363 protein-coding genes, 1 tRNA gene and 6 pseudogenes (1 of these 370 running past the window's edge) are annotated in these 419,839 nt (G+C 69.7%); 169 read left to right on the top strand and 201 right to left on the bottom strand.

Annotated elements, in window-relative coordinates:
* Positions 1–105: 105 nt before the first annotated feature.
* The gene (locus IEY88_RS03970; RefSeq protein ID WP_189153141.1) at positions 106–957 is read right to left on the bottom strand and encodes an alpha/beta fold hydrolase; all 852 of its coding nucleotides are present in this window, start codon (positions 955–957) and stop codon (positions 106–108) included.
* Between the two features lie 123 nt (positions 958–1,080).
* On the opposite strand from IEY88_RS03970, the gene IEY88_RS03965 reads away from it, so the two are divergent.
* The 5 genes from IEY88_RS03965 to IEY88_RS03945 all read left to right on the top strand — a co-directional run bounded on the left by IEY88_RS03965 (position 1,081) and on the right by IEY88_RS03945 (position 4,511).
* Positions 1,081–1,665, top strand: a complete 585-nt coding sequence (locus tag IEY88_RS03965) for a CGNR zinc finger domain-containing protein (RefSeq protein WP_229693057.1) — start codon at positions 1,081–1,083, stop codon at positions 1,663–1,665.
* 27 nt (positions 1,666–1,692) lie between these two features.
* Complete coding sequence (locus IEY88_RS03960; protein ID WP_189153140.1) at positions 1,693–2,127, top strand: cupin domain-containing protein; 435 nt, start codon at positions 1,693–1,695, stop codon at positions 2,125–2,127.
* Between the two features lie 129 nt (positions 2,128–2,256).
* A complete protein-coding gene (locus tag IEY88_RS03955) occupies positions 2,257–2,973 on the top strand; it encodes a spermine/spermidine synthase domain-containing protein (RefSeq protein WP_189153139.1) in 717 nt (238 codons plus the stop codon).
* A gap of 127 nt (positions 2,974–3,100) precedes the next feature.
* Positions 3,101–4,129 carry a VanZ family protein gene (locus IEY88_RS03950; protein ID WP_189153138.1) on the top strand — a complete coding sequence of 343 codons (1,029 nt, stop codon included), beginning with the start codon at positions 3,101–3,103 and terminating at the stop codon, positions 4,127–4,129.
* A complete protein-coding gene (locus tag IEY88_RS03945; protein WP_189153137.1) occupies positions 4,104–4,511 on the top strand; it encodes an SRPBCC family protein in 408 nt (135 codons plus the stop codon). The genes IEY88_RS03950 and IEY88_RS03945 overlap by 26 nt, the downstream gene beginning before the upstream one ends.
* 6 nt (positions 4,512–4,517) lie before the next feature.
* Here IEY88_RS03945 and IEY88_RS03940 read toward each other — a convergent pair whose 3' ends face one another.
* Complete coding sequence (locus IEY88_RS03940; protein ID WP_189153136.1) at positions 4,518–4,748, bottom strand: hypothetical protein; 231 nt, start codon at positions 4,746–4,748, stop codon at positions 4,518–4,520.
* On the opposite strand from IEY88_RS03940, the gene IEY88_RS03935 reads away from it, so the two are divergent.
* Together IEY88_RS03935 and IEY88_RS03930 are read left to right on the top strand one after the other, a co-directional pair.
* Positions 4,723–5,109, top strand: a complete 387-nt coding sequence (locus IEY88_RS03935; RefSeq protein WP_189153135.1) for a hypothetical protein — start codon at positions 4,723–4,725, stop codon at positions 5,107–5,109. The genes IEY88_RS03940 and IEY88_RS03935 overlap by 26 nt on opposite strands.
* 70 nt (positions 5,110–5,179) lie before the next feature.
* Positions 5,180–5,725, top strand: coding sequence for a helix-turn-helix transcriptional regulator (locus IEY88_RS03930; RefSeq protein ID WP_189153134.1), 546 nt, complete (start codon positions 5,180–5,182; stop codon positions 5,723–5,725).
* On the opposite strand, the gene IEY88_RS03925 is transcribed toward IEY88_RS03930, so the two are convergent.
* Positions 5,693–6,319 (bottom strand): VOC family protein, encoded by a 627-nt coding sequence (locus tag IEY88_RS03925; RefSeq protein ID WP_189153133.1) that lies wholly within the window; start codon positions 6,317–6,319, stop codon positions 5,693–5,695. The genes IEY88_RS03930 and IEY88_RS03925 overlap by 33 nt on opposite strands.
* A 192-nt stretch (positions 6,320–6,511) precedes the next feature.
* On the opposite strand from IEY88_RS03925, the gene IEY88_RS03920 reads away from it, so the two are divergent.
* Complete coding sequence (locus IEY88_RS03920) at positions 6,512–7,093, top strand: NADPH-dependent FMN reductase (RefSeq protein ID WP_189153132.1); 582 nt, start codon at positions 6,512–6,514, stop codon at positions 7,091–7,093.
* A gap of 5 nt (positions 7,094–7,098) precedes the next feature.
* Entirely contained in the window at positions 7,099–7,716 is a 618-nt protein-coding gene (locus tag IEY88_RS03915) for a TetR/AcrR family transcriptional regulator (RefSeq protein WP_229693056.1), read from the top strand.
* Here IEY88_RS03915 and IEY88_RS03910 read toward each other — a convergent pair.
* From IEY88_RS03910 to IEY88_RS03895, 4 genes are all read right to left on the bottom strand, one after another.
* Positions 7,679–8,590 (bottom strand): arsenic resistance protein, encoded by a 912-nt coding sequence (locus IEY88_RS03910; RefSeq protein WP_189153540.1) that lies wholly within the window; start codon positions 8,588–8,590, stop codon positions 7,679–7,681. The two genes, IEY88_RS03915 and IEY88_RS03910, sit on opposite strands and share 38 nt — an antisense overlap.
* A 42-nt stretch (positions 8,591–8,632) precedes the next feature.
* Positions 8,633–9,016 (bottom strand): MerR family transcriptional regulator, encoded by a 384-nt coding sequence (locus IEY88_RS03905; RefSeq protein WP_189153131.1) that lies wholly within the window; start codon positions 9,014–9,016, stop codon positions 8,633–8,635.
* Between the two features lie 2 nt (positions 9,017–9,018).
* Positions 9,019–9,327, bottom strand: coding sequence for a hypothetical protein (locus tag IEY88_RS03900; protein WP_189153130.1), 309 nt, complete (start codon positions 9,325–9,327; stop codon positions 9,019–9,021).
* A gap of 725 nt (positions 9,328–10,052) precedes the next feature.
* Positions 10,053–13,010 (bottom strand): AfsR/SARP family transcriptional regulator, encoded by a 2,958-nt coding sequence (locus tag IEY88_RS03895; RefSeq protein WP_189153129.1) that lies wholly within the window; start codon positions 13,008–13,010, stop codon positions 10,053–10,055.
* A 268-nt stretch (positions 13,011–13,278) separates the two neighbouring features.
* On the opposite strand from IEY88_RS03895, the gene IEY88_RS03890 reads away from it, so the two are divergent.
* On the top strand, positions 13,279–14,520 hold the full coding sequence (locus tag IEY88_RS03890; protein ID WP_189153128.1) for a nucleotide sugar dehydrogenase: 1,242 nt from the start codon (positions 13,279–13,281) through the stop codon (positions 14,518–14,520).
* The gene (locus IEY88_RS03885; RefSeq protein ID WP_189153127.1) at positions 14,520–15,614 is read left to right on the top strand and encodes a hypothetical protein; all 1,095 of its coding nucleotides are present in this window, start codon (positions 14,520–14,522) and stop codon (positions 15,612–15,614) included. The genes IEY88_RS03890 and IEY88_RS03885 overlap by 1 nt, the downstream gene beginning before the upstream one ends.
* Positions 15,615–15,714: 100 nt before the next feature.
* Here IEY88_RS03885 and IEY88_RS03880 read toward each other — a convergent pair whose 3' ends face one another.
* Entirely contained in the window at positions 15,715–17,748 is a 2,034-nt protein-coding gene (locus IEY88_RS03880) for a tetratricopeptide repeat protein (protein WP_189153126.1), read from the bottom strand.
* Between the two features lie 149 nt (positions 17,749–17,897).
* Here IEY88_RS03880 and IEY88_RS03875 point away from each other — a divergent pair, with 149 nt between their 5' ends.
* From IEY88_RS03875 to IEY88_RS44025, 3 genes and pseudogenes are all read left to right on the top strand, one after another.
* Positions 17,898–18,440 carry an SMI1/KNR4 family protein gene (locus IEY88_RS03875; RefSeq protein ID WP_189153125.1) on the top strand — a complete coding sequence of 181 codons (543 nt, stop codon included), beginning with the start codon at positions 17,898–17,900 and terminating at the stop codon, positions 18,438–18,440.
* Positions 18,441–18,570: 130 nt separating this feature from the next.
* Positions 18,571–20,379: pseudogene (locus IEY88_RS03870) on the top strand (glycoside hydrolase family 3 protein); the annotation flags it as partial.
* Positions 20,380–20,403: 24 nt separating this feature from the next.
* A complete protein-coding gene (locus tag IEY88_RS44025; protein WP_229693126.1) occupies positions 20,404–20,793 on the top strand; it encodes a carbohydrate-binding protein in 390 nt (129 codons plus the stop codon).
* Here the strand turns inward: IEY88_RS44025 and IEY88_RS03865 are convergent.
* The 4 genes from IEY88_RS03865 to IEY88_RS03850 form a co-directional block, all read right to left on the bottom strand.
* The gene (locus IEY88_RS03865; RefSeq protein ID WP_189153123.1) at positions 20,790–21,863 is read right to left on the bottom strand and encodes a glycosyltransferase 87 family protein; all 1,074 of its coding nucleotides are present in this window, start codon (positions 21,861–21,863) and stop codon (positions 20,790–20,792) included. The two genes, IEY88_RS44025 and IEY88_RS03865, sit on opposite strands and share 4 nt — an antisense overlap.
* A gap of 107 nt (positions 21,864–21,970) precedes the next feature.
* A complete protein-coding gene (locus tag IEY88_RS03860; RefSeq protein ID WP_189153122.1) occupies positions 21,971–22,597 on the bottom strand; it encodes a response regulator transcription factor in 627 nt (208 codons plus the stop codon).
* Positions 22,594–23,607 (bottom strand): sensor histidine kinase, encoded by a 1,014-nt coding sequence (locus IEY88_RS03855; RefSeq protein WP_189153121.1) that lies wholly within the window; start codon positions 23,605–23,607, stop codon positions 22,594–22,596. The genes IEY88_RS03860 and IEY88_RS03855 overlap by 4 nt, the downstream gene beginning before the upstream one ends.
* Positions 23,608–23,675: 68 nt before the next feature.
* Positions 23,676–24,902 carry an aspartate aminotransferase family protein gene (locus IEY88_RS03850; RefSeq protein ID WP_189153120.1) on the bottom strand — a complete coding sequence of 409 codons (1,227 nt, stop codon included), beginning with the start codon at positions 24,900–24,902 and terminating at the stop codon, positions 23,676–23,678.
* A 76-nt stretch (positions 24,903–24,978) separates the two neighbouring features.
* Between IEY88_RS03850 and IEY88_RS03845 the strand changes: the two genes are divergently transcribed.
* The 3 genes from IEY88_RS03845 to IEY88_RS03835 all read left to right on the top strand — a co-directional run bounded on the left by IEY88_RS03845 (position 24,979) and on the right by IEY88_RS03835 (position 27,175).
* The gene (locus IEY88_RS03845) at positions 24,979–25,848 is read left to right on the top strand and encodes a LysR substrate-binding domain-containing protein (RefSeq protein ID WP_189153119.1); all 870 of its coding nucleotides are present in this window, start codon (positions 24,979–24,981) and stop codon (positions 25,846–25,848) included.
* A 150-nt stretch (positions 25,849–25,998) separates the two neighbouring features.
* Entirely contained in the window at positions 25,999–26,130 is a 132-nt protein-coding gene (locus tag IEY88_RS45415) for a beta-galactosidase small subunit-related protein (protein ID WP_373294018.1), read from the top strand.
* A 40-nt stretch (positions 26,131–26,170) separates the two neighbouring features.
* Positions 26,171–27,175: an LLM class flavin-dependent oxidoreductase gene (locus tag IEY88_RS03835; RefSeq protein ID WP_189153118.1), complete on the top strand. Its 1,005-nt coding sequence runs from the start codon at positions 26,171–26,173 to the stop codon at positions 27,173–27,175.
* Here IEY88_RS03835 and IEY88_RS03830 read toward each other — a convergent pair.
* Positions 27,172–28,434, bottom strand: coding sequence for a lanthionine synthetase LanC family protein (locus IEY88_RS03830; RefSeq protein ID WP_189153117.1), 1,263 nt, complete (start codon positions 28,432–28,434; stop codon positions 27,172–27,174). The two genes, IEY88_RS03835 and IEY88_RS03830, sit on opposite strands and share 4 nt — an antisense overlap.
* Before the next feature lie 25 nt (positions 28,435–28,459).
* On the opposite strand from IEY88_RS03830, the gene IEY88_RS03825 reads away from it, so the two are divergent.
* Positions 28,460–29,305 (top strand): aminoglycoside phosphotransferase family protein, encoded by an 846-nt coding sequence (locus tag IEY88_RS03825; RefSeq protein ID WP_189153116.1) that lies wholly within the window; start codon positions 28,460–28,462, stop codon positions 29,303–29,305.
* A gap of 30 nt (positions 29,306–29,335) precedes the next feature.
* Positions 29,336–32,362 carry an AfsR/SARP family transcriptional regulator gene (locus IEY88_RS03820; RefSeq protein WP_189153115.1) on the top strand — a complete coding sequence of 1,009 codons (3,027 nt, stop codon included), beginning with the start codon at positions 29,336–29,338 and terminating at the stop codon, positions 32,360–32,362.
* Positions 32,363–32,381: 19 nt separating this feature from the next.
* Here IEY88_RS03820 and IEY88_RS03815 read toward each other — a convergent pair whose 3' ends face one another.
* From IEY88_RS03815 to IEY88_RS03775, 9 genes are all read right to left on the bottom strand, one after another.
* Positions 32,382–33,155, bottom strand: coding sequence for an ABC transporter permease (locus IEY88_RS03815; RefSeq protein WP_189153114.1), 774 nt, complete (start codon positions 33,153–33,155; stop codon positions 32,382–32,384).
* On the bottom strand, positions 33,152–34,102 hold the full coding sequence (locus IEY88_RS03810) for an ATP-binding cassette domain-containing protein (protein WP_189153113.1): 951 nt from the start codon (positions 34,100–34,102) through the stop codon (positions 33,152–33,154). The genes IEY88_RS03815 and IEY88_RS03810 overlap by 4 nt, the downstream gene beginning before the upstream one ends.
* Before the next feature lie 67 nt (positions 34,103–34,169).
* Positions 34,170–35,282: a MalY/PatB family protein gene (locus tag IEY88_RS03805; protein WP_189153112.1), complete on the bottom strand. Its 1,113-nt coding sequence runs from the start codon at positions 35,280–35,282 to the stop codon at positions 34,170–34,172.
* Between the two features lie 59 nt (positions 35,283–35,341).
* A complete protein-coding gene (locus IEY88_RS03800) occupies positions 35,342–36,826 on the bottom strand; it encodes an alpha/beta hydrolase (protein WP_189153111.1) in 1,485 nt (494 codons plus the stop codon).
* 74 nt (positions 36,827–36,900) lie between these two features.
* Positions 36,901–37,650: a glucose 1-dehydrogenase gene (locus IEY88_RS03795; RefSeq protein ID WP_189153110.1), complete on the bottom strand. Its 750-nt coding sequence runs from the start codon at positions 37,648–37,650 to the stop codon at positions 36,901–36,903.
* Complete coding sequence (locus IEY88_RS03790) at positions 37,651–39,156, bottom strand: aldehyde dehydrogenase family protein (protein WP_189153109.1); 1,506 nt, start codon at positions 39,154–39,156, stop codon at positions 37,651–37,653.
* A gap of 8 nt (positions 39,157–39,164) precedes the next feature.
* A complete protein-coding gene (locus IEY88_RS03785) occupies positions 39,165–40,013 on the bottom strand; it encodes an SDR family NAD(P)-dependent oxidoreductase (RefSeq protein WP_189153108.1) in 849 nt (282 codons plus the stop codon).
* A 10-nt stretch (positions 40,014–40,023) separates the two neighbouring features.
* On the bottom strand, positions 40,024–41,109 hold the full coding sequence (locus tag IEY88_RS03780) for a Zn-dependent alcohol dehydrogenase (protein WP_189153107.1): 1,086 nt from the start codon (positions 41,107–41,109) through the stop codon (positions 40,024–40,026).
* Between the two features lie 78 nt (positions 41,110–41,187).
* On the bottom strand, positions 41,188–41,379 hold the full coding sequence (locus IEY88_RS03775) for a ferredoxin (protein WP_189153106.1): 192 nt from the start codon (positions 41,377–41,379) through the stop codon (positions 41,188–41,190).
* A 45-nt stretch (positions 41,380–41,424) separates the two neighbouring features.
* Between IEY88_RS03775 and IEY88_RS03770 the strand changes: the two genes are divergently transcribed.
* On the top strand, positions 41,425–42,585 hold the full coding sequence (locus IEY88_RS03770) for an acyl-CoA dehydrogenase family protein (RefSeq protein ID WP_189153105.1): 1,161 nt from the start codon (positions 41,425–41,427) through the stop codon (positions 42,583–42,585).
* A gap of 8 nt (positions 42,586–42,593) precedes the next feature.
* Complete coding sequence (locus tag IEY88_RS03765; protein WP_189153104.1) at positions 42,594–43,505, top strand: acyl-CoA dehydrogenase family protein; 912 nt, start codon at positions 42,594–42,596, stop codon at positions 43,503–43,505.
* On the opposite strand, the gene IEY88_RS03760 is transcribed toward IEY88_RS03765, so the two are convergent.
* Together IEY88_RS03760 and IEY88_RS03755 are read right to left on the bottom strand one after the other, a co-directional pair.
* On the bottom strand, positions 43,489–44,577 hold the full coding sequence (locus IEY88_RS03760) for an NAD(P)H-dependent flavin oxidoreductase (protein ID WP_189153103.1): 1,089 nt from the start codon (positions 44,575–44,577) through the stop codon (positions 43,489–43,491). The two genes, IEY88_RS03765 and IEY88_RS03760, sit on opposite strands and share 17 nt — an antisense overlap.
* A complete protein-coding gene (locus IEY88_RS03755) occupies positions 44,558–46,144 on the bottom strand; it encodes an acyl-CoA synthetase (RefSeq protein WP_189153102.1) in 1,587 nt (528 codons plus the stop codon). Before IEY88_RS03755 ends, IEY88_RS03760 begins: the two co-directional genes overlap by 20 nt.
* Before the next feature lie 74 nt (positions 46,145–46,218).
* Between IEY88_RS03755 and IEY88_RS03750 the strand changes: the two genes are divergently transcribed.
* The gene (locus tag IEY88_RS03750; protein ID WP_189153101.1) at positions 46,219–47,010 is read left to right on the top strand and encodes a crotonase/enoyl-CoA hydratase family protein; all 792 of its coding nucleotides are present in this window, start codon (positions 46,219–46,221) and stop codon (positions 47,008–47,010) included.
* 95 nt (positions 47,011–47,105) lie between these two features.
* Positions 47,106–47,873: a hypothetical protein gene (locus tag IEY88_RS03745; protein ID WP_189153100.1), complete on the top strand. Its 768-nt coding sequence runs from the start codon at positions 47,106–47,108 to the stop codon at positions 47,871–47,873.
* Between the two features lie 189 nt (positions 47,874–48,062).
* Here the strand turns inward: IEY88_RS03745 and kstD are convergent, their stop codons facing one another.
* From kstD to IEY88_RS03725, 4 genes are read right to left on the bottom strand one after another with little or no spacing between them, the layout of a single operon-like run.
* Positions 48,063–49,769, bottom strand: a complete 1,707-nt coding sequence (gene kstD / locus IEY88_RS03740; RefSeq protein WP_189153099.1) for a 3-oxosteroid 1-dehydrogenase — start codon at positions 49,767–49,769, stop codon at positions 48,063–48,065.
* Positions 49,766–50,218 carry a pyridoxamine 5'-phosphate oxidase family protein gene (locus IEY88_RS03735; protein WP_229693055.1) on the bottom strand — a complete coding sequence of 151 codons (453 nt, stop codon included), beginning with the start codon at positions 50,216–50,218 and terminating at the stop codon, positions 49,766–49,768. Before IEY88_RS03735 ends, kstD begins: the two co-directional genes overlap by 4 nt.
* Positions 50,211–51,743, bottom strand: coding sequence for an acyl-CoA synthetase (locus IEY88_RS03730; RefSeq protein WP_189153098.1), 1,533 nt, complete (start codon positions 51,741–51,743; stop codon positions 50,211–50,213). The genes IEY88_RS03735 and IEY88_RS03730 overlap by 8 nt, the downstream gene beginning before the upstream one ends.
* 25 nt (positions 51,744–51,768) lie before the next feature.
* Entirely contained in the window at positions 51,769–52,797 is a 1,029-nt protein-coding gene (locus IEY88_RS03725; protein WP_189153097.1) for an LLM class F420-dependent oxidoreductase, read from the bottom strand.
* Positions 52,798–52,842: 45 nt separating this feature from the next.
* Here IEY88_RS03725 and IEY88_RS03720 point away from each other — a divergent pair, with 45 nt between their 5' ends.
* Genes IEY88_RS03720 through IEY88_RS03700 form a run of 5 tightly spaced genes read left to right on the top strand, consistent with a single transcriptional unit; the run spans position 52,843 to position 57,286 of the window.
* Entirely contained in the window at positions 52,843–53,787 is a 945-nt protein-coding gene (locus tag IEY88_RS03720; protein ID WP_189153096.1) for a Zn-ribbon domain-containing OB-fold protein, read from the top strand.
* Positions 53,788–53,794: 7 nt separating this feature from the next.
* Positions 53,795–54,850 (top strand): thiolase family protein, encoded by a 1,056-nt coding sequence (locus IEY88_RS03715; protein WP_189153095.1) that lies wholly within the window; start codon positions 53,795–53,797, stop codon positions 54,848–54,850.
* Entirely contained in the window at positions 54,850–55,992 is a 1,143-nt protein-coding gene (locus IEY88_RS03710) for a thiolase family protein (protein ID WP_189153094.1), read from the top strand. Before IEY88_RS03715 ends, IEY88_RS03710 begins: the two co-directional genes overlap by 1 nt.
* On the top strand, positions 55,989–56,849 hold the full coding sequence (locus IEY88_RS03705) for a TIGR03619 family F420-dependent LLM class oxidoreductase (protein WP_189153093.1): 861 nt from the start codon (positions 55,989–55,991) through the stop codon (positions 56,847–56,849). The genes IEY88_RS03710 and IEY88_RS03705 overlap by 4 nt, the downstream gene beginning before the upstream one ends.
* Positions 56,846–57,286, top strand: a complete 441-nt coding sequence (locus tag IEY88_RS03700; RefSeq protein WP_189153092.1) for a nuclear transport factor 2 family protein — start codon at positions 56,846–56,848, stop codon at positions 57,284–57,286. The genes IEY88_RS03705 and IEY88_RS03700 overlap by 4 nt, the downstream gene beginning before the upstream one ends.
* A gap of 53 nt (positions 57,287–57,339) precedes the next feature.
* Here the strand turns inward: IEY88_RS03700 and IEY88_RS03695 are convergent, their stop codons facing one another.
* Complete coding sequence (locus IEY88_RS03695) at positions 57,340–58,566, bottom strand: cytochrome P450 (protein ID WP_189153091.1); 1,227 nt, start codon at positions 58,564–58,566, stop codon at positions 57,340–57,342.
* A gap of 287 nt (positions 58,567–58,853) precedes the next feature.
* On the opposite strand from IEY88_RS03695, the gene IEY88_RS03690 reads away from it, so the two are divergent.
* Positions 58,854–59,981 carry a steroid 3-ketoacyl-CoA thiolase gene (locus IEY88_RS03690; RefSeq protein ID WP_189153090.1) on the top strand — a complete coding sequence of 376 codons (1,128 nt, stop codon included), beginning with the start codon at positions 58,854–58,856 and terminating at the stop codon, positions 59,979–59,981.
* Here IEY88_RS03690 and IEY88_RS03685 read toward each other — a convergent pair.
* Genes IEY88_RS03685 through IEY88_RS03675 form a run of 3 tightly spaced genes read right to left on the bottom strand, consistent with a single transcriptional unit; the run spans position 59,965 to position 62,523 of the window.
* Positions 59,965–60,900 (bottom strand): protein kinase family protein, encoded by a 936-nt coding sequence (locus IEY88_RS03685; RefSeq protein WP_189153089.1) that lies wholly within the window; start codon positions 60,898–60,900, stop codon positions 59,965–59,967. The two genes, IEY88_RS03690 and IEY88_RS03685, sit on opposite strands and share 17 nt — an antisense overlap.
* Before the next feature lie 10 nt (positions 60,901–60,910).
* Positions 60,911–61,765, bottom strand: coding sequence for an SDR family oxidoreductase (locus tag IEY88_RS03680; protein WP_189153088.1), 855 nt, complete (start codon positions 61,763–61,765; stop codon positions 60,911–60,913).
* Positions 61,762–62,523 carry an SDR family oxidoreductase gene (locus IEY88_RS03675; RefSeq protein WP_229693054.1) on the bottom strand — a complete coding sequence of 254 codons (762 nt, stop codon included), beginning with the start codon at positions 62,521–62,523 and terminating at the stop codon, positions 61,762–61,764. The genes IEY88_RS03680 and IEY88_RS03675 overlap by 4 nt, the downstream gene beginning before the upstream one ends.
* Before the next feature lie 63 nt (positions 62,524–62,586).
* On the opposite strand from IEY88_RS03675, the gene IEY88_RS03670 reads away from it, so the two are divergent.
* Genes IEY88_RS03670 through IEY88_RS03655 form a run of 4 tightly spaced genes read left to right on the top strand, consistent with a single transcriptional unit; the run spans position 62,587 to position 65,882 of the window.
* Positions 62,587–63,354, top strand: coding sequence for an enoyl-CoA hydratase family protein (locus tag IEY88_RS03670; RefSeq protein WP_189153086.1), 768 nt, complete (start codon positions 62,587–62,589; stop codon positions 63,352–63,354).
* On the top strand, positions 63,329–64,126 hold the full coding sequence (locus IEY88_RS03665) for a CoA transferase subunit A (RefSeq protein ID WP_189153085.1): 798 nt from the start codon (positions 63,329–63,331) through the stop codon (positions 64,124–64,126). Before IEY88_RS03670 ends, IEY88_RS03665 begins: the two co-directional genes overlap by 26 nt.
* On the top strand, positions 64,123–64,836 hold the full coding sequence (locus tag IEY88_RS03660; protein WP_189153084.1) for a CoA-transferase subunit beta: 714 nt from the start codon (positions 64,123–64,125) through the stop codon (positions 64,834–64,836). The genes IEY88_RS03665 and IEY88_RS03660 overlap by 4 nt, the downstream gene beginning before the upstream one ends.
* Positions 64,833–65,882, top strand: coding sequence for an NAD(P)H-dependent flavin oxidoreductase (locus IEY88_RS03655; RefSeq protein ID WP_189153083.1), 1,050 nt, complete (start codon positions 64,833–64,835; stop codon positions 65,880–65,882). The genes IEY88_RS03660 and IEY88_RS03655 overlap by 4 nt, the downstream gene beginning before the upstream one ends.
* On the opposite strand, the gene IEY88_RS03650 is transcribed toward IEY88_RS03655, so the two are convergent.
* The 4 genes from IEY88_RS03650 to IEY88_RS03635 are packed head-to-tail and all read right to left on the bottom strand — an operon-like array spanning position 65,866 to position 69,445.
* Positions 65,866–66,996, bottom strand: coding sequence for an acetyl-CoA C-acetyltransferase (locus IEY88_RS03650; protein WP_189153082.1), 1,131 nt, complete (start codon positions 66,994–66,996; stop codon positions 65,866–65,868). The genes IEY88_RS03655 and IEY88_RS03650 overlap by 17 nt on opposite strands.
* Positions 66,997–67,020: 24 nt before the next feature.
* Complete coding sequence (locus IEY88_RS03645; protein ID WP_189153081.1) at positions 67,021–67,617, bottom strand: TetR/AcrR family transcriptional regulator; 597 nt, start codon at positions 67,615–67,617, stop codon at positions 67,021–67,023.
* Positions 67,618–67,631: 14 nt separating this feature from the next.
* On the bottom strand, positions 67,632–68,375 hold the full coding sequence (locus IEY88_RS03640; RefSeq protein WP_189153080.1) for an SDR family oxidoreductase: 744 nt from the start codon (positions 68,373–68,375) through the stop codon (positions 67,632–67,634).
* Positions 68,372–69,445, bottom strand: coding sequence for an acyl-CoA dehydrogenase family protein (locus IEY88_RS03635; RefSeq protein WP_189153079.1), 1,074 nt, complete (start codon positions 69,443–69,445; stop codon positions 68,372–68,374). The genes IEY88_RS03640 and IEY88_RS03635 overlap by 4 nt, the downstream gene beginning before the upstream one ends.
* Before the next feature lie 42 nt (positions 69,446–69,487).
* Between IEY88_RS03635 and IEY88_RS03630 the strand changes: the two genes are divergently transcribed.
* Genes IEY88_RS03630 through IEY88_RS03610 form a run of 5 tightly spaced genes read left to right on the top strand, consistent with a single transcriptional unit; the run spans position 69,488 to position 74,673 of the window.
* Positions 69,488–70,975, top strand: a complete 1,488-nt coding sequence (locus tag IEY88_RS03630; protein WP_373294017.1) for a FadD3 family acyl-CoA ligase — start codon at positions 69,488–69,490, stop codon at positions 70,973–70,975.
* On the top strand, positions 70,972–71,802 hold the full coding sequence (locus tag IEY88_RS03625) for an enoyl-CoA hydratase (protein WP_189153077.1): 831 nt from the start codon (positions 70,972–70,974) through the stop codon (positions 71,800–71,802). The genes IEY88_RS03630 and IEY88_RS03625 overlap by 4 nt, the downstream gene beginning before the upstream one ends.
* Complete coding sequence (locus IEY88_RS03620; RefSeq protein WP_189153076.1) at positions 71,802–72,893, top strand: acyl-CoA dehydrogenase family protein; 1,092 nt, start codon at positions 71,802–71,804, stop codon at positions 72,891–72,893. Before IEY88_RS03625 ends, IEY88_RS03620 begins: the two co-directional genes overlap by 1 nt.
* Complete coding sequence (locus IEY88_RS03615; protein ID WP_189153075.1) at positions 72,890–73,720, top strand: acyl-CoA dehydrogenase family protein; 831 nt, start codon at positions 72,890–72,892, stop codon at positions 73,718–73,720. Before IEY88_RS03620 ends, IEY88_RS03615 begins: the two co-directional genes overlap by 4 nt.
* The gene (locus tag IEY88_RS03610; RefSeq protein WP_189153074.1) at positions 73,717–74,673 is read left to right on the top strand and encodes an acyl-CoA dehydrogenase family protein; all 957 of its coding nucleotides are present in this window, start codon (positions 73,717–73,719) and stop codon (positions 74,671–74,673) included. Before IEY88_RS03615 ends, IEY88_RS03610 begins: the two co-directional genes overlap by 4 nt.
* Before the next feature lie 17 nt (positions 74,674–74,690).
* Here the strand turns inward: IEY88_RS03610 and IEY88_RS03605 are convergent, their stop codons facing one another.
* On the bottom strand, positions 74,691–75,143 hold the full coding sequence (locus tag IEY88_RS03605) for a hypothetical protein (protein WP_189153073.1): 453 nt from the start codon (positions 75,141–75,143) through the stop codon (positions 74,691–74,693).
* A gap of 99 nt (positions 75,144–75,242) precedes the next feature.
* Entirely contained in the window at positions 75,243–75,632 is a 390-nt protein-coding gene (locus tag IEY88_RS03600) for a helix-turn-helix domain-containing protein (RefSeq protein ID WP_189153072.1), read from the bottom strand.
* A 42-nt stretch (positions 75,633–75,674) separates the two neighbouring features.
* Between IEY88_RS03600 and IEY88_RS03595 the strand changes: the two genes are divergently transcribed.
* Positions 75,675–76,490: a class I SAM-dependent methyltransferase gene (locus tag IEY88_RS03595; protein WP_189153071.1), complete on the top strand. Its 816-nt coding sequence runs from the start codon at positions 75,675–75,677 to the stop codon at positions 76,488–76,490.
* On the opposite strand, the gene hsaB is transcribed toward IEY88_RS03595, so the two are convergent.
* From hsaB to IEY88_RS03555, 8 genes are read right to left on the bottom strand one after another with little or no spacing between them, the layout of a single operon-like run.
* Positions 76,476–77,048, bottom strand: a complete 573-nt coding sequence (gene hsaB / locus IEY88_RS03590) for a 3-hydroxy-9,10-secoandrosta-1,3,5(10)-triene-9,17-dione monooxygenase reductase subunit (RefSeq protein WP_268241205.1) — start codon at positions 77,046–77,048, stop codon at positions 76,476–76,478. The two genes, IEY88_RS03595 and hsaB, sit on opposite strands and share 15 nt — an antisense overlap.
* Positions 77,012–77,914 carry an iron-dependent extradiol dioxygenase HsaC gene (hsaC, locus tag IEY88_RS03585; RefSeq protein ID WP_189153069.1) on the bottom strand — a complete coding sequence of 301 codons (903 nt, stop codon included), beginning with the start codon at positions 77,912–77,914 and terminating at the stop codon, positions 77,012–77,014. Before hsaC ends, hsaB begins: the two co-directional genes overlap by 37 nt.
* Positions 77,911–78,723 (bottom strand): 4,5:9,10-diseco-3-hydroxy-5,9,17-trioxoandrosta-1(10),2-diene-4-oate hydrolase, encoded by an 813-nt coding sequence (hsaD, locus tag IEY88_RS03580; RefSeq protein WP_189153068.1) that lies wholly within the window; start codon positions 78,721–78,723, stop codon positions 77,911–77,913. Before hsaD ends, hsaC begins: the two co-directional genes overlap by 4 nt.
* 10 nt (positions 78,724–78,733) lie before the next feature.
* Positions 78,734–79,900, bottom strand: coding sequence for a 3-hydroxy-9,10-secoandrosta-1,3,5(10)-triene-9,17-dione monooxygenase oxygenase subunit (gene hsaA / locus IEY88_RS03575; RefSeq protein WP_189153067.1), 1,167 nt, complete (start codon positions 79,898–79,900; stop codon positions 78,734–78,736).
* Complete coding sequence (gene dmpG / locus IEY88_RS03570) at positions 79,897–80,919, bottom strand: 4-hydroxy-2-oxovalerate aldolase (RefSeq protein WP_189153066.1); 1,023 nt, start codon at positions 80,917–80,919, stop codon at positions 79,897–79,899. Before dmpG ends, hsaA begins: the two co-directional genes overlap by 4 nt.
* Positions 80,873–81,763: an acetaldehyde dehydrogenase (acetylating) gene (locus tag IEY88_RS03565; protein ID WP_189153065.1), complete on the bottom strand. Its 891-nt coding sequence runs from the start codon at positions 81,761–81,763 to the stop codon at positions 80,873–80,875. The genes dmpG and IEY88_RS03565 overlap by 47 nt, the downstream gene beginning before the upstream one ends.
* A 9-nt stretch (positions 81,764–81,772) precedes the next feature.
* Positions 81,773–82,543 (bottom strand): 2-keto-4-pentenoate hydratase, encoded by a 771-nt coding sequence (locus tag IEY88_RS03560; RefSeq protein WP_189153064.1) that lies wholly within the window; start codon positions 82,541–82,543, stop codon positions 81,773–81,775.
* On the bottom strand, positions 82,537–83,994 hold the full coding sequence (locus tag IEY88_RS03555) for an FAD-binding protein (protein ID WP_189153063.1): 1,458 nt from the start codon (positions 83,992–83,994) through the stop codon (positions 82,537–82,539). The genes IEY88_RS03560 and IEY88_RS03555 overlap by 7 nt, the downstream gene beginning before the upstream one ends.
* 115 nt (positions 83,995–84,109) lie before the next feature.
* On the opposite strand from IEY88_RS03555, the gene IEY88_RS03550 reads away from it, so the two are divergent.
* From IEY88_RS03550 to chsH3, 5 genes are read left to right on the top strand one after another with little or no spacing between them, the layout of a single operon-like run.
* The gene (locus tag IEY88_RS03550) at positions 84,110–85,681 is read left to right on the top strand and encodes an FAD-dependent oxidoreductase (protein WP_189153062.1); all 1,572 of its coding nucleotides are present in this window, start codon (positions 84,110–84,112) and stop codon (positions 85,679–85,681) included.
* On the top strand, positions 85,678–86,814 hold the full coding sequence (locus IEY88_RS03545) for a 3-ketosteroid-9-alpha-monooxygenase, oxygenase component (RefSeq protein ID WP_189153061.1): 1,137 nt from the start codon (positions 85,678–85,680) through the stop codon (positions 86,812–86,814). The genes IEY88_RS03550 and IEY88_RS03545 overlap by 4 nt, the downstream gene beginning before the upstream one ends.
* Positions 86,811–87,050 carry a hypothetical protein gene (locus IEY88_RS03540; RefSeq protein ID WP_444543317.1) on the top strand — a complete coding sequence of 80 codons (240 nt, stop codon included), beginning with the start codon at positions 86,811–86,813 and terminating at the stop codon, positions 87,048–87,050. The genes IEY88_RS03545 and IEY88_RS03540 overlap by 4 nt, the downstream gene beginning before the upstream one ends.
* Positions 87,043–88,008: a ferredoxin--NADP reductase gene (locus IEY88_RS03535; RefSeq protein ID WP_189153060.1), complete on the top strand. Its 966-nt coding sequence runs from the start codon at positions 87,043–87,045 to the stop codon at positions 88,006–88,008. Before IEY88_RS03540 ends, IEY88_RS03535 begins: the two co-directional genes overlap by 8 nt.
* Before the next feature lie 10 nt (positions 88,009–88,018).
* On the top strand, positions 88,019–88,852 hold the full coding sequence (gene chsH3 / locus IEY88_RS03530) for an enoyl-CoA hydratase ChsH3 (protein ID WP_189153059.1): 834 nt from the start codon (positions 88,019–88,021) through the stop codon (positions 88,850–88,852).
* Here chsH3 and IEY88_RS03525 read toward each other — a convergent pair.
* From IEY88_RS03525 to IEY88_RS03500, 6 genes are all read right to left on the bottom strand, one after another.
* On the bottom strand, positions 88,832–89,974 hold the full coding sequence (locus IEY88_RS03525; protein ID WP_189153058.1) for a lipid-transfer protein: 1,143 nt from the start codon (positions 89,972–89,974) through the stop codon (positions 88,832–88,834). The two genes, chsH3 and IEY88_RS03525, sit on opposite strands and share 21 nt — an antisense overlap.
* A complete protein-coding gene (locus IEY88_RS03520) occupies positions 89,971–90,354 on the bottom strand; it encodes a MaoC family dehydratase (protein WP_090063336.1) in 384 nt (127 codons plus the stop codon). The genes IEY88_RS03525 and IEY88_RS03520 overlap by 4 nt, the downstream gene beginning before the upstream one ends.
* On the bottom strand, positions 90,341–91,228 hold the full coding sequence (locus IEY88_RS03515; protein WP_189153057.1) for a Zn-ribbon domain-containing OB-fold protein: 888 nt from the start codon (positions 91,226–91,228) through the stop codon (positions 90,341–90,343). The genes IEY88_RS03520 and IEY88_RS03515 overlap by 14 nt, the downstream gene beginning before the upstream one ends.
* Complete coding sequence (locus IEY88_RS03510; protein WP_189153056.1) at positions 91,225–92,352, bottom strand: acyl-CoA dehydrogenase family protein; 1,128 nt, start codon at positions 92,350–92,352, stop codon at positions 91,225–91,227. Before IEY88_RS03510 ends, IEY88_RS03515 begins: the two co-directional genes overlap by 4 nt.
* A complete protein-coding gene (locus tag IEY88_RS03505; RefSeq protein WP_189153055.1) occupies positions 92,342–93,304 on the bottom strand; it encodes an acyl-CoA dehydrogenase family protein in 963 nt (320 codons plus the stop codon). Before IEY88_RS03505 ends, IEY88_RS03510 begins: the two co-directional genes overlap by 11 nt.
* A gap of 69 nt (positions 93,305–93,373) precedes the next feature.
* Positions 93,374–95,275 (bottom strand): acyl-CoA dehydrogenase family protein, encoded by a 1,902-nt coding sequence (locus IEY88_RS03500; RefSeq protein ID WP_189153054.1) that lies wholly within the window; start codon positions 95,273–95,275, stop codon positions 93,374–93,376.
* Positions 95,276–95,435: 160 nt separating this feature from the next.
* On the opposite strand from IEY88_RS03500, the gene kstR reads away from it, so the two are divergent.
* Entirely contained in the window at positions 95,436–96,011 is a 576-nt protein-coding gene (kstR, locus tag IEY88_RS03495) for a cholesterol catabolism transcriptional regulator KstR (RefSeq protein ID WP_229693123.1), read from the top strand.
* Positions 96,012–96,088: 77 nt separating this feature from the next.
* Positions 96,089–96,490 (top strand): hypothetical protein, encoded by a 402-nt coding sequence (locus IEY88_RS03490; protein WP_189153052.1) that lies wholly within the window; start codon positions 96,089–96,091, stop codon positions 96,488–96,490.
* Here IEY88_RS03490 and IEY88_RS03485 read toward each other — a convergent pair.
* Positions 96,462–96,641 (bottom strand): hypothetical protein, encoded by a 180-nt coding sequence (locus IEY88_RS03485; protein WP_189153051.1) that lies wholly within the window; start codon positions 96,639–96,641, stop codon positions 96,462–96,464. The genes IEY88_RS03490 and IEY88_RS03485 overlap by 29 nt on opposite strands.
* Before the next feature lie 86 nt (positions 96,642–96,727).
* A complete protein-coding gene (locus tag IEY88_RS03480; RefSeq protein ID WP_189153050.1) occupies positions 96,728–100,804 on the bottom strand; it encodes a CHAT domain-containing protein in 4,077 nt (1,358 codons plus the stop codon).
* A gap of 151 nt (positions 100,805–100,955) precedes the next feature.
* On the opposite strand from IEY88_RS03480, the gene IEY88_RS03475 reads away from it, so the two are divergent.
* Both IEY88_RS03475 and IEY88_RS03470 read left to right on the top strand, forming a co-directional pair.
* Positions 100,956–101,597, top strand: a complete 642-nt coding sequence (locus tag IEY88_RS03475; RefSeq protein ID WP_189153049.1) for a hypothetical protein — start codon at positions 100,956–100,958, stop codon at positions 101,595–101,597.
* Between the two features lie 3 nt (positions 101,598–101,600).
* The gene (locus tag IEY88_RS03470; protein WP_189153048.1) at positions 101,601–102,704 is read left to right on the top strand and encodes a TIR domain-containing protein; all 1,104 of its coding nucleotides are present in this window, start codon (positions 101,601–101,603) and stop codon (positions 102,702–102,704) included.
* 35 nt (positions 102,705–102,739) lie between these two features.
* On the opposite strand, the gene IEY88_RS03465 is transcribed toward IEY88_RS03470, so the two are convergent.
* Genes IEY88_RS03465 through IEY88_RS03445 form a run of 5 tightly spaced genes read right to left on the bottom strand, consistent with a single transcriptional unit; the run spans position 102,740 to position 108,489 of the window.
* Positions 102,740–104,107, bottom strand: coding sequence for a cellulose binding domain-containing protein (locus tag IEY88_RS03465; protein ID WP_189153047.1), 1,368 nt, complete (start codon positions 104,105–104,107; stop codon positions 102,740–102,742).
* Positions 104,092–105,495, bottom strand: coding sequence for a beta-N-acetylhexosaminidase (locus IEY88_RS03460; protein ID WP_189153046.1), 1,404 nt, complete (start codon positions 105,493–105,495; stop codon positions 104,092–104,094). Before IEY88_RS03460 ends, IEY88_RS03465 begins: the two co-directional genes overlap by 16 nt.
* Positions 105,492–106,313: a carbohydrate ABC transporter permease gene (locus IEY88_RS03455; protein ID WP_229693052.1), complete on the bottom strand. Its 822-nt coding sequence runs from the start codon at positions 106,311–106,313 to the stop codon at positions 105,492–105,494. Before IEY88_RS03455 ends, IEY88_RS03460 begins: the two co-directional genes overlap by 4 nt.
* A complete protein-coding gene (locus IEY88_RS03450; protein ID WP_189153045.1) occupies positions 106,310–107,254 on the bottom strand; it encodes a carbohydrate ABC transporter permease in 945 nt (314 codons plus the stop codon). The genes IEY88_RS03455 and IEY88_RS03450 overlap by 4 nt, the downstream gene beginning before the upstream one ends.
* Complete coding sequence (locus IEY88_RS03445) at positions 107,251–108,489, bottom strand: extracellular solute-binding protein (protein ID WP_229693051.1); 1,239 nt, start codon at positions 108,487–108,489, stop codon at positions 107,251–107,253. Before IEY88_RS03445 ends, IEY88_RS03450 begins: the two co-directional genes overlap by 4 nt.
* A gap of 179 nt (positions 108,490–108,668) precedes the next feature.
* Between IEY88_RS03445 and IEY88_RS03440 the strand changes: the two genes are divergently transcribed.
* The gene (locus tag IEY88_RS03440; protein ID WP_189153044.1) at positions 108,669–109,430 is read left to right on the top strand and encodes a GntR family transcriptional regulator; all 762 of its coding nucleotides are present in this window, start codon (positions 108,669–108,671) and stop codon (positions 109,428–109,430) included.
* On the opposite strand, the gene IEY88_RS03435 is transcribed toward IEY88_RS03440, so the two are convergent.
* Both IEY88_RS03435 and IEY88_RS03430 read right to left on the bottom strand, forming a co-directional pair.
* Complete coding sequence (locus tag IEY88_RS03435; RefSeq protein WP_189153043.1) at positions 109,431–111,128, bottom strand: cation:proton antiporter; 1,698 nt, start codon at positions 111,126–111,128, stop codon at positions 109,431–109,433.
* Positions 111,129–111,179: 51 nt separating this feature from the next.
* On the bottom strand, positions 111,180–112,793 hold the full coding sequence (locus tag IEY88_RS03430; protein ID WP_189153042.1) for a purine-cytosine permease family protein: 1,614 nt from the start codon (positions 112,791–112,793) through the stop codon (positions 111,180–111,182).
* 57 nt (positions 112,794–112,850) lie between these two features.
* Between IEY88_RS03430 and IEY88_RS03425 the strand changes: the two genes are divergently transcribed.
* Complete coding sequence (locus IEY88_RS03425) at positions 112,851–112,988, top strand: hypothetical protein (RefSeq protein ID WP_189153041.1); 138 nt, start codon at positions 112,851–112,853, stop codon at positions 112,986–112,988.
* Here the strand turns inward: IEY88_RS03425 and IEY88_RS03420 are convergent.
* On the bottom strand, positions 112,985–114,949 hold the full coding sequence (locus tag IEY88_RS03420) for a WD40 repeat domain-containing serine/threonine protein kinase (RefSeq protein ID WP_189153040.1): 1,965 nt from the start codon (positions 114,947–114,949) through the stop codon (positions 112,985–112,987). The two genes, IEY88_RS03425 and IEY88_RS03420, sit on opposite strands and share 4 nt — an antisense overlap.
* A 123-nt stretch (positions 114,950–115,072) precedes the next feature.
* Positions 115,073–115,663 carry a class I SAM-dependent methyltransferase gene (locus tag IEY88_RS03415; RefSeq protein WP_189153039.1) on the bottom strand — a complete coding sequence of 197 codons (591 nt, stop codon included), beginning with the start codon at positions 115,661–115,663 and terminating at the stop codon, positions 115,073–115,075.
* 70 nt (positions 115,664–115,733) lie between these two features.
* On the opposite strand from IEY88_RS03415, the gene IEY88_RS03410 reads away from it, so the two are divergent.
* Together IEY88_RS03410 and IEY88_RS03405 are read left to right on the top strand one after the other, a co-directional pair.
* The gene (locus IEY88_RS03410; protein ID WP_229693050.1) at positions 115,734–116,654 is read left to right on the top strand and encodes a helix-turn-helix transcriptional regulator; all 921 of its coding nucleotides are present in this window, start codon (positions 115,734–115,736) and stop codon (positions 116,652–116,654) included.
* A gap of 74 nt (positions 116,655–116,728) precedes the next feature.
* Entirely contained in the window at positions 116,729–117,217 is a 489-nt protein-coding gene (locus IEY88_RS03405) for a GtrA family protein (protein ID WP_229693049.1), read from the top strand.
* Position 117,218: 1 nt separating this feature from the next.
* Here the strand turns inward: IEY88_RS03405 and IEY88_RS03400 are convergent, their stop codons facing one another.
* Complete coding sequence (locus IEY88_RS03400; protein ID WP_189153038.1) at positions 117,219–117,464, bottom strand: DUF2630 family protein; 246 nt, start codon at positions 117,462–117,464, stop codon at positions 117,219–117,221.
* A 10-nt stretch (positions 117,465–117,474) separates the two neighbouring features.
* A complete protein-coding gene (locus IEY88_RS03395) occupies positions 117,475–117,831 on the bottom strand; it encodes a VOC family protein (RefSeq protein ID WP_189153037.1) in 357 nt (118 codons plus the stop codon).
* 196 nt (positions 117,832–118,027) lie between these two features.
* Between IEY88_RS03395 and IEY88_RS03390 the strand changes: the two genes are divergently transcribed.
* The 3 genes from IEY88_RS03390 to IEY88_RS03380 all read left to right on the top strand — a co-directional run bounded on the left by IEY88_RS03390 (position 118,028) and on the right by IEY88_RS03380 (position 119,946).
* Positions 118,028–118,882, top strand: a complete 855-nt coding sequence (locus IEY88_RS03390; protein WP_229693048.1) for a lytic polysaccharide monooxygenase auxiliary activity family 9 protein — start codon at positions 118,028–118,030, stop codon at positions 118,880–118,882.
* Entirely contained in the window at positions 118,882–119,415 is a 534-nt protein-coding gene (locus tag IEY88_RS03385; RefSeq protein ID WP_189153036.1) for a DUF305 domain-containing protein, read from the top strand. The genes IEY88_RS03390 and IEY88_RS03385 overlap by 1 nt, the downstream gene beginning before the upstream one ends.
* Before the next feature lie 141 nt (positions 119,416–119,556).
* Positions 119,557–119,946 (top strand): PRC-barrel domain containing protein, encoded by a 390-nt coding sequence (locus tag IEY88_RS03380; protein WP_189153035.1) that lies wholly within the window; start codon positions 119,557–119,559, stop codon positions 119,944–119,946.
* Positions 119,947–120,129: 183 nt separating this feature from the next.
* On the opposite strand, the gene IEY88_RS03375 is transcribed toward IEY88_RS03380, so the two are convergent.
* Together IEY88_RS03375 and IEY88_RS03370 are read right to left on the bottom strand one after the other, a co-directional pair.
* On the bottom strand, positions 120,130–120,696 hold the full coding sequence (locus IEY88_RS03375; protein WP_189153034.1) for a hypothetical protein: 567 nt from the start codon (positions 120,694–120,696) through the stop codon (positions 120,130–120,132).
* A gap of 68 nt (positions 120,697–120,764) precedes the next feature.
* On the bottom strand, positions 120,765–122,303 hold the full coding sequence (locus IEY88_RS03370) for an MFS transporter (RefSeq protein ID WP_189153033.1): 1,539 nt from the start codon (positions 122,301–122,303) through the stop codon (positions 120,765–120,767).
* Positions 122,304–122,405: 102 nt separating this feature from the next.
* On the opposite strand from IEY88_RS03370, the gene IEY88_RS03365 reads away from it, so the two are divergent.
* The 16 genes and pseudogenes from IEY88_RS03365 (at position 122,406) to IEY88_RS03290 (ending at position 142,490) form a co-directional block, all read left to right on the top strand.
* Entirely contained in the window at positions 122,406–123,062 is a 657-nt protein-coding gene (locus tag IEY88_RS03365) for a TetR/AcrR family transcriptional regulator (RefSeq protein WP_189153032.1), read from the top strand.
* Between the two features lie 27 nt (positions 123,063–123,089).
* Entirely contained in the window at positions 123,090–123,830 is a 741-nt protein-coding gene (locus IEY88_RS03360; RefSeq protein WP_189153031.1) for a VOC family protein, read from the top strand.
* Positions 123,831–124,271: 441 nt separating this feature from the next.
* Positions 124,272–124,373, top strand: a pseudogene (locus IEY88_RS03355) (ammosamide/lymphostin RiPP family protein); the annotation flags it as partial.
* Positions 124,367–126,163: a hypothetical protein gene (locus IEY88_RS03350; RefSeq protein ID WP_229693047.1), complete on the top strand. Its 1,797-nt coding sequence runs from the start codon at positions 124,367–124,369 to the stop codon at positions 126,161–126,163. The pseudogene IEY88_RS03355 and the gene IEY88_RS03350, both read left to right, overlap by 7 nt.
* Positions 126,160–128,571: a lantibiotic dehydratase gene (locus IEY88_RS03345; RefSeq protein WP_229693046.1), complete on the top strand. Its 2,412-nt coding sequence runs from the start codon at positions 126,160–126,162 to the stop codon at positions 128,569–128,571. The genes IEY88_RS03350 and IEY88_RS03345 overlap by 4 nt, the downstream gene beginning before the upstream one ends.
* Positions 128,568–130,781: a lantibiotic dehydratase family protein gene (locus tag IEY88_RS03340; protein WP_189153029.1), complete on the top strand. Its 2,214-nt coding sequence runs from the start codon at positions 128,568–128,570 to the stop codon at positions 130,779–130,781. The genes IEY88_RS03345 and IEY88_RS03340 overlap by 4 nt, the downstream gene beginning before the upstream one ends.
* Positions 130,778–132,142: a hypothetical protein gene (locus IEY88_RS03335; RefSeq protein WP_189153028.1), complete on the top strand. Its 1,365-nt coding sequence runs from the start codon at positions 130,778–130,780 to the stop codon at positions 132,140–132,142. Before IEY88_RS03340 ends, IEY88_RS03335 begins: the two co-directional genes overlap by 4 nt.
* Positions 132,139–134,334 carry a lantibiotic dehydratase gene (locus IEY88_RS03330; RefSeq protein ID WP_189153027.1) on the top strand — a complete coding sequence of 732 codons (2,196 nt, stop codon included), beginning with the start codon at positions 132,139–132,141 and terminating at the stop codon, positions 134,332–134,334. The genes IEY88_RS03335 and IEY88_RS03330 overlap by 4 nt, the downstream gene beginning before the upstream one ends.
* Entirely contained in the window at positions 134,331–135,464 is a 1,134-nt protein-coding gene (locus IEY88_RS03325) for a metallopeptidase TldD-related protein (RefSeq protein WP_189153026.1), read from the top strand. The genes IEY88_RS03330 and IEY88_RS03325 overlap by 4 nt, the downstream gene beginning before the upstream one ends.
* Entirely contained in the window at positions 135,461–136,480 is a 1,020-nt protein-coding gene (locus IEY88_RS03320; RefSeq protein WP_189153025.1) for a hypothetical protein, read from the top strand. The genes IEY88_RS03325 and IEY88_RS03320 overlap by 4 nt, the downstream gene beginning before the upstream one ends.
* Positions 136,455–137,531 (top strand): NAD(P)/FAD-dependent oxidoreductase, encoded by a 1,077-nt coding sequence (locus tag IEY88_RS03315; protein ID WP_189153024.1) that lies wholly within the window; start codon positions 136,455–136,457, stop codon positions 137,529–137,531. The genes IEY88_RS03320 and IEY88_RS03315 overlap by 26 nt, the downstream gene beginning before the upstream one ends.
* Before the next feature lie 5 nt (positions 137,532–137,536).
* Entirely contained in the window at positions 137,537–138,202 is a 666-nt protein-coding gene (locus IEY88_RS03310; protein ID WP_189153023.1) for a VOC family protein, read from the top strand.
* Entirely contained in the window at positions 138,193–138,753 is a 561-nt protein-coding gene (locus tag IEY88_RS03305; protein ID WP_189153022.1) for a flavoprotein, read from the top strand. The genes IEY88_RS03310 and IEY88_RS03305 overlap by 10 nt, the downstream gene beginning before the upstream one ends.
* A complete protein-coding gene (locus tag IEY88_RS03300; RefSeq protein ID WP_189153021.1) occupies positions 138,750–139,325 on the top strand; it encodes an NADPH-dependent FMN reductase in 576 nt (191 codons plus the stop codon). Before IEY88_RS03305 ends, IEY88_RS03300 begins: the two co-directional genes overlap by 4 nt.
* A gap of 2 nt (positions 139,326–139,327) precedes the next feature.
* Positions 139,328–140,677 carry a cation:proton antiporter domain-containing protein gene (locus IEY88_RS03295; protein ID WP_189153020.1) on the top strand — a complete coding sequence of 450 codons (1,350 nt, stop codon included), beginning with the start codon at positions 139,328–139,330 and terminating at the stop codon, positions 140,675–140,677.
* A 1-nt stretch (position 140,678) separates the two neighbouring features.
* Positions 140,679–142,490 (top strand): tryptophan halogenase family protein, encoded by a 1,812-nt coding sequence (locus tag IEY88_RS03290; RefSeq protein ID WP_189153019.1) that lies wholly within the window; start codon positions 140,679–140,681, stop codon positions 142,488–142,490.
* A 2-nt stretch (positions 142,491–142,492) separates the two neighbouring features.
* Here IEY88_RS03290 and IEY88_RS03285 read toward each other — a convergent pair whose 3' ends face one another.
* Positions 142,493–143,683: a M20 family metallopeptidase gene (locus IEY88_RS03285; protein ID WP_189153018.1), complete on the bottom strand. Its 1,191-nt coding sequence runs from the start codon at positions 143,681–143,683 to the stop codon at positions 142,493–142,495.
* A gap of 89 nt (positions 143,684–143,772) precedes the next feature.
* On the opposite strand from IEY88_RS03285, the gene IEY88_RS03280 reads away from it, so the two are divergent.
* The gene (locus IEY88_RS03280; protein ID WP_189153017.1) at positions 143,773–146,106 is read left to right on the top strand and encodes a lantibiotic dehydratase; all 2,334 of its coding nucleotides are present in this window, start codon (positions 143,773–143,775) and stop codon (positions 146,104–146,106) included.
* Positions 146,103–146,540 (top strand): pyridoxamine 5'-phosphate oxidase family protein, encoded by a 438-nt coding sequence (locus IEY88_RS03275; RefSeq protein WP_189153016.1) that lies wholly within the window; start codon positions 146,103–146,105, stop codon positions 146,538–146,540. The genes IEY88_RS03280 and IEY88_RS03275 overlap by 4 nt, the downstream gene beginning before the upstream one ends.
* 4 nt (positions 146,541–146,544) lie before the next feature.
* Here IEY88_RS03275 and IEY88_RS03270 read toward each other — a convergent pair whose 3' ends face one another.
* Positions 146,545–147,528, bottom strand: a complete 984-nt coding sequence (locus IEY88_RS03270; RefSeq protein WP_189153015.1) for a methyltransferase — start codon at positions 147,526–147,528, stop codon at positions 146,545–146,547.
* Between the two features lie 106 nt (positions 147,529–147,634).
* Here IEY88_RS03270 and asnB point away from each other — a divergent pair, with 106 nt between their 5' ends.
* From asnB to IEY88_RS03250, 4 genes are all read left to right on the top strand, one after another.
* Complete coding sequence (gene asnB / locus IEY88_RS03265; RefSeq protein WP_189153530.1) at positions 147,635–149,458, top strand: asparagine synthase (glutamine-hydrolyzing); 1,824 nt, start codon at positions 147,635–147,637, stop codon at positions 149,456–149,458.
* Between the two features lie 238 nt (positions 149,459–149,696).
* Complete coding sequence (locus IEY88_RS45410) at positions 149,697–149,879, top strand: phosphotransferase-like protein (RefSeq protein WP_373294011.1); 183 nt, start codon at positions 149,697–149,699, stop codon at positions 149,877–149,879.
* A gap of 295 nt (positions 149,880–150,174) precedes the next feature.
* A complete protein-coding gene (locus tag IEY88_RS03255; protein ID WP_189153014.1) occupies positions 150,175–150,921 on the top strand; it encodes an MBL fold metallo-hydrolase in 747 nt (248 codons plus the stop codon).
* A gap of 138 nt (positions 150,922–151,059) precedes the next feature.
* Complete coding sequence (locus IEY88_RS03250; protein WP_189153013.1) at positions 151,060–151,425, top strand: hypothetical protein; 366 nt, start codon at positions 151,060–151,062, stop codon at positions 151,423–151,425.
* A 102-nt stretch (positions 151,426–151,527) separates the two neighbouring features.
* Here the strand turns inward: IEY88_RS03250 and IEY88_RS03245 are convergent, their stop codons facing one another.
* Together IEY88_RS03245 and IEY88_RS03240 are read right to left on the bottom strand one after the other, a co-directional pair.
* Complete coding sequence (locus IEY88_RS03245; protein WP_189153012.1) at positions 151,528–153,843, bottom strand: hypothetical protein; 2,316 nt, start codon at positions 153,841–153,843, stop codon at positions 151,528–151,530.
* 22 nt (positions 153,844–153,865) lie between these two features.
* A tRNA-Pro gene (locus IEY88_RS03240) sits at positions 153,866–153,937 on the bottom strand.
* A gap of 283 nt (positions 153,938–154,220) precedes the next feature.
* On the opposite strand from IEY88_RS03240, the gene IEY88_RS03235 reads away from it, so the two are divergent.
* The 4 genes and pseudogenes from IEY88_RS03235 to IEY88_RS45720 form a co-directional block, all read left to right on the top strand.
* Positions 154,221–155,744: a substrate-binding domain-containing protein gene (locus IEY88_RS03235; protein WP_229693045.1), complete on the top strand. Its 1,524-nt coding sequence runs from the start codon at positions 154,221–154,223 to the stop codon at positions 155,742–155,744.
* Positions 155,741–157,477 carry a hypothetical protein gene (locus IEY88_RS03230; protein ID WP_189153010.1) on the top strand — a complete coding sequence of 579 codons (1,737 nt, stop codon included), beginning with the start codon at positions 155,741–155,743 and terminating at the stop codon, positions 157,475–157,477. Before IEY88_RS03235 ends, IEY88_RS03230 begins: the two co-directional genes overlap by 4 nt.
* Positions 157,478–157,497: 20 nt before the next feature.
* Positions 157,498–158,232, top strand: coding sequence for a class I SAM-dependent methyltransferase (locus tag IEY88_RS03225; RefSeq protein ID WP_189153009.1), 735 nt, complete (start codon positions 157,498–157,500; stop codon positions 158,230–158,232).
* Between the two features lie 50 nt (positions 158,233–158,282).
* Positions 158,283–161,357: pseudogene (locus IEY88_RS45720) on the top strand (alpha-(1->3)-arabinofuranosyltransferase); the annotation flags it as partial.
* A 900-nt stretch (positions 161,358–162,257) separates the two neighbouring features.
* On the opposite strand, the gene IEY88_RS45400 reads toward IEY88_RS45720, so the two are convergent.
* Complete coding sequence (locus tag IEY88_RS45400; RefSeq protein WP_189153008.1) at positions 162,258–163,463, bottom strand: lipopolysaccharide biosynthesis protein; 1,206 nt, start codon at positions 163,461–163,463, stop codon at positions 162,258–162,260.
* A 93-nt stretch (positions 163,464–163,556) separates the two neighbouring features.
* On the opposite strand from IEY88_RS45400, the gene IEY88_RS03210 reads away from it, so the two are divergent.
* The 3 genes from IEY88_RS03210 to IEY88_RS03200 are packed head-to-tail and all read left to right on the top strand — an operon-like array spanning position 163,557 to position 166,133.
* Positions 163,557–165,230 carry an MmpA family trehalose lipid delivery protein gene (locus tag IEY88_RS03210; RefSeq protein WP_189153007.1) on the top strand — a complete coding sequence of 558 codons (1,674 nt, stop codon included), beginning with the start codon at positions 163,557–163,559 and terminating at the stop codon, positions 165,228–165,230.
* A 2-nt stretch (positions 165,231–165,232) separates the two neighbouring features.
* Complete coding sequence (locus tag IEY88_RS03205; RefSeq protein WP_189153006.1) at positions 165,233–165,403, top strand: DUF2613 family protein; 171 nt, start codon at positions 165,233–165,235, stop codon at positions 165,401–165,403.
* Between the two features lie 31 nt (positions 165,404–165,434).
* On the top strand, positions 165,435–166,133 hold the full coding sequence (locus IEY88_RS03200; RefSeq protein ID WP_189153529.1) for a class I SAM-dependent methyltransferase: 699 nt from the start codon (positions 165,435–165,437) through the stop codon (positions 166,131–166,133).
* Here IEY88_RS03200 and pgfA read toward each other — a convergent pair.
* From pgfA to IEY88_RS03185, 3 genes are read right to left on the bottom strand one after another with little or no spacing between them, the layout of a single operon-like run.
* The gene (gene pgfA / locus IEY88_RS03195; protein ID WP_189153005.1) at positions 166,130–167,128 is read right to left on the bottom strand and encodes a cell envelope lipid trafficking protein PgfA; all 999 of its coding nucleotides are present in this window, start codon (positions 167,126–167,128) and stop codon (positions 166,130–166,132) included. The two genes, IEY88_RS03200 and pgfA, sit on opposite strands and share 4 nt — an antisense overlap.
* The gene (locus tag IEY88_RS03190; RefSeq protein ID WP_189153004.1) at positions 167,113–168,279 is read right to left on the bottom strand and encodes a glycosyltransferase family 4 protein; all 1,167 of its coding nucleotides are present in this window, start codon (positions 168,277–168,279) and stop codon (positions 167,113–167,115) included. Before IEY88_RS03190 ends, pgfA begins: the two co-directional genes overlap by 16 nt.
* Entirely contained in the window at positions 168,280–169,035 is a 756-nt protein-coding gene (locus tag IEY88_RS03185; protein ID WP_189153003.1) for a glycosyltransferase, read from the bottom strand. It abuts the gene before it with no gap.
* Positions 169,036–169,613: 578 nt separating this feature from the next.
* Here IEY88_RS03185 and IEY88_RS44020 point away from each other — a divergent pair.
* Positions 169,614–170,024 (top strand): annotated as a pseudogene (locus IEY88_RS44020) (IS3 family transposase); the annotation flags it as partial.
* A gap of 20 nt (positions 170,025–170,044) precedes the next feature.
* Here IEY88_RS44020 and IEY88_RS45395 read toward each other — a convergent pair.
* Both IEY88_RS45395 and IEY88_RS03175 read right to left on the bottom strand, forming a co-directional pair.
* Positions 170,045–170,572 (bottom strand): L,D-transpeptidase family protein, encoded by a 528-nt coding sequence (locus IEY88_RS45395; protein ID WP_373294028.1) that lies wholly within the window; start codon positions 170,570–170,572, stop codon positions 170,045–170,047.
* A gap of 604 nt (positions 170,573–171,176) precedes the next feature.
* The gene (locus IEY88_RS03175) at positions 171,177–172,070 is read right to left on the bottom strand and encodes a LysR family transcriptional regulator (RefSeq protein ID WP_189153001.1); all 894 of its coding nucleotides are present in this window, start codon (positions 172,068–172,070) and stop codon (positions 171,177–171,179) included.
* Between the two features lie 192 nt (positions 172,071–172,262).
* Between IEY88_RS03175 and IEY88_RS03170 the strand changes: the two genes are divergently transcribed.
* Entirely contained in the window at positions 172,263–173,588 is a 1,326-nt protein-coding gene (locus IEY88_RS03170; RefSeq protein ID WP_189153528.1) for an MFS transporter, read from the top strand.
* Positions 173,589–173,750: 162 nt separating this feature from the next.
* Here IEY88_RS03170 and IEY88_RS03165 read toward each other — a convergent pair whose 3' ends face one another.
* Together IEY88_RS03165 and IEY88_RS03160 are read right to left on the bottom strand one after the other, a co-directional pair.
* Complete coding sequence (locus IEY88_RS03165; protein WP_189153000.1) at positions 173,751–174,539, bottom strand: ANTAR domain-containing response regulator; 789 nt, start codon at positions 174,537–174,539, stop codon at positions 173,751–173,753.
* Positions 174,540–174,785: 246 nt separating this feature from the next.
* Entirely contained in the window at positions 174,786–175,205 is a 420-nt protein-coding gene (locus tag IEY88_RS03160; protein WP_229693043.1) for a winged helix-turn-helix transcriptional regulator, read from the bottom strand.
* A 28-nt stretch (positions 175,206–175,233) separates the two neighbouring features.
* Here IEY88_RS03160 and IEY88_RS03155 point away from each other — a divergent pair, with 28 nt between their 5' ends.
* Both IEY88_RS03155 and IEY88_RS03150 read left to right on the top strand, forming a co-directional pair.
* Positions 175,234–175,812, top strand: a complete 579-nt coding sequence (locus tag IEY88_RS03155) for a hypothetical protein (protein ID WP_189152999.1) — start codon at positions 175,234–175,236, stop codon at positions 175,810–175,812.
* 123 nt (positions 175,813–175,935) lie between these two features.
* Complete coding sequence (locus IEY88_RS03150; protein WP_505744050.1) at positions 175,936–177,234, top strand: hypothetical protein; 1,299 nt, start codon at positions 175,936–175,938, stop codon at positions 177,232–177,234.
* A gap of 22 nt (positions 177,235–177,256) precedes the next feature.
* On the opposite strand, the gene IEY88_RS03145 is transcribed toward IEY88_RS03150, so the two are convergent.
* The 8 genes from IEY88_RS03145 to IEY88_RS03110 form a co-directional block, all read right to left on the bottom strand.
* Complete coding sequence (locus tag IEY88_RS03145; protein ID WP_189152997.1) at positions 177,257–177,487, bottom strand: STAS domain-containing protein; 231 nt, start codon at positions 177,485–177,487, stop codon at positions 177,257–177,259.
* Between the two features lie 87 nt (positions 177,488–177,574).
* Positions 177,575–177,793, bottom strand: a complete 219-nt coding sequence (locus tag IEY88_RS03140; RefSeq protein ID WP_268241213.1) for a LuxR C-terminal-related transcriptional regulator — start codon at positions 177,791–177,793, stop codon at positions 177,575–177,577.
* A gap of 27 nt (positions 177,794–177,820) precedes the next feature.
* Positions 177,821–178,837 (bottom strand): aldo/keto reductase, encoded by a 1,017-nt coding sequence (locus IEY88_RS03135; RefSeq protein ID WP_189152996.1) that lies wholly within the window; start codon positions 178,835–178,837, stop codon positions 177,821–177,823.
* Between the two features lie 347 nt (positions 178,838–179,184).
* Complete coding sequence (locus IEY88_RS03130; RefSeq protein ID WP_189152995.1) at positions 179,185–179,553, bottom strand: STAS domain-containing protein; 369 nt, start codon at positions 179,551–179,553, stop codon at positions 179,185–179,187.
* Between the two features lie 426 nt (positions 179,554–179,979).
* Positions 179,980–180,303 (bottom strand): hypothetical protein, encoded by a 324-nt coding sequence (locus IEY88_RS03125; protein WP_189152994.1) that lies wholly within the window; start codon positions 180,301–180,303, stop codon positions 179,980–179,982.
* Between the two features lie 8 nt (positions 180,304–180,311).
* On the bottom strand, positions 180,312–181,664 hold the full coding sequence (locus IEY88_RS03120) for a High-affinity nickel-transporter (protein WP_189152993.1): 1,353 nt from the start codon (positions 181,662–181,664) through the stop codon (positions 180,312–180,314).
* Positions 181,661–182,956 carry a tetratricopeptide repeat protein gene (locus IEY88_RS03115; protein WP_189152992.1) on the bottom strand — a complete coding sequence of 432 codons (1,296 nt, stop codon included), beginning with the start codon at positions 182,954–182,956 and terminating at the stop codon, positions 181,661–181,663. The genes IEY88_RS03120 and IEY88_RS03115 overlap by 4 nt, the downstream gene beginning before the upstream one ends.
* A gap of 82 nt (positions 182,957–183,038) precedes the next feature.
* Positions 183,039–184,631 carry a DUF4331 domain-containing protein gene (locus tag IEY88_RS03110; RefSeq protein ID WP_189152991.1) on the bottom strand — a complete coding sequence of 531 codons (1,593 nt, stop codon included), beginning with the start codon at positions 184,629–184,631 and terminating at the stop codon, positions 183,039–183,041.
* Positions 184,632–184,886: 255 nt separating this feature from the next.
* Between IEY88_RS03110 and IEY88_RS03105 the strand changes: the two genes are divergently transcribed.
* Positions 184,887–185,231 carry a zf-HC2 domain-containing protein gene (locus IEY88_RS03105; RefSeq protein WP_189152990.1) on the top strand — a complete coding sequence of 115 codons (345 nt, stop codon included), beginning with the start codon at positions 184,887–184,889 and terminating at the stop codon, positions 185,229–185,231.
* A gap of 199 nt (positions 185,232–185,430) precedes the next feature.
* Here IEY88_RS03105 and IEY88_RS03100 read toward each other — a convergent pair whose 3' ends face one another.
* Positions 185,431–186,081, bottom strand: a complete 651-nt coding sequence (locus IEY88_RS03100; protein ID WP_189152989.1) for a fasciclin domain-containing protein — start codon at positions 186,079–186,081, stop codon at positions 185,431–185,433.
* Between the two features lie 269 nt (positions 186,082–186,350).
* Here IEY88_RS03100 and IEY88_RS03095 point away from each other — a divergent pair, with 269 nt between their 5' ends.
* From IEY88_RS03095 to IEY88_RS03085, 3 genes are all read left to right on the top strand, one after another.
* The gene (locus tag IEY88_RS03095) at positions 186,351–188,081 is read left to right on the top strand and encodes a cytochrome c biogenesis protein DipZ (protein WP_189152988.1); all 1,731 of its coding nucleotides are present in this window, start codon (positions 186,351–186,353) and stop codon (positions 188,079–188,081) included.
* 26 nt (positions 188,082–188,107) lie between these two features.
* The gene (gene trxA / locus IEY88_RS03090) at positions 188,108–188,413 is read left to right on the top strand and encodes a thioredoxin (RefSeq protein WP_308425950.1); all 306 of its coding nucleotides are present in this window, start codon (positions 188,108–188,110) and stop codon (positions 188,411–188,413) included.
* Between the two features lie 112 nt (positions 188,414–188,525).
* Positions 188,526–188,990, top strand: a complete 465-nt coding sequence (locus IEY88_RS03085; RefSeq protein WP_189152986.1) for a peroxiredoxin — start codon at positions 188,526–188,528, stop codon at positions 188,988–188,990.
* A 145-nt stretch (positions 188,991–189,135) separates the two neighbouring features.
* On the opposite strand, the gene IEY88_RS03080 is transcribed toward IEY88_RS03085, so the two are convergent.
* The 8 genes and pseudogenes from IEY88_RS03080 to IEY88_RS03050 all read right to left on the bottom strand — a co-directional run bounded on the left by IEY88_RS03080 (position 189,136) and on the right by IEY88_RS03050 (position 196,213).
* Positions 189,136–190,740 (bottom strand): PHP domain-containing protein, encoded by a 1,605-nt coding sequence (locus tag IEY88_RS03080; RefSeq protein WP_189152985.1) that lies wholly within the window; start codon positions 190,738–190,740, stop codon positions 189,136–189,138.
* Positions 190,737–191,108, bottom strand: a complete 372-nt coding sequence (locus IEY88_RS44015; RefSeq protein ID WP_373294010.1) for a jacalin-like lectin — start codon at positions 191,106–191,108, stop codon at positions 190,737–190,739. The genes IEY88_RS03080 and IEY88_RS44015 overlap by 4 nt, the downstream gene beginning before the upstream one ends.
* Positions 191,109–191,482: 374 nt before the next feature.
* Positions 191,483–192,064: pseudogene (locus IEY88_RS45390) on the bottom strand (exonuclease/endonuclease/phosphatase family protein); the annotation flags it as partial.
* 54 nt (positions 192,065–192,118) lie between these two features.
* Positions 192,119–192,271: a hypothetical protein gene (locus tag IEY88_RS03070; RefSeq protein ID WP_189152984.1), complete on the bottom strand. Its 153-nt coding sequence runs from the start codon at positions 192,269–192,271 to the stop codon at positions 192,119–192,121.
* Between the two features lie 35 nt (positions 192,272–192,306).
* Positions 192,307–193,455 (bottom strand): geranylgeranyl reductase family protein, encoded by a 1,149-nt coding sequence (locus IEY88_RS03065; RefSeq protein WP_189152983.1) that lies wholly within the window; start codon positions 193,453–193,455, stop codon positions 192,307–192,309.
* A 52-nt stretch (positions 193,456–193,507) separates the two neighbouring features.
* Positions 193,508–194,542 carry an NAD(P)/FAD-dependent oxidoreductase gene (locus IEY88_RS03060; RefSeq protein WP_229693038.1) on the bottom strand — a complete coding sequence of 345 codons (1,035 nt, stop codon included), beginning with the start codon at positions 194,540–194,542 and terminating at the stop codon, positions 193,508–193,510.
* Positions 194,535–195,053, bottom strand: coding sequence for an isoprenylcysteine carboxyl methyltransferase family protein (locus IEY88_RS03055; RefSeq protein WP_189152982.1), 519 nt, complete (start codon positions 195,051–195,053; stop codon positions 194,535–194,537). Before IEY88_RS03055 ends, IEY88_RS03060 begins: the two co-directional genes overlap by 8 nt.
* A complete protein-coding gene (locus IEY88_RS03050; RefSeq protein ID WP_189152981.1) occupies positions 195,050–196,213 on the bottom strand; it encodes a type III polyketide synthase in 1,164 nt (387 codons plus the stop codon). Before IEY88_RS03050 ends, IEY88_RS03055 begins: the two co-directional genes overlap by 4 nt.
* Here IEY88_RS03050 and IEY88_RS03045 point away from each other — a divergent pair.
* Positions 196,145–196,996, top strand: coding sequence for a UbiA family prenyltransferase (locus tag IEY88_RS03045; protein WP_189152980.1), 852 nt, complete (start codon positions 196,145–196,147; stop codon positions 196,994–196,996). The two genes, IEY88_RS03050 and IEY88_RS03045, sit on opposite strands and share 69 nt — an antisense overlap.
* Here IEY88_RS03045 and IEY88_RS03040 read toward each other — a convergent pair.
* Positions 196,986–197,873 carry an SDR family NAD(P)-dependent oxidoreductase gene (locus tag IEY88_RS03040; protein WP_189152979.1) on the bottom strand — a complete coding sequence of 296 codons (888 nt, stop codon included), beginning with the start codon at positions 197,871–197,873 and terminating at the stop codon, positions 196,986–196,988. The two genes, IEY88_RS03045 and IEY88_RS03040, sit on opposite strands and share 11 nt — an antisense overlap.
* Positions 197,870–199,066, bottom strand: coding sequence for a zinc-dependent alcohol dehydrogenase (locus IEY88_RS03035; protein WP_189152978.1), 1,197 nt, complete (start codon positions 199,064–199,066; stop codon positions 197,870–197,872). The genes IEY88_RS03040 and IEY88_RS03035 overlap by 4 nt, the downstream gene beginning before the upstream one ends.
* A 590-nt stretch (positions 199,067–199,656) precedes the next feature.
* On the opposite strand from IEY88_RS03035, the gene IEY88_RS03030 reads away from it, so the two are divergent.
* Both IEY88_RS03030 and IEY88_RS03025 read left to right on the top strand, forming a co-directional pair.
* Positions 199,657–200,058, top strand: a complete 402-nt coding sequence (locus IEY88_RS03030) for a nuclear transport factor 2 family protein (protein ID WP_189152977.1) — start codon at positions 199,657–199,659, stop codon at positions 200,056–200,058.
* 462 nt (positions 200,059–200,520) lie between these two features.
* On the top strand, positions 200,521–201,345 hold the full coding sequence (locus tag IEY88_RS03025; RefSeq protein WP_189152976.1) for a transglutaminase-like domain-containing protein: 825 nt from the start codon (positions 200,521–200,523) through the stop codon (positions 201,343–201,345).
* Positions 201,346–201,774: 429 nt separating this feature from the next.
* Here IEY88_RS03025 and IEY88_RS03020 read toward each other — a convergent pair whose 3' ends face one another.
* Complete coding sequence (locus IEY88_RS03020) at positions 201,775–202,017, bottom strand: hypothetical protein (RefSeq protein WP_373294009.1); 243 nt, start codon at positions 202,015–202,017, stop codon at positions 201,775–201,777.
* 58 nt (positions 202,018–202,075) lie between these two features.
* Between IEY88_RS03020 and IEY88_RS03015 the strand changes: the two genes are divergently transcribed.
* Complete coding sequence (locus IEY88_RS03015; RefSeq protein ID WP_189152975.1) at positions 202,076–202,447, top strand: VOC family protein; 372 nt, start codon at positions 202,076–202,078, stop codon at positions 202,445–202,447.
* Here IEY88_RS03015 and IEY88_RS03010 read toward each other — a convergent pair.
* Positions 202,444–202,818, bottom strand: coding sequence for an STAS domain-containing protein (locus tag IEY88_RS03010; protein ID WP_189152974.1), 375 nt, complete (start codon positions 202,816–202,818; stop codon positions 202,444–202,446). The two genes, IEY88_RS03015 and IEY88_RS03010, sit on opposite strands and share 4 nt — an antisense overlap.
* 161 nt (positions 202,819–202,979) lie before the next feature.
* On the opposite strand from IEY88_RS03010, the gene IEY88_RS03005 reads away from it, so the two are divergent.
* Complete coding sequence (locus IEY88_RS03005) at positions 202,980–203,897, top strand: anti-sigma factor RsbA family regulatory protein (RefSeq protein ID WP_189152973.1); 918 nt, start codon at positions 202,980–202,982, stop codon at positions 203,895–203,897.
* On the opposite strand, the gene IEY88_RS03000 is transcribed toward IEY88_RS03005, so the two are convergent.
* The 4 genes from IEY88_RS03000 to IEY88_RS02985 are packed head-to-tail and all read right to left on the bottom strand — an operon-like array spanning position 203,831 to position 205,417.
* The gene (locus tag IEY88_RS03000; protein WP_189152972.1) at positions 203,831–204,331 is read right to left on the bottom strand and encodes an MSMEG_6728 family protein; all 501 of its coding nucleotides are present in this window, start codon (positions 204,329–204,331) and stop codon (positions 203,831–203,833) included. The genes IEY88_RS03005 and IEY88_RS03000 overlap by 67 nt on opposite strands.
* Positions 204,332–204,335: 4 nt before the next feature.
* Positions 204,336–204,773 carry a general stress protein gene (locus IEY88_RS02995; RefSeq protein ID WP_229693037.1) on the bottom strand — a complete coding sequence of 146 codons (438 nt, stop codon included), beginning with the start codon at positions 204,771–204,773 and terminating at the stop codon, positions 204,336–204,338.
* Between the two features lie 55 nt (positions 204,774–204,828).
* A complete protein-coding gene (locus IEY88_RS02990) occupies positions 204,829–205,017 on the bottom strand; it encodes a DUF3072 domain-containing protein (RefSeq protein ID WP_086667998.1) in 189 nt (62 codons plus the stop codon).
* Positions 205,018–205,075: 58 nt separating this feature from the next.
* A complete protein-coding gene (locus IEY88_RS02985; protein ID WP_189152971.1) occupies positions 205,076–205,417 on the bottom strand; it encodes a hypothetical protein in 342 nt (113 codons plus the stop codon).
* 114 nt (positions 205,418–205,531) lie between these two features.
* Here IEY88_RS02985 and IEY88_RS02980 point away from each other — a divergent pair, with 114 nt between their 5' ends.
* Positions 205,532–205,888, top strand: coding sequence for a DUF6401 family natural product biosynthesis protein (locus IEY88_RS02980; protein WP_189152970.1), 357 nt, complete (start codon positions 205,532–205,534; stop codon positions 205,886–205,888).
* A gap of 46 nt (positions 205,889–205,934) precedes the next feature.
* Here the strand turns inward: IEY88_RS02980 and IEY88_RS02975 are convergent, their stop codons facing one another.
* Both IEY88_RS02975 and IEY88_RS02970 read right to left on the bottom strand, forming a co-directional pair.
* Positions 205,935–206,744 (bottom strand): mechanosensitive ion channel family protein, encoded by an 810-nt coding sequence (locus IEY88_RS02975; protein ID WP_189152969.1) that lies wholly within the window; start codon positions 206,742–206,744, stop codon positions 205,935–205,937.
* A gap of 80 nt (positions 206,745–206,824) precedes the next feature.
* Positions 206,825–207,004: a hypothetical protein gene (locus IEY88_RS02970; protein WP_189153599.1), complete on the bottom strand. Its 180-nt coding sequence runs from the start codon at positions 207,002–207,004 to the stop codon at positions 206,825–206,827.
* A 504-nt stretch (positions 207,005–207,508) separates the two neighbouring features.
* Here IEY88_RS02970 and IEY88_RS02965 point away from each other — a divergent pair.
* From IEY88_RS02965 to IEY88_RS02940, 6 genes are read left to right on the top strand one after another with little or no spacing between them, the layout of a single operon-like run.
* Positions 207,509–208,498: a LacI family DNA-binding transcriptional regulator gene (locus IEY88_RS02965; protein WP_189152968.1), complete on the top strand. Its 990-nt coding sequence runs from the start codon at positions 207,509–207,511 to the stop codon at positions 208,496–208,498.
* Positions 208,499–208,513: 15 nt separating this feature from the next.
* Positions 208,514–210,109, top strand: a complete 1,596-nt coding sequence (locus tag IEY88_RS02960) for an FAD-dependent oxidoreductase (protein WP_268241204.1) — start codon at positions 208,514–208,516, stop codon at positions 210,107–210,109.
* 18 nt (positions 210,110–210,127) lie between these two features.
* Positions 210,128–211,318 (top strand): ABC transporter substrate-binding protein, encoded by a 1,191-nt coding sequence (locus IEY88_RS02955; RefSeq protein ID WP_189152967.1) that lies wholly within the window; start codon positions 210,128–210,130, stop codon positions 211,316–211,318.
* Positions 211,315–212,202, top strand: a complete 888-nt coding sequence (locus IEY88_RS02950) for a carbohydrate ABC transporter permease (RefSeq protein ID WP_229693036.1) — start codon at positions 211,315–211,317, stop codon at positions 212,200–212,202. The genes IEY88_RS02955 and IEY88_RS02950 overlap by 4 nt, the downstream gene beginning before the upstream one ends.
* Positions 212,192–213,010 (top strand): carbohydrate ABC transporter permease, encoded by an 819-nt coding sequence (locus tag IEY88_RS02945; protein WP_189152965.1) that lies wholly within the window; start codon positions 212,192–212,194, stop codon positions 213,008–213,010. Before IEY88_RS02950 ends, IEY88_RS02945 begins: the two co-directional genes overlap by 11 nt.
* Positions 213,007–213,894: an alpha/beta hydrolase fold domain-containing protein gene (locus tag IEY88_RS02940; protein ID WP_189152964.1), complete on the top strand. Its 888-nt coding sequence runs from the start codon at positions 213,007–213,009 to the stop codon at positions 213,892–213,894. Before IEY88_RS02945 ends, IEY88_RS02940 begins: the two co-directional genes overlap by 4 nt.
* 36 nt (positions 213,895–213,930) lie before the next feature.
* Here IEY88_RS02940 and IEY88_RS02935 read toward each other — a convergent pair whose 3' ends face one another.
* Positions 213,931–214,995, bottom strand: a complete 1,065-nt coding sequence (locus IEY88_RS02935; protein ID WP_189152963.1) for a family 2 encapsulin nanocompartment cargo protein terpene cyclase — start codon at positions 214,993–214,995, stop codon at positions 213,931–213,933.
* Positions 214,995–215,849, bottom strand: a complete 855-nt coding sequence (locus IEY88_RS02930; RefSeq protein WP_189152962.1) for a geranyl diphosphate 2-C-methyltransferase — start codon at positions 215,847–215,849, stop codon at positions 214,995–214,997. The genes IEY88_RS02935 and IEY88_RS02930 overlap by 1 nt, the downstream gene beginning before the upstream one ends.
* Before the next feature lie 469 nt (positions 215,850–216,318).
* Between IEY88_RS02930 and IEY88_RS02925 the strand changes: the two genes are divergently transcribed.
* A complete protein-coding gene (locus tag IEY88_RS02925) occupies positions 216,319–219,192 on the top strand; it encodes a right-handed parallel beta-helix repeat-containing protein (RefSeq protein ID WP_189152961.1) in 2,874 nt (957 codons plus the stop codon).
* Between the two features lie 61 nt (positions 219,193–219,253).
* Here the strand turns inward: IEY88_RS02925 and IEY88_RS02920 are convergent, their stop codons facing one another.
* A complete protein-coding gene (locus tag IEY88_RS02920; RefSeq protein ID WP_189153521.1) occupies positions 219,254–220,030 on the bottom strand; it encodes an ion transporter in 777 nt (258 codons plus the stop codon).
* Between the two features lie 64 nt (positions 220,031–220,094).
* Positions 220,095–221,033 (bottom strand): cell division protein ZapE, encoded by a 939-nt coding sequence (gene zapE / locus IEY88_RS02915; protein WP_189152960.1) that lies wholly within the window; start codon positions 221,031–221,033, stop codon positions 220,095–220,097.
* A gap of 32 nt (positions 221,034–221,065) precedes the next feature.
* On the opposite strand from zapE, the gene IEY88_RS02910 reads away from it, so the two are divergent.
* From IEY88_RS02910 to IEY88_RS02900, 3 genes are all read left to right on the top strand, one after another.
* On the top strand, positions 221,066–222,007 hold the full coding sequence (locus IEY88_RS02910; protein WP_189152959.1) for a pirin family protein: 942 nt from the start codon (positions 221,066–221,068) through the stop codon (positions 222,005–222,007).
* A gap of 330 nt (positions 222,008–222,337) precedes the next feature.
* Positions 222,338–222,739, top strand: a complete 402-nt coding sequence (locus IEY88_RS02905; RefSeq protein WP_189152958.1) for an SsgA family sporulation/cell division regulator — start codon at positions 222,338–222,340, stop codon at positions 222,737–222,739.
* Between the two features lie 67 nt (positions 222,740–222,806).
* Positions 222,807–223,616, top strand: a complete 810-nt coding sequence (locus IEY88_RS02900; protein WP_189152957.1) for a helix-turn-helix domain-containing protein — start codon at positions 222,807–222,809, stop codon at positions 223,614–223,616.
* Positions 223,617–223,799: 183 nt separating this feature from the next.
* Here IEY88_RS02900 and IEY88_RS02895 read toward each other — a convergent pair whose 3' ends face one another.
* The 4 genes from IEY88_RS02895 to IEY88_RS02880 are packed head-to-tail and all read right to left on the bottom strand — an operon-like array spanning position 223,800 to position 228,036.
* Positions 223,800–224,099, bottom strand: coding sequence for a hypothetical protein (locus tag IEY88_RS02895; protein ID WP_189152956.1), 300 nt, complete (start codon positions 224,097–224,099; stop codon positions 223,800–223,802).
* Between the two features lies 1 nt (position 224,100).
* The gene (locus tag IEY88_RS02890; RefSeq protein WP_189152955.1) at positions 224,101–225,711 is read right to left on the bottom strand and encodes a glycerol-3-phosphate dehydrogenase/oxidase; all 1,611 of its coding nucleotides are present in this window, start codon (positions 225,709–225,711) and stop codon (positions 224,101–224,103) included.
* A gap of 24 nt (positions 225,712–225,735) precedes the next feature.
* On the bottom strand, positions 225,736–227,253 hold the full coding sequence (glpK, locus tag IEY88_RS02885; protein WP_189152954.1) for a glycerol kinase GlpK: 1,518 nt from the start codon (positions 227,251–227,253) through the stop codon (positions 225,736–225,738).
* 27 nt (positions 227,254–227,280) lie between these two features.
* Positions 227,281–228,036, bottom strand: a complete 756-nt coding sequence (locus tag IEY88_RS02880; RefSeq protein WP_189152953.1) for an MIP/aquaporin family protein — start codon at positions 228,034–228,036, stop codon at positions 227,281–227,283.
* A 243-nt stretch (positions 228,037–228,279) separates the two neighbouring features.
* Here IEY88_RS02880 and IEY88_RS02875 point away from each other — a divergent pair, with 243 nt between their 5' ends.
* Positions 228,280–229,044, top strand: coding sequence for an IclR family transcriptional regulator (locus tag IEY88_RS02875; RefSeq protein WP_189152952.1), 765 nt, complete (start codon positions 228,280–228,282; stop codon positions 229,042–229,044).
* 25 nt (positions 229,045–229,069) lie between these two features.
* On the top strand, positions 229,070–230,563 hold the full coding sequence (gene glpK / locus IEY88_RS02870) for a glycerol kinase GlpK (RefSeq protein WP_189153519.1): 1,494 nt from the start codon (positions 229,070–229,072) through the stop codon (positions 230,561–230,563).
* Here glpK (IEY88_RS02870) and IEY88_RS02865 read toward each other — a convergent pair.
* The gene (locus IEY88_RS02865; protein WP_189153520.1) at positions 230,560–231,936 is read right to left on the bottom strand and encodes an aminopeptidase P family protein; all 1,377 of its coding nucleotides are present in this window, start codon (positions 231,934–231,936) and stop codon (positions 230,560–230,562) included. The genes glpK (IEY88_RS02870) and IEY88_RS02865 overlap by 4 nt on opposite strands.
* A gap of 109 nt (positions 231,937–232,045) precedes the next feature.
* Between IEY88_RS02865 and IEY88_RS02860 the strand changes: the two genes are divergently transcribed.
* On the top strand, positions 232,046–232,990 hold the full coding sequence (locus tag IEY88_RS02860) for a LysR family transcriptional regulator (protein ID WP_189152951.1): 945 nt from the start codon (positions 232,046–232,048) through the stop codon (positions 232,988–232,990).
* Positions 232,991–232,992: 2 nt separating this feature from the next.
* Here IEY88_RS02860 and IEY88_RS02855 read toward each other — a convergent pair whose 3' ends face one another.
* Positions 232,993–234,462: a collagenase gene (locus IEY88_RS02855; protein WP_189152950.1), complete on the bottom strand. Its 1,470-nt coding sequence runs from the start codon at positions 234,460–234,462 to the stop codon at positions 232,993–232,995.
* Between the two features lie 103 nt (positions 234,463–234,565).
* Positions 234,566–236,143, bottom strand: coding sequence for an MFS transporter (locus IEY88_RS02850; RefSeq protein ID WP_189152949.1), 1,578 nt, complete (start codon positions 236,141–236,143; stop codon positions 234,566–234,568).
* A 380-nt stretch (positions 236,144–236,523) separates the two neighbouring features.
* Here IEY88_RS02850 and IEY88_RS02845 point away from each other — a divergent pair, with 380 nt between their 5' ends.
* The 8 genes from IEY88_RS02845 to IEY88_RS02810 all read left to right on the top strand — a co-directional run bounded on the left by IEY88_RS02845 (position 236,524) and on the right by IEY88_RS02810 (position 273,054).
* On the top strand, positions 236,524–237,285 hold the full coding sequence (locus IEY88_RS02845) for an ESX secretion-associated protein EspG (protein WP_189152948.1): 762 nt from the start codon (positions 236,524–236,526) through the stop codon (positions 237,283–237,285).
* Between the two features lie 422 nt (positions 237,286–237,707).
* Entirely contained in the window at positions 237,708–238,088 is a 381-nt protein-coding gene (locus tag IEY88_RS02840; protein WP_189152947.1) for a hypothetical protein, read from the top strand.
* 43 nt (positions 238,089–238,131) lie between these two features.
* A complete protein-coding gene (locus IEY88_RS45000; protein WP_189152946.1) occupies positions 238,132–239,808 on the top strand; it encodes a PPE domain-containing protein in 1,677 nt (558 codons plus the stop codon).
* The gene (locus tag IEY88_RS02830; protein WP_189152945.1) at positions 239,805–240,560 is read left to right on the top strand and encodes an ESX secretion-associated protein EspG; all 756 of its coding nucleotides are present in this window, start codon (positions 239,805–239,807) and stop codon (positions 240,558–240,560) included. Before IEY88_RS45000 ends, IEY88_RS02830 begins: the two co-directional genes overlap by 4 nt.
* Positions 240,561–240,613: 53 nt before the next feature.
* Positions 240,614–241,120 carry a YbaB/EbfC family nucleoid-associated protein gene (locus IEY88_RS02825; protein WP_189152944.1) on the top strand — a complete coding sequence of 169 codons (507 nt, stop codon included), beginning with the start codon at positions 240,614–240,616 and terminating at the stop codon, positions 241,118–241,120.
* 9 nt (positions 241,121–241,129) lie between these two features.
* Positions 241,130–242,965, top strand: coding sequence for a hypothetical protein (locus IEY88_RS02820; protein ID WP_189152943.1), 1,836 nt, complete (start codon positions 241,130–241,132; stop codon positions 242,963–242,965).
* 67 nt (positions 242,966–243,032) lie between these two features.
* The gene (locus tag IEY88_RS02815; RefSeq protein ID WP_189152942.1) at positions 243,033–272,198 is read left to right on the top strand and encodes a hypothetical protein; all 29,166 of its coding nucleotides are present in this window, start codon (positions 243,033–243,035) and stop codon (positions 272,196–272,198) included.
* Between the two features lie 10 nt (positions 272,199–272,208).
* On the top strand, positions 272,209–273,054 hold the full coding sequence (locus IEY88_RS02810; RefSeq protein ID WP_229693035.1) for an XRE family transcriptional regulator: 846 nt from the start codon (positions 272,209–272,211) through the stop codon (positions 273,052–273,054).
* On the opposite strand, the gene IEY88_RS02805 is transcribed toward IEY88_RS02810, so the two are convergent.
* The 13 genes and pseudogenes from IEY88_RS02805 to IEY88_RS02750 all read right to left on the bottom strand — a co-directional run bounded on the left by IEY88_RS02805 (position 273,038) and on the right by IEY88_RS02750 (position 287,407).
* Positions 273,038–274,246: an MFS transporter gene (locus IEY88_RS02805; RefSeq protein WP_229693034.1), complete on the bottom strand. Its 1,209-nt coding sequence runs from the start codon at positions 274,244–274,246 to the stop codon at positions 273,038–273,040. The genes IEY88_RS02810 and IEY88_RS02805 overlap by 17 nt on opposite strands.
* A gap of 130 nt (positions 274,247–274,376) precedes the next feature.
* Positions 274,377–274,940 (bottom strand): SCO2207 family protein, encoded by a 564-nt coding sequence (locus tag IEY88_RS02800; protein WP_505744047.1) that lies wholly within the window; start codon positions 274,938–274,940, stop codon positions 274,377–274,379.
* Positions 274,941–275,186, bottom strand: a pseudogene (locus IEY88_RS45775) (hypothetical protein); the annotation flags it as partial. It abuts the gene before it with no gap.
* Positions 275,187–275,744: 558 nt separating this feature from the next.
* Positions 275,745–276,374: a GntR family transcriptional regulator gene (locus tag IEY88_RS02795; RefSeq protein ID WP_189152940.1), complete on the bottom strand. Its 630-nt coding sequence runs from the start codon at positions 276,372–276,374 to the stop codon at positions 275,745–275,747.
* A 43-nt stretch (positions 276,375–276,417) separates the two neighbouring features.
* Positions 276,418–277,764, bottom strand: a complete 1,347-nt coding sequence (locus IEY88_RS02790) for an ABC transporter substrate-binding protein (protein WP_189152939.1) — start codon at positions 277,762–277,764, stop codon at positions 276,418–276,420.
* Positions 277,761–278,663 carry an acetylxylan esterase gene (locus tag IEY88_RS02785; RefSeq protein WP_189152938.1) on the bottom strand — a complete coding sequence of 301 codons (903 nt, stop codon included), beginning with the start codon at positions 278,661–278,663 and terminating at the stop codon, positions 277,761–277,763. Before IEY88_RS02785 ends, IEY88_RS02790 begins: the two co-directional genes overlap by 4 nt.
* Positions 278,657–280,816 (bottom strand): glycosyl hydrolase family 95 catalytic domain-containing protein, encoded by a 2,160-nt coding sequence (locus tag IEY88_RS02780; protein WP_229693033.1) that lies wholly within the window; start codon positions 280,814–280,816, stop codon positions 278,657–278,659. The genes IEY88_RS02785 and IEY88_RS02780 overlap by 7 nt, the downstream gene beginning before the upstream one ends.
* Positions 280,813–281,694, bottom strand: coding sequence for a carbohydrate ABC transporter permease (locus tag IEY88_RS02775; protein WP_229693032.1), 882 nt, complete (start codon positions 281,692–281,694; stop codon positions 280,813–280,815). Before IEY88_RS02775 ends, IEY88_RS02780 begins: the two co-directional genes overlap by 4 nt.
* A 9-nt stretch (positions 281,695–281,703) precedes the next feature.
* Complete coding sequence (locus IEY88_RS02770; RefSeq protein WP_229693031.1) at positions 281,704–282,663, bottom strand: carbohydrate ABC transporter permease; 960 nt, start codon at positions 282,661–282,663, stop codon at positions 281,704–281,706.
* Positions 282,664–282,680: 17 nt separating this feature from the next.
* Positions 282,681–284,636: an alpha-galactosidase D gene (locus IEY88_RS02765; RefSeq protein ID WP_229693030.1), complete on the bottom strand. Its 1,956-nt coding sequence runs from the start codon at positions 284,634–284,636 to the stop codon at positions 282,681–282,683.
* Positions 284,637–284,667: 31 nt separating this feature from the next.
* Positions 284,668–285,756 carry a mandelate racemase/muconate lactonizing enzyme family protein gene (locus tag IEY88_RS02760; protein ID WP_189152936.1) on the bottom strand — a complete coding sequence of 363 codons (1,089 nt, stop codon included), beginning with the start codon at positions 285,754–285,756 and terminating at the stop codon, positions 284,668–284,670.
* A gap of 231 nt (positions 285,757–285,987) precedes the next feature.
* Positions 285,988–286,443 (bottom strand): SRPBCC family protein, encoded by a 456-nt coding sequence (locus IEY88_RS02755; protein WP_189152935.1) that lies wholly within the window; start codon positions 286,441–286,443, stop codon positions 285,988–285,990.
* 34 nt (positions 286,444–286,477) lie between these two features.
* Positions 286,478–287,407: a D-2-hydroxyacid dehydrogenase family protein gene (locus IEY88_RS02750; protein ID WP_189152934.1), complete on the bottom strand. Its 930-nt coding sequence runs from the start codon at positions 287,405–287,407 to the stop codon at positions 286,478–286,480.
* A gap of 179 nt (positions 287,408–287,586) precedes the next feature.
* Here IEY88_RS02750 and IEY88_RS02745 point away from each other — a divergent pair, with 179 nt between their 5' ends.
* A complete protein-coding gene (locus IEY88_RS02745) occupies positions 287,587–287,880 on the top strand; it encodes a DUF3291 domain-containing protein (protein WP_189152933.1) in 294 nt (97 codons plus the stop codon).
* Here IEY88_RS02745 and IEY88_RS02740 read toward each other — a convergent pair.
* The 4 genes from IEY88_RS02740 to IEY88_RS02725 form a co-directional block, all read right to left on the bottom strand.
* Complete coding sequence (locus IEY88_RS02740) at positions 287,877–289,007, bottom strand: lipase family protein (protein WP_189152932.1); 1,131 nt, start codon at positions 289,005–289,007, stop codon at positions 287,877–287,879. The two genes, IEY88_RS02745 and IEY88_RS02740, sit on opposite strands and share 4 nt — an antisense overlap.
* 86 nt (positions 289,008–289,093) lie before the next feature.
* On the bottom strand, positions 289,094–290,500 hold the full coding sequence (locus tag IEY88_RS02735) for an FAD-binding oxidoreductase (protein ID WP_189152931.1): 1,407 nt from the start codon (positions 290,498–290,500) through the stop codon (positions 289,094–289,096).
* A gap of 64 nt (positions 290,501–290,564) precedes the next feature.
* On the bottom strand, positions 290,565–291,662 hold the full coding sequence (locus IEY88_RS02730; protein WP_189152930.1) for a calcium:cation antiporter: 1,098 nt from the start codon (positions 291,660–291,662) through the stop codon (positions 290,565–290,567).
* A 133-nt stretch (positions 291,663–291,795) separates the two neighbouring features.
* On the bottom strand, positions 291,796–292,188 hold the full coding sequence (locus IEY88_RS02725; RefSeq protein WP_189152929.1) for an SSI family serine proteinase inhibitor: 393 nt from the start codon (positions 292,186–292,188) through the stop codon (positions 291,796–291,798).
* Between the two features lie 243 nt (positions 292,189–292,431).
* Between IEY88_RS02725 and IEY88_RS02720 the strand changes: the two genes are divergently transcribed.
* The 5 genes from IEY88_RS02720 (at position 292,432) to IEY88_RS02700 (ending at position 297,084) form a co-directional block, all read left to right on the top strand.
* The gene (locus IEY88_RS02720) at positions 292,432–293,019 is read left to right on the top strand and encodes a D-alanyl-D-alanine carboxypeptidase family protein (protein ID WP_189152928.1); all 588 of its coding nucleotides are present in this window, start codon (positions 292,432–292,434) and stop codon (positions 293,017–293,019) included.
* A gap of 88 nt (positions 293,020–293,107) precedes the next feature.
* Positions 293,108–293,725, top strand: a complete 618-nt coding sequence (locus IEY88_RS02715) for a TetR/AcrR family transcriptional regulator (RefSeq protein ID WP_189152927.1) — start codon at positions 293,108–293,110, stop codon at positions 293,723–293,725.
* A 45-nt stretch (positions 293,726–293,770) separates the two neighbouring features.
* Positions 293,771–294,112 (top strand): hypothetical protein, encoded by a 342-nt coding sequence (locus IEY88_RS02710; protein WP_189152926.1) that lies wholly within the window; start codon positions 293,771–293,773, stop codon positions 294,110–294,112.
* Between the two features lie 33 nt (positions 294,113–294,145).
* Positions 294,146–294,643, top strand: coding sequence for a COG4315 family predicted lipoprotein (locus tag IEY88_RS02705; RefSeq protein WP_189152925.1), 498 nt, complete (start codon positions 294,146–294,148; stop codon positions 294,641–294,643).
* A gap of 200 nt (positions 294,644–294,843) precedes the next feature.
* Positions 294,844–297,084, top strand: coding sequence for an exo-beta-d-1,3/1,6-glucosidase (locus IEY88_RS02700; RefSeq protein WP_189152924.1), 2,241 nt, complete (start codon positions 294,844–294,846; stop codon positions 297,082–297,084).
* Here the strand turns inward: IEY88_RS02700 and IEY88_RS02695 are convergent.
* The 11 genes from IEY88_RS02695 to IEY88_RS02645 form a co-directional block, all read right to left on the bottom strand.
* A complete protein-coding gene (locus IEY88_RS02695) occupies positions 297,062–297,823 on the bottom strand; it encodes a hypothetical protein (protein WP_189152923.1) in 762 nt (253 codons plus the stop codon). The two genes, IEY88_RS02700 and IEY88_RS02695, sit on opposite strands and share 23 nt — an antisense overlap.
* The gene (locus tag IEY88_RS44005) at positions 297,820–299,568 is read right to left on the bottom strand and encodes a methyltransferase domain-containing protein (protein ID WP_229693029.1); all 1,749 of its coding nucleotides are present in this window, start codon (positions 299,566–299,568) and stop codon (positions 297,820–297,822) included. Before IEY88_RS44005 ends, IEY88_RS02695 begins: the two co-directional genes overlap by 4 nt.
* Positions 299,565–300,722, bottom strand: coding sequence for a glycosyltransferase (locus IEY88_RS02685; protein ID WP_189152922.1), 1,158 nt, complete (start codon positions 300,720–300,722; stop codon positions 299,565–299,567). Before IEY88_RS02685 ends, IEY88_RS44005 begins: the two co-directional genes overlap by 4 nt.
* The gene (locus IEY88_RS02680) at positions 300,719–301,486 is read right to left on the bottom strand and encodes an alpha/beta fold hydrolase (RefSeq protein ID WP_189152921.1); all 768 of its coding nucleotides are present in this window, start codon (positions 301,484–301,486) and stop codon (positions 300,719–300,721) included. The genes IEY88_RS02685 and IEY88_RS02680 overlap by 4 nt, the downstream gene beginning before the upstream one ends.
* Positions 301,479–301,739: an acyl carrier protein gene (locus IEY88_RS02675; protein WP_036014077.1), complete on the bottom strand. Its 261-nt coding sequence runs from the start codon at positions 301,737–301,739 to the stop codon at positions 301,479–301,481. The genes IEY88_RS02680 and IEY88_RS02675 overlap by 8 nt, the downstream gene beginning before the upstream one ends.
* Complete coding sequence (locus IEY88_RS02670) at positions 301,739–305,404, bottom strand: beta-ketoacyl synthase N-terminal-like domain-containing protein (protein ID WP_189152920.1); 3,666 nt, start codon at positions 305,402–305,404, stop codon at positions 301,739–301,741. The genes IEY88_RS02675 and IEY88_RS02670 overlap by 1 nt, the downstream gene beginning before the upstream one ends.
* Positions 305,392–312,090, bottom strand: a complete 6,699-nt coding sequence (locus IEY88_RS02665) for a type I polyketide synthase (protein WP_229693028.1) — start codon at positions 312,088–312,090, stop codon at positions 305,392–305,394. Before IEY88_RS02665 ends, IEY88_RS02670 begins: the two co-directional genes overlap by 13 nt.
* A 167-nt stretch (positions 312,091–312,257) precedes the next feature.
* Positions 312,258–313,382 carry an NAD(P)-dependent alcohol dehydrogenase gene (locus IEY88_RS02660; protein WP_229693027.1) on the bottom strand — a complete coding sequence of 375 codons (1,125 nt, stop codon included), beginning with the start codon at positions 313,380–313,382 and terminating at the stop codon, positions 312,258–312,260.
* Positions 313,379–314,167 (bottom strand): SIR2 family NAD-dependent protein deacylase, encoded by a 789-nt coding sequence (locus IEY88_RS02655; RefSeq protein WP_189152919.1) that lies wholly within the window; start codon positions 314,165–314,167, stop codon positions 313,379–313,381. The genes IEY88_RS02660 and IEY88_RS02655 overlap by 4 nt, the downstream gene beginning before the upstream one ends.
* The gene (locus IEY88_RS02650; protein ID WP_229693026.1) at positions 314,164–315,003 is read right to left on the bottom strand and encodes a macro domain-containing protein; all 840 of its coding nucleotides are present in this window, start codon (positions 315,001–315,003) and stop codon (positions 314,164–314,166) included. The genes IEY88_RS02655 and IEY88_RS02650 overlap by 4 nt, the downstream gene beginning before the upstream one ends.
* Before the next feature lies 1 nt (position 315,004).
* Positions 315,005–315,757 (bottom strand): nuclear transport factor 2 family protein, encoded by a 753-nt coding sequence (locus IEY88_RS02645; RefSeq protein WP_189152918.1) that lies wholly within the window; start codon positions 315,755–315,757, stop codon positions 315,005–315,007.
* Here IEY88_RS02645 and IEY88_RS02640 point away from each other — a divergent pair.
* Positions 315,756–316,628 carry a helix-turn-helix domain-containing protein gene (locus tag IEY88_RS02640; RefSeq protein ID WP_229693025.1) on the top strand — a complete coding sequence of 291 codons (873 nt, stop codon included), beginning with the start codon at positions 315,756–315,758 and terminating at the stop codon, positions 316,626–316,628. The two genes, IEY88_RS02645 and IEY88_RS02640, sit on opposite strands and share 2 nt — an antisense overlap.
* On the opposite strand, the gene IEY88_RS02635 is transcribed toward IEY88_RS02640, so the two are convergent.
* The 8 genes from IEY88_RS02635 to IEY88_RS02600 form a co-directional block, all read right to left on the bottom strand.
* A complete protein-coding gene (locus IEY88_RS02635; protein ID WP_189152917.1) occupies positions 316,605–317,459 on the bottom strand; it encodes an aminoglycoside phosphotransferase family protein in 855 nt (284 codons plus the stop codon). The genes IEY88_RS02640 and IEY88_RS02635 overlap by 24 nt on opposite strands.
* Complete coding sequence (locus tag IEY88_RS02630; RefSeq protein ID WP_189152916.1) at positions 317,459–318,328, bottom strand: aminoglycoside phosphotransferase family protein; 870 nt, start codon at positions 318,326–318,328, stop codon at positions 317,459–317,461. The genes IEY88_RS02635 and IEY88_RS02630 overlap by 1 nt, the downstream gene beginning before the upstream one ends.
* Before the next feature lie 194 nt (positions 318,329–318,522).
* Positions 318,523–318,975: a winged helix-turn-helix domain-containing protein gene (locus tag IEY88_RS02625; protein ID WP_189152915.1), complete on the bottom strand. Its 453-nt coding sequence runs from the start codon at positions 318,973–318,975 to the stop codon at positions 318,523–318,525.
* A gap of 13 nt (positions 318,976–318,988) precedes the next feature.
* On the bottom strand, positions 318,989–319,921 hold the full coding sequence (locus tag IEY88_RS02620) for an ABC transporter substrate-binding protein (RefSeq protein WP_189152914.1): 933 nt from the start codon (positions 319,919–319,921) through the stop codon (positions 318,989–318,991).
* A gap of 12 nt (positions 319,922–319,933) precedes the next feature.
* The gene (locus IEY88_RS02615) at positions 319,934–320,656 is read right to left on the bottom strand and encodes an amino acid ABC transporter ATP-binding protein (RefSeq protein ID WP_189152913.1); all 723 of its coding nucleotides are present in this window, start codon (positions 320,654–320,656) and stop codon (positions 319,934–319,936) included.
* On the bottom strand, positions 320,653–321,525 hold the full coding sequence (locus IEY88_RS02610) for an amino acid ABC transporter permease (protein ID WP_189152912.1): 873 nt from the start codon (positions 321,523–321,525) through the stop codon (positions 320,653–320,655). The genes IEY88_RS02615 and IEY88_RS02610 overlap by 4 nt, the downstream gene beginning before the upstream one ends.
* Positions 321,526–321,730: 205 nt before the next feature.
* Positions 321,731–323,002 carry an LLM class flavin-dependent oxidoreductase gene (locus tag IEY88_RS02605; protein ID WP_189152911.1) on the bottom strand — a complete coding sequence of 424 codons (1,272 nt, stop codon included), beginning with the start codon at positions 323,000–323,002 and terminating at the stop codon, positions 321,731–321,733.
* A 12-nt stretch (positions 323,003–323,014) separates the two neighbouring features.
* Entirely contained in the window at positions 323,015–323,866 is an 852-nt protein-coding gene (locus IEY88_RS02600) for an LLM class flavin-dependent oxidoreductase (RefSeq protein ID WP_229693024.1), read from the bottom strand.
* 145 nt (positions 323,867–324,011) lie between these two features.
* On the opposite strand from IEY88_RS02600, the gene IEY88_RS02595 reads away from it, so the two are divergent.
* The 4 genes from IEY88_RS02595 to IEY88_RS02580 are packed head-to-tail and all read left to right on the top strand — an operon-like array spanning position 324,012 to position 326,976.
* The gene (locus tag IEY88_RS02595) at positions 324,012–324,395 is read left to right on the top strand and encodes a MerR family transcriptional regulator (protein ID WP_189152909.1); all 384 of its coding nucleotides are present in this window, start codon (positions 324,012–324,014) and stop codon (positions 324,393–324,395) included.
* Positions 324,383–324,694, top strand: a complete 312-nt coding sequence (trxA, locus tag IEY88_RS02590; protein WP_189152908.1) for a thioredoxin — start codon at positions 324,383–324,385, stop codon at positions 324,692–324,694. The genes IEY88_RS02595 and trxA (IEY88_RS02590) overlap by 13 nt, the downstream gene beginning before the upstream one ends.
* 19 nt (positions 324,695–324,713) lie before the next feature.
* Positions 324,714–326,297 carry a Na+/H+ antiporter gene (locus IEY88_RS02585; protein WP_189152907.1) on the top strand — a complete coding sequence of 528 codons (1,584 nt, stop codon included), beginning with the start codon at positions 324,714–324,716 and terminating at the stop codon, positions 326,295–326,297.
* A gap of 10 nt (positions 326,298–326,307) precedes the next feature.
* On the top strand, positions 326,308–326,976 hold the full coding sequence (locus tag IEY88_RS02580) for a nucleoside/nucleotide kinase family protein (protein WP_189152906.1): 669 nt from the start codon (positions 326,308–326,310) through the stop codon (positions 326,974–326,976).
* A 187-nt stretch (positions 326,977–327,163) separates the two neighbouring features.
* On the opposite strand, the gene IEY88_RS02575 is transcribed toward IEY88_RS02580, so the two are convergent.
* Genes IEY88_RS02575 through IEY88_RS02565 form a run of 3 tightly spaced genes read right to left on the bottom strand, consistent with a single transcriptional unit; the run spans position 327,164 to position 329,795 of the window.
* Positions 327,164–328,741 (bottom strand): FHA domain-containing protein, encoded by a 1,578-nt coding sequence (locus IEY88_RS02575; RefSeq protein ID WP_189152905.1) that lies wholly within the window; start codon positions 328,739–328,741, stop codon positions 327,164–327,166.
* Positions 328,742–328,798: 57 nt separating this feature from the next.
* Complete coding sequence (locus IEY88_RS02570) at positions 328,799–328,972, bottom strand: DUF397 domain-containing protein (RefSeq protein WP_189152904.1); 174 nt, start codon at positions 328,970–328,972, stop codon at positions 328,799–328,801.
* Entirely contained in the window at positions 328,947–329,795 is an 849-nt protein-coding gene (locus IEY88_RS02565; protein ID WP_373294008.1) for a helix-turn-helix domain-containing protein, read from the bottom strand. Before IEY88_RS02565 ends, IEY88_RS02570 begins: the two co-directional genes overlap by 26 nt.
* Positions 329,796–329,925: 130 nt before the next feature.
* Here IEY88_RS02565 and IEY88_RS02560 point away from each other — a divergent pair, with 130 nt between their 5' ends.
* The 5 genes from IEY88_RS02560 to IEY88_RS44995 are packed head-to-tail and all read left to right on the top strand — an operon-like array spanning position 329,926 to position 333,546.
* Positions 329,926–331,044 carry an efflux RND transporter periplasmic adaptor subunit gene (locus IEY88_RS02560; RefSeq protein ID WP_189152902.1) on the top strand — a complete coding sequence of 373 codons (1,119 nt, stop codon included), beginning with the start codon at positions 329,926–329,928 and terminating at the stop codon, positions 331,042–331,044.
* Positions 331,041–331,721: an ABC transporter ATP-binding protein gene (locus IEY88_RS02555; RefSeq protein WP_189152901.1), complete on the top strand. Its 681-nt coding sequence runs from the start codon at positions 331,041–331,043 to the stop codon at positions 331,719–331,721. Before IEY88_RS02560 ends, IEY88_RS02555 begins: the two co-directional genes overlap by 4 nt.
* Complete coding sequence (locus IEY88_RS02550; RefSeq protein ID WP_189152900.1) at positions 331,718–332,908, top strand: ABC transporter permease; 1,191 nt, start codon at positions 331,718–331,720, stop codon at positions 332,906–332,908. Before IEY88_RS02555 ends, IEY88_RS02550 begins: the two co-directional genes overlap by 4 nt.
* Before the next feature lie 12 nt (positions 332,909–332,920).
* Complete coding sequence (locus tag IEY88_RS02545; protein WP_189152899.1) at positions 332,921–333,403, top strand: hypothetical protein; 483 nt, start codon at positions 332,921–332,923, stop codon at positions 333,401–333,403.
* A 14-nt stretch (positions 333,404–333,417) separates the two neighbouring features.
* Positions 333,418–333,546, top strand: coding sequence for a response regulator (locus IEY88_RS44995; protein ID WP_268241203.1), 129 nt, complete (start codon positions 333,418–333,420; stop codon positions 333,544–333,546).
* Between the two features lie 57 nt (positions 333,547–333,603).
* Here the strand turns inward: IEY88_RS44995 and IEY88_RS02535 are convergent, their stop codons facing one another.
* The 3 genes from IEY88_RS02535 to IEY88_RS02525 form a co-directional block, all read right to left on the bottom strand.
* Complete coding sequence (locus IEY88_RS02535) at positions 333,604–334,368, bottom strand: class I SAM-dependent methyltransferase (RefSeq protein ID WP_189152898.1); 765 nt, start codon at positions 334,366–334,368, stop codon at positions 333,604–333,606.
* Between the two features lie 90 nt (positions 334,369–334,458).
* Entirely contained in the window at positions 334,459–335,028 is a 570-nt protein-coding gene (locus tag IEY88_RS02530) for an XRE family transcriptional regulator (protein ID WP_189152897.1), read from the bottom strand.
* A 10-nt stretch (positions 335,029–335,038) separates the two neighbouring features.
* Positions 335,039–336,106 carry an FAD-dependent oxidoreductase gene (locus tag IEY88_RS02525; protein WP_189152896.1) on the bottom strand — a complete coding sequence of 356 codons (1,068 nt, stop codon included), beginning with the start codon at positions 336,104–336,106 and terminating at the stop codon, positions 335,039–335,041.
* 127 nt (positions 336,107–336,233) lie between these two features.
* Between IEY88_RS02525 and IEY88_RS02520 the strand changes: the two genes are divergently transcribed.
* Positions 336,234–336,824, top strand: a complete 591-nt coding sequence (locus IEY88_RS02520) for a bifunctional 4-hydroxy-2-oxoglutarate aldolase/2-dehydro-3-deoxy-phosphogluconate aldolase (RefSeq protein ID WP_189152895.1) — start codon at positions 336,234–336,236, stop codon at positions 336,822–336,824.
* Positions 336,825–336,982: 158 nt separating this feature from the next.
* Complete coding sequence (gene sph, locus IEY88_RS02515; protein ID WP_189152894.1) at positions 336,983–337,912, top strand: sphingomyelin phosphodiesterase; 930 nt, start codon at positions 336,983–336,985, stop codon at positions 337,910–337,912.
* A gap of 45 nt (positions 337,913–337,957) precedes the next feature.
* Here the strand turns inward: sph and lysA are convergent, their stop codons facing one another.
* The 9 genes from lysA to kdpF form a co-directional block, all read right to left on the bottom strand.
* Positions 337,958–339,268 carry a diaminopimelate decarboxylase gene (gene lysA / locus IEY88_RS02510; RefSeq protein ID WP_189152893.1) on the bottom strand — a complete coding sequence of 437 codons (1,311 nt, stop codon included), beginning with the start codon at positions 339,266–339,268 and terminating at the stop codon, positions 337,958–337,960.
* A 113-nt stretch (positions 339,269–339,381) separates the two neighbouring features.
* A complete protein-coding gene (locus tag IEY88_RS02505; RefSeq protein ID WP_189152892.1) occupies positions 339,382–340,866 on the bottom strand; it encodes an amidohydrolase family protein in 1,485 nt (494 codons plus the stop codon).
* 69 nt (positions 340,867–340,935) lie between these two features.
* A complete protein-coding gene (locus IEY88_RS02500) occupies positions 340,936–341,850 on the bottom strand; it encodes a glycoside hydrolase family 16 protein (protein WP_229693023.1) in 915 nt (304 codons plus the stop codon).
* Between the two features lie 73 nt (positions 341,851–341,923).
* A complete protein-coding gene (locus tag IEY88_RS02495; RefSeq protein ID WP_189152891.1) occupies positions 341,924–342,601 on the bottom strand; it encodes a response regulator in 678 nt (225 codons plus the stop codon).
* Positions 342,598–345,096: a DUF4118 domain-containing protein gene (locus tag IEY88_RS02490; protein ID WP_229693022.1), complete on the bottom strand. Its 2,499-nt coding sequence runs from the start codon at positions 345,094–345,096 to the stop codon at positions 342,598–342,600. The genes IEY88_RS02495 and IEY88_RS02490 overlap by 4 nt, the downstream gene beginning before the upstream one ends.
* On the bottom strand, positions 345,074–345,601 hold the full coding sequence (locus IEY88_RS02485) for a potassium-transporting ATPase subunit C (RefSeq protein ID WP_189152890.1): 528 nt from the start codon (positions 345,599–345,601) through the stop codon (positions 345,074–345,076). The genes IEY88_RS02490 and IEY88_RS02485 overlap by 23 nt, the downstream gene beginning before the upstream one ends.
* Positions 345,601–347,550 carry a potassium-transporting ATPase subunit KdpB gene (gene kdpB / locus IEY88_RS02480; protein ID WP_189152889.1) on the bottom strand — a complete coding sequence of 650 codons (1,950 nt, stop codon included), beginning with the start codon at positions 347,548–347,550 and terminating at the stop codon, positions 345,601–345,603. The genes IEY88_RS02485 and kdpB overlap by 1 nt, the downstream gene beginning before the upstream one ends.
* Positions 347,547–349,169, bottom strand: coding sequence for a potassium-transporting ATPase subunit KdpA (kdpA, locus tag IEY88_RS02475; RefSeq protein ID WP_189152888.1), 1,623 nt, complete (start codon positions 349,167–349,169; stop codon positions 347,547–347,549). Before kdpA ends, kdpB begins: the two co-directional genes overlap by 4 nt.
* The gene (gene kdpF, locus IEY88_RS02470; protein WP_189152887.1) at positions 349,169–349,267 is read right to left on the bottom strand and encodes a K(+)-transporting ATPase subunit F; all 99 of its coding nucleotides are present in this window, start codon (positions 349,265–349,267) and stop codon (positions 349,169–349,171) included. Before kdpF ends, kdpA begins: the two co-directional genes overlap by 1 nt.
* Before the next feature lie 273 nt (positions 349,268–349,540).
* Here kdpF and IEY88_RS02465 point away from each other — a divergent pair, with 273 nt between their 5' ends.
* The 3 genes from IEY88_RS02465 (at position 349,541) to IEY88_RS02455 (ending at position 352,455) form a co-directional block, all read left to right on the top strand.
* A complete protein-coding gene (locus IEY88_RS02465) occupies positions 349,541–350,152 on the top strand; it encodes a nucleoside/nucleotide kinase family protein (RefSeq protein WP_189152886.1) in 612 nt (203 codons plus the stop codon).
* Between the two features lie 67 nt (positions 350,153–350,219).
* The gene (locus tag IEY88_RS02460) at positions 350,220–350,924 is read left to right on the top strand and encodes a hypothetical protein (protein ID WP_189152885.1); all 705 of its coding nucleotides are present in this window, start codon (positions 350,220–350,222) and stop codon (positions 350,922–350,924) included.
* 13 nt (positions 350,925–350,937) lie between these two features.
* Complete coding sequence (locus tag IEY88_RS02455) at positions 350,938–352,455, top strand: tetratricopeptide repeat protein (protein WP_189152884.1); 1,518 nt, start codon at positions 350,938–350,940, stop codon at positions 352,453–352,455.
* On the opposite strand, the gene IEY88_RS02450 is transcribed toward IEY88_RS02455, so the two are convergent.
* Positions 352,452–353,291 (bottom strand): alpha/beta hydrolase, encoded by an 840-nt coding sequence (locus IEY88_RS02450; protein ID WP_189152883.1) that lies wholly within the window; start codon positions 353,289–353,291, stop codon positions 352,452–352,454. The two genes, IEY88_RS02455 and IEY88_RS02450, sit on opposite strands and share 4 nt — an antisense overlap.
* Before the next feature lie 102 nt (positions 353,292–353,393).
* Between IEY88_RS02450 and IEY88_RS02445 the strand changes: the two genes are divergently transcribed.
* Both IEY88_RS02445 and IEY88_RS44000 read left to right on the top strand, forming a co-directional pair.
* Positions 353,394–354,236, top strand: a complete 843-nt coding sequence (locus IEY88_RS02445) for a helix-turn-helix transcriptional regulator (protein WP_189152882.1) — start codon at positions 353,394–353,396, stop codon at positions 354,234–354,236.
* A gap of 77 nt (positions 354,237–354,313) precedes the next feature.
* Positions 354,314–354,904 (top strand): PASTA domain-containing protein, encoded by a 591-nt coding sequence (locus IEY88_RS44000; protein WP_229693021.1) that lies wholly within the window; start codon positions 354,314–354,316, stop codon positions 354,902–354,904.
* Positions 354,905–354,919: 15 nt separating this feature from the next.
* Here IEY88_RS44000 and IEY88_RS02435 read toward each other — a convergent pair whose 3' ends face one another.
* Together IEY88_RS02435 and IEY88_RS02430 are read right to left on the bottom strand one after the other, a co-directional pair.
* Positions 354,920–356,023, bottom strand: a complete 1,104-nt coding sequence (locus IEY88_RS02435) for a winged helix DNA-binding domain-containing protein (RefSeq protein WP_189152881.1) — start codon at positions 356,021–356,023, stop codon at positions 354,920–354,922.
* 15 nt (positions 356,024–356,038) lie between these two features.
* Entirely contained in the window at positions 356,039–358,012 is a 1,974-nt protein-coding gene (locus tag IEY88_RS02430; RefSeq protein WP_189152880.1) for an MMPL family transporter, read from the bottom strand.
* A 55-nt stretch (positions 358,013–358,067) separates the two neighbouring features.
* Here IEY88_RS02430 and IEY88_RS02425 point away from each other — a divergent pair, with 55 nt between their 5' ends.
* On the top strand, positions 358,068–358,511 hold the full coding sequence (locus IEY88_RS02425; protein WP_229693020.1) for a MarR family winged helix-turn-helix transcriptional regulator: 444 nt from the start codon (positions 358,068–358,070) through the stop codon (positions 358,509–358,511).
* Here IEY88_RS02425 and IEY88_RS02420 read toward each other — a convergent pair.
* Positions 358,504–359,094 carry a maleylpyruvate isomerase family mycothiol-dependent enzyme gene (locus IEY88_RS02420; protein WP_189152879.1) on the bottom strand — a complete coding sequence of 197 codons (591 nt, stop codon included), beginning with the start codon at positions 359,092–359,094 and terminating at the stop codon, positions 358,504–358,506. The two genes, IEY88_RS02425 and IEY88_RS02420, sit on opposite strands and share 8 nt — an antisense overlap.
* Before the next feature lie 56 nt (positions 359,095–359,150).
* Here IEY88_RS02420 and IEY88_RS02415 point away from each other — a divergent pair, with 56 nt between their 5' ends.
* The 3 genes from IEY88_RS02415 to IEY88_RS02405 are packed head-to-tail and all read left to right on the top strand — an operon-like array spanning position 359,151 to position 361,027.
* The gene (locus IEY88_RS02415; RefSeq protein WP_229693019.1) at positions 359,151–360,122 is read left to right on the top strand and encodes a sigma-70 family RNA polymerase sigma factor; all 972 of its coding nucleotides are present in this window, start codon (positions 359,151–359,153) and stop codon (positions 360,120–360,122) included.
* Positions 360,098–360,451, top strand: coding sequence for a VOC family protein (locus IEY88_RS02410; RefSeq protein ID WP_189152878.1), 354 nt, complete (start codon positions 360,098–360,100; stop codon positions 360,449–360,451). The genes IEY88_RS02415 and IEY88_RS02410 overlap by 25 nt, the downstream gene beginning before the upstream one ends.
* A gap of 9 nt (positions 360,452–360,460) precedes the next feature.
* A complete protein-coding gene (locus IEY88_RS02405; protein ID WP_189152877.1) occupies positions 360,461–361,027 on the top strand; it encodes a GNAT family N-acetyltransferase in 567 nt (188 codons plus the stop codon).
* Here IEY88_RS02405 and IEY88_RS02400 read toward each other — a convergent pair.
* The 6 genes from IEY88_RS02400 to IEY88_RS02370 all read right to left on the bottom strand — a co-directional run bounded on the left by IEY88_RS02400 (position 360,981) and on the right by IEY88_RS02370 (position 367,613).
* On the bottom strand, positions 360,981–361,532 hold the full coding sequence (locus IEY88_RS02400; RefSeq protein WP_189152876.1) for a hypothetical protein: 552 nt from the start codon (positions 361,530–361,532) through the stop codon (positions 360,981–360,983). The two genes, IEY88_RS02405 and IEY88_RS02400, sit on opposite strands and share 47 nt — an antisense overlap.
* A 101-nt stretch (positions 361,533–361,633) precedes the next feature.
* Positions 361,634–362,281: a response regulator gene (locus IEY88_RS02395; protein WP_189152875.1), complete on the bottom strand. Its 648-nt coding sequence runs from the start codon at positions 362,279–362,281 to the stop codon at positions 361,634–361,636.
* Positions 362,278–363,540: a sensor histidine kinase gene (locus IEY88_RS02390; RefSeq protein WP_229693018.1), complete on the bottom strand. Its 1,263-nt coding sequence runs from the start codon at positions 363,538–363,540 to the stop codon at positions 362,278–362,280. Before IEY88_RS02390 ends, IEY88_RS02395 begins: the two co-directional genes overlap by 4 nt.
* Positions 363,541–364,412: 872 nt before the next feature.
* Complete coding sequence (locus IEY88_RS02380; protein WP_189152874.1) at positions 364,413–364,835, bottom strand: VOC family protein; 423 nt, start codon at positions 364,833–364,835, stop codon at positions 364,413–364,415.
* A gap of 10 nt (positions 364,836–364,845) precedes the next feature.
* Positions 364,846–365,280, bottom strand: coding sequence for a helix-turn-helix transcriptional regulator (locus IEY88_RS02375; RefSeq protein ID WP_373294007.1), 435 nt, complete (start codon positions 365,278–365,280; stop codon positions 364,846–364,848).
* 47 nt (positions 365,281–365,327) lie between these two features.
* On the bottom strand, positions 365,328–367,613 hold the full coding sequence (locus IEY88_RS02370) for a glycosyl hydrolase family 18 protein (RefSeq protein WP_373294026.1): 2,286 nt from the start codon (positions 367,611–367,613) through the stop codon (positions 365,328–365,330).
* A gap of 171 nt (positions 367,614–367,784) precedes the next feature.
* Between IEY88_RS02370 and IEY88_RS02365 the strand changes: the two genes are divergently transcribed.
* Positions 367,785–368,231: a hypothetical protein gene (locus IEY88_RS02365; protein ID WP_189152873.1), complete on the top strand. Its 447-nt coding sequence runs from the start codon at positions 367,785–367,787 to the stop codon at positions 368,229–368,231.
* A gap of 5 nt (positions 368,232–368,236) precedes the next feature.
* Here the strand turns inward: IEY88_RS02365 and IEY88_RS02360 are convergent, their stop codons facing one another.
* Complete coding sequence (locus tag IEY88_RS02360) at positions 368,237–368,695, bottom strand: DUF4396 domain-containing protein (RefSeq protein WP_189152872.1); 459 nt, start codon at positions 368,693–368,695, stop codon at positions 368,237–368,239.
* Between the two features lie 61 nt (positions 368,696–368,756).
* Here IEY88_RS02360 and IEY88_RS02355 point away from each other — a divergent pair, with 61 nt between their 5' ends.
* On the top strand, positions 368,757–369,083 hold the full coding sequence (locus IEY88_RS02355; RefSeq protein ID WP_229693016.1) for a hypothetical protein: 327 nt from the start codon (positions 368,757–368,759) through the stop codon (positions 369,081–369,083).
* Positions 369,084–369,135: 52 nt separating this feature from the next.
* Complete coding sequence (locus tag IEY88_RS02350; RefSeq protein ID WP_373294006.1) at positions 369,136–369,639, top strand: DUF305 domain-containing protein; 504 nt, start codon at positions 369,136–369,138, stop codon at positions 369,637–369,639.
* Between the two features lie 10 nt (positions 369,640–369,649).
* Here IEY88_RS02350 and IEY88_RS02345 read toward each other — a convergent pair whose 3' ends face one another.
* From IEY88_RS02345 to IEY88_RS02330, 4 genes are read right to left on the bottom strand one after another with little or no spacing between them, the layout of a single operon-like run.
* Positions 369,650–370,645, bottom strand: a complete 996-nt coding sequence (locus tag IEY88_RS02345; RefSeq protein ID WP_189152871.1) for a YdcF family protein — start codon at positions 370,643–370,645, stop codon at positions 369,650–369,652.
* A 22-nt stretch (positions 370,646–370,667) separates the two neighbouring features.
* Complete coding sequence (locus tag IEY88_RS02340) at positions 370,668–370,844, bottom strand: hypothetical protein (protein ID WP_189152870.1); 177 nt, start codon at positions 370,842–370,844, stop codon at positions 370,668–370,670.
* 15 nt (positions 370,845–370,859) lie between these two features.
* A complete protein-coding gene (locus IEY88_RS02335; protein ID WP_170176115.1) occupies positions 370,860–371,012 on the bottom strand; it encodes a hypothetical protein in 153 nt (50 codons plus the stop codon).
* Positions 371,013–371,035: 23 nt separating this feature from the next.
* On the bottom strand, positions 371,036–371,773 hold the full coding sequence (locus IEY88_RS02330; protein WP_189152869.1) for a phosphotransferase: 738 nt from the start codon (positions 371,771–371,773) through the stop codon (positions 371,036–371,038).
* An 81-nt stretch (positions 371,774–371,854) separates the two neighbouring features.
* On the opposite strand from IEY88_RS02330, the gene IEY88_RS02325 reads away from it, so the two are divergent.
* Positions 371,855–372,739 carry an IclR family transcriptional regulator gene (locus tag IEY88_RS02325; RefSeq protein WP_189152868.1) on the top strand — a complete coding sequence of 295 codons (885 nt, stop codon included), beginning with the start codon at positions 371,855–371,857 and terminating at the stop codon, positions 372,737–372,739.
* 29 nt (positions 372,740–372,768) lie between these two features.
* Positions 372,769–374,214 carry an aldehyde dehydrogenase family protein gene (locus IEY88_RS02320; RefSeq protein WP_189152867.1) on the top strand — a complete coding sequence of 482 codons (1,446 nt, stop codon included), beginning with the start codon at positions 372,769–372,771 and terminating at the stop codon, positions 374,212–374,214.
* Between the two features lie 6 nt (positions 374,215–374,220).
* On the opposite strand, the gene IEY88_RS02315 is transcribed toward IEY88_RS02320, so the two are convergent.
* The 7 genes from IEY88_RS02315 to IEY88_RS02285 form a co-directional block, all read right to left on the bottom strand.
* Positions 374,221–374,850: a response regulator gene (locus tag IEY88_RS02315; protein WP_189152866.1), complete on the bottom strand. Its 630-nt coding sequence runs from the start codon at positions 374,848–374,850 to the stop codon at positions 374,221–374,223.
* Positions 374,847–375,698 carry a sensor histidine kinase gene (locus IEY88_RS02310; RefSeq protein WP_229693119.1) on the bottom strand — a complete coding sequence of 284 codons (852 nt, stop codon included), beginning with the start codon at positions 375,696–375,698 and terminating at the stop codon, positions 374,847–374,849. The genes IEY88_RS02315 and IEY88_RS02310 overlap by 4 nt, the downstream gene beginning before the upstream one ends.
* 5 nt (positions 375,699–375,703) lie before the next feature.
* Positions 375,704–376,915 carry a serine hydrolase domain-containing protein gene (locus tag IEY88_RS02305; protein ID WP_189152865.1) on the bottom strand — a complete coding sequence of 404 codons (1,212 nt, stop codon included), beginning with the start codon at positions 376,913–376,915 and terminating at the stop codon, positions 375,704–375,706.
* Between the two features lie 101 nt (positions 376,916–377,016).
* Positions 377,017–378,567 carry an MDR family MFS transporter gene (locus tag IEY88_RS02300; RefSeq protein WP_189152864.1) on the bottom strand — a complete coding sequence of 517 codons (1,551 nt, stop codon included), beginning with the start codon at positions 378,565–378,567 and terminating at the stop codon, positions 377,017–377,019.
* Positions 378,564–379,187, bottom strand: coding sequence for a TetR/AcrR family transcriptional regulator (locus IEY88_RS02295; protein WP_189152863.1), 624 nt, complete (start codon positions 379,185–379,187; stop codon positions 378,564–378,566). The genes IEY88_RS02300 and IEY88_RS02295 overlap by 4 nt, the downstream gene beginning before the upstream one ends.
* Positions 379,188–379,250: 63 nt before the next feature.
* A complete protein-coding gene (locus IEY88_RS02290; RefSeq protein ID WP_189152862.1) occupies positions 379,251–379,958 on the bottom strand; it encodes a DUF427 domain-containing protein in 708 nt (235 codons plus the stop codon).
* A gap of 45 nt (positions 379,959–380,003) precedes the next feature.
* Complete coding sequence (locus IEY88_RS02285; protein ID WP_189152861.1) at positions 380,004–380,987, bottom strand: ribose-phosphate diphosphokinase; 984 nt, start codon at positions 380,985–380,987, stop codon at positions 380,004–380,006.
* Positions 380,988–381,257: 270 nt separating this feature from the next.
* On the opposite strand from IEY88_RS02285, the gene IEY88_RS44990 reads away from it, so the two are divergent.
* Both IEY88_RS44990 and IEY88_RS02280 read left to right on the top strand, forming a co-directional pair.
* A complete protein-coding gene (locus tag IEY88_RS44990; RefSeq protein WP_268241202.1) occupies positions 381,258–381,392 on the top strand; it encodes a hypothetical protein in 135 nt (44 codons plus the stop codon).
* Positions 381,393–381,485: 93 nt separating this feature from the next.
* Positions 381,486–382,988, top strand: coding sequence for an alpha/beta hydrolase (locus IEY88_RS02280; RefSeq protein WP_189152860.1), 1,503 nt, complete (start codon positions 381,486–381,488; stop codon positions 382,986–382,988).
* A 211-nt stretch (positions 382,989–383,199) separates the two neighbouring features.
* Here the strand turns inward: IEY88_RS02280 and IEY88_RS02275 are convergent, their stop codons facing one another.
* The 4 genes from IEY88_RS02275 to IEY88_RS02260 all read right to left on the bottom strand — a co-directional run bounded on the left by IEY88_RS02275 (position 383,200) and on the right by IEY88_RS02260 (position 390,423).
* Positions 383,200–385,983 carry an AAA domain-containing protein gene (locus IEY88_RS02275; protein ID WP_189152859.1) on the bottom strand — a complete coding sequence of 928 codons (2,784 nt, stop codon included), beginning with the start codon at positions 385,981–385,983 and terminating at the stop codon, positions 383,200–383,202.
* 46 nt (positions 385,984–386,029) lie between these two features.
* Positions 386,030–387,847, bottom strand: a complete 1,818-nt coding sequence (locus tag IEY88_RS02270) for a S8 family peptidase (protein ID WP_189152858.1) — start codon at positions 387,845–387,847, stop codon at positions 386,030–386,032.
* Positions 387,848–388,010: 163 nt separating this feature from the next.
* Entirely contained in the window at positions 388,011–388,946 is a 936-nt protein-coding gene (locus IEY88_RS02265) for a sigma-70 family RNA polymerase sigma factor (RefSeq protein WP_229693015.1), read from the bottom strand.
* 193 nt (positions 388,947–389,139) lie between these two features.
* A complete protein-coding gene (locus IEY88_RS02260; RefSeq protein ID WP_189152857.1) occupies positions 389,140–390,423 on the bottom strand; it encodes a hemolysin family protein in 1,284 nt (427 codons plus the stop codon).
* Between the two features lie 89 nt (positions 390,424–390,512).
* Here IEY88_RS02260 and IEY88_RS02255 point away from each other — a divergent pair, with 89 nt between their 5' ends.
* From IEY88_RS02255 to IEY88_RS02240, 4 genes are all read left to right on the top strand, one after another.
* Positions 390,513–390,908: an ATP-binding protein gene (locus IEY88_RS02255; protein ID WP_189152856.1), complete on the top strand. Its 396-nt coding sequence runs from the start codon at positions 390,513–390,515 to the stop codon at positions 390,906–390,908.
* A 79-nt stretch (positions 390,909–390,987) separates the two neighbouring features.
* Positions 390,988–391,731, top strand: a complete 744-nt coding sequence (locus IEY88_RS02250; protein WP_189152855.1) for a hypothetical protein — start codon at positions 390,988–390,990, stop codon at positions 391,729–391,731.
* A 10-nt stretch (positions 391,732–391,741) separates the two neighbouring features.
* Positions 391,742–392,803, top strand: coding sequence for a sensor histidine kinase (locus tag IEY88_RS02245; protein WP_229693014.1), 1,062 nt, complete (start codon positions 391,742–391,744; stop codon positions 392,801–392,803).
* Positions 392,800–393,405, top strand: coding sequence for a response regulator transcription factor (locus IEY88_RS02240; RefSeq protein ID WP_189152853.1), 606 nt, complete (start codon positions 392,800–392,802; stop codon positions 393,403–393,405). Before IEY88_RS02245 ends, IEY88_RS02240 begins: the two co-directional genes overlap by 4 nt.
* Here the strand turns inward: IEY88_RS02240 and IEY88_RS02235 are convergent.
* Positions 393,402–394,484 (bottom strand): oxygenase MpaB family protein, encoded by a 1,083-nt coding sequence (locus tag IEY88_RS02235; RefSeq protein ID WP_189152852.1) that lies wholly within the window; start codon positions 394,482–394,484, stop codon positions 393,402–393,404. The two genes, IEY88_RS02240 and IEY88_RS02235, sit on opposite strands and share 4 nt — an antisense overlap.
* 148 nt (positions 394,485–394,632) lie before the next feature.
* Entirely contained in the window at positions 394,633–395,301 is a 669-nt protein-coding gene (locus IEY88_RS02230; protein ID WP_189152851.1) for a GntR family transcriptional regulator, read from the bottom strand.
* A 57-nt stretch (positions 395,302–395,358) separates the two neighbouring features.
* Between IEY88_RS02230 and IEY88_RS02225 the strand changes: the two genes are divergently transcribed.
* On the top strand, positions 395,359–395,775 hold the full coding sequence (locus tag IEY88_RS02225; protein WP_189152850.1) for a VOC family protein: 417 nt from the start codon (positions 395,359–395,361) through the stop codon (positions 395,773–395,775).
* 472 nt (positions 395,776–396,247) lie between these two features.
* Positions 396,248–397,489: a cytochrome P450 gene (locus tag IEY88_RS02220; RefSeq protein WP_189152849.1), complete on the top strand. Its 1,242-nt coding sequence runs from the start codon at positions 396,248–396,250 to the stop codon at positions 397,487–397,489.
* Here IEY88_RS02220 and IEY88_RS02215 read toward each other — a convergent pair.
* Positions 397,479–398,069, bottom strand: a complete 591-nt coding sequence (locus IEY88_RS02215; RefSeq protein ID WP_189152848.1) for a TetR/AcrR family transcriptional regulator — start codon at positions 398,067–398,069, stop codon at positions 397,479–397,481. The two genes, IEY88_RS02220 and IEY88_RS02215, sit on opposite strands and share 11 nt — an antisense overlap.
* A 105-nt stretch (positions 398,070–398,174) precedes the next feature.
* Between IEY88_RS02215 and IEY88_RS02210 the strand changes: the two genes are divergently transcribed.
* From IEY88_RS02210 to IEY88_RS02175, 8 genes are all read left to right on the top strand, one after another.
* Entirely contained in the window at positions 398,175–398,603 is a 429-nt protein-coding gene (locus IEY88_RS02210; protein WP_189152847.1) for a hypothetical protein, read from the top strand.
* A gap of 3 nt (positions 398,604–398,606) precedes the next feature.
* Entirely contained in the window at positions 398,607–401,246 is a 2,640-nt protein-coding gene (locus IEY88_RS02205) for a S8 family peptidase (RefSeq protein WP_189153498.1), read from the top strand.
* Between the two features lie 123 nt (positions 401,247–401,369).
* Positions 401,370–402,626, top strand: coding sequence for an alpha/beta hydrolase family protein (locus IEY88_RS02200; RefSeq protein ID WP_189152846.1), 1,257 nt, complete (start codon positions 401,370–401,372; stop codon positions 402,624–402,626).
* 356 nt (positions 402,627–402,982) lie between these two features.
* Entirely contained in the window at positions 402,983–406,750 is a 3,768-nt protein-coding gene (locus IEY88_RS02195) for a discoidin domain-containing protein (RefSeq protein WP_229693013.1), read from the top strand.
* Positions 406,751–406,775: 25 nt separating this feature from the next.
* The gene (locus IEY88_RS02190) at positions 406,776–410,105 is read left to right on the top strand and encodes a CARDB domain-containing protein (protein WP_189152844.1); all 3,330 of its coding nucleotides are present in this window, start codon (positions 406,776–406,778) and stop codon (positions 410,103–410,105) included.
* 55 nt (positions 410,106–410,160) lie between these two features.
* Positions 410,161–411,012: a universal stress protein gene (locus IEY88_RS02185; RefSeq protein ID WP_189152843.1), complete on the top strand. Its 852-nt coding sequence runs from the start codon at positions 410,161–410,163 to the stop codon at positions 411,010–411,012.
* Positions 411,013–411,018: 6 nt separating this feature from the next.
* Positions 411,019–411,438 (top strand): hypothetical protein, encoded by a 420-nt coding sequence (locus IEY88_RS02180; RefSeq protein ID WP_189152842.1) that lies wholly within the window; start codon positions 411,019–411,021, stop codon positions 411,436–411,438.
* Positions 411,439–411,576: 138 nt separating this feature from the next.
* A complete protein-coding gene (locus IEY88_RS02175; RefSeq protein WP_189152841.1) occupies positions 411,577–413,127 on the top strand; it encodes a hypothetical protein in 1,551 nt (516 codons plus the stop codon).
* Positions 413,128–413,194: 67 nt separating this feature from the next.
* Here IEY88_RS02175 and IEY88_RS02170 read toward each other — a convergent pair whose 3' ends face one another.
* The 3 genes from IEY88_RS02170 to IEY88_RS02160 all read right to left on the bottom strand — a co-directional run bounded on the left by IEY88_RS02170 (position 413,195) and on the right by IEY88_RS02160 (position 417,143).
* Positions 413,195–414,130, bottom strand: coding sequence for an alpha/beta hydrolase (locus tag IEY88_RS02170; RefSeq protein WP_189152840.1), 936 nt, complete (start codon positions 414,128–414,130; stop codon positions 413,195–413,197).
* A 126-nt stretch (positions 414,131–414,256) separates the two neighbouring features.
* Positions 414,257–416,257 carry a neutral/alkaline ceramidase gene (locus IEY88_RS02165; RefSeq protein WP_189152839.1) on the bottom strand — a complete coding sequence of 667 codons (2,001 nt, stop codon included), beginning with the start codon at positions 416,255–416,257 and terminating at the stop codon, positions 414,257–414,259.
* A gap of 25 nt (positions 416,258–416,282) precedes the next feature.
* Positions 416,283–417,143, bottom strand: a complete 861-nt coding sequence (locus tag IEY88_RS02160) for an EamA family transporter (protein WP_189152838.1) — start codon at positions 417,141–417,143, stop codon at positions 416,283–416,285.
* A gap of 90 nt (positions 417,144–417,233) precedes the next feature.
* On the opposite strand from IEY88_RS02160, the gene IEY88_RS02155 reads away from it, so the two are divergent.
* Together IEY88_RS02155 and IEY88_RS02150 are read left to right on the top strand one after the other, a co-directional pair.
* On the top strand, positions 417,234–418,082 hold the full coding sequence (locus IEY88_RS02155; RefSeq protein ID WP_189152837.1) for a LysR family transcriptional regulator: 849 nt from the start codon (positions 417,234–417,236) through the stop codon (positions 418,080–418,082).
* A gap of 92 nt (positions 418,083–418,174) precedes the next feature.
* Positions 418,175–419,767, top strand: coding sequence for a long-chain fatty acid--CoA ligase (locus tag IEY88_RS02150; RefSeq protein WP_229693012.1), 1,593 nt, complete (start codon positions 418,175–418,177; stop codon positions 419,765–419,767).
* Here the strand turns inward: IEY88_RS02150 and IEY88_RS02145 are convergent.
* Positions 419,759–419,839: the 3' portion of a helix-turn-helix domain-containing protein gene (locus IEY88_RS02145; RefSeq protein ID WP_229693011.1), read on the bottom strand. The gene runs 1,599 nt beyond the window's last position; 81 of the gene's 1,680 nt are visible here — the last part of the coding sequence; its start codon lies off the right edge, out of view — the gene reads right to left on this strand; the stop codon is at positions 419,759–419,761. The two genes, IEY88_RS02150 and IEY88_RS02145, sit on opposite strands and share 9 nt — an antisense overlap.

The following is a 419,839-nucleotide window of genomic DNA, read 5'->3' as shown; positions in this document are numbered from 1 at the left end:
CCACCACGCGACCGTCACGAGAGGCTCGCGCACGACGACCTCGGCGGCGACGAACTCTCCGCCAACGCCGTTCTCGCGCCAGGACACGCACATCCGGCTGCAGCGTCAGGCGAAGGTCTTCGCCAGCACCGCGTGCACGTGCCCGGCGATCTCGTCGGCCGCCTCCTCCAGGGCGAAGTGCCCGGTGTCGAGCAGCACGACCTCGGCGGAGGGCACGTCGCGGCGGTAGGCCTCGGCTCCGGCGGGGACGAAGAACGTGTCGTGGCGGCCCCAGACCGCGAGCACCGCCGGCTGCCGTTCGCGCAGCCACGCCTGCCAGGACGGGTAGCGGCCGATGTTGGTCTGGTAGTCCCACAGCAGGGACTTCATGTAGTCGGCCCGGCCCGGCAGGTCGAGGACCTGCTGGTCGGCCAGCGCCTGCTCCGGGTCGATGTGCGCGGGGTCCTTCGCGCCCGCAAGCCACTGGTGCCGGGTGCCTTCGAGGCTGACGACCCAGTCGACCGCGTCCTGGTCCTGGGTCCTGTCGTGCCACCACCCGTTCAGGCCCTGCATGTCGGGGCCGAGCCCTTCGACGTACGCGTTGCCGTTCTGGGTGATCACGGCGTGGACGCGCCGGTCGTGCTCGAGCGCGATCCGGAAGCCCACCGGGGAGCCGAAGTCGAACATGTAGACGGCGTAGTCGCCGATGCCGAGCAGGTCGATGACCTGGCCCGTCACCGCGGCCAGCCGCTCGAACGTCGGCTCTCCGGGCAGCGGGTCGGACGAGCCGAAGCCGGGGTAGTCGATGGCGACGACGTGCCAGGACGAGGCGAGGCGGTCGATCAGCCGCACGTAGGCGCGGGTGCTGGACGGGTAGCCCGGCAGCAGCACGATCGTCGGCCTGTCCCCGTCACCGGCCTCCCGGACGAACACCTTCAGGCCGTCGACCTCGACGTGGCGGTGGCAGATCGCGGGCATGTCGTTCTCCTCGGTTCGATCTAATGGATAACTCGACCGTATACGCGTTAGTTTTTGGGGCGCAAGCTCTGCAGACGAGAATCTGCTAACGTCTCAACCGAGGTTGGAACCGTTAGGAGAGGCGTGGCCACGACACTGTCCGAGTTCCAGGCGGCGGGGTTCCCGATGGGTGCCGAGCCGCTCGTCGCGCTCGACCTGGTGGACACGCGGGCGTTGTGCCTCGACCCGGTCAAGGACCTCATCGCCGACGAGACCGACCACGCGAAGTGGTGGTCGTTGCAGGCCGGCCGCCTGCCCGCCGGGCCGCCACCGCCGCCCAGCGCGACCCGCCGGCTCCGTTCGCTGCTCCACGACCTGTTCGAGGCCCACCTGACCGGCCGCACGCCGGACCCGGCGCGGATCGCGGACCTCAACGCCGTCGCCGCCGCGGTCCCCACCAGCCCCCGGCTCGACGGCTGGGGCTCCGAGGCGCGTGCCGAGGTCCGGTGGCACGACGACCACGACGGCCACCCGGCGCTGGCCGCGATCGCGGGAGAGGCGATCCGGCTGCTGGCCGATCCCCAACGGCTGGGCAGGCTGCGGGCGTGCGCCAACCCGGCCTGCTCGATGATGTTCCTGGCCGAGAACAGGCGCCGGGTCTGGTGCGCCGCCAACGTGTGCGGCAACCGGGCCAGGGTGGCGCGGCACTACGAGCGCACCCGCGCCTAGAACTCTCCGAACAGCGAGGTACACCCCATGCGCACGTTCAGCCGGCTCGCGCTGATCACGGCGGTCATCGGTCTGACGGCCGCCACGGCACCGGCCGTCGCGGGCGCGACACCGGGCCGCGGGGTCAGCGCCGTCACGATCTTCGACCAGACCGTCGGCGGCACCCAGCACGTCGTCAGGGAGATCACCATCGCGCCGGGCGGGTCCACGGGCTGGCACTACCACCCCGGACCGGTGAAGGGCGTGGTCACGAAAGGCGTGCTGACGCACAACGACTTCACGTGCGCGGTCGACGGCGTGTACGGGCCCGGGCAGTTCATCAACGAGCGCCACGGCACCGGGTACGTCCACATCGGACGGAACCTGACGAACGCCCCGCTGGTGCTGGAGGTGCTCTACCGCAACCCGGTGGGCAACCCGCTCGCGGTCAGCGCACCGAACCCCGGCTGCTCCTTCGAGTGAGCTGCCGCCTGCGGTTGGCGCTCGTCGCCGTGCTCCAGCGTCCACTCGGCCCGGTCGTCGTCCCGGTTCCGGTTCGCCGGCTGACCGGCCCGCTCACCCGTCCGTGTCCACGAGGTACCGTGCCGTCGCATGAGTGCGCGCTTCCAGGAACTCGACCACCGCCAGACCCCGCTGGGCGAGCTGACCCTGCGCCGCCGGCTCGAACCCGGCACGGGCAGGGAGATCCACGAGATCAAGCTCAACGAGGAGTTCCTGATGTCGAGCCTCTTCACCGTGGCGGAGGTGGAACTGGCGAACCTCGCGCTGGCGGAGCTGCCCGGCGACGACCTGACCGTCGTGGTGGGCGGCCTCGGGCTCGGTTACACCGCGCAGACCGTCCTGGAGCACGAGAACGTCGCCTCACTGCTGGTGGTCGACGCCCTCGGCGAGGTCATCGAGTGGCACCAGCAGGGCCTCATCCCCGCCGGCAGGACGCTGGCGGCAGACGAGCGGTGCGAACTGGTGCACGGTGACTTCTTCGCGCTGACCCGCTCCGGCCAGGGCTACGACGCAGCCACGCCCGGCAGGGAGTTCGACGCGATCATCGTCGACATCGACCACTCCCCGCGCCACCTGCTGCATCCCACCAACGCCGACTTCTACACCGTCGAGGGCGCGCACCGCCTGGCCGGGCTCCTCGAGTCCGGCGGGATCTTCGCGCTCTGGTCCAACGACCCGCCCGAGACCGAGTACACCGACACCCTCGCGGCCGTCTTCACCGACGTGCGCGCCGAGGTGGTCAGCTTCCCCAATCCCCTGCAGGGCACCGATTCCACGAACACCGTCTACCTCGCACGGCGCCGCTGAGCCGTTCGCCCCAACTTCCCCGATCAAGGTTTGCCGCCGGACGTGAGCGGGCATTGGTCCGCACATGATGGCGTCGTACTGGGAAACCGCCCGGACCGGTTTCCTGGCGTTCGTGGGTGTCGGGTTGATGGTTCTCCTCCCCCTGGTCCTGTTGCACTACTTCCGTTTCCGGCGGGTCGAGCCGCGCCGCGCGTTCGTCCTCTACGGCCTGCTGGCCTACGGGCTCGTGGCGCTGGCGCTGATCTTCCTGCCGTTCCCGTCGGACGTGTCGAAGCTGTGCACGGGCGAGCAGATGCTGTCCACGGTCCCCTTCCAGTGGGTGACCGACATGAGCAACAACATGGCCGCGAGCGGGCGTTCCGGCGTCCTCGCGATGGTGAAGTCGCAGGCGTTCCTGCAGCAGCTGTTCAACGTCGCGCTGTTCGTGCCGCTGGGTGTGGTGCTGCGCAAGGCGTACGGCAAGGGACCGCTCGCCGTGATCGCGATCAGCCTGGGCATCTCGCTGGCCGTCGAAGTGGTGCAGTACACCGGCAACCTCGGCTTCTACCCGTGCCCCTACCGGATCGCCGACGTGGACGACCTGATCTCCAACACCTTCGGCGGCCTGCTGGGCTGGATGATGGCTCCCGCCGCGTTCGTCGTGCCCAGGGTGCCCTCGTCCGACGAGGCGAGCGCGCCGGTCGAGACCGTCACCGTGCCGCGCCGGATCCTAGGGCTGATCTCCGAGCTCGTGCTGGTGATCGTGATCGCGAAGCTGGTGCTCGACTCGGATCCGCGGTGGGCGGTGTGCGTGCTCGTGGCGTTCCGGGTGGTGCTGCCGGCCGCGGCGAACGGGCTGACGATCGGCGGAGTGCTGCTGCACTACCGGATCCGCGCCCAGGACGGGTCGCGCGCCAACCCGTTCCAGCTCGCGTTGCGCGAACTGCTCGGCTTCACCGGGTTCATGGCCTACGCGGCCGTGGTGTCGCCGCTCGTCGACATCGGCTGGTGGGACCTGGCCGTCGTCGCGCTGTACGTCGGCGGGGCGTTCGTCGTGCCCGTGTTCCGGCGTGACCAGCGCGGATGGCACGAACATCTGGCTAGGACGCGGGACGTGTTCGCCAGGCAGAAGACCGGGTACCCCGACCGCCATGACGACGTACACGCACTCAGCTGAAGCCGACATCCCGGCCGACACCCTGTTCGGGTTCCTGGCCGAGCCGCGGAACCTGCCCCGCTACTTCCCGCAGATGACCGCCGCCGAGCCGGAGGGCGGCGAGCAGGTGCACGTGGAGGCCGAGGTGCACGGCCACCACGTCGAGGGCGAGGCGTGGGTGCGGCCGGACGCCGAGCGGCGGACGCTCGAGTGGGGTGCTGAGGGCCCGGACGACTACCACGGCGAACTCCAGATCGAAGAGGTCGCGCCGGGGCGGTCGCGCATCACGGTGAGCCTGCACAGCGTCCGGGAGGCGCAGGGCGACGAGGTGCAGCGCGGGCTGGAGCAGACGGTCGCCGTGATCACCCAGACCGCGGCGGCCGACGACCGTTCGACGGACTGACCCTCCTCAGAGCAACTCGGCGAGCAGGGCCGCGGCCCGGGAAGCGCCGTCCGTCTCGACGCGGCGGTAGCTCACCTCGCGGCCGATCTCCTCGGCCAGCACGTCGCGGTCGGAGACCTCCTCGTACGTCATGCACCGGCCCGCTCCATAGCGTTCGAGCCGGTGCCGTACGTGGAAGTTCTGCTCGAAGTGGTGGCGCAGCGGCACGTAGATGAACGGGCGCCGGGCGGCGGTCACCAGGGCCCGCGACCTCTGCCGGATCGCCGCAGCCGACTCTCCCGACCCCAACGCGGCCGTGGTCCTGCTGGCCAACGCCGTCAACACCTGCTTCTACCCAGGCGACACCACCACCGGAGTAGAGCTGGCACACGAGATCGAGGCGTTGCTGGACCACGTCACAACCTCAACAGCGCGGGGCCTCGGCCAGATGGCCGCGGGCGTCGCCCGGATCCTCGCCAACCAGGGCGGCGCCGACCAGATCCGAGCCGCGGTCGCCCTGCTCACCGAGTCCGGCCTGCTCCGCGATGACCGGCGCAGGCTGTCGTGGCTGATGATCGGCCCGTTGTACCTGCGCGACGCGGACTCCGGCGCCGCCTGAGGCGCATCGTCGCCGACGCCCGCGCGGAGGCCCGGACCTGTCGCCTGCGCCGGAACTCACCGACGCGCTGGTGCGACTCGGCAGGAGGGACGACGCGGTGCGGGTCGCGCGGCGCTACCGGGCCGAGGCGGCCGCGAAGGGCCAGCCGTGGGCGATGGGACGCGCCGAGCGGACGCTGGGTGTGGTCAGCGACGGCTTCGACGAGCATTTCGAGGCGGCTTTGGGTTACCACGAAAGGACTTTGGAAGACTTCGAGACCGCGCGCACCAGGCTCGCCTACGGTGCCCGCCTGCGCCGCGCCCGGCGGCGGGTGGACGCCCGGCCGCACCTGCACGCCGCGCTCGAGACGTTCGAGAACCTGAGGGCCGCGCGCTGGGCCGACCTCGCCGCGATCGAACTCGGCGCCACCGGCGAGACCATCCAGCGCAGGACGCCGGGCGAAAGCCTTACGCCACAGGAGTTGCAGGTCTCGCTGCTGCTCGCGGAGGGCAAGACCACCCGCGAGGTCGCCGCCGCCCTGTTCCTGAGCCCGAAGACCATCGAGTACCACCTGCGCAAGGTCTACACGAAGCTCGACATCCGCTCACGCGCCGAGCTGGCCGGCCGGTTGCCCTGACGCCCACGCGAACCCGTCCGGGTCGGTGAACTCGCCGGCGCCGTGCAGGACGACCCGGTGCGAGCCGGAGCCCTCGGGCGCCACCCCGGCGTCCTTGGCGAGCGCCCGCCGCCGGTACAGGCCCAGCTTCACCGATCCGGCCGCGGCGAACTGCACGTACATGCGGCCGAAGCTCTTCTCGACGGTGAACCCCTGGTCGACGTAGCACTGCCTGCTCGCGGCGATGTCCGTCGCGCCGAGCAGCAGCACGACGTCCTCGATCCGCCCGGTCGCCGGGCCGGTGTTCTTCTTCGCCGAGGTGGCGACCTTCCAGATGGTGCCGTCCGGCGCCTGCACGACCCCGCCGTAGCCCCACAGGGACTTCCCGGCGGACTTCAGCACGGTCGCGCCGGCGTCGAGCGCGCCGCCGATCAGCAGGTCGACGTCGGCGGGCTGCGCCACCGTGAGGGACAGGGTGAACCCGCGGAAGCCGGTCGCCGGTTCCCCCGAGGCCCGCAGCCGCAGCCGGGAGCCGAGCCCGAAGGCGTTGGCGTAGAAGCGTTCGGAGGCCGCGAGGTCGGCCACTTCGAGGGTGATCGCGTCGAATGAGGTCATGCCGGGAACGCTAGGCGTCACCCCGGGACCGGTGCTTCTCGATTCCTGACCGGACTGCCGACCACCCAGCACGGCCTCTGACGGCCGTTGTGACCCACGGCATGGAGCCGATCCAACACAAGCGGGGTACAGTCCACTTTGAGAAGCGGGGTACAGTCCGCTTCAGTTGAACTCGGCAAAGGACCTCACGACATGACGCACATCGGGATCATCATCGGCAGCACCCGCCCCGGCCGGAACGGCGAGCAGGTGGCGAAGTGGGTCGCCGGGCACGCGGAGCAGCGCACCGACGCGACGTTCGAACTGGTCGACCTCAAGGACTTCCCGCTGCCCCACCTCGACGAGCCGATGCCGCCGGCGATGGGCCAGTACCAGCACGACCACACCAAGGCGTGGGCGGCGAAGATCGCCGAGTTCGACGGCTTCGTCATGGTCACGCCCGAGTACAACCACTCCACGTCCGGCGTGCTGAAGAACGCGATCGACTACCTGTTCGCCGAGTGGAACAACAAGGCCGTGGGCTTCGTGTCGTACGGCGGCGTCGGCGGCGCACGGGCCGTGGAGCACCTTCGTCTCGTGGCGGGCGAACTGAAGATGGCCGACGTGCGCACGAGCGTGTCGCTGTCGATGTTCACCGAGTTCAAGAACTTCAGCGAGTTCCAGCCGTCGGACTTCCAGGTGTCCACGCTGTCCACGATGTTCGACGAGCTCGTCGCCTGGAGCAGCGCACTCGCGCCGCTGCGCGACCGTCAGCTCGCCGCGCAGCAGGCGTAAGGACCGTGGAACCCGTCGCGCTGTCGTGGCACCGTGAGGAACGGGCCGACGCGGCGCGCAACCGTGCCCACCTGGTCGAGGTCGCACGCGAGATGGTCGCCGAACTCGGTGCCGACCGGGTCACCATGGACGGCCTCGCCGAACGCGCGGGCCTCGGCAAGGGCACGGTGTTCCGCCGCTTCGGCACCCGGTCGGGCATCTTCCACGCGTTGTTCGACGAGGAGGAGAAGCACTTCCAGCGGCAGCTGATCTCCGGGCCTCCTCCACTGGGGCCCGGAGCGCCACCGGTCGAACGACTGCTCGCCTTCGGACGGGCCCGGATCGAGTTCCTGGTCTCGCACACCACCCTGGCCCGCGCCGCGCTCGACATCGGCCGGCCGGTGCCGGGCAGGAGCCCGATGCTGTTCCACGTCCAGGTGCTCCTGGCCGAGGCGCGCCCGGACGACGCCAAGAGCGGCGCACTCGCGCTGCAACTCGTGGCCGCGCTGGAAGGCCCGATCCTGCTCTACCTGCAGTCCGAGGACGACGAGCCGGGATTCGAGGTGGACGACCTCGTCGCGAGCTGGCAACTTCTGGCCCGCCGCGTCACGGCACCAACCGCGGCACCACCCGCACGTAGATGACCATGCCGACCACCTCGACCAGCGTCTGCGTCACCACGACGACGGCCGCGACGTCGCCGGGCAGCGCCAACGCGAGCGGCAGCACCACCAGCGAGTTGCGCGTGGCCCCGGTGAACACGATCGCGCGACTCGACGCCACGTCCAGGCCCCACATCCGGGCAACGACAAGCCCGGCGAAGGCCATGATCACCAGAAACGCCACGTAGAACGGCACCACGCGCACGACCTGCGCCAGGTCGCCGCCGAGCTTCGGCACCTGCGACGCGACCACCGTGAACAGGGTCGCGGCCATCAACGGCACCATCGTCGTGCCGACAGCCCCGGCGAACCGCTCCGCCGCGAACGTCTGGGTGAGCCACGCCAGCGCCAGCGGGATCGCGATCAGCACGACGAACGCCTCGACGAACGGCCCGGGTTCGACAACGGCCAGGCCGGAACCGAGGAAGAGCCACAGATAAGCAGGCAGCAGCACCATCTGCGCGAGCAGCAGCAACGGCGTGGCGGCGAGCAGGCGGCGACTGTCCCCACCGGCCAATCCGCTGAACACGATCACGTAGTCGACGCACGGCGTGAGCAACACCAACAGCACGCCGACCTTGACGGCCTGATCGTCGGGCAAGAACGCGAACAGCGCCGCCACGACCAGCGGCACCACGACGAAGTTCAGGACGAGCGCGGCCCCCAGGAACCGGCCCGCTCTGAGCGACCGCCCGAGTTCCGCCACCGGGACCTGCAGGAACGTCACGTACAGCAGGGCGGCCAGCACGGGGTTGATGACATGTTCGAGGACCGGCCCGGCGCCCGGCGCGGTCCAGCCGGCCAGCCCGCCCGCGGCCAGTGCGCCGAGGTAGACGGCGACCTGGTGACGTTCCATCCCCGCGACGAACCCCGGCAAGACACCCTCCCGATCAGATGATCAGGACGATATCGGCAGCGGGCAGGACGGCGTGTGCGAGCAGACCACGAGGTCGTCACACCCGGCGGAGATCGCCACCCGCAACGTGTCGCGGACGGTCTCCAGGTCCGCGATCCTCGCCTCCACCTCGCCGAGCTTGACCTCGGCGCGGTCCCGCAGACCGGGACGGCGAGACCCGGTCGAGAGCAGGCCGGCGATCTCGTCCAGGGTGAACCCGAGCCATTGCGCCGCCTTGATCACGCGGATCACCGCCACCGTCCCCGGCGGGTACAGCCGATGCCCGCCGAGCGAGCGCTCCGGCCGGGCGAGCAGACCGACGCGCTCGTAGTACCGCAGCGTCTCCCGGTTCACCCCGGCCGCCTCGGCGACCTCCCCGGTGCGCATGCTCACCTCGCCGCCAACGCGTCGAGCACCTCGGCGTGCGCGGCGGGCACCGAGATCGCGAGGCTCAGCCCGTCGCCGGTCGCCGTCAGTTCGAACGTGAAGAACGAGCAGCAGCCCGTCTCCCGCACCGCCAAGTTCGCCGCACGTGCCGCGACCTCCGGCCGTGGCTCCAGTTCGAGTACGAGCCGTGTCCTCTGTGGACGGTGGCGTGCGGCGCCGTCCAGCAGTTCGTCGAACTCGGCCACGCGGAACGGTTTCTCCGCTGTCGGCAACGTGCAGGCCCGGGGCACCCAGTCCACTGCTTCCTCCATGCCTCCGACGGTAAACCCGTACGCCGGTACCGGATGCAAGCTGCTGAACGGTGGCCCGAAGCGCGTGTCGAGCCTGCTCACGAAGACCCGGCGGACGGAGCATTCGGACTGATGCGAATGCGCTATCGCCGCAGCACTTGTGGACAACCGTTCATCGGCCGATCCGATGTTTTACTTTCGTCAATCGATCTTAAACGGACTACCATCAGGCCAACAATTCAGAAAATTACTCCACACCACGCGGAGAGCGCTAATATAAAAGCTCCGACCCGGATGCGGTCCGAGTCGGAGCTGGAGAGGTGCTGCCTCGCCCGCCGCCACCGCTCGCGCGGTGACGACAGGCCAGAGGATCAGCCGAACTTCATCGACCAGAGGCTGTGAACGAGTGCCAAAGCGTTGTAGCCCAGGGTCGGCCACTCGGCAGCCGCGGCTACAACCGCGGCGCCGAGCCCGGTCCACATCACCGCTCGCGCGGTAACAGGAAAGTTCTTCACTTTTTTCCGTTCTGATCGTCGGTTGCGGTTCTCCCCCGACGTTGATGATCGTCTCACGCCCCGTGCTCGCCACCTGCGGCGGGCTACTCAGGGCTACGCACGGCGTCCCGTGAAATCGATTTATCATGATCCACCACTGGCTCGTGTCAGATTTTGGTGGCGATTCGCCGCTGAATGAACACTGCCCGTGTGCGTGCCACCGAAATGAATGACACCCGGCATGATGAATGGCTATTCCAAGCCGCCCAGAAGTTCTTGGTCCTGGGCCACGCCCGTCTGAGATGGAAGACGTCCCAGAGGTACCTCGGGTTGCACGAATTGAGCGAGTTCGTCCAAATGCACCGCGATCGCGTCGGCCCTCGGGTCGCTGATGTCCCGGAACGCGGAGAACGAGGCCTGCCACCGCTCGACCGCCAGCTCCCGCTGCCCCGCCCGCCACTCGATCTGGCCGGCCACGTCGTTGACGACGGCTTCCACCTCGCGGTCCACGCCACGCGACAGCTCCATCGCCCGGTTCGCGTAGTACCGCCCCAACTCCAGGTCGTCCGCCTTGACGATCGCCGCAAGCAACGTCAGCGCCCGCGCCTCCCCCGCACCGGAGTGGGCCTGCTGGAACAACCCGATCGCGAAGTGACAGCTGGCCTTGGCACCGAACGAGTCGCCGAGGTCGAACGCGAGCTGGGCCAGTTCGAGGCGGCTGCGAGCCTGACCGAGGCCGTCGCCCAGTCTCTCCCGCAGGTGCAGTGCCTGGTAGAGGTGCGAAGCCGCCTCGTCGAGCCGGTTGCCCGCCCTGCACGCCACGCCGAGCCGGTGCAGAATTCCCGCCCGCGTGTCATCCGTGACCGCCAACGCGAGAGCCTGCTGGTACATCTCGATCGCGCGGGGCACGTTGTGGGCGCCCTGCAGCACGCACTCGGCCTCGTTGCGCAGCAGCACGGCCAGCGTCTCGGGGTCGTCGCGGTCGCCGAAGATCGCGCGCGCCTCGCGGAACCAACGATCGGCGGACTCGTGGTCGTGCCGATATGTCATGTGGACGAAGCCGACGTTCTGGAACGTGTCCACCACGGTGCCGATCTCGCCGCATTCGCGCGCGGCCGCTGCGCCGGCCTCCATGACCGCCACGACGGTGTCGTTGCGGAGGTAGCGCATGAAGAGCTCGCCCACGGAGTTGGCGAGCCGCCAGATGTGCTCGGGGTCGGCGACGTGTTTGATCACGCCGACCAGGGCGGCTTCCTCCTGCAGGCACCACTGGGCGACGTCGTCCTCGTCGGTGAAGTGACGAGGGTTCACGCCGGGCGGCAGGTCCAGCATCGGCACCTCCTCGCGGAAGCCGACGACGCAGCGGTCCGCGTTGTGCACCGTGTGCGTGTACCAGGCGAGCATCCTGCCCACGGCCGCGGCACGTTCCGCCGGTGGCTCGTCGCGTTCCGCTCGTTCCGCCGCGTATTCGCGGATGAGATCGTGCATGCGGTAGCGGTCGCCGTCCGTCGAGTCGACCAAACGGGTCCACACCAACGAGTCGACCAGGTGACGGGCGTCCTCGCGGTCGACTCCGGCCAGTGCCGCCACGATGTCGAGCGACACCTCACGGACCGGGTGCAGGCCGAGCAACCGGAACAGCGTGGCCTGCTCCTCGCTCAAGTTCTGATAGGACAGTTCGAACGCGTTCCGGATGCTGCCGGAGGATCCGTTGCTCAGCGACAGCAACGCGCGGCCCGAGGCGAGCACGCGGACGAAGTCCTCCAGCGAACGCCGTGGCTGGGCCGCGACCTGCTCGCCGATCAGTTCCATCGCGAGCGGCATGCCGTCCGCCAGGGCCGCCAGCCTCACCACCCCGCCGGGGGCCGCGGAAGCCCGGTGGCCCAGGCGGTTGCGCAGCCACGCGACGGTCTCGTCCTCGCCGAGCGGGTCGACGGTCAGGCAGCGGGCCCGGTCCCGGACCACCAGTTCACTCAGGCGGGCTCGGCTCGTCATGAGCACGAAACAGGTCGACAGGGCCGGCAGGAGCGCGCGCACATGGCTCGTGTCCGCCACGTTGTCCAGTACGACCAGCATGCAGCGGTTGGCCAGCAGTTCGCGCAACCGGGCCGTGCGGGCCTCGAGCGACGGGATCGAGTCGGCCGCGACACCGAACTCGGCCAGCAGGTCCTTCACCACCTGGCCGGCCTCGACGCGGGGGCCGTGCGCCACGCCGTCCAGGGACGCGAACCAGTAGCCGTCGGCGAACCGGTCCCGCACCGACGACGCCCAGTGCAGCGCGAGGGTCGTCTTCCCGACGCCCGGCGGCCCGTCGAGCGCGACCAACCGTGGTCGCGGGTGCGGGAGGACGAGGTTGTCGAGCTCTGCCAGCAAGGTCTCGTGCCCGGTGAACGCGTCGGCGCCGTGCGGCAGGTACCTCGGGCGCGGGCCGGCATTCGAAGGTGTGCTCTGCTGGTCGTGCCGCGAGCGCAGTTCCTCGTAGAGCCGGAGGAGCTCGGCCTCGGAGCCGTCGGCGATCTCCGCCACGATCCGGCGTCGCACGCTCACGTGGTACTGCGCCGCCTCAACCCTCTTGCGCAGCCCGAACAACGCCACCAGCCGGTGCCGGGCCAGCAGGACGTCGAGGTCGTGCTCCGGCTGGATCTCGTTGAGGTGGAACAACATCTGCTCGAACCGGCCCAGCTTGCCCAGCCCGTACAGCAGTCCGTTCATGGCCGGCAGGTAGTGGTAACGCACCAACGAGTCGCGGCGCTCGCACGCGAGGTCGCTGTCGAGATCGGCGAACAGCTCGCCGCTCCACAACGCGATCGCCTGTTCGGACAACGCGCACGCCTTCTCCAGGTCGGGTGACGCCTGGTAGGCCGCGGCCTTCGCCTTCCGCGCCAGTTCGATCGAGGCGTACAGATCTATCGACGACCTGTCCACGTCCAGCTGGTAGGCGCGTTCCACATTGGAGATCACTCCCGGCAGGCCTGCGTCGCGCAGCGCGGCCTTGATGCGGGCGACGTAGGTCTGCAGGGTCGGGTAGGGATTGCTCGGCCCGTCGCCCGACCACACCCACTTCTCCAGCGTGCGCACCGGCACCGGCTTGCCCGCGTGGAACAACAGCACCGCGAGAACGGCACGGGCTTTCGGCTTCCCCCAGTCGTGGACGAAGCCGTCTGCCGTCCTCAGGCCTGTGCGCCCGAGAATCCTGAATGCGATCTCCACCCGCGCCACCCCTCGCCAGGTGCATCTCTCCCGCAAGCAGTGTGCTCCCAACCAAGGGGGCTTTCCAGCGAAGTTGCGCATTCGAAGCCCGATCGGCGTACTGAAAGCACCCTGAAACCGCAGGCAGTACAGCACGCATGGAAACGCTTCCAGGTTTGCGCCACCACAGCGTTTCACCAGCGCGTTCAGTGAACTCGCAGGCCACGGAAAGGCTTTCGGGCAATGTCGCACCGCACCTTGGTGTCCACAAACCTTTGGGAGGTGCGTTGTGGACATCATCGACATCACCGTCATCGGACTCGGCTTCACCGGATTGCCGACCGCCGTCGCGGCCGCGAGGTCGGGCCTGACCGTTCTCGGCGTGGACGCGAGTGCGGAACGGGTTCGCGAGATCAGCGAGCAACGGCCCGGCTGCGGACTCACGACGGTCACCGAGCAGGAGCTGAATTCCGCGTTGGCCAGCGGGCGGCTTTTGTTGCGGCACAGCACGCAGGGAATTCCGCACTCGAACGTCTACGTCCTCTGCGTGCCGACGCCTGCCGGGCGGCACGGCCGGCTCGACGTGTCTTTGCTCGCACAGGCTGCCGACGAGGTCGCCAAGGCCATGCGGCCCGGCGCGCTCGTGATCGTGCAGAGCACCTGTGCGCCGGGCACGGTCGAGGAAGTGGTGTTGCCGCGCATCGCGGCCGTGTCCGGACTGTGCGCGGGACTCGACTTCCACCTCGCCCACTCGCCGGTGCGCACGGACCCGGGCAACGTCGGCGTGGACACGGTTCCGAGGGTCGTCGCGGGCTACACGCCGCGGTGCACGGAACTCGCGGTGCGGTTCGTGAGCCGGGTCGCGCGCCGGGTCGTGGCCGTCAGCTCGACCCGTGCGGCCGAGTTGGTGAAGATCTTCGAGAACACCTTCAGGATGGTCAACATCTCGCTGGCGAACGAGCTCGCGGCGTTGTGCCGGGCCCAGCGGGTCGACGTCGACGAGGTGCTGGAGGCGGCCGGCAGCAAGCCGTACGGGTTCCTGCGGCACCGGCCGGGACCGGGTGCGGGCGGTGACTGCATCCCGGTGTCGGCCGGGTTCTTCACGGCCAGTGCCCGCCGGCACGGCCTGCACTCGCCGGTGGTCGACGCGGCGATCGCGGTCAACGACGCCATGCCCGCGCACACCGTGCACCGGTTGCGGGAGGCGCTCGCCGCGCGCGGGCTGCCTCCGTTGCGGCGCAGCAGGGTGCTCGTCGCGGGCGTGACCTACAAGCCGGACACCGCGAACGTCCGGCAGTCCGCCGCGGTGCGGGTGATCAACGAACTGTCCGGCGAGGCGGACGTGGCCTACCACGACCCGTACGTGCCGAGTCTCTTGCTGGACAACGGGACCACGCTCGTCTCGCAGCCCGTCTCCGCGCCGGCCGACCTCGTGCTGATCATGACCAGGCACGCGGCGCACGAGCCGGTGCGGCGGGACGACGTGCCGGTCTTCGACTGCTCCTCCGGTGACCCGGTGGAGGTGGCGTGATGTGGGAACCGTTCGGGCTCGGCGCCGAGCGCAGGGTGACCGTGCCGGACTGCCGCCAGGTGCTCGTGATGGTGCCGCACCTCGTGGCGGGCACGCGGTTGATGGACGTGCTGCCCCTGCTCGCGGCCGATCCACGGGTGCAGGTCGTGTGCACGGTGCCCACCGGATCGCCGCCCGGCACCGAGGAGTTCGTCGCGGCACGGGGTTTGGCGACGACGCCGTGGGACAACGCTCTGCGGCACCGGTTCGACCTCGTCGTCGCCGCGAGCCATCGCGGCACGGACCTGGTGCACGGCCCGGTGATGGTGCTGCCGCACGGCGCGAGCGCGGCGAAGTCCCGGCGGCTGCACGGTCACGGTCTCGACCGGGCCTCGCTCACCCGAGCGGGCCGGGTGGTGCCGGCGGCGATCGTGCTGGCGCTGGACGACGAACTCGCGCTGCTGTCGGAGGCCTGTCCCGAAGCGGTGCCGCACGCGGTGGTCGCGGGTGACATCTGCTTCGACCGGCTGACAGCGAGTCTGCCGTTCCGCGACCGCTACCGGGCCGCCGCGGGCATCGCGCCGGGCGAGACGCTCGTGACGATCACCTCGACGTGGACGGCGAGGTCGACGTTCGGCAGCCTGCTCCCCTTCTACCGCGCGCTGGCGCGGCAGACCCGGACCGCGGCGGTCCTGCACCCCAACATCTGGCAGGTGCACGGCGCGTGGCAGGTGCGGGCATGGCTTGCCGACTGCCCAGGCCTGATCATCGTGCCGCCGGAGGAAGGTTGGCGGGCGATGATCGTCGCGAGTGACGCGGTCGTCGGTGACCACGGCTCCGTGACGCAGTATTCCGCTGCAGCGGGAATACCGGTCGTCCTCGCCCGCACACCGCAGGTCAGGACGAACAGCCTCGCCGATCGACTGGCCGGATCGGCGCCCCCGCTGGACCTCGCCGAACCTGTGGCGCGGCAGGCACGACGGGTGCCGCTGACGATCAGCTCCCGGCCCGGTGGAGCGGCGGCGGTGCTGCGCCGCACGATGTACCGGTTGCTCGAGCTGGCCGAACCGGACCGGGAGTGCGCCGCCGAACCGGTTCCGGTGCACCGTGCCTGACGGCGTCACGCGGGCCGGCGAGCTGCTCGTCGCGCACGTCGGCCGCGCGCCGGCCCGGTGGCTCGGGATCGCGGACGTCCTGGTGTGCCCGCCGGTGCCGTCAGCAGGGGTCGCGGTGCTGCTCGCCGGTCTGCTGCTCGGGGATCACGTCGGCTGCGAGGCGGTGCTCGTGCCGTTCCAGAAGGTCCCGTACGCGGACGGCGGCAGGGTCGGACGGATCGGGAAAGCACGCGAGCGCGGCGCCGTAGTGCTCCCGGGCCTGCTCGTGGTCGTCCGCGAGCGTGCCCAGCAGCACCAGGGCGTCCGCGCGGTCGAACGGTGACGTGCGCAGGTCGTTGCTCGCCGAGTCGAGCAACGACCTCGCGCGGTCGCGCTCACCGGTGTCGGCGCAGGCCCGTGCGAGGAACGTCCGCACCCGCGCCCGTTCGACGGGATCGGTGAGCAACGACTCGGCCAGTTCGAGCTCCTCGATCGCCTCGTCCGCCCGGCCCAGTTCGATCAACGCCTGACCGATCCGCCGGCGCGCCATGGCAACACCGCGCTCACGACCGGGTTCGTTCCGCGCGCCGAGCACCCGCCGGTAGCAGTCGAGCGCGGCCGCCGGGTCCCCGCGTTCGAGGTGGGCCCGGCCGAGCAACGACAGCGCCGACGGCTCGCTCACCGGGTCACCGAGGCCCGCCGCCAGCACGGCCTCGAGCTCGGCCGTGGCCTCGTCGTAGCGGCCGAGGTTGAGGTAGGCCATCGCGAGCCGGGTGCCGAGCCTCGCCGCCGCGACCGGGTTCCCCGACTGGCGTGCCGCCGGGATGGCGACCCGGTGGGTCTCGACCCAGTCCGCGTAGTGGTGGCCTTTGATGAAGAGGTGCCACATCGCCTCGCACAGCTGCCAGGCCAGATCGGACAGGCCGTGTTCTGGCGCGCACCTCACGGCAGCGACGAGGCTGCTCCGTTCGAGCTCAAGCCAGGCGGCCGCGCCGTCCGCCATCGGCACAGCCTCGCGGTAGGCCGGGCCGATCCGCTGGCGACCAGGCATCAGGGCCAGGTCAGCGGAGACCGCGGACGCGACGCACCACTCCATCACCCGGCGGAGGCTGTCCGGCAAGGTCGGGTCGGCCTTGGTGCGCGCGTGGGTGCGGAGCATGTCGTGGAAGCGGAACCGGTTGTCCGCGATCTCGGACAGCAGGTTCTTCTCCACCAGCTCTTCCAGGTCCTTCGCGACGTCACCCACCCGTCCGCCCACCACGGCCGCTGCCGCCTCGGACCCGAAGCCGTTCCCGGGCAACCAGGCGCACAACCGGTACAGGCGGGCCTGCCGGACGGGCAGGTCCACATAGGACCGATCGAGCACCGCGGCGACCGAAGCGTCGTCGTCCAGCTCCGGCAGCCGGTCGTCGCGCAACTCGGTCAACTCCCGTCCCAGTGATCGCCGCGGCCGGGCCGACAACCGTGCGCCGACCACCGACAGCGCGACCGGGAGCCCGCCGCAGAGCCTGGCCAGTTCCCCGGCGGCGTCGGGTTCGGCGGTGAGCCGGTCGTCCTGGACCAGCTCTTCGAGCAGCCGCACGGAGTCCCGTTGCCCGAGCGGCGCGACCTCGACGAAGCGCGCGGCGTCGGTGCCGAGCGGGCTCAGCCGCCACCGGCTGGTGACCACGACTGTTCCCGAGGCCGGTAACAAGGGCCTGACCTGCGCGGACGACACGGCGTTGTCTAACAGCACGGAGAAGGCGAGGCCGGCGGTGACCGAGCGGAACAACGCCTGCCTGGCCGGGAGCGTCCCCGGCACGTCCCGCATCCCGAACGCGTGCAGGAACCACTCCAGCGCGTCCTCGGGCGCGACGGGCCCGTTCGGCGAGTGCGCGCCCAGGTCGGCGTAGAGCTGCCCGTCCGGGAACTCCGCGCGCCGGTCGTGCAGCCACCGCAGCGCCAGCGACGTCTTGCCCACCCCGCCCGGACCGCTGATCACCAGCAACGGCCAGCCTTCCAGCGCCGCGAGCTCGTCCTGCCTGCTGACGAAGCAGCGCGGCGCTGGCGGCAGCTGGAACGGCACGGGTACAGGCTCCTGGTTGTGCAGGTGCACCGTGCCGATCGACGACGCCTGCACCACCCGGCCCGCACTGCCCGACATCACATTTCGCACTGGTCCCGCCCTCCCCGTCAGTCCAAGCTACGGCCAGGAGGGCCGCCAAATCTTCCATCACACGGGTAGCGGCGCGTCACTTAGCGACGTGGGCGAGCACCTCCCCCTTGCCGCTCTCGAGGGCGTGCGGGTTGAAGTAGCGTTCGCGCGTGGAGATCACCGACGACCGCGCCTTCCCCGCCGCGCTGGCCGCCCTCAGCGGCATCGACTTCCCGTGGGAGTACGACGAGAAGACCGACGAGCCCTCGCCGGGCAACATGGACTACGAGCCGTACGACGAGTTCGAGTCGGCGCAGGACACGACCGACTGGATCAGGTCGTGGACGGGCAACAAGGAGTTGGACGGCGCCGAGTTCCGGCTCTTCGGGAAGGACGGCACGGGCGGGCTCGCGGTGCTGTGGCTGGTGCGCGAGGGGCCGTTGACCGCGCAGCCCGTGATGTTCTTCGGGTCGGAGGGTGAGGTCGGGCCCGTCGCGACGAGCCTCAGCGAGTTCCTGTGGTTGCTCGCGGGCGGGGTGGGGCCGCAGGAGGCCGTCGAGTTCGGGTCGGAGAGCGGGGTGCCGCACGCGGACCTGCGTGCCGTCGCCGAGAAGTACTCCGGGATCGAGCCGCGCACGCCCGCAGAGGTGCTGGCGGCGGCGCGGGCGGAGTTCCCCGACTTCGCCGAGACGGTTCTGTCCTGGTGCCGATAGGACCAGCGGGGGAACCGGTACTCGTTCCGGTTCCCCGATGGTCTATACCACTTCGTGAACGCAGGTTACGCTCCGGCCAACCCTGTTGTGCCGCAAGGTAAACAGGCCCTCGTCCCCGGAGGTCCGCCCTGTGAGAAAGTTCCTCGCGGCCGCACTTCTGCTCGGTGCCGCCGTCATCCCCACCGGAACGGCCGCCGCGGCCGATCCGATCTACAAGGACCCGACCCAGCCGATCCCGGCGCGGGTCGCCGACCTGCTGGGCCGCATGTCGCTCGACGAGAAGGTCGGGCAGATGACGCAGGCCGAGCGCAACTCGGTCAGCAACGCCGACCTCACGAACTTCCGCATCGGGTCGCTGCTGTCCGGCGGCGGTTCCGCGCCCTCGCCGAACAACGCCACGTCGTGGGCGAACATGTACGACAACTTCCAGCGCGCGGCGATGGCCACGCCGCTGGGAATTCCCATGATCTACGGCGTGGACGCCGTGCACGGCCACAACAACGTCGTCGGCGCCACGATCTTCCCGCACAACATCGGTCTGGGCGCGACGCGTGATCCGGGTCTGGTGCAACGGATCGGCCGCGCCACCGCCGAGGAGGTGTCGGGCACCGGCATCGACTGGGACTTCGCGCCGTGCCTGTGCGTCGCGCGCAACGACCGCTGGGGCCGCACCTACGAGTCGTTCGGCGAGACGCCGCAGGACGCCACGTCGATGACGACGATGATCACCGGTCTGCAGGGCGCGAAGCTGTCGGACCCCGGCTCGGTGCTCGCGACGGCCAAGCACTGGATCGGTGACGGCGGCACGACCAACGGCACCGACCAGGGCAACACGCAGGTCAGCGAGGCCGAGCTGCGCGCGACGCACCTGCCGCCGTTCCGCGACGCCATCGCCAAGGGCGTCGGGTCGGTGATGATCACCTACAGCAGCTGGAACGGCACGAAGCTGCACGGCCACAAGTACCTGATCACCGACGTGCTGAAGAACGAGCTCGGCTTCAGCGGGCTCGTCGTGTCGGACTGGAACGCCATCGACCAGATCGACGGCCAGCCCGGCTTCACCGCCGCCGAGGTGCGCGACTCGATCAACGCCGGCCTCGACATGGTCATGGTGCCGGCCGAGTGGCGGAACTTCATCACCTTCCTCAAGCAGGAGGTGCAGGCGGGCCGCGTGCCGATGTCGCGCATCGACGACGCCAACCGCCGCATCCTCACCAAGAAGTTCGAGCTCGGCCTGTTCGAGAAGCCGCTGACGGACCGCTCGTACACGCCGACCGTCGGCAACGCCGCACACCGCGCGCTGGCCCGTGAGGCCGTGCGCAAGTCGCAGGTGCTGCTGAAGAACCAGAACGGCGTGCTGCCGCTGCCGAAGACCTCGTCGAAGATCTTCGTGGCGGGCAAGAGCGCGGACAACATCGGCTACCAGAGCGGTGGCTGGACCATCTCCTGGCAGGGCGGCAGCGGTCCGGTGACGCCGGGAACCACTGTGCTGCAGGGCATCCGAAGCGCCGTGTCGTCGTCCACGACGGTGACGTACAACCGCAACGGCACCGGCATCGACGGCACGTACCAGGCCGCGGTCGCCGTCATCGGCGAGACCCCGTACACCGAGGGAGCGGGCGACCGTGCGGGGAGCCTCGGGCTCGACGCCGAGGACATCGCGACCCTGAACACCCTGCGCGCCACCGGTGTCCCGGTCGTCGTGGTGCTCGTGTCCGGCCGCCCGCTGGACATCGCGGCGCAGCTGCCGCAGTGGCACGCCCTGGTCGCGGCCTGGCTGCCGGGCACCGAGGGCAACGGCGTCGCGGACGTGCTCTTCGGCGATCACAAGCCGACGGGCACGCTGCCGTTCACGTGGATGCAGAGCGCCTCGCAGCAGCCGATCAACGTCGGCGACGGCAAGGCTCCCCTGTTCGCGTACGGCTTCGGCTCGCAGTTCCCGGCCACGCAGAACGCGTACGGGATCATCGGCGCGTCGTACTACGACGAGCAGCGCGGCACGCAGGTCGAGCGGTGCACCGACTCGGGTTGCGGCCAGAACGTCGGCTACCTGACGCCGGGCGACCACGTGGCCTACGCGGACGTCGACTTCGGTGCCACGCCGCCGACCTCGGTGACCACGCGGATCGCGTCCGGCTCCACCGCCGGCGGCACCCTGCAGTTCCGCCTCGACAGCCCGACGGGGCCTCTGGTCGCAACGGTCTCGGCGGCGAGCACGGGTGGGTGGCAGACGTGGACGAGCCGCACGTCGGCCGCGTCCGGCGCGACCGGTGTGCACCGGCTCTACCTGGTGGCCACCGGTGGCACGGGTGGTAACCTGGCGAACGTGAACTGGTTCCAGTTCGCGCGTTAAACCGGTGGCTGGACGGGGACCCGGGCGGGAACCCCGTCCAGCCACCTCTGCCCGACCTGCACGGCGCACCAGCCGAGGAACGCGAGACCCAGCCAGACGTAGGTGTTGCCGACGACGTGCTGCCACCAGGTCCACCCCAGCTCCTTGTCCCCCGCCGTAGGCATCAACCAGTGCGGGCCGACCGCGAACACCACCGCGACTGCGATCCGCGCCCTGCCCCGCAACAACACCAGCGCCGGCGCGATCCACACCCAGTGGTGCGACCAGGACACCGGCGAGATCAGCAACCCGGCTGCCGCAGTGGCCACCAGAGCCGTCAGGTCATCTCGCAGACGCGGCAGCACCACGACGGTCAGCGCCAGCACCGCCGCCACCGCGACGAACCACCAGAACTCCGGTGCGCCGAGCCGGAACAGCAAGCCGCGCAACGACTGGTTCGCGCTGTACGCGAGACCACCGACACGTTCCGGGTCAAGCATCGCGTGCAACCAGAACTGCTTCGCCTGCCCAGGTGCGAGCACAGCGCAGGCGGCGAACGTCGCCACGGCGGTCAGCGCGGGCCGCCATCGCCCGCGGCACAGGAAGAACAGCACGAAGATCGCCGGGGTCAGCTTGATCGCGGCGGCCAGCCCGACGAGCATCCCGCGCGGCCAGAACGTGCGGGGCAGCAAGCAGTCCAGGGCGACGAGCCCGATCAGGACCAGGTTGATCTGCCCCAGGTCGAGGCTGATGCGCAGGGGTTCGAGCAGCAGGAACACCGCGATCAGGCCGAACCCGGCGAACGTGCGGGCGGCCGCCGTGAAGAGGCCGATGCCCACCACCGTGAACAGAAGTGCCGCGGCGGCCAGGGGAAGTGGCGTGAGAACGCTGAACACCATCGCCGCGAAGGGCGGGTAGGTGAACGGCAAACCCCGGTAGGCGTGGAAGTTCGCGGTGTACAGGTCGGTGCCGGCCAGCCACGCCTCACCGCCCGCGAGGTAGACGCGGAGGTCGATCACGCCGGTGCCGAAGCTCCGCACCAAGACCCAGACGAGCAGACCCGCAACCGTTGCGCCCCAGAGGTTTCTCACAACACAGAACTCTGCTGGGCCGAGCAGTGCCGCAGGATCGGCCGGAGAGCACCGAGATCATGGCCGTTGAGGCAGTCACAGCGGCGGAACTGGCCGGATGGCCATGGTCAGCCGGCCACCACGTGCGCGCGGAACGCCCACGCCACGATCTCGACGCGGTTGCGCGCCCCGACCTTGGTCTGCACCGACGCGAGGTAGGCCTTGACTGACGACACGGAAACCTTCAGCGAGGCCGCGATCTCGTTGTTGCTCAAGCCTTTCGCGACATGCCGCACAACCTCCAGCTCACGTTCGCTCAACACGTGAGCATCAGCGGAGGCGACCGGAGGCGTCGACCGCCGCAACACGCGCAGAACCACCTGCGGCGACACGAGAACGTCGCCACGAGCCGCAGACCTGACCGCCTCGGCCAGCAACCCCGGCGACGCGTCCTTCGTGAGGAACCCGCACGCGCCGAGGTCCAGCGCCTTGTTCAGCACCTCGTCGCTGTCGAACGTCGTCACGACCACAACGCGGGTGTGCGGGGCGAGCTGACGGGTGACCTCCAGGCCGTCGAGGCCCGGCATCCGCACGTCCACCAGGCACACCTGCGGTTCCAGCGCGCGAGCCTGCTGGACCGCGCTGACCCCGTCCGCGACGTCGGCGACCACGCTGATGTCGGGCTGGGACTCGAGGATCAGCCGGAACCCGGCGCGCACCATGTCCTGGTCCTCGGCGATGAGCACGGAGATCACGCGCGCACCTCCAGCGGCAGCTCGGCCGTGACGAGCCAGCCGTCACCCGTGGCGCCCGCGAAGAACCGCCCGCCCAGCTCACTCACCCGTTCCCTCATTCCCACCAATCCGAAGCCGCCCGAGTGCGCCGGACGCGTCCTGCCGTTGTCCACAACGGACAGCAGCAGGACCTCACTCGTCGACCGCACGTCCACCTCCACGCGCGTCGCGTCGAAGGCGTGCTTGCGGACGTTGGTCAGCGCCTCCTGGACGATCCGCAGCACCGACCGGCCGAGCTCCGGCCGCACCTCGGCCAGCTCGATGTTCGCCAGCACCGGCAGCCCGGACTTCTCCGCGAGCTGGTGCAGGTCGGCGGTGAGGTCGGTGGTCGCGGTCGCGGTTCCGTTGTCCCGCAACGTTCTCACCATCGCACTCATCGCCCCCAACGCCTCCGTGCCGCCGTCCACGATGCCCGGCAGCATCGCGCAGGCCTTGTCCTTGTCCTGCGCCGCCACCACCAGCGCGGCCTGCGCCTGCACCAGCATGCCGGTCACGTGGTGGGCCACCACGTCGTGCAGTTCGCGGGCCATGTCGAGCCGTTCGTCGCGCCTGGCCCGTTCCTCCGCTGCCGCCGCCAACGCGACCCGCGACCGTTCCCTCATCCGCAACAACAGCCCGCCGACTGCCATGACGGCGCACAGGATCAGCATCAGCTGGACCGCGTCGGCGCGGGAGAACATCGTGTGAGGACGGTAGAACGCGGCGTGCTCGACCACGGCCACGAGCATCGCGATCGACGGGATGGCCAGCAGCACCCGTGACCGCCACGCGTGGGTGAAGACCAGCACCAGCACGGCTGCGGGTTCGACGATCAGGTACAGCGGGTTCTCGAACCAGGTCTCGCCCACTCCCCTGCCGCTGACCAGGTGCAACGCCCGGTCGAGGCCGATGGTCCGCCCGGTGGCCACGAAGACCAGCACGCACAGGGCGACGGTGACGATGACCAGCGTTCTGGTGTGTTTGTCCCCCACCCGACCGATCGTAGGACCAGCACCGGCCATCCGCCTCGACCTTCGGACCGAGGCGGATGGCCAAGTGGTCAGGCGGCGCCGATCGCCTCGTCCAGGATGCCGAGGCCCAGCGCCAGCTCCTCCTCCGTGGCGGTCAGCGGCGGCGCGATCCGGAACACCCCGCCCATCCCCGGGATTTGCACGATGTTCATGTGCAGCCCCAGGTCCAGGCACTTCTGGGTGATCGGCGCGGACAGCGACTCGTCCGCGATCTCCAGCCCGACGAGCAGCCCACGTCCGCGCACGTCCGACACGAGCGAGTGATGCGAGGCGATGTCCTCCAGCCCGTTGCGCAGGAACGCTCCGAGCTTCGCGGCCCGTTCGTCCAGCCGCTCCTCGACGAGCACGTCCAGCACGGTGTTGCCGACGGCGGCCACCAGCGGGTCCGACACGTGCGTGGTGAAGAAGAGGTAGTTGCGGGCGTGCGCCTCCGCCTCGATCTCGGCGGACGTGATGACGGCGGCCAGCGGCAGCCCGGCGCCGAGGGTTTTCGACAGCGTCAGGATGTCCGGCACCACGCCGTCGCGTTCGAACGCGTACCAGTTGCCCGTGCGGCACAGGCCGGTCTGCGCCTCGTCCATGATCAGCAGCATCCCGCGCTCACGGCACTTGGCCTGCAACGCGGCGAAGTAGCCCAGCGGTGGTTCGAGGATTCCGCCGGACGAGAGGATCGGCTCGACGATGCACGCGGCCAGCGAGCCGACCGACTGCGCGTCGATCAGGTCGAACGCCAGGTCGAGCTGCGCCTGCCAGTCGCCGGACGGGGCCGGGATGGCGAAGTTGCCGGGCGCGGCGGGGCCGTAGCCCTTGCGGCCCGCGCTGTAGGTCGCGGCGGCCGCGGCGGCGGTCATGCCGTGCCACGAGCGCGCGAACGCCACCACCTCGTGCTTGCCGGTCACGAGCTTGGCCATGCGCAGCGCAGCCTCGTTCGACTCGGCACCGGTGGTCAGCAGCTGCACCTTCGAGAGCGACTCGGGCAACGTCTCCGAGAGCCGCCTTGCCAGGTCCACGACCGGCCGGCTGAGCATGCCGCTGAACAGGTGGTCGAGGTTCGCGATCTGGCGCCGCACCGTCTCGACGATGCGCGGGTGGGAGTGGCCGAGGATGGCGCTCATCTGCCCGGACGTGAAGTCCAGGACGCGGCGGCCGTCCTCGGTGAACAGGAAGCTCCCCGACGCGCTGTCGATGATCTCGCGCGTGAACGTGCCGCCGTAGCGGACGAGGTGGCGGTCGACGTCGTCCCAGAAGGTGTCCATGAGGCCAAGCTAGAACCGGGCGAGCATCAGGTCCATCTCACGATCCCACGCTTGCTGTTCGGAAATACTGCACAGCATGACGCTCAACCCCTGGCGCCTGCGCCTGCTCAGCCAGCTCGACGCGCTGGGCACCGTGCGGGCCGTGGCGCAGGCCGCGAACCTCAGCGCTTCGAGTGTGTCGCAGCAGCTCGCGGTGCTGGAGAGCGAGACGCGCACGCAGTTGATCGAACGGACGGGGCGGCGCGTCCGGCTCACGTCGGCCGGGCTCATCCTGGCGCGCCGGGCGCGGTCGATCCTCGACCAGATGGAGGCCGTCGAGGCCGAGCTGCGCGGGCTGAACGACGAACCGTCGGGTCTCATCCGGCTCGGCGCGTTCCAGAGCTCGATCCACACGCTCGCCGTGCCCGCGATCCAGCACCTCGGCCACCCGCACCTGCACGTCGAGATCGTCGAGCTGGAACCGCACGCGAGCATGCCCGCGCTGCTCGCGGGCGAGGTCGACGTGATCATCACGACGACCGACTTCGTCGAGCTGCCGGTCCCCCGCGACATCGACGTCGTGCCGCTCGGCCAGGACCCGATCGTGCTGGTCACGCCGCCGAACCACCCCGCGGCCGACATCGCGGCGTGCAAGGACGAGCCGTGGGCGTTCGACATCCCCGGCTCCTACATGGCGAAGCTCGCGACGCGGCTGTGCCGGCAGGCGGGGTTCGAGCCGCGGGTCGTCGGCCGGTTCAGCAACTACATGCTGACGCTCAAGCACGTCGAGGCCGGTTTGGCGGTCGCGGTGCTGCCCGCGCTGGCCGTCGACCGCCGGTTCGACGTGGTCACGAGGGAGCTGCCGGTGACGAGGAGGATCACCGCCGCCGTGCGCCGCGGCTCGCGCGCCGCGATCACCGCGGTGCTCGACGCCCTGCATACTCGGTCGCAGTCGGACGAGAGGTGATCATGAGCAAGCGCGTCACGATCAACGACGTCGCGCGGGTCGGCGGCTGCGGATCGTGGGCGAGCCGGTGTTCGACTTCACCGCCCGCCGCTGGGCCAGCGAAGACCTGGACGCTGCACGGCACACCCACGAACTGCAGCCCGTGACCGCGTGTACCTCAACCTCGCCCAAAACGGCCTCGGCACCGCGTCGTGCGGACCGGGCGTGCTTCCGCAGTACCGGCTGCACGCGCGGAAGACGTCGTTCGCGGTCACGTTCGTTCCAGCATCTGGACGTAGTTGAGATGTCATCTAAAATCGGGAGGAGACGCTGAGGAGGATTCGTGCCGCGGAAGTCAGAGCCGTTGCGGAAGCTGGGTTTTCTCACCATCGGGCTGTTCGACGAGAACGACCCGGGAGCGGGTCACCGGTCCACGCTCGACGTGATCGTGCTGGGCGAGGAGCTCGGGTTCGACAGCGCGTGGGTGCGGCACCGCCACCTGCAGTTCGGCATCTCGTCGCCGGTCGCGGTGCTCGCCGCCGCCACCCAGCGCACGAGCCGGATCCAGCTCGGCACCGCGGTCATCCCGCTGGGCTGGGAGAACCCGCTGCGGCTCGCCGAGGACCTGGCGACGGTCGACGTGCTGTCCGGCGGGCGGCTCAACCCCGGCGTGAGCGTCGGGCCGCCGATGCACTGGGACGACGTCAAGCACGTGCTGTACCCGGAGACCGCCGACGTCGAGAACTTCAGCTACGACCGGGTGAAGCGGCTGCTGGACTTCGTCGGCGGCGAGAAGGTCGCGTCGTTCAGCGGTGTCGAGGGCATCGAGGTCTGGTCGGACCGCGTCCAGCCGCACTCGCCCGGCCTGCGCGACCGGATCTGGTACGGCGGCGGCAGTCTGCGGTCGGCGCGCTGGGCCGGCAAGAACGGGCTGAACCTGCTGGCCAGCAACGTGATCCAGTCCGAGGGATCGCTGGACTTCGCGCAGACGCAGCGCACGCTCATCCAGGCGTTCCGCGAGCACGGCGGCGGCCGCGTCTCCCAGGGCCTCGTGGTGATCCCGACCGACTCGGCCACGCCCGAGCAGCGTGCGAAGTACGAGGCGTACGTCGCCGGACGTGCGGACCGGGTGGGCAAGACGTTCGGGCCGCGCGACTTCATGTTCGAGGGTGACATCGTCGGCACGTCCGCCGAGATCGCCGAGCGCCTCTACGCGCACGTCGCGTTCCAGGAGGTCGACGAGGTGGCGTTCGCGCTGCCGTTCAGCTTCGCGCACGAGGACTACGTGCAGATCCTCACGGACATCGCGACGAAGCTCGGCCCGGAGCTGGGCTGGTCGCCCGCCTAGAGGGTCCACCAGGTGTCGATGCGCGGGACGGACCGCGCATCACCCTCGGCCACGCGCGCGGCGTGGAACAGGAACCCGGCGATACCGGCCGCACCCTGCATCCAGCCGACGCCCGGCGGCAGCAACGGGTCCTCGTCGCGGTGCTCGGTGAACCGCCAGCACACACCCTCGCCGTCCGCGATCGCCCGTTCCACCAGCACATCGGCCAGGTGCAGCGCGAAGTCCGTGTGCCGGCCCGAGTCCAGCAGCACGTCACCGACGCCCGCCGTCCCGCAGCACCGGCCGTCGTTGTCCCAGAACCCCGGGTACTTCCGCTCGGGCAACCCGGAGACGCGGATGCTGTGCAGGCACCGGCGCCGCCACTCGTCCACGTCGACACCGGCCACCTCGGACACCCCCGCGCGCCGCAGGGCGGGCCACAGCAACGAGGTCCCGGTGGGCCCGTGGCACCAGCCGTAGCTGAACTCCTCGAAGCCTTCCAGGCGCGGGATGCGCAGCGGCGCCCGGAATCCGCCGTCGGACGTGTCGCCCAGCGTCACGAGGTGCTCGGCGCCGGCGGCAGCGGCCTCGACGAGGTCCGGGCGCCCGAACTCGGCCCCGGCCAGGGCGAGTGCCGTCGCGACGCCCGAGAGGCCGTGCGAGAAGTTGGGGGTCTCCCGCTGCTCGACGGAGAACCGCACCGGCACCATCCGCCAGTTCAGCCCGCCGGGCACCTCTTCCCGTTCGGCCAGCAGGATTCCGGCTGCTACGTGGGCGAGATCCTCGGCGCCCGCCACGCCGTGACGACGTGCCCACACCGCGCCCAGCAGCACCCCGGCCGTGCCCGCCGTCACGTCGTGGCACCGGGCGCCCTCCCGAAAGCGCGGCGGGACGAGGTGCTCGTGCACCCATCCGTCCGGTGTGGACAGTTCGAGCAGCCTGGCCACCGCTTCCCCGGATCCCGGCGCGTCCAACGCCGTCAGCACGCCCAGTTCGCTGACCAGCCCGTTGAAGAAGCTCGCCTCGGCCGTCCCGTTCGCCCGGACTCGTGCCACGACGGCCTCCGCCAGCTCCTCCTCGCGCGCCGTCCACTCCCTGCTCAGGCGGATCTCCGCCAGCACGTGCGCCAGCCCGCCGACGCCCGCGTACATGCTCGTCCGCCACTCGCCCGGCAGGTCCCCACCCGCGAACTCCGGGATCCAGACCCCCAACTCGTCCTCGCGAACCTGATCCAGCACCCATCGCCAAGCGCGCTCGGCGGTCCCCCGGTACGTCCCCATGCTCTCGATCATTACATTGGCCGGGGTGCAGCGAATCCTCGAAGCCGCGGGACTCACCGAAGTGACGACGTGCCCGTTGGGCGGCGGCACCTACAACTCGGTGTTCCGGGTGTCCGCGCGCGAGGGCGAGTTCGTGCTCAAGATCGCGCCTGACGCGCCACCGGGCCTGACCTACGAACGGCACCTCATGCGCACCGAGGCGATGTTCTGCCGGCTCGGGTCCGCGGTCGCACCGGTGCCGGAGGTCGTGTACGCGGACGACACGGCGCTCCTGGCCACGTGCCTACCGGGCGAACCCCTCTTCGGACGGTCCGACGTCGACCGCCCGCAGGTCCGTCGCGAGCTCGGAGCCGCCGTCCGCGCGGTGCACGGGATCACCGGGCCCGGTTTCGGCTATCCGCAGCTCGGCCTGCACGAGACGTGGACCGGGGCGTTCTTCGGGATGTTCGACGCGGTGCGGGCCGACGCCGAACGCTTCGGCGTCGACCTCCCGACCACCGATCTCACCCGGCACGCCAAGGCGTTCGACGAGGTGGAACGTCCCGCGCTGGTGCACTTCGACCTCTGGGACGGCAACGTCCTCGCCGGCACCGGGCTCACCGGGCTCGTGGACGGTGAGCGGGCGTTCTGGGGCGATCCGGTCGCGGAGTTCGTGTCGCTCGCGCTGTTCGGCGAGATCGAGGACGACCCGGACTTCCTGGACAGCTACCGCTTCGAGTTCACGGACTCCGCCCGCGTCAGGCTGGCCGCCTACCAGGCCTACCTCTACTCGATCATGCTCACCGAACGGGTGCCGCGCGGCAGTACCGACGAGGGGTTCGAGCGGCTGGTCAGGGACGCGCTGGGCCGCGCACTGGGTGTTCTCGCCTGATCGCGGCCGGTGATCTGGAAAGCTGGAAGCGTGCGCGTGGTTTTGCTGGGCCCGACGACCGTCGAGACCGAGGACGGCACACCGGTCGACATCGGTGGTGCCCGCGTCCGCATGCTCGTCGCCCGCCTCGCGCTCGACCCCGGCCGCCCGGTGCCGACAACGACGCTGATCGACGACCTGTGGGGTGAGCAGCCGCCGGCCGACGCCGTCAACGCGCTCCAGTCGCTCGTGTCGAGGCTGCGCAAGGTGTGTCCCGTCGCGCTGGAGCCGGGCGGGTACCGGCTGGGCGTGGCGACCGAGGACGTCGACGTCTTCCGGTTCGAACGGCTGCGCGCCGCCGGGCGGCTCGACGAGGCGCTCGCGCTGTGGCGGGGGGACGCGCTGGCCGACGTGCGGGAGGCGCCGTTCGCCGCGCCGACCGCCGCACGGCTCGAAGAGGCACGTCTGTCCGTCGAGGAAGACCGGGGCGAGCTGGACGTCGCCGCGCTGACGGCGCTGCACGAGAAGCACCCGCTCAGGGAGCGGCTGGCAGGCCTGCTGATGCGGGCGTTGTGCGCGCAGGGCAGGCAGTCCGACGCGCTGCGCGTCTACGCCGAGGTGCGCGGCAGGCTGGCCGACGAGCTGGGTGTGGATCCGTCGCAGGAGCTGCAGGACGTGCACCTGGCGGCGTTGCGCGGTGAGCTCGGGCCGCGGGCGGTGGCCGACCGGTTGCCGGTGCGGCTCACCAGCTTCGTGGGGCGGGAGGCCGAGGTCGCGGAGATCTCCGGGCTGCTCGGACAGGTCCGGCTGGTGACGCTGGTCGGGCCGGGCGGTGCGGGCAAGACCCGGCTCGCCACCGAGGTCGCGGCACGGCATCCGTTGCACGCCAAGGGTCGTGTGTGGTTCGCGGCGCTGGCCGGAATCCGGGCGGCGGAGGACCTGGCCGGTGCGGTGCTCAGCGCGTTCGAGGTGACGTTCGCCGGGGACCCGCGGCGGCGGGCCAGCGAGGGCATGAACCGGATCGCCGAGGTGCTCGGTGCCGGGGAGTCGTTGCTGGTGCTGGACAACTGCGAGCACCTCATCGGCGCGGCGGCCGAGTTCACCACCGAGCTGCTGCGCCGGGTGCCGAACCTCCGCGTGCTCGCGACCAGCAGGGAACCGCTCGCGATCGACGGCGAGTCGTTGTGCCCCATCGGTCCTCTCGCCGTGCCGGACGGGCAGGCGGACGTGTCCGGGTTCGGTGCCGTGCGGTTGTTCCTCGACCGGGCGAGCGCGGTGAAGCCCGGCTTCCGGCTCGACGAGTCCACTGTGGACGACGTGCGGCTGATCTGCCGCCGGCTCGACGGCATGCCGCTCGCGCTGGAACTGGCGGCGGCACGGCTGCGGTCGATGACGGTCCGGCAGATCACCCAGCGCCTGGACGACCGGTTCCGGCTGCTCACCTCGGGCAGCCGCACCGCGCTGCCGCGCCAGCGCACGTTGCGCGCGGTGGTCGAGTGGAGCTGGGACCTGCTGACGGACGAGGAGCTGCGGCTCGCCCGGCGGCTCGCGGTGTTCCCCGCCGGCGCCGACCTCGCCGCGATCGAGGCGGTCTGCCTGCCGGACTCGTTCTACGTGCTCACGTCCCTGGTCGAGAAGTCCATCGTGGACGTCGTCGAGCTCGACGGCGAACCGCGGTACCGGATGCTGGAGACGATCAGGGTCTGCGCCGACGAGCAGCTCAACGCCTCCGTTGAGAAGCGGGAGGTCGTCGGCCGGTTCCGGCACTACTACCGCGAGCTGACCGAACGGTGGGAGCCGCTCACCCGCACCGCGCGCCAGCTCGAGGCGATCGACGTCTACGAGGCGGAGCAGGACAACGTCGTGGCCGCGTTGCGCGGGGCGATCGACGACCGCGAGGTCGAGCTGGCGGCGGACCTGCTCGGCGCCACGTTCTGGTACTGGCTGGTCAAGGGCGACAACGAACGCGCGGAGATGTCGGTGCGCGACGTGCTCGCGCTCGGCGATCTGCTGCCGCCGGACCGGTTCGCGACGTTCCGGGCGATGCAGCTCATCATGGCCGCGGTGCCGGGCGTGACGGACGCGGTGGAGGCCGCGGCCGTCATCGACCGGTGCGTGGACAGCGGTGCCGTCCAGAAGTACCCGTCGCTCGCGATCGCGTTGCCGATGCTCGCGTTCCTCAGCCAGAACTTCGAGCTCGCACGGCGTGAGGTGCGGCGGGCCGCGGCGAGCGAGGACCCGTGGGCGCGGGCGGGCGCGGAGTGGGCGCTCAGCTTCATGCTGGTCGACGAGGGGGATCTCGACGGCGCCGAACGGGCCCGTGACCGTGCGTACGACCAGTTCACGGCCATCGGAGACCGCTGGGGCTCGGCGATGACGCTGGGCATGAAGGCCGCGTTCGTCTCGCACACCGGGGACAACCAGGCGGCGATCGACCTGTACGAACGCGGGCTGGCCGTGGCGACGGAGCTGCGGTCGCAGGACGACGCCGTGCAGCAGCGGTGGCGGCTCGCGGTGGAGTACGCGCGGATGGGCGACCACACCGCGGCCGCACGCGAGGTGGCCGCCGCAGAGGAGTTCGTCCGCGGCGTCGGCAACGACCAGCTGTCCACGATGCTCGACTACGCGAAGGCCGAGGTGGAGCTGCGCGCGGGCAGGGTCGAACAGGCACGCGCGCTGAGCACCAAGTTCAAGCAGCGCGCCACCACGTCGTCCGTGCTCGGGTCGTTCATCACCGAGTGGGTGGCCATGCTCGACGCCCGCATCGCGATCGCCGACGGCCGGTTCGACGACGCCGCGGCGTTTGCCGGGGTGGCCATCCGGACAACGTCGGAACGCGGTGACATGCCGGACCTCGCGATGGTCGCTGAACTGCTGGCACTCGTCCGCCACGCGCAGGGTGACGCCGATGCGACCGTGCGGGTGCTCGCGCTCGCCCAGCTCATCCGCGGCCGCCTCGACATGGGCGACCCGGACGTGCGGCGCCTCGTCGCCGAGCTCGGCGAGCCGGAAAGACTGACGATCACCAAAGCCGAGGCGCTGCAACGGATACGTGAAGAGGCGGGCCTCAGCAGCTGAGGCCCGCCTCCGAAAGTGGTCACACGCGCTTGCGGTACGCCCACATCGCCAGCGGGAAGAACACCGCGACCGCGCCGGCCATCCAGATCAGCGATCCGGTAAGCGGCCCGGCGATCGCGCCGCCGTTGAGCAGCCCGCGCAGCGCGTCCGAGAGCAGGCTGACGGGGCTGATGTCCGCCCACGCCTTGAGCCAGCCCGGCATCGTCGAGGTGCCGACGAACACGTTGCTGCCGAACGTCAACGGCATGATCAGCACGAACATCATGCCCTGCACGGCCTGCGGCGTCTTGAGCAGCATGCCCACGAACACCGACGCCCAGCAGAAGCACAGCCCGAACGCGATCGTGAGCCCGGCCGCGATGAGCAGCTCGACCGGTCCGGTCTGGATCCGGAAGCCCATGATCGTGGCGACCACGAGCAGCACGACGATGCACACGACGTACCGCACGATGTCCGCGAGCACCGCCCCGACCAACGGCGCCGAGCGCGCGATGGGCATCGAGCGGAACCGGTCGAACACGCCCTTGGAGACGTCCGTGTTCATCTGCACGCCTGCGGTCATGCTGGCCTGCAGGATGTTCATCACCATGATGCCCGGCACCAGCATCTGCAGGTAGCTGTCCGTGCTGCCGGCGAGCGCGCCACCGAACAGGTAGGTGAACATCACCAGGAAGATGATCGGCGCGAGCGTGACGTCCATCAGCTGCTCGGGGTTCTTGCGGATCTTGAGAATTCCCCGCCAGGCCAAGGAGAAGCCGTGGCGCATGCCCCTGTCCAACGCGATGGTGCTCATGCCAGGCTCCCTTCGGTCTGCTTGCCGGTGAGCGCGAGGAAGACCTCGTCGAGCGAGGGCAGCCGCAACGCCAGTTCGTCCGCGGTGATGCCGGCCTCGTCGAGCTTGCGGACCAAAGTGGACAGCAGCACCGGGTCGTTCACCGGCGCCGTCAGCAACCCCGTGTCGTCGTCACGGGTCGGGCGCGCCCCGGTCAGGTCGCCGAGGATCCGGTACACCACGTCGAGGTCGCGCATCGACGTCGGCCGCACCTGCAGCGTCTGCCCGCCCACGCGCCGCTTCAGCTCGTCCGGCCGGCCCTCGGCCACGACGCGACCGTGGTCGAACACGGTGATCGAGTCGGCGAGCTGGTCAGCCTCCTCCAGGTACTGCGTGGTGAGCAGGACCGTCACGCCGTTCGCGACGAGCTTGCGCACCACCGCCCACACCTCGTTGCGGGCGTGCGGGTCCAGCCCCGTGGTCGGTTCGTCCAGGTAGAGCACGGACGGGTTGCCGACGAGGCTGGCCGCGAGGTCGAGCCGCCGGCGCATGCCTCCCGAGTACGTCTTGGCGGCCCGTCCGGCGGCGTCGGTGAGCTCGAACCGCTCGAGCAGCTCCGCCGCCTTCGCTCGCGCCCCCGCACGGGAGTGGTCCAGCAGACGGGCCAGCAGCACGAGGTTCTCCGTGCCGGAGAGGTCCTCGTCCACCGACGCGTACTGCCCGGTCAGGCCGATCAGCGACCGGACCGCCCTCGGGTCCTTGAGCACGTCGTGCCCGTGGACCGTGGCGTGCCCCGCGTCCGGGCGCAGCAACGTGGCCAGCACCCGCACCGCCGTGGTCTTGCCCGCGCCGTTCGGCCCGAGCACACCCACGACCTTCCCCTCCGGCACCTCGAGGTCGACGCCGTCCAGCGCCTTGGTCTCCCCGTAGTGCTTGACCAGGCCTTCAGCCCTGATCGCGAGTGCCATCGTTCCTCCCTGTGTCTCCCGGGGGAACTGTGCGCCGCCGCGCTGGCAGGCCGCTGGCAGAGCGCTGTCAGCGGCTGGCAGCCATCCGGCGCACGGCCTCGGTGATGATCTCGGGCGACGTGCCGAGGTTGAACCTGACGTGGCCCTCTCCCCCACTGCCGAACTCCCGGCCCGACATCAGCGCCACCTTGCCCCGTTCGACGAAGAACGCGGCCGGGTCGTCGCTGATGGCCCGGCAGTCGAGCCAGGCCAGAAAGGTCGCCTCGGAGGGTTCGTAGCCGATCTCGGGCAGGTGCTCGGTGAGCAGGGTCTTGAGGAGCTTCCGGTTCTCGTCGAGGCCGTCGAGCAGGGCGTCGAGCCACTCGCCGCCGTGCGTGAACGCGGCGGCGTGCGCGATCGTGCCGAAGTGGCTCGGTCCGTGGCTGACCTCCTCGGGCAGCCTCGCGAGGTCGTCGGTGTTCGCGACCGCCACCGCCGCGCGCATCGCCGCCAGGTTCCAGCCCTTCGACGCGGACATCAGGCACATCCCCTGGTCGTCGACGCTCAGGTACGGCACGAACCGGGCGCTCCTGGAGACGAGCGGCGCGTGGATCTCGTCGGCGATCACGCGGACGCCGTACGTCCTGGCCAGCTCGGCGAGTGCCGTCAGCTCCCCCGCGGTGTGGACGGTGCCGGTCGGGTTCTGCGGGTTGCACAGCAGGTACACCGGGCGGTCGGCCTTGACGTGCCGGAACGTCCGCTCGATCACGCCGAGGTCGAGGCGCCCGTTCGTCAGCGGTGCCTCGATGACGGCGCGCCCCAGGCTCCGGACGAACAGGTAGAACGGCGGGTACACCGGCGGGCTGACGATCACCGGGTCGCCGGGCCCGGACACCAGCTTGATCAGCTCGACGGCGCCGAGCATCACGTCGGACACGAGCGCCGCGCGTTCCACGGGCAGGTCCCAGCCCCAACGTTCTCGTGCGAACGCCGCGAGCGCCTCCTGGTAGGCGGTCCCGGCCGGATAACCGGTGTCGCCCAGTTCCAGGGCGTCGACGAGGGCCTGCTTGATCGGCTCGGCCGGGTCGACGTCCATCTCGGCCACCCACAGCGGGAGCACGTCGTCCGGGAACTGCCGCCACTTCACGCTCGTGCGCCGCCGCAACCGTTCCAAGGACACCTGACTCAGCGGGTTCAGCATGAAACCCAAGGTAGGTCACCCCGGAGGGCCCCACCAGCGAGGTGAGGCCCTCCGAAGTCTCAGGCGAACGGCGACTTGTCGATGCCGCACGTCTTCTGAGCAGGCAGCACACCGGTGAACAGGTACTCCCGCTTCGCCTTCTCCGCGCACGCGCTGCGCACGTACATGGAGGTGTGCCCGTACCCCTCGACGGTCAGGAACCCCGTGCGGGCCATCTCCGCGGCACCGTCACGAGCACCGTGCAACGGCGTCGACGGGTCGAACCTGCTGTTGATGAACAGGATCGGCGCCGACGTCCAGCGGTTCCACGGGCCGGTGTAGCGGTCGTCGTCACGGCCCTGCCAGAACGCGCAGGCCATCATGTCGAACACCACGGCCCGGCCCCAGTACGGCACGCGCTGGTCCTCGCTCTTGCCGTACTTCGTGTACGTGGCCGCGTCACGCGGGAAGTCGCTGTCCGAGCACTGCACGGCGTTGAAGGCCTCAAACCGGTTCGAGGTGTAGTCGGCGGCGGACGCCGTCAGCGAGGCCGGTGCCTCCCAGACGCCCTGCAGCACGCGGGCCAGGTCCTGCCAGGTGTCCGGCTGCGCGAGCGAGTCCCACACGGTGGTGATCAGCGAGACGCGGTCGAACCGCCCGTCCGGCGTGGTGACCGGGGACGCCGTCACCCGTGCGACGAGGTCCGCCCACTTCTGCTTCAGGTCGCCGCCGGCGAACGCGCACTGGGCGCCCGGTGCCGCACACAGCTTCAGGAACTGGTCGAACGTCTCGGCGACACCGCGCGGCACGTCCTGGCGGGTGTCCAGCGGCACGGTCCTGCCCTGGTCACCGTGCCCGGTGGCGTTGCCGATGAAGTCGAGCGAGCCGTCGAACGCGAGCGCGCGCACCTTGTCCGGGAACATGTTCGCGTAGATCGCGCCGAGGTGCGTGCCGTACGAAATGCCGTGGTACGTCAGCTTCTTGTCGCCCACGGCCTTGCGCAGCAGGTCGAGATCACGAGCCGTGTTGGCGGACGAGACGTGGTCGAGCAGGTCGCCGGACTTGGCCTCACACCGCCGCACGAACTCGCGGTAGCTGTCGAAGAACGCGGGCTCCTGCGCCGCGGTGTCCGGGTAGACCGGGATGGAGTTGAGGAACGCCTGCTGCTCCTCGACGCTGTCGAAGCACCGCACCGTCGCCGACCGGCCGATGCCGCGCTGGTCCCACGACACCACGTCGAACCGCGACCGCAGCTCGGACGAGAACAGCCATTCCCACTTGCCGCGCGCCCGCAGTCTGTCCACACCGGACGCACCGGGCCCGCCGAAGTTCACGAACAACGAGCCGATCCGCTTCGCCGGGTCGGTCGCGGGCAGCCTGATCAGCGCGAGGTCGATCTTCGCGCCGTAGGGCTGGTCGTGGTCCAGCGGCACCTTCGCCGTCGAGCACTGGAACCCGTCCTGGCAGTCCTGCCAGGACAGAGCAGGCGTCTGCGCCTCTTCGGCCGCCAGCGCGGCCGGCGCCAGTCCGATGACCAGCGCGGCCGTCAAAAGTAGTGATTTCACATGAAGCTCCCCAGTTCCTGACCTCTCGACCACGAAGACGCCGATGAGATCAACCGGGTTGCGTCTGGCAAATGTCAACCGTTCAGCGCGTGCGTCGCGGTCGCCCCTCCGTCGACCACGAACTCCCCGCCCGTGCAGTACGCGCTGTCGTCGCTGGCCAGGAACAGCACGACGTTCGCGACGTCCTCCGGTTGCCCGATCCGCCGCAACGCGAGCTTCTTGCCGATCGGCGAGACGTCGATCGTGCGGCCCAGCGCCTCGCTGACCATCGGGGTGTCGATGGCGCCGGGATGCACGGAGTTCACCCGGATCCCGTGCTGGCCCAGCTCCATCGCGGCGACCTTGGTCATGCCGCGGATCGCGAACTTCGACGCCGTGTACGCCGTCAGGTACGGCATGCCGCCCAGACCCTCGACCGACGACACGTTCACGATCGACCCGCCACCGGCCTGCTTCATCGACGCCACAACGGATCGCATGCCGAGGAACGTGCCGACCTGGTTGATGCCGATCACCCGCTGGTAGTCGGCGAGCTTCGTGTCGGCCAGCGCGGAGAAATGCAGGATTCCGGCGTTGTTCACGAGAACCGTGATGTCGCCGAACGTCTGCACGGTGAACGCGACGGCCTCGGCCCACTCGTCCTCCGACGACACGTCCAGGTGGCAGTACTCGGCGCCGAGTTCGGCCGCGAGCTCCTTGCCCTGGTCGTCGAGGACGTCGGTGATCATCACCCGCGCGCCCTCGGCGACGAACCGGCGTGCCGCGGCGGCGCCCTGACCCCGGGCGGCGCCGGTGATCAGGGTGACCTTCCCGTCCAGCCGCATCTACATCATCTCGTCGGTCAGCGGCATCATCACGGTCTTGAGCTCGGTGTAGGCCTCGTAGGCGCTCTGCCCGCCCTCGCGGCCCAGGCCCGACTGCTTGTAGCCGCCGAACGGGATGTGCGGTTCGAGCTGGAAGCCGTTGATGCCGACCATTCCCACGCGCAACGCCTTCGAGACGCGGAACGCGCGGCGCACGTCGTTGGTGTACACGCCCGCGCCCAACCCGTACTCGGTGTCGTTCGCGATCCGGACGGCCTCTTCCTCGGTGTCGAACGGCACGACCGTCAGCACCGGGCCGAAGATCTCGTCACGGGCGATCGCCATGTCGTTGCTGGCGTCGGCGAAGATCGTCGGGGCGACGAAGTTGCCGGACGCGTAGTCGCCGTCGAGCCGGGTGCCGCCGGTGACGAGGCGGGCGCCTTCCTCCTGGCCGCGTTCGATGTAGCCGAGCACGCGTTCGAGCTGCTTGCCGTTGATCAGCGGGCTGGCGAGCACGGCCGGGTCGAACGGGTCGCCGAACGTCACGGCGGTCGCGAGCATCTGCGCCATCGAGAGGAACTCGTCCTGCGCCTCCCGCTGCACCAACGCCCTGGTGTGCGCGACGCACGCCTGCCCGGACAGGCCCATCGTGACCATGCCCATGCAGGTCATCGCGGCGAGGCCGACGTTCGGCGCGTCCGCGAACACGATCGCCGGCGACTTCCCGCCCAGTTCCAGGGAGACGCGCTTCATCGTCGCGGCGGAGGCCTCGACGATCCGGCGGCCGACACCGCGGCTGCCGGTGAAGCTGATCTTGTCGACACCGGGGTGGGTGATCAGCGCCTCGCCGGTCGGGTTGCCGGGGCCGGTAACGAGGTTGACGACGCCCTCGGGGAGGCCCGCCTCGAGCAGCAGCTCGACCATGCGGATCACGCAGAACGACGCGAACTCCGACGGCTTCACCACGACCGTGCAGCCGGCGGCCAGCGCGGGTGCGAGCTTCTGGGCGAACAGCACGAACGGCGCGTTCCACGGCAGGATCGCCGCGACGACGCCGACCGGTTCGCGGAACGTCATCGCGAGGTGGTCGCCGCCCTGGTACGGCGGCAGGGTCTGGCCGCCGACCTTGTCGATCCAGCCCGCGTGGTGGTCGAAGATGTCCGCCGCGATGCCGACCGAGGTGGCGTAGATCTGGCCGAACGACAGCGGCACGCCGTTGTCCAGCGCCTGCAGGCCGCGCAGTTCGTCGGAGTGCTCCCGGAGCAGATCCCCGTACCTGCGCAGGACCTTGATCCGCTCGCTCGCCCGGCTGCGCGCCCAGGTGCCCTCGTCGAACGCCTTGCGGGCGGCCAGCACCGCCTCGTCCACGTCCTTCGCGGACGCTACGGCGAAGCTGCCGATCTCCTCGCCGGTCGCGGGGTGGTGGTGGGTCCAGGTCTCGTCGGCCTCGCGGAACTCGCCCCCGATGAGGAGCCGGCCGTCCTTGAGGCCCAGCGTCTCGCGGTGCGGGTGGACGGTGAGCGCCACAGCTCCTCCTACAGTGCCATCGTTTCCGTACAGGCGAAGGTCCTTTGTGGATCCCGGTCGGCGAAGTGGCCGTCGAGATCGGTGAACGCGCCGAACTTCTGCTCGACGGTCGGCGGTGCCATCAGCGCGACCATGCCGCCGTGCACGACGAAGACCTGTCCGTTGATATTCTCCCCGGACGGTCCCGCCAGGTGTGCCACGAACTTCGCGACGTGCTCGGGCGCCAGCGAGTCGTCGCCCTCCGGTGCGTCGCCGAACACGTGCGCCGTCATCTGGGTGCGGGCGCGGGGGCAGATCGCGTTGGCGCGCACGCCGTACCGGCTCGCGCCCCGGGCCGTCGCCACGGTGAGCGCCGCGATGCCCGCCTTGGCCGCCGCGTAGTTGGCCTGGCCTTCCGAACCGAGCAGGAACGCCTCCGAGGAGGTGTTGACGATCCGCGCGTAGACCGGTTCGCCCGCCGCCTTCGACTGCTGCTTCCACAGCGCGACCGCGTTGCGCGACAACAGGAAGTGGCCGCGCAGGTGCACCCGCACGACCAGGTCCCACTCCTCGTCGGTCATGTTGAACAGCATCCGGTCGCGCAGCACACCCGCGTTGTTCACCACGACGTGCAGTCCGCCGAACTGCTCCATCGCGGCGGTGACGAGGGCGTCGGCGGTGCTCCGCTCCCCCACGTCACCCTCGACCACGACGCACTTCGCGCCGAGTTCCTCGATCTCGGCCGCGGCGGCGTCGGCCGATCCCGGCAGGTCGTTGAGCACGATCGACGCGCCCGCCCGCGCGAGCTCGAGTGCTTCCGCGCGGCCGAGCCCGGCACCGGCGCCGGTGACGACGGCGACCTTCCCCGCAAGGTCCACAAGAGACTCCCTAGTCGAACAGAATGACCTGGCGGATCAGGGATCCGCCGCCCTTGAGCGCCTGCAGTCCCTCGTTGACGTCCTCCAGCCTGATCCGCTTGCTGATCATGCCTTCGAGGTCGAGCCGGCCCTGCCGCCACAGCGCGATCATGCGCGGGATGTCGCGGCGGAAGTTCGCCGTCCCGTAGAACGATCCGTGCAACGTCTTGTCGTGCAGGAAGAGCTCCTGGGCGCTGAACGACACCATCGCGTCCGCCCGGCCCGCTCCGACGACGACCGTGTGGCCACCGCGGCGGGTCAGGTCCCACGCCTGGCGGATCGTGGCGGGCAGCCCGACGACGTCGAAGACGTAGTCGAAGCCCATGCCGGAGTTCAGCTGGTTGTTGAGGTCCACGATGCCGTCGGGCGTCGTCGCGTGCGTCGCGCCGAACCTCTGCGCCACCTCGTGCTTCTCCGGCACGGGGTCGACCGCGACGATCCGGGCCGCGGCGGCGAGCCGGGCACCCTGGATCACCGCGACACCGACACCACCGCAGCCGATCACGGCGACGCTGGCACCCGCCTCGACCCTCGCGGTGTTGAGCACCGCTCCGACGCCGGTCAGGATGCCGCACGACAGCAGCGCGGCGACGTCCCACGGCACGTCGTCGTCGATCTTCACCGCGGCGTCGGCGGGCACGACCATCTCCTCGGCGAACGCGCCGAGCCCGGCGTACCCGAAGGCCGGGCTGCCACCGACGACGAACCTCGGCGACGTGAACGCGGAAATGGTGTGCACGAGGCACAGATGCGACTGACCCGTCACGCATTGGGCGCACTTCCCGCACGGTGGCACGAACGTGATCGCCACGTGGTCACCGACCGCGAGCGACGTCACGGCGCTCCCGATCTCGGCGACCTCACCGGCGCCCTCGTGGCCGACGACGCCGGGCGCCAGGGCCGGCAGTGTTCCGTCCATTGCGGACAGATCGCTGTGGCACACCCCGCAAGCCTTGATCCTGATGCGGATCTCCTGCGGACCCACGGGTGTGGTGGTCACGTCGTCGCGGAGCTCGAGCTTGTCGTCGCCTACCTGGTTGAGCACGGCAGCCTTCACCGGTATCACTCCTCGCTGAGCTCACGGCCGAAGTACCCGTCGGACACTAGAATCTGTTCCTGTTCTTGACAAGGCCCATCAGCGTGAGAGCCGCAGTGCGCCCTTGGGGCACGACGCCACGGCCCGTTTGGCCGGAGCCTCCTCGGCCGACGCCAGCTCACCGTCCCGGATCTGCAGAACCTCGTCGTCGTCAAGGTCAAAGACCTCGGGCAGGATGGACATGCACTCCCCGTGCGCCTCGCACAGCGAAGGGTCGACGCCGACCTTCATCGCGGCCTCCTGACATCAAGTAGAACTTGTTCTAGAGTAGCGGTTATGCGCATCGGTTTCACGCCCGAGCAGGAGCAGTTGCGCCAGGAGTTGCGGGCGTACTTCGCCGCGCTCATGACGCCCGAACGACGGGCCGGCCTCGCCGGCGGAAGTGACTACGGCGACGCCGGGGTCTACAAGGACACCGTCCGCCAGATGGGTCGCGACGGCTGGCTGACCATCGGCTGGCCGGAGGAGTACGGCGGCCGGAACCGGCCGATGATCGAGCAGCTGATCTTCCTGGACGAGGCCTCCGCGGCCGGTGCGCCGGTGCCGTTCCTGACGCTGAACTCCATCGGGCCGACGATCATGTCCCTGGGCACGCCCGAGCAGAAGGCGTGCTACCTGCCGAAGATCGCGTCCGGTGAGTTGCACTTCGCCATCGGCTACTCCGAACCGGAGGCGGGCACCGACCTCGCCGCCCTGCGCACACGGGCGGTCCGCGACGGCGACGAGTACGTGATCAACGGCCAGAAGATGTGGACGAGCCTCGTCCAGTACGCCGACTACGTGTGGCTGGCCTGCCGCACCGACCAGGAGTCGCAGCGGCACAGGGGCTTGAGCGTCCTCATGGTGCCGACCACCGATCCCGGCTTCTCCTGGACGCCCGTGCCGACGATGTCCGGACCCACGACCAGCGCGACCTTCTACGACAACGTGCGGGTGCCCGCGGCGAACCTCATCGGCGAGGAGCACAAGGGCTGGAAGCTCATCACGAACCAGCTCAACCACGAACGCGTCGCCCTCTGCTCGGCCGCGCCGCTGCAGACCGCGCTGCGCGAAGTTCGTCAATGGGCGGACGAAACCGGTGCCGCGGAACAGGAATGGGTACGTCTGCACCTCGCCCGCGTGCACGCCAAGACCGAGTTCCTCAAGCTCATCAACTGGCGCATCGCCTCCGGCTCCGACGAGGCGCCGTCACCGGCCGAGGCCTCCGCGACCAAGGTGTTCGGCACCGAGTTCGCCACCGAGGGCTACCGGCTGCTGATGGAGGTGCTGGGCGCCAACGGAATCGTGCGCGCCGGCTCTCCCTGCGCACTGCTGCACGGCCGGGTGGAACGCATGCACCGGTCGGCGTTGATCCTGACGTTCGGCGGCGGCACCAACGAGATCCAGCGGGACATCATCGCGCGGACGGGCCTCGGGCTCCCCGCCGTACCCCGGTAGGAGATGCCATGGACTTCACGCTGACCGAGGCGCAGCGCGAGCTGGCGGCGCTGACCCGCAAGATCCTCGACTCGTCGGACTCACCGTGGCCCGACCTGGTCAAGTCCGGCGTGGTGCCGGAGCAGCCGGACGAGTTCGGGGTGCTGGAACAGTGCTCGGTGCTGGTCGAACTGGGCCGCGCGGTCGCGGCGGTCCCCTACCTGCCGGCGACGGTCGCCGCGTCGGCGCTCGCCGAGTTCGGTACGGCCGATCAGCGTTCCCGCTGGCTGACGCCCGGATCCGTGCTGTCCGTGGCACTCTCGGAAGCCGACGGCGTGCTGACCGCGGTGCCGTTCGCCCGGACTGCCGCCGCTTTCCTGGTGGCGCACGGTGAGGAGGTGTTCCTCGTCGAGGCCAGCCAGGTGGAGGTCACCCCGCAGGAGCTCGTCGACGGCTCGGACGCCGGATGCTTCGAGTTCTCCGGCGGCGAGGTCGTTCCCGGCCTCTCCCCCGACTGGCTGATCACGCGCTACACGCTCGGCCTGTGTGCGTTGCAGCTCGGCGTCACCGAGCGCGCCCTGGAGCTGACGGCCGAGTACGCCCGCACCCGCGTGCAGTTCGACCGGCCCATCGGCAGCTTCCAAGCCGTGGCGCAACGTCTCGCTGATGCGTACATCGACGTCGCGGCCATCCGCCTGACGCTCTGGCAGGCCGCCTGGCGCCTGTCCGAGGGCCTGGACGCGGCAGCGGAGGTGGCGACGGCCAAGTTCTGGGCCGCCGACGCCGGGCACCGCGTGGCGCACACCGCCGTGCACGTCCACGGCGGCACCGGCATCGACATGAGCCACGACGTGCACCGCTACTTCACCGCGGCGAAGCGCAACGAGTTCGAGCTGGGCGGTGCGACCGCCCAGCTCCTGAAACTCAGCGCAGCTTGGTGAGGCGTTCGACCGTCACGCCGAACTCCGCCAGCAGGTCCGCCATGACGTCCGCGACCGGGCGGACCTCGTTCATCCGCCCGACGACCTGCCCGACCGGCATCGAGACCACGGACGGGTCGTCGGACCGGGCGATCCGGTGGTGCGCCTCGCTGACCAGGATGTTCTGCAACGGCATCGGCAACGGCTCCGGCGCGCCCGGCTGCGCCCACGCCTCGGTCCACCGCGTCTTCAGCAGCCGCGCCGGTTTGCCGGTGTAGACGCGGGTGCGGACGGTGTCGCTGGAACCGGCGGCCAGCAGCGCTTCCTGCGTGCTGGAGTTGCCCAGGGTGTACTCGGCCGTGGTGAGCCAGTACGAGCCCATCCACACACCGGACGCACCGAGCGCCATCGCCGCGGCGGCCTGCCGTCCCGAACCGATGCCTCCCGCGGCGAGCACCGGGACGTCCACCGCGTCCACGATCTCCGGCACGAGCACCATCGTGGCGACCTCACCGGTGTGCCCGCCGGCCTCGTAACCCTGTGCCACCACGATGTCGACACCGTTGGCCACATGCCGTCGCGCGTGCTCGGCCTTGCCCGCCAGCGCCGCCACCGGCACGCCCGCCGCGTGCACCCGTTCGATGATGTCCGCCGGGGGTGAGCCCAGCGCGTTCGCGATGAGCCGGATCGGGTGTTCCAGCGCCACGTCGACGTGGGAGCGCGCGACGGAGTGCAGCCAGCCGAGCACGCCCTCGCCGCCCTCTCCGTCCGGTAGCGGTGGCACGCCGAGCTTCAGCAACGTCTGTTGCACGAAGTCCTTGTGGCTCTGGGGGATCAGTCCGGCCAGGTCGATCTGCGTGCCTTCCTTCGGCACGGTGGCGGGCATGACGATGTCGACGCCGTACGGCTTGCCGTCGGTGTTCTCGTCCATCCACGTCAACGCGCGGTCGAGGTCCTCCGCGTCGTTGAACCGCACGCACCCGAGGACACCGAGCCCGCCCGCCCTGCTGATCGCCGCCGCCACGTGCTCGGACGGCGTGAAGCCGAAGACGGGGTGCTCGATGCCCAGCTCGTCACACAGGCTGGTGCGCATGGTCCTCCACGTGGCGCTTCGCCCACTGGTAGTCGGGTTTGCCGCTGGGGGTGCGGCCGATCTCGCCGACGAGCCACAACGACCGCGGCACCTTGTAGCCCGCGAGCGACTCGCGGACGTGGGCGTCCAGTTCGGACAGTGTCGGCGTGGCACCGTCCCGCGGCTGGACGATCGCGCCGACGCGCTGGCCGAGCAGGTCGTCGGGAATGCCGATCACGAGCGCGTCGAAGACGTCCGGGTGCGACTTCAGCACCCCTTCGACCTCCTCCGGGAACACCTTCTCGCCGCCGGTGTTGACGCAGGTGTTGCCGCGTCCCAGCAACGTGATGTCGCCGTCCTCCTCGAACCGGGCGAAGTCGCCGGGCACGGTGAACCGCTTGCCGCCGACCTCGACGAACATCCGCGCGGTCTTCTCGGGGTCCTTGTAGTAGCCGAGCGGGATGTGCCCGCCGCGCGCCAGCTTGCCGATCACACCGGGCGCCGGCTCGAGCTTGTTGCCGTCCTCGTCGATGACGATGGTGTCCTCGTTGAGCTTCACCTTGGTGCCGTCGGTCTTCACCATCTCCTTGGGCACCGCGCCGATGCCGGTCGACCCGGTCTCGCTCGACCCGATCGACTCCAGCAGCGTCGTGTGCGGCAGGAGCTCCTGGTACTGCTTCTTGACGGTGTAGGAGAACAGGGCGGCGCTGCTGTTGAGGATGTAGAGCGACGAACCGTCGTAGCTGCCGCGCTGGAACTCCTCGATCAGCGGCCGGCCCATGGCGTCCCCGGTGATGACGGCGACCTGGACCTTTTCCCTTTCGATCACCTGCCAGATCTCGGCGGGGTCGAACTTGGGCACCAGCACCACCGTGCTGCCGCTGAACAACGCGCCGAGCACCGCCCACTGCGCCGCGCCGTGGATCAGCGGCGGCAGGCACAGCCTGATGAGCCCGTAGTCCTTGCCGGCGTTGGCCTGGTGCCACTCGTCGGTCAGCCGTTCGCCGGTCACGAAGTCGATGCCGCCGCCGAGCGTGCGCCATACGTCCTCGTGCCGCCACATCACGCCCTTGGGCATGCCGGTCGTGCCGCCGGTGAACAGGATGTAGAGGTCGTCGGGGCTGCGCGGCCCGAAGTCCCGTTCGCCGGACTCCTCCGCCAGCACCGTCTCGTAGTCGGCGCCCTCGAACGGTTCCTCGGTCTCGTCGTCGATGACGACCGTGTGACCGGGCGCGCCGACCTCCGCGACCAACGGCGCGTACCGCCGTTCGTGTACGAGAGCGGTCAGGTCCGCTTCCCCGAACAGGTATTGCAACTCGTTCTTGGTGTAGCGGTAGTTCACGTTGATCGCCACGGCACGCAGCTTGTAGACCGCGAGCATGGCTTCGACCAGTTCGATCGAGTTGCGCGCGTAGAGCCCCACGTGCGCACCCTGCGTCACGCCGTTCTTTACCAGGTGGTGAGCCAGTTTGTTGGCTCGCGACTCCAGCTCGGCGTAGGTGACCCGCTTGGGACCGCAGATGAGCGCGGTCCTGTCGGGCACGGTGTCGGCGGCGTGTTCAACGAGGTCTGCGACGTTGAGGGCCATGGTAGGCAAAGTAGAACGTGTTACTGTTCGGGACAATCCCCCGTGCGGTCAGACTCGATCCAGGAGGCGCGTGAATGACGACCACGACGGAACCACATGCGTTGGTGGACTTGGTCGGCAACGTCCTGGTCGTCACGATGAACCGCCCGGAGGTCCGCAACGCCTTGTCCGGCCCCATGTTGGCCATCATGAAGGAGGCGTGGGACCGCGTGGACTCCGATCCGGACGTCCGCGTCTGCGTCCTGACCGGCGCGGGCGGCTCGTTCTGCGCGGGCGCGGACCTGAAAGCCATGACGTCCAACCATCCCAGCGAGAACGCGGGCAAGTTCGACTTCTCCGTCATCGAACCACTGCTCAAAGGTCGTCGATTGACGAAACCGCTCATCGCCGCCGTGGAAGGACCCGCGGTCGCCGGTGGCACGGAGATCCTGCAGGCGACCGACATCCGGGTGGCCGGCGAGAGCGCGCGGTTCGGTGTCTCCGAGGCGCGCTGGGGCCTGTTCCCCCTGGGCGGCTCGGCGGTGCGGCTGCCGCGCCAGATCGCCTACACGGTCGCGGCCGACCTCCTGCTGACCGGGCGGCACATCCGGGCCGCGGAGGCCAAGGAGATCGGGCTGATCGGGCACGTGGTGCCGGACGGCCAGGCGCTGGACAAGGCCCTCGAACTCGCCGCGCTGATCACGGCCAACGGGCCGATCGCGGTCCAGAAGATCCTGCAGACCATCCGGGAGACCGAGGTGATGCACGAGAACGAGGCGTTCCAAGTGGACGCTCGGCTCGGCATGGAGGTGTTCTCCAGCGAGGACGCGAAGGAGGGGCCGCGGGCGTTCGCGGAGAAGCGCAAGCCGGAGTTCAAGGGCCGGTAGGCAGCTCCCGGGCGAATTCGTTCGCGCCCGTAACACATCGCGGCGATGCTCCGATCTGCGTATCAAACATCCGCAGTCCGGGGCAGGGGCCAGTCTTGACACACTCCGACCAAGAGACCGACAACGGGATAGAGGGCAACGTCAGCACGGCGTTCCAGGCCGGGTCGATGGCGATCACCCTCGGAGCTCCCGCCAAGCCCGTGCGGGGCAGGGCCTTCTGGGGCGCGACCGCCGCGGTCTCCGTGCTCGCCGTCGCGGGTGTGTCCACACTGGCCATGAAGCTGATCGCTCCCGGCGAGCCGGGCAGGGAGATGCCGGCGGCGGTCACCAGCCCGAACTCGGTCGAAGCCGCCGCCACGTCGTCACCAGCGCCCGCCGTCCTGCCCGTCACCACGACCACGGCAGGCCGTCCGGCCGCGATCGTCACGACGGCGCGTCCGACCGTCAACGCCCCGGCTGTCGTCCCACCGGTCGTCACCACCACTGCCGCCAAAGCTGCCACCCTCCCACCCGTGCCCACGGGCGACGGCGTGCGGTTCAGCGGCACGGTGCCGTTCGGCAGCTACAACCTCGATCTCGCGGAGCCACGCGGCATGGACGGCATGAACGTCTGGCCGCTGACACCCGGCCGTCTGCACGGCGACGAGAACTACCTGCTCGCGGAGTGGACCGGCGACGGCACGCCAGGCCGCGACGAGTGCGCCGCCGACATCGCCCGGCGGGGCACGAGGGACGCGGTGAACCTGATCGCCGGCAGCCGGGTGTGCGGCCGGACGCCCGGTGGCCGCACGTTCTTGGTCGAGGTGAGCGCCGTGGACACCACGACGATCACCGGCCGGGTCACGGTCTGGGAAGCGGCGTGACCATCGGCATCGGTTCCCCGGCACCGCCGCAGTCGCGGGGAGCTGACCGAGCGCCTGCGCTCTGCCTCTGTCCCTAGACGACGATCAGCGGCCAGGTCACGGTCTGGGAGGCGGCGTGACCGTCGGCATCGGTTCCCTGGCACCGCGGTCGCGAGGCGCTGACCGAATGCCCGCGCTCTACCGCTGTCCCTAGACGTCGTTCGCCGCGATGTACCCGAACGTCATGGCGGGCCCGATCGTCGAACCCGCCCCGGCGTAGCTGTTGCCCATCACGGCCGAACTCACGTTGCCCGCCGCGTAGAGCCCCGGGATCACCGAGCCGTCCGGCCGCAGCACGCGGGCGCGCGCGTCGGTGACGAGGCCGCCCTTGGTGCCGAGGTCGCCGGGCACGATCTTGAAGGCGTAGAACGGGGGCGCCCACAGCGGTGCGAGGCAGGAGTTCGGGAAGACCGCCGGGTCGGTGTAGTAGTGGTCGTAGGCGCTGTCGCCGCGTTGGAAGTCGGTGTCGCGGCCGGTCATGGCCTGGCCGTTGAACCGGCTGACGGTCGACCTGAGGTTCGCGGCCGGCACGCCGATGGCCGAGGCCAGGCCGTCCAGCGACCAGTTCTTCACGACCGCGCCGGAGGAGTACCAGCCGTCCGGCAGCGGCAGCGTCGGCGCCACGTCGGCGAACAGGTACCTGTTGCGGTAGTTCTGGTCGACGACGAGCCACGCCGGGATGCACGGGGCGGACGGGTTCTTGTCGTACATGACATGCACGACGTCGCTGTAGGGCGCGGCCTCGTTGACGAAGCGGCGACCGGCGGCGTTGATCATCAGGCCGCCGGGGAGCGTGCGTTCGGCGAGGCAGAAGTACGGGGTGCCGGGCACCGGGATCGCGGGACCCCACCAGGCGTCGTCCATCAGGTCCACGGCGGCGCCCGCGCGCAGACCGGCCCGGTGGCCGTCGCCGGTGTTCTCCTTCGCGCCGACCGTCCACTGGGTACCGATCGGCTGGCGCTGGTACTGGGCGCGCATGGCCGCGTTGTGCTCGAAGCCGCCGGAACCCATGATCACGCCGCGACGTGCCCGCACGGCACCGCGTGAGGTCAGCACTCCGCGAACGACGCCGTGCTCGACGATCAGGTCCTGCAGCCCGGTGTTCAGCCAGACCGGGACGTTCGACTGCAACAGGCCCGCGCGCAGCCCGCCGGCCAGCGCCTGTCCCATGGTCAACGGCTTCTGGCCCGCCAGTGCGGCGGCGGTACCCCTGGCCAGTGCCGCGGCGGCCGTCGCGGCGCCCTTCGCGTTGACCAGGGCCAGCGCGAGCCACTTGTAGTCCGCGCCGTAGATCACCATTCCGGCCGGTGTCGACAGGTACGGGGCGTTGAGGTTCGCGAGTTCGGGTCCGAGGATTCGGCCGTCGAGCACCTCCGGCTCGATCGACCGTCCCTTCGCGATACCGCCGGGGTACTCCGGGTAGTAGTCGCTGTAGCCGTCCATGTGGCGGAAGCGCAGCGGGCTGTTGCGCATGACGAACGAGAGCATCTGCGGCCCGTGCGTCAGGTAGGCCTGCTGCCGCACCAGTGGGATGTCGCCGACGACGGCCGCCAGGTACTGCGCGGCCTTCGCGGGCGTGTCCGGCACACCGGCGGCCAGGATGATCTCGTTGTTGGGGATCCAGATCCCGGCGCCGGACCGGGCGGCCGAGCCACCGTACGTCGGCGCCTTCTCCACGACCACGCAGCTCAGGCCGCGTTTGGCGGCGGTGAGCGCGGCGGTCATGCCGGCCGCTCCCGCGCCGACGACCACGACGTCGAACTCGCCGAGGTCGGCGGACGCGGTGGCCGGTTTGACGAGTCCGGAGGCCAGTGCGAGACCGGCTCCGGCGAGCACCTGACGGCGGTTCAGGTTCACGGGTTCACTCCAGACATCGTCTTCCGGTGGTCCCAGCTGGCTGTCTTGGTCGGACGGAAGATCACGGCGACACGCCTCGACATCGCCTTGCGCAGCGCCTCACGGGCCTGGGGGTCGTCGCCGACCTCGCCGAAGTTGCGTTCCACCACGGCGTCCACGACCGGGCCGAGGTCCGTGAACTCGGTGACGCCCTCCATGTGCACGCCGCGCAGCTGGTCGTAGGACTCCCCCGCCTCGGCCAGCACGCTGCAGCGCGGATCACGTTGCAGGTTCACGATCTTCTGCGACTTGCGGTCGGTGCAGAAGACCAGTTCGCCGTCCACCCACGCGAACCACATCGGCGCCAGGTGCGGCAGCCCGTTGCGGCCGATGGTCGCCACGATCAACGTCTTCTGCCCGGCCAGGAACGTCTCGACCTCGTCGGCCGACATCTTGATGGCGTCACGCACTGCCTGAACTTTCTTCTCGGCTGCGCAGCTTTCGCTTGTAGAGCTTGCCGTTCGGGTCGCGCGGCAACTCGTCCATGTACTCGACGGTGCGCGGCAGCTTGAACTTCGCGAGCCGCGTGCGCGCGAACTCCAGCAGTTCCTCGGTCAGGGCGTCCGAACCCTCGACGCCGTCCACCGGCTGCACGACGGCCTTGATCGCCTCGCCCCAGTCCGCGTGCGGCACACCGAACACGGCCACGTCCGCGACCTTCGGGTGGCAGATCAGCTCACCCTCGATCTCCGCCGGGTAGATGTTCACCCCGCCCGAGATGATCATGTCGTTCTTGCGGTCGCACAGGAACAGGTAACCGTCTTCGTCGAGGTACCCGATGTCCTGCAACGTGAACAGCTTGCCCACGCGCGCGGCCCGGGTCTTCTCGGAGTCCTTGTGGTACTCGAAGGTCGCGTCGCCCATCCGCATGTAGACCAGGCCCTGCTCACCGACCGGCAGCTCAGTGCCGTCCTCGCCCAGGATCTTGATCTCGGACGTCGGCCACGGCAGCCCGACCGAACCCGGCTTGCGCAGCCATTCGGTAGCGCTGATCGCGGTGCCGCCGCCTTCGGTGGCCGCGTAGTACTCGATCACGACCGGCCCCCACCAGTCGAGCATGCGGCGCTTGACCTCCAGCGGGCAGGGCGCCGCGCCGTGGATCATCGCGCGCAGCGATCCCATGTCGTACTTGGCTTTCACGTCGTCCGGCAGCGCCAGCAACCGGTGGAACTGCGTCGGCACCATGTGGCTGTGGGTGACCTCGTACCGCTCGATCAGACGCAGCATCTCCTCCGGAGCCCAGTGGTCCATGAGCACCGCGGTGTGGCCCAGCTGGATCGAGATGGTCACGAAGTTGAGAACGGCCGTGTGGTAGAGCGGAGATCCGCACAGGTGCACGTGCCCGTCGTGCGGCTTGATCCCGAAGATGCCGAAGAACCAGGCGGCGCTCGGCGGCACGGTGTCGGGGTCGGCGCCGGTCAACGGCCTGCGCACGCCCTTGGGCCGCCCGGTCGTGCCGGAGGTGTAGAGCATCGGCGACCCGGTGGTCCGGCCGTCGGGCCTGCCTTCCTCACCGTCACCGAGCTCGGCCAGAGGGGTGAACCCCTCGATCTCACCGACCGCGAACCGCGCTCCGGCCGGCAGGCTCGCCGCGGCCTCGGCAGCGGCGGCCGCGAACCGTTCGTGTGCGACGAAAGCCTTGGCACCGCTGTCCTGCACGAGGTACGCGACCTCGGCGCCGGTCAGGTGCCAGTTGGCCATCACGACGTAGAGACCGGTCTGGTAGGCGGCGAAGTACACCGCCACCAGGTCGGCGCTGTTGGGCAGCATCAGCACGATGCTGTCGCCGGGTTCGAGCCCCAAGGCCCGGAACCCGCGTCCGTAGCGGTTCGCGTCGGCCGCGAGCCCGGCGTAGGTGATCTCGCGACCACTCGGATCGACCAGCGCGGTCAGGTCCGGCTGATCGGCGGCGATGTTCCAGAGTCCTGTGACCACACCCTCAAAGTAGAACGCGTTTCACTTACTGACAAGCCTCCGACAAGGCCTTGATCGAGGCAACGTCGCGGCATCCGACGAGCAACGTCGTGACGCCCGCCTTCTCCCACCGGCGGACCTCCTCGCGCACGTGCTCCACGTCGCCGACGATGCTGATCTCGGCCACCAGCTCGTCCGGAACCACCTGCGCGGCCTCGTCCTTGCGCCCGGCCTGGAAGAGCCTGCCGACGTCCTCGACGACCTCGCCGTAGCCCATGCGCGTGAAGACCTCGGCGTGGAAGTTCATCCCGGGCGCGCCCATTCCGCCGATGTACAAAGCGACGAACGGCTTCAGCATCGCCCGCACCGACGCCGGATCGTCCGTCACGACGACCTGGCAGGTGGCCGCGACCTCGAAGTTCTCCCTGCCGCGGCCTGACTTCGCGAAGCCTTCGTCGAGCCACTCGTCGTACATGCCGGCAAGCCGTGGCGCGTAGTAGATGGCGAGCCAGCCGTCCGCGATCTCCGACGTCAGCGCGACGTTCCTCGGACCCTCCGCGCCGAGCCAAATGGGCAGGTCAGCGCGCAACGGGTGGGTGATGGGCTTCAGCGGTTTGCCGAGCCCCAGCGCCCCAGGCCCCTGATAGGGCAACGGGTAGTGCGGGCCGTCGTTGCGCACCGGCGCCTCGCGGGCCATCACCTGCCGCAGGATCGACACGTACTCCCTCGTCCTGGCCAGGGGTTTCGCGAACGGCCGCCCGTACCAGCCCTCCACGACCTGCGGCCCGGACACCCCGAGCCCCAGGATGAACCGCCCGCCCGACAGGTGGTCCAGGGTCAGCGCGTGCATCGCGCAGGCGGCCGGCGTGCGCGCCGACATCTGCACGACGGACGTGCCGAGCCGCACCCTCGAGGTCTCGGATCCCCACCACGCCAACGGGGTGAACGCGTCCGAGCCCCACGCCTCGGCGGCGAACACCGCGTCGAAGCCGAATTCCTCCGCCGCCGCCACGAGTTCAGCGGCGTTCTGAGGCGGCTGAGCACCCCAGTACCCGAGCTGCAGACCGAGCTTCATGCGCCCATCTTGCCACCATTTCGAGAACCTGTTTCACTTTGATCTGTGACTCGGCCGCTGAGTGCTCCGCTCGACGTTGGCTTCGACTACACGCGCTCCCTCGGCCCGACGCTGGGCCGGTTCCTCTCGGATCTGCGCCGCCGCAAGGTGACCGGGATCCGCGGCAGCGACGGGCGCGTGCACGTGCCGCCGCTCGAGTACGACCCCGTGACCGCCGAACGGCTCCACGAGTTCGTGGACGTGGCGGCGACCGGTGTCGTGCGCGGGTGGTCGTGGATCCCCGAACCCCTCGAAGGGCAGCCGCTCGACCGGCCGTTCGCGTGGGCGCTCATCCAACTGGACGGTGCCGACACCTCGCTGCTGCACGCGGTCGACGCCGGCTCACCGGAGCAGATGGGGACAGGCGCTCGCGTGCGCGCAAGGTGGCGCGGAGAACGAGTCGGCGCGATCACGGACATCGAGTGCTTCGAGCTCTCCGACGAACCGGCGGAAGAACCAACCGAAGCCGACGACGTCACGATGGTGACCACGCCGGTGAATCTCCACTACACGCACTCGGCGTCGCCGACCGAGGACCCGTTCCTGCGCGGCCTCATGGAGGGCAGGCTGATCGCCCAGCGCTGCCCGTCCTGCGAGAAGGTCTACTTCCCGCCACGACCCGCCTGCCCCACCGACGGCGTGCCGACCACGGACCAGGTCGAACTCGCCGACCGCGGCACGATCACGACGTTCTGCGTGGTCAACGTGCCGTTCCTCGGTCAGCGCATCCCACCGCCGTACGTCTCGGCCTACGTCCTGCTGGACGGCGCGGACATCCCGTTCCTGCACCTGCTGCTCGGCGTCGCGCCCGAGGACGTGCGGATGGGCATGCGCGTGGAAGCGGTCTGGAAGCCGCGCGAGGAGTGGGGCCCGACGATGCAGAACATCGACCACTTCAAGCCGTCCGGTGAGCCGGACGCGCCGTTCGACTCCTACTCCCAGCACCTGTGAGGCTCGCGTGCGTGACATTGCGGTAGTCGGCTTCGCGCAGACGCCCTGCGTGCGCGAGACCGACGGCACCACCAACGGTGTCGAGATGCTGGTGCCGATCTTCCACGAGGTGCTCGGCGGCCTCGGGCTCACCAAGACCGACATCGGGTTCTGGTGCTCGGGCTCCTCGGACTACCTGGCGGGACGCGCGTTCTCGTTCGTCTCGGCGGTCGACGCGATCGGCGCGTTCCCGCCGATCGCCGAGTCGCACGTCGAGATGGACGCCGCGTGGGCGCTTTACGAGGCGTGGGTCAAGCTGCTCTGCGGCGAGGTCGACACGGCCCTGGTCTACGGCTTCGGCAAGTCGTCGGCCGGCCAGTTGCGCCGGGTCATGGCCATGCAGCTCGACCCGTACCTCGTCACTCCACTGTGGCCCGACTCGCTCGGACTGGCCGGGATCCAGGCGCGGATGGGCATCGAGAACGGCCTGTGGGACGAACGCGCGATGGCCGCCGTGGCCGCGCAGAGCAGGCAGCACGCTCTCTCGAACCCGCTGGCGCAACTGTCCGGCGAGGTCGATGCCGACGAACTCCTGGCTCTTCCCTACGTCGCCGATCCGTTGCGCCGCCACGACTGCGCGCCGATCACGGACGGCGCGGCCACGATCGTGCTGGCAGCGGGAGACAAGGCCCGCGAGCTGTGCGAACGTCCGGCGTGGATCACCGGCTTCGAGCACCGCGTCGACTCACCGTCGTTCGGCACGCGCGACCTGACGACTTCCCCTTCAGCCGTGGCCGCGGGCAAGGCGGCAGGCGCTGACGGCGTCGAGCTCGCCGAGCTGCACGCGCCGTTCACGCACCAGGAGATCCTGCTTCGCCAGGCGCTCGGCCTCGGCGACGACGTGACCGTGAACCCGTCCGGCGGTGTGCTGGCGGGCAACCCGATGTTCGCCGCGGGCCTGGCCCGCATCGGCGAAGCGGCTCGCCGGATCCACGACGGCACCGCTCAGAAGGTCCTCGGGCACGCCACCAGCGGCCCCTTGCTCCAACAGAACCTCGTCTGCGTCATGGAAGGGCGTGAGTGATGCGACCGGCAGCAGTGGTCGGCACCGGCCAGACTCACCACGCCGCGAAACGCCTCGACGTGTCGATGGCGGGCCTGTGCCGCGAGGCGATCGACCGCGCGATGGCCGACGCCGGCGTGGACTGGTCCGACATCGACGCCGTGGTCCTCGGCAAGGCACCGGACCTGTTCGAGGGCGTGATGATGCCCGAGCTGTTCCTCGCCGACGCCCTGGGCGCCGTCGGGAAGCCGTTGCTGCGCGTGCACACCGCCGGTTCGGTCGGCGGCAGCACGGGCAACGTGGCCGCCTCGCTCGTCCAGTCCGGCGTCCACGACCGGGTGCTGGCCGTGGCGTTCGAGAAGCAGTCCGAGTCGAACGCGATGTGGGCGCTGTCCGTGCCGACCCCGTTCACCATGCCGGTGCACGCGGGCGCGGGCGGCTACTTCGCCCCGCACGTGCGGTCCTACATCCGTCGCGCGAGCGCTCCCGAGCACATCGGCGCGATGGTCGCCGCCAAAGACCGCCGCAACGGCGCTCGCAACCCCTACGCCCATCTCAAGCAGCCGGACATCACCGTCGAGTCGGTGCAGGCCTCCACCATGCTGTGGGACCCGATCCGGTACGACGAGACCTGTCCGTCATCGGACGGCGCCTGCGCGGTGGTCATCTCCTCGCACCCCACTTCGGGTCGTGCCGCCTGGATTCGCGCGACCGCGTTGCGCACCGAGCCCACCACGTTCGCGGGCCGTGACCAGGTCAACCCGCAAGCGGGCCGCGACGCCGCACGGGCGTTGTGGAAGCAGGCGGGCATCACCGACCCGCTGTCCGAAGTGGACGCGGCCGAGATCTACGTGCCGTTCTCGTGGTTCGAGCCGATGTGGCTCGAGAACCTCGGCTTCACCGACGTCGGCCAGGGCTGGAAGCTCACCGAGGCGGGCGAGACCGAGATCGGCGGCCGCCTGCCGGTGAACCCGAGCGGCGGCGTCCTGTCGTCCAACCCGATCGGTGCTTCAGGGCTTTTGAGGTTCGCCGAGGCCGCCATGCAGGTCATGGGCACGGCGGGAGATCACCAGGTGGACGGCGCACGCGTGGCGCTGGGCCACGCGTACGGCGGTGGGTCGCAGTTCTTCGCCATGTGGGTCGTCGGATCGGAGAAGCCGTGAAGTTCACCGTTGGCATCGCCATGAGCCCGCTCGACCAGCTGACCGAGCTGGCGCAGTGCGCCGAGGAGTGCGGCTACGCCTCGATCGCGCTGCCGGACTCCCTCTTCTTCTCGGAGAAGGTCTCCGCCGACTACCCGTACACGCCCGACGGTTCCCGGATGTGGAACGCCGACACCCCGTGGGTGGACCCGTTCGTCGCCGCCGCCGCGATGGGCGCCGTGACGTCCCGGATCAACTTCTACACGCAGGTGCTGAAACTGGGCTCCCGCAACCCGTTGCTGCTCGCCCGCCAGGTCGGGTCGGTCGCGCACATGACCGGCAACCGGTTCGGCTTCGGCGTGGGCCTCGGCTGGTCGCCGGAGGAGTTCGAGTGGTGCGGGGTGCCGTTCAAGAACCGCGGCGCGCGCGTGGACGAGATGATCGACGTGCTGAAGCTCGTGCTCGGCGGTGGCATGGTCGAGTACCACGGTGACTACTTCGACTTCGACCGGCTGCAGATGTCGCCGGCACCCACCTCGCCGGTGCCGTTCTACGTCGGTGGCCACTCCCCCGCAGCGTTGAAGCGCGCCGCCCGCGTCGGGGACGGCTGGACGTCCGCGATGATCAAGTTCGACGAGCTGAAGTCCGTCATCGCGACGCTCGGCGACCTCGGCGCGTTCGAGCGGCCGTTCGAGATCCAGGCCGTGTGCATCGACCGGTTCGGGCTCGACGGCTACAAGCAGATGGCCGAGGCCGGGGTGACCGACACGATCGTCGTGCCGTGGCTGTTCTACGGCGTCGGATTCGACGGCGGTCTGCAGGCCAAGAAGGACGGACTTCGGCGCTTCGCCGACGAGGTGATCGGAGAGTTCGCATGACAGCGGTGACCTGGACGGCGTCCAAGACGGAAACCCCTGCCCGCGTGGCGTCCTGGCGGTCGATGGACTGCGTGACGCGCGGCTTGAAGGACGAGTGGCTGGCCCTGTTCGCCGAGGACGCCGTGGTCGAGGACCCGGTGGGTCCGTCGATGTTCGACGCCGAAGGCAAGGGGCATCACGGCAAGGAGGCGATCGCCGCGTTCTGGGACCTGGCGATCGCCAACGTGGAGCGCTTCGAGTTCGCGATGCACGACTCGTTCGCGGCGGGCTCGGAGTGCGCGAACGTCGGCACGATCAGCGCGTTCCTGCCCGGCGGCGCGCGGGTGGACACCGAGGGCGTGTTCGTCTACAACGTGGGCGAGGACGGCCTGATCAAGTCGATGCGGGCGTTCTGGGAGACCGAACGGGCCCTCGCGACCCTGCGCGTCGAGACCTGACCCAGCACAGCATGAGGTCCCTCCATCCGCAGGTGGAGGGACCTCAGTCGTTTCTACGAGTACTGGACGCGGAACTCCTTGATGCCGTTGAGCCACCCGGACCGCAGTCGCCGCGGTTCCGCGACCTGCTTGATGTCCGGCATGGCGTCGGCGATCGCGTTGAAGATCAGGTCGATCTCCAGGCGGGCGAGGTTCGCGCCGATGCAGAAGTGCGCGCCGCTGCCGCCGAACCCGAGGTGCGGGTTGGGGTCGCGGGTGATGTCGAACGTCTCCGGGTTCTCGAAGACCTCCTCGTCGAAGTTGGCCGACGAGTAGAACATCCCGACCCGTTGCCCCTGCTTGATCTCCACGCCGCTCAGTTCGGTGTCGGCCATCGCGGTGCGCTGGAACGACACCACCGGCGTGGCCCATCGGACGATCTCGTCGCCGGCCGTGGCGGGACGCTGGTCCTTGTACAGCTCCCACTGCTCGGGGTGGTCGAAGAACGCCTTCATGCCGTGCGTGATGGCGTTGCGCGTGGTCTCGTTGCCCGCTACGGCGAGCAGCAGCACGAAGAACCCGAACTCCTCCGACGCGAGCCCGGCGCCGTCCACGTCGGCCTGGACGAGCTTGGTGACGATGTCCTGCCGCGGGCACTTGCGCCGGTCCTCGGCCATGGTCCACGAGTAGCCGAGCAGCTCCGTGGCGGCGGTCAGCGGTTCGATCTCGAACTCGGGGTCGTCGTAGGCGATCATCTGGTTGGACCAGTCGAAGATCTTGCGGCGGTCGTCCTGCGGGATCCCGATCAGCTCCGCGATGGCCTGCAACGGCAGCTCGCACGCGACGTCCGAGACGAAGTCGCCGCTGCCCTTCTCCAGCGCCTCCGCGACGATCCGCTCGGCACGCGACGCGAGCGCGTCCCGCAGGCTGTTCACCGCACGGGGCGTGAAGCCGCGCGAAACGATCGCGCGCTGCTTGGTGTGCGTCGGCGGGTCCATGTTCAGCAACAACAACCGCTGCATCTCGATGTTGTCGCGCGGCATGTCCTCCTTGAAGCGGATGATCGCCGTGTTCTCGCGACTGGAGAACAGCTCGCTGTTGCGCGAGATCTCCTTGACGTCGTGGTGCTTCGTCACCACCCAGAAACCGTCGTCGGGGAACCCGGCCGATCCCTGTGGGATCGAGTTCCACCAGATCGGCGCGGTCTGGCGCAGTTCGGCGAACTCCTCGAACGGCAGCCGGCTCGCGTACATGTCGGGGTCGGTGAAGTCGAAGCCATCCGGGATGCGCGGCTTGCCCACAGGAACCTCCTAGGTGGAACGCGTTCTATCCGATTCAAACACGGTTGCGGCTTGTGTTGAAGCCCCCACACGGCCAATCTGGAGCCTTACAGGAACGTGTTCTAGTGGCGTGGCTCCGGATGTGGCCGGTGCGTTCGTGGTCAGACGGGTGCATCGTGGTGCCGCCCCACGTCCTCGTACTGGTGGTACGGGGGCGTGGGGGCGGTGCCGCGAGGCGCCCTGCTGAGCGCGGACACGCCGCCCACGTCCGGAGTCACACCACTGATTTCCAGGACGAGGAGGCTCGCGTGGGCAGTCCGGTGATCGTGGGAGCGGTGCGCACGCCCATCGGCAGGCGGAACGGCTGGTTGTCCGGCCTGCACGCGGCCGAGCTCCTCGGTGCGGCACAACGAGGTCTTCTTGACAGGACGGGTCTTGATCCGTCCACCGTCGAACAGGTCATCGGAGGCACCGTCACCCAGGCGGGCGAGCAGTCGAACAACATCACCAGGACCGCCTGGCTGCACGCGGGCCTGCCGCAGACCACCGGCTGCACCACGGTCGACGCCCAGTGCGGCTCGGCCCAGCAGTCCACGCACCTCATCGCCGGGCTCATCGCGGCGGGCGCGATCGACGCCGGCATCGCGTGCGGGGTCGAGGCGATGAGCCGCGTGCCCTTGCGCAGCAACATCGGTGAGACCGGGATGCCGCGCCCCGACTCGTGGACGATCGACCTGCCCAACCAGTTCGTGGCCGCCGAGCGCGTCGCGGAACGGCGTGGCATCGGGCGCGAGGAGGTCGACCGGTTCGGCGTCCAGTCGCAGAACCGGGCACGCGCCGCGTGGGCGGCCGGGCGGTTCACCGCCGAGGTCGTGCCGGTGAAGGTCGGCGAGGACCTGGTGGACACCGACCAAGGGCTGCGCGAGACGTCGCTGGAGGCGTTGGCGGCGTTGAAGCCCGTCGTGCCGGACGGCGTGCACACCGCCGGCACGTCGTCGCAGATCTCGGACGGCGCGTCGGCCGTGATGGTGGTGGACGAGGAGTTCGCGCGGGCGCACGGGCTCACGCCGCGGGCGCGGATCGTCACGCAGTGCCTGGTCGGGTCGGACCCGTACTACCACCTGGACGGGCCGGTCGACGCCACCGCGCGGTTGTTGCGGCGCAGCGGGATGAAGATGGCCGACATCGACCTGTTCGAGGTCAACGAGGCGTTCGCGTCCGTCGTTCTGTCGTGGGCGGCGGTGCACCGGCCGAACCTGGACCGGGTCAACGTCAACGGCGGCGCCATCGCGCTCGGTCACCCCGTGGGCAGCACCGGGACGCGGCTGATCACCACCGCGCTGCACGAGCTGGAGCGCCGCGACGCTTCGACGGCGTTGATCACGATGTGCGCGGGTGGGGCGTTGGGCACCGGCACGATCATCGAACGGATCTGAACGGGTACGGCGCCCGTCTGCTCTCGTGCTGGAAGCGGCGGTAGAAGTCCTTCATCACCGCGGCGACCTCGTTGTGGCGGTCCAGGATCGTCGCCACCCGCGGCGGAACTCCCTGCACGCGCAAGGCGTGGGCGAACCACATGTGCAGGTGCGTGACGGTGTAGTGGCGGTCGTAGCTCTCGTGGCGGGCGAAGAACGCGGTCTCCTCCTCGGACAGGTCGAACGCGGAGGAGATCGCGAGGCCGTAGTCCGCGAAGAACAACCGTGAGCCGTCGGTCAGGACGTTCTGGAAGTGGCCGTCGAAGTGCAGCAGGCCCTGGGAGTTCATGAACTCGACCCCGGCGGCCAGCTCCCGTTCGACCATCTCGCAGGCGCTCTCCAGGTCGTCCTGGTCGTTCAGCCAGTCGTGCAGGTTGTGCGGGAAGTGCTCCAGGAACAGCGCGATGCTCGACGTCGACGCTCGCAGCGCCTCGATCCGCGGGCCGACCTCCGGTCCCCAGTAGCCGGCCGCCTGGTCCAGTTCGGCGGACAGCGCCTGGTCCGGGTGCGGCAGCACGCGCCAGTGGTACATCAGCGGGAAGCCCTCGTACGAGCCGTCCAGCACCCAGTCCGTGGTCATGGTGTGCACGGCCAGTTCCCGCCACGCCCCGAAGCCCGCCGCCCCGATCAACCCGACACCGTAGTGCGTGTGCATGGGCAGGTCGTAGAGGTTCGCGGTCGATCCGGCGTTCCGCAGCTCCAGGTCGGTCAGCGGCAACCGTTTCACGAACACCCGAGTGCCTTCGACGTCCACCGACGCCGTGGGTCCGCCGATGCCCGCTCCACCCGGCTCGGCCCGGTCCAGCAGGCTGATCAGCTCGTCGTCGCTGAGCCGCGACAACGTGGCCGAGACGGCGGTGTGGGTCCGAAGGCGGGTCACCTGATCGAAGTTACTCGGCTCCGTAGACCGGCGTCGGGTGGTCGTCGGCGACCAGCTCGCGCACGACGGGCCCGAGCTCGTCCGGCGACCACCGCGAGCCCTTGTCGACCTCCGGCCCGCGCCGCCACCCGTGCACCACGCAGACGCGTCCGCCATCGACCTCGAACATCCGGCCGGTCACGTCCCCGGCCTCCTCGCTGCCGAGCCACACGACCAGCGGCGAGATGTTCTCCGGCGCCATCGCGTCGAACCCGTCCTCGGGCGCCGCCATCATGTCCGCGAACGTCGCCTCGGTCATCCTGGTCCGCGCGGCCGGGGCGATCGCGTTGACCGTGATGCCGTACCGGGCCAGTTCCGCGGCCGCGACCAGCGTCATCGAGGCGATCCCGGCCTTGGCCGCCGAGTAGTTCGCCTGCCCGACGCTGCCGAACAGTCCCGCGCCGGACGACGTGTTGATCACGCGGCCGTTCACCGCGCCGCCCGCCTTGTGCACGGCCCGCCAGTGCGCGGCCGCGTGGTGCAGCGTCGCGAAATGGCCTTTGAGGTGCACGCGGACGACCTCGTCCCACTCGTCCTCGCTGCAGCCGACGACCATGCGGTCCCGCACGATGCCCGCGTTGTTGACGAGGACGTCCAGCCCGCCGAATTCGGACACCGCGGTCTCGACCAGCCGCCGCGCGCCCGCCCAGGTGCCGACGTCGTCGGTGTTGACGACGGCCCGCGGCCCGATCTGCTCCGCCACCTCGCCCGCGACCGCCGCCGAGAGGTCGTTCACCACGACCCTCGCTCCGATGGCACCGAACGCCAGCGCGTGGGCCCGGCCGATGCCCCGTCCCGCCCCCGTCACGATCACGACCCGGCTCATCCAGAACCCCCATCGGCTGCGGTCAGGAACGCGGGTGCTTCTCCCCCGCCATGAACGACCAAGGTCGCGCCGCTCACGTACGACGCCAGCGGTGACGCCAGGAACACGGCACACGCGCCGATCTCGTCCGGTGCCGCGAGACGCCCCAACGGCACGGTCTTCGCCACGGCCTCGATCCCGGCCTCGGAGCCGTAGTGCAGGTGCGACTGTTCGGTGCGCACCATGCCGACGGCCAGCGCGTTGACCCGCACCTTCGGCGCCCACTCGACGGCCAGCGACGACGTCAGGTTGTCGAGACCGGCCTTCGCGGCACCGTAAGCGGCGGTACCAGGTGACGGACGCCGTCCGCTGATGCTGCTCACGTTCACGATCGACCCGCCGGACTCCTGCGTCTGCATCACGGCGTTCGCCGCCTGGGACACCAGCAACGGTGCCAGCAGGTTCAGCTCGACGATCTTCGAGTGGAACCGCGGCGAAGCCTTGTCCGCCAACGCGAACGGGGCCCCACCGGCGTTGTTCACCACGACGTCGAGATGGCCGTACGAGGCGACGATCCCGGACACCAGCGCGTTCACCTGCCCGGCATCCCGCACGTCACACGACATGAACGACGCGCCGTCGACCTCTGCGGGCCGGCGAGCGCACGTCACGACGACGGCCCCGGCAGCGAGAAACGCTCGGGTGATGCCGAGACCGACACCCCGCACGCCGCCCGTCACGAGGACCACTGCTCCGTCGAGGTCCAGTTCCACCAGCACCTACCCCGGTCGCTCCGGCACTGCTAAGTTACCAAGCAATCGCTTGGTTCGGAAGGCGGCTCCATGGGAATCTCCAGCAGCCACACCGAAAACGGCATCATCGAGGTCACCGTCGACTATCCCCCGGTCAACGCCATCCCGTCGCAGGGCTGGTTCGAGCTGGCCAGGGCCGTCACGTCCGCGGGTGAGGACCCGGAGGCGCGGGTGGTGATCCTGAGGGCCGAGAACCGCGGCTTCTGCGCGGGCGTCGACCTCAAGGAGATCCAGCGCGCCGAGGGCTACAACGCGCTGGTGGCGGCCAATCGGGGGTGCGCCAAGGCTTTCGCGGCCGTGTACGACTGCGAGGTGCCGGTGATCGCCGCGGTGAACGGGTTCTGCCTCGGCGGCGGCGTGGGACTGGTCGGCAACGCGGACATCATCGTGGCGTCCGACGACGCCACGTTCGGGCTGCCCGAGGTCGATCGAGGAGCGCTGGGCGCGGCCACGCACCTGGCCCGGCTCGTTCCGCAGCACCTCATGCGGACGCTGTACTACACAGCTCGCAACGTCAGTGCGCAGACGCTGCACCACCACGGCAGCGTCGTCGAGGTCGTGCCACGCGCGCAACTCGACGACGCGGCTCGCGAGATCGCCAAGGAGATCGCGAAGAAGGACACGGCGGTGATCCGGGCGGCCAAGGAGGCCATCAACGGCATCGACCCGCAGCGCGTGCACCAGAGTTACCGCTTCGAGCAGGGCTTCACCTTCGAGCTGAACCTCACCGGCGTGTCGGACCACGCCCGGCAGGCCTTCCTGGACGGAAACCATGCGCGACAAGCGAATGACAGCTGACGAGGTCGTCGGCGGGATAAAGGACGGGATGACCGTCGGCATCGGCGGCTGGGGCTCGCGGCGCAAGCCGATGACGCTGGTCAAAGCGCTGCTGCGGTCTCCGGCGAAGGACCTGACGGTCGTCACGTACGGCGGTGCGGACGCCGGGCTGTTGTGCGCGGCGGGCAAGGTCCGCAAGCTCGTCTACGGTTTCGTCTCGCTCGACTCGATCCCGTACGACCCGTGGTTCAAACGGGCGCGCGAGACCGCCGCGATCGAGGTGCTGGAGCTGGACGAGGGCATGTTCCAGACCGGGCTGCGGGCGGCGGGCCACCGGCTGCCGTTCCTGCCGATCAGGGCAGGACTCGGATCGGACGTGCTGAAGCACGCGCCAGAACTGAAGACCGTGCGATCGCCGTACGACGACGGCGAGGAACTGGTCGCGATGCCGGCGTTGAAGCTCGACGTCGCGTTGGTGCACCTCAACCGTGCGGACAAGCACGGCAACGCCCAGTACCTCGGGCCTGATCCGTATTTCGATGACCTGTTCTGCCTGGCCGCCGATCGTCGTTATGTCTCGTGCGAGCAGATCGTGGAGACGTTCGACGGGCCACCGCAAACGTTGCTGCTCAACCGGATGATGGTCGACGGCGTGGTGGAAGCACCGGGCGGTGCGGGGTTCACGAGTTGCGTGCCCGACTACGGCCGTGACGAGGCCCTTCAACGTGAGTACGCCACCGCGGCGTCCGATCTGGAGGCCTGGCCGGAGTTCTACGAGAGGTTCCTGGGATGAGCGACATCACGCGCGCCGAAGTCTGCGTCGCGGCCTGCGCCGACCTGTTCCTCGGAGCCGGGGAGACGCTCGCCAGCCCGATGGGTCTCATCCCGTCGCTCGGCGCGAAGCTCGCCCGCCTCACGACCGAGCCGGACCTGCTGCTCAGCGACGGCGAGGCGTTCCTGCTGACGGCCGAGTCCACCGTGGAGGGCTGGCTGCCGTACCGCAAGGTGTTCGACGTCGTGGCGCACGGCCGCCGGCACGTCGTGATGGGCGCGAACCAGGTCGACCGGTTCGGCAACCAGAACATCTCCGCGATCGGCGACCACGCCAAGCCCACCCGGCAGCTCCTGGGCTTCCGCGGCGCGCCCGGCAACACCGTCAACCACCGCACCAGCTACTGGGTGCCGCGGCACAGCCCGCGCGTGCTGGTCGAGGCGGTGGACGTGGTGTCCGGTGTCGGCTACGACAAAGCCGTCGGCCCGTTCCACGACGTCCACCGCGTCGTCACGAACCTGGCGGTGCTCAGCTTCGACACCCCGGACCACTCGATGCGCGTCCTGTCCGTGCACCCCGGGGTGTCCGTCGACGAGGTGCAGAAGCAGACCTCGTTCCCGCTCGTCGCCCAGGACGTGGTCGAGACCCGGCTCCCGACCGACGAGGAACTCGAGCTGATCAGGACGAAGCTCGATCCGGGTGGCAAGCGCGACAAGGAAGTTCCACAGTGAGGACCGCACTCACGGACCTGGTCGGCGTGCGGCACCCGGTCGTGCAGACCGGGATGGGCTGGGTCGCGGGGCCACGGCTGGTGTCCGCGACCGCCGAGGCGGGCGGGCTCGGCATCCTGGCCTCCGCCACCATGACCTACGCGGAGCTCGAAGCCGCGATCAAGGAGACCCGCTCGCGCACGACCGCGCCGTTCGGCGTGAACCTGCGGGCCGACGCGCACGACGCCCCGGAGCGGATCGACCTGCTGATCCGCGAACAGGTGAAGGTCGCTTCCTTCGCGCTGGCACCGAAACCGGACATGATCGCGAAGCTGAACGACGCCGGGGTCGTCGTGATCCCGTCGATCGGCGCGGCCCGGCACGCGGAGAAGGTCGCGAAGTGGGGCGCCCACGCGGTGATCGTCCAGGGCGGCGAGGGCGGCGGCCACACCGGCGGTGTCGCCACGACCCTGCTGCTCCCCAGCGTGCTGGACGCCGTCGACATCCCGGTGATCGCGGCCGGTGGTTTCTTCGACGGACGGGGCCTCGCCGCCGCACTGGCGTACGGCGCGGCCGGCATCGCGATGGGCACCAGGTTCCTGCTCACCCAGGAGAGCACGGTCCCGGACGCGGTGAAACACGCGTACCTGCAACGAGATCTGAACGGCACGGTCGTGACCACGCGCGTCGACGGCCTGCCGCACCGGGTTCTGCGGTCAGACCTGGTCGAGCACCTGGAAAAGTCCGGGCGTGCCAGCAGCCTCGCGCGGGCCGTCACCAACGCGGCCCGGTTCCGGCAGCACACCGGGCTGAGCTGGCGCGCGATGATCCGCGAGGGCCTCGCCATGAAGCACGGCAAGGACCTCACGTGGTCGCAGGTGATCATGGCCGCGAACACGCCGATGTTGCTCAAAGCCGGTCTTGTCGAGGGCCGCACCGACGCGGGTGTGCTCGCGTCGGGTCAGGTCGCCGGACTGCTCGGCGACCTGCCGACGTGCGCGGACCTGATCGAAGGAATCGTCAAGGACGCCGAAGCGGCGATCGACCGGCTCAGAGCCGTTCGATGATCGTCACGTTCGCCTGACCGCCGCCCTCGCACATGGTCTGCAGCCCGAACCGGCCACCCGTCCGCTCCAGCTCGTGCAGCAACGTCGTGAACAGCTTGGTGCCGGTCGCGCCGATCGGGTGGCCCAACGCAAGGGCTCCCCCGTTGACGTTCACGCGCCCCAGGTCGATCTTCAGCTCCTTCGCCCAGGCCAGCGCCACCGACGCGAACGCCTCGTTGATCTCGAACAGGTCGATGTCCGAAATGGACATCCCGGCCCGTTCCAACGCGTACTTCGTCGCCCGGATCGGCGCGGTCAGCATGTAGATCGGGTCGGAGCCCCGCGCGGACATGTGGTGCACGCGGGCCCGTGGCGTCAACTTGTGCTCGCGCACCGCCTGTTCCGACACCACCAGCACCGCCGAGGCGCCGTCGGAGATCTGCGACGACAACGCCGCCGTCGTCCGCCCGCCGGGACGCAACGGTTGCAGCTTCGCCATCTTCTCCGCGCTGGTGTCCGGGCGCGGGCACTCGTCGGCCGCGACCCCGTTGACCGGCGCGATCTCGCGGTCGAACCGGCCCTCCTTGATGGCCGTGATGGCCCGGAGGTGGCTCTGCAGCGCGTACTCCTCCATCTCGCGCCGCGACAGGTCCCACCGCACGGCGATCAGGTCGGCCGCCCGGAACTGGTTGACCTCCTCGTCGCCGTACCGGTGCTGCCAGCCCTCACAGCCCTCGAACGGACTGACGGTCATGGCCGAGCCGATCGGCACCTGCGACATGTTCTGCACGCCGCCCGCGACGACGACGTCGGCCGTGCCGCTCATCACCGCCTGCGCCGCGAAGTGCAGCGCCTGCTGGCTCGCCCCGCACTGCCGGTCCACCGTCACGCCCGGCACCTGTTCCGGGAAACCCGCCGCCAGCCAGGACGTGCGCGCGATGTCGCCGGCCTGCGGGCCGACCGTGTCCACACAGCCGAAGATCACGTCGTCCACGTCGGTGGGATCGACGTCGACGCGGTTGAGCAGCGCCGTGATCACGTGCGCGCCGAGATCGGCGGGGTGCACGTGGCTCAGCTCGCCACCACGCCTGCCCGCCGGGGTCCGCACAGCCTCGATGATGTACGCCTCGGCCACGAGGGCCCTCCTTCTACGTCCTTGCTACGTCTTGGAGTTCTTCCGGCGGCCCGTGGCGATGCCGTCGAGCAGGATCGCGAGGTACTGGTCGGCCACCGCCTCCGCCGACAGGCCGCCGTCCGGCCGGTACCACCGCACGGCCACCCACACCGTGTCGCGGATGAACCGGTACGCCACGTCAACGTCGAGGTCGGCGCGGAACACGCCCGCACCCATGCCCTCCTCCAGCAGCACCGTCCACAGCTTGCGGAACTCCACGCTGCGGTCCTCGATGTAGGAGAACCGCTCCAGGGGCGTGAGGTGCTTGGCCTCGTTCTGGTAGATCGCGACGGCGGCGTGCCGGGTGTCGATCGCCTCGAACGACGCCACCACCAGTGCTTTCAACGTCTGCTTCGGGCCGACGCCCGCCTCGACGACCTCCCGGTACCGCGTGAACAGCTCGTCCAGGAACGTCCGCAGGATCTCGTCCACCATCGACTCCTTCGAGTCGAAGTGGTGGTACAGGCTGCCGGACAGGATGCCCGCCGCGTCGGCGATGTCCCTCACCGTGGTCTGCCCGTACCCACGTTCGGCGAACATCTTCGCGGCGAGCTCCAGCAGCTCCGCCCTCCGGCTACTCATCGGTCGTTCCTTCCTCACGGGTGCTGACTGCTCACCGAGACGACTTCACCCGTCAGGTAGGACGAGTAGTCGCTGGCGAGGAACACGATCACATTCGCGACCTCCCAGGGCTCGGCGGCGCGCCCAAAGGCTTCTCGGGACGCCAGTTCCGTGAGCAACTCCTCACTGGTGACCTTGGCCAGGAACGGGTGCGCCGCCAAGCTCGGCGCGACCGCGTTCACCCGGATGCCGTGCTCGGCGACGTCCATCGCCGCGCACCTGGTGAGCGCCATGACGCCGGCTTTCGCTGCGGCGTAATGGGCTTGACCCTTCTGGGCCCGCCAGCCGATCACACTGGAGTTGTTAACGACGACACCGCTTCGTTGGACGACCATTTGGCGTAGTGCGGCCCTGGTGCAGCGGAAGGTGCCGTTCAACGTGACGTCGAGGACCCGTGACCACTCGTCGTCCGCCATGTCCAGCACGGACTTCTCACCGCCGAGGCCGGCGTTGTTGACCATCACGTCGATGCGGCCGTAGCGCTCGACCGTTTCGTCGACGAGGTTCTGGACCTGCTGCTCGTTCGTGACGTCGCACGGGATGGCGTGGGCGGTGCCGAGCGCCTCATGCGTCTCCTTGAGGCGGCGCTCGTGCCAGTCACTGATGATCACGGTGGCGCCCTCTTCGAGGCAGCGCTTCGCGGTCGCACTCCCGATGCCGGTGCCGGCCGCGGCCGTGACCACGACGATCTTGTCCCTGAGCAGGTCGTGACCGGTCATCGGGGCAGCCCCAGGATGCGGTGGGCGATGATCTCGCGCTGGATCTCGTCCGAGCCGCCGTAGATCGTCTCGGCCCGGCTGAACAGGAACATGCGCTGCCACTCGTTGTCGTCGATCATCGACTCGGGGCCGAGGGAGTCCATCGCGAGCTCGCCGAGCCTGCGGTGCCAGCTTCCCCAGAACAGCTTCAGCACGGACGCCTCCGGGCCTGGTTCGTCGTTCAGGGTCCTCATCGTGTGCGAGCGCATCACGTGCAGTTCGAGCCACGCCCTGGTGAGGCGTTCGTCCTGCGGGGCCTTCGCCATGATCGCGTCGAGCTGGCGGCGGAAGCTCACCTGGTGGCCGAGCATCGCGGTGCCGCGTTCGAAGCCCAGGGTGGCCATGGCGATCTTCCAGCCCTCGCCGGGCTCGCCGACGACGTTCTCCTTCGCGGTGACGGCGCCGTCGAAGAAGACCTCGTTGAACTCGGACGTGCCGGTGAGCTGGCGGATCGGCCGCACCTCGATGCCCGGCTGGTCCATGGGCACGAGCAGGTACGAAAGGCCGTGGTGCCGCTGGGAGCCCGGTTCGGTGCGGCACAGGACGAAGATCCAGTCGGAGTAGTGCGCGTTCGACGTCCAGATCTTCTGGCCGTTGATCACCCACCGGTCGCCGTCGAGAGCGGCCTTCGTCTGCACCGACGCGAGGTCCGAGCCCGCGCCCGGTTCCGAGTAGCCCTGGCACCACAGCTCGTCGAGGCTGCGGATCCTGGGCAGGAACCGCGCCTTCTGCTCCGGGGTGCCGAACGCGACGAGCGTCGGGCCGAGCAGGCCCTCGCCGACGATGTCGACCTTCGCCGGGGCGTCCGCCTCCGCGTACTCCTCGTGGAAGACGACCTGCTCCTCCACACTGCGCTCGCCGGGCCAGCCGAGGCACGTCCACCCGCTCCGCGCGAGATGGCGGTGCCACCGCAGCCGGCCCTCGAACGCCTCGTGCTCGCGCCCCGGTCCACCCAGGCCGCGCAGCTCAGCGAACTCACCGACGAGGTTGGCGGACAACCATTCCCGCACCTCGCGCCGGAAGGACTCCATGGGCCATACTCTAACCTACCAAGCACTTGCTTTGGTGGGCCCTTGGAGGCTTCTGTGGCCAACGTTCCAGGCAGGCAAACGGTTTCAGCCGTGCTCGACCGCGCTGCTGCTTCGTACATCGACGCGGAGGCGTTGGTGGACGGGGAGGTCCGCCTCACCTGGCTGGAGCTGCGTTCGGCGGTGCGGGACGCCGCCCGCGCGCTCGCGGCGATGGGCGTGCGGTCCGGCGACCGGGTGGCGTTGTGCGCGCCCAACTCGGCCCAGTGGGTGGTCGCGGCGCTCGGGGCGTTGCACGCGGGCGCTGCTCTGGTGCCGATCAACACGCGGTTCACCGCGACCGAGACCTTGGACGTGCTGCGGCGCAGTGCGGCGCGGGTGCTGGTCGTGGCGGGTGAGTTCCTCGGGCGTGACCGCGAGGAGGAACTGCGGGCGTTGTCGCCGGATCTCCCTGCGGTGGTGCGGTTACCGGCTTCCTGGGTGGCGTCCTCGGACGACCTTCCTGATCTGGCCGAGGACCAGCTGTGCGACGTCATGTACACGTCGGGCACGACCGGGCGCAGCAAGGGGGCGATGAGCGCGCACCGGCAGTCGCTGGGGGTCGCCGAGGCCTGGGCTGCCTGCGGTGAACTGACGGCCGCTGATCGCTATCTGATCGTCAACCCCTTCTTCCACACCTTCGGTTACAAGGCCGGGATCCTGGCCTGCCTGCTGACGGGTGCGACGATCGTGCCGCAGCCGGTGTTCGACGTGGTCGAGACGATGCGGCTGATCGAACGGGAACGGATCACCGTGCTGCCCGGCCCGCCGACGATCTTCCAGGCGTTGCTCGATCACCCCGACCGCCGCTCGTTCGACCTGTCGAGCCTGCGGCTGGCGGTCACCGGTGCGGCGGTCGTGCCCGTGGTGCTGATCGAACGGATGCGGTCGGAACTCTCGCTGACCGTGCTCACCGCCTACGGGCTGACCGAGGCCGTCGTCGCCACCATGTGCCGTCCCGGGGACTCGCCGGAGACCGTCGCGCACACGTGCGGCGCGCCGATGGCCGGGTTCGAACTGCGGCTGGGCGCGCAGGACGAGGTGCTGCTGCGCGGCCCGAACGTGATGCTCGGCTACCTCGACGACCCCGAGGCCACCGCGGCCGCGATCGACGCCGACGGCTGGCTGCACACCGGTGACGTCGGCAAGATCGACGAACGCGGCTACCTCTCGATCACCGACCGGCTCAAGGACATGTACATCTGCGGCGGGTTCAACGTCTACCCCGCCGAGGTCGAGCAGGCGCTGGCCCGGCTGCCGGGGGTCGCGGAGTCGGCCGTGGTCGGGATGGCCGACGCGCGGCTCGGCGAAGTCGGCGTCGCACACATCGTCTTGGGCGCCGGTTCGTCACTGACCGCGGACGAGGTGATCGCGTTCTGCCGTTCGCGGCTCGCGAACTACAAAGTGCCGCGTGCTGTCGAGTTCCACCCGGCGCTCCCCCGCAACGCGATGGGCAAGGTCCTCAAAACCCAACTGCGCAAGGAGAACGCGTGACAGTCTCGTATGAGCGGCGGGACGCGGTCGCCGTCGTGACCATGAACCGCCCGGAGTACCGCAACGCGCAGAACTCGGCGATGACCTACGCGTTGGACGAGGCCTTCACACGCGCGGTGGACGACGACGAGGTCAAGGTGATCGTGCTGGCGGGCGCCGGCGACCACTTCTCCGCAGGCCACGACATCGGCTCTCCCGGGCGTGACGTCGACACCTCGTTCGAGCGCAAGGCCGTGATGTGGTGGGACCACGTCGGCCGTGAGGGCGGTGACCTCCGGTTCGCCCGCGAGACGGAGGTCTACCTCGGCATGTGCCGGCGGTGGCGGGAGATCCCGAAGCCGACGATCGCGATGGTGCAGGGCGCCTGCGTCGCCGGGGGCCTGATGCTCGCGTGGGTGTGCGACCTGATCGTGGCCGCCGAGGACGCGTTCTTCGCCGATCCCGTGGTGCGGATGGGGATTCCAGGCGTCGAGTACTTCGCGCACCCGTGGATGCTCGGCCCCCGCGCCGCGAAGGAGGTGCTGTTCACCGGCGACCGCTTCTCGGCCCAGCGCGCCTACGAGTGGGGCATGGTGTCGCGCGTCGTGCCTCGCGCCGAGTTGGAAGAGTCCACGTTCCAGCTGGCTTCGCGCATCACGGCGATGCCGCGGTTCGGGCTGGCGCTGGCGAAGAAGGCGGTCAACCAGTCCGAGGACCTGATGGGCCTGCGGGCCGGGATGGACTCGGTGTTCGGGCTGCACCACTTCGCGCACGCGCACAACGCCGAGGTGAGCTCGGACGCGTTGGCGGGCATGGACGCCCGTTCGATGAAGAAGGCGTCCGGCTGATGGACCTCTCGCTGGACGCCTCGACTCTGACGTTCCAGGCGGAAGTGCGTTCGTGGCTGGCCACGCACGTGCGCCCGCTGTCCTCGATGGACACTGCTGCCGGCTTCGAGGAACATCGTTCTTGGGAAAGGCAGTTGGCCTCCGAACGGCTGTCGGTGGTCTCCTGGCCCGCTGCCTTCGGCGGCCGCGACGCTTCGTTGTTGCAGTGGCTGGTGTTCGAGGAGGAGTACCACGCCTCGGGCGCACCCGGCCGCGTCTCGCAGAACGGCATCTTCCTGCTGGCACCGACGTTGTTCGCGCACGGCACCGACGAACAACGCGCCCGCATCTTGCCGTCTATGGCCCGCGCCGACGTGGTGTGGGCCCAGGCCTGGTCCGAACCGGAGGCCGGCTCCGACCTGGCCTCGTTGCGCAGCACGGCGGTCCGGTGCGACGGCGGCTGGCTGTTGCGCGGCCAGAAGACCTGGAGCTCGCGGGCGGCGTTCGCGGACCGGGCGTTCGGCCTGTTCCGCACCGGCCCGGGCGAACGCCACCGAGGCCTGACCTACCTGCTCTTCGACCTGCGTGCTCCCGGTGTCACGGTCCGCCCGATCGCTCAACTCGACGGCGAACCGGGTTTCGCCGAGGTCTTCCTCGACGACGTGTTCGTGCCGGACCACGACGTCGTGGGCGAGGTGGGCGACGGCTGGCGCGTGGCCATGAGCACGGCGGGCAACGAACGCGGCCTGACCCTGCGCAGCCCCGGCCGTTTCACCGCGGCGGCTTCGCGTTTGGTGGAGCTGTACCGCAAGAACCCGGACCCGGCGCTGCGCGACCGCGTAGTGGACGCGTGGATCGGCGCGCAGGCCTACCGCCTCCACACGTTCGGCGCTCTGGCCGCACCGCTTTCGGGGCCTGCGGCGAGCGTCACGAAGGTGTTCTGGTCGGAGCTGGACGTGGCGATCCACGAGACCGCGCTCGACCTGCTCGGCGAGGTGGCGCCGGGGTGGCGCGACGGGTGGCTGTTCTCGCTGTCGGGGCCGATCTACGCCGGTACCAACGAGATCCAGCGCAACGTGATCGCCGAACGACTACTGGGGCTGCCGCGATGATGTTCACGCTGTCGTCCGAGCAGACGGACTTCGCCGCCGTGCTGCACGACTTCCTGAGGGCGGGGAAGACGGACCTGGCCTCGCTCGGGGTGGACGAGGTGACCGACCCGGTCGACCTCGTGGTGGTGTTCGAGGAAGTGGGGCACCACGCGGTGGCCGGGCCGTTGATCGAGTCGCTGGCGGTGGTGCCGGCGCTGATGGGCGGGGTTGCAGCTGGGGCTGCGGCTGGAGCGACCCACTCCGTGGCCTTCCCGCCCCTCGTCCCGCACGCCGTCGAAGCCGACCGCTACTTCCTCATCGACGGCGACACCCTCCACGAGGCCACCCCCACCGCCGAACTCGAGTCCGTCGACCCGTCCCGCCGCCTCGTCGACCTCTCCCCCGGCCCGATCGTCGCCACCGACGTCCCCGCCGCCCGTGCGTTCGACCTCGGCGTCCTCACCTGCTCGGCCCAACTCCTCGGCCTGGGCCGCGCCATGCTCGAACTGACCACCACCCACGCCAAGACCCGCGCCCAGTTCGGCAAGCCCATCGGCCAGTTCCAGGCGGTCAAGCACCACCTCGCGAACGTCCTCATAGGACTCGAACTCGCCCGCCCGCTGGTCTTCGGCGCCGCCGTCACGATGAATTCCCGCGATGTCTCCGCCGCCAAGGTCGCCACCTCGGACGCCGCCTGGCAGGCCGCGCGCATCGCGCTGCAGGTGCACGGTGCCATCGGCTACACCGCCGAGCACGAACTCGGCCGGTTCCTGCTGCAGACCCGAGCCCTGCGCACGGCGTGGGGCAGTCCGTCGATGCACCGAGCCCGCGTGCTGGAGGCGTTGTGACACCGGAACAACTCGCGCTCAGGGACGCCGTCCGCAGCCTGCTGACCAAGCACTCGGACGTCCGCGCGGCCATCGAGACCCCGCACGGCTACGACAAGGACGTGTGGGCCCGCCTCACCGACATCGGCGTGCTGCCGATCCCCGAGCAGTACGGCGGATCCGGCGCGACACGGACCGAGACCCACATCGCGCTGGAGGAACTCGGCCGCACCCTCACCCCGTCACCGCTGCTGGCCTCGACGCTGGCGGCGGAGGCACTACTGGCGAGCGGCAACGACGAGGCGTGCGCACGGTTGTTGCCCCGGATCGCGGACGGGACCGTCGCCACCCTCATCTGGCCGTGGGACAACGGCCCGGCCAGCCTCGACGGAACGGCGCGCTACGTCCTCGACGGCGACCACGCCGAGATCCTCCTCGCGTCCGACGGCACCGGTCTGTACGAGATCGAGTCAGGCGCCCGCCAGCACACCCCGACGATGGACCAGACCCGTCGCCTCGCCACGGTCCACCTGGACGGCAGGGAAACGCACCTGGGCCGCTGGTCACCCGAGATCCGTGACGTCGCGCTGGCCGCGTTGGCGGCGGAACAGGTCGGCACCGCAGCGAGAGCCCTCGAACTCACCGTCGAGTACACGAAGACGCGTGTCCAGTTCGGCAAGCCGATCGGCTCGTTCCAGGCCCTGAAGCACCGCATGGCGGACATGCACGTGCTCGTCGAGACGGCTCGGTCGGCGGCGGGGGCGTGCACCGACGAGGTGTCCGCGGCCGTGGCGAAGGTCTACTGCTCGGAGGCGTTGTTCAAGGTCGCGGCCGAGATGGTCCAGTTGCACGGCGGCATCGCGATCACCTGGGAGCACGACGCGCACCTGTACCTGAAGCGGGCGCACAGCAGTGGCCAGCTGTTCGGCAGCCCGGCCGTGCACCTGGACCGACTGTCTCGTCTCGTGCGGTAGCGGCCGTCGGGTACGGACTACTGCCCGGCGGCCGGAGAGGTCGTCATACGGCGCCAAGCCCAAATCCCAGCGGCGAACGCGCCTATGCCGAGCAACCCGAACGCACCGCGACCGAACGCGTCCACACTGTCGTAGTCGAAGACAACGCCTTGCAGGATCACGTAAGCGGCGGAGGCGATTCCGGCCACCGCCCCCAGGACCAACGTGCCCCACTCGAACGCGGATGGCACACCACGGCCTCCGAAGAGCCATTCTGCGGTGGCGAGCACGACGCCTGCGACGATGGCCGCTGCTACAGCAGCGATGTACACCATGGACGCTGACGCCCCGAACCAGAAGGCGAGCTGCTGCAAGCTGAATTCATGGCCGGACGCCACCTGCACAAGTGTCTGCACGGTGCCGAGGCCTGCGATCGCCGCGCTGAGCAGCCCGAGCACAAGTGGGCCGCGTCGTTTCAGTTCAACGTCCATCGACACCTCCGCAGCCACATCGTGCTGGTGCTTGAACGTCGCACCGAGACACTCCGGCGTTACTCCGCTCGGCCGAGCGGGTCACCGTCCGCGAGAACGCTAGGCCTGACCCAGCACGCGGCGGAACGACGGGCACTCCAGGTGCGTGGGCGCCGGGCACGCCGCCGCGTGCCGCAGGTCGTCGCGCATCACCGCGAGCCTGCGGATCGTCGCGTTCAGCTCGTCGGCCTTGGCGGCGAGCATCTCGCGGTTCGGCGACGGGCGGCCGTCGGGTGAGAACATCCGTGTGATCTCGTCGAGCGAGAACCCGGCGGTGCGGCAGACGGCGATCAACGCCAGCTGCTCCAGCACGGCCGGTGAGAACACCCTCGTCAGGCCTTGGCGCCGCACGGACGCGATCAGGCCGCGCTCCTCGTAGTAGCGCAGGGTGGAGGCGGGTACGCCCGAACGGCGGACCACCTCGCCGATGCCGATCTCGACAGAATCCACGACACTTGACCTCAAGCCGACTTGAAGTAGGACGGTAGGAGCATGACATCTGAGGTGAACAGCGCGCAGGCCGCCTGGTGGAACGCCGCCGGGGCGGGGTGGGCGCAGGCGCAGGACATCGTGGGCCTGATGCTCGCGCCCTTCCAGGACGTGCTCGTGGAGGCCGCGCTGCAACGGCCGCGCACCAGGGTTCTCGACGTCGGCTGTGGCACGGGGGCGGTGACCAGGGCGATCGCGGAGGCCACCGGCGCGCGGTGTGTCGGCGTCGACATCGCCGAGTCCATGCTCGAGGCGGCGCGCGCACACGGCGAAGCGGAGTTCCTGAGGGCCGACGCGCAGGTGCACGAGTTCGACAAGGACTTCGACCTGGTGGTGAGCCGGTTCGGGGTCATGTTCTTCGACGACCCGGCCGCGGCTTTCCGCAACCTGCTCGACGCCACCACCAAGGGCGGTGAGCTCTGCTTCGTCACCTGGCGGACCAGGGACGAGAACCCGTTCATGACCACGGCGTCCGCGGCCGCCGCGAAGCTGGTGCCGGACGCGCCCGCACCCGATCCGGACGGGCCGGGGCCGCACTCGCTCGCGGACCCGGACCGGACCCGCGAGATGCTCGGCCGGGCGGGGTGGACGGAGATCGAGATCAGGCCGGTGGACCGGATCTGCACCATCCCCGAGTCCCTGCTCCTGCCGTACCTGAGCAACCTCGGCCCGATCTCCCGCGCGCTGAAGGAGGCGCCGGAGCAGGACCGGGACGGGATGCTCGCCGCGGTCCGGGGCGCGTTCGACGGTTTCGTGCACGGTGACGAGGTGCGGGCGCCCGCCGGCTGCTGGCAGGTCACCGCGTCAGCTCCACTCTGACTGGCGCTGCCACGTCAGGAGGGTGTCGAGGACCTCGCCGGACCAGCCGCGGGTGTCCAGTTCGGCGTGCGAGGCGTAGCGGCCGCGGTAGAACAGCAGCGGCTGCGTCTCGCGCACCGGGCCGAGCTCGACGACGGCGCCGACGACCATGTGGTGGTCGCCGGCGTCGTGCACCACCGACACCTGGCAGTCGACCCACGTCAGCGCGCCGTCGAGCACCGGCGCGCCGGTCGGCGAGGGCGTCCACGAGATCCCGGAGAACTTGTCCGCGCCCGCCCTCCCGAACACCGTCGAGATCTCCCGCTGGTCCTCCGCCAGCACGTTCACGCAGAACGAGCCGGCCGACGCCATCGCGGCCCAGCTGCGCGAGGTCCGTTGTGGACAGAACACGACCAGCGGAGGGTCCAGCGACAGGGCCGCGAACGCCTGGCAGGCGAACCCGACAGGGCCTTCGGAGGACATGCCGGTCACCACGGTCACCCCCGTGCAGAAGTGACCTAGAACGGAACGGTAGCGGGCCCCTACTTCTGGTGGCCAACGCTGAAGTCGTGTCCCCACAGGCTCACCGCCGTGCTCTCGCGTGCGATCCAGTCCTCATCGGACACCTGCCGTCCCTCGCAGCCGAACTCGACGTCGAACCCGCCGGGCGTCTTCATGTAGAACGACAACATCAGGTCGTTGACGTGCCGGCCCAAAGTCGCCGACATCGGCACCTTGCGCCGCAACGCCCGGTCCAGCGTCAGGCCGACGTCGTCGGTGTTCTCGACCTCGACCATCAGGTGCACGATCCCGCTGGGCGTGGGCATCGGCAGGAACGCGAGGCTGTGGTGGCGCGGGTTGCAGCCGAAGAACCGCAGCCACGCGGGCGGTCCGTCCTGCGGCCTGCCGACGAACTGCGGTGGCAGCCTCATCGAGTCGCGCAGCCGGAACCCCAGCACGTCGCGGTAGAAGTGCAGCGCGGCCTCGTCGTCCGAAGTGGACAGAACGACGTGCCCGAGTCCCTGCTCCTCCGTCACGAACCGGTGCCCGTACGGCGACACCACGCGCCGGTGCTCCAACGCCGCGCCGTGGAAGACCTCCAACACGTTCCCGGACGGGTCCTCGAAGCGGATCAGTCCCGTGACCCGTCGTTCCGCCAGGTCCTCTGCCGACGCCTCGACGTAGGAGACACCGGCCGAGGCCAGGCGTTTCGCGACCTCGTCCAGCTCGGCCTCGGTGGCGGCCTCCCACCCGGAGGCCAGCAGGCGGTCCGCCGACCCCGGCACGATCACCAGCCGCGCCGGGAAGTCGTCCATCCGCAGGTACAGCGCACCGGGTGTCGAGCCCTTGCCCTCGACCATGCCGAGCACCTTCAGCCCGAACTCCCGCCACCGGTCCATGTCGGTGGCCTCGATGCGGAGATAACCCAGCGACCGGATGCTCATGACGCCTCCGTCAGGAAGTCGAGCGCGAGCCTGTTGAACTCGTCGAACTTCTCGAGCTGGGCCCAGTGCCCGCAGCCGCCGAACACGTGCAGCTGGGCGCGCGGGATCAGCTTCGTCGCCAGCAACGCGCCGTCGAGCGGATTGACCCGGTCCTCGCGGCCCCAGACGAGCAGAACCCGTTGGCGCAGCTTGTAGGCCTCGCGCCAGAGCATGCCCTGCTCGAAGTCCGGGCCGGAGAACGACTTGCCCAGCGCGGCCATGGCGCGCAACGACTCGGGCTGCCGGGCCGCCTCGAAGCGTTCGTCGACCAGCTCCTCGGTGATCAGCGACTGGTCGAAGACCATGATCCGCAGGAACTCCTCGATCTTCTCCCGCGTGGGTGTCCTGGCGAACGCGCTGAGCTTGCGCACGCCCTCGGTCGGATCGGGCGAGAAGACGTTGAGCGACAACCCGCCCGGACCCATCAGCACGAGCCGCCCGGCGCGTTTCCCGTGATCCAGGGCGAACCGGACCGCCGTGCCGCCGCCGAGCGAGTTGCCCAGGATGTGCGCCTGCTCGACCTCCAAGGAGTCCAGCAGGTCCTTCAACGCCCTGGCGGCGAAGGTGAAGTACTGGTCGTGCTCGGCGGGCTTGTCGGACTGGCCGTAGCCCGGCATGTCGACGGCCAGCACCCGGAACGACTTCGCGAACACCGGGATGTTCGCGCGGAAGTTCGACAGAGCCGACGCGCCAGGCCCGCCGCCGTGCAGCATGACCAGCGTCTCGGCGTTGTCCGCGCCTGCCTCGTGGTAGTGCAACCGCACGCTCATCAACGCCCCCTCAGAACAGCCCGTCGCGGACCTGGATGCCGAGCTCGTTCTTGCCGTACAACACGAGCACGCGTTCCGGGTCGTTGGCCGCGTGCACCCGTGCGGCGTGCGCGTCACGCCAGAACCGCGGCAACGGCAGACCCTGGTTGATGGCCTTGCCGCCCGCGCTCTCGAAGAGCCGGTCGATCGCGGAGATCGCCCGCGCGCTGCCGAGCACCTGGTCGCGACGGGCCCGCAGGCGCAGCTCGATCGGGATCTTCGTGCCGGCGACGGCGTGCTCCCACTCGTCGTTGATGTCCTTCTCCAGCTGCCACCACGCGGTGTCGATGTCGTTGGCCGCCGTGGCGATGCGGACCTGGGCGAACGGGTCGTCGACCGCCTTCTCGCCGAGGTAGGCCGCCCGGACGCGCTCGCGGGTCGCGTTCACGTGCAGGTCGTACGCTCCGGTGGCCATGCCGATCATCGGTGCGGTGATCGCGTACGGGTGGATCGTCCCGTACGGCATGCGGAAGAGCGGGCCGGGGTTGACCTCCTGGCCGGGGCACTTGCACCGCGCGGTGTGGGACATGCTCAGCGCTCGGTACTCCGGCACGAACACGTCGTCCACTACGATGTCGTTGCTGCCCGTACCGCGCAGGCCGACCGTGTCCCACACGTCGTTGATCGTGTAGTCGGAGATCGGCAGCAGGAACGTGCGGAAGTCGACCGGCTTGCCCTCGTCGTTCATCACGAGGCCGCCGAGCAGCACCCACGTGGCGTGGTCGCAGCCGGACGAGAAGCTCCACTTGCCGCTGAACCGGAACCCGCCCTCGACCGTCGTCGCACGGCCGGTCGGCGCGTAGGAGGAGGAGATCCGGGTGTCCTGGTCCTCGCCGAACACCTCGTCCTGCGCCTGGACGTCGAAAAGCCCGACGTGCCAGGGGTGCACGCCCAGCACGGACGCGACCCAGCCCGTGGACCCGCAGGCGCTGCCGATCATGCGCACAGCGGTGTAGAAGTCGAGCGGGTGCGTCTCGAAGCCGCCGTACCGCACGGGCTGGAGCATCCGGAAGAACCCGGTCTCCTGCAACGCCTTCACCGACTCCGGCGGCACCCTGCGCAGTTCCTCCGCCTCGGCCGCGCGTTCGGCGAGCGCCGGTAGCAGTTCCCGCACCTTGCCGAGGATTTCCTCGCTCATCGGACTTCCTCCCTGCTCAGCTCCAGTGCGATGTCGATCAGCTGGTCCTCTTGCCCGCCGACGAGCTTGCGTTCGCCCGCGCGGACGAGGATCTGCGCGCCGGACACGCCATAGCGTTGCGCCTGCGTGTAAGCGTGTTTGAGGAAGCTGGAGTAGACGCCCGCGTACCCCATCATCAGCGCCATCCGGTCGAGCAGGCACTCGTCGGGCATGACGGGCCGGACGACGTCCTCGGCCGCGTCCACGATCTTGAAGAAGTCGACGCCGGTCTCGAAACCGAGCTTGTCGCAGACGCCGACGAACGCCTCGAGCGGCGTGTTTCCCGCGCCCGCCCCGAATCCGCGCACGCTGCCGTCGATCTGCTTCGCCCCGGCACGGGCGGCGGCGACGGAGTTCGCGACGCTCAGGCCGAGGTTCTCGTGCCCGTGGAAGCCGACCTGGGCGTCCGAGCCGAGTTCCGCGACCAACGCCTCGACGCGCTCGGAAACCTGTTCCAGGACAAGGGCTCCGGCCGAGTCGACGACGTAGACGCACTGGCACCCGGCGTCGGCCATGATCCTTGCTTGACGAGCCAACGCCTCCGGCGGCTGTGAGTGGGCCATCATCAGGAATCCGACGGTCTCCAGCCCGCGATCGCGGGCCAACGCGAAGTGCTGCACGGAGACGTCGGCCTCGGTGCAGTGCGTGGCGATCCGGACGATCGAGGCGCCGTTGTCCTGCGACACCAGGATGTCGTCCTTCACCCCGACACCCGGCAGCATCAGCACGGCGATCTTCGCCTGCGTCGCCGTCTCGACCGCGACCTTGATCAGTTCCTGCTCGGGCGTGTGGCTGAATCCGTAGTTGAACGACGACCCGCCCAGCCCGTCGCCGTGCGTCACCTCGATCACCGGCACCCCGGCGCTGTCGAGCGCCGCGACGATCGAGCGCACGTCCTCGGCCGTGAACTGGTGCCGCTTGTGGTGCGAGCCGTCACGCAGTGACGTGTCGGTCAACCGCAGACTCGGGCGCTGCTGCACGGGCGATCTCCTCCCCCACCTTGGTCGCGGCGGCCGTCATGATGTCGAGGTTGCCGGCGTACTCCGGCAGGAAGTCGCCCGCTCCCGCGACCTCCACGAAGATCGCCACCCTGCCCGCGTCGTACTGCGGCTCGCGCAACAGCCGGAATCCCGGCACGTACGAACGGATGTCGGTCTCCATCCGGGCGATCGAGTCCGTGATCGGGTCCGGGTCGACGTCCTCGGGGATCGCGCAGAAGATGGTGTCGCGCATGATCATCGGAGGGTCCGCCGGATTCAGCACGATGATCGCCTTGCCCTTCGCGGCACCCCCGATCGCCTCGATGCCCCGGCTGGTCGTGCGGGTGAACTCGTCGATGTTGGCGCGCGTGCCCGGTCCCGCCGACACCGACGCGACGCTCGCGACGATCTCCGCGTACGACACCGGCACGACCCGGGACACCGCGTGCACCATGGGGATCGTGGCCTGGCCGCCGCACGTGATGAGGTTGATGTTGGGCGCGTCCTGGTGCTCACCGAGGTTCACCGGTGGCACGACGTACGGGCCGATCGCGGCCGGTGTCAGGTCGACCGCCCGGACGCCCGCCTCGGCGTAGCGCGGGGCGTTGGCCCGGTGCACCGCCGCGGACGTCGCCTCGAAGACGATGTCCGGCAGTTCGTCCTGACGCAGCAACCACTCCGCGCCGTCGACCGAGACCTCGAGCCCCAGCGACGCCGCGCGCCGGAGACCCTCGCTGGCCGGGTCGATGCCGACCATCCAGCGCGGTTCCAGCGCCTGCGAGCGCAGGAGCTTGTAGAGCAGGTCGGTGCCGATGTTGCCGGAGCCGACGATGGCCGCCTTCACCCAGTCACCTCATTCGAATTTCAGGTCTACGGAGCCGAGTCCGGCGAACTCGGCGTGGAACTCGTCACCAGGCCTGGCGTCGATGGCGCGCGTGCACGACCCGGGCAGCACGATGTCGCCCGCCAGCAATCGGACGCCGAAGCTCGCGACCTTGGCCGCGAGCCACGCCACCGCGATCGCCGGGTCGCCCAGCACGGCGTCACCACGTCCTTCGGCGACCAGCTCGCCGTTGCGCCGCAACGTGGCCGCGACCGCACCGACGTCCAGTTCGGACGGACGCACCCGCTCGGACCCGAGCATGAACCCGGCCGACGACGCGTTGTCCGCGATGGTGTCCTGCAGGCCGATCCGCCAGTTCTCGATCCGGCTGTCGATCAGCTCGATGGCCGGTGCGACGAACTCGGTGGCCTCCAGCACGTCCTCGACCGTGCAGCCCTCGCCGGGCAGGTCGCGGGCCAGCAGGAACGCGATCTCCACCTCGACCCGCGGATACAGGTACGCCGAGGCGTCGGCGGTGCCGGTCAGCTGCATGTCGTCGAGCAGGTGGCCGTAGTCGGGTTCGTCGACGCCCATCATCTGCTGCATCGCCAACGACGAGAGCCCGACCTTGTGGCCGATGACGTCACGGTTGCGGTGCCGGATGTTGAGCAACTGGATCTCGTAGGCGTCGACCACGTCGATCTCGGGATACAGCTCCACCAACGGTTTGATCGGCACGCGGTCGTGTTCCGCCGTGCGCAGCAGCGCGGCGGCCGACTCCCTGTCCTGGATCGTCAGCACCTGGCCTCCTTCACGACGTGGTGCCCCGCGCGACGGCCCGAGAAGACGCAGTCGGCGAGCGCGAGACCGCTGACGTAGGACTCCGAGCACACCCCGACCGCCGACCGGCCGGCCGCGTACAGGCCGGGAACTCCTTGCACCTGACCGGTGTCCTCGTCCACGACGAGGCCGCCGAGCGTGAGCATCGGGCACGGGTAGCCGAACCCCGCGCGCACCGACACGTTGATCAACGAGTAGGGCGGCGTCCCGAACGGGTCGGGCGCCGCGATTCCGGCCTTCCGAGCCACTTCCTCGATCGTCGGGGCCGTGACGAGGCCGCGGCCGAGCAGGTAGCGGACCTGCCAGCGCTGGAACGGCGCGGTCTGCGTCCTCACCTGAGCACGAGCGATCTGGAGGATCTCGTCGTCGATCAGCAGCCACGCCTTGCCGCCGCGTTCGACGATCTCACTGCCGTTGGCCGCGCCGTACCGCGTCGCGTCGCCGAACCGCTGCCCGGCCGAGTCGACGAACACCCCGCGCTGCAACGCGCTGGGCGGCGTGACGAACCGCCACACGGAGATCTTGTCCATCCGCGCGGTCTTTCCACCCGCGGCGACGCCGAGCCTGATCCCGCCGCCGTCGTCGCCGGGGGTGCCGAGCGCGAGACCGCCGCGATGGGCCGGAGCGTGCTCGTGCACCAGGGCCCGATCGGCGATGAAGCCACCGGCCGCGATGATCACGCCCTGCCCCGCGGTGACCACCAGCGGCCGGCCGAATCGTTCGAGCCGCGCTGCCAGCCCGAACAGCTTCTTCCCCAACGGCGGGTAGTAGAGCCACGGTTTGGCGCCCGCCCTGGACAACATCGCGTGCAGAACCCGCGGAAACCCGGTGAGAGTCCGGCACCGCACCCCCGTCACCCGGCCGTCTTCGAGAACGAGTTCCATCGCGCGGGTCTGCGGCAGGACCCGCACGCCCGCACGCCGGGTGGCCTCGGCCAGACGGGTGAAGAAGGCCTTGCCGGACGTGCCCTTCGCCCTGGTCCGATGCCCGCGCGGCGCCGGGTCCGGCCAGGCGTCCTCGCTGCCGGAGAGGTACAGGTAGTAGTCGTCGGTCGGGTACGAGGTCTTGAACGGCGACACGCGGGCGTCGAACGGGACGCCCTGGTCCTCCAGCCACGCCAGCATCCCGGCGCTGTCCTCGCAGAACCTCCGCAGGGTCGCGGGAGATACCGCGTCCCGGACCTCGTGCCGCAGGTAGGAGTACATCGCGTCGACCGAGTCGGTCACGCCGGCCTCGACCTGCTGGCGCGTCCCGCCGCCCGCGTAGACGACACCGCCGGACAACGCGGTCGCGCCACCGCCGGTGAACCGGTCCAGCACCACCACGGACGCACCGGCCGTCGCGGCCTCGACGGCGGCGCACGCGCCGGCCGCGCCGAAGCCGATGACGACCACGTCAGCGGTGACTTCCACGCCTACCCTCCCGGAACACGTTCTCGGTGAGTCGACTTGCCTGGAACTCCTACACCATAGCGCCAAACCGCCTCAGAACTATAACCTGTTCTAGTCTGATCCCCGTGGAGGTGTGATGTACGACGTGATCGTCGTCGGCAGCGGCGCGGCGGGCATGACAGCCGCGCTCCGCACCGCTCGACACGGCCTGCGGACCTTGATCATCGAGAAGGCCGCGCACTACGGCGGCTCGACCGCGCGGTCGGGCGGCGGCATCTGGGTGCCGAACAACGCCGTGGTCGCCGCCAACGGCATAGCCGACTCGCCGGAGCGGGCGAGCGAGTACCTCGCGCACATCGCGCCGGAGGTCCCGGCTGAGTTGCGGAAGGCGTTCCTGGACGCCGGACCGGCGATGCTGGCGTTCGTGGTCGCGCACACGCCGCTGAAGTTCCGCTGGGTCCGCGACTACTCCGACTACTACCCGGAGGCGCCCGGCGGGCAGCCGCGCGGCCGCTCGGTCGAGCCATTGCCGTTCAACACGAAACTGCTCGGCGAGGAGATCAAGGACCTCGAACCGCCGTACGTGCCGACGCCCGCGGGCATCGTGATCACCCAGACCGACTACAGGTGGCTGACGCTGATCGGACGGCACCCGCGCGGCATCGTGACCGCTGCCAAGGTCTTCGCCCGCCGGTTCCTGCCGGGCCGACGCCTGACCATGGGCCAGGCGCTGACGGCCGGGCTCAGGGCGGGTCTGAAGGCGCTCAACGTGGAGATCAGGCTCAACACCGCGATGACCGACCTGCACCACGAGAACGGCCGCGTCGCAGGCGTTCTCGTGGGCGACAAGGTCATCCTGGCGAACCACGTCGTACTGGCGTCCGGCGGGTTCGAGAACAACGAGCAGATGCGCAAGCGGCACCAGAACATCGGTACGGAGTGGACAGTCGGCGCGAAGGCCAACACCGGCGACGGCATCGAGGCCGGTCAACGCGCCGGTGCCGCCGTCGGGCTGATGGACGACGCCTGGTGGGGCCCTTCCGTCCCGTTGCCACGCGGGCCGTTCTTCCTGCTCGCCGAACGGTCGCTGCCTGGGTGCGTGCTGGTCGACAAGACCGGGCGCCGGTTCGTCAACGAGGCCGCGCCCTACATCGACGTGGTCAACGCGATGACCGGCGACACGTGGCTCGTCTTCGACCACTCCTACCGCGGCCGCTACCCGTTCTGCGGCATCCCGCCGCGCCGCCCGCTCCCCCGGCGCTGGAAGGACTCCGTCCTCACCGCGCCGAGCCTCGAGGAACTCGCCCAGGAGGCCGACCTGCCGGAGCTGATCGACACCGTCCGGCGGTTCAACACGCTCGCCGTCGACGGCAAGGACGCCGACTTCCACCGCGGCGACAGCGCGTACGACCGCTACTACGGCGATCCGCGCACCAAACCGAACCCGAACCTCGCGCCGCTGACCACCGGCCCGTTCTACGCGGTCAAGATCGTGCCCGGCGATCTCGGTACCAAGGGCGGCCTGCGCACCGACACCCGCGCGCGGGTGCTGCGCGAGGACGGTTCGGTGATCGAGGGCCTGTACGCGGCGGGCAACACCAGTGCCTCGGTCATGGGCCACACCTACGCGGGCGCGGGAGCCACCCTCGGACCGGCGATGACGTTCGGATATCTCGCCGGCCTCGACATCTCTGGAGGAAAGCGATGACGCAGGACGGTGTGCGGACGATCGACGCGGGCGCCCCGCCGGCACGGTTCGCGCGCGGCTGGCACTGCCTCGGCCTCGCGAGCAGCTTCCGTGACGGCAAACCCCACGCCATCGAGGCGTTCGGCACGAAGCTCGTGGTGTTCGCCTCGGAGGACGGCAGGATCAACGTGCTGGACGGGTACTGCCGGCACATGGGCGGCGACCTCACCCAGGGCACCATCAAGGGCAACAACATCGCCTGCCCGTTCCACGACTGGCGCTGGTCGGGCAACGGCAAGTGCGTCGACATCCCCTACGCCAAGCGGGTTCCGCTGCGGGCGCGCACGAGGTCGTGGATCACGCTCGAAGAGAACAAACAGCTCTTCGTGTGGAACGACCCGCAGGGCAACCCGCCGCCCGAGCACATCACCATCCCGCGCATCGAGTCGGCGTTCAGCGACGAGTGGAGCAACTGGACCTGGGACTCGGTGGTGATCGACAACGCGAACTGCCGCGAGATCATCGACAACGTCGTCGACATGGCCCACTTCTTCTACATCCACTTCGCGTTCCCCACGTACTTCAAGAACGTGATGGAGGGCCACGTCGCCTCGCAGTACCTGACGACGCGCGGCCGTCCGGACGTCGCGATGGGCTCGAACTACACCGGTGACGTCGAAGTGCGTTCGGAGGCCGCGTACCACGGGCCGTCGTACATGATCGACTACCTGTGGAACGACTACAAGGGCCTCGAGATCGAGACCGTGCTGATCAACTGCCACTACCCGATCTCGCCGACGTCGTTCAAGCTCCAGTGGGGCGCGATCGTGAAGAAGCTGCCCGGTGTGGACGACGAGCACGCGGACAAGATCGCGGCGAAGTTCGCGCGCGGCATCGGTGTCGGGTTCCTGCAGGACGTGGAGATCTGGCAGAACAAGTCGCGCATCGACAACCCGTTGCTGTGCGAGGAGGACGGGCCGGTCTACCAGCTGCGCCGCTGGTACGAGCAGTTCTACGTGGACGTCGAGGACGTGTCCGACGACATGGTGCGGCGCTTCGAGTTCGAGGTCGACACGAGCCGGGCGATCGAGGTGTGGGAGAAGGAGGTCGCCGAGAACCTCGCCCGGCAGGCGCCCCAAGAGCAGGCGACGTGAGCGAGCGCGACGAGTTCCTGGTCGGGGGCATGGTTCCGGTGGGCTGCGACTGCGGTAACCGGGTGCTGGTGAAGAAGAACAGCCCGCAGCACACTTCGGTGCAGTGGCTTTCGGACACCCGCGACTGCCCTGAGCTGTGCGGTGCCCGGCTCGCGTTGGTGCCGACCTGCCTGCGGTTGCGCGACAGCATCGAGAAGGCCGTGCGGGACGGGACGCTGGAGGTCGCCGATGGCTGAGGTGCACCGGCTGCGGGTCGACGAGGTGATCGAGGAGACCGCGGACGCGCGCTCGTTCGTGTTGTCGGGGGCGGACTTCTCGCCACGACCAGGCCAGTTCCTGACCGTCCGGGCGGGCGAGGTGGCCCGCTGCTACTCGCTGTCGAGCGCGCCCGGTGAGCCGTTGAAGATCACCGTCAAGCGCACGCCCGACGGGTACGGGTCGCTCTGGATGTGCTCCGAGTTGCAGGCGGGCATGAATCTGGACGTGCTCGCGCCGGCCGGGGTGTTCACGCCCTCGTCGCTCGACGGGTCGCTGCTCGCGTTCGCCGCCGGGAGTGGGATCACGCCCGTCATGTCGATCATCCGGGCCGTGCTGTCCGGCGGCTCCGGGCGGGTGTTCCTGTTCTACGCCAACCGGGACGAGGCGTCGGTGATCTTCGCGCGCGAGCTGGACTCCCTGGCGCGCGCCCACCCGGACCGGCTGACCGTCGTGCACTGGCTGGAGTCGGTGCAGGGCCTGCCTCACGGTTTGCGGGCGTTCGTCCGCCCTTGCGACGAGGCGTTCGTGTGCGGGCCGGCGCCGTTCATGGAGGCCGTGCGCAAGGCGTTGCACGACGTACCGGTGGTGCACGTCGAGAAGTTCGTGTCGTTGTCCAGCGATCCGTTCTCGTCGGAGGTCGTGCCGGTCGTCGACGACCGCCCGGACGCGGTGGTCGAGGTCGAGCTGGACGGCGAGCGGCACCGGTTCCCGTGGCCCGCGCGGACGAAGCTGCTCGACCTGTTGCTGGACAAGGGACTCGACGCGCCGTACTCGTGCCGCGAGGGTGCCTGCAGCGCGTGCGCGTGCCGGCTGGTCGAGGGCGAGGTGAAGATGCTCAACAACGACGTGCTCGACTCCGAGGACATCGCCGAGGGCATCGTGCTGGCGTGCCAGTCGGTTCCGGTCACCGACACCGTGAAGATCACCTACGAGTGAGGGACGCCTGATGCCGATCGATCCTTCCGTCGCCGTCGGGGCGGAGCTTCCCGAGGTCGAGTTCTCCTGGACCGAGTCCGACGTGCTGCTCTACCACCTGGCCCTCGGCGCGACCGAGCTCCGGTACGTCTACGAACAGGGCTTGCGGGTGCTGCCGACGTTCGGTGTCGTGGCGCCCCGCTTCCACGAGACCGCGCCGCCCGCCGTGTCGTTCCCCGGTGTCGACATCGACCTGGCCCGAGTGCTGCACGGCACCCAGGAGATCACCGTGCACGCACCCCTGCCTGTTGCGGGCGAAGCCGTGCTGCGGACGCGGATCGCGGACGTGTGGGACAAGGGCAAGGCCGCGGTGATCGTGCAGGAGGCCACTGCCGTGACGCCGGACGGGACCGCGCTGTTCACGACCCGGTCCAGCATCTTCGCCCGTGGGGAGGGCGGGTTCGGCGGCGATCGCGGACCGTCCGGCAAGGTCGAGGTGCCGTCACGGGAGCCGGACTTCGTGATCGAGACGCCGACCCTGCCGCAGCAGGCCTATCTCTACCGGCTCTGCGGTGACCGGAACCCGCTGCACGCCGATCCCGAGTTCGCACGGCGCGCGGGGTTCGACGCCCCGATCCTGCACGGACTGTGCACCTACGGGGTGGTGTGCCGGGCGGTGATCGACGCCGTGCTGGACGGACCGGAGCAGGTGGCGTCGTTCGGGGCGAAGTTCGCGGGCGTCGTGTTCCCCGGCGAGACGCTGACGACGCGGGTGTGGCGGGACGGGCCCCGGCTCGTGCTGACCACGGTCGCCGGGGACCGTCCCGTTCTCGCTGATGCCGCCCTAACCCTGACCGAGGACTAGGCCGCTGGTCGGGACGCCGGTGCCGGCGGTGACCAGGACGTGCTCGACGCCGCCGACCTGGTTCACCGCGGTGCCGCGGATCTGCCGCACTCCCTCGGCGATGCCGTTCATGCCGTGCAGGTAGGCCTCGCCGAGCTGGCCGCCGTGCGGGTTGAGCGGGAGCTTCCCGTCCAGTTCGAGCGCGCCGGACGCGACGAAGTCCTTGGCCTCGCCCCGGCCGCAGAAACCCAGTTCTTCCAGTTGCACCAGGACGAACGGGGTGAAGTGGTCGTAGAGCACGGCCACGTCGACGTCATCCGGACCGATACCCGACTTCTCCCACAGGCCGCGCGCCACCACACCCATCTCCGGGAGCCGGGTCAGGTCGTCCCGGTAGTAGCTCGTCATCGTGAACTGGTCGACGCCGCTGCCCTGGGTCGCCGCCTTCACGTGAGCAGGTTTCTGGCGCAGGTCCTTCGCACGATCTCGTGACGTGACCACGATCGCCACTCCGCCGTCGCTCTCCTGGCAGCAGTCGAGAAGCCGGAGCGGTTCGGCGATCCAGCGCGACGACTGGTGGTCGTCCAGGGTGATCGGCCGGTTGTGGAACCACGCGCGCGGGTTTGTGGCGGCGTGCTTGCGGTCGATCACCGCGATCCGGCCGAAGTCCTCGGACGTGGCGCCGTACTCGTGCATGTACCGGCGGGCGAACATGGCGACCATCGCGGCCGGCGTGCCCAGTCCCATCGGGTACGACCAGCTGTTGTCGATGTTGGCCGCGGCCGCCGTCTGGACCTGCCCGAACCGGTGTCCCGACCGTTCGTTGAAGGCCCGGTAGCACACGACGACCCTCGCCGCGCCGGTCTCGACGGCCATCGCGGCCTGCTGCACGGTCGCGCACGCCGCCCCACCGCCGTAGTGGACGCGGCTGAAGAACGTCAGCTCCGGGATGCCCAGCTCACGAGCGACCGCGATCTCGGCGTTGGTGTCCATGGTGAAGCTGACGAGGCCGTCCACATCGGACGGTTCAAGCCCGGCGTCCTCCAGCGCGGCTCGCACCGCCTCGGCGGCCAGTTGGAGCTCGCTGCGGCCGGAGTCCTTGGAGAAGTCCGTCGCGCCGATGCCGACGATCGCGGCGTTCACGCGGGCACCTCGATCTTCACGGTCCCGGTGACGTGGTCACCGTGCGCGGTCCGGCCTACGACCTCGATGGTCAGGTCCTGCTGCTCGCGTTCGACGACCTGGCCGAAGAACTTCAGCGTGTCGTAGGCGAAGCAGGGCGCGCCGAGCTTGATGTTCACCTGGCGCACCAACGCCTCCGGGCCCGCCCAGTCCGTGACGTAGCGCTGCACCAGGCCGGTCGTGGTGAGGATGTTGATGAAGATGTCCTTCGACCCGCGCTGGACCGCGAGGTCGCGGTCGTGGTGGACGTCCTGGAAGTCACGGGTGGCCAGCGCGGTGCTGATCACGAACGTCGGGGTGGCCTCCACGTGCCACTCCGGCAGGGAATCACCGATCCGCACGGGGCCTCCAGCTCGGCATCGTCAGCTCGTCGTCGACCTCGGTGAACACGACCTCGACCCGTTGCCCGACGCTGGGCTCGCCGTCGAACTCGCCCAGCATCCGCACGCCCTCGTCCAGTTCGACCAGGGCGATGACGAACGGGGTCTGCTTGCCCGGCACCTGCGGGTGGTGGTGCACGACGTAGCTGTAGATCACGCCGTGGCCCTCCGACACGAGGTACTTCGGTTTGGTGGCACCGCATTCCGGGCACATCGGGCCCGGTGGGTGCCGGAGCAGCCCGCAGCCACCGCAGCGCTGGATGCGCAGCTCGCCCTGCCGGGTGCCTTCCCAGAAGTACTCGGTGTCACGGTTGACCGAAGGCCGGATCGCCTGGGCCTTGGGAATTTCCTTCACAGGTTCGGGTTTCCGCGCGGGCCTGAACTTCAGCACCCGGAACCGCATCTCGGCCACGGCCTCGTCGCCGACCCACCACGTGCTGCGGGTCGTGACGAACCAGCCCTCGCCCAGCCCGGTCTTCTTCGGCCCGGTCACGTCCTCGAGGCTCGTCGTCACCGAGAGCTGTTCGCCGAGCTTGAGGTACCGGTGGTAGGTCTGGTCGCTGTTGGTCGCGACGACCGACGTGTACCCGGCCTCGTCCAGGACGGTCATCATCTGCCCGAGCGGGTCGTCGAGGGTGCGCTGGCCGCGCAGCCCGGCCATCGTCCACACCTGCACCATCGCGGGCGGCGCGACCTCGGTGTAACCGGGGTGGTCGTCACCGATGGCCTCCAGCCAGTTGTTGATCATCGGCAGGTTGACCGGGTCACGTGCCAGCCGCGGCGCGCACTCGCCCTGTTCGGCGATGCGGGCGGCCTCCTTCTCGATGTCGGTCATCGCACCACCCTCGGCAGGCCCAGCCCGATGTTCGCGATCAGCTCGCGCTGGATCTCCTGCACTCCCCCGCCGAACGTCAGCACGAGGTTGCGCCGCGCCTGGACATCCAGCCACTTCACGAGTTCCTGGGGTGCGCCGTGCCGTCCGACCAGCTCTTCCATCAGCCGCCCGATGTGCTGGGTCCGGTCGGCGGCGAAGACCTTGGTGGCACTGGCGTCCGCGACCTCGACCTCCCCACTGGCGACCTGCCAGTTGAGCAGTTCGTTCACGCGATGCACCGCACGTGCTTCGGCGAGTGCCCGTCGCACGTCCGGTTCGGCGAGGAGCCGGCGTTCCGCCGCCCAGCCGTGGACGCGTTCCACGAGGGCACCGAGCCGGCCGGACGGGCCGAGCATCACGCGTTCGTGGTTGAGCTGCGTGGTGATCAGTCGCCAGCCCTTGTTCTCCTCGCCGACCCGGCGTGCTTCGGGCACGCGAACGTCGTTGTAGTAGGTGGCGTTCACGTGGTGCGCGCCGTCGCACGTGATGATCGGCGTCCACGAGTAACCGGGGTCGGTGGTGTCGACGATCAGGATCGTGATGCCCTTGTGCCGCGAATCCGACGTTCCCGTGCGGCAGGCCAGCCACACGTAGTCCGCGTCGTGGCCTCCGGTCGTGAAAGTCTTCTGCCCGTTGACGACGTAGTGGTCGTCCTCGCGGACTGCCTTGGTGCGCAACGCGGCCAGGTCCGTGCCCGCGTCCGGTTCGGTGTAACCGATCGCGAAGTGCAGGTCACCGCTGAGGATCTTCGGCAGGAAGAAGTCCTTCTGCTCCTGCGTTCCGAACGACTGCAGCGTCGGGCCGACGGTCTGCAGCGTGACATACGGCAGCGGGACGTCCGCGCGGGCGGCCTCGTTGACGAAGATCTGCTGCTCGACCGGTCCGAAACCCAGCCCGCCGTACTCCTTCGGCCACCCGACGCCGAGCCTGCCGTCGCGCCCCAGCCGCCGGACCAGTTCGCGGTAGGTGGCGCCGTGCCGTTCGGTGAGCATCGCCTCGCGTTCGGCGTCGGACATGACGGTCGCGAAGTACTCGCGCAGTTCGTCGCGCAGCTTGCGCTGCTCCGCGGTGAGGTCAATGAACATCGATGGCCCCCAAGCGGTGCTCCACTCCGCCGACGAACCGCGTCAGCTCCTTGGCCATGCCGTAGTAGCGGTGCATGGGGTAGGTGATGTCGAGCCCGAGGCCGCCGTGCAGGTGGTGGCAGGTGTGCACGGCCGGCAGGGCCTCCGCCGCGAGCCAGTAGGCGGCGGTGTCGAGGTCGTCGTCGTCGAGGCTCCAGGCGGCGGTGAGCGCGGCCAGGTGCAGGGTGCGGGAGGCGATGTAGACGTCCGCGACCAGGCCGGCCGCGATCTGGAAGGTGGCCAGCGGTTTGCCGAACTGGTGGCGGGTGCCGACGTGCGTCACGGTGAGGTCGAGGGCTCCCGCCAGGACACCGTCCGCCATCGCGCAGGCCCCAGCCAGGGCGAACCTTCTGACACCCTCGGCCGCACCTTCCAGCAGTTCACCGCGAGCGCCTTCGAACGTCACCGTTCCGTCCGAAATGGACACACCGGGTCGCGCCGGATCGACGACGAACACGCCGTCGCTCGTGCTCACGAGGATCCGCTGGGCCTCGGCGGCGAACGGCACGTTGATCTTCGTGCCGAAGATGCCGTCACTGCCCGCTCTGGTCTCCGGTTCGGCGGGCAGCGGCCTGGACGGTTCACTCAACGCCGCCGTGAGCACCCCGTGCTGCTCGGTCACCAACGGCAGCAAGGCGTCCTGCTGTTCCTCCGTGCCGTACCGGACGATCGGCAACACGCCCAGCGCGAGCGTGGCCAACGCCGGCACGTCGACCGCCCGCCGTCCCACCTCGGTGAGCAGCACGGCCGTCTCCAGCACGCCGAGCCCGTCGCCACCGAGCCGTTCCGGAACGGCCAGGGCCAGCAACCCCGCCTCCCCCAACGCCTTCCAGGGGGTGTCGCTCTCCCTGCCCAGCACGTCGGCCGCCAATCGCGCGATCTCCTGCTGGGTCTCGTCGAGCTTGAAGTCCATCAAGGCTCCTAATTTCGCGGCAACTCCCGCTGGTGTCGTCGAGCTGGAGGTCCATCAAGGCTCACTGCGTCACATTTCCCTGGGTAGTCCGAGAATTCGCTCGCCTGCCAGGTTCATCAGCACCTGCGTCGTCCCGCCCGCGATGCTCAGGCACCGGGTCAGCAGGAACTCGTGGACCAGCTGGTTGTCCGTGGCGCCGTCCGGGCCGAGCAGCTCCACCGCGAACTCGGCGACGTCCTGCCGCTGCCGCACCCCGGCGAGCTTGCGCACGCTGGACTCCGCGCCCGGTTCCTGCCCGCTCAGCACCCGCAGGCTCGCCCGCAGGTCCAGCAGCGACACGGCCAAGCCCTGCGCCACCAACGCCCCCAGCCGTTCGGCGTGGCCGGGGGCCGCCGGGGACCTCAGGACGTTCTCCAGTGGCTCGCCGAGCGCGGAGCCCATCGCGACGCGTTCGTTGGCGAGCGTCGTGCGGGCCAGCCGCCAGCCGTCGTTCACCGCGCCGACCACGCAGTCGTCCGGCACGAACACGTCGTCGAGGAAGACCTCGTTGAACCGCGCGTCGCCGGTGATCTCGCGCAACGGCCGCACGTCGACGCCGGGTGAGCGCATGTCGACCAGGAAGTAGGTGATGCCCTTGTGCTTCGGGAGGCTGGAGTCCGTGCGGGCCAGGCAGATCGCCCAGTCGGCCTGGTGCGCGAGCGACGTCCACACCTTCTGCCCGGTGAGCTTCCAGCCGCCGTCGGCGCGGACTGCCTTGGTGCGCAACGAGGCCAGGTCCGAGCCGGCCTCGGGTTCGCTGAAGAGCTGGCACCAGGTCAGTTCGCCGCTCAACGTCGGTGGCACGAACCGTTCCCGCTGCTCCGGCGTGCCGTGGCGGAGGATCGTCGGTCCCGCCCAGCCACCGATGATCAGGTCGGGCCGGCGCACCCCGGCACGGGCGAACTCGCCGTCGATCACCATCTGCCGCGCCTGACCGGCGTCCTGCCCGTACGGCTTCGGCCAGTGCGGCACCAGGAACCCGCTGCTCGCCAGCCGTTCCCGTTGAGATGCTAGGTCGAGCTCGGCGATCTCCTCGGCGAACGCCCGTACCTCGGGATCCCGTTCGACCTCGACGTCGTAGGACCGGCGCGCCCCGGCCAGCGCCAGTTCGGCGACCCGGCGGCGCCAGAACGCGACGCCGCCCGCGAGTTGCTGCAACGCCAACGCCCGGCGCAGGTAGCGGTGCGCGTCGTGCTCCCAGGTGAAGCCGATGCCGCCGAGCACCTGGATGCAGTCCTTGGCGTTGCGCACGGCCGCGTCGAACGCCACCGCCCCCGCCACCGCCGCCGCCAGCGGGTGGTCATCCTCACCGACCGTCCGCGCCGCGTCCCACGCGACCGACGACGCCTGCTCCGCGCGGCACAGCATCTCCACGCAGAGATGCTTCACGGCCTGGAAGGACCCGATGACACGCCCGAACTGCTGACGCTGTTTCGCGTACTCCACAGCGGTGTTCAGGCACCAGGCGGCGACCCCGCTCGCCTCGGCGGCCATCAGCGTCACCGCGAGGTCGGTCGGGTCGGCCACGGCCTCCCCCGGTGCGTCGACCACAACCGAGCCCAGCGAACGTGAGTGGTCCACGGATTCCAGTGGTGCCACCGAGACCTGATCGGCCGGCACGAGCATCCACCTGTCCGTTCTGAGCAGCAGGTGCGTCGCTTCGGCCGCACCGACCACGTGCTGGGACGAGAACCCGAACCCGGCGATTCCGTCGAAATCGGGGCGCAGCACCGACACCAGCGCCGTGGGCAGCAACGGTCCCGGCACCAGGTTCTCGGCCGCCCGCTCCAGCATCACCGCGAGGTCGACGACCGTGCCGCCCTCTCTCGTCACCTCGAAGAACCCGACCTTGACGAGGTCGCCCCACTCCCCCTTGGCGGCGTCCACGCTGTCACGCAGCGCGCGTTGCTCCCCGGTCGTGGCGATCGGCATGCGGCCTCCTCACAGGACGTGAAGAAGTTTATAGAACGTGTTCTATTTCTGACAACAGATCATGGCTGCCAAACCGATCGAGTATGATGCGACGGCAGCTGCAACACGTTCCAGGAGGATCATCTCCGTGTCACCTTCGAAGTCGCGCACGGACGCGCTCATGGCGGGCGACGAGCTCAGCTCGGCCGCCCAGCGCGAGCGTCGCAAGCGGATCGTCGACGCGACCATCGCGCTGGCGTCCAAGGGCGGGTTCGACGCCGTCCAGATGCGCGCGGTGGCGGACAGGGCGGACGTCGCGCTGGGCACGTTGTACCGCTACTTCCCCTCGAAGGTCCACCTGCTCGTGTCGAGCCTCGCGGTGGAGCTGGAGCGCGCCCAGGAGAAGATGGACCGCACCACCGTCCCCGGCGACAGCTCCTACGAGCGCGTGCTGTTCGTGCTCGGCCGCATCACCAGGGGCCTGCAGCGCAACCCGCACCTGACCGAGGCGATGACGCGCGCGTTCACGTTCGCCGACGCCTCCGCGGGCGCCGAGATCGACCGCGTCTCGTTGCTCATGGAGAGCATGTTCACCAAGGCGATGAGCGACGACGCGCCGACCGAGGAGCAGAAGGCCATCGCCCGCGTGATCGGCGACGTGTGGCTGTCGAACCTGGTCGCCTGGGTCACCCGCCGCGCCACCGCGACCGACGTCGCGAACCGCCTCGAACTCACGGTCCGCCTGCTGCTCAAGTGAGTGGTCCCGCGGGATGACCCGCGAGTCACACCCCCGAACGATGCCGGCGCACGGCGTTCACCCCTACCGTCTGTCCTATGAAGACGCTCTTGGTCGTCCTCGCCGTGCTGGCCGTGGCCGGCGGTGGCACCGTCGCCCTGGTGAACCACTACGGCGGCTGGACGACGCTGACCGGCAAGGCCTGGGCCATCACCTACGAGGTGTCGGCCGAACCGGCCAAATCGCTCGTCGAGGTGACGTACACGGAGTCGCCCACCCGCTACCGCAAGCAGACGCCGCAGACCGTCACCACCGAGAAGCCGCTGCCGTGGGAGATCGCGATCGTCGTCAACGCCGGCGAGAAGGCCCAGGTCGCCGCCACGCCCAAGGGTGACGAGGTGCTGAGGTGCCGCATCCTGCTCGACGGGGTGAAGGAGCTCGCGACCTCGACCGGGAAGCCCGGTGAGAGGGTCACCTGCGAGACCGTGACCGCCACCTGACCAGAGGTGGCACCGCGATGATCGTCAGGACCACGATGACCAGGTAGACCCACCTCGGGTCGATCCCGAGCGCCCCGACGACGGCGCCCGCCGCGAACCCGAGCAGTACCAGGCCGAACACCGTCAGCACGAACTTCCAGCGTCGCCCCATCAGGCCCGCCCTTCCCCCAGCGCCGGCAACCTGGGTCAGGATCGGCCCGCGACACCGACGTCAAACCCGCCTGTAGGCCCACCTGATCACCAGCCGTGGTGTGCGAAAGCCGCCCAGTACACGGGATCCGCGAGTGAGGCCGCCCGCCCGCGCTCCGCCAGGTGCCTCGCCACCCCGGCGGGCACGACACGGCCAGGATCCAGCGCCCAGAGCTGCACCGCGCGCAACGCGTCACGAGGCCGCATGTTCCCGTTCACGAGGAAGTCGTAGAACACGCACATCAGCAACGCGGACTCGATGTCGTCGACCTTCCACTTCGTGCCGATGACACCGGTGCCGCCCGCCGCCACGTAGGCCGCGGCCAACGTCAAGGCCTCGTCGTGCAACCCAGCCGTCAGATCGCTCTCACAAGCAGCCAGCACGACAAGCCCGCCGGGCGTCCCGTTCCGGCGCTCGGCGTGACGCAACATCCGTTCGACGGACAGGTCCGCCCGGGCCAGGTGCAACGCCGACCGCGCGGGCGTCGCACCAGCACGAGCGTGGCATCCGAGGTGCTGCAACGAGGCTCCGCTCTCCGCCAGCAGCTCGTCAGGCGTCCCCGCGCCACGCCTCGGCACGCTCGGTCCCACCTGTCCGTAGAAGTGGCCGTGTGGAAAGAGTCCGTGCAGGAACTCCGCCTCGTACTGCACGCCGATCAGAGTGCCCGTGGGGTCGCTCACCACGACCGGTGACGCGCCCACCGGCTGCCGGTCGCGCCTCGCCAGCTCGCACAGCTGTCTGGCGGAAGCCGCATACGTGAAACCGGCCTCCCGCAGTGCCGACCGGCCTTCACCCGCGGCCGCGTGCCACGGCACCACACCCAGGGCGCCGGCCGGCACCAGCACGAACCAGGGTGGCTCCCCGGAAGCGCCACGCAGCAACGGTTCCACCGCCGCCTGCCAGGCCCACGCGCACAACGCGGGCAACGCTTCGCGTCGTTGCTGGTCGTCCATCGCGAGGTAGCGACCTACCTCGCTGTCCGGACCGTCGACGAGCAACGGCAGCAGAACCTCGATGACCGCGCCGTCCGCCGTGGTCACCAACGCCCTGCCGACGTGGTCGTTCTGGCCCGGCACCAGATGAACGAGCGAAACGAAATCGAGTGCTCTGAGCGCGTCGCCGATCTCCTCCGAGGACGGTGGTGCCATCACCTCGAGCTCATCGTCCAGCGCCGCCAAGACACGTCGTCGCACATCACTCGGCGTGGACCTCGCGGTCGCGGGTTCACGTTCCCACTCCTCCGCCAACTCGGGCCGCCCGGCGGCTTGCAGCCTCGCCTCGATCCCCGATGTCACCGTCGCGCTGTGGAGGACAAGACCACGTCCCCGCTCCACCGCCTCGACGGCCCTGCCCAGTTCTCCCAGCTCGGCGCACTGCAATGCCACCCGCTGGCCGCGAACGGCGGCGTCCGCTGCCTGCATGGCCGCGTGCCCGGCTTCGGACTGCACGAGGACGTTCCGCGCACGGAGCTCCATCGAGTTGAATCCGATCGCCACGGCAGCCTGCCCGTAGCCGTGTGAAGCGAGGTACCAGCACCGTTCCGCGAGAGCGTCCAGCACCCCGGTGGAGTGCTCGGGCAGCAGCGTGAGATCGATCTTGGCGCACTGGCGCAAGGCCTCGTCGATGTCGGCGGAGTTCAGGGTGGAGTCGAAGCGCTGGCGCCAGAGCAACACCAGGTCGGTCGCCACCGAAGTGCGATCAGCACCTGTGATCGCGGCGCCGTTCTGGATCTCCTCCAGCCTGTCGACTCCTTGGCGGAACTTCTCGAGATCACTGTTCAATAGCGCTGCCAAGGTCCACGCGGTCAGAGCGTTCGTGGCGACGAGAGGCGGGACAGAGCTGTCGCGGGCGAACTCCACAGCCACCGTCAGCACGTCGAACGCGGATCTCCGAATTTCCAGATCACCGGTGCGCTCCGCCTCCGACAGCAACGTCGTGGCGAGCATGACTCGATGTGACGCCTGCAACGTCGGGTTCCAGTCGCTCTTCTCGAGCACCGCCAGCTGTTCGAACGTCTCGGCCGAACTCTGGTCGAGAAGGCTTGCTCCGCGTGCTGCCACTTCCAACGGACGCAGCATGTACTCGAGGTCGTCCGAGCCGATGTCCTGAAGGAACGCGGACTCCCGAACCGCACGCAGATGACCCAGCGCTGATTCGAGGTCATGACGTTCGCCGTGCTCGTAGAACCGCGTGCTCAGCAGCATCCCGAGCATGAACAACGCGCGCCCGTGTTCGTAGGTGCCTTCCGCGGCCAGGCTCATCGCCTGCTCGCAGAGTCGCACCGCGGAACCGTAGAGGTCTACGCGGTCGTGCGCGATCTGGAACATCTGCAAGCCTGCGAGTTGAAGCAGGTAGCCGGCGCGGCGCTCTTCTGGGGTGTCCGCATCAGAGCTGGCTGTCGTGAGCGCGGCGACAGCGTTGTCCAACGGGATCGACGGGGAGTCGCCCTGCAGACGCAGGAGCGCCAACGCGTTCCCGTACAGACCCAGTGCGTCGACATGCCTCGGGTGATCCGGACCCGTCCTGCCGAAGTACTCGTCCAGCAACACGACCGCGCCCCGGCCCATGTCACGATCGTTCGCGTCCACGCCTGCGATCACCATCAAGGTGGCCTGCCTGAACAGCAGCTCGAGGTCCACACCATCCAGCTCGTCCGACTCGGCGACTGCCGCACGCGCGTCGCGTATCGCACGCAGCGCCGCAATCTGCTCCTGACCGTCCTCCTGCAGCTGGAAAGCCAGCAGGGCCACCGCGCAGAGCCAGTCCGCGCCAGGCTGCTCGTGGCGGATCAGCCAGTCGAACAGCGCTCTCGCGACCGCGCCGTCGGATTGTTCCCCCACGACGGTAGCGGCGAGGTTCTCCGGCACCACGACGTTCTCGGTCCGCACGGCCACGAGCAACGCCAGTGCCACGTCCTGCAACTCGCCCGACTGCTTCGGATCGCGCGTGAACTCTTGCAGCAGGGCGTCGGCTTCGGCAAGGTCGGCACGTCCGCGCAGAGCCAGCGAGGCCACCGCGATCGCACGATGCGGACGTGTCGACTCTGCCAACCGCCTGCCTTCGTCGTCGGCGTGAGCGACCAATTGGTCGCTCACGCGCACCACGCCTTCAGCGTCTCCCGCCAGCCAATGCGCCTCGACCAGCACGACACCGACACCTCGGCGAACCGGCTCGGCTGCGAACGCCGTCTGGAGGTACTCGACCAACGCAGTCAGTTCGGCGCGGTCTTCACGTGCACGACTGAGCCACAACTGTCCCCGCCGTGAAGCGATTTCTGCGGCGTACGCCTTCATCAGCGAGTCGTTTTCACACTCGTCCAGCCACCGCAACGCCTCCGCACGGGCGAGCGGCTCTTCGGACTCGGAGAAGCGCTTCTGCCAGAAGCAGGCGAGCTCGAACGCCACCGCCGGATCCTGCACCGCCACCACCTCGTAGAGCGAGGCCGCCTCGTCCAGGTCACGTGTGCTGGAAGCGTGTCCGGTACCGGCGCGGTAGGACTTCAGTCTGGCCAGGCCCACCACGGCCTGGGCGTGGAACTTCTCGCTGTCGCTGCTGAACAGGGCGAAGCTGCGGTTGAGCCAGTCCTCGGCCTCGTCCAGGAGCTCGGGCGCCGGGCTCTCCCCCGCAGCCTCCGCACAGCGGAACTGTTCGTGGAGAGCCTGCCCGAGCAGCGAGAACACCCAGCCGCGGTCTGCCTCGGTGTCATACTCCCGCGCTACCAGCTCACGCAGTTCCCGGACGCACTCGGCGAGGTGCAGGCGCCCTTCGAGGTCGGGCCCGAGGGTGTGCCGAGCCCAGAGCAGTTTCGCGAGGCCGGTCCGGAACCTGACGGCGTCCCAGTACCCGATCACCAGCCGGGTCTCCGCGATGGCGGCATCCACCTCACGGATGTCTCTGTGCATCAACGCCCGGCCCTGGTGCCACTTCGAACGGAGGTGGTGCGACCACAGCCATTCGAACTCCGGCGCGACGGTCCGCTCCTCGATGCGGTCGAGGAGTTCTCCAGCCTCGGCGAGCTTCGCCAGAACGACGGTCTCGCCCTCGTCCTGGCCGGCGTCCGCCGAGCTGATCAGCAGGTCCACCCGCTCGAACAACCAGTCGAAGTGCTCGCTCTCGTCCTCCACCAGGCCCTCGCCTCCACCGCTTCGACCAGACCAGATCACTCGACGCTACGGACGGTGTGGTGCGCCTCCCGGCCACGACAGGCAGCTGTCCTGTTTCTGTCCGAATATTCCCGGTCACGTCGAGGCAGAATGACCTTCTACAGATCAGGAAGTGGTGCTCGTGGCTTTGCGGCACATCATCGACGCGCTCGTCGAGGACTGGGATCGGGTCGTCGATCTGCTGGGTCCGGACGGGCGGACCGACCTGCGCGCGTTGATCGGCAAGTTGCATGGCGCCGCTACGTCCGAGGAGAGGACGCGGATCGCACTGGCGCTCACGCGGATGCTCGGCGAGTGGTTGCCCTACGACGACCCCGTCTTCGCCAAGGCCGATCTGCGATACACGAGCACCAGCGACGAGAACGCGCTGGACCAGGTGCTGATCTCGTTGTCCGGCAACCCGCTGCGATACGGACGCCCGCGCAACGCCAAGGAACGGATCCTCACCCACCGCTGGGAGTCGGCGGCTGAGCTACGCGAACAGGGGCGCGAACCGGACGCATTCGGTGTCATCAAGCTCCACCGCGACGACGGCAGTGCGTCGGTACCGCTGTTCCAGTTCGACGAGTCGGGTGCACCGCTGGAGGTCGTGTTGCGGGTGAACCGGTTGCTGCGCGCGCACGACGACCCTTGGGGTGCTGCCGACTGGTGGTTCAGCGTCAACGCGTGGCTCGAGGAGCCTCCGTTCGAGCTGATCGGGCGAACACCGGACGACCGGCTGGTGGCCGCCGCTATCGCGCTCGTGGAGGGCTGAACCGTGCCGGACATCCCTCCTCCGCCGATGCTCAGCGGCACGCCTGTGTGCGAGAAGATCCCGGCGGGTCAGACCTTCTACCGCGTTCACCCCGCCGGCAGGCCGGCCGCGGTCTTCGACCCGCAGCACGGCAGCGCGTTCGGCGGCGGCCGGTTCGACGCCTGCACGGGTGCACCACACCGCACCCTGTGCATGTCCGCCGCGCCGGAGACCGCGATCGCGGAACGGTTCCTGCGCGAGTTCGCGTACAAGCGCGTGCCCCAGCGGATCCTGCCCCGCGCGGCGCTGGCCGGTCAGGTCCTCACGGAGGTGCGGACCACCACCGATCTCAGCCTCGTCCGGCTGTACTCCGCCCAGGACGTCGCGGCGGTGCACCAGGACTCCTGGCTGACCACGACCACGCCGGAACGCTTCTCCGCCACCAGGGAGTGGGCGGCCTGGTTGCACCAGCAGGTTCCGTGGGCGGACGGCATCCTCTGGCAGTCGATCGCCGACATGCCGCGGCAAACAGTCGTGCTCTTCGACGACAGGTGCGCCGCACCGGCCATCTCAGGGGCGTCGAGAGCGCTCGACGACCCGTTGGAACTCCCCTGGCTGACCGACCTGCTCAAGCCCTACGGGGTGGAGGTCGACCCGCCTCCCCCTGTCTGGCCGAAGTTCTTCATCAACTACCGCACGGGCGACGCCGAGGCCGTGCCCGAGCTGCTGCACCGGGAGATGAGCCGCCGGCTCGGCGAACGGGCGGTGTTCCGCGACATCCGCTCGATGAGGCCCGGCACGCCGGACTTCGCGGACGCGCTCGAGTCGAACGTGCGCAACTGCGAGACGGTGATCGCGCTGGTGGGCAAGCGGTGGGAGACCATCACCAACAACGAGGGTGTGCTGTTCCTCGAAGACCCGGACGACTGGGTGCGCCGCGAGCTGATCCTCGCGCACCAGGCGGGAAAGAGGGTGATTCCGGTGCTCATCGGCCTGCGATTTGCCCTCAAGAAGGCGTCGCTTCCGCCCGAACTGGCTTTTCTGGCGGACTTCCAGTCCCGCCACCTCCGTCACGGGTACGAGGCCGAGGACGTTCGGCAACTGGTGAACGAGCTGCTCGCGGAATGAACGGGCGCCCCGAACCTTCCGGGGCGCCCGACTGATCACACGTTGTCGGTGTGCGTGACACCCGCGGTGCGGTAGTCCTGCACCGCCGTCTTCACCTGGGCCGGGCTGAGCACCTGGTCCTTGGCGAAGTACACGTAGTCGACCTCCTGCTGATAGGCGCGCTCAGCAGAACTGCCCTGCAAGCCGCCCGAGATGAACCACAGGTTGAAGTTGATCGACATCGGCGTCTCCGGGTAGTACTTGTCGCCGTGGTCGGCGACGAGCGCACCGTCGATGTAGTACTTCACGCGGCCGTCGGCGACCTGGAAGACCAGGTCGTGCCAGCCGTTGTAGCTCTGGCGCTGGGAGTTGTGGATGTTGTCGGCGACCCACGGTTCGTTCTGGTAGGTCTCCCAGGTGGTCTCGTACATGATGTTGCCCTGCTCGCCCCAGCCGCCGTTGGGCAGGTACTCGAAGTCGATCTCGCCGTAGTTCGGGGCCATCGGCGCGTCGAGCGGGGTGATGGTGAAGAACGTCTGCACGACGTGGTCGCCGTCCGGGCCGAAGACCGGCGCGTCGCTGAACCTCACCCTGGAGGCGTAGGTGCCCTCGAAGAACTTGCGCTGGTGGAACATCTCGGTCTGCTTGGCCGCGGAGCCGTTGTTCCAGGAGTCGAGGCGCATGACCTTCTGGCCGTCGACGGTCGGGAACGTCACGCGCGACGCGTCCCACTCGGCGCCGGGGACACCGGGGCCGCCCGCGCCCGAACGCACGGTCCAGCCGCGCTGGCTGATGCGCGAGTCGCTCGAGTTGTTGTAGGCGAAGTCGTCGAACAGCTTGGGGCCGTTGGGGTTCGGTGGCGTGGAGCTGGTCGTCGTGGTGGTGGGCGGGCTGCCGCCGGGCGGGGTGCCCCAGAGCAGCGTGCCGCCGCGGTGGACGGTGACCTTGTTCGACGCCGAGTAGTTGCTGTCGGCGCGGAACGAGTAGTCGTCGGACTGGTTGATGGGGCCCCAGTTGGTGCGGTAGAAGCGCAACTGGAGGTCACCGGAGTCGGCGCCGGGGTTGATCGTGCCGGCGCCGGAGGTGAAGCCGACCTCCAGGTAGCGGTCGGCCGGGCCGCCGGTCAGGGTGCCGAACTGGCCGGTCACGTTGCCGCAGCCGCGCACGGCCCACGAGCAGGCGAACCGGTAGCCGACGTCCGGGGTGTCGGCCTTGAAGTAGTAGCGGATCTTCACGTCGGACAGCGGAATGCTGGTGGTGCCCGAGTTGACCAGCTTGAACCACGGTTCGGCCTGGTCGGTGGTCGCACCGGACGCGCTGGTCCGGTACTGGGCGGTGATCGCGTCGGCGGCGAACGCGTTCGGTGCGACGGCCAGTGCGGCCACCGCCAGCGCCGCGCAGGACGCGGCTACGAGTGCTCGCAACGTTCTCTCCTCATTTCGGCAGGGACGGACAGGGCGGCGAGCCTTTCCGAGTGGAGGCGCATCCTGGTGGTGAAGCCCTCCCACTCGGGGCGCTGGGACCAGAGGGTGTCGGCCAGCGCGGCAAGACGGGGAAATGCCAGGTATTCCAGGTGGTCCTTCGAACGCACGTGCTCGGTCCACAGCTGGCACTGGGCGCCGAGCACGCCGTCGGGCAGCGGCACGTGGTAGACGTCGCGGGTGGTGACGACGTACCCGGGCTGGCCGGGTGGTTCGTGCGGGCCGTCCGACTGCGGGTAGTCGAGGTAGGTGGAGGTGTGCGGGGTCATCACGACCGGCTGGCCGCGCTCGAGTGCTTTCGCCGCCTGGGTTTCGTCCTTCCACGGCATGACGACCGCGCGGGTGTCGCCGGTCGGTTCCCAGGCGGCCGGGACGCGGCCCCGGTCGAGCAGGTACCTGCTCGCCTGGCGGAGGAACTGGCCGTGCACGTCCTCCGGCAGCAGGCACTCGTCGCCGCCGAGGTGGACGTGCTCACCGGGGAACACCTCCAGCACCTCGTCCAGCACCTCGCGGACGAACCCCATGGCGTGCAGGCCGAACGCGGCATCGCTGATGCCCCAGCGGGTCCAGACGGGCAGCGGTTCCGGCGCGACGCCGAGGTCGGGGTAGGCGGCGAGCGCGGCGCGGGCGTGGCCCGGCATCTCGATCTCCGGCATGACCCGGATGCCGCGTTCGGCGGCGTACGCGACCAGCCCTTCCAGCTCGCCGCGCGTGTAGGTGCCGCCGTGCGGGACGCCGTCGCCGTTGGTCTCGGTGCGCCAGCCACCGACCGAGGTCAGCAGCGGGTGCGCGGGTACCGGCATGCGCCAGCCCTGGTCGTCGGTCAGGTGCAGGTGCAGGACATTGAGCTTGTGGAACGCCATCAGGTCGATGAACCGGCGGACCACGGGCACCGGCTGGAAGTGCCGGGCGACGTCGAGCATGAACCCGCGCCACGGCAGCCTGGGCAGGTCGCGGACGTCCACGCCGGGCAGGGTCCAGTCCACATCGGACGCCCTGGAGGTGCGCAGTGCCTCGGCTGGCAGGAGCTGGCGGATCGACTGGACCCCGTGTGCCAGGCCTTCCTTGGTGGCCGCGCGCAGCAGGACGCCGTGTTCGTTGACGGTGAGCGCGTAGCCCTCCGCGCCGAGCCCGACGAGCTTGGCGTCGAGCGCGATGAGGATCTGGCCGTGGTCCGCGATCGGCAACGCCAGTCCGGTGGCCGGTCGCAGCAGTGCGCGCAGGAGCCTGGCCGCGGGTTCGGCGCCGGGTGTGACCCGCACGCTCGTGTCGCGGTCCAGCGTGAACCCCTTGCTGCGGCGCACGATCCTGGTCGGGAGCGGGACGATCACCCCTTCACCGCCCCTCCGACGATGCCGGTGGTGACCCGGCCCTGCAGCACGATGAAGATCAGCAGCACGGGCAGCATGAACAGCGTCGACGCGGCCATGGTGGCCCCCCAGTCGGTGCCGAAGGTGTTGTTGAACGAGGACAGCCAGACCGGCAGCGTGCGGTCGTCCTGGTCCTTGATGATCAGCACGTTGGCGAAGGCGAACTCGTTCCACGCGGTGATGAACCCGAACAGCGAGGTCGCCAGCAGACCCGGCGCGAGCAGCGGGAACACGACCTTGCGGAACGCCTGCCCGCGCGTGCAGCCGTCGACCTGCGCGGCCTCCTCCAGGTCCACCGGGATGGCCGCGAGGAACCCGCGCAGCGTCACGATGGTGAACGGCAGCGTCATCATGAAGTAGACGAGTGTGAGGATCCAGAGCGTGTCGAGCATGCCGGTGTCGCGGGCGATCACGTAGATCGGGATGAGCAGCGCCTCCCACGGCGTCATCTGCGCCACGAACACCATCAGCACGAACGCCCTGCGGCCCTTCCACCGCAGCCGCGCGATCGCGAACGCCGCGAGCAACGCGACCACCAGCGCGAGGACGACCGCACCTCCCGCCACGAGAAGGCTGTTGCGCCAGAACGAGAAGAACCCCTTCGCCGCGATCGCCGTGCCGAAGTGGTCGAACGTGATCGGGATCGGCAGGAACGTGGGTGTCGCGCTCTGGATGTCCTTGGTGGGTTTGAACGCCGTGAGCACCATCCAGTAGACGGGGAACACGGACACGGCGAAGATCAGCAGTGCCGCCGTGGTGCGGGAGATCCGGCCGATCACGCTTCCCTCTCCTGCCGGTAGAGCTGGCGGAAGTACGCCAGCAGTGCGAGCACGAGCAGCACGACCATGAGCATCGACACCGCGGCGCCGAGGTCGTAGCGCTGCAACGACTGCGCGACCTGGAACGCGTACACCGGCAGCGTCGTCGTGGCCTGGCCTGGACCGCCCTGGCTGATCACCCAGATCTGCACGAACGCCTTGACGACCCAGATCACCTCCAGGCACGTGATGAGCCCGAACATGGCGCGCAGCATGGGGAACGTGATGGTCGTGAACACCCGCCACGCGCCGGCGCCGTCGATGCGGGCGGCCTCGTACAGCTCCTGCGGCACGGTGATCATCGCCGCGTACAGCGACAGCGCGGCGAACGGGATCGACTGCCAGACGATCAGCGTCACGAGGATGCCGAACGTCGCCTCGCCGTCGGCGAACCAGGTGTAGTCGCGGTACTCCTCGAAGCCCAGTGCGACCAGCGCCCAGTTCACGACGCCGAGCCGGGACTGGAAGAGCCACTGGAACACCGTGGTCGCGGCGATGATCGGCGTGGCCCAGGTGAGCACGAGCCCGCCCATGACCAGCAGCCTGAGCCCCTTGCCCAGCCGGACGAGCAGCAGAGCGACCAGGGTGGACAGCACCATGATCAGCACGACGTTGATCGCGGTGAACAGGAGCGTCCGCCGCACCACGCCCCAGAACTCGGGGTCGGACAGCACCTTCGCGTAGTTCGCGAGCCCGACGAACTTCGCGTCGCCGCGCACGAGCTGCGGCAGCCCGAACTCCTGCAGCGAGATGATCACGTTGCGCACCAGCGGGTACAGCAGCAGGTACGCGGTGGTGAGCACCGTGGGCGCGATCAGGACGTAGGCCAGGACCGGTCGTCTGCGGCGCTTCGGGACGGCCGGCGCGGTCTCCCGCACCGGCCTTTCCGCCAGCAGCGTCATTTGCCGGAGTTGAGCGCTTGGGTGATCACTTCGTCGGCCTTCGCCGCCGCCGCCTTCGGATCGGCGCCGGTGAGGACCGCGGTCTGGAACTCCTTGATCGGGTTGCGGGCCTCGACCGCCGCCCAGTTCGGCGAGTTCGGCGTGGCGAACCCGTTGGCCGCACCGGCCGCCATCGCCGCCGTGCCGGGGTCACCGCCCACCGCCTGGGCGAGCGACTTGCGGTTCGGCACGTAGTTCATCGCCTTCGCGAGCTCGACCTGCCACTTCTCACCGGCGAGCGCCTTGACGACCTCGTACGCGCCGTCCTGCCGTGAGCTCGACAGGGGAATGATCAAATCGGAGCCGCCGGTGAAGACCGCGCCGGGCTTGTCGGCGGTCTTGCCGGGGATCGGGAAGAAGCCGATCTTGCCCGCCAGTTCCGGGTTGGCCTTCTCCACGAGCTTCGCCGCGCCGGGCACCGCGATGAACTGCGCGACCTTGCCACCGGCCACGACGTCCGTCTGCTGCGGCTTGGACTCGTCGGAGTCCTTCGGGCCGTCGCCGAGCGCCTGCAGCTGCTTGTAGAAGTCCATGCCCGCCAACGCCTCCGGCGTGTTCAGCGAGCCCTTCCACTTGTCGCCGTCCTGCTCGGCGAGGTCGCCGCCCTCGTCCCAGACGAACCCGGACAGCGTGTACCAGTTCTGGCCGGGCAGGTAGATGCCCTGCTGGTCACCCTGGTCGAGCTTGGCCGTGGCGGCGAGCCACTCCGCACGCGTCCTGGGCGGCGTGACCTGCGCGGCCTCGAACAGGTCCTTGCGGTAGATCACGACCCGGTTGGCCGCGTAGAACGGGATCCCGAACTGCTTGCCGTCGACCGCGCCCGGCTCGCTCAGGCCCGGGATCCAGTCGTCGCCCCGCAGCTCGGACTTCTTGCCGGACAGGTCCGTGACGCCCTTGCTTGCCACGTACTGCGCGACCTGGGTGTTGCCGACCTCGATCACGTCGGGCGGGTCAGTGCTGGCCAGAGCACTGGTCACCTTCTGCGTGATGCCGTTCCACTCCTGGATCTGGATCTTCAGGTCGAGGTTCGAGTGGTCCTTCTCGAACTCGCTCTCGAACTTCGACACGAACTCCTCGGTGGCCGTGTCCTTCATGAGCCACACGGTGATCTCCTGCTTCTCACCGGATCCCCCCGCGGACGAACCGCAGGCGGACAACGTGAGCGCCAGGACGAGTAAGGCAGCGGAGCGCGACACGACTCACCTCTCGCTGGGATGTGACCAATTGGTCAGGTCTCGACGGGTGAGATAGAAAGTGGCATAGACCACTTCTCAGGTCAATACCCAGGTCGGACGCATGGCAGCGCTCACGATCTTCAACAGACTGATTACTTACCAGTGGTATGACATACTGACCACCGACGAAGCGGAGAGGCATGGCCGAGGCGATCCTGAAGCGGGAGCGGGTCCGCGACTACCTGCTCGAACTCATCGAGACCCACCCGGCGGGCGCCCCGATCCCCGCCGAACGTGTGCTGTGCCAGCAACTCTCGGTCTCCCGCCCCACCATCCGCTCGGCCGTGGAGGAACTGGTCAACCTCGGCCTGCTCAGCCGCCAGCACGGCCGCGGCACCTTCGTGGCACGCGCCAAGATCACCCAGGAGATGGTGTCCGACACCGGATCCATGTCCCTGCCCCAGGCCTCGGGCACCTGGTCCTCCCGCGTGCTCGAACACGCCCGCATCCCGGCCGGCGCCCGCGTGGGCCGCCGCCTGCACGTCTCCCCCGCCGCCGACATCCACTACATCGCCCGCCTGCGCCTGGTCGACGGCGAGCCGATGGCGCTGGAGCACCTGCACGTCCCCGCTCTGGTCGCGCCCGGATTGACGTTGCACGACATGGAGTCCGGCGACTTCTACGAACGGCTTCGCGAGCACGGCGTCCACGTTTCCGAGGCGGTGCAGTCGATCGAGCCCACGGTCGTCAACGACTCCGAGGCCTCGCTGCTCGGAGTTCCCGTGCTGGCACCGGCTTTGCTGTTCGAACGGCTGACGACGGACGCGCAGGGGCGGCAGGTCGAGTACGTGCACTCGATCTACCGCGGGGACCGGTACCGGATCGTGTCGCGGCTGACGCTCGGGGCTTCGCCGCGCAACACGGTGGACATGCAGGCTCGGGTGAGCGGCGACCCGTTCTGATCAGATGAACCGGGTGCTCTGACTGTCGACGAAGTTCTGCGCCTTTTCGAGGGTGTGCGAGGCGTACGTGCCGCTGGCGCGTGCGTCCAGCAGGGCGTTCTGCTGCGCGTCCGCCATCATCCGCTGCAGCTCGAAGCGTTGGTGCATCGACATGTCCGGGTCCTGCTCGGTGAGCTTCTTCTCGATGCCCTCGCTCATCGCGACGATCCGCTCGAGGGTTTGCTCCAGCAGGTGCTCGTCGAACGGCTCCCCGTTCTCGCGGCACAGCGTCGAGCTCTCCAGCAGTGTCCGGCTCGCCGTCACCAGTTCGCCCGCCAGCCGGGCGTACTCGCGGCGTTCGTGGTCCTCGTCGTTGCCGCGGATGCCCAGCCACCTGATCACCAGCGGCAACGAGCCGCCCTGCACGACCAGCGTGAGGATCGCGACGGTGAAGGCGATCAGGATCAGCTCGGAGCGGTACGGCAGGTCCTCGGGCAGGGTCTGCGCCGCCGCCACGGTGACCACGCCGCGCATGCCCGACCAGGCGAGCACCGCGCCACCGCGCCAGCTGAGGCCTTCGCTCGCGTAGAACGCCACGTCGGCCTGTTTGCGTTGCAACATCCGGATTCCGCGGTCGTACCGCTTCTCTTCGCCGGGCGTCGGTCCTCGCGCGGTGAAGCGGTCCACGAAGGACTCCAGCTTGCCGGTGAACGCGTCCGCGCGCCGTTGCTGGCGGCGCAGCAGGGCGATCACCGGGATCGTGAACGCCACGCGCAGCACGACCAGTGCCACCGTGGCCAGCGCGCCGAGCACGAGCGCCCGCGTCACCTCGTCGTCCGCCACGGCACCGATGACGGACGTGAGCTCGAAGCCCATCAGCAGGAAGACGCCGTTCTCCAGCAACAGCTGGATGGTGCGCCAGTTCGTGCGTTCGGAGATGCGGTCGTGCGCGGTGAACCTGCGCGCGCTCTGGTGGCCGGTGATCAGCCCGGCCACGACGACGGCGATCACGCCGGACGCGTGCATTTCCTCGGCCGGGATGAACGCCAGGAACGGCACCACGTAGGAGATCGCGGTCGTGAGCACCGGCTGGCCCTGGATCCGCGCCCGCGCCCACACCGTCACGACGCCGACGGCGGCACCGATCGCGACGCCCGCCGACACGGCGTAGGCGAAGTCGCCCAGCGCGCTGCCGAACGACACGCTGGCGGTGATCGCGACGATGGCCGTGCGCAGCAACACGAGCGCGGTCGCGTCGTTGACCAGTCCTTCGCCTTCGAGGATCGTGACGAGGCGGGGCGGCAGGCCGAGCTTCTTGCCGATCGACGTGGCGGCGACCGCGTCCGGCGGACTGATCACGGCGCCGAGCGCGAGCGCGGCCGCGAACCCGATCTCCGGCAGCAGCCACCAGATCAGCAGGCCGGTGCCGAACGCCGACACGACCACGAGCAGCACCGACAACGCGCCGATGGTCGCGAAGTTGCGCCTGAAGTCGACCACCGGCACGTTCACCGCCGCCGAGTACAGGATCGGCGGCAGCACGACCACCAGGATCCACTCCGGTTCGACGAACAGGTGCGGTGCGCCCGGCAGCTGACTGCAGCCCATGCCGACGAGCACGAGCAGCACGGGTGCGGCCACGCCCAGTTTGGGCGCCACGTACGACACCACCACGATGATCAGCACGGCCGCGACGGCGAGCAAGGCCCATTCCTGCATGACGTGCAGTTTGCTCGATCGGAACGGACCTCGCCCGGGGAGCCACGCCGGTCAGGACGCCGGCAGCACGTGGCGCCCGTCACGGTCGGTGCTCAGGCACAGCGAACAGATCTCGCCGCCGAGCGCGCTGGCCGTCATGTCCGGCCGCTCGTACGACTCCCCGCACACCACGCAGTCGTACCGCGTCGCGCTCGGGTTGCCGTCCTCGTCGAGCATCGGCTCCGCGATGCCGTCATCGGTGCGGCGGAGGTAGAACCGGCCGCGCGTGACGACCGCGAGCAACGGCGTCAGCACGATCGGGATGCCGACCGCGACCAGCGGCGAGTACGGCTGGACGCCCGCGCCGAACAGTCCGAAGTAGACCGAGATGGACAGGACGGACGAGGCGAGGAACGAGCCGACGCCCACCGGGTTGACCGCGAACAGCATGCCGCGGCGGAACTCCGGCTGCTTCGGCGACAGCTTGAGCAGGTACTTGTTGATCGCGATGTCCGCGGCGACCGTGACGACCCAGGCCATCGCGCAGTTCGAGTAGAAGCTCAGCAGGTTGTTGAGGAAGCTGAACATGTCCGCTTCCATCAGCACCAGCGCGATCGCGAGGTTGACCAGCACGAACACCAGCCGCCCCGGATAGCGCTTCGTGACGCGGGTGAAGGAGTTGGTCCACGCCAGCGATCCCGAGTAGGCGTTGGTGACGTTGATCTTCACCTGGCTCAGCACCACGAGCACCAGCGCCAGCGGCACCACCAGCCACGGCGGCATGAACTGCTTGAACACGCCGGTGAACTGCTCGATCGGCTCCACCGCCGCGACCTTGCCGACGGCGTCGAGCACGTAGATCGCCATGAACGCGCCGATCGCCTGCTTCAGCGCGCCGAACACGACCCAGCCCGGTCCGGCCATGACCACCGACGTCCACCACGCACGGCGGTTCGCGGCGGTGCGTGGCGGCATGAACCGCAGGTAGTCGATCTGCTCGCCGATCTGCCCCATCAACGACAGGCACACGCCCGCGCCGAGCATCACGGCGGCCGTGTTCACGCCGGTGTCGCCGTAGGAGAGCCAGCGGCTCACCGACGACGGATCGGCGATCACCAGGTAGAGCAGCGGCGCCACCATCAGCAGCAGCCACAACGGGTTCGTCCAGCTCTGCAGCTTCGCGAGCACCTTCATCCCGTAGATCACCAGCGGGATGATCACCAGCGTCGAGGCGAGGTAGCCCAGCCACAACGGCAGGCCCAGCGCGTACCGCAGGCCCTGCGCCATGATCGAGCCCTCGAGCGCGAAGAAGATGAACGTGAAGCTCGCGAAGATCACGCTGGTGATCACCGAGCCGTAGTAGCCGAAGCCCGATCCACGCGTGATCAGGTCGAGGTCGATGTTGTACCGCGCCGCGTAGTACGCGAGCGGGAACCCGGTCACGAAGATGACGATCGCCGCGAACCCGATGGCCAGCAACGCGTTCCCGGTGCCGTGCGCCAAGCCGATGCCCGCGCCGATCGAGAAGTCCGCCATGTAGGCGATACCGCCCAGCGCGGACGCCCCGACGACGGCGGGCGTCCAGCGCCGGTACGTCCTGGGCGCGAACCGAAGGGTGTAGTCCTCGAGCGTCTCTTTGGACGCCGCCGGAGCCGGAGCCCGCTCCACAACCTCGTCAACGGTCATGGACCTCGACGCTAGGAAGCGCGCGTTTCCCCGGACCGCACCATTTGTGACAGGCCGATGACGCTGTGTTCGCCGGCTCCTTGGAGGGGCCGTGCTGAAGGCCCGCTGCGAGTGATCCTCGACAACCTGATCGAGGCGTTCGCGGACACGCTGGAACGCCACGGCATCGACGTGTTCGAGCTGGAAGGGCTCTAAAGCTTCCAGATCCGCACGGTCTTGTCGTCACCACCCGCCGCGATCCGCTTGCCGTCCGGCGAGAACGCCACGGTCTGGATCTGGCCCCCGGACCCGATCACCGTGGCGCGGATCTTCTTCGTCTCCACGTCCCACAGCTGGACGAAGTTGCCCTGCCCCCAGGCCGCGACGGTCTGGCCGTCCGGGTGGAACAGCGCGTTCGACAGCGTGAGGTTGTCGTCGGCCCGCAGGAACACCGCCTTGCTCTTGCCCGACGCCACGTCCCAGAGCTGCATGCTGTTCTCGCCGTCGGCGTCGATCACGGCGAGGGTCTTGCCGTCGGGCGAGAACGCCCCGCCGTGACCCGTCGAGTCGTTGATGGTGACGACCGTCTTGCCGGTGGCCGGGTCGACGACCTTGACCTCCTGGTACTTGGTGCCCGCGTAGGCCAGCAGCTTGCCGTCCGGGCTGTACGAGAGCTCGCTGCTGCCCTGCGCCTCGGTCAGGCCGATCTTCACCTTGCGGCTCGCCACGTCCCACACCTGCAGGCGGCCGGTGTGGGTGATGCCGACCAGGGTCTTGCCGTCCGGGTGGAAGCGCAGGCACTTCATGATCGACCGGCTCTCGTCCAGGCCGCCGATCATCGAGCGGTCGGACAGGTTCCACAGGTACGTCGTGAAGTCGCCGGTGCGGTTGCCGCCCGCCGCGAGGATCTTGCCGTCCGGGCTGATCGCGACGGCGCACGCCGACGCGCCGCCGGGGCCGTCCGGGTTCTGGACGGTGCCGATGAGCTTGTTCGTCGTGGTGTCCCAGATGCGGACGAGGGCGCCGCCCCTGCCCAAGCCGTCCTCGGCGCTGGCGAGGACCTTGCCGTCCGGGCTCCACGCGACCGACGAGACCGCGGCCTTGTGGTCGACGAGCTGGACGTGCTCGGCGAACTCCTGCGGCTGTCCCGGCTGGGCCTTCGGGGTCGTGGACTGCTCCGAGCCGCCTTCCTTGTTCGAAGCCGCCTTGTTGTCCTGGGTGGACGGCAGCTGCGCCCCCTCACCGGTCTTGTCCTGGGAGTTGAGCCACCACGCGGTGCCGCCGCCGATCGCCACGACCGCGCCGACGCCGGCCAGCAGTGCCGTGCGCCTGCGGACACCGCGCCTGGCCACCACCGGCAGCACGACGGGTGCGCCCGCGAGCATCGCGAGGGCCTGGTCGACCGAGGCGCGTTCGGCCGGGTTCTTGCGCAGCAGGGCGCCCAGCAGCGACGCGAGGTGGCCGGCGCGTTGCGGGGGCGGCGGGTCCTGGGTCAGCAGCATCGACAGGGTCGTCATGAAGTCCTGGCCCTGGTACGGCGGCCGGCCCTCGACGGCGGCGTACAGGGTGGCGCCGAGCGACCACAGGTCCGTCGCCGGGGTGATCGGCGCGCCGGTGCCCTGCTCGGGCGCCATGTACGCGGGCGTGCCGACGATCGACCCGTCGGTGGTGAGCGGGACGTCACCGGTGAGCCTCGCGATGCCGAAGTCGGTGATCACGATCCGGTCGCCGGACAGCAACACGTTGGCGGGCTTGAGGTCGCGGTGCACGATCCCGGCCTGGTGCGCCACCCGCAACGCGCTGAGCATCGACGTGGCGATGTAGGCGACCTGGTCCGGCGGCAGCGACCCCCGAGTCTTGATGACGTCGGACAGCGACCCGCCGCGGACGAACTCCATCACGATCATCGGAGTGCCGTTGTACTCGACGACGTCGTGCACGGTGACGATGCCGGGGTGGTTGAGCTGACCGGCGAGCTGTGCCTCACGCATGGCGCGCTGGCACAGCAACGCCCGCTGCTGCGCGTCGAGCCCGGCGGGCAGCAGCAGTTCCTTGATGGCCACCTCACGGCCGATGACCTCGTCACGGCCGAGCCACACCCGGCCCATGCCGCCGGCGCCGATCACCTGAACAAGCCGGTAGCGCTGCGCCACCAGACTTCCCTTCGCATCTGTCACGGCGCGCAGCTTAGATGGGAGGACGCGCTCCCACGACGGTAACCGGCAAGTTCGCAATCTATTGGATCTGTTGGTAGCAAAGCAACATCGTGCGCGTTCAATCGGTCGACAATGGACGTGTCCCTAGTGGACCTTCGCGACCTCGATCCCGACGTCGCCGAACATGCGCAGCGTCCGCGTCCGGGTCGGCTCGACGGTGAACCCGGCTTCGGAGATCCCCTTCGCTGCGTGCCCGTGGCCGTGGTGCGCGATGTCGGAGAGCACGAGCAGACCGCCCGGCTTGAGCACGCGGCGCACCTCGGCGAGCATCTCCCCCTTCGACGGGCCGTCGAGGTGGTGCAGCATGAGGCTGGAGAAGACGCGGTCGAACGACGCGTCGGGGAACGCCAGTTCCTGCGCGAACCCGCGGTCGAGCGTCGCCCTCAGTCCTGCCCGCCGCATCTTGCGCTCCGCCCGCGCGAGCATCTTCAGGTCAGGGTCCACCCCGAAGAGCTCGACGCCCCCATATCGCTTTCCGGTGGTGCGCAACAGGTTCCCGGTGCCGCACCCGACGTCGAGCACGCGGTGCCCGGCACTCAAGCCGGCCGCCTCGATCATCTCCCGATGGACCGCGCCGAGCCCGGACACCCGGTGGAGCACGTCGTAGAACGGCAGCAGGTAGTGCTTGCCCACGCCGGGCAGGTACTCACGCTCTTGGGACGATAGTTCGGCCATGACTTGATTCTGCTCTCATACAGGGCAGGGTTTCTGTGTCGATCCTCGGTTTGAGTGGGATGATTTGACGGTGCGAACCCGACGAGCACCGCTGAAGGGCGACGAGCCCGCGAAGTACGCCTGGCGGCCTGACCCGGGCGAGCTGCCCGTGGCGGTCCTGCGACTCGGGCACGGCGCCGACTTCGACGGCGCGCACGAGGCCCACTCCCACGACTTCCCCGGCATCGCCTACTTCGAGGCCTCCGGCGGGGTGGTCCGCCACGGCAGGCACGTGCGGCAGGTCGAGGCCGGCGACCTGTTCGTCATCGCGCCCGGCGACGTGATGGGCCGGACCCGCGGCGACGACCTCCTCGGCGCACGGGGCTGGGGCGTCTTCTTCACCGCCGACGCGCTCGGCCCGGAGACCCCTGGCGCGCACCTGGCGTGGCGCACGCACCCGCTGCTGTTCCCGTTCGTCCACGGCGGAGCGACCGGTGCGTTGCGGCTCAGGGTGCCCGGTGACCAGCGCGCCGAGTGGGCGGCGCGCGTCGAGGCGCTGCACGACGAGCTCCGGCAGCGCCGCGACGGCTACCGCGAGGCCGTGCCGGCACACCTGACGCTGCTGCTGGTCGGGGTGTCGAGGCTGGCCGCGGACGTCGTCGGCGACTTGCGCGAGAACGCCGAACCGCTGCTGGCCGAGGTGTTCGACGTGATCGAACGGCGTTACCCGGAGCAGTTGTCGCTGCGCGAGGTCGCCGCCGCGGTCAGCATCTCCCCCGGTCACCTGACCTCGACGGTGCGCAGGCGGACGGGCCGCACCGTGCAGGAGTGGATCACCGAGCGCCGCATGGTCCAGGCGCGGCGGTTGCTGGCCGTCACGGACCTGCCCATCGGCGAGACCGGGAGCCAGGTGGGCATCCCGGACGCGGGCTACTTCGCGCGGACGTTCGGCAAGCTGCACGGGATGAGCCCCACGCGTTGGCGGCGGTTCAACCACCTGAACACCGGCTGAACACCTGCGGACGGCCTGTCGATCATGGGCCGTTTCGTCGCTTTCGTCCCTCCCCGCCGTGGCACTGTCGTGCCATGACCGGCCCGACGCCCACCCTGGACGACGAACGAGACCTCGGCACGAGGTTCCACGACCTGATGGAAGTCGTGGTGAGGTGGCTGCCGATCGGCCTGTCCCGCGTCGTCGCGCCGAGCTTCCTCGGGTTCGCCCTGATCAACGGGTTCACGTTCGGCGTCGACCTGCTGCTGCTCACCCTGTTCCGCAGCGGTCTCGGCCTGCCGGTGCCGCTCGCGTTCACGATCGCCTACGTGCTCGCGTTCGGCCTGAGCTTCGTGCTCAACCGGGCGCTGAACTTCCGCTCGCACGCGCCGGTCGGACCGCAGGCGGGCCTGTACGCCGTCGCGATCACGATCAACTACCTGGCGTTCATCCTCGGCGTCGGCAGCGCGCTGACCGAGTTCGGCCTGCAGTACCACCTCTCGCGGATCGTCGCCGGCGCGTGCGAGGCCGCGTTCATGTACAGCGTGATGCGCTGGGTCATCTTCCGCGACGCCAAGAACTGACCTACTGCAGGTAGCCCTCGACCTCGCCGACCGAACGCGCGGGAACCTCCTCGGCGTTCTCACCCTGCGACCGTGCCGACCGGCGGCGCCGCAACAGGTCCCAGCACTGGTCGAGGGCCTCTTCGAGCGACCGCAGCCGGGCGTGCTCCTCGTCCGTGGAGATCTCGCCGGCGGCGAGCTGCCGACGGAGCTCGTGCTCCTCGTCGACCAGCTCGTTGATGCGGCCCAGCACGTTCTCGTCGCTCATCTGCCCGACTCTACGACGGACCGCCGGGCAGCGCCGCGAGCGACAGGCTGTTGCCGTCCGGGTCCAGCACCTCGACGTGCCGCACGCCGTTGGAGTACGTCTCGACGGACTCGTGCCGGATCCCGTGCGCGGCAAGCCGTTCCAGCGCCCCGTCGAATTCGCCCAGTGTCACCCCGAACGTGACCATCGAGCCACCCACACGCGTAGACCGCACGTCGCGGGCGTCGAGCACGATGTACGCGTTCTCGCCCACCTGCCACAGGTGCTCCTCTCCGATGACCTCGTCGGCGGCGCGGCCGAAGAACACCGCGTACCACTCCAACGACCTCGCCAGGTCGCTCACGCACATCACGCTGTGCAGATCCATGCGGTCCACCCTTCCGTCTCACAGGGATGGACCAGCGGCACGAGGAGAACTCATCGCACCAAGGGCGATTCGTCCGATCGGTCCAAGCAAATGGTTCAACCAATTGTTTACACTTGTGAACCAGGGCCGCCGACCCGTCACGCGAACCACCTCCCTCGCGGAGGAGTTTCGCCACCTCCGCCTGCCAGGAGGCGTTGTGAAGTCACGCAGTCGGCTTGCTCTGGCGAGCCTGTCCGCCACCACCGCGGTGGTCCTCGCGTTCATCGTCCCCACGACGCCCGCGATCGCCCACGGCACCATGTCCGATCCGGCCAGCCGGGTCTACACGTGCAAGAACGAGGGCCCGGAGACCCCGAAGTCCGACGCGTGCAAGGCGGCCGTGGCCGCCGGTGGCACGCAGGCCTACTACGACTGGAACGAGGTCTCGCTGCTCGAGGCCGGCGGGCGCCACCGCCAGCTCATCCCGGACGGCAAGCTCTGCAGCGCGGGCCGCGACAAGTACCGCGGACTCGACCTGCAACGCGCCGACTGGCCCGCCAAGCGGGTCTCCCCCGGATCGCTCACGGTGACCTACCACGCGTCGGCACCGCACTCGAACAGCAACTTCGAGTTCTACATCACGAGGGACGGCTGGAACCCGACGCAGCCGCTGCGCTGGTCCGACCTCGTGCACCTCCAGACGTTCAACGGCCAGAACCCCAGCACGTTCACGAACTGGACGCTGAACCTCCCCAACCGCTCCGGCCGCCACATCCTGTACTCGATCTGGCAGCGAGTGGTCGGCAGCAACGAGGCGTTCTACACGTGCTCGGACGTCGACTTCGGCGGCGGCACCACGAACCCGCCGACGACCACCACGACGACCCAGCCGCCCACGACCACGACCACCACGACGCAGCCGCCCGTGGGTGGCACGTGGGCCGCGGGCACGACGTACTCGATCGGCAACCGCGTCACCTACGGCGGCGTGAACTACGAGTGCCAGCTCGCGCACACGGCCATCGCCGGCTGGGAACCGCCGAACACGCCCGCCCTGTGGCGACGCCTCTGATGCGGTTCTTCTTGCTGGTGCTCGCCTTCATGGTGTCCGGCTGCGCGACCACGCAGCCGGGCGCCGTGTTGCGCGGCGATCCGCTGGACGTGATGTTCCTGCAGATGATGCTTCCCCATCACCAGCAGGGAGTGGAGATGGTCGCCCTCGCGGAGGAGCGGGCGCAGAACGAGGAACTGCGCATGCTGGCGGCCGCGATCGAGCAGACCCAGGCGACCGAGGCCGACACGATGAGGGGCTGGCTGACGTCGTGGGGTGAACCGCTGACGGCACCACCGGACTCGCACGCGGGCCACGGCGGCATGCGCGAGTCCGATCCCAAGGAGGTCGAACGGCTGTCCGCGTTGCGTGGCGCGGAGTTCGACCAGCGCCTGCTCAACGTGATGATCGCGCACCAGGACGACGCCGTGCAGATGGCGCGGTGGGAGTCCGGCAGCGGTGCCAACCAGGAGGTGAAGGACCTGGCGGAACGGATCGACAAGTCCCGGACCGCGCAGATCGGCATGATGAGGACGTTCCTCGACCGGGGCTGACGGGTACCCGGTGGCGACAGGTCAGGCGCGTTCGTCCCGCACTCCGGGCTCGGCAAGCGCGGCACCGACCAGGAGGCCGCACGGCTGGGTGTCGAGCGCTCGTGATCGACGGCGTGACGCGGAACGACTGAGGAGGCAGACGTGCAACCCATCCCGTTCATCCCCTGGGTGTGGCGCGACCCGTCCTGGGCCGGCGAACCGGAACAGGACCTCGCGGACCGCCCCGACACCGGCCTGATCGGCTACGACGTCGAGGCCACCGACGGTGGCATCGGCAAGATCGACGAGGACAACGCCAAGGTGCCGCACGACTGCCTGATGGTCGACACCGGTCCGTGGATCTTCGGCCACAAGGTCGTGCTGCCCGTCGGCACCGTGCGGCACGTGGACCACGCGGAACGCAAGGTCTTCGTCGACCGCACCAAGGAGCAGATCAAGGACGCGCCGGAGTACGACCACGACGACCACGAGAACTACCGGCGCCGCACCGACGAGTATTACGCCGAGAGTTATCGCACCGATCCGCGCTGACCTGCAAAAAAGCGACTCTTGCAGGTCAGCGTGGGTTCGTTCAAGGTCGATGAGGACCGGTCGGTCCCGTTGTCGATGTCTGCGGCAACACGTGTTGCGCGCCCTGACTCGCGAACGTCTACCACCAGGCTGGCGAGCGGCGAGGCCTGTCCAACCGTCTGATGCGCGAGGCGGCCCTGCGCTTCAGCGCTGAAGGTCGCGGTAGGCCTCACCGCGCGGCGAGAGACGGTAGCCGCTGGTCAGGCTGATCGTGAGGCCGAGCGCCTTGAGGTGCCGGATCCTGCGTTTCAGGGACTCCTTGTCGATGTCCAGTTCGCCGGCGAGGCGTCCGGCGACGAGGCCTGGCTCCTCCGCCAGCCTGCTGAGCACGTGGTGCGTCCACGGGATCTGCCGGTCCAGTCCGGCCAGGCGGCGGTCCAGTTCCTCGGCGTCCTCACGGGTCAGGTCGGTGTTCGCCGCCAGTTGTTCGCGGGGGTCCGGGCCCTTCCACGAGAGGCCGATGCGGAAGAGGAACGCGCCTGGCGTGTCGCGGAAGGTCGCGGTGAGTTCAGCGAGGGAGCTGTAGCCGGCTTCTCGCGCGTCTGCCGCGGTCAGGGGATCGTTCACGGTGTTCACCGTGTCGATCCTGACCACTCCCGCGACGGTGTGGAACTCCTGCCCTTCCTTGACCGCGGGCCGGCGCCATCGGCGGTAGGCAACTGTCACCTCGCCGTCGGCTATGGCGTGGGCGATGCGGTGGGTGACGATCATGGTGCTCCTGGTCGAAGGGGAGGCGGCGCGCCGGCGGACTTGGGGGGTGGCCGCCGACGCGCCGCTGGTCACCAGTCGCCGCCGGCGCCTGCGGCCAGTTCCTCTCGTTCCACGGCCAGCGGGGGGAGCCAGACCGCGGCGAGCACCGCGGTGATCAGCATGACGCCCGCTCCCACCAGTGCGGCGGCGGAGAGGCCGTCGATGAAGGCCGCCTTCGCCGCGTCCATGAGCGCCGCAGCCTGCGGACCGTCCAATTTGGACGCCGCGACCGCCGCCGCGGGAAGTGATTCGGACGCGGCCGTGTCGGTGAAACGGGTCATCGCTGTGCTGTAGAGCGCGGCCATCACGCTGCCCAGCAGCGCCACGCCGAGGCCCGCGCCCAGTTCGAACGACGTCTCCTGGATCGCGGCGGCTCCTCCTGCCCGTTCGGGCGGGGCGCTGGTCATGATCGCCTGCGAGCCGGCGGTCACGGCCACGCTCGCGCCGAAACCGACGCCGAGGAAGCCGAGCACGATCAACAGGGTGTCGTTCTCGCCTCCCAGCAGGGAGAAGACCCCCAGCGAGATCGACAGCAGGGCGAACGCGCCGGCGAGCGTGACCCTGGTGCCCGTCCTCGCGACGATCGCACCGGTCAGCGGAGCGGCGACGACGCTCGCCAGCGCCAGCGGCAACAGCCACAGACCGGTCTCCAGCGGGCTGTAGCCCCGCAGGATCTGGAAGTACTGGGTGAGGAAGAACAACAGGCCGAAGAAGCCGAAGAAGGACAGCAGCACCGACAACGTCGCGGCCACGAAGCGCCTGGCCTTGAACAACGACAGGTCGAGCAACGGGCTGTCCAGCTTGCCCTGCCTGCGGACGAAGGTGAACGCCAGCGTCAGGCCCGCCAGCAGGACCGCGGTGGCGACAGGTGCCAGACCGTGTCCGGCGAGTTCCTTCACGCCGTACACGACGCCGACCACGGCTGCCATCGACAACACGACGCTGAGCGGGTCGAACCGGCCGGGCGACGGGTCCCGCGACTCGGGCACGTAGATCACCGTCAGCACCATCGCGACGACGACGATCGGCAAACTGATCAGGAACACCGAGCCCCAGTGGAAGTACTGCAACGCCGCTCCGGCGAGGATCGGGCCGATCGCCGATCCCGCGGACGCCGTAGCGGACCAGATGCCGATGGCCACGCCGCGTTCACGGGAGTCGGTGAAGACGTTGCGGATGACCGACAGGGTCGCGGGCATGATCATCGCGCCGCCGATGCCGCGCAGCACCCGCGACGCCAGCAGGACCTCGATCGAGCCCGAGAACGCGGCGACCACCGACGAGATCCCGAACAGGGCCATGCCGATCAGGAAGAACTTCTTGCGACCGCTCCGGTCGCTCGCCGTGCCCGCTGTCACCAGCAGACCGGCCACCACCAGCGAATAGAGGTCGACGATCCACAACAGGGCCGTGTTACCCGGCCGCAGCTCGTCCGCGATCGCGGGCAGCGCGACGTTGAGGATCGTGTTGTCCATCGCGACCAGCAGCAACCCGCTGCACATCAACGCCAGGACCAACCAGCGGTGTACCTGGGTGGTGCGTTCGCCAGGTGTTGCCCGATCAGCCATTGACCCCTCACAAGCTCGTATCTAGCAACCGTATGACCATACGATAGCTCATGCCACATGAGGACCTTGACTGTCATACGGTAGAGCCATACGGTGACGGGCATGAGCCCAGTTCAAGGTGCTGAGCGACGCTTTCTCAGCACACGCCGGCGGGCCGGCGGCGAGAAGCGCGAGGAAGTGCTCAAGCACGTGATCACCGTGCTGACCGAGCGCGGCTACGGCCGAACCCGTTTCAGCGACGTCGCGCAGGTCGCCGGGCTCGCGGTGAGCACCCTGCAGTTCTACTTCGGTTCGCGCGACGACATGCTCCTCGAGGCACTGCAGCACTCGACCGAGCAGGAGGTCCTCGCCCTCGAGGCGACGGCCGCGGAAGGTTCACCATGGCAACGGCTGGTGGCGCTGGTCGACCGGGCGCTCGACCCGTTGTCGGAGGACGCGTGGCGGATGCTGATGGAGTTCTGGCACGCGTCGATGCGCGATCCCGAACTGCGCGAGCACGGTGAGCACCTGCACCGGCGCTACCGCCAGCCCTTCGTCGACGCCATTCGCGGCGGGGTCGAGCAGGGCGACTTCCAGGGCCTGGCGTCGAGCGACGAGGCCATCGAGAACGTCGTCACCGTCCTGGTCGGCGTGCTGGACGGGTTGATCATTCCGCGGGTGCTCGACCACGAGTACTACGACGGCCCGGGAGTGCGCACGGTCGTGCTGGCCACGCTGGCGTCCGCGCTGGGCGTCACACCGACCGACGAGACGGCCTGAGCGGGGATCGGGAAGGAGTCGCAGACGATGAACAACGGCATGATCGGCCTGGTCGACGTGAGCGCGGCGGATGTCGACGCGGCCCGCGACTTCTACACGGGCCTGTTCGGCTGGACCTGGCGGCTCGACCTCGATCCCGGTGGGAGCTACGTCTACGCGGACGTGGACGGCCTGCCGGTCGCCGGAGTCCGGCCCCGGAAGCCGGACGAACCCAGCGCCTGGACGGTCTACCTGTCCACTGAGGACACCAGGCTGGCCGCGGAGGCCGCGGCGAGTCGTGGCGGCAAGGTGCTGCACGGACCGGTCGTGGCGCAGGGGCAGGGTGTCCTGGCCGTGGTCGCGGATCCGGCGGGCGCCGTGTTCGGGCTGTGGCAACAGATCGGCGATTGGACGGTGGGACACCACCGCCCAGGGATGGTCAACTGGGCCGAGCTGTCCACCCCGGAAGCGTCCGTCGTGGACGGTTTCTACGTGGAGGCTTTCGGCTTCTCGGGCACCCAGATCGGCGATGGGGACCGGTACGACTACGTGATCTGGTCGGCGGGCGGCGCGCCGGGAGCCGGCCGGCTCGTGGCACCTCCACCGGCGCACTGGTTGCCGTACTTCGAAAGCGGCCCCGGCGACGTGGACCGGCTGGCCGACCGAGCGGTGGCGACGGGAGGCCGGGTGGAACGCCCGCCCGCGGACATCCCGGCCGGACGGGTGGCCGTCCTCTCCGATCCAGAAGGAGCGAAATTCGCGGTCATCGACCCCAGTCGCCGCCCGTGAATTGACTTCCCACCTATTAGAACAATGCATGGGAGCCCCGTTCGGCGTGCCGGACGGGGCTCATTGCCGTGCGTACAACTCGTTCAAGCGAATCTCACCCGGATGGACCAGGGGCTGAACAGCGAGACGCCTTGAACCGGGCTATTCCGCTGGGTATTGTCTGAATTGACGGGCTGTTGCCCGCACAACGGGGGGTAGTCGAATGGTCTGTGTTCTGCACAACTGACGCCTGATTTCGGGCGCGCCTTCGACGTTCGAGCGCGCCATCGCGTCATTCGCCTGCACTGGGGCAGGAGCACCACTTCAGCGCGCCTTCTTTCAGCTCGCGCTTCTCTTTTGTCACCACACCCATTGAATGGATTTGTGATGCCCGAAAAAGCGACGAACAATGCCGAAGAGACACTTGAGGACCGTTCCGCGGACATCGTTGAGGACCAGCTGGAGGACCTCGACGACCTCGACGACGTCGATTTCGACCTCGACGAGGTGGAGAACAAGATCGCCCCGCTCGCGCTCGCCGAGACGGAAGCCCTCACATGGTGATGTGGCTGGCGGAGGGCCGGGTGCCGGGCGCCGTCGAGGTGGACGTCGCGACCGGGCCGGGCGCCTCCTACGACGGACTGCGGCGTGCTCTGCAGGCACTGCGCGCGTCGGGTGCGACGTTCGGTGACCTGCCCGGATCCCGTCCGGCGGAGTGGGCGGAGCTGTTCCCGGCGGAGGCGGACGGGCCCGCGTTGCAGGACGTGGCCCTCGCGCCCTCCGAACGCCGGCTGCACCGCGAGAGCGAGCAGGTCTACCGCGTGCTGACGGTCGCCGCGGCGGCGCTGTGCACCGGCGCGGCCGAGCTGGGCTCACCGCTGCTGCTGACCGGGCTCGCCGGGACCGACCTCTCGTCGCTGCGCGGGTTCATGCGGGCCGCGGAACACGCCGCCACCTCCCCCGGCGCGCAGCTGCTGGTCTCCCCGCGCTTCGGCGTCGGCGAGCCGCCCGGCGCCGACGCCGACTACCGCGCCGAGAAGGTGCGGTGCCTGAACCGAATGGGCCTGCCGATCGGTCTCACCGACCTGGTCCCCGACCCGAATGCGCGGCACACCCCGCCGGAGGTGTTCACACCCGAGGCGGATCTCTACGCGAGAGCAATGGGTGACGGTTCCGCGGCAGACCGCGTTTCGGCCGCGCTCACATACTGCCGGCTCGCCTTCTTCAGTTCGAATTGGGAAGGGATGGCTTCGGTCGCCGTTTCCTCTCTCGCTCTCCTGCCCGGTCTCGAAGAAACCGCGGTCGAAAAGATCGTCACCGCCGCCCGGGACTCCGACGACCTGGCCGCCGCGATCGAGTTCGAACCCGGAATCGTGCGTTCACTCGCGGACGTCCGCGCCTTCTTGTTGAAAGTTCTCGGAATCCAGGCCAGCTTCCGCGGTGACCAGGCCGCCGCGCTCGCTCATTTCGCGGCCATGCGGGAATCAGGCGAGAAGTTGTCGCCGGAACTGCGCGCACAGGCACATCTCTATCGCGCGCTGACGTTGTCGAAGCGTTCGGGCGACCTCGTGGAGGCCTCCGCCGAGCTGGACGCGGGCTTCGCGGCCGTCGCCGCGCGACCGGACGAGTCCGACAGCGTGCGCCGGGAACGCGGGTGGCTGCACAACCTGCGCGGCCTGACGTTCTTCGCGCAGAAGAGGCTCAAGTCGGCGTTCGAGCAGGAGAAGCTGGCGCTGGAGTGTCTCGCCGGCCTCACCGACTCGAGTTCGGCGCACCTGCGGATCAACCTGTACTCCAACATCAGCGTGCTGCAGGAGAAGTCCGGGCGCGCGGAGCAGGCACTGGCCACGTGGGAGAAGTTCAGCCAGGCCAGCGGTTCCTCCGAACCGGCCTTCCGCAAGCACCACGCCTACCGGTCGGCGGGACTGCGGCTGCTGGTCGGCGAGGCGACGGCCGCGCTGGACGACCTCGCGGTGACCCTGGAGTGCGCGAGGTTCGGGCGCGACGACTTCCACGAGTGCGAGGTGCGCCTGGAACTCGGCGGGCTGCACACCGATCGAGGAGAGTCCGAACGGGCGTTGGAGCACTACCGCGCCGCGGAGGACGCGGCCCGCCGGCTCGCCGATCCGCTGCGCATCGCGCAGGCCAAGGCGGGCCGGGCGGTCGTGACCGGCGACAGCTCGGGCACCGAGGACGTCGTGCGGTTCGCCCGGATCAGCACGAGCAGTCCCGCGAAGGCGGCGGCCCTGGCGGACGCGGCCTCGGACACCCGCGCCATGGCCGCCGTGCTGCCCCGGCCGAGGACGAAGCTCAACCGGCCGTTCGACGCCGTCAACTTCCAGGACGGGCCGTGACGAGGCCGGAGGCGGCGGTGGCCCTGCGATGGCGGCTGTCCCCGCGTCTTCTGCTGCGCCGTGCCGGATTCGGGATCCACTGGTGGCTCGACCTGGCCCACCGCCAGACCGCGGAGCGCGCGAGCGAGTACCGCGATCGGACCGCCGCACTCGAACGGGCACGCGCGGTCCTGCTGCCCCAGCTGGTCGACGCCGTGTCCCGGGCGGCGGAGACGGAGGACAAGCCCGCGCTGCGGGTGCTGTCCAAGGCTCGCCGTGCCCTTGGCCGCCGGGGAGAACTCGGCCCCGCGTCGCTGCCGGAGTTGCGCGAGCCGATGGCGGCCTACCAGGCGGCCTGGCTGGCCGCTCACCGTTCGGCGGAGCTCCTGGCCGCGGCCGTGACGGCCGAGTCCGCCGACCGCGACCGGCGGTTGCGTCCGCTGCTCGGCGACGAGCGGGTCCGTGACGCCCTCCTCCAGCTGGCCCCGGCCTTCCACGCCGAGGTCCTGCGCTGGTGCGCCACCGCAGGGCCGAAGGCGGTGCGCGCCAAGGACCGCGCGTTCCAGCGCCGTGCGTACCTCTACGCCCAGCGGCTGGCGGTCAAGAACGAGACCACCAGCTTCTTCGGTCCCCTGGTGCACGGCAAGGTCAGCGACGAGGTGACGGGCATCCTGCTGGGCGGCGAAACGCCGGCCGGGGTGCGCGAGGTCGAGGCGTTCGTCGCCTTCTGGGCCGTGTGCGCTCTCGCCGAGGCCATCGCCGCCGATCCCGCGATGGCGGACCTCGTTCCGCCGTCGTGGTTGCCGTCCTGCCGCCGGGACGCCTCGACCGTCCGGTTCGCCGACGGACGGGCGGTGCGGCTCACCGACGACCAGGCGGCCCTGGTCGCGGCCATCGACGGCGAGCGCACCGTCGGCGTGCTGGCCGATCTCGCCGGAGTCGACCTCGTCGCGGCACGAACGCTGCTGGCGAAGCTGGCTCGGGCGGGCGCGGTGCGCAGGGCACCGGAACCGCCGTCGACCACCTCGCGGCCGCTGGAGTGGCTGATCGGCTGGGCCGGACGGCACGCCGCGCACACGTCGTGGCCCACGGCCCTGACCGACGTACGTCAATTGGCGGACCGCTACGCGCACGCGGCCGACCACGCCACCAGAGCGAGCCGGCTGGCCGACCTCGAGGACCGCTTCACGGGCCTCGCCGGAGTCGACGCGCGCCGCGCGGCCGGGCGGATGTACGCCGATCGCGCCGTCGTCTCGATCGACGCGCGCGGCGACCAGACCCCGGTGCTGGTCGGCACCGACACCGCGCGGCGCTGGGCCGGGCAGCTGTCCCCCGTGCTCGCCGTCGCCTCCCACCACGGAGAACTTCGCACCCTGGCAGCGAACCAGTGGTGCGGAGAGCTGATGCGCGGTGATGCCGAGATGCCCTACGACGAGTTGATCAGGCGCGTCCAGAACGCACCGGAGGAGCGGCTCGCCGAACTGGAGAAACCCGCGCGGCAGTTCGCGGAGAGCTACCGCGAGCTCGTGCTGTCCGGTGTGGACCCGGCGGATCCGCGCCAGTCCGTGCTCACTCCGGAGTCGGTGCTGGCGCTGTGCCCGCCGCCGTCGCGACCGGCGTTCGTCAGTCCGGACGTCCTGCTCGAACACGGCCGGGACGAGGATCTGATCGTGCTGGGAGAACTGCACCCCTACGTCTTCGCGTGGGGATCGCAAGGGCACTTCAGCGACGACCCGGACGGTCTCGCCGCCGACTTCACCGCGGACCTCAGCCCGTGGGGCGGGCCGGGACGGCTCGCGACGGTGATCCGCAGGAGGCGGCACAAGGGGCTCGTGTCCGACACGTTTCCCGGGCGGTTCATCGAGGTCACCGCCGTCGCCACGGACGACGCCACGCGGTCGGTCCCGCTGTCGGCCGTCACGGTCGTGCTCGCGGAGAACGGCCCTCGGTTGCACGATTCGGACGGCGAGCTCGTCCTGTACGCGGGCGAGGACGACCATCCGCACCTGCGGGCGTTCGCAGCGCCGTCGGCGTCCCTGCCGACCGTGTGGATCGCCGGTCAGGCTCCTCGGGTCCGGGTCGGCGACCTGATCGCCCAACGCGCGCGCTGGGCCTGCCGGGCGGCCGATCTGGACATCGCCCCGCAGCACGGCACGACCGAGATCTTCCTGGCGGCACAACGGCTCAGGACGACGCGGGGACTCCCCCGGTTCTGCTTCGCCGCCCTGCCGCACGAACCGAAACCGATCGCCGTCGACCTCGACAACCCGCTCGCGGTGGAGGTCCTCGCCGCACTGCTGCGGGCCGGGCAGGCGGACGAGTTCACCCTCGCCGAGATGCGACCGGCACCGGACTCCCTGTGGCTGGAGCACCACGGCAGGCCCACCACGTCCGAGTTCCGGATCGCGCTCACCGGGGGTGTCCGATGAGCACCACCGACTGGACGCTGCTGCCGAGCCTCGTGCTGCGCAGCGCGGGATTTCCCTGGCAGACCGTCGAATCGCTGCGGTACGGCGGTGGCGCGGCCGCGTTGGTCACCGTCGCCGGTCTGCGTGCGGCCGCACTCGATCACGCGGAGGGCCTGCGTCCGAACGCCCGGCTGAGCCGCGGGCAGCAGAGCAGGCTCAAGGGACTGCGCGGGCTGGAACCGCATCCCGCCCTGCCCGACGCGTGGCTCGCCGGGTGGAACCGGCTGACCGAGGCGCTCGCCGACGCCCAGGCCGCCTTCGTGAGCGCGGTCGACCAGGACATCGAGGACGTCGCGGAGGCGTTCGCCGCCCTGCGCGCCGACGAACGGTTCCTGGACGCGGTCGTGTGCTCGTCGCCCGCCGCCTACCGGGACCTCGAACGAGGAGCCAAGGGTGCGCGGATCCGGCGGCAACTGGCCTCCTACGCGCAACGGCTCGCCGCGAAGAGCGAGACGATGAGCTTCTTCGGCCCCATCAACTACGCCGAGCTGACCACGGACCCCGGCCCGAGTGCGCTCGGCTGGGACGGCCACCAGGAGATCCGTGAACGGCAGGCGCACACCGCCGCCCGGATCCTGGACTCCCTGCAGGGCAGGATCCTCGGCGACGACCGGGTGTTCGACCGGCTGGTCCCGCGCCGCAAGACCGTGCTGCGCAGGGCCACCGGCGTGATCGCCGACGTCGACGGGACGCGGACAGTCGCGGAGTACGGTCCAGCGGCCCGCGAGGAGATCCGGGCCGCGATCGTCTCGGGCCGGCTGACGCACGACCTGGTGCCGCCCGCGACGGAGGTCGACCCGTGGCGGTGGCTCGCGCACCGGATCGGGACGCGTGCCGACCAGCCGGGGACGTCCGAGATCGACGTGCTGGTCAAGACGGTCCGGGCGGCGCTGGCCGAGTACCCCGCCGCGCCACCGTCTCGCAAGGTCGCGCTGCAGGGCGAGATCGCGAACCTGCTGCCCGCGCGGGCGGTGAGCGGCGGCCGGTTCTACAACGACCGCGTCGTCGTGCACGAGGCCGCTGCCGGCACCGTGAGGGCGACCCTGAGCGGCGGGCTGGCGGCAGACCTCCGCACGGTGGTCCCCGGCGCGCTGGACCTGCTCGCGTGGGAGGCCGAAGCGACTCGGCGGGCGACGAACCGCGCGCTCGCCTCCCTGCTCGGGGCCTGCCGGACGTCACTGGGCGCCGCTCTGAAGCTCGCGGCCGACCTGGAGGTGCGACCCGGCGGCGAACTGGCCGCCGCCGTGGCCGAGACCGTCGCGAAGGCCGGTACCGAGTCGATCGACCTCGCGGACCACATCGCTCCCGCCCGCACTCCTCGAGACGCGGTGCTCTGCTCGGTCGACCTGCTGCCGGTCGTCGACGACCTCGCCCGGTACCGCGAGGGCGAGACCCTCCTGGTGCTCGGCGACATCCACGACGCCGCGCTGCTCACTCCGTGGGCGATGCAGTTCCACCCCGAGGCGGCGGACCGGATCGCCCGGCGCGACGCGGAGATCCGCCGCGTGCTGCGACAGCGCGCGACGGTGACGGTGGTGTCGGGCCGCAGCACGGGACTGCCGCCGCTGGAGTACCCCGGTCTGGTCCTGGAACTCGGTGGCACGGCGGCGAACCCGGACCTGCCGAGGATCGGGCTGGACGACCTGTACGTGGAGAGCGACGGCACGGAGGCGTTCCTGCGATCGCGTCGCCATCCGGGCGTGGACCTGCTGTTCCACAACGGTGAGCTCGACACCGGCCTGCACACCGCGCTGGCGCTGCCCCGCATCCGGCGCCCGCAACTGCCGGACCTGCCCCACGTGCCGCGGCTGACCTGGCGCAACGTCGTGCTGAGCCGCCGGTGCTGGACGGTGGACAGCGCGGCCGTGCCGCGTGCGAGCGCGAAGCAGACGGACGCCGACCGGCTCTGGGCCGTCGCCGAGTGGATCGCGGAGACGGGTCTGCCCGCGCGGTTCTTCGCGAAGTCCCCCGCCGAGCGAAAACCGATCTTCGTCGACACCGCGACGCCCGCCCTGCTCGACGGCCTGACCCGGCTCGCGGGGACAGCGGACCGGCTGAGGATCTCGGAGGTCCTCCCCGAACCGGAACAGGCGTGGCTGCGGGACGGACGGCTTCGTTTCGCAGCCGAGCTGCGCAGCGTCTACCTACGACCTGGGGGCGACCCGGCATGACACCGCTGATCATTCCACCGCTGCTCGACCACACCGTCGACTTCCGCGACGGCGCCACGGGCGCGCTGGACCTCAACGCGCACTTCCTGAGCAGGGCCGCCCGGGACTTCCCGACCGGCTCGGATCCGCTGACCGCGCTGTTCGCCGCCGCGTCGGCCCAGATCCTCGTGCGACCCGAACGCGGCTTCGCCCACCTGCGGGCGTTGACGTTCGCCGTGCGGGCGATGGGCGCGGCCGATCCCGCGCTGCGCACGGCCGCGGACGACGTGGAGATCGTCGGAGGCACCACCGAGAGCAGCGCGGACGTGCGTTCGGCGGCGGCTCGCAGCACGCTGTTCGCACCGGAGGTCGAGCACGCGCTGGAGACCTTTCCCTCAGGGCCGGTCGCGGTGCTGGTCGAGACCGACCAGCAACTCCCAGCCGCCGTGGCGCTCGCGAACCGGCTCGGTCCTCTGCGGGTGCGGTTGTGCGGCACGTTCGCGCACACGCATCGCACCGTGCTGATGGAAATGCTGCCGGGCGCCAGGGTGTCGCCGACCGCACCACCGATGGGTGAAGTCCGCGGCGAGTGGTCCGGTGGTGAACCGGTCGCGTGGCCGCGGCACCCCCGCGACTGGCGGCCGGGGCGCCCGTGGGCCGCCTGGTGGGACGCGAGTGCCGCGAGCACCATCTCCTCACAGGCCGCGGAGAACTGCCGCGGCCTCGTCGTGACCGCGGCGCGCTGGGAGTCGGACGACCGTGTCACGGGTGCGGACGGAGCCGTGACCGACCTGTCCGCACTCGGTGTCCTGCCCGCGGTCGAACTGCTGGTCGGCGCACCGGGCGTCGGCGCGGGCGAGGTGAGCCGCACCGCGCGGGCACTCGCCGCCGAGGGACGTCTCGCAGGCCTGCGCCCGTTCCGGCTCGGCACCGGGCCGGATCACTGGGAGGTGACGCGGCTGCCCGCCCCCACCGGCCACGACCTTCCCCGCTGGAGCCCTTTCACCGCACCCGCGACGATGACGCGGGACGAGTGCGACGCGGTGATCCGCGATCTCCTGCTGGACACCGCGTCGCTCACCGAGCTCTTCCCCGGCAGGTTCGCCGGCTGCGCCGTGCTGCGCGGTGCCGAGCGGTCGCGCTGGAACTCGTCGGCGGCCGTCGTGACCACCGACGGAACCGGACCGGACGGTCGCGGTCCCGGCGACTTCGTCGTGAACCTGCGCAGTGGCAGCGCTTTCCGGCTGCACCCGAAGCTGGCCCCGGTCGTGCGCAGGCTCTCGCGCGGTGACCACGCCGTGCTCGACCGGCTCCCCCACCGCACCCGCGGCAAGCTGTCGGATCAGCTCGTCCGCGCCGGAGCCTGGCAGGCACCCGCGTGAGCAGGCGATGGCGCGTCGGCCGGGTGTTCGTGCTGCGGCACGCGGGCATGCCCTTCGACTGGCTCGAGGACCTCGGCGCGCACGACGAGGTGCTGACCGCCGCCGACCACGTCCTCGACGCGGCCGACCGGCTGCTCGACCGGACACCGCAGCTCGCCGGGCACGTGCGCCGCGGTGCCGTCACCGGTCTGCCCGCGGTGAAGGACCCCGAGGTGGCCGCGCTCCTGGAGAGCTGGACCGCCGCGCTGGCGAGGTTCTGCGAGCTGTACGACGCCGCCGACGACGCCGCGAGCGACAGGTTGCGGGAGGTGCTGCGCGATCCCGGCGTCGAGGAGGCCGTGTTCCTGTCCAATCCGGACGCCCACCGCAACATGCTGGTGCCGTTCACCGGGCACAGCGGGAACCTGACCTCGAAGTGGCGCCGGGTGCGGCGGCAGATGTACACCTACGTGCAGCGGTTCTGCGCCAAGAACGAGACCGTCAGCTTCTTCGGCCCGATGGCGTACGGCACCGCCGGTTCGCGGACGGTCCTGCGGCGTGACCGGACGCGGACGCGGCGGGTGTTCCTCTCGGACTGGGCGGTCCGCGCGCTCGTGCGGGCGATCGCCAAGGACACCCGGATCCTGCCGGAGCTGCGGTTCCACCTGCTCGACGCGGCAGACGGACCGGTCGGCGCCGCGATCGCCTCCGGTGGCAGCGGTTTCCGCCAGATCGTGCGGGCCAGTGGGCTGCCCGCCAAGCAGGTCGCACTGGCCCTGCGCGACCTGGTCGGCGACGGCGCGGCCGACGTCGAACTCGGTGGCGGACAGTACGACCCGGCCCCGCTGCTCACGCTGCGAGCCCAGGTGGCGGCGCTGCCCCGGTCCGCGGCTCGGGACTCCTGGCTCGACCGGCTGGACTCGCTGGAGTCGTTGCGGGCCGCCACGGAGAACCAGTCGCTGACCGAACGCATCGCGGCCGTCGCCACCCTGGAGGCGCGGTTCAGCGAGATCACCGGTATCCCGGCACGCCGTGGTGCCGGCGCCACCTACGCCGATCGCGCGATCTTCTTCGAGGAGTGCGCGTCGCCCTTCGCGTTCGAGGTCTCCCCGGAGTTGTTCAAGGAGTGGGAACACCGGCTCCAGCCGGTCCTCGAAGCCTGCGTGGCGCACGGTGCGGCGACCCAGTCCGCGGCGGTCGACGTCGTGTGGAACGCCCTGCGGGCAGCGGGGTTCGACCCGTCGGAACCGCTCGATCTGGAGACCTACGCGGCACGTGCCGCCGCAGCACTCGCCGCTCCCTCCACGACCTTCCAGACGGGCCACGCGCCCGTGCACGCACCGGGTGAGGCCGAGGACCTCGTGCGCCGGGCCGCCGGCCTGCCGGGCGATCGGTACGCCGTGGTCGACCTGTGCGCGTCCGCCACCGGCGAGGACGACCTGGCGGGCGCGGAACTGGTGGTCGCCCGCACGCACCACCACCTCCTGGTCCCCAGCTGGCTCGGCACGATGTTCGACGGCGAGGGCGAGTTCGGCGACGAGGCCCGCGACTGGGTGCGCGCCAGGAACGGCACGCTCACCGGGTTCGACTTCGGCAGGCGCAACAAGGGTTTCTACAGGTTCCCCGGGCCCGAGGTCGCGTTCCGGCCCCTGACGTGGGTGGACGCCGCGCGGACCGACCTGAGCAGGCCACGCGACCTGACCGTCGTCCTGGCCGAGGGACGCGCCGAACTGCGGGACGGCCACGGCGAGGCGGTGCAGGCGTACCTGCCGCTCAGCGACTTCGTGAAGTACCCGCCACTGGCGGCGGTGTCGCATCCGCAGGTCGTGCACCCGGTGTTCACCGAAGGCGACGCACAGCCCGAGGTGGTGATCGGGGACGTGGTCGTGCAACGGCCGCGGTGGTCGGTCGACGCCGACGACCTCACCGCCACGACTCCCCCGCAACGGTTCCTGCGGCTTCGCCGCCTCGCCCGGCTCACCGGCGCGCGGTTCGTGTTCTGCCGCAGCGACACCGAACGCAAGCCGTACCTGATCGACCTGGCCTCGCCGCTCGCGGCGGACCTCCTCGCGCACATCGCGGGCCGGGCGCGGGCCGTCTCGGTGGAGCCGATGTCGCCGTCGCCGGACCGGTTGTGGCTGCGCGACTCCGCGGGTCTCCGGTACACGAGCGAGGCCCGCATCCAGGTCACCGGTCACGAGGAGGCGGGATGATGATCTGCTACGCGGGCCGCACCCGGCGACTGCGCGTCCGGGTTCTCCCGGACGGCACGGTCGAACGCCACGACGATGTCCGGGTCGGCGCGTGCACCGAGATCACCGGCGCGGACGGCGTGCGCGAGCACCGGGTCTCGCCCCTGTTCGAGGACCGGGTGCGGGACCTGCGGCCGGCGGAGCTCGACACGGCGGAGCTGGTGGAGCTGGCTCGGGCGCAGGAGGTCACGCTCACCGCCGCGCTCTTCCACCAGCACGTCCTGGCCGGGCCGCCCGAGGTGCTGCGGTTCGACGAACGCCACGTCGCCTCGCTGACGATCAGCACCGAGGGCGGCTGGGACGTCGTCGGCTGGCGGGACCCCGCGCCCCTGGCGGTTCCCGGGGCCGTCGAAGCGCTGCGCCGCAGGAACTCCCTGCCGTTCGCCGACCTGCCGCCGGAGGCCGACCTGGTGCTGGCTCCCGGCCGTGCGGGCTCCTTCTTCCACGAGCTCCTAGGGCACCCGATGGAGGCCGACGTGCTGGCCTCCGGCACGAGCTGGCTGTCGCGCCGTGCGGGCGACCGGGTGGCGCCCGCCTGGTTGACCGTCATCGACGGTCTCGCCGATCCCGCGGGCGGGTACCACGCGGTGGTCGACGACGAGGGGACGCCGACGACGGCGGTGCCGTTGCTCGACGCGGGTGTGGTCGGGTCGCCGATGACCGACAGGTCCGCGGCGGCGGCGCTGGGCCTGCCCGCCACGGGTCACGGCCGGCGGCTCGACCACCGGCATCCCGCCGTCGTGCGGATGGCGCACACCCGTGCCCAGTTCCCGCTCGACACCCCGGTCACGCCCTCCCGGCACGCCGAGATCCGGCCGTTCGGGCTCGCGCTGGTGCGGATGAACGTGGCGACCGGCGAGTTCGTCTTCCGCGCGGGAACCGCCCTGCTGCAAGGAGAACACCGCTTGCGCCCGTTCGAGATCCACGGCAGGGCCGACGAGGTGCTGGCCGCGCTGGAGCCGGTCGATCCCGAGGTCCGCGCCTACGGCCGGGCCGACCGGGGGTGCGGCAAGCTCGGGCAGTTCCCGCTGCCCGTGTCGTTCGCGAACGCGGGTGTGCGGCTCCCGGCGGGATCGGTGGTCCTGCGATGAGCGAGCTGAACACCGAGGTCCGCGGCCTGCTGGTGCCGGCACCTCGCCGTGACGTGCTGACCAGGTCGGTCGAGGTGACCCTGCTGCACCGCGACGAACGGCACGTGGTGCGGCGCTCGGAGCGGCTCACCGACGCGCCCGTGGACGACGAGGCGGTGAGCGTGCTGCGCGGCCTGGCGCAGTCGGTCGCAGGACTCCCCCTGCAGAGCGCGGTGTCGTCGGTCCAGAGGCGAACGGGTCCTCTCGGCACGTCGAGGTGGTCGAGCGTCCTGGCGCGGATCGAGTCGCTCGCCGGTCCCGTGCTGATCGGCGCGGGCACGGCGGGCGAGCCGGACGCCCTGCTCGGCTCCGCCGCCGTGCTCGCCGCGCGGGACGTACCGCTGTCGATCGGAAGGGCTCCCGGGACGTGGGCCGACCGGATGATCGTGCTGCGTCCGCCGGTCGCGGCCATCATCGTCACCGGTGCCGCCATGGCGCTGAACTCGGCCGGTGGCAGGCGGATGCGCGAGCGGCGGGCAGGACGGCTCATCCTGCCGCGGCTGACCGTCACCGACGTTCCCCTGATCCCCGGCGAGTCCACAGTGGACGACCTGGGTGAGAAGGCCGAAGCCGTCGACCTCATCCGCGACGGGCGCGCGGTGGCTCCGGAACGGCCCCGGTCGCGATGGGACCACGACAGCGGGACCACCGTCGCGGCCCCGGGCCTGCTGCGGCTGACCGGCCCGGCACTGCCGGTACCCGAACAGGCCCTGGAGCTGCACTGGTGCCTCGAAGGACTGCAGCGCTACCACTCCGACGGAACGGTGGCCCTGCATTGCCTCGCCCGCGCCGGCGACTGGTTCGGCCTGACGTTGCGCGCCAAACCGTTGCGCCTGCTGCGCTCGGTGCTCGGATGCGCCGGTCCCGAGTGGACGGTCAGCACCGACGGCGACGTCTCCACGCCCGCCCTGGTCCTGCCTCCCGCACGAGAACTCCTAGCGAAGGATCCCGATGCCCTTACCCTCACCCAGCCCTGACTTCGCCGTCGTCGGTGGCGGGATCGCCGGTGCGTGCCTGGCCGAGGAACTCGCGCTCGGCGGCGCGACGGTGACCGTGCTGGACGCCGGGACGGAAGCCGGCCGGGCCACCCGGCAGGCCGCGGGCGTCGCCGTGCCGTCCGCGCGCTACCTGTCCGATCCCGACTTCTACGCATGGCTGTGCGGCGCCCGCTCGCACCTCGACGCCGACATCTCCCGCCTGGAACCGGAATCCGGCCCGTTCTCCGTGGCCAGGCCGATCCTGCGGGCGTTGCGGGCGGAGCAGTCCGCCGACGGCCTCGGTGACGGCCTGGTCGAGCACGCCGACCTCTCGGCGGTCGCCCCCGGCCTGCGGCTGCCCGAGACCCGGCGCTACCACCGGTCGGACGGCCTGATGGTCGACGGGGGCCGTTACCTCGACGCGGTGCACGACGCCGCCGTCGCGCTGGGCGTCGACTGGCGGCAGGACGTGGAGGTGCTGGACCTCGCGGAGACCGAGGACCACGTCACGCTCACCACGAGCCGGGGAGTGGTCGAGGCACGGCACGTCGTGCTCGCGACCGGGGCCTGGACGTCGACGGTCCTGGCGCCGGGGATCGGAGTGCGGCCGCAGCGCGGTCAGATGCTCAGGATCGACACCGGGACCGACCTGCCGTGCATCCTCTCGTCCGCGTTCTACCTGGCGCCCGCGGTGAACGGCGGGATCATCGTCGGCGCGACGGAGGAGGACGCCGGGTTCGCCGAGCACACCACCGTCGCGGCACTGCACCGGCTGCTCGGGTTCGCGCTCGCGGTCCTGCCGGACATCGGCGAGGCGCGCCCCGCCGAACTGCGCGCCGGACTGCGCCCGGTGACACCGGACGGCAGGCCGTTCGTCGGCAGGGTCCCCGGCAGGAACAGGGTTTTCGTCAACGCGGGCCACGCGGGCCACGGACTCCTGTCCGCCCGCGCCACCTCGGTGGGTCTCGCCGCGGGACTGCTCCACGACGAGTGGGACGACCTCCCGCGGAACTTCTGCCCCTCCCGGACGCTGACGGCGGTGGCGGGGTGAGCACGATGCGCATCGACCACGTCATCCTCGGCGCGCGGACCATCGGCCCCTTGCGGGAGTGGCTTCGCGACGAGCACGGGCTCGGCATCACCGACGGCAGCCCGAACCCGGACGGAACGGCGAGCTGGGTCGTCCCGATGGACACCCCGCTCGTGCAGTACCTCGAACTGCTCGTCGTGGACGACGTGGCCAAGCTCAGCTCGGACGACTTCGGCAGGACGTTCCTCGACCGCACGGCCGCCGGACCAGCCTTCCTGAACTGGGCCGCGCTGGTGGACGACATCGCCACCGTCGCACAGCAGGTCGCGGCGGTCACCGGGGGCGATCCCGGCCTGCTCGAAGGGGTGTCCGTCCGCGCCGACGGTCAGCAGGTGCCGTGGGCGGAGGCCGCGTTCGCGGACTCCTGGGCCAGACCGTGCCGGCCGTTCTTCCTCAGCTACGGCGACCCCGCGAGCCGGCGCGACCGCGTCGCCGGCGATCTGGCCGCCGCGGCGCACGACACGGTGCCAACGGGGATCGCGCGTCTCGGCATCACCATGCCGGACCCCGCGAACTGGGCGGCGTGGCCGGGCGCCGCGGCACTCGCGGTGACGGCGGAGGGCGGAGCGGACGGCGTCGACCACGTCGTGCTCACGACCGGCGGAGGCGAGGTGGTCCTGCGATGGCCGTGAAGACGCTGCACGTGATCGTGACCGGCGCACCCCCGGCCGCCGGAGTGTCCACTGTGGTCGGACAGGCGCAGGCCGACGGCTGGCGCGTCGGGGTGATCGCCACACCGGCCGCGCTGCGGTTCGTCGACGTCGAGACCCTGGAGAAGGAAACGGGTCTCCCCGTCCCCCACGACTTCCGGCGACCGGGACAACCCGAGCCGCTGCCGCCCGCCGACGCAGTCCTGGTGGCCCCGGCGACCGGGAACACGCTCGTGAAGATCACCCGCGGGCTGTCCGACACCCTGGCCGCGGGCCGGGCCGTCGCCGCCATCGGAGCCCGGCTTCCCGTGGTCGTCGTCCCGTTCGCGACCAGGGAGCACCTCGCCCACCCCGCGCTCGTGTCCGCGATCGCCGAACTGCGGTCGTGGCGGGTGCGGGTGATCGACGAACACTTCCCCGCACTGCCGGAAGAAGGTTCGACGGGCTCCGCGGCGGGCCTTTTCCCGTGGACCGCGGCCTGGCGGGCGCTCACCGCGTCGCCGACCCGTACAGACAGAGATGAGGAACGATGACCGAACCCGCCGTCGTGGTGCTCAGCGGTTCGCTGACACCCGGGTCGAAAGCCGATCAGATCGCCGGGTGGTGCGCGAAGTGGTGCGCCTCCCGCGGCGCGTCCGCGAAGGTCTTCCAGGGCCACGAACTCCAGTTCCCCTTCTACGCTCCCGGACAGGGACTCCGCGACCGCCCAGCGGTCAAGGAATACCTCGACGCGCTGGCCGCCGCCGACGGTGTCGTGCTGGTGTCGCCCGCCTACCACGGCACGATCTCCGGGCTGCTGAAGAACGCCCTCGACTACATCAACGAACTCGCCGGAGACGAACGGCCCTATTTGGACGGACGGGCGCTCGGCTGCGTGTCGGTCGCGCTCGGCGACCAGGGCGCGACCACGACCGTCGCCACCCTGCGCACGATCGGACACGCCCTGCGCAGCTGGCCGACCCCCCTCGCCGTGGCGATCTCCGGGCCGGGGCCGTTCCTCGGCGAAGACCGGAAACCCGCGAGCCCGCGCGCGCAGGTCCAGTTGCCCGCGATGCTTTCCCAGGTGCTGGAGCTGGCTGCCAGCCGCACCCTCGCCAGGGTGTGACCGTGCCTCGCCGCTGGGGAATCGGCGCGGTCTACCTGTTGCTCATCATCGTTCCCGCGGTGGCGACGGTGCTGGTGCTGGGCGCCGGCAAGGGAGCGTCGAGCGCCGCCGCGCCACAGGCGAGTCACGGCTTTCCGGTGTACCGGCTGCTGATCGCCATAGTCGTGATCATCCTGTGCTGCAAGCTGGCCGGGTTCGCGATGCGGGCGCTGCGGCAGCCCAGGGTGGTCGGGGAGATCGCCGCCGGACTGCTGCTCGGGCCGACCGTGTTCGGCGCGGTGTGGCCGGACGCGCACGCCGCCCTGTTCCCGTCCGCGATCTCCGGCCCGCTGACCACCCTGGCGCAGCTGGGCGTGGTGCTGTTCGTGTTCCTCGCCGGGTTGGAGATCGACCCGAAGCTGTTGCGCGGCAACGGCAACCTCACGGCGACGGTCAGCCTGGCCGGTCTCGCGGTGCCGATGCTGTTCGGGGCGCTGTTCGCCGTCGCGAGCTACTCCTCGCTCGCCCCCGGCGATGTCGGCCTGCCCGCGTTCGCGTTGTTCATCGGCATCGCCATGAGCGTGACAGCGTTGCCCGTGCTGGCGGACATGTTGCGTGACAGCCCATTGGCCGGAAGCCCGCTCGCGGTGGTGGCACTGGCCTGCGCGACGATCGACGACGTCGTGGCGTGGATCCTCCTCGCGGTGGTGGTGAGCCTGCTCGGCGGAGTCGCCGGTGGCTTCGCCGCCACGATCGGTCTGACGGCCGGTTTCGTGCTGCTGCTGGTCTTCGCGGTGCGGCCACTGCTCACGACCCTGCTGACCGGCGAGCGGCTCGGGCCCGGCGGGAAGCTCGCCGTGCTGCTGCTCGGGGCGTTGAGCGCCGCCGCCGTGACGGACTGGATCGGCATCCACGCCGTGATCGGCGCCTTCGCGTTCGGCCTGGCCGTGCCGCGGGTGCCCGGCCTGGCCGAGCGCACGACCGCCAGGGTCGGTTCGGTCACGGGCGCGTTGCTGCTCCCGTTGTTCTTCGCCGTCAGCGGCCTGAACGCGGACCTGTCGGGGCTCGGCGGCGCGCTGTGGGGCTGGGTGGCGTTCGCGCTGGCCGTCGCCGTGCTCGGCAAGGTCGGCAGCGCGGCGCTCGCCGCGCGCGCGGTCGGCACCCGGTGGAGCGACTCCCTGACGCTGGGCTGGTTGATGAACTGCCGCGGCCTGACCGAACTCGTCGTCCTCGACGTAGGGCTGCGACTCGGGGTGCTGAGCCCTGCCGCCTTCACCGTGCTGATGATCACCGCGCTCGTGTGCACCGCGATGACCGGGCCCGCGATCGCCACCGCAAAGCCACCTGTTCCCGTTCTCTCCGAAAGGACCTGAGATGGTGATGTCCCGCGACCGCGGCACAGCGGACTTCGCGGCCGCGTTCTCCCGCCTGCTCGACAGGATTCCGGCGGGTGAGGCCGACGGCCTGCGCGCCTGGCTGGGCGGAGGGCCGGCGCAGGCACCCGACTTCGGCGTCCTCAGCGCCGACGGTGAAGGGGGCCCGCGCGACGCCGGGATCGACCCGGCTTCACGACCGCGCAAGGACGACCCGCGGGCGATCCGGCGCGTCGGCGTGATCGGCGGTGGCACCGCCGGGTACCTCACCGCACTCGCGCTGCGGGCGAAGCGGCCGTGGCTCGACGTGACCCTCGTCGAGTCCACCGGGATCCCGATCATCGGCGTCGGCGAGGCCACGACGCCGTCGATGGTGCCGTTCCTGCACCACTACCTGGGCATCGACCCGGACGAGCTCTACCGCGCGGTCGCGCCGACCTGGAAGCTCGGCATCCGGTTCGACTGGGGGCCGCACCCGGACGGGTTCATGGCCCCGTTCGACTGGGGCAGCAACTCCGTCGGGGTGCTCGGATCGCTGGCGACCCAGGGCGACATCAACGCGTTCACCCTGCAGTCGCTGCTGATGGCCCAGGATCGCGCGCCGGTGTTCGACCTCGGCGACGGTGAGCACCTGTCGCTGATGAAGCGGATGCCGTTCGCCTACCACCTCGACAACGCCCGGTTCGTGCGGTTCCTGACAGAACTGGCCGCACAACGGGGAGTGCGGCACGTCGACGCGACCATCGCCGACGTCGCTCTCGACGCCGACGGCTGGGTGGACCACCTGGTGACCGGTGACGGCGATCGACTCGACTTCGACTGCTACGTCGACTGTTCCGGCTTCCGCTCCCTGCTGCTCGGCAAGACGCTGGGGGTGCCCTACGTCCCGTTCACCGACAGCCTCAAGACCGATCGCGCGATCACCGCCGTCGTGCCGCACGACGGCAGGATCAAGCCGTACACGCGAGCGACCACGATGGACGCCGGGTGGTGCTGGACGATCCCGACCCGCGACGAGGACCACGTCGGCTACGTGCACTCCTCGCAGTTCCTCGACGAGGACGCCGCCACCGCGGAGCTGAGCCGCCTCTACCCCGAGGCGCACCGCTTCAAGACCGTGCGGTTCCGCTCGGGCCGGCACGAGGAGTGCTGGCGCGGCAACGTGATCGCGATCGGCAACTCCTACGCGTTCGTCGAGCCGCTGGAGTCCAGCGGTCTGATGATGATCACGCTCGGCATCCTGTCCCTGGTCGGATCGCTCCCCGCCTCCTGGGACGATCCCGCTCCGCGCGGGGTGGTGAACGCCGCGCTGGCCAAGAAGTGGGACGAGATCCGCTGGTTCCTGTCCCTGCACTACCGGTTCAACACCCGCAAGGACACGGAGTTCTGGCGAGACGCGCGCTCGTCCACCGACGTGTCCGGCCTGGAACCGCTGCTCGAGGTCTACCGGGGTGGCGCGCCGCTGCGGTTCCGTGACCCGATCGTCCGCGGGTTCCTGGAGGCGACCGCGCCCACGTTCTACGGGCTCGCCGGGGTGGACTGCCTGCTGCTGGGACAGGGGCTGCCGACGCGCCTGCTGCCGATGACCGAACCGGTCGAGTCGTGGGCGGCCCGCAAGGCGGCGGCGGACTCCCTGGTGGCACAGGCACTGCCGGCCGAGCAGGCGCTCGCGGCGTTCGACACCGAACCCCGGCTGAACGCCGAACTCCTCGACGACGAGGACAGCTGGGTGGTGCGCAGCGGGACCGAACGGCTCGTCAGCAGCGACCCGGACGCGCCGAGCCGTTCTCGCGTCCGGGCTGCGAAGGCATGAACTCAGGCGCGGTCGCGTACTCCGTTCAGCAGTCGTGCGCGCTGAACGGGGTCCGCGGCGGCGGCCGCGGCCGCCCACGCCAGTGCGAGCGCGCCGTCGCCCACGGCCCGGTCTGCGGAGGCGGACACGCACGCGGCGGCGAACTCCGGCTGGTGGTTGACCGCGTCACCGCAGTCGACGGCGAGGACGGGGTGGATGCTGGGAACGACCCTGCTGACGTTGCCCATGTCCGTGCTCCCGGTCGGCATGTCCCGTTCGGCCTCCGGCGAGTGCAGCGGACGACCCAGCACCTCCGCCGCGGTGCGGTAGGCCGCGACCAGCCATTCGTCGTGCCTGAGCTCGGCGTAGGCGGGGGTGTCCGGCCGGATGTCCGCAGTGCACCCGGTGGCCGTCGCGCCGGCCTGGAGGCAGGCGACGACCCGCTTCTCCAGTTCCGCCAGCGATTCCAGGTCGGCGGCGCGCAGGTAGAACAACGCCTCGGTCCGCGCGGGGATCACGTTCGGCGAGTCGCCTCCGTGCGTCACGATGCCGTGCACCATCTGCTTGGGCCGGAAGTGCTGGCGTGCCAGCCCGATCGCGACCTGGGCGACCGTCAGGGCGTCGGCGGCGTTGACACCGGCGTGCGGTGCCACCGCCGCGTGGCTCGCCCGTCCCGTGTAGCGGACCTTGAGGTCCAGCACGGCGAGCGAGCGCGGGGCGCAGTTCTCGGCGGGCGCGGGGTGGGCCATCAGGCAGAGACCGGCGTCGGCGAAGACCCCGGCGCCGAGCAGGACGAGCTTGCCGCCGCCGGACTCCTCCGCCGGTGTGCCGAGCACCCGCACGGTGATCCCCAGTTCGTCGGCCACGTCACGCAGGAGCAGCCCGGCACCCACGCCGATCGCGGCGATCATGTTGTGGCCACAGGCATGTCCCAGCTCCGGCAACGCGTCGTACTCGGCGCAGAACACGACCACCAGCTCGCCCTCGCCGTACTCGGCCCGGAACGCGGTGTCCAGCCCGGCGACGCCCGTCTCGACGCGGAACCCCTCCCCCGCCAGCACCTCCGCGCACCGGCGCACGGCGTCGTGTTCGGCGAACGCGATCTCCGGGTGGGCGTGGATCGCGTGGGAGAGCTCCGTCAGCCGGTCCCGGTACCGGTCGAGAGAGCGCTCACACCGTGCGGAGATTTCAGCCGGAAGCAGGGGAAAAGTCATATTTCATTCCTACCGCGAGCACGCGGAAAAAGCGACGTCCGGACCGAATGAACATTGGGAAAAATGTGACGCACACGTGGAGCACAAGAGTGCCCGGACGGCGGATCGACATCGAACTGATTCCGGAGACGCTCATCCGCACGCCGGGATTTCCCGCAGCGCTCGCCGATGTGGCGGGTGACCCGTCGTTGCTCGCGCTGGCCGACGAGGCGGCAGGGCACGCGGACGCGTTGTCCGCGCTGGCCGCGGAGTTCGCGGACTTCTGGGAACGACTGGCCGAATTCGCCGGTGCCTCGGCTGATCGCCAGCGCTCGCAACGCGCCGCGCGGCGGGCACGGGCGCTGGTCAGCGAGCGGAAAGGACTCGACGACCGGCAGCGGGAACTTCTGCGCGCGGCCGGAATGGGCGACTGGGAACACCGGTGGACCGAGTCCGCCGAGCGGTGGCACACGGCTGTCTCGAATTTCACCGAATCGCACGAGAAGGCGGTGAAATCGGGTTCGGAGGCGGTGATCGGCGCATTCGACGACGATCGCCTCCAGCACGCGCTGCACGTGTCCAATCCTGATTTCCACGAGTTCGCGACAAGGCTGTGGACGGCGGAGAAGGGGTCGCTGGACAAGAAGTCGGCGCGCCGGCTGACCGGCACCCTGCACCGCTATCTGAGGCGGTTGAGCACCCGGTGCGAAACCGTGTCGTTCTTCGGGCCGGTTCGCTTCGCCCGGTTCGACCGGCTTCGTGCCGTACCGGTGGAGATCGGCGCGCCACAGGCCGAACGCGTGCACGTGGAAGCGAGCACCTGGCTGGTCTCCGCGCTCTCCCGGTACCTGGTCGACAGCACGCCGATCGACCGCAGGCGGGTCCGGCGGTCGCCGTTGTTCACCCTCACCGCCCAGGGACTCGTGCACGTGCCCACCGGTCGCCGCTTCCGGATGTCGCCGGCGGGGCGGGCGATCTGGAACAGTGCCGACGGGCGCACCGTGGGCGAGGTGGTGGCGGCGGTCGAGCGGCCGATCGACGAGGTGGTCGAGGAGCTCACGAGGCTCGGAAAAGCCGTCGAGCTGACCGTAATCGACCTGCCGTCGACCGAGCTGCGCGCGCTGACCAGACTGGCGCGGGCCGATGCCTCGATCGCGGAACTGGCCGCGGCCCGTGACCGGTTCGCGGCGCGGGCGTGGCCGTTGCGGCGTCAGGAGTTCGCGGGCGCCCGGCAGATCGCCGCCGCGTTCAGCTCGCGGGAACGGCAGCGACCCGGCGGGCACTACGCGGACCGGGAGATCTTCCACGAGGACAGGACCTGCCGGTACAGCGAACGCGTGACACTCGGCGCGCCGGTCGTCGACAGCGTCGGCGCGGCGCTGACGTCCGTGCTGCCGCTGTGCTACCTCGGTGGCCTCCTGCGGCGGGCCGACGCCCGTGCGGCCCTGCGCGCCCACCTCGGCGGAAAGGCCGCACCGCTGGCTGCCCTCACCGCGGTGGACCTGTCGCCGCAAGGCCCCCTGGAACGCGCGCTGCGCGACCGGCTCGCCGCGATCGTCCGCACCACCCCGGCGGACGCGGACGGCACCGTGCGGCTGAGTTCGGACGAGTTGCACGCCGGACTCGCGGACCTGTGGGACGCCGTGCCGGACGACGACCCGTGCCTGCCGAGTCCCGACCTGATGGCGTTGGACGGCGAACTGTCCTCCTGGTTGCTGGCGGAGCTCCACGACGACTGCAGTTCGATCTACGGCGGGCTGGAGAACCCGTTGCACAGCGAGCCCGAGGCGTTGTGGTCCCGGTTCTCCGCTCTCGTCCGCGACCTCGTCGGTGATCGCTGCGCCGCGGTGGTCGGCCGCCGGCGCAGCGCGCACGTCACGCCGGAACTGCCCGGCCTCACCGTCGAACTCAGTGGCAGGTCCGGAAAACCAGCCGAGGACGTGGTCCCGATCGGGGAGGTCGTGGTGCCGCCGTCTGCGGACGGTGTCGTGATCCGGGGCGAGCACCGCCTGCTCTACCCCGGCGACCTGGCCTCGCCGCTGCACCGCGCGCTCGCCCTGCCCGCTCTCGTACCCGTTCCGATCGACCTGGGAGACCACACGCCTCGCGTGAGCATCGACGGCACCGTCTACCAGCGTGCGCGCTGGAAGATCCGCTGCGGCGGTCTCGATCCCCTGAGCGTGCACCGGGTGCGGCGGGACGCGCGCCTGCCGCAGCACGTCTTCCTGCGCCACCCCTCCGAGCCCAAGCCGCTCTACGTGAACTTCGCCGACCCGCTGACGGTCCTCGAGGTGAGCCGGTTGCCGCAGGACTCCGCGCTGGTGACCGAAATGCTGCCCGCACACGGGCAACTGTGGTGGCAGGTGGACGGCGCGCAGTGCGCCGAGCTCCGACTGGGTTGCCTCGTCCGTCCGCACTCCGAAGGGGAAGGTTCCACCTCGTGACCACATTGGACTCTCTGCTCGCCGGGCACCCGGAGGAGTTCGCCGACCGCGTGCGGCGCCGTCTCGCCGACGAACGCGTCGTCTGGTTCACCACCGTGAGCGACTCCGGTGTCGCGCAGCCGAACCCCGTCTGGTTCCACTGGGACGGCGAGGCCTTCGTCGTGCACAACGACAGGAGCTCGGCGCGGGTGGCGAACCTGACGGCGCGGCCGCGGGTGACCCTGCACTTCGACGGCGGCCCGCTGGGCAGGGACGTCGTCGTCTTCCAGGGCACCGCCGAGGTACACCCGGAACCCACGGCCACGGCCCTGAGCCAGGCGTACCTCGACAAGTACCGGCAGGCCATCGACACCGTGCTCGGGGGCGTCGCCGCGTTCGAACGCTCTCACCCGACCGTCGTGCGGATCCGGCCGACCCGGTTGCGCGGGCGATGACCGGTCACACCGCGACGGCCTCGACCATGCTCACCCGCGCCCGGTCCGTCACTTTCGTCACCCGGAAACCCGTCTGCGCCAGGAGTTCCGCCGTCTCGTCCACGGTCCGCTCGCGACCGCCGATCATCATCAGCAGGTGCAGGTCGAGCAGGCCGCGGGCGGCCGGTTCTCCCGGCCTCAGCACCTCGCCGACCACGAGCAGCCGGTGGCCCGCATCCATCGCCGCACGGCAGTTCTCCAGCAACCGCAGGGCATCCCGGTCGGACCAGTCGGCCAGCACGCGGCACAGCACGTACAGCTCGGCACCGGACGGGACCTCGGCGAAGAAGTCGGCTCCGACCAGCTCACACCGTTCCTCGACGTCCTCGGCCGCGACCCGCTTCACCACGTCGGGCAGGTCGATCACCATCGCCCGCAGCGATGGGTGGGCCCGCAGCACGGTGGCGGCCAGGGTCCCGGTCCCCCCGCCCACGTCGGCGATGGTGGACACGCCGCCGAAGTCGGCCGAGTCCCGCACCAGGGCGCAGCACTCGGCGACCGACGCGGCCATCGCCGCGTCGAAACCGGCCGCCGCCACCGGATCCCGGGACAGTTCCTCCCAGAAGCCGATCCCGAACACCTCGTCGTACGCCGGCCGGCCAGTCCGGATCGCGAACGCGCTCGACTGCCACGCCTCGTACTGCTTCCCGCACGACGCGACGGCCCACGAGGCGAGCGAGCCCGGAACGTCGTGCCGCAGCAGCTCACCGGCCGGAGTGAGGACGTGCTCCGCCGTCACCAGGCCGATCTCGGCGGCCGCGGCCAGCAGCCGCGCCGTGGTCTGCGCCTGCGTGCCGCAGACCACGGCCACCTCGGCGCCCGTGCGCGCGCCGGCCGCCAAGGCGTCGGCCACGCCCAGCTCGGCGAACAGGGACGTCACCCGCGACCGCCGGTACCCGGTGACCAGCTCGCGCACGACTTCGTTGGGGGAAGGGAGATCACTCGACATGTAGCCATCCTCCCGACGTCCGGCGGCGCGGTCCACCGCGATCGCCTTTGTCGCCGAAACGGAGCAACCGCACCGTTTCGGTCTGTCTACTGTGGATTGGAAAACCATGTGCGGCGTGACCGGATGGGTCAGTTACGAACGTGACCTGATGAAGGAACGGCACATCCTGCTCGACATGACGGAGACGATGACGGCCCGCGGCCCGGACGCGGGCGGCGTGTGGACCCGGGGTCCCGCCGGACTCGGTCACCGGCGGCTGGCGGTGATCGACCTCGACGGCGGGGTCCAGCCCATGACCGCGGCGACGCCGTCCGGCGAGGTGGTGATCACCTACAGCGGCGAGGCCTACAACTTCGAGGAACTGCGCGGCCGGCTGCGCGAGCGGGGGCACCCGTTCCTCACCCGCAGCGACACCGAGGTCGTGCTGCGCGCGTACCTCGAGTGGGGCGAGGCGGTGGTCGACCACCTGACCGGGATGTACGCGTTCGCGATCTGGGACAGCCGCAGCCGATCCCTGCTCCTGGCCCGCGACCGCATGGGGATCAAACCGCTCTACTACGCGCGAACGCGGGACGGCGTGGTGTTCGGTTCCGAGCCCAAGGCGATCCTGGCCAACCCCCTGATCTCGCGGAAGGTCGGCCCCGACGGGCTGCGCGAGATCTTCGCCGTGGTCAGCACCCCCGGCGCGGCGGTCTGGGAGGACATCCGGGAGCTGCCCGCCGGGCACCTCGCCGTCCTCACGCCCGACGGACTGCGGGAGCGCCGTTACTGGGAGATCACGGCCGCCGGCCACACCGACGACCTGGCCACCACGGTGGACACGGTCCGCGACATGCTCACCGGCATCGTGCGCGACCAACTGGTCAGCGACGTGCCGCGGTGCTCACTGCTCTCCGGCGGCCTGGACTCCTCGCTGGTGACAGCGCTCGCCACGGCCCTGCTGGACACGCCGGTGTCGTCGTTCGAGGTCGACTTCGCCGACCAGGAACGGAACTTCAGGCCGGACCACATGCGCGGCACGCCGGACTCGCCGTACGCGCGCATCGTCGCCGACCACGTGGGCACCGACCACAGCAGCATCGTGCTCGACCCGGCCGACCTGCTGGCCGAGGAGGTGCGCGTCGCGGCAGTGCGCGCCCGCGACGTCCCGGTCGGCTGGGGAGAACTGGACTCCTCGTTGTACCTGCTCTTCCGCGGCGTCCGCGCGAGGTCCACGGTGGCGCTCTCCGGCGAGTCGGCCGACGAGGTGTTCGGCGGCTACGGCTGGTTCCACGACCCGGGGATGGTCGCGACCCCGATGTTCCCGTGGCTGCTCGTCACCGGCGACCACGCGCTCGGCTCGATGCTGCGCCCGGACGTGGAGGCGAAGGTGGACGTCACCGGGTTCCGCGCCGACTCGTACTCCGACGCCATGACTCGCACACCGGTGCTGCCGGGCGAGAGCGCGGTGGAACGGCGGATGCGCCAGATCCTCCACGTGTGCCTGACGCGGTGGCTGCGCGTGATGCTGGACCGCAAGGACCGCATGAGCATGGCCACCGGCCTGGAGGTGCGCGTCCCGTTCTGCGACCACCGGCTGGTGCAGTACGCGTACAACATCCCCTGGTCGATGAAGACCTTCGACGGCATGGAGAAGTCCGTCCTCCGGGCGGCGGCACGGGACCTGCTGCCGGACTCGGTGCTGCAACGCCGCAAGAGCCCCTATCCGTCCACTCAGAATGTCTCCTACTGCGCGGAGATCCAGCGGAGGGCGGGCGAAATCCTGGCAGACCGGCACTCCCCCGTCGGCGCGCTGGTCGACGCGCGCAAGCTGAGCCACCTGCTGACGATGGACGTCGAGAAGCTGCCCTTGGTGCCGCGTGCGGCGTTGGAACGGGTGATCGACCTGGAAATCTGGTTTCGGCTGTACAAACCCGAAGTGTCCTGGTGATCGGAGGGTAGGACAGCGCAGCAGACTCGGCCGGTCATGCTCAACACGTTCGCGACTGAGGCGGCGCCTGTTTCGGCGGACATCCGCTCATCGGCAGAAGCGGACGTTCGCCGACAGCGGGAAGCCCTCGCAGCTTGAAGCGAGCACGTGAGCGCCCGCGAGGGGGTCGAATGTACTGCGTGGCCCTTTCGACGCCGCCGCGTTCGCACACGGAGGTGACAACCTGGTCATCGACGAGTTGCTGCTGACTCCAGACCTGCTGCCAGCATGGATGGACGCGTTGTCCGGTCTGCACGTGCTGCTGGTGTGCGTCACGTGCCCGCTCGCGGTCGCAGAACAGCGAGAACGTGACCGGCGCGACCCGAACGGCTCGCACGAGGCCACCACCGCATGGTTCACAACCACGACACCATCTACATGACCGTCGACAGCACCACGGGCACGCCTACCGAACTGGCCAGAGCCGTACTGCGCACGCAATGCGGCGGTAGGACCCGCTGATGGGCGATGCCGTCCGGCCGACCGTGCGCGCCTCTATGGGCATGCGACTGCCGAATCCATGCACTCTCATGCCGCTGAGCGTGTGCCGAGCGGGAGACGCGCTCATGCCGAACTGCGGACGGCCACCGGTATTCCAATGCGGAAGACGAGCTTGGGATGGAGGATCGGGCTAGGAAGATGCGCTCGACGATGTCACCGAAAGGCATGATTCCGGGATGCGACAGATCACCGTGCTGGGTAGTTGTGGTGCATTCCCCGAGCCTGGGCGAGCATGCAGCGGATTTCTGGTGGAGTGGGACGGATACCGGCTGGTGCTCGATCTCGGCTATGCCACGCTGCCTCGTCTGCTGGCCCTCTGCCCGGATGGCGCGGTGGACGCTGTGGTCATCACCCACGAGCATCCCGATCACTGCATCGACCTGCACGGCCTGTTCCGCATACGCCTCTACGGCGGTCCACGCGAACCGAAGATGCCGCTTTACTGCCCGCCCGGTGTGCTCGCCCGGCTCAGCGGCCTGGAGCCGGATGTGGACCTGCGCGCGGTCTTCGAGGTGCACCCCCTGCCCGGCGCCCACCGGGTCGGCCCGTTCACGCTGACCGGTGTGTCGCTGCCGCACTACGTGCCCAACGCCGGCGTCCGGCTGCAGGCCGACGGGATGATCCTCGCCTACACCGGAGACACCGGTCCCGACCCGTTGCTGGCCGAACTCGGCCGGGACGCCGACCTGTTCATCGTCGAGGCCACCGATCGGGACGGCGAAGTCAGCCGGCCGGTGCGCAACCTGATGACCTCGGCCGAGGCGGGTCGATGGGCCCAGTTCGCGGGCGCGCGCCGGCTCCTGCTCACCCACTTCTGGCCGGGCAACGATCGGGCCGCCTCCGTGGCCGCCGCGCGAGCCGAGTTCGGTGGCGATGTGCTGGCAGCGGAGGAAGACCTCGTCATTCCCCTCACCATCGACTGAACACCGACCTCAGTCGACAGCTTCTCCTAGCTCGGTGCGCGATGAGCGGGGCTTCAGCTCAACCAGAACATCCGCACATGCCGCGGAGCGGTCGACAAGCCCAGCTGGCTACATGTGCTGGTATGAACAGCTATGGACATGAGGCGGTTCGTCGCGCCGGCGGCAGTGGGTGTTGTCGTCGCGATCGTGTTCGGGGCCTGGGGGTTCACCACGCGGCACTCGGCGACTCCCGATGTCGTCGAGGGCTGGGCGATGCCGAACGCGCACGGGACAGCGATCTCGTTGCACGACAGCAACGACACCCGCGCCGGTAACAGCCACATCGTCACCGGCGCGTCGTGGGCCAGTCGGGACGGTCTGTGGCACGACGGCGCGGATGGGCCCACTTGCATCGGTACCGACACCGCCACGAAGACCCGCGTGCGGTTGGGCATCGTGGATGTGGAGCCCGGCGAAGAAGGGAACGGCGGGCCGCGTGTGGTGTGGTTGCGCTGCCTCGCGTAGTCCTCACCAGCCGCGCTCGGCACAGGCGTCGCTTGCCCGCGATCAGCCCCAGAACGCGCGCTCATGCCGATGAGCGCATGGTGTGGCGGAGTCTCCTCGTTGTCACCGACGTTTGCCGTCGGCATAGCCCAGGAACGGGTTCGTTTCCTGGGCCCAGCCGAGGAACCGCCTGCCATTGCCGCGTCGCATCGTTCCGGCCGGTGTGAAACGATCTCCATCGAGCACTTGCAGGAGCCCTTCTACCGCGGGGACGAGCCGGATGCCGCGAAGCTCAGTGCCCAACCTCGCCGCTAGCGACATCTGCACGCTGGGTTCACAGAAGCTGAGCAGGAAGAGGGCCTGGCGCCATGCGTACGCGGTGTTCTTCACCTGGATCAGCGCCGCGTGCAGGTGGTCCGTGCGCTGGGCCTGCCTGCGCACGATCCAGCTGAACGTGCGCCCCGCCAGTCCCGGCGCGCGTTCGTGCAGCTCCTCGGTCAGGTCCAGGGCGTCGACCAGCACGGCGAGGTTGTGCGTGGTCAGGATCTGGCTCTGTTCCAGCAGCATGCCGTTGGCCGCGGTGGAGCCACCGGTGGTGCCCGCCCGCTGCCGGCACAGTTCCGTGAAGTCCGTGGCTGTTCGCTTGCCCCAGTGCAGGAGCGTGTGCTGCGGCTCGGACCAGTCCGCGGGCAGGTCGTAGTAGTTCGCGTAGAGCGTGCCGGACAGCAGACGGCTCGCCACCGCGGCGGCGTCGCGCCACTTGGTGGTGAACGTGCCCATGAAGATGTCCGCGGCCACCTCCTCCACGAGTGGCAGCTCCAGTTCCGCTTGCTTCGCGAGTGTCCTGATCTCGGTCACCAGCGGGTTCGGCAGCAATGCGTGCGGGAATGCGGTGAGTGCCAGCATCGTGATCTGCCGCAGGGCGCGACGAGCGGCTGCGGCGTTGTCCGGTTGGGGTGACTTGAAGGGGGCGAGGGCCTGGACCCAGGGAAGCTCGGTGAACCGCACCTGGTGCTCGAGGTTGAGCAGGAGCAGGCCGCGGCGGCGCCGGAATGCCGTGTAGGTCTGCTCGTGCAGCCCCGCCACGACCGGGTCGTCGATCGCCGCGCTGAGCAGCCGCGAGGTGAGCTGCGGCAGCACGGCCGCCAGCGTTTCGCCTGAGGTGATCACGCCGAGGCGCACCAGCTCGTCCGCTGGCGCTTCGAGCGCTCGAGCCGCCTTGCGCACCAGGCGGTCCGGCATCGTTGTGCCGCAAGGAATCTCGGCGGTCGTCTCGGCTTCGGACACCGCGGCCGTCGCGACGTCGAGCGACGGAAGTCCGCCGTCAGCCGGGAACCGGTTCAGCCTGGAGGCGAGCACACGGGCCAGCGCAGCCCTCGTCGGCGTCATGACGGTCGCCGCCTGGGCGGCGTGCCACGCGCCGCGTTGTTCTGTCTCCGGGGCACCCCGGCGGCTCACCGTGTTCGCGATGGCACGGCGGATCCAGCCCACCTCCCGCGCGGTGAGCTCGAGGCTGCCATCTGGGCAGGACTCCAGCGCGCGACGCAGTCTCGCGAAGTTGTTCTTCGGGTTGGTCTGCCTTCCCGAGGGTGCCACGGTGCGGCACATGTCGGCGAAGTCCGCGAGCCACTGAGCCCTGGCCGCCGTCCAGTCCGCGGGCCACGTCCGGCACGGCCAGCCGCCGTGCACGGATCCGTCCTCCCCGAGCTGCGGTAGCTCACCGTCGACGGTGCGGCACCACAACGCCAGCAGCCGGTCGTACAGCGGTTCCCACACCGTCACCGCGGCGCGCATCTTCGCGAGTTGCGCAGGCACCCGCACGGCACGCAGGGACGCGGCGGCATCCCGCACCGAGGCCACCCGGACGGCGGAGTCCGACGGACGGGCAACCGGTTCGAAGCGCGGCGTCAACCGCAGCCGGTGCATCAGCGGCCGCAGCTCGGCGACCAGGTCGAGAGCCTGCTCCGGGAAACCCCGGTCCAGGAGCAACGCCACCACAGGCAGCGCCGCGTCCTCGGGCACCTCGACCCGGAAACGCCCGGCGCGGACCGCGTCCAGGAGCTCGGCCTGACCGGCGTCGCCGAGATACCACAGGTTGAGCCGTTCCCGCTCGGTGCCGCCGGGAACCTCGTCCGGGAGGGAAGCGACGCGGGCGGTCTCGTCTTCGGACAGCGGCACCTCGGCCAGGTACCTGCCGGTCGCGAAGCCACCGTGCGCGACCTCGAGCGTCACCCACGCCGGGGTGTCCGCGACCGGGGTGCGGGAACCGACCGCAAGCGTGCCGTCGGCCATTCCGCTGACGACGTCCTCCCAGCGCCGCACCTTCCGCAGCGCCCGCTCGCGGTCGGCCTCGGTGCCCGCGGAGATCGCCGCGGCCAACGCCCGCGCCAACTGGCCGGTGGCGTAACCCGGCGAAGCGGTGTGGATCTGGTCGGCCACAGCGGACTCCACGGTTCGTCGGACATGGAGGCGGGAATCGAACCCGCGCCCTCCCCGTCCCGAGCGGGGTGATCTGCCACTGATCTACTCCATGATGCGCGCGAATCGTATCGATCATGCACACCGGCCGCTCTCGAATTGGCTGGCGTCCGAGCAGAAGTCGGACTTGGCCGCTGGTGTGGATGATGTCGGTGGTCAGGCTGACGTGCACCCGTTCGCCTGCGTGCTCAACCGGAGGTCGACCCAGAGGCCCGTCGCATGCTCACCGAAACCACCCCCGAACAAGACCGACTCGTTACCGTCTTCGGGCTAGGCTGCCTCGACCTGTCAGCGGCGACGAGGGGTTGGGGCCTGTGGCTCGGCGTTCGGACTCACCGGTGGTGATCCTGAGCATCCTGCTCGTGCTTTCGCTCGCCGGGTGGTTCGGCTTCGACTACCTGCACGAACGGCTCTCCTCCTCGAGCTGTGACACGGTCACCACGCTCAGCGTCGTGGCCGCGCCGGGCATCGCCTCGGCCGTGGCCCGCGTGTCGGAACAGGACGGTGCCGCGTGCTACCGGGTCGAGGTGATCGCGCGGGATTCCGCTGAGGCCGTCGGGTCCCTCGCGCAGGCCACACCGGATGTGTGGATCCCGGAGTCGTCCCAGTGGCTGCTGCGCGCCCAGCGGCGGGGTGCGTGGGACATCCCCGTCACGGGCCCGTCGATCGCGTCCTCGCCCATCGTGCTGGGGCTGACCGAGACCGCCGCGCGGCGGTTCGGCTGGCCGGAGCGAACGCCCACCTGGGCCCAGGTGTTCAGCGGTGAGCCGGCGATCGGACTCGTCGACCCGGCCGTCGACCCGGCAGGCCTGTCGGCGTTGATCGCCACGGGTGAGCTGTCCGGGTCCGCTCCGGACCCGGCCGGTTCCTATGCACTGACGCTGCGCAAGCTCACCAAGCACACCGTCCAGAAGCCCGCCGAGCTATTCGATCCCGCGCGGCCACTGGACGGCGTGGTGACCCCGGAGTCGGACTTGGGAAAACACGGTCTGGTCGGGGTGTACGCCGATCCCGCCGTGCCCTCGCTGGACTACCCGTACGTCGTCCTGCCCGGTTCCGATCAGGGCAAACGTGATGTGGCGCAACAGTTCCTGAGCCGCTTGCTCGACCAGGCCTCCGCAGGGCAGTTCGCGGAGGCGGGTCTGCGCGGGCCCGACGGGCGGGCCCTCGGGGGTTCGAGCGCCGCGGTGGTCCGGCCGGTCGCGCCTCCCGCCGACCCCGACCAACTGCTCAACCAGTGGGCGGCGGTCAACCGCAGCGCCCGGATGCAGGTGCTGCTGGACGTGTCCGGGTCGATGGCCCAGGTCGTCCCCGAGGCCGCCACCGACCGGATGACGCTCACCATCCGGGCCGCCGAGTTGGGCATCAGGTTGTTCAAGCCGACCACGAAGATCGGCCTGTGGCGGTTCTCCACGAACCTCGACGGCGACAAGGACCACAAGGAACTCCTGCCGGTGCGGCCGGTGGGTGAGCTCCTGGCCGACGGCTCACTGGACGAACTCCGCAGGGTCAAGGCGATCCCCAACGGCGCCACCGGCCTGTACGACTCGGTGCTGGCCGCCTACACCTCGGCCCGGCAGAACTGGGAGCCGGGCCGGATCAACCTGGTGGTGGTGCTCACCGACGGCAAGAACGAGGACCCCCGAGGGATCAACCAGGAACAGCTGCTCGCCCGGCTGGCCGAGTTGCAGGACCCGAAACGGCCCCTGCAGATCATCGGCATCGGCATCGGGCCGGACATCGACCCGGTCGAGCTGCGGGCGATCTCGCGGGCGACCGGCGGCGACGCCTACACCACCGAGGACCCGACCAAGATCGTCGACGTGTTCTACGCAGCGATGGGCAGGTTGCTGGAGACGTGACCACCACCACCGAACCGCGGCAGGTCGTCCTGGCCTGGCCCCGGACGATCACCCTGGCCGCGATCGCGATCGGCGTCATCCCGTTCGCGATCCACGCCTGGATGGCGTTCAACGGCTACTTCGGGCACGACGACTTCGTGATCCTGCACCGGGCGGCGGCCCACGGGCCGTTCGACCTCGACTACCTCTTCCAGGACTACAGCGGCCACCTGGCGCCCGGCATGTTCCTGCTGGCGTGGTTCATCACGGCGGTCGCGCCGCTGAGCCACGTGTTCGCCGTGCTCCCCCTGCTCGTGATGCTCGCGGTGGCGTCCGTGCTGTTCTGGCGGGTGCTGACGCGGTGCTTCGGGTCGCGCTGGACGCTGCTGTTGCCGTTCGCGGTCTACGCGTTCTCCCCCCTGATCCTGTACCCCACGCTGTGGTGGGCCTACGGCGTGCAGCTCTTCCCGTTGCTGCTGACCATGTTCGGCGCGATCAACGCGCACCTGACGTACCTGCGCACCCGCGAGGCGAAGCAGGTCGTCTTCACGGTGCTGTGGACCGTCGCCGGGCTGGCCTTCTACGAGAAGGCGGCGCTGTTCGTCGCCGTGCTGTTCGGGATCACGGTGCTGCTGGGCGAAAAGGCGCCCTGGCGGGTGTGGCTGGCGCACGGTGCCGTCGTCGCCGGGTTCGCCGTCCTGTTCGTCGCCCTGACCACCAGCCGAGTCAAGAGCGAACTGCCTTCCGCGGACTTCATCGCGGAGTTCGTCGGCAACGCGGTGCTGAACACCTTCCTGCCGGGCTTGTTCGGCGGCCCGTGGACCGGTCCCGCGCCCGGCGCGACCATCTCGACGTCGCCGCTGTGGCTGCGCCTGGCCGTGGCCGCGCTGGCCGTGCTGGTGCTCGTCGGCGCTCTGCTCAAGGCACCCCGACGCGCGGGGGCCGCGTGGCTGATGCTCGCCGGGTACCTCGCGGTCGACCTGCTCCTGGTGATCGTGACCCGGCTGCCCGAGATCGGGCCGCTGATCGGCAACGACCCCCGCTACATCGCCGACGCGGTCCCGATCGCCGTGCTCTGCGCGACGTTCGCGTTCCTCGAACCGGGCGAGCGCACCGGCGGCCTGAAACGGCCGGTCGTGCTCGGCCTGGTGACGCTGCTCGGGATCAGCGCCACGTTCAGCTTCCTGTGGCTCGCACCGGGTCTGCGGTTCGCCAAGTCGGAGCAGTACGTCAGCACCGCACGAGCCGCGCTGGCGGCGAACCCGTCGATCTCGCTCTACGACACGAACGTCCCGGACGCGGTCATGTCGGTGTGGCTCATCGAGGACGGCAAGGCGTCCAGGGTGGTCGGCCTGCTCCCGCAGCGGCCGAAGTTCGACCAGCCCGCGGAGGAGATGTTCCTGCTGGACGACAACGGATCGCCGCGCAGGATCACCGGCGTCAAGGATCCGGTCGTCGGCAGGAAAGGTCCGGTGGCCGACTGCGGCTACCCGGTCGGCGGCCAGGTCGTGACGATTCCGCTGAGCGGCCGGGTGGAGGGCCGCAGGTTGCTGCGGATGGAGTACTACACCTCCAGCGCGGGCCCGGTGCGGCTCGCGCTGGGAACGGCCGCCCAGGAGGTGAACTTCGCCGAGGGCCTGCACGTGCTGTACGTCGTCGTGAACGGCGGCTCCGACCGGCTGGAGGTCAACCGCGGCACCGCTGTGGACCCGATGTGCGTGGTGGACGTCCGGATCGGTTCCCCTTCGACGTGACCGGACCTACACTCCCGCGAATGACCTTCGACCAGGTGCGCCGCGACTGGACCCGGCTCGGCGAAGCGGATCCGCTGTGGGCGGTGCACGTGGCGCCGGACAAGCGCGGCGGCCGGTGGGAGGTCGACCAGTTCCTCGAACTGGGGCGCCAGGACGTGGCGATCGCCCGTGAGTGGCTCGCCCGGCTCGACCTGCCGGTGACCTGGCGGCGGGTGCTGGACTTCGGGTGCGGGGCCGGGCGGCTGTCGCAGGCGCTGGCCGAGCACGCCGACGAGGTCGTCGGCGTGGACGTCTCGCCGCCGATGCTCTCCACCGCCGAGAACCTGGACCGCAGCGGCGGGAAGTGCCGGTTCGTCCACAACGACACGCCGGATCTGCACCGGTTCCCCGACGGCGATTTCGACCTGGTCTACACCGAACTGGTGTTGCAGCACCTGCCGCGCACGGCGATCGAGGGCTACCTGGCGGAGTTCATGCGCGTGCTGCGTCCCGGCGGCGTGGCGGTGTTGCAGTGCACTACGAGTCCATTGTGGACGCTCAGGGGCGTGCTCTGGCGGTTCGCGCCCTACCGCCTGGTGGCCTGGGGGCAGCGCGTCGTGCTGCGCTACCCGGCGCCGATGCGGATGACCGCGCTGGCGCCGGACCGGCTCCGCGCCGTGGTGGCCGAGCACGGCGGTGAGGTGGTGGACAGCGTGTCCGAGGACATCCCGGTCAGCCACTGGCGGTCCACGAGATACGTCGTCCGCAAGAGGTGACGCGCGTCAGGGTGGCCGTGGGCTTGTACCGCAACCCCACGGCGTGGGTCATGCTGGGTCTCACGCTGCTGTCGTTCCTGCAACGCCCCGGCCGCACGACCTTCGACACCAAGCTCGACCTCGTGGTCGACCCGCTGGCGTTCCTCGGCCGCGCGTTGCACCTGTGGAACCCCGCGGCCAGCGGTGGCGAACTGCAGAACCAGGCGTACGGCTACCTGTTCCCGATGGGGCCGTACTTCGCGGTGTGCCACGTGCTCGGGCTGCCGCCGTGGATCTCCCAACGCCTGTGGTGCGCCCTGCTGCTGTGCGGCGCGTTCGGCGGTGTCCTCGCGGTCGCGCGGGCGCTGCGGATCGGCACCGCCCCGGCGCAGTACCTGGGGGCCGTCGCGTACGCGCTGGCGCCGCGGATGCTCACCGAGATCGGCCCGCTGTCGGCGGAGATGGTCGCCGCCGTGATGCTGCCGTGGATCCTGCTGCCCTTGATCAAGGCCGACCGGATCTCCTCGCCACGACGGGCGGCCGGCTTGTCCGGGCTCGCGACCCTCGGCGTCGGCGGGATGAACGGCGCGCTGGTGGTCACGGTCCTGCTGCTGCCCGGTCTGTGGCTGCTGACCCGGCAGTGGACCGCGCGGCACGTCCGGCTCGTGCTCTGGTGGTTCGCGTCCGTGGTGGCGGCCGTGCTGTGGTGGTTGCTGCCGCTGATGCTGCTCGGCGAGTACAGCCTGCCGTTCGTCGACTACGTCGAGTCGGCCGCCAACACCACGGCGCCGACGTCGCTGTTCCAGGTCCTGCGCGGCACCAACCAGTGGGTGGCCTACGTCGTGCAGGGCAGCCCGTGGTGGCCCTCCGGTTTCATGCTGGTCGACAACCCGGTCCTGATGCTGGCCACCGGGCTCCTCGCGGCGGCCGGCCTCGCCGGGCTGGTCCGCCGCGGACTGCCGGAGCGGCTCTTCCTGACGATCGGCGTCATCGCGGGCGTCGCCGTGATCACCATCGGCTACGTCGGGGCACTCGACAGTCCGCTGTCCCACACCGTTCGCGCCCTGCTGGACGGTCCGCTGGCCCCCCTGCGCAACGTGCACAAGTTCGAGCCCGGCCTGCGGCTGCCGTTGATGCTCGCGTTCATGCACGCGGTGTCACGCGTCCGGATCCCGGCCGCCGCGACCACCGCGGTCGCGGGCAAGGTCCGGCTCGCCGTCGGCGTCCTTCTGGTGGCCGTGATGGCCGTGCCCGCGTGGACGCTCACGTTGCGGCCGGGGCCGGGGTGGCAGGAGATCCCGGACTACTGGCGTTCCGCGATGACGTGGCTGGCCGACAACGACCCGGACGCCCGCACCCTCCTGCTGCCCGGCACCGGGTTCGGCGAGTACACCTGGGGCAAGACGGTCGACGAGCCCGCCCAGGCGCTGGCCCGGTCACCCTGGGCGCTGCGCAGCCAGATCCCGCTCGGCTCGGAGGGCAACACCCGGCTGATGGACGCGGTCGAGGACGCGCTCGCCGACGGGCGCGGCGCGCCAGGACTGGCCGACTTCCTCGCTCGGTCCGGGCACAGGTTCCTGTTGGTGCGCAACGACATCGACCGGGTCGCCACCGGTGCGCCACCGGTCACGATGATGCGGGACGCGCTGGCCCGCTCCGCCGGGATCGAACGCGTGACGACGTTCGGGCCGGTGGTCAAGCCGGGTGACCAGCCGGTCGTCAACTCGATCGACCTCGACGCCGCGCCGGCGCCCGCGTTGGAGATCTACGAGGTGAAGCGGTCGGTGCCGCGCGCGGTCGCGGTGAACGCCGAGGACGTCGCGACGGTGAGCGGTGGGCCGGAATCCCTGTTGCCGCTGCTCGACTCGGGAGTGCTGCGGGGAGATCGTCCTGCCGTGCTGGCCGGTGACGGCGGCGCGCCCGGGAGCCGGGACTGGCTCGTCACCGACGGGCTGCGCCACCGGGAGCGCAACGTCGGGCGGGTGCGCGACAATCTGAGCCAGACGCTCGCTGCCGACGAGCGGCCGAGGCTGGACCGGCCGGTGTCCGACATCCTGCCGTTCCCCGGTCCGGAGCACCAGACCGTCGCGGCCTACCGCGGGATCCGCGGTGTCACCGCGTCGAGTTCGGCCGGGTTCGCGGACTCCGTCCGCGCCTCCGACCCGTCGTCCATGCCCTTCGCCGCGATCGACGGAGATCCGTACAGCGCCTGGCAGTCCTCCACCCTCGCCGGACCGGCCGGGCAGTGGCTCGAAGTCGGCCTGGACACACCGCGGGTCGTCGACCAGGTGGCGCTGCGGATGGTCGACGACATCCGGGTCGGCTGGCCGGTCACCCGGATCAGGATCACCACCGACTCGGGTTTCCGCGATCACGAGGTCGCCAGGGGCGCCGCGGAGCAGGCGTTCGCGGTGTCGCCGGGGCTCACCAGCAGGGTCCGGGTCACCGTGCTGTCGGTGGCGGCGCAGTTGACCAGCGGCGCCGTCGGCATCGCCGAACTGTCGGTGCCCGGCGTGACCGCCCAACGGGCGTTGCGGGTGCCTGCCGACGTGCTGCCCGGCCCCGGACAGCGGACGACCTTCGCCTTCAGCCGCGGCCCTCAGCCGCGCTACTCCTGCACCGGCACCGACGGCGACCAGCGGTGCGACGTGGGACTGGCCAGGAGCGGCGAGGAACCCGACGGGATCCACCGGCTCTTCCGCACCCGCGACGACGCCAACTACCGTCTCGAAGGGACGGTCCTGCCCACCGTCGGCGGCACTCTCCCCGTCACCGCACCGGGGTTGACCGTCTCCAGCACGACCCAGTTGGCTGGTGACCCGGCCGCCGCGCCTCTGGCCGCGGTCGACGTGAACCCCACCACGACGTGGATCGCCGACTACACCGACGAGGAACCCACGCTGCGCCTGGCCTGGCCGACCGCCCGCGACGTGACCGGCTTGCGGCTGACCACGTCGGCGCTGTCCGGCGCGTCCCGCCCGACCGAGGTGCAGATCACCACCCCGGGGCTGAGCCGGACCGTGCCGGTGTTCTCCGACGGCTCGGTCGACTTCGCCGCGACCACCGACCGGCTGGACATCACGATCAAGAAGAGCGAAGGGGTTCCCGACCGCGTTCCGGGACCGGTGGGCATCAGCGACGTCGAGATCGTCGGTGCGCCCGATCTGGTGCCGCCGATCCCGCTGGACACCCCGTTCACCGTGCCGTGCGGCTCCGGCCCGGCCGTCACCATCGACGGAACCGCCTACGCCACCACGGTTTCCGGCACGCTGCGGGACGTGTTCCAGCACCGTCCGCTACCGCTGGGCACCTGTCGGGACCTGGTCGAGGGCGTCGACCTCGGAGCTCGGGAGCACGAGGTGAGCACAGCTCGATCGGCCTCCTTCGTGGTGCAGGACCTCACCCTGCGGCCCAGCACCGGGGCCGCCACCGAGCCACCGCCCGGTCAGCGCGCGATCGACTTCGAGCGGTGGGGTGCCGCACACCGTGAACTGCGGGTGGCTGCCGGGCAGGCCGCGGTCCTCAGCATCCCGGAGAACGCCAACGACGGCTGGGTGGCCAAGGTGAACGGCGAGCCGCTCGCCCGCACCAGGATCGACGGGTGGCAGCAGGCCTGGGTGCTGCCGGCCGGTGGCGTGACGACCGTGGTGCTGGACTTCGAACCCGACACCACCTACCGGCAACGGCTTCTCGTCGGCGCCGTCGCCGCGGCGCTCCTGCTGTTGGTCACGCTCGTGCCGGTGCGCAGACCGGTCCGGATCACCACGTCCCCCGCGGGCAAGCGGTGGGTGCCGGCGGTGCTGGTGGTGCTGCTCGCGGCCATCGGCGGGATCCTGCCGGTCGTCCTGCTGATCGCGAGCCTGCTCGTCCGTGCCGTGGCCCAGCGGTTCTCCGCGCGGTTCAACGTCACGGCCTTGATCGTCGTCGCCGGGATGGCGACCGCCACCGGGATCGCGGTCGTCGGACGCCTGCAAGGACACGGGCAGGACTGGGCGTACGGAACCGCCACGCAGGCCGCCATCCTCGTCGCCTTGGCCGCGGCGGTGTCACCGTGCCTCGACTGGTTCGACACGGGACCGGAACTCGATCAGGGCTCCGAGGCAGGCGAGCAGGGCGGTGGCGGTGACGGCCCCGGCGACGACCTGGGCCGGCGAACCGTGCCACCAGCCGAGAACGAGCACGACCTCGAACCCGACCGCCAGCCAGGTCAGTGACGTGGACCGGCGGTCGGCGCCCGCGATCCTGGAGTACAACAGGATCTGCACGAGCGACAGCAGCGATCCGACCAGGGCGAACGGCCACACCGGAAGGCTGCTCGCCGCGTAGGCCGAACCGCCGACGAGCGACACCACCGTGCGGCCGAACACCGCGCAACCCAGCACCACCACCGCGTCCACGGCGGCGCAGACGCCCAGCGCGATCGGCACGATCCGGCGGCGGGCCTTCTCGTCGGCCAGCTTGGGCAGGACGACGACGGCGATCGCGTACGGCAGCCAGTACGCGATCTTGGTGATCACCGAGCCCACCGCGTACTCCCCCGCCTCACGGGCGGGAAGGCTGTGCCGGGCCAGCACCAGGTCCAGGTTCACCAGCAGCACCAGCGCCAGCAACGCCTGCGCGGTGTGCAGCACGTCGCGCACGTGCCCCGCGGTGCGGCGGCCCGGCACCGGTCTGCCGCAGATCAGCCAGCCCACGAAGGCGACGACGACCGACCCCGCGACCGTCCCGGCGAACGCCCCGGCGGGCGTGCGGAACACGAGCAGGCCGAGCAGCGTGCCGCCGACCCGCCCGACCCCCTCGGTCGCGATCAGGTAGGCCATCGACCGGAACCGCTGCGTCCCCTGCAGAACTCCGTAGCACAGGCCGACGAGCGTGATCGGCGCGAGCGAGCAGGCGAGCAGCAGCACCGCCCACGGCCCCGGCAGGTGCAGCAACGCCATCAGCACGGGCGAGACGGCCAGCGCGGTGACCAGGACGGTGGCACTGGTCATCAGACCGAGCGTCACCAGCGGCCCGCGATCCTGTTCGGGCGCCCGCGCCACCCGCAGGGCGATCACGGTCTGCAAGCCCATCGCCGGCACCGCACCGATCGCCAGGAGCGCGAGCAGCGAGCCCATTTCCCCGAAGACCGGCGGCGCGAGCAGCCGCGCGGCGATCACCGTGAGCAGGTAGCTGGCGACGTTGCTGCCGCCGAAGGCCACCGCGACCGCGATCGCGTCGACGCGGGTCCTGGCCGGAAGTGTGTCCGCCACTGGCTTCGTCCCCTAGGTTACCGAGGGGTAATGGTCGGGGAACTATAGTCCCGCAGTCCAGGTTCCGGGCTGCCGGCGAGAAAAGTGGGTGCGATGCGGCTGGTTCTGCCCGCGGTGTCCGCCGTGCTCGCCCTGCTCGTGCTCACCCCGCTGCTCGGCCGCGGCTTCGTCCTGAACTACGACATGGTGTTCGCGCCGGACCAGTCGCTCCTGCCCGACGGCCTCGGCCTCGGCTCGGCGCTGCCCAGGTCGGTCCCGGCGGACGCGGTGATGTCGTTCGCGACCGCCCTGCTGCCGGGCGACGTCGTGCAGAAGATCGTGCTCCTGGCGGCCTTGTTCGCCGGTCCGCTCGGCGCGGGCAGGCTCGTGCCCACGAACTCGGTGGCGATCCGGGTCGTGGCCGCGGTCTGGTACGGGTGGAGCGCGTACGTGGCCGAGCGTCTTTTCATGGGCCATTGGCCGTACTTGGTCGCGTACGCCTGCCTGCCTTGGATCGCGGCGGCCGGGCTCGCGGTCCGCCGGGGGGAACCCAAAGCGCTCCCGAAGCTGATCCTGGCCTGCGCTCCCGCGGTCCTCACGCCGACCGGTGGAATCATCGCCGCGGTGCTCGCGGTGGTGTGCTCGGGCCGCCGCAGACTCGCGGTCACCGTGCCGGTCACGGTCCTGCTGAACATGCCGTGGCTGCTGCCTTCCGTGCTGCACCCCGGCGGCTCACTGTCCAGTCCGGACGGTGCCGGGGCGTTCGCCGCCAGGGTCGAGAGCTGGGGTTCTCCGGTCACCAGCGTGCTCGGCCTCGGTGGGATCTGGAACGCGGAGGTCGTGCCGGGCAGCCGGGAGATGCCACTGCTGCCGGTGATCACCCTGCTGTCGGTCGCCGTAGCCCTGGTGGGGCTGCGTTCGCTCGCGCCGCGATGGGGTCTGGCGCCCGCGCGTTCGTTCGTCGTCCTCGGCGCGATCGGCGTCGCGATCGCGGTGTTCGGCACGCTGCCGGGCGGTGGTGACGTGCTGGCGTGGGCGGTGTCCCACGTGCCCGGCGCGGGTCTGCTGCGGGACTCGCAGAAGTGGGCCGCGTGGTGGGCGCTCCCGCTCTCGCTCGGGTTCGCCCTCGGTGTGGAGGCGGCGGGGAGGTACCTGGCCAACAGGACCGCGCTCGTGGCGCTGGCGGCGCTGCTCCCGCTCATCACGATGCCCGACTTCGCCTGGGCGGGGCTGGGGCGTCTGCAGGTGGTGGACTACCCGGCCGACTGGAGTGCCGTGCGAACCGTGCTGGCGGCGGACGACGGAGCGGGCGACGTGCTGGCCCTGCCGATGTCCGCGTTCCGGCGGTTCTCCTGGAACGGCGACCGGACGCAACTCGATCCGGCGCCCCGGTTCCTGCCGAGGACCGTCGTCATCGACGACGTCGTGCACGTCGGTGGCAGACCGGTGTCCGGGGAAGACGGCAGGGTCGCGACGATTCGCCGGGCGATGGCCCGGAACGACGATCTCGGCGCGTTCGGGATCGGCTGGGTGCTGGTGGAGCACGGGACCCCCGGCTCGGTCGACCCCGGTGTGCTCAGGGGTCTGCGGGAGGTGTGGTCCGGGCCGTGGCTGACCCTCTACCGGGTGCCGGGGGTGATCGCGCCGCCACCGGCCGGAGCGCCGCGATCGCCTGTTGTCGCAGGAGATCTCGGCGCGGTGGCGGTTGTCGCGTCCGGCCTATTGTGGCTGCTGTTACCAGCCGGTAGATTCAGCCGATCTAGCCGCTCGCGGACAGTCGAGGAGTAAGCGTGCGCACATTGATCGGTGCCGTCATCGCGGTCGTCGCCGGGCTCGCGTTCGCCGGTGGCGGAACGTACGTCCTGGTCAACTCTCTCGCGCCGGACAAGGCCGTCCAGCTCAACAACGCCCCGGCGCCCAACAACTCCAACCCCGACACCGTCAACTACGGCACGCCGTAAGGTGCCGGGCCAGGCGACGCTGGACCGGTCGATCCGCCTGTTCAAGGCATTCCGCAACGAGCAGACCGACCGGGACACCTTCTACCGGTTGCTGGCCGAGGACTCCGCACGGCAGGTCGCCGAGTTCACCTCCCTCGCCGGCCGGAGTCTTCTCGACGTCGGTGGCGGCCCTGGGTACTTCGCCGACGCGTTCCGCGCGGCCGGCGCCTACTACGTCGGCCTGGATCCCGACGTCGGCGAACTGTCGGCCCGCGGCGAGTACGCCGAAGGGATGATTCGGGCCAGTGGCACGCGATTGCCCATCCGAACGGCCTCAGTGGACATCTGCTATTCGTCGAACGTGCTGGAACACGTGGACGAGCCGCGCACGATGCTCGACGAGATGGTGCGCGTGACGAAGCCCGGCGGGACGGTGTTCCTGTCGTTCACGCCGTGGTACTCCCCTTGGGGCGGCCACGAAACCTCGCCGTGGCACTACATCGGCGGCCATTACGCCCGCCGCCGATTCCGGGACAACCACGGCCAGGAGCCCAAGAACCGTTACGGGGAAAGCCTTTTCGCGGTGTCCGTCGGCTCGGCGCTGCGCTGGGCGCGGAACCACCCGGAGGCCGGCCTGGAACGCGCACTCCCGAGGTACCACCCGTGGTGGGCGACCTGGGTCGTGCGCGTTCCGGTGCTTCGCGAGGTCGTGTCCTGGAACCTCGTGCTGGTCCTGCGGAAAAACCCTTAGACGGTACGGCGGCGGCCGGCGAGCAGCAGGACGATGCCGGCGGCCAGCAGGACGCCACCCGCGATCCACAGGATCACTGGAAGGCCGGTGAGCAGCCACAGCTTGGACTTGTTGTCCTCGGCCACCCGCACGTTGGCGTCGACCGTCTTCTTGTTGAGCTCCAACGTTCCGTCGAACACCGCGGTGCCCTGACCCGCGCTCTCGTCCGAGGTGCGCAGCTCCTGCTTCACCGACTGACGCACCTTGATGAGCGCGCCGGTGTCCGGCTCGATCCACAGCGTCTTCTCCGCCTGGTAGTACAACCTGACCGAGACGGTCGGTTCGGACTTGCCGACCAGCGAGCCGGGCACGTCCCGGCCGTCGACGTCGGTGGCCGGCACGGACTGCTTGAACCGGTACACCGGCAGGCCCTGCAGTGTCTCCTCACCGTCGAACCTGGCGTCCACCGGCTTGCCCACCCCGCTGTCGTACCAGGGGTAGGTCCGCTTCTCGGTCTGGAAGGGGAACTTGAAGTTCAGGCCGGGGAACTGGACCTGGCCGCGCGTGCCAGGGATCTTCGTGTCCTTGCCGTTCTCCGGCTTGGCCTTCTGGACGTACTGCGTGGTGCAGGGCGCGACGGCCTCCGCGGTGAACCGGTCCAGGCACAGCTCACGCACGCTCGCGCTGAGCGTCCGCCTGTCCTCGTCCGTGATGCGGGTGGCCTCGACCCACGCGGTGACGCCGCCGTCGGCCTGGACCTCGGGCGCCCGCAGGTCACCGGAGACGTACGTGGTCGACGTCAGGCTGAGGTCGCGGCGGATCTCCGGCTGGGCCGGGCCTCCGTCCTTCTCCACGTAGACGAGTGCGGTGATGCCGCTGCCCTGGGCCACCGCGGTCGTGTCGGGGCTGTGCGGGATCTTGGCGAGGGCGGGATAGGCGTAGAACCGCAGCAACAGCCCGGTCGCGATCCCGAACACGCCGAGTCCGAGCAGGACGAAGGTCACACCGCGTCGCAAAGGTCCTCCTCAGGGGATGGGCCGTCGACGCGGCCCGTGGTTGCACTGTCGAGCAGGGTGGACACCACGGCGACGAACATCCGTCCGCTGGTGGCCCAGTCGAAACCGGCGGCCCAGGCCCGGCACGCGTCGGCCACGGCCGTGGCGTCGTCGGGGCGGGCCAGCAGCGTGAGAGCGTCGTGGATCGCGCCGCCGACGTCCTCGTCGTCCCGTACCAGCCAGCCGGTCTCCTTGTGCCGCACGGAGTCGCGCAACCCGTCGACCTCGCGGCAGACGGTCGGGACGCCGTGCGCGGCCGCCTCGATCACGGCCAGTCCCCAGCCTTCGCCGTCCGACAGGGTGACGTTGAGCCAGGATTCCCGCAGCAGAGCGCTTTTCGTCGAGTCGTCGACGAAACCGTGCACCACGACGGAATCCGCGAACGGTGCCGCGGCCTTGCGCACCGCGTCTTCGTCCGGTCCACGGCCGATCACGTGCAGGCGCAGACCGGGCCAGTGGCCGCGCAGCGTGCCGACGATCTCGATCAGCCGGTCGACCCGCTTGTGCGTGACGAGCCTGCCCAGGCACACCAGCGAGGGGTGCGAGGAACGTGTGCCGTCCGCGGACGACGGGTGGTCCGTGCCGTTGGGCACCACGAAGATCCGGCCACGCCAGGCGAGGCGCTCGCGCATCGCGCGTACGGTGGACCGCGACACGGCGACCGTCACCGCGTCGCGGTAGACCTTGCGCGCGGCAGGACCTTCGAGCCAGCGGCCGATCCGGGCCAGCCACGGCGGGAAATGCACGGCGAACTGGGCGTCGTGCACGTGGTGCACCACCAGCACGACCTTCGTCCACCTGGCGACCACCAGGGGGCTGAAGAAGGGGATCCCGTTCTGGCAGTCGATCACCAGGTCGATGCGGCTTCGGTTGCGCAGCAGCCACAACAGCGCCCAGAAGTACACCGTCCACCGGCCGCCGCGACGCACGGTCGACTCGTCGCCGCCGCTCTGCCCCTCCCCCTTGGCCGTGAGGAAGGTGACCTGCGCCCCGGCGGCGGCCATCGCATCCGCCATGCGGGCGGCGTACTCCTCGGCGCCACCGGCGTGCGGATGCCCGCGGTCGCGCCAGTTCACCACTACCACCCGCGCACCGTTGAGCGGTGGTCTCACTCAGGCCACCTCCGCCACGGATGTCATGACCGGGGCGACGACGGGCGTCTTCTCCGCGCCGAGGATCGCCCGGATCCTCGCGAGCGCGGCGAAACTGCGGTAGCCGTCCCGCATCGGGCGGAACGTGGACCCCGGCACGTCCCTCCAGCTCACCGGCAGTTCGACGATCATCGCGCCGATCCGTTGCGCCCTGGCGAGCAGTTCGACGTCGAACGCCCATCCCGGTGTGCGCAGCGGCCGGAAGATCGCGTCGGCGGTGTTCCGGTCGAAGAACTTGTAGCCGCACTGGGTGTCGCCGACGCCGGGCACGATCGTGTTGGCCGCGTGCCGAAAGGCCCACGCGCCTGCCTGCCGAACCTGGTTGTGCCTCGCACGCACGATCGAGTTCGGGTGCGCCCGCGATCCGACGACCACGTTCACGCCGGTGCTCAGGAACCTGAGCGTCGGCGTCAGCGCCGCCATGTCGGTCGCCAGATCGGCATCGCAGAAGCCGACGTAGCGGCTGTCGGTCCGCAGCACTCCGGTCCGCACCGCCGCGCCCTTCCCCGGCTGGGCACAGCGGATCAGCCGCACCGGGATCGATCCGGACCGGTGCTCTCGGGCGACCTCACCGCTGCGGTCGGTGCTGGTGTTGTCGACCACGACGATCTCGCACGGCTCACGGGTGGCCGCGAGCGCCGCCGTGAGCGCGGACAACGTGGCCGACAGCCGCGACTCCTCGTTGCGCACGGGCACGACAATGGAAAGCAGCGTCATGTCTTCGCCGCTGTTCCGGGCGCGCAGAACCCAGCATGGTGTCGCAAGAGTCCTCCCATGACGTGACGCAGGTCTCAGGACGGCGAAAGTTACCCAACGGTAGTTCCCTGGAAATAAAAGGGAAGTGTGATGTGTGTCACATCGTCTACGAAGTGACAGACACCTTCGAACTTTGTACCGTTCAGCGCCAAAAATTGAGCTGGACGGGCTAATCAGATGACCGATGACCGGATGGACATCTCCCACCGGACAAAGATCCGGCGATGCTCCCGTCACGCGCCAGGCGGGAGCATCGCCGATAGACGAAAAACGCAGGTCAAATCATCTGAATGGATCTACCTACATGCCGAAGTAGCAGGTCAGGCGCTCCTGGTACCACCAGTCCACGCACTCGACGTCGCCATCCCAGGCGTCAGTTGCACATCGGTTCAAGCACGTTCTCGACCCTGGACGCAAGAAAGCAGCCACCCGATTTAAATAGGTAACGGATATAGTCCGTTCCGTAACGAAGCAAGGATTTCAGCCACAGCACGATCAACGTGTCCATTCACGGGCGAGCACCCGGCCACCCCTCGGCCCGCGACCAAGAGCTGACCGGGAAGACCGAGCGAGTGCACAAGGACAACTACGACGTCTATAGGGCTCGCAAGGTGTGGAGGCAGCTGAGCCGGGAGGGCGTCCGCTTGGCCCGTTGCACCGTCGAGCGGCTCATACGCGAGAGCGGACTCGTGGGCCGGCAGGTCGCCACCAGCCTCCACACGGATTTGCCGCTCGACGCGCTGCGGATGGCGCTCTGGCGCCGCCAGAGAACCGGCGCCAACCTGGCCGGGCTGGTGCACCACAGCGACCGCGGAGTGCAGTACCGGGCGGTGCGCTCCACCCAGCGTCTTGCTGAGGCCGACGCTGTCGCATCCGTTGGCAGCAAGGGAGATTCCTACGACAACGCCATGGCCGAGGCATTCAACTCGTTGTACAAGGCCGAACTCGTCCGAAGCACTAAACGCCACGCTCAGCGTGGCGTCAACGCGATCACCGTGCCGGGACGAACCCAGCGCAGGATCGACACCAGCGTGCTCGCCGGGATCGCCACACAGCCAGCAGTCGCGGCACCGTTCGTCACGTGCACGAAGAACGCGCTACCTCCGCCAGGGACACGCTGGGCGTTCACACCCATCACCAAGGCGTAGTCGTACACAGCGCCGTAACTGGCAAGGTTCTCCGACCTGCTCTCGTTGAACGGACACGTGCCACGAGCACACCGCTGATGAGTGTTGTAGTCAGGACTGTTGACGTCACTGACCCACCAGTCCGAGCTGTCGACCTGGAAGTACGACACACCCGCACCAGGGTCGGCCTGCCTGCCGAACGCACCAGTGATCTCGAAAACCCCGGCCGGCGTCGCAGACGACGACTCCCCGTAGGAACTGGAGATACCAGGCGGTCCGACCTTCGCCGCGACACCACCGAGCACCCGCGCCCACTCACTCCCGGACTTCTGCCACGTCGACAACGTCGCATCCGAACCGCCCTCACCCATCACCGAGATCACCTGAGTCGCGCTACCCACACGACCGGCGAACCATGGCTTCGCACCGGCCCGCACCGAAGTCAGGGGCGCATCCACGACAGAAGGCCGCGGCGGAAGCGACCTGTCAGCGGCAGACGACGTGGACGTACTGCTCGCTGACGACGGCGTGGACGTGCCGCCGGCCAACGACGACGCGGTACTCGGACCGGGGCTGCTCGGATCGGCAGACGAAGTGGCCGCCATCAACTCAGCGGACGCGGGAGGCCGCAGATCCGCGACACTGGTGACAGCAGCGTGCCGAGACCCGTTGGCGGACACCACGACGAAGGTGGCGACGACAACCGCGGCCACGACGGGGCACAGAACTCGGACCGCGAGGGGAACCTTTGCCAGACGTCTGAACATCCCGCTCTCTTCACGTGCACGAGGTGGCGCGATCCACGCCACCGCTTCGAACTGATCAGGTACAGGACAGTAGCGAGGTGTTCACCGCGCGGCCTCTGGCCGTGGGTGAACACCTCGCTACTGGCATGGCAATCATCACCGCAAGACCGACCAGCGCCCAGAGGACGGCAGCGCGCCCATCCGGGGCGTTTGGGACACGCGGCGGAAGTCAGATCCGGCGGGCCATGTCCAGAATGCGGTGGCGGAGCCAGCGGTGGGCAGGGTCGGTCTCCAGACGCATGTGCCACATCAAGGACACCGTCACCTCGGGAGCCGGAAAAGGCAGCTCGAACGAAACCATTCCCTGCCGCAGGTTCGCGCTGTGCCGCTCGGGCACCGAAGCGACCAGGTCCGACGCCCGCGCCAGCACCAATGCCGCACCGAAGCTGTCCACGACCGTCACGACCTGCCTCTGGTGGCCCATGGGGCGCAGCGCCTCGTCTATCAGCCCCTCGGACAAACCGCGGCGGGACACGTGCACGTGCCGGGACGCGGCGTACTGGGCCAACGTCACCGCGCCGCTGCTCAATGGGTGCTCGTCGCGCACCACCCCGACAAACCGGTCGGTGAACAGCGGCGTGCTCACCACGTCCGGCGGCAGGACTTCCTGGACCACGCCGGTCTCCAAGTCGACGGTGCCGTCCCGCAAAGGCCCGGTGTCCCTCGTCGCCTTCTGCAGGAACCGCAGCCGTACCCCCGGCGCCTCTTGTGCGATCCCCGCGACGAGTGCGGGACCGAACCGCTCCACGAACCCGTCGCTGCTGCGCAACGAGAAGGTCCGCTCCAAGCTCGCCAGGTCCAGTTCCTCGCCTGGCCGCAACACCTCTTCGGCCTCCCGCACCAGAGCACGGACCCGCTCCCTCAGCTCGACCGCGCGTGGCGTGGGCACCAGTCCGCGGCCCGCGCGCACCAGCAGCGGGTCACCGGTGGCCCGTCGCAGCCGTGCCAGCGCGCGGCTCATCGCCGACGGGCTGAGGGCGAGTCGTTCACCGGCTCGCGTGACGCTGCCCTCTTCGAGCAGGACGTCCAGAGTGACCAGCAGGTTCAGATCGGGCCGTGCCATGCGTTCAGCATCGCTGACATGGCGTCTGGTGCACAATTCGGTTGCGATCTTTGCGTCTTCCGCCACATCACAGACGGACTTACGTTCGGGACGACCCCACGAAGACCGGATGTGGAAGAGGCCGTTCCCTTGAGATCAACAACCACACCGCACCCGCCCCTTGCGGGGGCGCTCACCGCGCTCTCGTTGACCATGCTGTTGCCGTCCTTGGGCATCAGCATCGCCAACGTGGGCCTGCCGACCATCGCGGTGGCCTTCAACGCGGCCTTCGGCGTGGTCCAGTGGGTCGTGATCGCCTACCTGCTCGCGGTCACGACTCTGGTCGTGGGCCTCGGCAGGCTCGGCGATCTGCTGGGCAGACGCCGCCTCCTGCTGGGCGGCATCACCACGTTCACGCTGGCCACCCTGCTGTGCGGGATGGCGCCCACCCTCCCGGTGCTGATCGCCGGCCGCGCGCTCCAGGGCGTGGGCGCCGCCTGCATGATGGCGCTGGCCATGGCGTTCGTGGGCGAGATGGTGCCCAAGGGCCGCACCGGCCGCGTCATGGGGCTGCTGGGAACGATGTCGGCGATCGGCACGGCGCTGGGCCCGTCGTTGGGCGGTGCGCTGATCGCCCTGTCGGGATGGCGGGCGATCTTCCTGGTCTGCGTACCGCTGGGGGTGCTCGCGCTCGTGCTGGCCCACCGCGTGCTACCCGAGTCGGCACCGGGCAGCGGGCGGTTCGACGTCGTGGGCACGGTGGTGCTGGGCATCACGCTGGGCGCGTACGCCCTGGCGGTGACCGTGGACAAGGCTTCAACGGCGGTCGTGCTGCTCGTGGTCGCGGCGGTGGGAACGGGGGTGTTCCTGGTCGTCGAGCGTCGGGTGACCTCGCCGTTGGTGGACCTCACGATGGTGCGCGACCCGATCCTCATCGCGGGACTGACGACCAACGCGCTGGTCTCGACCGTCATGATGGCCACGCTGGTGGTAGGTCCGTTCCACCTGGTCGGCGCGCTGGGCCTGAACCCGGCGTTGGTCGGTCTGGCGATGTCGGCGGGCCCGGTGGTGTCCGCGCTCACCGGGGTCCCGGTCGGCCGCGCCGCCGACCGATTCGGGAGCGCGACGATGGTGGTGATCGGACTGGGCGGTGTCATCAGTGGCTCGGCGGTGCTGGCCGTGATGCCCGCAGCGGCCGGTGTCACCGGGTACGTGCTGCCGCTGGTGGTGGTCACCGCTTCCTATGCGTTGTTCCAGGCCGCCAACAACACCGCGGTCATGAGCAACGTCCCGGCGCGGCGGCGCGGTGTCGTGTCGGGAACGCTGCACCTGTCACGCAACCTGGGCCTGATGACGGGCGCGTCGGTGATGGGCGCGGTCTTCGCGTTCGCCGCCGGCACAGGTGAGGTCACCACGGCCGCAGCGGCCGAGATCGCACGCGGGACGCGCTGGACGTTCGGCGTCGCGGCGGTGCTCGTGGCGTGCGGCCTCGCGGTAGCGGTGGGACTGCGACGACGTTCCGGATCGCCTGTGTCATGAGCAAGCCGACCGCATCGAGTTGTCCTGACGATCCGCCGGTTCGTACTCGCGCTCGAACTATCCGACGCGATGACCAGGTTGGGCAGAGATCCAAGCACACCTACCCTGCGCACAACCCGCATGCTGTTGCGAGGTAAGGATTCCGGCCAGCGGGACGCGCACTCAGGTGCGAGACACCTTGTCGAGGAGGTTCTTCGCGACGTCGCGGAGTTTGACGTTCTCGTTCTGGGACTGCTGAACGAGCATGGTGAAGGCCTCGTCAGCCGTACAGGAGTGCACCGCCATGAGGACTCCCTTCGCTTGTTCGATCGCCGCTCGCGAGGCCATCGCGGTCTCGAGGTGCTTGATCTGCTCGCGGGATCTCTGCCACTGGTGAGCGTTGGCGATGGCAGCACCGGCCGCGGTGGTGAACAACAGCATCACGCTCTCGTCGAACGGGTCGAACGCCGTCGCGCTGTAGCTGTAGATGTTGAGCGATCCCATGTGCACGGCATCGTTGCGATCCGACGCCGGCAGCATCACGGGCACGGACAGGTAGGCGCGTACGCCGTGTTGGTCCGCCGCTGACTCGAATTCCGGCCAGGTATCACTGTTTTCGCCGACGACAGCGCGCACAGCGCTCAGGGTGCGGGCAGCCTCCAGGCAAGGACCGCGGTTGGCGCTGTACTGCTTCTCGTCGATGTCGATGAGAGTGGTGTCGCTGGCTGCCACAGTTCTCGGTCGCTCGGGGTCAACGGTGATCGTGACAGCGTCCGCGTCCTGGATCGCTCTCGTCGCGGTGTCAGCGAGGCGCTGCAATACTTCTTCGAGAGGCTCCTGTGCGGTGAATCCATCGCGCAGCATCGCCAGCGCGGTAGTCGCCTCGTCCACCCGCTCCACCGGGTCGAGCCGCTCAGCGTCGTCGGCGGGGTGCGTCTTTTCCTGCCCGGGCAGGTTCGTGAGGTCATCCATGCCGCGTCGCCTTTCGACCGGAGCGAGTTCGCGGCGCTGGATTCTCAACGCACTCACGGCGGATGATACGGCGCGAGGTCATCCGGCGACCACGTCACCCCGGATGAGGAAACCGAACCGGCCGATCCGATGCGGATGATTCGGCGATGCCGCAGATGTTTCACCATGGATCGGTTAGCACCGCTCCCGCCTGCTCCGGTGTTCGGCAGAGGCGATCAGAATCCATGGAGCCAGGAACGCCTTTGTTCAGCAGCGCCGCGCCAGCAGTGTGATCGAGTCGGCGCAGCTCAGCGGAACTGGCTGCGCGATCTCGCCGTGCGTGCGCCGGAGATGAACCTCGCCCCACCTACGAACTCCCTCGACGACGGGTAGGACCGTCTGCCCGTAAGGCGTGAGCCGATAGATGACGGGCGCGGGAACTGGTCCGGTCACCACGCGTTCTACCAGCCCGTCGGCCTCGAGTTGGCGCAACTGCTCGGCCAGCACCTTGGGAGTGATCGGCGCGCCCCGGCGGCGCAGCCCGGCGAAGTGGAACTCGCCGTGGGCGAGCCAGTAGAGGAGGGTCAGTTTCCACTTTCCGCCGATCGCCGCGAACGCGGCGGCCATCGGGCAGCCGGGCAACGGGTTGGGGCGTGAGGGGTTACCCGTAGGTGCCTTCTTGTCCATGGCCTCACTCCGCTCGCATAGTCAGGCCATGACCTTGCCATACAAGCGAATCCTGATTCCGGTCTTCTCCGTCCTCATGGTGGTCGGGACGGCCTCATCAGGCGACGCCACAAGTCTCCTCGACTCGCAGGCCACTGCTGATGGTCAACGCGACTTCGACTGGGAGATCGGTAACTGGCACACGAGTGTGCGTGTGCTCGCCGAGCCGCTGTCGGAGTCAGCGGACGAATGGCTCCAGTTCACGGGCACCAGCCTCGTACGCCCTCTTATGGATCGGCGCGCGAATGTCGTCGAGCTGAAGGTCGCCGGGCCGAGCGGACGCGTCGAGGGCCTGAACATCCGGCTGTACGAGCCGCAGGCGAAGAGGTGGAGCTTGAGCTTCGTCAACATGCGCGACGGGCTGCTCACGCCGGCCGTGTACGGCGGCTTCCACAACGGCGCGGGCGAGTTCTACGGTGACGATCAGCTCGCCGGCCGCCCGATCAAGGTGCGTTTTCTCGTCTTCCGCCAGGGGCCCGACAAGGCCAGGTTCGAGCAGGCCTTCTCCGGCGACGCGGGAGCGACGTGGGAGACGAACTGGATCGCCATCGACCGCCGAGTCTCCTAAGTGGTCCGTGCTGGTTGACCGCAACCGGACATCGTCCAATGCCTCGCAAAAACGTGAGATACTGGGCATCCACGCCCGTCCTGGTTCACACCGGGAGGCGCGGCTCTCACCCCGGAGCGGACGCTGCCTCATCCAGGCGCGTTTCACCGCCCCCGGTCGTTTCCCGCCATCACTCCACGCTCAGATCCGCGCGCAAGAACCCCACAAGGGAGATCTCCCATCACCGCTGCTGCGCTCACGCCGACCCTGGCCGCCCCCCGCACCCTCACCGACATCTACGGCCCCGACATCGCCGTCTGCGCACGCCCCGCCCAGGAACCGGCGGTGCCGTCGAGCAGGCACCGGAACACCCGCGACGTTCTGTCCGCTCGCCCCCTCGCCGTCGCCGGCGGCACCCCGGTCATCAGCAGTGCGGGCGGCACCGAACCCAATCTTGTCGCCGCCCTCCGCGACGGCGGTCTACCCGTCGGCACCGACTCGCGCGAGTTCCGCACCGAAGCCGAGTTCCACGCCCGCGTCACCGAAGCGCTCAGCGACGGCCTGCGCCTGTCCATGGAATACCCGCAGCCCTTCAGCCCGTACCCCGACGAACGCTTCGTGAAAAGCGCCGAGCTCGTCGGCTACCTCAACAACAAGGCCAGCATCAGCACTTTCGTCGACCCGCGCTTCCAAGCCCGCCGCCAGGTCGTCACCATCGACGAACTCGCCCAGGTCGCGCCCGCCGAGAAGTCCTGGGTCCTCAAAGCAGCGACCAACGCCGCTCATGGCGCCAGCCTCGACGTCTACCTGCATCGAGCAGGGGACCTGGTGACCCTGCCCGCGTTCACCGACATCCTGACCGAGGTGGTCGTCGAGGAGTACCTGCACATCCACCGCAACTGGGGCGTGCAGCTCTACGTCGCCGCCGACGGCAAGGCACGCCTGCTCGCCGTGACCGACCAGCGCATCGACGCCGACGGCGTCTACACCGGGGGCCGCTTCGGGCTCGTCGTGCCTCTGCCCGCCGACCTGCTCACCGAATGCCTCGCGATCGCCCAGCGCGCCGCGGACATCGGCTACCGCGGTGTGTGCAGCCTCGACTGCGCCCAGACCCACGACGGCAGACTCGTCATGCTCGACCTCAACTTCCGCATCACCAGCGGGTCCGTTCCGCTGCTGGCGTTGCACACCATCCGTCCCGACGCCCTCGGCCGCCCATCGGAGTCCATGAAACTCACCACCGCCGCCCCCATCGCCGCACTGCTCGCCGCACTGCGGCCCGCGCTGCAGCGCGGCGGGCTCCTCGTCACCGGCGGCCACGACACCCGCCTCACCGACAACCCGGTCAACCAGGCCACGCTGCACCTGCTCGTCTTCGGCGACGATCCTGACGACGTCACCACCCGCCGCACCGCGCTCGAAGCGATGTATGGCCGCCGCTGACGCGGATGATCAGCGGATGCGGTCACACGAGGAGTGATGACTTCGCCGAGGTGCGCAGCCGGCAGCTGTTCCACCCCGGCTGCCAGCTGATCAACGCCCTGATACCAGCGAAGTCGAGACAGGTGACCGCGCGCAGATCCGCGACCACGCCCGTCGGGGTGAGCGCGATTTGGTCCAGCAACGCGGCCTCGACCAACGGCGCGCTGTTGTGGCCAATCTCGCCGGTGTCGTCGTGGCGCAGAAGAGCGTCCATCAGCTGTCTGATCGCCTCAGGCACACGCGGCCAGAGTCGCGCTCACGCTCGGGTGCACGTGCAGCACCTGATCTACCTCGGTGATCCTCATCGGGCGCAGCACCACAAGGTTTCCGGCCACGACGGCGAGCTTCGTTCCCGCGGTTCGATCAACAGGCCACGCGCGAGGAGCGCGAGCTTGATGCGGTTGTCCGTCTTCGTCTTGGCCATCAGGCTGGCCACGCGCGACTTGACTGTCGTCGCCCCGAGATGCAGCTTTCCAGCGATCTCGAGGTTTCCCATGCCCTGACCCACGAGGTCGAGGATCGAGGCGGAGTGGTGCGGTTACGAAGATCAGGTGCTGCGTCGTCGAAGTTTCGGCTGCGTGAGTGCGGGCGGCGTATAGGCGACATCAATCGGCCCGACATCGGTTCCCGGCGCGACCACTTCGTCGATCCTGTCCAGGAGGTCGTCGTCGAGGATGGTGCCGGCGCCCGCGAGCAGGTCGTCGAGTTGAGCAGGCGTGCGGGGACCGATGATCGCCGACGCGACTGACGGGTGCGCGGTCGCGAAAGCCAGCGCGAGGTGGGGCAACGCCAACCCGGCCTGGTCGGCCAGTCCGGCGAGCGCTTCGACGGCATCGAGCTTGCGTTCGTCGGTCATGTGTTCGCCCGCCCAGTGCAGACGGCCGCTCGACACCCGTTCCGCGCTGCCCTTGCGAAGGCGCCCTGCGAGCAGACCCATCGCCAACGGGCTCCACACCAGCACGCCCAGCCCGTATCGCTCACAGACCGGCAGGACCTCACGTTCGATCCCGCGGTTGAGAATCGAGTAGTGCGGCTGTTCGGTCCGGAACCGGGCCAGCCCTCGCCGTTCCGCGACCCACTGCGCCTCGACGATGTCCGACGCCGGCATGTTGGAGTGGCCGACCGCGCGGACCTTGCCCGTGCGCAGCAGATCGGTCAGTGCGCCGAGAGTTTCCTCGACGTCGGTACCGGGTTCGGGGTGGTGCGCTTGGTAGAGATCGATGTGGTCGACCCCCAGACGACGCAGAGACCCTTCGACCGCCGACACGATCCACCGTCGCGAACTGCCGCGGCTATTGGGATCGGCCCCCATCGAGCCGTTGAACTTCGTGGCCAGGACGACATCGTCGCGCCGGCCTCGCAGGGCCTTGCCGAGGGTCACCTCGGACTCGCCGCCGCCGTAGACATCGGCGGTGTCGATGACGTTGATGCCGCCGTCGAGGGCACGGTGGACGATGCGTGCGCAGTCGTCGGCATCGGGGTTGCCGTACGGGCCGAACATCATGGTGCCCAGGGCGAAGTGGCTGACCTGGAGTCCGGTCCGGCCGAGCGGGCGTGTGTGCACGAGGTTTCTCCTGGCGGCATCGGAAAAGTGCGGCCGATGCCGACGGCACTTTTCAGGCATTGGTCACGCTGCTGGACGCGATCGGCGGAAACGTCGACGATCGCGCTCAGGTCATGGGTGTCCGGAGGAGCAGCTGTGGACCGAAAACGTCGATCTCACGCCGCTCGACAGGTGGGTGCTGAGCCGGAAGCCCAGCGACGACACTCACGATGTCAGCAGAACCGGCCAGAGAACGTCCTCTACTTCCGGGGGATTGGCTCATGCGGACTCGCCGAACCGGTGCAGTGCGATGGTCTCCCACAGCACCATGGCGGGAGCACTAGTTCGCGGGGAGGGAGCCCTCGTACCTACTTCTGCTTCCGGATCGCCTTCACTGCTTCGTCCACGGATGGAGCCAGCGGGAGCACCTGAGTCAACGCACTGGCCATCAAGGGACGAGCGGCAGCGACCGCCACAGCCACGATGGCGAGTTCCACTCCATCACGCTGTGTCCGCGCGTACAGCTCCAGCAGCATCGACAACGCGGACGAGCCCATGAAGTCGACGGCCAGCTCCACCACCAGACCCACCGGCTTCTTGTCCGCGTGCTCGAACAATGCCGTGCCCACACGGTCGACGCTGATCATGTCGAGTTCGCCGCTGATGACAGTGACGAGGACGCCGTCCTGGTCGCTTGTCTGCATGCCGGCCACTTCGCTCGTCTCGCCCGCAGTCACTGAACACCTCACTCAGAGATCCCCGACAGTTCTAGTCTCACGATGTTACGAACTACGGCGACCTCCGGCATGATCAGCGCGACTGCTCGGCCGCCGTCGGTCCGCTACAGGCGCAAACCTGCCGCACGTGACGACGCCGCCTCATGAAGCGGGCAGGAGCCTCACCGTGACAACTGCGAGGCCCCTGCCACCAGACCCCGTCGTCAGGGGACGGTCACGCCGAAGTCGCGATTGGCAGTCGCGAAGTCCTGGAAGCCAAGCCGTGCGCCGCCGGCGCTGTGCAACCACGGAGCGGCCGAGGAGTGCCCGAGTGCTGACACCACAGCCTGACTACCTCTGGTGGCTGTGATCAGCACATCGGCGTCCCTCGCGTCGCCCACGACCAGTTCGGCCTGCCTGGGAGACCACGCGCGTTCCGGGTCGCGCTCAGCCGAGCAGCGCGGTGACGTTGGCTCGGTCGGCGCCGAGGGTCACGTAGAGCTGCGCCCATTGCTTGTCGAAGTCGGTGGCTTTGTGGCTGTCGCAGAAGGGTTTGCTGCCGTGTGCGGTGTAGTAGCGCAGCAGCGACAAGGTTTCGCCCGTGCTGCGCATCGACTCGTCGGTGTAGCGCGGTCCTGGCGGCTGGGACTGGTGACGCATACAGGTCAGCTCCGCGCCACCCTCGTTGTCGAAGACCGGACCTGGCTCAGGTGACGAGGCACAGGAGATCAGGCCGAAAGCACAGCACAGGAACAGGATCGAAACGCGCATCGCACCTCCTATTCGAACAGGGCTCGGGCGGTCAGCCCGAGGCCCACGACGAGAACGAGCCCGGCGGTGATGGCGGGCAAAGCAATGAAGCGGTCCCGGAAGCGTTCGACGGCGGCCAAGCGGTCGCGCAGGCGGACCAGGAGCAGGCCGACGGCGGTGAGCGTGGTGGCCATGCCGAGGCCGTAGCCGAGGACGAGCAGAACACCGAACCAGGTGCGGCCCAGGGCGATCGCGCCGAGCAGCACCACCAGAGCCGAGGGGCTGGGAACCAGGCCACCCGCGACGCCCATGCCGATCAGGCCACCGCGACCGACACGGTGTCCGTGTCCATGTCCATGCCCGTGTCCGTGTCCATGTCCGTGACCGACGGCGACAGGCTGACGCTGCAGTGCGGAGCGCAGGAGGAACGCGCCGATGGCGGTGACGAGGACTCCGCTGGCAACGCCGAGCATCCGCAGCAGGGATTCGCCGGCCAGTGCGCTCGTGGCGCTGATGGTCAGACCTAGGAGCAGCACTCCGAGGGTGTGGGTGAGGGTGACGGTGGCACCGACGACGACAGCATCACGTGCGGTGCCGTCACGTCCGGCGAGGTAGGCCGCGATGACGGTCTTGCCGTGTCCGGGCAGTGCGGCGTGGGAGGCGCCGAGCAGCAGGGACAGCAGCACGGCGAGGATGCCGATCAGCGGGGTGAGGTCCTGCTTGCCGGCGAGGTCGGTGAAGGCGCGGGTGGCCGTGCCGATGAACGTGCTACCGCCTTGGGCCGCGATGGTTCCGGAGGCCGCACTGGTCCCAGGTTCCACACGCAGGTCCACCGTGCGGACGTCGAGCGGATTGGCCAGCAGGTCGTCGGGGTAGGCGCGGAGCTCGTCGCTGGAACTCGTCGCCGGGACGGGCGGGGCGATCAGTGCGATGCCGTCGCCGGTCGCGGTCATCTCGTGCCAGCCGACGCGGTTGGGCCGGTAGGTGTCGCGCACGGACACTGAGGCCGGGGCACTGAGCTGGGCGGGAGCGGTGAGCCAGCACGTGAACCGGGTGGTGGCCAGCCCGGCCTCGCCTGCCGGGAACTCGATCGAGGCCGATCGCAGCGCCACGGTCGTTCGCGTGCCGTCGACGGTCACTTCCAGGCTGCTGCGCACGGTGTCGCATTCACGGTCGGCGTAGTCGCTCTGGCGGGCTGGTTGTTCTTGCAAGGTCGGGATCTCGGCGAGGTCGATGACGGAGACGAGTTCGACCCGGTCGGGGTGCACGGTGATGGCGTGGTGGTGGTTGATCGTGAAGTTGCCCAGTGGGTGGGCTGTGGCGCTGGCGGGAAACGCCACCAAGGCCAGCGCTGCGAGGGCGAGGACGACGAGTGCTTTCATCGCAGACCGTCCAGTGCCGCGCGGGCGGCGGGAGCGTCCACGAGCGAAAAGTGCGGGTTGATCCTCAGTGCGGAGTCGAGTGCGTCGGCGGCCTCCGCGGTGCGGCCGAGGGCGCGCAGGATCATGCCTCGGTGGTAGGCGAACGTCGCGTTGCGCCAGCCAGTCGCGGCGGCGCGGTCGGCGTACGGGAGAGCTTCGGCGTCACGTCCGGCGAGGTGCAGCGCCCACGCCAGTGCGTCCGCCACGAGTGGGTGCTGCCTGCGAGCCCATTCGCGTTCCGCGGCGGCCAGCGCGGCGGCGGGATCACCCCGATCGGCGGCGGCGACCGAGGTGGCCAGGTCATCGGTGCTGCCCGCGGCGGCGAGCAGCCGCTCCTGCTGGGCGAGGAGGTCGAACTGGCGGGCGGCGTCGTCGGTGCGGCCCGCGCCGCGCAGCAGGACGGCGTATTCGTGCAGGTACTGCGGTGAGGGCACACGCGCCACGAGGCCGGCGTAGGCCGCGAGCGCGTCATCGAGGTTGCCTCGGGCGGCGGCGACCTTGGCGCGTCCCTGCAGCAGCGCGGGGTCGAGCGGGTCGATCAGCAGGCCCTGCTCGTACTGGGTGGAGGCTTCGTCGAGGTCGCCGTTGTCGAACGCCAGCTCACCGAGCTGGTAGCGGCTGAACAGCGTGTCGGTGGGTGAGGAGGAGGCGTCGAGTGCACGGGTGAGGGCCTGGCGGGCGGAGTCGACCTCGCCGCGCTGTTCGAAGTCGTAGGCGGCGCGGGTGAACGCCGGTACGCCGGGCTCGAGGTCGAGCATCCGTTGCACAGCTGCCCGCGCCTCGTCAGCCGCGCCCAGCTGGGTGAGGGCGTCGGCGAGCACTCCGTAGACCTCGGCGGTGTCCGGCCGCACGGCACGGGCGCGTTCGGCCTCGTCGCGGGCCGCGGCGAAGTCGTGGCGCGCGTTGGCCAGAGCGCCGAGACCGAGGTGGGCGAGACCGTTGCCCTCGGGTCGGTGACGCAGAGAGCTCTCGAGCGCGCCTTGCGCTTTGCCGTAGAAAGCCGGGTCACCGGTGATCCGGGCCTGTTCGACGTAGGCCGAGCCGAGCTGAGCCCAAGTGTCGGCGTCGCTGGGAAGGCGCCGCAGCCGATCCTGGGCGGCGGCGATGGTGCGCTGTACGTCGCTGCGGGCGACGGCTGCGCCCTGGCCGGGAGGGACTGGGTCGTCGCCGCGGCTCAGCGCGGTCGCGGTCGTGGCGAGCAACGCGACGCCGGCGGTGATCGCCAGCACTGCGATGATCTTGCGGCGGTTCATGGCGCGCTCCGTGGGTTGCTGCCGAGTCAGGTCACGGGACGTGCCGGGAGACGGGCGGTCGCACCCGTCCCCCGGCACGCTGTCATGCGAGCGCGGGAACCGCGGTCCGCACTGGACGGCGGCCCAGCAGCCAGACGCCCGAGCCGATCAGCAGCGCCGCGAGGACGCCGTTGAGGATCAGCCCGTCCGGCAGACCGCCACCACCGGCGCCACCACCGGCCGCCGGTGCCAGCGCACCCGCGGAGCCGGAGTTGACCGCGGTGTTGGCGGGCAGTGCTACGTACGGGAACGAGGTGCCGAACGCCTTGTCGTTGGCGTTGACCTTGTCCCCGGTCGCGAGTGCGGGCACGATGCCGCTGACCGCGGCGCCTTCCAGCGCCTGCACGCCGATGTCGACGACGTCGTCGGTGAGCCGGCGGCCGTTGGGGAAGCCCTGCAGGTCGCCGGCGAGCACGCCCAGCCGGTTCGGCGACGCCGCCGGCGGGATGGACGTGTTGAGCCGCAGCTGTTCGGACGGCGTGAACTTCTTCGGGTTCACGTCGGCGTTGTTCAGCTGCGAGTTGAGGTCGGCCTTGATCGGCCCGCCTGCCTTGGTGGTGATGCCGGTCAGGAAGATCTCCACCAGGTCGTTGCGCGGAGTGGCCGGGGCGGGGATGCCGTAGATCGCCTGGATCAGCTTCGGCACCTCCGGGTCGGTGACCCGGTTGACCAGCTCAGGGGTCTTGCCGTCGCGGTCGGGAGTGAGGGCGTTGAACCTGTCCTTCAGTCCCGCCGGCACGACGACCTCGTTGACCAGCGGGTTGCCCAGGCGCGAGACCTGCACGAACGGGCCGACCGCGCGGGACTCCCCCGGGCTGAGGATCATCGACTGGCGTTCGGTGTCGCTCCACACCCCGATGACCGGGTTGCGGGTCGCGTCACCCTTGAGCGCCAGTTGCGACTTCGGGACCTGCAACGCGATGGTGTTGACGTTGTAGCCGCGCAGCGTGTCCTGGCCGACCTCGGAGAGGTTCCCGCCGTAGAGCAGGTCGAACACCCGCAGGTCGAGGAAGAACGCGTCGTCGGCCTGCCCGACGTAGCTCTTGCCCCCGCCTGGCACGTCGGTGATCGCCTGGGCACGGAGCGCGCCGTAGTCCGGCATCGACGCCGGGCCGGTGTTGGACGGCGCGACCTTGCCCGAGCGGATCAGCTTGCGGTCACGGCCGTCGCGGTCGATCAGCTCCAGCGTGTAGGTCTGCCGGAACAGCAGGTTCTCGTCGTCCAGCGACGTGACCGGCCCGTTGTTGTACAGGAAGGTCGACTTGCCCCGGCGGTCGTCTGTGCGGAAGGTCCACCGGTAGGTCAGATCCGCCTTGGCGTCGCCGTCGTTGTCGATGTTGATGTCGTAGCGGGCGTCGGTGGCCCACGGGTAGAAGTTCGGCCCGCCGTTCGGCTCCTGGAACGGCGACCAGTTCGCGACGAGCGTGACCGTGTCCGGTTTGTCGGGGCTGACGAACGCGTACACGTCGGTGTTGTCCACCGCGGGATCACCCGCGATCAACGGAGCTTCTCGGTGGCTCGACGCACCGGCCGGACCTGAACCGCCGATCAAACCAGCCGCGAGCACTGTGCTCCCGACCGCGATCAGACTTGCCGCCACGCGTCGTCGACGACGCGTGGGAGGGGGTGCTGACATGCTCCATCCCTTCGGATCGATGTCCGTCCGGAGCGACACCCGCCACACGGACAGACGCCACCCATTCGGCACCGATGCATCGAAGGCTTGCTAGGTTCACTCGAATGCCCTCTTGCACACCGCTGGCATCAAAGAGGCGGTCGCGCGGACCAAGGTCCACTTCGGACCGGAAGCGCTGCGCTCGCTGACGAAGAACACCAGGTCCGGTTCGCCGCACGAAGCAATCCGGTCAACGGACGGTTTCGAATCAGTGGCGTGAATCCGGGACGGGCGCGTGCGATCAACCCGCACTTGCTGACCGGCGCCCACGCACTCGGTGCGCTGCCCGATGCGGAGCTCGCTGACTTCGAAGAACACCTGGCCGAGTGTCCCGCCTGCGCCGACGAGGCCGGCGAACTGAGCGAGACCGCCGCGGTGCTCGGCAACGCCGTCGGTCACGTCTATCCGATCGCCCTGCGGCCACGGGTGCTCGGCGCGGTCCAGTGGGTGCGGCAGGTTCCACCGTCGTCCGAACGTGTCACGGTCTTGACGAGGCGTCAAGGTCTCTGGCGCGCCGGAGCTCTCGCCGCCGCTGCCTTGCGCGGCCGCCGGCGCGAATGACGCGCTGACGACGTCCGCGACGACTCCAATGGCTGCTGCTCCGCACACGCAGCAGGGTCGTCGGGGTCCGCGAAGCCCTACTCACCGCTGAACGGTGGCGTCCACACGCGACAACAGGTCTGACCAGCAGACGCGAAAACTCCGGGAACCGCCTGCACAGCGCGGTTCCCGGAGTCGCGGCACTACTGCCCTGGAGATGTCAGGCGGGCAGCAGGACCGAGTCGATGAGGTACACGGTCGCGTTCGCGGTGTGCACGCCGCCGCAGATCACGTTGGCGTCGTTGACCTTCAGCGCGTCCTTGGAACCGCTGACCTTGACGGTGCCGGTCTGCACGGTCTTCTGGTCACCGACGATCTTGTCCGGGGAGATCTGGCCGGGAACGACGTGGTAGGTCAGGATCTTGGTCAGCAGCGCGTCGTCGGTCTTGAGCTTCTCGATCGTCGCCGCGTCGATCTTAGCGAACGCGGAGTCCACCGGCGCGAAGACGGTGAACTCGGCGCCGTTGAGCGTCGAGACGAGGTTGACCTTCGGGTTGAGCTTGCCCGACACCGCACTCACCAGAGTCGTGAGCAGCGGGTTGTTCGACGCGGCGACGGCGACCGGGTCGGCGGCCATGCCGGTCACGGAACCCGCGCCGGACGGGACCTGCTTCGCGTAGTCGGCACAGCCGGGACCGACGAGGTCCTTGGCCGGGTCCGCCATCGCGGCGGACGACTGCGTGGTGGTCGTGGTGGGCGCGGTGCTGGAGGAACCGCTGCTGGCCATGTCACCCGAACCGCACGCCGCGCCGAACAGGGCGAGCGAGACGGCGCCGACGGCGAGAACGGTGTTGCGGACGGTCTTGTTCATGACGGGACTTCTCCAAGAGGTGAACGGGGAGGTTGCTACTGGTGATTCGCCGCCCCTCGGGAGTCGGATGGGTGCGGTTATCGACCCGTTACCAACATTTCCGAGAATCTCGCGTGACCAGCGCAAACAACCGTCGGTCCACAAGCGACGATCGACGCCGTTCACTCTTTCGTGTTGCCAAGCACTTTGCCGGCACGGGCAATCCGCGAGGCGGTCGGTGGCGAAGCACGGGCATCACGCATTTCCGTCAATCCGAGTAGGGCTCCCCCATGCTGACCCTCGCACTGATCGGTCTGATCGGCGGCCTGGTCACCGGCATCTCGCCGTGCATCCTTCCCGTCCTGCCCGTCATCTTCTTCTCCGGCGGCACGCAAAGCCCCCGCACGACGACCGCGGAGAACAGCGGCGGAGTCGCCGTGGCGACCAAGCCGGCGTCGCGGAGCAGGCCCTACCTCGTCATCGCCGGGCTCGTCGTCAGCTTCAGCCTCGTCACGCTGTTCGGGTCGTTGCTGCTGTCGATCCTGAACCTGCCGCAGGACGTCCTGCGCTACGCCGGGATCGTCGTGCTCGTCCTGATCGGCATCGGCCTGATCGTGCCGCGCTTCGAGCACCTGCTGGAAAAGCCCTTCACCTGGATCCCGCAACGCAATCCCGACGCCAGCCGCGGTGGGTTCACCCTCGGCCTCGCGCTCGGCGCCGTTTACGTCCCCTGCGCCGGACCTGTGCTGGCCGCCATCACGGTCGCGGGCTCCACCGGCCGGATCGGCACGGAGACCGTGGTCCTCACGCTCACCTTCGCCGTCGGCGCGGCCATCCCGCTGCTGGTCTTCGCGCTGGCCGGTCGCCGCGTCGCCGAGCGGGTGCAGTCCTTCCGCAAGCGTCAGCGCGGCATCCGCATCACCGCGGGCATCGTGATGATCGCACTCGCCCTCGGCCTGGTGTTCAACCTGCCACAGCTGCTGCAGCGCGCGATCCCGGACTACACCAGTTCGTTGCAGGACAAGGTGAACAACTCCGAACAGGTCAAGAGGGCACTCAACCTCGGCGGCCTGGTCAACGACCAGAACAAGGACCTCGACAAGTGCTCCGACGGCGCGCCCGAGCTGGAGAGCTGCGGCACGGCACCGGACATCACCGGCGTCCAGCGGTGGCTCAACTCGCAGCCGCAGGAGCTCGAGTCGTTGCGCGGCAAGGTCGTGATGCTCGACTTCTGGGCCTACTCCTGCATCAACTGCCAGCGCTCGATCCCGCACATCACCGCGTGGGACAAGGCCTACCGCGACGCCGGCCTGCAGGTCATCGGCATCCACTCCCCCGAATACGCCTTCGAGAAGGAACCCGCCAACGTCCAGGCAGCCGCCGAGAACTTCGGCATCACCTACCCGGTCGCCCTGGACAACAACCTCGACACCTGGACCAACTACCGCAACCGCTACTGGCCCGCGCACTACCTGATCGATGCCCAGGGCACCGTGCGGCACATCAAGTTCGGTGAAGGCGAGTACGACGTCACCGAGAAGCTCATCCGGCAGCTGCTGAACGACGCCAAGCCCGGCGTCCGGCTCCCCGCCGCGACCGACCTGGCCGACGACACGCCGGTCAACGCCGACATCACCCGCGAGACCTACCTCGGTTCCACGAAGCGCGTGAACTTCGCCGGCACCGAGACCTACACCAGCGGCGAGAAGTCGTTCCAGTTCCCCGAGAACCAGGCCACCGACTCGTTCGCGCTCTCCGGCGCCTGGAAGCTCGACACCCAGTCCATCAGCCCCACCGGCGAGTCCGGGCAGATCAAGCTCCACTATCGCGCCAAGGAAGTCCGGATGGTGTTGTCCGGCAGGGGAACCGTCACGGTCGTGGACAACGGGAAGACCAAGACCATCCAGGTCGACGGTACCCCGAACTCGTACCAGCTCCTGGCCACGACCACGATCCAGGGCGGTTCGCTCACCGCGACCGTCGGCGCCGGCGTCCAGGCCTTCTCGTTCACCTTCGGATGATCAGGACCACCATGCAACTCGCTGACGTGACCACGGATTCCTTCGACAACACCGTTCTCGACGCGGACAAGCCCGTTCTCGTCGACTTCTGGGCCCCCTGGTGCGGCCCGTGCAAGCAGCTGAGCCCGATCGTCACCGGCATCGCCGAAGAACACCAGGACAAGATCGCTGTCGTGCAGGTCGACATCGACGCGAACCCCGACATCGCCGTCCGCTACAGCGTGCTCAGCATCCCCACGCTGATCCTGTTCTCCGCGGGCCGGCCCGTTGCCACCCTCACCGCACCACGCAACCGCGCCACGATTCTCAAGGCGCTGTCCTCCTGGCTCTGAACACCAGCAGAGACGACTGGACCCCGGCAGCCACCAGGCAGTCGGGGTCCAGTCGTGTTCCGCGCTTTCGTCGTGGAGCAATCCACAGCGCTCGCGGCTCCGAACCACCACCATGAAACGAGGAGACACCGCTCCGGACTTCACGCTGCCCGATCACAACGGCGACCCCCGCACGCTGTCCGACTTCCTGGCCACCGGCCCGGTGGTGCTGTTCTTCTACCCGATGGCGTCGTCCGGCGGCTGCACCCAGGAGAGCTGCCACTTCCGCGACCTGGCGGAGGAGTTCGCCGAAGTCGGCGCACACCGGATCGGCATCAGCCCGGACGCGACGCGCAAGCAGCGAACGTTCGCCCTCGCCAACAACTTCGACTACCCGCTGCTGTCCGATGTGGATGGTGCCGTGGCGAAGCAGTTCGACGCTTGGCGGCGCTTCAGCCCACTGCACGCGAAGCGGCGCACCTTCGTCATCGACACCGACCGCCGGATCCTCGAGGTGGTCAAGAGCGAGCTGAAGTTCGACGTCCACGCCGACCAAGCGCTCGCCGTCCTCCGGGAAGAGGCGAACAGGCACGCCTGACCGGCGGTTCGCCCGTCCGGGTGAGAATCCCGCCGAATCCGGCGCCGTGCTCAGCGGCCTTACCTGTGCGGACGAAGGCGTCGAGCTCAACGCGGCGATGTCACGGACGCGCCGGTACTGGCGCAGCGTCGTCGACGTAGCCCTCTCAGCGTTCTGCCACGCAGAAAACGGGGTTCGAGTAGAACCAGAGGTCTTCCCACGGATCGGCTTGACCGGCGACGTCGATGGCCGGACCGACTGGGTCGACGCCGGCACCGTGGTAGCCCGCTGCGCTGCGCTTGCCATCGGTACCGCGGACCCGCACGTAGAACGGGCCGTCGACGGTGAACTGGTGGACCAGTTCGACGACGCCGGCCCGCTGCCGCACATCCCACGACGTGACGACCTTGGTGTGCGGTGTGTGCATCGCCGACCGATCAGCGGCGGGGCCGGTGATCCGGCCGGCGATCAGGTCCACCCTGGCGAGCTTCGGCACGAAGCCGGCGAAGTTCGCGCCGTCCGCGAGATTGATTCTGATCACGGCCTCCACTGTCTCGCCGCGACGAGCTCGCATGGTGCCGCCCATCACGACGCCCTGGCCGCGTGATCCGCGCCGGCGCAGTCGCACGTCCAGGCCGGACACGAGATCACCGAGGCAGACCCACATCCGTCCGGCCCGCATCGCCCGCATCACCTCGCGGTATCCGCGATGGGTGACTCCCACCCAGGTCTTGTTGTAGGTGCCGGGCGGGAACGAGCTGTACTCGACGGCCGGGCGGCCGGCGTTGACCGGGTCCGGGAAGCGGCCGGTGTTGGCGAACGTGCGTCCCTCGCTGTCATACGGAACGTTGTCGTAGGGCTGTTGGTCCAGCCGGTCGACCGGGTTCTTCATCCAGTCCCCGCAGCCCTGGTGGCCGTCCGACGTGGTGGTGATCCACCACGGCTTGCCTTCGGCGAGCATGCTGTCCCACAGACCGCCGACGGTGGCCGCCGCCCAGTCGAACCCTCCCCAGGTGCGGTAGCTGCCGGCCGGATAGCCCGGGAAGGAGAACTTGCCCGGTGCGGAGTCGTACAGCCCGCGGCCGCGTGCCATGCCCGGCGCGGGCAGACCGGCCGCCTGATGCCCTGGCGCGCCTTCCATCCCGATCACGATGCCGGGAGCGGCGTCCCGCCAGCCGCGGGTCTCCTGCGGAGAGTTGATGCCCAGTCGCGACGGGTGGTTGGGCAGCACCAGCGCGTCGCTGATCCGGCCGGCGGCCACAGCGTCACGCAGGAACTGCAACGCCTGCAGCGCGATCGCCTCGTTGGCGGGCGTGCCGTCACGAGTGCCGTTGACCCGAGCGTCGAACCGGGTGACGAATTCCTGCAGCAGCCGGGCTTCGTTGCGCCCTGGCGCGAGCATCAACGTGGTGTGCTCGCCCGCCGGGATGTTCCACTCCAGGCCTGTGAACACCAGCACGTCGTCACGAGCGCGCCGCGTCGCCTCGATGTCCGCTATGAGCGGCGCGATGCTGTGCGTCGCGAATGGGACGTTGCCGTGGTCGGTGATGGCGAGCCAGCTCAAGCCGTGCTGGGCGGCCCGTTGTGCCTGTGTGGACACCGGGTACATCGCGTCGTTGCTGTACTGGCTGTGCACGTGGTGATCACCAGCCAGCCAGAGGTAGCCGCCGCTGCGCTCGTCGTCCGCCTTCGTCGGAGCGGTGCCGAGCACGGCTCCGGCCGCGATTCCGGTACCGATGAGGAATCCGCGCCGGTCGGTCTGCCCTGTCATGACGGAATCCTCGTGCAGATCACGCCGAGCGAATCGATCCCGTCTCCGGAGCGTCCGTGGAAACCGGCGATCTGCCACCCGTGGGGCGCGGTGTAGCTCGTGGAACTCGACGTCTCGGTGCCGCCGGACAGGGAGCGGCCGGCGTCGGTCGTGAAGCCGATGCCGAAGATCCTCGTGTGCCCGTTGTGTTGTGCTGAGTGGAGCTTGACCGATGTCAGATGCTCCCCCGGCGACAGAGCCAGCCAGTGCGCGGTGCCCCCGTTGCCACCGTGGACATGAGAGGTTCCGTCGGCGAGCACGATCTGGACCTGGTCGACACGCGATCCCGTACGGATGCCCACTCCTGTGACCCGCTGTGACAACGGCACAGCGGCGACATCGGTGAACGGTGTGCCATGTGGCCCGCCGAACTTGTCGCTGAGCGACAGCGCGGGGTTGAGCGTCCACCGGAATCGGCCGCGATGGGGTAGTGGTCGGAGAGCATCTTGTTGTCGGCGGTGCGGAAGGCCGCGTTCTCGTTGCCATACCGGTTCAGATCCAGCGTGATGTACCGGTTGCCGCGGTAGAGGATCTTGTCGACGACTTCACACGCGTCGGTGACGTTCTGGTCGTCGCAGACCGCCGCCGGACTACCGGCAGCCGGTGGCACACCACCGAGTTCCTCCTGGATCCAGGCATCGGTCAGGCCGTTGGTGGTGAGAAGTTCCCGGATGTTGTCGCCGGTGCGGGTGTAGCGGGTGTTGGTGTCACCGGCGACGACGACGGCGTTGCCCGCTGAGTTGGCGGTGATGAACCGCGACAGCTCACTGATGTTGGCTCGCCGCGCGGCCAGATCGGGTTCGGCCGAGCCCGCGTTGGAGTGGACGTTGTAGAAGTCGATCAGCACCCCCTCCGCCACCCGGATTCGTGACCAGGAGAACCCTTTGGGGGTCAGGCAGTCCGTGCCGTTGCACCTGTCCCACTTGTCGCGAGTGAGGTCCGAGTACGGGTGGTCGGACACCGTGTTGAGCCCGTCGCCGAACGGGACGCCGCCGCTGGTGGGCGTGCGAAACGGGTGCGTGTTGTTGGCGTAGAAGGAGGCGTGGTAGTTGAAGTCCTCCTGCACGTGAACGATGTCGTACGGCCTGATCCGCTGTCCGATGATCGGGGTGTTCACCCGTGGGTCACCGCTGGACAGTCCTTCCGGCAACCCGGCGATGTTGTAGCTGAGCACTGAGAACGTTCCGCCCGAGGGTGGCGCCCCCACTGCGGGAACGGCTCCTGCCGTCAACGCTCCCACTGCCAACAAGGCAACAGCGGCAACAGATCTGCCGATCCGGATCATCCTCACCACATGACTCCCCACTCTGATTCCGCCTCGACGTCGAGCGAGGCTAGATCAACGCGAGAGAAATTCATATATGCCTTGCATGGCGCGAAGATGTATGGCGAGCAAAGAAAGACCGGCCAGCGCCTGGTTCGACTGGAATCGATTCGAACAGCGTCGAACGCCGTCGATCTGCCGACCCCGATCGGCGATCTCGTGGATCACCGCGCCACCCGACGAGCCGTCTGTCGCTCGGAATGTCAGGGGTGGATCGCGCGAGGGTGGTGAGCGAGAGTGGTGAGCATTGCCATGACAAGGGCGAGGCGGATGCCGCCCGCTCCGAGGCCGATCTCGACGAGGTCGTCGAACGCGCGCTGATGATCGCGGGCCGCGGCCGTGGCAAGGTCGACGAGTTTCGGTTTGGAGGTGAGCCGCGCGAGGGTGTCGGTGTGCCGCAGGTGCCTGCCGAGCCGGTTGCGCAACGCTCGGCGGTAGTGGCCGCCGGGGTCGGGTGTCAGGGCGGCTTGGCCGGCGAGAAGCCCGGACAGGACGGCGTAGTAGATGCCCTCGCCGGTGAGCGGGTTGATCAGTGAGGCCGCGTCGCCCGCGAGCAGCACGCGGCCGTGGCCGACGTCGGGCCTGCCCGGTGACAGCGGCAGCCGGTGGCCGCGCAGCGTCAGTGGCGGGCAGTCGGGCAGCAGCGCGTGCAGGCGCTCGGTCAGGTGCGCCCGGGTCGGTGTCCCGGTGCGGATGAGCTCGCCGTAGCCGACGTTCGCTGTGCCGTCACCGACGGGGAAGACCCAGGCGTAGGCGGGCCAGTGCGCGGTGGTCATGACGAGCTGTTGTTGCGCTGCTGGCCATGGGGCAGCACTGGTGTACCCGCGCAGTGCGATGGCGGTGGTGCCCGGTTTCGCACCGTGTGCCCCGCATTGCCTTCGTACCACCGATTCTGCGCCGTCCGCGCCGATCACCGTGCGCGCGTGGAACTCGCCGTCGATGTCGACGCCGTCGCTGACCTGGGTGAGCGAGCGGACGCGGTGCCGACGCAGCTGCGCGCCTGCCGCGCGGGCCGCCAGGACGAGGCGCGCGTCGAGCAGCGCGCGGGGCACGACCGAGGCGGGGCGTGCGAATCGGCGCTGGGCCGTCACACCTCGCGGTGAAGTCAGCCGCAGGTCCAGGACCGGGGCGGTGCCGGCGGTGAGCTCGCCGACGTCCACGCCGAGGCCGTCCAGCACGTCCAGCGCGTGCGGCGCGACACCGTCACCGCACACCTTGTCGCGCGGGAACCGCGCTGAGTCCAGCATCAGCACGCGTGCAGCGGGGTTCGCGCGCAACGCCGCGAGGGCGGCCGTTGAACCGGCGGGACCCGCTCCGACGACGACCAAGTCCCAGCTGTCGTGCGTGGCCATCAGCTCACCCGCCAGTCGATGTGAAGGATCGCCCGCACCGCGGCCGCCGCCATCAGCGGGCCAGTTGGTGGACCGCGGCGGCGAACAGCCACGGCGCGCGAACGGCGGCCGGAACGATCTGGCGCCCGAGCACCGGCCGATTTCTGGCCCACAGCAGGGATTCTGTCAGCCAGCGCGACCGGCGCGATGTGCGTACCCAGGCGCGTTCGTAGTCCGCGGGCCGTCCGGCTCGCAGGCAGCGGACCAGTTCGGCCGCGGTGCTCAGCGACAGGGCGAGCCCTTCGCCGGTGAGCGCGTCCACGTAGCCCGCCGCGTCTCCTGCCAGCAGCACGCGTCCGGCGACGCGGCCGGTCGTCGTTTGCCGCAACGGTCCGGCGCCCCGCACACGCGAGGCCGGTTGCGCGTCCGCCAGTCGCGCGGCCAGATCGGGAAACGCCGTGAGTTGTTGTGTGAAGCCGCCGCGCACCGACGACAGGATCGCCACGCCGACCGTGTCCGGTGCTACCGGTGTCACGTAGGCCTCCGACCTCCGCGCCCACGTCACCTCCACCCCGCCTTCCCAGGGCGGGAGCGTGAAGTGCCGGCGCAGTCCCCATCGCGGCGTGGAAGTCGTGCCTTGCGAACCGAGACCGACGAGATCGCGGATCGGCGAGTGCAGGCCGTCCGCGGCGACGAGGTAGCGCGCCCGCAGCCCACCGGCTCTCACGTGGTCGTCGTGCTGCGAAACCTCGGTGATCGGGGTGTGCGACACGGGCACTCCGGCGCGGCGGACCGCTTCGCTCAGCGCGTCGTGCAGCTCGGTGCGGCGCACGCCACGTCCGGTGCCGCACCGGAACGGCGCGTGCACGGCCAGGGTGCCTTGCCGGTAGGTGATGCCGTTGATCGCATGTCCTGGCGGGTCCACGCCGAGTGCGGCCAGTGCCCGCACGGCACCGGGCATCAGTCCTTCCCCGCAGGCCTTGTCGAGCACACCGGGCCGCTTCTCGCAGATCACCACGTCCATGCCTGCCTGGGCACACCCCAGCGCCACGGCAAGACCAGCCGGTCCTCCCCCGGCCACCACGACATCATGCATCCGCTCAGACATGCACGGACCGCAGCGCGTCGTTCTCCGCGCGGATGCGCACCGTCAGCAAACCTGCGTTGAGCACGGTGAAGACCAGGGCGGTCAGCCACGCGCCGTGCACCAGCGGCAGTGCGACACCCTCGACCACGACCGCCACGTAGTTCGGGTGCGGGACCAGCCGGTACGGGCCGCCGGTCACACGCGGCAGTCCCGGCACGACGACGATCCGGGTGTTCCACTGACGCCCGAGCACCCGGATGCACCACCACCGCAGCGCCTGCGACAGCACGACCAGCGCGAGCATCGGCCAGCCCAGCAGTGCGACGAAGTCCCTGTCCGCCAGCCACACCTCCGCCAGACACCCGGCCAGCAGGCCGGTGTGCAGCACGACCATGAACGGATAGTGCGCGAACCCCGTCTCACGACCTCCGCGCGCCAGGCTCCACGCCAGGTTGCGCTTCGCCACGACCAGTTCAGCCAACCGCTCGACCGCGACGAGGCCGACCAGCACCGAGTACCACACCTGGCTCACCACTTCAGCAACACCAGCTCGGCGCAGAAACCCGGCCCCATGGCCATCAACACGCCCCAGTCGCCGGGAGAGGCAGGTCTGGCGGCAAGGGTGTCGGCGAAGACGTGCAGCACCGACGCTGAGGACAGGTTGCCGATCTCGTGCAACGACCGCCACGTCATCGCGAGATCGTCCTCGTCGAGGCCGAGCACCGACTGGATCGTTTCGATGACCTTCGGCCCGCCGGGGTGGCAGATCCAGCGCGCTATGTCGCCGATCTCGAGTCCGTGTGGCGTTAACAGGCTCTTGACGTCGTCGGCCAGGTGCTCGCGCACGAGCTCGGGCACTTCGGCGCCCAGCACGATCTTCAGGCCGGTGCTGCCGACGTCCCACCCCATGGCGCGTTCGGAGTCGGCGTACAGGTGGCTCAGCGAGTCCACGACCTGAGGACCGGCCGCCGCACCGCGATGCTCCGAGCCGACCGCGACGACCGCGGCAGCGCCGTCACCGAACAGGCCCGAGGCGATCATGTTGGCAGCGCTGGCGTCCTGCCGCTGCACGGTCAACGAGCACAGCTCGACCGACACGAGCATCGCCACCGAGTTCGGCCATCCGCGCAGGAAGTCGTGCAGCCGCGCCACTCCCGCCGCTCCCGCGAGACACCCGAGCCCGATGATGGGGATCCGCTTCACGTCCGGCCGCATGCCGATACGGGCCGCGATCCGCGCGTCGAGCGACGGAACGGCGATCCCGGTGACGGTCGTCGACACGATCAGATCCACATCGGACGGTCGCAGGCCCGCGTCCGCCAGCGCGGCCAGTGCGGCCTCGCAGCCCAGATCGACCGCGGCGGACAGGAAAGCGTCGTTCGCCGCGGTGAACCCGTCGAGCTCGTCGTACCGTTCGATGGCCAGCGCGAGGTGCCGGAAACCGACGCGGGCGCTGCTGTGGAACCGGGCAGCTACCGCGCGGGAGCTGGATTCAGGCAAACACAGCCGCGCGAACAGGTTTGTCAGCCGATTCTGTGGATAGCGATGCGGCGGAAGAACACCGTGTACGGCCGAAATTGTCGTCACCCCTTCCACGGTACGGCTTGTGCCTACACTCGGCAGATGAGCGGCACAGCGGTCCACCGCGGCAAGTCGTTGCGAGTGCTGAACGGTCTCGCGCAGGCGAGTCATCCTCTGCCCAGCCTGGCCGTCACGGCGGTGGCGGTCCTGCTGGGACTGGGCAACGGTCTCGACGGCCCGCGCACCGTGCTGCTCGGCTTCGCGGTGCTCACCGGACAGCTGTCAATCGGCTGGTCCAACGACTGGATCGACGCCGCACGCGACCGTGCGACCCGACGCGCGGACAAACCCGCTGCCACCGGAAGCATTGCGGTGCGGGCGGTCGCGGTGGCGGCGGGTGCGGCGGCACTGGCGACTGTGGTGTCGTCGCTGCTGCTCGGATGGTTCGCCGGTACCGTCCTGCTGCTCAGCGTTGCGGGCGGCTGGGCGTACAACCTCGGTCTCAAGGCCACCGTCTTCTCCGGCGCCGCTTATCTGTTCTCCTTCGCCGCGCTGACGATCGGCGTGCATGCGGCCGGGCCAGGCGAGTCGTGGCCGCCGTGGTGGGTGCCCGTGGCCGGCGCACTGCTCGGGTTCGGGGCGCACTTCGCCAACGTGCTCCCAGACCTGCGCGCGGACGCCGAGACCGGCGTCCGCGGTCTCCCCCACCGGCTCGGCCCGCGCGTGGGAGTGATCGTCATGACGCTCGCCCTCGCCACCGCCTCGGTGGTGCTGGGTCTCGCACCCGCTCAGGCCTCAGCGCTCTACTCTGCCGTCGCGGTGACGACCGGACTCGCGTTGGCCACCGCCACCACCGTCGCCGCGATCCGCGCACCGCACAGCGCGATCGCGTTCCGGCTCACCGTCGCGATCGCACTGCTCGACGTGGTACTGCTGATCACCATCACCGTTTGACAGGCCACCGCCCGTACGTCCTCTCTCCTGCCGCGGACGGCTTGAACACATTGCCCGGGGTGGACGGCATCGTCTTGCTCGTCAGTGCCGCAAGCCGGAACAACGGCCCGACAAGCCGGTCGTACAGGCCTGGCAGACACCGAAACGCCGCGATGATGCCCGGATTCGCCGGACCGACCGGCACGGAAACGTGCCGTCGCGGCCGCCCGGCCAACCGCACGATCGCGGCGGCGACCCGGTCAGGACTGAGCACCGGAACCGGCGGCCGAGTCGCGCGACCGGTGTAGTTGGCCGCCTGGTCGTACACCGGGGTGTTGATGCTGCCGGGACTCACGATGCACACCCGCACCCCTCGTTCGTCACGCGTTTCCTGTTGCAACGTCCGCAAAATCGCACGCTGCCCCCACTTCGCGGTCGAGTAGGCACCCATCTGCGGAACAGTGATCGAGCCGAGCAGCGAGTTCACCCCGACGAACACACCACGATGTTGCCGGCGCATCACCGGCAACACCGCCTGAGCCAAGTACAGCGTGCCGTGAATCGCGGTGTCGACGACCTCGGTGAACACCTCCGCGGGCATCGCCTCCACGGCGCCGTACCCCATCACCGTCGCGGTGTGCACGACGACGTCGACGCGACCGTGCAGGTCCAGAGTTCTCCCGACGACCCGACCGGCGCCCGCGGGATCGGCGATGTCGTCGACGATGACGTCCACCACGCCGCCTCCTACTTCGCGGCATGCCTTCTGCGCGGCGTCGAGTGCCTCACCACTGCGCGAGGCCAGCACGACGTCGTCTCCACGGCAGGCGAACGCTTTCGCCGAGGCGAGGCCGATCCCGCTGCTGGCCCCGACCACGAGCACAACGCGCCTGCTCACGGGCTGAGCACCACCTTGATGCAACCGTCGCTCTTGGCGCGGAACATCTCGTACCCACGGGCGGCGTCGGCAAGTGGAAGGCGGTGCGTGGTCAGATCCAGGGTGCCGAGCGGGTCGGCCGGATCCAGCACGAGTGGCAGGATCTCATCGGTCCACCGGCGCACGTGCGCCTGCCCCATCCGCAACTGGATGCCCCGATCGAACATCTCCATCATCGGCATCGCGTCCACCTCGCCGCCGTACACACCGGACACCGACACCGTGCCGCCGCGCCGCACTCCCTTGATGGCGGCGTGCAAAGCCTCGAGGCGGTCGACGGCCAGTTTGTCGGTCACCTTCTGCGCGAGCGCGTCGGGCAACAGCCCGGTGGCTTTCTGCGCCAGGGCGGTGAGACCGCCGCCGTGCGCCTCCATGCCGACAGCGTCGATGGTGGCGTCGGGACCGCGTCCGTCCACCATCCTGATCAACGCGGCGGCCACCTCGTCGGAGCTGCCGAAGTCGTCGAGGTCGACCGGTTCCGCACCGTGCCGCCCGGCCAGCGCGAGACGTTCGGGCACCCGGTCCACGCCGATGACACGGCCGGCACCCAGGCGCCGCGCGATCCGGACCGCGAACTGCCCGACCGGCCCGAGACCGAGCACGGCGACGGTGCCGCCAGGCGGCACATCGGCGTAGCGGACGGCCTGCCACGCGGTCGGCAGGATGTCGGACAAGAACAAGAACTGGTCGTCGGGCGTGCCGTCCGGAATCACGATCGGCCCGAACTGGGCCTGCGGCACGCGGAGGTACTCAGCCTGGCCGCCAGGCACCGAACCGTAAAGCGAGGTGTAGCCGAACAGGCTCGCGCCCTTGCCCTGACCGCGCACCTGCGTCGTCTCGCACTGCGCGAACAGGTCGCGTTCGCACATCCAGCAGTGACCGCACGAGATGTTGAACGGCACCACGACCCGATCGCCCACCTTGAGGTGATCACTCGCGTCGGTACCGACCTCCTCCACGACGCCCATCGCCTCGTGGCCGAGCACGTCGCCCGGTTCGAGGTAGGGCCCGAGCACCCCGTACAGGTGGAGATCAGACCCGCAGATAGCAGTCGAGGTCACCCTGATGACAGCGTCGGTGGGTTCCTCGATGCGAGGGTCCGGCACGTCGACAACCTGAACCTTCTCATTGCCCTGCCACGTCAACGCTTTCATGATGACTGCGACACCTCCTCCGCCAGCGTGGCCGGCTTTCCAGGCTTGGTCAGAAGCTGCGGCGACACGATCAGCACGGCGCTGCAAGCAGCCGTGTCTTCACCGAGAACGTCCATGACCCGCCCTTTCGCAGGTGTTCTGAGGCATATCTCCTCGCGACTGCTCACTGACAGAACAGCCATACCCGGAGAATCGACTCAGAAACGTTTCACATCCGCGCGGCTGTCGCAGCATCTACGAACACGCGGGCGACCAGCTCCGGTGCGCGCCGACACCGTCGTCATCCACGCAGCACGTCGACGGTATGCGCGGGGTCGCGAACACATGCGGCAGTGGCCTCGGCAGGGTGGATCTCGGACTCCTGCGTGGGCTCCGGGGCCCTGAGCGGACCTCGACGGCGCCGTGACCCTGCTGGACCTCAGCACGCGGACACAGGCGCCCTGCTGGTCGCCGCGACCGCGCTGACACGGCGCGGCCAGGTCGGCCGCAGCGGCGAACTGCTCCAGCGCTCGGACAACGGACTCGGCCTAGGCTTTGGTTGCAGGCGCACGTGTCGCTGCCCAGAACCGAACGAGTGAACAGGAGCGGGTATGACCGACGACGTGGCCAGCCACGTGATCAAGGCTGAGCAGGAGCGGATCCAATGTCTCCTCGATGTGGATCGTGGCACCTACGACCGCTTGCACGCAGCGGAGTACCGGTTGTGCACCCCGACCGGCGCCGTGTGGACGAAGGCCGAGTACCTGGATCTCCTCACCAGCGGGCGGGTCATGTACCGGGAACTGCGGCTGGCCGGCGACGTGGACGCCATCGTCGGCACCGACGTCGTCGTCCTCCGCTATCGGTGCGTTATCGAGCTCACCGTCGACGGCGCGGACATCCCGCGACACGAGGCCTGGCACACCGACGTCTACACCCATGCCAGCAGCACGTGGCGTTGCGCCTGGTCACAGGCCACCGGCATCATGGACCTTCCGTCGGCCGCACCCTGACCCGACACCAGGAAGGCGCGGACGCGCCGGGCTTGACGTGCCGTCAGCTCTGAATCCTCCGTCGCAGTCGCCGCGATCAACAAGTGGCTGTGGCGCCGAGACACGGCCTAGTTGTCGCTCTGCACTCCCAGATCCGCGGCCACCTGACCGCGGACGCCTTCCACCCACTCCCTCAGAATCGGCGGGACTGTTCGACCTCGACTCCATGATCACCGACGCCGAACACGGCGGTGAGGGGTACAGGAGTTGCAATTGCCTAGCGACGTACGGCTTTCACGTAGGTTGCGGCATCGGTGCGCCATCTCCCGTTGCAGCGACAGTCCCGTGAAGCCACCGTTCCCCAGAATCCGATGTTTCAAGAGACACCCGCGTGGTAGAGCCAACATCGCGACTCTTCGCATGAACGACAGAGCAATTGCGGAGGCCGACGAAGGCTGTAGGTGACCGCCTAGGATCGGCTCCATGGCAAAGGTCATCGACTACGCGTCTGCTGGGCGGCTTACCAGCCTTGACGGTGTCGATTCGCTCGCCCTTGAGTCGGTCGCCGCTGATCCCGTGGGCGTCTGTCTGCCAGTCCACGGCCTGGTCATCCAACCCGCCGACGCGCGAGCGTTGAATCTGCCTGCCAACCGTTTCGACGAAAACCAGATCCGGCCAGCGAACTCACTGATCCGACGGTTGCTCGCGCTGGACCCGGCACCGTTGACCGCTGCCCGCGAACCGGACAAGCGGGTGGTGGGGACCTGTCGGCACTTCGCTGTGCTGAGCTGCGCGCTGCTGCGCTATCGCGGAATCGCCGCCCGCGTCCGCTGTGGCTTCGCCACCTACTTCCAGCCCGGACAGGGACTCGACCACTGGATCACCGAGTACTGGGACGACAACAGCGCGCGTTGGATCCGCGTCGACTCGGAGATCCTCGGGCAGACCGTGTTGCCCCACCCGCACGACCTGCGCCCAGGAGAGTTCCTCACTGGCGGCGAGGCGTGGAGGGCCTACCGGCGTAACGAGATCGACGCTTCCCGGTTCGGCGTCCACGGAACCCAGAACTGGGGCCCGGCCGAGATCCGTGGCAACGCCGTCAAGGATCTCGCCGCGTTGAACAAGGTCGAAACCCTTCCGTGGGACGAGTGGGGCCGCATGACCGATGCCTATGACGGAAAGACCGGCGCGGACTACGACGTCCTGCTCGATGAGCTCGCCAGCGTATGCGCGGCCGACGATCCCACAGCTGTGAGCGCACTCTACGGTCACGAGGATCTCCGCGTACCAGAGAGCCTGATCCGCTGAGGACGCCGTCAGCCTGTTCGTGTCGTGGGCGTGAGTGCGGCACCCGCAGGTCCCGCGTCACACCGCTGCGCGGCGTGTCCTTGCCGCCGTCGCTTCGCCACGGCCGCGCCAACAGGTAGCCCTCCGCCACCAGTCAGGCCTACAGACGGTTGATCGCCGTCGCCTCGGCCTCCCACGTCGTCTTCGCGACCGACGCGGGCTGCGACCGCGTCCGTAGCGCGCAATACTCCAGCAGATCCGTTTCAGTCGCCTATACGACATCGGTACCCGCTTGGGCCAGGAGCTCAGACAGTCTCACTGCGACGTAGGCGTACTTACGCATCGTCTGCGGGCTCCGGCCTTCAACGCCAGGTGCCGAAATCACGACGGCGTCCGTGACCCGGGGCGGCCGCCGGTTCGCCGGACCGACACGACCACGGCGAGCACCCATCAGTCGCCGTAGAGGTGGTGGTACTTCTGCACCCCCGCGCCGGGCGCGACCGACACCTGTTCGTGGGTCGAGGGACCGTAGGGCGGGGAGGTCACCACCAGCGCCACCTGCCCGACGCAGTCCGGCGGCAGCAGCGTCATGAGTTGGCGGGCGTCGCCGTTGAACACCCGCGTGTCGATTCCGTCATCACCGTCGACTCCTTGCTCCCGCGCGACGTCGAGGTTCGCGTTCACGACCTCCACCCAGCGACCTACCGGGCGATGCCGCCGATGCTCCAGCGCCCGCAATAGGCTGGCGCGCATGACTTCCGTGTTGCAGAACGTGGCGATCGACTGCGCGAACGCCTACGAGCTGGCTCTGTTCTGGAGCAAGGTCACCGGTCGCCCGATGCACCCCGACGACAAGCCGGGTGACCGGGAGACCGAGGTGCTGCTGGCCGAGGGCCCGGTGCTGTTCTTCAACCAGGTTCCGGAACCAAAGGTCGTCAAGAACCGCCTGCACCTGTGCCTGCGCCCCGACACCACGCGCGACGAGGAGGTCGAGCGGCTGCTGGGGCTCGGCGCGTCCCTCGCCGGCGACCACCGCAACCCCGACGTGACCGGCTGGGCGATTCTGGCCGATCCCGAGGGGAACGAGTTCTGCGTGCTGCGCAGTGCGTCCGAACGGGCCTAGGCGGAGACCTCGGGCGGGCTCACCGCGTCCAGCACGGACTGGCGCACTCCGAGCACGCTCATCAGTTCCAGTGCCCTCAACGGCCGCAGCACGGCGGGGGTGTTCGCGACGACGACGAGGGCGCTGCCCCGCCGCAGGCAGAGGTCCTGGTGGTCGAGCAGCAGGCCGATGCCCTGGGCGCCGAGGAAGCGGACACCGCTCAGATCGGCGACGACGGGAGCGGGCGGGGTGACCGACCTGACCGCCTCAGTGAGGCATTCGGCCAGGTCAGGAGCTGTGGTGTAGTCGATCTCACCGGCTACGTGCACGAGCACGGCGGCGCCCATGCTCTCGAAGGCGGTGCGGAAGGGGACTTGACCGTCGGTGAGCACGACGCAACCTCCTGTGATGACGGCGCGAACGGCCGACACCAAGGGCTGGCTGCTCAACCCACCCCGACAGTAGCGCAGTGCACGCGTGCCCGCGGTTCGGCGGTCTCCGACTTCCGATCGGAGGCCTGGTCACGTCGGTTGACGGCGTAGTATCGGTCGTCGTGACCGGTTTCTTCCACGAGACCGCCTTTTACGGCACCGACGACGCCTTCCTCGCGCACGCCGTCCCGTTCCTCGAGAACGGGCTGCGCGCCGGAGAGCCGTCGGTGGTGGCGTGCACGGAGCAGAACACCGCCCTGTTGCGCGCGGTGCTCGGCAGCACCGGCGTGATCTACCGGCCCGGCGCCGACCAGTACTCCCGCCCGTCCGAGGCCATTTCCAGCTACCGCGAGCTCTTCCGCGAGTACACGGCGGACGGTGCGAGGCAGATGCGCGTGGTCGGGGACGTGCCGCATCCCGGCATGGGCGCGCCGTGGGACTGGTGGGCGCGCTACGAGGCCGCCGCGAACCTGGCCTACGCGGAGTTCCCGGTGTGGGGCCTGTGCCCGTACGACACCAGGACCACGCCGGCCGAGGTGCTGGCCGACGTGGTGCGCACGCACCCGAACATCGCCACCGCACCCGGCGCGCACGAGGTGAACCCCGGCTACCGCGAGGGTCTGGCCGCGACAGCGCAGGTTCCGGACGTGCTCGAACGGGCCGTCCCGGCGGTGGACGTCGTCGCGCCGTCCGCGAGCGCGGTGCGGGAAGCGGTGTCCGCGGCGATCCGCGGGATCGACCTGACCGAGGACGGCGCGCACGACGTGGTCTACGCGGCGAGTGAGATCGTCACGAACGGTCTGACGCACGGCGTCGCGCCCGTCCGGTTCCGCCTGTGGGCGGACGAGTCACGCGTGGTGGTGGCGGTGACGGACCAGGGCTCCGGCCCGTCCGACCCGCTGACGGGCCTCGTGCCGACCACCGAGACCCTGTCGGCCGGGCTCGGGCTATGGATCCTGCACCGCACGTGCGACTACGTGTCGATGGGCCGGGACGCCGACGGGTTCACCGTGCGGGTCAGCATCGGCGGCCAGACGTAGGGCAGGTCGTCCGGCACGTCCGGGAAGTACCTGCGGTAGTGGCCGGGATCCTTGCGCACCAGGGCCGACTGGTGGCTGAGGTGCACGTCGTGGTCGCCCAGCCACGCCGGGAGCGCGCCCGCGGTGGCCAGCTCCTCCTGGGTGCGCACGACCGTGACTCCCCTGGCGTGCGCCAGGTCCGACCGCAGCGTCACCTCGCACGTGTCCTGGAAACCCTGCGCCCGCCACTCGGCGCAGATGTCCAGGCCGTACCGCACGAGCGCTTCCTCGTGGCCCACCCACATCTTCACCGCGGGGTGGTGGCGCCAGCCGTAGCCGGGCACCACCAGTCCGCGTTGCACCTGGATCGTCTCGACCCGTTGCTTGCCGAGCCGGCCCCGGTCCAGCACACGAGCCGTGGCGGCGAAGTCCGGGTACGGCAAGAAGGTCTGCATCGACTCAGAGCACGTACTTCGCAGCCTCAGCCGCACGTTCCCGGTCGACGTGCACCTCGTACCGGCGCGCCTGCAGCGTCATGACGCTCGCGAAGTCACGGCGGCCCCGCGTGCTCCAGTGCGCCACGAACCCGAAGACCGCGCCCCAGAACGCGCCGACCGCGAGGCTGATGAACACGAACCACGCCCAGGTCTGGCCGGCGGAGAAGAGCCCGAACAGCAGCCCGATGAACACACCGAACCAGGCACCGCTGGCCGCGCCCGCCGCAGCGGCGCGGCCTCGCGTCATGCGCCCGGTGACCTGCTCGACGGTCCGGACACCGTCGCCGATGATCCGCACGCTCTCCACCGGGAACCCGTCGTCCGACATCCGGTCCACGAGGCGCTGAGCGTCGACGTAGTCGGGGAAGGTCGCCAGCAGGGACGATTCCGTCTGAGTCACTTCGTGCTTGATGTCCACCGGCCCGGGGTACCCGCGAACACCACGTCTCACACGATCATCCGCCGCGGCCCGTCTTCTCCTGGAGGCGGTCGATGAGCTGCGAGGCCTCCACCTTGGTCAGCTCGGCCGGCACCTCCTCACCCGCTTCCTGGGCGAGAGTGTGCAGGTACGACTCCTGCGGGCCGGTCATCGGCTCGTCACCGGTCGTCCAGTCCTCAGGGTCCTTCTCCGGCGTGCGGTTCACCAGCACTCCCCTTTCGCTCGAACGTGCGTTCGAGATACCCAGGGCATGGACGGCTCAATCACCGGCTGAGGAGGGAGTCTCCGGGAGTGGACGGTCCGGGCACGACCATCGGGGGCCGCACGCGGGAGAGAAGCCGGTGGGCGACGGTCAGCAGCATGCGCGCCTCCATCCGCTCCCGGTAGCGCAGGTGCTCCTCGGCGGCCTCGACGCACCCCAGGACACTCGGCGCCACGGCGGCACCCGCCTCCGTGCAGGCCGCGAGCGCTTCCTTGAGCGTTCTGCGGGCCTCATCCCCCTCGACGCCTGCCAACGCGGTGCAGACGGCGTTGTCCAGCTTCTCCAGCGCGGTCGCCCGCTGCTGCCGTGAGACCGGTTCGCCGAGCTCGGTGGTCATGGTCATCGCCTGCCTTCACAGCCGCATCTCTCGCGCCGACTGCTTGACGCGCCCGCGCCCGAGTACCCGGTTCGAGCGCCCTCAAACTGGGACTTCAGCGGACGCCGCTACGGTGGCGGGATGCGTGCTACTTGGCGCGAGAACAACGCGCGACAGTGGATCAGCGACCTGTCCGGCCGGATCGGCGCGGCCGGGTGGGCGGCACTCGCCCTCACCCCCGCCCTGGCCGCCGAGGTCGACCAGCACGGTGCCGCCGTGCGCGACATCCTGCTGCTGGGGGTCGAGGGCGCCGGCACGGTGGGGGCGGTCGTGCTCCTGGCCGCGTACGGGCGGGGACTGCTCGACCACGCCCTCGAATCGGACTGGACGCCCACGTCGTGGCTCGGCGTCCGCCTGATGGCGGTCTGTCAGCTCGCGCACCTGCACGACGTGAAGCCGCTGACCGACGACGTGCACGCGCTTCCGAAGCTCACATGAGAACGAGGCGCACCCCAGCGGGTGCGCCTCGTCGGCATGTCTCAGGTCAGCGGTCGTCGAGCCTGCGCTCACCGGGCACCGGCTCCTGCGGCGCGGCGGCGGGCATCGGCGTGGTGACGGGCTCGGCGGGAGCAGCGGCGACCGGGGCCCGCACGGCGTCCTCACGCCCGCGCTGGTACGCCTCCGCCTGGGCCTGGGCCTGCGGCAACTCCTGCTCCGCGCGTCCCAGCCAGCCTTCCCAGCGCTGCTGCATCGGCCGCACGAGGCCACCGCCCACACCGACGACGAGGATGCCGCCGACCGTGGCGAGCACCGCGATCAGGACCGGCGTGGTGACCGTGGTGGCGACACCGATCTGGTTGAGCGCCGCGATGATGCCGAGCGCCCAGATGAAGATCGACGCGATGTTCGCGAGGACCCGCCCGTACGAGAGACCGCCGAGCGCACCGCCGATGAAGTCCTTGACCGCGCTGGCGACCGCACCGGCCACCACGACGATGATGATCGCGACCGCGGCCTTCGGCAGCCACGACACGATGCCGGTGAGCAGTTCCGAGACGGGGTTCGGGCCCCAGACGCCGAACGCGATCTGCAGCGTGATGAGCAGCAGGGCGTAGTAGACGAGCTTCGCGAGCAGGTCGGAAGCGTCGTACTTGCTGTTCGCGAGCATCCGGCGGATCCCGCCGCGCTCGACCAGCTTGTCGAACCCGACGCGTTCGAGGACCTTGTCGACGAGCTTCGCCACCGCCTTCGCGACGAACCAGCCGATCAGCAGGATCAGCAGGAACGCCGCGAGCTTGGGCACGAACGTGGCGACCGCGCGCCAGGCGTCGGTCAGCCCTTGTCCGAAGTCCATGTCGAGCTCCCTTCGCACGGGCGCCCGGCCGGGTCACCCGCACCAGGCAGTACCCGGTGCGGGCTCACTTCACACGGACTTCACGACACCTGCTTGAGCTCGCGGTCGCACGCGACCAGGTGCTCCCACGTCCGGCCGCGCTGACTCGGCGGCGCGGAACCGTCCGCCGTGCAGATCGGGTAGACGAGGCCGAAGGGAACCGGCTGATCGAACTCATCTCCGGTGTGGACGTCGACCAGACGACGCACGTGTGCCATCACGACCACTCCTTCGCGTGAACCGCGGACCAAGGGGTTTGGGATCATCGAATACCCCGTGAGCTGCGCGGACATGCATGTCCGCGTTGCGACATAAGAGTGAAACCGTCCGTCCTCTGTGGACTAACGCGCCGTGACGGCCAGGGTGAGCGCGCCGTCGTGCGGGATGGTGGAGATGCGCAGCCGCGGGTTCAGCTGCCGCCCCGGCCGAACCGGACCACCGTGCGGCCGCGGGTCAGCGTGAGGCCACGCGAGTCGAGCTCCAGCGTGTCGGAATCCCTTACCACCATGGGAATTGCTCCGTGGCCGCGCTGGTGACCCGCACCGAGCGCACGATCCGGTCCCCCTACGGGTGTCTCGATCACGACCGCCTGACCGGGCGGAGCGGCGAGAAGTCCGACTGCGGCCGTGCCACGCCCGTCAACCTGCTAATTCGAATTATTACAGGGTTGACGGCGAACCGGGTGCTCACGCAGACTCCGTGCCAATTCGAATTGGCAGGTGCTCATGGCGAAGAGGCTCACCCAGCAGGACATCGCCCGGATGGCAGGCGTCAGCCAGGCCACGGTGTCGCTGGTGCTCAACAACCGCACCGACAGCGGCGTGCGGATCGCGGAGGACACGCGGGCCCGTGTGCTGGAGGTGATCCGGCGGACCGGGTACGTCGCGAACCCGATCGCGCGCCGGCTGCACGACCAGCGCAACCGCATCCTCGGCGTCTTCACCTACGAGGCCGTCTTCCCGAGCACCCGCGCGGACTTCTACCAGCCGTTCCTCGAGGGCATCGAGGAGCAGGCGGAGGCGGTGGGCTGCGACCTGCTGCTGTTCACCAGCGCCAAGGCGACCGGCGGGAAGCGGCGGATCTTCAGCGACGACAGCAGGATCCGGCTCGCGGACGGCTGCGTGCTGCTCGGCCGGTCGATCGACCGCGACGACCTCGCGCAGCTCGTGGCGGAGGCCGTCCCGTTCGTCTCGATCGGCCGGCGCGACGACGCGGGCGGTCCGGTCCCGCACGTCGGCGCCGACTACGCCGCCGCCGTGCGGGACCTGGTGGACCGCGCGGTCGCCCTCGGGCACCGCGAGTTCGCGTACGTGGGCGCCGGAACGGGCGCGGAGTCGTCGGCCGACAGGCTGCGCGGGTTCAAGGAAGCCGTTGCGGCTCATGGTGTGCATGGCGTGCACGTCCAGTTCACCGGGCTTGGTCAGCTCGTCGAGGCGGGTGTCACGTGCGTGCTGGCCGAGGAGGTCTCCGACGGCGCCGCGCTCGTGCTCGCCGCCCGCGAGCGCGGCCTGTCGGTCCCCGGTGACCTCTCGGTGCTGACGCTCGGCGCCGCCACCCGGCCCGCGCCGGACGACGTCCGGCTCACCGGTTTCCACATCCCCCGGCGCGAGATGGGGCGGCGCGCGGTGCAGGCGCTGACCGAGGTGCTCGAGCACGGCACCACCCCGCAGGAACTGCTGGCCTGCGAGTTCGTCGAAGGCACCACGCTCGGTTGATCCTGGAGGAATCTGTTGCAGCACAACACTGATGTCGTCGTCGTGGGCGGCGGACTCGGCGGGGTCGCCGCCGCTCTCGCGCTGCTGCGCGCCGGTCGCCGGGTCGTGCTCACCGAGGAGTTCGAGTGGCTCGGCGGGCAGCTCACCAGCCAGGCCGTGCCGCCGGACGAGCACAGCTGGGTCGAGCGCTTCGGGGTCACCGCCTCGTACCGCTCGTTGCGCGACGGCATCCGCGACTACTACCGCCGCCACTACCCCCTCACGCCGCAGGCGCGGGCGTGGCGCGAGCTCAACCCCGGCGCGGGCAACGTGAGCCGCCTCTGCCACGAACCCCGCGTCGCCGTGGCCGTGATCGACGAGATGCTGGCGCCCTACCGGGGCAGCGGCAGGCTCACGGTCCTCCAGCCCGCCAGGCCGGTCTCGGCGCGCACGGACGGCGACCGGATCGTGTCGGTCACCGTCGAGCACAACGGTGCGGAGGTCGAGCTGGCAGCGCCCTACGTCCTCGACGCGACGGAGACCGGTGAGCTGCTCCCGTTGTCCGGCACCGAGTACGTCACCGGCTTCGAGTCCACACTGGACACCGGTGAGCCCAGCGCGCCGGAGACCGCGCAGCCGGCGAACATGCAGGCGATGTCGGTGTGCTTCGCGATCGACCACGTCGACGGCGACCACACCGTCGACAAGCCCGCGCGGTACGACTTCTGGCGCGAGTACCAGCCCTCGTACTGGGGCGACCGCATGCTGTCGTTCCGCTCCCCCGACCCGCGCACGCTGAGCATCGCCGAGCGAACGTTCACCCCGAACCCGGACGACGACCCGTTGAGCGTCCTGTCCGACCAGCGGCTCAGCGCGGGCGACAGCAACCTGTGGACGTTCCGCCGCATCGCCGCCCGCCGCAACTTCGTCGACGGCGCCTACGACAGCGACATCTGCCTGGTCAACTGGCCGATGATCGACTACTTCGAGTCGCCGGTGATCGACGTCCCGGACGCGGACGCGCACATCGCCGCGGCACGGGAGCTGTCGAGGTCGGTGCTGTACTGGCTGCAGACCGAGGCGCCGCGGCAGGACGGCGGCACCGGGTTCCCCGGCCTGCGGCTGCGCGGCGACGTCACCGGCAGCGCGGACGGTCTCGCCCAGGCGCCGTACATCCGCGAGTCACGGCGGATGCGGACCGAGTACACGATCGTCGAGCAGGACCTCTCGCTCGCCGTGCGCGGCGACAAGGGCGCCGTCCAGCACGCCGACGCCGTGGGCGTGGGCATGTACCGCATCGACCTGCACCCCTCGACCGGCGGCGACAACTACCTCGACGTCGCGAGCTGCCCGTTCGAGATCCCGCTCGGCGCGCTCATCCCCCAGCGCGTCGAGAACCTGCTACCCGCGGGCAAGAACATCGGCACCACCCACATCACCAACGGTTCCCACCGGCTGCACCCGGTCGAGTGGAACGTCGGCGAGGTCGCGGGCGCGCTCGCGGACTTCTGCCTGGCGCACCGAGTCACCCCTCGCGCGGTGCGCAACACCCCCGGCCTGCTCGCGGACTTCCAGCACCGGCTGGAACGCGACGGGGTCGAGCTCCGCTGGCCGGACGTGTCCGGTTACTAGCTGCCCAGGGAGACAACGATGTCCAGGCTTCTAGCACTCATCTGCACAGCTCTCCTCGCCCTCACGGCGTGTTCAGGCTCGGCCGCCACCGGACCCAAGTCGCTGCGCATGACCGTGTGGACCGCCAACGAGGCGCATCTCAAGCTGCTCAACGAGATCGCAGCCGAGTACAGGGCGGCGCACCCGGACGTCACCGAGATCAAGTTCGACACGATCCCGGCCGACGGCTACACCACCACCCTCACCACCCAGATCGCCGGCGGCAACGCGCCCGACCTGGCGTGGATCCTCGAGGAGTCGGCACCGGACTTCGTGTCCTCGGGCGCTTTGGCACCGATCAGGGCGAAGGTCGAGAAGGCCGACGAGCTCGTGCCGTCCGCGATCAAGCTGTGGGAGAAGGACGGCGAGCTGTACGCGTACCCGTTCTCCACCTCGCCGTTCGGTCTGTTCGTCAACACCGACCTGGTGAAGGAACTGCCGAAGACCTGGGAGCAGGCGGTCGCGGCCTCGGCCGGCAAGAACCTCGTGCTGCCGGACTTCAAGTACCAGAACTGGGCCGTGCTCTCGGCGATCTGGCGCGGCTGGGGCGCTCAGGCGTGGAGCGAGGACGGCAGGCAGTGCGGCTTCGCGAGCCCGGAGATGAAGGACGCCATGACGTTCGTCCACAAGGCGATCTTCACGGACAAGGCGATCCCCGGCCCCGGCACGACCGTGGACTTCTTCGCGGGCAACGCGGCCATGGCCGTCAGCCAGATCTCGCGGGCGGGCGCGTTGAAGGAGGCGAAGTTCGGCTGGACGCTGCTGCCGCTGCCGCAGGGCCCCAAGGGTGACTACGCGGTGATCGGCCAGGCCGGCGTCGGCGTGCTGAAGCGCTCCAAGAACGCCGAGGCCGCCGCGGACTTCCTGGGCTTCTTCACCAACGCGGCCAACTCCGCGAAGCTCGCCCAGTTCTTCCCGCCGGTGCGGCAGTCGTTGCTCAACGCCGGCACGCTGGCCAAGAGCAACCCGCTGCTCAAGCCGGAGCAGCTGCAGTCGGTCGTGATCGACGGCATCAGCAAGGGCGTGGTGAAGCCGAGCCACCAGGGCCAGGAGGAGCTCAACCAGACGATCCGCGCGGCGCTCGACCCGTTGTGGAAGCCGGACGCGGACATCGGCCAGGTGCTCGACGGCGTGTGTACGAAGATCAAGCCGTTGCTGGAGCGCCAGTGACGTTCTGGACGTATCGCAGGCGCGACAACCTGGTCGGCTACCTGTTCGTCGCGCCTGCCCTGCTCGGCAGCCTCGCGTTCGTGCTGTTCCCCCTCGCGATGGTCGCCTGGTACAGCCTCAACGAGTGGAACGTGCTCGGCGGCACGTTCGAGTTCATCGGCGGCGAGAACTACGCGAGGCTGCTCGCCGACGAGAAGCTGCGTGACTCGCTCGTCGCCACGGCCTGGTTCGCCGCCGGGCTGGTGGTGCTGAACCTGTCGCTGGCGTTGCTGCTCGCGGTGCTGCTCAACCAGAAGCTGCGCGGCACCACGTTGTTCCGCACGCTGTTCTTCTCCCCCGTGCTGGTGTCGCTGGTGGCGTGGACGCTGGTGTGGCAGCTCATGCTGCAGCCGGAGGGCAGCGTGAACGGCCTGCTCGGCGTGTTCGGGATCGACGGACCGAACTGGCTGCGCGGCGAGACGACCGCCATGGTGTCGGTGGTCGTCGTGCAGGTGATCAAGAACGTCGGGCTCAACATGGTGCTGTTCCTCGCGGCGCTGCAAGGGGTTCCGGCACCGTTGTACGAGGCCGCGAAGATCGACGGCGCGGGGCCGTGGACCCGGTTCCGGCGGATCACGATCCCGTTGATCAGCCCGACGATCCTGCTCACGTCGATCATCACGATCGTCGGCTCGCTGCAGGTGTTCGCGCAGATCGCGGTGCTCACCCAGGGCGGTCCCGGCACGTCGACGACCGTGTTGATCTACTACCTGTACCAGCAGGCGTTCCAGTTCCACCACTTCGGCTACGGCGCGACGATCTCGGTGCTGCTGTTCGTCATCGTCGCCGCCCTGACGCTGCTGCAGTGGCGGATGCGCCGGAAGTGGGTGCTCCATGAGTCGTAAGGTCTGGCTGTACGGGTTGTTGTGCCTGCTGTGCGTGCCGTTCGTGTTCCCGACGTGGTGGATGGTCACCTCGTCGATGAAACCGATCAGCGAGATCTTCTCCGAGTCGCTGCTGCCGTCGGAGTGGACGTTCTCCACGTACGAGACCGTGTTCAGGATGCAGCCGTTCGGGCAGCAGTACTGGAACAGCCTCTACATCGCGGTGATCGTCACGGCCGGCACGATGGCCGTCGCCGCGCTCGCGGGGTACGCGTTCGCCCGGATCAGGTTCCCCGGCCAGAACGTGCTGTTCGTGGTGGTGCTGACCGGCCTGCTCATCCCGAGCGAGGTCACGATCGTCCCGCTGTTCCAGATGTTCCAGTCGTTCGGGATGACGAACACGCACTGGCCGCTGATCATCGTGCCGATCTTCGGGGCGCCGTGCGTGCTGGCGATCTTCATCATGCGCCAGTTCTTCATCGCGCTGCCGCCGGAGCTGGAGGAGGCCGCCCGCATGGACGGCCTGGGCCGGGCGGGCATCTTCTACCGGATCGCCCTGCCGCTCTCCAGGCCCGCGCTGGGCGCGGTCGCGATCTTCACGTTCCTGCACTCGTGGAACCTGTACCTGGAACCGATCGTGTACCTGTCCACCCCGGACATGTTCACGCTGCCGCAGGCGCTGACCCAGTTCGTGGACATCTACGGCGGCCCCATGTGGAACGTCCAGCTGGCCGCCGCGACGATGACGGCCGTGCCGATCCTCGTGGTGTTCGTGCTGGCGCAGCGGCAGTTCATCGAGGGCCTCGCGCACACGGGCGTGAAGGGGTGATCGACCCGGAGATCGCGTCAGCGGTGGACTTCTCCCGTCCACCGCTGACGCTCGAGGGAATTCCGGCGAGGCGGGCCGCCAACCGGATCGTCACCGACGCCGAACTGACGCGCGGTGGCGCGGTGACGTTCACCGAGGAGGACGCGGACGGCGTGCCCGTGCTCGTGCTGCGTCCGACAGGCTCTGAGGGCCCTTCCGTTCTCCACGTGCACGGCGGCGGGATGGTCGCGGGTACCCGCCGGTCCGACCTGCACGTGCTGGCCGAGTGGGTGTCGGAGCTGGGCGTCACGCTGGTCTCGCCCGAGTACCGGCTGGCGCCCGAACACCCGCACCCGGCGCCTGTGCGGGACTGCTACCGGACGCTGGAGTGGATGGACCGCAACGGGTTCGGCTCACCGGTCGTCGCGGGCACGTCGGCGGGCGGCGGGCTGGCGGCGGCGGTCGCGCTGATGGCCCGCGACCTCGGCGGGCCGGCCATTCGCGGTCAGCTGCTGATGTGCCCGATGCTCGACGACAGGTGCGAGACCCCGTCCAGCCACCAGTTCCTCGACGGCACCACCTGGGTGCGCTCGTCGAACCTCACCGGCTGGACGGCGTTGCTCGGCGAGGCCAGGGGCGGGCCGGACGTGTCACCGCACGCCGCTCCGGCGCGCGCGACCGATCTCTCCGGCCTGCCGCCGACCTACGTCGACGTGGGCTCGGTGGACGTGTTCCGCGACGAGGCCGTCGGCTACGCCTCCCGCATCTGGCAGGCCGGAGGGGACGCCGAGCTGCACGTGTGGCCCGGCGGCTGCCACGGTTTCGACCAGCTCGCGCCGGACGCCCTGGTGTCGCGGCGCGCTCGTGCGACCCGCATCGCCTGGCTGCGGCGGGTGCTCGGCTGAGTCCCTCGCGGGAGAACACCCGCGAGGGACTCGCGATCACTTGTAGCGCGGATGTGTGGTGTGCCATTCGAAGCCGCCACCCATCCAGGCCTTGGTGCCCTTCAGGAACCGGTGCAGCTCCACCGATGGCACCGCGAGCAGCGCCTTGTGCCCCGCCTCGAAGTCGCGCACCAGTTGGTTGTGCAGCTCCACGGTCCGTGCGGTGGCCTCGGCGATCGAGCACTCACGGTCGGCCGCGATCTGCAGGACCATGTTGCAGACCGGTTTCTCGTCGGCGGCGTCCTTCTCCACCGACACCAGGTCGTTCACGATCACCGACGCCGTGCCCGCGGCCGTGAGCAGCTGCCGCACCCGCGGGTCGTAGTACAGCGGCGCGGGCAGTTCGTACCCTCCAACGGCGTCGATCAGCGTCATCGACGTGTAAAAGGTGTCGTGCTGCCTCGTCGCGAGGTACTGCCACGCGGGCGGGTAGTTGCCCGTGTGCCGCCAGGCCGCGTAGGCGCCCCACGACACGAACATCGCGAACGTCGAGTAGCAGACCCGTTGCACCACGGTCGCCGTGCTGCGGGCCGTGAGGTGCGCGATGCCCGAGCGCAGGCCGACGAGCACCGGATCGGACGCGACCCTCTCCTCCAGGTCCGCGGTGAACTCGGCGGCGGGCGCCACCGGGTCCATCGCGGCCATCGCCAGGGCCAGCCGCGGTGGCAGCTCGGCCGGGATCGCGCCCATCTCCGTGTCGTCCGCGTACAGGTCGTCAGCGGCCCACCACGCCGCGTTCAGCCGGGCGGCGATCAGCAGCTGGTCGACGTCGTCGGTGTCCACGTGCGTGAGCACCGCGAGCCGGCCGAACATGCCGCCCAGGAACCGTTCCGGCTCCTCGAAACCGCACTCCCCCGCCCAGGCGACGAGGCGCTCGTCCACGGCGGCCGCCAGCAGGGCGTCCTCGCGTTCGAGCACCGGCACGTACAACGGCGGCGCGGTGCCGTCGCCCCACTGGCGTTCGGCGTAGCCCGGCTCCGGCGGCGGTGCCACGACCTCGGGCCGCCCGAGCCGGGCAGCGGAGGTGCCCAGCCCGGACGGCCCGGTGAGGAGGTCCTTCATCAGATCCTGTCCGCCACGATCAGCAGGTAGTGGAAGCTGCCCTCCTTGTACGCGGTGAGGAACGGGTCCTCGACGCCGGTCGCGACCGACGACTGGGCCCGCAGCTCCCAGTACGGGATGGTGTCCGGCGTCAGGTCGACGACGCTGATCGGCACGAACCCGTTGTCCGCCAACGCCCGGAAGTACTCGCTGCGCGGGTGGATGTTGCAGATGTAGTGCTGGTCGATCTGGCTGACCGCGCGCGATCGCAGGCCGGTCAGGTCGTTGGAGCAGCCGGTGATGCAGACGTACCGGCCGCCGGGCGCGATGAGGCGCGCGAACTCGCCGTACAGCTGCTGGAGGTCCACGTACATCGTGGTCTCGTTGGTCCAGATGCCGTTGAACGAGCCGGTCTCGAAACCGGTGTCGAGCATGTTCTTGAAGTGGAACCGCACCTCGTCCGCGACACCGCGTTCCTGGGCCTGGCCGTTGGCGAACGCCACCTGCTCCTCGGAGATGCTGACGCCGTCGATGCGGGCGCCGAAGCGGGCGTTGGCCATGAAGCTCGTGCCGCCGCGGCCGGACCCGCCGTCCATCAGGTGGGGATGGGGCGGCAGGTCGCCGAACGCGTCGAGCAGCACCTCCGCCTGCGCCGTCTCCAGCCGGTGCATCTCGGCGATCATCACCTGGTCGCGCACCTCGGCGGGCGCCTGCAGCACCGCCGGGTCGTACTGGCCGAGCCCGTAGTGGTGGTGGTAGAGCCCGTCCACCTCGCCGAGCTTGATGTTGACCGGGTCCTTCTCCTTGTTCCAGTAGTCCGCGACGGAACGCTGGTAGTCGGTGCGCAGAACCGGCTTCACAGTGGGGCTCGCCATGACCTGGGTGGCTCCTGTTCGTTGGAACGCTCACTGCCGAACAGCAACTGACCTTTGCAGCCGACGGCCCAGCGGGCGATCCGCCGTTCAGGCTTGGTTCGGACACGAACGGGGCCCGGAACGTCGCGTTCCGGTAGGTCCTTTAACGCAGGCAAGGGGGTTGGTATCCGCACTTTCGTGGGATCTCCGCGCCCGACCGGATGACAGGAGGGCCAGAAATTCCATGTCACTGGGAAGAAATCCCGGCACAGCGCTCACGGCGCCGCCCCACGCCCGCTCGGCCCGCTGACGGCACGGACGACTCGCACGATTCAGACGCCTGAGCAGCCCCGGGAACTGTTCGATCGAGCAAGAAGTCGTCATTGAAAACCATTGCACCATTACCTATTTCACGAACGTGAATATTTGACACAGATCTAATCCATCGACTACAAAGAAATGGCCCCGCCCTGCCAACCGAGGGTTATCAATGCCGAAAACCTCGCTACTGCTGTCCCTGCTCTTAATCGGTTCGCTGACCGTTCCCGCCACGACGGCGATCGCCGCACCCGCGCTGACGGGCCTGGACGTCTCGTCGGGCAACCGGCGAGCACCTATTTCCAGCCTGTACGATTGGTCGAAAGCCGGGTATCGCGGCAATGGCGTGCTGCCGGGAAACAATGAGATCAACCCGAGCGCCACCTGTCAGATCACGGCGGCGGAACTCGCTTCCCAGTTCGGCGTCCGCCCGGACGACGCGGCTGACGACACAGCGGGGCTCCAGGCCGCGATCGACGCGATCAGAACGCAGTGCTCACCCAGCGCGAGCTACACGAAGCTCAGCACCATCACGCTGCCGGCGGGCCGGCTGAAGGTCTCGAAGGAGCTTCACGCCGACGCCGACTACCTGATCATCAGGGGCGCGGGCGCGACCGCCACGAAGATCGTCTACACCCCGGACGCGACCACCCGGTACGACTCCCTGACGCCGGACGGGTCGGACTGGGACGAGGACGGCATGACGTCCGGGCAGGGCAAGGGCGGCTGGCTGTGGCCGGGCCGCGGCCTGTTCCGGGTCCAGTCGCGCGGCGTGCACAGCAGTTACGCGAGCGACTACGCGGCGGCACCGGAGAACCGCAAGGACATCTTCGAGGGCACGGTCAACGTGCACTGGAAAACCGGTGTGAAGGTGAGCGCGGCCGCGAAGTCCGGAGACCGCACAGTCAAGGTCACCTCGTCCAGTGCGATCAAAGCGGGCATGCTCGTCAACGTCCGTGCCGCGAACTCGGTGAAGTTCTACGAGCAGCAGTTCGCGACGGGCACGCCGTACCCGATGCTGAACATGCACATGCGCCAGCAGATCTTCACCGTGACGTCGGTGTCGGGCACGACGGTCACGCTCGACAAGCCGCTGGAGTTCGACGTCCCGGTCAACTCCACCTCGGACGGGTCCCCGGCGATCGGCGGGACGACGTACGACTCGAAGGTGTCGCCGCTGGTGGATCCGGTCCTCGGCGTCGGGTTCGAGAACTTCGGCTTCACGCAGGCGATGCCGAACCTCGACCCCGCCGAGGCCACCAACAACTACGGCAACATGGCTCCCGCAGACGAGATGCACGGGATCGTGTTCAAGTGGGCGGCGAACTCGTGGGTGAAGGGCATCCGCGCCGAGATGACCGGGTCGCACCCGATCGTCACCGAGGAGGCCAAGAACCTCCAGATCGTCGACAACCACCTCGACGGTTCGTGGAACAAGGGCAAGGGCGGCAACGGTTACTTCCGCGGCTCACGCGTGTGGGACTCGCTCTACGCCGGCAACACCTCGCGCAACCTGCGGCACTTCACGTTCCAGTGGTCCGCTTCGGGCAACGTCGTGGTGGGCAATGACTTCGACTCCGACCTGAACCTGCACGGCGGGTGGGAGCGCAACAACCTGTTCGAGAACAACAGCGTGAAGGTCTCGTACGCCCACCGTTCGGGCAACTGCCGTGCCAACTGCGGTGAGGAGGGCGGCGGCGGGCCCGACGACTCGAACTGGTTCCCGATCTGGTGGGGTGCCGGCAAGAAGGCCGTCAAGTGGTCCGGTGCCACCGGCCCGCGCAACGTGTTCTTCAACAACGGCATGACGAAGCAGCTGTCGACCGGTGGCTCGTACGACCCGTTCTACAGCGAGAAGGGCCGGGTCTACCAGTTCGGCTGGAACGGCAGCGCGTACAAGCACCTCGACATCGGTGGCACCGCCATCACCGACTGGGCGAAGAACGAGCAGCGCGACTACACCGGCGGCCACGGCGTCGACGCTTCGAAAACCGACACGGCGAAGTCGTTGTTCCTCAAGAACATCCCGGCCACGTTCGCTGCCGGGTCCACCGAGGACGACTTCGGCGCGCGGGCCACGATCCCGGTGTCCACCGCCGACCAGCTGAGGACCGCGCTGGCCGGCGCGAAGCCGGGCGACACGATCTCGTTGGCACCGGGCACGTACCGCGGCGCGTTCGTCTCGCAGAAGGCCGGCACGTCGAGCAACCCGATCACGCTGAGCGGTCCCTCGTCGGCGGTGCTGGTCAACGACGGCCCGTCCGGCACCGCTCCCTCCTGCCCGGCGCCGACCGCGGGCTGGGACTCGGGTTACGGCCTGTGGCTGTACAACGCGCCGTACTGGAACATCAAGGGCATCACGGTGGCGGAGTCGAAGAAGGGCATCATCCTCGACAACTCCCACCACGTCACGATCGACGGCGTGACCGTGCGCAGGACCGACGAGGAAGGCGTGCACTTCCGGCGTTCCTCCGCCGACGGCGTCATCAGGAACTCGACGATCACGGACGCCGGCGTCGTGACGAAGGACTACGGCGAGGGCGTGTACATCGGCTCCGCGAACTCCAACTGGAAGTGTCACGGCAACACCGGCGGCGTCGACAGGTCCGACCGCGTCCAGGTGATCGGCAACAGGATCGGCCCTGGCGTCTCCGCTGAGCACATCGACGTCAAGGAAGGCACGCAGGGCGGCCTGATCAGCGGCAACACGTTCAACGGCACCGGGATCTCCGGCGCCAACTCCGCCGACTCGTGGGTCGACGTGAAGGGCTTCGGCTACCGGATCGAGAACAACACCGGCACCTTCACCTCACCCGGCACGTTCAAGAACGGCTACGAGACGCACAACCCGAGCACGACGCCGTCGTTCGGCAACGGCTGCGGGAACGTGTGGCGGAACAACAGGTCCGACCTCGGCAACGTCGGCGAGTACGCGGTGTACGTGTCGTCCACCTCGAAGTGCAAGGCCAACCCGAATGTCGTGCACGCCTCGAACACGGTCAGCCGTGCGAAGAAGGGCGTGTCGAACATCCCGGTCACCCCGTAGAAGGCGGGGGTTGCAGGGGTCCCGGCCGGTGTACGGCGGCGTCGCCGGCCGGGTCCTCTGGCTACTGAACAGGTTGCTTCATCGCCCGCACTTCCTCCCGCAGCGCCCGGACCTCCTGCAGCAGCAGGTCGTCGTGGCTCGCGGAACGGGGTGCGGGCAACGTGATCTCCTCCTGCATCGCGCTGCACACCACCGCGATGAACAGGTTCAGCATCGTGAACGTGCCGACCATCAGGTAGACGAGGAAGAAGATCCACGCGAGGGGCTTCTGCTCCATCAGGTCGCGCATCACGTCCGACCAGCCGTCGCCCGTGGTGATCTGGAACAGCGTCAGCAACGTCGGGCCGAGGCCCGTGAAGCGCGGGTCACCGGTGTCGCCGAAGAGGTTGCTCGCGACCACCCCGCCGATGTAGACGAGCAGCGCCAGCAGTCCGCACAGTGACAGCAGCCCGGGAATGGACCTCACCAGCGCCGTGACGACCCGGCGCATGCTCGGCACCATCGCGACGAGCCGCAGCGCCCGCAGGATCCTGAGGCTGCGCAGCACCGACAACGGGCCGGCCGCCGGGATCAGCGCGATGGCCACGATGACGAAGTCGAAGACGTTCCACGGGTCCTTGAAGAACCTCCAGCCGAACGCGTACAGCCTCGCCCCGAGCTCCAGCGTGAAGATCGCCAGCGCCAGGCGGTCGACCATCGTCAGCAACGGGCCGAAGTTCGCGTGCAGGACGGTGGAGGTCTCCGCTCCCAGCGTGATCGCGTTGACCACGATCACGCCGAGGACGAACATCTGGAACCGGTCGCTCTCCACGAGCTGGCCGATCCGGGCACGCGCCATCTTCACTTGCTGCTCCTACGACAGGGGTTGTGCTACCTATCGGCGGTGGAGGCGGCCCAACTGTTCACCCGGTCGTGTTGATCAGCTCCAGTCTGCTCGCGGTGCGGGCAAGGTCTCGCGTGTCGCCACCGACGATCTCCCCGAGCACGTGGTCGCTCACGAGCGTCAGCCTGACGTCCTTGTCCACCAACACGTCCACGACGTTAGCGAACCGCTGCCTCGCGTCCCTGCCGCAGGTGTGCAGCCTCGGGACGCCGGTGATCACCCAGTCGTCGAAGCGGTCGGCGAGCACCAGGTAGTCCTGCGTCGAGGTCGGTTTCTCGCACAGGTCGCCGAAGTCGAACCAGATCCTGGTGTGCTCGGTGCCGAGCGCGGTGATCGCGCGGCCGTTGACGTCGAGGGTGACCGGTGTGTCCGGCAGTTCGGTGTCGCCGGTGATCTCGCCGGTCTCGAAACGCGACCGTGGCGCGCCGTGCAGGTGCCGGTAGTCGTTGGTGCCGTTGAGCTCCACGGGTTCCATGAGCTTCTCGACCAGTTCGATGCCGGGCAGGAAGAGGTGGTGGTAGAGCGGGTCGGGCAACAGCCCGGCGGGCGGGTAGTTCGACGTGGCGATGATCATCACCTCGCGTTCTTGGAGCGCCTCCAACAACCGCGTCAGCAGCATGGCGTCGCCGACGTCGTGCACGTGTAGTTCGTCGAACGCGAGCACCTTCGGCCGCCCGACCAGTTCCCGCACTGCCCTGGCGACGGCGCCGCGTTCGTACAACCGCTCGGCGATCCCGCGATGCAGTTCCTGGAAGAACGCGTGGAAGTGCACGCGCTTCTTGGCCCCAGGCATGACGTCGAAGAGCGCGTCCGCCAGGAAGCTCTTGCCCCGGCCGACCGGCCCGTGCAGGTAGACGCCCCTGCGCCGACCGGCGAGCACCTCGAGCCGGGCGATGACGTCGAGCTGTGCGTCGTCGAGCACGTACCCGCTGCTCGACACGTGTGCCCGAAGATCCACTGATACCCCCGCGCCAGCTTACGATCGACCCCGTGAGCAATGTCGAGGCCGAGCCCGCAGAAGTGACGTGCACCTCCACGCCCGGTGGCGTGGAGGTCCTGACCCCGCGCGACGTCCCGCTGGGCGGCCCGCGGGCGATGAAGGTGCGCCGGACGCTCCCCCAGAAGCAGCGGTCGCTGATCGGCGCCTGGTGCTTCTGCGACCACTACGGCCCGGAGGACGTCAGCATGGACGTCGCCCCGCACCCCCACACGGGCCTGCAGACCGTGAGCTGGCTGTTCACCGGCGAGATCGAGCACCGCGACAGCCTCGGCGTCCACGCGCACGTCCGCCCCGGCGAGCTCAACCTCATGACCGGCGGCAGCGGCATCTGCCACTCCGAGCAGTCCACCGCCGCGTCCACCGTGCTGCACGGCGTGCAGCTCTGGCTGGCCCTGCCCGACGCCCACCGCGACGCGCCGCGCGACTTCCAGCACCACGTCCCGCCGACCGTTCAGGTGGACGGCTGCGCGGTCCGGGTGTTCCTCGGCTCGCTGGCGGGCTCGACGTCACCGGTCCGCACGTTCACGCCGCTGCTGGGTGCCGAGATCGTCCTGCCGGCGGGTGCGTCGCTGACCTTGGACGTGGACCCCGCGTTCGAGCACGGCGTCCTGCTCGACACCGGCGACGTGGCGCTCGGTGAGACGGCGCTCGACCCCGGTGCGCTCGGGTACGTGGGCACCGGTTCGACGACGCTGACGTTGTCGTCGGCCGGAGGCGCGCGGGTCGTGCTGCTGGGCGGCGAGCCGTTCGGCGAGGAGATCGTCATGTGGTGGAACTTCGTCGGGCGCACGCACGACGAGATCGCCGCGTTCCGGGAGGAGTGGCAGGCGGAGACCGACCGGTTCGGCCGGGTCGAGGGCTACCCCGGTGCCCGGCTGCCCGCGCCGCCGCTGCCGGGCGGACGGCTGCGGCCGCGCGGCAACCCGGCCTGATCCACTCCGTCCGAGCAGCAGGTCACTTACCGTGCCGAATCAGCTACAGAAAGCACGCTCACTTTTAAGTCGAATTTAAGGTAATCATCCCGCCGCCCCCTCATCCGGGTCGTGAGCAGGCCGTCCCACCTCGTGATTTCCATCCACAGATGACTGAGCCACCGAACGCGAAAATCGGAAAACCCCTGGTCAGAACAGGCGGCCAACACCGTCTTGCCTGGTCACGGCACCTGCATGCGAAAAGTCATACCTCGGGACCATTGAAAATCACGTTCCGATCGCTTTTCCTGATCGAGGCATCCACGGCGGTTGCCGGACGTCTAAGGGGGCATGAGGAACGTGACACGAGTGGGCGCCGACTCGACATTCGCCTTCATCGCTCCGTCCGGGCGTCCCCTGCCCGTCGACGTCGAGCTCGGCTACCGCGCCGACGACCCGCACGCGGTGACCATGACGTTCCGCATGGGACGCCAGGAGACCGTGTGGCTCGTCAGCCGCGACCTGCTCGCCGACGGGCTGATCACCACCAGCGGTGCGGGTGACGTGCGGCTGCGGCCCCACAACTCCACGACCGCCGTTCTGGAGCTGCGCTCCGACGTGTCGCACGCGGTGTTCCACGTGCAGTCGGCCGAGCTGCAGGAGTTCCTGAACTCCACCTATGACGTTGTCGCCCCCGGTTGCGAGAACGACTACGTCGACTTCGAGGTGGAGCTGCGCAAGCTGCTCGACTGAGACGACGGGCGTTTTCACCCGAACGAGCCCGTACCTTGGACCGATTCCAACCCATACGTTCGAAGTCGTGACCGTGACGACTTCCACCGCGTACAGCAGGGATCTGGGCGACGAGCTGCGTCGCCTCAGGCAGAGGTTCACCGGCCTGAGGGGCCGCGCGATGGCGCTGCAGCTCGGCTGGGATCCGAGCAAGGTGTCCAACCTCGAGCACGGCAAGATCCGTGGCACCGACATCGACCTGGCCCAGTACCTCACCGTGTGCGGCAAGGACATCGACTTCTTCGAGGACTTCCTCCGCCGCTACCACAACGCTTTCGACCCGTACCTCGCCCAGGTGCCCGGCAACCTGCGCACCCTCACGATGACGGAGGCCATGGCCACCGGCATCACGGCGTACGACGTGCTGACCGTGAACAGCCTCCTGCAGACCCGGAACTACGCCCGCGCCCTGCAGGCCGCCACCGGCCAGCCGATCGAGGACCTCGACAGGCAGGCGGTCATGCGCCGCCCCAACGGTCCCAAGTGCGTCTTCTACCTGCACGAGCTGGCGCTGCGGATGCGCCTGGGCACCGCGCAGGTGATGGAGGAGCAGTACGTGTGGCTGCAGGCGAACTCCGCCATCGTCCGCATCGTGCCGGAAGAGGCGGCCACGGCGGCGTTCCAGTCGGCGTGCACGCTGTTCGAGTTCGAGAAGGCCCCGCCGCTCGTCCACGCGGAGTCCGACCTGGCGAGGGTCTTCGCCCAGGGCGAGGCTGCCGTCGAACGGGCCCGCAGCCTCTTCGACCTGCTCGACGAGGTCGCCCTGGACGAGAACCGGTCGCGGCGCAAGATCGCGGAGTACCGCGGTCCCACACCGCTGCGTGCGCTGGCTCAGTAGCCGTGGACCAGGTCGACCGCGAGCGGTGGGCCGGACTTGGCAGCGTTCGACACCTTGATCGAGAAGCCGCGCGCGTCGCGCACGCTCGCTTGAGGGGCGGTAGGTCGCGAAGGAACTCCGACAGCCGCCACTACGCGGTGCCGCCGTCCCACGTCGTGCGGTTCCGGGACAGGTGGGACGTGTTCAACGAAGTCCGATGAGCCCCGGCTGAATCGGCAGCAACGGAGCCACCACCCGGTCCAGCGGACCGCTCCGCACCACTCCCCCGGCGGGCCCCGCGAACGGCGCCGCCGGATCGACGGAGTCGGGCATCCGGGCCCACACGGCCCACCGCTCGTCCCAAGCCTGGATCACGTCGAGGTGCCCGCCGGGGAGGAACCGGGCCAGGTGCACCCCTGCGACCTGCCCGGTGTTCCCCAGCAACGGGAGCAGCCGGAAGCCGCCCTCCCGCCGCAACCTCTCGATCAGCTCCGCGCTGTCCATCTCATCTCGCCGCCAACTCCGTCTCAGCCCGATAAGCATCAACCGCAGCATCACGTTCAGCACCGGACCACCCCAGCGGACCGGCGATCAGATCGGCCACCTCACCCGCGACCGAGGCACCGAAGTCCAGGTGCTCCATGGCGATCCGGGTGCGGCGGGCGAGTACGTCCTCCAGGCCCAGCGCGCCCTCGTGCGTGACGGCGTACACGATCTCCGCCGCCAGGTGGCCCGCCACCGGCGAGGCCAGTGAGGAGTCCTGCGCGACGAGGGCCAGCACGTCGGACACGGCCGAGCCGTAGCGGCGCAGCAGACGTTCCACAGTGGACGTGGGCAGGCCGGACTCCGCAGCGACTCGAGCCCGGTCCGCCCACAGCTCTTGGAAACCGACGGCGCCGCACAACGGCAGCCGCGCGGTCAGGGAGGGTGCCACCGCTCGGCCCAGGCCGGAGACTGCGGCGTTCACGACGTCGGCGGCCATCACGCGGTAGGTCGTGTACTTGCCGCCCGCGATCACGAAGAACCCCGGTTCCGGCTGCGCCACGGCGTGTTCGCGGGACAGCTTCGACGTGTCGCTGGAGGCCCCGGCGAGCAGCGGGCGCAGGCCCGCGTACGTGCCCACGACGTCGTTCACCGACAGAGGCGTTCGCAGCACGGCGTTCACGTGGTCGAGGATGTAGGAGACATCAGAGGCGGTGGCGGACACAACCTCCGGCGCGTCCGAGTACGGCGTGTCCGTGGTGCCGATGATCCAGTAGGCGCCCCAGGGGATCACGAACAGCACCGACTTCTCGGTCTGCGTGATCAGGCCGCCGTCGAGCTGGATCTTCGAGCGCTCCACCAGGACGTGCACGCCCTTGGACATCTGCACGTGGAACGGCGGCGTGCCGGGCGACATCGAGTTGAGCGAGTCGGTCCACACCCCGGTGGCGCTGATGACCCGCCGGGCCCGCACCACGTGCGTCACGCCGGTGAGCTCGTCACGCACCGAGGCGCCGGCCACGCGGCCGTCGACACGAAGCAACGACGTGACGCGAGCCCGCGACACCACCGAAGCACCGTGCTGGGCGGCCGTGCGGACCAACGTCGCCACGAACCGCGCGTCGTCCATCTGCGCGTCGTAGTAACGGATGGCGCCGGCAAAAGCGTCGGAATCGATCGATGGCCCGACGGAGGCCATCTTGCGGCGGGAGAGGTGCCGGTGCATCGGCACGGCTCCGGCGCCGCCGATCGAGTCGTACAGCAGCACGCCCGCGCCGACGTAGGCGCGTTCCCACTGCTTCTTCAGCGGGAAGAGGAACGGCACCGGCCGCACCAGGTGCGGTGCGAGCCGGCGCAGCAGCAACCCGCGTTCCTTCAGAGCTTCCCGGACCAGCTTGAACTCCAGCTGTTCCAGGTACCGCAGCCCGCCGTGGACGAGCTTGCTGGACCGGCTCGACGTGCCCGCCGCCCAGTCGTCGGCCTCGACCAGGGCGACGGAGAGACCGCGTGACGCCGCGTCGAGAGCAGCGCCGGCGCCGACCACACCACCTCCGACGACGAGGACGTCGAACTCCGTGCTGCCCAACGCTTCGAGCGATCGGGCGCGACGAGCCGGATCCAGCCTTGCGAACAACTTCAGCTCCTAAGAAAGGAATTCCTAGCGGACGTCGGCGTCGACCCAGTCGAACGACTTGGTGACGGCCTTCTTCCAGTTGCGGTACTCGCGCTCGCGCTCGTCGCCCGCGAGTTCCGGCGTCCAGCGCTTGTCCTCGGACCAGTTGGCGCGCAGCTCGTCCAGCCCGGACCAGTAGCCGACGGCCAGACCGGCGGCGTACGCGGCACCGAGGGCGGTGGTCTCGGCGACGACCGGACGCACGACCGGCACGTCGAGCACGTCCGCCTGGAACTGCATCAGCAGCTCGTTGGCGACCATGCCGCCGTCGACCTTCAGCTCGGTCAGCGGCACACCGGAGTCGGCGTTCATCGCGTCCAGCACCTCACGGGTCTGGAACGCCGTCGCCTCCAGCACGGCACGCGCCAGGTGACCCTTGTTGACGAACCGGGTCAGGCCGACGACCGCACCACGCGCGTCCGCCCGCCAGTACGGCGCGAACAGACCGGAGAACGCCGGCACGAAGTACGCGCCACCGTTGTCCTCCACCGAACGGGCGAGCGTCTCGATCTCCGCGGCCGAGCCGATGATGCCGAGGTTGTCGCGCAGCCACTGCACCAGCGAGCCGGTGACGGCGATGGAACCTTCCAGCGCGTAGACGGGAGCCTCATCGCCGATCTTGTAGCAGACGGTCGTGAGCAGACCGTTCTTCGAGGCGACCTTCTCGGTGCCGGTGTTGAGCAACATGAAGTTGCCGGTGCCGTAGGTGTTCTTGGCAGTGCCGGGCTCGTAGCAGGCCTGGCCGAACGTCGCCGCCTGCTGGTCGCCGAGGATGCCCGCGATCGGCACGCCCTTCAGCACGCCGCCAGGGCCGCCGTTGCCGTAGACCTCCGAGGAGGAACGGATCTCCGGCAGCATGGACAGCGGGATGCCCATGTCGGCCGCGATCTCCGCGTCCCACTGCAGCGTGTCGAGGTCCATCAGCATGGTCCGCGACGCGTTGGTGACGTCGGTCGCGTGCACACCGCCGTTGGGGCCGCCGGTGAGGTTCCACAGCGTCCACGTGTCGGTGTTGCCGAACAGCAGGTCGCCGGCCTCGGCACGCTCGCGGGCGCCCTCGACGTTGTCGAGGATCCAGCGGATCTTGGGGCCGGAGAAGTAGGTCGCCAGCGGCAGGCCGACCTTCGCCTTGTAGCGCTCGGCACCGCCGCCGAGGGCACCGAGCTCCTCGACGATCGCCTGGGTGCGGGTGTCCTGCCAGACGATCGCGTTGTAGACGGGTTCGCCGGTGTTCTTGTCCCACACCACCGCGGTCTCGCGCTGGTTGGTGATGCCGACGGCGGCGAGGTCGCCGGTGTTGAGGTCGGCGGTGGAGAGCGCCTGACCGATCACGAACCGGGTGTTCTCCGAGATCTCGACCGGGTTGTGCTCGACCCAGCCGGCCCTCGGGAAGATCTGCTCGTGCTCCTTCTGGCCCACGGCGACGATGGAGCCGCTGTGGTCGAAGATGATGGCCCGCGTGCTGGTCGTGCCCTGGTCGACGGCGAGAACGTACTGCGTCATCGAAACTGTCCTTTCCGGATGGTCAGATCAGAACGCGAGCGAGGCGATGACGCCGGCGAGCGCGCCACCGATGATCGGGCCGACGACGGGCACCCAGGAGTAGCCCCAGTCGGAGTCCTTCTTGCCGATCGCCTCGCCGTCGGTGCCCTTGTAGGACAGCGGGAGCAGGGCGTGCGCGATGCGCGGGCCGAGGTCACGTGCCGGGTTGATCGCGTAGCCGGTGGGGCCACCGAGGGAGGCACCGATGCCGACGACGAGCATCGCGACGGCCAGCGGGCCGAGCTGGGTCGGGGTCTTGCCCAGGGCGAGGACCACGAAGACCAGGACGAACGTGCCGATGATCTCGCACACCAGGTTCCAGGTGTAGCTGCGGATCGCCGGGCCGGTGGAGAAGACGGCGAGCTTGAGACCCTCGTCGGGCGTCTCGTCGAAGTGCGGCTTGTACGCGAGCCACGCGAGCACGGCACCGAGGAACGCGCCGAGCATCTCGCCGGCGAAGTAGACGAGCGTCGAGCCGACACCGACCGGCACACCGGGTGCGAACTCGTCCGCGCCGCTGGTGAGGATGCCGATCGTGACAGCGGGGTTGAGGTGAGCACCCGACTTGTACGCGATGTACACACCGGCGAAGACACCGAAGCCCCAGCCGAAGTTGATCAGCAGCCAGCCGCCGTCGAAGCCCTTCGACTTGGCGAGCAGCACGTTGGCCACCACGCCCGCACCCAGCAACAGCAAGACACCCGTACCGAGCACCTCGCTGAGGAACACTGTCCCGAGACCCACGCTGGCCTCCCATTCGTCCTTGAACGGCTGATCACCACGTGGTGATTGACGCGGAACGTAATGAGCCAGGTCACGCCTGCTCAACCGGCACGTTTCGACAATGTCGACACCTGCGGCCGCCGGAGGTGTGACCGGACGGTCACGCTGCGCGCAGACAAGGCGTTTCAGGCCCGTGTCCAGGGGTGACGGGCGTCGTAGCTGTTCGACATTGCCGACACGGGTCGTCTCAATTACGTTTCTCGCGTGCCGGGACCCATCCAGTCGATCGAACGAGCCGCAGCCGTGCTGCGGCTCCTCGCGCGTGGCTCCGGCCACCACGGTCTCACGGAGATAGCCGACTCGCTCGGTCTCGCACGAGGGACCGCGCACGGGATTCTCCGTACGCTGCAACGGGTCGAGTTCGTCGAGCAGGACCCGGGGACGGGCCGCTACCGCCTCGGCGCGGCCCTGCTGCACCTGGGAACGTCCTACCTCGACGCGAACGAACTGCGTTCTCGATCGATCAACTGGGCCGACACGCTCGCCGCGCGGAGCGGCCAGGAGGTCCGGATAGGCATGCACCATGACGGCGCCGTGCTCGTCGTGCACCACGTGTTCCGTCCCGATGACTCTGTGCAAACACTCGGCATCGGCGCGATGCTCCCGTTGCACGCCACCGCGCTGGGCAAGGTTCTGCTGGCCTACGACCCGGACCTGTCGGCGGCCGCGCGCAAGCGGGAGCTGACGTCGTTGACGCGCAGGACGATCACGCGCGCGCAGATGCTGGAGCGGGTGCTGACCGAGGTGCGCGGGCAGGGCTGGGCGGGCGAGGCCGAGGAGTACATGCCGGGCGAGGCCAGCATCGCCGCGCCGATCCGGATCCCCGGCGGGCTCGTGATCGGCGCGATCGGCATCTCCGGCGCGGCGGACCGCCTGTGCGACTCGGCAGGCAGGCCGCGTGCGACGCTGGTGCGTCAGGTCGTGCAGGCCGCGGAATCCGTCACCACCTCGCTCGTCGACGAGAACTGAGGGGCTCGCCGTGCAACGGTTCGTAATGGCGATCGACCAGGGCACCACGTCGACGCGCTGCATCGTGTTCGACCAGAACGCCCGCCTCGTCGCGGTCGCCCAGCGCGAGCACCGGCAGTACCACCCCCGGCCGGGCTGGGTGGAGCAGGACGCCGTGGAGATCTGGCGCAACGTCGACCGGATCGTGCCGCAGGCGTTGCGGCAGGCGGGGATCAGCGCCGAGCAGGTCGTCGCGATGGGCATCACGAACCAGCGCGAGACGTTCGTGCTGTGGGACCGGCACACGGGTGTCCCCGTGGGACGCGCGATCGTCTGGGAGGACATCCGCACCGAGGATCTCGTCACCGAACTGGGCCGCAAGCAGGGCATCGAGGAGGTCCGCGACCGCTGCGGTCTGCCGCTGGCGACCTACTTCTCGGCGCCGTCGCTGCGCTGGATGCTCGACAACGTGGCCGGGCTGCGCGCGAAGGCCGAACGCGGCGACGTCCTGTTCGGCACCATGGACACCTGGCTGATCTGGAACCTCACCGGCGGCGTGAACGGCGGCCTGCACGTCACGGACGTGACCAACGCGTCGCGGACGATGCTGATGAACCTCTCGACGCGGCAATGGGATCCGATGCTGCTGGAGTTCTTCGGCGTGCCGCCGGTGATCCTGCCGGAGATCCGGCCGTCGACCGAGATCAGCGGCGTCACGACGCGCGTGGTGCCGGGCATCTCGATCACGGCGGCGCTGGGCGACCAGCACGCGGCGCTGTTCGGCCAGACCTGCTTCGAGAAGGGGTCGATCAAGGGCACGTACGGCACCGGCGGGTTCCTGCTGATGAACACCGGCACCGAGCTGGTGCGGTCGAAGCACGGTCTGCTGACGACGATCGGCTACCAGATCGGCGGCGAACCGGCGTACGCGCTGGAGGGCTCGATCGCCGTCGCCGGGTCGCTGGTGCAGTGGTTCCGCGACAACCTCGGGCTGATCCACTCCGCACCGGAGATCGAGACGCTGGCGCGCACGGTGAAGGACAACGGCGGCTGCTACATCGTGCCGGCGTTCTCGGGGCTCTTCGCGCCGCACTGGCTCTCGCAGGCGCGCGGGCTCGTCGTCGGGCTCACCTCGTACATCAACAAGGGGCACCTGGCGCGGGCCGTGCTGGAGGCGACGGGCTGGCAGACGCGCGAGGTGGTCGACGCGATGAACGCGGACCTCGGGGCGCCGACGCCGGTGTTGAAGGTGGACGGCGGGATGACCGCCGACCACCTCCTGATGCAGTTCCTCGCGGACGTCCTGGACATCCCGGTGATGCGGCCGCTCGTGGCGGAGACCGTGTCATTGGGTGCCGCGTACGCCGCAGGCCTGGCCGCCGGTTACTGGCCGGACCTCGAGGGGTTGCGGAGGAACTGGCACCTGGCCGCGCGGTGGAACCCGGCGATGGACGCCCAGCACCGCGAGGACGAGTACGCGAACTGGAAGCGGGCCGTGGAACTCACGTTCGCGTGGGCCCGCTCCACTCCGTCCACTTAGGAGCGCTGCTTGCGCACCCAGGCGGCGACGTCGTCGGCCTCGATGGGCAGCGAGTCCGAGAGGATGTCGGCGCCCGTCGACGTGACGACGAGGTCGTCCTCGATGCGCACGCCGATGCCGCGCAGCTCCGGCGGCAGCGTCTCGTCGTTCGGGTGGAAGTACAGGCCGGGCTCGACGGTGAGCGCCATGCCGCGTTCGAGGATGCCCTGCTGGTAGGTCTCCTGGCGGGCGTCGGCGCAGTCGTGCACGTCGAGGCCGAGGAAGTGCCCGGTGCCGCAGACGATGTAGCGGCGGTGGTGCTGCCCGGACGGGTCGAGCGCCTTGTCGACGCTGACCGGCAGCAGGCCCCAGTCGTGCAGGCCCTCGGCGAGCACGCGCATGGCGGTGTGGTGGAAGGCGCTGTAGTCGTTGCCGGGCCGCACTTCCGCCAAAGCAGCCACGTGCGACCTGTGCACGAGGTCATAGACCTGGCGCTGCGGCGCGCTGAACTCGCCGCTCACCGGGAACGTGCGGGTGACGTCGGCGGTGTAGAGGGAGTTCATCTCCACGCCGGCGTCGAGCAGGAGCAGGTCGGCGTCGTTCACGCGGCCGTCGCAGCGCGTCCAGTGCAGGACGGGGGCGTGCGGGCCGGCGGCGACGATCGAGGTGTAGCCGGGGCCCTTGCCCTCGGTGCGGGCCCGGCGGTCGAACGTGCCCTGCAGCCAGCGCTCTCCCCCGCCGCGCACGGCCTGGCCGAGCTCCATGGCGACGTCGGCGAAGCCCTTGACGGACGCGTCGACGGCCTGGCGGAGCTGGTCGATCTCCCAGTCGTCCTTGATGCGGCGCAGCTCGGCGACGACGGTGCGCAGCTCGTCGCTGTGCGAGCCGGTCAGGGCGTCGAGCAACGGGTCGACGCCCTTGGCGACGAGCGTCTCGGGGTGGCGGCCGCGCAGGGCGTTCGCCAGGTCCTCGATCGGGCGGGCCGTGATGCCGAGCGCGGCGCCCCACTCCTTCGGGCCGGCGGCGGCGCCGATCCAGAACGGGCTGCGGTCGGCGTCACCGAAGAAGTCGACGCTGTGGGTCTCGGACGGCGTAGGCAGGAACAGCGTGGCGTCGTCGTCGGTCAGCACCAGCACGGCGCCTTCGACCTGGCAGCCGGTCAGCCACACGAAGTCGCTGTCGGCGCGGAACTCGTGGAACGTGTCGTTGGACCGGACGTGCGCGCGCCCGGCGGCCAGCGCGATCCGCTTGCCCGGGAGCGCCTGCACGAGCCTGGCGCGGTGGGCCGCGGCCGCCTCGGCGGTGCCACCGGGCAGGTCGACGGAGCTGTCCCACTCACCCCAGCCGTCGCGGATGTACGTGCGGAAACCGTCCGCGTCCACCAGTTTCGCCATGTCGCGGCGTGTCCGAGCCAATTCGCGTCCCTCCAGAGTGGTCCTCGCCTACCACCCTCCCTCCTGTCGGAGGGGTCCCGCCACTCCGGATCGGGGATAGCCTCAGACTATGGAACTGGAGATCCGGCACCTGCGGGCGGTCTGCGCCATCGGCGACGCGGGCAGCCTGTCGCGCGCGGCCACGCAGCTCGGCATCTCCCAGCCGTCCCTGACGACCCTGCTGCAACGCGTCGAACGCCTGGTCGGGGGCAAGCTGTTCGACCGCGGCCGGGCGGGTGCGGAGCCGACCGCGCTGGGTGCCCAGATGCTGCAACGGGCCCGGTTGCTGCTGGTCGAGCTGGACGCGTTCGGCTCGGACCTGGTCCAACGAGACGGACCGTCTCGTCTCGGCTCGGTGCACATGGAGTGCGTGGCGTCGCTGTACACGCGGCTGGAGGAGGTGCTCGACGACATCACGATGGTGGTCGACCCCTCCTCGACGGGCCTCGCGCTGGCGCTGGCGAACGGGCACCTCGACGCGGCGGTGATCGCGGTCGACGAGGAGGGCGACCTGGGGCTGCCGCGCGGCGTGGCGCAACGGGTCGTCGTGCCGTGGGTACCGGTGTACATCGCCGTTCCCGCTGGTCATCGACTTGCGTCGCACCCCGAGATCGAGCTCGCCGACCTGGCCGGTGAGTCCTGGGTGGGGCCGCCGGGTGCCGAGGACGGGTCGCTGACGGCGTTGCGGGCGGCCTGCCGGGCGGTGGGGTTCGTGCCGCGGATCCGGTTCGAGATGCCGAGCGGCGCCGGGCGCCAGCTGATCGCGGCGGGCAAGGCCGTGCAGCTGGTCGAACCGACGTCGCAGGGCGGTCCCGGGGTGGCGGTGCGGCCGCTGGCGGGGGCGCCGATGCGGATGCGGCTGGTGTTCGCGTGGCGGCGGGAGCGGCTGACCTTCCGTCAGGCCAGCCGCGTCTTCACCGAGGTGCTGGGTGCCTATGCGGACCAGGCGATGGCGAGCCCGGTGTTCCGGCCCTGGTGGGAGGAACGCGGCGCGGCCCTCGCCTCAGCCGACTGACGTCAGCTCACCACCGCGAGCCACGTGTACCAGTCCGCGTCGTAACGGGTCCCGATCACCCGCGTGAGGTGGTCGCGGGCACCGGCCCAGTCCCCTGCCCGGTAGTCCGCCAGCACCGCCGCGACGTCGGCCGGATGCTTCTCGACGAGGTACCGGACCGCCAGGTAACCCCAGTTGTAGACCCGCGTGGAGTCGTGGTCGTAGCTGGTGTCGAATAACGTGCTCAGCGCGTACGTCCGCTTCCTCGCCTCGGCCAGCGCGGCGGCGTAGACCTCGCCCCGGTAGCTGTACGAGATGTACTCGGCGACGCCCTCGCTCCACCACACCGTCGGCGTGGTCATGTTCTCCGCGAAGTCGCCGTGCATGTCGAACCGGCCGTCGAGGTAGTGGGTGTACTCGTGGTTGAGGTTCCAGATCGCGAACGTGGGCAGCCAGTCGGCCTCGTGCGCGATGAACCGCGCCTGGTTGAGCGCCGGGTCGCCCTCGAGGTACATGCCACCGTTGTTGGTGGAGATGTCGAAAAGCACCCCTGCGTACGTCCGGTAGTCGTTGCTGGTGTTGAAGACGACGACTTCCAGCGAGGTGTTGTTGTCACCGGCCACGGGTCCGGGATCGCGCACGACGGCGTGGAAGGCCGCGTCCTGCCCGGCGAGCGAGGCGCAGGTCTGGCGGAGCTGCGTCCGGGTGAGCTGCTGCGCGCGGATCTTCAGGGTGGCGCTGCAGGTGTGCCGGACCGTGAGGACACGGCGGTCGATCTTCGCGCGGAAGTCGCACGTGGCGTAGCGGCGGCAGTTGGCCTTGTCGTACCAGTCGACCATCTCCGCGACGCCCACCCACAGCGGGGCGAGGCGGCCGACGACATCACCGCGTGAAGCCATGTCCGCGAGCAACGGCCGAACGCGCGGCGCGATGTCGTTGTGCTGCAGGAACCTGCCCAGCTCACGGGTCGCGTTCTGCACCAGGTACTGGCGGTCGGTGCCGAAGAAGTCGAGGTGTGCCAACACGAACCGGCGCAGCGCCCGCAGGACCTCCGGTTCGGCGCGCACGGCGGCGAGGAACTCCGGGTGGGCGTGGCCGTAGTAGAGCAGGAGCATGCCGGCGTGCACGGCCGCGTCGTCGGCGCTGGTGTAGCCGTCGAGGGTGCGGGTGAGGGCGCGCAGTTCGGCCGGGTAGTCGGCGACCGCCGTGGTGTAGATGGTCGAGTCGGGCTTGGGGTGCAGGGTGGTGCGGGCGATCTCGGGCGGCAGCAGGGGGCTGGTCGGCGAGGTGAGGGGTGCCCGAGCGGGTGTTGCGTGACGGCCGGCGAGACGGACCGTCTCGTCTCGTTGCTCAGCAGGCGCAGTCTGAGCGGACGTTGCGTGGCCGCCGGCGAGACGGACCGTCTCGTCTCGTTGCTCAGCAGGCGCGGCCTGAGCGGGCGTCGGCATCAACAGCCCGGCCGCCAGCGCCGCCACCAGGGCGAGTGATCTCATCAGGGTTCCTCCGCAGGGTTCGAGGTGCCCCAGAGCGTCACACCGCCTGACCGCCCACGAGCATCCCTTCCGCTCATAGCGCGCTGCTATGGAAACTCGTCCCCTACTCCGGTTTCCGCGGCTCCGCGAACAGCAGGTGTCGCACCTGCGCGGGTCCCTTGGCCAGCGCGCGGGCGGTCTCCTGGTTCTCCTGGTCCACGACGGTGCCGCGTTCGACGTGCTGGCGCAGGTGCTCCTGCCACGTCGCCACGGTGAAGGTCTCCAGGAACGTCTCGGTCTGCTCGGTGTCCCGGAACAGGCCCCACATCGTCGCGCCCGTCCGGCGGCGGGCCCGGCCGACCCGTTGCATGGCGTCGACGAACGCGTCCTCGTTCTCGGGCGCCACCGGCCACTCCACCGTGACCAGCACCGGGCCCGCGTCGGTGTCGTCGATCTCCGGTGGTTCCTCCCAGTACGTCGCCGGGCTGACGTCGAGCGGCCGGTCGTTCAGCGGCAGCCAGCGGGTGGCCGCGATCGCCAGCACGACCATCGCCGCCGCGGGCGCGATCATGGCGATCTTCAGGCCGTACGCGTCCGCGATCGCGCCCCACACGACCGCGCCGAGGGCCTGGCCGCCCATCAGGATCAGCTGGTAGTAGGCGAGCGCCCTGGCCCGCGTCCACGCGGGCAGCAGGACCTGCGCGGTGGCGTTGAACGTCGACAGCGTGGCGATCCAGCAGGCGCCGGTGAGCAGCATCGCGACGATCACCAGCGCGAAGCTCTGCGTGAGCACCGCCGTGCTGGTGGCCCCCGCGTAGACGACCGTCGCGAACAGCACCATCCGGTTCTTGCTCATGCGCCGCAACAGCTTCGGCACCACGAACGCACCGCCGATCGCCCCCGCGCCGACGCTGCCGAGCAGCACGCCGTAGCCGCTGGCGTCGAGCCGCAACGGGCCGCGCGCGATCGCCGGCAGCAGCGCCCACAGGCCGCTGCCGAACACGATGAACAACGTCAGCCGCGTGAGCACCCGCCGGAACAGCGGCGAGCTCGCCACGTACCGCGCGCCCGTCCGCATGGCGGTCGTGATGTGCTCGGCGCCGAGGGGCCGGTGGTCCGACGGCCTCTTCCACCGCGCGAGCACGATCAGGACGCCGAAGAAGCTCACCGTGTTGAACGCGAACGTCGCCTCCGGCCCGGACAGCGCGATCAGCAACCCGCCGAGCGCAGGACCGATCGCGCGGCCGACGTTCATGTTGACGCCGTTGAGCAGCGCGGCCTGCGGGATCTCCTCGCGCGACACCAGTTCCGGCTGGATGGCCTGGAACGACGGCATCGACAGCGCCTGCCCGACCGCCATCAGCGCGAGCAGCCCGAGCAGGGTCGGCGGCGTCGCGGAGCCCGTGCCCGCGAGCAACATCAGCCCACCCGCGCCCGCGAGCATCAACGCCTGGCCGGTGATCAGCACCTGCCGCCGGTCGAGGATGTCGCCCAGCGCCCCGGACGGCACCACGAGCAGGAACACCGGCAGCGTCGTGGCGGTCTGGACGAGCGCGACCTGCAGGGCGCTCCCGCCGAGGTCACCCATGAGCCACTGAGCGCCGACGGTCTGCGCCCAGGTGCCGATGTTGGAGGCGAACTGGGCGAGCCACAGCGCGCGGAACGCGTTGCGGCGCAGGGGCGCCCACGGGGAGACGGTCACTGCCTGATCTTCACACCTGCGGGTGCGCGTTGCCGACCACGACCGCAGCTCCTTTCAGTTGACACTGAAAATACTGAGCAAACAGACTCACCCGATCGCGAGTGATTTGGATCACGTCAGAACGGTGATCTGTCTGCCGCGGACGTGTGAACGGTCCTCTCGCGTTCGCCCAGTTCACGCGTTGAGAGCGCTCCCGGAACCTGGGGAAACAAGTGCCCGGCCCCAAAGCGCTTGCCCGGAAGTGGCCCGTTTCCCCCAGTCGCGACCGTTTGTGAACATTCGTCTCAATCGGTCGCGTATTCGCGCATTGGGGAACGGCCACCCCATTCCTGCCTGATACTGCGCGCATAGCAGGCAGAGCAGAAAGGTTCCGAGCACTCGTGATCACGCCCGAGTACTTGCTGTCGACCCGCGAGTTCGAGGTGCTGTGGCAGACGCTGCGGCTCGGCAGAATGCCGTACCCGCTCGACGTGCCCAGCGAAGGAGCGACCGAGCAGGACGTCAAAGCCTTGCAGGACAGGACGATCGCCGGACTGCGCGGACGCGGCCTGGCCGGCGACACGCGGCTGGAGGACCTCCTGCGCCTGCTCGGCGACCACGAGGTGTCCGTGGACGCCGTCGCCGGCCTCGACCGCACCGTGCGGGCCCTGGCCGCGGCCAGCGGGGGCGAGGGCGTTCTCGCCGTGATCGACGGCGACAACGTCGGACTCTCCGAGATCAGGCCCACCGCCCTCGCGCGCGAGATCGTCCGGGTGCTGCCCGAGAGGGTGGCGGGGCCGGGCAGCGCGCTGTCCGTGCGGCTCGAGACGTTGCAGCAGGCAGTCGCGCTGCAGGAGGCCGAGCAGGAGGAGGACTCCGAGGACCCGTGGGGCGCGGCCGACGAGGAGCTCGACGACCGCGAGGCGTTGCTCAAGGCCGGGCTGTCCGCGCAGGACGCACGGCAGATGGACGAGCTGGCGCAGAGCCGGGTCGCGGGTGGCCAGTTCGGCGTCACGCACGGACGGCACCGCGCGGACGTGGTGATCAACTGGTTCGACACCCACCAGGGCCGCTACCTGATGGTGCGCTCGGACGGCTGGCTCAGCCTGTCGCCCACCGACAACGACCGGATCGCGACGCGGATCGACGCGGTGCTGGCCTGACGGTGAACGCGGTGCGGCGCAGCGCACAAGAATGATCCAAATCGGGCATCGCGGGCGTACTCTCCGGAGTGCGCCCGCGTTCTCGTAAGACGTCACACGATTCAGCCGATCCGGTGAACGTCGAACCAGCCGGTGACGTACCTCAAGAGAGCCCTAAATCCCGGATAATTCCCACTGTGATTTGGGTCACACGAGCCCTTGTCCAGGGCTGTTCCAGGGATGTGAACAGAGATCGGGAGCCCGAACGGGCAGCACCCCGAGAGCGCTCCCACAACCAGGGCAAACGATCACGCTGTTACACGACGTTCACCTGGTCGTGGCCCGTTTCGGTCCGTGGCAACGGATTGTGAACCCGGATCTCAATTGGTAACTCGCGCGGCGCAAAGGGAGCGATGTACCAAAGAAACCCCGATACTGCCCGCATGTACATCGTCGGTGACAAAGACGCTGTCCCGCTCGGGGACACCGTCAGCTCGGGTCAGGTGCAGATCGACCCGACCGCGGGCGAGGAACTCCGAAAGCAGTTCCAGGCCCAGATCGACCAGGTCGACTCCTGGATCCAACGCGCCACCTCGAGCATCGCCCGGCCGGCGCCGCTCGGAGCGAACCCCGTCGGCGACAAGATGCGCGACAAGTTCACGCACCGCGCCGAGGGTGAGCAGTACTCGTTCGTCAGCGTCATGACCGCGTACCGCACGGTCCTGGAGCAGACGAAGAACTCGATCGTCGAAGCCATCGAGAACTTCCAGAAGCTCGACGAGGAACAGCAGGCCGAACTGAAGAAGCACATGGGTAACAGCTGATCTCGTGGCCAGCTGATCCAACGACGTGAGAGGCGAGCCGGTCATGCCCCCCGAGACCGACCCGAGCGAAGTCGAGAACGTCCCGGTCCTCACGGACCCGCAGAACTGGGCGTCCCGATCGCACCAAGAGCTCTATGCCGCGGTGCACAACAACAACGACCCCGGTCAGGCCGGCCAGATCAGCTCCGAGTGGGGCAAGTACGGCAACGAGCTGACCGAGGCATCCCGAGTGATCAACTCGGTCATCACCTCCTCGGAGACGAAGTGGACGGGTGGCGCCGCAGATGCCGCCCGCGCCGCGATGAAGAAGCTCGGGACCTGGGTCGACGAGACCGCGAAGACGGCCGTCGAGGTCGGCAACAAGGTCGCCGACCAGGGCCGTGTCATGGAGACCGCCAGGGCGCAGATGCCGCAGCCCGTCCAGTTCGACTGGAACAAGGCCGCGGCCGCGCTGTCCCAGCCCGGCACTCCCGCCTTCGTGCTGGCCTCCGCCGACATCGCGATCGCCAACGCCGCGTCGCGCGCCGCGCACGACCAGGCCGTCGGCGTGATGACCAACATGGAGAACAACTCCCGGCAGATCGACTCGTCGACGCCCGCCTTCAAGCCGCCGTTCAACCCGAACACCGGCAAGGTCGAGGAGCCGGTGATGGCGGTGCCGACCTCCGGCGCGGTCGCGTTCACCGGCGGCGCGGACGCCCTCATGTCCACCCAGGCGGCGAGCGCCGGTGCCGTGGCAGCCCCTCCGACCGGCCAGCAGGCGGGTTCGGGCGCGGGCGCCGGAGCCGGTGGTGGCGCGGGCGGCGGCAGTGGCGTGAACCAGCCCGCCGCGGCGGCCTACAACCCGAGCGCGCCCGGCTACAACGCCCCGGCGGGCCCCGGTGGCGGTGCGGGCGGTGGCGCCGGTGGTGGCGCCGGCAGCAGCTACACCCCGCAGACGGGTGGCTACACCGGCAACACCACCACGAACACGGCCGCGGCCTACACGCCGACCGCGCCGGGCTACAACCAGTCGGCCGGCACCGGTGGCTCGTACACCGGCGGCGGTGGTGGTGGCGGTAGCAGCTACACCCCGCAGATGGGTTCCGGTTACACGCCGCAGATGGGCGGCGGCAACACCGGCACCGGCCAGAACCAGAACACCCCGAAGGTCCCGGTCGTCGGCCGCGACGTCGCAAACCCGAACTACACCCCCCAGAACGTCAAGGGCGGTCCCGCTCCCTACTCGCCGACGGCGCCCGGTTACAACGGTCCCGGTGGCGCGGGCGGCGGTGCCGGTGGTGGCGGTGGCGGTGCCGGTGGTGGAGGCGGCGGCGCCGGTGGCGGCGCGGGCATGAAGGGCGGCCCGATGCCGTACACCCCGCAGATGGGTGCGGGTGGCGGCGGCGGTGGCGCGTTCGGCGGTGGCGCCGGCGGCACCGCGGGTGCCGGTGGTGGCGCTATGCAGTCCGGTGGCGCGGCCGGTGTCCAGGGAGCCCGTGGCGGCATGCCGATGGCCATGGGGCCCGGTGGCGCCGCGGCGGCCGGTGCCGGCATGGGTGCGGGTGCCCCGATGGGTGGCGCTCCCGGTGCCGGTGGCAGGGGCGAGGAGGACAAGGAACACCGTTCCGCCAGCTACATCATGGGCGGCGACCTGTTCGAGGTCCCCGGTGAGAACCTGCCGCCGTCTGTGATCGGCGCCGCCAAGGTCAAGAAGCAGAAGGGGACCGAGTCGCAGTGATCACGCCCGAGTTCCTGCTCTCGCCGCGCGAGTTCGACGTGCTGTGGAACGACCTGCGGCTCGGCAGCGTGCCGTACCCGCTGGACGTGCCGAGCGAGGGCGCGACCGAGCAGGAACGCCGCGTGCTGGTCACCGAGACGATGGACGACCTGCGCTCGCGCGGGCTCGTCGACAACGACCGTCTCGAGGACTTCCTGCGGCTGCTCGACGATCACAAGGTGTCCGTGGACGCCGTCGCGGGTCTCGACCGCACCGTGCGCGCGCTCGCCGTCTCCAACGGTGAGCGCGCCGCGCTCGCGATCATCGACGGCGACCGGGTCGGACTGGTGGAGATCCGGGAGACCGGCATCGCCCGCGAGATCGTCAAGGTGCTGCCCGACGCCGTGCCCGGTCCGGGCACGGCGGTGAACGTGCGGGTCCAGTCCCTGCAGGACGCCGTCGCGATCAAGGAGGCCGAAGAGGCCACCGACGCCGACGACCCGTTCGGCGAGGGCGGGGTGGACGAGAAGGACGCGCTGCAGCAGGCCGGCCTGTCCGCCCAGGACGCGAAGCAGTTCGACGAGCTCGCGTCCAACCGCGTGGCGGGCGGCCAGTTCGGCGTCACCCAGGACCGGCAGCGGTCGGGTGTCGTCATCAACTGGTTCGACACCCACCAGGGCCGTTACCTGATGGTCAACTCGGACGGCTGGCTCAGCCTCTCGCCGACCGACAACGACCGCATCGCCACCCGAATCAACGCTGTGCTCGCGTGAGCTGACGCGTCACAGCTCGACCGCAAGTTGAACCGCCGCCGCCGGAGGACCGTGTGACATCCGCGAACCCTTATCAGTGGGTCGAAGAGTACGAGGCCAAGCTGGCCGACCTGAAGCAGAAGTCGGAGAACCTCACGGAGAACCTCTCGGCGGCCTCCGCCACCGCGACGTCGAAGGACGGCTCGGTGACGGTGACGGTGGGCCCCAACGGCGGCCTGCAGAACCTGCAGCTGGGGCACCGCGCGGTCGAGCTGGGCGGCCCCCGGCTCACCGCGATGATCCTGGAGACCGCGCGTGCGGCCCAGAAGCAGGCGGCACAGCAGGTCCTCGAACTCTTCAAGCCGCTCGGCGAGGGCACCGAGGCCTACCAGATGGTGTCGGACTCGATCCCGGACGACGAGGTCGAAGAGGACGCCGACGCGTACGACGAGATCGACGACGAGCCGGAACCTGCTCCGGCTCCGCCCGTCAGCCGGCCCGCCGCGGCACCGCAGCCCGCGCCCGTGCGGGGCAAGAGCCGTGCGGCCGACGACGATGACGACGACAACCAGCCCTGGTAAGGAACAGCGATGACCGCGCCTGAAACTCCACTCCCGTCACCTCCCGGGATGCACATCACCGAGGAGAACAAGCTCAAGGGCTCGCTGTTCATCGAGGCCTACGGCAGCTTGATCGACGGCATCAGCAAGGACGCCGAGTCCGAGACCGAGAAGGCGCTGGACATCACGTTCAACGCCATCGGTGCCGCCTCGGCCACGGTGATGTTCGCGATCGACCCGCTCGGCAGCATCATCGGTGCCGGTGTCGGCTGGCTGATCGAGCACGTGTCGTTCCTGCGCGACGCCCTGAACCAGCTGATGGGCAACCCGGAGGAGATCCAGGCCAACGTCGAGGCCAACAAGGCGCGCGCGGCCGAGCTGCGGGTGCTGGCGGAGGACCACAAGAGCGGCCTCGCGAAGTTCGACGGCTGGACGGGCGCGTCGTCCGAGCGCTTCCAGGCGTCGATGGACAACATGAGCCACGAGCTCGACGACCTCGCCAACGCCGTCGAGTCCAAGGCGAAGATCGTCGCGATCATGGGCATGCTGGTCACGGTTCTCCGTGACATCGTCCGCGACCTGATCGCCCAGCTGATCGGCTCGCTGATCGCCGGCGCGCTCATCGCCGCCGCCATGATGATCCCGACGTTCGGCACCTCGATCGCGGTCTTCGGTGGCTTCGCGGTCGGCAAGGCCGTCGCGCTGGGCGTGAACATCGCGTCCCGCGTGGCGCGCGTCGTCGCGGCCCTCGGTCGTCAGATGAAGCGCATCGGCGACCTCGACGAGATCATGAAGAAGGTCAGCAAGGGCTGGGAGCGGTTCGAGAACTCCGCCGACGTCGCCGAGATCACCTACGAGGGCTACAAGGCCCAGGACGGCGTCAACGAGAAGATCGACGAGGCGATGGCGAACAGGGGCGGTGGCAACACGCCTCCCGGCGCCACCGACGGCAAGACCGCCGCGGACACGACCGGCACCGCGAGCGCGACGCTCGCGAACGCCCGCGTCGGCATGGTCCAGGCGGACGGGACCGCCCAGGCGACGCTGGCGAACGCTCCGCTGAGCGCGACGGCGACGGCCGAGCCGATGCAGGCCCTCAAGCGGATGGACGCCACCGAGCCGACGCAGGCTCGTCTCGCGTCCGAGCCGCTGCAGCCGACGATGCAGGCCCGGACGGCGATGCACGCCGCAGAGCCCTTGCAGCCGACGATGCAGGCCCGCACCGCGATGCACGCCGCAGAGCCGTTGCAGCCCGTCCAGGCGTTCGAGCGGACGGCGATGCACGCGACCGAGGCCGTGCAGCCGATGCAGCGCACGGCCATGACGGCCGCCGAGCCCCTGCAGCCGTTCCAGCGGGCGGAGGCCGTCCAGGCACCGATGGCGTTCCAGCGGGCGGAAGCGCTCCAGGCACCGGTCGCCTTCTCCCGCGCGGAGGCGATGGAGCCGTTGCAGCCGATGCAGCGCGCGGAGGCCGTCCAGGCACCGACGGCGTTCTCCTATGCCGACGCGTCGGACTCGACGATGACGTCGGGCGTCAGCATGACCTCGGGCGGTGCGGTCCACGAGAGCGTGCAGCCGATGCAGGCGCGTGAGATGTACATCAGCCCGGAGACCCCGTCGGAGCCGTTGCAGGCTTCGTCGGGCTACGAGCCGCTCGCGCGCACGCAGATGTCGCACGCGTACGACGCCTTCGAGCCGTCGCAGCCGCGTGTCGACGCCGAGCCCGCCTACTACGAGAGCGTCAACCCGCTCATGGCGAGCGAGCCCGTGCAACCGGTCATGGGTTACGAGGCCGCGGGCGGTGCCGCAGCTCAGCCTCTGCAGCCGACCACCGCGCACGAGCGGTCCGCCCGGCCCACAGAGTAAGTCCAGCCAACAGCCGGGATCCCTCGATCCCGCCTCGTTCTGACGCAGTTCTGGAGAATCGCCGCTCATGGCCAAGGGGAACGTCAACCCGAACCCGTCGTCGAACCCGGGAGCGAACCCTCCCCCCTCGGCGCCGCCCACGAGCGGAACGGGCGGTGGTGGCCCCACCGGCAACAGCGGTTACTCCATGAACGACTCCTCGATGCAGGGGTTGCAGAACAAGGCGGGTGACCTGGGGTCCCGGCTGACCGGCATCTCGTCCGGCCTGCGGGGCCTGAACTTCAGCGGCAACGCGCTCGGCCCGATCGGCCTGTTCGCGGTACCGGCGCTCAACGCGTCCAACGACAACGCGGTCTCCCAGGCCGACCGCGGCGCCAAGGCGTTCACGGACGTCCAGTCGAACCTGAAGGCGACGGTCCAGACGTCGCAGCAGGTCGACCAGACCAACCAGAACAACATCAAGTCGATCGACCCCACCACCGGCGTGAAGGACGTGCGCGGCGGCGGGCGAGGCACGTCGGGCAACTCCGCGCCGAACAGCCCGAACACCGGCCCGGCACCGACCATCAAGGGTGGCGGCAGCAACGTCACCTCGGGCGTCAACACGCCCAACAGCCCGACGGCCGGCCCGGCGCCGAACATCAAGGGCGGCGGCAGCAACGTCACCCCCGGCGCCAAGACGCCTGGCGGTCCGTCCGCCGGTGCCGCGCCGAACATCAAGGGCGGCGGCAGCAACGTCACCTCCGGCGCCAACACCCCCGGCGGCCCGTCCGCCGGTGCCGCGCCGAACATCAAGGGCGGCGGCAGCAACGCGACGTCCGGCGTCCAGACCGCCGGTGGACCCGCTGCCGGCGCGACCCCGAACGTCAAGGGCGGCCCCGGCGCTCCGGCGGGTGGCCCCAAGGCTCCTGCGGCCTTCACCCCGACTGCTCCCGGCTACACCGGACCTGGTGGCACGGGCGGCAAGGGCGGCGCGACGTCCGGCGTCAAGACCCCCGGCGGCCCTGCCGCCGGCGCGGCCCCGAACGTCAAGGGCGGCCCCGGCGCCCCGACCGGCGGCCCCAAGGCCCCCGCGGCCTTCACCCCGACCGCCCCTGGCTACACCGGCCCCGGCGGCACCAACACCAGCGGTGGCAAGGGCGGCGCGACCGGCGGCCCCAAGGCCCCTGCGGCCTTCACCCCGACCGCTCCCGGCTACACCGGCCCCGGCGGTGCGAACACCGGCGGCGGCAAGGGCGGCGCGACCGGCGGCGCCAAGGGCCCGGCGGCCTTCACGCCGACGGCTCCCGGTTACAACGGCCCCGGCGGCAAGGGCGGCGCAACCCCGACCACGCCCGGTGGCGCGACGCCTCCCGGTGGCGGCGGCAAGGGTGGCGCGACGCCTCCCGGCGGCGGTGGCAAGAGCCCCGCGGCCTTCACGCCGACGGCCCCCGGTTACAACGGCCCCGGCACCAACACCCCCGGCAACACGGCCGGCACCAAGCCCGCCACGACCGCTCCCGGCCCGCAGAACGCCGTGACGTCGCCTTCGCGCGGCGGAGCGATGCCTCCCGCGGCACCTCCCGGCATGGCCCCGCCGATGGGCGGCGCGAACCCCGGCGCGGCCGGCGGCGAACGCGGCGGCAGCAAGTTCACCCCCGCCGGCGGCGGCGCGAAGGGCGTGTTCGACGCGCCCAAGCCCCCCACACCCGACAGCACCATCACCAAGGCGCCACCGCAGTCCTCGCCCTCCACCCCGCCCCCGGCCCCGAAGCCGGGCGTCGGCGGCACTCCGTCCCCCGGCACCCCGTCCCCTGGCAGCACTCCGTCCCCCGGCAGCACTCCGCCGGCCGGTGGCGCGACCCCGCCCGCCGGTGGCGCGACCCCCGGCTCCTCGTCGCCCGGCGGCGGCGCCAAGGGCCCCGCGCCCTTCACCCCGACCGCGCCCGGTTACAACGGCCCCGGCAACCCCGGCGGCCCGGCGGCCCCCGGTTCGCAGAGCGCCGTCGCCACCCCGCCCCAGAGCGCAGGCCCGCGGGCCGGCGGGGCGCCCAGCGTGACGCCTCCGTCCTCGGCGGCGGCCGGCATGGCCCCGCCCATGGCACCCGCCGGCGGCGCGAGCCCCACCGCCGGTGGCACCGAGCGCGGCGGCAGCAAGTTCACCCCCGCCGGCGGCGGCGCGAAGGGCGTGTTCGACGCGCCCAAGCCCCCCACACCCGACAGCACCATCACCAAGGCGCCACCGCAGTCGTCGCCCTCGACGCCACCCCCGGCCCCGAAGCCGACGCCGCTGTCCCCGCCCGCGGCGACCGCACCTCCGGCGACCTCGCCGAACACCGCACCGCCCACCCAGAACCGCCCTGGCACGCCACCGGTCTCTTCCCCGGCACCCGCGCCGAACACCAACGCCGCGCCGCCTGTTCAGAACCGGCCGGCCACGCCACCGGCGTCGACGCCGCCTCCCTCGTCGAACGTGCCGCCGTCCCAGACCTCGCCGGCGCAGACCTCGCCTGCGCAGACCCCGCCGGCTCAGTCGCGGCCGGCTCCGGCCGCGCCGCCGGTGTCGTCGCCCGCGCCGAACACGAACACCCCGTCGCCCGCGCCGAACACGAACGCGCCATCGCCGCGCCAGGACACGACGCCGTCTGCGCAGCCGCCGCGTGCCGACGCACCGCCCGCGCAGACGCGTCCCGCGCCGCCCGCCAACGTGCCGCCGGTCAACACGCCCTCGCCCACGCCGAACGTCAACACCCCGCCGGCCAACGCTCCTTCGCCGAACCCGGCGACCAACACACCCTCGACCAACGCTCCTTCGCCGAACCCGGCGACGAACGCGCCCCCGGCGAACACTCCGCCGGCGAACACGCCGTCCCCCCGTCCGGAGACGACGACGCCGTCCGCGCAGCCGCCGCGTGCCGACGCGCCGCCCGTGCAGACGCGTCCCGCGCCGCCCGCCAACGTGCCGCCGGTCAACACCCCACCGGTCAACACCCCGAGCGCGCCGCCGGTCAACACCCCACCGGTCAACACCCCGAGCGCGCCGCCGGTCAACACCCCACCGGTCAACACCCCGAGCGCGCCGCCGGTCAACACCCCACCCGCCAACACCCCACCCGCCAGCACCCCATCGCCGAACACCGCGACGCCGCCCGCCAACGCGCCGTCTCCGCGGCCTGAGGCGAACGTCCCGCCGACGAACACGCCGCCGCCGCGTCCGGACACCACGCCATCCGCGCAGCCGCCGCGTGCCGACGCACCGCCGCGTGCCGACGCACCGCCAGTGCAGACGCGTCCGGCGCCGCAGGTCGACGCGCCGGTCAACCGCCCCAACACCGACGCGCCGCCCGTCCAGACGCGGCCGTCGCCCCCGCCGCCCACCGGCGCGGCGCCGAACCCGAACACGACGGCCAACCCCACGCCCGACCTGGTCGTGCTGCCGCCCGTGGCCGCCGGACCGAACCCCGGTCCCAACACGGACGCGGGACGTGCTTCCGACTCCAACTCGTCCACCGATGCCCAGCAGGAGGCCACGACCTCCGATGCCGCTCCGACGGTGAACGACCTGCTGGCGGACGTCGACAATGTCGTCGTCGCGGTGGACAACGCGGCGGGGCTCGGCCACCAGGCCGCCGCGACAACGCTGGTGAAGGCTCTGCGCGACGGCGGCTACCAGGACAAGATCACCTTTGTCACTGATCCGGAGTCCGCGAAGAAGATGGAACTCCTGATCACGCCGGACCTGCAGCCGGTCGAGGTCAGCAGCACGCCGAACCACCCCGACGAGAGCAACACGTTGCTGCTGTCGGCAGGCGACGACTCGCTCAACGCGCACGACACGGACACCGCCACCAACTACCTCGACAAGAACAACGTGAACGAAGCTCTCGTCCTCAAGCCTTACGCCTGGGATGGCAGCAAGCGGCTCCTCATCAAGCGCGACTCCCCCGGCAGCGACGTCCAGATCATCGATCTGGACGCGCACATCAGTCCTGACGCCAGGTACGTCTACGACGTTCCGAAGATCACCGATCCGCAGGCACTGGCCGACCTCATCGACCAGGAGATGCCCGCCAACCCCGCGAAGGCGGACGGCATCAAGAAGGTCGCCGACGCGGTGATCAACGACAAGGCCGACATGATGCCGGTCTACGGCCTCGGGGCCGTCGACCTCGTGAACCGTCCCGGCGTGTCCAACCACCTCGCGATGGCTCTGCACTCCCTGGACCAGAAGCCCGCGATCATGATGGAGATCACTCCGTCGCCGGTCTGGTTCGTACCGGAGCTCAAGGCCGACTGGCTGAAGCGCGCGGACATCACCTCACCCGACCTGGACCAGCAGATCAACGACCTGAAGCAGGGCGACGTCCTGGTGGTGAACACCGGGTCCATGCCCCAGGCGGTGTTCCAGCAGGTCTTCCAGCTCGGCACCCTGCCCGCGATCAACGAGGGCGCGAACTCCACGAACCTCGCGCACCTCGTCGAACGGCCGAACATCTCCGTTCTCACCAACAAGACCCCTTATCCGGACGTCCCCGGCGGCGACGTCGCCACGACGAACCTGAACAACGTGAGCGACGGTCTGCGGGCGGACACCGCGTGGATCGAAGCTGCCAAGAACAACCCGGATGTGAAGCAGGCGATCAACCTGACCGCCGCCACCGAGACCTTCTCGGCGCTCCGGGACTTCGTGGAGTCGCCGAACCGCGACCCCGACGAGGCAGCCAGCACCGTGTCCCAGGTCGCCACCATGCTCGCGCCCGCGATCCCGGGCAAGGGCGCGGAGGTCACGAACATCCTTTCCGGACTTCCCGACGCCACGGTCAAGGAGATCAGCAGCGTCATCGACGGCAAGCCGCTGTCGCCGAAGTTCCTCGACGACTCCAACACGGTCGATCTCACCAAGGATCAGCTGGACCAGATCATCGGTCTGCTCGAGTCGCAGAAACCGGACCTCCAGAACAAGCTGTTCGACAACGCCCCGAGCAACACGCCGGGCGATCCGGTCGATCCCGAGGTTCCGGACTCGGGTCGAAACGACGTTGCCCAGATCGCTGACCTGCTGAAGAACCTCTCGCAGAAGGACAGTCCCGAAAGCCAGTACTTCTCCCAGGTGTTCGAGGACGCTCGCGCACCGCAGAACAACCAGGTTCTCCAGGCTCTGACCCTGCGGCTGGACCCGCCGCAGCCGGCTCCCCCGGCACAGCCGGCGCCGTCCACCGAGGTGCCGAGCCAGTCGACGACGGTGGACTCCACGTCACCGGCCGGGCCGGCCCCTGCCTCGACGGCTCCGCCCGCCGTCACGAACCCCGAGACCAACACCAACACCAGCACCAACACCGAGACCAACGCCGACAGCGATGCCGAGTCCGACGGACCCGACATCAGCGGCGGCCTCTTCGGCACCGACACCGACAGCGATGCCGAGTCCGACGGACCCGACATCAGCGGCGGCCTCTTCGGCACCGACACCGACAGCGACGCCGAGTCCGACGGACCCGACATCAGCGGCGGCCTCTTCGGCACCGACACCGACACGGCCGCACCCGGCAACGCGACCGACAGCGACAGCGACGTTGACGCCTTCGTGGACGCCCAGTCCAACCCCGGCACCAACAGCGACGTCGACTCCGACTCCGATACCGACACCGACGCCTTCTTCGACGCCCGGTCCAACCCCGACACCGACACCACCACGGACGGCACCCGCGGCGCACCCCCGGCGCCCGGCAACACCGACGTCAACCCCGGCACCGACGTCAGGCCGAACACCGACACGAACAAGTCCGCGGACACCGACGCGCCGTCTCAGAACACCCAGCAGACCACCGGCAGCGGCCCGGCGCCGACCAGGGACGCACCGGCCACCCCGCCGCCCGCGGCCCCGCCGGCACCTCCCGCTCCCCCGGCACCGCCCGCACCGCGGTCGAACCTGAATCCCGACGGCACCCGCAAGGACGTGCCGAAGGTCGGCGCGCCACCGGCGATGACCCCGCCGACCCCGGAGTCGCACAAGGGCAAGGACGTCCTCACCGACGGCTCGTGGCGTCACGACCCGGCGAAGACCGCCGACTGGTCCAACCCGAGCAACCCGGCCGACCGCAGCACCTGGGCAGACCGCCGCAACGACACCGACGTCCGCACCGTCAACCAGACGGTCCACGACGTCCGCACCGACAGCACGCCGTCGAACATCAAGTCCTACCAAGGACTCATCAACTACGACCTGCGCCGCATCGAGACGACCCCCGGCAACTTCGTGCAGGAGTACACCGTCAAGGTGCACATCGACCCTGCCGCGAACATGACGCCCGAGCAGATCGCGCAGGTCAAGGAGAACGCCACCAACGGCGTCGACAACCTCCTCAACCAGGGGCACCGGCTGCCCAGCGGTGACCAGTTCCACCTGAACCTCGAGTTCACCGACAACAAGGCCGACGCCCACACCAGCATCAAGGTCGACGACAAGACCACGAACCCGGACCAGACCCACTGGGGCACGGACACGAGCCCCGAGGTCCTCGCGCACGAAACCCTGCACTACCTGGGAATCCCGGACGAGTACAAGGACTCGAGCCGCGTCTTCCAGCAGCACGACACGAACTCGGGCGTGCACCAGGACGACGGCGGCCTCATGGGCGCCGACGTCCACCTGCCCGACCCCGGCATCCGCCCGCGGCACCTGTGGCTGATCGAGAACACCGCCAACAGCCAGGTCGCGGTGCCCGACACCACGATCAACCCGGCGGGTCCGGCGACCGTGCCGCCGCCCGCCGACTGGACGCCGAAACCCGGCACTCCGGCGCCCGGCGCCGACGTCAAGTCCTCGCCGAACCCGGACATCGACGCGAACGCCGACGTCGACACCCGTCCGGTGAAGCGCGCCCACTCGGAGGACAGCGACCTCGGCGATGTCGGCGGCATCGACCTCAACGCTGATAACAACAACAGCAACAACAACGCCGACGCCGAACCCGGTGCGAAGCGGACGAAGCACGACGGGCCGGAGTTCGACCCGAACAACGTCGCGGGCCCCAACGACGCCGGTCCGTCCAACGTGGACAGCCACGCGGACACCGCGATGGACGTCGACCAGCCGACGTCCGACGTGGACACCCAGGCCGCCGTCGACAACGCGGTCACCGCCATGGCGAACCAGAACATCGTCTACAACCAGGCGTTCCGGGACCTCGCGAACGGCGGCTTCGACGTCCCCACCAAGGACAACTACCTCGCCAAGCTCAAGGAGAGCGTCGAGGACGGCAAGCGTCCCGCCTTCGTGGTCAACATGATCGTCAGCCACGCGCAGCTGAACGACCCGAACACCAACGTCAACACGGTCATCGAGGCCATCACCAAGGACGCCGGCCCGCTCGCCAAGGACATCGTGTTCGTCATCGGCGTCAACGGTCCCACCGGCACGGACGCCGACATCACGAACAGCATCAACACCGCGAACGACAAGTTCACGGACGCGGGCCGCACCGAGCCGATCGCCCTGGTGCCGTTGACGACGTTCGACGGGGACTTCCCGTTCGGCACCATGCGCAACGAGACGATGCACAGCACTGCCAACGAGTTCGCGGTCGGCGCGATGAACGGCAACGGCGCGCACCCGTACATCTCGTTCCAGGACTTCGACAACGGCTCGCGCCTGGTGAAGACGCCGGAGGGCGCACCGCCGAAGGACATCTTCAACCACGTCGCCGAGTCGATGAACTCGCCGCAGGGCTCGACCCGCCCGCTGCTCTACTCGGGCGGCTACCGCGTCGGTGACCCCGCGCAGCTCAAGGCGGACACCCAGAAGCGCATCGACAAGGACCGCAAGGCGATCGAGGACAACGAGTTCCTCACCAACGAGGAGAAGGCCGCACAGCTCAAGCCGATCAAGGCCACCGAGGACTTCCTCAACAGCCCTGACTTCGTCGAGAAGTTCCAGAAGGCGATCAGCGACGACATGGACGCGCGCGAGCGGCAGAAGGACTCCGCTCCGATGCTGCCGTACTCGCCGGAGCCCAACCTGTTCATGGACGGCACCGTCGCGGTCGTCGACCCCGACGTGAAGTTCGGCCCGAAGGGCAACGAGTTCGGCGGGCTCAGCGAGTCGATCAACGAGTTCGCGGGTGCCGAGGTCGTCGAGATCCACCAGAACCAGCTGCCGCCGCCGAGCCCGACGCAGGCGCTCGAAGACGCCAAGGCGAAGCTGGAAGCGGACATCGCGCGCCAGGAGAACGGCGCGAGCCCGTCCCAGCAGAAGACGCTCGAGTCGATCGACAACTCGATCGCCCGCGTCAACCAGCAGGCCGCCCAGATCAGGGCGGAACTCGCGGCGAACTTCCCCAACGCACCACAGGCCGCCGTCAACGCCGCGGTCGACAAGATCTTCAACCAGAGCAACGTCGACTCCGGCATCGCGGTCGACCTCAAGAACAACAGCAACCCGTACCGCGGTGAGAACTTCACCAGCGACTTCGTCAGCGGCGCGGTGAGCACCGACCTGTCCCGGCTCGCGCACACCTTCGCCGAGTCCAAGGGCGCGAAACTCCCGCAGTCGCACACCGCGCTCACCTCGGTGACGTCGCGCATGTTCGAGGACCGCGCGGCCAAGGGCGGCGTCTCCGTCGCGGACATCCGCGACGAGTTCGGCGTGCACGGCAAGAACGACAAGCCGAACAAGAACGTGAAGCCGTTCGACCAGGCCGAGGCCCAGCAGGTCACGTACCACTCGGAGACCGGCGAGACCACCGGCGGCTGGAACCCGACGTCGAAGGACGAGACCCGTCTCGGGGCGCAGGACAAGAACAAGCCCAGCCCCGCGGTCTCCGCGCCCGTGCCAGGACACGGGCACATCGGCATCGATCCCGCCGTCAAGCAGGACAAGATGGCGTCCTTGCTGAACCTGGCGATGTCGACCAACCAGAGCAACGCGGTGCGCCAGTTCAGCATGCTGCAGCACGGCGCGCTGCCACTCGCGGGTGACCCGCGGCCGGGCGGCCTCTACGACGCCGTGCACGGCGCGATGGACGCCGACCCGAACATCGACGCCGCCGACGTCAAGTCCGCGGAGGACCTGCGCGCGGGCGCCGTCGAGACCGGCTGGACCTCCAAGCCGTCGATCGTCAAGCAGGTCGCGGACTTCAACCAGCAGCACGACCTGGACTTCGGCCACCTGGTCAGCTCGATCATCGAGCCCGCCCCCGCGACGCCGCACCCGAACAGCGACGCCACGCCGGTCGACAACAGCATCGAGGACCCGGACCACCAGCCCTCGACGGCAGCCGACCTCGAGCAGGACGCCCGGGAGAACAAGGCCGAGCAGAAGGCCGAGAACGCCAAACTGGGCCAGGCCGAGGTGCTGGCCGCCAAGCTGCTCGCGACCGACATCGGCCGCCCGATCACGATCCACGGCCCCCACGGCGCGACCACGACCGTCGACCCGTTCTTCGAGCCCAAGCCCGAGATCAAGCCGGGGATGTCGAAGAAGAAGCTGCTGGAGATCGAGAACTGGGAGCCGCCGACGTTCGACCCGGCGACGGCGATCCACGTCGACGCGCACCCCAACGACAACGGCAAGACGACCTTCACGCCGCACGACCCGGCGAACCCGCCGCAGCCCAGCGAGATGAGCGACGGTCCGACGGGCCGCGACGCCGGCAACCAGAACCCGCCGGCCGACGCCGACGTGGACATGGACGCGGACACGCGCCCCGCACCGCCCGCGCCCGACACGACCACGCGGTCGGCCCCCGACGCGGACACCGACGTCCAGACCCGTCCGGCGCCGCCGAAGCCGAGCCCGGTCGTCCAGATGACCACCCTGGCGCCGCAGCCGGTCGGCCAGGTCCCGGACACGAACCTGCCGAGCTTCTTCCAGGAGAACAAGGCACTCGGGTCGATCACGCCGACCGACGTGCGCGGCGCGGACGCGGTCGTGGCCGACATCAAGGGCCTCAAGACCGACGACCAGGCACGCATCAAGAACGCGATCGAGAACGACTTCGAGACGCTCCTCGGTGGCGGCCGCAACTTCCAGGTGAAGATCGGCGGCCACTGGTTCGAGGCGAACGTCCGCGCGGAGATGCACGCGGACGCGACCACGAACGTCCAGGCCGACGCGGACACCAAGGTGGACAAGAACTACCAGGCCGCCGCGTCCACCGGCACCACCAACACCATCGCCACGTCCAACGACGTCGGCGGCTCGGTGACGGCCGGTGTCGCGGCGGGCCCGTACGGCTCGCTGGGCGGCAAGGCCGCGCTCGCGACGCCCGCGGTCTCGCAGGCCACCAGCAACTCCGTCACCGAACAGCGGGCGATCAAGGGCTCGGACGACGGCTCGAAGAAGGTCACCGTCCCGGTCTCCTACGAGATCACGCTGAAGGACGCGAGCGGCAACCTCAAGCCCTCGTCCACTGTGGACACCGGCACGAACGTGACGCTCCAGGTCCCGGCCGACCTCAGCACGATGGTCGACTCCGGCAAGTCCTCCGCCAAGGTCACGCCGGCCGACGCCCAGTGGGGTGCCAAGGTCGAGAACGCCGTGCCGGAGGCCGTGTCGGTCAAGGACTCCGGCAAGGCGTTCAACGAGGTCGCCGCGAAGCTGCACCCGTCGATCACGAAGGTCGGCTCGCCCGGCCGCGAGGCGCTGCAGAACTTCCTGAGCCCCACCTCGATCCGCAACAACCTGCCCGCGATGCTCGGCGGCTTCGTCACGTCGCCGGACCTGGTCAGCCCGCACGCCAGCAAGGGCAGCGCGGTGCAGATGACCGCGACCCTCAAGGACGCGAAGCTCGTCGGCACGCACGACAGCGCGGCGCTGGACCTGAAGGACACCTCCGCCTGGGGCAGCAGTGTGTCCGCGTCCACCAAGACCGGGTTCGACGTGACGGCGGGCGTCGGTGCCAACATCGGCATCCCCGGCCAGGTCGGCGGCACGGTCGGCGCCACCGGCAGCTACTCCACGCGCACCGCCGAGGGCGTGAACGCGGGGTCGAGCAGCAGCCACAAGACCGGCATCGGCGTGAAGGCCGAGACCGGCCTGTACGAGGTCACGGCCGAGGTCGAGGTCCGCACGCCCTCCGGTGAGAGCGTGAAGATGGAGGTCACCACCCACGTGCGCATGGGCCTCAACGAGGCCGGTGCCGTGGGTCTGCCGACCCCGGACGGCACCAGGAACTCCACGACCGACCCGGCCACGGCGGACACGAAGTTCCTGCCGCCGTTCGTCGCCGACACGCTCGCCGCGGGCAACGCCAAGGTCGGCGAGTTCACGCCCGCGGCCAAGGTGCAGGCGCAGGTCGAGGGCAAGCTGCGCGAACTGCCCGGCTTCGAGAAGTTCCTGCCGAACTGGAACAACCCGGACGCCCAGCCGCGCAAGGGCCAGAGCTACTCCGACGTCGCCGAGCAGCTCGCGAACCAGCGCAAGATCACGGCGAACCTGTCCCCCGCCGCGCTCAAGGCGAACATGGACAGCCTGCTCGGCCCTGGCGTCTCGGTGCAGCTGAAGAACTCCGGCACGACGACGAACACCTACGTGAACGTCACGGTGAAGGCCAAGCTCAGCAACCCGAAGCACCTCGGCCAGGCCGACGCGCACGCCGTCAGCGACTCGACGACGACCGGCCCGAAGCTCGACGCCAACTCGAGCACCACCAAGGGCTGGACCGGCGGCGTGCAGGGCAGGGTCAACATCCCCGTCAAGACCGGCGTCGCCTCGCTCACCCCGATGCCGCAGGCCGGTGTGGCCTACAGCCACTCGTGGACGGACAAGACCACGGCCGGACCGGCGGTCAGCGCCACGCAGTCGCAGGCCGGCAGCCCGGACTCGCAGGTGTTCTCGAACGACGTGGAGTTCGAGGTCGAGATCACGACCTTCACGCGGCCGCGGACCTGGGTGCGCACGGTCGTGCCCGGCGCGCCCGGCTTCCAGTCGCCCGAGGTGACCACGGTCGCCAAGACCGGCGCGGGCCTGGACAAGATCGACGGCAACGTCAACCTGTGGGTGTCCGACGGCGCGACGCTCAAGAACGACCCGGGCGACGGCTTCAAGCCCGGTGACCCCAAGGCGACGCCCCTCGACGACTCACCGACGGTCAAGGACCTGCTGAGCCCGAAGGACGCCCGGCCGAAGTCGCCGGAGTTCCTCAACGTCGAGGCGGTCGCCAACACCACGGCGTTGCGCGACCAGGCGATCGACGCCCTGAACCGCGCGGCGAAGGGCGACTCGGCGCTGACCGTGCCGGGCACGGCCTCGCGCGCCCAGATCGACAAGATGTTCGCCCCGGAGAACATCAAGGCGAACCTGCAGCGGCTCATCGAGACCGGCGTGCAGGAGCAGGGCCTCAAGTACGACCGCCGCGTCACCGACCGCTCCGGCGCCATCGGCATGTCCGTCAAGCTGGGCGAGGCCAAGCTGGTGTCCATTTCGGACACCACGGGCACCGACAACTCGGTCAGCGGCGGGTACAAGGCCGGCGAGTCGTCCACGACCAGCCGGTCCGTCGACCTGACCGCCGGCATCAACGTGCCGGTGCGCCCGAACGTCACCCCGCCACCCGCGGGCACGCCGACGAACCCGAGCGGGTCCGGCGGTGTCGCCGCGACCGCGAAGTTCACGCCGTGGTCGGACAGCAAGACCCAGTCGAACGAGGTCGGCGGCAACGTCGACCGCGGTAGGACGACGCCCGGCGAGGCGCGGACCGTGCTGGTCCAGATCGACGCGGAGTTCACCATCGTCGGTGAGAGCCGCGCCGGGAATTTCCTGCACGGCGGCACGCCGAACGCCGAGGGCGTCACGGTGAACATGCCGAAGTCGGTGTTCGTGCGGGTGTCCGAGGACGTCGCGCGCGAGCTGGGCGCGCTGCCCAAGGTCGACTCGACCGTGCAGAAGCCGGACTTCCCGAAGATGGCGCCGCCGTCGACGGTCGCGCCGGACGAACCGGGCGCGCTCGGTCTGTCCAACGTGGAATCCGTCCCGGACCTCTCCGCCGCGGTCAACCAGCTCACGACCGAGCTGTCCACGAAGACCAAGAAGTTCGGCAGCGGCTCGCTGATCCCGGACTCGGTCCTCGAGGACTCGATGAGCAACCTGCAGCGCATCGTCGACCTCAACTCGCCGGCGAGCGTCAAGGCGATGATCGACAGCGCGATGGACGGCGGCGTGCCGCTGCTCGTGCACCAGCCCGGCACGTTCGGCAAGGACAGCTACCAGGTCACCTTGCGGGCCAAGACGGGTGAGCCGAAGTTCGAGGGCGTCGTCAACGACGGCGTCGACATGACGCACAACAACGGCGGCTCCCGCAAGGACAGCGCCGGCTTGGGCCGTGGCACCGGCTGGGGCGCCGGTCTGCGCGCACCGGGCCTGGCGGCGCCGGGCAGCGCGAACCCGAACCTCTCGGGCACCGCGGGTCTGGCCGTGGGCGCGAACATCGGTGGCAGCACCGGCAGTTCGGTCACGACCTCGACCACCGAGGCGTTCAGCAACTCCCGCACGGCGAGCGGACCGGCGGCGCAGTACACCGTGCCGGTCGAGTTCGAGCTCGTCGTCGAGAAGGGCTCGAAGGAGATCGCGCGGGCCGAGAGCGGCCCGCAGGAGATGAAGGTCCGCACGCACGCGGACAACCAGAAGGTCTCCCAGCCGACCACCGGTCATGGGACCCCGCAGCCGTACATGTCCGCGGCGAGCAAGCGCAGCAGCGACTTCGGCTCGCCCGAGGCGACGGCCGCGTTCCAGGCGGACACCCGCGCCTCGCAGCTGCCGCCGACCGCGTCGGTGGAGAACCTGCGCGGCGCCAAGGACCTGCGGGACGCCGCCGTGAAGGCGATGACCGAGGCCGGCGCCGGCAAGGGCCTGACCGGCAAGGGAACGGGCTCGCTCAACGCCCTGTTCTCCACGCTCAGCCCGGAGAACCTGCAGCCGCACCTGCCGTCGATGCTGTCCGGCCCGCTCGACGTGCCGGGGCTCAAGGAGATGGCGCTGACGTTCGGCCAGGACGCCGACGTCAAGGTCTACGCGAAGCTGGTGAACCCGCAGCTCGGGTCGCTCAGCGACGACGTCAAGATCGAGACCCCGCTGACCACGAAGACGACCGAGACCTCCAGCGAGGCCAAGGTGTCCGAGACCGCCGACGTGTCGATCGGTCTCGCGCAGGGCAGCGCCGCGATCAAGCAGGGCGCCCCGGCCGACACCGTCAACGTCGGCACCGGTGGTGTCGAGGTCCGGCACGCGGGTGAGGACTCCTCCGCGGTGTCCGGCGGCCCGTCGCAGGCCCAGGGCGGCAGCGTCAAGCCCAAGGACACCTCCCGCACCGGCCTGGTGCAGTACGACGTCGAGTACCGCGTGGTGGCGACGATCGGCGGCAAGACCGGTGTCGTCGACCTGACGGTGCCCGGCTCGGCCGGCGTGCGCATGCCCGCCGCCGAGGTTGAGACCGCGCTGAACCACCAGCTCGGCGACTCGCTCAAGGACGCGCAGACCGACGTCAAGAAGGCGGCCGACGACTGGCGGACCGCGGAGAAGGACGTCGAGAAGGCCCGGCACGACACGCAGGACGCGATCAACGAGGCCGCGGCCGTGCTGGCGCGGACCGACCAGCCGCTCGCCGCGGCGTCGGTGAAGGCGAACGCGGCGATCGACACGCACCGCGCCGCCGTCGACGTCGTCACGCCGCTCCAGGCGCAGTTCGACAGCGCGATCAGGGACGCGGCGCAGACCCGCGCCACGATCCAGGACCTCAACGCCCAGGTCGTCTCGCTGAGCCAGGACGCGCAGGTGGCCGACAACGCGGTCGCCGACGCGCGGGACAACGGGGCGACCGAGGCCGAGATCGACCAGCTCTCGCAGGAGGCCGACGCGGCGCACAACGCGTTGGCCGACGCGCAGCAGCAGGTCGCCGACGCACGTGCGGAGTTCGACGTCCAGCGGCAGGCCGCCGCCGACGCCCGCACTCCCCTGCAGGCGCAGCAGAACGTCGTCGCCGAGGCCGACGCCGCCCGCGCCGAGGCCGTGGCAGCGCGGCAGAAGCTCGTGGACGAGCAGACCGCCGCCGAGAACGCGATCAACGACGCGCAGACCAGGCTCGACGACGCCCGGCGCGACGCGGACACCAAGCAGCAGCAGTGGTGGGACGCCAAGGCCAAGGTGGACAACGAGGTCGACTCGTTCAACACCGCGGCGAACACCCCGCCGCCGGTGCCGCCGAGGGACGGCACGACCACCGATACCGCGGACACGAACACCTCGCTGCCTGTGCCGCCCCAGGACGACACGACCACGTCCACGGACACGACCACCACGCCGGTCCCGCCCAGGGACGGCACGACCACCTCCACGGACACGACCACCACGCCGGAGGCGAGCCGGAAGCCGCTCCCCTCCGTGCCGCCGCAGGACTCCTCGGCGGCGGAGTCGAGCAGGAGTGGTGCCGAGGCGGGCTCGACGCGTCCCGCTCCCGGGAACACCGACGCCCAGCCGAAGAAGGTCCGCGGTGGCGGTGCGCCGCCCGCGATGACCCCGCCGACCCCCGAATCGCACCGGGGCAAGGACGTCATCACCGACGAGTCGTGGCGGCACGACCCGGCGAAGACGGCCGACTGGTTCGCGCCGGCCAAGCCGGCGGACCCGAGCACGTGGGCGGACCGCAGGGCGGACGCGCACGTCCGGACCGTCGACGTCGTCGTGCACGACGTCCGCACCGACAGCACGCCGTCGAAGCTGAAGTCCTACAAGGGACTCATCAACTACGACCTGCGCCGCATCGAGACCTCCCCCGGCAACTTCGTGCAGGAGTACACCGTCAAGGTGCACGTCGACCCTGCCGCGAACGTCCACCCGGAGATCGTCGCCGAGGTCAGGCAGAACGCCGCCGACGGCGTGAACAACCTGCTGAACCAGGGGTACCGGCTCCCCAGCGGTGACCAGTTCCACCTGAACCTGGAGTTCGTCGACAACAAGGCCGACGCGCACACCAGCATCAAGGTCGACCCGAAGAACCCGAACGTCGACCAGACGCACTGGAACCCGAGCACGAGCCCCGAGGTCCTCGCCCACGAGACCCTGCACTACCTGGGCATCCCGGACGAGTACAGCGACAAGTCACGCGTCTTCCAGCAGCACGACACCAACTCGGGCGTGCACAAGGACGACGGCGGCATGATGGGCGCCGACGTCCACGGCAAGGACCCCGGTCTGCGGCCGCGGCACCTGTGGCTCGTCGAACGCACCGCGCAGAGCCAGGTCATGGTGCCCGACACCAGGCTGGACTCGCCCGGCCCTGCCACGGTGGAACCGCCCGCGCGTCCGTCGTCGCCCACGCCGTCGGACGTCGACACGCGGCCGATGCCGAAGCGCGACCTCTCCCCCGAGAGCCGCGCCACCGACGACCGGACCACCAAGAGGAAGCCGGGTGCCGACGCCTGGACCAACGAGGCTGGCACGAGCAACACCGGCGGCGGGATGGACGTCGACTCCCAGCCCGGCACCGATGCCGACCTCGACAACCTGGCGACGGCGTTCGACGGCCTGTCGCTGGACAACGTCGTGTACAACTCCGCGTTCGGGAACCTCGCGATCGACGGGTTCGACCTGCCGACCAAGGGCGACTACCTCGCGAAGCTCAAGCAGAGCGTCGACGACGGCAAGCGGCCGTCGTTCGTGGTGAACATGATCGTCGGGCACGGCAAGCTCAACGACCCGGACGCCGACATCAACCAGGTCATCGACGCGATCGTCGCCGACGCCGGACCGCTGGCCGACGACATGGTGTTCGTGATCGGTGTGAACGGGCCCACCGGCGCGGAAGCGAACATCGACACCGAGATCGCACAGGCGAACGCGGCTGTGGCGAACCGGACCGAGCCGATCGCCCTCGTGCCGCTGCAGACGTTCAACCCGGCGGACGGCTTCCCGTTCGGCCGGATGCGCAACGGCACGATGCACAGCCCTGCCACGACGTTCGCCATCGGCGCGATGAACGGCAAGGGCACGCACCCGTACATCTCGTTCCAGGACTTCGACACCGGTTCCCGCCGGGTGACCGGGGACCAGACGGACATCTTCACCCACGTCGCCGAGTCGCTGAACTCGCCGGACGTGGGCCCGATCCGCCCGCTGTTGTACTCGGGCGGGTACCGGGTCGGTGACCCGGCGAAGCTCGTCGCGGACACCCAGGCGCGGCTCGACTCCGAGCGGGCCGCGATCAAGAAGGACCCCGGCCTCTCCAAGGCCGAGAAGAAGGAACAGCTTGACGAGCTCGCGCACGTCGAGGCCTACCTGAAGGACCAGGACTTCGCCACGAGGTTCCAGCAGGCGATCAGCGACGACATGGACTCGCGGACCCGTCAGAAGGACTCGGCGCCGCTGCTGCCCTACTCGCCGGAGCCCAACCTGTTCATGGACGCGGCCGTGGTCGTCGTCGACCCGGACGTGAAGTTCAGCGACGGCGGCAACGAGTTCGGCGACCTCGGCGAGTCCATCAACGCCTTCGCCGGCAAGGAACTGGTCGACCTGCACCAGAACGAGCTGGACGCGCCTCCAACGCCCAGCGAGGCGCTCGCCTGGGCCAAGGCCCAGACCGAGGCGGACATCGCGGCGGAGGGCCGCGCGCCGAGCCCCAGCGAGAACCTGTTCCTGCAGGAGCTCCAGCGCGGCATCGAGCAGGCCGTCGCGAAGGAGGCGCAGCTCCGGGCCGAGGTCGAGGCGACGTTCAAGGCCAAGCACCCGGACGTCTCCCAGGCCCAGATCACCGCGGCGGCCGCGAAGGTCGTCGACAGCGCGATCCGCGACGACGCCAGGCAGTCGGCCATCAACGTCGACCTGCAGACGAACCGCAACCCCTACCGCGGTGAGAACTTCACCAGCGACTTCGTGGACGGCGCGGTCGGCACCGACCTGTCCCGCCTCGCGCTGGACTTCGCGAAGTCGGGCGGCAAGAAGTTCCCGCAGTCCCACGTCGCGCTCACCTCGGTGACGAACCGGATGTACGGCGGGCTCCCGGACGCGGACGGCAAGATCGCGCACACCGCGGACAGGGCGGCCAAGGCCGACGTGTCCGGCGCGAAGATCCGCGACGAGTTCGGCGACCGCAAGCCCAGGGCGAGCGGCGCGCCGAACCCGAAGAACAAGCCGCACGCCCAGCGCGAGGCCCAGCAGCTCGTCAAGCACGAGTACAGCCGCGACCCGGAGACCGGTGCCCTCACCGACACGAAGACCGGTGGCTGGACCCCGTCGAAGCTCGACGCCCTGCACCTCGGCTGGGAGGACAAGAACTCCCTGGGCGGCGCGGTGTCCGCACCGGTGCCCGGTCACGGTCACGTCGGCATCGACCCGCAGGTCGACCCGACCACCAAGTACCCGGAGCCGCCGGCGAAGCCCGTCAAGGAGAAGCCCGCGAAGGGCGAGGGCGGCAGCAAGAGCAAGGAGAAGGCCCCGGCCAAGAAGCCGAAGACCGAGGCCGACGTCCCGCACATCGTCCCGGGCACCAAGCAGCAGAAGATGGCCGCGATGCTCAACCTGGCCATGTCGGCCAACACGAGCAACGTGACCCGCACCTTCGCCACCCTCGAGCACGGCGTCCTGCCGCTCGCCGACCCGCCTCGCGCCGACGGCCTGTTCTCCGCCGTGCAGCAGGCCCTGCAGCCCCAGGCTGCCCCTCAGGGGTCCAAGAAGAAGGCCAAGGCGAAGGCCGGTCCCGAGACCAAGACCGCGGCGGAACTGCGTGCCGCGGCGGTCCAGAAGGCCTCGATCACGACGACGGCGACCAACAAGGAGATCGCGAACTTCCGCCAGGAGCACCGCCTGGAGAACGGCCACCTGGTCAACGCGCTCGTCGAGCCGGCGGCGGCGTCGCCGAGGCCGGCCGCCGACACCGCCGTCGACCCCGCCCACGCCAGGGAGAACGCGGCCGAGAAGAAGGCCGACAACGCCAAGGCGGCCAAGGCGGAGGAGCTCGCCGCCCGGTTGCTCGCCAGCGAGATCGGCAGGCCCATCACGGTCCACGGACCGGACGGCACGCGGACCCACGAGCCGTTCTTCGAGCCCCGTCCGGAGATCACCTCCCGGTCCACCCCGGAGGAGATCGCCGCGTCGAACGCCTGGAGCAAGCCGGAGTGGCCGGCTGCGATCGAGCTCGACGCGCACCCGCGGCCCAACGGCAGGAGCAGGTTCACCCAGCACGACCCGGCGAACCCGCCGCAGCCACTGGACGACCCGGCGGACTCCGACGCGATGGACGTCGACGAGGAGTCGACCCGTCCCGCGCCCCCGCCACCACCCGCTCCCCCGGCGGCCGCTCCGGTCCAGTCCACTCAGGACAGTCCAGCGTGGACCGAGCCGGAGTCCGACGTGCAGACGCGCCCGGCGCCGCCCGCGCCGACGCCGAACCCGGTCATCCCGATGACCGTGCTCGCACCACAACCCGTCGGCCAGGTCATGCCGGGCACGCAGGCGCTGCCGGGCTTCTTCCAGGAAAACAAGGCGCTGGGCACGATCGCGCCGACGGACGTGCGGGGCGCCGAGAACGTCACGAGCGCGATCGAGAACCTCAAGCCCGCCGACGCCGCCCGCATCCAGCAGGCGATCACCGGTGACTTCGAGTCGTTCCTGGACAAGGGCCGCAACTTCCAGGTCAAGATCGGCAACACCTGGTACGAGGCGAACATCCGCGCCACCATGCAGGCGCAGACCGGCACCGCCCCCGTGGACGCGCCCGGCGTCAAGGTCGACGCGACCGCGCAGTCGGGCAACTCGTCCTCGGCGACGCACACGGTGGCCACGGCCAACGACGTCGGCGCCGCGGCCACGGCCAGCGCCGGGCTCGGCCCGTACGGCTCCCTCGGCGGCAAGGCGCAGCTCGCCACGCCGGCGCAGTCGCAGGCCATGTCGTCGTCGCTCACCGACCAGCGGATCATCCGCGCGGGCGAGGGGTCGACGCAGGCCACCGTCAAGGTGTCCTACGACATCACGCTGACCAACCCCAGCGGTGGGCTCAGGCCCGTCGCCACGGTCGACACCGGCACCGACGTCACGCTGCAGATCCCGAACGACCTGGCCAAGATCACCAACTCGGGCAACGCGTCCGCCGCGGTCACCCCGCCGGACGCGAAGTGGGGTACCAAGCTCGAACACCCCGCGCCCGAGGCGATCTCGGTCGACAACCCCGCGAAGGCGTTCAACGACGTCGCGCGCCAGCTCCACCCGTCGATCGTCAAGATCGGGTCGCCCGGCCGTGAGGCGCTGCAGAACTTCCTGAGCCCCACCGAGATCCGCAACAACCTCGGCGCGATGCTCGGCGGCGCCTTCGTGACGTCGCCGGACCTCACGAGCCCGCACCAGAGCAAGGGCGCCGCGGTGAGGATGGGCGCGACGCTGAAGTCCGCGGAGCTCGTCGGCACGCTCGACACCGGTCAGCTGCGCCTGCACGAGACTTCGGCGCACAGCAGTGGTGTGTCCTCGACGACCAAATCCGGTGGCGACGTCACGGCCGGTCTCGGGTTCAACTCCGGCCTGCCGAACGTGGTGGGCGGTCAGGCCGGCGCCACGGTCGGTTACTCCGCGCGCACCGCGGAGAACGTCAACGCGGGCATCAACACCGCGCACAAGAGCGGCATCCAGCTCAAGGGCGACACCGGTCTGTACAAGGTGACCGCCGATGTCGAGGTCCACACCCCGAGCGGCACGGTCACGATCCCCGTCACGACGTACATGCGCGTCGGTCTGCCCGAAGCGGCCCACGCCGGGCTGCCGACGCCGGACGGGACGCGCAAGTCGATCGTCGACGACTCCAACAAGGGCAGGAAGTTCCCGCCGCCGTACATGAGCGACGCGATCGCGGCGGGCAACGCCAAGGTCGGCGAGTTCGCGGTCGCCTCGGAGGTCCAGACCCAGGTCGAGGGCGCGCTGCGGGACATCCCCGGGCTCGGCAGGTTCCTGCCGGACTGGAACGTCGAGGGCTCGAACCCGCGCAGCAGCAAGGGCAAGGGCTTCGCCGACGTCGCCGAGCAGCTCGCGAACCAGCGCAGGCTGACCTCTCAGCTCTCGCCGGCGGCGTTGCGGACCAACATGGACAGCCTCATGGGTCCCGGCGTCCAGGTGCAGCTCAAGCACAGCGGCACGTCCACCAACACCTACGTCAACGTCACGGTCAAGGCCAAGGTCACCGACCCGAAGCACCTCGGGCAGGCCGACGCGCGCAACGTCCGTGACGCGTCGTCGACCGGCCCGAAGCTCGACAGCTCCTCCAGCACCACCAAGGGCTGGAGCGGCGGCGTCGAGGGCAAGGTCGTCATCCCGGGCGAGACCAAGATCGCCAAGTTGTCCCCGGCGCCGCAGCTGGGCGCCAAGTACAACCATTCCTGGACGGACAAGACCACCGCGGGGCCGACGGTCAACAGCACGTCGCTCAGCGTCGGCAGCCCGAACGCCCAGGTGTTCCGCGGTGACGTGGAGTTCGAGGTCGAGATCACCACGTTCACCCGGCCCCGTTCCTGGGTGCGGCGGATCGTGCCCGGTGCTCCCGGTTTCCACGCGCCGGAGCAGACGACGGTCGCGAAGACCGGCGACGGCGGTCTCACCCCGATCAAGGGCGAGGTCAACCTCTGGGTGTCGGACAGCTCCACTTTGGACGCCGACCCCGGCAAGGGCTTCGAGCCCGGCACACCGGAGCACCGGACGTTCAAGGACGCGCCGAGCGTCAAGAAGCTGCTGAGCACCAGGCCGAAGGAGAAGGCGCCGCAGATCCTGCACGTGGAGGCCGTGGCGAACACGACGGCGTTGCGCGACCAGGCGATCAAGGCACTCGACCGGGCGGCCGGAGGTGACTCCGCGCTGACCGTGCCGGGCACCGCGTCCCGCGCCCAGATCGACAAGATGTTCTCCCCGGAGAACATCAAGGCGAACCTGCGGACGCTGGCCACCACGGGTGTGCAGGAGCAGGGCCTCAAGTACGACCGCCGCTTCACCGACCGCACGGGTGCGATCGGGGTCAAGTTCGAGCTGGGCAACGCGCGGATCGTGTCCATTTCGGACAACACCGGTACCGAGAACGCCAGCACCGGTGGGTACAAGGCGGGCCAGTCGTCGTCGACCGGCCGGTCGGTCGACATCACCGGCGGCGTCAACGTGCCGATCAAGCCGAACGACCCCGCCCCGCCCGCCGGTGAGCCCACGCCCGCCAGCGGCGCCGGTGGCTTCGCGGTCGCCGGCAAGCTCACGCCGTGGTCCGACTCGAAGTCGTCGGGCAAGGAGGTCGGCGGCAGCCACGACCGCAACTACGTGACGCCCGCGGGCGGCCGCACCGTGCTGGTGCAGATGGACGCCGACGTCACCGTGATCGGCGAGAGCAGGGCGGCGAACTTCATCGCCGGCTCCACGCCGAGGTCCGAGGGTGCGACGGTCACCCTGCCCAACTCGGTGTTCGTGCGGGTGACCGAGGACGTCGCACGGGACATGGGGCTGCTGCCCGACGTGCAGCCGACCGTGGCCAAGCCCGACCTCCCGGCGATGGCACCGCCCGCGACGGTCGCGAAGGGCGAGCCCGGCGCGCTCGGCCTGTCCACTGTGGAGAGCGTGCCGGACCTCACGGACGTGGTCGCGGACCTCTCGAACAAGGTGAACCTGAAGACCGCCAAGCGCTTCGGCAGCCCGTTGCTGCCGGACTCGGTGCTCAAGGACTCGATGAGCAACCTGCAGCGCCTGGTCGACGTCAGCTCGCCCGCCAGCGTCAAGGCGATGATCGACAGCGCCCTGGACGGCGGTGTGCCGCTGCTGGTGCACCAGCCGGGCACGTTCGGCAAGGACTCGTTCCAGGTCACGCTGCGGGCGAGGACGGGCACGCCGGAGTTCCAGAACGTCGTCAACGACGGCGTCGAGATGGAGTCGACGATCGCCGGCTCGCACAAGGTGACCGACGGCCAGGGCCGCGGCACCGGCTGGGGGATCGGGCTCAAGGCACCCGGCCTCGCCGCGCCGGGCAGCGCGAACCCGAACGTCACCGGCACCGCGGGTGTGATGGCGGCCGCGAACATCGGGAAGTCCCAGAGCAATTCGGTCAGCACCTCGACGACCGACCAGTTCGCGAGCTTCCGCGCGGGCAGCGGACCGGCGGCGCGCTACAGCGTGCCGATCGAGTTCGAGCTCGTCGTGGAGAAGGGCGACAAGGTCATCGCGACCGCGCCCAGCGGCCCGCAGAAGATGACCGTCCGCCTGCACGCGGACAACCAGAAGGTCGGCGGCGGCACCGCGCCGCAGCCGTACACCGCGCAACAGAGTTCGCGCGACGCCGACCAGGGTGGTCAGCAGGCCATCGCTGACTGGCGCGCGGGCAGCACGCCGGCGCTCCCGGCGGGTGCGTCGGTGGAGAACCTGCGCGGTGCCAAGGACCTGCGCGAGGCGACGATCCAGGCGCTGAAGGACGCGGGCGCGAAGAAGGGCCTCACCGGCAAGGGCACGGGCTCGTTGAACAGCCTGCTGTCCACGCTGAGCCCGGAGAACCTGCAGCCGCACCTGCCGTCGATGCTGTCCGGCCCGCTGACCGTGCCGGGCCTGCACGAGGCCGCGCTGACGTTCGGGCAGGACGCGGACGTCAAGGTCTACGCGAAGCTGGTCGACCCGTCGCTGAACGCGCTCAGCGACGGCGTGGCCCTCGAGAACCCGAAGTCGCAGGTCACCGCGACCAGCACCGACTCGAAGGTCACCGAGAGCGGCGACGTGTCGATCGGTCTCGCGACCGGTGGCGCGGGCATCAAGCAGAACACCGACCCGAAGGACAACGTCACCTTCGGCACCAGCGGTCTCGAGCTGCGGCACGCCGCCGAGGACTCGACGGCGAACTCCGGTGGCCAGACCGACAACAAGGTCAACAACCTCAAGCCGAAGGCCACGACCGGCCTGGTGCGGTTCGGCGTCGAGTACCGCGTGGTCGCGACGATCGGCGGCAGGACCGCCGTCGTCGACCTGGCCGTGCCGAACTCGGCCGCGGTCCGCATGCCCGTCTCGGACGCGCAGGTGGTGCTGGGTCGCGATCTCAGCCCGGAGCTGGCGACCGCGCAGACCGAGGTCAAGGCCGCGGCGGACGCCTGGCGCGCCGGCGAGGTCACCGTGGACACCGTGCGCCACGACGCGCAGCAGGTGATCAACGGGGTGGCCGCGGCGAACGCCCGCGGCGACTCCTCCTTCACGCCCGTCCAGATCGCCTACAACGACGCGATCCAGGCGCACCTCGACGAGCAGGCGACCCTCGAAGGCCTGGAGGCGACGGCCGAGACCGCCCGCCTGGAGGCCGCGCGCACGCTCGACGCCATCGCCGAGCTGTCGCCGAAGGTCGGCGGACTCGGCGCGCTGGCGATGACCGCGCAGTTCGAGGTGGACGACGCGAAGTCGGTCGTCGAGACCAAGGCTCGGGCCTTGGAGGGGCTGGAGGACCAGCTCGCCGCGGCGCCGGACAAGGCGGTGCTGCCGGGCCAGGTCGAGACGGCACGTCAGGCCCACGTGGACGCGCAGGCCACGCTCAGGACCGCGGAACGCACGCTCGCGGACACGCAGTCGTCGTTGCGGGAGGCCCAGCGTCAGCTCGACGCCGCCAACGACGCGATCGGCGGACTGCGCGCGGAGGCCAACGCCCGCCGCGCGGACGCCGCCGCACAGGAGCAGGTCGTCGCGCAGGCCCAGGCCGACCGGCTCGCGGCGAAGGCCAGGTACGACCAGGCGGTCGACCAGCTCGCCGCCGACCGCGCGGCGCAGCAGGCCCTCGTCGCGGAGGCCGAGACGAAGCTGAACGACGCGCGCCAGGCCGCCGACGACCTGCAGAAGAAGTGGTGGGACAAGAAGGCGGTCGTCGACCAGAGGATCGCCGACTTCAACGCGCCGCCGGCGACGGCCTCGTCCAGCAGCGACACGGACGGCGACACCGACGGGGACGGGGGCATGCGCGTCGCCGCTGTGCCGCCGCCGCTGCCTCCCCAGCCGCCGACGTCCCTGCCCGAGACCGCTCCCTCGCCGTCCTTCGTGACGCCGGCCGAGGCGTCGTCCTCGCGCGGGGAGTCGAGCGGGAGCGTGCTGACCCGCCCGGCACCGCAGCCGCAGAACGCGCCTCCGCTCAGGAACGCGGACGTGACCCCGTCCGCGACCGCCGAGACGCAGGCGCCGACCAGCGTGCCGGACGTCGTGGTGGGCAGCCATCTCACCGCGTTGTCCGCGGATGTGATGGCGAACGCCTCCCCGCTCGCCCAGCAGGTGGAACAGGCACTCAGGTCCAGCGAGGCCAAGGCAGGTCTGGAGACGCTGCGAGCCTCGGTCGTGCTCGACACCAAGGCCGACGAGATCGCCACGCTGATCCAGCGGCACGGTGCCGAGAAGGTCGCGAAGGCGTTCACCAAGGAGTTCGGTCAGCCGGTCATCGAATCCGCGCAGATCGCGCAGTTCGGCGACCTGAGCACGCCGGAGAGCAAGGCCGCGTTCACCGCCTGGGCGCACCGCCTTTGGGCGACGATCGGCAGCACGCCGTCGCACACCGCGGACGCGGACAAGCTCGCCGCCGAGGTGTTCGACCACGACGGCGGCTACAACGGCGGCACGAGCCGTGCCCAGGACGCGGCGTTCGCGGACCTGGTCGACGTGCCACCGGCCGAGGTGACCGCGAACCAGGAGGAGTCCACTCAGGACGTGGCGGAGGACAGCGCCGAACCGGCACCCGCCCGGACCGAGGCGGACGTCGAGCTCGAAGCGCTGACCACCGACGCCCTGGACAACGCCCCGGAGTTCGCGAAGGAGGTCGGGGCGAAGCTCGAGGGCGACAAGCGCAGGTTCGTGCAGTCCGAAGCGGGTCTGCACCTGCTGCACGCCTCGGTCGTCCTCGACACCCGGACCGGCGAGGTCGCCGCGATGATCCAGCGGCACGGCGTCGAGGCGGTGTCCGAGTCGTTCAGGAAGGCGTTCGACCGGCCGGTCATCGAGTCCGTGCAGCTGGCGCAGTTCGGCGACCTGAGCACCCCGGAGAGCCGCGCCAAGTTCGACGACTGGGCCCACCAGCTGTGGAGCACGATCAACGGCGCGCCGGGGCTCAGCACGGACGCGGACAAGGTCGCGGACCTCTTCAACCACGACAAGGGCTACAACCGCGGGTTCAACTTCGCGCAGGACGCGGCGGTCGTCGACGTGCTGGGCGCTCCGGCGCTCGCCGACGCCGTCGCCGCCACCCCGCCGAACACCGACCCGGACTTCCACCCGTTCTGGGTCCAGCAGGTGCTGAGCGCCGCGGAGGTCCTGCCCGACGGCACCGTGAGCGCCGACGCGTTCACCAAGGCCGTGACGGACAACAAGGGCGTGCTCGGTGCCGCCCTCGGCGTCGAGCTCACCGCCGACGCCATCCGTGACTTCAAGACCACGTTGCAGGACAACGGCATGGTCGGCGAGGACGCGGACGCGCTGCACAGCACGGAGTCGGACGCGGACTGGTTCGACCCGCGGAACCCGGTGTCCTCGCAGGCCATCGCGGACGCCCGCGCCACGACCCCGGCGACGAGCTGGGTGCGCGGCGAGGCAGGTGGCGTGCTCGACTCGACGAAGGTCGGCCCGCACGGCATCACCATGGACGCCTGGCGCGGCCCGATCACCTACGACAACCGCGTCCTGAACGTCGACGGCGTGCCGGTGCGGGACTTCACCGTGCGACTGCACCTGAACAACGGCACCGCCGACGTCCAGGACCGCGCTCGCGCGGGTGTCGAGGAGATGTTCAACCAGGGCTACAAGCTGCCCAGCGGTGAGCAGTTCCACGTCACGGTCGAGTTCACCGACGACCCCGCCGACGCGCACGCCGTCGTCGACGTCACCGACGACTCCGAGGGCCGCGCGAACCAGGTCACCTGGCCCGCGCACACCGACTCGCGGCGCCTCGCGCACGAGGTCGGGCACTTCCTCGGGTTGCGCGACGAGTACCTGGAGACCGGCGCCGTGAAGCCGATCTTCCAGCACCAGGACGGCAAGGGGCACGTCGTCACGGACAACTCCGTCATGACGGCCGGCGTCGACGAGGCCGACTCGCGGCTGAAGCCGCGCCACCTCCTGCTGGTCTCGGACCGGATGGCGGCGCTGCAGACGCACAACCCGCCGCCGCCCGGCCCCGCGGAACGGTCCGACCTGCCCGCGCCGAACATGCCCAAGCGCGACAACGAACACCTGGGCACCGACCCGTCCGCGGACCCCGTCAAGCGGGCGCGCGAGAACCTCGCCGAACTGTCCATCGAGGACGCTGGGAACGTCGAGGACGGGAACGCCGAGGGCGGCGACGTCCAGATGGGCGGCCAGGAGGCCACTCCGTTCAACGAGCACGGGGTGCACAACGCCGCGTACCAGAACCTGGCCCAGGGCAACGAGCTCACGCCGATCACCGCGGCGAACTACCTCCAGCGGACGCGGGAGAGCATCGACGCCAACGAGAAGCCGTCGTTCGTGGTCAGCATGATCGTCCGGGCGGGCGAGCTGAAGCAGCTCGACGAGGTGATCAACGGTGTGATGGCCGGAACGCGGGACATGGACGGCCGTGTGGCGTTCGTGCTCGGCGTGAACGCCTCGACGCAGGCGGAGATCGACACCGCGATCGCCACCGCGGCGGAGGCGGTCCACGGCCGGACGGAACCGGTCGCGCTGGTGAGCGTTCCCCACGGCCCCAAGGGCTTCAAGTTCGGGGAGACCCGCAACGCCACGCTGGAGAGCGACGCGCACGTGTTCGCGGTGACCGCCCTGGCGGCCACGGGAACGCACCCGTACGTGTCGGTCATGGACTTCGACGCGGGCGACCGCACGACCCGCGAGGGCGGGCACGTGTTCGACCACGTGACCCGGCTCCTCGACGGCACGGTCGGCGAGGACGCGGGTGACCCGTCGCGGCCGTTGATGATCGGCGGCGGGTACCGGGTCGCGGTCGACTCGGACCAGCTGCACAAGGACGTCCTCGGCCGCATCGACGGTGACTCGAAGACGACGGACGCGCAGAAGCAGGCGCTGCGGGCCAAGCTCGCGGAACCGGACTTCTACGACCGGTTCGTGCAGGTCATCGACGCGGACATGCACGCACGCCGCACCCAGCAGGGCATCCACCCGTTGCTGCCCTACACGCCGGAGCCGAACCTGTTCGTCGACGGCCTCGTGCCGCTGGCCGAGCCGTCGGTGCGGTTCGGCGAGGGGCAGGCGGAGTTCGGGCAGCTCGGCCAGTCGCTCAACCGCTTCTACGCGGCGGAGCTCGCCAAGCTGCACACACCCGCCGACGCCGCGGGCATGGACGCCGCGCTGGAACTGGCCAGGGTGGACGTCCAGAACAACCGGCACCCGGTGCGCGGCCAGGCGTTCACGACCGACTTCGTGGCGGGCGACACCGGCACCGACCTGTCCAGGATCGCCTACGGGCTGATCAAGGACGGCAAGCTGCCGCAGTCGCACACCGCGCTGCCGAACGTGTCGGAGCGGTTCCTCGACGGCAAGTCCTCCAAGGCGGGCACGAAGTTCGCCGACGAGCGCAAGCGCCTCGCCACCGGGGAACACCCGGTCGTGGAGCCGTTCCTGCCCCCGGCGGACGGGGAGACCAGCCACGGGTGGAACCCGCCGCAGAAGATGCAGACGCAGCTCGGCGCCCCGCAGAAGAACCGGATGAACCCGGCGGTGTCCGCGCCGATGCCCGCGCCGTTCGAGGAGTTGCAGGCGGGCATCCAGAAGGACCAGAAGGTCGTCGCGGCCCACGGGCTGGTGGCGTCCGACCACGTCAGCACCACGCAGCGGCAGCTGCGGTTCCTCAACGAGGACGTACTGGTCCGCCAGCCCGCACCGCCGGTCACCACCAACGGCCTGTACGCCGTCGTCGGCCAGGCCCGCGGGATCGACCCGGTGACGCTGCGTCAGCAGGTCGTCGGCCTGGCCGCGACCCACCAGGCCGTGACCAAGGCCGTGGCGGACTACTCCGTCGGCCGGCCGATGCACCAGGGCCACCTGTACGGGGCGCTGGTGGAGAACCAGAACTGGCACATGCACGCCGACGCGGGCGAGAACAAGGGCTGGCAGAACGCCCGTGACCTGCTCGGACACCTGATCGCGACGCAGCAGGGCGTCAACGTCCGGGTCCACCAGGCAGGCCAGGAGCCGGTGCTGCTGGTCCCGCTCGGCCCGCCGTTCCCCGACACCGTCGAGGTCGAGCTGGTGCTGGACGGACGCCAGGTCACCTACCGGCCGTACCAGGCCTCAGGAGGACTACAGCAGGACGTGCGGATGCATTAGCGTGACCAGCGTGGACGAGTTCGCGCAGGCTCTCCGGACGGCGATCACGAATCGCGGTCTCGGTCTGGAGCGCCTGCGCGAGCACCTCTCGCAGAACGGCGTGTCCGTCTCGATGGCGACGCTGAGCTACTGGCAGACCGGCCGCAGCCGTCCGGAGCGGCAGAAGTCGATGCAGGCCGTCGTGCACCTCGAACACATCCTGCAGGTGCCGCCGGGCCACCTCTCGGAGCTGCTGGGCCCGCCGCGCCCGCGTGGCCGCTGGCTGCGCCACGCCCCGGCGCCGATGTCCGCGTTCTGGCCCTCCCCCTCGCCCGTCGAGCACGCGTTGCACGGCCTCGACACGCAGTGGGACGACCAGCTCCTGCGCGTGAGCCAGCAGGACTTCGTGACGATCGGGGCGGACCGCACCGAGCGGGTCTTCCGCTCGAGGCAGGTGCTGTCGGCGTCGATGACCGGGCCCGACCGGTGGGTCGTGATCATGCACGTCGACGACCACGAACTGCCGTTGCCGCAGGTCAACGCCCTGAAGAACTGCACGGTCGGCCAGGTCGTGCAGGAGCCGGGCGAGGGGCTGCTGGTCGCGGAGCTGCTGTTCGAGAAGCCGTTGTGCAAGGGCGAGAGCGTCGTGATCGAGCACGAGCTGGTGAACCACGACCCGTGCCCGCCCGCGACGAACTACGAGCGCAAGTTCCGGCTGCCGACGCGGGAGTACGTGCTGGAGGTGACGTTCGAAGGCACCGCCCCGTCGTCCGTGGTCCAGCTCGCGGACGGGTCGCCCGTGGCGCCGTGCCGCACGTTGCTGGACGTGGCGCTGGACGTGCGGCCGGGGGTGCGCGGCTTCAGCTGGACCTGGTGAACCCCTTCGAGCTCGGGACCAGCGCGGCGGCCGCCGGGGCGGCGAAGCAGACGACCGCGCAGGCGCCCAGCACGACTCCGGCGCCGAAGTGGTCGATGGCGGGTGCGATGAAGGCCAGGCCGACCGGCGCGAGGCCGAAGGAGAGCAGGAAGTCGAGCGAGGAGACGCGGGCGAGCTTGCCCGGTTCGACCTCTCGCTGGACCGCGGTGAACCACGGGATGTTGAACAGCTCGATCCCGATGCCGGCCACGACGTACCCGGCGATCAGCACGAACCAGTGCACCGGCAGCAGCAGGGCCAGCGGGACCAGGCCGTAGCAGGCCATTCCTGCCAGACCGGCCCAGCCCGGCGTCCTCGGGCGCCAGCGGGCCATCAGGGCGGCTCCCGCCAGCGCGCCGAGGGTGTACGCGGTCGTGGCGGCCGCCAGCACCGCTTCGGTGTCGTAGCGGTCGCGGCTCACCACCGGCAGCAGGACGGCCGTCGCGGAGTAGCCGAAGGCGACCATCACGGTCAGCGCGCCGAGTCCGGAGAGCAGCCACGGGTGGCGGCGCGCCTCGTTGAGACCTTCGAGGAAGTCCGTCGCGAAGCTCGCTCGGCTGCTCGCACGGTCCGGTGCCCAGGTGCCCTTGGGCGGCACGACCGTGGCGACCAGCCAGAGCGCGGCGGTGACGATCAGCAGTGCTTTCGCGTCGGTCACGAGGGCCGCGAGGGCGGTGAGGCTCGGCGCGACCAGCGTGGTCACCCTGATGGCGAGCGTGGTCGCGGCGTTGGCCTGCTGGCGTTGCGGCTCCGGCACGACCTCGGCCACCATCGCCTGGAACGCGGGCCGGCAGCCGCCCTGGCCGGCACCGACGACCGCGGCCGCGGCAGCCATGAGCAGCAACGACCTGCCCATGCCGAGCGCGATCACCGGAGTCATCACGGCACCGGTGAGGCACGACCAGAAGACGACGGTCCGGCGTGCGTGGCGGTCGGCCAGCACACCGGCGACGGGGACGGCCACCAGGAAGCCCACGGTTCTGGTGGCGAGGACGACGCCGAGTTCGACGGCGGTGATCGAACGTTCGAGGACGGCCAGGCCGAGCACGAACGGCAGGGCCCACATCGCGAGTCCCGACGCGGTCGTGCCGGTCCACAGTCGCAGGAAGGCCGTGTTCCGCAGGACAGATGGTGCTGTTGCTTTCTCCGTCACGACGACCAAGGTGTCACCACCGGCGGTCCGGTGACCACACTATTCGACGTGACCGCGCAACAGCCGGGTGTTCCCCCCGCGCCTTGAGGGGAACACCCGGCCGTTCGCTGCGCTGTCCGTTGTGGACAGATCAGCCGATCTTCTCGATCCGAGCGTTGCGGATCAGGAACTTGCCCGGCTCACGAACCTGTTCGAACGCCGCGTTGTTCAGCAGCGCGCAGCTGCCGGACACCGACGCGACCTTGACGGTCGTGGACTTGTTGTTGTCCAGGTTCGTCACCTTGAGCGTGGTGCCGACCGGGAACGTGCCGCTGGACGCGGCGGGCGCACCGCCCTCGCCGGACAGCGTGACGGTCGAGCCGTTGCAGACCTGCTGGCCGGTGGCGCCGTTGTTGTCGCCGCCCTGGTTCGCGTCGGGCTGCTGGGTGGGCTGCTGGGTGGGCTGGTTGCCCTGGCCCGCGTTGCCGTTGCCGGCGTCGGCCGCGCCGCCGTCACCCTTGCAGCCCGCCGCCTTGCGTCGCTGCTGGATGAGGTCGACCACGGCCTGCCGGTTCGCGATCCGCGCCTCGGACTGCGCGTCCGGAGCGGACTTCTGGCCCGCGATGAAGGTCAGGTTGTTCTGCAACGCCTTGTCCAGCCCGCCACAGTCCTCACCGGACGTCGCGGCCTGCCCGGCCTCGGGCTTGGCCTGCACGTTGTTGCCACACCCGGCGGCCGCACGCCGCTGGTTGATGAGGCTGACGACCTGCTGGCGGTTCTGGATGCGCGCGTCCGACTGAGCGTCGGGGTTCGCCTGCTGACCGGCGATGAAGTTCAGGTTGTTCTGCAGGGCGGTGTCCAGGCCGCCGCAGTCCTCAGCCGCGTTCGAGTTGGTGCCGCTGAAGGCGAAGATGCCACCGGCGACAGCAGCGACCGCCAGCACGGCGCCCGCGCCGATCATCGCGGGCTTGCGGTGTCGAGCGCCCATTCTGTGTCTCCTCGGGGGGTCGAACGGTGTTGTACCGATGACTACGGGGAGGTCACGGACGGGGTTCAACTTGGACTGGACCTTGTTTGTTTTAAATGGTTTTAAGGTCTTGAGGGTGGTGGTGATCTTGCTGGTCAGGGTGGGTTCTTCTGGGGTTCGCCGATTTCGTGGCGGAGTGGGGAATGGGCCGAGTGGTGGCGCGGGGTGATTCCGCCGGTGATACCAGTGGCGGCGGTGGTCTTGGGCCGGTTCGCGGAAACGCATGCCGCTGCCTGCCGGTGGCGACAACGGGTCGATTTGCGTGCGCTGATGCCGGTTCCAGCGGGGTGGTCGCATGCCTGGCGGTACGTCACCTTGCGAGGGTGGTTGCGCGGACAAAGCCGAGCCTGGTCATTTCATCGCCGCTTCGCGACGATAGCGATTGGGCACGTCATCACCGCTTACCCGGTCGGCCTTGGTTCATACGCCTCGGCTTCGCCATTGCGTTGCGTGGCAGGGTGGCTCGGCTTCGCCGTTGCGGTGCGCTGGCGGCTACATGCGGTCCAGCAGTCTTGTTCGTGCGATTTCCAGGTGTGCGGTCATCGCTCCGCTCGCCCCCACCTCGTCCCGGGCTACCAACGCGTCCACGATCGCGCGATGTTCCGTGATCGTCTGCACCCCGAACGGCTGCTGGAAGTTCAGCCGGAACAGGTGCAGATGGCAGTGCGTCTTCGAGAAGGACTGAAGAACGGCGTCGTTGCCCGCGATCCGCAGGATCAGTTCGTGCAGGCGTTGGTCGTGTGCGGTGAGGTTCTTGTAGTCGTCGTAGGCGTTGTCGGCGGGGGCCGACGGGCAGGTGGCCAGTTCCTCCTCGATCAACTCGACGAACTCCGGTGTCATGCGGGCTGCCGCCAGGGCTGCCGACGGAGGTTCGAGCAGGAGGCGCAGGGCGTAGAGGTCGTCGACCTGTTTGCGGTTCAGCAGGTCCGTCACGCTGTAGCCGCGCAACGGGAGCCTGCTGACCAGTTCCTCGGATTCCAGGCGGGCCAGTGCTTCGCGGACCGGGGTCGGGGACACGTCCAGCCGGCGCGCCAGTTCGTCGATGTTGACCCTGGCGCCCGGTGCCATGCCGTCGCTCATGATCAGGGCGCGGATCTGCTCGTAGACGTCATCCGCTAGCACGCGCCTGGTCGGTATCCGCAACACCACTCCTGACACTTCCCGTCTAGTTCTTGGCCAGTATCTCCTGCGAGACGCGTTCCATCTCGGGGAACACGTCGTCGGAGCGCTGGCCTGCGAAGTACGCCTCGAAGAGGGGCTGTTCGGCTGACTGGACGGCGGAGCCGTTGGCGTAGGCGCTGGACGGGTGGAGGACGCCGTCCTTGACGTACTGGTTGAAGACGGTGAGGTCGACGCCCTGGGACTTCATCGAGGTCACGGTGTTGTCCATGGCGGCGGGAATCGACGGGAAGAACGTGCCGGTGGCGCCCGCCCTGGTCTGGCACTCTTCGCCGCCCATGTAGCTGACCCACTTCCAGGCCAGGTCCGGGTTCTTGGTGCCCGCCCAGATGTTGTTGCCGTTCGAGTTGGAGAGGACGGAGCGCTTGCCGTCAGGACCGAGGACGGTCGGGGCGATGCCGACCTTCACGCCGGGGATCTTGCCGAAGCCCGAGGCCGACCAGGAGCCGCCCATGGTCATGGCGACCTTGCCGGAGCCGATCAGGTCGATGTCGGAGATCGTGGACTGGTTGCCGGTGGTGAAGGTGCCGAGCTTCGGGGAGAAGCCGCGGTCGGTCAGCGACAGGACCCACTTCATCGTCTTGGTGAAGCGCGGGTCGGTGTAGTTGAACTTGGTGGGCCACTGGTCCTTGTCGCCCAGGCGCCAGCCGAGCGTGTTCACGAACGGGGCCCACGTGGTCTCGCCGATGAAGCTGCGGCCCGCCATGGCGCCGATGCCGTAGGTGGCGATCTGGGACTTGTCGAAGCCCGGTTCGTCGCCGTGCTTGCCGAACTTGTCGATCGTCAGGCGGGCCACCACCTTGTCGAACGTGCCGCCGTCGTCCGGGTTCCAGGTCAGCCTTTGCACGTCGGCCTCGGGCACGCCGGCCTTCGTGAGCATGTCCGCGTTGTAGTAGAGGGCGGAGGCGGCCCAGTCGAGCGGCAGCGCGTACTGCTTGCCGTCGGTGAACTTCCAGGTGTCAACGCCGACCGAGAACTTCTTCATGTCCACAGAGGACTTGGCGATGAGGTCGTCCAGCGGCATCAGCTGGTGCTGCGAGGCGTAGGCCTGCAGGAACTGGACGGAGTTCTGGAACGCGTCCGGCGCGGTGCCGGCCACGAAACCGGCGGTGAGCTTGGTGAAGTAGTCGTCCACGTTGTAACGGGTGATCTTCACGTCGGTGCCGGGGTTGGCGGCCTCGAACGCCTTCTCACACTCGCCGTAGGCGACTGCCTGCTTGTCGTCCCACGTCCACCAGTTCACGGTGTTGCCGCCGGAGCCCGCGTCGGAGCTCCCGCATCCCGCGACCACCAGGGCTGTTGCCGCCGCCAGGGCAGCGAAGGCGATTCTCATGGCTTCTCCAGAAGGGATCGGAAGGCGTCCAGTGCGATGTCGAGGTCGTCGGAGCCGCCCGCCTCGTGGGCGCTGTGCTCCCAGACGTTGATCTCCTTGGGTCCGGCGTACGCGTGGTAGGCGCCGAACACCGTGGACGGCGGCACGATGTCGTCCATCAGGCCGACCGAGAACCAGGCGGGGGCCGTGGCTCGGGCGGCGAACCCCACACCGTCGAAATAGGACAGTGCCGGGAAGACGTCGGATCGCCGGTTCTCGGCGATGTAGGCGGTGAGCTCGGTGAAAGGTGGACGGCCGCAGACGTCGAGCGCCCTGCGGAAGTCGCAGAGGAACGGTGCCTGCGCGTGCACCGCCGCCAGGCCGGGCACGAGACCTGCCACGGCCAGGGCGATTCCGCCGCCCTGGCTGTTGCCGATCACGGCCACGTCCGCGGAGCCCAGTGCGCGCACGGCCTCGACCGCTCGCACCGCGTCGGTGAAGACGCGCCGGTAGAAGTAGGTGGAGCGGTCCGCGATGCCGCGGGTCAAGAAACCGGTGCCGCCGCGCTGGTCCCGCACCTCGACCTGCAGGTGCGCGAACCCCGCGCTGGCCCACGTCAGGTTCTCGACGGCGCTGCCCCGGTTGCCGCCGTACCCGTGGAACTGCACGACGGCGGGCAGGCCGGTGACCCCGCGCGGGGTGCGCAGCCACGCGCGGATCCGGTCGCCGCCGAAGCCCGAGAACGACACGTCGTAGACGTCGAGCGTCTGCAGCGGGGTGGACACCGGTACCGCCTCGACCTTCAACTCGAAGGAACGGGCCTCGGCCAGTGTCGAGTCCCAGAACGAGTCGAAGTCCTCCGGCCGCAGGTAAGAGCTGCGGTACTCCCACAGCGCGTCCAAGCCGAGATCGGTCAGCAAGAGATCCTCCCGCGCACTTCCACGACGTCACTCACGACGACCTCGGTGACCTCGCCACCGATGCTCACGAGCACGTACGCCGACGCGTCGCCGGACACCCGCCGCACCCGCGCGCTGACGTCGCCGTCGTGCCAGGTGACGTCGACGGAAAGCCCGCCACGGCACCGCAGTCCGCGGGCCGAGCCGCTCGACCAGCCTTCGGGCAACGCGGGCAGCACGTCGATCACACCGTCGTGGCTCTGCACCACGACCTCGGCCAGGGCCGCCGTGAAGCCGTAGTTGCCGTCGATCTGGAACGGCGGGTGCGTGCTGAAGAGGTTCGGCAGCAGGCCTCCCCACCGCGAGCCGTCGACCGGCGCGTCGCGGTGCCGGTCTCCGGTGAACGGTTGCGAGGCCTCGGACAGCAGCGACCGCACGGCCTCGCCGTCACCCAGCCGGGCCCGCAGCGCCATCTTCCAGGCCCACGACCAGCCCATCGCGCCGTTGCCACGCCGGTCCACTGATGCCGCCGCGGCGTCACCGAGAGGCGTATCCGCGACGATCTGGCCGAGCGGGTAGACCGACACCAGGTGCGACAGGTGCCGGTGCGTCGAGTCCTCCTCGGCGAGGTCGGCCACCCACTCCCCCAGCCGGCCGTCGAACACCGGCACGGGACGCAGCCGCGGCAGCGCGGCCGAGATCTCCGCGAGCACCGGGTCGGCACGCCCGGAGGCCAGTGCCAACGCCAGCGTCCGTTCGAACACGGCGCGGATCAGCACCACGTCCATCGTGACGGACCACGACAACGCCTGCGGGGCGCCGGAAGAGTCGAGGAACCAGTTCTCCGGTGACGTCGACGGGCACGTGTCGAGGTAGCCGTCGGGGCCTTCCACCAGCCAGTCGAGGCAGAACTCGGCGCAGCCGCGCAGCAACGGCCACGCACGCTCCAAAGTGGACCAGGTGCGGGCGAAGTCGTAGTGGTCCCAGGCGTGCTGGACGAGCCACGCGCCGCCCATCTGCCAGATCGCCCACGACGGTGCGCCGTGACCCATGCCGACCGGCAGCGACCAGCCCCACGCGTCGGTGTTGTGGTGCGCCACCCAGCCCCGCGCCCCGTACAACGAACGCGCCACCTCGCGGCCGGTCACCGCGAGCTTCTCCAGCAGTTCCAGCAACGGGTCGTGGCACTCGGCGAGCCCGGTGACCTCGGCGGCCCAGTAGTTCATCTGGGTGTTGATGTTGATCGTGTAGTTGGACGACCAGGCCGGGCGCAGCTCCTCGTTCCAGATGCCCTGCAGGTTCGCGGGCGGCGCACCGGGCCGGGACGACGAGACCAGCAGGTACCGGCCGTACGCGAACAGCACGGACGCGATGAGGTCCTCGTCCTTGCCGCTCAGCAGATCCGGCACGTTGACGACCTCGGGGACGGGCCCGAACCGCACCTCGCAGGCGTCCATCAACGTCCTGTGGTTGCCATGGCGTTTGCCGGTCCAGAGCGACTCGGAGGTCGTGGAACTGGTGAGCGTGAGCAGCCAGCGTTCGCCCTCGGTCACCTCGACCGTGACCGTGCCTCGTTCGCCGGCCCCGTACACCGGCGCCTCGACCTGCGGTTCGTGCCGGGGCGCGGAGTCGACCGGGATCTCGACCACCAGGTTCAGGCCGTCGCGCGACACCTCCCGCAACGGCGTGGAGATCTCGACGGCTTCCGGTACCGCACCGGTGATCTCCACGCATAGCGCGGTTTCCGACGCCCACACCCGCCGGACGACGTCCGCACCGGCGATGGTCATCCGCTCGGTGACCACACCCGTGTCCAGGTCGAGCGTGCGGCCGTGCGACTCGCCCTCGGGCAACGTGATCCACAGGTCCACGTACGGCAGGAACGTCTGGCTGTACGGGCCCTCGAACGACATCAGCAACGAGGTGGGGCGCTCCAGGTCACCGCCGAAGATCGCCTCCCGCACCTGCGCGAGCCGTTCCGGACCGGCGCCTTCGGAAAGACGCTCCGCCAGCGCCGCAGCCGGCCCGGCCGCGGTACCGGACCACACGGTCGCGTCGTTGACCTGCAGACGGGACCGCCCGGTCCCGCCGAACACCATCGCGCCGAGACGGCCGTTGCCCACGGGCAGCGCCTCGGTCCACTCCGCCGCCGACGACGGCCAGTGCAGTCTCACTTGATCCCCGTGAAGCCGATGGAGTTGACCAGCCGCCGCCCGAAGACCACGAACAGCAGCAACATCGGCAGCGCCGCGACCAGCGTCGCCGCCATCAGGCCCGCCCAGTCCAGCGACGCCTGCGGTGAGGACTGCTTGAACACCGCGAGCGCGAGGGTGAGCGGACGGACCGACTCGTCGTTGGTGACGAGCAACGGCCAGAAGTAGTCGTTCCAGGTGGTGATGAACTGCAGCAGCGTCAGGGTCGCCATCGGCGCGACGCTCATCGGCAGCACTATTCGGAAGCACACGCGGAGCGGCCCGGCGCCGTCGATGATCGCGGCCTCCTCGACCTCGTTGGAGAGCCCGAGCATGAACTGCCGCAGGAAGAAGATGTTGAACGCGGAGAAGAACGCGCCCGGCAGGATCATGCCGCCGAAGCTGTTGAGCAGCCCCAGGTCCTTCATCAGCACGAAGTTCGGCAGCAGCGTGAACACCGACGGCACCATGAGCGCCGTCAGCAGCACGCCGAACACGAGCTCTCGGCCCTTCCACTGCAGCCGGGCGAACGCGTAGGCGGCCAACGCGGAGAAGACAACGGTGAGCAGCGTCAGAACTCCCGCGTACACAATGGAGTTCCACAGCGCCAGAGCCAGGTCGATCTTGGCATCGGAGCCACCCTCGGCCGCCGCCTCGGCGGGCGTCGCGAGGCCGAGCGCGCGTTTGAACGGGCCCCACGTGAAGTGCACCGGCAGCAACGAGGACGGGTCGGTCGACATCGCGAAGTTGTCGGACAGCGCGGTCCGCACGATCCAGTAGAACGGGAAGATCGTGACCAGCAGCACGACGACCAGGTAGCCCCAGGCGACGCCCCTGCCGAGCTTCATGGAGAGGTTCACCGGGCCTCCTCAGTCGGTGTCGGACTCGCCGGCACGGGCCATCCGCATCTGCGTGAAGGTCACCGCGACGAGCATCAGGAACAGGGCGAGCGACATCGTCGCGGCGTAACCGAAGTCGAACTGGCCGAACGCCTTGTCGTAGATGTACATCTGCAGCACCAGCGACGCGTCCGCCGGACCGCCCTTGGTGCTGACCTGGACGATGTCGAAGATCTGGGTCGCGTTGATGACGTTGAGGATCACCACCATCACCAGGATCGGCCGCAGCAGCGGCAGCGTCAGCGAGCGGAACATCTGGAACTCCGACGCCCCGTCGATCCGGCCGGCCTCGTAGATCGTCGCGGGGATCGTCTGCAGTCCCGCGAAGATGAGGACGGCGTTGTAGCCCATGGACTTCCACACGTTCAGCGCGGCCAGCGTCGGCACCGCCCACGCGTCCGAGCTGAAGAACATGACCGGCTCGCCGGTGACCCACGTGATCAGCTGGTTCACGATGCCGAGCTGCGGGTCGAGCATCCACGTCCACACCAGCGCCGTGACGACGCCGGAGATGAGGAACGGCAGGATCATCAGCCCGCGCACCGTCGTGCCGACCCCCAGTCGGTGCAACACGACGGCGGTGAGCAGCGAGACACCGATGCCCAGCACCACGGTCAGCACGACGAAGTACGCCGTGACGCCGAGCGAGTGCCAGAACCTGTTGTCGTTGAGCAGTTCCCGGATGTTCTCGAGACCCGTCCACACGGGTGGGCTGAGGATGTGGAAATCGGTGAAGCTCAGGTAGACGCCGCGCAGCATCGGGTAGGCGAAGAAAACGCCGAACCCGAGGACGGCGGGCGTGACGAGCAGCCACGCGACCCACGTGTCGTTGCGGCGCGAGGCAGGGCCTTTGCGCCTGAGTGGGGGCGGAGGCGCCGTGGTGGCAGGTCCACGCACGACCTGGGCGCTGTTGTCCTGCAAGGTTGTCACCACGGCACCTCCTGGTCCTAGACGCGGATGCTGTCGACGTCGAACACGGAGTCGTCCGGGTTGCCGATCCGGATGGTGTTGTTGCCCTTCAACAGGTAGACGGGCACGGTCATCTTCTGCGGCGTGTTCCAGTCGTCGTCGTTGGAGCCGGCGACGGGCAGCTTGAAGCTGGTGCCGTTGACCGTGACGATGCCGGTCCTGCTGGCGTCGGCGGAGATGTAGGCCAGCTCGACGAGGTAGGTGCCCTCAAGCGGTGCCACGACCGTGGGCATCGTGATGTTGCCGCTGCCGCCGATGTAGCCGACCTTGCTGCCGCCCGAGCACGCGCAGCCGTAGACGGTCGCGCCTCCGCCGGGGCTGCCCTTCTCCGCCTCGTACGTCACGCTTTCCTGCGGCGTCACGTAGTTCACGGCCTGGGAGCGGGCGCCGTTCTGCACGACCGTGAACTCGTAGGAGGTCGCCGGGGTGAGACCGGTGACGGTCACCTTGGTGTCGGTGGTCGTGGCGACCTTCTTGTTGCCCGCGTAAACGTCGTAACGGACGCCGGACTTGCCGTACCACTTCAGGGACACGCTGGTCGGGGTGGCGGCGGTGCCCTGCACGACACCGGGCGCGACCGAACCGCGCGGCGTGACGGTGAACAACTTCGAGCCGTGCACCGGCAGGTCTTCCGTGATGGAACCGGACTTCTGGCCGATGTCCTTGCGAGCCCACACGTCGCGGACCTTCGCGTTGCCCCTGATGCCGAGCTGGTCGAAGTCGGCCGTCACCTTCGCGGGCTTGGAGCCGAGGTTGAACAACGCCACGGTGTAGCTGCCGTCGCGGTTGCGGGCGTACCAGACCTGCTGGTCCGAGGTCTGGTCGACCGGACGGGCCGGGACGCCGGCCTGGTTGATGGCGATGACCTCGTTGTTGGTCAGCAACCTGTAACCGAAGTCGTCGATCTTGGTGAGGTCGTCGCCGATGTAGAGCGGCGAGGACGAGATCGACCACAACGTCATGTAGCTCTGGCGCTCGGCCTCGGTGAGGCCGTCCATCTGGCCGTTGCCGACCGCGACGCTGTCGAGGTTGTTCCAGTGGCCGGGACCCGCGTCGTCGATCCACTGCACGACGTCGTTCCAGCGCTGCTTCACCGACTGGTTCCAGGTGACGAGCGTGTCGCAGTAGCACTCGACGTCGGTGTCGACGCGCCAGCCGTTCGTGTTGGCCTTCCACACGTCGGCGTAGCGGTGGCTCAGCGCCCACGAGATGAGGAACTCGATGGGACGGCCGGTGCTCTTGAGCGCGGAGTTCCACGCCTTCACGTCGGTGGTGTTGTCGTAGCGCTCACCGCCGCGGAAGCTGCCGGGGCCGACGCCGTCGAGCTTGAGGAAGTCGACGCCCCAGCCCGCGAGCGTCTGCGCCAGGGAGTCGACGTACTTCTGCGAGCACGGGTTCGCGAAGTCCATCTTGTAGGCCGAGTCCCACCCGTTCGTCTTGCGCAGGTCGGGGTAGACGACGTCCTTGGTGGTGCAGCCAGGCGCGTTGAAGATCGGCGTCTTGCCGTCGTTGTACGCCTTGGGGTCGAGGCCCACGGCGAGGTACGAGCCGAACTTCAGGCCCTTGCCGTGGATGTACTCGCCGAGCCACTTGAAGCCGCGCGGAAACTTCTTCGCGTCCACGACCGGGCGCCCGTACTCGTCGAACGAGCCGAGCCAGCCCGCGTCGACATTCACGTGGTCGTAGCCAGCCTTCTTGAACCTCGCGGCCAGCACGTCCGCCTGTGCCAGCACGTTCTTCTCGTTCAGCCAGCTGGCGGGACCGTCCGGGTTCACCCCGGGGTAGTTGGTCGCCTGCAACGTCCAGCTGCTCCAGCCCATGTACGGCTTCTCGGCCTTGGCCGCGGTCTGCTGCACCTGGGGTGCTTGGGCCACAGCTGCCGGGACCGCGATCAGCGACGCGAGCAGGCCGGCAACGACACCTAACGCTCTCAAGACCACTCCTTTGTGATTTTCCGGCGGTGTTTCAGGCGACCCGAAGGTCTTCCATCGCGTCGCGGTCCCAGTCGATGCCGAGACCTGGTGCGTCCGGGGCGAGCGCGTGTCCGTTGCGGACGTTCATCTCGCTCTTGGTGATCCCGCGCAGCTGCGGGATGTGCTCGACGAACTTCCCGTTGGGCAGCGCGGCCGCGAGGCTCACGTGCAGCTCCATCAGGAAGTGCGGGCACACGTCGGCGTTGAACGCCTCGGCGACGTGCGCGACCTTGAGGAACGGCGTGATGCCACCGATCCGTGCGGCGTCGACCTGGATGATCGAGGCGGCGCCGCGTTCGAGGTACTCGCGAAACTGAGCCACGGAGTACAGCGACTCCCCCACCGCGATCGGGATGCTGGTGGTCTTGGCGAGGCGCTCGTGCCCGCTCACGTCGTCGGCCGGCAGCGGTTCCTCGAGCCAGGTGAGGCTGACGCCCCGGAACGCGTCCGCGCGCCGGATCGCCTCGGCCGCCGTCAGGGACTGGTTGGCGTCCACCATGATCGCGAACCGCTCACCCACCGCCGCCCGGACGGCTTCCAGGCGTTCGACGTCCTCGGTCAGGTCGGGCTTGCCGACCTTCACCTTGATGCCCTGCCAGCCCTGCGCGGCCGTCTCCTTGGCGCCCGCGACCAGGTCCTCGGTGCTCAGGTGCAGCCAGCCGCCCTCGGTGTCGTACAGCGGGACTTCCTGTCTGAAGCCACCTGCCATGCGCCACAACGGTTCCTGAGCTCGCAGGCACCGCAGGTCCCACAACGCGGTGTCCACGGCGGCGAGCGCGAGCGATGTGATCGCGCCGACCGTGGTGGACCGCGTGTACGCGAAGAGGTCACGCCAGATGTGCTCGATCCGGCGGGTGTCGGCGTTGGCGAGGCGCGGCAGCAGGTGGTCCTTCAGGAGGGCGAGGACCGAGCTGCCGCCCGTGCCGATGGTGTAGGCGTAGCCGAGCCCGGTGAGCCCGTCGTCGGTCTCGATCTCGACGAAGACGGTCTCCTGCTTGATGAACTGCTGGACCGCGTCGGTGCGCAGAGTCTCCACGGGAACGTCCACCTGGAACGCCTCGGCACGTCGGACCTTTGCCACGCCAACTCCTCGGACCTTTGATCCTATAGGATATTTGACGAGGATTAGACGCTGGTGTTTCGGGCATGTCAACCGTCGTTCGAGCACGTTCCCACGCTGATGACAGCGTTTCAACGGGAGGAGAGGACCGGTTCTAGTTCCGGTCCTCCGATGTCTGCAGCTCACAGCCGTCGAACACCGGTCGGGCACCGTGTGCGGGAGTGTTTAAAAGTGAGCGGTTCTGTCTGATTGTCAGACGGACTCGGCGGCGCGCTTCAGCCGCAGCAACGTGGCCTCGATGTTGCGCTGGTTCGTCACGGCGCGGTCGCGCACCCCGGTCGCCAGCCGCGTGATCGGCACGTACCACCCAGGCCTGCGGTCCCACGTCGACTCGGTGACGCGGCAGCCCTCGCTCGTCGCCTCGATGTCGTACTGCCAGCGCGACACGGCCATCCCCAGCGACTTCACCTCGAACGCGAACCTCGTCGCGGAGCAGTCGGTCACCGTGGAGGTCGTCGGCCAGATCCGCCAGCCGCGCTTGTTGATGCCGCGGAATCGGGCACCGACCTGCGGCCCGGACGCGTTCAGCCACGTGCCGCCCGAGTACTCCTCGGCGCACTCACCCAGCCCGCGAAGGTCGCTGACCAGCTCGAACACCCGCTGCGGCGAGGCCGCGACATCGATGTGCGCGGAGGCGTCCGGCGTCATGCGCCAGAACTTACTACCGGTAAGTAACCGGTCGCTACAGTTCCCGGATCGGTTCACCCCTGACGAAGGCGTGGATGTCCTCGACGGCCTCGGTGAAGTACGTGCGGTAGTTCGCCTCGGTGACGTACCCGAGGTGCGGGGTCGCCAGGACGTTGGGCAACGTCCGCAGCTCGTCGGTCAGCGGCAGCGGCTCGACCTCGAACACGTCGAGGCCCGCACCGGCGATCCTCTTCTCCCGCAGCGTCTCCAGCAGCGCGGGGCCGTCCACGATGGCCGCGCGGGAGGTGTTCACCAGGAACGACGTCGGCTTCAGGCACGCGAGCGCGGCGGCGTCGACCAGACCGCGGGTCCGGTCGCTCAGCACCAGGTGGATGGACGCGAAGTCGCTCTGCGCCAACAGGTCGTGCAACCCGGACGCCAGCCGCACGCCCTCCGCTTCCACCCGCTCGGCCGTGAGGTTCTGGCTCCACGCCACGACGTCCATGCCGAACGCCTTGCCGACGCGCGCGACGGCCGTGCCGAGGTGACCGAAGCCGAGCAGGCCGAGCGTGCGGCCGGCCAGGTCGACGCCGACGGTGCTCTGCCAGCGGCCACCGGCGTGGAAGGCCGCGTTCTCGACGGCCAGGTGGCGGGCGAGGCCGAGGATCAACGCCCACGTCAGCTCGGTCGGCGGGGTCTTGGCGCTGCCGGTGCCGCACACCGTGACGCCGTGCCCGAGTGCCGCGTCCAGGTCGATCGCCGCGTTGCGCATGCCGCTGGTGATCAGCAGCTTCAACCGGGGCAGCTGGGCGAACAGGTCGGCCGTGAAAGGGGTCCGCTCGCGCATGATCACGACGCACTCGGCCTCGGCCAGTTCCGCCGCCGGGTCGGGCAGGTGGTCGCGCAGCACCGTCACGTCGAGGCCGGACCAGTCGGCGTTCGCGAGAGCCACGCCCTGGTAGTCGTCGAGCACCACACACCGCATGGGCCGATCATGTCAGAGTAGGCGCATGGGAGCCTTCCACCTGGCGCAGGCCAACATCACGACCGGGCGGTGGGCGTTCGACCACTGGAGGATGCGCGGGTTCACGAGCCGGGTCGAGGCGATCAACGACCTCGCGAAGGAGGCTCCCGGTAACGCGCGAGCGGCCGACCTCGGAGCGGATGACGAACGACATGCTGCGGCTCGGCCGCGACCCGATGCGGGAGGCGTTCAACCTCAGCGTGTGGGAGTCGGTGGAGACGTTGTGGGCGTTCGCTTTCAGCGGCGTGCACCTCGAGGCGCTCAAGCGCACCAGGCAGTGGTTCGAGCCGGAGAGCGCGTTCGACGTCATGTGGTGGGTGCCGGCCGGGCATCGGCCGACGACCGAGGAAGGCCTCGCCAGACTCGAACTGGTGAGGCAGGGCCCGACGCCGGAGGCGTTCACGTTCCGGCGCCGGTTCCCCGCCCCTGACTAGCAGTTGGGACGAGTGCTCTTCCCGGCGAACCGGTCGCCCAGCCAGTTCATCGCGTTCGTGCCCCACGCGCTGACGGCGGTGACGTGCCCGAGCAGCGGCAGCGCGGTCCACTGCACGTCGGCGCCCAGCGCGCACCACTGCGAGCGCAGCTTCTGCCCGACACCGAACGGGATCAGCTCGTCCAGCGTGCCGTGGTAGAGGTAGACGGGCGCGGCGGGCTTGACCGAGCCGAGCGTGTTCTCCTTCAACCGCTTCTGCCACAACGGGTCCTGGATGACGTCCGGCGTCGTCGTCAGCGAGTTCAGGCGCGTGAATGGTGCCACGAGGGCGATCTCGGCGACGCACGCCGCGCGGATCCGGTCGATGACCTGCGTGCCGCGGGCGTTGAGCACCGACGACAGCGGCAGCTCGGGGTAGGCCGCGGCGTACCCGGCGGCCGCCGCGAACACCAGGCCGGAGCCCGCGTTGCCGTCGTTGAACTTCGCGACCGCGTTCAGGTCGGCGGGCACACCGCCGGCGGCGACACCGACGACGTTCAGCGCAGGCGCGTAGGACTTCCACTGCTCGGCGGCGGAAGACGCGGCCTGACCGCCCTGGGAGTAGCCGAAGACGCCGACCGGGGCGTCCGCCGACAACCCGGGGACCCCGCTCGCCGCACGGGCCACGTCGAGCAGCGCGCGGCCCTCCGAACGGGACACCGCGTAGGTGTGGTCCCCTGGCGTGCCAAGGCCTTCGTAGTCGGTGACGGCGACGGCCCAGCCCTTGAACATGGCGTGCGCGAGGAACGCGATCTCCACCTCGGTACCGCCCTGCAGCTGCCGCGACGGCGCGCACTGGTCGCCCATCCCCTGCGTGCCCATCGCGTACGCCACGATCGGCCGCGGGCCGTTGGTCCACGGCAGCGGCGACACGAGCACCATGCCGGACACGACGTTCGACCCGCCCGTCGCGGACGTGGAGCGGTAGCGGATGTCGTACGCCTTCACCGGCGCCGGTAGGAGCCGGAGCGGTTCCGGGTGCCACGCCACCTCCCTGCTGCTGACCAGCTCCCCCGGCTCGGCCGCCGAAGCGGGCGTGACCAGGGTGAACATCAGGAGGACGGCGGCGAGCACGGCACGGAGCTGCATCGTTGGACCCCTTTGTGGTAACCGGCGTTACCGCAATGTAGGGCCGAACGCCGCAGCAGGACAATAGTCCGTTCGGCTTTATGGATTCACGCGAGGCCCTGGGGGAACACGAACACCCGATCGGGGTCGTACTTGCGCGCCACCTCACGAAGCCTGGTCAGCGACGAGCCGTAGTAGGCGCTCGCCCAGTCGGGCATCTGCGGGTCGATGTAGTTCACGTACCCGGTGGCGCCGAACATCTTGCCGAGCTCGTCGCGCGCCACGCCCATCGCACGTCGCGCGTTCGCCTCCCCTGCCTGCAACGAGAGCTCGACCTGGATGCTCGCCAGCGCGGCCCGGTGCGGGAACGCCGTGGCGGGGCCCCTGCCGACCGCGCCACCCAGGGCGTCGATCATGTTGTACGAGTTGGGCGTGCTCTTGAAGATGTCCGCGAGCTTCTGCGGGTCGGTGATCGGCTTGGTCAGCATCCGCGACGTGGCGACGTAGCTGCCGCGCGCCTGGCTGCCGCCTCCCCCGTTCCACGACGGCTTGCACGACCCGTCGCTGACCCGGCACCACGCGAACCGTTCCATCGCGGCGAGGAAGCTCTGCTCAGTCTCCCGGCGGGAGGCCGGCTGCGAGCCGACGCGGCGCACGAGGTCGTCCAGCAGCGGTTTGAGAGTGGTCGGCGTGCCCACGAAACAGCCGCCGACCTCGACGTGCGGGTTTGAGCCGCTGCCGACACCGACGATCGAGGTGAGGGCGTCCGGTGCCCTGCCCTGCCAGTCCAGCCAGACGCTGAGCAACGATGCCAGGGCCGCCGACGGGAACTGCAGGGTGAACGTCGTGAGGTTGCGCGCGGGTTCGGTGCGGAACACGAACGACGTGACGATGCCGAAGTTGCCGCCACCACCGCCGCGCAACGCCCAGAACAGGTCGGTGTGCTCGGTGGCCGACACCGTCCGGTGCACCCCGTCCGGTGTCACGATCCGCGCGCTGACCAGCCGGTCGCTGGTGAGCCCGAACTGGCGGGCGGTCACGCCGATGCCGCCGCCGAGCGTCAGCCCGGAGATCCCGACCGTCGCGCAGGTGCCCGCCGGCATCATCCGGCCTGCGCCTGCCAGCGCGAGGTAGAGGTCCATCAGCAACACGCCCGCGCCGACCTCGGCCGTGCCGTCCGGCCGGACGTCGATCCGGTTCAGGCCGCGCACGTCGACGATCAGCGCACCGTCCGCCGTGGAATAACCGGGATAGCTGTGGCCGCCGCACCTTGCCGCGATCCGGGTCTTCTCAGCACGCGCGATCTCGATGCACCGCTGGACGTCCGCTGGGGAGGTCACGCGGGCGATCGCGCTGGGACGCTGGGCGTCGTACTGCGTGAAGTAGCCGAGCTTGGCGTCTCCGTAGGCGGCGTCGCCGGGCCTGATCAGCTGGACGTCCAATGTGGACCTGCCGACCAGTGCCGACACGGCTCCCAGCGCGGCTGTGTGCAGAAGTGCCCTGCGACGCAACATCCCACGAACTTAGGAGCCGGACGAACCAGGGCACAACTTGTCAGGCGACCGGGAAGGAATCCGGCTAGGGGTTCACAGCCAGGAACAGGAACGCCGCGAGCAGGACCAGGTGAACGCCACCCTGCAGGCGAGTCGCCCGCCCCGGCACGACGGTCAGCACGCTGACCAGCACCGTCAGCAGCAGCAGGATCATCTGCGTCGACCCGAGGCCGAGCATCAGCGGCCCGTCCAGCCAGATCGTCGCCAGCGCGATCGTCGGGATGGTGAGGCCGATGCTCGCGATCGCCGAGCCGTAACCGAGGTTGATGCTGGTCTGGATCCTGTCGCGCAACGCGGCGCGGGAGGCGGCGATCGTCTCGGGCAGCAGCACCAGCAGGGCGATGACGACACCGACGAACGACTGCGGGAACCCGGCTGCGCGCACGCCCGCCTCGATCGCGGGCGACTCGATCTTCGCGAGGCCGACCACCGCGATCAGCGCGAGGAGCAGGAAGCCGAGCGAGGTGAGCGCGGCCTTGCCGGTCGGCGCCTCGGCGTGCTCGTCGGCCTCGATCACGCCGTCCTCGTCCACGGGGAGGAAGAAGTCACGGTGCCGGACGGTCTGGGTGAAGACGAACATCGCGTATAGGCCCAGCGACGCGAACGCGGCGAACGCGAGCTGCGGGCCGGAGAACTCGGGGCCGGGCGTGGTCGTGGTGAACGTCGGCAGCACCAGCGTCAGCGTCGCGAGCGTCATCACCGTGGCGAGCGCGCCGCCGCTGCCCTCCGCGTTGAACAGGATCGTGTGGTGCTTCATCGCGCCGAGCAGCAGCGCGATGCCGATGATGCCGTTCGTGGTGATCATGACCGCGGCGAACACCGTGTCCCGCGCCAGCGAAGAGGCTTCCGGGCCGCCCGACACCATCAGCGTGACGATCAGCGCCACCTCGATGATCGTCACCGCGACCGCGAGCACCAGCGACCCGAACGGCTCCCCCACCCGCAACGCGACGACCTCGGCGTGGTGCACGGCGGCGAGCACGGTCGCGGCGAGGACCAGGGCGACGAGGGCGACGAGCACACCGCCGAGGTCGCGGCCCCAGGTCAGGCCGAGCAGGACCATGCCGAGCACGGGGGTGATGGTCGTCCAGTGGAGCAGCGGGAAGCGCGAGGCGGCGGCCATGATCCAACCCTCGCATACCGAGCGGACCGCCCGCCATTCGGCGGAACACCGATCCGGGGTGCAAGAAAATGTGGAGCGGAGCGCCCCTGCCGCGCCCCGCTCCACATTTTCATGACGATGCCGTGATCGATTCCTAGAAATCGAAGAGGGCACCGGTGTGCGCCAGCATGACGCACGAGTTCGGGTAGGTGTGCACCTCGTCGACGGGCTCACCGCGCCAGAAACCGAACATCGCGACCTCGACCGGGGCGTAGTGGAACGTGCACGCCCGCTCGTCGGCCTGCATGGCCTGCAGGTCGGTGCCCGCGGAGGCGAGCGTCGCGCAGGCGAGGGCCCTGCGCGGGTGCTGGTCACCTCGTTCGCAGGTCAGGACGGTCGCCTTGAAGGCGCCGCCGTCGAACTCCGAGTACTGCGCGGAGAGCACGAGCGCCGTGCCCCGATGAGCCGGCGGAGCGGCCTGAGCGGTGCCGGCGAAAGCGAAGAGCGACACGAACAGAGCAACGAACGCGAAAATGCGGCCGGACATGAAAGCGGTCCTCCTGAGACCTCACAAAACGGGCCGGTTCTCGGCCGATGCAGATGTTGCCACCACGAAACACGGCAGCGAAAGGGGCCAGGAACTGTTCACCGATCACATTTGATCGCCGCAACTAAAGTATCACTGGGCCGAACGGATGTGTCGCAAGCCACGTCCGCCGGGACAGAGCTGCCGACGGACTGTTACGGGTTGCTGACAGACGCGCTTGCGGGCCGACGTATTATTCGAATCATGTCCAAGACCTCCAGACGCGTCGTGTTCGGCGTGCTCCTGATCGTCACACTCGTGGTTTCCACCGGCGGCGCGCTGGGTTACCTGGGCAGATTGACGCTCGTGTTCGACCGCCATCCGGGAAAGCCGCTCGCGATTGTCGAGGAAGTGCCCGGACCACCGGACGGGCCGAACTGCCCGATCGACGCGCGGTACTTCGACGAGGACCCGAGGGGCCTGCGCCCGGAGGTGCTCGAGGCATGGCTGGCACTGCGCACCAAGGCCTCTGAGCAGGGCGTGCAGCTCTGCCTGAACGACGGCAAGCGCAGCCGTCAGCAACAGCAGGCCGAGTTCGACGAGGCCGTCGAGAAGTTCGGGACCGAAGAACTCGCGTCGAAGTACGTGCTGAATCCCCCGGACCGCTCGATGCACGTGATCGGATTCGCGGTCGACGTGCAGCCGATCGAATCAGCGAAATGGGTCGAGAAAAACGGCAGCACCCTCGGCTGGTGCCGCCGTTACGAAAACGAGCAGTGGCATTTCGAGTACAACTCCGGCTATCTCACCGGAGGTTGCCCCGCCCTGATCCCCAGCGCGACGGGCAGCTAGCCCCACGCAAAGGTCTAGACGCCTGAGGTGCGCGAGGGGTTGCGCGGACGTAATCTGACAAGCCGAGTTACCAGATTGGAGCACCCCGGTGGCCCGTGCCTACGCCGGCATCTCACCCGAGCAGCGCAGGGCCGAGCGCCGGGCGAAGCTGCTGCAGGCGGGCCTCCAGCTGTTCACCAGCACGGGCTTCGCCGCCACGAAGATCACCGAGGTGTGCACCGAGGCGGGTGTCTCCACGCGCAACTTCTACGAGGAGTTCGGGTCGAAGGAGGACCTGCTCCGCGAGCTGCACGACCTGATCAACGCCACGGCGTTCACGCGGGTCCGCACGACGCTGGCCGAACTGGAGGCCACGGACCTGGCCACCCGGATCACGACGCTGCTGGACGTGTTCGTGACCAGCGTGACGGCCGATCCCCGTGCGCCGCGCCTCAACTACGTCGAGGCCGTGGGCGTGAACGCGGAGATCGAGCAGCAGCACGTGCGCTGGGTGACCGCGTGGGCGGAGTTCATCGAGTCGGAGGCGCTGCGGGCCGCGGCCGCGGGGGTGGCGCCGCAGCGGTCGTACCGGCTCACGGCCATCGCGCTCGTGGGGGCGATCACGGGGCTGCTGCGCGAGTGGCAGGCGCACCGGCCACCGCTCGCGGTCGACGAGATCGCCGCGGAGATCCGTGAGCTGGTGCTGGCGGCCATCACCCGCCCGTGAGGGCGTTCCCGCGAGGGCGTCGCCACGGCCGTACGGTGACCCGTTATGGACGAGATCCCGGAGGCGCTGGCGCGGCTCGCAGCCGAACGAGGCCTCGGCACGTGCACCCAGCTGGTCCGCCGGCGCATCACGGTCTTCACGGTGCTGGGCGTGCTCGTGATCACCGGTGCCGTCCTCCTGTTGCTGCTGCTCAGCGCCGCCCCGCTGGTCATCCTCGCGCTGCCGGTCCTGATCGCCGGACTGCTGCTGCACCGGCGCCGCGGAGCCGTCCTGTACGTGTTCGACGGAGGCGTCGTCGTGGCGAGCGGCTGGACGGCGCCCCAGGCCGTGCCGTGGGACGAGGTCGGGGGCAGGCTGGCGGAGACCGTCCGCCGAGCCCGGGGGTGAACCGGCGCGGCCCCGCTGTCCGTAATCCCCGTCGTGAGCCGATTCGCCGTTCTCGCGCTGCTCGTGTGCCTGGGTGCCTGTTCCGCACCGCCGGAAGAGGAGACCGCCACGCTGGACGAACTGGAGGCCGCTGCCGGTCCGGTAGCGGGGCCCACCCAGGTGTTACCGGGCGACATCGCGAAACTGCAGGTCGAGGAGTCGCTCGCGGTCGGCGCCGTCGTCGCCGACCGCGAGCACAACACCCTCTACTTCACCACCGCGGACGGCCCGTCGAAGCCGACCTGCCTCGAACCGGAGTGCACGCTCGTGTGGCCGCCGCTGCTGGCGGCGGGCGGCAAGATCGAGGCGCCGGGGCTCGACCAGGCGCTGCTGGGCACGACGAAGCGCCCGGACGGCCTGGAGCAGGTCACCATCGCCGGCAAGCCCGTCTACCGCTACGTGGACGACGAGGGAGCCGGCCACACGACCGGGCACGGCGTGGACGACAGGTGGTTCGCCATCTCCCCCGCCGGGACGAAGGCGGCCAAGTAGCCGCAGCACTCCGTAACACCCGCGACACACACCGGGGCCGGCTGCTCGTTCGAGTGGCCGGTTGGTCGCGATTGGGTTACTCGAACGATTCGTTTGTACCGGAAATCCTGAAACCGGTTCCGCGCGGAACCGGTTTCAGGTATCTACTGTGAGAGCGCTCCCATAGACGCTGCCGCCGCACGAGCCCTCTCGGAGACCACATGGATCGCGACGACGTGCCCTACCTCGACGCCACGCTGCCCACGCAAGAGCGGGTAGCCGACCTGCTGGGCCGCATGACGCCGGCCGAGAAGGTCGGCCAGATGATGCAGCTGGACTCGAGGGAGGACCTGGACGACCACGTGCTGCGCAAGCACGTCGGGTCGATCCTGCACACCTCGCCGGAACGCGTGCTGCGCGCGCAGGACCTCACCACGCGGACACGCCTGCGCGTCCCGTTGCTGATCGCCGAGGACTGCATCCACGGCCACTCGTTCTACGAGGGCGCCACGATCTTCCCGACGCAGCTCGGCATGGCCGCGAGCTGGGACCCGCAGCTCGTCGAGCAGGTCGCCCGCGTCACCGCCGTCGAGGCCGCCGCGACCGGCGTGCACTGGACGTTCTCGCCGGTCCTGTGCATCTCGCGGGACCTGCGCTGGGGCCGCGTGGACGAGACGTTCGGCGAGGACCCGGTGCTGATCGGGGAGCTCGCGGCCGCCATGGTCCGCGGCTACCAGGGCGACGGCCTGGCCGACGAGACGGCGATCCTCGCGACCGCGAAGCACTTCGCCGGGTACTCGGAGACCCAGGGCGGACGGGACGCGAGCGAGGCGGACCTGTCGCGGCGCAAGCTGCGGTCGTGGTTCCTGCCGCCGTTCGAGCGGGTCGCCCGCGAGGGCTGCGCCACGTTCATGCTCGGCTACCAGTCCACCGACGGAGTGCCGATCACGGTCAACTCGTGGCTGCTCGACGAGGTGCTGCGCGGTGAGTGGGGCTACAAGGGCACGCTCATCACGGACTGGGACAACGTCGGGCGCATGGTCTGGGAGCAGAAGCTGCAGCCCGACCACATGCACGCCGCCGCGGCCGCCGTGAAGGCCGGCAACGACATGATCATGACCACCCCGCAGTTCTTCGACGGCGCGCTGCAGGCCGTCGAGGAGGGGCTGCTGGCCGAGTCGGACCTCGACCGCGCGGTCACCCGTATCCTGACGCTCAAGTTCGACCTCGGGCTCTTCGAGAACCCGCGCAGGCCCGACGCCGAACGCCAGCGCACGATGATCAACCACGACGACCACGTGGCGCTGAACCTGCAGGTCGCGCGCCGGTCGCTGGTGCTGCTGCGCAATGACGGCGTGCTCCCGTTCGCGCAGGGCAAGGGCAAGATCGCGGTGGTCGGCCCGCTCGCCGACGACGCCCAGACCCAGCTCGGCGACTGGGCCGGGTCGTCCGGCCAGGCCGACTGGCTGCCCAACGGCCACCCGCGCGAGATGATCACGACCGTCCTCGACGGGCTGCGCGAGCTGTCGTCGCAGGAGGTCACGTACGCCCGCGGCGCCGACATCCTCACGCTGGAGCCGGACCCCGAGGGCGACACGTTCCCCGACGGCCAGCCCCGCCCGCCCGTGGTGCAGGCCTGTGCGCCGGACGCGACCCTGATCGCCGAGGCCGTCGCGGCGGCCGAGGACGCCGACTTCGTCGTCGCGGTCGTCGGTGACCAGATCGAACTGGTCGGCGAGGGCCGGTCCACCGCCACGCTCGACCTGATCGGTGGCCAGATCACCCTGCTCGACGCGCTGGCGGAGACCGGCAAGCCGCTGATCGTGGTGCTGCTCGCGTCGAAGCCGCTGGTCCTGCCCGCGTCGGCGCGCAACGCCGCCGCGCTGCTGTGGGTCGCGAACCCCGGCATGCAGGGTGGCCGCGCGATCGCCGAGGTGCTGCACGGGCTCGTCGAGCCCAGCGGCCGCCTGCCGATCTCGTTCGCGGCGCACGCCGGCCAGCAGCCGACGTACTACAACCAGATCCGCGGCCAGCACGGCACGCGCTACGCCGACCTGACGCAGGAGCCGGCGTTCGTGTTCGGCGAGGGCCTGTCGTACACGACGGTCGAGTACGGCGACCTGCACGTCGAGACGGCCGTGCTGCGTCCGGACGAGACGGTCAGGGCCTCGATCACGCTGACCAACACCGGTGCGCGGCCCTCCCGTGAGACCGTGCAGGTCTACGTGAGCGACGCCGTGACGTCGGTGAGCTGGGCGGACAAGGAGCTCAAGACGTTCACGCAGGTCGACGTGGAGCCCGGCGAGACCGTGAAGGTCGACCTGGAGCTCCCGGTCTCGGACTGCACGATCGTCGACGCGGCCGGGCTGCGCGTGGTGGAGCCCGGCGAGTTCGTCCTGCTCGTGGGTCCGAGCTCGAGGGACCTGCGCCGGGCCGAGTTCACCGTAAAGCCGTTGTCTTGAAGGGAGCGGGCGTGATCGTGAGGTAGCGGGGAGGGATCTCCACCGCCTTCGTGATCGCCTTCTTCACCGCCGGGACCAGGTCCGCGTCGACCAGTGCGACAGCGGGCCTGCCCGGCGGGTCGACCAGCATGCTCGCGCCCCGAGCGCCCGCTTCGAGCGCGGCTTGGACGACCGCGTCCTGCTCGGGATCCGGGTTCTGGGCGTGGTGGTACGCCGTCAGTGCGGCGCCGAGGTCCTGGAAGTCCTGTTCGAACGGGCACTCTTCCTGCGGTTGCCCACGCCGGATCCGGGTGTCGACCACGAGCAGCCGCTGGCCGGGCAGGTCGAGTGGGCCGGGATCCGGCTGGTCGACCTCGCCGAGCGCGAGTCCGACGGCCGCGTTGAGGGCCTCGCTCGCGGACAGCCCACTGCCGTGCGGCAGGTCCACGCTGCACATCAACGTGGCGCCGCCCCTCGCCCGCACGCCCCGTGCCCAGGCCGGAACGTCGTCCGACGGCAGCACGGCGCGTTCGGCGGGGCGGTTCACCGACACGAGTTCGAGGACACCGTCGTCGCGCAGGTCCCCCGCGACGATCGCGCCCCACTTGGCGGGGACCCTGACGGCGCCGCCCAGCAGGTTCAGCACCCCCGGCGCGTACCAGACGCCTTGCGCCGGACGGCCGAACGTGCGCCGGAACGCGTGCGGCACCAGCCTGAGCTCCGGCGCGAGCTCGGGCCGATCCGCGATGTCGACCGTCATGCCTTGCGCGCCAGCAGCCGGTAGGCGTTGCCGTTCCCGGTGCGGGCGGCCAGGAAGCGGTTCACCGTCTGGTCCAGGGCCAGCGCGACGAAGAACGCCGGGATGCCCAGCGACCACACCAGGAAGCTGCGGGTGCGCCGCAGTCGGACCTTCTCCGGACGCCACGGCGCGGGTGTGCGCGGAGCCTTGTCACCGAGCCACAGCAGCAGCGCGAGCGTGAAGTCGTTGCAGAGGTGGGCTTCCCTGCGTTCGGTGGCCACTGTGGTCAGTCCGCGATCGGCCAGCGCGTGTTCCAGGTTGCCGATCGGCATCATGTGCTGGTGCTGCGGCTGGAACCACGGCATCCAGTACTGGCCGAACAACCTGCCCAGCCGCCATTCCGGGTCCGGCAGCTCGATCAGCAGGTAACCGCCGTTCGGCAGCACGTCCGCGGCGATGTCGAGCTCCTCCCACGGGTCGCGCACGTGTTCCAGGTAGTGGTGCATGCTGATCACGTCGTAGCGGCCCTTGAGCTCGCCCGCGAAGTCCTTGAAGCTGCCGCGGTAGGAGTTCTCGATCCGGCCGAGCCGGGCCGCGTCCTCGATGGCCGCGCCCTGGTCGAGCCCGTCGAACTGCGTCTGCGGCAGGACCTCCTTGGCCCCCAGGCAGAAGTGCGCGTGCCCGGAGCCGACGTCCAGCCACCGTTCGGGCTTCGTGAACGGCTCGACCATGCGCGCACGGCCGTAGTAGGGGTCGGTCTTGCCGGAGAACACCGCTTCCGCCGACGTCTCGCCGAGGCCGTCGTAGAAGTCGCGGTAGTAGAAGCCCAGGCCTTCCTCGGTGAGGCGCGGGTTCTGCCAGACGTGTCCACATCGGACACACCGGTCCATCGTGAACGTGCCGGGCTTGCGCTGCACCAGGTCCGTCGCGGTGACCCAGCGGCGCAGGTCCGTGCTCCCGCACGACGGGCAAGTGTCGCGCGGTGCCTCGTGGAAGTTCCGGTCGCGGTTCTGCTCGTACCAGGGCGTGGCTTGCGCGAGGTGCTCGGCCTGACGGAGCTCGGCCGTGGACTTCTTGCCGCTGGAAGTCTTGAACCACAGGTAGGGCGTGCGCACAACACGCGGAACCCACAGGTCACGAGGCTTCAGCGGCGTGCCGGCGAACACGAGGATCGGGTGCGCCCAGTACGCGGCCAGCGCGACGAGTCCCCACCGCCAGTTCGTGATCAGGGCGGCCGCGACCGCCGCGTACCCGATGACCGAGCCCGCGATCCACAGCGACGGCCGCTTCCCGAGCCTCCGGAGAATCGCCGCGCGGTAGCCGAGGTCGTACGGCCCGGCCTTCAGCCCCGGCGCGACCGCGATGTCGACCTTCGCGTGCACGTGGTCCTTGACCCGCCGCACGTACGCGATGAACTCGGTCGGGTCGTCGGGGTCCACGTCCTCGCGGTAGGTCTCCCGCACCAGCACGGCCTGCGAGGCGCTGATCCCGCGCGCCCACTGGTCGTCGCGGTACTTGCCGGGGTCGACCGCGCCGAGCAGGTCCAGCGCCGCCACCGCGGGCAGGTCGCGCGGCACGAGGTCGACAAGGTCGTCCTCGGTCTCCCACGAGCCCTCCGGATGGACCCCGGTGGCGGTGAGAAGCGTGTGCTCGCCCGCGCCCTGGGCGAGCACACGCAGCTTGGACGCGCGGGACCGCAGGCGCAGGACGTCGAGAACGACGACCGCGACCACCAGCCCAGAAAGAATTGCCCCGGTGAGAATCACCCGGCCACCACCTTTTCCAGTCGGTCGGCCGCGGCCGCTGCGCCGCCTGCCGCCAAGAACGATGCGCGCACGTTGTCGGCGGCGGCCGCGTACTCCGGCTCGTCCAGCACCGATTCCAGCGCGCTGCGGATGTCTGCTGCTCTTGCCCGCGAGTACGTCAGCCGCACGCCGGCGCCCGCCGCCACGACCTGGGCGGCCACGGTCGGCTGGTCGTCGCGGATCGGGGCCACCACCAGCGGCAACCCGTGGGCCAGGGCCTCGCAGACCGTGTTGTGGCCGCCGTGGGTGACGACCGCGTCCAGGTGCGGCATCAGTGCCAGCTGGGGCACGGACGGGAGCATGAGGACGTTGGGAGGCGCGGGCCGCGGCTCGGCGACCATGACGACGCCGACCGGCAGGTCCGTGACCGCCTCCAGAGCCTGGCCGAGGAACCGTTCGCCGGCAGGGCCGTTGAGCGTGCCGAGTGAGACGAGAACGCACCGCTCCCGCGCCACGCCGCCCAGCGGTCCGGCTCCTCCCGCCAGCCATTCCCACGGAAACCCGACCCGCTCCACCCTGTGGGCGAGCGCCGGTCCCACGAAGGCCACCTCGTCCCCGAACTCCTCCCGCACCAGCGCCTTCGAGCTGTAGACCAGCACGAGCCGGTCCGAGAACCTGATGTCCCCGCCCGCGAAGTCGTGCAGCAGGTCCCGCACCCACGCGTCGACCTTCGGCATCGTCCTCAGTGGATTGACCAGCTCCGCGGACGTGCTCGCCGACGTCACCCACGGCAGCCCGGAGTTGCGCGCCACCAACGGACCCGCGAGCGCCTGCTGGTCGGCGACGACCACGTCCGGCTGGAACGCCCGCACCGCCGTGTCGACGCCGGGCACCATGGCGTGCCCCAGCGGGATCAGGAACTCCTCCCAGAAGAACTTGAGCACCGCCATCCCGCGCAACGCGAGCCAGCGCTCCCGTTTCGCGCGGATGTCGGCTTCCAGGAGGTCGTCGATCGCCGGGAAGATCCGTGCGCCGTCGGGCAGCAACCGCGCGAGCGTGCCGGGGTGCCCGACCCACGCCACCTCGTGCCCGCGCGCCAGCAACTCGCCGCCCACGGAGGCGGTCGGGTTGACGTGGCCGGTCAGCGGCGGCACCACGAACAGGAACCGGCTCATGACGGCAGCCAGTCGAACAGGACGTCGAGCAGTTCCGCGGTGGCCTCGCGCAGAACCGTGTGGCCCAGCCCCGAGACCACGTGCAGCCGGCAAGACGGGATGCGCTCGCGCAGTTCGGCGGCGGCCCCGATCAGTTCGGACTCGGCGCCGTACACGCCGAGCACCGGGCACCGGACCTGGGTGAGGTCGAGTTTCGCGCCGGAGCCCAGGTCGTCGATCAGCGTGGTGCCGTTGAGCAACGCGTTGGCGTTCACCGCGAGCTTCGCGATCTTGCGCTGGCCCAGGGCCATCAGCTGGTCCTGCGTCCGGTCGAACTCCAGGCCCAGCGCCGCGACGGTCAGCGTGTTCGTGATGTCCTCGAACCACGCGTCGCCGACCACTCCCCCGACGGCCGACTCGACCAGCACGACACCGCCGACGCGTTCGGGCGCCTGGACGGCCGCGTGCATCGCGACGACACCGCCGTAACTGTTGCCCAGGAGGAAGACCGGCTCGGTCACGCCGATCTCGTCCAGCACGGCGACGAGGTCCAGGGCGCTCTCCTCCGGCGTGTACCCGTCGGGCGGTCGCTCGGACAGGCCGTGGCCGCGCAGGTCGAACAGCACCGTGCCGAACCCGGCCTTGGCCAGCGGCGCGGCGAGCGTGTAGTAGAAGCTCGACAGGTTGTCCATGACCAGGCCGTGCACGAACACCACGGTCGGCGCGTCGGTGGGGCCCAGCCGCTGCACGTGGAAGCGCAGCCCTCGGGCCTGGACCTCAGACACGAGCCGTGATGTGGTCGACGAGCCGGCCGACGGACATCGCCATGATCTCGTCGATGTCCATGTCCGCGAGGAAGGCCACGAGATCGACGCCGTAGTGGGCGTTGAGCTTGTCCGCCAGCGCCACGAACTCGATCGACTCCAGTCCCAGGTCGTCGCTGAACGTGGTGTCGCGGGTGATCTCCACGCCCAGCAGGAAGTCCGGCCCCACCACCTCGGTGATCAGCTTGGCGACCTGCTGCAGCACCTCGTCCATCAGATCTCCGTTCGCACGCGGGCCGCGGCTCGCCCTGGGTCACTCGTCACTTCGACGCGCGGGACGGCGAAGGCCCCGCGCACGCGTCCGTCGGCGGTCACGGTCAGCTCCGCCGGGTAGACCGGACCGGCCCCGCGATCCCACAGCCACGTGCGCACGGCGTCCTTCACCGCGATCACGCGCAGCAGCCAGTCGCGTTGGGCCGGTACGTCCAAGCCGCCGTAGTGGTGGCGTTCGGTGGAGTTCAGGTACCGGCGCATGATCAGGTCCCGGGTCGCGCTGTCGGACCAGTTCTCAGTGACGCGCAGCCACTCGCCGTCCTGTGTGGACAGCAGCTCGGTGCCGGGCTTGAGCTTCACCTGCCAGATCCGGTCGTCGGTGGTGAACCGGCGGGTGGTCCAGCCGGTGATCCGGCACCACAGCACGCCGTCCGCGGTCAGCTCGGCGTCCGCGACCATCACCTGGTCGGTGACCTCGCGGATCCACGCGGTGCACCGGACGTCGCCGGTCGGCGCGGGCCCGTGGAACGTGACCCGCTCGATCCCGGTCGGCAGCACGGTCTGGTCCACCGTGCGGCAGACCTGCATCCAGTGGCCGATCAGCTGCCCGGCGCTGTCGAGCAACGCCCCCGGCGCGGGCAACGGCGTCAGCACGCCCGCGATCCCGTTGTCCGCCAGGCAGTCGATCTTCGTGACGCCCGCGAACGCCGGTCCGTGGAACATCCAGTTGTCCCGGTACAACTCGGCGGCGGTCACCGGTGCCTCGCGGACGCCTTCGAGCACCTTGCCGACCGGTTCGGGGGTCTGCGGCGCCATCAGCACGATGCCCTCTGCGTAGTCGCCGACCTTCACGGTGACCCGGTCCTGGCCTTCCGCGCGGGCCGAGATCTTCGCGGTCGTCGCAGGGAGCGCGGTGAGCCAGCGCTTGGCCCTGACCTGCGCGAACCCGTGCACGGTGCCGCCGGTGAGCCGACGTGCGGCGTCCGCGAACACCTCCAGCAGGCCGGTCGCGGGCACGATCGGGAAGCCGTCCGCGAGGTCCGGCCAGCCGGGTGCCTGCGGGAACACCGAGTGGTCGACGAGTTCCGGCATGGTCCGCAGTGAGAACTCTCGGGTGAACCCTGCCTCGTTGGGCCTCAAAGCGCCGACGACCTCGCGTGCCACGGCGTTGGTGTGGGCCAGGAGCTTGTTGACCGCGGCGGACATCGGGCTGTCGTCGGCGACCAGCACGGGTGCGGCGCCGAGCGGGTCGAGCCTCACCTTGGGCGTGCCGAGCCTGAGCTTGACCTTGTGGGCGGTGCCGCGCTTCAGCCCGAACGCCCACAACGCCTCCGGCGCGATGTCCGCGTTCAGGGCGATGTGCGGCTTGCCGTTCAGCGTGTCGCCGACGAAACCAGGCAGGCTGCCCTGTCCGATTTGGACGAAAGCACGAAAACCCGCGCCGTGCAGGCGTTCCAGCAGCGGCCGGAACCGGACGGGTTCGACCAGGTGGCGCAGCACCAGTTCGCGGACGTCACCGGGCGCCATCGGTTCGAGGGAGTTCGCCGACCACACCGGGATGTCCGACGCGCGGACGGGCAGCTGGTCGAGCATCTCCTTGGCCCGGCCCAGGTACGGGGCGAGCGCCGGGGTGTGGAAGCCGGTGCGGAACGGCATCAGCTGCGCCATCACGCCGCTGGCCTTCAGCGTCGTGATGACTTCTTCGAGGTGGTCGATCGGACCGCAGATCACGGACTGGTGCGGGCAGTTGTCGTGGCTGACCGTCACGCCGTCGACCAGGTACTGCTCGGCGGCGTCGGCCGAGCACCCCAGCGCGGCGTAAGCGATGTCGACCACCGCGACCGCACCGGGCCCGAGTGCCGACACGAACTCGTCGATCGTCGGGTAGATGCCGCCGACGACCATCGCGGTCCACTCGCCCATGCTGTGCCCGGCGAGCGCTCCCGGCGTGATGCCGAGCGCCATGAGCTCGCGGGCTTCCTTCCGCCCGTCCTGCAACAACCCGACGGCGTGGTCCACGACTTCGCCGCTGAACTCGCGTTCGAAACCGGGGAACACGAACGCGACCTGGTCGGTGCTGGTCAGCAGCGGCTGCGGGCTGAACCAGATGTCGTGGCGGCCCGGCCACGCCTTGCCCTGGGCGAGGACGCGTTCGGCGAGCTTCAGCTTGCGGTCGTCCGGGTTGCCGATGGCGAGCCGGAACGCCCTGTCGGCGCTGGAGGTGCGGCGTTCTTCCAGTGCTCGTGCCAGCTCTTCCGCGGTGTCGGCGGCGAACGTCATCACCGGCTTGCGCGGCTTGGCGATGGTGTGGCCGTCCAGCACCGCGTGTGCGTTGATCCCGCCGAACCCGAACGCGTTGACGACCGCGCGGTGCCGTCCGGTCCACTCGCGAGCGGTCGTCACGGGCGTGAACCTGGTGCCGGTCAAGCTGCTGTGCGGGTTCTCGACGTGCAGGGTCGGCGGAAGCGTGTTGTGGTGCAGGGCGAGCGCGGCCTTGATCAGCCCGGCCATGCCGGCGGCGGGCATCGCGTGGCCGATCATCGACTTGACCGTGCCGATGCCGATCTCGTCCCCCTGCTCGCCGAACGCGGCGATCATCGTCTGCAGTTCGGCGGCGTCCCCGGCGGGCGTGGCGGTGCCGTGCGCCTCGATCAACCCCGGTGACTTCTCCCGGGGATCGAGACCGGCGCTGGCCCAGGCTCGTTGCACGGCGAGGAGCTGGCCTTCGGGGTTGGGCGTCATCATGCTGGTCGCGCGGCCGTCGCTCGCGCTGCCGACGCCGCGGATCACCGCGTACACGCGCTCGTCGCCGACGTCCTCCAGCCGCTTCAGCACGACCATGCCGACGCCCTCGGACAGCAGCGTGCCGTCGGCCGATGCGTCGAACGGCCGGATGCGCTCGGTCGGACTCAACGCCCTGAGCTGCGTGAAGACGCTCCACAACGTCGGGTGGTGGCAGACGTGGACGGCGCCGGCGAGCATGGCGTCCGCGCGACCCTCCTGGAGTTCGCGGACGGCGTGCTCGACCGCGACCAGCCCGGACGCGCAGGCCGCGTCCACGGTGTAGGCCGTGCCCTTGAGGTCGAACCGGTTGGCGATGCGCGACGCCGCCAGGTTCGGCACGAGACCGATCGACGCCTCCGGTTGCTCCGGCCCGAGCCGGTCGCGGATGGCCTGCCGAACGGTGTCCAGCTCGGTGCCCTGGAGGCTCGGGAAGAGGTCCTTCACGACCGACACGACCTCGTCGGCGAGCCGGACCTTCTGGTCGAGCCGCGCACACCCCGGCGTGAGGTACCCGCCCCGCCCGACCACAACTCCGACGCGATCCCGTGACGGCAGTGCTCCTTCACCACCGGCGTCGGCGATGGCCTCCGCCGCCGTCGCGAGGGCGAGCAACTGGTCGGGCTCCGCGCCGTCCACAGTGGACGGCATGATGCCGAACCGGGTCGGGTCGAACTCGGCGAGGTCGTCGACGAACCCGCCCTTGCGGCAGTAGAACCTGTCGCCGGTCCTGCTGTGCCGGTCGTAGTAGGTGGCCGGGTCCCAGCGCCCGGGCGGGATCTGACCGATCGCGTCGACGCCACCGGCGATGTTGCGCCAGAACGTGGCCGCGTCCGGGGCACCGGGGAAAACGGCACCGATCCCGACGATCGCTATGCCTCCCATCGGTAGACCACCTGCACGTCCTGCCCGTTCGCGATCTCGTTCAGCAACGCGTCGACACCCTGCTCGGGCTGGATCAGCGGAATCCCGCGCCGCGCGTACTCACCGGCCAGCCCGACAGCCATGCCCGCACCGGCCCAGGGCCCCCAGTCGACGGCGACGACCCGCCGCTGCGGCCCCCAGAACCGCGCCATCCGGTCGAGCGCGTCGTTGGCCGCCGAGTAGTCGGCCTGCCCGCGGTTGCCGAACACACCGCTGACACTCCCGAACAACACGAGGAACCCGTCGTCGAACGCCTTGGCACCGTTGACCTTCGTGGCCCACACCCGTTCGAACGACTCCTGCGTCTTGGCCTCGATCAGCTTGTCGTCCAGCACACCGGCACCGTGAACGACACCGTCGAGCCGTCCGAACCGGGCCTTGATGTCGGCAACCACTTTGCGCACGGCCTCGACATCGGTGACGTCGCACTCGTGGTACCTGACGCTCGATGCCTTGGCGCGCAACCGCTCCATCGTGCTGCGGACTTCACGCTCGGCAAGAACCTTGCGCGCCTTGACCGGCACGTCCTGGGTCTCGCCGACCTCGAACAACGCCTTCACGAGTTCGGGCTCGGTGGTGGCGTGACCGAGCCGGTGGTCTTCGGGTGTGATCGGCGTGCGGCCGATCAACTCGATGTGGCACCCGGTGCGCTCGGCAAGTGCTAGCGCCGCTAGCGCAGTGATGCCCCGCGCGCCACCAGTCAGCAACACCACGCCGTCCGCGTCGAGGGTCAGGTCCGCAGGCGCGAGACCGGCCTCGACCGCCTCGATGACCTGCCGCCGCCCTGCGTGGTACCCGACAACCGCCGGGCCCGGCCCTATCTCGGCGAGCAACGCGGTGGCGATGTCGCGATGGCTCTCCTTGGGGTTCACGTCGACCGACCGCACCACGAGATCCGGGTACTCGAGCGCGGCCGTGCGGATCAGCCCGTGCAACCCGATGTCGGCAGGCAACTCGTCGGGCTGGTGGTCGAAGCCGAACGTGCCACCGCCCGTGGTGACCACGACGAGCGCGATCCCGTTCGTCACGCAGGCCTTGACCTCGCCGAACGCCTCCGGCAGCTGAGCGTGCAGCCGGACCACGACGTCGACACCGGTCAGGTCGGCCGGGAACGACGGCTCGACGCGCGGGCGGGCGGTGTGGCGTTCGAGGAGGTCGGCGAGCTCGAGGCCGATCCCGTTGTCGTCGATGACGAGGACGGTCTTGCCGGTGAGGTCGGTGGGGGCGGCGGGTTCGGCGGAGACCACCTGCGGCACGAGCCGGACGAGCCTGCCGGACTTGCCCGCGGTCAGCGCCGGGACGGGGGCGGCGCCGCGCGTGCCAGCGGGGATGGCGCCGAGCGTGCCAGCGGGGATGGCGACAAGCGCGGGGGCAGGGGCAGCGGCGAGTGCGGAGGTCTCGCCGAACCAGCCGACGATCCCCTCGATCGTCTTCAGCTGGGCGAGCTCGTCGACCGACCCCGAGGCGCCCAGGGCCTGTGCCAGCTCACCCACGATCTCGGCGCGTTTGATCGAGTCGATCGACAGGTCCGCTTCCAGGTCGAGGCCCGGCTGCAGCATCTCCGCCGGATAGCCGGTACGCGCGCTGATCGTCTGCACCACAGTTGTAAGAATGTTAACAATCGGCTTGTTAACATTCGGACTGTTGACATTCAGATTGTTGACATTCGGCTGGCCGGCATCACGCACGTCGGCATCCGCACCGGCGGAGCCGAACCACCCGACGATGCCCTCGATGGTCTTGAGCTGGGCGAGTTCGTCCACCGAACCGGAGGCGCCCAGCTCCGCCACCAGCTCACCGACGATCTCGGTCCGCTTGATCGAGTCGATCGACAGGTCGGCTTCCAGGTCCAACCCCGGCTGCAGCATCTCCACCGGGTAGCCGGTGCGGGCGCTGATCGTCCGCAAGACCACCGAGCCGACGTCCTCCTGCGGCTTGACCACCGCCGCCGCACCCACCGCCGCACCCACCGACGCCGCACCCACCGCGGTCGCACCACCCGTCGTACCCACCGACGCCGTCGAGACCGGCTGATCGATCACCCGAGGCGCAGGCGCGGGCGAGGTGCCGAGGTAGCTCAGCAGCACGTCCCGCTGGGCGCTGACCGCGTCCCGCATGCCGTCCAGGAACTTCTCGATGATCTCGTCGCGCCCCAGCCCCGACCCCACCCGCAGGGTCGGGAACTCCGTCGCGGGCCTCAGCCCGCCGGGCAGAGCGTCGCCGTTCGCGTCGCGCACGAGTCCTCCATCCACGTACCAGCCCGGCCGTGGCGGCACTGCCGTGGCGGGTTCGGCCCTGTCCTCGAACAGCGGTGCTGTGTCCACCTCGACGCCGGCGACCGCTAGCGCTGCTAGCGTGCGCAGGAACGTCACGTGGTCGTCGCAGCGCAGCGCCTGGTGCGGGCGTTCGCCGAGGGTCTTGCCGACCAGCGACGTCAGCACGCCGCCGGGGCCGGCCTCGACGAAGATCCGTGCGCCCGCGGCGTACATCGACTCGATCTGGTCCACGAACCGCACGCGGCCCGCGAGCTGTGCGGACAGACCTGCCGCGACATCGGCGTGAGGCTCAGCGGACACGTTCGACCACACCGGAAACCGCGGCTCACCAAGCGGAACGTCAGCCAGACGAGCCGCGAACCGGTCGCGCGCACCCGCCATCATCGGGCTGTGGAACGCGGCCGACACCGGGATGTTCTTCACGGTCAGCCCAGCGCCTCGAAGCACCTCGACCGCATCACCCACGGCCCCGGTAGGACCCGAGATCACGACCTGGTCGGGTGCGTTGTGGTTGGCCACCACGACGTCGGACGGCAGCAGCGCCTCGACCTCGGCCACCGACGCGGTCACCGCGGCCATCGTGCCGAAGTCCTCGCCGACCGCCTCCAGCATCGCCTCAGCACGCGCGACACTCAAAGACAACAACTCAGAAGCCCCGAAGACACCCGCTGCCGACAACGCGACCAGTTCGCCGTAGCTGTGGCCGCCGGCCAGATCCGGCCGCACACCAACGGAATCGAGCAACGACGTGACCATGAGCCCGGCGATGCCGAGCGTCGGCTGGGCGTTGCGGGTGTCGGTGATCTCCGCGCGCTGCCGGGACACGTCCTCGGCGGTCAGCGCGGCCGGCGGATACATGACCCGCTCGTAGCGCGCGTCGAGGAAGTCCTGCAGTCGCGGGAACGCCGTGACGAGGTCGAGCAGCATGCCCGGCCGCTGGCTGCCCTGACCGGGGTACAGGAACGCGACCTGGGGCCGCTCCCCCGTCCGCAACGACACCACGCTCGACGAACGCCAGGCCTCGACGTCTTCCAACGCCGCCAACAACCCCACGTGATCGCTGACCACGAAAGCAGCCTGGACAAGACCACTGCCACAGGCCGCGGCCAGCGAACGCAACGGCGTGCGGGCGTCGACCAGAGCGCGAAGACGGACCGCTTCCCGTTGTGCGGCAGCCTGATCGTCGCCGCGGATCAGGAACAGCTCGGCGGGCCACGCGGTCAGGCCGTGCCGGGGCTCGTCGGCGCCGGTGTAGCCCGCGATCACGGTGTGGAAGTTCGTGCCGCCGAACCCGAACGCGCTCACGCCCGCGACCCGGCGGGAACTCGCCCACGTGCGGTGACCGAACGCGAACGGACTCGTGGCAGCGTCGTAGAAAGCGTTGGGCTGCTTGACGTGCAACGTGCCGGGACGGATGCCGGTGTGGACGGCCAGCGCCGCCTTGATCACGCCCGCGAGGCCGGCGGCGCACTTGGTGTGGCCGATCTGCGACTTCACCGAGCCGATCGTGCACGTGCCGGGTTCGACGCCGGAGAACATCTCGGTCAGCGACGCGAGCTCGGTGCGGTCGCCCACCACGGTTCCGGTGCCGTGCGCCTCGACCAGGCCGACGTCGGTGACCGGCAGTCCGGCCGACGCGTAGGCGCGGCGCAGGGCTCGTTGCTGGCCTTCCGGGCGGGGCGCGGTCAGGCCCATCGAACGGCCGTCGCTCGACGCGCCGATGCCCTTGATCACCGCGTAGACCCGGTCGCCGTCGCGTTCGGCGTCGGCGAGCCGCTTCAGCACGACGGCCGCGACGCCCTCACCGAGTGCGATGCCGTCGGCCGCCGAGTCGAACGTGGCGCAGCGGCCCTTGGCGGACAGGGCTTTCACCGAGGCGAACATCTGGTAGTCGTGGGCGCTGTTGTGCAGGTCGACGGCGCCGCACAGGACCATGTCGCTGGTGCCGCCGACGAGTTCCTTGCACGCCACGTCGAGCGCGGCGAGGCTCGACGCGCAGGCCGCGTCGACGGTGTAGTTCGCGCCGCCGAGGTCGAGCCGGTTCGCGACCCGGCCGGCGATCACGTTGCCGAGCACACCGGGGAACGAGTCCTCGGTCAGCTTCGGCAGGTGGTCGTCCAGGTCGCGGATTCCCAGGGCGGGCAACGCGGTGCGGACCGTGTAAGCGTTCGCGAGGTCGGCGCCGGCCTCGGCTCCGAAGATCACCGAGGTGCGTTCGCGGTCGAACACCCGCGTCGCGTACCCGGCGTCCTTCAACGCCCGCGCCGACACCTCGAGGGCCAGCAGCTGCGCGGGTTCGATCGAGGTCAGCGACGTCGGCGGGATGCCGTAGGCCAACGGGTCGAAAGCCGTGCGCGGCAGGAATCCGCCCCACTTGAACGGGCTGCCGTAGCGCTCGGGCGACCAGCGGTCCGGCGGGATCTCGGTGATGGAGTCGGTGCCCGCCAGCACGTTCGTCCAGAACTCGGCGACGTCGCGGGCGCCCGGCATGATCGCGGCCATGCCGACGATGGCCACGTCGAGCGGTCCGGAGTCGACAGCGTCAGCAGCTGTCTCGGGCAGTACCCCGGACACGATGTCCTCGTGCAGCGCCAAGATCGTGGTGCGTTCGGACCGCAGCGTCGCGACCTGGCCGATCATGAACATGCCTTCGCGGCGCTGCTCGTCCTCACCGACGGCCGTCAGGCCGTTCTCGTCGCGGACCAGACCGCGGCTCGCGAGCCGGAGCCGTCCCAGGTTGAGCTGTTCGAGCCGCTCCCAGCTCTCCTGCTTCGACAGTCCGGTGAGCTCGGCCCGCGCCTGCTCGAACGTGTCCACATAGGACGTCTGCGCGCAGCGGACGGCGTGGCCGGGCGAGGTCTCCAGCAGCGCGGTGTCCTCGCACTCCAGCGCGACCTGCTGGAACACCGGCTGGATCGCGCCGTGCGTCACGGCCTCCTCGGTGAACAGGTAGGCCGTGCCGACGAGAACGCCGATCGCCGCACCCCGCGCCGCGAGAGGCGCGGTCATCGCGGAGATCATCGCGGCCGAGCGGGCGTCGTGGATGCCGCCCGCGAACAGGGCGACGACGTCCTTCTCCCGTCCGCGCAGCACGTCGATCTGCTGCTGCCACAACGTGAAGCTGGTCCGGGGACCGGTGTGCCCACCGCACTCCGAGCCCTCGAAGACGAACTTGCGCGCGCCCTCGTCGAGGAACCGGCGCAGCAACGCGGGCGACGGCACGTGCAGGAACGCCTCGATGCCGGCGTCCTCCAGCTCACGCGCCTGCGTGGGCGTGCCCCCGGCGACGATCGCGTACTTCGGCCGGACGGCCAGCACCGCCTCCAGCTGCCGCGCCCGCAACTCCGGCGGCGCGAAGCCGAGCAGGCCGACGCCCCACGGCCGTTCGCCGAGTTTGGAAGCGGTGTGGTCCAGCAGTTCGCGGACCGCCGGGCCCTCCATCAACGCGAGCGCGAGGAACGGCAGCGCACCGCCCTCGGCGACGGCCGCGGCGAACGCGGGCTGGTCGCTGACGCGGGTCATGGGACCCTGCGCGATCGGGAACCGCAGGCCGGGGACGCGGTCGCAGAACGGGCCGCCGGACCGGATCGAGCGGTGCTCACCCGCCAGGGTGAGATTGTCCCGAATGCCCCGGGCAATGGCGCTCACGACACCGCCGACCGTCCCGAACGAGCTACGGTAGAAATCGGCCAGAGAACCTTCTTGCCCAATTTCGAGCGTGTTTTGACGAACATGCACTCGTAACCCGTCGTTCACGACGGTGTCGGCGCCGTCCATCATCCGGACCGCGTTGACAATTTCGCCGGAAATATGTTTTCGGGCCTCCGCGACGAGTGTGAGCTGGCCTTCCAGCACCACTCCGCGGGCACCTCCGGCGATGGCGGCGGCAGCCGTGTCGGGGCCGATGGATCCGGCCACCCAGACAGGCAGATCGGTCACCGCGAGCACCTGTTGGAGCAGGACGAACGCGGGCGAACCACCCACTCGGCCGCCTGACTCGGCACCCTTGGCGATCAAGCCGGTGGCCCCGAACTCGATCGCCGCAACGGCTTCCGCCACCGAGGTGATCACTGCGAGAACAGCGCGTTCACCCAGCTCAGCGAGGTTCGGGACGTACCGAACGAGATCCACTACGACGGTGTCCACGGCGTCGGGCAGAGGCACCGTCAGCGGTCCGTGCAGCCGCACCCCGAAGGCGCGCGGGTGACGCGTCGTGACACGGCCGAGGTCGGCGGCGGCGGTCGGCCCGAGGTCGAGCACGCCGAGACCACCAGCACGTTCGGCCGCGACCACGAGGGCCGGGTTGGGGGTGCCGAAAGGACTCAGGCACAGCACCCGTTCTCGATCCGTCAGCATGTTCACTGCGCTCACTTCCTCACCCTGCAGGGGTGGGGAGAAAGGAATTCAGCTAGGGTTCCTACTGGCCGGTACGGTTACCGAGCGCTCACCGTACGCACAAACCCGATGCGGCGTCGAGGGGGGTGGTGAAACTTTCTCACATACGTAACCTGACGAATGGACCCGGATGGCGGGGCCTCTTACTCCGGTTCGCGGATAGCGCGCCGTGCTATGGCATCGGCAGCACCGGCTTGATCACCTCGCCCGTCTCGGCGGCGCGCAGCGCGTCCCCCAATGCCGTCGAACGGGAAGTGCGTGACGAGCTCGTCGAACGGGAACCTGCCCTGCCGGTGGAGGTCGATCAGCGTCGTGATCAGCGACGGGCCGCGCCCTTCACCACCGAGCACACCGACGACGCGCTTGCCCCACAACGTGCTGAGGTGGTCCAGTTCGATCTGCGCCCCTGCCCGCGCCCCACCGATCAGCGCGCACACCCCGCGCATGCCCACCGAGTCCACCGCCTGCCGGCACACCGCGACGATCCCGGTGCACTCCAGGCTGAAGTCCGCGGGCCCGCCGCAGATCTCATGCACCGCCGCGACGGGGTCGTCCACGGCGACGTTCACGGTGTCCGTGGCGCCGAACCTGCGCGCCAGTGCGAGCCGGGACTCGTGCCGGTCCACCGCGATGATCCGGGTGGCCCCGCTGTTGACCGCGGCCATGATCGCGGCCAGGCCGACCGTGCCGGCGCCGTAGACCACGAGCGACGAACCGGGGTGCGGCTTCAGCACGTTCAGCACGGCGCCCGCTCCGGTGGACAGCCCGCACGCCATGGGACCCAGCAGTTCCAACGGCCCCTCGACCGGCACGAGGCCGCGGTGGGGCACGACCGCGTGCGTCGCGAACGACGACTGCCCGAAGAAGTGGCTCGCCAGCGGCGATCCGTCCAGCCGGCGCAACGCGGTCGACCCGTCGTCACGTCCGCCGCCGACCAGCAGGTCGCCCAGCCGCAGGCAGTAGCGCGGCTGACCGTCGAGGCAGTTGCGGCACTCGCCGCACCACGGCCAGCCGAGCACGACGTGGTCCCCCTCCACCACACCGGACACGCCTGGCCCGACCGCCTCGACCACACCCGCTCCCTCGTGGCCGAGAACGCCGGGCAGCGGGAACGGCAGGTCGCCGTGCCGGGTGATCGAGTCCGTGTGGCAGATCCCGGCCGCCACGACCCGGACCAGCACCTCTCCGTCGCGCGGCTCGTCGAGGAGCACCTCGCGCAACTCGAAGTCGCCGTGCTTCTCGCCCACCACGGCCGCCGTGATCCTCATGCCAGCACCTCCGCCACGTTCGCCCGCACGCCCAGTGCACGTCCGTTCAGATCCGCCGGCACCTCGGCGTGGTCCCGGTTGATCCGCACCAGCCGCGCACCCGCCAGTCCTCGGACCACCGACTCGACCGGTGAGCGGATGACTCCGGGTGTGCTGTACCCGGCGCCGATCTCGATCACGAGCACGCCGTCGTCGAGCCACTCGCGGAGCCGCCGCCCGGCGGGCACGTAGTGGTCGGGCACGTATTCAGGTCCCTTGTGCACGTTGAGGAACACCTCTCCCCCGCAGCTCGGGCACGACGGCACAGCGGTGGCCTCGCCGGTCGACCTGTCGTAGGTGGCGAGCGCGGCCTCGATGATCGGCCTGCTCGGCCAGGTCTCGCGCGTGCACGGCGTTTCGCACTGGTACCGGCCGTAGTCGCCCTGCGGCGTCCAGATCCGCTCCTGGTCGAACCCGTTGCGCTCGAACAAACCGTCCACATTGGAGGTGAAGACGAAGTGGTCACGAGCACCGACGAGTTCGCGCAAGCGTTGGTACACAGGGTTCGGCTCGTCACCGAACCGGATGTCGTCGACGTGCACGGACCAATAGCCCCACATCAACCGGGGCGGCAGCGGCAGCCCGATCAACTGGTACCGCGCCCACAGGCCTTTGTCGTGCAGCACCGGGAAGAGCTCGGCGAACCGTTCGGTGTCCGAGTAGTCGTACCCGGCCGCCGCCGAGAGTCCCGCACCCGCCGCGATCAGCACCCGGTCGGCCTCGTCCAGCCACTTCTCCAGCGTCACAACAACTCCCGGTGTACCGCTTCGTCTTCAGCGCCGAACGCCACGAACACCACCCGGTCGAACCGGCCGGGGTTCGCGGCCAGCCAGTCCCGGACCATGCCGTGGGCGACCCGCGCCGCCGGCCGTGTCGGGAACCCGAAGATCCCCGTGCTGATGCCGCAGAACGCGATCGTGCGGATCCCCGGGACCTCGGCCGCGAGATCCAGACAGGCCCGGTAGGAGTCGGCGAGCGCGCTTCCGTGGGCGGGCAGCAGTCCCCCGCGCACGATCGGGCCGACGGTGTGCAGCACGAACGACGCGGGCAGGTGGTAGCCACGGGTGATCTTCGCGGTGCCGGTCGGTTCGGGGGTGCCCTGCAGGTCCATGATCCGCCGGCAGTCGGCCCGCAGCCGTGGTCCGGCGGCGTGGTGGATCGCGTTGTCGACGCAGGCGTGCAACGGCTGGAAGCAGCCGAGCATCGCGTCGTTGGCGGCGTTGACGATCGCGTCGGCCTTCAGCCGCGTGATGTCCCCGCGCCACACCGAAACCGGTCCGGGCAGGTCCCGGACGTCGGCCGACTGCTGCCGTTCGCCGCCGAGCACCGCGTCGAGCACGGCGACGAGTTCCGGGTCGAACGGCGCGGCTTCGCGGACGGTCAGCACCGCCCGCAGCAGCCGCCGCCGTTCGTGCGCACTGCCGGGGAGGTGGAACGGGCCGACCCACGGGTCGTCGCCGAGCATCCGCAGGGCGAGGCTCGTCAGCGCGTCGAGTTCGCCGGCGGGGGCGGGCGCGCTGAGCGGCCGGAAGGGCTCGTCCAGTGCGACCGCGCGCCGGTAGTCGGGCAGGGTCGTGAGCACGTCAGAAGAGCCCGTTGGTGTGCGGCAGCGCGGCCGGGACGGGCACGATGACGTCCCAGTGCTCGACGATCTTGCCGTCCTGCACGCGGAACAGGTCCCAGTACGCGACCGGCTCGCCGAACTCGCCTTCCGACTGCAACAACACGAGATCACCCTCGGCCACGACCTGGTGCACGGTCTTGTAGACCAGGTTCTTCCCCTGCTGCGCCCAGATCGCGGCGGCGGCGCCGAACCCGTCGAGCCCGTCGGCGGCCTCCGGGTTGTGCTGCAGGTAGATCTCGGTGGAGATGTAGTCGGTCAGCACCGAGTAGTCGGCGTCCTGCAGCACCCGCTGCGCGAACTCCTTGACGAGCGCACGGTTGCGTTCAGTGTCATCGCCGGCGGGCTGCGCGGCACCGTCCGTCTGGGACCGTCCACTCGCGGTGTTCGCGACGACGGGAGTGAGCGCGTCCCAGTGCTCGGCGAGCTTGCCGTCCCGCACGCGGAACAGGTCGAACGCGACCAGCGGCTCCGGCCCGAAACCGTGGTAGACACCGTGCAGCGCAACGAGATCACCGTCCGCGATCACGCGGGCCGGTTCGTAGCGGAAGTCCTCCGGCAGACTCGCGACGAGCCCGCGCAACGCCTCGGGTCCGTCCGCGGCGAGCGAGCTGTGCTGGCGGTAGTCCGGCGCCACCCAGCGATCCACAGCGGACGGGTCCTTGTCGCTGAACAGTTCGCCTGCGGCCTTGAGCACGAGTTCCTTGTTGTCCATGACCCACACAGTGCTACGCCTGGGTGAGCCGATCGAGGTAGGATCACGCCTCACCATGGTCAAAAGTGGACAGGTCGCCCAGTTCGGCTTCAGCAACCCCGACCGCGGGCAGCTGGGCTTCGAAGCGCTCGACCTCGGCATGCTCCGCCGCCGTGTGACCGGGGAAACCCTGACGAAGGTGCACCGCACCGACTTCCACCAGCTCTTCCTCTTCACCGCGGGCACCGGCACGACCATGGTCGATTTCGTGGACCACCCGTGCTCCCCCGGCACACTCCTGCACATCACCCCGGGCCGCGTGCTCCGGCTGCCGTCCGGTTCGGCGGAGGCGTCCCTGATGCTGTTCACCCCCGCGTTCCCGCCGCCGGTGCTCGGCCCGTTCGGCCCGGTGCTGCACTCCGTGGGGAAGGCCGAGCTGCCGGTCTTCAGCCGGGCCATGCAGGACCTGCGGCAGGAGTACCGCCGCAACCTGCTCACCGGCGAACCCGTCGACCTGCTGTGCCAGTTGCTGGGCGCGTTGCTGCTGCGCGTCGCGAGGTTGCCCGGCGACGCCCCGCGGCACGACCCCCGGTTCGAACGCTTCCAGCAGGAGCTGGAACGGTCATTCGCCTCGACGCGCAACGCCGCCGAGTACGCGGCGCGGATCGGCTACTCGACGCGCAGCCTGAACCGCATCTGCCTGGCCGCGACCGGGCAGTCCGCGAAGGCGTTGATCGACGCCCGCGTGACGCTGGAGGCCAAGCGGCTGCTCGTGCACACGGATCTGTCGTCGGCGGCGATCGGGCACCGGCTCGGGTTCAGCGAGGCCACGAACTTCACGAAGTTCTTCGCCCGGGAGACAGGGGTGTCACCCGGTGCGTTCCGTGAGTAGCTGGGCCAGGGCATGGCGTGCGATGCCGGCGACGAACGGGTTGCTGTCGCCTCGGCGGGCCAGCGCCAGCACGGAAAGCTCCAGTGCCCAGCCGCGCGCCCGCGTCCAGGTGGCGTCGTCGTAGCCGATCTCGCGCTGGAAGAGCGTGCGGCCGCGCTCGTCGAGGAACAGCCACGCGGTCATGAGGTCACCCGCCGGATCGCCTGCCGCCGCGCAGCCCCAGTCGATCACGCCGGTGAGTTCGCCGCCGCTGAACAGCAGGTTGCCGCGATGCAGGTCGGCGTGCACCCAGCGCAACGGGCCGCGCCAGCGCGGCGCGCTGATCGCGTCGTCCCAGATGGCGGTGAGCATCGGATCGCCGCCGAGCTTCGCGATGGCCCAGCGCACGCCCGCGTCGCTGATCGAGATGTCGTGGCGGCCGCGGTAGGTGGTCCACGATTCGCCAGTGGTGTCGACCTTCTGCAACGCCAGCAGCACCTCGGCCAGCCGGGCGCCGGTGTGCGGGCTGACCGCGTCGATCGTGGAGATGTCGCCACCGAGCCAGCGCACCACGGACCACCGGAACGGGTAGTCCTCCGTCGGTTCGCCGAGCGCCAGCGGTTCCGGCAGGGCGACCGGCAGGTGTGGTGCGAGCCCAGGCACCACCTCGAAGTCCCGTTCGGCCTGGTCCTTGGCCTCTTCCAGGCGTGGGAGCCGGACCGCTAGATCGTCGCCCAGCCGGTAGATGGCGTGATCGGTGCCGCCGTGCCGCAGCTCCCGGAGTTCGAGGCCGTGCCAGCGCGGGAACTGACCGCGGATCATACCGTCCACAAGAGACCGGTCGATCTTCATCAGTCGTCCCACCCCGAACAGAGCTGGTCGAGCGTCCGACTGGCGATCCCTGCGAGAAACTTGTTCGTCTCGCGGTAATAAGGCAACGCGAGCACAGCGAGATGCAACGCCCACCCCTGCGCTCGAACCCAGGTGGCGTCGTCCAACCCGACCTCACGCCGGAACTGCTTGCGCCCGCGTTCATCCAGGTAGAGCCAAGCGGTCATGAGGTTCGCCGCCGGATCACCTACCCCAGCGCTCCCCCAGTCGATCACCCCGCTCAGCTCGCCACCGGTGAACAGCAGGTTGCCCTCGTGCAGGTCTGCGTGCAGCCAGCGCAACGGCCCGGACCAGCGAGGAGCAGCCAGCGACTCCTCCCAAAGACCCGTGAGCAGCGGACTCCCGCCGATCTGGTCGATGCACCGCCGGACGGCCTCGTCGTCCGCCTCCGCGTCCAGCCGCCCACGCCCGGTGGTCCACGGCCTGCCGCCGGCGTCGATCCCGTGCAGCGCGAGAACCAACTCCGCCAGTCGGAACGGGGTGTTGTCTCCGACCGCCTCGAACGGCGCGGTCTCGCCGTCGAGCCAGCGCACGACCGACCACTCGTACGGGTAGCCCTCCCCGGGCACGCCCAGTTCCAGCGGTTCCGGCACGGCGACCGGGAGGTGCGGCAGAACCACGGGCACGATCGACGCCTCCTTGGACGCCGAGTCCCTGGCCCACTCACGGCGCGGCAGCCGCACCGCCAGGTCGTCGCCCAGCCGGTACATCGCGTTGCTGGTGCCGCCGTGGGCGACCTCGCGGACGGGCAGGTCCTGCCAGCGCGGGAACTGCGTGCGGATCAGGTCGCGTACGAGGGACACGTCGGTGGCGGTCTCGCCGTCGAGCATCGATCAACTCCCCCAGAGGTGAGCCTCGCATGCAACACCGAGTCCCAGACCGGGGCAACTCCTTTCTCGAACGGCAGCACCGAAAGGACCCAGGGCGGCGATGCCGTCGCGCAACAGCCATCAGCCCGTCCGTCGGGAGGCATCGGCCATCATCCCCGCGACCTCTGGAGCGTCCAGCCGAGTCCAGTGGACGATCACCCCGCGCGCCGGTCCGCCAGCCGCACCACGTTCGGCGACCGTTCCACCCGGAAACGGGCGCTGGACGCGACGAGGTACCCGACGCCCCGGACAGTCTGGATCACCTCGGCCGCGTCGCCGAGCTTCTGCCGCACGCGCCGCACGTGCACGTCGACCGTGCGAGCTCCGCTGTAGTCGTCGTTCACACCCCACACGGTGGCGAGGAGTTCACGGCGGCGATGCACGCGGTCGGTGTGCTCGCACAGGTGCAGCAGCAGTTCGAACTCCAGTCGCGTCAGGTCGACCGGCTTCTCGTGCAGCAGGACCTGGCGGGTGTCGGGCAGGATCCGGACGTCGACCTGTTCGACCGCCGCCTCGACGGCGGGTACCAGGCCGGAGTCCTTCAGCGCGCCGAGCAGCCTCAGCGCGGTGTCCTCGTCCTCGGTGTCGATGGTGATGCTGAACCTCATGACGCAAACCTCCTCAGCTCTTGGGCAGGCCCTGCGGATTGATCTCCGACGTCGGCACGGCCTCGTCGGACAGGCCCCAGCGCTTCAGCACCTCGGCGTACTTGCCGTTGGCGATCAGCTGGTTCAGCGCCTCCTGGACGGGCGTCACGAGACCGCTGTCCTTCTTGGTGGTCGCGGCGATCTTGCCCTGGACGGTGGCGCCGCCGGAGAAGTTGCCGATCACCTCGGTCTGCCCGGAGGTCGCCGCGTGGTAGGCCGACGACGGGTTCGGGCCGAGGTAGGCGTCGATGCGACCCGACTGCAGGGCCAGGTAGTAGTCCGACGAGTTCTGGAAGTACTTGACGTCGGTGGCCTTCAGGCCGGCGGCGACGTTCTGCGCGCTCCAGTCGACCAGGATCTTCTCCTGGTTCGTGCCGGACGTCACGGCGATCACCTTCCCCGCCACGTCCTTGGGCTCCTTGACCTTCCACGTCCCGCCCTTCTTCGCCTCGAACGCCAGCGTGTCGAGCCGGTAGGTGGCGAAGTCGTACTTCTCCTTGCGCGCCTCGGTCACCGTGATGTTCGACAGGCCGAGGTCGTACGCACCGCTGTCCAGGCCGACGAAGAGGTTCTCCCACGACGACACCTCCAGCTTCGGCTCGAGGCCCAGCACGTCGGCGACCAGCGTGGCGATGTCGGTCTCGACGCCGATCACGGTCTTGTCGTCGGTGGCGTAGAACCGCAGGGGTGGTGCTGTGCCGGCGGATCCGCCGATCACCAGCTCTCCCTTCGTTCTGAACTTCTCCGGCACCTTCGAGGCGATCTTGTCGTCCTTCGTGGCGGTGATGCGGTTCTGCTGCGGGGTCAGGTTGACACCGACGCCCCCACCGCCGGCGGGTTCCTCACCACCGGCGGTGCCACAGGCGGCCAGACCGAACGCGAGGACGGCGAGAAGTACTTTGCGCACAACGAACTCCTTCTACAGGACCTTGGACAGGAAAGCGCGGGTGCGCTCGTGGACGGGGTGGTCTAGCACCTGCTCCGGTGCTCCCTCTTCGACGATCAGGCCCTCGTCGATGAACACGATCCGGTCGGCCACCTCGCGGGCGAAGCCGATCTCGTGCGTGACGACGACCATCGTGGTGCCGGACCGGGCGAGGTCGCGCAGGACGTCCAGCACCTCGCCGACCAGTTCGGGGTCCAGCGCGGACGTCGGTTCGTCGAACAGCACGACCTTCGGGCGCGTGGCCAGGGCTCGCGCGATGGCGACGCGTTGCTGCTGGCCGCCGGAAAGCTGCCGCGGGTAGGCGTCCGCCTTGTCCTCCAGCCCGACCCGTTCCAGGAAATGCCGCGCGTCGGCCAGTTGGGCCACCTCCGCGACGTTCTCCAGCGCGGTGAGGTGCGGGAAGAGGTTGAAGTTCTGGAACACGAACCCGATGTCCTTGCGCTGCTTGAGGATCTCGCGTTCTTTGAGCTCGTGGAGTTTGCCGCCGCGCCGCTGGTAGCCGATCAGGTCACCGTCGATGGTGATGTACCCGCGGTCGACCTTCTCCAGGTGGTTGATCGTGCGCAGCAACGTCGACTTGCCGGACCCGGACGGTCCGAGCACCACCACGACCTCACCGGCCGCGACGTCGAGCGACACCCCGCGCAGCACCTCCAGCGAGCCGAAGCTCTTGTGCACGCCCAGAACCTCGATCACCGGCGGTCTCCTCGCGCGAAGTAGCGCTCGACGTAGTGCTGGCCGATCGAGAGCAGGGTGGTCAGGATGATGTACCAAACAGTCGCGACCATCAGCAGCGCGACGACTCGTGCGTTGCGGCCGTAGATGACCTGCACCTGGTAGAAGAGCTCGCCGATCGCCATCACGGAGACCACCGACGTGCCCTTGAACAGGCTGATCACCTCGTTCGCGGCGTTGGGCAGGATCGAGCGCATCGCCTGGGGCAGCACGATCCTGCGGAGCTGCCGGAACCTCGGGATGCCCAGTGCGGCCGCCGCCTCCAGCTGCCCGCGGTCGACCGAGATCACGCCGGACCGGACGATCTCCGCCGCGTAGGCCGCCTGGTGCAACGCGAGACCGAGCACGGCCGCGCCCATCGGACTGATCAGCGAGATCGTCTCGAAGCTCACGAACTCCGGCCCGAACGGGATGCCGAGCGAAAGCCGTTGGTAGAGATAGGAGATGTTGAACCAGAACAGCAGCTGCACGATCAGCGGGATCGACCGGAACGCCCAGATGTACGTCCAGCCCACCGCACTCAAGAACGGGCTCTTCGACATCCGCAGCACCGCCACGACGATGCCGAGCGCGAACCCCAGCACCGTGCCGAACACGGTCAGGAAGATCGTCGTGCCGACGGCCGTCAGGATCGACTGGGCGGTGAAGTACCGGGCGAACGTCGGCCAGTCCCACGCGGGGTTCGTGACGAGACCGTGCACGAACTGCGCGGCGAGCACCAGCACGAACGCGACACCGACCCAGCGCCACGGGTGGCGAGCCGGCACGACCGGTAACGAGGAAAGATCATCGTCCTTTGTGGACGCACGAGTCAGCGTGCCAGAGGTCATGGCGAGTCCTTGCTGCGGCGGGGAACGTGAGACGAGCGAGAGGAGTCAGCTCGTGCAGTCGTTGTGGCAGCGGGAGGACAGGATGGATCCAGCGGCGGTCATCCTGTCCTCCCTTCCCTGCGCTCTTGAGGAGAGCACTCACTCAACGACGCTCACGTTAGGTACCGGGGAACCGGCTGGGCAAGGACGTCCACGTGCTGAACAACTATCGGATACCGAGATGATCCCTCAACGTCGGACCTGGGTACTCGGACCGGAAAACGCCGCGTTCCTGCAGCAACGGCACAACGGTGTCCGCGAACTCGTCGAGCCCGCCCGGCGTCACGTGCGGCACGAGGATGAACCCGTCCGCCGCATCGGCCTGCACCAGGTCGTTGATCTGCGTGGCGACGCTGTCCGCCGACCCGATGAACGTCTGCCGGGCGCTCACGTCGATCACGAGGTCGCGGATGGACAGGTTCTTGGCGGCGGCCGTCTCCCGCCACTCCCGCACGGTCTGCGCGGGGTCCTTGAACATCCGCACGCTCGCGCGGCCCTTCGCGATGGTGTTCTCGCCGGTCAGCGGTTCGACGTCGGGCAGCGGCCCGTCCGGGTCGTATCCGCTCAGGTCGCGGTTCCAGACCTGCTCCAGGAACCGGATCGCGGTCGCCCCGCTGACCTGCTGCCGCCGCACCACCGCGGCCTTCTCCTGGGCGTCCGCGTCCGTGTCGCCGAGGATGAACGTGGCCGCGGGCAGCACCACGAGCTGGTCGTGCGTGCGCCCGTACTTCGCGAGCCGCCCCTTCACGTCGCTGTAGAACTTCTGTCCTGCCTCCAGCGTGCCGTGCCGCGAGAAGATCGCGTCGGCGGTGGCGGCGGCGAACTCCCGGCCCTCCTCGGAGTCTCCGGCCTGCAGGATCACCGGACGCCCCTGCGGTGAACGGGGAACGCCGAACGTGCCGCTGATGTCGAAGTGCTGGTCGGTGTGCTCGAACGGCCCCACGCCGGTGTCGAACAGCTTCCACGCGGCGCGCAGGAACGACTCCGCGCGGGTGTAGCGGTCCTCGTTCGCGAGGAACCCGCCGCGCCGGAAGTTCTCGCCGGTGAACGCGTCCCACGAGGTCACGACGTTCCAGGCGGCACGCCCGTCCGACAGGTGGTCCAGCGACGCGAACTGGCGCGCCACCTCGTAGGGTTCGTTGAACGTGGAGTTGATCGTGCCGGCCAGGCCGAGCTTCGAGGTGACGGCGGCCAGGGCGGCGAGCACGGTGAACGTGTCGGGCCGCCCGACGACGTCCAGGTCGTAGATCTCGCCGCCCTGCTCGCGCAGCCGCAACCCCTCGGCGAGGAAGAAGAAGTTGAACTTCGCCCGTTCGGCCGTCTGTGCCAAGTGGACGAACGACTCGAACTCGATGTGGCTGCCCGCCTGCGGATCGCTCCAGACGGTCGTGTTGTTCACGCCGGGGAAGTGGGCGGCGAGGTGGATCTGCTTGGTCATCCCGCGCTCCTTCTAGGCGAACTGGTTGGCAGGCCGGGCGAGGCCGAGGTGGCCACGCAACGTCGTGTGCTCGTACTCGGTGCGGAACAGGCCGCGGCCGCGCAGTTCCGGCACCAGCTCGCGGGTGATCTGGCGAAGATCACCGTGCAGCCGGAAGCCCGCGAACCCCTCCGCGTGCCAGGCGATCAACTCGTCCACCGGCGTCGACGCGTCGACGTCCCGGAACACGAGCCTGTCGGTGGCCGAGACCTCGTCGGCGAACACGATGTCCCCCACCGGTTCGGAGGCAGCGATCAGCGGATGGCCCTGCGGCGGGCGCGGCGTGATGGACGGCCCGCGAACCTTGAACCACCGGCCCTCGAAGTCGATGTAGTGCAGCTTGTCGCGGTCGATGAACCGCCCGGTGGCCTCGTCGCGGATCTCCGCGTCGTCCTCCCAGCTGTCCCACAACCGGCGCAGGACCTCGGCGTAGTCGCCCGCCTCCTCCCACAGCTCGGCCTCGGTGCCGATCGTCCGGCGCCCGAAGTGCCGGGCGTCAGCGGGATCGGGCGCCACGGCCAGCTGGACGCCCGCCCGGCCGCCGCTCACGTAGTCGAGCGTCGCGATGGCCTTCGACAGGTGGAACGGCTCGGTGTGCGTCACGACCGCCGTCGGCACCAGGCCGACGTGCCTGGTCAGCGGAGCGATGCGCGCGGCCGTCAGCACCGCGTCGAGCCCCGGCCGCCCGTCCAGCGAGTCGCCGAACGTGACGAAGTCGAGCTTGGCCTCCTCGGCCTCGCGCACGAGGTCGGCCCAATGCCCTGCGGTGAAAGCCTCTTCGCCGGTCGCGTGGAGCGCGGCAGCGAGGTGCAGTCGTGTGCCCACCGGTCCCCCTCTCTTCGTTTCCTCGCATTCTGTGGGCGGGGACAGGCCTTGCGCTGGGGTGGTCACAGGGTGGGAATCCCGGCCGGAGCGGGAATATTTCCGCGGGCTTGCGTTGACGTGAGCGTCAAGGTTTAGCGTTCGGTCCATGAGGATCGGCGAACTGGCCAAGCGAGCCGGCACCACCACCCGTGCGCTGCGCTTCTACGAGTCCGAGGGGCTCCTCGAAGCGCGGCGCACGTCCAACGGCTACCGCGAGTACGCCGAGCACGACCTGCGGCTGGTGCGTGAGATCCAGTCGCTGCAGGCGGTCGGGTTGTCGCTGGAGGACACCCGCCCGTTCGTCGCGTGCCTGCGCGCGGGTCACGAGTCCGGTGACTCGTGCCCGGACTCGCGGGAGATCTACCGGCGCAAGCTCGCCGAGGTGGACGCCTGCCTGGACCGGCTGAACACCGTCCGGGAGTTCCTCGTGGCCAGACTCGCCTTCCAAGATCCGTGCGTCGTACCCGAGGAGATCCAGTGCAGCAGCTGACCGATGCCACGTTCCCCGACCAGACCCGGACGGGCACCGTGCTGGTGGAGTTCTGGGCGCAGTGGTGCGGGCCGTGCCACATGCTCACCCCGGTGCTCGAGGAGATCGACCGCGAGCGCGACGACCTGACCGTCGTCAAGATCAACGCCGACGAGAACACCGCCACGGCCCGCGACTACCAGGTCATGTCGCTGCCCACGATGCTGCTGTTCCGCGACGGCGTGCCGATCCGCCAGATCGTGGGAGCGCGCCCCAAGTCCCGGTTGCTGGCCGAACTGGATGACGCGCTGAGCGCCTGATCGGCCTATCTTCTAGCGCATGCTCGGTCTCGAACTCGTAGTGGTGCTGGGTGTGTGCATCCTCGCGAGCAGCGTCGTCGCCGGACGGCTGCGCGTCGCCGCCCCGGTGTTGCTGGTGGTGTGCGGCGCGGTGCTCGGCTTCGTACCCGCCCTGGAAGAGGTCAGCCTGCCGCCGGAGGCGATGCTGCTGATCTTCCTGCCGGCGTTGCTGTACTGGGAAAGCCTCAACACCTCGTTGCGGGAGATCCGCAGCAACCTGCGCCCCATCGTGCTGCTCAGCACGCTGCTGGTGCTCGCGACGGCCGGCGCGGTCGCGTCCGTCGCCCACGCCCTGGGCCTCGACTGGGGCCCGGCGTGGGTGCTCGGCGCGGCGCTGGCCCCGACCGACGCGACCGCGGTCTCGGCCATCGCCCGCGGCATGCCCCGCCGGACCACCACGATCCTGCGCGCCGAGTCGCTGATCAACGACGGCACGGCACTCGTGATCTACGCGATCGCCGTCGCGATCACCGTCGGGGAGCAGCAGTTCAGCCCCGGACGGGTCAGCCTGCAACTGCTGCTCTCGTACGCGGGCGGCGCTGCGGCCGGACTCCTGGTCGCCTGGCTCGCCGTGCAGGTCCGCAAGCGCCTCGACAGCCCGTTGCACGAGACCGTGGTCAGCATCCTGACGCCGTTCGCCGCGTTCCTGCTGGCCGAGACGGTGCACGGCTCGGGCGTGATCGCCGTGGTGACGTGCGGCCTGGCACTGGCCCAGGTCGGCCCGCGCATCGTGCGCGCCGACACCCGCCAGGTCAGCTATGCGTTCTGGGGCATCGCGACGTTCGTGCTCAACGGCTCCCTGTTCGTCCTGATCGGACTCCAGGCCCACGCCGCCATCCGTTCACTCGACGGTTCCGAAACTTTGGCGACACTGGGCGCAATCGGACTGGTGTCCTTGACGGTGGTCGGCACCCGGTTGTTGTGGGGTTACACGACTCCGTACGTGATCCGGGCGCTGGACCGCCGGCCGCAGCAACGGTTGCGTCGAGTCGGTGCGCGGCAACGGCTGGTGTCCTCCGCCGCCGGGTTCCGCGGTGCCGTGTCGCTGGCGGCGGCGTTGGCCGTGCCCGAGACCGTGGTCGGCGGCGGGCCGTTCCCGTTCCGCGACGAGATCATCCTGATCACGTCCGGTGTCGTGGTGCTGACGTTGATCGTGCAGTCGGTGATGCTCCCGTCGATCATCCGGTTCTCCCGGCTCCCCGAGGACACGGCGCTGGACGAGGAACTCCGGCTCGCCCAGTCGACCGCGTCCGAGGAGGCCTACGAAGCGCTGCCGCGGCTGGCCGACGAGGTGGGCGTCTCGGACGTCGTCTACAAGCGGGTGCGGGCCGAGTACGAACACCACCTGGAGGTCGTGCGGGCTCGCGAGGCAGGGGACGAGGAGGTGGCCCAGTCGGAGGTCGAGTACTCGGCGCTGCGGCTGGAACTGATCGCGCACAAGCGGGCGACCGTGGTGCGGTTGCGCGACGAGCAGGCGATCGACGACATCGTGCTGCGGACGATCCAGCGCAAGCTCGACGTCGAGGAGGTGCGGCTGTCCCGGCGCGAGGTGGAGGAGGACTAGCTTGGGTCCCGTGATCACTTCGCGGGAGCAGGTGCTGGGCCGGATCGCCGACCACCTCGTCGGGCAGGGGCGTCCGCTGCGGGTCGCGGTGGACGGGATCACGGCGTCGGGCAAGACGACCCTGGCCCGCGAGTTGACCGCTTCGGTGGCGGCTCGGGGACGGTCGGCGGCGCACCTGTCGATGGACGGCTTCCACAACCCACGAGCCGTGCGGCACCGGCAGGGACGAGACTCGGCCGACGGCTACTACCTCGACGCCTACGACTTCGCGGCGTTCTCCCGGCTCGTGCTGGAGCCGCTCGGGCCCGGCGGGGATCGCCGCTACCGCGAACGGATCATCGACCTGCGCTCGGACACCCCGATCGACGAGCCGCCTGTCCAGGCCCCAGACGACCTCGTGCTCGTCGTGGACGGGAGCTTCCTGCAGCGTGAACTGGAGTGGGACGAGGTCGTGTTCGTGGACACGCCGTTCGCCGTCGCACGGGAGCGCGGGTCACGGCGTGACGCAGACCTGCTCGGCGGGCTGGAGAAGGCTCAGCGAGCCTTCGACCAGCGCTATCACGCTGCCAGCCGCCGGTATCTGGACGAAGTCGGACCGGCGGACCGCGCGTCGGTCGTGGTCGGCAACGAGGACGTGGCCCATCCCGTGCTGCGGCGGATCGGGCAGGGTGCGAACTAGGTGGACGGTTCGGCGACGTAGTTCTTCCGGATCGGCACCCTGGTCTCGCGATCCGCGACGGACCGCTGGCGCTGAGTTCGCCCTCACCGGGACGGACGATGAACACCGGACGCAGCCGAGCGCCTGCGGACCGCCGCGTTGGAGCTCTTCGACCAGCAGGGGTTCGAGCGCACGACTGTCGGCCCGGTCAGCTGACCAGCGAGAGACCGCGCTGCGACGGCTGCTGCTCGACGGCGGGTGCGGCCGAGGGGACCTCGACCTCCTCGCCACCGATCTCGCGGGTGATCCACGCGCCCGACTCGACCATGACCTTCAGCGTGCGGGTGTCCATGGCGCTGATGCGGCCGTAGTACCACTCGTCGGTGGCCAGCGGGCCCATCCGGTCGCCCATGCGGTTCTTGATCTCGATCACGCGCTCGAACAGGGTCTTGACCAGGGCCGCGCGGTCGCTGGGGCCCTGCAGGCCCGAGCGGATGCGGTCCTCGATGCCGCGCGGGGTGCCTTCGGCGTCGGGCATGAGCATGGTGGTCCAGGCGCGGGACTTCTCGCGGTACTGGAGCTGCTGCATGATGCCCTCGTGCTGGGCGAAGTCGGCGGCGCGGAACGCCTTGCCGCGCCAGCGCTTCTGCAGGTTCACGGCCAGCGAGAGGGCGCTCTTGAGGCCCGTGTTGAGGCCTCGGCCCGGCCAGAAGTGCAGCGAGTTGGCGGCGTCGCCGAGCAGGAAGCCGAACGTCGACGGGGCGAGCTGCGCGGTGAACTTCGCCATCTGCTGCATGCCGAGCGTGAACGAGTTGATGCCGACGACGTCCGCCACGCCGACGCCGAAGAAGCGCAGGCCGTCGAGGATCCGGGGCCACAGGTAGGAGAGCTTGTCGACGGACGGCTTGAAGACGGCGCGGTGGCGGTCGCACACGAAGCGGCCGTTGCCCGAGGGGCGCATCGAGCAGCCGAACTTGCCGATGCACGACACCGGGCCGCTCTCGCCGAGCGCCACGATCTCGGAGGCCTCCTCGGCGGTGAGGCGCATGTTGATGAAGCCGCCGCCGAGCGAGTTGAACAGGAACCTGTTCTGCCCCACGGTGAGCGGGACGGTGTGCTCGTCGGGCACCTTGGCGTTGACGCGGATGCCGAGGACGCGCTCGTCGAGCGGCGAACCGTCCACGGAGAACAGTTCACGGCTCGGCGTGCCGAACTGCGAGGAGAACGCGTCGCGCGTCGCCGAACGGGCGCCGTCCGCGATGGCGAGCACGTGCAGGCCGTCGAGCTTGGCGGGCGGGGTGTACGCGCCGGGGACGACCTCGATGCCGTAGACGTCCTGCGCCATGTCGAGCAGGCTGTCCTCGATCCAGCGGATCTTGATGTTGCGCGGACGGCCCTTGGACGCCGGGGAGTCCGGGCCGAGCGGCCACATCTCCGAGAACTTGCCCTGCGTGAACAGGCGCTGCTGCACAGCGAGAGGCAGGGACGCCCAGACGTTGCTCTGCAGCGTCACGACCTGCTCGCGGCGGTTGTTGCCCTCGGCCTGGCCCTTCCACACGACGCGGTTGCCCTGGCGCATCCAGCGGCGGTCGTGCACGCGGACCGCGACGCCGTCGCCCAGCAGCGACTTCACCGTGCAGGCGAACGCCAGACCCACCGGGCCACCGCCCGCCACGTCCACCCGCAGCGGGGCGGACTGGCGCAGCGGCACGACCCGGCTCCCCTGCTTCGGCAGCATCACCGTCGGGCCGCAGCGGCCGATCAACACCGTCTTCTCGTCAGCCATGGCCCGTCCCCTCGATCACCTTCGACGGCGGGAACACGTGCTGGGACGGGAACCGGTTCAACGAGTTTCGAGGAATTTTTCCCAGGCGGAGAAACTGAAGGTCAGGACGCCGCCGGACGGGTTCTTCGAGTCACGGACGAGTGCGTCACCACCGAGCGACACCTCGACGCAGTTGTCGTCCTCGGTAGCACCGCTGTAACTGCTTTTACGCCAAGCGCGGGCCTCGCTCATTGAGTTCCTCTCGCGGTCGGCCGACGTAGTCCGCCAGCACACCCCGCGATTGTTCCTCACTCAAGGCGACCTCGGCCAACCGGTCGAACAGCAGCCGCGTCCGCGCGATGGCTCCTGGATCCTGCACGAACACCTTCGCGAGGTCGGTCGAGGTGAACGCGATGGGCATCGCCTTCTCGAACTCCCACAGCACACAACTGGTGGCGACCAGCTTCGCCGACGCCGGCACGATCCTGATGGCCGGTGCGCCGAACAGCAGGCGGGCGTACTGGTCCTCCATGGTCTGGGCATCGCCGACCTGTGTCTGCAAGGCGTGCTCGTGGATGTAGAACAGGCAGTCCGGCCGGTCGTGCCGGTTCAGGATCGCCTGGCGTTCCATGCGGAACTTGACCACCGTGGGGATTCGCTCCTCCAGGACGTACCCGCCCATGCGATACAGGCTGTCGGCGTACTCAGGCGTCTGGGAGAGGCCGGGGATGGCCTGTGCGTCGTAGCTCGTCATCTTCACGGCGCTCGCCTCGGCCATCGCCAGCGTGCGCAGGTTGTCCGAGATCTGCACGATGTACTCGTCGAAGGCATTGCGGAAGCGGCGTTTGAAGTCCTCGAAGAAGTCGATGTCCTTGCCGCACATGGAGAGGTACTGCACGAGGTCGATCTCGCTCGGGCAGTACTTGCCGCGTTCCAGGGTGGAGACCTTGCTCGGGTCCCATCCCAGCCGGAGGGCGAACGCGGCGCCCGTGAGATCGGTGGAGGTTTCGCGCACTTTGCGGAGTTCTTCGCCCAGATCTCGGCTGTATGCGGTGGATGGAGTGCTGGTGGCCATAGATCGACCGTAGGGCTTGCTCGAAAAGCAACAAGGTGCTCATTCGGGTGAAAACGGTCGAACTGATCTTCAGCTCGTTCCCAGGAAACTCGCAGCCCTGACACAGCTTGGCAGACGACGATCCCGTGCCATGACTCGACGTCGCAGATCCTTGGTGGTCAACGGACTGCTGGTGGTGGTGCTCCTCGGTGCCGGCGTGGCCGGCTACCTGGTGTTCTTCGGTTCCTCCGGCAGTGCCCAGCCCACCGCCGCCCGCACGGCCGCCGCCGCGAACCGCGACGTCAGCGAGGTGGTGACGGCGTCGGGGACGGTGCAGAGCTCGTTCAGCGCCGCGGCCTCGTTCGGAGCGAGCGGGACGGTCACCGAGATCAACGTCAAGGTCGGCGACGTCGTCACCAAGGGCCAGCAGCTCGCGAAGCTCGATCCGACGCAGGCCCAGCTGCAGGTCGACATCGCGCAGGGGAACCTGAACGCCGCACTGGACAAGGGCACCGGCACGACGGCGTTGCTCACGGCCTACCGGCAGACGCAGCTCGCGCTCCAGCAGGCGAAGGACACGCTCGCGTCCACTGTGCTCACCGCGCCCGGCGACGGCACGATCACGTCCGTCACGGGTGCCATCGGGCAGAAGGTCGGCAGCTCGGGCAACACTTCCAGCAGCACCACCACCACGACCACCACCGCGTCCGGGTTCGTCGTCGTCACCGACCTGAAGAACCTGGTGCTGCACGCGAACGTGTCCGAGTCCGACGTCAGCAAGCTCAAGGCCGACCAGGCCGCGACCGTCACGGTCAACGCGATGCAGGCGCAGCCGATCCAGGCCAAGGTCACGCAGGTCGACCTGACGCCCACGACGGCGAACAACGTCGTGCAGTACGGCGTCACGCTCACGCTGACCGAACCGCCGGCGGGGCTGCGGCCGGGGCAGTCGGCGAGTGTCGAGGTCACGGTCGCCGGAGCCACCAACGTCCTCGCCGTGCCGGCCGCCGCGGTGCAGACGGTGAACGGCGCGAGTTCGGTCGCGGTGCTGGAGAACGGGGCCGAGACGCGCAAGACCGTCGAGGTCGGGGTGCGGGGCGACCAGTACGTGGAGATCAAGTCCGGGCTCGGCGCGGGCGAGGAAGTCGTGCTGCCGCAGGTGACCACGTCGACCAACCAGAACCGCACCGGCCAGCAGCAGGGCGGGCAGTTCCCCGGCACGGGCACCGGCCAGCGCAACGGTGGCGGGTTCACCGGGACCGGTCGATGAGCCCCGTCATCGAGGTCCGCGACCTCCGCAAGACCTACGGGAGCGGCGACACGGCCGTGCACGCGTTGCGGGGGCTCGATCTGACCGTCGAGAAGGGTGAGTACATCGCGATCATGGGCGCGTCGGGGTCGGGCAAGTCGACGCTGCTCAACATCCTCGGGTGTCTCGACGTGCCGTCCGGCGGCAAGTACCTGCTCGACAGGATCGACACGGGCGAGTTCGACGAGGAGCAGCTCTCGTTGCTGCGCAACAGGAAGATCGGTTTCGTCTTCCAGTCCTTCAACCTGGTGCCGCGCACCACGGCACTCGCGAACGTCGAGCTCCCGCTGGTGTACGCGGGAGTTCGACGTCCCCAACGCCGGGAACGGGCACTGGCCGCGCTCGATCTCGTTGGTCTCGGAGACCGCACGCACCACCGGCCCAATGAGCTGTCCGGCGGTCAGCAACAACGTGTCGCGATCGCGCGGGCACTCGTCACCTCGCCCGCGATCGTCCTCGCCGACGAACCGACCGGAAACCTCGACACGGACTCGAGTCGTGAGGTGCTCGGCATCCTCGACCGGCTCAACGCCAGCGGGCGCACGGTCGTGTTGATCACGCACGAGGACGAGGTCGCCGCGCACGCCATGCGGACCGTTCGCGTCGTGGACGGCAGAGTCGCGGGGGTGCTGGTGTGAGGGTCTTCGAGATCGCCGCGTTCGCGGTCAGGGGTCTCACCGCGAACAAGATGCGGTCCGGGCTCACGACCCTGGGCATCCTGATCGGTGTCGCGTCGGTGATCCTGCTGATCGCGGTCGGCAACGGCGCGTCGAGCGCGGTGCAGCAGAGCATCGCGGGGCTCGGCACGAACATCCTGACGATCAGCCCGCAGCGCGCCCAGCCCGGCAGCACGGCCAAGCCGCTGACCACGGCGGACGCGGCGGCACTGGTCGGTGCCGACTCCCCCGACGTCAAGTACGCGTCGCCCGTCGTCTCGGCCCAGGCAACCGCCGGGTACGGCGACACCACGCACGACATCGGACAGTTCATCGGCTCGGACCCGCGGTACTTCAACACCACGAACAGCGCCGTCGCGCAGGGGAACCTGTTCTCCGACAACGACGTCCAGCAGGCGCGCAAGGTCGTCGTGATCGGCGCGACCGTGGCCACGGAGCTCTTCCCCGGCACCGAACCGGTCGGGAAGTCCATGCTGGTCAACAACATCCCGTTCACGGTGGTCGGGGTGCTGGCGGCCAAGGGGTCCAGCGGGTTGCAGGACGCGGACGACATGGTCGTGGCGCCGCTGACGACGACGCAGAACGCGCTGACCGGGTACGGCAGCCTCACCCAGATCGTGGTGCAGGCGCAGTCCGCGGACGCGTTGCCGAACGCGCAAGCTCAGGTGACGACGATCCTCAACGGCCGGCACAAGATCACCGGCACGGCCGACTACCGGATCCTGAGCCAGGACCAGCTGCTGACCGCGCGGACCGCGACGACGGAGACGTTCACCGTGCTGCTGGCGTCGGTGGCGGCGATCTCGTTGCTGGTGGGCGGGATCGGCATCACGAACATCATGCTCGTCACCGTCACCGAGCGGATCCGGGAGATCGGCATCCGCAAAGCCGTGGGGGCGCCCCGGTCCTCGATCCTCGGGCAGTTCCTGATCGAGGCGACGCTGCTGAGCCTGTTCGGCGGGGCGCTGGGAGTCGCCGCGGGGATGATCGGCAGCCAGTTCACCATCGCGGGCATCCAGCCCGTGCTCGTGCCGTCGTCGGTGCTGCTGGCGTTCGCGGTGTCGGCGTTGATCGGCCTGTTCTTCGGCAGCTACCCGGCTTCCCGTGCCGCGAAGCTCCGCCCCATCGAAGCTCTCCGGCACGAATGAGGAGTTTGTGACGTGTCCAACCCACTAGACCAGCCGCTGGAGAACGACATCTCGGCTGAGCTGAAGGAACGCAAGACCGGTTTCGGCAAGACCACGATCGTCCTCGGGGTCGCGGTGCTCGCGATCGTGGCGTTCGTCGGCGGGGTCTTCGTGCAGAAGTCCTTCGGCGCCGGCGAGACACCGACGCGGCAGAACGCGGCCGGCCGGCAGTTCAACGGGACGCCGCCTTCCGGCACGAACCGGCAGGGCGGTGGCCAGTTCGGGCGCGGCACCGTCGGCACCATCGACCACGTCGACGGCACCACGGTCTACGTGAAGACGCAGAACGGCCAGGTCGTGAAGGTGTCCACTTCGGACAGCACGAAGATCGAGGTCTCGTCCGAGGGCAAGCTGACCGACCTGAAGGCTGGGCAGCAGGTCGTCGTGCAGGGCCAGGCAGGCTCCGACGGCACGGTCAGCGGCCAGACCATCACCCAGCGGCCGGCCACCGGCTGATGCGGGATTCCCGGGTGGAACGGGGCCGGTTGCTCGTCGTCGAGGACGAACCCGGCCTCCGCGGGCTGCTGTGCGCCAGCCTGCGGTTCGCGGGGTTCGCCGTGACGAGCGCGGCGACCTCTCGGGCGTGTTCACGGCACTGACCGCCGCCCCCGGCCGGTTGCGGACGGCGCTCGTCAGCCGGGCAGACTGGCGTACTGCTAGGTGGCCAGGCCCTGTTTCCGCGCCGCCCAGACCGTGCGTTCGGTGCGCAGAGCCAGGTCTTCACGGCGCAACGCGGCTTCCAGGGCCTCGGGTTCGAGCTGCCTGCCCAGGACGATGCGGGCGTAGCGCTCGACTTTCTCCGACCGTTCGAGGTGGACGGTGACGGTGCGTTCGCCTTCGAGCGTGAACCCCGCCTCGGTCAGCATCGGGCCCCAGTCGGCGCCGCGGTGGGGCAGGCGTTCGTCGTGGGCGTCCGGTGCCTGTTCCGGGAAGAACTGCGGCATGCCGGCGAGTTCGACCACGGCGAGCAGGCCTCCCGGGGCCAGGGTCTTGTGGAGCCGGCCGAGGGTGTGGGCCGGGTCGGCCATGTGGTGCAGGGAGGCCGAGGCCCAGATCAGGTCCGGGGTGCCGAGGTCGGGCCAGTCAGTGTCGAGGTCGGCGAGGACGGTGTGGATCCGGTCGGCCAGGCCTCGTTGTCCCGCCTTCGCGCGGAGGCGCTGGAGGTGGTCGAGCGAGGAGTCGACCGCGGTGATGTGGGCTTCGGGGAAGTGGCTGAGCAGCGCGAACGTGCCCGCGCCCGTGCCGCTGCCCAGGTCGACGACGTGTCTCGGGGCGGAGGTGGGCAGCCAGTCGATGACGGCGGCCGTGTGGTCGGCGAGGAGTTCGGCGTCGAGGTCGAGGACCTCGGCCTGGTCGTCACCGTGGCCGTGCCCATGTCCGTGGCCGTGCCCGTGGCCGTGCCCATGTCCGTGTTCGCTCATACGGCCAAGCTAGGTCGTTCATGCCTCAGATGCACGGTCACTTGCGCATGAAGCAAGACAGTCGGCCGTAACGCTGCCGTTCGCGCAAGATCACGCCTTCCTGTCGGCGTTGTGGCCGCGCCGCGCCTCCCGGTCGAAGATGCCGAGGATCTCGCACGGCCCGCCCGCCGTGCCGATCGCGTGCGGCAGCATCGTCGGGAACTCGGCGGCCTGGTTCGTCTCCACGCGGAACGTCCGGTGGCCGAGCATCAAGATGGCCGTGCCCGACAGGACGACCAGCCATTCGCGGCCCGAGTGCGCGCGGAGTGAGGCCGGGTTGTCGGGTGGCGGGCTGGTCATCCGCTGGCGCATGACGGTCATGCCCGGGTCGGCCTTGATCGGCCAGCGCATCCTGCCGTGGGCGCCGTCGAGGACGGGGCTGACGATCACGTCGTCGGTGTCGGTCTCGACGAGCTGGTCGAGCGACGTGTCGAGAGCGCGCGCCAGGGTCACCAGCTGGTCGAGGGCGAGGCGGCGCTGGCCGTTCTCGATGCGGCTGAGCGACGACGGGCTGAGCCGGGCGCGGGTGGCGAGCTCGTCGAGGGACCAGCCCTGGGCGACCCGGAGGGCGCGGATCCGCTTGCGGACCAGGCCGTCCAGGTCGCCGTCCTCTGTGATCATGCGGACGATGCTAGGCCTCGACGAGCAGGTCCAGCAGCTTCTGCGGGGGCTCGTCGCCGAACAGGCTCTGGACCATCTCCTCGGAGTCCGCGGCGGTGTGGGCGGCCCGCGCGAACATCGTCTCCTCGTACTCGGCTATGGCCGTCTCCACGTCCTTGGCGGCCAAGGCCTGGCCGAGGTCGGCGGCGTCCAGCATGGCGAGGTTGGCGCCCTCACCGTTGGGCGCCATGAGGTGCGCGGCGTCGCCGACCAGCGTCACGCCCGGCACCCGTTCCCAGCGGTGCTCGGACGGCAGGGCGTAGTGCGGGCGGAACACCGGTTCCGTGTCGGACTCGGTGATCAACGCGGTGAGCTCGGGCGCCCAGCCCTCGAACTCCGCGGTGATGTGCCCGAGGTCGCCGAACCATTCGAGGGGCCGGTTGAACTCCACGTAGGCGTGCAGGACGCCACCGCTCTCCCGGTGCGCGAAGATCCCCTTGCCCTGGCCGGGGGCGAACATCGAGCCGCCGCCGACCGCCTTCGCGACCTCCGGGTGCCGCGTGTCGGCGTCGTAGAGGTACGTCTCGACGAACGACATGCCGGTGTACTCCGGCGTGGCGTCGGTGAGCGACGACCGCACCTTCGACCACGCGCCGTCAGCACCCACGAGCACGTCGGCGACCACGGTGCCGCCATCCTCGAACGTCACGGTCTTGCCATCAACGCTGGTCACCTTCGCACCCCAGCGGACCGTTCCCTCCGGCAGTGAGTCGAGCAGCATCTGCCGCAGGTCGGCGCGCTGCACCTCGGGACGCCCGCCCGTGCCGTCGTCCTCCTTCTCGAACAGGAGGGTGCCGTCGGAGTCGAGCACGCGCATGGCCTGGCGCCCCTCCAGGACCAGCCCGCGGAACTCCTCCATCAGACCGGCGGCCTCGACGGCGATCTGCCCGTTGTAGTCGTGGATGTCGAGCATGCCCCCTTGCGTGCGCGCCGTCGGCGACTCGTCCGCCTCGTGGACCGTGGACGGGATGCCGTTGACGTGCAGCACGCGGGCGAGCGTGAGACCGCCGAGGCCGGCGCCGATGATCGTGACGTGCATGTGGAAGCTCCCCTGGAGATCGTGCCGCCTCCCTGACGGCGCGACCAGGTTCACCCCCGGCGCTGGCAGCCCGCGCTCAGGTCACTGGCAGCGGCTGACAGCACCTGTCACCACTAGGCTGGCGGGCGTGAACTACCGCTACGAGATCACCCAGGCAGTCGTGCGGCAGGGCATCATCGCGATCATTCGCACCGCGGACACCTCCTCCACTGTCCAGGCCGCCGTTCCACTGCTGGACGCGGGCATCACGTCCCTCGAGCTGCCGTTGACGAACCCCGGCGCGCTGGAGGCGATCCGGCAGCTCCGCACGAACTACCCCGCCGCCGTGATCGGCGCCGGATCCGTGCTGGACGAGGCGTCCGCCGTGGCCTCGGTGCGCGCAGGGGCGCAGTTCCTGGTGGCGCCCAATCTGAACGAGTCGGTGATCCGGGCCGGGCACCGGTACGGGGCCGCGGTGCTGCCCGGCGCCGGGTCGGTGTCCGAGGTCGTGCAGGCGCTGGAGGCCGGGGCGGACGCGGTGAAGGTGTTCCCCGCGCCCACGCCCCAGTGGGTGCGGGATGTGCTCGCCGTGCTGCCGTACGCGCCGTTGGTGCCAACCGGTGGCGTCGCGCCCGCTGACGTCCCTGCCTGGCTGGAGGCCGGAGCGGTGGCGTGCGGGGTCGGGTCGGCCCTGGCCCGGACGCCCATCGAGGAGATCAGGGCGTTGCTGAAGTCCTGAGGACGCCATGATCAGGTCGACAACAATTCATATTTTATGACGGAGGCTCGGCCTGGGCGGACCTGCGCTGAGCTGCATCGGCTCTTAATCGATACGACACCATCGGGTCATGCGCGGGCGGTTGTGAAAGACATTCACGTCCACCAGCATCGGGCCTCATGCGCCTGATCACGCTCGTCGCCGCCGCAGCCCTGACGCTCTCGGCCGCGCCCGCCGTCGCAGCCCCTGCGCCGGCGGGCCTGAAGATCGCCACCTACAACGTGTTCATGCTGTCGCGGAACCTGTACCCGAACTGGGGCCAGGTCGCCCGCGCCGACCTGGTGGACAGCACCGGGGTGCTGGACGGGCAGGACGTCGTCGTGCTGAACGAGGCCTTCGACAACGCCGCCTCGGACCGGCTGCTCGCGAACCTGCGCGACACCTACCCGCACCAGACGCCGGTACTGGGCCGCGGCAAGGCCGGGTGGGACGTGACGAGCGGGAGGTACAGCGACTCGACGCCGGAGGACGGCGGTGTCGCGGTGCTGAGCCGGTGGCCGATCAGCACGCGGGTCCAGCACGTCTACCGGGACGGCTGCGGCGCGGACTGGTTCTCCAACAAGGGGTTCGCGTACGTGCGGATCGACGCACCGTCCGGGCCGGTGCACGTGATCGGCACGCACATGCAGGCCGAGGACTCGACGTGCACGAGTGCGCCGGGCGGCTATCGGGCCAAGCAGCGGGCCGAGATCAGGGCGTTCCTGACCGCGCGGAACATCCCCGCGGCCGAGCCCGTGTACGTGGCGGGCGACCTGAACGTGATCAAAGCGAGCGCCGAGTTCCCGCGGATGGTGGCGGAACTGGGCGCGCGGACTCCTGAGATCGGTGGGCACCCGTTCTCCTGGGACTGCGCGGACAACAGCGTCTGCCGCGACCAGTACGGGCCGGAGTACGCCTCGGAGCACCTCGACTACGTGCTGACGGTCCAGGGGCCCTTGCTGCGCAACGAGACCCGGCGCGTGAAGAGTCCTGAGTGGTCGATCTGGTCGTGGGGGCGCAAGTACACCTACAACGACCTGTCCGACCACTACCCCGTGTTCGCCGGCTGAGCGGGGGCGCGACCGTCAGCCTAAACGACCGCCTTGCTGGAACCCTCAAACGTAGCGGCGCAGCAGGTCCTCCTCGGTCTCCCTGCGCACGACGGGCCTCGCGACCCCGTCCTTGACGGCGACGACCGGCGGGCGGCAGACCTGGTTGTAGTTCGAGGCCAACGCGTGGTGGTAAGCACCGGTGGCCGGAACGGCCAGCAGGTCACCGGCGTGCACGTCGCCTGGCAGCAACACGTCCTCGGCCAGCACGTCGCCCGCCTCGCAGTGCCGGCCGACCACCGTCACCGGCTTGGGCCGGCCACCCCTGCCCACCAGCCGGACGGCGTACTTGGCGCCGTACAGGGCGGGGCGCGGGTTGTCGCTCATGCCGCCGTCGACCGCCACGAACGTACGAGCGGACTCCTTCACCGCGCACACCCGGTAGAGGGTGACGCCGGCGTTCGCGACGATCGCGCGGCCGGGCTCGATGAGCAGGCGGGGTGGCGGGACGCGGTGCAGCGCGCACTCGTAGTTCAGGGCGGCGGTGACGCGGTGGGCGAAGCCGGCGAGGTCGAAGTCGCTGTCGCCCCGCAGGTACGGCGCGCAGAAGCCGCCACCGAGGTCGAGCTGCTCGATCCTGGTGCCGCAGGACGCGATCAGGCCGACCATCCGCCGCACGGCCTCCTCGTAGCTCGCGACGTGCCGGACCTGCGAACCGATGTGGCAGTGCAGGCCGACGAGCCTCAGCGACGGTTGCTCGACCACGCGCAGGACCGCCTCCAATGCCGCACCGGAGGCGAGGGAGAAGCCGAACTTCTGGTCCTCGACACCGGTCGCGATCTTGGCGTGCGTGTGGGCGTCGACGCCGGGCGTCACGCGGATCATGACCTCCTGGCCGTGTGTGGCCAGGGCGCCGAGTTGCGCGATCTCGTCGAGCGAGTCGACGACGATCCTGGAGACGCCGTACTCCAGCGCCGCCTTGAGGTCCTCGGCCGTCTTCACGTTGCCGTGCATGATGATCCGGCTCGCCGGAAAGCCCGCGGCCCTGGCCAGCGCCAGTTCCCCGGCCGACGAGACGTCGAGGGACAGGCCCTCCTGCGCCATCCAGCGGTAGACCTCGGGGCAGGGCAACGACTTGCCCGCGAACACGACCTCGGCTCGCGGGAGCGCCGCGCGGAAGGCCCTCGCCCTGGTGCGGACCGTCTGTTCGTCGAGGACCTGGCACGGGGTGCCGAAGCGCGCCGCCAGTTGCGTGGCCGGGAGTCCACCGATGAGCAGGTCCTGGCCGACGACCTCGGTGCCGTCCGGCCAGACACCCTCTTCCAGCACCGGTTCGGTGGAGCATCCGATGCTGGGCAACAACTCCGCGAGTGTCATGCGTTCAGCACACGCCCGGCGTCTGTTGTTTCCCAGGTCCCGGACGAGACCCTGACACGCGCGGGTCCCGCCTTGACGCGATCCTGACGAGCATGGTGGCGCGGGCCACAGCGTCAGTGCACGCACCCCGCGGGAGTCGGCGGCACCTCGACGGGTTCCTGCGCGGCGGTCTCGATCTCCCGCAGGATCCGCGCGCGGTCGGAAGGCCCGAGGTATCGGCCGCGGCTGACGACGGCGTGGACGCGCGCGACGTTCGTGATGTCCCGCAGCGGATCCGCGTCCAGCACGACCAGGTCGGCCTGCTTGCCCGGTGTGACCGTGCCCGTCTCGTGCTCCAGCCCGAGGCAGCGCGCGGCGTCGAGGGTGGCGGCCCGCAGCGCCGCCTCGGGCGTGAGACCGGCCTGCACCAGCAACGCGAGCTCGTCGTGCAGCGAGAAGCCCGGGAAGACGTAGGCGAAGCCCGCATCGGTGCCCGCGACGACGCCCACGCCGGCCTCGTGCATCTGGTGCAGCAGCCGCATGCGGGCGTCACCGAACTTCCTCAGCTCGGCGACCTCCTCGGGCGAACGCGTGGGGCGGCCGGACATGATCTGCTGCCACTGCGCGCGCATGTCCACCGGGACGTACCGCATCCGTTCCAGAGCCACCGGGTCGTTCGTGATGGACTCGGGCGAGCGGGACATGTTGCGTTCGACGAAGAGCGTCGGTGACTGCCAGATCCTCCCGGCCATCGCGGCGAACAGCCGCCGGGCGCGGGCCGGTGAGTGGGTCGCGACGGCCGCCCGTTCGATCCGGCCCGCGTGCCGGCCCCACCAGTTCGGGTCGGCCGGGTCGTCGGGCATGGCGCGGAGCTGGGCGTAAAGGGCGTCCGCGTTGTCCGAAGTGGACGTGAACAGGTTGTAGAGGTGCTCGTGGGTGTGCTGGGACAGCGCGTCCTGCACGGGCACACGGGCCGGGACGTGGCCGGAGAACGGGATCCTGAGCCTGCGCGCCTCGTCGGCGATGGCGGCGTGGCACTCCGGCGAGAGGAACGAGTAGACCTTGACGAAGTCCGCTCCCCCGTCCTTGGCACGCCGCACGGCGGCGCGGGCCTCCTCCGGAGTGCGGACGACGTCCGTACCGGGCCAGATCGAAGCGGGACCGTCGACGATCGGGCTGGCGATCACCATGCGCGGTCCGAGGATCTCGCCGGACTCGACGCGGCGACGGGTGTCGTGCGTCTCCGGCATGCCCCACATCTCGCGGACGCCCGTGACGCCTTGGACCACGTGCAACGGTGCGACGGTGCTCTCGAAGTACGTCGCGTGGGTGTGCATGTCCCACAGACCCGGGATCACGTACTTGCCGGCCAGATCGATCACGCGCACGCCACGCGGCACTTCGCGGTGCCGGCCGGCGGCCAGAACCCGGTCGCCGGCCAGCACGACGGTCGCGTCACGGACCGGCGCGCGGCCGGTGCCGTCGATCAGCGTGGCCCCTCGCAGAACGGTCACACCGCTCGCTGCGGACGCGGGCTGACCCACGGCTCCCAGCACCGCGGCTCCGAGCGCACCCTTTCCCAGCCAGGACAGCACTTCCCTGCGCGCCAGTTCCCCCACTGCTCCCACCCCCTTGCCGTCCAAGGTAGCGACTTGCGGGAGGCGGGGCAGTGGGGCTGGCCCCCGGTTCTACGGCCGGGTCCACACCGCCACGTAGTCGACCGCCATCGAACGGCCAGGCGTCGTCTCCGGCACAGGAGTGCCGCGGCCTGCCACACCGTTCGGGAACGCGCCACCCATCGCCACGTTCAGCAGGATGAAGTACCCCTGGTGCGACGTCATGTTGTTCCAGGAGGTCGCGTCCATCTGGTTCTGCCGCACGGTGTGGTACTGCTGGCCGTCGACGTACCAGCGCAACTGGTTCGGGCTGACCGAGCGGTCCCACTCGAAGCGGTAGGTGTGGAAGTTGCCGGGGCATTGGCTGCCGGGGCAGGCGCGGGAGGCGCCGAGGCCGTTCGTCTCGTTGCACGGGCCGCCGGGGTTCACGCCGCAGTGCAGCACGCCCCAGACGCTGTTGATGCCGTTGACGTTCTCCATGATGTCGAACTCACCGATGCTCGGCCAGTTCCAGTAGTTGCCGCGGTACGGGGCGCCCAACGCCCAGAACGCGGGCCAGTAGCCCAGCGCGCCGGTGCCGGTGATGTTCGGCATCTGGATGCGGCCTTCGATGCGGAGGATGCCACCGGCCGGTGCCTTGAAGTCCGCCCGGCGGGTTTCGATGCGGGCCGAGGTCCACTCGCCGTTGGCCGCACGCCACGGAATGATCCGCAGGTTGCCGGTGCCGTCGAGGCGCAGGTTGGCGCGGTCGTTGGTGTAGCGCTGGATCTCGCCGGTGCCCCAGTTGCCCGGGCCGCCGGGGTAACCGTGGCCGGTGTCGACGATCCAGTTGTTCGAGTTCGGCGGTGTGTTGTTCGCGCCGGTGAAGTCGTCCGACCAGGCCAGCGACCAGCCTGGCGGTGCCGGTGGGACCGCTGCCTGGGCGACGCCGGACAGCGGGAGCACCAGGAGCAGCGCCCAGAGCGCATACCGAAGTTTTCGAGCCACGACGATGACCTCTCTGTCACGATCGTGCGGCAGCGGACTTCCATGGAAGCGCTCTCACGACTCCGCGTCAACCTCACACCTCGAAGCGGTACCCCATCCCGGGCTCGGTGATGAGGTGGCGCGGGCGCGCCGGGTCGTCCTCCAGCTTGCGCCGCAGCTGGGCGAAGTAGACGCGCAGGTACTGCGACTCGTTGACGTGCATCGGTCCCCACACCTCCTGCAGCAACTGCCGTTGCGACACGAGCCGGCCGGGGTTGCGCGCCAGGATCTCGACCAGGCCCCACTCGGTCGGCGTCAGGTGGACCTCGTGGCCGTCCTTGCGCACCTTCTTCACCGCCAGGTCGACCACGAACGACGACGTCTCGACCACCGGGTCGCCCGCCTCGCGCGCCGCGTTGCGACGGACGGCCGCGCGCAGGCGGGCCAGCAGCTCGTCCATGCCGAACGGCTTGGTCACGTAGTCGTCGGCGCCCGCGTCGAGGGCCTCGACCTTGGCGGACGAGTCGGTGCGTGCGGACAGCACGATGATCGGGATCGAGGACCAGCCGCGCAGACCGGCGATCACCTCCACGCCGTCGATGTCGGGCAGGCCGAGGTCGAGCACGACCACGTCCGGTTTGCCCTCGACGGCCACGCCCAGAGCGGACTTGCCGTCGTAGGCCGTCATCACGTCGTAGCCCCGCGCGCTGAGGTTGATCCTCAACGCGCGCACGATCTGCGGTTCGTCGTCGACCACCAGCACTGACGTCATCCGGAACTCTCTTCGTAGGCGGGCAGCGAGATGACCACGGTCAGGCCACCGCCCGGTGTGTCCTCGGCGCTGATCTCGCCGCCCATCGCGGCGGTGAAGCCCTTCGCGACGCTCAGGCCGAGCCCGACGCCGGGTGTGGCGGAGCGGTCGCCGAGGCGCTGGAACGGCGCGAACACCTTGTGCCCCGCCTTCTTCGGCAGTCCGGGGCCGTGGTCGACGACCCGCAGCTCGACGGACGACCCGTGGTGGCTCGCGCGGATCGCCACCGGGGACGGATGCCCGTGCCGCAGGGCGTTGTCGACCACGTTGGCGATCACGCGTTCCAGCAGGCCCAGGTCCGCGAGCACGGGCGGCAGGTCCTCGTCCACCAGCACCGACACTTCTCCCCCGGTGCCGGCGAGAGCACGCGCCACGACCTCGTAGTAGCCGACCGGCCGCAGCACCGGTTCGACCGAACCGGTCGCGAGCCGTGACGAGTCGAGCAGGTTGTCCACCAGGCCGGTCAACCGGTCCGCGGACTCCTCCACCGTCTCCATCAGCTCGGCCGTGTCCTCTTCGGACAGGGGCAGCGAAGGGTCGCGCAGGCTGCCGATGGCCGCCTTGATCGACGTCAGCGGCGTGCGCAGGTCGTGGCCGACAGCGGACAGCAATGCGGTGCGCAGTTCGGCCGACTCCGCTTTCCGTTGCGCGCCCAGGGCTTCCGCGGCCATGCGTTGCTGCCGCAGCGCCATGAACGTCTGGCCCGCCGCCGTCTCCAGCACCCGCTGGTCACTCGCGGGCAGCACCCGTCCGCTCAGTTTCAACCGAACATCAGCCGTGACGGTCACCTCGGATTCCGGCCCGAGGTCGCGCCCGGCGCACTCCACCCGCGTCCAGGCCCCGTCCCGGCGTTCCAGCAGCACCACCGACTCCAGGCCGAAGTTGACCCGGATCTTCTCCAGCAACCGAGCCAGCGGGTAGGGCGACGTCAGGACCGTGCGGGCGTAGGAGGCGAGCAACGCCGCCTCGGTCCGCGCCCGCGCCCCCTGCTCCGCCAGCCGCGCCGCCCGGTCGACCGTCAGCGCCACCACCATCGCGACGATCACCATGGCCGCCAGCGTGATCACGTTCTCCGGCGTCTGCACCGCGAGGCTGTAGTAGGGCTCGGTGAAGAAGTAGTTCAGCAACCCGGCCCCGGCCACGGCGCAGAACAACGCCGGTCCGAGCCCGCCCGCGATCGCCACCACGCACGTGGCCAGCAGGAACGCCACCAGGTCGGTCGAGAAGTCCAGTTCGTCGCGCCACAGCATGCCCAGCACGGTGACGGCGGCGGGCAGCACGAGGGAGAGCACCCAGCCGAGCCAGCGACGTTTCCACGACAGCGGGTCCGCGCCGGTCTTCCACCGCAGGCCGCGCCGCGACTCGTCGTGCGTGACCATGTGCACGTCGATCGCGCCGGACTCCTGCACCACGGCCGCGCCGATGCCCTCGTCGAACGCCCGCGCGATACGTGACCTGCGGGAGGTCCCCAGCACGAGTTGGGTGGCGTTGACCCCGCGGGCGAACTCCAGCAACGCCGTCGGCACGTCGTCTCCGACCACCGAGTGGAACGTCGCGCCGACGTCCTCGGTGATCTTGCGCGACCGGGCGATGTGCTCGGGGGTGACACCCGACAGCCCGTCGCCGCGCATCACGTGCACCACCAGGAGCTCCGCGCCCGCCCGCGTCGCGATCCGGCGGGCCCGCCGGATCAACGTCTCGCTCTCCGGGCCTCCGGTGATCGACGCGACGACCCGTTCCCTGGTCTCCCAGGTGTCGGTGATCTCCTTCTCGCTGCGGTAGCGCTGCAACGCGACGTCGACCTGGTCCGCCACCCACAGCAACGCGAGCTCGCGCAACGCCGTCAGGTTGCCGAGCCGGAAGTAGTTGCCCAGCGCGGCGTCGATCCGGTGCGCCGGGTACACGTTGCCGTGGGCCAGCCGCCGTCGCAACGCCTCGGGGGTGATGTCGATCAGCTCCACCTGCTCGGCGCGGCGGACCACCTCGTCCGGCACGGTCTCCCGCTGCCGCACACCGGTGATCCGCTCCACGACGTCGTTCAGCGACTCCAGGTGCTGGACGTTGACCGTGGACAGGACGTCGATCCCCGCTTCGAGCAGTTCCTCGACGTCCTGCCACCGCTTCTCGTTGCGCGAGCCCGGCGCGTTGGTGTGCGCGAGCTCGTCCACGACGGCGACCTCGGGCCCGCGCGCCAGGATCGCGTCGACGTCCATTTCGGACACTTCGAGGTCGCGGTGCCGCAACACCCTTCGCGGCACCACTTCCAGGTCCTGGAGCAAGGAGGCGGTCTTGTCCCGGCCGTGGGTCTCCACGAGTCCGACGACCACCTCCGTGCCGCGCTCCCGGCGCCGGTGGGCCTCGCCGAGCATGGCGAAGGTCTTGCCGACGCCGGGAGCGGCGCCGAGGTAGATCCTCAGCTCACCCCGGCGACCGTCAACTGGCGCTGTCGATGGCACGGTTCAGCGCAGTCACGTTGACGGTGGTGGTGAAGGTGCCGTGAGTGGCGGAGGCGACCAGCTCGCGCACCTCCTCCACGGACAGCCCGGACGCGCGCGCCACGCGGGGCACCTGCAACGCCGCGTACTCCGGGCTGATGTGCGGGTCGAGACCGGAGGCGGAGGCCGTGACGGCGTCCTGAGGGACCTCGTTCTCGGGCACGCCCTCGCGTCGCGCGATCTCCGTCCTGCGCTCGGCGACGACCTTGGTGTAGTCCTCGTTGATCTCGCTCTTGTTCGAGCCACCGGACGCGGGCAGCGTCGCGGCGGACGGACGTGGCACGAAGTACTGGTCTCCCTCGCGTGCGACGGCGACGAGCGTCGTGCCGGTGGCCTCGGCGTTGGCGTGCAGGCCGGGGATCCGTGAGATGCCCCAGACCGACAACGGGTAGAGCACGCCGAGGAGGACCGTGAGCGCGAGCAGGATCCGCAGCCCCGCCCACGACTGCTTCAGGAAGTTGTTCATCAGCCGATCCCGGGGATGAGTCGTACGAGCAGGTCGATCAGCCAGATCCCGGCGAACGGCGTCACGACGCCACCCAGGCCGTAGATCAGCAGGTTGCGCCGCAACAACGCCGACGCGCTGGACGGCCGGTACCGCACACCCTTGAGCGCCAGCGGGATCAGCGCCACGATGACCAAGGCGTTGAAGATCACCGCTGAGAGGATCGCGGACTGCGGCGTGGCCAGATTCATGATGTTGAGCTTGTCCAGCGCCGGGTAGATCGCCGCGAACATGGCGGGCAGGATCGCGAAGTACTTCGCGAGGTCGTTCGCCACGGAGAACGTCGTCAGCGCACCGCGCGTGATCAGCAGCTGCTTGCCGATCTCCACGATCTCGATGAGCTTGGTCGGGTCCGAGTCGAGGTCGACCATGTTGCCGGCCTCCTTCGCGGCCGACGTGCCCGTGTTCATCGCGACACCGACGTCCGCCTGGGCCAGCGCCGGGGCGTCGTTCGTGCCGTCACCGGTCATCGCGACCAGCCGCCCGCCCTCCTGCTCCTTGCGGATCAGGGCCATCTTGTCCTCGGGCTTGGCCTCCGCGAGGAAGTCGTCGACGCCCGCCTCCTCGGCGATGGCCTTGGCGGTCAACGGGTTGTCGCCCGTGACCATGACCGTGCGGATGCCCATCGCGCGCAGCTCGGCGAAGCGTTCCTTCATGCCGGGCTTCACGACGTCCGAGAGGCGGATGATGCCGAGCACGCGGCCGTTCTCGGCCACCACCAGAGGCGTACCGCCCTGCGCGCTGATCTCGTCCACGATCTCGCGGGCGGTGTCGGTCAGTTCGAACGCCGACGCCGCGCCCTTGCGGATGCTGCGCTCACCGAGGTCGATGCCGGACATGCGGGTCTGTGCCGTGAACGGCACGAACTCGCCGGTCTTCTCGTGCTCACTGGCGGGCTCGCCCCCGGCCAGTTCCAGGATGCTGCGGCCTTCCGGGGTGTCGTCGGCGAGGCTCGCCAGCCGCGCGGCCGCGACCAGTTCCTCGTCGGAGGTCGGGCCGACCGGGATGAACTCGGTCGCGCGCCGGTTGCCCCAGGTGATCGTGCCGGTCTTGTCGAGCAGCAACGTGTCGATGTCACCGGCGGCCTCGACCGCCTTGCCCGAGGTCGCCAGCACGTTGCGCTGCACCAGCCGGTCCATGCCCGCGATGCCGATGGCGGACAGCAGCGCGCCGATCGTCGTCGGGATCAGGCACACCAGCAACGCCGTCAGCACGACCACCGACTGCTCGCCGCCGGAGTAGATCGCGAACGGCTGCAGCGCCACGACGGCCAGCAGGAAGATGATCGTCAGCGTCGACAGCAGGATCGTCAGCGCGATCTCGTTCGGCGTCTTCTGCCGTTCCGCGCCCTCGACCAACGCGATCATGCGGTCTACGAAGGACTCACCAGGCTTGGTCGTGATCCGGACGACGATCCGGTCCGACAGCACGGTCGTGCCACCCGTGACGGCACAACGGTCACCGCCGGACTCGCGGATGACGGGCGCGGACTCACCGGTGATCGCCGACTCGTCGACGGTCGCGATGCCTTCGACGACGTCACCGTCACCGGGGATCACCTCCCCCGCCTCGACGACGACCAGGTCACCGATCTTCAGCTCGGTGCCGGGGACGACGTCGCCGTTGACGAGCCGGGCGACGGCGTCCTTCTTGGTCTTCCTGAGCGAGTCCGCCTGCGCCTTGCCACGTCCCTCCGCGACGGCCTCGGCGAGGTTCGCGAACAGCACGGTGAACCACAGCCACGCCGCGACGGCGATCGTGAACACGCTCGGTTCGGTCACCGCGAACACCGTGACGAGCAGCGAGCCCACCCACACGACGAACATGACGGGACTGCGCAGCTGGTGCCGCGGGTCCAGCTTCTTCAGGGCCTCGGGAAGAGCGGCCGCGAGACCGGGTTTCGTGGTCACAGCAGTGCCTCCGCGATGGGACCGAGAGCGAGAGCGGGAACGAACGTCAGCGCGGCGACCAGCACGATCGAGCCGGTCAGCAGCGTCGCGAACAACGGGCCGGTGGTCGGTAGCGTGCCCGCCGTGACCGGCACCTTCTTCTGCGCCGCAAGGGATCCGGCGAGCGCGAGCACCGCGACGATCGGGACGAACCGGCCGAACAGCATGCACAGGCCGAGCGACGACTGGAACCAGTCGTTCGTCACCGTGATGCCGGCGAAGGCCGACCCGTTGTTGTTCGACGCCGACGCGTAGGCGTAGAGGATCTCGGACAGGCCGTGCTCGCCGGGGTTGTTCAGCGCTCCCTGCGTGCTCGGCAGGATCGCGGCGATTCCCGCGCCGATCAGCAGCACGGTCGGCATCGCGAGGATCGAGACCGCGGCGGCCGTGACCTCCTTGCGCCCCAGCTTCTTGCCGAGGTACTCGGGTGTGCGGCCGACCATGAGCCCGGCCAGGAACATCGCGATGATCGCCATCACGAGGATGCTGTAGAGGCCGGTGCCGACACCGCCCGGTGTCATCTCGCCGAACAGCATGTTCAGCAACGTCGCACCGCCGCCGAGGCCGGTGTAGCTGTCGTGCAGCGAGTTGACCGCGCCCGTCGACGTGCCGGTGGTGGCGTCCGCGAAGATCGCGCTGCCGGGGATGCCGAAGCGGAGTTCCTTGCCCTCCAACGGCCTGATGCCGTTCGCCTCGGCGGTCCAGATCACCGCGAGCATGGCCGTCCAGATGACGCCCATGACGCCGAGCAGGACGTGACCCTGCTTGGGGTTGCCGACGAGCCGGCCGAACGTGCGGGTCAGCGAGACCGGGATGACCAGGATCAGGAAGATCTCGATCAGGTTCGTCCACTCGTTCGGGTTCTCGAACGGGTGGGCGGAGTTCGCGTTGAGGACACCGCCACCGTTGGTGCCGAGCTCCTTGATGACCTCCTGGCTGGCAACGGGCGCGTTCGCGACGACCTGGCCGTCGACGTCCACACCGGACTTCAGCGACATCGTCACGCCGAACGCGATCAGCACGATCGCGCCGATGAACGCGATCGGCAGCAGGATCCGGATCGTGCCGCGGACGAGGTCGACCCAGAAGTTGCCCAGCCGGTCGGTCTGGTGCCGCACGAACCCGCGGACGAGCGCCACGGCGACCGCCAGTCCGACCGCGGCCGACACGAAGTTCTGCACGGTCAGGCCGACCATCTGGACCGTGTGGCCCATGACGGCTTCCGGCACGTACGACTGCCAGTTCGTGTTGGCCACGAAGCTGATCGCCGTGTTGAACGCCATGCCTTCGGAGACGTTGCCGCGGTCGAAGTTCCACGGCAGCACGCTCTGGACGCGCTGGAGGACGTACAGGAACACGATGCTGACGAAGGAGAAGCCCAGCACGCCGTACGCGTAGGTGCTCCACTTCTGTTCGGCGTCGGGGTTGATGCGGGCGAAGCGGTAGATGGCCCGCTCGACTCGTAAGTGGCCCTGGGCGCTGAACACGCGGGCCATGTGGTCGCCGAGGGGCCGGTACACGACCGCCAGGGCCGTGAGGAGGATGCCGACCTGCAGGAGGCCGGCCACGAGAGGTGACATCAGAACTTCTCCGGCCTGACGAGGGCGATGAACAGGTAGACGATCAGCCCGAGTGCGATCACGCCGGCGACGGCGTTCGCGATCAGTCCCGTGCTCACAACTTCTCCAGTCCACGCACCGTCAGGCCCAGCACGACGAAACTCCCGATCAGCAGCAACGCGTAGGCCAGGTCGGCCATGACGCCGCTCCCTTCAACGACAAGGTTTTCTTGATGACGCCCGGAAGCGTGCAGCAGGAAAAGCCTGATCAGGGGGTGCCTGACAACGTCCTTACGGGCCGAGGTCCGGCTTTTACGCGTTCTTGAGGCCTGGGAGACCTGGGTCTCATCCGATAGGGCCTAGCGCGGTCACGATCTGTGAAATCGTGCCCGGATGCTGAACATCGTCGAGTCGCTCCCCGCCCGAGGCCTGGTCGCGGTCGACGGGGTGGACGGCGCAGGCAAGACGACGTTCTGCGACGAGCTCGCCCGAGTTCTGCGGGCGCGGGGCCGGGAGGTCGTGCGCGCGTCGGTGGACGACTTCCACCACCCGCGTGCGATCCGGTGGCAGCGCGGACGGACCTCACCCGAGGGTTTCTTCCTGGACAGCTACGACTACGAACGGTTCACCGGCCACCTGCTGACGCCGTTCGCCGGAGGGCGGCCGTTCCGGCGCGCGAGCCACGACCTGGAGACCGACGAGTACGTCGACCCGCCTGCCGAGATCGCGTCACCGGACGCGCTCCTGCTGGTGGACGGGATCTTCCTGCACCGCGACGAGCTCGTGGGGCGTTGGGACTTCTCGGTGTTCCTGGACGTGGACTTCGAGGTGTCGGTGGCGCGCATGGCCGTGCGGGACGGCAGCCCGTCCGATCCGGACGATCCCCGCAACCGGCGGTACGTCGAGGGCCAGCGGCTGTACCTGGCGCGGTGCGACCCGGCCGGGCGGGCGGATTTGGTGGTCGACCACAACGCACATCGACCCCCGAATCGTTACCCCGCGTGATAACGCCAGGTGACCTCGCGACGACGTAATGGCCACAGCGTCCGAACGGCGTAACGAGGAGGCCTCCATGGCGACCACGTTCTGGGCTTGGGTCGTGTCCGCTCTCGTCATCGTGCTGCTCGCGGTGGTGGTCCCCAGCCGTCTCGGCGCGCAGAACGTGCTGCGGGACGCGCGCGGCCGCTACAGCCTGTCGCGCGTGCAGGTGATGGTGTGGACGGTCGTGCTGCTCTCGCTGATCAGCGGCATGGCGTTCGGCCGGTTCGCGGCCGGGCAGGTCGACGTGGCCGGGTTCCAGATCCCGCAGCAGGTGCTGTGGCTGCTGGGCATCTCCGTCGGGTCCGGGGTCGTGGCGGCGGGCATCAAGGTCGCGAAGAGCACGAGCCGGCCGGAGTCGGTGGCGGCGTACCCGCTCGGTGCCGAGGGCGGGTCGTTCTGGGAGATGCTCACGGCCGAGGAGGGCACGTCGGCGGGCAAGTCGATCGACCTGGCCAAGTTCCAGAATTTCGTGATCACCGTGCTGCTCGTGCTGATCTACGTGGCGCAGGCCGTCTCTGCTTTGAAAGCCGTGGACGTCCCTGCCGGCATCGCCGGGCTGCCCGCGTTCTCCGACGCGTTCCTGGTGCTGCTCGGCGTGAGCCACGCCGGGTACCTGCTGGGCAAGGTGCCTTCTCCCGCAGGGACTCCCGCGGGCGGGACGATGGCGCAACGCCTCGCTTCCGTTGCATCGGAGGAGAATGTGGCGAAGGTCGTCCCGGAGGTCCGCCCCGCGTGATATCCACTCACGCGTGATCAAGCCAGTGACGCGCGGCGAGACGTGGCACCGCCCGGCCAGGACCGGCCACCCGGATCCCGTGAAGATGCTGGGCTACGTGTGGCCGCACGTCGAGGAACTGCGGGCCGAGCCTCGGGAGGAGTGGCCGGCGCCGGACGCTCTGGTGCACCACCTGGTGGAGCTCGCGGAGTACTTCGAGGAAGCCGGGTGGGACGACTTCGCGCTGCGGACGCACCACGAGGTGCTCGAGTTCCGCCGGGAGTTCGGCGACCAGGAGAAGCTGCGGGTCGTGCTGACCTCGATGCGCGACAACCTCATGCGCCAGGAGCGGTACGAGGAAGCGCTGGAGGTCGTGCAGGAGGAACTGCCACTGGCGTTGAGCCTGGCCGTGCCGGGCCACCGCAGCACGGGGATCGCCAACACGGCCAGGTACTGGGTCACCAACCTCCTGGGACGGCTCGGCAGGCAAGCCGAAGCCGCCGAGAACGCCCGTCAGGCCGTCGCCGAGCTGGACGGTCAGGAACTGGTGCCGCACGAGCTGCCGGGCTACCAACTCGCCCACGCGTGGCTGGAGTACGCGCATCGTCTCGCGAAGATCGGCTCCTACGAACGGGCTGCGGAGCTCACCGCGTTGAGCGCGGTGTTCTGGCGCGACCGTCCCGGCACAGGACGCAACATCAACTGCCACGAGGCGTTCGAGGAACTCTTCTTCCTGCAGCTGCGGCTGGGCAGGTTGGAGGAGGCCCGCGTGTCGGCGGACGAGGCCGTGGCCGTGCTGCGCAGGCACGCGGAGGCGGAAGGCGACCAGCTGTCGCTCTCCGACCTCGCCGGAGGGCTGCACAACCACGGCAACCGGATGCTCGACCTGGGCCTCTTCGCCGAGGCGGTGGAGGCCGCCCAGGAGTCGGTGGACCGCTACCGCGCGATGCTCGCGACCACCGAACGCCGGGCCGTGGTCGTGAAGGCCGAGCTGCGGCTCGCGGTCGCCCTGGTCAGCCTGGGCAGCAGGCTGCACGACGTCGGCAAGCTGGACGAGTCGCTCGCCGCCAGTGACGAGGCCATTGCCCTCGCGACCAAACACGACGACCGCAACCTCGGCCGCAAGGAGCTCGCGAGGGCCTTGAACAACCGGGCCAGTCTCCTGATCTCGCGGCGTGCCCACGCCGAAGCGGCGGAGGCGGCCGCGAAAGGCGTCGAGCTGAACCAGACCGAGGACGGAAAGGCACTGGCGCGCAACACTTTCGCTCTCGCCTCTGCTCACGCGGGCTCGCTCGACGTCGCGCTGGAGTCATCGTCGCAAGTGGTCGCCTTTTACCGGGAGCAACACGCGGAAGACGCGTACGAGCACGCCTATCTCTTGGCCGACGCGCTCACCGACCACGCCGTGATCCGCACTCTCCGATCCGAACGCGCCGAGGCCGAGGCCGCGATCACCGAGTCCCTCGCGATGTACGAGGAACTCGCCGCCCACAACCCCGGCCGCTACCAACGGGAACTGGACCACGCGCGTTCGGTGGCGGCCCGGATCTAGAGGTTCGCCGCGAAGAACTCCGCGACCCTTTTGCTGACCTGCGGCACGTACCTGTCGTACAGGTCGACGTGCGTGGCGCCGTCGACCCAGTGGAACTCCTTGCCCTGCCCCGCTTTCTGGAAGGCCTCGACGCTCATCCACGACGTCACCGCCTCACGTCCGGCCACCAGCAGCAGCGGCCGCGGCGCGATCAGGCCGACCGTCCGCAGCGCGTCGAACGCGGCGATCCGCCCGACGCTGTTCCAGGTCAACGTCTTCGCCGAACGCGGGTGCTCACCTCGGGGCGTGCGGTAGTACTCCCAGCCTTCGAAGGCGTGCGGTCCACCGGCACGGGCCTGCTCCCCGGTCTCCGGGAACAGCGGGAAGCTCCCCTCCTGTCCCTGAGCCAGCAGGCCTTGCAGGACAGCGGGGTCCTGGGTGCCGTCCGCGCCGAACCGGAACTGGCGGGCGATGTCGGCGAGGCTCACGGTGGCGATCGCCCTGATCCGCGGATCGGTTCCGGCGGCGGCCAGGCCGTAGCCACCGGAGGCGCAGATCCCGAGCACACCCACGCGTTCCTCGCCGAGGAACGTCACGGCGGCCCGGATGTCCTCGACCCGTTGCGCCGGGTCCTCCAGCCCACGCGGCAGTCCCGCGCTCTCGCCCTGGTAGGCCGCGTCGAACGCAAGCGCCAGGAAGCCCTGCTCGGCGAGCAGGCGGGCGTACTCCCCCGCCGTCTGCTCCTTCACGCCGGTGCCGGGGTGTCCCACGACGATCGCTCCACGAGGAGCACCGTCCGGCCGGTACAGGTGGCCGGCGATCTCGAGTCCGTTGCTGGGGAAGGTCACGTTGTCCATGACCACCACGGTCGTCCGGAGGCGCCCCCGCCAACCAGGGACAGCCCAGCCTATGCACAGCAGTACCAGGCACGCGCCACCGGGAACCCGGACACTGGGGACATGACCGAACTGGGCGAGTTCCTCCGCACCCGCCGCGCCGCGCTGGACCCGAGGCACGCGGGCTTCCCCGACGACGGCCGGCAGCGCCGCGTCCCGGGCCTGCGCCGCGAGGAACTGGCCCAGCTCGCCCACGTGAGCGTCGACTACGTCGTCCGGCTGGAACAGGGCCGCACGCAACGGGTCTCCCGCACCGTTCTCGACGCGCTGGCGGACGCGCTGCGGCTGGCTCCGGACGAGCGCGACTACCTGTTCCGGGTCGCGGACGTGGCCCCGGCCCGGCAGCAGGCCGCGCCCGAGGTCGCCGCGCGGTTGCAGCAGCTGCTGGACGGCATGCCGGACATCCCGGCGATGGTCCTGCACCGCCGCATGGACGTCCTCGCGTGGAACCGCGGTGCGTCCGCGCTGCTGACCGACTTCGGGGCTTTGCCCGCGCCGGAACGCAACTTGATCCGGCTGACGTTCCTCGAACCGGCGTTTCGCGCTCTCTACGGCGACTGGAAGCGCTCGGCGCAGGAATGCGTTGCGGTGCTTCGGATGGAGGCCGGTCGCGCACCGCACGACACGGCGTTGGCCTCGCTGGTCGGCGAGTTGAGCGTGAAGGACCCGGACTTCCGGAACTGGTGGGCGACGCACCAGGTGCGCGGGCCGCGCCAGCTCGTCAAGACCTACCACCACCCGGTGGCGGGCACGCTGGTGCTCGACGTCCAGCAGTTCACTGTGGACACTCATCCGGACCAGCTGCTCGTCGCGTACACCGCGACGGACGAGGCCTCGCGTGAGGGCCTGCGCTTCCTCCTGCTGTCGGCGCAGGGCAGCGTTACTCCATTGGAGGTACACCGGTAACGCGGTGACAGCAGGTTACGACAGTCGGGGTGTTCGGCCGCGTCGGCGGCCTCCACCTTTTCGTTGCAGGAGAACCGATGTCGCACGTCCCGCCGCCGCAGCAGCCCTACGGACACCCCCAGTTCGGTCACCCCGCGCAACCGCCGCAGCCCGCCCAGAAGCGCAAGAAGTGGCCGTGGATCGTGGCCGCGATCGCCGGTGGGTTCCTGTTCCTGAGCATCCTGGGCACCATCGTCGGACCGCCGCCCTCCAAGAACGTCGCCGTCATCGACACCGCCACCAGCGAGGTGCCGACGACCACGGTCCCCACGTCCACGGTGCCCACGTCCACAGCGCCGACGACCACGGTGCCGACCCCCGAGCAGTCCACGCCCCCGCCTCCCCCTGCCGTGACCACCTCGGCGCCTCCGGCTCCCGCCGCCGCGCCCGTCGTCCCGGTGGTGAAGACCTGCACGGTGCCCGCCGTCGTCGGCATGGTCCACCAAAGCGCTCAGGACACCATGCAGGCCGCCGGCCTGTTCCTGCTCCGGGAAGAGGACGCGACCGGACAGGGCCGCATGCTCGTCTACGACCGCAACTGGAAGACCACCGCACAGAGCGCCGCGGCCGGCTCGGTCATCGACTGCGGCACCACGATCACGTTGTCCGCCAAGAAGATCGGCGAGTAGTCGTCGAGGCGACCGTCACACCACGCGAACCTCGTGGGCCGGAAGGCCGCTCCACCACCGCGCATAACGCTTGTACACCTGCGGCTCCCGGTCGCCGAGGAGCTTGCGCAACGCCTCCGCCTCCCCCGCCAACCCGGCCCACTGCTCCTCGTCCAGGGCGTGAAAAGCAGTCGCCTCCACCCCGCCATCCGCGGTCGGCCGCCACACACCGGCCACGTACCCGTCCACGAGGAGGGTGGGCAGGGTGTCACCGTTGTTGCGGATGACGAGCTTGCGGTATTCGTTCGGAATGATCCGGCTGCGGTCGGCGTAGGCGAGCAACGTGCTGTCCCACATGGCCATCAGCCGCGGCGGTGCCGGGGTGTCTTCGTCCGGGATCGTCCGATCGGGAACGTCGTAGAACCCACCGTCCTCGACCAAGTCCAGCAACACCAGCGCTTCCCGGATCGTGGTGCGCGGCAACATGCTGAACTGGTTCATGTCGAGCACGGTCGCCGGACCGAACCCGCAGAGGTACCGCCGCAGCATCCCGGCGACAGCGGCCAGCCGTTCACGAGGTTCGGTCACCACGGCCTGATAGGACGGACGAAGCCCGAACGACCACGGCCCGCCCGTCGGCGCGTGCACGAGCCCGCCGTACGTCCGCAACGCCCACCAGACACCGGGGTCGCCCACGTCACCGACGTGCGAGTGCAGCAGTTCCTCGATCTCGGCTTTCTGCCGAGGTGTCGCGGCGAATTCGAGCAGGTGCTCCAGCAGTGCGTCGACCTGCTCGATCGTGACGTCCATGGCCTTGAACCGCTTGTCGTACAGCCGTGACGCCCTTAACGCGGGCAGCATCGCGTGGTGGAACACGCCGTGGTCCGCCGATGTCACGGCGTGCAGGGTGATCCGCATCAGCGATGCCTTGCGGACCACCCCGCTCACGAACGCCTCGTCCAGCTCAGCCGGGTCGAAGCCCTCGACCCGGTTCCACAGCGCGATGTAGGGCGACGCGGGTTCCTGTGCCTGGATCGCCACGACCCGGTCCACGGCGGTCAGCAGGCCGACCGGTTCGCGCCGCAGCAGCATCTGCCGGTCGAGCGTGGCGCGGTTGAGCTGACGTGCCGTGAAGGTCATGCCTGGAATCCTGGCTCACCGCAGCTTCGACGGCCACCAGATTCGCCCGCCGATGTGCACCGACAACGCCGGCACGAGCAACGACCGCACCAGCAGCGTGTCGAGCAGGACACCGAACGCCACGATGAACGCGATCTGCGTCAGGAACAGGATCGGCAGCACGGCCAGTGCCGCGAACGTCGCCGCCAGCACCACACCCGCCGACGTGATCACGCCACCGGTCAGGCTGAGACCGCGCAACGTGCCCTCGACCGTGCCGAGCTCCCGCGTCTCCTCCCGGACTCTGGTCATCAGGAAGATGTTGTAGTCGATGCCCAGCGCCACGAGGAACACGAACCCGAACAGCGGCACCACGGGATCGGCGCCCGGGAAGTCGAAGACGTGGTTGAACACCAGCGCCGACACGCCCATCGTGGCCGCGAACGACAGCACGACGGTCCCGATCAGCAGCAACGGCGCCAGCAGGGAGCGCAGCAGCACCGTCAGGATCAGGAAGATCACCAGCAGCACGATCGGGATGATGAGCGTCCGGTCGTGCTCGGACGTCGTCCTGGTGTCGAGCAACGTCGCCGTGGGTCCGCCGACCTTGGTGCCGTCGATCCCGTCGACGGCCGCGCGCAGACGCTCGACCGTCGCCACCGCCGCGTCGGAGTCCGGCGCGTCCTTCAGCGTGGCCTCGATCCGCACGAGCCCGTCGGCCGTGCCGGACGGCCGCACGTCCGCGACACCGTCCACCTCGGCCTTCCGCACGACCTCGTCGGTCGAGCCTTCAGAAGCGATGATCACGGTCGGCGATCCGGTGCCGCCGGGGAAGTGCCGCGACAGCAGCTCCTGGCCCGCCACGGACTCGACCGGCGTCAGGAACACGTCGGACTGCGCCGTGCCGGATGCCTTGAGCTGCGGCAGGAACGCCGCGCCGGCGAGCAGCACGAGCGTCGTGACGATCCAGATCGCGCGGGGCTTGCGGCGCACGAGCGTCGCGACGCGGCCCCACAACCCGCTTGTCTCGGGGTGCTGCGAGCCGAACTTCGGCGCGAACGGCCAGAAGGCGCCGCGGCCCAGCAGCGCGAGCGTCGCGGGCAGGAACGTCATCGTCGTGATCAGGGCTGCGGCGATGCCGATGGCGGCGACCGGGCCGAGGCCCTTGTTCGAGTCGAGGTCACTGAACAGCAGGCACAGCAGGCCGAGGATGACCGTGCCCGCCGAGGCCGCGATCGGTTCGATCGTGCCGCGCCAGGCCGTCTTGACGGCGGCGATCTTGTCCTCGGTGTCGCGCAGCTCCTCGCGGTACCTCGACACGAGCAGCAACGCGTAGTCCGTCGCGGCGCCGACCACCAGGATCGACAGGATGCCCTGGCTCTGGCCGTTCAGCGCGAGGACGTCGTTCTTCGCGAGCAGGTAGACCACGAAGCTGGCCAGGCCGAGCGCGAACACCGCCGACACCAGCACGACGAGAGGCAGCAGCGGACTCCGGTAGACCACGAGCAGGATCAGCGCGACCACGCCACCTGCCACGAGCAGCAGCAGCCCGTCGATCCCGCCGAACGCCTCGACGAGGTCCGCGACCTGCGCGGCCGGGCCCGTGACCAGCACCGTCAGCCCTTGCGGAGCGCCGCGCGTGCCGTCGCGGAGTTCGAAGACCGCGTCCTTGACGTCCTTCGCCGGGTCGAGCAGCACGATGGCCTGCGCGGCCTCACCGTCCTGCGCAGGGATCACCGGGGACGCCTTGAAGCCCGCGACCTCGTCGGCGAGGTACTTCCGGTCCTCCGGGGTCAGTCCGCCGGAGCGTTCCACCACGACGATCGCGGGGATCACGTTCTCCTGTTGGAACTTCTTCTGCAGCTCGGCGACCTGTGTGGACTCGGCCGAGTTGGGGAGGAACGCGCTGTTGTCGTTCTCCGCCACCTCCGAGAGCTTGCCCGCGTACGGCCCGGTGAAGCCGCCCAGGGCCAGCCAGACGACGAGCAGGACCCCGGCAAGCACGCGCATCAGACATTCCTTCGATCGCCGAACGTTTCGATGGTCGAAACAGTAAGCTGTGATCGTGAGCGATGCAACCGACTACGACCTGAGCATGATGCTGCGGGCGCTGGTGATGGAGTCGAACCGGTTCCTGGAGATCTTCAGCGCTGCCCACGAGTTGCATCCCACGGACATGACAGCGCTGAACCTCATCATGACGGCTCCCATGACACCCGGCACGCTGGCGAAGGCCCTGAACCTCAGCGCGTCGGCCACGACGTCCGTCCTGGACCGCCTGGAAAGGGCCGGTCACGTCGTGCGGGAGCGCGATCCGGACGACCGCCGCCGCGTCGAGCTCAGGGTGCTCTCCGCGGCGACGGCGCTGGCCTCGACGTTCTTCCAGCCGCTGGCGCGGGGTTACGCCGCGGCGTGGGGGCGGATGAGCGCCGAGGAACGTCAGGTCGTCGCGCGTTTCCTCGCGGCCACGATCGAGGCGACGACGAAGGTGCGCGAAGAGGTCAGCTGAGCCTGCCCGGCGGCAGCGTCCGTCCGCAGACCAGCAGCAACAGGTCCTGGGCCTGTCCCCGCACCGGCCTGCCCTCTCCGAACGTCCAGTCCAGGTCGGTGGCCTCGAGGCGCTTGCCGTCGAGGTCCGCGCCGAAGTACTTGACGTTGCTGGGTTTCATGCCGTCGAGCACGAGCCTGAGTCGTTCGTGCGGGACGACTCGGTCGAGTCCGAGTGCGACAGTGATGTCGAGGCCGTGGATCACGTCGTGGGAGAGCGCGCCGGCCGGTCCGCCGCCGGGTGGCGTCCACGGGTGGTCGATGTTGTTCTTCAGCGCGTCGAGCAGTTCGCGGGCCGGAAGTCGGGCGTCCTCGCGGGCCATGCGGTCGGAGGCGTGGTTGAAGCGGCCGGCCGACTTGAGGATCTCCCAGATCACCCGCCTGCCCGACGAGCGGTACGGCAGCGTCGTGTGGGCGACGACGTGCTTGACGGTCCAGCCCTCACACAGGCTCGGCGCACCCCACTGCCTCCCGGTGAGCGTGCTCAGAAGTACTGCCTGGTCACGCCGTTCCGCCGCCACCGCGGCACGGATGTCTTCGGTCATGCCCTGATGTACGTGCCGGCCGACGGGAACTCATCGGTCCGCGTAGGGTCCTGGGCGTGATCGAGACGCTGGAGCCGTTCAGGGTCGAGCTGACCGGCTACTGCTACCGCATGCTCGGCTCCGGGTCCGAGGCCGAGGACGCCGTGCAGGAAACACTCGTGCGGGCGTGGAAAGCCTTCGACGGCTACGACTCCGCGCGTGCGTCGCTGCGGACGTGGCTCTACCGCATCGCCACGAACATATGCATCGACATGCAGCGCAGCGCCCAGCGCCGTGCCCTGCCCGTCGACCTGGGTCCGGCAGGTGGGGAGATCGGCGCACCGCTGACGGAACGGGTCTTCGTGCAGCCCGTGCCCGACGCGATGGTGTTGCCGGAGGACCAGGCGATCCGCCGGGAGACCGTCCGGCTGGCGTTCGTGGCGGCGTTGCAACACCTTCCCGCGCGCCAGCGAGCCGTGCTGATCCTTCGTGACGTGCTGGCGTGGCAGGCTTCCGAGGTCGCCGCGCTGCTGGACATCTCGGTGGCGGCGGCGAACAGCGCGTTGCAACGGGCGCGGGCGACGCTGCGGGTGGCGGACGTCGGCTCGCCGCTGGATCCTGCCGATCCCGTGCAGAAGTCGTTGCTGAGCAGGTACTGCGAGGCGTTCGAACGGCACGACGTGACGACCTTGGTGGCTTTGCTGCACGAGGACGCCACGATGTCGATGCCGCCGTTCAGCTGGTGGCTGCGCGGGCGCGGGCCGATCTCGGTGGCGTTGAGCGATCCGAACGCCTCCTGTGCCGGTGCGTGGCTGGTGCCGGTGCGGGCGAACGGATCGCCCGCGTACTGGCAGATGCGGCCCGGGATGGACCGGCCGTTCGGGCTCGTGTTCCTCGACGTGCGGGATGGGCTGGTCACGGGCAACACGACTTTCTTGAACGTCGAGGAGCTGCTGCCGTTGTTCGGGTCACCGATGAGTTTCGGGCGGACGGCCCGTACCTCTGTGGACGACCAGGAGGAACCATGGCGATCCAGCCCATCATCGTGACCCCGGACATCGACCGGGTGCAGGCGTTCTACGAGCAGGTCCTCGGGGCGAGCGAGGTGCGCTCGTACCCGCCGGACGGTCCGGTGTTCTACCGGATGTTGAAGATCGGCGACGCGGAACTGGGGCTCGTCGCCCAGCCCGCCGACCTGTCGGCGCCGTCGCGCATCGTGCTTAGCATCGACGTGGCCGACGTCGACGCGCTGTTGCCGCTGGTCGAGGGTGCGGGAGGCCGTGTGCGGGGACCGTCGAACGACATGCCGTGGGGCCAGCGGGTCGCGCACGTCCTCGACCCGGACGGAAACCCGGTGAACCTCACCCAGGAGCTCTAGTCTGGTCCGGTGATCCGGATCGTGCCGTCGAGCGAGGTGCCGTGGGAGGACGTCGAGGCGATCTTCGACAGCTCCGAGCCCTCGAAGTGCCACTGCCAGCGGTACAAGGTGAAGGGCTGGATCTGGCGCGACTCGACGCAGGACGAACGCGTCGCGGCGCACTCGGAGCAGTCCGCCCGGGGTAGCGGGCTGGTGGCCTATGTGGACGGTCAGCCCGCCGGGTGGGTGGCGGTCGAGCCGCGGACCGGCTACGCGAAGCTGCTGGGCATGCCCATCCCGTGGAAGGGGCGTTCCGAGGACAAGGACGACGACGGCGTGTGGGCCGTGACGTGTTTCGTGGTGCGCAAGGGTTTCCGGCGGCAGGGTCTCACGTACGAGCTGGCGGTGGCGACCGTCGAACACGCCCGGTCGCACGGAGCCCGTGCCGTGGAGGCGTATCCGATGGTCGCCGATCCCGCCAAGACCGTGACGTGGGGCGAATTGCACGTCGGTGCGTGGCAGGTGTTCGAGGAGGCCGGGTTCGTGCAGGTCACACACCCGACAAAGCGGCGCTTCGTGATGCGGGTGGACCTGTGACGCGGCCAGCCGCCCGGATCCGGCCCCACGGCTTGAACACCGACAGGACGTAGGCGAACAGCAGCAGCGTCGGCGCGACCACGACGGGGTGCAGGATGCCGGACGGGATCACCGCAGCCGGGTCGCCGTTCAGCATCCGCCTGCCGATCCCGGCCGCCTCGCGGACGCCCGGCCTGAGCGCGAACGCGATCAGCAGCGACATGCCGACGTTCATGACGAGCTTCGTCGCGACCCACCAGTACCTCACGAGGCCGTACTTGCTGCCGAGGCCGAGCACGACACCGGAGACCATGCAGACGACGCTGGCGCCGAACATCGGCCAGATCGCGAAGAGGTCGACCGCCTGGATCGCCACGCCCGCGGTGCTCACGTCCTCAGTGGACAGTGCGACGACGACGAGGATCCCCAGTGCGAGGTCGATGCCGAGCCACGCCGCCGCCGACAGGACGTGCACGAGCAGCACGGCCTTGCGGGTGCGTCCGCTGAGCTTGCTGGTGGTGACCATCGCTCTCCCTCTCTCGTGGTGACGCGCCCTACTCTCGTCACCACGAGCGGGTGCATCATCCGCTCACGCTCTGATCTCGCGTACGTCAGTTTGCGTACGGCCTAACCTCCGGGCGTGACAATGCCTCTCTCGTAGGCGAACACCACGGCATGTGTGCGGTCGCGCAGACCGAGCTTCGTGAGCACGCGTGAGACGTGCGTCTTCACCGTGGTCTCTCCCAGGAACAACGTCGCGGCGATCTCCGCGTTCGACGCACCCTTGGCGAGTTCGACCAGCACCTCGAACTCACGGTCCGTGAGTTCCGGCGGCCTCGTGCGTTCCCTCGGCGCCGTGCTGAAACGCGCGATCACGCGCCGTGTGACCTCCGGCGACAGCAACGCGTCCCCGCGCGCGACAACCCGCACGGACTCCACGAGGTCTTCCGGGGAGGCGTTCTTGAGCAGGAAGCCGCTCGCACCCGCCTGCAAGGCCTCGAAGAGGTAGTCCTCGCGGTCGAACGTGGTCAGGATGACGACTCGGGTGCCGTGATCCGCGGAAAGGATGTGACGGGTGGCTTCCAGGCCGTCCATGCGGGGCATCTGGACGTCCATCAGGACGACGTCGGGGCGTAGCTCGGCGACGAGTTCGACCGCCTGGGCGCCGTCGCCGGCCTCGCCGACCACCTCGATGCCGGGCTCGGTGCCGAGGATGACCCGGAAGCCGGCACGGACCAGGTCCTGGTCATCGGCCAGCACGACTCGCAAGCTCACGCCTTCTCCTCCACCACGGTCGGCAGCGACGCACGGACCAGATAGCCCGCGTCACGCCGTGGGCCAGCCTCCAGCGAACCGCCGTGCACGGCCAACCTCTCTCGCATCCCGACAAGGCCGAAGCCCGGGTTGGTGGACACGGCACGTCCACGGCCGTCGTCGGCGATCTCCAACTCCAGCGCGCTGTCCAGGTAACGCATGCGGACATCGACGTGTTGCGCGTCGGCGTGCTTCACCACGTTCGTGAGTGCTTCCTGCACGACCCGATAAGCCGACAACGCGACACCGGGCGGCACCTCGCGCACGTCGCCGTACACGCCGTGCGAGACGTCCAGTCCGGCAGCGCGTGCGTTGTCGAACAGTTCCGGCAGGTCGTCGAGACCAGGCGCGGCCTTCAGATCGCTGTCCGCGTCCGCGCGCAGCACCCCCAGCAGGCCGCGCAGTTCGCTGATCGCGGTGCGGGCGGTCTGCTCGACGGTCTGCAACGCGTCGCGGGCCATCTCGGGATCGGAGTCGAGGACCCGGCGCGCGGCACCGGCCTGAATGCCCATCACGGACACGTGGTGCGCCACGACGTCGTGCAGGTCGCGGGCGATGCGCATGCGTTCAGCGGCGATGGCACCGCGGGTGTTCTGTTCCTGCGACCGCTCGAGCTCCTCGGCCTGGAACCTCAACTGCGCCCGGCGTCGCGCGCCCGACCACGCCATCTCCCCCACCACGTACGCGAAGAGGAAGAAAAAGATGTTGAACTCGAGTCCGTAGAGGACGGACGCGAGCACCGGGTCCATCGGCCCGGCGGCATCCTTGAAATCACCCTTGGGCCCGAGCAACGCGCGCACGAGACTAAACCCGAGCCACAGGAACATCGCGCCAATCACACCGATGCGCGACCACCGCGCCACACGGCGGTTCCGCTCCCACGCGCCGACGGTGTAGATCGCGAGGAACAGGATCGCGGACGGCGGCAGGGTGTCGGCGGCCTGGTTGAGCTGCGCGGCGATGAACAGCGCGGACACCACGAGCATGACGGCGAGCGGGTAGCGGCGGCGCACCACCAGCGGCGCGGACAGGGCGACCATCCAGAGCACCTGCTCGCCCAGCCCGGGCGGGTTCTGGAAGACGTAGGCACCCGTGCTGTTGACCAGCGTCGTGACCTCGATCGCGCACAGCAGCACGATCACGGCGATGCCGACGTCACGACGCCGTTGCGCGGGGGTCGGTCCGGGCCGCCGCCACTCGTTCCACACGGGCTCTCCCACGCGATCAAGGTACCTGCCACGCCAGGTGATCTGCGGTGGACCGATGGGCGTCAGCCTGACCGTGCTCGGCTGCGCGACCCCGTACTCGAGCGCTGACAACGTGCCCGAGCGCGGACTACCCGTGCTCGGGCTACCTGGTCTCCCACCGCGGCACTCGCGTGTGGATGGACGCGGGCACCGGCACGCTCGGCCCGCTGCAACGCCACACCCGTCTGGAGGGCCTGGACGCGATCTGGATCTCGCACCTCCACGCGGACCACAGCACACGGACGACAGCGTGGACCTGCTCGCCACCTACTGCGCCCTGCTGTTCGCGGACGTCTCGCGCCCGCCGGTCCCGCGGTATGGGCCGCCCGGCATCGCCTCACGGCTCGCCGGCTTCCTCACGGCTGGTCGGCTTCCTCACGGCTGGCTTCCTCACCAACGAGCCGGGGCGCAGCGCGGTCGAGTCGGCGTTCGACATCACGGAGCCGCACGACGGGCACGAGGCCGCAGTCGGGTCGCTGCGGCTGACCAGCTCGGCGGTTGAGCATGGCGGTCGAGCACCGCGGTCGAGCACCGCATCCCGGCGTTCACCGTGCGGATCGAGGCGGACGGCCGCTCGCTGACGTACTTCGATGACACCGCGCCGTGCGCTGCCTACCGCTCCCCCGCGCGATTCCTCCTGACGCAACGCGCGGATCCCGGTTTTGGTTCCCGCTCTGTCCACAGGCTACCCAAGACCGAATAAGCACAGGTCAGAGTCTCGGCAGCCTGTGGACAACTTGCGATCAAGCCCGACGTCCAAGCCTCAAGCCCAGCCGACGTCCAAGCCCACGAAGCGGCGACCCGCCACGAGGGCCGGGTCGACCAGGCCGCACCGGACGCCACGTTCAGAGCTGGTTGATGCGGACCAGGTTCCCGGCCGGGTCGCGGAACGAGCAGTCCCGCACCCCCCAAGGCTGGTCCTCCGGCTCCTGCAACACCTCACCCACACCGGACGACTCGACCCAAGCCCGTGCGCGGTCGAAGGTGCCCTGCAGGTCCTTCGAGGCCAGCGACAGGGCGGTGTAGACGCCCTTGGCCATCAGCACCGCGATGGTCCGGCGTTCCTCGTCGCTCACGCCGGGATCGGCGGCGGGTGGGTGCAGGACGATGCCGGTCTCCGGCTGGCCGGGTGGGCCCACGGTGATCCAGCGCATGGTGCCCTGGCCGACGTCCTGGCGGACCTCGAAGCCCAGCGCGTCGCGGAAGAAGCCCAGTGACTTCTCGGGGTCGTCTGCCGGGAGGAACGCGGCGGCGATGATGACTGACATGGCGGTCAACCTAATCGGACTGGCCGGTCGCCGCTTCTCGATTCCTGATCGGCCTCATCACGGCCTTGGCCAGGCAGTTCGGGATGCCCTGGCCGTCGGTGGCGGCGGTTTTGCGGTATTGGCTCGGGGACATGCCGACCAGTTCGGAGAAGCGGGTGCTGAAGGTGCCGAGGGAGGTGCAGCCGACCTCGAAGCAGACGTCGGTGACGGACATGTCGCCTCGGCGCAGCAACGTCATGGCCCGCTCGATGCGGCGGGTCATGAGGTAGCTGTACGGCGACTCGCCGAAGGCCGCGCGGAACGCGCGCGACAGATGGCCCGCGGACAGGTGCACGCCGCGGGCCAGCGCCGCGACGTCCAGCGGTTGCCGGTAGTCGCGGTCGATCCGGTCGCGGACCTTGCGGAGCAGCACCAACTCCTGCAGGCGCGGGTCTTGGGCGGTCACGGTGGACAGCCTAAGGCCCGCGCCTGACAGTTCTCTGACTTCAACTACTAGCAGGCACCCTGGTCGCGCCAGACGCCCCACTCACCGGTGGTGCCGGGCTCCTCGCCCGACGTCCACCACTGGGCGCGCCACTTGCGGCCCTTGTGCGACACCTCGTTGCCGCCGGTGTAGACCTTGCCCCGCTCCCACGCGGGCAGCGCGCAGGTCGGCGGCGTCGTGGTGGTCGTCGTAGTGGTGGTGGTGGTGGTCGTGGTCGAAGTGGAGGTGGAGGTCGGCGGGTTGCCGCCACCGATGCGCGGGTAGTCCGCGCTGATCGCGTACGACTGGCCGCCGAACGTGAACACGAAGTTCGACGGCGTCGAGATCGGCAGCTGGTAGCTGACGGTCACGTCGATGGAGGCGCCCGGTGCGAGCGACTGCCAGGACGGCAGCGTGAGCTCCGCCTTCTGGAAGTCACCCTTCAGGCCACCGACGTTGGGACCGCTGTGTCCCTTCGAGACGACCTTCAGGCCGAAGCCCGACTGGTCGCCCATGCTGCCCGGCGCGCTGGTGCCGTAGTCGAACGCGATCTTCGTGCCACCGGGGATGGTGACGGTGGAGCGGTTCGTGAACTTGATCTTCGGCGTGATCGGGTAGTTGTTGTCCCCCAACGCGAAGCCGTACACGTCCACGTCGACCGCCAGCGACTGGGTCTGCTGCGTCGTGGCCTTCAGGGCGCCGTAGGGCGCGGCGCCGTTGAGGCCGGTGTTGATGGTCGAGAGCAGCGTGTCGCCGATGAAGTACTCGTTCTTCGCGGAGTCGAACCTGTAGTCGCCGGCGAGCTCCCAGATCATGATGCCGCCGAGGCCCTTGTCGCGCACGTACTTGGCCTTCTCGGCCATCGACTGCTCGGTCTCGGTGGAGAGGAACACCTTCTTGTCGTTGTTCCACAGCCACGGCGACTTCAGCGTCGAGTCGTAGTACGGCGTGTACGTGCCGGTGAGGCGGTCGGTCGGGTCGTTGACCGGGTCGAGACCGTACTGGGCGCCGTAGGAACCGGTGATCTTGGCTTCCAGGTTCTTCGTGTGCCACAACGGGTTCACGCCGGACGGGACCTCGGCGCCACCGGCGGTGACGTCGTGCCAGATGTTGTCGATGCCGGCCGCGCCGTTGCCGCAGGGCGTGGTCGAGCCGACGGACGAGCCGGTGCCGGGCGGGCACTGCGACTGGTTCGGCAGCGGGGCCTTGCCCCACAGGCCGTTCGTGCCGCCGGTGACGCCCTGCCAGCCGCGCGAGTAGAACGGCACGCCGATGTTGATGCGTCCGGCCTGCATGGCGCCGCGGTAGTAGTGGTACGACCAGTCGGTGTTGAGGTAACCCATGCCCTCGTACTGCGGTGCCGTGTACACGCCACCGGCCGAGAGCTCGCCGTCCTTGCCGTCGTCGTAGAGAGCGGCGTTCGGGCCGACGAACTGGTTCCACGAACCGTGCAGGTCGTAGCTCATGACGTTCAGGTAGTCGAGGTACTTGACGACCTGGTACGCCTCCTGGCCGCGCAGCAGCCAGCCGGAGGCGGGCACGGCGGCGGTCAGCATGTAGTGCTTGCCGTCGGCGGCACCTGCGCGGTCGAGCTTCTCGCGCAGCGTCTTCATGATCGCCTGGTAGCCGGCCCACAGCGTGCCGCGGTTGGCGTTGGAGATCCAGAAGTCGTCGGGGTTGCCGGCGTGGTTGTTCGACGTCGCGTACTCGTAGTCGATGTCAGCGCCGTTGAAGCCGTACTTGCGCAGGAACTCGACGGTGCTGTCGGCGAACGTGTCGATCGCGGCCTGGTTCTGGCCGAGCTTGTAGAAGCCGCCCGACGCGTTGCGCGAGCCGTCGGCATTGAAGAAGCCGCCGGTCTCCGCCCAGCCGCCGACCGAGATCAGCGTCTTGACGTTCGGGTTGGCCTTCTTGAACTTCGTGAGCTGGTTGAAGTGCCCCTTGTAGGGCAGCGACGGGTCCATCTCGGCGCCGGCGACACCCGGCCACTCCATGCCGATGGACGAGTTGTTCGCGTCGTTCGCGCCGACCGAGATCTTGTTCTGGGCGTCGATGTGCGCGAACGCGTAGTTCAGGTGCGTGACCTTGTTCCACGGGATGTCCTTGGCGAGGTACCCGGGCTGACCGTTCTTGCCGGTGCGCCAGCTGGTGAAGTACCCGATGACGCGTCTGGACTTGTCACCCATGGTCTCGCGGCCGGCGGTGTCGTAGACGGTGCAGTACGGCACCTCGACACCCGGCGTCTTGTACAGCCCGTCCGGCCGGCAGTCCTCGTGGGCTGCGGCTGCGGTCGGTGCGTTGGTCACGGCTATCACGGTCCCGGCTAGCAGAGCTAGCACCGGGACCACTCTGGCGAGCAGTCGCAAGGGAAGGACCTCCTGGCTAGGGCGGCGGCCACTGCCGGGAACCGTAAAATGGTCCAGACCTTTGCGTCAATAGACGATCACTGACAAAGGGTGTCAGTGAATCGGTTTAGCGTCATTTCCATGAGTGAGAACGATTTCAACTTCCTCCACGGCCGGTGGCGGGTGGCCAACCGCAAGCTCGCCGACATCGTCGGCCGCGGCACCGAGTGGGTCGAGTTCGACGCGGAGGCCGAGGCGAGACCGCTGCTGGGCGGCGCGGCGATCATCGACAGCTTCTTCGCCGACGGCTGGGAGGGCATGACCCTGCGCCAGTACGACCCCGCCGACGACGTCTGGCGCATCTGGTGGGCCTCCACCCGTGCTCCCGGCAAGCTCGACCCTCCGCTGGAGGGCCGGTTCAGCGGCGGGCACGGGGTGTTCTTCGGCGACGACGTCGTCGGCGGGCACGCGGTGAAGGTCCGGTTCGACTGGACACCCGGCGACGAACCGGTGTGGCAGCAGCAGTTCTCCTACGACGGCGGCGAGAACTGGGAGACGAACTGGATCATGCGCTTCACGCGCGCCTGATCGGTTCAGTGGCGGTGGTGCTGGTGGACGACCGCGTGGCCCTTGCCGCGCGCGATCATCCACCGGTTCACCGGCACCGTCACCACGAACGCGACGGCGAGCGAGAACACCAGCGCCGCCCAGAACACCCAGTTCGCGAGGCCCGAGTCCATCGCGCCGGGCACGAGCAGCATCACCGCGTTGTCGACGACCTCCATCACCGCGATCGACACGGTGTCCGCCGTCAGCGCGACACCGAGCGCCGCCTTGAACGCGAGACCCGAACGCAGCACCGGGCGGATCGTCAGCGAGTAGCCGAACACGAAGGCGAGCATCACGGCCAGCACGATCGTGGCGAGGTTGCTCCAGCCCAGCGCCGTCCCGATGACCATGCCGAGCACCTCGCCGATCGCGCAGCCGGTGAGGCAGTGCAGCGTCGCGGAGATCGCCTGCCGGGTCAGACTCGCGGGAGTGTGGTGGTCCATGGCGGAGAATATACCCCTAGGGGGTACCCGTATCAAGCCTCGGCGCCGTAGGGTGGCGCCCATGACGAAGCGCAAGCTCACCCAGTGGGTGTTGTTGTGCGCGCTCGTCTTCTCCGTCGTCGGGATGCACCACGTCGCAGCGGCGGAGACACCGCACGCCGCGCACACGATGTCCCACCACGAAGAACAGCCCCACGAGCACGACCTGACACACCTGTGCCTCGCGGTCCTGGTCGCCGCCGCCGTCGTGCTCCTGGGCTGGTTCCTGGTCCGGACGGCACTCCCCCGGCTCGCCGAGCCCGCGGACGAGACGCCGCCGAGCACTCCTCAACGGCCGCCACCAGGCGGAAGACAGCTCCTCACGACTCTCTGCGTGCTGCGGATCTGAGTTCGTCAGTCCACCCGGCACTGTCCACAAACGCAGAGAGAAGAAGAAACCCGTGAAGAAGTCCCTCATCGGGGCTGTCGTCGGCATGCTCGTTTTGAGCGCCTGCGGCAGTCCTTCGAACACCGCCGCCGACGTCACGTTCGCGCAGGGCATGGTCCCGCACCACGAGCAGGCGTTGGACATGGCGAAGCTCGTACCGTCCCGGAGCAGCGACGACAAGGTCCGCGACCTCGCCCAGCGCATCGAGAAGGCCCAGGGCCCGGAGATCACGCAGCTCAACGAGTGGCTCGCGCAGTGGGGCGCGAAGCAGGACCACGCGGGCCACGACGCGGCCGGGATGATGGGCCACGACGACATGGCCGCGCTGGAGAAGGCCGGCGGCGCCGAGTTCGACCGGCTCTGGCTGACCATGATGATCAAGCACCACGAGGGCGCCGTCGAGATGGCGAGGACCGAACTGGCCCAGGGCCAGGACGAGAAGGCCAAGAAGCTCGCCCAGGCGATCGTCGACGGGCAGCAGCAGGAGATCACCGAGATGAAGGGGCTCCTGGGCTAGCCGATCTGGGTCAGCCGATCTGGGTCAGCGCGAGCCCGCCGGCCATCAGCACGGCGCACGCCAGGCCGTGCACGACGGGATTGCGGACCAGGAGCGCCACGAACTCCCGCAGGAACGCGCTGGGCACGAAGTACCAGGCCGTCGGCGCGCCGATGACCTGCAACCGCAGGCCCTGCTTGCGGGAGAGCACGGCGGTGCGGAACACGTGGTAGTTGTTCGTGACCGCGACGACCCGGCCGTTGAGACCTCGTTCGGCGAGCAAAGCCTTGCTGTAGCGGAGGTTCTCCTCGGTCGTGGTCGCCTGGTCCTCCAGCACCACGTCGCCCTCGGGCACGCCGCGCTCGAACAGGTACCGGCTCATGGCGAGCGCCTCGGAGACCTGTTCGTCCGCGCCCTTGCCGCCCGTCACCACGATGACGGGCGACCGGCCGGCCTCGCGGTCGCGGTGGTAGAGCCGCATCGCGCGGTCGAGCCGGTTCGCGAGCAGCTTCGGCACCCGGTCGCCGATCAGGCCGGCGCCGAGCACGACGATGCCGTCGAACCCGTGGCGGCGGCCGGTGCGGCCGTAGATCACGGAGTACAGCAGCAGGCTCACGAACAGGAACGCGATGTACGCCGACACCAGGAACAACCCGATCGCGGAGCCGCGGATCCAGTCGTTGGGCTGGGCGATTCCCCAGAAGAAGTAGACCATCTCGCCGAACAGGGCCAGGCCCGCGAGCAACGACAACAGGTTGCCCAGCGAGCGGCCCTCGCGGCGGACCATCACCAACCCGTTGGCCAGCAACGCCAGCGGGAGCAGCAGCAGGCCCAGCACCGCCAGCCCGAACGCGAGCAGCAGCGGCAGGCTCACCACGGGGTTGTCCTGCCCGGCCTCGGCCAGCAGCAGGAGCAGCATCACCAGCGTGATGCCGAGCCAGACGGCGTTGCTGAGCCTCCGGCGGTCACGAAACACGCCGACGACGAAGAAGGTGGCGGGGATGAGGAAGAGCAGCCCGGCTAGCACCGGGCAAGGGTAGTACCGGTGATCACTCGGTGCTCTCGGCGCTCTCCGGTTCGGGCGCCGGCTTCGGCCGCGGCCTCAGCCGGACCGCGCCCGCCGTGAGGTCGAGCGGCCCGGTCTCCTCGTAGTCCTCACCCGTGCCCGCGTCCGTCGCCTCGCGGCGGACCTTGGGGCCCGGGAACAACTCGCCCAACTGTCCCATGCCCCGACACTACCCTCAGAACAGGACGACGAGCAGCAGGATCACGGCGAGCACGGCGGCGACCACGATCCACATCGAACCCTGCGGCCTGCGGTAGTGGCGGCGGACCGTCGTCGAGCCGAACCAGCTGTAGGGGCGGCTGCGGCGGTGCTGGCGAACCCAGGGCATCTCGTCCTCCTCGGAAGTGGCTGTCAGGTCGGGGATACCCCGATCTCCAACCGCCGCACTACTCCGGCCAGCCCAATCTTCGCGACCTCCTGGTCGCCGATGTCGTTGCCGTGCAGGACTTCGTGCCACGGCCCGAGCTGGTGCCAGATCAACGCCCGCTCCCGCAGCGCGGGCGTGACCCCGTAGGTCTCGGCGAGGGCGGCGGCGAACCCGGGCGGTGTGCAGTGCAGTGCCCACGCGAGGTCGATGGCCGCGTCGCCGACGTGCAGGTCGCCGAAGTCGATCACGCCGGTCAGCACGCCGTCGCGGCCCAGCACGTGCTCAGGGCCGAGGTCGCCGTGGACGAGCGTGTCGGCGGGCAGGCCGTCGAGCCGCGCCAGCAGCGCCTCACCGCCGGGTACCCGCACCTCGGCGCGGAAGCGTTCGAGCGGGAGCCGCAGCGTGCCGACGCCACGTTCGGCGGCTTCGGCGACAGGGGCCGCGTGCAGGGCGCGCAGGAACTCGCCGAGCTGACGGCCCTGGACGGCGTCGAGCGACGCCACTTCCCCGCCCGGCACCAGCTCGTGCCGCACCACCACCGGGTCCTCCGACACGACCACGGGCACCGGGACGGGCAGGGGCAGCCGGGGTGCGAGCCACGGCATGACCACCGACTCGCGCAGGAGCTGCGGCCCGATCTCCGGGCGGCGCGGCCGTCGTTCCACCCAGCGCCCGCCGACCAGGACGGCCGTGCTGTCCCAGCCTTCACCGAGATAAGTCACGCGCCCAGTGTTATCAGCAACTCCCGCGCGCCCGAAGCGACTTTCCCCTCGGCGGTCCACGAGGCTGCCGGTCTCACGGGGATGCCCAGGACCTCGTCGATCAGCTCCACCGACTCCGTGGCGCGCGGTGGTGCTGTGCACCCGGCCGGAGGACCCGCGTGCGTCTTCCCGGTCGAGCTGGAACGGACCGGGCAGAATCCGGGTGTGGCCGCCACCGTCTCCTCCAAGCTGCTGTCGCTGCTCGGCACCTTCGACAGCAGGCACCGCCGCCAGACCCTGAGCGGCATCGCACGGCGCAGCGGCTTGCCGGTCAGCACCACCCACCGGCTGCTCGCCGAACTGGCGGAATGGGGCGCGGTGCGGCGGCTCGACTCCGGGGAGTACGTCATCGGCCGGCGGATCTGGCGGCTCGGGCTGCTCGCGGCCGGAGAGGTCGACCTGAGCCGGGTCGCGGAGCCGTTCCTGCACGACATCCACGCGGCGACGCGAGCGGTGGTGCACCTGGCCGTGCGGGAGGGCACCGAGGTCCTGTACCTCGACCGGGTCTCCGGGCACGCGTCCGTGCCGATCGTGAGCACCACCGGGAGCCGGCTGCCGTTGCACGCGACCGGGGTGGGCAAGGTGTTGCTCGCGCACGCGCCCGCGGAGGTGCAGGACGAGGTGCTGACGCACGGCCTGACGCGGCTCACGGCGTTCACGGTCACCGAGCCCGGACGGATGCGAGCCCAGCTGCACCGGATCCGACGGGACGGGTACGCGCAGACGTTCGAGGAGATGACGCTCGGCGCGTGCAGCGTCGGGGTGCCGGTCGAGGTGCACGGGCACGTCGTGGCGGCGCTCGGGATCGTGGTGCCCGACCTGCGCAACGTGCGCGCCCGGCTGGTCGCGGCGCTGCAGGTGGCGGCCCGCGGCATCGCGCGGATGCTGGAGCCCGGTTTCCACCCACCGGAAGCCGGACTTGGATGATCAGGCCGCCTGCGGCTTAGATCCTGCTCGTGGCAAGCGAAAAGCGTGAGCTCCTCATCGGCGGCGACAGCGTTCCCGCGCTGGACGGCCGCACCACCGACGACCTCAACCCCTTCACCGGCGAGGTCCACGCCGTCGTGGCGGCGGCCGGGCCCGCGGACGTCGCACGGGCCGTCGACGCGGCCGAGCAGGCCTTCGCCGGATGGGCGGCCACGTCACCGTCGGTGAAGCGCGGGATCCTGCTGCGGGCCGCGGACGTGCTGGAGTCCAAAACACCCGAGGTCGTCGCCCTGATGGCCGCCGAGGTCGGCGGTGTCGGCGGATGGGCCGGGTTCAACGTCATGCTCGCGGCGAACATCCTGCGCGAGGCCGCCGCGGCGGTCACCCAGCCCGTCGGCGAGGTGCTGACGACGGAGGTTCCCGGTCAGCTGTCGCTGGCGGTGCGGGAGCCGCTCGGCGTGATCGCGGCGTTCGCGCCGTGGAACGCGCCGGTCATCCTGAGCACGCGGGCCGTGGCCGCGCCGATCGCCGCCGGGAACACCGTGGTGCTCAAGCCCAGTGAGGACGCGCCGATCGCGGCCGGGCTGTTCATCGCGGACGTGCTGCACGAGGCCGGGTTGCCTGCGGGCGTGCTCAACGTCGTCACGAACGCCCCCGAGGACGCGGCGGCGGTGGCCGAGGCGCTGATCACCGACTCCCGCGTGCGGGCCGTGAACTTCACCGGGTCCACCGAGGTCGGCCGGATCGTCGGAACCCTTGCGGCACAACACCTCAAGCCCGCCGTGCTGGAGCTCGGCGGCAAGAACTCGTTGCTGGTGCTCGACGACGCCGACCTCGACCACGCGGTCGACGCGGCGACGTTCGGCGCCTTCCACAACGCGGGCCAGATCTGCATGTCGACGGACCGCATCCTGGTGCACCGGTCCGTGGCCGAGGAGTTCACCGCGAAGCTCGCCGCCAAGGTCGGTTCGCTGCCGCACGGCGACCCCTCCGACACCGGCACCGTGATCGGCCCGGTGATCAACCCCCGGTCGGCCGCACGGGTCGCCGCGCTGGTGGAGGACGCGGTCGCGAACGGCGCCACCGTGCGGGCGGGCGGCGACGGCGGCGCGACCGTGCTCGACGGCGTCACGCCGCAGATGCGCGTGTTCCAGGAGGAGATCTTCGGCCCGGCCGTCGTCGTCGTGCCCGTCGCGGACGACGACGAGGCCGTGGCCATCGCGAACGACACCGAGCACGGCCTCACCGCGGGCATCCTCACCGAGGACTCACGGCGCGGACTCGGCCTGGCGCACCGCATCCGCACCGGCATCGTGCACGTCGGCAACCAGACGGTCGACGACGAGCCGCAGGCGCCGTTCGGTGGCGTGAAGTCGAGCGGCTACGGCAGGTTCGGTGGCCGCTGGGGCATCGAGGCGTTCTCCGTGACCCGCTGGGTGACGATCGCCAGCGAGCACGGGCACTTCCCCTTCTAGACGCTCCTAGAGGCCTGCTTCGTGGGCGACGATGGCCGCCTGGACGCGGTTCTCCGCGCCCAGGCGGCTCAGGATCGCGCTCACGTGCCCCTTCACCGTGCCCTCGACCAGGTCGAGGCGCCGGGCGATCTGCGCGTTCGACAGGCCCTGGCCCAGCAACGCGAGCACGTCGCGTTCCCGCGCGGTCAGCGACTCGACCCGCGACCGCGCCTGCCCGACCCGCCCGCCGCGGAACCGCGTGATCATCCGGGCCGCCACCTTCGGCGCCAGGTACGCGCCACCGGACGCCAGCGCGTGCACGCCCGCGACCAGTTCGCGCGGATCCCCCGACTTCAGCAGGAACCCGCGCGCGCCACCGTCGAGCGCGCGTTCCAGGTAGCCGTCGTCGTTGAACGTCGTCAGCATCGCGACACCGAACCCGAGCTTCGCCAGCTCGCGCGCCGCCTCCAGCCCGTCGAGGCGCGGCATCCGGATGTCCATCAGCACGACGTCGGGCCGGTGCTTCAACGCGAGGTCGATCGCCTCGCGCCCGTCGGCCGCCTCCGCGACGACCTCGAGTCCGGGATCGGAGCCGAGGATGGCGCGCACCCCGGCCCGCACCAGCACCTCGTCGTCCGCGAGCAGTACCCGGATCACAGCTCCCCCGTGTGCGGCACCGTCGCGACCAGCTCGAACCGGCCCTCGCCGCGGCCGACCCGGAGCGTACCGCCCGCGATCCGCACCCGTTCCCGCAACGCGACCAGGCCCAGCCGGCTGCCCGCGCCCCGGCGCGGCCCCGCCTCGTTGCCGACCTCGACCACGGTGCTGCCCTGCGCCGACGTCACCCTCACCTCCACCGCGGACCTGGGCGCGTGCTTGGCCGCGTTCGTCAGCGCCTCCTGCACCACCCGGTGCACGGTGCGCTCCACAGTGGACGGGATGTCACCCTCCACTGTGAACTCCACGCTCATCCCGGCGGCGACCGCGCGGTCCACCAGGTCCCGCAGGTCGGTCACCGCGGGCGGTTCGCCGTCGCGCAGCAGGAACACCAGCGCGGACAGCCGTTCCGTGGCGTCCGAGGCCGTCATCCTGAGCCGGGCCGCGGCGGCCTGGTGCTCGGGTGGCAGGGTCATCTCCAGCGCGCCCGCCTGCAACGCGAGCAGGCTCAGCTCGTGGCCGAGCATGTCGTGCACCTCGTGCGCGATCCGGGTGCGTTCCCGCAGGTGAGCGGCCTCGACCTCGGCCGCGGCCAACGCGGCCTGCTGCCCGGCGGCCCGCCCGAGGAACCACGGCAGCGCCACCGCCAGGCCGACGACGACCAGCTGTGTGAGCCCGATGAGGCCCGCGGCGAACAGGATCGCGGGCCAGCCGGGCGCCCTCCGCCGGCCGAGCAGGAAGGCGGCGACGAACAGCCCGGCGCACACTCCGACCGTCCACGGCGGCACGTTCCTGTCCATGAGGAACGACATGCCCAACGCCGTCGCCACGCAGCCCGCGAGCGCCACGACCCTCAACGCACCCACCTCACGACCGCCAGACTCGTGTTCATCGCACTGGACACGCCCAACCACACCACAAGAGGCAGCGAGTAGTGCGCCAGTTGGAAGAAAGTGATGTCGCGCCCACCGCCGTACAGCAGCCCCAGCAACGTCGGCGCCGCCAGCAGCACGCCCAGCGGCACGAACCTGAACACCTGCCACGCCTTGTGGAACCTCCTCGGCCGCCGCAACGCACGGATCCCCAGTCCGACTGACAGGAGCGTGAGCCCGGCGAGCACCAGGTCGATCAGCAGCCGGTAGGACTCCGGCTCCTCGGGTTCGGTGCCGTCGAGGATCGCGGCGATCCCGTTCTCGAGCAGGTACGTGCCCTCGTTGCCGAGCGTGAACCCGCTGTTGGACATGACCGCGATGCCGTACCCGGACGCCGTCAGCAGCTGACCGGCCGTGCCCGTGAACCAGATCCCGTTGTGCCGCAACCGTCCCTGCTGGTCGGCCTTCCAGCCCATCCCGTCCCGCGGCTGGAGTCTCGGCTGCGCGGCAAGCCACTTGGCCATGTCGGCGCCGGTCGTGATCACCCCGTCGGAACCGGTGACGAACCGGTCGGGCTCGGTCAGCGGCACCGAGAACCCGTAGGCGTAGCCGTACCCCTTGCGGTAGTCGGACGGCAGGTCCCTTGGCGTCACGTCGATCGCCACGGTGTCCTTCATGTCGAGCGGCTCGAACACGTGCTTCTTCAGGTAGGCGTTGAAGTTCTCGCCCGAAGCTTGCTCGACCAGCCGGGCGAGCAGGTGGTAGTTGGTGTTGGTGTAGCGGAACGTCTCGTCGGGCACGGCTGCCTTCAAAGCCTCGCGAGCCCGTTCCACCGCTCCTTCGGGGTTTTCGGGCTGCTTCAGGCTCTTCTCCGGCAACGTCCGGTCGCTGATCCCGGACGTGTGCGCGAGCAGCTGCCGCGGCGTGACGCGCGAGTCGAACACCGGCCGGTCGAGGTCGATCTTCCCGGCGTCCGCGAGCTGCCGGACCGCGAGGGCGGTGAACGACTTGCTGACCGACGCGATCGTCATCTTCGAGTGTTCGGTGATCGGCGCGCCGGACGAGTCGTGGCCGAAGCCCCGCACCGCGATCACCTGGTCCCCCTTGGTGATCGCGACCGCGACGCCGGGCAGCGACGCCTCCCCCATGTACGTGGACACCAGCAGCGTGAGTGCTGCCCCCCAGATCATCATGGGACTGAAGTTAGGGATCGGCGGGCGGGGAGACCCGACCTGAAAGACAGGGCGGACCCCCGACGAAAGTCAGGGGTCCGCCCGGCGAGAGAACTCGGTGATCAGTGACCTGCGGCCATCTCCGCCGCCAGCCGGTCGTCACCGCTCGTCTCCTTGAGCGGCTTCTCCTTGATGAACAGCACCGCGAGCAGTGCCAGCACCGCGAACGGCGCGCCCACCAGGAAGATCTCCGCGGTCGCCGTCGCGTAGATGTCGGCGATCACGGCCCTGAGCTCCGGCGGCAGCACCGAGAGGTCCGGCACCTGGTGGCCGGCCGCGTCGCCGCCCATCGCGCCGAACTTCTCGGCCGCGAGGGACGAGACCTTGTTGGCCAGCACCGCGCCCAGCGCCGAGACGCCGATCGCGCCGCCCAGCGAGCGGAAGAACGTGAGAGTGGACGTGGTGGCGCCCAGGTCGCGCGCCGGCACGTCGTTCTGCGCGGCGAGGACCAGGTTCTGCATCATCAGGCCGACGCCGACGCCGAGCACGAACATGTGCACGGACACCATGAACACCGTCGTCGTGGCGGTGATCGTGGACAGCAGCAGCATGCCGCCGACCATGAACACGCCACCGGCGACGAGGAACGCCTTCCACTTGCCGAACTTCGTGATCAGCTGACCGGCCACGGTGGACGAGACCAGGAGGCCGAAGATCAGCGGCAGGCCCAGCAGGCCGGCCTGGGTCGGCGTCTTGCCGAGCGAGAGCTGGAAGTACTGCGACAGGAACACCGTGCCACCGAACATCGCGATGCCGACCAGGGCGCTGGCGACGGTCGCCAGCGACACGGTGCGGTTGCGGAAGATCGACAGCGGCACGATCGGGTCGTGCGCCTTCGCCTCGACGCGGACGGCGGCCACGAGCAGCAGCACGCCCAGCGACACCAGACCCGCGGTCCAGCCGGACGCCCACTCGAACTTCTGGCCGGCGAGCGAGGACCAGATCAGCAGCGTCGAGACACCGGACACGATCAGGAACGCGCCCAGGTAGTCGATCTTCGTCTCCTCCTTGCGCACGACCGGGAGGTGCAGGGTGCGCTGGAGCATGTAGATCGCGGCGAGGGTGAACGGGATGCCGATGAAGAAGCACCAGCGCCAGCCGAGCCACGACGTGTCGACGAGGACGCCGCCGATCAGCGGGCCCGCGACGGTGCCGACGCCGAAGACCGCGCCGAACATGCCGGAGTACTTGCCGAGCTCACGCGGCGGGATCATCGCGGCCATCACGATCGTCGCCAGCGCCGTGACGCCACCGGCGCCGAGGCCCTGCACGACGCGGCTGACGATGAGCATCTCGACGTTCTGCGAGAAGCCCGCGATCAGCGAGCCCGCGACGAACAGGCCGAGCGACGCCTGGATCAGCAGCTTGCGGCTGTAGAGGTCGGCGAGCTTGCCCCACAACGGCACGGTCGCGGTCATGGCGAGCAGCTCGGCCGTCACGATCCACGCGAAGATCGACTGCGAACCCTTCAGGTCGGCGACGATCCTCGGCAACGCGTTCGACACGATCGTGCTGGCCAGGATGGACACGAACATGCCCATCATCAGGCCCCACAGCGCCTGGACGACGTCGCGTCTGCTGTGGACTGGTGTCACTTCTGCCTCGGTGCTCATGATCCCCCTTCGTGACTACTTGGTGCGTGAGCCAGCCCGGTGCCGAACAGCCCGAGCGCCTCGCTGACGAGCTCACCCAGCGCGACGCTGTCGTCGAGTGCCCAACGCGTTACGGCACAACGGAACGCGGCACTTCCTGCGGCGACGAGCAGGCGTGGGTAGAGGTGGGACTCGGGCAGCCCTGCCCGCTGTCCCACCGCGTTCGCGAGCAGCTGCTCGGACTCCGCGCTGTTCGCGAAGGCCCGGACCAGCAGGTCCGGCCGCTGCATGAGGACTTCCTTGCGCAGCAGCCACAGGTCGCGGGCGTTGTTCAGCTCATCGGTGATCTCCGCGAGCACCGACCGCCGGTACGCCTCGAACGGCGTCACGGCGTCGGGGAAGGCGAGGATCCGCTCGGCCATGCGCGGGCCCGCCTCGGGGTCCGCGCCGATGAGCGCCTCGTCCTTGCTCGCGAAGTAGTTGAAGAACGTGCGCACCGACACGTCGGCCTCGGCGGCGATCTCGTCCACGGTGACGTGGTCGTAGCCGCGTTCGGCGGCGAGACGCACGGTCGCCCGTTCGAGTGCGGCCCGCGTCTGGCGCTTCTTGCGGTCGCGCAGGCTCTCCCCCGGCTGGTTCACGAGGCAAGAGTACCGGATCGTTTTGCAGTCACTGCAAGTTTGCAGTGTGTGAACCGCCACTCGCTACGACCAGGGCGTTCGCGGCTTCTCCTGGAGCACGCCGTCGACGAAGAGGTCGACCTTCTCGCTGTAGAAGCACGCCATGCCGGCGATCTTCTGGCTCTCCGGCAGCGGCGACCGGTAGATCCACACGAGGTCGTCGTGGACCCGGCCATTCACCTCGACCGACCAGTACGTGGCGGTGCCCTTGTACGGGCACTGCGACTGCGTCGGCGACGGCCTGAGGAGATCGAACCGGACGTCGCTCAACGGCAGGTAGTAGCGCGGCGGAAGGCTCGTCTCGAACAGGATCCGCGGCTGCGCCGAAGCCGCCAGCGTCACGCCGTCCAACGCGACCCGCACGTGCCGTGAGCTGCTCAGGATGTCGACCCGCTTGTACGGGTCGCGCGGGTGGACGTAGATCGGCTCGTCCTCCTCCAGCCACTCGTCCATGGCCGCGAAGTCGAACCGGACGAGGTCGCGCAACGCCTCCGAGTCCGGGTAGGTCAGCGCGGCGCCCTCCGCCGTTCCTCCGGGCGTGACGACGTCGTGCACGACACCGCCGTCCCTGGTCTCCCCGGTCGGCTTCAGCTCGGCGCGCACGGAGGACAGGGGCAGGTAGTAGGCCGGGTAGTACGGGATCTCCCAGACCAGGCGCGGCGCGGTCGTGTCCGCGACCAGTTCGCCACCGAAGTACGCACGGACCCGCTTCGCGGAGGTCTCCACTCGCATGTCGCCCATGACTCATGGCAACACAGAACGGGCCGAACGGCTTCCCTAAGCGTTGCCGTCGAACAGGCTCGTCACCGAACCGTCCTCGAAGACCTCCTGGATCGCCCGCGCGAGCAGCGGCGCGATGCTGAGCACCGTCATGCCGGGGAACCGCTTCTCCTGCGGGATCGGCAGCGTGTCGGTGAGGATCACCTCGCGCGCCTTGCTCGCGATGAGCCGGTCGTAGGCGTCGCCGGACAGCACGCCGTGCGTCGCGACCAGCACCACGTCCTTCGCGCCCTGCTCCAGCAACTGCCGTGCCGCCGTCGTGCTCGTCAGCGCCGTGTCGATCATGTCGTCGACCACGACGCAGGTGCGGCCCTCGACGTCGCCGACGACGCGGTTGGCCACGACCTCGTTGGGGCGCAGCGGGTCCCGCGTCTTGTGGATGAACGCGATCGGGCAGCCGCCGAGCAGGTCCGCCCACTTCTCGGCGAGCCTGGTGCGGCCCGCGTCCGGGGAGACGATCGTGAGGTCCTCACCCCGGTAGCGGCTGCCGACGTGGTCGCACAGCAGCCACATCGCGTGCAGGTGGTCGACCGGGCCGTCGAAGAAGCCCTGGGCCTGCGCGGTGTGCAGGTCGACCGTGACGATCCGGTCGGCGCCCGCGGTCTTGAACATGTCCGCGACCAGGCGCGCCGACACCGGCTCGCGGCCGGCGTACTTGCGGTCCTGGCGCGCGTACGGGTACGACGGCACGACGGCCGTGATGCGCTTGGCCGAGGCCCGCTTCAGCGAGTCGACCATCAGCAGTTGCTCCATCAGCCAGTCGTTCACCGGCGCGGTGTGGCTCTGCATGACGAACGCGTCCGCGCCGCGCACCGACTCCTCGAAGCGGACGAAGATCTCGCCGTTCGCGAAGTCGTAGGCGGCCTGCGGCGTGATGGCGACGCTCAGGTCCTTCGCCACGGCCTCCGCCAGTTCCGGGTGCGCCCTGCCGGAGAGCAGGATGAGCTGCCGCTTGGCGATGCCCGGCTTGCCGCTGACCATCGTCCACGCTCCACGCTCGCCCGACCTCGGACCCGATCGTTCAGCATCGCCGCGAGATCACGCAAACCCCGCGTCCGGCCGCTGAGATTCCACGTTGCCGGGCAATTCGAGTTAACTCGATCGAGGGCACCCACAGGGGGTCCTGTAGCAGGGATGGGGTCGCACGCTGGGTATAGATCAGGGGAACCCGATTCACCTCTTGGGGTATGACCGGTGTGATTTCTTGATCAGCGTCCTTGAGGCCTCAACCACCATCCCTACGCTCCTTTCATGCCTGACAACCAGGACACACCTGCGGCGACACCACAGACCCCGCCGACGAGCCCGATCGTGATGAGCACGCCCATCCACGACCAGATCGCCGACCACCTCGGGGTGCGCCAGAAGCACCGGCGGCCGGACTGACCCGGCTGCCCGGTCACGACTTTCGGCGGTCGACGGCGCCCGCTCCGAGCAGGTAGGAATGGCCCCTCTGCGGACAGGAGGGGAGCCTTGTCGATGCGCCTCACAGTGCTGGCCGCCGCGGCCGCGCTCATGATCACCGGCACGCCCGCCGTGCAGGCCACGAGCGGTGCCCCCGTCCCCCGGATCGGCTGGGCCGCCTGCGGGCCCGAGCACCCCGGCTTCGAGTGCGCCGAGGTGAAGGTGCCGCTCGACTACGACGACCCGCGCGGCGCCACGACCACCGTCGCGCTGGCGCGCAAGCCCGCGACGGATCCCGCACGCCGCATCGGGTCGCTGTTCCTCAACCCCGGCGGGCCCGGCGGGTCCGGGGTGGACTTCGCGCTCGGCGCCGGCAACGCCCTGTCGGCGAACCTGCAGGGCCGGTTCGACATCGTCGGGTTCGACCCGCGCGGGATCGGCAAGTCAGACCCGTTGCACTGTTTCAGGTCGGAGGCGGACCTCGAGAAGTTCTTCGAGGGCGTCCCCGGCTTCCCGTACCAGGCGGCGCAGGAGCGGCCGTTCTTCGAGCGCTACCGCTCGCTCGGCCCCGAGTGCCGCGACGACCAGCGGATCACCCGGCACATGAGCACCGCCGACGTCGCACGGGACATGGACCTGCTGCGCCGTGCCGTCGGTGACCGCAAGATCAGCTACCTGGGCTTCTCCTACGGCTCGTTCCTGGGCGCCACCTACGCGAACCTGTTCCCGAACAACATCCGCGCACTCGTGGTCGACGGCGTGCTGAACCCCGAACTGTGGTCGAGCGGCCGGCAGATCGTGTCGGACCGGATCGCGACCAAGGAGGAGTTCCGCGAGTTCCTGCGCACCTGCGACGAGGCCGCGTGCGTCTTCGGCCCGCAGTCGGAGAAGCGCTGGGACGCGTTGCTGAAGTCGGTGCGCGCCAAGCCGATCCAGCTCGGCGACCAGGTCTTCACCTACGACACCGTCATCAACGCCGCACTCGGCGCGATGTACTCGCCGAGCGACTGGCCCGACGCCGCCGCGCTCTTCGACCAGCTGTCCGACGCTTCCGCCGGCACGCTTCCCGGCGCGCTTTCCGTTGCGGCGGAACCGGAGTACCCCAACGGTTTCGACGCCTACAACGGCAACGTGTGCGCGGACATCGAGTTCCCGCGCGACTTCCGCGCTTACCAGGCGACTTCCCGTTACGCCGCAGCGGGTTCCGAGTTCGGCCCGGCGTGGTGGTGGGGCAACGCGGCGTGCGCGAACTGGCCGGTGAACCCCGACCGCTTCACCGGGCCGTGGCGCACCCGCACGAACGCGCCGGTTCTGGTGGTGGGCAACCACTTCGACGGCGTCACGGACTTCCGCGGCGCACAGGCCGTCAACCGTCAGCTCGAGGGGAGCCGTCTGCTGGCGTACGCGGGTTGGGGACACACGGCGTACGGCGTGAGCAAGTGCGCGACCGACCACACGAACGCGTACCTGCTCGACGGCACGTTGCCGGCGGTCGGGACGGTGTGCCCGGCGAACCCGAACCCGTTCCTGCCGTCGGTGGCGTTGGCCGAGCCGTTGTTCAAGCCCGCCCGCAGGTAAGGGCTGATCGAGGGTTGAGGCGAGACGAGACGCCTCGTCTCGTCTCGTCTCGTCTCGAAATACGCCCACGCACACGTCTGTGCACGCACATGCGCACGCAAGCATGCACCCGACCCCAGGCCAGAATCGGCGAGACGAGACGTCTCGTCTCGAAACACACCCCTGCGCACCCCTGCGCACACGCCCGCGCACCCAGACATCAGACCCCAGGTCAGAATTGACGAGACGATACGTCTCGTCTCGCCAACTCCTGGACCAGCTCCACCGCCGCACGCGCCGGATCGTCCCCGAACCGGCTGCCGAACGCGTCATGCACCCGCCACCCCGCGTGGCTGAGCGCACGCCAGCGAGCGAGATGCGACTGCACCCCCGAGGGATGCGGGCGCGTCTCGACCGCGACGGCATGCTCCTTCTCCCCCACCACCAGGTCGACGCGCCACTGCCCCACCGGATACCCGGTGCGCACGGTCAGCCCGGCGGTCCGCAGTTCCTGCGCGAGGCTGGCCGTCCAGGCGTCCTCGGGATCCACGCCGGCGGTCTCCACCGGCGCGACGTCGGCGTGCCGCAGGTACTCGCCGATCAGGCCGGGCGGTTCGGGTGCCGACGTGATGACGTGCACCTTGCGGCGCGCGCGGGTGGTCAGCACGGCGAGGAGGTTGCGGTCGTTCACGAACCGCCACGCGCCCGGTTTCGCGTCTGCGGCGAGGCTGATCACCACCTCGTCGAACTCGCTGCCCTGCACGCCGTGCACGGTGCCCACGCGCACGCCGCCTGTGGTGATCTCGTCCAGCGTGAGTTCGCTGAGCAGCGCCTCCTCCAACGCGTCTGCTTGCGCGCGGAAGGGCGTCACGACGCCGATGGAACGCACGCCCGCGGCGACGCGTTTGCGTACGTGGGCCAGCACGGCGTCCACCTCGACCTTGTTGACGCCCTTCGAGGTGCGGTCGCCTTCGACGCGTTCGGTGTCGATGCAGTCGACGTCGGCGATCGACGGGTGGGTGGTCAGCAGCGCGATCTTGCCGTCGTAGAACCGGGTCGCCGCGAACCCGATCAAATGTGGGGCGCAGCGGTGGTGCTCGTCGAGCCAGTGCACGCCCGCGGTGGCCGCGCCCGCGTCGAACAGGCTGACCTTCGGCACGTCGAGCCGGTCGCGCAGGTCCTGGGTGCCCTCGGCGTCGACCGCCGCCTGCACCGCCTGGTCGCCGACGAACGACACGTGCCGCAGCTGGCGCGGGTCGCCGCCGATCACCGCGGCACGGCCGCGCAGCAACGCCGGGGCCGCCAGCGGCTGGTCGACGTGGCTGGCCTCGTCGATGATCACCAGGTCGAACATGCCGGGCACGGGCGGGAGGATGTCCTCCACGTCGGACAGCGTGCCGACCCACAACGGCAGTGCCGCCACCAGGTCCGCGCTGTCGATCTCGGCCAGCCCGCGCCGCCGGGCCGCCCGCCCGGAGCGCAGCGCCTTCGCCAGCGCGGCCACCGCCCGGCGCGCGCCCGCTCCCCTGCGGCTGACCGAGTACTCCTTGAGCCAGGTGGCCGTGGCGGTGCGGCTCGCGACGTCCTGCTCGGCCAGCAACGGCCGCAGCTCACCGAACGCCGTGCCACCGCTCGCGCCGATCCGGACGGAGGCCGCGGTCTGCTCGGCGGCCTCGATCGCGGCGCGGAGGTCCTCGACCGAGACTTCGGACGCACCAGCGAGCCCACGTGCCTTCCGCAACGCCCATCCAGTTCGCAGTCCACCGAGGAATCCTGTGCGCGGCTGCAAAAAGCCATGCAGAGCAACGAAATCAACGCCCGCTTCGAACGCCGCAGGTGCCACGGCCCGATGCGCCGGCATCAGCGCCTGGTGCTTACGAGCTTCAGCGGCCAGCTGTTCGTCGGTGAGCGAGCCACCGACCGTGCGTTCGACACGGGCGACAGCGGCGGCGGCCGCGCGCCGGACACGGTCGAGTTCGCCGAGCTGGTCGGGATTGCTCGTCGCGGTCAGGCCGTCGCTCAGCTCACGCGCCATCTCCTGCCGCAGTTCGGAATCGCCGAACAGCACCGGCACCGGCCCGCCCGCCTTGCGCAGCGCGCCACCGAGCACGTCGGCGGCGTTGCGCGTGCGGCTGGCGAGGAGCACGGACTTCCCCGCCGCCACAGCATCGAGCGCCAATGCCGCGAGAGTGTGCGTCTTGCCCGCGCCGGGAGGGCCGCCCACGACCGTGATCCGCGCACGGCGCGCGTGTTCGACCGCGCGCATCTGGCTGTGGCTCAACGGCAACGCCGAACTGACCGGCTCGTCGTGGTGGTCCGCTTCGGACGCAGCCCCGTAGAGCGCCGCGAACGCCGTCCCGTCCAAGCCCTTCTTGCCCGACCAGTCGAACAGCGCCGTGCCCTGCTCGGTGCTCACGACGGGCTCGCCCGCGTGCAGTCCGGCCCCCATCGCGACGACCAGTTCGCTGCCGGAGATCAGGCTTTTGGGGTCGTCGTGCACGATCGGCACGTTCTCGAACCCGGCCAGCCGCAACGTCTGCGTGATCCACTGCTCGGTCGGCGCGAGCGCGGCCTCCCGCTCGGCGGTCCTGGCCCAGTCGCCGATCAGCGGGAAGACCCCGGCGTCACCGGCGACGTGATAGGCGTACCCGAGCCCCAGCCCGTGGTGCAGGCGCACCGGCCGGGACACGAGCGGCAGGCACACCCGGCGGCGTTGCCCGCCGATCTGCGCGGGCCCGGCGAGGAACGCCCAGCCCAGCCGCAGCAACCGGTCCTCCTGGTGCAGCGCGTCGTACGCGGCCAGGTGTTCGACCTCGGCACGGGCCTGCTTCGGCGCGGTCCACGACACCGGCGTCCAGTGCGGGCCCTCCTGCACCAGCGTGATCGCCCGCCACGACGGCTCGTGGTCGCCGAGCCACAGCAGGCCCGCCGACTTGGTCAAGTCGAGCTGGAGCTTCTGCGGTTGCTCGGCAGCGCTCAGCCGGGCGAGGGTGCGCAGGACCGCAGAGACGTTCACGGCGTACATCGTGCCATCGGCACGATGTACGCCGTTCCGAACAGCGTTAGAGCGTCAGCGTCCAGGTGTCGAGGGTGCCGGTGTCGACCGTGGCCGCGTCACGGACCCGGAGAGTCCAGGTGCCGTTGCGCGTCTCGGAGGACAGGTTGACCGTGTAGGTCTGGTCGATGTTGTCGGCGCTGCCACCCGAACGGTTGTGCAGCATGTAGACCGAACCGTCCGGCGCGACCAGGTCGACCAGCAGGTCACCCTTGTAGGTGTGCTTGATGTGCACCTCGACCTTGCTGCTCGCCGAGGCGTTGCCGGTGCAGCCGTTGAACGCGACCGTCGATGTCACGGTCGTGTTGTCGGGGATCGCGACGTCGGTGCCGTTGGTCTGCGGGGCACAGGTGGCCGAGCCGACCGTCCACGTGAACGACGTGCTGCCCGAACCACCCGCGGTCGCGGCGGCCGTGACGGTCACGTTGTACGTGCCCGCCACCGTCGCCGTGCCCGTGATGACACCGGACGAGGACCCGATCGAGAGCCCGGTCGGCAGGCCGGTCGCCGACCACGTGTACGGCGCGGTGCCGCCGGACGCCGACAGCGTCAGGTTCGCCGTGCCGTTCAGGGCGGTGGACTGGTTGCCGGGGTTGGTGACCGAGACACCGGGAACGCCGCCGGTGTTGGTGCGCAGCAACAGGTTCGCGGAGTTGGCGCCGGGGTTCGTGACCTTGTTCGGGGTGGCCTGGGCGAGGATCGCCGCGTGCACCTCGGCCGGGGTCTTGCCCGGGTTGTCCGCGAGGTACAGCGCCGCCGCGCCCGCGACGTGCGGGGACGCCATCGACGTGCCGCTCATCGTGGCCGTGCCGGTGTTGTTGCTGTGGGAGGCGGAGACGATGTCCTGGCCGGGAGCGAACAGGTCGCTGCACGTGCCGTAGGACGAGAACGACGCGCGGGCGTCGGTGCGGGCCGTCGCCATGACGTTGATCGTCTCGGTGACGCGCTGCGGCGAGTACTTGCAGCTGTCGTCGTTGAAGTTGCCCGCGGCCACGACGTACGAGACGCCACCGCGGATCGACGCGCGCACGGCGTCGTCGAGCACGCGGCTCGGCTCGTTCGCCGTGCCGGTGTAGAGGCTCATGTTCGCGACGGCCGGAAGGACAGCGTTCGCCGTGACCCAGTCGACGCCCGCCGCCTCGGTCGCGACGGAGCCGCCACCGGAGCAGTTGAGCACGCGGACGGCCTTGAGCTTGACGGTCTTCGCCACGCCGTAGGCCGCGCCGCCGACGGTGCCGGCGACGTGCGTGCCGTGGCCCTGGCAGTCCTTGCCGTTGCGGCCGTCGGTGAACGCGTCGAAGCCGAACGACGCACGCCCGCCGAAGTCCGCGTGGTCGTAGTTGATACCGGTGTCGATCACGTACGCCGTCACGTTCGACGCGCCCGTGCTGTAGCTGTACTTGCTGTCCAGCGGCAGGTTCGCCTGGTCGACGCGGTCGAGACCCCACGACGGCGGGTTGAGCTGGTCGGTCAGGACCTGCACGGTCCGGTCCTGCTCCACGTAGGCCACGGCCGGGTCGGCGGCGAGGCGCTTGGCCTGCTGCTTCGACAGCGTGGCCGAGAAGCCCTTGAACGCGGCCTTGTAGGTGAAGCCGATCTTGGCCCCGTAGCGGGACGCGAGGCCGTCGGCACGGCCGCTGACCTCCGTGCGCGCCATGCCGTTGTCCCTCAGGACCACGATGTAGCTGTCCTGGACGGCGTTGGGCGCGCTTTCGGCGACGATCGGTCCCTCAGGCTGTGCGGCCACGGCCTGTGGGAGCGCGAGCACGGTTCCGGCGACGGCGACTGCCGCCACCCCGAGCGTGCGCAGGGTGCCTTGTCTCATCACTGCTCCTCATTCGCAGGGAACCGCGTGCGAACGCGGGGCCGGCCCTCGACGGCCCAACAGATGCGTTCACACGCGGTTGCGAAACAGCTTCAGTCCGGTGTCGGACGTGATGAGTCTTTAGTTGCGACAAGCAGTAGATCAAGCGACTTTCGTACGGTTGTCAGCCGGCGAGCGCGAAAAGATCGTCCCGGTCGCCCGACTGCTTGAGCTGGGCGAGCGACTGCTTCTCGAGCTGGCGGATGCGCTCGCGGGTCAGGCCGAGCTCCTCCGCGACCTCCTGCAGGGTGCGGGAACGCCCGTCCTCCAGTCCGTAGCGCAGGCGCATGATCCGGCCCTGCCGCGCGGGCAGGACGTCCAGAAGGGAGCGAACGCCCTCGGTGAACTCCTGCTGCTCCAGCAGATCCGGCGCGGACACACCGTCGGTGTCCTGGATCAGGTCGCCCAGCACCGAGTCGCCCTCGTCGCCGACCGGCGTCTCCAGCGACACGCACGTGCGCGCCGCGTCCCTGAGGTCCTGCACGCGCTGCGGCGAGCACTTGGCCTCGGCGGCGATCTCGTCGACCGTCGCGTCGCGGCCGAGCGCAGCGGACAACTTCTGCCCGATCTTCTTGAGCTTGTTGACCTCTTCGACCACGTGCACAGGCAGGCGCACCGTGCGGGTCTGCTCGGCCAGACCGCGTTCGATCGCCTGGCGGATCCACCACATGGCGTAGGTGGAGAACTTGTAGCCCTTGGCGTAGTCGAACTTCTCGACCGCGCGGATCAGGCCGAGGTTGCCCTCCTGGACCACGTCGCCGAACGGCAGGCCGCGGAAGGAGTGCTTCTTCGCGACCGACACGACCAGGCGCAGGTTCGCCCGGATCATGTGGTCCTTGGCACGTTCGCCCTCGGCGACGATCCGCCGCAACAGCCGCGGCTCACGCGTGGTGTCACCGCTCTGGAGCAGGTGCGCCGCGTAAACGCCGGCCTCGATACGCCGGGACAGGTCGACCTCCTCCGACGCGGTGAGCAGCGGCGTGCGGCCCACCTCGCGCAGGTACATGCCGACCGTGTCCGCGTCCTGCCCGGACGCGCGGTTCTTCAGATCTGCAGACACGACAAATCCCCCCGTTTCCGTTGGCAGGTGTGTCAGCCGGCGCGAGTTCGCGCCGGTCGTCCGGTTGCCTCTTCGAGTCAACCGCCGCAGGCGATTCGGCTCGACGCGGCGGCCGGATGACCGGCTGCTCGGCGAACTCGCCGCCGTCTGCGGAGCAGCGGCCCTATACACCGCTGCACTCGTGTGTAACGGTTCAGAGGTCCACTTCATTCCGCGGTTTTCCCTGTGACCTCAGCCTCACCTTGGTGATGGCGTGATGTTCGACCGCGCGGACCTCGATCTTCCAGCCGGAGACCTCCACCACGTCGCCCGGGACGTCCGGGATGCGGCCGAGGAGCAGCAGCACCAGTCCGGCGACCGTCGAGTACGGGCCCAGCGGCGCGTCCCTCAGTTCGACTCCGACGTCCACCAGGTCGTGGATCGGGAACGTGCCGGGCAGCTCGATCGACCCGTCGGGCGCGGTCTTGACCGCCACCACGTCGGAGTCGGTCTCGTCGTAGATCTCACCGACGATCTCCTCCAGCAGGTCTTCCAGGGTCACGATCCCGTCGACCGCGCCGTGCTCGTCCACCACCAGCGCCAGCTGCTCGTGCTCGGCCTTCATGCGCCGCAACGCGTCCGTGACGCGGACCGAGTCCGGCAGCGCCATCGGGGCGCGTGCCACGTCCGCGAGGACCGCGGCGTCGTCGAGCAGGTCACGCAGGTGCACGACGCCGATCACGTCGTCCAGGTGCCCGTCCTTGGTCACCGGGGCCCGCGAATGTCCGGACCTCGCCAGGATTTCCCGCGCGGCGGGGATGTCCAAACCTGATTCGACGATCGTCACCTGCCGGCGTGGCACCAGGACCTCGCGCAGCCGTCGTTCGTGGATCTCCAGCGCACCGGTCATGATCGTGCGTTGTTCCTGGTTCAGATGCTGTTGCACCTCAACGAGGTCACGCAGTTCCTCGGCCGACATCTGCTCGTCGTCGGCGTTCGGGTCGCCGCCCAGGACGCGCACCACGACGTCGGTCGACTTGCTCAGCAACCACACCGCCGGCCGGGAGATCGTCGAGAGGAGGTCGAGCGTGCGGGCGACGATCTTCGCCCAGCGGACCGCGTACTGCATCGCGAGGCGCTTGGGCGCCAGTTCTCCGAACACGAGTGTGACGAACGTCAGCACCACGGTGACGAGCGCGATCGCGACGCCGTTCGCGGCGCCGCCCAGGAAGCTCAGCAGCGGAACGACCGGTTCCGCCAGCGAGACCGCCGCGGTCGCGGAGGCGAGGAACCCCGACAGCGTGATGCCGATCTGGACGGTCGCGAAGTACCTGTTCGGATCCCGTGCGAGCCGTACGAGCCGGCGATGTCCCTCCCGTTCCAAAGAGCGGAGCTGGCCTTCACGAAGCGACACGAACGCCATCTCGCTGCCCGCGAAAGCCGCGTTGAGCAGAACCAGAACCGCGACCAGGGCGAGGTTGAAGCCATAACCGTCCACGCGTTTGGGGTAGCACGCACGGTGGTATTTCGCACCCTGACGGCCATCTTGAGCAGCCAGGAGGGCTTGAACCGAACGAGGTGGATGAGATGGACGCCCCCGAGGTGATGAGCGCCTCAGCGAGGACCTTGCACACCCTGCCGGAGGACCAGCCCGATCTCGCCGCGATGCGGGTGTGGGTCGGGACTCTGCTGAGGGACCTGTCCGAGGACGTCAGGCTCGACGTACTCCTCGTGTGCACGGAACTCGCCAGCAACGCGTACGAGCACGCCGAAGGCCCCCGCGCCGTGCGGGTGCAACGACACACTGATTTCATCCGTGTGGAGGTCGACGACCACACGCCCGCCGAGCTCCCGAGGCTGGGACAGTCGAGGATCAACGACTCCCGGGGCCGTGGGCTGATGTTGATCGCCCAGATCTCCCGGTGCTGGGGCACGCGCGAGTTCACCGGCGGGAAGACCATCTGGGCCGAGGTGAACGCATAGGTCGTCCGGGCGTTTCGCCCAGACGATCCATGACAGCGCACGGATGGGTTCTGCGTCCGGGTTCTCCGATTCTCGAAGCATGACGACAACGGTTTCCCCGGCGGTCCGGCCGCTGGTCCGCCACGGCGCGGAGATGTTCGTGGCGATGCTGGCCGGAATGGCCCTGATCGCACCCCTGTGGACGCCTGGACGGGTCGAGGTGGCCGCCCTGTGGATGGCGGTGGCGATGTCCGTGCCGATGGCGTTGTGGATGCGCTATCGCGGTCACGGCCGGATCGTCGAGATGTGCGCGGCGATGGCCGTCCCGTACGCCGTGCTGCTGGTGCCGTACTGGCTCGGGTGGCTCGACGGTGACGCGGTGTCGATGGGCGGGCACCTGCTGATGGTGCCCGCGATGATCGCCGTGCTGGTCCGGTACCGGCACGAGGAGCACGGGACGCCCAGCACGAACCCGGTGGTCCGGGCGCTGGGTGAGCGCTGGCCGGCGGTGATCGCGCTGGCGGTGACGTTCGACTTCTGGCAGGCGCCGGTCGTGCCTCCCGTGTGGACCCTGCTGGGGTGCCAGGTGGTCTACCTCTTCTGCGGGTGGCGGGCGCCGCGCACCCAGCTCGCCGTGTTCAGCCTGTACGCGGCGCTGGCCGTCGTGGTGATCCTCGTGTCACCGCACACCGGCGTGTTGCTGATCGCGCTCGGGTGGGGCGCGCACGCCGTCTGGGATCTCGTGCACCACGTGCGCGACGCGGTCGTGCCGCGCTGGTGGTCCGAGTTCTGCGGAGTGTTCGACCTGGTCATCGCCGTCACGATCCTGACGGTGTGGTTCTAGGCTGATGGCGATGAACGATCTTCCGCACACCGCCCTGCGCGGCACCCTCCACGTGCTCTGGATGAGCGCCCTGGTCGTGCCGCTGGTCTCGGTGCTGCGCGAACAGTCCGGGCTGCGCTGGCTCGGGGTGCTGGGACTGCTGGCGCTGGCCGTGGCGTTCGCGGTGACGTTGCGGGGCGGGCCGCCGTGGGCGCTCGTGGCCGCGGTCCTGGTGACGATTCCGCTGGTGGCGCCGGTCGGCCCGGACGAGCTGTCGACGTGGGCGTGGATCGGTGGCGCGGCGGCCGGGTTCGCGCCGCTGGTGCTGACCGGTCCGTGGCGATGGCTCGCGGCGATCGGCGCGGTGGTGCTGTCCGGGGTGGTCGGGTACTTCGTCGGCCACTTCCACACGCTCTACCAGATGATCGCGGCGGCGATCGGGGCGACGATCATCGCGATGGCCGGGCTGCCGATGTGGTTCGCGGGGCTGCTCGGGCAGGCGCGGGCCGGGCGGGAGGCGCAGGCCGAGCTCGCGGTGAGCGAGGAGCGGTTGCGGTTCGCGCGGGACGTCCACGACCTGCTGGGACACCGGCTGACGGTGATCGCGCTGAAGTCCGAGCTGGCCGGACGGCTGGCGGCGACCGATCCGGAACGGTCCGCCGCGGAGGCGTTCGAGGCGCAACGGCTGGCGTCGTCGGCGTTGGAGGAAGTGCGTGACGCCGTGCACGGCTATCGCGCTGTGGACCTGCCCGAACAGCTCGAGGCCGTGCGGAACGTGTTGCAGGAAGCCGGTATCCGGTGCACGGTCACGGAAGTTCCGGTGCACGGTGAGCGTGCCACGCAGCTCGCGCTGGCGTTGCGGGAGGCGTGCACCAACGTGTTGAGGCACAGCCACGCGACGTGGTGCATGATCGACGTCTCCGTCGCCGAGGAGGAGGTGCGGATGACCGTCACGAACGACGGCGCCGAGAAGCCTTCCGGCGAGGGCAACGGGCTCCGCGGCCTGCGTGAGCGGCTCGCGGCGGTGGGCGGTCAGGTGTCCGCGGAGAAGTCCGGTGACGTGTTCACGCTGCAGGTCGTGGTGCCCGCGTGATCAGGGTCCTGCTGGCCGACGACGAGGAGCTGATCCGCGACGCGCTCGCAGCACTCCTCGGTCTGGAGCCGGATCTCGAGGTGGTGGCCCGCGCGGGTGACGGCCGGGCCGCCGTGGAGGCAGCGCGGGCGCACCGTCCGGATGTGGCCGTGGTGGACCTGCAGATGCCTCTCCTGGACGGTTTGGAGGTCACCGTCGAACTGGCGCGCGTGCTGCCGTCGTGCGCCGTGGTGATCCTGACCGGCCGGGGCAGGCCGCCGCACCTGCAGCAGGCCCTGCACGCGGGCGCGAAGGGCTTCCTGCCCAAGGGATCGCCCGGCGGCACGCTGGCGGACGTGATCCGCCGCGTGCACGCCGGTTCGCGCTGGGTCGACCCGGCACTGGCCGCCGACGCGCTCGCCGCTCCCCCGTGCCCGCTGACCCAGCGCGAGCTGGAAGTGTTGCGGCTCAGCGAGTTCGGCACCCCGGTCGCCGAGATCGCGGCACGCACGTCGTTGTCCGCCGGGACCGTGCGCAACCACCTGTCCGCCGCGGTCGCCAAACTCGGTGTGGCGAGCCGGAGCGAGGCGTTCTCGCTGGCCCACGAACACGGCTGGCTCTAACGCCTCAGGCACGCCGGCACGGTGAGTGTGGTCGACTGGCCGTCGGTGAGCGTGCGGACGCTCGCGCCGAGCAACAGATCGCCCGCCTTGTCGAGCACGGCGCGGGCGACCCGGCTGCGGTCCTCGCCGCGTTCGAACACCCCCATGACCCTCGCGCCCGTCCGGACCGCCCTGGTCCAGCCCTTGGAGTGCGGGACCTCCAGCCAGTCCGCGACCTCCTCGTCCACGACCTGGCGCACCATCGCCGCCACCACGCCGTCGAAAGCCTTGCCGGGCACGAACTTCTCGTACAGCTCGACGAGGTTCCTGGTCAGCTCGACCCCTTCCGCCGACGGCGCGTAGGACGCCCGGACCAGGGTGTTGCTGAGTTCTTCCGCTTCCCGCAACGTTTCCGGCATCGCGTCCTCGCGGATGCCGAGCACCGCACCCGCGACGCGCCAGACGTGGTAGTAGTCCTCGGCCTCCGTGTCCGTGACCGAGATCCCGATGCGGCGCATGCCGTCGATCACCTGCACGGAGAAGATGAGCATCGCGCCCAGCAAGTCCTGCTGGCACACCGGAACACCGTCCGCCTCGTGATCCCACTCCGGCGACCGCCCGACGAAGTAGCGCACCGCCGCGTGGATGAGCCGGGTCTTCTGGATCGTCGGCACGAACGAGCCACCCGTGCCGAAAGCGCTGGGCTCCATCATGTTCAGCACGAACTGCGACGTCTCCGACAACCGGCGGTGCGGCTGGTTGAGCCGATGCGTGAGCGTGAGCACTTTGGACGGCCGCGGCTGCGCATAGCAGTTGACCATCGCGCCGAAGCTGAGCACCGACGCCACATGCACGCCGTCGTCGACGAAGAACTCGTGCGCGCGGGCGACCCGTTCCTCGTCCATCCACTCGGGCGGGTCGTCGGTGGCGAGCAGGTAGGCGCGGACGACGGGCGGCAGGTGTGCCGGGACGGGCTCGTCGTTGCCGCGGAACTCCGCGAGCACCCGGTTGACCTCGTTCAGGCTGCCGGTCTCCACCAGGTGCGCGATCACGGCGTCGGCGAGCGGGTCGCCCTCGTACTTCAGTGCTTGCAGGTCCACGTGGGCGAGCGTATGGGTCCGTTCGGGCCATTGGAGGTGGTGATCACCTCTTCGGCCCAGCGAATCCACGCGATCGTGCGGCGTTGTTCGTTGTTCGGCGTTGTCCGGCGTTGTTCGGCCGTCGTTGCGCGGTGGACCGCTCGTGACGTCAGTCGCCCGAGGTGAGCAAGTCGAACGCGTGCTTGCGATGAACCTTGAACATCTCCACCGCGGCCTCGGCGTTCCGCGCCCGCAGCGCCCCCACCAACATGTCGTGTTCGAGCCGCACGTGGTCCAGGTAGCCGGCCATGCTCGTGTTGACCCGCATGATCAGGAACAGGAACACCTGCGACCGGATCGCGGCCCAAGCCTCCAGCAGCCGCTCGTGCTTGGCCGCCGCGAACACCGCGTCGTGGAAGTCGATGTCGCACTTCACCATCCCGTACGGGTCCTGGGCACGCGCCATCGCCTTGGCCGCCATCACGATCGGGACCAAGTTGGCGTCACTCGCGTGCTCCACCACGCGCCGCACCGCGAGGTCCTCCAACGCGCCACGCAGGCTGTCCAGCTCCGCCACGTCCTCGTCGGACAACACCGTCACCGTGGCACTCCGATGGAACGCGCTGCGCACGATCCCCTCGCGTTCGAGAAGCTGCAACGCGTCCCGCACCGGCCCGCGGCTGACCTCCAGCGCCGCCGCCAGCTCCACCTCGCGCAGCGGGGCGCCCGGCTGGAACCTGCCCAGGAAGATCCCGCTCCGGATCATGTCCGCGACCTCGCTGCCCAGCCCTCGCCGGCGCGCGGGGGCGAGGTGGACCGGCCTGTCGTTCTTGCTCATGTCCGAATGTTAACAAGCGCACAACTTCACCGTTTGTCCGAATGTTAACATTCGGACATGCCTACAATTCCCCGGTTCCACCTGGCCATGCCCGTCGACGACCTCGCCGCCGCCCGCCGCTTCTACGGCGAGACGCTGGGACTGGAGCAGGGCCGCAGCTCCGACACCTGGATCGACTGGAACCTGCACGGCCACCAGTTCGTCACCCACCTCGCGCCGCGGACCGAGCGCGTCAGCAACCCGGTCGACGGTCACGACGTGCCCGTCCCCCACTTCGGGCTGGTGCTGACCGTCGACGAGTTCCAGGTGCTGGCCCAGAAGCTCACCGACGCGGGCACGAAGTTCGTCATCGAGCCGTACGTGCGGTTCAAGGGGGAGGCCGGGGAGCAGTGGACGATGTTCCTGCTGGACCCGGCGGGGAATGCGCTGGAGTTCAAGGCGTTCGCGGACGACTCGCAGGTGTTCGCGGTCTGAGACCGCCGGGTTCACGACCTGACACCGCCGAGTCCGCATCCTGACGCAGCCAGGTCCGCGAGCTGAGGCCGCCGGTTCGCGGCCTGACGCAGCCGGTCCGCGAGCTGAGGCCGCCGGGTCCGCGGCCTGACGCCGCCGGTTCGCGGCCTGACACCGCCGAGTCGGCAGCCTGACACCGCCGGGTCCGCGACCTGAGGCCACAGACGCCCGCGGCCCGCAGCCCGCAAGCGTCCGCACCTGAAGCCAGCACATGACGATGACCCGAAGCCCGCATGCGTCCGCCCCTCAAACCCCCGAGCGTTCACGGCCTGAACCGCAGGCTCTCGCAGCCCGAAACACGGAGACGCTCGCGGCCCCCACCCACTCCCCACCTAAAGCCCAGGCAAAAATCTTGCACAACGCGCAACTTTCGGTAGCGTGGAGATGACGCCGAGCCACGACCCGATCACACCGGGTCAGACAGGGGAGGGCCATGACCACGGCCGAGCGGCAACGCAGCGCGCAGGAGCTCATCCGTCCGCAGTTGCCCGCCGAACTCAGCGAACGCGGGAAGTGCCCGTTCGACCCGGCCACCGGGCTGACCGAGTTGAGCGGGCGCGGGCGGATCCACCGGATCGCGCACAACGGCGACACCGTCTGGCTCGTCACCGGGCACGACGAGGCGCGGGCGGTGCTGGCCGCGCCGCAGATGAGTTCTGACCGGATCAACAGTCCGCGGGCCAAGGCGTTGATCTCGCCCGAGCTGCACGCGGAGCTGTTCCCGCCGGAGCGGCAGGCCGGGTCGTTCATCTTCATGGACGCGCCCGAGCACACCCGCTTCCGGCGGCTGCTGACCGGGCAGTTCACGGTGCGGCGGATGCGAGACCTGACGCCGCGCATCCACGAGATCGTCACCACGCGGCTCGACGCGATGGTCGAGAAGGGGCCGCCGGCCGATCTCGTGCACGACTTCGCGCTGCCGGTGCCGTCGCTCGTGATCTGCGAGCTGCTGGGGGTCGACTACGGCGACCGCGACGAGTTCCAGCGCCGCACGGCCAAGCTGCTCAGTCTCACCACGACGATCGACGAGCAGATCAAGAACACCGTCGAGTTGCGGCAGTTCATGCGCGGGCTGGTGCTCGCCAAGCGGAACAACCCCGGCGACGACCTGTTGTCCGGGCTGGTGCGGGACACGGACCTCGATGACAACGAGCTCACCGGTATCGCGAACCTGCTGCTCATCGCGGGTCACGAGACGACGGCGAACATGCTGGCGCTCGGCACGTTCGCGTTGCTGGAGCACCCGGACCAGTTCGCGAAGCTCCGCGACAACCCCGAGCTGACCGAGAACGCGGTCGAGGAGCTGATGCGTTACCTGTCGATCATCAGCATGGGCGTCTCACGGCACGCGAAGGAGGACGTCGAGATCGGCGGCGTCACTGTGCGCGCCGGGGAGACCGTCGTGGTGTCGGTGCCCGCGGTCAACCGCGACGACCGCCAGTACGACGACCCGCACGCGTTGCTGGTCGACCGGCCGCGCGGGCACCACGTGGCGTTCGGGCACGGCATCCACCAGTGTCTCGGCCAGCAGCTGGCGCGCGTGGAGATGGCGGTCGGTTTCACCGAGCTGCTGCGCCGGTTGCCGACGCTGGAGCTCGCCGTGCCGGCCGCCGAGGTGCCGCTGCGGACCGACATGTCGATCTACGGCGTGCACAGGCTGCCCGTCACCTGGTGAACCCGTCGCCGAGCTGGTCGATCATCCGGCCGACCAGCTCGGTGACGTCGAACCTCTCGATGGCCTGGGGTGTGTCGAGCCACCACTGCACGACCGCGCGCATCGACGCGAGGATCGTCGACGCCGTCACCGCCGGGTAGGGGTCCTCCTGGGGGTCCACTCCGCAGCGCACCGCGATCGCCGCCGCCAGCGCCTGCTCACGGGCGGAGTAGGCGGCGAACACGTGCGGCAGCAGCGCCGGGTCCCGACGGAGCTCGCGCAGCTGCCGGAGCCGGTCGAGGTCGACGTAGCGCGGGTAGATCGACTGCAGGGCCCCGCGCAGCGCGACCAGCACCGGTTCGTCTGCTGGCCGTGCGGCGAACTCCTCCACGAACGCGAGCGCCGTCGCCGTGTCGCCGGCGACGACCGCTTCCTCTTTGGACGAGAAGTAGTTGAAGAACGTCCGCAGCGACACCCCGGCCGCGCGCGCGATCTGATCCACCGTCACCCGGTCGAGGCCGTGCTCCACGCACAGACTCCAGGCGGCGTCGCCCAGCGCTTCCCTGGTCGCCGCCTTCTTGCGTTCACGCAGGCCCGTCACGGGAGGAAGAGTAAATGGTACCGGAAATTGGTGTAGACCTTGTGACGCCGTGAGCGCCTCACTACGGTCCGCGAGAACGCTCCCACACGACCTACGGAGGACCGGGTGCGCCTACTCGGAGTCGTCGTCCTGGCCGGTGCCCTGCTCTCTGCGGGCCAGGCTCATGCCTCTCCCGCGCAGAGAACGGCCCCCACCGTCACGCTGATCACCGGTGATCAGGTCCTGACAGGACAACGAGCGATCAAACCGGCGCCCGGCCGTGAGCGCGTCCTCTTCTCCACCTACACCGTGCAGGGCCATGAGTACGTGGTGCCGCACGACGCAATCCCGATGATCGCGGACGGCCGCCTCGACGAGCGCCTCTTCGACGTCACCGAGCTCGCGACGTACGACGGCGCCCTCCCCGTCATCGCGACCTACCCCCAGGGCACCCTGAGCGCGCAGTCCGGCCTCCGGCTGCGCAGCATCAACGGTGTGGCGTTCGACGCGGCCAAGACCCCGCTCGCCGGCACGCTGTCCACGACCGGGGCGTAGAGGATCTGGCTCGACGCGAGGCGCAAGGCGAACCTCGACCGCAGCGTCGCCCAGATCAACGCCCCCGCCGCCCACGCAGCGGGTCTCACCGGCAAGGGCGTCACGGTCGCGGTCCTCGACACCGGCGTCGACAACACCCACCCGGACCTCGCCGACCGCGAGATCGGCGAGCGCAACTTCTCGAACTCCCCCGACAACGGCGACCACTACGGCCACGGCACGCACGTCGCGTCGATCGTCGCGGGCACCGGCGCGAAGAGCGGCGGCAAGTACCGCGGCGTCGCGCCGGACGCGCACATCCTCGACGTGAAGGTGCTGGGCGACAACGGTTCCGGGCAGGACAGCGCGATCATCGCCGGGATGGAGTGGGCGGTCGAGCAGGGCGCCCAGATCGTCAACCTCAGCCTGGGGGGCTACGACACCCCCGACGTGGACCCCCTCGAGGAGACCGTCAACCGCCTCACCGCGGACAAGGGCGCGCTGTTCGTCATCGCCGCCGGCAACTCCGGCCCGGCCACGAGCACCATCGGTTCGCCCGGCTCGGCCGACGCGGCACTGACCGTCGGCGCCGTGGACCACGAGAACCGGATCGCCGAGTTCTCGAGCCGCGGCCCGACCAGGTCCGGTGGCCTGAAGCCCGACCTGACCGCGCCCGGCGTCGGCATCGTCGCCGCTCTGCACTCCGACGGCAGGATCGGCGCGCCGGTCGCCGAGGGCTACACCTCGCTCGACGGCACCTCGATGGCGACCCCGCACGTCGCGGGCGCGGCTGCACTGCTGCGCCAGCAGCACCCGGAACTCCCCGGCGCCGCACTCAAGGCACGGCTCACCGGCAGCACCACGCCCACCGAGAAGCTCACGCCGTTCGAGCAGGGCACCGGACGCGTGGACGTCGCCAAGCTGATCAAGCAGAACGTGTCGTCGAGCCCGACGAGCATCACGTTCGGCGCGCACCAGTGGCCGCACGCCGGTGAACCCGCGCTGACGCAGGAGATCACCTACTCGAACGCGAGCTCCGAGCCCGTCACGCTCGACCTGTCGGCCGAGACCGGCGGCAGCCTGTTCAGCGTGTCCCCGGCGAAGCTCACGGTCCCCGCAGGCGGCACCGCTAAGGCCACGGTCACCGCGGACGTCGCGAAGCAGCCCGCAGGTGGGGTGTTCGGCGGCTCGATCGTCGCGAGCGGCGTGCGCACGGCCGTCGTCGCCGACCTGGAGGTCGAGAGCTACGACGTCAAGATCACCGGTGTCGAGCGGTCCGGCGTCACCACGGCGTCGACGTTCGCGTACCTGATCAACGTCGACACCGGCGCCCGTGCCTGGCCGGACTCCTCGACCGGTGTGGCGCGCCTGGCCAAGGGCCGGTACATCCTGTCGGGCAGCGTGATGTCGTCGTCCGGTGGCTACACCCACGACGTCGTCAACTACCCGAACCTGACGATCTCCGGCCCGGCGACGATCGACCTCGACGCCCGCCAGGCCAAGCCGGTGAAGGTGACGCTGCCGGTCGCCGCACAGCTCTCGTTGCTGCAGACCGGTTTCGAACGCGTCGTCGGCGACGCCAGTTACACCATCGGCAACTTCTCGGTCGGCGGCGTCGTCGACCACCTCGGCATGGCGAGCATCGGCCCCGACTCGGACGAGGTCACCGGCAAGATCGCGACGTTCTGGAACGCGGGCCCGGACTTCTACGGACTCGCCTGGTACCAGAAGGGTTCCGCGCCGAAGGGCCTGACGAAGACCGTCGCGAAGAAGGACCTCGCCACGGTCAAGGTCGACCTGCCCGCACTGAAGCCGGGCCAGTCCGCCTCGATCGGCCACACGTCCTCCCCCGCGGGCCGCGCCGACTGGGGTTACGGCTCGCTCGACAACTTCGCCACAGGCCCGCGCACGGAGTACTACGGCGGCGAGGGCGGTGACTGGTCGCGCAGGTTCAACCTGTTCGACGAGACGGGCAACATCGGCGCGCTCGTCACCCCGCTGCGCCACTACAAGCCGGGCTGTTCGTACGTGGAACCGTTCAACCGCGCGGTGTTCGGCCCGGCGCTGCCCGAGGCGCGCGACGTCCCGCACTCGTTCCGCACCGGCGACTTCGTCCGCGTCACCGTGCCGCTGTACGGCGACAGCGCGGGCAACGAGGGCTACGGCCCCGTGACCGAGGCGAAGACGACGCTGTACCGCGAGAACGTGAAGGCCGTCGAGACGGCCGAGCCGGGCTGGGCGATGCTGGACGTCGCTCCGGGCGCCGCGGACTACCGCCTGGAGACCTCGGCCACGCGCGACAACGCCTTGAGCTCCGAGGTGTCCGGCGTGTGGACCTTCCGCAGCGACACGACGGCGGAACGCACCGCGCTGCCGCTGTCCGTCGTCCGCTTCACCCCGCAGCTGGACGACAACGGCTACGCCCGCGCCGGTCAGATGCTCGCGGTGCCGATCTCGACGCAGTCGCAGACGGGTTCGGTCCGCGTGACGTCCGTCGAGGTCTCCTACGACGGCGGCACGACGTGGAAGCGCACGCAGATCACGGCCAACCGCGTGCTGCTTGCCCACCCGAAGGACGCCAAGTCGGTCTCCTTGCGCGCCAAGGCGTCCGGCAGCGGCCAGACCGTGGAGCAGACGATCGTCAACGCGTACCTGCTCCGCTGAGAAAGGCGCCCACGCGCTGCCGAGCCCACGAGGCGGAGGGGCGCGCGGGCACTCCGGCTCGAACAGGACGTTGCGGCGCTTTGGTGATCGCGCGAACCTGGTACCCCAGCCGAAGGAGACCGAGTGCGCGAACTGACCGACGAGATCACCGCGGCCCACTCCCCTCCGCCGGCCCAGGCCCCTCCCACCGGGGTGAGCATCCCCGGCCGTCACGTCGCCGAGGTCGCCCGGCATCCGGACGGCCGGCTCGCGGTGATCACCTGGTCGTCGCCGCGGATCGACCCCGGCCTGCTCAACCCCGCGCTGCACGTCGTCGGGACCGACGGCACCGTCACCGACCTTGGCGCGACTTCCGCGGACGCCGGGTCGCCGGCGTGGTGGGGCGACGAGGTGTTCTACCTGGCGCTGACACCGCCGCACCTGCAGGGCGGCAACGCCGTCTTCGACCAGCGCCACCACAACCGCACCGAGGGCCTGCGGGCCTGCCCGATCGATCTCGTGCAGGACGACGGCGAGGCGCCGGTCGTGGTGGTCGCGACCGGGCTCGACACCGAGTTCCACCGGCTCGGCGGCGGCCTCCTGGGCCGCGTCACCGGCTCGCACCTCCCTCCCCGCTACAGCGACCTCGACGGCATCCCGTGGGGCGTGCAGAAGCGTCTCCGCTACCGGGCTCGCGACGGTCTCGAACTCGACGGCCTCCTCGTGCTCCCCGTCGGCTGGTCCGAACGAGACGGACCGTCTCGTCTCGTCACGCTGGTGCACGGCGGACCGTACGACCGCTGGACCGACGACCTGCAACTGCACTGGGTGCCGTCGGCCCAGTGGTTCGCGCACCAGGGCATCGCGACCTTCCTGCCCAACCCCAGGGGCGGGCAGGGCCGCGGCCACGAGTTCGCCCACGCCGTGTCCGGGAAGGTGGGGCAGGAGGAGTGGCACGACGTCGAGGCCGGCATCGACCTGCTCGTCGCCGAGGGGATCGCCGACCCCGAACGGCTCGGCATCTCCGGCTGGAGCCACGGCGGGTTCATGGCCGCGTGGGCGATGACGCGGACCGACCGGTTCAAGGCGGCGCTGGTCGGCGGGGGCATCTCGGACTGGCCGCGCCTGATCGCCACGGGTGAGTGGGGCGCGTTCGAGGCGGCGCTGGGCGACGGCCCGGAGCACAGCCCGCTCACGTACGCGGACCGGATCACCACGCCGATGTTGATCGTGCACGGCGCGGACGACACCAACGTGCCGGTGGAGCAAGCCGAACTCCTGCATCGCGCGGTGAAGCACTCCGAACTCGTCGTGTATCCGGGCGAAGGGCACTCGCTCCGGCAGCGTGCGCACAGGCTGGATCTGCTGAACCGTGCCAGAACGTTGTTCGCGAAGCTCTGACACTTGCGCAAACACTGCGCAAGCACGGCAAGCCAACAGCAAGCGAGCGCAAGCGCGAGTATCTAGATCAAATCAATTTTCCGGGCAGGTTCGGGCCCGAACCTAGAGAGAAGCCGTCTGTCCAGCCGCTGGTGATCGCCCTTGGGCACGCTGCGACACTGTTCGGACACGCGAACGAACACGGGTCTTTCCTGTTCAGAGCGCTATGTCGCAAATTTGCGCAATCACGTCGAGATATTGCGGTAATCTGCTAGTCACTTCTACGGTGAGGCGCGCCACACCCCCTCGCGTCCCCACCGAGAAGGGCCAAGCACGCCATGTCATCGACGACACGCGTTCGCTCCCTGCTAGCCCCGTTGACAGCTCTGATCACCGCAGCGGCGACCCTGACCATCGCCCCCGCCGCCCAGGCCGCACCCGTCAGCCTCGACCTGGCGAAGCAGGCCCGCATCGACCAGGTCACGCTCACGGCCTCGAAGAACAGCACCGAGACGTTCGCCGTCCAGACCAGCCTCGATGGCAGAGGCTGGTCGACGCTGGTCGCGGATCGACCACACGACTTCAAGAACGGCAAGGTGACCTTCCAGGTCGACCCGACGCTGGTCCGGCACGTCCGCGCCACCAGGACCACGGCGAAGCTCGAGGTCCGCGAGGCGGCCGTCAGCGCCCTGCTGCAGGCCACCTACAGCGCCAGCAGCACCAACCAGAACTACGGGCCGGGCAACGCCGGTGACGGCAACCAGGCGACGTACTGGGAGAGCGCGAACAACGCGTTCCCGCAGTGGCTCCAGGCCGACCTCGGCTCGGCGGTCAAGGCCGACCGGGTCGTGCTCAAGATCCCCACCGGCGGCTGGGGCGCCCGCACCCAGACCCTCGCGGTCCAGGGCAGCACCGACGGCAGCAACTTCACCGATCTGGTGCCCAGCAGGGGTTACGAGTTCGCGCCGTCGGCGAACAACACCGTCACCATCGACTTCACCGCCGCCACCACGCGGTACGTGCGGCTGCGGATCACCGCGAACACCGGCTGGCCCGCGGGCCAGATCAGCGAGTTCGAGGTGCAGGGCCCCACCGGGGGTGACACCCGGGCCCCCAGCGCGCCGAGCGGTCTCGCCCTCACCCAGCCCCAGTCCGGGCAGATCCGGCTGACCTGGAACGCGAGCACCGACAACGTCGGCGTCACCGGCTACGACGTCTACGCCAACGGGACGCTGCGCACCACGGTCACCGGCACGACCCACACCGACAGCCAGCCCGACGGCACGCGCGTCAGCTACCACGTCGTCGCGAAGGACGCGGCCGGCAACCAGTCCCCCGCCAGCAACACCGTCACGCGCGAAGGCGCCACCGGCATGAACCTGGCTCAGGGCAAGCCCGTCACGGCCAACAACAACGTGTACAACTTCGTCGCCGCCAACGCGAACGACGGAAACCTGGCCACCTACTGGGAGTCCAACGGGTTCCCCGGCACCCTGACCGTCCAACTGGGATCGAACGCGGACGTCAGCTCCGTCGCGATCAAGCTCAACCCCGACTCGGCCTGGGGCACCCGCACGCAGAACGTGCAGGTCCTCGGCCGTGAGCAGAACGCCACCGGCTTCACGAGCCTCGTCGCCGGACGGGACTACCAGTGGAACCCGGCCAGCGGCAACAACGTCACGATCAACGCGGCCGCGCGGGTCGCCGACCTGCAGCTGCGCGTCACGTCCAACACCGGTGCGCCCGGCGCCCAGGTGGCGGAGATCCAGGTGTTCGGCACCCCTGCCCCGAACCCCGACCTCACCGTCACCGCTACGTCGGTCACCCCGGCCGGCCCCGTCGAGACCGACCAGATCACGCTGAACGCCACGGTCCGCAACGCCGGAAGTGCCGCGTCCGCCGCCACCGACGTGACGTTCTTCCTCGGCACCACCGCGGTCGGCACGGCCCAGGTCGGTGCTCTCGCGGCCGGTGCGCAGGCGAACGTCAGCACGACGATCGCGGCCCGCCCGTCCGGTAGCTACGAGTACACCGCGAAGGCCGACGAGACCAAGAAGGTCGCGGAGCAGGACGAGACCAACAACGCCCGCGTCCACCCGTCCCCGATCGTCGTCACCCCGGTCCCGAGCTCCGACCTGGTCGCGGTGCCGAGCTGGTCGCCGAGCAACCCGGCCAACGGCCAGTCCACGACGTTCAGCGTCGCGATCAAGAACCAGGGCACCATCGCGTCCGCCGCCGGAGCCCACGGCATCACGGTCACGATCCTGAACAGCAGCGGCCAGACCGTCCGCACGCTGACCGGCAGCCACAACGGCACGATCAACGCCGGCGCGACGACCGCCGCGGTCAACCTCGGCACGTGGCCCGCCGCCAACGGCCGCTACACCGTCCGCACCGTCATCGCCGGCGACGGCAACGAGATCCCCGCCAAGCAGGGCAACAACACCAGCGAGCAGTCGCTGTTCATCGGCCGCGGCGCCAGCGTCCCGTGGCAGCACGTCGAGGCCGAGGACGCGACCGTCGGCGGCGGCGCGCAGGTGCTCAGTCCGAACAGGACGATCGGCGACCTCGCCGGAGAGGCGTCCGGCCGCCGCGCCGTCACGCTGAACGGCACCGGCCAGTCGGTCGAGTTCACCACCTCGGGACCGACCAACACCCTCGTCACGCGGTTCTCCATCCCGGACAGCTCCGGTGGCGGCGGCATCACGTCGAACCTCAACGTCTACGTCAACGGCACGTTCCACAAGGCCATCGACCTGACGTCGAAGCACATGTGGCTCTACGGCAACGAAGCATCGCCGGGCAACTCCCCGGGAGCGGGCGGGCCGCGCCACATCTACGACGAGGCGAACGTGATGCTCAACTCGACGTTCCCGGCGGGCACGAAGATCAAGCTGCAGAAGGACGCGGCCAACACCACGAACTACGCGATCGACTTCGTGAACTTCGAACAGGTGACGGCAGCCGGAAACCCTGACGCCGCACGTTATGCCGTGCCCGCCGGGTTCACCCACCAGGACGTGCAGAACGCGCTCGACCGCGTCCGGATGGACACCACCGGGAACCTGACCGGCGTCTACCTGCCCGCGGGCACCTACGAGACGCAGCAGAAGTTCACCGTCTACGGCAAGGCGGTCCGCGTGATCGGCGCCGGACCCTGGTTCACCCGGTTCCAGGCCCCGCTCACGCAGGAGAACACCGACATCGGCTTCAGCGCGCAGACGTCCGCCAGCGGCTCGACGTTCAGCGGGTTCGCCGTGTTCGGCAACTACACGCAGCGCAACGACGGCCCCGGCAAGGTGTTCGACTTCGCCGGCGTGCAGAACATGACCATCGAGAACATCTGGGTCGAGCACATGATGTGCCTGTTCTGGGGCAACAACGTCGACAACAACGTCATCAGGGACAACCGCATCCGCGACATGTACGCGGACGGCCTGAACATGACCAACGGCTCGTCGGGCAACCGGATCTCCAACATCGAGGCCCGCTCGACCGGTGACGACGCGTTCGCGCTGTTCGCCGCCACCGACAGCGGCGGCACCGGCCAGCAGAACAACGTGTTCGAGAACCTGAGCGTGACGACCCCGTGGCGTGCGGCGGGTCTCGCGGTCTACGGCGGCAAGCTCAACACGTTCCGCAACATCTACGTCGCGGACACGCTCACCTACTCCGCCGTGACGATCAGCTCGCTCGACTTCGGGTATCCGATGGAGGACTTCGGGCCCGAGCCGACGACGTTCAGCGGCCTCACCCTGGTCCGCTCCGGCGGTCACTTCTGGGGAGCGCAGACGTTCGGCGCGATCTGGATGTTCTCCGCGTCCAAGAAGTACACGGGGATCCGGGTGAGCGACGTCGAGATCATCGATCCGACGTACAGCGGGATCATGTTCCAGACCAAGTACAACGGTGCGGCCGAGAACAGCTTCCAGGACACGGTGCTGTCCAACGTGAGCATCTCGGGCGCGCGCAAGAGCGGCGACGCGTTCGACGCCAAGTCCGGTTTCGGGTTGTGGGCCAACGAGATGCCCGAACCGGGCCAGGGTCCGCCCGTGGGTTCCGTGACGATCAACGGCCTGCGGTTCAGCAACAACTTCCAGGACATCAAGAACACGACGTCCACCTTCACGATCAACGTCAACTGATTCCCCTGCCGCGAAGGACAATTCAATGAGAAACACGCTGTTGAAGCGTGCGATGAGCGCTGCGCTCGTGAGCGCCCTCGCACTGTTCGGACTGACACCCACGGCAGGAGCAGCGGTCGTCCGGCTGTCCGCGAACCTGACCGCGTCCAGCACCAACGGCCCGTACGGGGCCGGCAACGCCGGTGACGGCAACCAGGGCAGCTACTGGGAGAGCACGAACGGCGCGTTCCCCCAGTGGCTCCAGGCCGACCTCGGCGCCGCGAAGAGCGTCAGCAAGGTCGTGCTGCGCCTGCCCTCGAACTGGGAGCAGCGCACGCAAACGCTTGCCGTGCAAGGAAGTTCCAACGGCTCGCAGTTCAGCGACATCGTCGGCTCCGGCGGTCGGGTCTTCTCTCCCGGCTCGAACAACACGGTGACGCTGGACTTCGCGGCGACCAGCACGAGGTACGTGCGCGTCACGGTCACCGCGAACACCGGCTGGTCCGCGGCCCAGCTCAGCGAGTTCGAGGTGCACGGCAAGTCCGGCGGCCCCGTCGACCCGCCGCCCGGTGACAACCTCGCCCAGGGCAAGCCGGTCGAGGAGTCCGGGCACGTGCACGACTTCGTCGCGGCCAACGCCGTCGACGGCAACACCGGCACGTACTGGGAGTCCAACGGCCTCCCCGGTCACCTGACCGCGAAGCTGGGCTCGAACGCGGACGTCACCTCGGTCGTCGTCAAACTCAACCCCGACAATGCGTGGGGCGCTCGCACGCAGAACTTCGAGGTCCTCGGACGTGAGGCAAGCGCTGCCGCGTTCGGGACGCTGAAGGCGCGCGCCGACTACCGGTTCGACCCGGCCACCGGCAACAGCGTGACGATCCCGGTGAGTGGCCGGGCCTCGGACGTGCGGCTGCACTTCTACTCGAACACCGGCGCGCCCGGCGGCCAGGTCGCCGAGTTCCAGGTGTTCGGCGCGTCCGCACCGGCGCCCGACCTGACCGTCACGAACCTGACGTGGACTCCGGCCAGCCCCAGTGAGGCCGACGCGATCAGGCTCACCGCCACCGTGCGCAACGGCGGCACCGTTGCGTCCGGCGCGACGACGCTGAACGCCACGCTCGGTGGCACCGTCGCGGGCTCGGCTTCCGTCGCGGCACTCGCTCCTGGAGCCACGGCCACCGTCACCGTCGACGCGGGCCGCCGGGGTGCCGGGTCCTACGCGGCCGCGGCCACGGTGGACCCGGCCAACCATGTCGCGGAGACCAACGAGGGCAACAACACCTTCACCTCCGGCTCTCCCCTGGTCGTCGGCCAGGCACCGGGACCGGACCTGCAGATCACCGGCGTCACGCCGAACCCGTCGTCCCCGGCGGCCGGCCAGCAGGTGACGTTCGCGGTGTCGGTGAACAACCGCGGCACCTCGGCGGCGGGCGCCTCGGTGACCCGAGTGTCTGTTGGCGGCAGCACTTTGAACGCCAACACCGGTGCGATCAACGCCGGTCAGACCGTCACGGTCAACGTCGGCACCTGGACCGCCACCAACGGCGGTGCCACGGCGACCGCGACGGCGGACGCGACCAACGTGGTGGCGGAGACCAACGAGACCAACAACACCGCGACCCAGTCCATTGTGGTCGGACGCGGCGCTTCGACGCCGTTCACCTCGTACGAGGTGGAAGCGGGCCGTTACCAGGGCACGCTGCTGCAGGCCGACGCCGAGCGGACGTTCGGGCACACCAACTTCGGGTCCGAGTCCTCGGGCCGCAAGTCGGTGCGCCTCGACGCGCAGGGCCAGTTCGTGGAGATCACCTCGACGGTCAGCACCAACTCGATCGTCGTGCGCAACTCGATCCCGGACGCCGCCGCGGGCGGTGGCCAGGAGGCGACGATCAGCCTCTACGCGAACGACCAGTTCGTGCAGAAGCTGACCCTGTCGTCGCGCCACAGCTGGCTCTACGGCACGACCGACGACCCCGAGGGCCTCACGAACCGTCCCGGCGGCGACGCCCGCAGGCTGTTCGACGAGACCTCGCAGCTGCTGGCGAACAGCTACCCGGCCGGCACGAGGTTCAAGCTGCAGCGCGACTCCGGTGACAACGCCCAGTTCTACGTCATCGACCTGGTCGACCTGGAGCAGGTCGCCCCGGCGGCCTCGAAGCCCGCGGACTGCGTCTCGATCACGCAGTACGGTGCCACGGCGAACGACCAGACGGACGACACGGACGCCCTGCAGCGCGCCGTGACCGCCGACCAGAACGGGGAGATCCCCTGCGTCTGGATCCCGGAGGGCAGGTTCCGCCAGGAGAAGAAGATCCTCACCGTGTTCAACAGCGGTGGCGACAACCAGGTCGGCATCCGCAACGTCACGGTCCGCGGCGCCGGCATGTGGCACTCGCAGCTGTTCTCGCTGATCCAGCCGCAGGACGCGGACACGATCAACCACCCGCACGAGGGCAACTTCGGGTTCGACATCGACGACAACACGCAGATCTCCGACATCGCGATCTTCGGCTCCGGCCGGATTCGCGGCGGTGACGGCGGCGCGGAGGGCGGCGTCGGCCTCAACGGCCGGTTCGGCAAGAACACCAAGGTCACCAACGTGTGGATCGAGCACGCCAACGTCGGTGTCTGGGTCGGCCGCGACTACACCAACCTGCCGGACCGCTGGAACCCCGGTGACGGCCTGCAGTTCAGCGGCATGCGCATCCGTGACACGTACGCCGACGGCATCAACTTCACCAACGGCACGCGCAACTCCACGGTGTTCAACTCGTCGTTCCGCACCACGGGCGACGACGCGCTGGCCGTGTGGGCGTCGAAGTACGTGAAGGACCAGAACCTGGATGCCGGCAGCGGCAACGCGTTCCTCAACAACACGATCGCACTTCCGTGGCGTGCCAACGGGATCGCGATCTACGGCGGGTCGAACAACCGCGCGGAGAACAACATCATCTCCGACACGGCGAACTACCCGGGCATCATGCTGGCGACCGACCACGACCCGCTGCCGTTCGGCGGGACGACGACGCTCGCCAACAACGCCCTGTACCGCACGGGCGGCGCGTTCTGGGGTGAGGCGCAGGAGTTCGGCGCCATCACGCTGTTCTCGCAGAACCTGCCGATCCCCGGCGTCGTCATCCGCGACACCGAGATCCTGGACTCCACCTACGACGGGATCCAGTTCAAGGGCGGCGGCAGCGGCATGCCGGACGTGCGGATCACCAACGTCCGCATCGACAAGTCGAACAACGGCTCGGGCATCCTCGCGATGGCCCAGGCCCGCGGCTCGGCGCGCCTGACGAACGTCACGATCACGAACTCCCGCGACGGTGACATCACCATCGAGCCGGGTTCGCAGTTCGTCATCAACTAGATCACATTTAGAGCCACCTCCGATCGGGTACCACCCCGGTCGGAGGTGGTTTCACATGTCTGTGGTCGTTGTCGGGTTCGACGGTTCCGACCTGGCCAGGCGCGCGGTGCGGTTCGGTGCCGAGGAAGCTTCCCGCCGCGGAGCGGCCCTGCGGGTCGTGCACGCCGTCCGCGCCCCACTGCCCGAGCCCGTGTTCACGCCGATGTCCTTCCCGGTGCCGGAGTTCGTCACCGAGGAGACGATGTCCAAGGCCGCCGAGGACCACCTCGCCGAACTGGCCGCCGAGATCAGGCAGGGCTGGCCGGACCTCGAGGTCACCACGCACGTGCGCATGGGCCGCCCGGTCGACGTCCTCGCCGACGAACCCGGCGACCTGCTCGTGCTCGGCTCGTCCGGCCGCACCGGCATCGCGGAGATGTTCCTGGGCTCCACCGCCGTCGAACTCGTGTCGACCGCCGGCCGCCCGGTGGTCGTGACCCGCACCGGCCCCGTCGACGGCCGCGTGGTCGTCGGCATCGACGGCTCCGACACCTCGACGGACGCGATCGCGTTCGCCTTCGAGTACGCCGCCCGTCACGGCCGCGACGTGCTCGCCATCCACGCGTGGAACGACGCCGGCTGGGCCGAACTGCCCGAGCAGGACTTCGGCCACGTCCGCAAGGACCTCTCCGACCTGCTGAGCGAACAGCTGGCGCCGTTCGAGGCCCGCCACCCCGAGGTGCACGTGTCACAGGAGGTCGCGTTCGACGCCCCCGCCCGCGCGTTGCTCCAAGCGGCCGGCGGCGCGGCCCTGGTCGCGGTCGGAAGTCACGGCCGTGGCGCCGTGAAGCGTGCAATCCTGGGTTCCGTGAGCCACGCTGTGCTCCACCACGCGCCGTGCCCGGTCGCAGTGGTCCATCGGAGGTGACGTGAGATGCGCGGGTTAGCGGCCGTGCTGCTGTGCCTGGTGCTGGCGTCGTGCGGCCAGGTGCCGCCGGCAGAGGTGCCTTCTTCCAGCACACCCACCACCGACGCGACCACGCCGAGCACCCCCGCTCCGCTGCCACCGTCGTCGACACCCCTGCCCACCGCACCGCCCGTGCCCACGCTGCCGACGCCGTCACGGGCGCTGGAGCCGGGGACGACGGTCGTGCGGGGCACGGTGTCGGCGGGGGCCGAGTCGGGTTGTGTGCTGCTGAGCAACGGGGTCGCGCAGTACCTGCTGCTCGGTGCCGACCCCGCGATCGCGGTGGCCGGTGCCGTGGTGGAGGTGACCGGACGGCCGGATCCCGGTGCGATGACGACGTGTCAGCAGGGCACGCCGTTCCACGTCACGAAGACCCAGCGCGGCTGACGTCTTCGTCCAGCGGCGAAACGGCCTCGAAACGGCCACCGCACTGGACTGAACGGCGGAATGGACGTACAACCGAACGACGACGGACCCGGAACCGGGTCGAGGCGGCGCGTTCTTCGCACAAGGCGAGGTGCTGCCATGAAAACGATTCCGGCAGAGGTCGCGGCCTACGTTCAGCAGAACGAGCCGCGTACTCCTGTTTTCGACTGCACCGCGGGCGTGGCGAGACCGACGCCCGGTGGAACCGAGCTGAGACACCGGCTGGTCGTGATCGGCGACTCCCTCTCCCACGGGTTCCAAAGCGGTTCGATCTTCAACACCGAACTGTCCTATCCCGCGATCATCGCCCACGAGCTCGGCTGGTCCGGACACTTCCGCCACCCGCGGTACCCGTTCCGCGGCGGACTGCCGTTCAACCTCGAAGAGGTCATGCGCAGGGCGGAACGGCGGTTCGGACTGGAGATCTCGGGCTGGCGGGAGAGCATGCAGGCCGCGGCCGACGTGTGGCGGTTCATCGACGACGTCGAGGACTACTGGGAACGCGGCGACGGCAGCATCCGTCCCGCCGACCCCTGGATCAACCACTGCCTGGCCGTGTACGGATGGGACCTCAGGGACGCGCTGGAGCTCACCTCCGACCTGTGCTGGGACTCGCTGGAACCGGTGAACGACAACCCGTTCAAGCCGTGGGTCCAGAACGCGAGCGAACGGGCCGCGCTCCGCGTCTACCCGTCAGGAGAGCACAGCCACAGGACGTTCTTCGACGCTGCCAAGGCCCTCAACGCGGATGGCGGGATCGAGACCCTCGTCGTCTTCCTGGGTGCGAACAACGCCCTGAAAGTGGTGACGCGGCTCAAAGTCGAGTGGAGCGAGGACCCCGGCTACGCCACACGCGGCAAGAAGGACAAGTACACCGTCTGGCAGCCCGAGCACTTCAGAGCCGAACTCGCCGAGATCGAGGCGAACGTCGAGGCGATCGGTGCCCGCCGTGTCATCTGGTGCACCGTGCCGCACGTGACGGTGGCGCCCATCGCCCGTGGCGTGAACCAGAAGAAGGGCACCCCGTACTTCGAGTACTACACGCGTCCGTGGATCCCGGACGGAGACTTCAACCAGCACACCGACGACTGCATCACCGGCGCCGAGGCGCACGCGGTGGACGCGGCGATCGACCTGTACAACGAGGCGATCACCGCGACCGTTCGAAAAGGACGCGAGAACCACGACTGGTACCTGCTCGACACCGCCGGCCTCATGGACAGGCTCGCGCACCGCCGCTACATCGTGGACCTGGAGGCGAGACCGTCCTGGTGGGAGCCGTACGAGCTCCCCGAGGCACTCGCGAAGCTGGCGCCCAGGATCGACTCCCGCTTCCTCACCGCCGACGGCACCGGTGGACGCCGGACAGGCGGTCTCTTCTCGCTGGACGGCGTGCACCCCACGACCGTCGGATACGGGCTCATCGCCCAGGAGCTGATCAAGATCATGGAGCAGGCCGGTGTCGTGTTCCGCAGCGCGAGCGGGGAAAAGCGGGAGGGCCCGATCAAGGTGAACTTCGAGCGGCTGATCGAGGCCGACACGCTGGTGAAGTCGCCGCCGCAGAACATCGGGTTCGCCCTCGACTCGCTCGGATGGCTGGACGAGATGCTCGACTGGGCCAAGCTCGCGACCGGGGGCGGGTGGCGCTGACAGCGGCCAGCTCGTCGTTCCGGAGTGACGGCGGGAGGCGCGCCCGTGAGCGCGCCCCTGCCCCACTTCAGCCGTTCAGGGCCTCGCGGAGGAACGCCACGGCCTGGCCGATCGCGGCCTCCGCCGCGTGCGTTCCGCGCAACGCGTTCAGCATCACGAAGTCGTGGATCGCGCCCGCGTACCGGACTGCGGTGACGGGCACGCCGGCCTCGCGCAGCTTGTCGGCGTAGGCCTCGCCCTCGTCGCGCAGCACGTCGGCCTCGGCGGTGATCACGAGCGCCTGGGGCAGACCCGCGAGCTGCTCGAGCGTGGCCCGCAACGGAGAGGCGGTGATCTCCGCGCGCTCCACCGGGTTCGTCGTGTACTGGTCCCAGAACCACTGCATGCCGTCGCGGCGCAGGAAGTAGCCCTCGGCGAACTGCAGGTACGAGTCGGTGTCGAAGGACGCGTCGGTGACCGGGTAGAAGAGGACCTGGGCCTTGAGCGCGATGTCGCCGCGTTCCTTGGCCTGCAACGTCAGCGCGGCCGCCATGTTGCCGCCGACCGAGTCGCCGGCCACCGCGACGCGGGTGACGTCGAGGCCGTACGAGGCGCCTTCGCGCTGGATCCACTGTGCGGTGGCGTAGTTCTGGTCGATCGCGAGCGGGTAGCGGGCCTCGGGCGAGAGCGAGTAGTCGGGGAAGACGACGGCGGCACCGGCGCCGACGGCGAGTTCGCGGACCAGGCGGTCGTGGGTGTGGGCGTTGCCGAACACCCAGCCCGCGCCGTGGATGTACAGGATCACCGGGAGCTCGCCGGTCGACCCCGCCGGCTTGACCACGCGGACCTTGAAGCCGTCCAGGGAGACCCACTGCTCGTCGATCTCGGGCTTGTCGACGGCACCCGACTGGACCTCGTCGACGGCCTTGCGGCCCTCTTCCGGGGCGATCTCGAACAGGAACGGCCGCTGGGCGGTCGCGGCGGCGAACTCGGCGGCGGCGGGTTCGAGAACGGGGCGCTTCATGGCTGCTCCTTCAGGTCGGATGCCATAAAGCTAGCGTGCGATTAAATCGTGCACAACGTAATCACGGCCTCATCACGTCCGGGAATAACAGCGGCCCTCGCCCGAGGACGAGGGCCGCTGAAGAAGTCAGGCCACCGTGAAACCGGCGGTCGCTCCCGTGAAGCCGGTGATCTTGCCGGTCCAGCCGCTCTTCTCGTCGCCGTGGTGCACGATCCGGTAGGTGCCGGCGGGGGTGTCCGCCGGGATCTGCCAGGTGATCGTGGCGTTGGAGAAGGCGATGCCGACGCGCTCCCACTTGTAGCGCGTGGACCAGTCGCCGTCGTCGGCGACGCGCACCCAGGAGCCGTTCACCTGCCGCTGCACCTCCAGGAAGGTGTGGTTGCGGTGCAGGTTGTTCTTCGGGTGGCCGGTGACGAACACCGACGTCACGGTCTCGCCGCGCCCGTACGAGGCCTTGGGAGCGATCAGGACGTCGCCGTACTTCTTGTCCGCCGGCTTGTCGTCGAGCACGACGCCGGTCTGCAGGTTGATCTCGGTGAACGGCGGCTTGCCGGGGTTCGGGCCGGGAGCCAGCGGAGAGCCGGACCTCATCGACGCGGCGAGCTTCGCGAACTCCTGCTGGTAGGCCGGGGTCGTGTTGCGGCCGAACAGGGTGGAGCCGCCCTCGTACTGCTGCGAGTCGTACTCCTCCGGCGTGGTGACGTACTGGCTGTAGTCGTTGGCGTAGCCCTGGATCAGCACGTTCCGCAGCGGCACACCGGCCTCGGCGGCGACGGTCTTGCGGATGCGCAGGCCCGCGGTGATCGTGACCTCACCGGGCACCGCGACGAGGTGCAGCTGGCCGATGCGGACGATCTGCAACGGCACGACGTTCGGCGTGGCGCCGATCAGACCCGTCGGCACCAGCGAGGCCTTGGGGAACTGGCAGTCGCGCAGCCACTGCGGGACCTCCATCTGCAGCGGGTCGAAGAGCTTCTTCCACGGCGACTGCATGCCCTCGGAGAAGCCGGGGATCGCCGGGCCGTCCTCGATGCTGCCCGCGATGGTCGACGCGCCGACGACGCCGGAGCAGGTGGTGCCGGGCTGTCCGGTGTCGGTGTAGCGGCTCTCGACCTGCACGGCCGACATGTCGACGAACCGCATGCGCGAGTCGACGCCGCCGGACATCGCCGCCTGCGGGCCGTGGTAGACCTCCTGCGCCTTGCGGTTCTGGCGCTCGCCGATGACGCGGGCGTTCTCCCACTCGTTCTCGGTGGGGCCGGAGCCGGGCTTCAGGTTGAGGTTCGGCGACATGTCGCCCGCGTTGGTGTTCGGGAACGCCGCCACGAAGCCCGCGGTGTCGTCCAGGTATCGCACGCCCTCGTCGTCGTGCTCCCACTGGTACGCCGCGTACCCCTTGTTGTCGGGGCTGATCAGCGTGCTGGCGTTGGTGATCGACGTGTTGTGCGTGGCGAACCAGCTGATGGCGCCGACCCGCTGGCCGCCCTGGCTGAACTTCAGCACGGTCATCTGCGGGTCGATGCCCGCGGGGAACGCGCCCTTGTCGGGGTTGCGGTCGAACGCGACGCGCGACCGGTTGACCGACGCGTTCGTGAGCTCGCCGACGCCGAGGCTGATCGAGCCGGGCTTCACGTCCTCGTGCGCCTCGACGACCGACTCGGTGATGCCGTCGACCACGGCCGCGAGTGCCTGCGGCTGCATGCCGAGGATCGACAGGTTGTAGGCGAGGTTGTGCGACTGGCCGCCGGGGCCGCTGTGCGTGTGCGTGGCGGACAGCAGCAGGTTCTCGCGGGTGTAGGTGGTGCCGTACTTGGCCTGGAGCTTGGCGAGCACGCCCTCCTGGACCGCGCGGAAGATCATCGCGAGGTCGGCGTTGACGTACGCGACGCGCTTGTTCGTGGACCGGTCGACCACGACGTAGGCCCGCGACCGCAGCCGCTGGTGGATGCCCGTCGTCTTCTGGTCGAACTTCGAGTAGCCCATCATGCCGTTCTCGGCGGCCGGGCCGGTGACGTCGGAGATGCCCCGGCCCACCAGGTACGGCTCGGGTTCCGCCCACGCGAACGGACCGCTGACCAGCGCCGCACCGACGAGTGCGGCGACCACCGTCAAGACTTTCGCCCGCATGGACACCCCGCTAAGTGAATGGGATTCACATTTCAGGGTCGACGGTAGGTGATCCAGACCACTTCGAGCAAGTCACCGCCAGTGCGTTGGCGGTGACCACGAGCAAGATTCCAGCCCAATGGTGGAGTGCGAGCTCCTCCCCCAGCAGCACCAGGCCCGCGAGCGCGGCCAGCACCGGGTGCACGCTGCACACCAGCCCGAAGAGCCGCGCCGGCACCTTGCGCAACGCGATCACGTCGGCCGCATACGGCACGACGCTGCAGAACACGCCCGCCGCGACGGCGTACAGGATCGCCATGCCGTTGAACTGCCCCTGGACGATCAGGTACACCGCGACCGGCACGTAGAGCAGCGCGGACACGCTCGTCGCGGCGGCCGGTGCCTGCAGGCCGGGCAACCGTTGCCCGACCAGGCGGTTGAGCAGGATGTACGCGGCCCAGCTGGCCGCCGCGAGCAGTCCGGCGCCGATGCCGAGCCAGTCGCTCGACGGCCCCGGGAGCACCAGCACGTAGACGCCGACGGCCGCGATCAGCACGAACAGGAAGTCGAGCCGCGTGCGCGAGCCGCCCAGCGCGACCGCGAGCGGCCCGAGCACCTCCAGCGTGACGGCGAGGCCCAGCCCGATCCGGTCGACGGCGGTGTAGAGGCTCAGGTTCATCGTGGCGAACACCACGCCGAGCGCGATAGTCGGCCACCACTGCGCCCAGGTGAACCGGCGCGGGTTCGGGCGGGCCACGGGCAGCAGCACCGCCGCCGCCACGAACTGCCGCACGGCCACGACACCGGCCGGGCCGATCGACGCGAACGCGTGCGCGCCCATCGCGGCACCGAGCTGGCTGCTCGCGGCGCTGGCGGTGATCGTGGCGAATCCACCGAGGCTCTTCATGCTCCACAGCCTGCGGTTCCAGTCCAGGAACGGGAAATGCGCCTGCCGCGTCAGCCATACGACTGACGTATGAATAGGTACGCTCCGCACATGGATCTGCGGCAGCTGAAGTCGTTCGTGGCCGTGGTCGACGCCGGGACGTTCACCGACGCCGCCACCGTCCTCGGCCTCACACAGGCCTCGGTGTCCCGCTCGGTCGCCGCACTGGAAGCAGCGTTGGGCGTACGACTGCTGCAACGCTCGACCCGGCACGTCGCGCTCACCGCCGTCGGCTCCCAGGTGCTCGACGGTGCCCGCCGCGTGCTCGACGAAGTCGCCCACCTGCACCGGATCGCGTCGCAGTCGCTGACCGAACTGCGCATCGGCTACGCCTGGTCGGCGCTCGGCAAGCACACCCGGCGGGTGCAGAAGTCCTGGGCCGCACAGCATCCCGGGCTGCCACTGGTGTTCGTCCAGTCGAACTCGCTGACCGCGGGACTCGCCGAGGGCACGGCCGACGTCGCCGTAGTGCGCAAGGCGATCGACGACGCGCGGTTCGAGACGGCGTTGCTGGGCACCGAGCGGCGCTACGGCGTGGTCGCGACGGACAACCCGTTGGCGCGCAAGCGTTCGCTCAAGCTCGCCGACCTCGCCCGGTACTCACTCGCCGTGGACGACCGCACCGGGACGACCACCTTGGACCTGTGGCAACCCGGCAAGGCACCCGCCGTCGTGCGCAACACCCACAGCGTCGACGAGTGGCTGACGCTGATCGCGGCGGGGCAGGCCGTCGGCATGACGTCGGAGGCCACCGCGAGCCTGAACCCACGTCCAGGCGTCGCTTATCGGGCCGTGGCCGACGCCCCGCCGATCGCGGTGTGGCTCGCGTGGTGGAAGGACCAGCCGCCGCAGCACCTCACCGACCTGATCACGCTGGCCTGCGACGCCTATCGGGTGTGAGGACTCACCGCCGAACCCGGTGCAGGAGTGGAAGTTTCTCCCCTCTTCACCGTCCGCGAGCTCACTTAGTGTCACGTGTCATGGACGGGCTGATGCAGCCTCGACCGCTCACCATCGCGCACATCCTCGAGCGGGCCGAGCGACTCCACGCGCACAAGCAGGTCGTAACGGCCGGCGTCGAGCGGGTGACGTACGCCGAGGTGGCCGAGCGGACCCGGCGCCTCGCCACGGCGCTCGGCTCGCTCGGCATCCCGGAAGGCGCCAGGGTCGCGACGTTCGCGAGCAACGCACGACGGCACCTGGAGCTCTACCTCGCGGTGCCGGTCACCAAGCGGGTCCTGCACTCGATCAACATCCGGCTCGCGGCGGACCACCTCGAGTACATCGTCAACCACGCCGAGGACGACGTCGTGTTCGTCGACCGCGCGCTGCTACCGCGGATCTGGCCGAGCGCCCACCGGATGCCGAAGGTGCGGTACTGGGTGGTGCTGCCCGACGACAGCCGCGAGGAGATCCCGGCCGATCCCCGCGTCCTGCACTACGACGACCTGGTCTCGGCCGCCGAGCCGTTCGCGGGCTCGTTCGAGGACACCTTCACGCTCGCGGACGAGAACCTCGCCTCCGGGCTCTGCTACACCTCGGGGACGACCGGACCGCCGAAGGGCGTGCTCTACAGCCACCGGTCGACGATCCTGCACTGCCTGGGCACGCTCGCCGCAGGGTTCATCGGTCTCAGCGAGAGCGATGTCGTGATGCCGATCGTGCCCATGTTCCACGCCAACGCGTGGGGACTGCCCTACGGCGCGATGATGACGGGCGCCTCGCTGGTCCTGCCCGGCCCGTCCTCCGAGCCGACGCACCTGCTGAAGTTGATGGAGTCCGAACGCGTCACCGTCGCCGGCGCCGTGCCGACGGTGTGGACGAGCCTGGTTCCCCAGCTGGCCCACCACGACCTGGGCGCGACGCGGTTCCTCCTCGGCGGCGGCTCGGTGATCGCCCCGGCGCTGTCGGAGACCTACCGGGCCGCGCTCGGTGTCCCCATCACCCACTCCTGGGGCATGACGGAGATCAGTCCGGTCGGGACGATCGGCGGCACCCGCACCCGGCACCGGCACGCGACCGAGGCGGAACAGGTGGCCGTGCGCGCGTCCCAGGGCCAGCCCCTGCCGCTCGTGAACCTGCGGATCGCCGACGTCGAGACGGGTCAGGCACTCCCCCGCGACGGCAGGGCCATCGGCGAGCTCCAGGTCGCGGGACCGTGGGTGGCGGGCGGGTACTTCGAGGTCGAGTCGGCGGAGAGCTTCACGGCCGACGGCTGGCTGCGGACCGGTGACCTCGCCACCATCGACGCCGACGGGTACATCAGGCTCGTCGACCGGATGAAGGACCTGATCAAGTCCGGCGGCGAGTGGATCTCCTCGGTGGAGCTGGAGAGCGCGCTCACCTCACACCCCGACGTGGTCGAGGTGGCCGTGGTCGCCCGCCCGGACGACAGGTGGGGCGAACGCCCGGTGGCCTACGTCGTCCTGCGCGACGGCAGCGCCACCACCGGCGACGAACTGCTGCGCCACATCACGCCCGCGGTCGCCAAGTGGTGGCTGCCCGACGAGGTCGTCTTCCGGACCGCCCTGCCCAAGACCGGCACGGGCAAGCTGTCGAAGAGCGCCCTGCGCGACTCAGCCTGAGTTGCGCAACCGGAACAGCTGGAGCCCGAGCTGCAGCTCCAGGTCGTTCTCGGTGCGCCAGCCCGCACCGAG

The organism is Lentzea pudingi, from assembly GCF_014646255.1.
Classification (GTDB): Bacteria; Actinomycetota; Actinomycetes; order Mycobacteriales; family Pseudonocardiaceae; genus Lentzea; species Lentzea pudingi.
Note: the sequence above shows the minus strand (reverse complement) of the source record. Positions and strands in the feature narration are given on the sequence as shown.

Excerpts from the sequence above, each read along its gene's own strand:
- IEY88_RS03970 (WP_189153141.1), bottom strand. The coding sequence starts at position 957 with ATGCCCGCGATCTGCCACCGCCACGTCGAGGTCGACGGCCTGAAGGTG.
- IEY88_RS03960 (WP_189153140.1), top strand. The coding sequence starts at position 1,693 with ATGCGCACGTTCAGCCGGCTCGCGCTGATCACGGCGGTCATCGGTCTG.
- IEY88_RS03955 (WP_189153139.1), top strand. The coding sequence starts at position 2,257 with ATGAGTGCGCGCTTCCAGGAACTCGACCACCGCCAGACCCCGCTGGGC.
- IEY88_RS03950 (WP_189153138.1), top strand. The coding sequence starts at position 3,101 with ATGGTTCTCCTCCCCCTGGTCCTGTTGCACTACTTCCGTTTCCGGCGG.
- IEY88_RS03945 (WP_189153137.1), top strand. The coding sequence starts at position 4,104 with ATGACGACGTACACGCACTCAGCTGAAGCCGACATCCCGGCCGACACC.
- IEY88_RS03935 (WP_189153135.1), top strand. The coding sequence starts at position 4,723 with ATGAACGGGCGCCGGGCGGCGGTCACCAGGGCCCGCGACCTCTGCCGG.
- IEY88_RS03925 (WP_189153133.1), bottom strand. The coding sequence starts at position 6,319 with ATGACCTCATTCGACGCGATCACCCTCGAAGTGGCCGACCTCGCGGCC.
- IEY88_RS03920 (WP_189153132.1), top strand. The coding sequence starts at position 6,512 with ATGACGCACATCGGGATCATCATCGGCAGCACCCGCCCCGGCCGGAAC.
- IEY88_RS03910 (WP_189153540.1), bottom strand. The coding sequence starts at position 8,590 with ATGGAACGTCACCAGGTCGCCGTCTACCTCGGCGCACTGGCCGCGGGC.
- IEY88_RS03905 (WP_189153131.1), bottom strand. The coding sequence starts at position 9,016 with ATGCGCACCGGGGAGGTCGCCGAGGCGGCCGGGGTGAACCGGGAGACG.
- IEY88_RS03900 (WP_189153130.1), bottom strand. The coding sequence starts at position 9,327 with ATGGAGGAAGCAGTGGACTGGGTGCCCCGGGCCTGCACGTTGCCGACA.
- IEY88_RS03885 (WP_189153127.1), top strand. The coding sequence starts at position 14,520 with ATGTGGGAACCGTTCGGGCTCGGCGCCGAGCGCAGGGTGACCGTGCCG.
- IEY88_RS03850 (WP_189153120.1), bottom strand. The coding sequence starts at position 24,902 with ATGGACACCTTCTGGGACGACGTCGACCGCCACCTCGTCCGCTACGGC.
- IEY88_RS03845 (WP_189153119.1), top strand. The coding sequence starts at position 24,979 with ATGACGCTCAACCCCTGGCGCCTGCGCCTGCTCAGCCAGCTCGACGCG.
- IEY88_RS03830 (WP_189153117.1), bottom strand. The coding sequence starts at position 28,434 with ATGGGGACGTACCGGGGGACCGCCGAGCGCGCTTGGCGATGGGTGCTG.
- IEY88_RS03815 (WP_189153114.1), bottom strand. The coding sequence starts at position 33,155 with ATGAGCACCATCGCGTTGGACAGGGGCATGCGCCACGGCTTCTCCTTG.
- IEY88_RS03810 (WP_189153113.1), bottom strand. The coding sequence starts at position 34,102 with ATGGCACTCGCGATCAGGGCTGAAGGCCTGGTCAAGCACTACGGGGAG.
- IEY88_RS03805 (WP_189153112.1), bottom strand. The coding sequence starts at position 35,282 with ATGCTGAACCCGCTGAGTCAGGTGTCCTTGGAACGGTTGCGGCGGCGC.
- IEY88_RS03795 (WP_189153110.1), bottom strand. The coding sequence starts at position 37,650 with ATGCGGCTGGACGGGAAGGTCACCCTGATCACCGGCGCCGCCCGGGGT.
- IEY88_RS03775 (WP_189153106.1), bottom strand. The coding sequence starts at position 41,379 with ATGAAGGTCGGCGTCGACCCTTCGCTGTGCGAGGCGCACGGGGAGTGC.
- IEY88_RS03770 (WP_189153105.1), top strand. The coding sequence starts at position 41,425 with ATGCGCATCGGTTTCACGCCCGAGCAGGAGCAGTTGCGCCAGGAGTTG.
- IEY88_RS03765 (WP_189153104.1), top strand. The coding sequence starts at position 42,594 with ATGGACTTCACGCTGACCGAGGCGCAGCGCGAGCTGGCGGCGCTGACC.
- IEY88_RS03760 (WP_189153103.1), bottom strand. The coding sequence starts at position 44,577 with ATGCGCACCAGCCTGTGTGACGAGCTGGGCATCGAGCACCCCGTCTTC.
- IEY88_RS03755 (WP_189153102.1), bottom strand. The coding sequence starts at position 46,144 with ATGGCCCTCAACGTCGCAGACCTCGTTGAACACGCCGCCGACACCGTG.
- IEY88_RS03750 (WP_189153101.1), top strand. The coding sequence starts at position 46,219 with ATGACGACCACGACGGAACCACATGCGTTGGTGGACTTGGTCGGCAAC.
- IEY88_RS03725 (WP_189153097.1), bottom strand. The coding sequence starts at position 52,797 with ATGAAGCTCGGTCTGCAGCTCGGGTACTGGGGTGCTCAGCCGCCTCAG.
- IEY88_RS03710 (WP_189153094.1), top strand. The coding sequence starts at position 54,850 with ATGCGACCGGCAGCAGTGGTCGGCACCGGCCAGACTCACCACGCCGCG.
- IEY88_RS03700 (WP_189153092.1), top strand. The coding sequence starts at position 56,846 with ATGACAGCGGTGACCTGGACGGCGTCCAAGACGGAAACCCCTGCCCGC.
- IEY88_RS03680 (WP_189153088.1), bottom strand. The coding sequence starts at position 61,765 with ATGAGCCGGGTCGTGATCGTGACGGGGGCGGGACGGGGCATCGGCCGG.
- IEY88_RS03670 (WP_189153086.1), top strand. The coding sequence starts at position 62,587 with ATGGGAATCTCCAGCAGCCACACCGAAAACGGCATCATCGAGGTCACC.
- IEY88_RS03665 (WP_189153085.1), top strand. The coding sequence starts at position 63,329 with ATGCGCGACAAGCGAATGACAGCTGACGAGGTCGTCGGCGGGATAAAG.
- IEY88_RS03660 (WP_189153084.1), top strand. The coding sequence starts at position 64,123 with ATGAGCGACATCACGCGCGCCGAAGTCTGCGTCGCGGCCTGCGCCGAC.
- IEY88_RS03645 (WP_189153081.1), bottom strand. The coding sequence starts at position 67,617 with ATGAGTAGCCGGAGGGCGGAGCTGCTGGAGCTCGCCGCGAAGATGTTC.
- IEY88_RS03640 (WP_189153080.1), bottom strand. The coding sequence starts at position 68,375 with ATGACCGGTCACGACCTGCTCAGGGACAAGATCGTCGTGGTCACGGCC.
- IEY88_RS03635 (WP_189153079.1), bottom strand. The coding sequence starts at position 69,445 with ATGGAGTCCTTCCGGCGCGAGGTGCGGGAATGGTTGTCCGCCAACCTC.
- IEY88_RS03620 (WP_189153076.1), top strand. The coding sequence starts at position 71,802 with ATGGACCTCTCGCTGGACGCCTCGACTCTGACGTTCCAGGCGGAAGTG.
- IEY88_RS03615 (WP_189153075.1), top strand. The coding sequence starts at position 72,890 with ATGATGTTCACGCTGTCGTCCGAGCAGACGGACTTCGCCGCCGTGCTG.
- IEY88_RS03605 (WP_189153073.1), bottom strand. The coding sequence starts at position 75,143 with ATGGACGTTGAACTGAAACGACGCGGCCCACTTGTGCTCGGGCTGCTC.
- IEY88_RS03595 (WP_189153071.1), top strand. The coding sequence starts at position 75,675 with ATGACATCTGAGGTGAACAGCGCGCAGGCCGCCTGGTGGAACGCCGCC.
- hsaC (WP_189153069.1), bottom strand. The coding sequence starts at position 77,914 with ATGAGCATCCGGTCGCTGGGTTATCTCCGCATCGAGGCCACCGACATG.
- hsaD (WP_189153068.1), bottom strand. The coding sequence starts at position 78,723 with ATGAGCGTGCGGTTGCACTACCACGAGGCAGGCGCGGACAACGCCGAG.
- hsaA (WP_189153067.1), bottom strand. The coding sequence starts at position 79,900 with ATGAGCGAGGAAATCCTCGGCAAGGTGCGGGAACTGCTACCGGCGCTC.
- IEY88_RS03550 (WP_189153062.1), top strand. The coding sequence starts at position 84,110 with ATGTACGACGTGATCGTCGTCGGCAGCGGCGCGGCGGGCATGACAGCC.
- IEY88_RS03545 (WP_189153061.1), top strand. The coding sequence starts at position 85,678 with ATGACGCAGGACGGTGTGCGGACGATCGACGCGGGCGCCCCGCCGGCA.
- IEY88_RS03535 (WP_189153060.1), top strand. The coding sequence starts at position 87,043 with ATGGCTGAGGTGCACCGGCTGCGGGTCGACGAGGTGATCGAGGAGACC.
- chsH3 (WP_189153059.1), top strand. The coding sequence starts at position 88,019 with ATGCCGATCGATCCTTCCGTCGCCGTCGGGGCGGAGCTTCCCGAGGTC.
- IEY88_RS03515 (WP_189153057.1), bottom strand. The coding sequence starts at position 91,228 with ATGACCGACATCGAGAAGGAGGCCGCCCGCATCGCCGAACAGGGCGAG.
- IEY88_RS03510 (WP_189153056.1), bottom strand. The coding sequence starts at position 92,352 with ATGTTCATTGACCTCACCGCGGAGCAGCGCAAGCTGCGCGACGAACTG.
- IEY88_RS03505 (WP_189153055.1), bottom strand. The coding sequence starts at position 93,304 with ATGGACTTCAAGCTCGACGAGACCCAGCAGGAGATCGCGCGATTGGCG.
- IEY88_RS03500 (WP_189153054.1), bottom strand. The coding sequence starts at position 95,275 with ATGCCGATCGCCACGACCGGGGAGCAACGCGCGCTGCGTGACAGCGTG.
- kstR (WP_229693123.1), top strand. The coding sequence starts at position 95,436 with ATGGCGGGCGACGAGCTCAGCTCGGCCGCCCAGCGCGAGCGTCGCAAG.
- IEY88_RS03490 (WP_189153052.1), top strand. The coding sequence starts at position 96,089 with ATGAAGACGCTCTTGGTCGTCCTCGCCGTGCTGGCCGTGGCCGGCGGT.
- IEY88_RS03485 (WP_189153051.1), bottom strand. The coding sequence starts at position 96,641 with ATGGGGCGACGCTGGAAGTTCGTGCTGACGGTGTTCGGCCTGGTACTG.
- IEY88_RS03450 (WP_189153045.1), bottom strand. The coding sequence starts at position 107,254 with ATGACGCTGCTGGCGGAAAGGCCGGTGCGGGAGACCGCGCCGGCCGTC.
- IEY88_RS03440 (WP_189153044.1), top strand. The coding sequence starts at position 108,669 with ATGGCCGAGGCGATCCTGAAGCGGGAGCGGGTCCGCGACTACCTGCTC.
- IEY88_RS03435 (WP_189153043.1), bottom strand. The coding sequence starts at position 111,128 with ATGCAGGAATGGGCCTTGCTCGCCGTCGCGGCCGTGCTGATCATCGTG.
- IEY88_RS03430 (WP_189153042.1), bottom strand. The coding sequence starts at position 112,793 with ATGACCGTTGACGAGGTTGTGGAGCGGGCTCCGGCTCCGGCGGCGTCC.
- IEY88_RS03425 (WP_189153041.1), top strand. The coding sequence starts at position 112,851 with ATGACGCTGTGTTCGCCGGCTCCTTGGAGGGGCCGTGCTGAAGGCCCG.
- IEY88_RS03415 (WP_189153039.1), bottom strand. The coding sequence starts at position 115,663 with ATGGCCGAACTATCGTCCCAAGAGCGTGAGTACCTGCCCGGCGTGGGC.
- IEY88_RS03405 (WP_229693049.1), top strand. The coding sequence starts at position 116,729 with ATGACCGGCCCGACGCCCACCCTGGACGACGAACGAGACCTCGGCACG.
- IEY88_RS03400 (WP_189153038.1), bottom strand. The coding sequence starts at position 117,464 with ATGAGCGACGAGAACGTGCTGGGCCGCATCAACGAGCTGGTCGACGAG.
- IEY88_RS03395 (WP_189153037.1), bottom strand. The coding sequence starts at position 117,831 with ATGGATCTGCACAGCGTGATGTGCGTGAGCGACCTGGCGAGGTCGTTG.
- IEY88_RS03385 (WP_189153036.1), top strand. The coding sequence starts at position 118,882 with ATGCGGTTCTTCTTGCTGGTGCTCGCCTTCATGGTGTCCGGCTGCGCG.
- IEY88_RS03375 (WP_189153034.1), bottom strand. The coding sequence starts at position 120,696 with ATGATCGTCACCCACCGCATCGCCCACGCCATAGCCGACGGCGAGGTG.
- IEY88_RS03370 (WP_189153033.1), bottom strand. The coding sequence starts at position 122,303 with ATGGCTGATCGGGCAACACCTGGCGAACGCACCACCCAGGTACACCGC.
- IEY88_RS03365 (WP_189153032.1), top strand. The coding sequence starts at position 122,406 with ATGAGCCCAGTTCAAGGTGCTGAGCGACGCTTTCTCAGCACACGCCGG.
- IEY88_RS03360 (WP_189153031.1), top strand. The coding sequence starts at position 123,090 with ATGAACAACGGCATGATCGGCCTGGTCGACGTGAGCGCGGCGGATGTC.
- IEY88_RS03350 (WP_229693047.1), top strand. The coding sequence starts at position 124,367 with ATGGTGATGTGGCTGGCGGAGGGCCGGGTGCCGGGCGCCGTCGAGGTG.
- IEY88_RS03340 (WP_189153029.1), top strand. The coding sequence starts at position 128,568 with ATGAGCACCACCGACTGGACGCTGCTGCCGAGCCTCGTGCTGCGCAGC.
- IEY88_RS03335 (WP_189153028.1), top strand. The coding sequence starts at position 130,778 with ATGACACCGCTGATCATTCCACCGCTGCTCGACCACACCGTCGACTTC.
- IEY88_RS03325 (WP_189153026.1), top strand. The coding sequence starts at position 134,331 with ATGATGATCTGCTACGCGGGCCGCACCCGGCGACTGCGCGTCCGGGTT.
- IEY88_RS03320 (WP_189153025.1), top strand. The coding sequence starts at position 135,461 with ATGAGCGAGCTGAACACCGAGGTCCGCGGCCTGCTGGTGCCGGCACCT.
- IEY88_RS03315 (WP_189153024.1), top strand. The coding sequence starts at position 136,455 with ATGCCCTTACCCTCACCCAGCCCTGACTTCGCCGTCGTCGGTGGCGGG.
- IEY88_RS03310 (WP_189153023.1), top strand. The coding sequence starts at position 137,537 with ATGCGCATCGACCACGTCATCCTCGGCGCGCGGACCATCGGCCCCTTG.
- IEY88_RS03305 (WP_189153022.1), top strand. The coding sequence starts at position 138,193 with ATGGCCGTGAAGACGCTGCACGTGATCGTGACCGGCGCACCCCCGGCC.
- IEY88_RS03300 (WP_189153021.1), top strand. The coding sequence starts at position 138,750 with ATGACCGAACCCGCCGTCGTGGTGCTCAGCGGTTCGCTGACACCCGGG.
- IEY88_RS03290 (WP_189153019.1), top strand. The coding sequence starts at position 140,679 with ATGGTGATGTCCCGCGACCGCGGCACAGCGGACTTCGCGGCCGCGTTC.
- IEY88_RS03285 (WP_189153018.1), bottom strand. The coding sequence starts at position 143,683 with ATGACTTTTCCCCTGCTTCCGGCTGAAATCTCCGCACGGTGTGAGCGC.
- IEY88_RS03270 (WP_189153015.1), bottom strand. The coding sequence starts at position 147,528 with ATGTCGAGTGATCTCCCTTCCCCCAACGAAGTCGTGCGCGAGCTGGTC.
- asnB (WP_189153530.1), top strand. The coding sequence starts at position 147,635 with ATGTGCGGCGTGACCGGATGGGTCAGTTACGAACGTGACCTGATGAAG.
- IEY88_RS03255 (WP_189153014.1), top strand. The coding sequence starts at position 150,175 with ATGCGACAGATCACCGTGCTGGGTAGTTGTGGTGCATTCCCCGAGCCT.
- IEY88_RS03250 (WP_189153013.1), top strand. The coding sequence starts at position 151,060 with ATGAGGCGGTTCGTCGCGCCGGCGGCAGTGGGTGTTGTCGTCGCGATC.
- IEY88_RS03225 (WP_189153009.1), top strand. The coding sequence starts at position 157,498 with ATGACCTTCGACCAGGTGCGCCGCGACTGGACCCGGCTCGGCGAAGCG.
- IEY88_RS03210 (WP_189153007.1), top strand. The coding sequence starts at position 163,557 with ATGCGGCTGGTTCTGCCCGCGGTGTCCGCCGTGCTCGCCCTGCTCGTG.
- IEY88_RS03185 (WP_189153003.1), bottom strand. The coding sequence starts at position 169,035 with ATGACGCTGCTTTCCATTGTCGTGCCCGTGCGCAACGAGGAGTCGCGG.
- IEY88_RS45395 (WP_373294028.1), bottom strand. The coding sequence starts at position 170,572 with ATGGGTGAGGGCGGTTCGGATGCGACGTTGTCGACGTGGCAGAAGTCC.
- IEY88_RS03175 (WP_189153001.1), bottom strand. The coding sequence starts at position 172,070 with ATGGCACGGCCCGATCTGAACCTGCTGGTCACTCTGGACGTCCTGCTC.
- IEY88_RS03170 (WP_189153528.1), top strand. The coding sequence starts at position 172,263 with ATGCTGTTGCCGTCCTTGGGCATCAGCATCGCCAACGTGGGCCTGCCG.
- IEY88_RS03165 (WP_189153000.1), bottom strand. The coding sequence starts at position 174,539 with ATGGATGACCTCACGAACCTGCCCGGGCAGGAAAAGACGCACCCCGCC.
- IEY88_RS03160 (WP_229693043.1), bottom strand. The coding sequence starts at position 175,205 with ATGGACAAGAAGGCACCTACGGGTAACCCCTCACGCCCCAACCCGTTG.
- IEY88_RS03155 (WP_189152999.1), top strand. The coding sequence starts at position 175,234 with ATGACCTTGCCATACAAGCGAATCCTGATTCCGGTCTTCTCCGTCCTC.
- IEY88_RS03145 (WP_189152997.1), bottom strand. The coding sequence starts at position 177,487 with ATGGACGCTCTTCTGCGCCACGACGACACCGGCGAGATTGGCCACAAC.
- IEY88_RS03125 (WP_189152994.1), bottom strand. The coding sequence starts at position 180,303 with ATGCGCGTTTCGATCCTGTTCCTGTGCTGTGCTTTCGGCCTGATCTCC.
- IEY88_RS03120 (WP_189152993.1), bottom strand. The coding sequence starts at position 181,664 with ATGAAAGCACTCGTCGTCCTCGCCCTCGCAGCGCTGGCCTTGGTGGCG.
- IEY88_RS03115 (WP_189152992.1), bottom strand. The coding sequence starts at position 182,956 with ATGAACCGCCGCAAGATCATCGCAGTGCTGGCGATCACCGCCGGCGTC.
- IEY88_RS03110 (WP_189152991.1), bottom strand. The coding sequence starts at position 184,631 with ATGTCAGCACCCCCTCCCACGCGTCGTCGACGACGCGTGGCGGCAAGT.
- IEY88_RS03100 (WP_189152989.1), bottom strand. The coding sequence starts at position 186,081 with ATGAACAAGACCGTCCGCAACACCGTTCTCGCCGTCGGCGCCGTCTCG.
- IEY88_RS03095 (WP_189152988.1), top strand. The coding sequence starts at position 186,351 with ATGCTGACCCTCGCACTGATCGGTCTGATCGGCGGCCTGGTCACCGGC.
- IEY88_RS03085 (WP_189152986.1), top strand. The coding sequence starts at position 188,526 with ATGAAACGAGGAGACACCGCTCCGGACTTCACGCTGCCCGATCACAAC.
- IEY88_RS03080 (WP_189152985.1), bottom strand. The coding sequence starts at position 190,740 with ATGACAGGGCAGACCGACCGGCGCGGATTCCTCATCGGTACCGGAATC.
- IEY88_RS03065 (WP_189152983.1), bottom strand. The coding sequence starts at position 193,455 with ATGGCCACGCACGACAGCTGGGACTTGGTCGTCGTCGGAGCGGGTCCC.
- IEY88_RS03060 (WP_229693038.1), bottom strand. The coding sequence starts at position 194,542 with ATGTCTGAGCGGATGCATGATGTCGTGGTGGCCGGGGGAGGACCGGCT.
- IEY88_RS03045 (WP_189152980.1), top strand. The coding sequence starts at position 196,145 with ATGAGCGGCACAGCGGTCCACCGCGGCAAGTCGTTGCGAGTGCTGAAC.
- IEY88_RS03050 (WP_189152981.1), bottom strand. The coding sequence starts at position 196,213 with ATGACTCGCCTGCGCGAGACCGTTCAGCACTCGCAACGACTTGCCGCG.
- IEY88_RS03035 (WP_189152978.1), bottom strand. The coding sequence starts at position 199,066 with ATGAAAGCGTTGACGTGGCAGGGCAATGAGAAGGTTCAGGTTGTCGAC.
- IEY88_RS03030 (WP_189152977.1), top strand. The coding sequence starts at position 199,657 with ATGACCGACGACGTGGCCAGCCACGTGATCAAGGCTGAGCAGGAGCGG.
- IEY88_RS03025 (WP_189152976.1), top strand. The coding sequence starts at position 200,521 with ATGGCAAAGGTCATCGACTACGCGTCTGCTGGGCGGCTTACCAGCCTT.
- IEY88_RS03015 (WP_189152975.1), top strand. The coding sequence starts at position 202,076 with ATGACTTCCGTGTTGCAGAACGTGGCGATCGACTGCGCGAACGCCTAC.
- IEY88_RS03000 (WP_189152972.1), bottom strand. The coding sequence starts at position 204,331 with ATGCAGACCTTCTTGCCGTACCCGGACTTCGCCGCCACGGCTCGTGTG.
- IEY88_RS02985 (WP_189152971.1), bottom strand. The coding sequence starts at position 205,417 with ATGACCATGACCACCGAGCTCGGCGAACCGGTCTCACGGCAGCAGCGG.
- IEY88_RS02980 (WP_189152970.1), top strand. The coding sequence starts at position 205,532 with ATGCGTGCTACTTGGCGCGAGAACAACGCGCGACAGTGGATCAGCGAC.
- IEY88_RS02975 (WP_189152969.1), bottom strand. The coding sequence starts at position 206,744 with ATGGACTTCGGACAAGGGCTGACCGACGCCTGGCGCGCGGTCGCCACG.
- IEY88_RS02965 (WP_189152968.1), top strand. The coding sequence starts at position 207,509 with ATGGCGAAGAGGCTCACCCAGCAGGACATCGCCCGGATGGCAGGCGTC.
- IEY88_RS02955 (WP_189152967.1), top strand. The coding sequence starts at position 210,128 with ATGTCCAGGCTTCTAGCACTCATCTGCACAGCTCTCCTCGCCCTCACG.
- IEY88_RS02945 (WP_189152965.1), top strand. The coding sequence starts at position 212,192 with ATGAGTCGTAAGGTCTGGCTGTACGGGTTGTTGTGCCTGCTGTGCGTG.
- IEY88_RS02935 (WP_189152963.1), bottom strand. The coding sequence starts at position 214,995 with ATGAAGGACCTCCTCACCGGGCCGTCCGGGCTGGGCACCTCCGCTGCC.
- IEY88_RS02930 (WP_189152962.1), bottom strand. The coding sequence starts at position 215,849 with ATGGCGAGCCCCACTGTGAAGCCGGTTCTGCGCACCGACTACCAGCGT.
- IEY88_RS02925 (WP_189152961.1), top strand. The coding sequence starts at position 216,319 with ATGCCGAAAACCTCGCTACTGCTGTCCCTGCTCTTAATCGGTTCGCTG.
- IEY88_RS02920 (WP_189153521.1), bottom strand. The coding sequence starts at position 220,030 with ATGGCGCGTGCCCGGATCGGCCAGCTCGTGGAGAGCGACCGGTTCCAG.
- IEY88_RS02905 (WP_189152958.1), top strand. The coding sequence starts at position 222,338 with ATGAGGAACGTGACACGAGTGGGCGCCGACTCGACATTCGCCTTCATC.
- IEY88_RS02895 (WP_189152956.1), bottom strand. The coding sequence starts at position 224,099 with ATGGACAGCGCGGAGCTGATCGAGAGGTTGCGGCGGGAGGGCGGCTTC.
- glpK (WP_189152954.1), bottom strand. The coding sequence starts at position 227,253 with ATGACGCAGTACGTTCTCGCCGTCGACCAGGGCACGACCAGCACGCGG.
- glpK (WP_189153519.1), top strand. The coding sequence starts at position 229,070 with ATGGCGATCGACCAGGGCACCACGTCGACGCGCTGCATCGTGTTCGAC.
- IEY88_RS02865 (WP_189153520.1), bottom strand. The coding sequence starts at position 231,936 with ATGGCGAAACTGGTGGACGCGGACGGTTTCCGCACGTACATCCGCGAC.
- IEY88_RS02860 (WP_189152951.1), top strand. The coding sequence starts at position 232,046 with ATGGAACTGGAGATCCGGCACCTGCGGGCGGTCTGCGCCATCGGCGAC.
- IEY88_RS02855 (WP_189152950.1), bottom strand. The coding sequence starts at position 234,462 with ATGAGATCACTCGCCCTGGTGGCGGCGCTGGCGGCCGGGCTGTTGATG.
- IEY88_RS02840 (WP_189152947.1), top strand. The coding sequence starts at position 237,708 with ATGTACATCGTCGGTGACAAAGACGCTGTCCCGCTCGGGGACACCGTC.
- IEY88_RS45000 (WP_189152946.1), top strand. The coding sequence starts at position 238,132 with ATGCCCCCCGAGACCGACCCGAGCGAAGTCGAGAACGTCCCGGTCCTC.
- IEY88_RS02820 (WP_189152943.1), top strand. The coding sequence starts at position 241,130 with ATGACCGCGCCTGAAACTCCACTCCCGTCACCTCCCGGGATGCACATC.
- IEY88_RS02815 (WP_189152942.1), top strand. The coding sequence starts at position 243,033 with ATGGCCAAGGGGAACGTCAACCCGAACCCGTCGTCGAACCCGGGAGCG.
- IEY88_RS02790 (WP_189152939.1), bottom strand. The coding sequence starts at position 277,764 with ATGAGAATCGCCTTCGCTGCCCTGGCGGCGGCAACAGCCCTGGTGGTC.
- IEY88_RS02755 (WP_189152935.1), bottom strand. The coding sequence starts at position 286,443 with ATGACGCCGGACGCCTCCGCGCACATCGATGTCGCGGCCTCGCCGCAG.
- IEY88_RS02750 (WP_189152934.1), bottom strand. The coding sequence starts at position 287,407 with ATGCGGTGTGTGGTGCTCGACGACTACCAGGGCGTGGCTCTCGCGAAC.
- IEY88_RS02745 (WP_189152933.1), top strand. The coding sequence starts at position 287,587 with ATGACGAACGACATGCTGCGGCTCGGCCGCGACCCGATGCGGGAGGCG.
- IEY88_RS02740 (WP_189152932.1), bottom strand. The coding sequence starts at position 289,007 with ATGCAGCTCCGTGCCGTGCTCGCCGCCGTCCTCCTGATGTTCACCCTG.
- IEY88_RS02735 (WP_189152931.1), bottom strand. The coding sequence starts at position 290,500 with ATGTTGCGTCGCAGGGCACTTCTGCACACAGCCGCGCTGGGAGCCGTG.
- IEY88_RS02730 (WP_189152930.1), bottom strand. The coding sequence starts at position 291,662 with ATGGCCGCCGCCTCGCGCTTCCCGCTGCTCCACTGGACGACCATCACC.
- IEY88_RS02725 (WP_189152929.1), bottom strand. The coding sequence starts at position 292,188 with ATGTCCGGCCGCATTTTCGCGTTCGTTGCTCTGTTCGTGTCGCTCTTC.
- IEY88_RS02720 (WP_189152928.1), top strand. The coding sequence starts at position 292,432 with ATGTCCAAGACCTCCAGACGCGTCGTGTTCGGCGTGCTCCTGATCGTC.
- IEY88_RS02710 (WP_189152926.1), top strand. The coding sequence starts at position 293,771 with ATGGACGAGATCCCGGAGGCGCTGGCGCGGCTCGCAGCCGAACGAGGC.
- IEY88_RS02700 (WP_189152924.1), top strand. The coding sequence starts at position 294,844 with ATGGATCGCGACGACGTGCCCTACCTCGACGCCACGCTGCCCACGCAA.
- IEY88_RS02695 (WP_189152923.1), bottom strand. The coding sequence starts at position 297,823 with ATGACGGTCGACATCGCGGATCGGCCCGAGCTCGCGCCGGAGCTCAGG.
- IEY88_RS02685 (WP_189152922.1), bottom strand. The coding sequence starts at position 300,722 with ATGAGCCGGTTCCTGTTCGTGGTGCCGCCGCTGACCGGCCACGTCAAC.
- IEY88_RS02675 (WP_036014077.1), bottom strand. The coding sequence starts at position 301,739 with ATGGACGAGGTGCTGCAGCAGGTCGCCAAGCTGATCACCGAGGTGGTG.
- IEY88_RS02670 (WP_189152920.1), bottom strand. The coding sequence starts at position 305,404 with ATGGGAGGCATAGCGATCGTCGGGATCGGTGCCGTTTTCCCCGGTGCC.
- IEY88_RS02660 (WP_229693027.1), bottom strand. The coding sequence starts at position 313,382 with ATGAGGATCACGGCGGCCGTGGTGGGCGAGAAGCACGGCGACTTCGAG.
- IEY88_RS02640 (WP_229693025.1), top strand. The coding sequence starts at position 315,756 with ATGACCCACACAGTGCTACGCCTGGGTGAGCCGATCGAGGTAGGATCA.
- IEY88_RS02645 (WP_189152918.1), bottom strand. The coding sequence starts at position 315,757 with ATGGACAACAAGGAACTCGTGCTCAAGGCCGCAGGCGAACTGTTCAGC.
- IEY88_RS02635 (WP_189152917.1), bottom strand. The coding sequence starts at position 317,459 with ATGAAGATCGACCGGTCTCTTGTGGACGGTATGATCCGCGGTCAGTTC.
- IEY88_RS02630 (WP_189152916.1), bottom strand. The coding sequence starts at position 318,328 with ATGCTCGACGGCGAGACCGCCACCGACGTGTCCCTCGTACGCGACCTG.
- IEY88_RS02625 (WP_189152915.1), bottom strand. The coding sequence starts at position 318,975 with ATGAGGTTCAGCATCACCATCGACACCGAGGACGAGGACACCGCGCTG.
- IEY88_RS02610 (WP_189152912.1), bottom strand. The coding sequence starts at position 321,525 with ATGACCTCTGGCACGCTGACTCGTGCGTCCACAAAGGACGATGATCTT.
- IEY88_RS02605 (WP_189152911.1), bottom strand. The coding sequence starts at position 323,002 with ATGACCAAGCAGATCCACCTCGCCGCCCACTTCCCCGGCGTGAACAAC.
- IEY88_RS02595 (WP_189152909.1), top strand. The coding sequence starts at position 324,012 with ATGAGGATCGGCGAACTGGCCAAGCGAGCCGGCACCACCACCCGTGCG.
- IEY88_RS02585 (WP_189152907.1), top strand. The coding sequence starts at position 324,714 with ATGCTCGGTCTCGAACTCGTAGTGGTGCTGGGTGTGTGCATCCTCGCG.
- IEY88_RS02575 (WP_189152905.1), bottom strand. The coding sequence starts at position 328,741 with ATGGCTGACGAGAAGACGGTGTTGATCGGCCGCTGCGGCCCGACGGTG.
- IEY88_RS02570 (WP_189152904.1), bottom strand. The coding sequence starts at position 328,972 with ATGAGCGAGGCCCGCGCTTGGCGTAAAAGCAGTTACAGCGGTGCTACC.
- IEY88_RS02565 (WP_373294008.1), bottom strand. The coding sequence starts at position 329,795 with ATGGCCACCAGCACTCCATCCACCGCATACAGCCGAGATCTGGGCGAA.
- IEY88_RS02560 (WP_189152902.1), top strand. The coding sequence starts at position 329,926 with ATGACTCGACGTCGCAGATCCTTGGTGGTCAACGGACTGCTGGTGGTG.
- IEY88_RS02555 (WP_189152901.1), top strand. The coding sequence starts at position 331,041 with ATGAGCCCCGTCATCGAGGTCCGCGACCTCCGCAAGACCTACGGGAGC.
- IEY88_RS02535 (WP_189152898.1), bottom strand. The coding sequence starts at position 334,368 with ATGAGCGAACACGGACATGGGCACGGCCACGGGCACGGCCACGGACAT.
- IEY88_RS02530 (WP_189152897.1), bottom strand. The coding sequence starts at position 335,028 with ATGATCACAGAGGACGGCGACCTGGACGGCCTGGTCCGCAAGCGGATC.
- IEY88_RS02525 (WP_189152896.1), bottom strand. The coding sequence starts at position 336,106 with ATGCACGTCACGATCATCGGCGCCGGCCTCGGCGGTCTCACGCTCGCC.
- sph (WP_189152894.1), top strand. The coding sequence starts at position 336,983 with ATGCGCCTGATCACGCTCGTCGCCGCCGCAGCCCTGACGCTCTCGGCC.
- lysA (WP_189152893.1), bottom strand. The coding sequence starts at position 339,268 with ATGACACTCGCGGAGTTGTTGCCCAGCATCGGATGCTCCACCGAACCG.
- IEY88_RS02495 (WP_189152891.1), bottom strand. The coding sequence starts at position 342,601 with ATGACGTCAGTGCTGGTGGTCGACGACGAACCGCAGATCGTGCGCGCG.
- IEY88_RS02485 (WP_189152890.1), bottom strand. The coding sequence starts at position 345,601 with ATGAACAACTTCCTGAAGCAGTCGTGGGCGGGGCTGCGGATCCTGCTC.
- kdpA (WP_189152888.1), bottom strand. The coding sequence starts at position 349,169 with ATGTCACCTCTCGTGGCCGGCCTCCTGCAGGTCGGCATCCTCCTCACG.
- IEY88_RS02465 (WP_189152886.1), top strand. The coding sequence starts at position 349,541 with ATGCTGAACATCGTCGAGTCGCTCCCCGCCCGAGGCCTGGTCGCGGTC.
- IEY88_RS02460 (WP_189152885.1), top strand. The coding sequence starts at position 350,220 with ATGGCGACCACGTTCTGGGCTTGGGTCGTGTCCGCTCTCGTCATCGTG.
- IEY88_RS02450 (WP_189152883.1), bottom strand. The coding sequence starts at position 353,291 with ATGGACAACGTGACCTTCCCCAGCAACGGACTCGAGATCGCCGGCCAC.
- IEY88_RS02445 (WP_189152882.1), top strand. The coding sequence starts at position 353,394 with ATGACCGAACTGGGCGAGTTCCTCCGCACCCGCCGCGCCGCGCTGGAC.
- IEY88_RS44000 (WP_229693021.1), top strand. The coding sequence starts at position 354,314 with ATGTCGCACGTCCCGCCGCCGCAGCAGCCCTACGGACACCCCCAGTTC.
- IEY88_RS02435 (WP_189152881.1), bottom strand. The coding sequence starts at position 356,023 with ATGACCTTCACGGCACGTCAGCTCAACCGCGCCACGCTCGACCGGCAG.
- IEY88_RS02430 (WP_189152880.1), bottom strand. The coding sequence starts at position 358,012 with ATGCGCGTGCTTGCCGGGGTCCTGCTCGTCGTCTGGCTGGCCCTGGGC.
- IEY88_RS02420 (WP_189152879.1), bottom strand. The coding sequence starts at position 359,094 with ATGACCGAAGACATCCGTGCCGCGGTGGCGGCGGAACGGCGTGACCAG.
- IEY88_RS02410 (WP_189152878.1), top strand. The coding sequence starts at position 360,098 with ATGGCGATCCAGCCCATCATCGTGACCCCGGACATCGACCGGGTGCAG.
- IEY88_RS02400 (WP_189152876.1), bottom strand. The coding sequence starts at position 361,532 with ATGGTCACCACCAGCAAGCTCAGCGGACGCACCCGCAAGGCCGTGCTG.
- IEY88_RS02380 (WP_189152874.1), bottom strand. The coding sequence starts at position 364,835 with ATGTCAGTCATCATCGCCGCCGCGTTCCTCCCGGCAGACGACCCCGAG.
- IEY88_RS02365 (WP_189152873.1), top strand. The coding sequence starts at position 367,785 with ATGAGTGAGAACGATTTCAACTTCCTCCACGGCCGGTGGCGGGTGGCC.
- IEY88_RS02360 (WP_189152872.1), bottom strand. The coding sequence starts at position 368,695 with ATGGACCACCACACTCCCGCGAGTCTGACCCGGCAGGCGATCTCCGCG.
- IEY88_RS02355 (WP_229693016.1), top strand. The coding sequence starts at position 368,757 with ATGACGAAGCGCAAGCTCACCCAGTGGGTGTTGTTGTGCGCGCTCGTC.
- IEY88_RS02340 (WP_189152870.1), bottom strand. The coding sequence starts at position 370,844 with ATGGGACAGTTGGGCGAGTTGTTCCCGGGCCCCAAGGTCCGCCGCGAG.
- IEY88_RS02335 (WP_170176115.1), bottom strand. The coding sequence starts at position 371,012 with ATGCCCTGGGTTCGCCAGCACCGCCGCAGCCGCCCCTACAGCTGGTTC.
- IEY88_RS02325 (WP_189152868.1), top strand. The coding sequence starts at position 371,855 with ATGCCCAGGACCTCGTCGATCAGCTCCACCGACTCCGTGGCGCGCGGT.
- IEY88_RS02305 (WP_189152865.1), bottom strand. The coding sequence starts at position 376,915 with ATGATGATCTGGGGGGCAGCACTCACGCTGCTGGTGTCCACGTACATG.
- IEY88_RS02300 (WP_189152864.1), bottom strand. The coding sequence starts at position 378,567 with ATGAGCACCGAGGCAGAAGTGACACCAGTCCACAGCAGACGCGACGTC.
- IEY88_RS02290 (WP_189152862.1), bottom strand. The coding sequence starts at position 379,958 with ATGCGAGTGGAGACCTCCGCGAAGCGGGTCCGTGCGTACTTCGGTGGC.
- IEY88_RS02285 (WP_189152861.1), bottom strand. The coding sequence starts at position 380,987 with ATGGTCAGCGGCAAGCCGGGCATCGCCAAGCGGCAGCTCATCCTGCTC.
- IEY88_RS44990 (WP_268241202.1), top strand. The coding sequence starts at position 381,258 with ATGCCTGACAACCAGGACACACCTGCGGCGACACCACAGACCCCGCCG.
- IEY88_RS02280 (WP_189152860.1), top strand. The coding sequence starts at position 381,486 with ATGCGCCTCACAGTGCTGGCCGCCGCGGCCGCGCTCATGATCACCGGC.
- IEY88_RS02270 (WP_189152858.1), bottom strand. The coding sequence starts at position 387,847 with ATGAGACAAGGCACCCTGCGCACGCTCGGGGTGGCGGCAGTCGCCGTC.
- IEY88_RS02255 (WP_189152856.1), top strand. The coding sequence starts at position 390,513 with ATGGACGCCCCCGAGGTGATGAGCGCCTCAGCGAGGACCTTGCACACC.
- IEY88_RS02250 (WP_189152855.1), top strand. The coding sequence starts at position 390,988 with ATGACGACAACGGTTTCCCCGGCGGTCCGGCCGCTGGTCCGCCACGGC.
- IEY88_RS02245 (WP_229693014.1), top strand. The coding sequence starts at position 391,742 with ATGAACGATCTTCCGCACACCGCCCTGCGCGGCACCCTCCACGTGCTC.
- IEY88_RS02230 (WP_189152851.1), bottom strand. The coding sequence starts at position 395,301 with ATGAGCAAGAACGACAGGCCGGTCCACCTCGCCCCCGCGCGCCGGCGA.
- IEY88_RS02225 (WP_189152850.1), top strand. The coding sequence starts at position 395,359 with ATGCCTACAATTCCCCGGTTCCACCTGGCCATGCCCGTCGACGACCTC.
- IEY88_RS02220 (WP_189152849.1), top strand. The coding sequence starts at position 396,248 with ATGACCACGGCCGAGCGGCAACGCAGCGCGCAGGAGCTCATCCGTCCG.
- IEY88_RS02190 (WP_189152844.1), top strand. The coding sequence starts at position 406,776 with ATGAGAAACACGCTGTTGAAGCGTGCGATGAGCGCTGCGCTCGTGAGC.
- IEY88_RS02185 (WP_189152843.1), top strand. The coding sequence starts at position 410,161 with ATGTCTGTGGTCGTTGTCGGGTTCGACGGTTCCGACCTGGCCAGGCGC.
- IEY88_RS02180 (WP_189152842.1), top strand. The coding sequence starts at position 411,019 with ATGCGCGGGTTAGCGGCCGTGCTGCTGTGCCTGGTGCTGGCGTCGTGC.
- IEY88_RS02175 (WP_189152841.1), top strand. The coding sequence starts at position 411,577 with ATGAAAACGATTCCGGCAGAGGTCGCGGCCTACGTTCAGCAGAACGAG.
- IEY88_RS02170 (WP_189152840.1), bottom strand. The coding sequence starts at position 414,130 with ATGAAGCGCCCCGTTCTCGAACCCGCCGCCGCCGAGTTCGCCGCCGCG.
- IEY88_RS02165 (WP_189152839.1), bottom strand. The coding sequence starts at position 416,257 with ATGCGGGCGAAAGTCTTGACGGTGGTCGCCGCACTCGTCGGTGCGGCG.
- IEY88_RS02160 (WP_189152838.1), bottom strand. The coding sequence starts at position 417,143 with ATGAAGAGCCTCGGTGGATTCGCCACGATCACCGCCAGCGCCGCGAGC.
- IEY88_RS02155 (WP_189152837.1), top strand. The coding sequence starts at position 417,234 with ATGGATCTGCGGCAGCTGAAGTCGTTCGTGGCCGTGGTCGACGCCGGG.
- IEY88_RS02150 (WP_229693012.1), top strand. The coding sequence starts at position 418,175 with ATGCAGCCTCGACCGCTCACCATCGCGCACATCCTCGAGCGGGCCGAG.